Origin of the sequence: Citrobacter sp. RHBSTW-00017, from assembly GCF_013797615.1 — a bacterium.
Taxonomy (GTDB): domain Bacteria; phylum Pseudomonadota; class Gammaproteobacteria; order Enterobacterales; family Enterobacteriaceae; genus Citrobacter; species Citrobacter braakii.
On sequence record NZ_CP056899.1, the window covers coordinates 288,358 to 749,730 of the forward strand.

437 protein-coding genes, 5 tRNA genes, 4 rRNA genes, 1 other RNA gene and 11 pseudogenes (2 of these 458 cut by a window edge) are annotated in these 461,373 nt (G+C 52.0%); 261 read left to right on the plus strand and 197 right to left on the minus strand.

Annotation, left to right across the window (positions count from 1 at the left end; all coding sequences use genetic code 11):
• From HV037_RS01300 to HV037_RS01335, 8 genes are all read right to left on the minus strand, one after another.
• Positions 1-536 carry the 5' portion of a hypothetical protein gene (locus HV037_RS01300; protein ID WP_016154856.1) on the minus strand. The gene continues 46 nt to the left of window position 1, outside the view, so 536 of the gene's 582 nt are visible here — the first part of the coding sequence; the start codon lies at positions 534-536; its stop codon lies beyond the left edge, outside the window.
• Between the two features lie 6 nt (positions 537-542).
• Positions 543-794: an acyl carrier protein gene (locus tag HV037_RS01305; RefSeq protein ID WP_016154855.1), complete on the minus strand. Its 252-nt coding sequence runs from the start codon at positions 792-794 to the stop codon at positions 543-545.
• Positions 795-806: 12 nt separating this feature from the next.
• Entirely contained in the window at positions 807-1,064 is a 258-nt protein-coding gene (locus tag HV037_RS01310) for a phosphopantetheine-binding protein (protein WP_016154854.1), read from the minus strand.
• Entirely contained in the window at positions 1,045-1,860 is an 816-nt protein-coding gene (locus tag HV037_RS01315) for a lysophospholipid acyltransferase family protein (RefSeq protein WP_016154853.1), read from the minus strand. Before HV037_RS01315 ends, HV037_RS01310 begins: the two co-directional genes overlap by 20 nt.
• Positions 1,857-2,579, minus strand: a complete 723-nt coding sequence (locus tag HV037_RS01320; RefSeq protein ID WP_016157671.1) for a beta-ketoacyl synthase chain length factor — start codon at positions 2,577-2,579, stop codon at positions 1,857-1,859. Before HV037_RS01320 ends, HV037_RS01315 begins: the two co-directional genes overlap by 4 nt.
• Positions 2,580-2,619: 40 nt before the next feature.
• On the minus strand, positions 2,620-3,681 hold the full coding sequence (locus HV037_RS01325; protein WP_016157670.1) for a class I SAM-dependent methyltransferase: 1,062 nt from the start codon (positions 3,679-3,681) through the stop codon (positions 2,620-2,622).
• Positions 3,682-3,749: 68 nt separating this feature from the next.
• Positions 3,750-4,127: a hypothetical protein gene (locus tag HV037_RS01330; RefSeq protein WP_029139728.1), complete on the minus strand. Its 378-nt coding sequence runs from the start codon at positions 4,125-4,127 to the stop codon at positions 3,750-3,752.
• Positions 4,128-4,597: 470 nt separating this feature from the next.
• Positions 4,598-5,644, minus strand: a complete 1,047-nt coding sequence (locus HV037_RS01335) for an AI-2E family transporter (RefSeq protein ID WP_016154849.1) — start codon at positions 5,642-5,644, stop codon at positions 4,598-4,600.
• Positions 5,645-5,777: 133 nt separating this feature from the next.
• Between HV037_RS01335 and HV037_RS01340 the strand changes: the two genes are divergently transcribed.
• Positions 5,778-6,995, plus strand: coding sequence for an MFS transporter (locus tag HV037_RS01340; RefSeq protein WP_016157668.1), 1,218 nt, complete (start codon positions 5,778-5,780; stop codon positions 6,993-6,995).
• Positions 6,996-6,998: 3 nt separating this feature from the next.
• Here HV037_RS01340 and HV037_RS01345 read toward each other — a convergent pair whose 3' ends face one another.
• Positions 6,999-7,556, minus strand: a complete 558-nt coding sequence (locus HV037_RS01345) for a DcrB family lipoprotein (protein ID WP_016154847.1) — start codon at positions 7,554-7,556, stop codon at positions 6,999-7,001.
• Between the two features lie 72 nt (positions 7,557-7,628).
• On the minus strand, positions 7,629-8,294 hold the full coding sequence (locus HV037_RS01350; protein WP_016154846.1) for a 7-cyano-7-deazaguanine/7-aminomethyl-7-deazaguanine transporter: 666 nt from the start codon (positions 8,292-8,294) through the stop codon (positions 7,629-7,631).
• A gap of 168 nt (positions 8,295-8,462) precedes the next feature.
• Between HV037_RS01350 and tusA the strand changes: the two genes are divergently transcribed.
• Complete coding sequence (gene tusA, locus HV037_RS01355) at positions 8,463-8,708, plus strand: sulfurtransferase TusA (RefSeq protein WP_003827551.1); 246 nt, start codon at positions 8,463-8,465, stop codon at positions 8,706-8,708.
• Between the two features lie 46 nt (positions 8,709-8,754).
• On the opposite strand, the gene zntA is transcribed toward tusA, so the two are convergent.
• Together zntA and HV037_RS01365 are read right to left on the minus strand one after the other, a co-directional pair.
• Entirely contained in the window at positions 8,755-10,953 is a 2,199-nt protein-coding gene (gene zntA, locus HV037_RS01360; protein WP_088583073.1) for a Zn(II)/Cd(II)/Pb(II) translocating P-type ATPase ZntA, read from the minus strand.
• Between the two features lie 74 nt (positions 10,954-11,027).
• The gene (locus HV037_RS01365) at positions 11,028-11,654 is read right to left on the minus strand and encodes a lysoplasmalogenase (RefSeq protein WP_016154844.1); all 627 of its coding nucleotides are present in this window, start codon (positions 11,652-11,654) and stop codon (positions 11,028-11,030) included.
• Between the two features lie 141 nt (positions 11,655-11,795).
• Here HV037_RS01365 and HV037_RS01370 point away from each other — a divergent pair, with 141 nt between their 5' ends.
• Positions 11,796-12,170 (plus strand): DUF2500 domain-containing protein, encoded by a 375-nt coding sequence (locus tag HV037_RS01370; protein WP_016154843.1) that lies wholly within the window; start codon positions 11,796-11,798, stop codon positions 12,168-12,170.
• Between the two features lie 84 nt (positions 12,171-12,254).
• Here HV037_RS01370 and HV037_RS01375 read toward each other — a convergent pair whose 3' ends face one another.
• Both HV037_RS01375 and rsmD read right to left on the minus strand, forming a co-directional pair.
• Positions 12,255-12,530, minus strand: coding sequence for a DUF1145 family protein (locus HV037_RS01375; protein ID WP_103283360.1), 276 nt, complete (start codon positions 12,528-12,530; stop codon positions 12,255-12,257).
• On the minus strand, positions 12,520-13,116 hold the full coding sequence (rsmD, locus tag HV037_RS01380) for a 16S rRNA (guanine(966)-N(2))-methyltransferase (RefSeq protein ID WP_016157666.1): 597 nt from the start codon (positions 13,114-13,116) through the stop codon (positions 12,520-12,522). Before rsmD ends, HV037_RS01375 begins: the two co-directional genes overlap by 11 nt.
• A 276-nt stretch (positions 13,117-13,392) precedes the next feature.
• Here rsmD and ftsY point away from each other — a divergent pair, with 276 nt between their 5' ends.
• The 5 genes from ftsY to livJ all read left to right on the plus strand — a co-directional run bounded on the left by ftsY (position 13,393) and on the right by livJ (position 19,122).
• Positions 13,393-14,919 carry a signal recognition particle-docking protein FtsY gene (gene ftsY, locus HV037_RS01385; protein WP_047415926.1) on the plus strand — a complete coding sequence of 509 codons (1,527 nt, stop codon included), beginning with the start codon at positions 13,393-13,395 and terminating at the stop codon, positions 14,917-14,919.
• A gap of 2 nt (positions 14,920-14,921) precedes the next feature.
• Positions 14,922-15,590 carry a cell division ATP-binding protein FtsE gene (ftsE, locus tag HV037_RS01390; protein WP_003023420.1) on the plus strand — a complete coding sequence of 223 codons (669 nt, stop codon included), beginning with the start codon at positions 14,922-14,924 and terminating at the stop codon, positions 15,588-15,590.
• On the plus strand, positions 15,583-16,641 hold the full coding sequence (gene ftsX / locus HV037_RS01395; RefSeq protein ID WP_016154839.1) for a permease-like cell division protein FtsX: 1,059 nt from the start codon (positions 15,583-15,585) through the stop codon (positions 16,639-16,641). Before ftsE ends, ftsX begins: the two co-directional genes overlap by 8 nt.
• 255 nt (positions 16,642-16,896) lie before the next feature.
• Complete coding sequence (gene rpoH / locus HV037_RS01400; RefSeq protein ID WP_003023425.1) at positions 16,897-17,751, plus strand: RNA polymerase sigma factor RpoH; 855 nt, start codon at positions 16,897-16,899, stop codon at positions 17,749-17,751.
• A 267-nt stretch (positions 17,752-18,018) separates the two neighbouring features.
• Positions 18,019-19,122, plus strand: a complete 1,104-nt coding sequence (gene livJ, locus HV037_RS01405) for a branched chain amino acid ABC transporter substrate-binding protein LivJ (protein ID WP_146053224.1) — start codon at positions 18,019-18,021, stop codon at positions 19,120-19,122.
• 157 nt (positions 19,123-19,279) lie between these two features.
• Here the strand turns inward: livJ and panM are convergent, their stop codons facing one another.
• Positions 19,280-19,663: an aspartate 1-decarboxylase autocleavage activator PanM gene (gene panM / locus HV037_RS01410; protein ID WP_016154837.1), complete on the minus strand. Its 384-nt coding sequence runs from the start codon at positions 19,661-19,663 to the stop codon at positions 19,280-19,282.
• 424 nt (positions 19,664-20,087) lie between these two features.
• Here panM and livK point away from each other — a divergent pair, with 424 nt between their 5' ends.
• The 11 genes from livK (at position 20,088) to ugpQ (ending at position 30,557) form a co-directional block, all read left to right on the plus strand.
• Positions 20,088-21,197: a high-affinity branched-chain amino acid ABC transporter substrate-binding protein LivK gene (livK, locus tag HV037_RS01415; RefSeq protein WP_047415930.1), complete on the plus strand. Its 1,110-nt coding sequence runs from the start codon at positions 20,088-20,090 to the stop codon at positions 21,195-21,197.
• Between the two features lie 61 nt (positions 21,198-21,258).
• Positions 21,259-22,185 (plus strand): high-affinity branched-chain amino acid ABC transporter permease LivH, encoded by a 927-nt coding sequence (gene livH / locus HV037_RS01420; RefSeq protein WP_003023435.1) that lies wholly within the window; start codon positions 21,259-21,261, stop codon positions 22,183-22,185.
• Entirely contained in the window at positions 22,182-23,459 is a 1,278-nt protein-coding gene (gene livM, locus HV037_RS01425; protein ID WP_016154835.1) for a branched chain amino acid ABC transporter permease LivM, read from the plus strand. The genes livH and livM overlap by 4 nt, the downstream gene beginning before the upstream one ends.
• Positions 23,456-24,223, plus strand: a complete 768-nt coding sequence (gene livG, locus HV037_RS01430; RefSeq protein WP_003023438.1) for a high-affinity branched-chain amino acid ABC transporter ATP-binding protein LivG — start codon at positions 23,456-23,458, stop codon at positions 24,221-24,223. The genes livM and livG overlap by 4 nt, the downstream gene beginning before the upstream one ends.
• Positions 24,224-24,240: 17 nt before the next feature.
• The gene (gene livF, locus HV037_RS01435) at positions 24,241-24,954 is read left to right on the plus strand and encodes a high-affinity branched-chain amino acid ABC transporter ATP-binding protein LivF (protein WP_085951092.1); all 714 of its coding nucleotides are present in this window, start codon (positions 24,241-24,243) and stop codon (positions 24,952-24,954) included.
• Positions 24,955-25,055: 101 nt separating this feature from the next.
• On the plus strand, positions 25,056-25,337 hold the full coding sequence (locus HV037_RS01440) for a hypothetical protein (RefSeq protein WP_046274511.1): 282 nt from the start codon (positions 25,056-25,058) through the stop codon (positions 25,335-25,337).
• 248 nt (positions 25,338-25,585) lie between these two features.
• Positions 25,586-26,902: a sn-glycerol-3-phosphate ABC transporter substrate-binding protein UgpB gene (gene ugpB, locus HV037_RS01445; RefSeq protein WP_103283362.1), complete on the plus strand. Its 1,317-nt coding sequence runs from the start codon at positions 25,586-25,588 to the stop codon at positions 26,900-26,902.
• Positions 26,903-27,014: 112 nt separating this feature from the next.
• Entirely contained in the window at positions 27,015-27,902 is an 888-nt protein-coding gene (gene ugpA / locus HV037_RS01450; protein ID WP_016154830.1) for a sn-glycerol-3-phosphate ABC transporter permease UgpA, read from the plus strand.
• Positions 27,899-28,744, plus strand: coding sequence for a sn-glycerol-3-phosphate ABC transporter permease UgpE (gene ugpE, locus HV037_RS01455; RefSeq protein WP_003023450.1), 846 nt, complete (start codon positions 27,899-27,901; stop codon positions 28,742-28,744). The genes ugpA and ugpE overlap by 4 nt, the downstream gene beginning before the upstream one ends.
• A 2-nt stretch (positions 28,745-28,746) precedes the next feature.
• Positions 28,747-29,817 carry a sn-glycerol-3-phosphate import ATP-binding protein UgpC gene (locus tag HV037_RS01460; protein ID WP_103283363.1) on the plus strand — a complete coding sequence of 357 codons (1,071 nt, stop codon included), beginning with the start codon at positions 28,747-28,749 and terminating at the stop codon, positions 29,815-29,817.
• Positions 29,814-30,557, plus strand: a complete 744-nt coding sequence (ugpQ, locus tag HV037_RS01465; protein WP_019078127.1) for a glycerophosphodiester phosphodiesterase — start codon at positions 29,814-29,816, stop codon at positions 30,555-30,557. The genes HV037_RS01460 and ugpQ overlap by 4 nt, the downstream gene beginning before the upstream one ends.
• Here the strand turns inward: ugpQ and HV037_RS01470 are convergent.
• A complete protein-coding gene (locus HV037_RS01470; protein WP_016157658.1) occupies positions 30,554-30,994 on the minus strand; it encodes a DUF2756 family protein in 441 nt (146 codons plus the stop codon). The two genes, ugpQ and HV037_RS01470, sit on opposite strands and share 4 nt — an antisense overlap.
• A 118-nt stretch (positions 30,995-31,112) precedes the next feature.
• Between HV037_RS01470 and ggt the strand changes: the two genes are divergently transcribed.
• Entirely contained in the window at positions 31,113-32,858 is a 1,746-nt protein-coding gene (ggt, locus tag HV037_RS01475) for a gamma-glutamyltransferase (protein ID WP_046274514.1), read from the plus strand.
• Positions 32,859-32,940: 82 nt separating this feature from the next.
• Here the strand turns inward: ggt and HV037_RS24485 are convergent.
• The 3 genes and pseudogenes from HV037_RS24485 to yhhY all read right to left on the minus strand — a co-directional run.
• Positions 32,941-33,052, minus strand: a pseudogene (locus HV037_RS24485) (hypothetical protein); the annotation flags it as partial.
• A pseudogene (locus tag HV037_RS24785) lies at positions 33,047-33,928 on the minus strand (hypothetical protein); the annotation flags it as partial. The pseudogenes HV037_RS24485 and HV037_RS24785, both read right to left, overlap by 6 nt.
• A gap of 46 nt (positions 33,929-33,974) precedes the next feature.
• Positions 33,975-34,463 (minus strand): N-acetyltransferase, encoded by a 489-nt coding sequence (gene yhhY / locus HV037_RS01485; protein ID WP_019078130.1) that lies wholly within the window; start codon positions 34,461-34,463, stop codon positions 33,975-33,977.
• A 455-nt stretch (positions 34,464-34,918) separates the two neighbouring features.
• Between yhhY and HV037_RS01490 the strand changes: the two genes are divergently transcribed.
• The 5 genes from HV037_RS01490 (at position 34,919) to gntU (ending at position 40,006) form a co-directional block, all read left to right on the plus strand.
• Positions 34,919-35,956, plus strand: a complete 1,038-nt coding sequence (locus HV037_RS01490; protein WP_016157655.1) for an oxidoreductase — start codon at positions 34,919-34,921, stop codon at positions 35,954-35,956.
• Between the two features lie 123 nt (positions 35,957-36,079).
• Positions 36,080-36,775, plus strand: a complete 696-nt coding sequence (gene yhhW, locus HV037_RS01495; RefSeq protein WP_016154822.1) for a quercetin 2,3-dioxygenase — start codon at positions 36,080-36,082, stop codon at positions 36,773-36,775.
• A gap of 223 nt (positions 36,776-36,998) precedes the next feature.
• Positions 36,999-37,994, plus strand: coding sequence for a gluconate operon transcriptional repressor GntR (gene gntR, locus HV037_RS01500; RefSeq protein WP_016157654.1), 996 nt, complete (start codon positions 36,999-37,001; stop codon positions 37,992-37,994).
• Positions 37,995-38,135: 141 nt separating this feature from the next.
• Positions 38,136-38,666 (plus strand): gluconokinase, encoded by a 531-nt coding sequence (gntK, locus tag HV037_RS01505; protein ID WP_003023475.1) that lies wholly within the window; start codon positions 38,136-38,138, stop codon positions 38,664-38,666.
• The gene (gene gntU / locus HV037_RS01510; RefSeq protein WP_016154820.1) at positions 38,666-40,006 is read left to right on the plus strand and encodes a gluconate transporter; all 1,341 of its coding nucleotides are present in this window, start codon (positions 38,666-38,668) and stop codon (positions 40,004-40,006) included. The genes gntK and gntU overlap by 1 nt, the downstream gene beginning before the upstream one ends.
• Before the next feature lie 94 nt (positions 40,007-40,100).
• Here gntU and HV037_RS01515 read toward each other — a convergent pair whose 3' ends face one another.
• Together HV037_RS01515 and yhgN are read right to left on the minus strand one after the other, a co-directional pair.
• Positions 40,101-40,547 (minus strand): hypothetical protein, encoded by a 447-nt coding sequence (locus HV037_RS01515; protein WP_016157653.1) that lies wholly within the window; start codon positions 40,545-40,547, stop codon positions 40,101-40,103.
• A 486-nt stretch (positions 40,548-41,033) separates the two neighbouring features.
• A complete protein-coding gene (yhgN, locus tag HV037_RS01520; protein WP_003023480.1) occupies positions 41,034-41,627 on the minus strand; it encodes an NAAT family transporter YhgN in 594 nt (197 codons plus the stop codon).
• A gap of 191 nt (positions 41,628-41,818) precedes the next feature.
• On the opposite strand from yhgN, the gene asd reads away from it, so the two are divergent.
• The 6 genes from asd (at position 41,819) to glgP (ending at position 52,658) form a co-directional block, all read left to right on the plus strand.
• Positions 41,819-42,925: an aspartate-semialdehyde dehydrogenase gene (gene asd / locus HV037_RS01525; RefSeq protein WP_016154818.1), complete on the plus strand. Its 1,107-nt coding sequence runs from the start codon at positions 41,819-41,821 to the stop codon at positions 42,923-42,925.
• A 364-nt stretch (positions 42,926-43,289) separates the two neighbouring features.
• A complete protein-coding gene (gene glgB / locus HV037_RS01530) occupies positions 43,290-45,473 on the plus strand; it encodes a 1,4-alpha-glucan branching enzyme (protein WP_016154817.1) in 2,184 nt (727 codons plus the stop codon).
• On the plus strand, positions 45,473-47,449 hold the full coding sequence (gene glgX, locus HV037_RS01535; protein WP_103283364.1) for a glycogen debranching protein GlgX: 1,977 nt from the start codon (positions 45,473-45,475) through the stop codon (positions 47,447-47,449). Before glgB ends, glgX begins: the two co-directional genes overlap by 1 nt.
• A 13-nt stretch (positions 47,450-47,462) precedes the next feature.
• Positions 47,463-48,758: a glucose-1-phosphate adenylyltransferase gene (gene glgC, locus HV037_RS01540; protein WP_016154815.1), complete on the plus strand. Its 1,296-nt coding sequence runs from the start codon at positions 47,463-47,465 to the stop codon at positions 48,756-48,758.
• On the plus strand, positions 48,758-50,191 hold the full coding sequence (glgA, locus tag HV037_RS01545) for a glycogen synthase GlgA (RefSeq protein WP_016154814.1): 1,434 nt from the start codon (positions 48,758-48,760) through the stop codon (positions 50,189-50,191). The genes glgC and glgA overlap by 1 nt, the downstream gene beginning before the upstream one ends.
• Positions 50,192-50,210: 19 nt before the next feature.
• Positions 50,211-52,658: a glycogen phosphorylase gene (glgP, locus tag HV037_RS01550; RefSeq protein ID WP_016154813.1), complete on the plus strand. Its 2,448-nt coding sequence runs from the start codon at positions 50,211-50,213 to the stop codon at positions 52,656-52,658.
• Positions 52,659-52,766: 108 nt separating this feature from the next.
• Here glgP and glpD read toward each other — a convergent pair whose 3' ends face one another.
• A complete protein-coding gene (glpD, locus tag HV037_RS01555; protein ID WP_047415950.1) occupies positions 52,767-54,275 on the minus strand; it encodes a glycerol-3-phosphate dehydrogenase in 1,509 nt (502 codons plus the stop codon).
• Positions 54,276-54,473: 198 nt separating this feature from the next.
• On the opposite strand from glpD, the gene glpE reads away from it, so the two are divergent.
• From glpE to HV037_RS01570, 3 genes are all read left to right on the plus strand, one after another.
• The gene (glpE, locus tag HV037_RS01560; RefSeq protein ID WP_003023495.1) at positions 54,474-54,800 is read left to right on the plus strand and encodes a thiosulfate sulfurtransferase GlpE; all 327 of its coding nucleotides are present in this window, start codon (positions 54,474-54,476) and stop codon (positions 54,798-54,800) included.
• 170 nt (positions 54,801-54,970) lie between these two features.
• Entirely contained in the window at positions 54,971-55,801 is an 831-nt protein-coding gene (gene glpG / locus HV037_RS01565) for a rhomboid family intramembrane serine protease GlpG (RefSeq protein ID WP_049040645.1), read from the plus strand.
• A 15-nt stretch (positions 55,802-55,816) separates the two neighbouring features.
• A complete protein-coding gene (locus HV037_RS01570) occupies positions 55,817-56,575 on the plus strand; it encodes a DeoR/GlpR family transcriptional regulator (protein WP_103283365.1) in 759 nt (252 codons plus the stop codon).
• A gap of 41 nt (positions 56,576-56,616) precedes the next feature.
• Here the strand turns inward: HV037_RS01570 and malT are convergent, their stop codons facing one another.
• Entirely contained in the window at positions 56,617-59,322 is a 2,706-nt protein-coding gene (malT, locus tag HV037_RS01575; protein WP_103283366.1) for an HTH-type transcriptional regulator MalT, read from the minus strand.
• 629 nt (positions 59,323-59,951) lie between these two features.
• Between malT and malP the strand changes: the two genes are divergently transcribed.
• Together malP and malQ are read left to right on the plus strand one after the other, a co-directional pair.
• Positions 59,952-62,345 (plus strand): maltodextrin phosphorylase, encoded by a 2,394-nt coding sequence (malP, locus tag HV037_RS01580; RefSeq protein ID WP_103283367.1) that lies wholly within the window; start codon positions 59,952-59,954, stop codon positions 62,343-62,345.
• A 9-nt stretch (positions 62,346-62,354) separates the two neighbouring features.
• On the plus strand, positions 62,355-64,442 hold the full coding sequence (gene malQ / locus HV037_RS01585) for a 4-alpha-glucanotransferase (RefSeq protein WP_103283368.1): 2,088 nt from the start codon (positions 62,355-62,357) through the stop codon (positions 64,440-64,442).
• Between the two features lie 80 nt (positions 64,443-64,522).
• Here malQ and gntT read toward each other — a convergent pair whose 3' ends face one another.
• The 3 genes from gntT to gntX all read right to left on the minus strand — a co-directional run bounded on the left by gntT (position 64,523) and on the right by gntX (position 67,536).
• A complete protein-coding gene (gntT, locus tag HV037_RS01590; RefSeq protein WP_003023507.1) occupies positions 64,523-65,839 on the minus strand; it encodes a gluconate transporter in 1,317 nt (438 codons plus the stop codon).
• Positions 65,840-66,218: 379 nt separating this feature from the next.
• A complete protein-coding gene (gene nfuA, locus HV037_RS01595) occupies positions 66,219-66,794 on the minus strand; it encodes a Fe-S biogenesis protein NfuA (protein ID WP_003023509.1) in 576 nt (191 codons plus the stop codon).
• A gap of 58 nt (positions 66,795-66,852) precedes the next feature.
• Entirely contained in the window at positions 66,853-67,536 is a 684-nt protein-coding gene (gntX, locus tag HV037_RS01600) for a DNA utilization protein GntX (RefSeq protein ID WP_103283369.1), read from the minus strand.
• 37 nt (positions 67,537-67,573) lie between these two features.
• Here gntX and bioH point away from each other — a divergent pair, with 37 nt between their 5' ends.
• On the plus strand, positions 67,574-68,344 hold the full coding sequence (gene bioH, locus HV037_RS01605) for a pimeloyl-ACP methyl ester esterase BioH (protein ID WP_016157646.1): 771 nt from the start codon (positions 67,574-67,576) through the stop codon (positions 68,342-68,344).
• A gap of 44 nt (positions 68,345-68,388) precedes the next feature.
• Here the strand turns inward: bioH and HV037_RS01610 are convergent, their stop codons facing one another.
• The 6 genes from HV037_RS01610 to greB all read right to left on the minus strand — a co-directional run bounded on the left by HV037_RS01610 (position 68,389) and on the right by greB (position 75,725).
• Positions 68,389-69,339 (minus strand): Rpn family recombination-promoting nuclease/putative transposase, encoded by a 951-nt coding sequence (locus HV037_RS01610; RefSeq protein WP_103283370.1) that lies wholly within the window; start codon positions 69,337-69,339, stop codon positions 68,389-68,391.
• 236 nt (positions 69,340-69,575) lie between these two features.
• Positions 69,576-69,812: a [Fe-S]-dependent transcriptional repressor FeoC gene (gene feoC, locus HV037_RS01615; RefSeq protein ID WP_003023516.1), complete on the minus strand. Its 237-nt coding sequence runs from the start codon at positions 69,810-69,812 to the stop codon at positions 69,576-69,578.
• A gap of 11 nt (positions 69,813-69,823) precedes the next feature.
• Positions 69,824-72,142 (minus strand): Fe(2+) transporter permease subunit FeoB, encoded by a 2,319-nt coding sequence (feoB, locus tag HV037_RS01620; RefSeq protein ID WP_053388953.1) that lies wholly within the window; start codon positions 72,140-72,142, stop codon positions 69,824-69,826.
• A gap of 18 nt (positions 72,143-72,160) precedes the next feature.
• Entirely contained in the window at positions 72,161-72,388 is a 228-nt protein-coding gene (feoA, locus tag HV037_RS01625) for a ferrous iron transporter A (protein ID WP_003023519.1), read from the minus strand.
• A gap of 431 nt (positions 72,389-72,819) precedes the next feature.
• Positions 72,820-75,153 carry a Tex family protein gene (locus HV037_RS01630; protein WP_016154803.1) on the minus strand — a complete coding sequence of 778 codons (2,334 nt, stop codon included), beginning with the start codon at positions 75,151-75,153 and terminating at the stop codon, positions 72,820-72,822.
• A gap of 98 nt (positions 75,154-75,251) precedes the next feature.
• Positions 75,252-75,725 carry a transcription elongation factor GreB gene (greB, locus tag HV037_RS01635; protein WP_016154802.1) on the minus strand — a complete coding sequence of 158 codons (474 nt, stop codon included), beginning with the start codon at positions 75,723-75,725 and terminating at the stop codon, positions 75,252-75,254.
• 225 nt (positions 75,726-75,950) lie between these two features.
• On the opposite strand from greB, the gene ompR reads away from it, so the two are divergent.
• Positions 75,951-76,670, plus strand: a complete 720-nt coding sequence (gene ompR / locus HV037_RS01640) for a two-component system response regulator OmpR (RefSeq protein WP_001157751.1) — start codon at positions 75,951-75,953, stop codon at positions 76,668-76,670.
• Positions 76,667-78,019 carry a two-component system sensor histidine kinase EnvZ gene (gene envZ / locus HV037_RS01645; RefSeq protein ID WP_181500168.1) on the plus strand — a complete coding sequence of 451 codons (1,353 nt, stop codon included), beginning with the start codon at positions 76,667-76,669 and terminating at the stop codon, positions 78,017-78,019. Before ompR ends, envZ begins: the two co-directional genes overlap by 4 nt.
• Positions 78,020-78,093: 74 nt before the next feature.
• On the opposite strand, the gene pckA is transcribed toward envZ, so the two are convergent.
• Positions 78,094-79,716 (minus strand): phosphoenolpyruvate carboxykinase (ATP), encoded by a 1,623-nt coding sequence (gene pckA / locus HV037_RS01650; RefSeq protein WP_016154801.1) that lies wholly within the window; start codon positions 79,714-79,716, stop codon positions 78,094-78,096.
• Between the two features lie 378 nt (positions 79,717-80,094).
• Here pckA and HV037_RS01655 point away from each other — a divergent pair, with 378 nt between their 5' ends.
• On the plus strand, positions 80,095-81,813 hold the full coding sequence (locus HV037_RS01655; protein ID WP_103283372.1) for a DUF4153 domain-containing protein: 1,719 nt from the start codon (positions 80,095-80,097) through the stop codon (positions 81,811-81,813).
• 82 nt (positions 81,814-81,895) lie between these two features.
• On the opposite strand, the gene hslO is transcribed toward HV037_RS01655, so the two are convergent.
• The 4 genes from hslO to igaA all read right to left on the minus strand — a co-directional run bounded on the left by hslO (position 81,896) and on the right by igaA (position 86,077).
• Complete coding sequence (gene hslO / locus HV037_RS01660; protein ID WP_016157640.1) at positions 81,896-82,774, minus strand: Hsp33 family molecular chaperone HslO; 879 nt, start codon at positions 82,772-82,774, stop codon at positions 81,896-81,898.
• A 24-nt stretch (positions 82,775-82,798) separates the two neighbouring features.
• The gene (gene hslR / locus HV037_RS01665; RefSeq protein WP_019078146.1) at positions 82,799-83,200 is read right to left on the minus strand and encodes a ribosome-associated heat shock protein Hsp15; all 402 of its coding nucleotides are present in this window, start codon (positions 83,198-83,200) and stop codon (positions 82,799-82,801) included.
• 10 nt (positions 83,201-83,210) lie between these two features.
• Positions 83,211-83,879: a GMP/IMP nucleotidase gene (yrfG, locus tag HV037_RS01670; RefSeq protein ID WP_103283373.1), complete on the minus strand. Its 669-nt coding sequence runs from the start codon at positions 83,877-83,879 to the stop codon at positions 83,211-83,213.
• 62 nt (positions 83,880-83,941) lie between these two features.
• On the minus strand, positions 83,942-86,077 hold the full coding sequence (gene igaA, locus HV037_RS01675; protein WP_019078148.1) for an intracellular growth attenuator protein IgaA: 2,136 nt from the start codon (positions 86,075-86,077) through the stop codon (positions 83,942-83,944).
• Positions 86,078-86,399: 322 nt separating this feature from the next.
• Here igaA and nudE point away from each other — a divergent pair, with 322 nt between their 5' ends.
• Entirely contained in the window at positions 86,400-86,960 is a 561-nt protein-coding gene (gene nudE, locus HV037_RS01680; RefSeq protein ID WP_016154795.1) for an ADP compounds hydrolase NudE, read from the plus strand.
• A gap of 58 nt (positions 86,961-87,018) precedes the next feature.
• Here nudE and mrcA read toward each other — a convergent pair whose 3' ends face one another.
• On the minus strand, positions 87,019-89,571 hold the full coding sequence (gene mrcA, locus HV037_RS01685; protein ID WP_047358164.1) for a peptidoglycan glycosyltransferase/peptidoglycan DD-transpeptidase MrcA: 2,553 nt from the start codon (positions 89,569-89,571) through the stop codon (positions 87,019-87,021).
• Between the two features lie 120 nt (positions 89,572-89,691).
• On the opposite strand from mrcA, the gene HV037_RS01690 reads away from it, so the two are divergent.
• From HV037_RS01690 to HV037_RS24490, 13 genes and pseudogenes are all read left to right on the plus strand, one after another.
• Positions 89,692-90,471 carry a DNA utilization protein HofM gene (locus HV037_RS01690; RefSeq protein WP_080859339.1) on the plus strand — a complete coding sequence of 260 codons (780 nt, stop codon included), beginning with the start codon at positions 89,692-89,694 and terminating at the stop codon, positions 90,469-90,471.
• A complete protein-coding gene (locus HV037_RS01695; protein ID WP_080859348.1) occupies positions 90,471-91,010 on the plus strand; it encodes a PilN domain-containing protein in 540 nt (179 codons plus the stop codon). The genes HV037_RS01690 and HV037_RS01695 overlap by 1 nt, the downstream gene beginning before the upstream one ends.
• Positions 90,994-91,449 carry a hypothetical protein gene (locus HV037_RS01700; RefSeq protein ID WP_080859340.1) on the plus strand — a complete coding sequence of 152 codons (456 nt, stop codon included), beginning with the start codon at positions 90,994-90,996 and terminating at the stop codon, positions 91,447-91,449. The genes HV037_RS01695 and HV037_RS01700 overlap by 17 nt, the downstream gene beginning before the upstream one ends.
• Positions 91,439-91,852, plus strand: coding sequence for a HofP DNA utilization family protein (locus tag HV037_RS01705; protein WP_016154790.1), 414 nt, complete (start codon positions 91,439-91,441; stop codon positions 91,850-91,852). The genes HV037_RS01700 and HV037_RS01705 overlap by 11 nt, the downstream gene beginning before the upstream one ends.
• Positions 91,755-93,002, plus strand: a complete 1,248-nt coding sequence (hofQ, locus tag HV037_RS01710; protein WP_016157631.1) for a DNA uptake porin HofQ — start codon at positions 91,755-91,757, stop codon at positions 93,000-93,002. Before HV037_RS01705 ends, hofQ begins: the two co-directional genes overlap by 98 nt.
• 404 nt (positions 93,003-93,406) lie before the next feature.
• A complete protein-coding gene (gene aroK / locus HV037_RS01715) occupies positions 93,407-93,928 on the plus strand; it encodes a shikimate kinase AroK (RefSeq protein ID WP_003023552.1) in 522 nt (173 codons plus the stop codon).
• Positions 93,929-93,985: 57 nt separating this feature from the next.
• The gene (gene aroB, locus HV037_RS01720; RefSeq protein WP_016154788.1) at positions 93,986-95,074 is read left to right on the plus strand and encodes a 3-dehydroquinate synthase; all 1,089 of its coding nucleotides are present in this window, start codon (positions 93,986-93,988) and stop codon (positions 95,072-95,074) included.
• A gap of 96 nt (positions 95,075-95,170) precedes the next feature.
• The gene (damX, locus tag HV037_RS01725; protein ID WP_103283375.1) at positions 95,171-96,457 is read left to right on the plus strand and encodes a cell division protein DamX; all 1,287 of its coding nucleotides are present in this window, start codon (positions 95,171-95,173) and stop codon (positions 96,455-96,457) included.
• Between the two features lie 117 nt (positions 96,458-96,574).
• Positions 96,575-97,411, plus strand: coding sequence for an adenine-specific DNA-methyltransferase (gene dam / locus HV037_RS01730; RefSeq protein WP_016154786.1), 837 nt, complete (start codon positions 96,575-96,577; stop codon positions 97,409-97,411).
• A 17-nt stretch (positions 97,412-97,428) separates the two neighbouring features.
• Complete coding sequence (gene rpe / locus HV037_RS01735; RefSeq protein ID WP_003023561.1) at positions 97,429-98,106, plus strand: ribulose-phosphate 3-epimerase; 678 nt, start codon at positions 97,429-97,431, stop codon at positions 98,104-98,106.
• Positions 98,099-98,857 (plus strand): phosphoglycolate phosphatase, encoded by a 759-nt coding sequence (gene gph, locus HV037_RS01740; RefSeq protein WP_065554366.1) that lies wholly within the window; start codon positions 98,099-98,101, stop codon positions 98,855-98,857. Before rpe ends, gph begins: the two co-directional genes overlap by 8 nt.
• A complete protein-coding gene (gene trpS / locus HV037_RS01745; protein ID WP_016154784.1) occupies positions 98,850-99,854 on the plus strand; it encodes a tryptophan--tRNA ligase in 1,005 nt (334 codons plus the stop codon). The genes gph and trpS overlap by 8 nt, the downstream gene beginning before the upstream one ends.
• A 158-nt stretch (positions 99,855-100,012) precedes the next feature.
• Positions 100,013-100,090: pseudogene (locus HV037_RS24490) on the plus strand (hypothetical protein); the annotation flags it as partial.
• A 77-nt stretch (positions 100,091-100,167) separates the two neighbouring features.
• Here the strand turns inward: HV037_RS24490 and HV037_RS01750 are convergent.
• From HV037_RS01750 to tsgA, 6 genes are all read right to left on the minus strand, one after another.
• Entirely contained in the window at positions 100,168-100,338 is a 171-nt protein-coding gene (locus HV037_RS01750) for a YhfL family protein (RefSeq protein ID WP_016154783.1), read from the minus strand.
• Positions 100,339-100,649: 311 nt separating this feature from the next.
• Positions 100,650-102,023: a siroheme synthase CysG gene (cysG, locus tag HV037_RS01755; RefSeq protein ID WP_016157628.1), complete on the minus strand. Its 1,374-nt coding sequence runs from the start codon at positions 102,021-102,023 to the stop codon at positions 100,650-100,652.
• 11 nt (positions 102,024-102,034) lie between these two features.
• Positions 102,035-102,844, minus strand: coding sequence for a nitrite transporter NirC (gene nirC, locus HV037_RS01760; protein WP_016154781.1), 810 nt, complete (start codon positions 102,842-102,844; stop codon positions 102,035-102,037).
• A gap of 139 nt (positions 102,845-102,983) precedes the next feature.
• Complete coding sequence (gene nirD, locus HV037_RS01765) at positions 102,984-103,310, minus strand: nitrite reductase small subunit NirD (RefSeq protein WP_016154780.1); 327 nt, start codon at positions 103,308-103,310, stop codon at positions 102,984-102,986.
• Positions 103,307-105,850, minus strand: coding sequence for an NADPH-nitrite reductase large subunit (gene nirB / locus HV037_RS01770; RefSeq protein WP_103283376.1), 2,544 nt, complete (start codon positions 105,848-105,850; stop codon positions 103,307-103,309). The genes nirD and nirB overlap by 4 nt, the downstream gene beginning before the upstream one ends.
• A 327-nt stretch (positions 105,851-106,177) precedes the next feature.
• Positions 106,178-107,359, minus strand: coding sequence for an MFS transporter TsgA (gene tsgA / locus HV037_RS01775; protein ID WP_016154778.1), 1,182 nt, complete (start codon positions 107,357-107,359; stop codon positions 106,178-106,180).
• A gap of 264 nt (positions 107,360-107,623) precedes the next feature.
• Between tsgA and ppiA the strand changes: the two genes are divergently transcribed.
• The 5 genes from ppiA (at position 107,624) to HV037_RS01800 (ending at position 110,960) form a co-directional block, all read left to right on the plus strand.
• Entirely contained in the window at positions 107,624-108,196 is a 573-nt protein-coding gene (gene ppiA, locus HV037_RS01780) for a peptidylprolyl isomerase A (protein WP_003023595.1), read from the plus strand.
• Positions 108,197-108,302: 106 nt separating this feature from the next.
• Positions 108,303-108,470: a YhfG family protein gene (locus HV037_RS01785; protein WP_016157626.1), complete on the plus strand. Its 168-nt coding sequence runs from the start codon at positions 108,303-108,305 to the stop codon at positions 108,468-108,470.
• Entirely contained in the window at positions 108,460-109,062 is a 603-nt protein-coding gene (locus HV037_RS01790; protein ID WP_016157625.1) for a putative adenosine monophosphate-protein transferase Fic, read from the plus strand. The genes HV037_RS01785 and HV037_RS01790 overlap by 11 nt, the downstream gene beginning before the upstream one ends.
• A gap of 31 nt (positions 109,063-109,093) precedes the next feature.
• Positions 109,094-109,657 (plus strand): aminodeoxychorismate synthase component 2, encoded by a 564-nt coding sequence (gene pabA / locus HV037_RS01795; RefSeq protein WP_016154776.1) that lies wholly within the window; start codon positions 109,094-109,096, stop codon positions 109,655-109,657.
• A gap of 85 nt (positions 109,658-109,742) precedes the next feature.
• Positions 109,743-110,960: an aspartate aminotransferase family protein gene (locus tag HV037_RS01800; protein ID WP_016157624.1), complete on the plus strand. Its 1,218-nt coding sequence runs from the start codon at positions 109,743-109,745 to the stop codon at positions 110,958-110,960.
• 42 nt (positions 110,961-111,002) lie between these two features.
• Here HV037_RS01800 and HV037_RS01805 read toward each other — a convergent pair whose 3' ends face one another.
• Both HV037_RS01805 and crp read right to left on the minus strand, forming a co-directional pair.
• On the minus strand, positions 111,003-113,090 hold the full coding sequence (locus tag HV037_RS01805) for a YccS/YhfK family putative transporter (RefSeq protein WP_016154774.1): 2,088 nt from the start codon (positions 113,088-113,090) through the stop codon (positions 111,003-111,005).
• A 51-nt stretch (positions 113,091-113,141) separates the two neighbouring features.
• Positions 113,142-113,774 carry a cAMP-activated global transcriptional regulator CRP gene (crp, locus tag HV037_RS01810; RefSeq protein ID WP_000242758.1) on the minus strand — a complete coding sequence of 211 codons (633 nt, stop codon included), beginning with the start codon at positions 113,772-113,774 and terminating at the stop codon, positions 113,142-113,144.
• A 308-nt stretch (positions 113,775-114,082) separates the two neighbouring features.
• Here crp and HV037_RS01815 point away from each other — a divergent pair, with 308 nt between their 5' ends.
• Positions 114,083-114,490 (plus strand): OsmC family protein, encoded by a 408-nt coding sequence (locus HV037_RS01815; RefSeq protein WP_016154773.1) that lies wholly within the window; start codon positions 114,083-114,085, stop codon positions 114,488-114,490.
• Between the two features lie 93 nt (positions 114,491-114,583).
• On the opposite strand, the gene HV037_RS01820 is transcribed toward HV037_RS01815, so the two are convergent.
• The 4 genes from HV037_RS01820 to HV037_RS01835 form a co-directional block, all read right to left on the minus strand.
• On the minus strand, positions 114,584-115,453 hold the full coding sequence (locus tag HV037_RS01820; RefSeq protein ID WP_003827751.1) for a phosphoribulokinase: 870 nt from the start codon (positions 115,451-115,453) through the stop codon (positions 114,584-114,586).
• A gap of 53 nt (positions 115,454-115,506) precedes the next feature.
• Positions 115,507-115,725, minus strand: coding sequence for a YheU family protein (locus HV037_RS01825; RefSeq protein WP_003023615.1), 219 nt, complete (start codon positions 115,723-115,725; stop codon positions 115,507-115,509).
• Complete coding sequence (locus HV037_RS01830) at positions 115,722-116,744, minus strand: hydrolase (RefSeq protein ID WP_016154772.1); 1,023 nt, start codon at positions 116,742-116,744, stop codon at positions 115,722-115,724. The genes HV037_RS01825 and HV037_RS01830 overlap by 4 nt, the downstream gene beginning before the upstream one ends.
• Positions 116,745-116,894: 150 nt before the next feature.
• Positions 116,895-118,796, minus strand: coding sequence for an ABC transporter ATP-binding protein (locus HV037_RS01835; RefSeq protein WP_016157622.1), 1,902 nt, complete (start codon positions 118,794-118,796; stop codon positions 116,895-116,897).
• A 132-nt stretch (positions 118,797-118,928) separates the two neighbouring features.
• Here HV037_RS01835 and kefG point away from each other — a divergent pair, with 132 nt between their 5' ends.
• The 4 genes from kefG to slyD all read left to right on the plus strand — a co-directional run bounded on the left by kefG (position 118,929) and on the right by slyD (position 122,194).
• Positions 118,929-119,480 (plus strand): glutathione-regulated potassium-efflux system ancillary protein KefG, encoded by a 552-nt coding sequence (gene kefG / locus HV037_RS01840; RefSeq protein WP_003023629.1) that lies wholly within the window; start codon positions 118,929-118,931, stop codon positions 119,478-119,480.
• Entirely contained in the window at positions 119,480-121,285 is a 1,806-nt protein-coding gene (gene kefB / locus HV037_RS01845) for a glutathione-regulated potassium-efflux system protein KefB (RefSeq protein WP_016154769.1), read from the plus strand. The genes kefG and kefB overlap by 1 nt, the downstream gene beginning before the upstream one ends.
• An 8-nt stretch (positions 121,286-121,293) precedes the next feature.
• Complete coding sequence (locus HV037_RS01850) at positions 121,294-121,494, plus strand: YheV family putative zinc ribbon protein (protein ID WP_016154768.1); 201 nt, start codon at positions 121,294-121,296, stop codon at positions 121,492-121,494.
• 94 nt (positions 121,495-121,588) lie between these two features.
• A complete protein-coding gene (slyD, locus tag HV037_RS01855; RefSeq protein WP_003023634.1) occupies positions 121,589-122,194 on the plus strand; it encodes a peptidylprolyl isomerase in 606 nt (201 codons plus the stop codon).
• Positions 122,195-122,243: 49 nt separating this feature from the next.
• Here the strand turns inward: slyD and HV037_RS01860 are convergent, their stop codons facing one another.
• A complete protein-coding gene (locus tag HV037_RS01860; RefSeq protein WP_003023639.1) occupies positions 122,244-122,462 on the minus strand; it encodes a protein SlyX in 219 nt (72 codons plus the stop codon).
• Positions 122,463-122,694: 232 nt separating this feature from the next.
• Here HV037_RS01860 and fkpA point away from each other — a divergent pair, with 232 nt between their 5' ends.
• From fkpA to bfr, 11 genes are all read left to right on the plus strand, one after another.
• Positions 122,695-123,513, plus strand: a complete 819-nt coding sequence (fkpA, locus tag HV037_RS01865; RefSeq protein WP_016154767.1) for an FKBP-type peptidyl-prolyl cis-trans isomerase — start codon at positions 122,695-122,697, stop codon at positions 123,511-123,513.
• Between the two features lie 167 nt (positions 123,514-123,680).
• Positions 123,681-124,403, plus strand: coding sequence for a transcriptional regulator (locus tag HV037_RS01870; protein WP_003023643.1), 723 nt, complete (start codon positions 123,681-123,683; stop codon positions 124,401-124,403).
• Positions 124,403-124,789 (plus strand): sulfurtransferase complex subunit TusD, encoded by a 387-nt coding sequence (gene tusD / locus HV037_RS01875; RefSeq protein ID WP_016154766.1) that lies wholly within the window; start codon positions 124,403-124,405, stop codon positions 124,787-124,789. The genes HV037_RS01870 and tusD overlap by 1 nt, the downstream gene beginning before the upstream one ends.
• Positions 124,789-125,148, plus strand: a complete 360-nt coding sequence (tusC, locus tag HV037_RS01880; protein ID WP_016157621.1) for a sulfurtransferase complex subunit TusC — start codon at positions 124,789-124,791, stop codon at positions 125,146-125,148. The genes tusD and tusC overlap by 1 nt, the downstream gene beginning before the upstream one ends.
• A gap of 7 nt (positions 125,149-125,155) precedes the next feature.
• Entirely contained in the window at positions 125,156-125,443 is a 288-nt protein-coding gene (tusB, locus tag HV037_RS01885) for a sulfurtransferase complex subunit TusB (protein WP_016157620.1), read from the plus strand.
• A 125-nt stretch (positions 125,444-125,568) separates the two neighbouring features.
• Positions 125,569-125,943 carry a 30S ribosomal protein S12 gene (rpsL, locus tag HV037_RS01890; protein ID WP_003023654.1) on the plus strand — a complete coding sequence of 125 codons (375 nt, stop codon included), beginning with the start codon at positions 125,569-125,571 and terminating at the stop codon, positions 125,941-125,943.
• A 95-nt stretch (positions 125,944-126,038) separates the two neighbouring features.
• Positions 126,039-126,509, plus strand: a complete 471-nt coding sequence (gene rpsG / locus HV037_RS01895) for a 30S ribosomal protein S7 (RefSeq protein WP_016154763.1) — start codon at positions 126,039-126,041, stop codon at positions 126,507-126,509.
• Between the two features lie 96 nt (positions 126,510-126,605).
• A complete protein-coding gene (gene fusA / locus HV037_RS01900; RefSeq protein WP_016154762.1) occupies positions 126,606-128,720 on the plus strand; it encodes an elongation factor G in 2,115 nt (704 codons plus the stop codon).
• 69 nt (positions 128,721-128,789) lie between these two features.
• Positions 128,790-129,974, plus strand: a complete 1,185-nt coding sequence (gene tuf, locus HV037_RS01905; protein ID WP_003031109.1) for an elongation factor Tu — start codon at positions 128,790-128,792, stop codon at positions 129,972-129,974.
• Positions 129,975-130,159: 185 nt separating this feature from the next.
• Complete coding sequence (gene bfd, locus HV037_RS01910) at positions 130,160-130,354, plus strand: bacterioferritin-associated ferredoxin (RefSeq protein ID WP_003031111.1); 195 nt, start codon at positions 130,160-130,162, stop codon at positions 130,352-130,354.
• 71 nt (positions 130,355-130,425) lie between these two features.
• A complete protein-coding gene (gene bfr, locus HV037_RS01915) occupies positions 130,426-130,899 on the plus strand; it encodes a bacterioferritin (RefSeq protein WP_016154761.1) in 474 nt (157 codons plus the stop codon).
• 37 nt (positions 130,900-130,936) lie between these two features.
• On the opposite strand, the gene HV037_RS01920 is transcribed toward bfr, so the two are convergent.
• The 12 genes from HV037_RS01920 to gspC are packed head-to-tail and all read right to left on the minus strand — an operon-like array spanning position 130,937 to position 141,704.
• Positions 130,937-131,716: an A24 family peptidase gene (locus HV037_RS01920; protein WP_103283377.1), complete on the minus strand. Its 780-nt coding sequence runs from the start codon at positions 131,714-131,716 to the stop codon at positions 130,937-130,939.
• The gene (locus HV037_RS01925) at positions 131,713-132,180 is read right to left on the minus strand and encodes a type II secretion system protein M (RefSeq protein WP_016157618.1); all 468 of its coding nucleotides are present in this window, start codon (positions 132,178-132,180) and stop codon (positions 131,713-131,715) included. The genes HV037_RS01920 and HV037_RS01925 overlap by 4 nt, the downstream gene beginning before the upstream one ends.
• Positions 132,177-133,322, minus strand: coding sequence for a type II secretion system protein GspL (gene gspL, locus HV037_RS01930; RefSeq protein ID WP_016157617.1), 1,146 nt, complete (start codon positions 133,320-133,322; stop codon positions 132,177-132,179). The genes HV037_RS01925 and gspL overlap by 4 nt, the downstream gene beginning before the upstream one ends.
• 10 nt (positions 133,323-133,332) lie before the next feature.
• A complete protein-coding gene (gene gspK, locus HV037_RS01935) occupies positions 133,333-134,319 on the minus strand; it encodes a type II secretion system minor pseudopilin GspK (RefSeq protein ID WP_016157616.1) in 987 nt (328 codons plus the stop codon).
• A complete protein-coding gene (locus HV037_RS01940; RefSeq protein ID WP_016157615.1) occupies positions 134,316-134,888 on the minus strand; it encodes a type II secretion system protein GspJ in 573 nt (190 codons plus the stop codon). Before HV037_RS01940 ends, gspK begins: the two co-directional genes overlap by 4 nt.
• Positions 134,872-135,258 (minus strand): type II secretion system minor pseudopilin GspI, encoded by a 387-nt coding sequence (gene gspI / locus HV037_RS01945; RefSeq protein WP_016157614.1) that lies wholly within the window; start codon positions 135,256-135,258, stop codon positions 134,872-134,874. Before gspI ends, HV037_RS01940 begins: the two co-directional genes overlap by 17 nt.
• Positions 135,255-135,746: a type II secretion system minor pseudopilin GspH gene (gene gspH, locus HV037_RS01950; RefSeq protein WP_016157613.1), complete on the minus strand. Its 492-nt coding sequence runs from the start codon at positions 135,744-135,746 to the stop codon at positions 135,255-135,257. Before gspH ends, gspI begins: the two co-directional genes overlap by 4 nt.
• Before the next feature lie 5 nt (positions 135,747-135,751).
• Positions 135,752-136,144 carry a type II secretion system major pseudopilin GspG gene (gene gspG / locus HV037_RS01955; RefSeq protein ID WP_047358922.1) on the minus strand — a complete coding sequence of 131 codons (393 nt, stop codon included), beginning with the start codon at positions 136,142-136,144 and terminating at the stop codon, positions 135,752-135,754.
• A 54-nt stretch (positions 136,145-136,198) separates the two neighbouring features.
• The gene (gene gspF, locus HV037_RS01960) at positions 136,199-137,410 is read right to left on the minus strand and encodes a type II secretion system inner membrane protein GspF (protein WP_016157612.1); all 1,212 of its coding nucleotides are present in this window, start codon (positions 137,408-137,410) and stop codon (positions 136,199-136,201) included.
• A complete protein-coding gene (gene gspE / locus HV037_RS01965) occupies positions 137,407-138,897 on the minus strand; it encodes a type II secretion system ATPase GspE (RefSeq protein WP_016157611.1) in 1,491 nt (496 codons plus the stop codon). Before gspE ends, gspF begins: the two co-directional genes overlap by 4 nt.
• Positions 138,898-138,903: 6 nt before the next feature.
• Positions 138,904-140,856 (minus strand): type II secretion system secretin GspD, encoded by a 1,953-nt coding sequence (gspD, locus tag HV037_RS01970; RefSeq protein ID WP_225622916.1) that lies wholly within the window; start codon positions 140,854-140,856, stop codon positions 138,904-138,906.
• A 50-nt stretch (positions 140,857-140,906) separates the two neighbouring features.
• On the minus strand, positions 140,907-141,704 hold the full coding sequence (gspC, locus tag HV037_RS01975; protein ID WP_016157609.1) for a type II secretion system protein GspC: 798 nt from the start codon (positions 141,702-141,704) through the stop codon (positions 140,907-140,909).
• A 166-nt stretch (positions 141,705-141,870) separates the two neighbouring features.
• Here gspC and HV037_RS01980 point away from each other — a divergent pair, with 166 nt between their 5' ends.
• The 33 genes from HV037_RS01980 to arfA all read left to right on the plus strand — a co-directional run bounded on the left by HV037_RS01980 (position 141,871) and on the right by arfA (position 158,810).
• The gene (locus HV037_RS01980) at positions 141,871-143,385 is read left to right on the plus strand and encodes a peptidoglycan-binding protein (RefSeq protein WP_103283378.1); all 1,515 of its coding nucleotides are present in this window, start codon (positions 141,871-141,873) and stop codon (positions 143,383-143,385) included.
• The gene (locus tag HV037_RS01985) at positions 143,385-143,768 is read left to right on the plus strand and encodes a hypothetical protein (protein WP_049270594.1); all 384 of its coding nucleotides are present in this window, start codon (positions 143,385-143,387) and stop codon (positions 143,766-143,768) included. The genes HV037_RS01980 and HV037_RS01985 overlap by 1 nt, the downstream gene beginning before the upstream one ends.
• A gap of 206 nt (positions 143,769-143,974) precedes the next feature.
• Positions 143,975-144,286, plus strand: coding sequence for a 30S ribosomal protein S10 (rpsJ, locus tag HV037_RS01990; protein ID WP_001181005.1), 312 nt, complete (start codon positions 143,975-143,977; stop codon positions 144,284-144,286).
• 32 nt (positions 144,287-144,318) lie between these two features.
• Positions 144,319-144,948 (plus strand): 50S ribosomal protein L3, encoded by a 630-nt coding sequence (rplC, locus tag HV037_RS01995; RefSeq protein WP_003031117.1) that lies wholly within the window; start codon positions 144,319-144,321, stop codon positions 144,946-144,948.
• Positions 144,949-144,958: 10 nt separating this feature from the next.
• Positions 144,959-145,564 carry a 50S ribosomal protein L4 gene (gene rplD, locus HV037_RS02000; protein ID WP_003031119.1) on the plus strand — a complete coding sequence of 202 codons (606 nt, stop codon included), beginning with the start codon at positions 144,959-144,961 and terminating at the stop codon, positions 145,562-145,564.
• Positions 145,561-145,863, plus strand: coding sequence for a 50S ribosomal protein L23 (rplW, locus tag HV037_RS02005; protein WP_000617546.1), 303 nt, complete (start codon positions 145,561-145,563; stop codon positions 145,861-145,863). The genes rplD and rplW overlap by 4 nt, the downstream gene beginning before the upstream one ends.
• 17 nt (positions 145,864-145,880) lie before the next feature.
• Positions 145,881-146,702: a 50S ribosomal protein L2 gene (gene rplB / locus HV037_RS02010; protein WP_016154746.1), complete on the plus strand. Its 822-nt coding sequence runs from the start codon at positions 145,881-145,883 to the stop codon at positions 146,700-146,702.
• Positions 146,703-146,718: 16 nt separating this feature from the next.
• Complete coding sequence (gene rpsS / locus HV037_RS02015; RefSeq protein ID WP_001138115.1) at positions 146,719-146,997, plus strand: 30S ribosomal protein S19; 279 nt, start codon at positions 146,719-146,721, stop codon at positions 146,995-146,997.
• A 14-nt stretch (positions 146,998-147,011) separates the two neighbouring features.
• Positions 147,012-147,344, plus strand: a complete 333-nt coding sequence (gene rplV, locus HV037_RS02020; RefSeq protein ID WP_000448832.1) for a 50S ribosomal protein L22 — start codon at positions 147,012-147,014, stop codon at positions 147,342-147,344.
• Positions 147,345-147,361: 17 nt separating this feature from the next.
• On the plus strand, positions 147,362-148,063 hold the full coding sequence (gene rpsC / locus HV037_RS02025) for a 30S ribosomal protein S3 (RefSeq protein WP_000529945.1): 702 nt from the start codon (positions 147,362-147,364) through the stop codon (positions 148,061-148,063).
• Between the two features lie 12 nt (positions 148,064-148,075).
• Positions 148,076-148,486 (plus strand): 50S ribosomal protein L16, encoded by a 411-nt coding sequence (gene rplP, locus HV037_RS02030; RefSeq protein ID WP_000941212.1) that lies wholly within the window; start codon positions 148,076-148,078, stop codon positions 148,484-148,486.
• Positions 148,486-148,677, plus strand: a complete 192-nt coding sequence (rpmC, locus tag HV037_RS02035) for a 50S ribosomal protein L29 (RefSeq protein WP_000644742.1) — start codon at positions 148,486-148,488, stop codon at positions 148,675-148,677. The genes rplP and rpmC overlap by 1 nt, the downstream gene beginning before the upstream one ends.
• A complete protein-coding gene (gene rpsQ / locus HV037_RS02040; protein ID WP_003031120.1) occupies positions 148,677-148,931 on the plus strand; it encodes a 30S ribosomal protein S17 in 255 nt (84 codons plus the stop codon). The genes rpmC and rpsQ overlap by 1 nt, the downstream gene beginning before the upstream one ends.
• Positions 148,932-149,094: 163 nt before the next feature.
• Positions 149,095-149,466 carry a 50S ribosomal protein L14 gene (rplN, locus tag HV037_RS02045; RefSeq protein ID WP_000613954.1) on the plus strand — a complete coding sequence of 124 codons (372 nt, stop codon included), beginning with the start codon at positions 149,095-149,097 and terminating at the stop codon, positions 149,464-149,466.
• A 10-nt stretch (positions 149,467-149,476) separates the two neighbouring features.
• On the plus strand, positions 149,477-149,791 hold the full coding sequence (gene rplX / locus HV037_RS02050; RefSeq protein WP_003031122.1) for a 50S ribosomal protein L24: 315 nt from the start codon (positions 149,477-149,479) through the stop codon (positions 149,789-149,791).
• Between the two features lie 14 nt (positions 149,792-149,805).
• Positions 149,806-150,345 carry a 50S ribosomal protein L5 gene (rplE, locus tag HV037_RS02055; RefSeq protein ID WP_003031123.1) on the plus strand — a complete coding sequence of 180 codons (540 nt, stop codon included), beginning with the start codon at positions 149,806-149,808 and terminating at the stop codon, positions 150,343-150,345.
• Positions 150,346-150,359: 14 nt separating this feature from the next.
• Positions 150,360-150,665, plus strand: coding sequence for a 30S ribosomal protein S14 (rpsN, locus tag HV037_RS02060; protein ID WP_003031125.1), 306 nt, complete (start codon positions 150,360-150,362; stop codon positions 150,663-150,665).
• A 30-nt stretch (positions 150,666-150,695) separates the two neighbouring features.
• Entirely contained in the window at positions 150,696-151,088 is a 393-nt protein-coding gene (gene rpsH / locus HV037_RS02065; protein ID WP_003031127.1) for a 30S ribosomal protein S8, read from the plus strand.
• Between the two features lie 12 nt (positions 151,089-151,100).
• Positions 151,101-151,634, plus strand: a complete 534-nt coding sequence (rplF, locus tag HV037_RS02070) for a 50S ribosomal protein L6 (RefSeq protein WP_003031129.1) — start codon at positions 151,101-151,103, stop codon at positions 151,632-151,634.
• A gap of 9 nt (positions 151,635-151,643) precedes the next feature.
• On the plus strand, positions 151,644-151,997 hold the full coding sequence (gene rplR / locus HV037_RS02075) for a 50S ribosomal protein L18 (protein WP_000358960.1): 354 nt from the start codon (positions 151,644-151,646) through the stop codon (positions 151,995-151,997).
• A 14-nt stretch (positions 151,998-152,011) separates the two neighbouring features.
• Positions 152,012-152,515, plus strand: a complete 504-nt coding sequence (rpsE, locus tag HV037_RS02080; protein WP_003031131.1) for a 30S ribosomal protein S5 — start codon at positions 152,012-152,014, stop codon at positions 152,513-152,515.
• Between the two features lie 3 nt (positions 152,516-152,518).
• On the plus strand, positions 152,519-152,698 hold the full coding sequence (rpmD, locus tag HV037_RS02085; RefSeq protein ID WP_001140434.1) for a 50S ribosomal protein L30: 180 nt from the start codon (positions 152,519-152,521) through the stop codon (positions 152,696-152,698).
• A gap of 3 nt (positions 152,699-152,701) precedes the next feature.
• On the plus strand, positions 152,702-153,136 hold the full coding sequence (gene rplO, locus HV037_RS02090) for a 50S ribosomal protein L15 (protein WP_003031132.1): 435 nt from the start codon (positions 152,702-152,704) through the stop codon (positions 153,134-153,136).
• Between the two features lie 7 nt (positions 153,137-153,143).
• The gene (gene secY / locus HV037_RS02095) at positions 153,144-154,475 is read left to right on the plus strand and encodes a preprotein translocase subunit SecY (RefSeq protein ID WP_001118864.1); all 1,332 of its coding nucleotides are present in this window, start codon (positions 153,144-153,146) and stop codon (positions 154,473-154,475) included.
• 30 nt (positions 154,476-154,505) lie between these two features.
• A complete protein-coding gene (gene rpmJ / locus HV037_RS02100; protein WP_000868187.1) occupies positions 154,506-154,622 on the plus strand; it encodes a 50S ribosomal protein L36 in 117 nt (38 codons plus the stop codon).
• 146 nt (positions 154,623-154,768) lie between these two features.
• Positions 154,769-155,125, plus strand: coding sequence for a 30S ribosomal protein S13 (gene rpsM / locus HV037_RS02105; RefSeq protein ID WP_003031135.1), 357 nt, complete (start codon positions 154,769-154,771; stop codon positions 155,123-155,125).
• A gap of 16 nt (positions 155,126-155,141) precedes the next feature.
• Positions 155,142-155,531 carry a 30S ribosomal protein S11 gene (rpsK, locus tag HV037_RS02110; protein ID WP_003031137.1) on the plus strand — a complete coding sequence of 130 codons (390 nt, stop codon included), beginning with the start codon at positions 155,142-155,144 and terminating at the stop codon, positions 155,529-155,531.
• 33 nt (positions 155,532-155,564) lie between these two features.
• Positions 155,565-156,185 (plus strand): 30S ribosomal protein S4, encoded by a 621-nt coding sequence (rpsD, locus tag HV037_RS02115; RefSeq protein WP_003031138.1) that lies wholly within the window; start codon positions 155,565-155,567, stop codon positions 156,183-156,185.
• A 25-nt stretch (positions 156,186-156,210) separates the two neighbouring features.
• Positions 156,211-157,200, plus strand: coding sequence for a DNA-directed RNA polymerase subunit alpha (rpoA, locus tag HV037_RS02120; RefSeq protein WP_003031139.1), 990 nt, complete (start codon positions 156,211-156,213; stop codon positions 157,198-157,200).
• A gap of 40 nt (positions 157,201-157,240) precedes the next feature.
• The gene (gene rplQ / locus HV037_RS02125) at positions 157,241-157,624 is read left to right on the plus strand and encodes a 50S ribosomal protein L17 (protein WP_103283379.1); all 384 of its coding nucleotides are present in this window, start codon (positions 157,241-157,243) and stop codon (positions 157,622-157,624) included.
• Positions 157,625-157,730: 106 nt separating this feature from the next.
• Positions 157,731-158,099 carry a DUF1992 domain-containing protein gene (locus tag HV037_RS02130; protein ID WP_016157606.1) on the plus strand — a complete coding sequence of 123 codons (369 nt, stop codon included), beginning with the start codon at positions 157,731-157,733 and terminating at the stop codon, positions 158,097-158,099.
• A gap of 10 nt (positions 158,100-158,109) precedes the next feature.
• Entirely contained in the window at positions 158,110-158,535 is a 426-nt protein-coding gene (zntR, locus tag HV037_RS02135) for a Zn(2+)-responsive transcriptional regulator (protein WP_016154744.1), read from the plus strand.
• A 56-nt stretch (positions 158,536-158,591) separates the two neighbouring features.
• Complete coding sequence (arfA, locus tag HV037_RS02140) at positions 158,592-158,810, plus strand: alternative ribosome-rescue factor ArfA (protein ID WP_016157605.1); 219 nt, start codon at positions 158,592-158,594, stop codon at positions 158,808-158,810.
• Here the strand turns inward: arfA and mscL are convergent.
• The 5 genes from mscL to def form a co-directional block, all read right to left on the minus strand.
• The gene (gene mscL / locus HV037_RS02145) at positions 158,807-159,220 is read right to left on the minus strand and encodes a large-conductance mechanosensitive channel protein MscL (protein WP_016154742.1); all 414 of its coding nucleotides are present in this window, start codon (positions 159,218-159,220) and stop codon (positions 158,807-158,809) included. The two genes, arfA and mscL, sit on opposite strands and share 4 nt — an antisense overlap.
• Before the next feature lie 141 nt (positions 159,221-159,361).
• Positions 159,362-160,738 (minus strand): Trk system potassium transporter TrkA, encoded by a 1,377-nt coding sequence (gene trkA / locus HV037_RS02150; RefSeq protein ID WP_003031153.1) that lies wholly within the window; start codon positions 160,736-160,738, stop codon positions 159,362-159,364.
• A 21-nt stretch (positions 160,739-160,759) separates the two neighbouring features.
• Positions 160,760-162,049 carry a 16S rRNA (cytosine(967)-C(5))-methyltransferase RsmB gene (rsmB, locus tag HV037_RS02155; protein ID WP_103283380.1) on the minus strand — a complete coding sequence of 430 codons (1,290 nt, stop codon included), beginning with the start codon at positions 162,047-162,049 and terminating at the stop codon, positions 160,760-160,762.
• Between the two features lie 51 nt (positions 162,050-162,100).
• Positions 162,101-163,048: a methionyl-tRNA formyltransferase gene (fmt, locus tag HV037_RS02160; protein WP_047501513.1), complete on the minus strand. Its 948-nt coding sequence runs from the start codon at positions 163,046-163,048 to the stop codon at positions 162,101-162,103.
• Positions 163,049-163,062: 14 nt separating this feature from the next.
• Complete coding sequence (gene def / locus HV037_RS02165; protein ID WP_003031159.1) at positions 163,063-163,572, minus strand: peptide deformylase; 510 nt, start codon at positions 163,570-163,572, stop codon at positions 163,063-163,065.
• A 129-nt stretch (positions 163,573-163,701) separates the two neighbouring features.
• On the opposite strand from def, the gene dprA reads away from it, so the two are divergent.
• The 6 genes from dprA to HV037_RS02195 are packed head-to-tail and all read left to right on the plus strand — an operon-like array spanning position 163,702 to position 167,494.
• Positions 163,702-164,826 carry a DNA-protecting protein DprA gene (gene dprA, locus HV037_RS02170; RefSeq protein WP_103283381.1) on the plus strand — a complete coding sequence of 375 codons (1,125 nt, stop codon included), beginning with the start codon at positions 163,702-163,704 and terminating at the stop codon, positions 164,824-164,826.
• The gene (gene smg / locus HV037_RS02175) at positions 164,798-165,271 is read left to right on the plus strand and encodes a DUF494 family protein Smg (RefSeq protein ID WP_003031162.1); all 474 of its coding nucleotides are present in this window, start codon (positions 164,798-164,800) and stop codon (positions 165,269-165,271) included. The genes dprA and smg overlap by 29 nt, the downstream gene beginning before the upstream one ends.
• Before the next feature lie 26 nt (positions 165,272-165,297).
• Positions 165,298-165,840 (plus strand): type I DNA topoisomerase, encoded by a 543-nt coding sequence (locus tag HV037_RS02180; RefSeq protein ID WP_016154737.1) that lies wholly within the window; start codon positions 165,298-165,300, stop codon positions 165,838-165,840.
• A gap of 4 nt (positions 165,841-165,844) precedes the next feature.
• Complete coding sequence (gene tsaC, locus HV037_RS02185; RefSeq protein WP_043018532.1) at positions 165,845-166,417, plus strand: L-threonylcarbamoyladenylate synthase type 1 TsaC; 573 nt, start codon at positions 165,845-165,847, stop codon at positions 166,415-166,417.
• Position 166,418: 1 nt separating this feature from the next.
• Positions 166,419-167,240: a shikimate dehydrogenase gene (gene aroE / locus HV037_RS02190; protein WP_103283382.1), complete on the plus strand. Its 822-nt coding sequence runs from the start codon at positions 166,419-166,421 to the stop codon at positions 167,238-167,240.
• Positions 167,237-167,494: a DUF1488 domain-containing protein gene (locus HV037_RS02195; protein WP_047358921.1), complete on the plus strand. Its 258-nt coding sequence runs from the start codon at positions 167,237-167,239 to the stop codon at positions 167,492-167,494. The genes aroE and HV037_RS02195 overlap by 4 nt, the downstream gene beginning before the upstream one ends.
• Here the strand turns inward: HV037_RS02195 and HV037_RS02200 are convergent.
• Positions 167,470-168,024, minus strand: coding sequence for a gamma carbonic anhydrase family protein (locus HV037_RS02200; protein ID WP_019078186.1), 555 nt, complete (start codon positions 168,022-168,024; stop codon positions 167,470-167,472). The two genes, HV037_RS02195 and HV037_RS02200, sit on opposite strands and share 25 nt — an antisense overlap.
• A gap of 469 nt (positions 168,025-168,493) precedes the next feature.
• Between HV037_RS02200 and HV037_RS02205 the strand changes: the two genes are divergently transcribed.
• From HV037_RS02205 to rrf (HV037_RS02235), 7 genes are all read left to right on the plus strand, one after another.
• Positions 168,494-170,035 (plus strand): 16S ribosomal RNA (locus tag HV037_RS02205).
• A 71-nt stretch (positions 170,036-170,106) separates the two neighbouring features.
• A tRNA-Ile gene (locus HV037_RS02210) sits at positions 170,107-170,183 on the plus strand.
• A gap of 108 nt (positions 170,184-170,291) precedes the next feature.
• A tRNA-Ala gene (locus tag HV037_RS02215) sits at positions 170,292-170,367 on the plus strand.
• Between the two features lie 208 nt (positions 170,368-170,575).
• Positions 170,576-173,482 (plus strand): 23S ribosomal RNA (locus tag HV037_RS02220).
• 98 nt (positions 173,483-173,580) lie between these two features.
• Positions 173,581-173,696, plus strand: a 5S ribosomal RNA gene (rrf, locus tag HV037_RS02225).
• Positions 173,697-173,710: 14 nt separating this feature from the next.
• Positions 173,711-173,786, plus strand: a tRNA-Thr gene (locus tag HV037_RS02230).
• A gap of 38 nt (positions 173,787-173,824) precedes the next feature.
• Positions 173,825-173,940: ribosomal RNA gene (rrf, locus tag HV037_RS02235) — 5S ribosomal RNA — on the plus strand.
• The 16S, 23S and 5S rRNA genes sit together here with 3 tRNA genes alongside, the layout of an rRNA operon.
• 84 nt (positions 173,941-174,024) lie before the next feature.
• Here the strand turns inward: rrf (HV037_RS02235) and HV037_RS02240 are convergent.
• From HV037_RS02240 to HV037_RS02275, 8 genes are all read right to left on the minus strand, one after another.
• Positions 174,025-174,783: an amino acid ABC transporter ATP-binding protein gene (locus HV037_RS02240; protein WP_016154732.1), complete on the minus strand. Its 759-nt coding sequence runs from the start codon at positions 174,781-174,783 to the stop codon at positions 174,025-174,027.
• Between the two features lie 7 nt (positions 174,784-174,790).
• Positions 174,791-175,894: an amino acid ABC transporter permease gene (locus HV037_RS02245; protein ID WP_103284305.1), complete on the minus strand. Its 1,104-nt coding sequence runs from the start codon at positions 175,892-175,894 to the stop codon at positions 174,791-174,793.
• Between the two features lie 9 nt (positions 175,895-175,903).
• Positions 175,904-177,085 carry an amino acid ABC transporter permease gene (locus tag HV037_RS02250; RefSeq protein WP_049040272.1) on the minus strand — a complete coding sequence of 394 codons (1,182 nt, stop codon included), beginning with the start codon at positions 177,083-177,085 and terminating at the stop codon, positions 175,904-175,906.
• Between the two features lie 69 nt (positions 177,086-177,154).
• Positions 177,155-178,180 carry an amino acid ABC transporter substrate-binding protein gene (locus HV037_RS02255; protein WP_003025295.1) on the minus strand — a complete coding sequence of 342 codons (1,026 nt, stop codon included), beginning with the start codon at positions 178,178-178,180 and terminating at the stop codon, positions 177,155-177,157.
• Between the two features lie 460 nt (positions 178,181-178,640).
• Positions 178,641-178,862 (minus strand): lipoprotein, encoded by a 222-nt coding sequence (locus HV037_RS02260; RefSeq protein WP_003025292.1) that lies wholly within the window; start codon positions 178,860-178,862, stop codon positions 178,641-178,643.
• A 272-nt stretch (positions 178,863-179,134) separates the two neighbouring features.
• Positions 179,135-182,248 (minus strand): efflux RND transporter permease subunit, encoded by a 3,114-nt coding sequence (locus HV037_RS02265; RefSeq protein WP_103284304.1) that lies wholly within the window; start codon positions 182,246-182,248, stop codon positions 179,135-179,137.
• Positions 182,249-182,259: 11 nt separating this feature from the next.
• On the minus strand, positions 182,260-183,423 hold the full coding sequence (locus HV037_RS02270) for an efflux RND transporter periplasmic adaptor subunit (RefSeq protein WP_047499795.1): 1,164 nt from the start codon (positions 183,421-183,423) through the stop codon (positions 182,260-182,262).
• Between the two features lie 62 nt (positions 183,424-183,485).
• Positions 183,486-184,183, minus strand: a protein-coding gene (locus HV037_RS02275) for an IS1 family transposase (RefSeq protein ID WP_223274117.1) whose coding sequence is annotated in 2 segments (ribosomal slippage) — positions 183,486-183,934 and positions 183,934-184,183 — 699 coding nt in all. Because the reading frame shifts where the segments join, the coding sequence is not laid out codon by codon here.
• 430 nt (positions 184,184-184,613) lie between these two features.
• Between HV037_RS02275 and envR the strand changes: the two genes are divergently transcribed.
• The gene (gene envR, locus HV037_RS02280) at positions 184,614-185,270 is read left to right on the plus strand and encodes an acrEF/envCD operon transcriptional regulator (RefSeq protein ID WP_016154726.1); all 657 of its coding nucleotides are present in this window, start codon (positions 184,614-184,616) and stop codon (positions 185,268-185,270) included.
• Between the two features lie 46 nt (positions 185,271-185,316).
• Here envR and HV037_RS02285 read toward each other — a convergent pair whose 3' ends face one another.
• Both HV037_RS02285 and yhdJ read right to left on the minus strand, forming a co-directional pair.
• Positions 185,317-185,481, minus strand: a complete 165-nt coding sequence (locus HV037_RS02285; RefSeq protein ID WP_003025279.1) for a DUF2556 family protein — start codon at positions 185,479-185,481, stop codon at positions 185,317-185,319.
• An 82-nt stretch (positions 185,482-185,563) separates the two neighbouring features.
• A complete protein-coding gene (gene yhdJ / locus HV037_RS02290; RefSeq protein WP_016157595.1) occupies positions 185,564-186,448 on the minus strand; it encodes an adenine-specific DNA-methyltransferase in 885 nt (294 codons plus the stop codon).
• Between the two features lie 262 nt (positions 186,449-186,710).
• On the opposite strand from yhdJ, the gene HV037_RS02295 reads away from it, so the two are divergent.
• The 6 genes from HV037_RS02295 to HV037_RS02325 all read left to right on the plus strand — a co-directional run bounded on the left by HV037_RS02295 (position 186,711) and on the right by HV037_RS02325 (position 192,161).
• Complete coding sequence (locus tag HV037_RS02295; protein WP_052138014.1) at positions 186,711-187,904, plus strand: site-specific integrase; 1,194 nt, start codon at positions 186,711-186,713, stop codon at positions 187,902-187,904.
• Between the two features lie 226 nt (positions 187,905-188,130).
• Positions 188,131-188,316, plus strand: coding sequence for a helix-turn-helix domain-containing protein (locus HV037_RS02300; protein ID WP_181500169.1), 186 nt, complete (start codon positions 188,131-188,133; stop codon positions 188,314-188,316).
• Between the two features lie 541 nt (positions 188,317-188,857).
• Positions 188,858-190,291: a DUF5906 domain-containing protein gene (locus HV037_RS02310; RefSeq protein ID WP_181500171.1), complete on the plus strand. Its 1,434-nt coding sequence runs from the start codon at positions 188,858-188,860 to the stop codon at positions 190,289-190,291.
• 783 nt (positions 190,292-191,074) lie between these two features.
• Positions 191,075-191,560 carry a hypothetical protein gene (locus HV037_RS02315; protein WP_244886194.1) on the plus strand — a complete coding sequence of 162 codons (486 nt, stop codon included), beginning with the start codon at positions 191,075-191,077 and terminating at the stop codon, positions 191,558-191,560.
• Positions 191,557-191,763, plus strand: a complete 207-nt coding sequence (locus tag HV037_RS02320; RefSeq protein ID WP_181500172.1) for a hypothetical protein — start codon at positions 191,557-191,559, stop codon at positions 191,761-191,763. The genes HV037_RS02315 and HV037_RS02320 overlap by 4 nt, the downstream gene beginning before the upstream one ends.
• Positions 191,764-191,882: 119 nt before the next feature.
• Positions 191,883-192,161, plus strand: a complete 279-nt coding sequence (locus HV037_RS02325) for a hypothetical protein (RefSeq protein WP_181500173.1) — start codon at positions 191,883-191,885, stop codon at positions 192,159-192,161.
• 110 nt (positions 192,162-192,271) lie between these two features.
• Here HV037_RS02325 and fis read toward each other — a convergent pair whose 3' ends face one another.
• The 10 genes from fis to HV037_RS02375 all read right to left on the minus strand — a co-directional run bounded on the left by fis (position 192,272) and on the right by HV037_RS02375 (position 201,526).
• Positions 192,272-192,568 (minus strand): DNA-binding transcriptional regulator Fis, encoded by a 297-nt coding sequence (gene fis, locus HV037_RS02330; RefSeq protein ID WP_000462905.1) that lies wholly within the window; start codon positions 192,566-192,568, stop codon positions 192,272-192,274.
• Between the two features lie 25 nt (positions 192,569-192,593).
• The gene (gene dusB / locus HV037_RS02335) at positions 192,594-193,559 is read right to left on the minus strand and encodes a tRNA dihydrouridine synthase DusB (protein ID WP_003025224.1); all 966 of its coding nucleotides are present in this window, start codon (positions 193,557-193,559) and stop codon (positions 192,594-192,596) included.
• Between the two features lie 360 nt (positions 193,560-193,919).
• Complete coding sequence (prmA, locus tag HV037_RS02340; RefSeq protein ID WP_016154723.1) at positions 193,920-194,801, minus strand: 50S ribosomal protein L11 methyltransferase; 882 nt, start codon at positions 194,799-194,801, stop codon at positions 193,920-193,922.
• A gap of 12 nt (positions 194,802-194,813) precedes the next feature.
• Positions 194,814-196,265 (minus strand): sodium/pantothenate symporter, encoded by a 1,452-nt coding sequence (gene panF / locus HV037_RS02345; RefSeq protein WP_016157593.1) that lies wholly within the window; start codon positions 196,263-196,265, stop codon positions 194,814-194,816.
• Entirely contained in the window at positions 196,255-196,497 is a 243-nt protein-coding gene (locus tag HV037_RS02350) for a YhdT family protein (protein ID WP_016154721.1), read from the minus strand. The genes panF and HV037_RS02350 overlap by 11 nt, the downstream gene beginning before the upstream one ends.
• A 107-nt stretch (positions 196,498-196,604) precedes the next feature.
• Positions 196,605-197,954, minus strand: coding sequence for an acetyl-CoA carboxylase biotin carboxylase subunit (accC, locus tag HV037_RS02355; RefSeq protein WP_003828838.1), 1,350 nt, complete (start codon positions 197,952-197,954; stop codon positions 196,605-196,607).
• Positions 197,955-197,964: 10 nt separating this feature from the next.
• Positions 197,965-198,435: an acetyl-CoA carboxylase biotin carboxyl carrier protein gene (accB, locus tag HV037_RS02360; protein ID WP_003025210.1), complete on the minus strand. Its 471-nt coding sequence runs from the start codon at positions 198,433-198,435 to the stop codon at positions 197,965-197,967.
• A 392-nt stretch (positions 198,436-198,827) separates the two neighbouring features.
• Positions 198,828-199,427 (minus strand): protein-methionine-sulfoxide reductase heme-binding subunit MsrQ, encoded by a 600-nt coding sequence (gene msrQ, locus HV037_RS02365; protein WP_103284294.1) that lies wholly within the window; start codon positions 199,425-199,427, stop codon positions 198,828-198,830.
• Positions 199,428-200,432 (minus strand): protein-methionine-sulfoxide reductase catalytic subunit MsrP, encoded by a 1,005-nt coding sequence (gene msrP / locus HV037_RS02370; RefSeq protein WP_103284293.1) that lies wholly within the window; start codon positions 200,430-200,432, stop codon positions 199,428-199,430.
• A gap of 119 nt (positions 200,433-200,551) precedes the next feature.
• Positions 200,552-201,526, minus strand: a complete 975-nt coding sequence (locus HV037_RS02375; protein WP_181545569.1) for an MDR family oxidoreductase — start codon at positions 201,524-201,526, stop codon at positions 200,552-200,554.
• A 225-nt stretch (positions 201,527-201,751) separates the two neighbouring features.
• Here HV037_RS02375 and csrD point away from each other — a divergent pair, with 225 nt between their 5' ends.
• From csrD to tldD, 8 genes are all read left to right on the plus strand, one after another.
• Positions 201,752-203,692 (plus strand): RNase E specificity factor CsrD, encoded by a 1,941-nt coding sequence (csrD, locus tag HV037_RS02380; RefSeq protein WP_016154717.1) that lies wholly within the window; start codon positions 201,752-201,754, stop codon positions 203,690-203,692.
• A gap of 306 nt (positions 203,693-203,998) precedes the next feature.
• On the plus strand, positions 203,999-205,042 hold the full coding sequence (gene mreB, locus HV037_RS02385; RefSeq protein ID WP_000913396.1) for a rod shape-determining protein MreB: 1,044 nt from the start codon (positions 203,999-204,001) through the stop codon (positions 205,040-205,042).
• A gap of 64 nt (positions 205,043-205,106) precedes the next feature.
• Positions 205,107-206,129 carry a rod shape-determining protein MreC gene (gene mreC, locus HV037_RS02390; protein ID WP_103284292.1) on the plus strand — a complete coding sequence of 341 codons (1,023 nt, stop codon included), beginning with the start codon at positions 205,107-205,109 and terminating at the stop codon, positions 206,127-206,129.
• Positions 206,130-206,618 (plus strand): rod shape-determining protein MreD, encoded by a 489-nt coding sequence (gene mreD / locus HV037_RS02395; RefSeq protein ID WP_003025196.1) that lies wholly within the window; start codon positions 206,130-206,132, stop codon positions 206,616-206,618.
• Positions 206,619-206,625: 7 nt separating this feature from the next.
• A complete protein-coding gene (locus HV037_RS02400) occupies positions 206,626-207,219 on the plus strand; it encodes a nucleoside triphosphate pyrophosphatase (RefSeq protein ID WP_016157589.1) in 594 nt (197 codons plus the stop codon).
• Entirely contained in the window at positions 207,209-208,678 is a 1,470-nt protein-coding gene (rng, locus tag HV037_RS02405; RefSeq protein ID WP_003828822.1) for a ribonuclease G, read from the plus strand. Before HV037_RS02400 ends, rng begins: the two co-directional genes overlap by 11 nt.
• Before the next feature lie 114 nt (positions 208,679-208,792).
• Entirely contained in the window at positions 208,793-212,593 is a 3,801-nt protein-coding gene (gene yhdP / locus HV037_RS02410; RefSeq protein ID WP_103284291.1) for an AsmA2 domain-containing protein YhdP, read from the plus strand.
• A 148-nt stretch (positions 212,594-212,741) separates the two neighbouring features.
• Positions 212,742-214,187, plus strand: coding sequence for a metalloprotease TldD (gene tldD / locus HV037_RS02415; protein ID WP_019077799.1), 1,446 nt, complete (start codon positions 212,742-212,744; stop codon positions 214,185-214,187).
• A 94-nt stretch (positions 214,188-214,281) separates the two neighbouring features.
• Here the strand turns inward: tldD and aaeR are convergent, their stop codons facing one another.
• A complete protein-coding gene (gene aaeR, locus HV037_RS02420; protein ID WP_016157586.1) occupies positions 214,282-215,211 on the minus strand; it encodes an HTH-type transcriptional activator AaeR in 930 nt (309 codons plus the stop codon).
• A gap of 184 nt (positions 215,212-215,395) precedes the next feature.
• Here aaeR and aaeX point away from each other — a divergent pair, with 184 nt between their 5' ends.
• The 4 genes from aaeX to HV037_RS02440 all read left to right on the plus strand — a co-directional run bounded on the left by aaeX (position 215,396) and on the right by HV037_RS02440 (position 218,910).
• Positions 215,396-215,599, plus strand: coding sequence for a p-hydroxybenzoic acid efflux pump operon protein AaeX (aaeX, locus tag HV037_RS02425; RefSeq protein ID WP_003025177.1), 204 nt, complete (start codon positions 215,396-215,398; stop codon positions 215,597-215,599).
• 7 nt (positions 215,600-215,606) lie between these two features.
• Complete coding sequence (gene aaeA / locus HV037_RS02430) at positions 215,607-216,539, plus strand: p-hydroxybenzoic acid efflux pump subunit AaeA (protein WP_016154711.1); 933 nt, start codon at positions 215,607-215,609, stop codon at positions 216,537-216,539.
• Between the two features lie 5 nt (positions 216,540-216,544).
• Positions 216,545-218,512, plus strand: a complete 1,968-nt coding sequence (gene aaeB / locus HV037_RS02435) for a p-hydroxybenzoic acid efflux pump subunit AaeB (protein ID WP_103284290.1) — start codon at positions 216,545-216,547, stop codon at positions 218,510-218,512.
• Positions 218,513-218,631: 119 nt separating this feature from the next.
• A complete protein-coding gene (locus HV037_RS02440; RefSeq protein WP_016154709.1) occupies positions 218,632-218,910 on the plus strand; it encodes a barnase inhibitor in 279 nt (92 codons plus the stop codon).
• A gap of 56 nt (positions 218,911-218,966) precedes the next feature.
• Here the strand turns inward: HV037_RS02440 and yhcN are convergent, their stop codons facing one another.
• A complete protein-coding gene (yhcN, locus tag HV037_RS02445; RefSeq protein WP_003025165.1) occupies positions 218,967-219,233 on the minus strand; it encodes a peroxide/acid stress response protein YhcN in 267 nt (88 codons plus the stop codon).
• Between the two features lie 376 nt (positions 219,234-219,609).
• Complete coding sequence (argR, locus tag HV037_RS02450) at positions 219,610-220,080, minus strand: transcriptional regulator ArgR (RefSeq protein ID WP_003025162.1); 471 nt, start codon at positions 220,078-220,080, stop codon at positions 219,610-219,612.
• A 436-nt stretch (positions 220,081-220,516) separates the two neighbouring features.
• On the opposite strand from argR, the gene mdh reads away from it, so the two are divergent.
• Positions 220,517-221,452 (plus strand): malate dehydrogenase, encoded by a 936-nt coding sequence (gene mdh / locus HV037_RS02455; protein WP_008785953.1) that lies wholly within the window; start codon positions 220,517-220,519, stop codon positions 221,450-221,452.
• Positions 221,453-221,572: 120 nt separating this feature from the next.
• On the opposite strand, the gene degS is transcribed toward mdh, so the two are convergent.
• The 3 genes from degS to zapG form a co-directional block, all read right to left on the minus strand.
• Positions 221,573-222,640, minus strand: coding sequence for an outer membrane-stress sensor serine endopeptidase DegS (gene degS, locus HV037_RS02460; protein WP_003025154.1), 1,068 nt, complete (start codon positions 222,638-222,640; stop codon positions 221,573-221,575).
• A gap of 89 nt (positions 222,641-222,729) precedes the next feature.
• Complete coding sequence (gene degQ, locus HV037_RS02465) at positions 222,730-224,097, minus strand: serine endoprotease DegQ (protein WP_049268664.1); 1,368 nt, start codon at positions 224,095-224,097, stop codon at positions 222,730-222,732.
• Positions 224,098-224,265: 168 nt separating this feature from the next.
• Positions 224,266-224,664 carry a Z-ring associated protein ZapG gene (gene zapG / locus HV037_RS02470; RefSeq protein WP_003025147.1) on the minus strand — a complete coding sequence of 133 codons (399 nt, stop codon included), beginning with the start codon at positions 224,662-224,664 and terminating at the stop codon, positions 224,266-224,268.
• Between the two features lie 192 nt (positions 224,665-224,856).
• Between zapG and zapE the strand changes: the two genes are divergently transcribed.
• The 5 genes from zapE (at position 224,857) to sspB (ending at position 228,503) form a co-directional block, all read left to right on the plus strand.
• Positions 224,857-225,984 carry a cell division protein ZapE gene (gene zapE / locus HV037_RS02475; RefSeq protein ID WP_103284289.1) on the plus strand — a complete coding sequence of 376 codons (1,128 nt, stop codon included), beginning with the start codon at positions 224,857-224,859 and terminating at the stop codon, positions 225,982-225,984.
• Between the two features lie 218 nt (positions 225,985-226,202).
• Positions 226,203-226,631 carry a 50S ribosomal protein L13 gene (rplM, locus tag HV037_RS02480; protein ID WP_003025141.1) on the plus strand — a complete coding sequence of 143 codons (429 nt, stop codon included), beginning with the start codon at positions 226,203-226,205 and terminating at the stop codon, positions 226,629-226,631.
• A 15-nt stretch (positions 226,632-226,646) separates the two neighbouring features.
• A complete protein-coding gene (rpsI, locus tag HV037_RS02485; protein ID WP_003025138.1) occupies positions 226,647-227,039 on the plus strand; it encodes a 30S ribosomal protein S9 in 393 nt (130 codons plus the stop codon).
• Positions 227,040-227,355: 316 nt separating this feature from the next.
• Positions 227,356-227,994 carry a stringent starvation protein SspA gene (sspA, locus tag HV037_RS02490; RefSeq protein WP_003025132.1) on the plus strand — a complete coding sequence of 213 codons (639 nt, stop codon included), beginning with the start codon at positions 227,356-227,358 and terminating at the stop codon, positions 227,992-227,994.
• 5 nt (positions 227,995-227,999) lie between these two features.
• Positions 228,000-228,503 (plus strand): ClpXP protease specificity-enhancing factor, encoded by a 504-nt coding sequence (sspB, locus tag HV037_RS02495; protein WP_016154706.1) that lies wholly within the window; start codon positions 228,000-228,002, stop codon positions 228,501-228,503.
• A 44-nt stretch (positions 228,504-228,547) separates the two neighbouring features.
• On the opposite strand, the gene dcuC (HV037_RS02500) is transcribed toward sspB, so the two are convergent.
• Positions 228,548-229,915, minus strand: coding sequence for an anaerobic C4-dicarboxylate transporter DcuC (gene dcuC / locus HV037_RS02500; RefSeq protein WP_103284288.1), 1,368 nt, complete (start codon positions 229,913-229,915; stop codon positions 228,548-228,550).
• A 359-nt stretch (positions 229,916-230,274) separates the two neighbouring features.
• On the opposite strand from dcuC (HV037_RS02500), the gene nanR reads away from it, so the two are divergent.
• The 6 genes from nanR (at position 230,275) to nanQ (ending at position 235,774) form a co-directional block, all read left to right on the plus strand.
• Entirely contained in the window at positions 230,275-231,066 is a 792-nt protein-coding gene (gene nanR, locus HV037_RS02505; protein ID WP_016154704.1) for a transcriptional regulator NanR, read from the plus strand.
• Between the two features lie 134 nt (positions 231,067-231,200).
• On the plus strand, positions 231,201-232,094 hold the full coding sequence (gene nanA, locus HV037_RS02510) for an N-acetylneuraminate lyase (RefSeq protein WP_016154703.1): 894 nt from the start codon (positions 231,201-231,203) through the stop codon (positions 232,092-232,094).
• Positions 232,095-232,210: 116 nt separating this feature from the next.
• Complete coding sequence (gene nanT, locus HV037_RS02515) at positions 232,211-233,701, plus strand: sialic acid transporter NanT (protein WP_016154702.1); 1,491 nt, start codon at positions 232,211-232,213, stop codon at positions 233,699-233,701.
• A 47-nt stretch (positions 233,702-233,748) separates the two neighbouring features.
• Entirely contained in the window at positions 233,749-234,438 is a 690-nt protein-coding gene (locus HV037_RS02520; protein WP_103284287.1) for an N-acetylmannosamine-6-phosphate 2-epimerase, read from the plus strand.
• Positions 234,435-235,304: an N-acetylmannosamine kinase gene (gene nanK / locus HV037_RS02525; protein WP_103284286.1), complete on the plus strand. Its 870-nt coding sequence runs from the start codon at positions 234,435-234,437 to the stop codon at positions 235,302-235,304. The genes HV037_RS02520 and nanK overlap by 4 nt, the downstream gene beginning before the upstream one ends.
• A 2-nt stretch (positions 235,305-235,306) precedes the next feature.
• On the plus strand, positions 235,307-235,774 hold the full coding sequence (gene nanQ / locus HV037_RS02530) for an N-acetylneuraminate anomerase (protein ID WP_103284285.1): 468 nt from the start codon (positions 235,307-235,309) through the stop codon (positions 235,772-235,774).
• 60 nt (positions 235,775-235,834) lie between these two features.
• On the opposite strand, the gene HV037_RS02535 is transcribed toward nanQ, so the two are convergent.
• The 4 genes from HV037_RS02535 to gltB all read right to left on the minus strand — a co-directional run bounded on the left by HV037_RS02535 (position 235,835) and on the right by gltB (position 244,432).
• The gene (locus HV037_RS02535) at positions 235,835-237,115 is read right to left on the minus strand and encodes a cytosine deaminase (protein ID WP_016157577.1); all 1,281 of its coding nucleotides are present in this window, start codon (positions 237,113-237,115) and stop codon (positions 235,835-235,837) included.
• Complete coding sequence (codB, locus tag HV037_RS02540) at positions 237,105-238,355, minus strand: cytosine permease (protein ID WP_047358527.1); 1,251 nt, start codon at positions 238,353-238,355, stop codon at positions 237,105-237,107. The genes HV037_RS02535 and codB overlap by 11 nt, the downstream gene beginning before the upstream one ends.
• A gap of 185 nt (positions 238,356-238,540) precedes the next feature.
• Complete coding sequence (locus HV037_RS02545; RefSeq protein ID WP_016154696.1) at positions 238,541-239,959, minus strand: glutamate synthase small subunit; 1,419 nt, start codon at positions 239,957-239,959, stop codon at positions 238,541-238,543.
• Positions 239,960-239,971: 12 nt separating this feature from the next.
• Positions 239,972-244,432, minus strand: a complete 4,461-nt coding sequence (gene gltB, locus HV037_RS02550) for a glutamate synthase large subunit (protein WP_049040924.1) — start codon at positions 244,430-244,432, stop codon at positions 239,972-239,974.
• A 684-nt stretch (positions 244,433-245,116) separates the two neighbouring features.
• Here gltB and HV037_RS02555 point away from each other — a divergent pair.
• From HV037_RS02555 to mtgA, 4 genes are all read left to right on the plus strand, one after another.
• Positions 245,117-246,046, plus strand: a complete 930-nt coding sequence (locus HV037_RS02555) for a TIGR01212 family radical SAM protein (protein ID WP_049040958.1) — start codon at positions 245,117-245,119, stop codon at positions 246,044-246,046.
• A 167-nt stretch (positions 246,047-246,213) separates the two neighbouring features.
• Positions 246,214-248,550 carry an aerobic respiration two-component sensor histidine kinase ArcB gene (gene arcB, locus HV037_RS02560; RefSeq protein ID WP_047413950.1) on the plus strand — a complete coding sequence of 779 codons (2,337 nt, stop codon included), beginning with the start codon at positions 246,214-246,216 and terminating at the stop codon, positions 248,548-248,550.
• Between the two features lie 229 nt (positions 248,551-248,779).
• Complete coding sequence (elbB, locus tag HV037_RS02565; RefSeq protein WP_103284283.1) at positions 248,780-249,433, plus strand: isoprenoid biosynthesis glyoxalase ElbB; 654 nt, start codon at positions 248,780-248,782, stop codon at positions 249,431-249,433.
• The gene (mtgA, locus tag HV037_RS02570; protein ID WP_016157575.1) at positions 249,430-250,149 is read left to right on the plus strand and encodes a monofunctional biosynthetic peptidoglycan transglycosylase; all 720 of its coding nucleotides are present in this window, start codon (positions 249,430-249,432) and stop codon (positions 250,147-250,149) included. The genes elbB and mtgA overlap by 4 nt, the downstream gene beginning before the upstream one ends.
• Positions 250,150-250,235: 86 nt before the next feature.
• On the opposite strand, the gene npr is transcribed toward mtgA, so the two are convergent.
• The 11 genes from npr to HV037_RS02625 all read right to left on the minus strand — a co-directional run bounded on the left by npr (position 250,236) and on the right by HV037_RS02625 (position 258,155).
• Positions 250,236-250,508, minus strand: a complete 273-nt coding sequence (gene npr / locus HV037_RS02575; protein ID WP_003828770.1) for a PTS phosphocarrier protein NPr — start codon at positions 250,506-250,508, stop codon at positions 250,236-250,238.
• On the minus strand, positions 250,505-251,359 hold the full coding sequence (rapZ, locus tag HV037_RS02580; RefSeq protein WP_003025085.1) for an RNase adapter RapZ: 855 nt from the start codon (positions 251,357-251,359) through the stop codon (positions 250,505-250,507). Before rapZ ends, npr begins: the two co-directional genes overlap by 4 nt.
• 45 nt (positions 251,360-251,404) lie before the next feature.
• Positions 251,405-251,896 (minus strand): PTS IIA-like nitrogen regulatory protein PtsN, encoded by a 492-nt coding sequence (gene ptsN, locus HV037_RS02585; protein WP_016154690.1) that lies wholly within the window; start codon positions 251,894-251,896, stop codon positions 251,405-251,407.
• 83 nt (positions 251,897-251,979) lie between these two features.
• Positions 251,980-252,267, minus strand: coding sequence for a ribosome hibernation promoting factor (gene hpf / locus HV037_RS02590; protein WP_003025078.1), 288 nt, complete (start codon positions 252,265-252,267; stop codon positions 251,980-251,982).
• Between the two features lie 22 nt (positions 252,268-252,289).
• Positions 252,290-253,723, minus strand: coding sequence for an RNA polymerase factor sigma-54 (rpoN, locus tag HV037_RS02595; protein ID WP_016154689.1), 1,434 nt, complete (start codon positions 253,721-253,723; stop codon positions 252,290-252,292).
• Between the two features lie 46 nt (positions 253,724-253,769).
• Positions 253,770-254,495 (minus strand): LPS export ABC transporter ATP-binding protein, encoded by a 726-nt coding sequence (gene lptB, locus HV037_RS02600; protein ID WP_003025073.1) that lies wholly within the window; start codon positions 254,493-254,495, stop codon positions 253,770-253,772.
• Positions 254,496-254,501: 6 nt separating this feature from the next.
• Positions 254,502-255,050: a lipopolysaccharide ABC transporter substrate-binding protein LptA gene (gene lptA, locus HV037_RS02605; protein WP_016154688.1), complete on the minus strand. Its 549-nt coding sequence runs from the start codon at positions 255,048-255,050 to the stop codon at positions 254,502-254,504.
• Positions 255,019-255,594: an LPS export ABC transporter periplasmic protein LptC gene (gene lptC, locus HV037_RS02610; protein WP_016154687.1), complete on the minus strand. Its 576-nt coding sequence runs from the start codon at positions 255,592-255,594 to the stop codon at positions 255,019-255,021. The genes lptA and lptC overlap by 32 nt, the downstream gene beginning before the upstream one ends.
• The gene (gene kdsC, locus HV037_RS02615; protein WP_046276014.1) at positions 255,591-256,157 is read right to left on the minus strand and encodes a 3-deoxy-manno-octulosonate-8-phosphatase KdsC; all 567 of its coding nucleotides are present in this window, start codon (positions 256,155-256,157) and stop codon (positions 255,591-255,593) included. Before kdsC ends, lptC begins: the two co-directional genes overlap by 4 nt.
• Before the next feature lie 20 nt (positions 256,158-256,177).
• A complete protein-coding gene (gene kdsD / locus HV037_RS02620) occupies positions 256,178-257,164 on the minus strand; it encodes an arabinose-5-phosphate isomerase KdsD (RefSeq protein WP_016154685.1) in 987 nt (328 codons plus the stop codon).
• 13 nt (positions 257,165-257,177) lie between these two features.
• The gene (locus HV037_RS02625) at positions 257,178-258,155 is read right to left on the minus strand and encodes a calcium/sodium antiporter (protein WP_016154684.1); all 978 of its coding nucleotides are present in this window, start codon (positions 258,153-258,155) and stop codon (positions 257,178-257,180) included.
• 214 nt (positions 258,156-258,369) lie between these two features.
• Between HV037_RS02625 and mlaF the strand changes: the two genes are divergently transcribed.
• The 7 genes from mlaF (at position 258,370) to murA (ending at position 263,218) form a co-directional block, all read left to right on the plus strand.
• A complete protein-coding gene (gene mlaF, locus HV037_RS02630) occupies positions 258,370-259,182 on the plus strand; it encodes a phospholipid ABC transporter ATP-binding protein MlaF (protein ID WP_016154683.1) in 813 nt (270 codons plus the stop codon).
• Between the two features lie 7 nt (positions 259,183-259,189).
• Entirely contained in the window at positions 259,190-259,972 is a 783-nt protein-coding gene (mlaE, locus tag HV037_RS02635) for a lipid asymmetry maintenance ABC transporter permease subunit MlaE (protein WP_003025053.1), read from the plus strand.
• A 4-nt stretch (positions 259,973-259,976) separates the two neighbouring features.
• Positions 259,977-260,534, plus strand: coding sequence for an outer membrane lipid asymmetry maintenance protein MlaD (gene mlaD, locus HV037_RS02640; protein ID WP_016154682.1), 558 nt, complete (start codon positions 259,977-259,979; stop codon positions 260,532-260,534).
• Positions 260,535-260,552: 18 nt separating this feature from the next.
• Complete coding sequence (mlaC, locus tag HV037_RS02645; protein ID WP_016154681.1) at positions 260,553-261,188, plus strand: phospholipid-binding protein MlaC; 636 nt, start codon at positions 260,553-260,555, stop codon at positions 261,186-261,188.
• Positions 261,188-261,481: a lipid asymmetry maintenance protein MlaB gene (mlaB, locus tag HV037_RS02650; RefSeq protein WP_016154680.1), complete on the plus strand. Its 294-nt coding sequence runs from the start codon at positions 261,188-261,190 to the stop codon at positions 261,479-261,481. The genes mlaC and mlaB overlap by 1 nt, the downstream gene beginning before the upstream one ends.
• A 169-nt stretch (positions 261,482-261,650) precedes the next feature.
• Positions 261,651-261,905, plus strand: a complete 255-nt coding sequence (gene ibaG / locus HV037_RS02655; protein WP_003025040.1) for a BolA family iron metabolism protein IbaG — start codon at positions 261,651-261,653, stop codon at positions 261,903-261,905.
• Between the two features lie 53 nt (positions 261,906-261,958).
• A complete protein-coding gene (gene murA / locus HV037_RS02660) occupies positions 261,959-263,218 on the plus strand; it encodes a UDP-N-acetylglucosamine 1-carboxyvinyltransferase (RefSeq protein ID WP_003839949.1) in 1,260 nt (419 codons plus the stop codon).
• 59 nt (positions 263,219-263,277) lie between these two features.
• Here the strand turns inward: murA and sfsB are convergent, their stop codons facing one another.
• On the minus strand, positions 263,278-263,562 hold the full coding sequence (gene sfsB / locus HV037_RS02665) for a DNA-binding transcriptional regulator SfsB (protein WP_016154679.1): 285 nt from the start codon (positions 263,560-263,562) through the stop codon (positions 263,278-263,280).
• Between the two features lie 222 nt (positions 263,563-263,784).
• Positions 263,785-264,756, minus strand: a complete 972-nt coding sequence (gene ispB, locus HV037_RS02670) for an octaprenyl diphosphate synthase (protein ID WP_019077785.1) — start codon at positions 264,754-264,756, stop codon at positions 263,785-263,787.
• Between the two features lie 257 nt (positions 264,757-265,013).
• Here ispB and rplU point away from each other — a divergent pair, with 257 nt between their 5' ends.
• The 4 genes from rplU to cgtA all read left to right on the plus strand — a co-directional run bounded on the left by rplU (position 265,014) and on the right by cgtA (position 267,883).
• Positions 265,014-265,325: a 50S ribosomal protein L21 gene (gene rplU / locus HV037_RS02675; protein ID WP_003025032.1), complete on the plus strand. Its 312-nt coding sequence runs from the start codon at positions 265,014-265,016 to the stop codon at positions 265,323-265,325.
• Positions 265,326-265,344: 19 nt separating this feature from the next.
• Complete coding sequence (gene rpmA / locus HV037_RS02680; protein ID WP_003025030.1) at positions 265,345-265,602, plus strand: 50S ribosomal protein L27; 258 nt, start codon at positions 265,345-265,347, stop codon at positions 265,600-265,602.
• Positions 265,603-265,729: 127 nt separating this feature from the next.
• Entirely contained in the window at positions 265,730-266,695 is a 966-nt protein-coding gene (locus HV037_RS02685; protein ID WP_016154677.1) for a DMT family transporter, read from the plus strand.
• Positions 266,696-266,710: 15 nt separating this feature from the next.
• The gene (cgtA, locus tag HV037_RS02690; protein ID WP_016154676.1) at positions 266,711-267,883 is read left to right on the plus strand and encodes an Obg family GTPase CgtA; all 1,173 of its coding nucleotides are present in this window, start codon (positions 266,711-266,713) and stop codon (positions 267,881-267,883) included.
• A gap of 95 nt (positions 267,884-267,978) precedes the next feature.
• Here cgtA and dacB read toward each other — a convergent pair whose 3' ends face one another.
• Entirely contained in the window at positions 267,979-269,412 is a 1,434-nt protein-coding gene (gene dacB / locus HV037_RS02695; protein WP_016157571.1) for a serine-type D-Ala-D-Ala carboxypeptidase, read from the minus strand.
• A gap of 248 nt (positions 269,413-269,660) precedes the next feature.
• On the opposite strand from dacB, the gene greA reads away from it, so the two are divergent.
• Positions 269,661-270,137, plus strand: a complete 477-nt coding sequence (gene greA / locus HV037_RS02700; protein ID WP_016154674.1) for a transcription elongation factor GreA — start codon at positions 269,661-269,663, stop codon at positions 270,135-270,137.
• A gap of 153 nt (positions 270,138-270,290) precedes the next feature.
• On the opposite strand, the gene yhbY is transcribed toward greA, so the two are convergent.
• Positions 270,291-270,584 carry a ribosome assembly RNA-binding protein YhbY gene (gene yhbY / locus HV037_RS02705; RefSeq protein ID WP_003025016.1) on the minus strand — a complete coding sequence of 98 codons (294 nt, stop codon included), beginning with the start codon at positions 270,582-270,584 and terminating at the stop codon, positions 270,291-270,293.
• 125 nt (positions 270,585-270,709) lie between these two features.
• Here yhbY and rlmE point away from each other — a divergent pair, with 125 nt between their 5' ends.
• The 4 genes from rlmE to glmM all read left to right on the plus strand — a co-directional run bounded on the left by rlmE (position 270,710) and on the right by glmM (position 275,650).
• Positions 270,710-271,339 carry a 23S rRNA (uridine(2552)-2'-O)-methyltransferase RlmE gene (rlmE, locus tag HV037_RS02710; RefSeq protein ID WP_003025015.1) on the plus strand — a complete coding sequence of 210 codons (630 nt, stop codon included), beginning with the start codon at positions 270,710-270,712 and terminating at the stop codon, positions 271,337-271,339.
• A 99-nt stretch (positions 271,340-271,438) separates the two neighbouring features.
• Positions 271,439-273,373 carry an ATP-dependent zinc metalloprotease FtsH gene (ftsH, locus tag HV037_RS02715; RefSeq protein WP_019077783.1) on the plus strand — a complete coding sequence of 645 codons (1,935 nt, stop codon included), beginning with the start codon at positions 271,439-271,441 and terminating at the stop codon, positions 273,371-273,373.
• A 98-nt stretch (positions 273,374-273,471) separates the two neighbouring features.
• Positions 273,472-274,320, plus strand: a complete 849-nt coding sequence (gene folP, locus HV037_RS02720; protein WP_047413952.1) for a dihydropteroate synthase — start codon at positions 273,472-273,474, stop codon at positions 274,318-274,320.
• Positions 274,313-275,650: a phosphoglucosamine mutase gene (gene glmM / locus HV037_RS02725; protein ID WP_047413953.1), complete on the plus strand. Its 1,338-nt coding sequence runs from the start codon at positions 274,313-274,315 to the stop codon at positions 275,648-275,650. The genes folP and glmM overlap by 8 nt, the downstream gene beginning before the upstream one ends.
• Before the next feature lie 45 nt (positions 275,651-275,695).
• Here the strand turns inward: glmM and dcuC (HV037_RS02730) are convergent, their stop codons facing one another.
• Both dcuC (HV037_RS02730) and iadA read right to left on the minus strand, forming a co-directional pair.
• On the minus strand, positions 275,696-277,162 hold the full coding sequence (gene dcuC / locus HV037_RS02730) for a C4-dicarboxylate transporter DcuC (RefSeq protein WP_016157568.1): 1,467 nt from the start codon (positions 277,160-277,162) through the stop codon (positions 275,696-275,698).
• Positions 277,163-277,172: 10 nt separating this feature from the next.
• A complete protein-coding gene (gene iadA, locus HV037_RS02735; protein ID WP_181500174.1) occupies positions 277,173-278,306 on the minus strand; it encodes a beta-aspartyl-peptidase in 1,134 nt (377 codons plus the stop codon).
• A gap of 148 nt (positions 278,307-278,454) precedes the next feature.
• On the opposite strand from iadA, the gene HV037_RS02740 reads away from it, so the two are divergent.
• The 3 genes from HV037_RS02740 to HV037_RS02750 all read left to right on the plus strand — a co-directional run bounded on the left by HV037_RS02740 (position 278,455) and on the right by HV037_RS02750 (position 279,944).
• A complete protein-coding gene (locus HV037_RS02740) occupies positions 278,455-279,348 on the plus strand; it encodes a LysR family transcriptional regulator (protein WP_181500175.1) in 894 nt (297 codons plus the stop codon).
• A 167-nt stretch (positions 279,349-279,515) separates the two neighbouring features.
• Entirely contained in the window at positions 279,516-279,848 is a 333-nt protein-coding gene (gene secG / locus HV037_RS02745; RefSeq protein WP_003025000.1) for a preprotein translocase subunit SecG, read from the plus strand.
• Between the two features lie 9 nt (positions 279,849-279,857).
• Positions 279,858-279,944 (plus strand) — tRNA-Leu (locus tag HV037_RS02750).
• A gap of 204 nt (positions 279,945-280,148) precedes the next feature.
• Here HV037_RS02750 and argG read toward each other — a convergent pair.
• Complete coding sequence (argG, locus tag HV037_RS02755) at positions 280,149-281,492, minus strand: argininosuccinate synthase (protein WP_003024998.1); 1,344 nt, start codon at positions 281,490-281,492, stop codon at positions 280,149-280,151.
• Between the two features lie 334 nt (positions 281,493-281,826).
• On the opposite strand from argG, the gene HV037_RS02760 reads away from it, so the two are divergent.
• From HV037_RS02760 to mtr, 12 genes are all read left to right on the plus strand, one after another.
• Positions 281,827-281,903, plus strand: a tRNA-Met gene (locus HV037_RS02760).
• A 207-nt stretch (positions 281,904-282,110) separates the two neighbouring features.
• The gene (gene rimP, locus HV037_RS02765) at positions 282,111-282,563 is read left to right on the plus strand and encodes a ribosome maturation factor RimP (protein ID WP_003024996.1); all 453 of its coding nucleotides are present in this window, start codon (positions 282,111-282,113) and stop codon (positions 282,561-282,563) included.
• 28 nt (positions 282,564-282,591) lie between these two features.
• Positions 282,592-284,079 (plus strand): transcription termination factor NusA, encoded by a 1,488-nt coding sequence (nusA, locus tag HV037_RS02770; RefSeq protein WP_103284279.1) that lies wholly within the window; start codon positions 282,592-282,594, stop codon positions 284,077-284,079.
• A gap of 24 nt (positions 284,080-284,103) precedes the next feature.
• Positions 284,104-286,794, plus strand: a complete 2,691-nt coding sequence (infB, locus tag HV037_RS02775; RefSeq protein WP_016154667.1) for a translation initiation factor IF-2 — start codon at positions 284,104-284,106, stop codon at positions 286,792-286,794.
• Between the two features lie 220 nt (positions 286,795-287,014).
• Positions 287,015-287,419, plus strand: coding sequence for a 30S ribosome-binding factor RbfA (rbfA, locus tag HV037_RS02780; protein ID WP_003024988.1), 405 nt, complete (start codon positions 287,015-287,017; stop codon positions 287,417-287,419).
• Positions 287,419-288,363, plus strand: a complete 945-nt coding sequence (gene truB, locus HV037_RS02785) for a tRNA pseudouridine(55) synthase TruB (protein ID WP_049270842.1) — start codon at positions 287,419-287,421, stop codon at positions 288,361-288,363. The genes rbfA and truB overlap by 1 nt, the downstream gene beginning before the upstream one ends.
• A gap of 272 nt (positions 288,364-288,635) precedes the next feature.
• Positions 288,636-288,905 (plus strand): 30S ribosomal protein S15, encoded by a 270-nt coding sequence (gene rpsO / locus HV037_RS02790; RefSeq protein WP_000059465.1) that lies wholly within the window; start codon positions 288,636-288,638, stop codon positions 288,903-288,905.
• A gap of 246 nt (positions 288,906-289,151) precedes the next feature.
• Positions 289,152-291,284 (plus strand): polyribonucleotide nucleotidyltransferase, encoded by a 2,133-nt coding sequence (gene pnp, locus HV037_RS02795; protein ID WP_008785911.1) that lies wholly within the window; start codon positions 289,152-289,154, stop codon positions 291,282-291,284.
• Between the two features lie 109 nt (positions 291,285-291,393).
• Positions 291,394-292,278 carry a lipoprotein NlpI gene (gene nlpI / locus HV037_RS02800; RefSeq protein ID WP_003024982.1) on the plus strand — a complete coding sequence of 295 codons (885 nt, stop codon included), beginning with the start codon at positions 291,394-291,396 and terminating at the stop codon, positions 292,276-292,278.
• A gap of 106 nt (positions 292,279-292,384) precedes the next feature.
• Positions 292,385-292,465, plus strand: a complete 81-nt coding sequence (yrbN, locus tag HV037_RS02805) for a protein YrbN (RefSeq protein ID WP_010723222.1) — start codon at positions 292,385-292,387, stop codon at positions 292,463-292,465.
• Positions 292,458-294,389, plus strand: coding sequence for a DEAD/DEAH family ATP-dependent RNA helicase (locus tag HV037_RS02810; RefSeq protein ID WP_016157565.1), 1,932 nt, complete (start codon positions 292,458-292,460; stop codon positions 294,387-294,389). The genes yrbN and HV037_RS02810 overlap by 8 nt, the downstream gene beginning before the upstream one ends.
• A 153-nt stretch (positions 294,390-294,542) precedes the next feature.
• A complete protein-coding gene (gene mtr / locus HV037_RS02815; protein WP_016154664.1) occupies positions 294,543-295,787 on the plus strand; it encodes a tryptophan permease in 1,245 nt (414 codons plus the stop codon).
• A gap of 89 nt (positions 295,788-295,876) precedes the next feature.
• On the opposite strand, the gene HV037_RS02820 is transcribed toward mtr, so the two are convergent.
• From HV037_RS02820 to HV037_RS02830, 3 genes are all read right to left on the minus strand, one after another.
• Positions 295,877-296,884 (minus strand): LLM class flavin-dependent oxidoreductase, encoded by a 1,008-nt coding sequence (locus HV037_RS02820; RefSeq protein WP_016154663.1) that lies wholly within the window; start codon positions 296,882-296,884, stop codon positions 295,877-295,879.
• 80 nt (positions 296,885-296,964) lie between these two features.
• Positions 296,965-297,843 (minus strand): U32 family peptidase, encoded by an 879-nt coding sequence (locus tag HV037_RS02825; protein ID WP_049270845.1) that lies wholly within the window; start codon positions 297,841-297,843, stop codon positions 296,965-296,967.
• A gap of 8 nt (positions 297,844-297,851) precedes the next feature.
• Positions 297,852-298,847, minus strand: coding sequence for a peptidase U32 family protein (locus tag HV037_RS02830; RefSeq protein ID WP_016154661.1), 996 nt, complete (start codon positions 298,845-298,847; stop codon positions 297,852-297,854).
• Between the two features lie 219 nt (positions 298,848-299,066).
• Here HV037_RS02830 and HV037_RS02835 point away from each other — a divergent pair, with 219 nt between their 5' ends.
• Complete coding sequence (locus HV037_RS02835; RefSeq protein WP_016154660.1) at positions 299,067-299,591, plus strand: SCP2 domain-containing protein; 525 nt, start codon at positions 299,067-299,069, stop codon at positions 299,589-299,591.
• Positions 299,585-300,088 (plus strand): N-acetyltransferase, encoded by a 504-nt coding sequence (locus HV037_RS02840; protein ID WP_016154659.1) that lies wholly within the window; start codon positions 299,585-299,587, stop codon positions 300,086-300,088. Before HV037_RS02835 ends, HV037_RS02840 begins: the two co-directional genes overlap by 7 nt.
• Here HV037_RS02840 and HV037_RS02845 read toward each other — a convergent pair.
• Positions 300,075-300,384: pseudogene (locus HV037_RS02845) on the minus strand (GIY-YIG nuclease family protein). The gene HV037_RS02840 and the pseudogene HV037_RS02845 overlap by 14 nt on opposite strands.
• 43 nt (positions 300,385-300,427) lie before the next feature.
• Here HV037_RS02845 and HV037_RS02850 point away from each other — a divergent pair.
• Positions 300,428-300,856, plus strand: coding sequence for a YhbP family protein (locus HV037_RS02850; RefSeq protein ID WP_103284278.1), 429 nt, complete (start codon positions 300,428-300,430; stop codon positions 300,854-300,856).
• A gap of 37 nt (positions 300,857-300,893) precedes the next feature.
• Positions 300,894-301,529 (plus strand): NAD(P)H-binding protein, encoded by a 636-nt coding sequence (locus HV037_RS02855; protein WP_103284277.1) that lies wholly within the window; start codon positions 300,894-300,896, stop codon positions 301,527-301,529.
• A gap of 49 nt (positions 301,530-301,578) precedes the next feature.
• Here the strand turns inward: HV037_RS02855 and dolP are convergent, their stop codons facing one another.
• The 4 genes from dolP to HV037_RS02875 are packed head-to-tail and all read right to left on the minus strand — an operon-like array spanning position 301,579 to position 305,193.
• Entirely contained in the window at positions 301,579-302,154 is a 576-nt protein-coding gene (dolP, locus tag HV037_RS02860; RefSeq protein WP_003024954.1) for a division/outer membrane stress-associated lipid-binding lipoprotein, read from the minus strand.
• Positions 302,155-302,163: 9 nt separating this feature from the next.
• Positions 302,164-302,754 (minus strand): DnaA initiator-associating protein DiaA, encoded by a 591-nt coding sequence (diaA, locus tag HV037_RS02865; protein WP_003024948.1) that lies wholly within the window; start codon positions 302,752-302,754, stop codon positions 302,164-302,166.
• 34 nt (positions 302,755-302,788) lie between these two features.
• The gene (locus HV037_RS02870; RefSeq protein WP_019077774.1) at positions 302,789-303,184 is read right to left on the minus strand and encodes a YraN family protein; all 396 of its coding nucleotides are present in this window, start codon (positions 303,182-303,184) and stop codon (positions 302,789-302,791) included.
• Positions 303,142-305,193 (minus strand): penicillin-binding protein activator, encoded by a 2,052-nt coding sequence (locus tag HV037_RS02875; RefSeq protein WP_046275524.1) that lies wholly within the window; start codon positions 305,191-305,193, stop codon positions 303,142-303,144. Before HV037_RS02875 ends, HV037_RS02870 begins: the two co-directional genes overlap by 43 nt.
• A gap of 63 nt (positions 305,194-305,256) precedes the next feature.
• Between HV037_RS02875 and rsmI the strand changes: the two genes are divergently transcribed.
• The gene (rsmI, locus tag HV037_RS02880) at positions 305,257-306,120 is read left to right on the plus strand and encodes a 16S rRNA (cytidine(1402)-2'-O)-methyltransferase (RefSeq protein WP_016154652.1); all 864 of its coding nucleotides are present in this window, start codon (positions 305,257-305,259) and stop codon (positions 306,118-306,120) included.
• Between the two features lie 2 nt (positions 306,121-306,122).
• Positions 306,123-307,136 (plus strand): Fic family protein, encoded by a 1,014-nt coding sequence (locus HV037_RS02885; RefSeq protein WP_103284276.1) that lies wholly within the window; start codon positions 306,123-306,125, stop codon positions 307,134-307,136.
• Here the strand turns inward: HV037_RS02885 and HV037_RS02890 are convergent.
• From HV037_RS02890 to garD, 8 genes are all read right to left on the minus strand, one after another.
• Positions 307,133-307,906 (minus strand): DeoR/GlpR family DNA-binding transcription regulator, encoded by a 774-nt coding sequence (locus HV037_RS02890; RefSeq protein ID WP_003828620.1) that lies wholly within the window; start codon positions 307,904-307,906, stop codon positions 307,133-307,135. The two genes, HV037_RS02885 and HV037_RS02890, sit on opposite strands and share 4 nt — an antisense overlap.
• A 111-nt stretch (positions 307,907-308,017) precedes the next feature.
• Positions 308,018-309,061, minus strand: a complete 1,044-nt coding sequence (gatD, locus tag HV037_RS02895; RefSeq protein WP_049042724.1) for a galactitol-1-phosphate 5-dehydrogenase — start codon at positions 309,059-309,061, stop codon at positions 308,018-308,020.
• A gap of 44 nt (positions 309,062-309,105) precedes the next feature.
• Positions 309,106-310,479, minus strand: coding sequence for a PTS galactitol transporter subunit IIC (locus HV037_RS02900; protein WP_016154648.1), 1,374 nt, complete (start codon positions 310,477-310,479; stop codon positions 309,106-309,108).
• Positions 310,480-310,483: 4 nt separating this feature from the next.
• The gene (gene gatB, locus HV037_RS02905) at positions 310,484-310,768 is read right to left on the minus strand and encodes a PTS galactitol transporter subunit IIB (RefSeq protein ID WP_003828616.1); all 285 of its coding nucleotides are present in this window, start codon (positions 310,766-310,768) and stop codon (positions 310,484-310,486) included.
• A gap of 29 nt (positions 310,769-310,797) precedes the next feature.
• The gene (gene gatA / locus HV037_RS02910; RefSeq protein WP_019077770.1) at positions 310,798-311,262 is read right to left on the minus strand and encodes a PTS galactitol transporter subunit IIA; all 465 of its coding nucleotides are present in this window, start codon (positions 311,260-311,262) and stop codon (positions 310,798-310,800) included.
• Between the two features lie 14 nt (positions 311,263-311,276).
• Entirely contained in the window at positions 311,277-312,548 is a 1,272-nt protein-coding gene (gene gatZ / locus HV037_RS02915; protein ID WP_029139671.1) for a tagatose-bisphosphate aldolase subunit GatZ, read from the minus strand.
• Positions 312,549-312,680: 132 nt separating this feature from the next.
• Positions 312,681-313,535 carry a tagatose bisphosphate family class II aldolase gene (locus HV037_RS02920; RefSeq protein WP_103284275.1) on the minus strand — a complete coding sequence of 285 codons (855 nt, stop codon included), beginning with the start codon at positions 313,533-313,535 and terminating at the stop codon, positions 312,681-312,683.
• Positions 313,536-313,711: 176 nt separating this feature from the next.
• Entirely contained in the window at positions 313,712-315,283 is a 1,572-nt protein-coding gene (gene garD / locus HV037_RS02925) for a galactarate dehydratase (RefSeq protein ID WP_016154637.1), read from the minus strand.
• 403 nt (positions 315,284-315,686) lie between these two features.
• Between garD and garP the strand changes: the two genes are divergently transcribed.
• The 7 genes from garP to HV037_RS02960 all read left to right on the plus strand — a co-directional run bounded on the left by garP (position 315,687) and on the right by HV037_RS02960 (position 323,115).
• Positions 315,687-317,021: a galactarate/glucarate/glycerate transporter GarP gene (gene garP / locus HV037_RS02930; protein ID WP_003024898.1), complete on the plus strand. Its 1,335-nt coding sequence runs from the start codon at positions 315,687-315,689 to the stop codon at positions 317,019-317,021.
• Positions 317,022-317,036: 15 nt separating this feature from the next.
• Positions 317,037-317,807: a 2-dehydro-3-deoxyglucarate aldolase gene (gene garL / locus HV037_RS02935; RefSeq protein ID WP_016157546.1), complete on the plus strand. Its 771-nt coding sequence runs from the start codon at positions 317,037-317,039 to the stop codon at positions 317,805-317,807.
• 30 nt (positions 317,808-317,837) lie between these two features.
• The gene (gene garR, locus HV037_RS02940) at positions 317,838-318,728 is read left to right on the plus strand and encodes a 2-hydroxy-3-oxopropionate reductase (RefSeq protein WP_016154635.1); all 891 of its coding nucleotides are present in this window, start codon (positions 317,838-317,840) and stop codon (positions 318,726-318,728) included.
• A gap of 66 nt (positions 318,729-318,794) precedes the next feature.
• Complete coding sequence (gene garK / locus HV037_RS02945) at positions 318,795-319,940, plus strand: glycerate 2-kinase (RefSeq protein ID WP_047358544.1); 1,146 nt, start codon at positions 318,795-318,797, stop codon at positions 319,938-319,940.
• A 32-nt stretch (positions 319,941-319,972) separates the two neighbouring features.
• Positions 319,973-320,349: RNase P RNA component class A (rnpB, locus tag HV037_RS02950), an RNA gene on the plus strand.
• A 289-nt stretch (positions 320,350-320,638) separates the two neighbouring features.
• Positions 320,639-322,033: a tyrosine-type recombinase/integrase gene (locus tag HV037_RS02955; RefSeq protein ID WP_233896657.1), complete on the plus strand. Its 1,395-nt coding sequence runs from the start codon at positions 320,639-320,641 to the stop codon at positions 322,031-322,033.
• 383 nt (positions 322,034-322,416) lie between these two features.
• On the plus strand, positions 322,417-323,115 hold the full coding sequence (locus tag HV037_RS02960) for an inovirus-type Gp2 protein (protein ID WP_179952811.1): 699 nt from the start codon (positions 322,417-322,419) through the stop codon (positions 323,113-323,115).
• A 306-nt stretch (positions 323,116-323,421) separates the two neighbouring features.
• Here the strand turns inward: HV037_RS02960 and HV037_RS02965 are convergent, their stop codons facing one another.
• The gene (locus HV037_RS02965) at positions 323,422-324,000 is read right to left on the minus strand and encodes a recombinase family protein (RefSeq protein ID WP_046670230.1); all 579 of its coding nucleotides are present in this window, start codon (positions 323,998-324,000) and stop codon (positions 323,422-323,424) included.
• A 449-nt stretch (positions 324,001-324,449) separates the two neighbouring features.
• On the opposite strand from HV037_RS02965, the gene HV037_RS02970 reads away from it, so the two are divergent.
• From HV037_RS02970 to HV037_RS02980, 3 genes and pseudogenes are all read left to right on the plus strand, one after another.
• The gene (locus tag HV037_RS02970; protein WP_181500176.1) at positions 324,450-325,913 is read left to right on the plus strand and encodes a flagellin; all 1,464 of its coding nucleotides are present in this window, start codon (positions 324,450-324,452) and stop codon (positions 325,911-325,913) included.
• Between the two features lie 80 nt (positions 325,914-325,993).
• The gene (locus HV037_RS02975; protein WP_103284270.1) at positions 325,994-326,518 is read left to right on the plus strand and encodes a phase 1 flagellin transcriptional repressor; all 525 of its coding nucleotides are present in this window, start codon (positions 325,994-325,996) and stop codon (positions 326,516-326,518) included.
• 290 nt (positions 326,519-326,808) lie between these two features.
• Positions 326,809-327,054: pseudogene (locus HV037_RS02980) on the plus strand (transposase); the annotation flags it as partial.
• Positions 327,055-327,066: 12 nt separating this feature from the next.
• Here the strand turns inward: HV037_RS02980 and HV037_RS02985 are convergent.
• On the minus strand, positions 327,067-328,218 hold the full coding sequence (locus HV037_RS02985) for an IS30-like element IS30 family transposase (RefSeq protein ID WP_001254932.1): 1,152 nt from the start codon (positions 328,216-328,218) through the stop codon (positions 327,067-327,069).
• A gap of 67 nt (positions 328,219-328,285) precedes the next feature.
• Here HV037_RS02985 and HV037_RS02990 point away from each other — a divergent pair.
• The 10 genes and pseudogenes from HV037_RS02990 to HV037_RS03035 all read left to right on the plus strand — a co-directional run.
• A pseudogene (locus HV037_RS02990) lies at positions 328,286-329,188 on the plus strand (IS3 family transposase); the annotation flags it as partial.
• 1,145 nt (positions 329,189-330,333) lie between these two features.
• Positions 330,334-331,272, plus strand: a complete 939-nt coding sequence (tdcA, locus tag HV037_RS02995) for a transcriptional regulator TdcA (RefSeq protein ID WP_003828596.1) — start codon at positions 330,334-330,336, stop codon at positions 331,270-331,272.
• A gap of 98 nt (positions 331,273-331,370) precedes the next feature.
• On the plus strand, positions 331,371-332,360 hold the full coding sequence (gene tdcB / locus HV037_RS03000) for a bifunctional threonine ammonia-lyase/L-serine ammonia-lyase TdcB (protein ID WP_003828594.1): 990 nt from the start codon (positions 331,371-331,373) through the stop codon (positions 332,358-332,360).
• 22 nt (positions 332,361-332,382) lie between these two features.
• Positions 332,383-333,714 carry a threonine/serine transporter TdcC gene (gene tdcC, locus HV037_RS03005; RefSeq protein WP_016154633.1) on the plus strand — a complete coding sequence of 444 codons (1,332 nt, stop codon included), beginning with the start codon at positions 332,383-332,385 and terminating at the stop codon, positions 333,712-333,714.
• Positions 333,715-333,745: 31 nt separating this feature from the next.
• On the plus strand, positions 333,746-334,954 hold the full coding sequence (gene tdcD, locus HV037_RS03010) for a propionate kinase (RefSeq protein ID WP_016154632.1): 1,209 nt from the start codon (positions 333,746-333,748) through the stop codon (positions 334,952-334,954).
• Positions 334,955-334,982: 28 nt separating this feature from the next.
• Complete coding sequence (gene pflB, locus HV037_RS03015) at positions 334,983-337,277, plus strand: formate C-acetyltransferase (RefSeq protein WP_016154631.1); 2,295 nt, start codon at positions 334,983-334,985, stop codon at positions 337,275-337,277.
• A 13-nt stretch (positions 337,278-337,290) separates the two neighbouring features.
• Entirely contained in the window at positions 337,291-337,686 is a 396-nt protein-coding gene (locus HV037_RS03020; protein ID WP_016157544.1) for an enamine/imine deaminase, read from the plus strand.
• 87 nt (positions 337,687-337,773) lie between these two features.
• Positions 337,774-339,138: an L-serine ammonia-lyase gene (tdcG, locus tag HV037_RS03025; RefSeq protein WP_019077758.1), complete on the plus strand. Its 1,365-nt coding sequence runs from the start codon at positions 337,774-337,776 to the stop codon at positions 339,136-339,138.
• Between the two features lie 325 nt (positions 339,139-339,463).
• On the plus strand, positions 339,464-340,795 hold the full coding sequence (locus HV037_RS03030) for an amino acid permease (protein ID WP_016157542.1): 1,332 nt from the start codon (positions 339,464-339,466) through the stop codon (positions 340,793-340,795).
• 24 nt (positions 340,796-340,819) lie between these two features.
• Positions 340,820-342,130 (plus strand): serine dehydratase subunit alpha family protein, encoded by a 1,311-nt coding sequence (locus HV037_RS03035; protein WP_016154627.1) that lies wholly within the window; start codon positions 340,820-340,822, stop codon positions 342,128-342,130.
• Between the two features lie 53 nt (positions 342,131-342,183).
• On the opposite strand, the gene HV037_RS03040 is transcribed toward HV037_RS03035, so the two are convergent.
• Both HV037_RS03040 and HV037_RS03045 read right to left on the minus strand, forming a co-directional pair.
• Positions 342,184-342,333: a hypothetical protein gene (locus tag HV037_RS03040; protein WP_016157540.1), complete on the minus strand. Its 150-nt coding sequence runs from the start codon at positions 342,331-342,333 to the stop codon at positions 342,184-342,186.
• A gap of 26 nt (positions 342,334-342,359) precedes the next feature.
• The gene (locus HV037_RS03045; protein WP_103284269.1) at positions 342,360-343,061 is read right to left on the minus strand and encodes a pirin family protein; all 702 of its coding nucleotides are present in this window, start codon (positions 343,059-343,061) and stop codon (positions 342,360-342,362) included.
• 104 nt (positions 343,062-343,165) lie between these two features.
• Between HV037_RS03045 and yhaJ the strand changes: the two genes are divergently transcribed.
• Positions 343,166-344,062 carry a DNA-binding transcriptional regulator YhaJ gene (gene yhaJ / locus HV037_RS03050; RefSeq protein WP_016154624.1) on the plus strand — a complete coding sequence of 299 codons (897 nt, stop codon included), beginning with the start codon at positions 343,166-343,168 and terminating at the stop codon, positions 344,060-344,062.
• A 64-nt stretch (positions 344,063-344,126) separates the two neighbouring features.
• Here the strand turns inward: yhaJ and HV037_RS03055 are convergent, their stop codons facing one another.
• The 11 genes from HV037_RS03055 to HV037_RS03105 all read right to left on the minus strand — a co-directional run bounded on the left by HV037_RS03055 (position 344,127) and on the right by HV037_RS03105 (position 351,404).
• Positions 344,127-344,492 carry a DUF805 domain-containing protein gene (locus HV037_RS03055; RefSeq protein WP_016154623.1) on the minus strand — a complete coding sequence of 122 codons (366 nt, stop codon included), beginning with the start codon at positions 344,490-344,492 and terminating at the stop codon, positions 344,127-344,129.
• Between the two features lie 124 nt (positions 344,493-344,616).
• On the minus strand, positions 344,617-345,603 hold the full coding sequence (yqjG, locus tag HV037_RS03060) for a glutathionyl-hydroquinone reductase YqjG (RefSeq protein WP_016154622.1): 987 nt from the start codon (positions 345,601-345,603) through the stop codon (positions 344,617-344,619).
• A 72-nt stretch (positions 345,604-345,675) separates the two neighbouring features.
• Positions 345,676-346,068, minus strand: a complete 393-nt coding sequence (locus HV037_RS03065) for a DoxX family protein (protein WP_003024847.1) — start codon at positions 346,066-346,068, stop codon at positions 345,676-345,678.
• A gap of 173 nt (positions 346,069-346,241) precedes the next feature.
• Positions 346,242-346,541: a YqjK-like family protein gene (locus tag HV037_RS03070; protein WP_003024845.1), complete on the minus strand. Its 300-nt coding sequence runs from the start codon at positions 346,539-346,541 to the stop codon at positions 346,242-346,244.
• Positions 346,541-346,936, minus strand: coding sequence for a phage holin family protein (locus tag HV037_RS03075; RefSeq protein ID WP_016157537.1), 396 nt, complete (start codon positions 346,934-346,936; stop codon positions 346,541-346,543). Before HV037_RS03075 ends, HV037_RS03070 begins: the two co-directional genes overlap by 1 nt.
• A gap of 2 nt (positions 346,937-346,938) precedes the next feature.
• Positions 346,939-347,244, minus strand: coding sequence for a YqjD family protein (locus HV037_RS03080; protein WP_003024832.1), 306 nt, complete (start codon positions 347,242-347,244; stop codon positions 346,939-346,941).
• 33 nt (positions 347,245-347,277) lie between these two features.
• Positions 347,278-347,646 (minus strand): DUF1090 domain-containing protein, encoded by a 369-nt coding sequence (locus HV037_RS03085; RefSeq protein ID WP_016154619.1) that lies wholly within the window; start codon positions 347,644-347,646, stop codon positions 347,278-347,280.
• Positions 347,647-347,793: 147 nt separating this feature from the next.
• The gene (gene mzrA / locus HV037_RS03090) at positions 347,794-348,162 is read right to left on the minus strand and encodes an EnvZ/OmpR regulon moderator MzrA (RefSeq protein ID WP_029139667.1); all 369 of its coding nucleotides are present in this window, start codon (positions 348,160-348,162) and stop codon (positions 347,794-347,796) included.
• Between the two features lie 18 nt (positions 348,163-348,180).
• The gene (gene yqjA, locus HV037_RS03095) at positions 348,181-348,843 is read right to left on the minus strand and encodes a DedA family general envelope maintenance protein YqjA (protein ID WP_003024820.1); all 663 of its coding nucleotides are present in this window, start codon (positions 348,841-348,843) and stop codon (positions 348,181-348,183) included.
• A 348-nt stretch (positions 348,844-349,191) separates the two neighbouring features.
• Complete coding sequence (gene exuR, locus HV037_RS03100) at positions 349,192-349,968, minus strand: transcriptional regulator ExuR (RefSeq protein ID WP_046274732.1); 777 nt, start codon at positions 349,966-349,968, stop codon at positions 349,192-349,194.
• Between the two features lie 134 nt (positions 349,969-350,102).
• Positions 350,103-351,404 (minus strand): MFS transporter, encoded by a 1,302-nt coding sequence (locus HV037_RS03105; RefSeq protein WP_016154616.1) that lies wholly within the window; start codon positions 351,402-351,404, stop codon positions 350,103-350,105.
• A gap of 472 nt (positions 351,405-351,876) precedes the next feature.
• Between HV037_RS03105 and uxaC the strand changes: the two genes are divergently transcribed.
• The 3 genes from uxaC to HV037_RS03120 all read left to right on the plus strand — a co-directional run bounded on the left by uxaC (position 351,877) and on the right by HV037_RS03120 (position 355,553).
• Positions 351,877-353,289, plus strand: coding sequence for a glucuronate isomerase (gene uxaC, locus HV037_RS03110; protein WP_103284268.1), 1,413 nt, complete (start codon positions 351,877-351,879; stop codon positions 353,287-353,289).
• A gap of 15 nt (positions 353,290-353,304) precedes the next feature.
• Positions 353,305-354,792: an altronate dehydratase family protein gene (locus tag HV037_RS03115; protein ID WP_016157534.1), complete on the plus strand. Its 1,488-nt coding sequence runs from the start codon at positions 353,305-353,307 to the stop codon at positions 354,790-354,792.
• 206 nt (positions 354,793-354,998) lie between these two features.
• A complete protein-coding gene (locus tag HV037_RS03120; RefSeq protein ID WP_103284267.1) occupies positions 354,999-355,553 on the plus strand; it encodes a YgjV family protein in 555 nt (184 codons plus the stop codon).
• A 14-nt stretch (positions 355,554-355,567) separates the two neighbouring features.
• Here HV037_RS03120 and sstT read toward each other — a convergent pair whose 3' ends face one another.
• The 4 genes from sstT to HV037_RS03140 all read right to left on the minus strand — a co-directional run bounded on the left by sstT (position 355,568) and on the right by HV037_RS03140 (position 359,866).
• On the minus strand, positions 355,568-356,812 hold the full coding sequence (gene sstT / locus HV037_RS03125) for a serine/threonine transporter SstT (RefSeq protein WP_103284266.1): 1,245 nt from the start codon (positions 356,810-356,812) through the stop codon (positions 355,568-355,570).
• Between the two features lie 242 nt (positions 356,813-357,054).
• Positions 357,055-358,023 carry a TerC family protein gene (locus HV037_RS03130; protein ID WP_016154611.1) on the minus strand — a complete coding sequence of 323 codons (969 nt, stop codon included), beginning with the start codon at positions 358,021-358,023 and terminating at the stop codon, positions 357,055-357,057.
• A gap of 271 nt (positions 358,024-358,294) precedes the next feature.
• On the minus strand, positions 358,295-359,293 hold the full coding sequence (locus HV037_RS03135; RefSeq protein ID WP_016154610.1) for a Gfo/Idh/MocA family oxidoreductase: 999 nt from the start codon (positions 359,291-359,293) through the stop codon (positions 358,295-358,297).
• 72 nt (positions 359,294-359,365) lie between these two features.
• The gene (locus tag HV037_RS03140) at positions 359,366-359,866 is read right to left on the minus strand and encodes a M48 family metallopeptidase (protein WP_016157533.1); all 501 of its coding nucleotides are present in this window, start codon (positions 359,864-359,866) and stop codon (positions 359,366-359,368) included.
• Positions 359,867-359,949: 83 nt separating this feature from the next.
• Between HV037_RS03140 and rlmG the strand changes: the two genes are divergently transcribed.
• Positions 359,950-361,086, plus strand: coding sequence for a 23S rRNA (guanine(1835)-N(2))-methyltransferase RlmG (rlmG, locus tag HV037_RS03145; RefSeq protein ID WP_016157532.1), 1,137 nt, complete (start codon positions 359,950-359,952; stop codon positions 361,084-361,086).
• A 56-nt stretch (positions 361,087-361,142) separates the two neighbouring features.
• Here the strand turns inward: rlmG and HV037_RS03150 are convergent, their stop codons facing one another.
• The 4 genes from HV037_RS03150 to HV037_RS03165 all read right to left on the minus strand — a co-directional run bounded on the left by HV037_RS03150 (position 361,143) and on the right by HV037_RS03165 (position 366,827).
• On the minus strand, positions 361,143-363,161 hold the full coding sequence (locus tag HV037_RS03150; protein ID WP_103284264.1) for an NADPH-dependent 2,4-dienoyl-CoA reductase: 2,019 nt from the start codon (positions 363,159-363,161) through the stop codon (positions 361,143-361,145).
• Between the two features lie 141 nt (positions 363,162-363,302).
• A complete protein-coding gene (gene ugpC, locus HV037_RS03155; protein WP_016157530.1) occupies positions 363,303-364,370 on the minus strand; it encodes a sn-glycerol-3-phosphate ABC transporter ATP-binding protein UgpC in 1,068 nt (355 codons plus the stop codon).
• Positions 364,367-365,755: a phosphomannomutase/phosphoglucomutase gene (locus HV037_RS03160; RefSeq protein WP_016157529.1), complete on the minus strand. Its 1,389-nt coding sequence runs from the start codon at positions 365,753-365,755 to the stop codon at positions 364,367-364,369. The genes ugpC and HV037_RS03160 overlap by 4 nt, the downstream gene beginning before the upstream one ends.
• Before the next feature lie 25 nt (positions 365,756-365,780).
• Positions 365,781-366,827 carry a LacI family DNA-binding transcriptional regulator gene (locus HV037_RS03165; RefSeq protein ID WP_016157528.1) on the minus strand — a complete coding sequence of 349 codons (1,047 nt, stop codon included), beginning with the start codon at positions 366,825-366,827 and terminating at the stop codon, positions 365,781-365,783.
• Positions 366,828-367,038: 211 nt separating this feature from the next.
• On the opposite strand from HV037_RS03165, the gene HV037_RS03170 reads away from it, so the two are divergent.
• The 6 genes from HV037_RS03170 (at position 367,039) to HV037_RS03195 (ending at position 373,595) form a co-directional block, all read left to right on the plus strand.
• Positions 367,039-368,325 (plus strand): ABC transporter substrate-binding protein, encoded by a 1,287-nt coding sequence (locus HV037_RS03170; protein ID WP_103284263.1) that lies wholly within the window; start codon positions 367,039-367,041, stop codon positions 368,323-368,325.
• Between the two features lie 9 nt (positions 368,326-368,334).
• Entirely contained in the window at positions 368,335-369,201 is an 867-nt protein-coding gene (locus HV037_RS03175; RefSeq protein ID WP_016154602.1) for a sugar ABC transporter permease, read from the plus strand.
• Positions 369,202-370,029, plus strand: coding sequence for a carbohydrate ABC transporter permease (locus HV037_RS03180; protein ID WP_016157527.1), 828 nt, complete (start codon positions 369,202-369,204; stop codon positions 370,027-370,029).
• Positions 370,030-370,040: 11 nt separating this feature from the next.
• On the plus strand, positions 370,041-371,624 hold the full coding sequence (locus HV037_RS03185) for an alpha-glucosidase (RefSeq protein ID WP_103284262.1): 1,584 nt from the start codon (positions 370,041-370,043) through the stop codon (positions 371,622-371,624).
• Complete coding sequence (locus tag HV037_RS03190) at positions 371,608-372,666, plus strand: glycoside hydrolase family 130 protein (RefSeq protein ID WP_103284261.1); 1,059 nt, start codon at positions 371,608-371,610, stop codon at positions 372,664-372,666. Before HV037_RS03185 ends, HV037_RS03190 begins: the two co-directional genes overlap by 17 nt.
• 231 nt (positions 372,667-372,897) lie before the next feature.
• A protein-coding gene (locus HV037_RS03195) for an IS1 family transposase (protein ID WP_223274117.1) occupies positions 372,898-373,595 on the plus strand; the annotation gives its coding sequence in 2 pieces (ribosomal slippage) (positions 372,898-373,147 and positions 373,147-373,595; 699 coding nt in all).
• Here HV037_RS03195 and HV037_RS03200 read toward each other — a convergent pair.
• From HV037_RS03200 to ebgR, 3 genes are all read right to left on the minus strand, one after another.
• Positions 373,530-373,931 (minus strand): beta-galactosidase subunit beta, encoded by a 402-nt coding sequence (locus HV037_RS03200; RefSeq protein WP_103284260.1) that lies wholly within the window; start codon positions 373,929-373,931, stop codon positions 373,530-373,532. The genes HV037_RS03195 and HV037_RS03200 overlap by 66 nt on opposite strands.
• Complete coding sequence (gene ebgA, locus HV037_RS03205) at positions 373,928-377,020, minus strand: beta-galactosidase subunit alpha (protein WP_103284259.1); 3,093 nt, start codon at positions 377,018-377,020, stop codon at positions 373,928-373,930. Before ebgA ends, HV037_RS03200 begins: the two co-directional genes overlap by 4 nt.
• Positions 377,021-377,226: 206 nt before the next feature.
• Positions 377,227-378,210, minus strand: a complete 984-nt coding sequence (gene ebgR / locus HV037_RS03210) for a transcriptional regulator EbgR (RefSeq protein WP_016157523.1) — start codon at positions 378,208-378,210, stop codon at positions 377,227-377,229.
• Positions 378,211-378,419: 209 nt separating this feature from the next.
• Between ebgR and HV037_RS03215 the strand changes: the two genes are divergently transcribed.
• Entirely contained in the window at positions 378,420-378,752 is a 333-nt protein-coding gene (locus HV037_RS03215; RefSeq protein WP_016157522.1) for a tRNA-binding protein, read from the plus strand.
• Between the two features lie 90 nt (positions 378,753-378,842).
• Here HV037_RS03215 and ygjG read toward each other — a convergent pair whose 3' ends face one another.
• The gene (ygjG, locus tag HV037_RS03220; protein WP_049259762.1) at positions 378,843-380,222 is read right to left on the minus strand and encodes a putrescine aminotransferase; all 1,380 of its coding nucleotides are present in this window, start codon (positions 380,220-380,222) and stop codon (positions 378,843-378,845) included.
• Positions 380,223-380,652: 430 nt separating this feature from the next.
• On the opposite strand from ygjG, the gene HV037_RS03225 reads away from it, so the two are divergent.
• Positions 380,653-382,173 (plus strand): PAS domain-containing methyl-accepting chemotaxis protein, encoded by a 1,521-nt coding sequence (locus HV037_RS03225; protein WP_016154592.1) that lies wholly within the window; start codon positions 380,653-380,655, stop codon positions 382,171-382,173.
• Positions 382,174-382,226: 53 nt separating this feature from the next.
• Here HV037_RS03225 and HV037_RS03230 read toward each other — a convergent pair whose 3' ends face one another.
• A complete protein-coding gene (locus tag HV037_RS03230) occupies positions 382,227-382,874 on the minus strand; it encodes a PadR family transcriptional regulator (protein WP_170973919.1) in 648 nt (215 codons plus the stop codon).
• A 235-nt stretch (positions 382,875-383,109) separates the two neighbouring features.
• On the opposite strand from HV037_RS03230, the gene HV037_RS03235 reads away from it, so the two are divergent.
• Positions 383,110-383,883, plus strand: a complete 774-nt coding sequence (locus tag HV037_RS03235; RefSeq protein WP_088583066.1) for a siderophore-interacting protein — start codon at positions 383,110-383,112, stop codon at positions 383,881-383,883.
• Here the strand turns inward: HV037_RS03235 and HV037_RS03240 are convergent, their stop codons facing one another.
• The gene (locus tag HV037_RS03240) at positions 383,884-384,732 is read right to left on the minus strand and encodes a helix-turn-helix transcriptional regulator (RefSeq protein ID WP_103284476.1); all 849 of its coding nucleotides are present in this window, start codon (positions 384,730-384,732) and stop codon (positions 383,884-383,886) included.
• Positions 384,733-384,799: 67 nt separating this feature from the next.
• Here HV037_RS03240 and cfa point away from each other — a divergent pair, with 67 nt between their 5' ends.
• The gene (gene cfa / locus HV037_RS03245) at positions 384,800-385,954 is read left to right on the plus strand and encodes a cyclopropane fatty acyl phospholipid synthase (protein ID WP_049040238.1); all 1,155 of its coding nucleotides are present in this window, start codon (positions 384,800-384,802) and stop codon (positions 385,952-385,954) included.
• A 65-nt stretch (positions 385,955-386,019) separates the two neighbouring features.
• On the opposite strand, the gene HV037_RS03250 is transcribed toward cfa, so the two are convergent.
• Positions 386,020-387,678 (minus strand): glycerone kinase, encoded by a 1,659-nt coding sequence (locus HV037_RS03250; protein WP_103284258.1) that lies wholly within the window; start codon positions 387,676-387,678, stop codon positions 386,020-386,022.
• Positions 387,679-388,239: 561 nt separating this feature from the next.
• Between HV037_RS03250 and HV037_RS03255 the strand changes: the two genes are divergently transcribed.
• Together HV037_RS03255 and dhaR are read left to right on the plus strand one after the other, a co-directional pair.
• A complete protein-coding gene (locus HV037_RS03255) occupies positions 388,240-389,337 on the plus strand; it encodes a glycerol dehydrogenase (RefSeq protein ID WP_016154586.1) in 1,098 nt (365 codons plus the stop codon).
• Between the two features lie 92 nt (positions 389,338-389,429).
• Positions 389,430-391,355 carry a dihydroxyacetone kinase operon transcriptional regulator DhaR gene (dhaR, locus tag HV037_RS03260; protein ID WP_016154585.1) on the plus strand — a complete coding sequence of 642 codons (1,926 nt, stop codon included), beginning with the start codon at positions 389,430-389,432 and terminating at the stop codon, positions 391,353-391,355.
• On the opposite strand, the gene HV037_RS03265 is transcribed toward dhaR, so the two are convergent.
• The 4 genes from HV037_RS03265 to HV037_RS03280 are packed head-to-tail and all read right to left on the minus strand — an operon-like array spanning position 391,333 to position 393,848.
• Complete coding sequence (locus tag HV037_RS03265; protein WP_016157513.1) at positions 391,333-391,863, minus strand: cob(I)yrinic acid a,c-diamide adenosyltransferase; 531 nt, start codon at positions 391,861-391,863, stop codon at positions 391,333-391,335. The two genes, dhaR and HV037_RS03265, sit on opposite strands and share 23 nt — an antisense overlap.
• The gene (locus tag HV037_RS03270) at positions 391,864-392,217 is read right to left on the minus strand and encodes a glycerol dehydratase reactivase beta/small subunit family protein (RefSeq protein ID WP_019077738.1); all 354 of its coding nucleotides are present in this window, start codon (positions 392,215-392,217) and stop codon (positions 391,864-391,866) included.
• A 16-nt stretch (positions 392,218-392,233) separates the two neighbouring features.
• Positions 392,234-393,397 carry a 1,3-propanediol dehydrogenase gene (gene dhaT, locus HV037_RS03275; protein ID WP_016157511.1) on the minus strand — a complete coding sequence of 388 codons (1,164 nt, stop codon included), beginning with the start codon at positions 393,395-393,397 and terminating at the stop codon, positions 392,234-392,236.
• 22 nt (positions 393,398-393,419) lie between these two features.
• The gene (locus HV037_RS03280; RefSeq protein WP_019077737.1) at positions 393,420-393,848 is read right to left on the minus strand and encodes a heme-binding protein; all 429 of its coding nucleotides are present in this window, start codon (positions 393,846-393,848) and stop codon (positions 393,420-393,422) included.
• A 391-nt stretch (positions 393,849-394,239) separates the two neighbouring features.
• Here HV037_RS03280 and HV037_RS03285 point away from each other — a divergent pair, with 391 nt between their 5' ends.
• The 7 genes from HV037_RS03285 to HV037_RS03315 all read left to right on the plus strand — a co-directional run bounded on the left by HV037_RS03285 (position 394,240) and on the right by HV037_RS03315 (position 401,641).
• The gene (locus HV037_RS03285; protein WP_181500177.1) at positions 394,240-395,907 is read left to right on the plus strand and encodes a propanediol/glycerol family dehydratase large subunit; all 1,668 of its coding nucleotides are present in this window, start codon (positions 394,240-394,242) and stop codon (positions 395,905-395,907) included.
• An 11-nt stretch (positions 395,908-395,918) separates the two neighbouring features.
• Positions 395,919-396,503 carry a propanediol/glycerol family dehydratase medium subunit gene (locus HV037_RS03290; protein ID WP_016154579.1) on the plus strand — a complete coding sequence of 195 codons (585 nt, stop codon included), beginning with the start codon at positions 395,919-395,921 and terminating at the stop codon, positions 396,501-396,503.
• Positions 396,504-396,505: 2 nt separating this feature from the next.
• Entirely contained in the window at positions 396,506-396,934 is a 429-nt protein-coding gene (locus HV037_RS03295; protein ID WP_047358662.1) for a diol dehydratase small subunit, read from the plus strand.
• 10 nt (positions 396,935-396,944) lie between these two features.
• Positions 396,945-398,756 carry a diol dehydratase reactivase subunit alpha gene (locus HV037_RS03300; RefSeq protein WP_019077734.1) on the plus strand — a complete coding sequence of 604 codons (1,812 nt, stop codon included), beginning with the start codon at positions 396,945-396,947 and terminating at the stop codon, positions 398,754-398,756.
• 113 nt (positions 398,757-398,869) lie between these two features.
• Complete coding sequence (locus HV037_RS03305) at positions 398,870-399,193, plus strand: DUF1889 family protein (protein ID WP_071524484.1); 324 nt, start codon at positions 398,870-398,872, stop codon at positions 399,191-399,193.
• Between the two features lie 512 nt (positions 399,194-399,705).
• Positions 399,706-401,022, plus strand: a complete 1,317-nt coding sequence (locus tag HV037_RS03310; protein ID WP_106105420.1) for a site-specific integrase — start codon at positions 399,706-399,708, stop codon at positions 401,020-401,022.
• Positions 401,023-401,026: 4 nt separating this feature from the next.
• Positions 401,027-401,641 carry a Fic family protein gene (locus HV037_RS03315; RefSeq protein ID WP_181544015.1) on the plus strand — a complete coding sequence of 205 codons (615 nt, stop codon included), beginning with the start codon at positions 401,027-401,029 and terminating at the stop codon, positions 401,639-401,641.
• Here HV037_RS03315 and HV037_RS03320 read toward each other — a convergent pair.
• On the minus strand, positions 401,638-401,796 hold the full coding sequence (locus HV037_RS03320; protein WP_106105421.1) for a hypothetical protein: 159 nt from the start codon (positions 401,794-401,796) through the stop codon (positions 401,638-401,640). The genes HV037_RS03315 and HV037_RS03320 overlap by 4 nt on opposite strands.
• A 233-nt stretch (positions 401,797-402,029) precedes the next feature.
• Between HV037_RS03320 and HV037_RS03325 the strand changes: the two genes are divergently transcribed.
• The 4 genes from HV037_RS03325 to HV037_RS03340 all read left to right on the plus strand — a co-directional run bounded on the left by HV037_RS03325 (position 402,030) and on the right by HV037_RS03340 (position 405,771).
• Positions 402,030-403,085 carry a hypothetical protein gene (locus tag HV037_RS03325; protein WP_106105422.1) on the plus strand — a complete coding sequence of 352 codons (1,056 nt, stop codon included), beginning with the start codon at positions 402,030-402,032 and terminating at the stop codon, positions 403,083-403,085.
• A gap of 106 nt (positions 403,086-403,191) precedes the next feature.
• Entirely contained in the window at positions 403,192-403,428 is a 237-nt protein-coding gene (locus tag HV037_RS03330; protein WP_106105423.1) for an AlpA family phage regulatory protein, read from the plus strand.
• A gap of 124 nt (positions 403,429-403,552) precedes the next feature.
• On the plus strand, positions 403,553-404,959 hold the full coding sequence (locus tag HV037_RS03335; protein ID WP_129622483.1) for a YfjI family protein: 1,407 nt from the start codon (positions 403,553-403,555) through the stop codon (positions 404,957-404,959).
• 191 nt (positions 404,960-405,150) lie between these two features.
• Entirely contained in the window at positions 405,151-405,771 is a 621-nt protein-coding gene (locus HV037_RS03340; protein WP_025798974.1) for an inovirus Gp2 family protein, read from the plus strand.
• 68 nt (positions 405,772-405,839) lie between these two features.
• Here the strand turns inward: HV037_RS03340 and HV037_RS03345 are convergent, their stop codons facing one another.
• Genes HV037_RS03345 through HV037_RS24495 form a run of 3 tightly spaced genes read right to left on the minus strand, consistent with a single transcriptional unit; the run spans position 405,840 to position 407,427 of the window.
• Positions 405,840-406,487: a hypothetical protein gene (locus HV037_RS03345; protein ID WP_181545570.1), complete on the minus strand. Its 648-nt coding sequence runs from the start codon at positions 406,485-406,487 to the stop codon at positions 405,840-405,842.
• Between the two features lie 15 nt (positions 406,488-406,502).
• A complete protein-coding gene (locus tag HV037_RS03350) occupies positions 406,503-407,258 on the minus strand; it encodes a PD-(D/E)XK nuclease family protein (protein ID WP_129622481.1) in 756 nt (251 codons plus the stop codon).
• Between the two features lie 31 nt (positions 407,259-407,289).
• On the minus strand, positions 407,290-407,427 hold the full coding sequence (locus HV037_RS24495; RefSeq protein ID WP_220419605.1) for a hypothetical protein: 138 nt from the start codon (positions 407,425-407,427) through the stop codon (positions 407,290-407,292).
• 410 nt (positions 407,428-407,837) lie between these two features.
• On the opposite strand from HV037_RS24495, the gene HV037_RS03360 reads away from it, so the two are divergent.
• Positions 407,838-409,112 carry an integrase arm-type DNA-binding domain-containing protein gene (locus tag HV037_RS03360; RefSeq protein ID WP_181545571.1) on the plus strand — a complete coding sequence of 425 codons (1,275 nt, stop codon included), beginning with the start codon at positions 407,838-407,840 and terminating at the stop codon, positions 409,110-409,112.
• A gap of 88 nt (positions 409,113-409,200) precedes the next feature.
• On the opposite strand, the gene zorE is transcribed toward HV037_RS03360, so the two are convergent.
• The 3 genes from zorE to zorA2 are packed head-to-tail and all read right to left on the minus strand — an operon-like array spanning position 409,201 to position 412,662.
• Positions 409,201-410,292, minus strand: coding sequence for a type II Zorya anti-phage system protein ZorE (gene zorE / locus HV037_RS03365; protein WP_181545572.1), 1,092 nt, complete (start codon positions 410,290-410,292; stop codon positions 409,201-409,203).
• Positions 410,293-410,295: 3 nt separating this feature from the next.
• Positions 410,296-411,003, minus strand: coding sequence for a type II Zorya anti-phage system protein ZorB2 (zorB2, locus tag HV037_RS03370; RefSeq protein WP_023343022.1), 708 nt, complete (start codon positions 411,001-411,003; stop codon positions 410,296-410,298).
• 6 nt (positions 411,004-411,009) lie between these two features.
• Positions 411,010-412,662 (minus strand): type II Zorya anti-phage system protein ZorA2, encoded by a 1,653-nt coding sequence (zorA2, locus tag HV037_RS03375; protein WP_181545573.1) that lies wholly within the window; start codon positions 412,660-412,662, stop codon positions 411,010-411,012.
• Between the two features lie 240 nt (positions 412,663-412,902).
• Between zorA2 and HV037_RS03380 the strand changes: the two genes are divergently transcribed.
• Positions 412,903-413,826: an IS5 family transposase gene (locus tag HV037_RS03380; RefSeq protein WP_148361448.1), complete on the plus strand. Its 924-nt coding sequence runs from the start codon at positions 412,903-412,905 to the stop codon at positions 413,824-413,826.
• Between the two features lie 317 nt (positions 413,827-414,143).
• On the opposite strand, the gene HV037_RS03385 is transcribed toward HV037_RS03380, so the two are convergent.
• The 21 genes from HV037_RS03385 to HV037_RS03485 all read right to left on the minus strand — a co-directional run bounded on the left by HV037_RS03385 (position 414,144) and on the right by HV037_RS03485 (position 444,433).
• Positions 414,144-415,169 (minus strand): IS110 family transposase, encoded by a 1,026-nt coding sequence (locus HV037_RS03385; protein ID WP_001101446.1) that lies wholly within the window; start codon positions 415,167-415,169, stop codon positions 414,144-414,146.
• 270 nt (positions 415,170-415,439) lie between these two features.
• Positions 415,440-416,684 (minus strand): capsular biosynthesis protein, encoded by a 1,245-nt coding sequence (locus HV037_RS03390; RefSeq protein WP_181545574.1) that lies wholly within the window; start codon positions 416,682-416,684, stop codon positions 415,440-415,442.
• A gap of 89 nt (positions 416,685-416,773) precedes the next feature.
• A complete protein-coding gene (locus HV037_RS03395) occupies positions 416,774-418,777 on the minus strand; it encodes a capsular polysaccharide biosynthesis protein (protein ID WP_181545575.1) in 2,004 nt (667 codons plus the stop codon).
• A gap of 50 nt (positions 418,778-418,827) precedes the next feature.
• Entirely contained in the window at positions 418,828-419,376 is a 549-nt protein-coding gene (gene rfbC / locus HV037_RS03400; RefSeq protein WP_059309150.1) for a dTDP-4-dehydrorhamnose 3,5-epimerase, read from the minus strand.
• Between the two features lie 52 nt (positions 419,377-419,428).
• Positions 419,429-420,301: a glucose-1-phosphate thymidylyltransferase RfbA gene (gene rfbA, locus HV037_RS03405; protein ID WP_059308801.1), complete on the minus strand. Its 873-nt coding sequence runs from the start codon at positions 420,299-420,301 to the stop codon at positions 419,429-419,431.
• A 147-nt stretch (positions 420,302-420,448) separates the two neighbouring features.
• Positions 420,449-421,336, minus strand: coding sequence for a dTDP-4-dehydrorhamnose reductase (gene rfbD, locus HV037_RS03410; RefSeq protein WP_059308800.1), 888 nt, complete (start codon positions 421,334-421,336; stop codon positions 420,449-420,451).
• Positions 421,336-422,421 carry a dTDP-glucose 4,6-dehydratase gene (gene rfbB, locus HV037_RS03415; protein ID WP_016236890.1) on the minus strand — a complete coding sequence of 362 codons (1,086 nt, stop codon included), beginning with the start codon at positions 422,419-422,421 and terminating at the stop codon, positions 421,336-421,338. The genes rfbD and rfbB overlap by 1 nt, the downstream gene beginning before the upstream one ends.
• Positions 422,422-422,565: 144 nt before the next feature.
• On the minus strand, positions 422,566-423,591 hold the full coding sequence (locus tag HV037_RS03420) for a glycosyltransferase family 1 protein (protein WP_181545576.1): 1,026 nt from the start codon (positions 423,589-423,591) through the stop codon (positions 422,566-422,568).
• Positions 423,579-425,591 (minus strand): glycosyltransferase family 2 protein, encoded by a 2,013-nt coding sequence (locus HV037_RS03425; RefSeq protein WP_181545577.1) that lies wholly within the window; start codon positions 425,589-425,591, stop codon positions 423,579-423,581. The genes HV037_RS03420 and HV037_RS03425 overlap by 13 nt, the downstream gene beginning before the upstream one ends.
• 69 nt (positions 425,592-425,660) lie before the next feature.
• A complete protein-coding gene (locus tag HV037_RS03430) occupies positions 425,661-426,569 on the minus strand; it encodes a glycosyltransferase family 92 protein (RefSeq protein ID WP_181545578.1) in 909 nt (302 codons plus the stop codon).
• A gap of 77 nt (positions 426,570-426,646) precedes the next feature.
• Positions 426,647-427,024 carry a hypothetical protein gene (locus tag HV037_RS03435; protein ID WP_181545579.1) on the minus strand — a complete coding sequence of 126 codons (378 nt, stop codon included), beginning with the start codon at positions 427,022-427,024 and terminating at the stop codon, positions 426,647-426,649.
• Positions 427,025-427,243: 219 nt separating this feature from the next.
• Complete coding sequence (locus tag HV037_RS03440) at positions 427,244-428,410, minus strand: nucleotide sugar dehydrogenase (protein ID WP_181545580.1); 1,167 nt, start codon at positions 428,408-428,410, stop codon at positions 427,244-427,246.
• A gap of 945 nt (positions 428,411-429,355) precedes the next feature.
• Positions 429,356-430,558 carry a glycosyltransferase family 2 protein gene (locus HV037_RS03445; RefSeq protein WP_155166283.1) on the minus strand — a complete coding sequence of 401 codons (1,203 nt, stop codon included), beginning with the start codon at positions 430,556-430,558 and terminating at the stop codon, positions 429,356-429,358.
• 25 nt (positions 430,559-430,583) lie between these two features.
• A complete protein-coding gene (locus HV037_RS03450) occupies positions 430,584-432,998 on the minus strand; it encodes a glycosyltransferase family 2 protein (RefSeq protein ID WP_181545581.1) in 2,415 nt (804 codons plus the stop codon).
• A 2-nt stretch (positions 432,999-433,000) separates the two neighbouring features.
• Complete coding sequence (locus tag HV037_RS03455; RefSeq protein WP_249414957.1) at positions 433,001-435,805, minus strand: class I SAM-dependent methyltransferase; 2,805 nt, start codon at positions 435,803-435,805, stop codon at positions 433,001-433,003.
• Between the two features lie 186 nt (positions 435,806-435,991).
• Positions 435,992-437,194 carry a sugar transporter gene (locus HV037_RS03460; protein WP_181545583.1) on the minus strand — a complete coding sequence of 401 codons (1,203 nt, stop codon included), beginning with the start codon at positions 437,192-437,194 and terminating at the stop codon, positions 435,992-435,994.
• A 13-nt stretch (positions 437,195-437,207) separates the two neighbouring features.
• Entirely contained in the window at positions 437,208-437,858 is a 651-nt protein-coding gene (locus HV037_RS03465) for an ABC transporter ATP-binding protein (RefSeq protein ID WP_181545584.1), read from the minus strand.
• An 11-nt stretch (positions 437,859-437,869) separates the two neighbouring features.
• Positions 437,870-438,670 (minus strand): ABC transporter permease, encoded by an 801-nt coding sequence (locus tag HV037_RS03470; protein ID WP_172747760.1) that lies wholly within the window; start codon positions 438,668-438,670, stop codon positions 437,870-437,872.
• 54 nt (positions 438,671-438,724) lie between these two features.
• Positions 438,725-440,488, minus strand: a complete 1,764-nt coding sequence (locus HV037_RS03475) for a polysaccharide biosynthesis/export family protein (RefSeq protein WP_130587875.1) — start codon at positions 440,486-440,488, stop codon at positions 438,725-438,727.
• 17 nt (positions 440,489-440,505) lie between these two features.
• Positions 440,506-440,880: a hypothetical protein gene (locus HV037_RS03480; RefSeq protein ID WP_181545585.1), complete on the minus strand. Its 375-nt coding sequence runs from the start codon at positions 440,878-440,880 to the stop codon at positions 440,506-440,508.
• 544 nt (positions 440,881-441,424) lie between these two features.
• Entirely contained in the window at positions 441,425-444,433 is a 3,009-nt protein-coding gene (locus tag HV037_RS03485; RefSeq protein WP_181545586.1) for a Tn3 family transposase, read from the minus strand.
• A gap of 158 nt (positions 444,434-444,591) precedes the next feature.
• Here HV037_RS03485 and HV037_RS03490 point away from each other — a divergent pair.
• The 16 genes and pseudogenes from HV037_RS03490 to HV037_RS03565 all read left to right on the plus strand — a co-directional run.
• Positions 444,592-444,720: pseudogene (locus HV037_RS03490) on the plus strand (recombinase family protein); the annotation flags it as partial.
• Between the two features lie 59 nt (positions 444,721-444,779).
• A pseudogene (locus HV037_RS03495) lies at positions 444,780-445,025 on the plus strand (transposase); the annotation flags it as partial.
• A gap of 67 nt (positions 445,026-445,092) precedes the next feature.
• Positions 445,093-446,244 carry an IS30-like element IS30 family transposase gene (locus tag HV037_RS03500; RefSeq protein WP_001254932.1) on the plus strand — a complete coding sequence of 384 codons (1,152 nt, stop codon included), beginning with the start codon at positions 445,093-445,095 and terminating at the stop codon, positions 446,242-446,244.
• Between the two features lie 9 nt (positions 446,245-446,253).
• Positions 446,254-446,682: pseudogene (locus tag HV037_RS03505) on the plus strand (IS3 family transposase); the annotation flags it as partial.
• Between the two features lie 671 nt (positions 446,683-447,353).
• Entirely contained in the window at positions 447,354-448,862 is a 1,509-nt protein-coding gene (gene ltrA / locus HV037_RS03510; protein WP_001189111.1) for a group II intron reverse transcriptase/maturase, read from the plus strand.
• An 80-nt stretch (positions 448,863-448,942) separates the two neighbouring features.
• Positions 448,943-449,410: pseudogene (locus tag HV037_RS03515) on the plus strand (IS3 family transposase); the annotation flags it as partial.
• Between the two features lie 575 nt (positions 449,411-449,985).
• Positions 449,986-450,483, plus strand: coding sequence for a hypothetical protein (locus HV037_RS03520; protein WP_103798315.1), 498 nt, complete (start codon positions 449,986-449,988; stop codon positions 450,481-450,483).
• Positions 450,484-450,487: 4 nt separating this feature from the next.
• A complete protein-coding gene (locus tag HV037_RS03525; RefSeq protein ID WP_053271570.1) occupies positions 450,488-451,876 on the plus strand; it encodes a hypothetical protein in 1,389 nt (462 codons plus the stop codon).
• Positions 451,877-452,276: 400 nt separating this feature from the next.
• Entirely contained in the window at positions 452,277-452,570 is a 294-nt protein-coding gene (locus tag HV037_RS03530) for a helix-turn-helix transcriptional regulator (protein WP_024143021.1), read from the plus strand.
• 4 nt (positions 452,571-452,574) lie between these two features.
• Positions 452,575-453,900 carry a type II toxin-antitoxin system HipA family toxin gene (locus HV037_RS03535; protein WP_020833804.1) on the plus strand — a complete coding sequence of 442 codons (1,326 nt, stop codon included), beginning with the start codon at positions 452,575-452,577 and terminating at the stop codon, positions 453,898-453,900.
• A 60-nt stretch (positions 453,901-453,960) separates the two neighbouring features.
• Complete coding sequence (locus HV037_RS03540) at positions 453,961-454,167, plus strand: hypothetical protein (protein ID WP_000134171.1); 207 nt, start codon at positions 453,961-453,963, stop codon at positions 454,165-454,167.
• 101 nt (positions 454,168-454,268) lie between these two features.
• Positions 454,269-454,679 (plus strand): hypothetical protein, encoded by a 411-nt coding sequence (locus HV037_RS03545; protein WP_000985911.1) that lies wholly within the window; start codon positions 454,269-454,271, stop codon positions 454,677-454,679.
• A gap of 12 nt (positions 454,680-454,691) precedes the next feature.
• Positions 454,692-455,507 (plus strand): HNH endonuclease signature motif containing protein, encoded by an 816-nt coding sequence (locus HV037_RS03550; RefSeq protein ID WP_001572439.1) that lies wholly within the window; start codon positions 454,692-454,694, stop codon positions 455,505-455,507.
• A gap of 82 nt (positions 455,508-455,589) precedes the next feature.
• Positions 455,590-456,369 (plus strand): annotated as a pseudogene (locus HV037_RS03555) (IS5-like element ISKpn26 family transposase); the annotation flags it as partial.
• A gap of 83 nt (positions 456,370-456,452) precedes the next feature.
• Entirely contained in the window at positions 456,453-456,893 is a 441-nt protein-coding gene (locus HV037_RS03560) for a transposase (protein WP_004189163.1), read from the plus strand.
• A gap of 483 nt (positions 456,894-457,376) precedes the next feature.
• Complete coding sequence (locus HV037_RS03565) at positions 457,377-458,276, plus strand: hypothetical protein (RefSeq protein WP_103798311.1); 900 nt, start codon at positions 457,377-457,379, stop codon at positions 458,274-458,276.
• 362 nt (positions 458,277-458,638) lie between these two features.
• Here HV037_RS03565 and HV037_RS03570 read toward each other — a convergent pair.
• A protein-coding gene (locus HV037_RS03570) for an IS3-like element ISEc36 family transposase (protein ID WP_181545587.1) occupies positions 458,639-459,867 on the minus strand; the annotation gives its coding sequence in 2 pieces (ribosomal slippage) (positions 458,639-459,552 and positions 459,552-459,867; 1,230 coding nt in all).
• A gap of 420 nt (positions 459,868-460,287) precedes the next feature.
• On the opposite strand from HV037_RS03570, the gene HV037_RS03575 reads away from it, so the two are divergent.
• Positions 460,288-460,485: a hypothetical protein gene (locus HV037_RS03575; RefSeq protein WP_103798309.1), complete on the plus strand. Its 198-nt coding sequence runs from the start codon at positions 460,288-460,290 to the stop codon at positions 460,483-460,485.
• 170 nt (positions 460,486-460,655) lie between these two features.
• Positions 460,656-461,373, plus strand: partial view of a GTPase family protein gene (locus tag HV037_RS03580; RefSeq protein ID WP_103798308.1) — the 5' portion only. It continues 146 nt past the right edge of the window; only the first 718 of its 864 coding nucleotides appear in the window; it begins with the start codon at positions 460,656-460,658; the stop codon falls past the right edge of the window.

Here is a 461,373-nt window from a genome sequence, read left to right on the forward strand (position 1 = left end):
CCTACCATCAATGTCCCCATTAGCAGATAGGAAACCATACCGTTCCAGGTCGTCCACAGGGTCATATCGCCATTCAATGCAGTAAAGAGCGCAACGCTGCCATTGATGATGAAAAAGGCGCACCAGATTAGTGTCACAAGGTACGTGTAGCGCACGCCTGCTTCGGGCAGATTTGGTTCGCGCAGCCGCGCCAGACGTTCAACGATGGGCATCGCTGACCACAGAGAACCACCAAAAACCGACAGCATGACGGCGTTTACCACTACGGGATAAAACAGCAGCAGCTGGTGCGTTTTGAGCAGATAACTGGCAATGCATAAGGTGATACCCGCGATCACCACTACCTGTGTCACGACGCGCAACGGTCCCGCCTGTCGCCGGACCTGGCGAAAGCGTAAAAAAAGGAGTAGCGCCATTAACGGCAGCAACCAGTGCAGACTGTTATGCGCCAGGCCAAACCAGATCAAAAACGGCCAGGCCAACAACAGTAGACCTGTCAGCAGTTGTACGACTGGCAGGGAGCGAGTGCCTGACACGGTGAATTACGCTTCTATGAGAAGGCGTTCAACCGCATCGACGACATCTTGTACGGTGCGTACTGCTTTGAACTCTTCCGGCTTGATTTTCTTACCGGTTTTCTTTTGAAGATGCACGATCATGTCGACTGCGTCGATGCTGTCGAGTTCCAGATCTTCGTACAGGCGCGCCTCAGGCTTAATATCTTGCGGGTCAACTTCAAACAGCTTGACCAGCAGTGAGGAGACTTCTTCGTAAATGGCTTTTTGTTCGGTCATAACGGACTATCCTCAGGCACGTTGCGCGTGAATGAAAGATGCCAGCGTGGCGACGGAGAAGAAGTGCTGACGCATTTCTTCGCTCTCCGCTGAGAGGACCACGCCATACTCGTTTTTCACCGCCAGACCCAGCTCCAGGGCATCGATTGAGTCCAGGCCTAAGCCATCGCCAAAGAGTGCCGCTTCGGTTTCAATATCGTCAGCTGTTAGTTCGTCGAGATTCAATGTCGTTATAATGAGATTTTTGATTTCAAGATAAAGCGCTTGCATCATTAATTCCTGAAAGAGGTAAAGTACCTGGTTGTAATTGAAGCAAAAGATGCCGGTTCAACTGCCTTGCGGCCAGCGCCGGTTCTTGTGAATTTGCGTCGTAAAATTGGTCGATCTTAACCCGCTCGTGTACTGAAATGGTAAACATGGGTTTTACCGATGGGACGTCGTACCATTGGCTTTCTTTGTTCAGCATTTGTTCGCTGCATTTAATGGTCACTATGCGTAAATCACTGCTGCAGCGCACGGCGATATTCGCCGCACCACGCTGTAACGTCATTTCCTCTCCGGGGCGTGTACGGGTTCCCTCGGGGAAAATTAAAATAGTATCGCCTTGTTCCAGACGTTGCTGGCATGCGGGCAATAGCGCGTCAGCCTGGCTGTTAATCAGATAATCTGCCGCCCGGACCACGCCGCTGAGGAACGGATTTTTTAGTAGTGCACTTTTCACCAGACAGTCGGTTTCGGGCATTACCGATGCCAGTAGCACGTAATCGATGAGCGTCGGGTGGTTGGCGACGACCAGGCATCCTTGTTCATTGCGTAAAATATCTCGTCCTTCAATTTGGTAGTCCAACACACCAAGCCGTTTCGCCACCGTTAAAAAGAGGCGAAAACTGGCGGCGATGCTGCGTCTGGCGATACGCCGACGTCGGGCTTTATCCCATATCGCGATCAGCAAGACGTTAAACCAGAACGTAGAAAGAAGGAGTCCGCCGAGGCCAAACAGGGCAAAGCAAAGACCGGTCATCACCAGTCGCCATACCCGGTTAAGCCGCAGGAGCATCGTGTTCATCCCTGACTCCACTGCCATTGTACGCGTTCGCCAGACAGGGTAAACGCCTTGGTATCTTGCAAGTAATGTTGTAAAAACAATAGGCTTTGCGGCAACGGTGTCTCACCCCGCCCGCAGTACGGACGGGTTTCACATTGCCAGCTATCACCGGATTCAATGACCAGCGCGACGGCAAACGGCCATGTTGGCATGTCTGGTGGTAACTGTGGGTGATAAAACTCGGGCAGAAAACCGTCGAAATCGACCATCAATACGCGCTGATATCCCGCCTGCAACAGCCCGATGACTTCACATAGCCCTTGCTGGAACGTATCCCTGCCAGCAGAAAGCGAGGAGGAGGCAATCGGTTTTTTCGCAGCGATCGTCAGGTTACCCACAGCAGAGTTATGTACAGAGAGGGCAAAATCGGTTGGTGAGAGTGCCTGCCCAGTCGCCAGGGCGTGCAGGATCCTGTAGTTACGCTCCAGTTCACCATGGCGGCTTGTATACAAAACAGCATTGATATCATGGCGGCGTAGCATCGCCAGCCCACAATCGACGGCCAGTTTGCTGCCGGAACTGAGTCGGCGAGCCGTCATCATCGGTAACTCGTTGAGCTTAGCCAATGGCGCAGTGGGATCGATGGCGTGCGAAAGCCGTGACCATTCATGCCACTGTTCTGTTTCGCTTAACCCTGGCGCCCTGGCCTGCCAGTCTATAATGTTGAAAGCAAATTTCATCAACGCGTATCCGCGGTAAATCGGTTGTTCCGATTGTTTCTTATTTTTTCTTCTGACATATCAATAAAGTATGCCCAACACCTAAGTTGTCGTGGCGTTCATCTACCTGAAAACCTGCCAGATTCAGATAGTGATAAAACCTCTCTACGCTGTAGAAACGGCTGTTGCCATTCGCCATACAGGTAAAATAAAGCGAAGACGCATTCAGGCTAAATGAGGCCGCTTCAAATTTTTGGGCATCCCAAAACAGTTCCATAATGAACAGCTTCGCGCCCGGTTTCATCACCCGGGCAACGTTGCGCAGCATAGCGATAATTTGTTCCGGAGAAAAACAGTCCAGAAATTGACTCATCCACCAGATATCAGCGCCGGCAGGTAAAGGCGAGTCGCTAAGCATATCCACAGCATGGAAATTTATGCGATGAGATAATCCTGCATTTTCTATATTTTCGCGGGCAAGTGCAATTTGTTGCGGCAAATCTAATAGGGTGACAGTAATATTGTCATCATGTTGACAACAACGTAATGCCCATTTCCCGGTATTTCCGCCGACATCGTACAGGGTTGCAGGGGCGCTGGCGAATACATATGGCAATGCGGCATCAAATGCTCCATCTGAATAGTAATGATCGAAAGCAAACCAACTTTCACGCGCAGCCAGCGGTAATTGTGACAGTGCAGGATAGATTGTTGACCAGTCGCCAAAAGTTTTTAACCCTGCGGGTTTTCCTTCTTTCAGTGCATTTTCCAGATAGAACAGCCCCTGATAACAAACATCCTGGGTGAAGTCCATATTCACACGCGTCATCGTGTCATGTAAAAGAAAATGACCGACTTTAGCGAGGTAATAATATCCCTCTTTGTGGGTAATGATGCGCCCACTTAACCCCATATCCAACAGGATGCTGGCGGCATATTCGTTGATGGTGCTGTTTTCGGTAATCTCGTCGAGCGTGGCGCCGCGTTTACCTTGCTTGTCCAGCCAGGTGAGTACTCCAGCATTTCGCAGACACAACGCGGTTTGAAATAGCATAGGGGCAAAGGCGATACGTTGTGCTTCAGTAATGGCATCCAGTGCGCTAAGCGAATCCTGTTCGTACATGTGGGGACAACCTGTTAAATGGCAGATAGTAAGAGTATCGGGCCTTTTCGGCCCGACTTTAGGCGTAATTACAGATTGGCGCCGGCTGACAGATTAAGCTGGATATCTTTATCCAGATTGCGTACCCAGCGGTTGTAGTTTTTGTGAATCTTTCCACCAGAAGCCTGCAGGTTGAGGCTGCTGTCATATTTGATGTCATAGCTGGTGGCGGTATAAGTGATACGGACTTCAGCCACATGATCGCGGGTTTGTTGGCGAGCTTTAATAATACCTGGTCCGGCTTCGGACATGACCCATTGGCGTTGAATACCGGCTTTTAGGATCGCGGTTTTAACCTGGTCCTGAGTATGTCCCGCGCTCACACTGGTGTGAACTTGATCAATCGGCGCAGTACGTGCACAACCCGCCAGTGCACCGACAACGGCAATGGCTGCAAACCACTTAATATACTGTTTCATTAAAACTCCCTCTCAAAGTACCGTTTATACATGTTAACTTATAAGCTCCGGAATCATGATGCACCCTTTATCACCTGCAATTTTATTTAAACTAAATTAGCGGTTTATTTCACTCTGTTGATAGCGAGGCAATGAGATGACCGGATGATAATATTCTATCACTTTCTTCAACAGAAACTTTTCAGCATCATCATCGGCGAGAAGTATAGATTTTTAGAGAAAACGTATCAAATAAAATAACCTTTAAATCTAAGTGGATAGTTTAAGTTAAATGCTTTGGATGTGTTCATTACTTTTATGTTTTTTGGCAAAGAATAATGCATGTGGATTATATATTTCCTTTATAAAAGAATGAATTCCTTTTCACTCTTTATTTAAGATAAGCCACTGTATATAGCTGTGTTGACGTCATTTTAACGTCAATATGGAAATATAATAACTACCTCGGTTGGTAGTTTTCAGGGTAGCCGACTTTTGGGCCTGCCGGGTCCCAGCAAAATTGCCAGTTTGCTACCGCCTGTGGTGGTTTCCATCCAGATTTTACACACGCTGGTTAACGGCACGGAGAGCAGCATACCTACCGGACCAAGCAGCCATCCCCACACCAACAGAGAGAGAAAGACGATTAGCGTCGATAATCCCAGCCGGTGCCCCATCATGCGGGGCTCGAGGATGTTGCCAATTACCATATGCACCACCAGAAACAGCGCCCCAACCAGCACGCATTCGTAAACGCCGTTGAACAGCAGCGCCTGGATCATGGGTGGAACGGCGGAAATGACCGAGCCAATGTTGGGCACGTAGTTTAGCAGGAATGCCAGCACACCCCACATCAGAGCAAACTGAATACCCATTAGCGCCAGCCCCAGCCAGACGATGGCTCCGGTCCATAAGCTGAGCAGCGTTTTCAGCGCCAGATAGTGAGAAACACCTTTCAGTGCCCGATGCAGCCCCGCAATATGGATTTGTGGGTTGTTCAGCGCAAAGCGCAGCTTATAGGGGACATGACGCACCTCAAACAACATAAAGACCACCGTCATCACCAGCAGAACGACGCTGGCCATGGCACCGGAAAGACTTGTCATCAGCGTGGTTGTGAAGGTCATCAGCTTGTCGGAGTCCATACGTTGCAGCATGCGCTCCGGGGACATATGCAGATTCAGAAAAGGCACCATCTCTTGCAGATACAGAACCTTGCGCGTCAGCTCCTTGTTGTATTTTGGCAGCATGGCCATGAATTCAGTGATGGATGACGCCAGAACGCCGATTAACGCCGTAAGAACGATCAGCATCACCACCACGACTAACGTTATCGCGACTGGCCGACGTACACCCCGGCGAATAAACCAGGTGACCAGCGGATTCAATACAATGGCAAAAAAAAGGGCCAGCAGAAGCTGTACGATGATATCCGCCGCGGCATGAATACCCGCGAGGATCACCACCAGAGCGGCCAGTTTGAGCAGAATGTGCAAACCCGTTTTATCGGGCTGGGCGGTTGTCATGTCGTCTTCCTGTTTGCGTTTTTGCATTAAGTGTAGCGGTTGGCTTGCGACTGATATTCCGAAACTGACTACTGATTTCTGCCCGGCAACATGGTAGAAATGAAACACTGTTGTGAAAACGTGGTGATCCTCCATGCCCGAACCCGTCGCTGAACCGACGCTTAGCGGTTTACGCCTTAATCTGCGTATTGTCTCTGTGGTGATGTTTAACTTCGCCAGCTACCTGACCATTGGTCTGCCGCTCGCTGTATTGCCAGGCTATGTCCATGATGTGATGGGATTTAGCGCTTTTTGGGCAGGGCTGGTCATCAGCCTGCAATATTTCGCTACGCTGCTGAGCCGTCCACATGCCGGTCGCTATGCCGACCTGCTGGGGCCAAAGAAGATTGTGGTATTCGGACTGTGTGGCTGTTTTTTAAGTGGTCTGGGCTACTTCCTGGCGGGCTTCACGAATGGCTGGCCGCTGGGCAGCCTGCTGCTGTTATGCCTGGGGCGCGTGATTCTAGGGATCGGGCAAAGCTTTGCCGGGACTGGCTCTACGCTGTGGGGGGTTGGGGTCGTTGGTTCAATGCACATCGGACGGGTGATTTCGTGGAACGGCATCGTGACCTATGGCGCGATGGCGATAGGCGCTCCGCTGGGCGTTCTGTTTTATGCCTGGGGTGGCTTACAGGGACTGGCGCTGACCGTGATGGGCGTGGCGCTGCTGGCAATACTGCTGGCGCTCCCTCGTCCGGCGGTGAAGGCCAGCAAAGGCAAACCATTGCCGTTTCGCGCGGTGCTTGGGCGTGTTTGGTTGTACGGCATGGCGCTGGCCCTGGCCTCAGCCGGATTTGGCGTGATCGCCACTTTCATTACCCTGTTTTATGATGCCAAAGGCTGGGACGGCGCCGCTTTCGCGCTGACGCTTTTTAGCTGCACGTTTGTGGGGACCCGCCTGTTATTCCCAAATGGTATCAACCGTTTAGGTGGACTAAATGTGGCGATGATCTGCTTTAGCGTCGAGATTGTTGGGTTGCTGCTGGTCGGGATGGCTTCCATGCCGTGGATGGCGAAAAGCGGCGTCCTGCTGGCCGGTGCAGGGTTTTCGCTGGTGTTCCCGGCGCTGGGCGTGGTGGCGGTAAAAGCCGTCCCGCAGCAAAATCAGGGCGCTGCGCTGGCGACGTATACGGTGTTTATGGATTTATCACTGGGAGTTACGGGGCCGCTGGCTGGGCTGGTCATGACCTGGGCGGGCGTGCCGGTTATCTATCTGGCGGCGGCAGGGCTGGTGGCGGTGGCGTTATTGCTGACCTGGCGATTAAAAAAACGGCCTCAGGTGGTGTCACCGGAGGCCGAGTCATCGTCTTAACCGTTACTGGATAACCAGCGTGTTAATGATGTTTTCTGCGGTAGTCTGCGCTTTTTGCTGATCGTCAGCAGGCAGCGTGATTTGCAGAGTCAGCAGTTGGTTATCGACTTTACCCAACACCACGGAAGAGTAAGCGGTCTGGCCTTTGGCCGAGATGATGCTGTCTAACTGCTGCAGCGTGTGGCCTTTCAGCTCAATAGATTTATTGGTGACGACCTGCAACTGCGGGTCGCGGCTACGCTGCTGATCTTCCAGGCGTTTTGCCAGCACAGCCAGGTCTTCGTTGGTATTGTCGCCAACAATCACAATCACCGCTTTCTGGCCGGTTGCGTCAGAATAAACGTGCATATTGTTCGCCTGGGTGCCCAGTTTGCCGCTCTGATCGGTCATATCCGCTGGCAGGGAAAAACTGAGTTTACCGTCCAGCAAGCTGACCGGTTGTCCGGTGGCGCTACTTTCTGCGGCAGCACCCTCTGCTGGCGCTTTTGTATCGCTATTATCACAGGCCGCAAGCCCCATAACCAGCAGGCCAATACCGACATATTTAACCAGATTGCGCATTGACTTCTTCCTTTCGATAAACGGCCATAACGGCTCATTCGTCCATCTTATCACAACTCGGAAAATGAACCTTTAACTCGTCTGCAATGCAGCGATTTCGGATTTATCTGCCAGCCTTTTCAGTAACATATTCAGCAGCACGCCGTACATCGGCAGGAAGAAAATAATGCTGATCAGCACTTTGAAGCAGTAGTCAACCAGCGCGATTTCCATCCAGTGCTCGGCCATAAAGGCATCTGGGCTGCGCCAGAAAGCGATAAAGAAGAAGGCTAACGTATCGCTGATGTTGCCAAACAGCGTGGAAGCCGTTGGCGCCAGCCACCAGCGACGGTTCTGACGTAGGCGGTTAAAGACATGCACATCCAGAATTTGACCCAGCGCGTAAGCCATAAAGCTGGCGGCGGCGATACGGGCGACAAACAGATTAAAGTGCAGCAGTGCGCCGAATCCCTGCCACGATCCCATATAGAACAGTGATGAAACGACATAGGAGATCAGCAGCGCGGGGATCATTACCGCAAAGATGATACGTCGTGCCAACGGTGCGCCAAAAATACGCACGGTCAGATCGGTCGCGAGGAAAATAAACGGAAAGCTGAAAGCGCCCCATGTGGTATGGAAACCAAAAATGGAGATCGGTAGCTGCACCAGATAGTTGCTGGAGGTGATCACCAGCAGATGAAATAGCGATAGCCAAAACAACGCTTTTACGCGTTGAGATTGTGTAAACGGAGTCATATTGTGACCTTTTTGTTGGATGGGGTGAGGGAACCCAATAAAAAACCGTCGCATGATACTGCTTTAAGAGCACATTGCAATGGTTGTTTTTCACGCAATCGTTAACCTGATTGGCTTACGCCACAACAGAGCGTAAAATAACGCCGTTTTTGAATGAACGAGACTACGATGAGCGATCTGTTTACCTCTCCCGACCATACTCTTGATGCCCAGGGGCTGCGCTGCCCGGAACCCGTAATGATGGTGCGTAAAACCGTGCGCGGCATGCAAGCGGGTGAAACGCTGCTGATTGTCGCCGACGATCCGGCGACAACCCGTGACATTCCTGGCTTCTGTACCTTTATGGAGCATGAGCTGGTGGCAAAAGAGACAGACTCTCTGCCGTACCGCTATCTGGTGCGCAAAGGCCAGTAATCTTAGCCGGATGGCGCTAATGCAACTGCCGTCCGGCACAGACGCATTATCCTTTACGTAGTAACCGCAGCGCGTTAGCGGTCACCAGTACCGTCGCCCCCGTATCTGCCAGCACCGCCAGCCACAGTCCGGTTATCCCGAGCAGCGTGGTGACGAGGAAAATCCCCTTCAGGCCTAGCGCAATCGCAATGTTCTGGCGAATATTGGCGTGGGTGGCGCGGGCTAACTGAATCATTTGCACCAGACCACGCAGGCGGTTGTGGGTCAGGGCGGCATCGGCGGTTTCCAGGGCGACATCGGTCCCGCTTCCCATCGCAATGCCAATGGTGGCTGCTTTCATTGCCGGAGCGTCGTTGATGCCGTCGCCGACCATCGCCAGCGGCGACTGTTGGTTAAGATGAGTAACGGCCTGTACTTTATCTTCCGGTAATAGACCCGCTTTGAATTCGAGACCCAATTCACTGGCAATAGCTGCCGCCGCTCGCGGGTTATCGCCCGTCAGAATCACCCCTTTCACGCCAATCTGATTAAGCTCGCTGATGGCGCTACGGGCGTCGTCGCGCAGCGTGTCCTGTAGAGCCAGCACGCCAAGAACGGCATCGCTACGCAGCACCAGCACCACCGTTTGACCCGCGCTTTCCAGCTCGCTTATCTGCCCGGCAAAAGCATCGGCAGGCTGCTTACCGGCGGCGCAAATCAGCACGCGTTCGCCGTTGACCAGTGCTTCAATGCCAGAGCCAACCAGCGCCCGTTGATCTTTTGCGGCAGGGATAGTCAGCTCGCGCGTTTGGGCTTCCCGAACAATCGCCTGCGCCAGCGGGTGCGTCGCGCCTTGCTCTACTGCTGCCGCCAGCGCCAGCAGTTCTGCCTCGCCAATACCGCTTGCCGGGTGAATCGCCGTGACGCGCGGTTTACCGATGGTCAGGGTGCCGGTTTTATCAAACGCGACCTGCGTTACCCTACCCAACTGCTCCAGCGCGGCCCCGCCTTTGATTAACGCGCCACGACGTGCCGCGGCGGCAAGGCCAGAGGTAATGGCTGCGGGTGTGGAAATCACCAGCGCACATGGGCAGCCAATCAGCAGCAGCGTCAGCCCTTTATAAATCCACTCCTGCCAGGATGCGGCAAACAGCAGCGGTGGTACAAGGGTGACCAACAACGCAACCGCCATAATGGCTGGGGTGTAAATCCGGCTGAAACGGTCAATAAAGCGCTCAATGGGGGCGCGGCGTTCTTCCGCTTCTTCAATCAATTTCAGAATACGGTCAATGGCGCTGGCACCCGGTTCGGAGAGTACTTCCAGCGTTACCAGACGGTCCACGCTGGTGGCGCCCGCCGGGACTTTCTCGCCCGTGGCGCGCTCAACCGGTATCGATTCGCCGGTCAGGGCGCTTTCATCAAAGCTGGCAAATCCGGAGACCAGCTTGCCATCGGCAGGTAAACGCCCACCCGCGGCAACCTCAATAACATCGCCTGGCTGGAGAGTATTGATAGCAACCTCTTCGCGCTCGCCGTTACGCAGGCGCGTGGCGGTTTCCGGCTTGAGCGCCATCAGTGCGCTGACTCCTTTACGGGCGCGGCTGGCGGCCCATCCTTCCAGGCGTTCGCCAATTAAAAACAGCAGCAGCACCATGGCGGCTTCGGCCGTCGCGCCGATAAACAGTGCGCCAATGGCGGCCACGCTCATCAACGTTTCAATGGCAAAGTAGCTGCCGGTTTTCATCAGACGCAGGGCCTGACGGGCAATCGGATACAAACCTACCAGCGTGGTGGCGACAAATGCTATCTGGCCAAAGGGGTGATTGAACTGCTCCAGCCCCCAGCTAATCGCCATCATGATAATCAGCGAAATCAGCGGCAGGTTCTCTTTAAACCGCGACTCGGGGGCGGCGTCTGGCGCTTGCTCATCGCGCAGGGTATAGCCTGCCTTTTGCACTGCGCTTTCAACTTGCAGGCGGATATCGGAACCCGCGTCGACTACCAGTTTTTCGGTGGCGAACAGAACCTGGACCTGGTTGACGCCGTTGACCTGGCGGACCGCATTCTCCACTTTTCGGGCGCAGGCTGCACAGTCCATGCCTGCCACTTTCCAGGAGTAGCGGGTACCCATTACGGTACCGGATACGGGTGGTGGGGTGGAGCAACTTCCTTCGCAGCAGCAGTCGTCAGCCTTTTGTGGCGCAGGCGCTAGCTTGAAAGAAGAAAATTGTGGGGCTTTTTTGCCACTGGAATCGGGTGTCGACATGGCATCCTCCGGTTGATAATCATTTCATATTAACCGGAGGATACACTCTGGAGTCGACTCCAGAGTCAAGCGTTTTAAAGATACAACGAACGAACAATCAGGAAATGTCCGGCGAAGTAGCAGGCGGCAGCAATTGCGTTATCGGCGCGGAAGCGGCGACGGTAATGGCTACCCAGCCAGACAATGTTGCCGATGAACAGGAGTGATGCGCCCATAAAGGCCGACAGCGCCGGAGCGGTCGGGCGGAAGAACCACAGCTCACCAGCCATCCAGACCATCATCAGCGTGATACCAATAAAGGTACAGATAGCGATGCGTAGCTCTTCCAGACGTGTCCAGATCACGGCAATCAGCAACGCCCCCAGCACCACCAGCACCAACGGCAAAGGCCAGAAGAACGACAGCGTCATTTGGCTGGCGAAGTAAATGGTATACAGCAGATGCGACAGGAAGAATGCCCCCACGGCATACAAAAGGCGTTGGCGCGGTAACAGCGTCAGCGCATCGCCCAGCAGCGAGGCAAGCAGGCCAGCCAACACCAGATAGCTGACAGCATTAAACATTGGCGCCTGCCAGGCCAGCAGCGCCAGCAGGAGTAACGTTAGGGGTTTAAAGACCCAGCGTTGCCAGGCGGGCCCACGATAGGAAGCATCCACGAACAACCATGCGGAAAGGCAGACAGCGATAAACGACCAAAGCATCTTAGTTCCTTGAATTCGTTATTTTTTCGTAAGCGGGGTGCTCACGGCTCTACTGTTCAGTGTAGAGGTCGACACTGCCAGATGACAACACCATAACAGGCAATGTATGCTTATTTCCGCATTTTCTGATGGGTTAATAATATGAGCAAACCACCACTTTTTTTCATTGTTATCATTGTCTTAATCGTTGTTGCTGCGTCGTTTCGCTTCGTTCAGCAGCGGCGTGAAAAAGCCGATAATGATACTGCGCCGTTAGTGCAAAAGCAGGTGGTGGTGAGTAACAAACGGGAAAAACCGCTTAACGATCGGCGATCCCGCCAGCAGGAAGTGAGCCCGGCGGGGACCAGCATGCGCTATGAAGTCAGTTTTAAGCCACAAAGTGGCGGCTTCGAGCAGACGTTTCGTCTGGATGCCCAGCAGTACCATGCGTTAACGGTCGGGGATAAGGGAACGCTGAGTTACAAAGGTTCGCGTTTTGTTGATTTTACAGTGAACGCTAAGGTTTCATCTGACTGATGCCGGATGGCGGCTTACGCTTTGTCCGGCCTGGAGATTTTGTCGCCCCGGCCTGCTAAGCGCCGCCGGGCGAAAAGATCACAGTTACTTCTTCAACTGATCTTTAATCTTCTTCTGCCAAACCAGTAACTCAAAGACGCCGAACAGAAAAATACGGATTTTCTCTCCGCGGGTCATCTGCGGGCCATCTTTAGGCATGGTGCTTTTTAACAGCGCCAGTTGCATGCCGTGCATCAGCACCATAAAAATCAGTGCGACGTTAACGAAGATGTTAAGCGGGCGTGGAAAGGATTGGAAAATATTGAGTAGTAAAAATGCCCAGACGCACAACATCAGCAGGCGTCCCAGGTTAATCAGCATCGTGTTCTCCTCGTGCTTCACGTTGGTAAAGGCGATAGGCGACCTGTCCGGCGACTTTTTCGCGGTACAGCGACCAGTTCACCGGAACCGGCGGCAAACCGTTTTCTACTTCGCTTTCAACGTAAATATACGCTTCATTTGCCAGCCAGCCATGAGTTTCCAGAAGAGTTAATGTTTCTTCCAGTAATCCTTTGCGAAACGGCGGGTCAACAAACACCACGTTATGCGGCGTACCCGTCTGGGCCAAAAATGTCAGGGTATTGGTGTTGACGACCCGGGCATGGGGGGCTTTCAGCGTGGCGAGATTGTTTTGTAGCTGCTGTGATACCGCGCGATCCATTTCCAGAAGCGTCGCATTTGCCGCATAGCGAGAGAGGGCTTCCAGTCCCAGCGCGCCGCTGCCGGCGAAGCAGTCCAGGCAGTGAGCATCGACCATTACCGGGGCCAGCCAGTTAAATAAGGTTTCGCGTACGCGGTCGGTGGTTGGGCGCAGACCGGGACTATCCGGAACCGGGAGTTTACGGCCACGCCATTGGCCGCCAATAATGCGGATCTGGCCGCTACCAGAGTGATTCGGTTTTTTCATTTCAATTATTGCTCAATCCGCTGCTGACGTGTCATTCCAGGCGGTGATGTGAGTTAAGTTAACCCGTCGCCTTTCAAGTTACCTCTTCGTTGGCTGCACTTACTCACCCGAATCACTTACTAAAAGTAAGCTCATCGGGATTCGTGCGCTTGCCACCTTGACGTAACTCGAAATTCATTGGGTATAAGTGATAGACTATTTCATCATTTTTTTAGCTGCTATGTACATAGCGTTGACGCTGTGCCATGAAGCAACAGCGGGGGAGTGTAGTCGCAAATGGCGAAAGAGAAAAAACGTGGCTTTTTTTCCTGGCTGGGCTTTGGTCAAAAAGAGCAGGCACCGGAAAACGAGACAGAATTAAAAAACGAAGAACAACAACCGGTTGCTGAAGAAACTACCGTCGTTGACGAACAGCCGCGCGCCGAGGAAACCCGTAGCGAGGCGGAAACGGAAGCTTTTGCAGCTGAAGTTGTTGAAGTGACTGAACAGGTTGCGGAAATCGAAAAACTGCAGCCGGAAGCAGAACCTGTTGCCGAACAATCGCAGCCGGAGATTGAGCGGGTTGCTGAACCCGCTGCTGAACCCGTAGTGGAAACGCCAGCGGCGACGGTTATCGAACGCGAAGAATTGCCGCTGCCGGAAGAGGTGAAAACCGAAGAGGTTTCTGCCGAAGAGTGGCAGGCCGAAGCGGAAACCGTGGAAATCGTTGAGGCGGTTGAAGAGGAAGCCGAAAACGAACCGCACCTGACTGATGAAGAGCTGGAAGCGCAGGCGCTGGCTGCTGAGGCAACTGAAGAAGCCGTGATGGTGGTGCCGGTAGAAGAACCTGCCGTAGAAGCACCGACAGAAGAAGAGGGAGTCCAGGAGCAGGAAAAACCAACGAAAGAAGGTTTCTTTGCGCGTCTGAAACGCAGCCTCCTGAAAACAAAAGAAAACCTTGGTTCCGGATTTATCAGTCTGTTCCGTGGTAAAAAGATCGACGATGATCTGTTTGAAGAGCTGGAAGAGCAACTGCTGATCGCCGACGTGGGCGTAGAAACGACCCGCAAGATTATTGCGAATCTGACGGAAGGTGCCAGCCGTAAGCAGCTCAAAGACGCGGAAGCGCTGTACGGCCTGCTGAAAGAAGAGATGGGCGAGATTCTGGCGAAGGTGGAAGAACCGCTGAATGTTGATGGCAAGACGCCGTTTGTTATCTTAATGGTTGGCGTCAACGGCGTGGGTAAAACCACCACTATCGGAAAGCTGGCGCGTCAGTTTGAGCAGCAGGGTAAATCGGTGATGCTGGCGGCGGGCGATACCTTCCGTGCGGCGGCGGTAGAGCAGCTGCAGGTCTGGGGTCAGCGTAACAACATCCCGGTGATTGCTCAGCATACCGGCGCGGATTCCGCGTCCGTCATCTTTGATGCTATCCAGGCGGCGAAGGCGCGTAATGTAGATGTGCTGATCGCTGATACCGCAGGGCGTTTGCAGAACAAATCGCACCTGATGGAAGAATTGAAAAAAATCGTTCGCGTCATGAAGAAGCTCGACGAAGATGCGCCGCATGAAGTTATGCTGACTATCGACGCCAGCACCGGGCAGAATGCGATAAGCCAGGCCAAACTGTTCCATGAAGCCGTGGGCTTAACCGGTATCACCCTGACTAAGCTGGACGGTACAGCGAAGGGCGGGGTCATCTTCTCGGTTGCCGATCAGTTTGGCATCCCTATCCGCTATATCGGTGTGGGCGAACGTATCGAGGATTTACGTCCGTTTAAAGCGGACGATTTTATAGAGGCACTTTTTGCCCGAGAGGATTAACAATGATTCGCTTTGAACATGTCAGCAAGGCCTATCTCGGTGGGAGACAAGCGCTGCAGGGAGTTACCTTCCATATGCAGCCTGGCGAGATGGCATTTCTGACCGGCCACTCCGGCGCGGGGAAAAGTACCCTGCTGAAGCTGATTTGTGGAATTGAACGGCCCAGCGCCGGGAAAATCTACTTCAGCGGGCATGACATCAGCCGTTTGAAAAACCGTGAAGTGCCGTTTCTGCGTCGTCAGATTGGCATGATTTTTCAGGATCACCACCTGTTGATGGACAGAACCGTGTTTGACAACGTGGCAATCCCGCTGATCATCGCGGGCGCCAGCGGGGACGATATTCGTCGTCGCGTGTCAGCGGCGCTGGATAAGGTCGGACTGTTGGACAAAGCGAAAAACTTCCCTATTCAGCTCTCCGGCGGTGAACAACAGCGCGTGGGCATCGCCCGTGCGGTGGTGAACAAACCGGCGGTATTGCTGGCGGATGAACCAACAGGGAACCTGGATGACGCGTTGTCGGAAGGGATCCTTCGCCTGTTTGAAGAGTTTAACCGCGTCGGGGTCACGGTATTAATGGCCACGCACGATATTGGCCTGATCTCCCGTCGCTCCTATCGCCAAATGGTTCTGAGCGATGGACATCTGCATGGAGGCCTGGCCCATGAATAGACGTGACGCTATTAATCAAATCAAACAGTTCGGTGGCCGACTGGATCGCTTCCGTAAATCGGGCGGCGCGCCGGGAGATGGCGGTCGTAACGCGCCAAAGCGGGCGAAAGCCGCGCCAAAGCCGAACTCGCGTAAAACCAATGTCTTTAACGAGCAGGTACGCTACGCGTTCCAGGGCGCGTTACAGGACCTGAAAAGCAAGCCGCTGGCGACGTTCCTGACGGTGATGGTTATTGCCATCTCCCTAACGCTGCCAAGCGTATGCTACATGGTTTATAAGAACGTCGATCATGCGGCAAGCCAGTATTATCCTTCTCCGCAGATCACCGTTTACCTGCAAAAAACGCTGGATGATGATGCAGCGGCGCGGGTAGTTGGTCAGTTGCAGGCCGAGCAGGGCGTGGAGAAAGTGAATTATCTTTCCCGCGATGACGCGCTGGGCGAATTCCGTAACTGGTCCGGCTTTGGCGGCGCGCTGGATATGCTGGAAGAGAACCCGCTACCGGCCGTGGCGGTGGTTATCCCGAAACTGGACTTCCAGGGCACGGAGTCGCTGAACACGCTGCGCGACCGTATCGCACAAATCAACGGTATTGATGAAGTGCGCATGGATGACAGCTGGTTTGCCCGTCTGGCGGCGCTGACTGGCCTTGTCGGACGCGTCTCCGCGATGATTGGCGTGCTGATGGTAGCGGCGGTCTTCCTCGTCATCGGTAACAGTGTGCGCCTGAGTATTTTTGCGCGTCGCGATACCATTAACGTGCAGAAACTGATTGGCGCGACGGATGGGTTTATCCTGCGTCCGTTCCTCTACGGCGGTGCGCTGCTCGGTTTTTCCGGCGCATTTCTTTCACTGATTTTGTCAGAAATTTTGGTGATGCGCCTGTCGTCAGCGGTTACTGAGGTGGCACAGGTTTTTGGAACTAAGTTTGATATCAACGGCTTATCATTCGACGAATGCCTGTTATTGCTGCTGGTGTGCTCGATGATTGGCTGGGTGGCAGCCTGGCTTGCCACGGTTCAACATTTACGCCACTTTACCCCCGATTAAAAAATCTCTGGTATAATCTTTCCCTGCACTGAGTAGTTCGCTCTGCAGGGAAAGAGTCCCTGTTATCTCTTCCCAGCGTATTCATTGTGATGTCACATTTTGTGCGTAATCTATACACATTACGACATGGAACTTGTGGATAAAATCACTGTCTGATAAAAGATTGAATGATATTCTCGTTGCTCATAAGCTCTGGCATGGTTGTTGCTATTGGTTTTAGCCAACGCGTCAGATGAAAAGATTGAGAGGATTTGAATGACCAAAGAAATGCAAAATTTAGCTTTAGCCCCTGTTGGTAACCTGGAATCTTACATCCGGGCTGCGAACGCGTGGCCGATGTTGTCGGCTGACGAGGAGCGGGCACTGGCTGAAAAGCTGCATTACCAGGGCGATCTGGAAGCAGCTAAAACGCTGATCCTGTCTCACCTGCGCTTTGTTGTTCATGTTGCTCGTAATTATGCGGGCTATGGCCTGCCGCAGGCGGATCTGATTCAGGAAGGCAATATCGGCCTGATGAAAGCCGTGCGCCGTTTCAACCCGGAAGTGGGTGTGCGCCTGGTTTCTTTCGCCGTGCACTGGATCAAAGCTGAGATCCACGAATACGTTCTGCGTAACTGGCGTATCGTAAAAGTCGCGACCACCAAAGCGCAGCGTAAGCTGTTCTTTAACCTGCGTAAAACCAAGCAGCGTCTGGGCTGGTTCAATCAGGACGAAGTTGAAATGGTTGCTCGTGAGCTGGGTGTTTCCAGCAAAGACGTGCGCGAAATGGAATCCCGTATGGCGGCGCAGGACATGACGTTTGACATGTCTTCAGACGACGAGTCTGACAGCCAGCCGATGGCACCGGTTCTGTATCTGCAGGATAAATCATCTAACTTTGCCGACGGCATTGAAGAAGATAACTGGGAAGATCAGGCCGCGAACAAACTGACCCACGCAATGGAGGGTCTGGACGAGCGTAGCCAGGACATCATTCGCGCCCGTTGGCTGGACGAAGACAACAAGTCGACGTTGCAGGAACTGGCCGATCGCTACGGCGTCTCTGCTGAACGTGTTCGTCAGCTTGAAAAGAACGCCATGAAAAAACTGCGTGCGGCGATCGAAGCGTAATCTTCCGCCGACCTGGAAATGCTGATAAACCCTGGATGAAAATCCGGGGTTTTTTGTTTTTATCTCTCCCTCTCCTCTGACGTTTATGCTATTTGTCATCAGGTTGTTATCTGCATGTCAAATTTAGCTATTCCAAAATAATAAAAATCGGGTATGTTTTAGCAGAGTATGCTGCTAAAGCACGGGTGGCTATCCAATAATCGAAATAAAGTGCTGAACAACAACATCACAACACACGTAATAACCACAATAATGGGGATTGTCAGGATGAATATGAAGGGTAAAGCGTTATTGGCAGGATGTATCGCCCTGTCTTTGAGCAATATGGCGTTTGCTAAGGATATTAAAGTTGCCGTCGTCGGGGCGATGTCTGGCCCGGTAGCACAATATGGCGATCAGGAATTTACCGGCGCAGAGCAGGCAATTGCGGATATCAACGCCAAGGGCGGCGTGAAAGGTGACAAACTGGTCATGGTGAAATATGACGATGCCTGTGACCCGAAACAAGCGGTAGCGGTTGCGAACAAAGTGGTCAACGACGGGATTAAATACGTAATCGGTCACCTGTGCTCTTCTTCCACTCAGCCTGCGTCAGACATCTATGAAGACGAAGGTATTCTGATGATCACTCCAGCGGCAACGGCGCCGGAGCTGACCGCGCGCGGCTATAGCCTGGTAATGCGTACCACTGGTCTGGATTCCGATCAGGGCCCAACGGCCGCCAAATATATCGTTGAAAAAGTGAAGCCGCAGCGCATCGCGATTATTCATGATAAGCAGCAGTACGGTGAAGGTCTGGCCCGCGCGGTGCAGGATGGCCTGAAAAAGGGTAACGCCAACGTGGTGTTCTTTGACGGGATCACCGCCGGGGAAAAAGATTTTTCTACGCTGGTGGCACGTTTGAAGAAAGAGAATATCGATTTCGTTTACTACGGCGGTTACCACCCGGAAATGGGGCAAATCCTGCGCCAGGCACGCGCCGCGGGTCTGAAAACCCAGTTTATGGGGCCAGAAGGTGTAGCGAACGTGTCGCTGTCTAACATCGCCGGTGAATCTGCAGAAGGCTTACTGGTAACGAAACCGAAGAACTACGACCAGGTTCCAGCGAACAAACCCATCGTAGATGCTATCAAAGCCAAGAAACAGGATCCGAGCGGCGCATTCGTATGGACCACCTACGCCGCGCTGCAATCTTTGCAGGCCGGTCTGAACCAGTCTGACGAACCGGCTGAAATTGCCAAGTATCTGAAAGCAAACTCAGTGGAAACCGTGATGGGGCCGCTGTCATGGGATGCGAAGGGCGACCTGAAAGGCTTCGAATTCGGCGTGTTTGACTGGCATGCAAACGGGACGGCGACAGACGCCAAGTGATTTTCCCGGCGCCTTTCGTGCCGCAGGTGTGTTGGCTGCGTTATTCAACCCCGGTCACTTACTTATGTAAGCTCCGGGGATTTTATAACTTGCCGCCTGCCTGCAACACAAAATTCTTGGGAAAATACTCATAATACAATTGGTTGGGGGCGGTTTTCTACCGTTTCTCCCAGCCATTCTCCTGGGCCGTAAACCCTAACACCTGCATAAATGCGGCCATCACGCTGCGGTCTTCAACGCCGACGTCGGCCATCCACCACGAACTCACGTCAGGGTTTTCCCGGATCACTTCTTCGATCAAATACTGCCCGACGCCGCGACGGCGGGTGATATCGCGCACGCGCAATGAATCCAGTGCGCCTTGTGTGCCGCTCAGGGTTACCCGCACGGCGCCTAACAGACGCTCGTTAAAGCGTGCGGCGTAGATCCGGTGCGTTTCATCTACGCTTAATGATGAGGCGGAATATTCCGGCCAGATTTTGCCCAGATCAATCAGGTCCTGGTCGCTAAAGTTATCTAAACGAACGATGGTCAGCTTCATTAACAGCATGTCCAAATCACAAAAGATGGAATCAGTGTACCGAAATAATTCGCCCGGATGCTTTCTCTTTTTAATGCGATTAACCAGGTTAATAGTTTTGTAACAACGACAATGACAGATTGAAACAGTAGAGATTGAAAAACAGGCAGGATAATACCCTGGAATGCAGCATTTTATTCCGCTCTTTGTGCCGTTATTTTATGCTGACAAATGCACTTTTTTTTGTTTATCTATAGTGAAAAGCAGAATATTATCTTTTCTTAATCGACTGAAAAATAGAGATTTTAGCCGTAATTTGCTTAAAAAACTGCGCTAAACCATTAACGAGACTGGTAAAAATAGTACAGTTCAAAAAAAGCACAGTCTGCTTTTTAACCACATAAATACAAAATATATACATCATCACGAATGGGGATTCAGGAAAATGAAACGGAATGCGAAAACAATCATCGCAGGGGTGATAGCTCTGGCAATGTCACACGCGGTCATGGCGGAGGATATCAAGGTCGCTGTTGTCGGGGCGATGTCAGGTCCGGTCGCGCAGTGGGGTGATATGGAATTTAATGGCGCACGTCAGGCCATTAAAGATATCAATGCCAAAGGCGGGGTCAAAGGCGACAAACTCGTTGCCGTCGAATATGACGACGCCTGCGATCCGAAACAGGCCGTTGCGGTAGCGAACAAAATCGTCAATGACGGCATTCAGTACGTTATTGGTCATCTGTGCTCATCCTCCACGCAGCCCGCATCAGATATCTATGAAGACGAAGGCATTCTGATGATTTCCCCGGGCGCGACCAACCCGGAACTTACCCAGCGCGGTTACGCACACATTATGCGTACAGCGGGCCTGGACTCCTCTCAGGGGCCGACCGCCGCGAAATACATTCTGGAGAAGGTGAAGCCGCAACGCATCGCCATCATTCACGATAAACAGCAATACGGTGAAGGCCTGGCGCGTTCAGTGCAGGAGAGCCTGAAAGCGGGCAAAGCCAATATCGTCTTCTTTGACGGGATCACTGCCGGGGAAAAAGATTTTTCTGCGCTGATCGCCCGCCTGAAAAAAGAAAATATCGATTTTGTTTATTACGGCGGCTACTACCCGGAAATGGGACAAATGCTGCGGCAGGCTCGCTCCGTCGGGCTGAATACCCAGTTTATGGGACCTGAGGGCGTGGGCAATGCGTCGCTGTCTAATATTGCCGGTGATGCCGCTGAAGGCATGCTGGTGACCATGCCAAAACGCTATGACCAGGATCCGGCGAATAAAGCTATCGTCGATGCGCTCAAAGCTGACAAGAAAGATCCAACCGGACCGTACGTGTGGATCACTTATGCAGCCGTCCAGTCATTGGCGACAGCAATGGATCGCAGCGGTAGCAAAGAGCCGTTGGATCTGGTGAAAGATCTGAAAGCACACGGGGCTGACACCGTGATTGGGCCGCTGAAATGGGACGAAAAAGGCGATTTGAAGGGATTTGAGTTTGGTGTCTTCCAGTGGCACGCGGACGGATCATCGACCGTCGCGAAGTAATAGCTGAAGACGAGTTATCCCACCGCCCGTGCAAAACGGGCGGGTTAAGAAAGGTTACCTTATGTCCGAGCAGTTCCTCTATTTCTTGCAGCAGATGTTTAACGGCGTCACGCTGGGAAGCACCTACGCGCTGATCGCTATCGGTTACACGATGGTGTACGGCATTATCGGCATGATCAACTTCGCCCATGGCGAGGTGTATATGATCGGCAGCTATGTCTCCTTTATGATCATCGCTGCGCTAATGATGATGGGTATTGATTCCAGCTGGCTACTGGTCGCGGCGGGCTTTGTCGGCGCGATTGTGATTGCCAGCGCCTACGGCTGGAGCATTGAACGCGTAGCGTATCGGCCCGTGCGCAGCTCTAAGCGCCTGATCGCGCTGATTTCCGCTATCGGGATGTCCATCTTCCTGCAAAACTATGTCAGCCTGACGGAAGGTTCGCGCGATGTGGCGCTGCCCAGCCTGTTTAACGGCCAGTGGACCGTCGGCAGTAGCGAAAACTTCTCTGCTTCCATCACCACCATGCAGTTGGTTATCTGGATTGTAACCTTCCTGGCGATGCTGGCGCTGACGCTGTTTATCCGTTACTCCCGTATGGGCCGTGCCTGCCGTGCCTGCGCGGAAGACCTGAAAATGGCCAGCCTGCTCGGCATAAATACCGATCGCGTGATTGCACTGACCTTTGTGATTGGCGCGGCAATGGCGGCGGTAGCGGGCGTACTGCTCGGCCAGTTCTACGGCGTAATTAACCCCTATATCGGCTTTATGGCCGGGATGAAAGCCTTTACTGCGGCGGTACTGGGCGGCATCGGCAGCATTCCTGGGGCGATGATCGGCGGTCTGATTCTGGGTGTCGCGGAAGCGCTCTCCTCTGCTTATCTGAGTACCGAATACAAAGACGTGGTTTCATTCGCGTTGCTGATTCTGGTGCTGCTGGTGATGCCGACCGGTATTCTGGGTCGCCCGGAGGTAGAGAAAGTATGAAACCGATGCATTTTGCAATGGCGCTGCTCTCTGCCGCTATGTTCTTCATCCTGGCGGGCGTCTTTATGGGCGTCCAGTTGGAGCTTGACGGCACCAAACTGGTGGTGGATACCGCCGCGGATATCCGCTGGCAGTGGGTGTTTATCGGCACTGGCGTGGTCTTTCTCTTCCAACTGTTGCGTCCAGCTTTCCAGAAGGGCCTGAAGAGTGTCTCCGGACCGAAGTTTATTCTGCCGGCGATTGATGGCTCCACCGTTAAACAGAAGCTGTTCCTGGTGGCGCTGCTGGTGATTGCCGTGGCGTGGCCGTTTATGGTGTCGCGCGGTACGGTTGATATTGCCACGCTGACGATGATTTATATCATCCTCGGCCTCGGCTTAAACGTGGTGGTGGGGCTTTCCGGTCTGCTGGTGCTGGGCTACGGCGGCTTCTATGCCATCGGTGCTTACACCTTCGCGCTGCTGAACCACTATTACGGACTCGGCTTCTGGACCTGTCTGCCGCTGGCGGGGCTGGTTTCCGCTGCTGCGGGCTTTATGCTCGGCTTCCCGGTACTGCGCCTGCGCGGTGACTATCTGGCGATTGTGACTTTAGGCTTCGGCGAAATCGTCCGTATCCTGCTGCTCAACAACACCGAAGTGACCGGTGGTCCGAACGGTATCAGCCAGATCCCGAAACCGACCTTTTTCGGTCTGGAGTTCAGCCGTACTGCCCGTGAAGGTGGCTGGGATACCTTCAGCAACTTCTTTAACGTGAAGTACGATCCCTCTGACCGCGTGATTTTCCTTTATCTGGTGGCGCTGCTGCTGGTGGTCTTCTCGCTGTTTGTCATCAACCGTCTGCTGCGTATGCCGTTGGGTCGTGCGTGGGAAGCGCTGCGCGAAGATGAAATAGCCTGTCGCTCGTTGGGCTTAAACCCTACGCGCATCAAGCTGACCGCTTTTACCATCAGCGCCGCGTTTGCCGGTTTTGCCGGTACGTTGTTTGCCGCGCGTCAGGGTTTTGTCAGCCCGGAATCCTTCACCTTTGCCGAGTCGGCCTTTGTGCTGGCGATTGTGGTACTGGGCGGAATGGGCTCACAGTTCGCAGTGATCCTCGCGGCCATCCTGCTGGTGGTGTCACGCGAGCTGATGCGTGATTTCAATGAATACAGCATGTTAATGCTGGGTGGTTTAATGGTACTGATGATGATCTGGCGTCCGCAGGGCTTGTTGCCGATGACCCGTCCGCAGTTGAAGCTGAAAAACGGGGAAGCAAAAGGAGAGCAGGCATGAGTCAGCCATTATTATCCGTCAACGGCCTGATGATGCGCTTCGGCGGTCTGCTGGCGGTAAACAACGTTGAACTGGAGCTGAGACCACAGGAGATCGTCTCGTTAATCGGGCCAAACGGCGCGGGAAAAACCACGGTCTTTAACTGCCTGACCGGTTTTTATAAGCCGACGGGTGGGACGATTAAGCTGCGCGACCAGCATCTGGAAGGGCTGCCGGGTCAGCAAATTGCGCGGATGGGTGTGGTGCGTACTTTCCAGCACGTGCGTCTGTTTCGCGAGATGACGGTGATTGAAAACCTGCTGGTGGCGCAACATCAGCAGCTGAAAACCGGCGTCTTCTCCGGCCTGTTGAAAACCCCGTCGTTCCGTCGCGCGCAGAGTGAAGCGTTGGATCGCGCTGCCACCTGGCTGGAGCGTATTGGTTTGCTGGAGCACGCCAACCGTCAGGCCAGTAACCTGGCCTACGGCGACCAGCGCCGTCTGGAGATTGCACGTTGCATGGTGACCCAGCCGGAAATCCTGATGCTCGACGAACCCGCCGCAGGCCTCAACCCGAAAGAGACCAAAGAGCTGGACGAGCTGATTGCTGAACTGCGTAACCATCACAACACCACTATTTTGTTGATTGAGCACGACATGAAGCTGGTGATGGGTATTTCCGACCGTATTTACGTGGTGAATCAGGGCACGCCGCTGGCGAACGGGACGCCGGAACAGATTCGTAACAACCCGGACGTGATCCGCGCCTATTTAGGTGAAGCATAATGGTGGTGACGCATAATATGGAAAAAGTCATGTTGTCCTTTGACAAAGTCAGCGCCCACTACGGCAAGATACAGGCGCTGCACGACGTCAGCTTGTATATCAATCAGGGTGAAATCGTGACGCTTATCGGCGCCAACGGCGCGGGAAAAACCACGCTGCTTGGTACGCTGTGCGGCGATCCGCGAGCGACAAGTGGGCGAATTGTCTTTGATGGTAAAGACATTACCGACTGGCAGACGGCGAAAATCATGCGCGAAGCGGTAGCGATTGTTCCGGAAGGGCGTCGCGTGTTTTCCCGCATGACGGTGGAAGAGAACCTGGCGATGGGCGGCTTCTTTGCCGAAAAGGACCAGTTTCAGGAACGCATCAAGTGGGTGTATGACCTGTTTCCCCGCCTGCATGAACGTCGAATTCAGCGTGCGGGCACGATGTCCGGCGGTGAACAGCAGATGCTGGCGATAGGCCGTGCGCTGATGAGTCAGCCGCGGCTGCTGCTGCTTGATGAGCCGTCGCTGGGTCTGGCGCCGATTATCATCCAGCAGATCTTCAACACCATCGAACAACTGCGCGAGCAGGGGATGACAATCTTCCTCGTCGAACAGAACGCTAACCAGGCGCTGAAGCTCGCCGATCGCGGCTACGTGCTGGAAAACGGTCATGTGGTGCTGGAAGACACCGGTGATGCGTTACTGGCTAACGAAGCAGTGCGCAGCGCGTATCTGGGCGGTTAACATTCTCTGAATGGACAAGGGGGCCTGATATGGCCCCTTTTTATTGCTCTATGTTATTATTGAGAATAGTTATCAATAATAAAAGTGAACATGGAGAAAGGATGATACGTTCCGGTATCTGCATGATGATTGGCGGTTTGTTTTGGACGCTTTCATCAAATACCCTGGCCTTAACACCGCCAGCGTTCGACCCGCGCGACCCTTCAATCTGGGAAGAGAAACCGGACAACTCGTTAGCCCAGTCCAGCTCGCCCTGTGAAGTGTTCACCACCTCTGTCTGCCCGGGCTGGGAAGATGAGAAATCGGATATTCAGCGCGAACGTGAGCGGCGGGAACAGCAGCGTTTACAGAATGAATATGAACGACGCTGGCGTAAAGATTAATGTTCTTTGCTGGCTGCAACAGATAACGTCATCCTGGCCGGGTAAGACATAGCGCTACCCGGCTTTGTTGTGCACCACCCCGCATTTTCCTGTCACTACGCTTTCACCGCCTTGCCATCTGTTTGTCGCCTTACTATCTTTTTTTTGTAATAAAAAAGTTATTTTTCTGTCATTCGAGCATGTCATGTTACCCCCGCGAGCATAAAACGCGTGATATCGCGCATCCGGCACAACAAGAGAGATAACCGATGATATCGTTACGACATACAGCTTTAGGACTGGCACTTAGCCTGGCGTTTGCAGGTCAGGCTCTGGCCGTCACCACTATCCCGTTCTGGCACTCAATGGAAGGTGAACTGGGTAAAGAAGTTGATTCACTGGCGCAACGTTTTAATGCCGCCAATCCCGACTACAAAATTGTTCCGCAGTACAAAGGCAACTACGAGCAGAGCCTGAGCGCAGGTATTGCGGCTTTCCGTACCGGAAACGCACCTGCGCTACTGCAGGTTTATGAAGTGGGCACGGCAACGATGATGGCCTCGAAAGCCATTAAACCGGTCTATGAAGTATTCAAAGAGGCTGGTATTAACTTCGATGAGTCTCAGTTCGTGCCGACGGTTTCCGGTTATTACACCGACTCTAAAAGCGGACACTTACTCTCCCAGCCGTTTAACAGCTCCACGCCGGTGCTGTACTACAACAAAGATGCCTTCAAAAAAGCCGGTTTAGACCCTGAGCAGCCGCCAAAAACCTGGCAGGATCTGGCGGAATACACCGCGAAGCTGAAAGCAGCAGGCATGAAGTGCGGCTACGCCAGCGGCTGGCAGGGATGGATTCAGATTGAAAACTTCAGCGCCTGGAATGGTCTGCCGGTAGCCACCAAAAACAACGGCTTTGACGGTACTGACGCGGTGCTGGAATTCAATAAACCGGAACAGGTGAAACATATCGCCCTGCTGGAAGAGTTGAACAAAAAAGGGGATTTCAGCTACTTCGGGCGTAAAGACGAGTCTACCGAGAAGTTCTATAACGGGGATTGTGCCATTACCACTGCCTCTTCCGGTTCTCTGGCTGACATCCGCCACTACGCCAAATTCAACTATGGCGTCGGCATGATGCCGTACGATGCCAATGTGAAGGGCGCGCCGCAGAACGCGATTATCGGGGGGGCCAGCCTGTGGGTGATGCAGGGTAAAGACAAAGCAACCTACGAAGGTGTGGCGCAGTTCCTCAACTTCCTGGCGAAGCCTGAAGTTGCTGCCGAATGGCACCAGAAGACCGGCTACCTGCCCATTACCACCGCCGCGTACGACTTGACCCGCGAGCAGGGCTTCTATGATAAGAACCCTGGGGCTGATATCGCCACCCGCCAGATGCTGAACAAGCCACCGTTGCCGTTCACCAAAGGGCTGCGTCTGGGCAACATGCCGCAGATCCGCACCATCGTAGATGAAGAGCTGGAAAGCGTCTGGACCGGGAAGAAAACCCCGCAGCAGGCGCTGGATGCTGCCGTTGAGCGTGGCAATCAGTTACTGCGCCGCTTTGAGCAATCGACTAAATCGTAATGTGAAATGCCGGGTGGCGGCTGCGACTCACCCGGCCTACAAATGCGTATAGTTTGTAGGCCGGATACGGTGTTTGCACCGCAATCTGGCACCTTCCAGGAAAAGAACCTACATGTCTTCATCCCGTCCGGTGTTCCGCTCGCGCTGGCTTCCCTATTTGCTGGTGGCCCCGCAGTTGGTTATCACCGTTATTTTCTTTATCTGGCCCGCCGGTGAAGCGCTGTGGTACTCACTACAATCCGTTGATCCGTTTGGTCTTTCTAGCCAGTTTGTCGGACTGGAAAACTTTATCGCGCTGTTTCATGACCCGTACTACCTTGATTCATTCTGGACCACCATTAAGTTCAGTACGTTAGTCACGGTAAGCGGTTTGCTGGTGTCGTTATTTTTTGCGGCGCTGGTGAATTACGTGGTGCGCGGCAGCCGTTTTTACCAGACGCTGATGCTGTTGCCTTACGCCGTCGCGCCCGCCGTCGCCGCCGTATTGTGGATCTTCCTGTTTAACCCAGGGCGCGGGCTGATTACCCATTTTCTCGGTGAGTTTGGCTATGACTGGAACCATGCGCAAAACAGCGGTCAGGCGATGTTTCTGGTGGTGTTTGCGTCGGTCTGGAAGCAGATTAGTTACAACTTCCTGTTCTTCTTTGCCGCACTACAGTCTATTCCGCGGTCGCTGATTGAAGCCGCCGCGATTGATGGTGCGGGACCGGTTCGCCGCTTCTTTAAGCTGGCGCTGCCGCTGATTGCACCGGTCAGCTTCTTTCTGCTGGTGGTGAATCTGGTTTATGCCTTCTTTGATACCTTCCCGGTGATCGATGCCGCCACGGCGGGTGGGCCGGTACAGGCGACCACTACGTTGATTTATAAGATCTATCGCGAAGGCTTTGTCGGGCTGGATCTCTCCGCCTCGGCCGCCCAATCGGTAGTGCTGATGTTCCTGGTCATTATTTTGACGGTGGTGCAGTTCCGCTATGTGGAAAGTAAGGTGCGTTACCAATGATTGAGAATCGTCGTGGGCTGACAATATTCAGCCATGCCATGTTGATTATGGGGATCATGGTGATCCTGTTTCCGCTGTACGTCGCGTTTGTCGCGGCGACGCTGGATAACAAAGCAGTCTTTGAAACGCCGATGACGCTGGTTCCCGGCACACAACTGCTGGAAAACATGAAATACATCTGGGTCAACGGCGTGGGCGTTAACAGCGCGCCGTTCTGGCTGATGATGCTCAACAGTTTCATCATGGCGTTCAGTATTACAGTAGGGAAAATCACCGTCTCTATGCTCTCCGCATTCGCCATCGTCTGGTTCCGCTTTCCACTGCGTAACCTGTTCTTCTGGATGATTTTTATCACGCTGATGCTGCCGGTCGAGGTGCGTATTTTCCCGACGGTGGAAGTGATCGCCAACCTGAAAATGCTCGACAGCTATGCGGGTCTGACGCTGCCGTTAATGGCATCGGCGACTGCGACGTTCCTGTTCCGGCAGTTTTTTATGACCCTGCCGGATGAACTGGTTGAGGCGGCGCGTATTGACGGCGCGTCACCGATGCGTTTTTTCCGCGATATTGTACTACCGCTGTCAAAAACCAATCTGGCGGCGCTGTTTGTGATCACCTTTATCTACGGCTGGAACCAGTATTTGTGGCCGTTGTTAATTATTACCGATGTCAATTTGGGCACTGCGGTGGCAGGTATCAAAGGCATGATTGCTACTGGTGAAGGCACCACGCAGTGGAATCAGGTAATGGCAGCCATGCTGCTGACGCTCATCCCTCCGGTAATCATCGTGTTAGCCATGCAGCGTGCCTTCGTACGTGGCCTGGTCGATAGTGAGAAATAAAAATGGCTGGTTTAAAACTACAGGCAGTAACCAAAAGCTGGGACGGCAAAACCCAGGTGATTAAACCGCTGACACTGGATGTCGCGGACGGAGAATTTATCGTGATGGTTGGCCCATCCGGCTGCGGTAAGTCAACGCTGCTACGGATGGTGGCCGGGCTTGAACGGGTGAGCGGCGGCGATATCTGGATTGATAATAAACGCGTCACCGAAATGGAGCCTAAGGATCGCGGCATTGCGATGGTCTTTCAGAACTACGCGCTCTACCCACATATGAGCGTGGAAGAAAATATGGCCTGGGGGCTGAAAATCCGCGGGATGGGCAAGGAGCATATTGCCGAACGGGTGAAAGAGGCGGCGCGAATTCTCGAGCTGGGTGAACTGCTCAAGCGTCGTCCGCGCGAGCTTTCTGGCGGTCAGCGCCAGCGTGTGGCGATGGGGCGGGCGATTGTCCGTGACCCAGCGGTATTCCTGTTTGATGAGCCTCTGTCTAACCTCGATGCCAAGCTGCGCGTACAGATGCGTCTGGAGTTACAACATCTGCATCGCCGACTGAAAACCACCTCACTGTATGTGACGCACGATCAGGTTGAAGCGATGACCCTCGCCCAGCGGGTGATGGTGATGAACAACGGCATTGCCGAGCAGATCGGCACGCCGGTTGAGGTATATGAAAAGCCTGCCAGCCGCTTTGTGGCGAGTTTTATCGGCAGCCCGGCGATGAATCTGCTGGACGGGCGCATCAGCGCCTCGGGCACCCATTTTGAGCTGGATGACGGCATGACGTTGCCCCTCGGCAGAAGCGCGAGGGAGTCTGGTGGGCGCAACATGACGTTGGGTATCCGCCCGGAGCATATTGCGCTAAGCTCGCAGGCTGAAGGCGGCGTGCCGTTGGTCGTCGACACGCTGGAAATGCTGGGAGCGGATAACCTGGCACACGGACGTTGGGGTGAGCAAAAGCTGGTGGTGCGACTGGCGCATCAGCATCGCCCGACGGCAGGCAGCACGCTGTGGCTGCATCTGCCAGAAAATCATCTGCATCTTTTTGATGGCGAAACAGGACAACGCGTATGAGTAACTGGCCTTACCCCCATATCGTCGCCCATCGCGGCGGCGGTAAGCTGGCACCGGAAAACACCCTGGCGGCGATCGACATGGGGGCGCGATACGGGCATACCATGATTGAGTTTGACGCTAAATTGTCGAAAGACGGTGAGATCTTCTTGCTGCATGACGACAACCTGGAACGCACCAGCAATGGTTGGGGTGTGGCAGGCGAGCTGAACTGGCAGGATTTATTGCGCGTGGACGCCGGTGGCTGGTTTAGCGGTGAGTTTAAAGGCGAACCGCTACCGCTGCTCTCGCAAGTGGCCGAGCGCTGCCGTCAGCACGGTATGATGGCGAATATTGAAATTAAACCCACCACCGGCACCGGAACGTTAACCGGCAAAGCCGTAGCGCTGGCCGCTCGGGAACTGTGGGCGGGAATGACACCACCGCTGTTGTCATCCTTTGAAATTGACGCGCTTGCAGCGGCGCAGCAGGCGGCGCCTGAACTGCCGAGAGGCTTACTGCTTGATGAGTGGCGCGAGGACTGGCGTGAGCTGACAACGCGGCTGGGTTGTGTCTCTATTCATCTTAATCACAAGCTGCTGGATGAAGCGCGCGTGGATGCGCTGCGCGACGCAGGACTGCGTATTCTGGTGTATACCGTCAACCGACCCCAGCGCGCGGCGGAACTGCTACGCTGGGGAGTGGACTGCATCTGTACCGATGCCATTGATACGATTGGTCCGGATTTCCAGCCCTGTTAAGGCCCAATTGTTTTTAACGGAACGTTAGGCTGCGGCGTGCTGGAGGGCTTCAGCATGTCGCCGTTCTTTTTCTCCGACAGCATATGTTGCTTATTCAGCGAGCTGTCCGGGTTACGGGTTCCACTTAACATTCCACCGTTGCTGTTGGGCAGCATTTGCTGCTGGCTGGAATTAAACTCTCCAGGCTGAGACTGAAGGACGCGCTGGGAGTTGGAATTGATTTGGTTTTCCATATGCTGTTGTTGCATACGCGTCTGCGTTTGCAACTGCTGATTGAGCATCCCTTTCTGCTGAATCTGCTGCGATTGCATTTGGGTTTGCATACGCTGCTGGCTCGGGATCTGATAACCGGGTTGATTCGGGTTATTCATGGTGTTGATGGGCTGTGCAAAGCCTGCAAACGGCAACAGCATGGCTAAAAGTAAGAGTCGTTTCATCGCTTTTCTCCTCTCGGGGATCTCTTAAGTTTACTCCTTTCTCGCCGTTACGATGATTATTTCAGAGTTATGCACCAGGCTTAGTGGGGGCTGACCCCCATACATCTGGAGAATAACGATGATAAAACCGACGTTTTTACGCCGGGTAGCCATTGCTGCTCTGCTCTCAGGAAGTTGTTTTAGCGTTGCTGCCGCTCCGGCTGCACCGCCGCCGGTATCATACGGTGTTGAGGAGGATGTGTTCCATCCCGTGCGCGCGCAGCAGGGGATGGTGGCCTCCGTGGATGCGCTTGCCACTCAGGTGGGGGTGGATATTCTTAAACAGGGTGGGAATGCTGTCGATGCCGCCGTGGCCGTTGGCTACGCGCTGGCGGTGACGCATCCCCAGGCGGGCAATCTGGGCGGTGGCGGTTTTATGCTGCTGCGTACCAAAGACGGTAACACCACGGCGATTGATTTTCGCGAAATGGCCCCTGCTGGCGCGACCCGCGACATGTTCCTTGATGAGCAGGGCAACGCCGATGCGAAAAAGTCGCTGACGTCGCATCTGGCATCCGGTACGCCGGGTACCGTCGCGGGTTTCTCGCTGGCGCTGGAGAAATACGGCACGATGCCGCTGAACAAAGTGGTACGTCCGGCGATGAAGCTGGCGGAAGAGGGCTTTGTGGTTAATGACGCACTGGCCGACGATCTGAAAACCTATGGCAGTGAAGTGCTCCCTAATCACGAGAACAGCAAAGCCATTTTCTGGAAAGACGGCGAGCCACTGAAAAAAGGCGATAAGCTGGTACAAAAGAACCTGGCGAAAAGTCTGGAAATGATTGCCGAAAGCGGCCCGGATGCGTTTTATAAAGGCGCTATTGCCGATCAGATCGCCGGGGAAATGCAGAAGAACGGTGGGCTGATGACCAAAGAGGACTTAGCCAGCTATAAAGCCGTGGAGCGTACGCCGATTAGCGGTGACTATCGCGGGTATCAGGTCTTCTCCATGCCGCCGCCGTCCTCTGGCGGTATTCACATCGTGCAGATCCTCAATATTCTTGAAAACTTTGATATGAAGAAGTACGGGTTTGGCAGCGCCGACGCCATGCAGGTCATGGCTGAAGCGGAGAAATATGCCTACGCTGACCGCTCGGAGTATCTGGGCGATCCCGATTTTGTGAAAGTGCCATGGCAGGCTCTGACCAACAAAGCCTATGCTAAAACGCTTGCCGATCAGATTGATATCAACAAGGCTAAGCCTTCCAGCCAGATTAAACCTGGCAAGCTCGCCCCGTATGAAAGCAATCAGACCACTCACTTCTCGGTGGTGGATAAAGACGGCAATGCCGTGGCGGTGACCTATACCCTGAATACCACCTTCGGGACCGGTATTGTGGCGGGTAACACTGGCATTCTGCTCAATAATGAAATGGACGACTTCTCTGCCAAGCCGGGCGTACCGAACGTATACGGTCTGGTAGGCGGCGATGCCAACGCGGTCGGACCGAAGAAGCGTCCGCTGTCATCTATGTCGCCGACTATCGTGGTAAAAGATGGGAAAACCTGGCTGGTTACCGGCAGCCCAGGCGGGAGCCGAATTATCACTACTGTGTTGCAAATGGTGGTCAACAGCATTGATTTCGGGATGAACGTCGCCGAAGCGACCAACGCACCACGCTTCCATCATCAGTGGTTGCCGGATGAGCTTCGTATTGAGAAGGGCTTCAGCCCGGATACAATCAAGCTGCTGGAGCAAAAAGGACAGAAAGTGGCGTTGAAAGAAGCGATGGGCAGCACGCAGAGCATTATGGTTGGACCGGATGGCGCACTGTATGGCGCGTCCGACCCGCGTTCCGTGGATGATTTAACGGCGGGTTACTGAGGATAACGGCCCTCTTCGCTGGAAGAGGGCCGGTTTGGAAGGCCCAATGGCAGTTATTATAATTCATTGTCTCCAGGTAACCTTAGCTTCGTGTTGTTTTGCTCTCTTCGTAGTCTTGTAAATATTTCTCCAGCGGCCAGGCAGTGCCTAAACCAAAGATTTCGCCGCTATCTTTTATCGATGATGAATGGCGCATATCGCTGCAGCGATTCAGACCAGCGGAATATTTGGCTGCTTTTATCCTGCAGGTTTACTCGCTCTAAATCATAAAACTCGTGCGTTTTTGCCGAACGCATTTTGAGGATATATTTACTTTCGCTGATGTCGTGCTGTCTTGTACCGTCTTTATTCCACTCTCCGGCGATGTCCGTATATTGATAAACAAGGTCGGAATACACGTTGATTATCCTGTTGTCTTTGATCGCATAGAGCTCCAGCACTTCATAAAATGCGCCGCCGCCGGAATACGCCTCAGAGTATCCACCGCGCACCCCAAACGCCAGCGTATCGGATGCGATCCGGTACGGTGCCAGATCCAGTTTTGTATAATAGGCCAGCGGTCTGACGGACTCATCATCGCTCTCTTTTTCGGCGGTTTTATTCCACTCAGAGAGTTGGTTTAATGGTTTTTCCGAGCGTGCAATCGGCGTTAGCTGTTGGTTCTGCCAGGAAAAAACGCCGAGATATAATTTATTGGCGTGCCCGTTGCTGTAGTTTTCCGGACAGTTGTTATCCGCGTATTTCTTTGCCTGCCCGGCGTCGGCCGGATTGTCGGCGAAACAGGCGACACCGATATATTTGCCGTCTTTGCCCCAGGCTTTGGCACCCGTGAGGATCAGGTTGTCAGGATCTTCATTCGGCGCAACCCAGGCAATCCACGCGTTCTCAGATAATCCCTGTGGAAGCTCGCCAAATCCTTTGGCAGGGGTTGCTCCCGCCATTTGCTCAGCAAAAATCTGTTTACCTTCCGGGTGTTGAATAGCGCTGGGCACGGAATCGAGATTTTGTACGGTAGTGGCGAAAGCAGGGGAGAGTGCTGCCAGCAACACCAGGAGAAGGTACTTTTTCACTCTTGCGTCCTTTCAATAAGAAGGGCGATAAAACTCGCCCTTAATTTTATTTCACGCGCGCCATAAAGTAGGCATCAACGTATTCACCGTTGCGCAGGCCGTATTTCTTACCTGTGCCTTCGATTTCAAAGCCGTATTTCTTATACACCGCCACGGCCGGCTCATTATCAACAAATACCGTTAGCTCAATACGCTCGACGCGCAGCCAGTTGTCGCACATGTCGATCATCGTGCGAATCAACGCGCTGGCAACGCCGCGATTGTGCCACCGAGCATCCACGCAGATACCAAAATCGGCCACATGGCTGCGGCGCGGGCGTTGCGCGACCTCAATACAGAGATGCCCCACGACGATATCGTCAATGCAGGCAACCAGTTGTTTGACCCCGGCTTGCTCGGTTAGCCGCGCTTGCCACATCTCAAGGGAAGGATGAGGAACCTGTAGCGTGTTGTGGTACACCTCCGGCTGGGCGTGGATCTGACGAATTGCGTCGTAATCTTTCGGTTCAGCGTGGCGTATCACTATCTCACTCATTCCTTATCTCCAGCAGGGTTAATTGTGTATTTACACTCGCTGAGAAAGAAAATTCCGTCAACTGCATTTTTTTGCAAAAAGAAGTAGACAAGTGCGAATGAGAATGATTATTATTGCTCTGCGTTCAGGGGAACCCCTACGGAGAACCTGAAAGCACGACATTGCTCACATTGCTTCCAGTATTACTTTAGCCAGCTTTTGCTGGCTTTTTTTTGAGGTTTTGTGTCTGCCTGGCTTACTTGCCATTTCGTCCCCGGGAAGTGCTCGTGCTCCTCACGTACATTTAGTACGCTCCGGCCCCTGCGCGCTTGCCGTGAACAAACTGCCTGCGACGCCGACGGCCGATCCTGTCGCCCTGTGGTGCAGTTCAAGCGCCATCCGGCAAAGAATCCAACATTCAGTCTCCAGCCGCTTTGCGCTATGGTGTAGACAATCACCTTCGAAAGGATCGTCTCATGACCTTACACTGCGCATTTATTGGTTTTGGTAAAAGCACCACTCGCTACCATTTGCCGTACGTCCTCAACCGCAAAAATAGCTGGCATGTCGCGCACATTTTTCGCCGCCACGCCAAGCCGGAAGAGCAGGCGCCACAATATTCACATATTCACTTCACCAGTGACCTTGACGAGATCTTAAACGATCCGCAGGTGAAGCTGGTGATCGTCTGTACCCATGCTGACAGCCATTTTGAATACGCCAAACGTGCGCTGGAAGCGGGTAAAAACGTGTTGGTTGAGAAACCCTTCACGCCGACGCTTGCGCAAGCAAAAGCACTGTTCGAACTGGCGCAAAGCAAAGGGCTGACCGTTACGCCATATCAGAACCGTCGTTTTGATTCCTGCTTCCTCACCGCTAAAAAAGCGATTGAGAGCGGCAAGCTCGGCGAAATTGTTGAGGTTGAAAGCCATTTCGATTACTACCGCCCCGTGGCGGAAACCAAGCCGGGACTGCCGCAGGACGGCGCATTCTATGGTCTGGGCGTACACACCATGGATCAGATTATCTCGCTGTTCGGTCGTCCCGATTGCGTGGCCTATGACATCCGCAGCCTGCGCAACAAAGCGAATCCGGACGATACCTTTGAAGCGCAGCTGTTCTACGGCTCTCTGAAAGCCATTGTTAAAACCAGTCACTTGGTGAAAATCGACTATCCGAAGTTTATCGTTCACGGTACCAAAGGCTCGTTTGTGAAGTACGGCATCGACCAGCAGGAAACCAGCCTGAAGGCCAATATCATGCCTGGTGAGCCAGGTTTCGCTGCTGACGATTCCATTGGGATGCTGGAGTACGTTAACGATGACGGCCTGACGGTAAAAGAAGAGGTGCAGCCGGAAGTGGGGGACTATGGTCGCGTCTATGATGCGCTTTACCAGACGCTGACAGCCGGTACGCCTAATTACGTCAAGGAATCTGAAGTTCTTACCAACCTGGAACTCCTCGAACGCGCCTTTGAACAGGCTTCTCCGGCGACGATAACTCTCGCCAAATAGCTTGCGCAGACTCCTCTGGGCTTGTTCATTTTTTTTGAACAGAGGAGTCAATTTTCACCCTCTATGATCCCCGGCGGATTGAGTCCACACTTACTCCATCGAAAACATCTGGGGGTGAACACAATGATCTACTTACGCAAAGCTAATGACCGTGGCCACGCTAATCATGGCTGGCTCGATTCCTGGCATACTTTCTCTTTTGCCAATTACTATGACCCAAACTTTATGGGGTTCTCGGCACTGCGCGTGATTAACGATGACGTGATCGACGCAGGTCAGGGCTTTGGTACTCATCCCCATAAAGACATGGAAATCCTGACTTACGTGCTGGAAGGCGCGGTGGAACATCAGGACAGCATGGGGAACAAAGAGCAGGTTCCGGCCGGTGAGTTCCAGATAATGAGCGCCGGGACGGGGATCCGTCACTCGGAGTACAACCCGAGCAATACTGAGAAGCTGCATCTGTATCAGATTTGGATCATGCCGCAGGAAAACGGTATTACCCCACGCTATGAGCAGCGCCGTTTTGATGCCGCTCAGGGTAAACAACTGGTGCTGTCGCCGGATGCCCGTGATGGCTCGCTGAAAGTGTACCAGGATATGGAGCTTTACCGTTGGGCACTGATCAAAGATGAGCAGTCGGTGCATCAGATTGCCGCTGAACGCCGCGTCTGGATCCAGGTAGTAAAAGGTAACGTGACAATTAACGGGACCAAAGCGACCACCAGCGATGGTCTGGCAATCTGGGATGAACAGGCCATTTCTATTCATGCCGACAGCGACAGCGAAGTGTTACTGTTTGACCTGCCGCCAGTATAAAAATACACGGCATCCTTCAAGCCGCATCTGTGTTGGCTTTCCTCGCTCACCCCGGTCGCGTACTTAATGTACGCTCCCGGGGATTTACTGCGTCGCCGCCTTGATGTAACTCGAATGATTTTGTGTATTTCTCACAATAAAAAACTCCTTTTTTTCTCTGCGAAGGTTCACGCACGTCCGTGGTAAACTGGGGGAATCTATCCCTTTTTAACGCTTCAGGACGATGAAAAAGAAAAGACCCGTACTTCAGGATGTAGCCGACCGCGTGGGCGTGACCAAAATGACGGTCAGCCGCTTTTTGCGTAACCCGGAGCAGGTCTCCGTGGCGCTGCGGGGCAAAATTGCCGCTGCACTTGATGAGCTGGGTTATATTCCCAATCGCGCTCCTGATATCCTTTCTAACGCCACCAGCCGCGCTATCGGCGTGCTGTTACCGTCTCTTACTAACCAGGTTTTTGCTGAAGTGCTACGCGGCATTGAGGCTGTCACTGACGCTCATGGTTATCAAACCATGCTGGCGCACTACGGCTATAAGCCTGAGATGGAACAAGAGCGTCTGGAATCGATGCTGTCGTGGAATATTGATGGCCTGATCCTCACCGAACGTAGCCATACGCCCCGTACGCTGAAAATGATTGAGGTTGCCGGTATCCCGGTGGTTGAGCTGATGGACAGCCAGTCCCCATGCCTTGATATTGCCGTGGGCTTCGACAACTTCGAAGCCGCGCGTCAGATGACAGCCGCTATCATCGCCCGCGGGCACCGTCATGTTGCCTATCTTGGCGCACGCCTTGATGAACGTACTATCATCAAACAGAGAGGCTACGAGCAGGCAATGCGCGATGCCGACCTGGTGCCGTACAGCGTGATGGTGGAGCAGTCCTCTTCCTACTCCTCCGGTATTGAACTTATCCGTCAGGCGCGGCGTGAATACCCGCAGCTCGATGGTGTCTTTTGTACCAACGATGACCTGGCGGTAGGGGCGGCCTTCGAATGCCAGCGTTTAGGGCTGAAAATCCCTGATGACATGGCGATTGCCGGATTCCACGGTCACGACATCGGGCAGGTGATGGAGCCGCGTCTGGCGAGCGTGCTCACGCCGCGTGAACGCATGGGCAGCATTGGCGCAGAACGTCTGCTGGCGCGCATCCGCGGTGAAGCCGTTACACCTAAAATGTTAGATTTAGGTTTCACCTTGTCACCGGGCGGATCTATTTAAGCCAACAAGTTTGAAGTAGCTCACACTTATACACTTCGAGCACGAATGGATATTGCTTCTCTATTTATCCGGCTGGACAATGTTACCGATAACAGTTACCCGTAACAATTTCCTGATTCTTGTACCAGTGGGGGCAACGCTTTGAGCACGACTAATCATGATCACCACGTTTACGTTCTGATGGGCGTATCGGGCAGCGGTAAATCTGCTGTCGCCAGCGAAGTGGCGCATCAACTGCAGGCCGCGTTTCTTGATGGCGATTTTCTCCATCCGCGCAGCAACATCATGAAAATGGCTTCTGGTGAGCCACTCAACGATGACGACCGCAAACCGTGGTTACAGGCGTTGAATGACGCCGCCTTTGCGATGCAACGTACCAACAAGGTTTCGCTGATCGTCTGTTCCGCCCTGAAAAAAGTCTATCGCGACCAGCTACGCGACGGTAACCCGAACCTCTCTTTCATCTATCTGAAAGGGGATTTTGACGTTATCGAAAGCCGCCTGAAAGCGCGTAAAGGCCACTTCTTCAAAACGCAGATGCTGGTGACCCAGTTTGAAGCGCTGGAAGAACCGGGTGCGAATGAAAACGATGTACTGGTGGTCGATATCGATCAACCACTGGACGGTGTGGTCGCCAGCACCATTGAGGTTATTAACCAGGGCAGTAAGTAGTGAGTACATTAACGCTTGTTTTAACAGCAGTAGGGTCCGTTTTATTACTGCTGTTTTTAGTAATGAAGGCGCGTATGCACGCCTTCGTTGCTTTGATGGTGGTATCCATTGGTGCAGGTCTCTTTTCCGGTATGCCGCTCGATAAAATCGCGGCGACCATGGAAAAAGGGATGGGAGGCACGCTCGGTTTCCTGGCGATTGTTGTGGCGCTGGGGGCGATGTTCGGCAAGATTTTGCATGAGACCGGCGCTGTCGATCAGATTGCCGTCAAAATGCTGAAATCCTTCGGTCACAGCCGCGCACATTATGCGATTGGCCTGGCCGGTCTGATTTGTGCGCTGCCACTATTCTTTGAGGTGGCAATTGTGCTGTTGATTAGCGTGGCATTCTCAATGGCGCGCCATACGGGGACAAACCTGGTTAAGCTTGTGATCCCGCTGTTTGCGGGCGTAGCGGCTGCTGCGGCATTTCTGCTGCCTGGGCCTGCGCCGATGCTGCTGGCCTCTCAGATGCACGCCGACTTTGGCTGGATGATCCTGATTGGCCTGTGTGCCGCGATTCCGGGCATGATTATCGCCGGGCCGCTGTGGGGGAATTTCATCAGCCGTTACGTCGAGCTGCACGTACCGGAAGATATTTCCGAGCCGCATCTGGGCGAAGGCAAAATGCCATCCTTTGGATTCAGCTTATCGCTTATCCTGCTGCCGCTGGTTCTGGTGGGGCTGAAAACTATCGCCGCACGCTTTGTTCCGGTCGGTTCTACAACCTATGAATGGTTCGAGTTTATCGGTCACCCGTTTACCGCGATTCTGGTTGCCTGTCTGGTGGCGATTTACGGTCTGGCGGTACGCCAGGGCATGCCAAAAGACCGCGTGATGGAGATCTGTGGCCATGCGCTGCAGCCGGCGGGGATTATTCTGCTGGTGATTGGTGCGGGCGGTGTGTTCAAACAGGTTCTGGTTGATTCTGGCGTCGGTCCGGCGCTGGGCGAAGCGTTAACCGGTATGGGCCTGCCGATTGCCATCACCTGCTTCGTGCTGGCGGCGGCGGTGCGTATCATTCAGGGTTCCGCGACTGTGGCCTGCTTAACGGCGGTTGGTCTGGTGATGCCGGTGATTGAGCAACTGAACTACTCCGGTGCCCAGATGGCGGCACTGTCTATCTGTATCGCGGGCGGCTCTATCGTGGTCAGCCACGTTAACGACGCCGGTTTCTGGTTGTTCGGTAAATTTACCGGTGCGACCGAAGCGCAAACGCTGAAGACCTGGACGATGATGGAAACTATTCTCGGCACGGTCGGTGCGATTGTCGGTATGATTGCCTTTCAGCTGTTGAGCTGATGGCATTGCCCGGTGGCGCTTGCGCTTACCGGGCCTGGAAACGAGCACACATCCACACCGTAGGCCGGGTAAGCGCAAGCGCTACCCGGCTTTTTTATAGCACGACCAGCCCTTCTTCTGTTTTCAGCCAGCGCGGCGCTTTTAGCGTATCGGCGAAATAGCCCACCAGATCCTGCAGTAAGTCACCTGCCACTCGTTCCATCTCGTCAGACAGCGTTTTACTCATCAGCAGGTGCGTTAATAACTGACAGTAGCGCCCCATCTGGTCTGGTTCCGGCTCGAAAAGGGGAAAACGGGTCGGGAATGTTTCTACCGTCAGGCTCGCTTGCAGATGCTGCGGTACAGGCTCCGTTAAGGTCGGTTGCAATAACGCGAGACAGGCCGACAGACGTGCACAAATCGCCAGTTTTTCAACCGGGTCATGGCATTCAACCAGCCCTTCGACAAAACGCTCGCAGTTATCCGCCAGTTCGGTGAAATCCGTGGCATGGCTAAAGGGCAGGGTAAATAAAGAGTGTGAAAAGAGAGGGGTAGTCGCCATAGGGCAGCCTCCAATGAGTCAAATTTTACCGCCACCTAAGGGACCAACCTTTTGGTGGCGGGCTGAACGGAGTTGGTCCTACCGGCCTCATTGGATACCGGCGCGTCTTACGACGCCACCGTCCAGCCCACCATTGAGGTGTAGCTGGTCGCACGACAAAAGTGAATTTTATCGCGAATGAGGTAATCAGGGGACCAATCCTGGCACCTGATTTTGCAGGTGCAGCGAGAAGATAATGCCAATCCGCGATGCTGACAAGAGGGCATTCCGGAAGGCACCTCGCAGAAATGAAAATACGTTTTTTCAGCGAGTTAAAAGTGTAAGGAATACCTGAAATTACAGCGGTGCCGGAGAGCCAGGATTGTTAAGGGGGCTGCGTAGCCCCCTTAACACGTTCACTGGTGACGAGATCTCAGAGAAGTAATGAGCATAACGTGAACGGAACTCTTTTCCGGGTAACATGCTATCTGAGCCAAAAAGGAGAGATTACCCCTTCATCCACATCCTTACGCCGTCGAGGAACATCTGGGTAGCCATCATCACCAGAATCAGCCCCATCAGGCGCTCCAGTGCGTTCACCCCTTTCTCGCCCAGCAGGCGTAAAAACAGCGAAGACTGCAGCAAAATCACAAAAGTACCGCCCCAGGCGATCAGCAGCGCAATCACCAGATGCCCCATCTGGTTCGGATACTGATGTGATAACAGCATTAATGAAGCCAGGATTGTTGGACCCGCTACCAGCGGAATCGCCAGCGGCACGATAAACGGCTCTTCGCCTGCCGGAAGCCCGGTGCTATTCCCGGTGGCGCTGGGGAAAATCATCTTAATGGCGATCAGGAACAAAATGATGCCCCCGGAGATCGAAACGGTTTCCGCGCGCAGGTTAAGAAATGCCAGTATTTTCTCGCCAGCAAACAGGAATATCAGCATCACCAACAGCGCAATGAACAGCTCGCGAATCATAATCGCGCGGCGGCGTTTTGGTTCGGTATGTTTCAATACGGACATGAAAATGGGCAGATTTCCGAGCGGATCCATAATAAGGATCAATAAAACTGCCGCTGAAATGATTTCATTCATAACTCAAATTCCCTGATAATTACTGCGGACTTTCTGCTTGCTTGCGCAGCGGGATAAGTCGCATTACTGATGGCTTCGCTATCATTGATTAATTTCACTTGCGACTTTGGCTGCTTTTTGTATGGTGAAGGATAGGCCAGTAGGATACTGGTTAGCATACACAGCACACATCTCTGCAGGAAAAAAACGCTATGAAAAATGTTGGTTTTATCGGCTGGCGCGGTATGGTCGGCTCTGTTCTCATGCAACGCATGGTTGAGGAGCGTGACTTCGACGCCATTCGCCCTGTTTTCTTTTCTACTTCCCAGCTCGGGCAGGCGGCACCGACATTCGGTGGAACCACGACCGGCACGCTTCAGGACGCTTTTGATCTGGATGCGCTGAAGGCGCTCGATATCATCGTGACCTGTCAGGGCGGCGATTATACCAACGAAATCTATCCAAAGCTTCGTGAAAGCGGTTGGCAGGGTTACTGGATTGACGCGGCCTCTTCGCTGCGTATGAAAGACGATGCCATCATCATTCTCGATCCGGTTAACCAGGATGTCATCACTGACGGCCTGAACAAAGGTATTAAGACCTTTGTCGGCGGTAACTGTACCGTTAGCCTGATGCTGATGTCCCTCGGTGGCCTGTTTGCCAATGACCTGGTTGACTGGGTTTCTGTGGCGACCTATCAGGCGGCCTCCGGCGGCGGCGCGCGCCATATGCGCGAACTGCTGTCCCAGATGGGTCATCTGTATGGCCATGTGGCCGATGAACTGGCAACCCCTTCCTCTGCTATTCTCGATATCGAACGTAAAGTGACGACCCTGTCCCGCAGCGGTGAACTGCCGGTTGATAACTTTGGCGTACCGTTGGCCGGTAGCCTGATTCCGTGGATCGACAAACAACTTGATAACGGTCAGAGCCGCGAAGAGTGGAAGGGACAGGCTGAAACCAACAAAATTCTTAACACCTCTTCCGTGATCCCGGTTGATGGTCTGTGCGTGCGCGTCGGTGCGCTGCGCTGCCACAGCCAGGCGTTCACCATTAAACTGAAAAAAGATGTGTCTATTCCGACCGTGGAAGAACTGCTGGCAGCGCACAATCCGTGGGCCAAAGTCGTGCCAAACGATCGGGATATCACCATGCGTGAGTTAACCCCGGCGGCCGTTACCGGCACGCTGACCACGCCAGTAGGCCGTCTGCGTAAGCTGAATATGGGACCGGAGTTCCTGTCAGCCTTTACCGTGGGCGACCAGTTGCTGTGGGGTGCTGCGGAGCCATTGCGCCGTATGCTGCGTCAGTTGGCGTAATGTGGGACGGCCTGATGACGCCACGTTTATCAGGCCTACAAACGACGCGAACCACCTGGCCGGATCAGTCAATACGGCTCTCCGGCAGAGGGATTGCGTGTTTTAACAATGGGTGCTGAGTCACCCATTTTTTTGCGTAATACAGGAGTAAGCGCAGATGTTTCATTTTTTACCAGGAGTAAGATAAAGCATTGGCTATTCTTTAAGGGTGACTTAGTACCGGAGGTATTAAGTTGTTGCCTGAAGGTGGGACGACGCAGAGAGGATGCACAATTGTGCTGCGCCGTTCAGGTCAAAAAAAGTGTCACTACCTGATGTCGAAGATCAGTTGGAAGGCGTGACACCATAAAACAGGATGACAACCATGTCCGTTCGTATCGATAGAGACGTGATTAATGCGCTAATTGCAGGCCATTTTGCGGATCCTTTTTCCGTACTCGGTATGCACCAAACTGACGCTGGACTTGAAGTCCGCGCCCTATTACCTGACGCCACCGAAGTGTGGGTGATCGAACCCAAAACCGGACGCAAAGTCGGCAAGCTGGACTGCCTCGACTCTCGCGGTTTTTTCTGTGCTGTACTTCCCCGCCGTAAAAATTTCTTTCGCTATCAGTTAGCTGTTGTCTGGCATGGACAGGAAAATCTGATTGATGACCCTTATCGTTTTGGCCCGCTGATCCAGGATATGGATGCCTGGCTGTTATCTGAAGGTACGCACCTGCGACCTTACGAAACGCTGGGCGCGCATGCGGATACCATGGATGGCGTAACCGGTACGCGCTTCTCCGTCTGGGCGCCTAACGCTCAACGCGTTTCAGTGGTTGGGCAGTTCAACTACTGGGATGGACGTCGCCACCCGATGCGCCTGCGCAAAGAAAGCGGTATCTGGGAGCTGTTTATCCCCGGCGCGCAGCATGGTCAACTGTATAAATACGAGATGATCGATGCGAACGGTAAGCTGCGAATCAAAGCGGACCCTTACGCCTTCGAAGCGCAAATGCGCCCGGAAACCGCGTCGCTTATCTGCGGTCTACCGGAAAAAGTGGTGCAAAGCGAGGAGCGAAAAAAAGCCAACCAGTTTGACGCGCCGATCTCTATCTATGAAGTGCACCTGGGCTCATGGCGTCGTCATACCGATAACAACTTCTGGCTGAGCTACCGCGAACTGGCGGATCAACTGGTGCCTTACGTCAAGTGGATGGGCTTTACCCATCTCGAACTGTTGCCGATTAATGAGCATCCGTTCGACGGTAGCTGGGGCTACCAACCTACCGGTATGTATGCGCCGACCCGTCGTTTCGGGACGCGTGATGATTTCCGCTATTTTGTGAATGCCGCGCATCAGGCCGGACTGAACGTCATTCTCGACTGGGTGCCGGGCCATTTCCCGTCGGACGACTTTGGTCTGGCAGAGTTTGATGGCACCAATCTGTATGAGCATAGCGACCCGCGCGAAGGGTATCACCAGGACTGGAACACGCTGATCTACAACTACGGTCGCCGTGAAGTCAGTAACTATCTGGTGGGCAATGCCCTGTACTGGATTGAACGTTTTGGTATCGATGCGCTGCGCGTAGATGCCGTGGCGTCGATGATTTATCGCGACTACAGCCGTAAAGAAGGGGAGTGGGTCCCGAACGAATTTGGCGGTCGTGAAAACCTCGAAGCCATTGAGTTTTTACGTAATACCAACCGTATTCTTGGCGAGCAGGTGCCGGGGGCCGTGAGCATGGCGGAAGAGTCCACCGACTTTGCCGGCGTTTCAAGGCCACAGGATATGGGCGGTTTAGGGTTCTGGTATAAGTGGAACCTCGGCTGGATGCACGACACGCTGGACTACATGAAGTTGGATCCGGTTCATCGTCAGTTCCATCACGATAAGCTGACCTTCGGCATGCTGTACAACTACACCGAAAACTTTGTCCTGCCGCTGTCGCACGATGAAGTGGTACACGGTAAAAAATCAATTCTCGATCGCATGCCGGGGGACGCATGGCAGAAGTTTGCCAACCTGCGCGCCTACTACGGCTGGATGTGGGCCTTCCCGGGTAAGAAACTGCTGTTTATGGGCAACGAGTTTGCTCAGGGGCGTGAATGGAATCACGACGCCAGCCTCGACTGGCATCTGCTGGAAGGCGGCGATAACTGGCACCACGGCGTACAGCGTTTGGTGCGCGATCTGAACCTTACTTATCGTCATCACAAAGCGCTGCACGAGCTTGATTTTGACGCCTATGGCTTCGAGTGGCTGGTGGTGGATGACAAAGAACGTTCGGTGCTGGCTTTCGTTCGTCGTGACAAAGTCGGTAATGAAATCATCGTTATCAGCAACTTTACGCCAGTGCCTCGCCACGGCTATCGCTTCGGTATCAATCAGCCGGGCAAATGGCGCGAGATCCTCAATACCGATTCGATGCATTATCACGGTAGCAATACCGGTAACGGCGGCGCGGTGCACAGCGATGAAATCGCCAGTCATGGTCGTCAGCATTCACTGAGCCTGACGTTGCCACCGCTGGCAACGATCTGGCTGGTGCGGGAGGGATAATGACGCAACTGGCAACCGGCAACGCCACCCCCCATGGTGCAACGTATGACGGCCATGGCGTCAATTTCACCCTCTTTTCGGCCCACGCTGAACGCGTTGAATTATGCGTATTCGATGAGCAAGGCTGCGAACTCCGCTACGACCTGCCGGGGCGTAGCGGCGATGTCTGGCACGGCTATCTGGCCAACGCCCGTCCCGGTCTACACTATGGCTATCGCGTACATGGTCCGTGGCAACCGCAGCAGGGCCACCGGTTTAATCCGGCGAAACTGCTGCTTGACCCTTGCGCGCGTCGGGTGGATGGCGAGTTAAAAGATAACCCACTGCTGCACGGTGGGCTGAATGAACCGGATCATCATGATAATGCCGCCATCGCGCTGAAGGGCGTGGTGGTGTCCGACCATTATGACTGGGAGGATGATGCCCCGCCGCGCACGCCGTGGGGCAATACCGTAATTTACGAAGCGCATGTCAAAGGGCTGACGTATTTGCATCCTGACCTGCCGGAAGAAATTCGCGGGACCTACAAAGCGCTGGGTCATCCGGTGATGCTCGACTATTTCAAGCGCCTCGGCATTACCGCGCTGGAGCTGTTACCGGTGGCGCATTTCGCCAGCGAACCGCGGCTTCAGCGGCTGGGCCTGTCAAACTACTGGGGCTACAACCCGGTGGCGATGTACGCGCTGCATCCGGCCTATGCCAGCTCGCCGGAGAGTGCGCTTGATGAGTTTCGCGACGCGGTAAAAGCGCTGCACAAAGCGGGTATTGAGGTCATTCTCGACATCGTTTTGAACCACAGCGCCGAGCTGGATCTCGAAGGACCTGTCTTCTCGCTGCGCGGAATTGATAACCGTAGCTATTATTGGATCAGAGATGATGGCGATTACTACAACTGGACCGGTTGTGGGAACACCATCAATCTGAGCCATCCTGGCGTTGTGGAATACGCATGCGAGTGCCTGCGCTACTGGGTTGAAACCTGCCATGTGGATGGTTTTCGTTTTGATTTGGCTTCCGTCATGGGGCGTACGCCTGAGTTTCGTCAGGATGCTCCGCTGTTTACCGCGATCCAAAACTGTCCGCTGCTCTCACGCGCCAAGCTGATTGCGGAACCGTGGGATATTGGTGAAGGCGGGTATCAGGTGGGGAATTTCCCCCCGCCGTTTGCCGAGTGGAATGACCATTTCCGCGATGCAACGCGACGTTTTTGGCTCCAGCGTAATCTTTCGTTGGGCGAGTTTGCCGGACGTTTTGCCGCATCCAGCGACGTGTTTAAACGCCCGGGCCGCAATCCCAGCGCCACGGTCAATCTGGTGACCGCGCATGACGGTTTTACGCTACGCGACTGCGTTTGCTTCACAAATAAGCACAATGAAGCGAATGGTGAGGAAAATCGCGACGGCACTAGCAATAACTACAGTGACAATCATGGTAAAGAAGGATTAGGCGGCTCGCTGGACCTGAGTGAGCGGCGGCGCGACAGCATTCATGCGCTGTTAACCACGCTGTTGCTCTCCCAGGGGACGCCGATGCTGCTGGCGGGTGATGAGCATGGTCATAGCCAGCACGGTAATAATAACGCTTACTGCCAGGATAACGCCTTAACCTGGCTGGACTGGCAGCAGGCAAACAGTGGGCTAACCACATTTACCGCCGCGTTGATTCATCTGCGCCGGCAAATACCTGCATTAACAGGCGATTGCTGGTGGGAAGAGGGCGATGGCAATGTTCGTTGGCTGAATAAGTACGCACAACCCTTAAGTGCGGATGAGTGGCATAACGGCCCGAGGCAGATGCAAATCCTGCTTTCAGATCGTTTCCTGATTGCAATAAACGCCACGCTTGAGGTGACAGATATCGTTTTACCTGAAGGGGAATGGCACGCCATTCCCCCATTTGCCGGAGAGGATAATCCGGTGCTTACGGCGGTCTGGCAGGGACCTGCGCACGGACTGTGTGTGTTCCAGAGAAGATAAAAAGGAGTTAGTCATGGTAAGTTTAGAGAAGAACGATCGTGTAATGTTGGCGCGCCAGCTGCCATTAAAATCTGTTGCCCTGATCCTGGCCGGTGGCCGCGGTACTCGCCTGAAAGATTTAACCAATAAGCGTGCCAAGCCTGCCGTGCACTTTGGCGGTAAGTTCCGCATTATCGATTTTGCCTTATCCAACTGTCTTAATTCCGGGATCCGCCGTATCGGCGTGATCACTCAGTACCAGTCACACACGCTGGTGCAGCATATTCAGCGCGGCTGGTCGTTCTTTAGTGAAGAGATGAACGAGTTCGTCGATCTGCTGCCTGCCCAGCAGAGGATGCAGGGTGAAAACTGGTATCGCGGTACGGCGGATGCGGTGACCCAAAACCTGGACATCATTCGACGCTATAAAGCGGAATATGTGGTGATCCTCGCGGGCGATCATATTTATAAGCAGGACTACTCACGCATGCTGATCGACCACGTTGAGAAAGGCGCGCGTTGCACAGTGGCCTGTATGCCAGTGCCTATTGAAGAGGCCAGCGCGTTTGGCGTAATGGACGTGGACGACACCGATAAAATTATCGAGTTCGTTGAAAAACCTGCCAACCCGCCAGCGATGCCTAATGATCCGACCAAATCGCTTGCCAGTATGGGGATCTACATCTTCGACGCCGATTATCTGTATGAACTGCTGGCGGAAGATGACCTCGATGAAAAATCCAGTCACGATTTTGGCAAAGACATCATCCCGAAAATCACCGAAGCTGGCATGGCATATGCACATCCATTCCCATTGTCCTGCGTACAGTCTGACCCGGAATCCGAGCCGTACTGGCGCGATGTGGGAACGCTGGAAGCCTACTGGAAAGCAAACCTCGATCTGGCTTCGGTGACGCCTGAACTGGATATGTACGACCAGGACTGGCCAATCCGTACGCATATGGAATCACTGCCGCCGGCGAAATTTGTTCAGGACCGTTCCGGTAGCCACGGAATGACGCTGAACTCGCTGGTCTCCGGCGGCTGTATTATTTCTGGTTCGGTGGTAGTGCAGTCCGTTCTGTTCCCGCGAGTGCGGGTGAATTCATTCTGTAACATTGATTCGGCAGTGTTGTTACCTGAAGTGTGGGTGGGACGTTCGTGCCGCTTACGTCGTTGCATTATCGACCGCGCCTGCGTTATTCCTGAAGGCATGGTGATTGGTGAAAACGCGGAAGAAGATGCTCGTCGTTTCTACCGTTCAGAGGAAGGTATTGTACTGGTCACGCGTGAAATGCTGCGCAAACTGCAGATCAAACAGGAGCGATAATGCAGGTTTTACACGTTTGTTCAGAGATGTTCCCTTTGTTAAAAACCGGGGGACTGGCGGATGTTATTGGGGCGTTACCCGCAGCGCAAATCGCGGACGGTGTGGATGCCCGCGTGCTGCTCCCGGCGTTTCCTGATATCCGTCGCGGCATTCCCGATGCGCAGGTAGTGACGCGTCGCGATACCTTCGCCGGACGTATTACGCTGTTGTTCGGGCATTTCAACGGTGTGGGCATTTACCTGATTGACGCGCCGCATCTCTATGACCGTCCCGGTAGCCCGTATCACGACACTAACCTGTTTGCATATACCGATAACGTGCTGCGTTTTGCGCTGCTGGGTTGGGTCGGCAGTGAAATGGCCTGTGGCTTTGACCCATTCTGGCGCCCGGATGTGGTGCATGCGCACGACTGGCATGCCGGTCTGGCCCCGGCGTATCTGGCGGCGCGCGGCCATCCGGCGAAATCGGTGTTCACCGTGCACAACCTGGCGTATCAAGGCATGTTTTATGCAAAGCATATGGATGACATCCAATTGCCATGGTCGTTCTTTAACGTGCACGGACTGGAGTTTAACGGGCAGATTTCTTTCCTGAAGGCCGGGTTGTACTACGCCGACCACATTACGGCGGTCAGTCCGACCTACGCGCGGGAAATTACCGAGCCGCAGTTTGCCTACGGCATGGAAGGTCTGTTGCAGCAGCGTCATCGTGAAGGACGTCTTTCCGGTGTGCTGAACGGCGTTGATGAAAAAATCTGGAGCCCGGAAACCGATCTGCTGCTGGCGTCGCGGTATACGCGTGAAACGCTGGAAGAGAAGGCGGAGAACAAACGCCAGCTACAGATCGCGATGGGACTTAAGGTTAACGACAAAGTGCCGCTATTTGCCGTAGTCAGCCGCCTGACCAGTCAGAAAGGGCTGGATCTGGTACTGGAAGCGCTACCGGGGTTGTTAGAGCAGGGTGGACAGCTGGCATTGCTCGGCGCGGGCGATCCGGTTTTACAGGAAGGTTTCCTCGCCGCGGCGGCGGAACATCCGGGACAGGTGGGCGTACAGATTGGCTATCACGAAGCCTTCTCGCACCGCATCATGGGTGGGGCCGACGTAATATTGGTCCCCAGCCGTTTTGAGCCGTGTGGCTTAACGCAGTTGTATGGACTGAAGTACGGCACGCTGCCGCTGGTGCGGCGCACCGGTGGGCTGGCTGATACGGTCTCTGACAGTTCGCTGGAAAACCTGGCGGATGGTATCGCCAGTGGGTTTGTATTTGAAGATAGTAATGCCTGGTCGCTGCTACGCGCGATTCGGCGTGCTTTCGTATTGTGGTCCCGGCCTTCGCTGTGGCGGTTTGTACAACGTCAGGCCATGACCATGGATTTTAGCTGGCAAGTCGCGGCGAAGTCATACCGTGAGCTTTACTATCGTTTGAAATAGATATCCAGGAATCACCTATATGAATGCTCCATTTACTTATGCATCGCCCACACTCAGCGTAGAGGCACTTAAGCATTCTATCGCCTACAAGCTGATGTTCACGATTGGTAAAGACCCGGTCATTGCCAATAAACATGAGTGGCTGAACGCCACGTTGTTCGCGGTGCGCGATCGTCTCGTGGAGCGCTGGCTGCGTTCTAACCGTGCGCAATTATCCCAGGAAACTCGACAGGTTTATTATCTGTCAATGGAGTTTCTGATTGGCCGCACACTTTCCAATGCACTGTTATCGTTGGGTATTTATGACGATGTCAAAAATGCGCTGGAAGGTATGGGGTTGGATCTTGAAGATCTGATCGATGAAGAAAACGACCCTGGTCTTGGCAACGGTGGCCTCGGGCGCCTGGCGGCCTGCTTCCTGGACTCACTGGCAACGTTGGGTCTGCCGGGACGCGGCTACGGTATTCGTTATGACTACGGCATGTTCAAACAGAACATTGTTGATGGCCGACAGAAAGAGTCACCGGACTACTGGCTGGAATACGGTAACCCGTGGGAATTCAAACGCCACAATACGCGCTACAAAGTGCGCTTTGGCGGGCGTATTCAGCAGGAAGGCAAGAAAACGCGCTGGATAGAAACTGAAGAGATCCTCGCGGTAGCCTACGACCAAATTATTCCCGGTTATGACACAGACGCCACCAATACGCTGCGCTTGTGGAATGCCCAGGCCAGTAGCGAAATCAACCTCGGTAAATTTAACCAGGGCGACTACTTTGCGGCGGTGGAAGATAAAAACCACTCCGAGAACGTCTCCCGCGTGCTGTATCCGGATGACTCCACCTATTCAGGACGCGAGCTGCGTTTGCGCCAGGAGTATTTCCTGGTCTCCTCCACGGTGCAGGACATCCTGAACCGTCATTATCAACTGCACAAAACCTACGACAACCTGGCAGATAAGATCGCCATTCACCTCAACGACACCCATCCGGTACTGTCGATTCCTGAGCTGATGCGTCTGCTGATCGATGAGCACAAATTCAGTTGGGATAATGCGTTTGAGGTCTGCTGCCAGGTCTTCTCGTATACCAACCACACCTTGATGAGCGAAGCGCTGGAGACCTGGCCTGTCGATATGCTGGGCAAAATTCTGCCGCGCCATCTGCAAATCATCTTTGAGATTAACGACTACTTCCTGAAGACGTTGCAGGAACAGTATCCGAACGATACCAGTCTGCTGGGACGGACGTCGATTATCGATGAATCCAATGGCCGCCGGGTGCGTATGGCATGGCTCGCAGTGGTGGTGAGCCACAAGGTTAACGGCGTTTCTGAGCTGCACTCCAACCTGATGGTGCAGTCGCTGTTTGCTGACTTTGCGAAGATTTTCCCGACTCGCTTCTGTAACGTCACCAACGGCGTGACGCCGCGCCGCTGGCTGGCGCTGGCTAACCCATCGCTCTCTGAGGTACTGGATGAGAACATTGGCCGCACCTGGCGAACCGATCTCAGCCAGCTAAGCGAGCTTGAACAGCACTGCGATTACCCGCTGGTAAATCAGGCGGTGCGCCGTGCGAAACTGGAGAATAAAAAGCGTCTGGCAACGCTCATTGCCCAGCAGCTTAACGTGGTGGTGAACCCGAAATCGCTGTTTGATGTGCAGATCAAGCGTATTCACGAGTACAAACGCCAGTTGATGAACGTGCTGCATGTGATCACCCGCTACAACCGCATTAAGGCCGATCCTGATGCCGAGTGGGTGCCGCGCGTGAATATCTTCGCCGGTAAAGCGGCTTCGGCCTATTACATGGCGAAGCACATTATTCACCTGATCAACGACGTCGCGAAAGTGATCAACAACGATCCGCAAATTGGTGACAAGCTGAAAGTGGTGTTTATTCCTAACTACAGCGTCAGCCTGGCGCAGGTGATTATTCCTGCTGCCGACCTGTCTGAGCAGATTTCGCTGGCCGGGACCGAAGCCTCTGGTACCAGTAATATGAAGTTTGCCCTCAACGGCGCGCTGACCATTGGGACGCTGGACGGTGCCAACGTCGAGATGCTGGAGCATGTGGGCGCAGAAAATATCTTTATCTTTGGTAATACGGCGGAAGAGGTCGAAGCCTTACGCAGCCAGGGCTACAAGCCGCGTGAGTATTACGAGAAAGACGAAGAGCTGCACCAGGTGCTGACGCAGATTGGCAGCGGTGTATTCAGCCCTGAGGAGCCGGGGCGCTATCGTGACCTGGTTGACTCGCTGATCAACTTTGGCGACCACTATCAGGTTCTGGCGGATTATCGCAGCTACGTTGACTGCCAGGATAAGGTTGACGAACTGTATCGCCACCCGGAAGAGTGGACCACCAAGTCGATGATTAATATCGCCAACATGGGCTACTTCTCGTCGGACAGGACGATCAAAGAGTACGCCGAAAACATCTGGCATATCGACTCGGTGCGGTTGTAACAAGGGCAGGACGATCTGTAGGCCGGATGGATAAGGCGTTAGCCGCCATCCGGCAAAAGGCCCGGTAGCGCTGACGCTTACCGGGCCTACAGTTTTATATCGAGTGTCTTAAGACGCCAGCGACAGCTGCTGTTTCTCAATGTACTCCACCAGCCACTGGGTCATGCGCGACTGCTGTTCAGCGTTCAGCCACATACCTTCTTTCGTGCGACGCCACAGCGCATCTTCCGCACGGCGCACCCATTCGTGATCGACCAGATATTTCAGCTCGGCCTCATAGAACTCATGGCCGAAGTCTTCACCTAACTCGGCAAGCGAGGTGGCTTCCCCGATAATCCATTCGGTGTTACTGCCGTAGGTGCGCGAATAATGGCGCGCCAGCGACTCGGTCAGGAACGGGTAGCGACGGCGCAGTTTGGCCGCGTAATCTTCACGATCGCCGCCGATGTCACCGCCTGGCAGAATGCACTCTTTTGTCCACGCCGGACCGATTCCCTGATAGTACGACGCCAGTTTTTCCATCGCGTGTTCGGCCAGCTTACGATAGGTCGTCAGCTTACCACCAAAGACCGACAGCAGCGGCGCTTTGCCGTTTTCGTCGTGGATATCCAGCGTGTAATCACGGGTGATAGCCTGCGGCGAGTCGGACTCGTCATCGCACAGCGGACGTACGCCCGAGTAGGTCCAGACGATATCGTCACGGCCCAGCTGTTTCTTAAAGTGCGCGTTGTAGACCTTCAGCAGGTAATTGATTTCACTCTCATCAATTTTTACCGCTTTCGGGTCGCCTTTGTATTCGACGTCAGTCGTCCCGATGATCGAGAATTCGTCCATCCATGGGATGACAAACACAATACGTTTATCTTCGTTTTGCAGAATATAAGCTTGCTTCTGGGTATGGACGCGCGGCACCACGATGTGGCTGCCTTTAATCAGACGAATACCGTACGGCGATGGCAGATGCATGCCGTCGTCGAAGAACTCTTTCACCCATGGGCCGGTGGCATTGACCAGACCACGCGCCTGCCAGGTGTGCTTTTTACCGGTATCGATATCTTCAGCTTCAACAATCCACAAACCGTTTTCACGGCGAGCGGAGGTAGCGCGAGTGCGGGTTAACACCTCTCCGCCTTTGCGTACGACCATTTGGGCGTTTGCCAAAACCAGCCGCGCATCGTCTACCCAGCAGTCAGAATATTCGAAACCGCGCACAATCTCAGGTTTCATTACGGAATCTGCGCCAAAACGCAAACCGGTCGAACTCGGCAAACTGGTGCGTTTGCCCAGATGATCGTACATAAACAGACCAATGCGGATCATCCATGCTGGACGCAGGTGCGGGCGATGGGGCAGACGAAAGCGCATCGGGAAGGCGATATGCGGTGCCATTTTCAACAACACCTCACGTTCGGCCAGCGCTTCGCTCACCAGGCGAAATTCGTAGTGTTCCAGGTAGCGCAGGCCACCGTGGATGAGTTTGGAGCTAGCGGAAGAGGTGGCGCAGGCTAAATCCTGCGCTTCCAGCATCAGCACGGATAAACCGCGTCCAGCGGCATCTGCCGCGATACCGGCACCGTTGATGCCTCCACCTATCACAATCAGATCTTTGGTTTCCATGCTGGCCTCTCGCACTTTCGTTATAGCTCATTAATGTTCGTTATCGAGCATAATAGCAAAGAATCGCGCCATTGGTAACATCGGATAAACAATTTACAGTGATACATATAACATTATGGCGTTTAACTGCCGTCGGGACGTACACTAAGAAGTAACATGTCTGAAAAGCGTCACCTGCAATATAAAGAAGAGAGAGCAATGGATCAGTTTGAATGTATTAATGTCGAAGAAGCGCATCAGAAGCTGCACCAGGGGGCCGCGGTGTTAGTGGATATCCGCGACCCGCAAAGCTATGCGATGGGTCACGCCCCGCAGGCGTTTCATCTGACGAACGACACGCTGGGGTCATTTATGCGCGAGCATGATTTCGACACCGCCGTGTTAGTAATGTGTTATCACGGCAACAGCAGTAAAGGCGCGGCGCAATATCTTCTTCAGCAGGGCTATGACGCGGTTTACAGTGTTGACGGCGGCTTCGACGCCTGGCATCGACATTTTCCGGCAGAAGTGGCATACGGTTCGTAAGACTATACCCAAATTAATTCGAGTTGCATCGCGACGGCGACGCAGCGAATCTCCGGGAGCGTACGAACAGTACGTGACCGGAGTGAGTGAGGAAAGCCAACAAAGATGCAGCTCGAAGTCAGAAGGGTATATATACTGTCCTCTTTTGTGTGGAATAAGCGACAGCAACCATGTTGATGATTACCTCTTTTGCTAACCCCCGCGTGGCGCAGGCATTTGTTGATTATATGGCGACACAGGGCGTTATCCTGACGATTCAACAACATCAGCAAACGGATGTCTGGCTGGCGGATGAGTCCCAGGCTGAGCGCGTGCATGCTGAGCTGGCGCGATTTCTGGAGAATCCAGGCGATCCGCGTTACCTCGCGGCAAGCTGGCAGTCGGGTCATACCGACAGCGGTCTGCGCTACCAGCGTTATCCGTTCCTGGCCACATTGCGCGAACGCGCAGGCCCGGTAACCTGGGTGGTGATGGCCGCGTGTGTGCTAGTGTTTATCGCGATGAACATGCTGGGCGACCAGACCGTGATGCTCTGGCTGGCATGGCCGTTTGACCCTTCGCTGAAATTTGAATTCTGGCGTTATTTTACCCACGCTTTTATGCACTTCTCGCTGATGCATATTCTGTTCAACCTGCTGTGGTGGTGGTATCTCGGCGGTGCGGTAGAAAAGCGTCTGGGCAGCGGAAAACTGATTGTAATTACCGTGATCAGCGCCCTGCTAAGCGGCTACGTTCAGCAGAAATTTAGCGGCCCGTGGTTTGGTGGGCTGTCTGGCGTGGTATATGCGCTGATGGGTTATGTGTGGTTGCGCGGCGAGCGCGATCCACAAAGTGGTATTTTCCTGCAGCGTGGTTTGATTATCTTTGCTTTGATCTGGATTGTTGCCGGCTGGTTTGATGTGTTCGGCATGTCGATGGCGAACGGCGCACATATCGCCGGGCTGGCCGTGGGTCTGGCAATGGCGTTTGCCGATACTATGAATGTACGAAAACGAACGTAATTTCAGGGAACAATAATGAAGCAAACACAACGACATGACGCGATCATCGAGCTGGTAAAGAAACAGGGATACGTCAGTACCGAGGAGCTGGTGGAGCATTTCTCCGTCAGCCCGCAGACGATTCGCCGCGATCTTAACGATCTGGCCGATCAGAACATGATTTTGCGCCATCACGGTGGCGCGGCGCTGCCCTCCAGCTCGGTCAACACCCCGTGGCATGACCGTAAAGCGACACAGACGTCGGAAAAAGAGCGCATTGCCCGCAAAGTTGCCACGCAGATCCCGAACGGTTCTACGTTGTTCATTGATATCGGCACCACGCCGGAAGCGGTGGCTCACGCGCTGCTCAATCACAGCAATTTACGCATTGTGACCAACAACCTCAATGTGGCGAATACGCTGATGGCGAAAGAGGATTTCCGCATCATACTCGCCGGTGGCGAACTGCGTAGCCGCGACGGCGGTATTATGGGCGAAGCGACCCTCGACTTTATTTCTCAGTTCCGCTTGGACTTCGGCATCTTAGGGATTAGCGGTATCGATAGCGATGGCTCCCTGCTGGAGTTTGATTATCACGAAGTTCGCACCAAGCGCGCGATTATTGAGAATTCACGGCATGTGATGCTGGTGGTGGATCACTCGAAGTTTGGGCGTAACGCGATGGTGAATATGGGCAGTATCAGCATGGTGGATGCGGTGTATACCGACACGCTGCCGCCAGCTGGCGTGATGCAGGTTATCGCGGATCATCATATTCAGTTAGAGCTGTGCTAAGTTAATTCCAGGCCTGATAAGCGTAGCGTATCAGGCATTAACTAAACCCCATACCCCATCATTTTCAGCAGTTTCTGCGCATGTTGCACCGCATCCTGGCGGTGTGCGACGCCGAGCTTTTGATACAAATTGCGGATGTGCGTCTTGATGGTCGTTGCCGCGACGGCCAATTCTCCGGCGATCTGCTCGTTGCTGTAGCCCGAATAAATCAGCCCAAGAACCTGCCATTCGCGCTGGGTCAGCGGGCTGGTGCGAATAAGCTCCGGTACTTCCGGGTGAGTAAGCAGACGCTCAACGAACCCTTCATCGAAGTGGGCGAATTTATGGCGGTGATGCTGGTTAATCTCACGCAAAATACGCTGGGCGCGGTGCTGATCGAGTTCCGGTAAGGTATTGAGCTGAATCAGCTGACGCAGTTGCTGCGCCATGGCCTCACCTTCAATGACAAAGTGACTGATAAATCCGGTGCGGTTGGCCAGCTGCAGCGCGTCGAGTAACACGCGCTGTGCGTCATTTTTGCGTCCTGCCTGCCAGTAGAGCTGATTAAGCAGCAGCAGGTTACGGTTCAGATCGCTCATCAGGCGCAGATTGCGCGCATTTTCATTCAACTCTTCCAGCACAATCTCAGCCGGTTCAAACTCGCCCAGCAGGATCTGCGCGCGGGCGATGTTGCGCCACTGTCTTTGCAGGAAGTGGTTATTGGCGAATTCCGGTTTCGGCGTGTGGCGCAGCCAGTTGGCGGCCGAGTTTTTGTCGCCCACCATTTGCCAGTAAATCACCCGTACCTTATCGGCGTTCGAGATCCAGTCACTGTGATAGTGACCGTTACCCAGCAGGTTTTCCAGGCGGTTGAGCAGGCTACGCGCATTATCCAGATCTCCCCGGGCCAGCGAACATTGAATCAGCAGCGCCAGGCACTGTAGCTGTTGCTGCGGCTGGAATGTGGAAAGCAGTTCAATACCCGCGCGGGCAGACGCTTCCGATTCGTCCAGGCGCGCCCATGCCCACAGCAGCTGCGCGCGAATACGCACCAGGAACTCGTGCATCGGCAACTGTTCCAGATGCTGCTCTTTGATCAACTGAAACGCTTTTTCCTGAGTCTCCCAGGCGGCCTGTAAAAAGCCCTGGGCAAACAAAATTTCACTTTGCTGAATTAAACTCCACAGCGCGTAATGCCAGACGTCATGGTGGCGCGCCATTTGCTCGGTTTGCTGCATCAACGCCAGAGAACGCGTGAGATCGCCCTTGCAGTGCAGGACTTCACCATGTACCGAGGTGGCGACGATACGGCTATAGAACCAGGCGATGGGTAACTCATCCAGCGCCAGCTTTGCCAGGCGCTCGGCTTCGTCAGGATTGCCGTCGTTAATCGCGACCTGCGCACGCAGGGCGTTAAATTCGGCGTGCAGCGTCGGTTCCATGTCGCCTTTCATTTCCTGCTCAGCGCGCGCCAGCAGGGTATTAACCTCGCCGTAGCGGTGCTGGCTTTGCATCAGCCAGGCTTGCAGCAGAACCAGACGCGGATTTTCCAGCAGACTTTCCCACGGCAGGGCTTTCAGCGACTCTTCCAGTAATGTCAGTTCGCTGTGGTTAAACAGTCCCCACGCATGGTTAAGCAGGATATCGCGTAGCATATGGGCGTCGCCGGCCGCCAGCGCGTGGTGGATAGCTTCGCTGGGGAAGCCTTGCGCCATCCAGCTTTCAGCGGCGGCGCGGTGTATTTCGGGCAGTTCGCTTGCCAGTTCCCACTGACAGCGCTGGCGTAAAAAGCTGCCAAACAGCGGGTGGTAGCTGAACCACTCACCGACGTCATCCATCCGCTGCAAGAATAATCCCTGGCGCTCAATCTCCTCCAGCCGCATCTGGCCGTTTTCTTCCCCGGTGACCCGGACGATCAGTGCGTCGTTCATTGAGCGCAGAATGGCACTTTTCAGCAGGAAGTGACGGGTGCCGAGGTCGACGCTGTCCAGCACTTCATCAACCAGATAATCGGACAGATGGCTGGCGTTGATCCCGGCGAGGCGGCGTGCGGACTGATGCGCAGAATGGTTGTTCTGGCGGGCGGAGAGGGCAATCAGCTGTAACGCCGTGGCCCAGCCAGCAACGTCATCGCACATCCGGCTGCTTTCTGCCGCTTCGATAGGTGAGGACAAACGTCGATCGAAAAATTGTTTGGCTTCCTGGTGGTTAAACGCCAGCTGTTGGCTGCCTATCTCCAGCAACTGATCGCGTACTCGCAGGTTGGCAATACCCAACTGCGGCAGGTTGCGCGACAGCACGACCAGCGTGAGGTTCTCAGGCTGATGACGCAGGAAGAAACGCATCGCTTCGTGAATTGCCGGATTGGAGATGAGATGATAATCATCCACTACCAGGTAGAGCGGGCGGTGCCACTCGGCCAGTTCAATAAATAGCTGCGCAAACAGTGACGTCAGGCTGGCGTATTGGCGCTTTTGCACCATCGCTTCGCTGGTGGTGCAGTGTCCACCGGTTGCCTGTTGGATAGCGGCGATCAGATAGCTGGCAAAGCGCTCTTGCTGATTGTCGCCTTCATCCAGAGAGTACCAGCCTAAGTCGTTCTTCCCCGCTGCCCATTGTGAAACCAATGTCGTTTTTCCATAACCAGCAGGACTTGTTATCAGGGCAAGCCTGAAATTGTTCGCGCCGGAAAGTTTAGCCAACAGGCGCTCACGAACCACCGTATGGTCGAGTCGAACCGGACGACTTAATTTAGACGGAATCAACATAAGTTAGTCACTTCACTGTGTGAAAATGGGGAAAAATGATTTTTTTTGCGCTTCGTAATTAATAGATATAAGGTCGGCCAGATTAGTGTTTTATGCAAGCTAAGCGGACTTTTTGTGTGTCTGATTTTGCACTATGTCACAAATCTATACATCTATTACATTAATTGCTTTAAAGAGTCACAACAGGCGTGGCGACTGGATCCGTCGGTATTTTGGCTGAGCCGAAAAATACCTCCCTTTTTATAAGGTTACTCAGTTGCTTAATGTAAAGAGCCGAATTTTGTGGCCGACTTAAAAGTTTTATGTGAATTATCTTATCCACCTTGGATATTTCAGGTTAGAAACTATTTCTCTGTTTACAGATTGTTTCCCATCGTCACCCCTCTATTTGATATTGTCGATTTATCTCTTGTTATTAATGCGTCGTCCGTTGGGCATTACAGGGGCGTTATGCCGGACTTACGCGAATTTACGGGCGATAACACCCCCTTTAAGTGGCAGCGATCACACTTTTATGCTCATCCCCGCTCCTCCTCCCTGCCTAATCCGTGCCAGGATGAGGAAGGTCAACAACGAGCCTGGCAAACTAGCGATAACGTTGTTTTATTACCTAAGGATCTGGAACCCCTATGTCACAGCCTACTTTCAACAAAGATCAATTTCAGGCTGCCCTGACGCGTCAGTGGCAGCGCTTCGGTTTACTGTCGGCTCAAGAAATGACGTCGCGCCAGTGGTGGCAGGCAGTGAGTGGGGCGTTGGCTGAGTTACTCAGCGCCCAGCCTGCAGCGAAGCCGGCAAAAAATCAGCGCCATGTTAACTACATCTCGATGGAGTTTTTGATTGGCCGTCTGACCGGCAACAACTTACTCAATCTCGGCTGGTATCAGGCGGTGAGCGATGAGCTGAAAGCGCATGACGTCAACCTGACCGACCTGCTGGAAGAAGAGATCGACCCGGCGCTGGGTAACGGTGGATTGGGGCGCCTGGCGGCCTGCTTCCTTGATTCGATGGCGACAGTCGGTCAATCGGCGACGGGCTATGGTCTCAACTACCAGTACGGCCTGTTCCGTCAGTCATTTGCCGATGGGCAGCAGATGGAAGCCCCGGATGACTGGCATCGCGGCAGCTATCCGTGGTTCCGTCACAACGAAGCACTGGATGTGCAAGTAGGGATTGGCGGCAAGGTCACCAAAGAAGGGCACTGGGAGCCGGGGTTTGTTATCACCGGCCAGGCCTGGGATCTACCGGTTCTCGGCTACCGTAACGGCGTGGCGCAACCGCTGCGTCTGTGGCAGGCCAGCCACGCGCATCCGTTTAACCTGACCAAATTTAATGACGGCGATTTCCTGCGCGCAGAGCAGCAGGGCATCGACGCTGAAAAACTGACCAAAGTGCTGTACCCGAACGACAACCACACCGCGGGTAAAAAGCTGCGCCTGATGCAGCAATACTTCCAGTGCGCTTGCTCCGTAGCTGACATTCTGCGCCGCCATCATCTGGCTGGGCGTAAACTGCATGAGCTGGCTGATTTTGAGGTGATTCAGCTCAACGATACTCACCCGACCATCGCCATCCCTGAGCTACTGCGTGTGCTGATTGATGAGCACCAGATGAGCTGGGACGATGCGTGGGCTATTACCAGCAAGACCTTTGCTTATACCAACCACACTTTGATGCCAGAGGCGCTGGAGTGCTGGGACGAGAAGCTGGTGAAAGCACTACTGCCGCGCCATATGCAAATCATCAAAGAGATTAACGACCGCTTTAAGAAGCTGGTCGAGAAAACCTGGCCGGGTGACGCTGAAGTTTGGGCGAAGCTGGCGGTGGTGCATAACAAACAGGTGCGTATGGCCAACATGTGTGTGGTCAGCGGCTTTGCGGTTAACGGCGTGGCGGCGCTGCACTCCGATTTGGTGGTGAAGGATCTGTTCCCGGAATATCATCAGCTCTGGCCGAACAAATTCCATAACGTCACTAACGGGATTACTCCGCGTCGCTGGATTAAGCAGTGCAACCCGGCACTTGCCGCGCTGCTGGATAAATCGCTGAAAAAAGAGTGGGCCAACGACCTCGATCAGTTGATTAACCTGGAAAAATACGCCGACGACGCGAAGTTTCGTCAGCAGTATCGTGACATCAAGCTGGCGAACAAAGCGCGTCTGGTGAAGTTTATTAAAGCGCGTACCGGTATTGAGATAACGACTAACGCTCTCTTTGATATTCAGATTAAACGCCTGCATGAGTACAAGCGTCAGCACCTCAACTTGCTGCATATTCTGGCGTTATACAAAGAAATCCGTGAGAACCCGCAGGCCGATCGCGTGCCGCGCGTATTCCTGTTTGGCGCGAAAGCCGCTCCGGGTTACTACCTGGCGAAAAATATCATCTTCGCCATTAACAAGGTTGCAGAAACCATCAATAACGACCCGCAAGTGGGCGACAAGCTGAAGGTCGTATTCCTGCCGGATTATTGTGTCTCGGCGGCGGAAATGCTGATCCCGGCGGCAGATATCTCTGAGCAAATCTCCACCGCAGGGAAAGAGGCTTCCGGCACCGGTAACATGAAGCTGGCGCTGAACGGTGCGTTAACCGTCGGTACGCTGGATGGCGCAAACGTCGAAATCGCCGAGAAGGTCGGTGACGAGAATATCTTTATCTTTGGTCATACCGTGGAAGAGGTGAAGGCGCTCAAGGCCAAAGGGTACGACCCGGTGAAATGGCGTAAGAAAGATAAAGTGCTGGATGCTGTTCTGAAAGAGCTGGAAAGCGGGAAGTATAGCGACGGCGATAAACATGCCTTCGACCAGATGCTGCACAGTATCGGCAAGCAGGGCGGTGACCCGTATCTGGTAATGGCGGACTTCGCGGCCTACGTTGAAGCCCAGAAGCAGGTTGACGTGTTGTATCGTGACCAGGAAGCCTGGACCCGGGCGGCGATTCTGAATACCGCGCGTTGCGGCATGTTCAGTTCGGATCGCTCCATCCGCGATTATCAGACTCGTATCTGGCAGGCGAAACGTTAAGGAATCGCGATGGAAAGCAAACGTCTGGATAATGCCGCGTTGGCGGCGGGGATTAGCCCCAATTACATTAATGCCCACGGTAAACCGCAGTCTATTGGCGTCGAAACCAAGCGGCGTTTGCTTGACGCTATGCATCGCTCCACCGCCACCGCTCAGGTGGCGGTGACCCCGGTGCCGAATGTCATGGTTTATACCGCGGGTAAGAAAATGCCGCTGGCAGTTGAGGGACGCGGAGAGTTTAACTGGTTGCTGACCACCGAAGAGGGCGTGCAGCACAAAGGACATATCGTCGGCGGTAAATCGTTCAACCTTCCGGCGAAGCTGCCGGAAGGGTATCACACGCTTACCCTCACCCAGGGGGAGTTGCGTACCCATTGCCGCATCATCGTCGCGCCGAAACGCTGCTATGAGCCGCAGGCGCTGTTAGCCGGGCAGAAGCTGTGGGGCGCATGCGTTCAGCTCTATACCCTGCGTTCAGAAAAAAACTGGGGGATTGGCGACTTTGGCGATCTCCGTGCCATGCTGGTGGAGGTGGCGCAACGCGGTGGCGCGTTTATCGGCCTGAATCCGATTCACGCGCTGTATCCGGCGAACCCGGAGAGTGCCAGTCCGTACAGCCCGTCGTCACGCCGCTGGTTGAACGTTATTTATATAGATGTGAACGCAGTAGACGATTTCCGCCTGAGTAAAGAGGCGCAGGCCTGGTGGCAGAAACCCGCGACTCAGCAAGCTCTGCAACGCGCGCGTGATACCGAGTGGGTTGATTATTCTGCCGTTACCGCATTGAAGATGACAGCGCTGCGTATGGCATGGAAAAGCTTCTCTGCACGTGACGATGAGCAGATGGCGGCATTTCGCCAGTTTGTGACTCAGGAAGGGGATAGCCTGTACTGGCAGGCGGCCTTTGATGCGCTGCATGCGCATCAGGTGAAAGAGGACGCACTGCGCTGGGGCTGGCCGGTGTGGCCGCAAGCTTTCCAGTCGGTGGATTCGCCAGAGGTAAAACGCTTTTGCGAAGAGCATCGTGATGAAGTGGATTTCTACCTGTGGTTGCAGTGGCTGGCGTATACCCAGTTTGCTGATTGCTGGAAAACCAGCCAGGGCTTTGCGATGCCGATTGGATTATATCGCGATCTGGCTGTCGGCGTGGCCGAAGGCGGGGCGGAAACCTGGTGCGACCGCGAGTTGTATTGCCTGAAAGCCTCGGTTGGCGCACCGCCGGATATTCTCGGTCCGCTCGGGCAAAACTGGGGATTGCCGCCGATGGATCCGCATATCATCACAGCACGCGCTTACGAACCGTTTATCGAACTGCTGCGTGCCAATATGCAGAACTGCGGTGCGTTGCGTATCGACCATGTTATGTCGATGCTGCGTCTGTGGTGGATCCCTTACGGTGAAACTGCCGATCACGGCGCCTACGTGCATTATCCGGTCGACGATCTGCTTTCAATTCTGGCGCTGGAAAGTAAACGTCATCACTGCATGGTAATTGGTGAAGATCTGGGGACTGTGCCGGTAGAGATCGTCAGCAAGCTGCGTGACAGCGGCGTGTACTCCTACAAAGTGCTTTATTTTGAGAATGACCATGAGAAAAATTTCCGCGCGCCGAAAGCGTACCCGGAACAATCAATGGCAGTCGCGGCGACGCATGACCTTCCTACGCTTAAAGGTTATTGGGATAGCGGCGATCTGACGCTGGGTAAGGCACTGGGTCTGTATCCGGATGAAGTCGTGTTGCGTGGGCTGTATCAGGACAGAGAACTGGCGAAACAGGGGCTGCTGGACGCGCTGCACAAATACGGGTGCCTGCCAAAACGTGCTGGTCACAAGGCGTCGCTGATGTCGATGACGCCGATTCTTAATCGCGGCATGCAACGCTACATCGCTGACAGCAACAGTGCGCTGTTGGGCCTGCAACCGGAAGACTGGCTGGATATGGCTGAGCCGGTCAATATTCCCGGGACCAGCGACCAGTACAAAAACTGGCGGCGTAAGCTCACCGCCACGCTGGAGCAGATGTTTGCCGATGACGGTGTGAACAAGCTGATTAAGGATTTGGATAAGCGCCGAAAAGCGGCCGCGAAGAAGAAGTAAAAAAGCCGGGGATTTCCCCGGCTTATTTAGGGTGATAGCAGGTAGGCCGGGTAAGCGAAGCGCTACCCGGCACAGTTTTATCAGACCACCATACCCAGCAGCAGACACCCTACCAGACCGCAGACGGAGATAATGGTTTCCAGCATTGACCATGACTTGATGGTTTCACCGATGGTCAAGTTGAAGTACTCCTTGAACAGCCAGAAGCCCGGATCGTTCACGTGGGAGAAAATGACGGAACCGGAACCAACCGCAATAACCATTAGCTCAGGGCTTACGCCGGTCGTTGCAATCAGCGGTGCCACAATCCCACCAGCGGTGATCGCCGCTACGGTTGCGGAGCCCAGTGCGATACGCAGTACCGCAGCGATAGACCATGCCATCAGCAGCGGAGAAACGTTTGAACCGTGCATCATTGACGCGATGTACTTGTCCACGCCGCTATCCACCAGGACCTGTTTGAAGGCACCGCCACCACCAATGATCAACAGCATCATCGCGATGATTTTGATGGAGGACACCAGCGTGTCGTTGATCTGATCCATCGAACGTCCACGGTTCAGACCAAAAGTGAACATCGCAATCAGCACCGCGATAAGCGTTGCCATAACCGGGTCACCCAGGAATTCTGCCACCGTCAGGAAAGCGTGGCCTTTTGGCAGAATCATCTCCGCCACGGCGCGCATCGCCATCAGGATAACCGGTACCAGGGAGGTCCAGACGCTGACGCCAAAGCCAGGCATCTCTTCTTCAGTAAACGTTTTCGCGCTGTACAGACCTTCCGGGATTGGCTTATCGATACCTTTCAGGAAGCGAGCGTACACCGGACCGGCGAGAATAACGGTCGGGATTGCCAGAATCGTACCAAACAGCAGGGTTTTACCCATATCTGCGTGGAAAATGGTGGCAATAGCGGTCGGACCTGGGTGCGGCGGCAGGAAGCCGTGAGTTACGGACAGCGCAGCAGCCATCGGCACGCCAACATACAGCAGCGGGATGTTGGCAGCAGCGGCGATGGTGAACACCAGCGGCAGCATCAGCACGAAGCCGACTTCGTAGAACAGGGCAAAACCGACGGTGAAGCCGGTTAATACCACCGCCCACTGAATATGTTTTTTGCCGAATTTAGCAATCAGGGTGGTTGCGATGCGCTGTGCGCCGCCGCAGTCCGCCAGCATTTTGCCCAGCATGGCGCCAAAACCCATAATCAGGGCGAGGCTGCCAAGGGTTCCGCCGACGCCGGCTTTAATCGAACCGATGACTTTATCCAGTGGCATCCCTTGCATCAATCCGACAGCAAGCGCCACCAGGACGAGAGCGATGAAACCGTTCATTTTGAAACGGATCATCAGGAGGAGTAACAAGATTACACCGATAGCAACGATGACTAATGGCATGATTTACCTGGCCTTTACTTTGTTATGGGTAACGTCAGTGTTTAGATGACAAATTCCGATTGTCCCGACCGGGAACAGAGCATTCTCAGCACCAATGCTGGTTGCCTTCAAAACTAATCAGTTTAGCTGGCTGTTATGTGTGTGTTAGGTGCTGATACGAATGATACGGGTAACATACGGCGCTTGAAAATCACCTGGGCAGGCAAAATTTAAATTATGAGAGGCTGGTCAAATTATGAGGGGGATTGTTGCAGGAAATATGCGGAGAAATGCAAGGTTGTAGGCCGGATAAAGCGATTACGCTGCCATCCGGCATCAATGCCCGATGGCGGCGCGGATGCGTCTTAACGGGCCTACGGAAATTCTACAGGTTGAGGCGTTAGTAGTAAGAGTGCTCGCCGCGCTGGTGTTCGGTTAAATCGCGAACGCCTTTCAGTTCAGGGAATTCAGCCAGCAGCTGCTTCTCGATACCTTCTTTCAGCGTTACATCCACCATTGAACAGCCGTTACATCCGCCGCCAAACTGCAGAATAGCGTAGCCTTCATCGGTGATTTCCATCAGGGAGACGCGGCCACCATGACCTGCCAGCTGTGGGTTGATCTGCGATTGCAGCATGTACTCCACGCGTTCCATCAGCGGCGCATCATCGGCAACTTTACGCATTTTGGCGTTTGGTGCTTTCAGGGTCAGCTGGGAGCCTAACTGGTCGGTAACGAAATCGATTTCTGCATCTTCCAGATACGGTGCGCTCAGTTCATCAACATATGCGGTCAGCAGGTCAAATTTAATGGCGGTGTCGGTTGCTTCCACGGCGTCCGGCGGACAATAAGAAACGCCGCATTCAGCGTTAGGCGTGCCGGGATTAATCACAAATACGCGGATTTGTGTCCCTTCTTCCTGATTTGCCAGCAGTTTGGCAAAGTGCGCTTGCGCAGCATCGGAAATATGGATCATAGTAATGGCCTAATAGTTGACTATTTTACTTGGTTATAATACGCCCATCATCGAGGCTCTACAAGGTTCGACACAGGCACCATACCTGGACAGTCGCCGCGCCGTTGCGTAAAAGCAGCTGCGCGATTTCCGCGACGGTACTTCCGGTAGTGACGACATCATCCACAATGACCATATGGAGTCCCTGCACTGGCAATTCAAGGCGAAAGGCGTTTTTCAGGTTACGTTTACGTAATCGGGCGCTGAGATGGTGCTGTGTGACGGTTGCCCGAACCCGCGTGATGGCCCGGCTGTCCCAGTCGCAGCCTAGCCAGCGAGCCAGGGGACGACACAGTAAGTCGCTCTGATTAAACCCTCTGCGCCAGTGCCGGCGTTGCCAGAGCGGGACGCTGACGAGCTTGTCCGGCAGAGGAAGACCGCTGACGCGCCGGGCCTGTAATACCTCCAGCAACAACAAGCGTGAAAGAGCGGGGGCCATTTCGCCACGTCGGGAAAACTTGAGCTGGTGGATAAGCCCGCTCAACGGCAGAGCATAGTCGCTGACAGTAACCAGTCGCTGCCACGGCGGTGGTTTTTGCAGACAGCGCCCGCAGGGAACGACGGTATGCGCGGCAGGGAGTCCACATTGAGGGCACCGGCTGACGTGCTGATGCGTTGCCCGTGTGCAGACTGAACAGATCCCCCAATGCCCTAACGTCAGGGGCATTCGGCATAGCCAGCACAATCCCGGTACTGTTAGCATAGAAGCATCCTTTCAGGCTAAAAGAGAACAATAACTGATGAATGACATCTGGTGGCAGACCCAGGGTTCGGGAAATTGCCATCTTGTGCTGCTGCACGGATGGGGACTGAATGCGCAAGTGTGGCATTGCATAAGCGAGGAACTGAGTTCGCATTTCACGCTGCATCTTGTCGACTTACCGGGATTTGGTCGCAGCCAGGGGTTCGGCGCAATGTCGCTGGAAGAGATGGCTGAGCGGGTAGTAAAACAGGCGCCGGAGAAAGCCATCTGGCTCGGCTGGAGTCTGGGCGGGCTGGTCGCAAGCCAGGTGGCGTTAACCCATCCTGAACGTGTTCAGGCGCTGGTGACCGTGGCGTCTTCCCCTTGCTTTAGCGCGCGCGACGAGTGGCCGGGTATCAAGCCAGAAGTGCTGGCAGGTTTCCAGCAGCAGTTGAGCGAAGATTTCCAGCGTACGGTGGAACGTTTTCTGGCGTTGCAGACGATGGGCACGGACACCGCGCGTCAGGATGCGCGAGCACTGAAGAAAACAGTGCTGGCGTTACCCATGCCGAAGGTCGAGGTGCTCAATGGCGGACTGGAGATCCTGAAAACGGTCGATCTGCGTGAGCCTCTGTGCGCTGTGGACATGCCTTTTCTGCGGTTGTACGGCTATCTCGATGGACTGGTTCCGCGCAAAGTGGTCCCAATGCTCGATGCCCTGTGGCCGCATAGCGAGTCGTTGATATTTGCTAAAGCGGCGCATGCACCGTTTATCTCGCATCCTGCAGAGTTCTGTGCAGCGCTGGTGGCGTTAAAAAAACGCCTATAAATCTGTTGTGTTGCCCGGTAGAGCCACGCTTACCGGGCTTGAGATTAATGGCTACGCGTAGCCAGATCCTCAGCGGTCAGTCCGGTAATTCTGAAGATGGTCAGCGGGTCGATACCATCAGCCTGCAGGGTTGATGCAATACGTAAAGCTTCCTCTCGTTTACCTTGTTGCAAGCCCGTTTGTAACCCCTCTTGTAACCCTTTCATATGACCTTCCTGAAGACCATTAAGATGCCCTTCTTGTCGTAATCTTTCGGCGATAGTCATCAACTTTTCCTTATGTTGGGGTAAACGTTCGGCGACCTCATGAAGAAACTCGGTAAAATGTGCGGTGTCCCCGACCTGCATTAGATAATTAAACAAGGCTTTCAACTGGCTGTCATTAGCGTGTCCTTTAATAATCAGGATGGCCAGTTTTTCTACCAGCCCCATCAAATCGCGTTTACGAATATGTTTTTGGATGAGTTCCAACAGCGCCATCCGGCGATGCTGCATGATCTCGTCATCGGGAACCACGGTGATATCGATCAGTGGAAACGCTGCGGTATAAAGTTGTCTGGCGGCCTTTGGGTCGTCAAATTCGTCCAGCCAGCAGAGTGAGTAGGGGTATGGGCTGGCCGCGCCATGATAAAAAAGCATGGGTATCACCAGCGGAAGTTTCTTGTGACCTGCAGCCAAATGACGATGCATGACCGCAATGGCATAACGCATCAGCCGAAATGCCATATGGGCATCGGCAGTGCTCTGATGCTCAATGATGGTGTAAATATAGCCATCGCCTTCGCGGGTTTTTAATGACCACAGCACATCGGAATAGTACGCGCGCAAATCGTCCTCAATAAAGCTGCCCGATTCCAGTTGTAGCGTTTTCAGATCGCACAGTTTTTGCAAAGAGGCTGGAAGATGGAGCCGAAGAAAGTCGCGTGCGGTAGCAGGGTGGTTTAAGAACGTTTTAAAAATCGCGTCATGCGGCGTAGCAGTCGTGTCAGTATTCATGGCGATCCGTCACCTGAGAAACAAGATGACGAGACTCTACTTCCCTGGTCGCCAGTAATCATTCACGAGTTGATAACGATGCGCGACAGGCTGGAGGATAGATCTGCTTTGCTGAAACAGAGACATCTTTGTGGAATCCATTACGCAAAAAGCCGGATATCAGCATAAACGCTTTATCCGGCCAGGACGTTTGCAGTCATTTTTAGACTGGAAGCGTAGCGCCATCCGGCATCGAACTAGCGCAAAGCCCACCACTCGCGCAGGCAGGCTTTACCTTCCGGACAACTCTTGCAGCTTCCGGAAAGACACCCGTCGGCATCTTCCTGAATCCGCACCGCTTTGCCCATCTTTTCTAACTGATTTAGCATGGCGTCAATCATGGGCTGCGGGGTGTGCAGCGTGTGGCTAATTTGAGTTGCCTCCATGCGTCCCCGCAAAGCCAATAAATCACGAACCTGAATAAGCGATGCCATTGTCGATAACCTTAGTGGCAGTCGCCAGTGGTGCTGGAACAGCAGGAGCTTGCCGTCCTGTTGGTCGCCAGCAGTGCGAGATCCACGCGACTGCGAGCTCGACGCAGCAGGCCCAGCAACACAATGTTAAACAGGATGACAGCTAAAATGCACACCAGGCTGTAGGTCGGGTGCTCTTTGTAGCTGACCGCCTGATAAAACAGCGTCGACAGAGAGTAGGCGATGTTCAGGCCCCACAGAATCGAGAAGCCCATCCAGCCACGGCTGGATTCACGTGCAATAGCGCCCATTACCGAAATACACGGCACATACAGCAGCACGAAAATCAGGTAGCTGTAAGCCGCGGCAGCGCTGCCAAATTTTTCGCCCATCACACCCATTGCACCCGTAGCCATTTCACCGTCGCCCTTGCTGGCTTCAATAGGGTTAGCCAGTACGCTCAGGCTGAAGGTGTCTTTCAGGCTTTGCCAGGTCTCATCTACCGCGCCGAGCAGCTCGTCACCGAGGTGGAAATCTGCCGGGTTGAACTCTTCTTCCTGAATGTTTTCTGCGGTATAGAGCGTGTTCAGCGTACCGACAACCACTTCTTTCGCCATCGCGCCGGTGAACAGACCTACGGTTGCCTGCCAGTTATCTTCGTGAACGCCAATCGGCTTGAAGACCGGCGTGATTACGCGGCTGACGGAAGCCAGAGCAGAGTCGTTGATGTTGTCGACGATTTTTCCGCTCAGCGAGAAACTGTTAAACGCGCTGAGGAAAATGCTGACAATGATGATGACTTTACCCGCACGCAGAACGAAGCCTTTCAGGCGTTGCCAGGTCTGAATAATCAGACTCTTAATGTGCGGCACGTGGTACACCGGCAGCTCCATCACGAACGGCGTTGCTTCGCCACGCATGATGGTGTGTTTGAGCATCAGGCCGGTCAATACCGCCATAACGATGCCCAGTACGTACAGTGAGAAGACCGCCAGCGCACCGTTCTGACCAAAGAACGCAGCGGCAAAGACGGCGAAAATCGCCAGGCGAGCGCCACAAGACATAAATGGCGCCATCATGATGGTCATCAGACGTTCACGCGGGGCGTCCAGCGTACGTGCGCCCATCACGGACGGTACGTTACAGCCAAAGCCGACGATCAGCGGGACAAACGATTTGCCCGGCAGTCCCAGCGCCTGCATCAGACGGTCCATTACAAACGCGGCGCGCGCCATGTAACCGGAGTCTTCAAGGAAGGAGAGGAACAGGTACATCATGCCGATTTGCGGTACCAGTGGCAGCACGGTGTTAATCCCGCCGCCAAGACCTTGCGCCAAAAAGATAGTGAGCCAGTCCGGGAAGTGCAGCGTGTAGCCAATCCACTGAATCCCATGGATAAAGAGCGCTACGGAGCCGACGTCAAACAACGGTTGCAGCGCGCCGCCAATGTTGATGGCGAGCAGGAACATCAGGTACATCACGAACAGGAAAATCGGCAGCCCGAGGAAGCGGTTGAGGACGATTTTATCTACTGCGGTGGTGAAGCGGCTCGGCTCTGCCGTCAGGGTGTTGCTGACGGTATCGCAGATAGCGGCAATGCACTGATAGCGCGCATCGGCGATATGCAGTGCCGGATCGTCCATTGTCTCGCTCAGACGTGCAATGGCGGCATCAAGGTTTTGCGCGGCATCACCCGCGTAGGCCCGGCTGTAGATATCGCCTTCCAGCATCTGCAGGCCCAGCCAGCGGCGCTGTTTTAACGGCATATCTTTGGCCATCGCATCGGCGAGGGAATCCGCTTCCTGCAGCAGCGGCTGGGCATAATGAACCAGCTCGACGGTGTCGTTTTCTTTGTAGCGATCGATAGCCAGCTTTAGCGCTTCAATGCCGCGGGCGCGGGTGGATACCAGCGGAACCACCGGGCAACCAAGGCGAGCGGAGAGGGCATCGATATCGATACGGATTTGCTGCTTCTCGGCAATATCCAGCATATTCAACGCGACGATGCAGGGGATGCCCAGCTCAAGCAGTTGCAACGTCAGGTAGAGGTTGCGTTCAAGGTTTGAAGCATCGACCACGTTGATCAAGAGATCCGCGTCGCCGCTTAAAATATAGTGACAGGCGATCTGCTCATCGAGAGAGGTCTGGGATGAGATTGTCGTCAGAGAATAGGTGCCGGGTAAATCAACCAGCGTGACCTGGTGGTCCGTCGTTGCGAAATGACCTTCTTTACGCTCAACGGTAACGCCTGCCCAGTTGCCTACACGCTGGCGTGCGCCGGTAAGCTGGTTGAATAAAGTTGTCTTGCCGGAATTAGGATTGCCAATTAAACCAATGGTTAGTTTTTTCATTTTTATAGACTCACTGTATTAACAGGAAACCGCTTCCACTTCTAATAACGCCAGATCTTTCTTACGCAATACCAGACTTACGCGACGCGTTTCGATATGGATAGGATCGCCGAGTGGGGCGACGCGTACCACGTTGAAAGAGGAGCCGGGTAGCATGCCAAGTGACAACAGTTTCTGACGATAAGCCGGGCTGATTTCACGGGCAAAACCGGTAATTTTCCACGCACTGTCAGGAGTGAATTGCATAGGGACCTACTTATATCTCGCTAACTGGATGATTACCTCATGGGGCGGCAAGGCGGCATGAGGCCAGATGATTAGCCAACGTAAGGAAAGAGTAAATAATCAACAGATCAATGATAATGAGAATGGTTTCTATCATCAATAGAATAAATGTGACGGAATGTACAATTGGATAATAATTTGCGCCAATTTTGATATTCCTCAATATTTATTCTGGTTGGGAACGAATGATTCGCGGAAATAATTAGTGAGGATCTTAATGTTTAATTAAGGTTTCATCTGTTAATGAAGTGATAAATATATGGCGGTAGAAAGCGGGAAAGAGACTAAATATGCCGGATGGCGACGCTCACGCGTGTTATCCGGCTTACAAATTAATTGCGACAAGTTAGCCGGATAAGGAGGTTACCCCCCCATCCGGCACAAAAGTTACACTAGCGTTTTTTACCCATTGCCGCCGCCAGCGCATCCATCATGGCGCTGTTACCCGCAGGCTGTGCGTCACGACCACGAGGTTTCGCGGCTTTTGGTGCCGGGCGATTGCTTTGAGTGCGATCGTTATTCCCGCCGCCGCGACGCGCATTGGTTTCACCCGGCTGCTCGTCCAGACGCATGGTCAGTGCGATACGCTTACGTTGCAGGTCAACTTCCAGCACTTTCACCTTCACAATGTCGCCCGCTTTCACCACGGTGTGTGGATCTTCGACGAACTTATTCGACAATGAAGAGATATGCACCAGACCATCCTGATGAACGCCAATATCAACAAACGCGCCGAAGTTCGTGACGTTAGTGACTGCCCCTTCCAGAATCATTCCCGGCAGCAGATCGTTCATGGTTTCTACGCCATCAGCAAACTGCGCGGTTTTAAATTCAGGACGCGGGTCGCGGCCCGGTTTTTCCAGCTCTTTGATGATGTCGGTGACGGTCGGCACCCCGAAGCGTTCGTCGGTAAAATCGGCTGCTTTCAGATTGCGTAGTTCGTTGCTGTTGCCCATCAGGTCACGCAGCGATTGCTCGGTTGCGGCCAGAATGCGTTCCACAATCGGATAAGCTTCCGGGTGAACGGTAGAAGCATCCAGTGGGTTATCGCCATGGTTGATACGCAGGAAGCCCGCGCACTGTTCAAAGGCTTTTGGCCCCAGGCGGCTAACTTTTAGCAGTTGCTGACGGTTCTGAAACTGACCGTTCTCATCGCGCCAGGCGACGATGTTTTGCGCCATCATGCGCGTCAGGCCGGCAACGCGGGTCAGTAGCGGCACGGAGGCGGTATTCAGATCGACGCCGACGGCATTCACGCAGTCTTCCACCACCGCATCCAGCTTGCGCGCCAGCTGCGTCTGGCTTACATCGTGCTGATACTGGCCCACGCCGATAGATTTCGGATCGATTTTCACCAGCTCCGCCAACGGATCCTGCAAACGACGGGCGATAGACACCGCGCCACGCAGCGAAACATCGAGATCCGGGAACTCCAGCGCCGCCAGCTCGGAAGCAGAGTAAACCGATGCCCCGGCTTCGCTGACGATCACCTTCTGCGCGGTCACTTTCGGGAATTGTTTCTGCACGTCGAGGAAGAAACGCTCGGTTTCGCGCGACGCCGTACCGTTACCAATCGCGACCAGCTCAACGTTGTATTTTTCACACAACGCCGCCACGGCAACGGCGGCTTTGGCTGCCTGGCCGGTATGCGGATAAATAGTGTCGGTCGCGACCAGCTTGCCGGTACCGTCAACCACCGCCACTTTTACGCCGGTACGCAGTCCCGGATCGAGACCCATTGTGGCGCGCAGCCCGGCCGGGGCGGCCATCAGCAGGTCATGCAGGTTACGGGCAAAGACGTTGATCGCTTCATCTTCCGCACGTTCACGTACGGTACCCATCAGCTCAGTTTCAAGGTGCATCAGCACTTTGATGCGCCACGTCCAGCTAACAACGCCTTTACGCCAGCTGTCAGCGGGGGCGTTGTTCAGGCGCAGTCCCAGGTGATCCTGGATAATCTGCTCGCCGTGGCTCTCTTTTGGCGGCTCATCGAATTGCGGATCGGCATTTAGTGAAAGCTGCAATACGCCTTCGTTACGACCACGGAACATGGCCAGCGCACGGTGGGATGGAACGGTAGAAATAGGTTCGTGGTGATCGAAGTAATCGCGGAACTTAGCGCCTTCCTCTTCTTTCCCACTAACCACGGCGGCAACCAGATGGGCGTTTTTCCACAAATAATCACGCACTTTTGCCAGCAGCGCAGCGTCTTCGGCGAAACGCTCCATCAGAATGTAGCGTGCGCCATCGAGGGCGGCTTTGGTATCGGCCACACCGTTTTCAGCGTTGAGATATTTTGCGGCTTCGGTTTCCGGGTCATGGGACGGTTCGTTCCACAGCAGATCTGCCAGCGGCTCCAGTCCGGCCTCAATGGCTATCTGCCCACGGGTGCGGCGCTTAGGTTTGTACGGCAGATAGAGATCTTCGAGTTCGGTCTTACTTAACGTGCCGTTGATCGCGTTCGCCAGATCGTCGGTCAGTTTGCCTTGCTCGCCGATAGATTTCAGGATTGCCTGACGGCGGTCTTCCAGTTCACGCAGATATCCCAGACGGGTCTCCAGATTACGCAGTTGCGTATCGTCCAGACCGCCGGTGATTTCCTTACGATAACGTGCGATAAACGGCACGGTGTTCCCTTCGTCAAGCAGGCGAACGGCAGCTTCTACCTGTTCAGCACGAGCCTGAATTTCACCTGCGATAATGCGGCAGAAAGAATCATTCATCATGGATAGCTTCGTCTATAGGATAAAAAATCAGGGGATAGTTATACGGATTGACTGGCAAAAATGCCAGTCATCTACCGGGGCTTCGGATTGTTCCGGTCTCACTTAACATATTCAATTTCGTTCACGTACCAGCTGGCTTCACCACCAGGGGTGTTGACTATCGCGAGATCGCCGACCTCTTTTTTCAGCAGCGCCCGCGCCATCGGTGAGTCGATAGAAATATAATCTTTACGACCGAAGATCTCATCGTAGCCGACAATACGGAATTTACGGATGTCGCCATCGTCATTTTCTATCTCGACCCACGCGCCAAAGAAGACTTTGCCCTCTTGCTGCGGGGAGTAATCGACGATTTTCAAATTCTCCATGCACTTGGTCAAATAACGGACACGGCGGTCGATCTCACGCAGACGTTTTTTATTATACTGGTAGTCGGCATTTTCGCTGCGGTCACCCAGACTTGCGGCCCAGGTAACCTTTTTAGTGACTTCCGGGCGCTCTTCACGCCAGAGGTAATTCAGCTCTTGTTTGAGTTTTTCATACCCTTCGCGGGTTATCAGGGGCGTTTTCATCTTATTGTTTTACCTTCGACTCTGTGATGATGCGCACAATTAGTATTACGCGAGCATATCAACAGAATAAATAATGTATTGCGAGAAACATTGTATACTTAAGCTGCTGTTTAATATGCTTTGTAACAATTTAGCCTGGAATTCATACCAGAATTCGCTGGTGACTCACGTTAGCTTTCTTAAGAATATACACTTAATTGTTGCGAACCTTTGGGAGTAATAACAATGCAAGAGAACTATAAGATTCTGGTGGTCGATGACGACATGCGCTTGCGTGCGCTTCTGGAGCGTTATCTGACCGAGCAGGGCTTCCAGGTTCGAAGCGTCGCTAACGCTGAGCAGATGGATCGTCTGCTGACCCGTGAGTCCTTTCACCTGATGGTGCTGGATTTAATGCTGCCGGGAGAAGATGGCCTGTCTATTTGCCGTCGCCTGCGCAGTCAAAGCAACCCGATGCCGATCATTATGGTCACGGCGAAGGGTGAAGAAGTCGATCGTATCGTTGGGCTGGAAATCGGCGCTGACGATTACATTCCGAAACCGTTTAACCCGCGAGAACTGCTGGCGCGTATTCGCGCTGTACTGCGTCGTCAGGCGAACGAACTGCCGGGCGCGCCTTCTCAGGAAGAAGCGGTCATTGCTTTTGGTAAGTTTAAACTGAACCTCGGTACGCGTGAAATGTTCCGTGAAGATGAGCCAATGCCGCTCACCAGCGGGGAATTTGCAGTACTGAAAGCGCTGGTAAGCCACCCGCGCGAGCCGCTGTCCCGCGACAAGCTGATGAACCTGGCCCGTGGTCGTGAATATTCAGCGATGGAGCGGTCTATCGACGTCCAGATTTCTCGCCTGCGTCGTATGGTGGAAGAGGACCCGGCGCATCCGCGCTACATTCAGACCGTGTGGGGTCTCGGCTACGTCTTTGTTCCGGACGGTTCTAAAGCATGAGGCGAATGCGCTTCTCGCCACGAAGTTCGTTTGCCCGCACGTTATTGCTCATCGTCACCTTGCTGTTTGCCAGCCTGGTGACGACTTACCTGGTAGTGCTGAACTTCGCGATACTGCCGAGCCTCCAGCAGTTTAATAAGGTCCTGGCCTACGAAGTTCGTATGCTGATGACCGATAAACTGCAGCTGGAGGACGGTACGCAACTGGTGGTGCCGCCCGCATTCCGCCGGGAAATTTATCGTGAGCTGGGTATTTCCCTCTATTCCAACGAGGCCGCTGAAGAAGCTGGACTGCGTTGGGCGCAACACTATGAATTCTTAAGCCATCAGATGGCGCAGCAACTGGGCGGTCCGACGGAAGTCCGCGTTGAGGTGAACAAAAGCTCGCCGGTCGTATGGCTGAAAACCTGGCTGTCGCCCAATATCTGGGTACGCGTGCCGCTGACGGAGATCCATCAGGGCGATTTCTCACCGCTGTTCCGCTACACGCTGGCGATTATGCTGTTGGCTATCGGTGGCGCGTGGCTGTTTATCCGTATCCAGAACCGACCGCTGGTGGATCTTGAACATGCAGCGCTGCAGGTGGGGAAAGGTATCATTCCGCCGCCGTTGCGTGAGTATGGCGCTTCAGAGGTGCGCTCTGTTACCCGTGCCTTTAACCATATGGCCGCGGGGGTGAAGCAACTGGCCGATGACCGTACGCTGTTAATGGCGGGCGTGAGCCACGATTTACGTACTCCGCTGACGCGTATTCGTCTGGCGACCGAAATGATGGGCGAAGAGGATGGTTATCTCGCGGAATCCATCAATAAGGACATCGAAGAGTGTAATGCCATTATCGAGCAGTTCATCGATTATCTGCGTACCGGTCAGGAGATGCCGATGGAGATGGCGGATCTGAACTCGGTGTTAGGCGAAGTGGTCGCAGCGGAAAGCGGCTATGAACGTGAAATCGAAACTGCGCTGCTGCCGGGCAGCATTCAGGTGAAAATGCACCCGCTGTCGATCAAGCGTGCGGTTGCCAATATGGTGGTTAACGCCGCCCGTTACGGCAACGGCTGGATTAAGGTCAGCAGCGGTACGGAGACGCATCGCGCCTGGTTCCAGGTAGAAGATGATGGTCCGGGCATCAAGCCGGAGCAGCGTAAACACCTGTTCCAGCCGTTTGTCCGCGGCGACAGCGCGCGTAGTACCAGCGGCACGGGCCTGGGTCTGGCGATTGTGCAGCGTATTATCGATAACCATAACGGTATGCTGGAAATTGGCACCAGTGAACGAGGAGGGTTGTCGATCCGCGCCTGGCTTCCGGTTCCCTTCACTCGCGCGCAGGGCATCATGAAAGACGCATAAGAAAGGGAGGCGAAATGCCTCCCTTTTTGTTGCTGTAGGCCGGATAAGGCGAAACCGCCATCCGGCACTCTTCGTTACAGCTTCGGTCCGGCGCTAACCAGCGCTTCACCCGCAGGGGTATCGGTGTATTTCTCGAAGTTCTCGATAAACAGTTTCGCCAGTGCGTTGGCTTTTTCCTGCCACTGCTCCGGAGAAGCATAGGTATTACGCGGATCGAGAATGCGAGTATCCACGCCCGGCAGCTCGGTTGGGATAGCCAGGTCAAACATCGGCAGACGGAACGTTTCTGCGTCATCCAGCGAACCGTTCAGGATAGCGTCGATAATCGCGCGAGTATCTTTGATAGAGATACGCTTGCCGGTACCGTTCCAGCCGGTGTTAACCAGATATGCCTGCGCACCTGCCGCCTGCATACGTTTCACCAGTACTTCTGCGTACTGCGTTGGGTGCAGTGACAGGAATGCTGCGCCAAAGCAGGCTGAGAAGGTTGGGGTTGGTTCGGTGACGCCACGTTCGGTACCGGCCAGTTTGGCGGTGAAGCCAGACAGGAAGTGGTACTGGGTTTGGTCTGCCGTCAGACGAGAGACCGGCGGCAGCACGCCAAACGCGTCGGCGGTCAGGAAGATCACTTTGGTGGCGTGACCCGCTTTTGACACCGGCTTAACGATGTTATCGATGTGATAAATCGGGTAGGACACGCGGGTGTTTTCGGTTTTGGAACCGTCGTCGAAGTCGATGGAACCATCTGCGCGCACGGTGACGTTTTCCAGCAGCGCGTCACGACGGATTGCGTTGTAGATTTCCGGCTCGGCATCTTTAGACAGTTTGATGGTCTTCGCGTAGCAACCGCCTTCAAAGTTAAACACGCCGTCGTCATCCCAGCCGTGTTCGTCATCGCCAATCAGGCGGCGTTTCGGATCGGTGGACAGCGTTGTTTTACCTGTACCGGACAGGCCAAAGAAGACTGCCACATCACCTTTTTCCCCGACGTTTGCCGAGCAGTGCATGGAGGCAATGCCTTTCAGCGGCAGCAGGTAGTTCATTACGGAGAACATACCTTTCTTCATTTCGCCGCCGTACCAGGTGCCACCAATCAACTGGATACGCTCAGTCAGGTTGAAAGCCACGAAGTTTTCGGAGTTCAGACCCTGCTCTTTCCACTGCGGGTTAGTGCATTTAGCGCCGTTCATCACGATGAAATCAGGTTTGAAATCAACCAGCTCTTCGTCGCTTGGGCGGATGAACATGTTTTTAACAAAATGCGCCTGCCAGGCTACTTCGGTAATGAAGCGTACGGAAAGGCGGGTATCGGCGTTAGCGCCGCAGAATGCATCAATGATAAACAGACGCTTGCCGGAAAGCTGCTGGGTGACTAATCCTTTCAGATGCTGCCAGGTTTCCGGGGAGAGCGGTTTGTTGTCGTTCTTACCTTTACCTTTGTCGGACCACCAGAGCGTGTCGCGCGTGGTGTCGTCACGGACAATATACTTATCCTTTGGCGAACGTCCGGTAAAGATACCGGTATCAACGGCAACGGCGCCCAGGTTTGTTAACACGCCACGCTCATAACCTTCCAGGTTTGGATCAAGTTCCTCCTGGAAAAGCGTGTCGTAGTCTGGATTGTAAACGATATCCTGAACGTCATTGATACCATAAGCCTTGAGATCTTGCGGGGTTAAACTGTTGTTCACACGCATTTCACTGCTCCTTAGCCAATATGTATTACCTGGAATAGTAAGGTTTTTTAGGGATTGCTAACCGCGACAAGGCTCATAGATTTACGCATCCGGGAAAATCACGGATAACCGAATGCGCTGCGACTCCTGTCACAAAGAGGCGGATATTATGGCAGGAAACCCTTTTTTGTTGTGGAAAATGTTCTTAAAACGTTAATAGAGAGTGTTTTTGGCGGGAAACTTGTGAGTGTAATCGCATTCACGTAAGAAAATAACGTAACTCATACATAAACAATATCGATTCACTTCCCGTCGCAGTGGTCCGGGATCGGCCTATCAATGCTCAAAATTGTGAAGTTGATGCGATAATTACCTTTTCTCTTCATTCTGGGTGACGACATGGATAGTGTTGAACTTTCACGTACTTCTCGCTGGGGCATGATATCTATCGGCCTGTTACAGGGGATATTGTGCTACCTGCTGATGATATATCTGGTGCCGCATAATGACGGCTGGCTGTTCTATGGCATGCCCGCGACAATTGCTCTCTCTTCGGCGCTTTTACTCACCGTTGTCTCTTTCAAACAACGTGCGCTGTGGTACTGGATGGCGCTGATCTTTGTTGTCGTGCTGGCGATGAGCGTCTGGCTAAAGTGGCAAGTCGAGGGCAGCGATAAGTGGCGGCAAAATGATATTTTTATGTTGTACGGCTGGCGCTTACTGCTGATGGCGATGCTGGCATTGCCATGGATTCAGTACTCGCTCCACGCATCCCGCCAGCAGGCCCGCTATGCGCAGTTTTATGCTAGTTTGTGGCTTAATGCGCTGACGTTACTGATTGTCTTTGTTGCCAACGGTTTGTTCTGGATGGTGCTCCTGCTATGGAGCGAGATGTTTAAGCTAGTTGGTATTACCTTCTTCGACACGCTTTTCTTTGATACCGACTGGTTTGGCTACGTGGCCTTTGGCCTGGTTACCGCACTGGCGGTGGTACTGACCCGCACGCAGTCGCGTCTGGTTGCGGCGGTCCAAAAGTTACTGACTTTGATCGCCACTGGTCTGTTACCCCTGGTCGCGCTGCTGGCGCTGATGTTTGTGCTGACCTTGCCCTTCACCGGTCTGGAGGCTATCTCGCAGCGGGTGTCTGCGGCCGGGTTGATGTCAACGCTGGCGCTGCTCCTGCTGCTGTTGATGGCTATCGTTCGCGAGCCGCGGAAAGAGGCGCTTCCCTATCCAGCCGCGTTACGCTACCTGATCAAATGCGCCCTGGTTGTCGCGCCCATCTATATGCTGATTGCCGGTTGGTCACTGTGGGTGCGAATTCAACAGTACGGTTGGACGCCCGAGCGTTTATATGGCGTGCTGGTGGTCTGCGTGCTGCTGCTCTGGTCGTTTGGCTATCTGGCGAGTATTTTACGCCGTGGGCGCAATCCGCTTGAGCTTCAGGGGAAGGTGATTCTTTGCGTTTCGTTGCTGGCGTTGGGGCTGTTGATTTTGCTGTCGTCGCCGGTTATTGATGCCTGGCGCATCAGCGTCAACAGCCATATGGGGCTGTATCACAGTGGCAAAATTAAGCCGGATCAGGTCAGCCTGTATATGTTGGGTAAGAGCGGAAAACCGGGACGTGCGGCGTTGGAGGCATTACAAAAAGATGCGGCGTTTAACCAAGACAGTAAGCGCCGGCGCGACTTAAATTCTCTGCTGCAAGGACGTCGCGATCCCATTCAGAACCTGACTACCACTCAACTAGCGCCGAAAGTGATGATTGCTCCAGGTAGCAGGCAACCCGATGAGACCTTCTGGGCGTTTGTCAAAGGGCAGAGCTACCGCATTACATCCTGCGTTGAGCAGGATGCTTGCGTCCTGGTCGATCAGGACCTCAATGCGGATGGTAAGCCTGAGCAGGTGCTGTATGCTTTTGGCGATGGTGAGAGTCTGGTCTTTGCCAGGAAAGAGGATAAATGGGAACTCATCGCATCAGGTCAGCTACCTGCAGGATTCAATAAGGATAAACTGCTGCAGGCGGTGGCGAATCATCAACTGAATTCAGCCCCCAGAGTTTGGCGTGATATCACCATTGATGGCACCCGATTGCCGATGAATTATTACAACGAGTGAGCGTGTTGCAGATAGCGTTTTGATGGATGGCGGTGCGAACGCCTATCCGGTCGACGATAGTGGGCCGGATAGGCAGTGGTGATTAATGTACCTGCGGGTCCGCCGGGGAAGCGTTGCTGCGGATCTCAGCAATGTCCATGGCGTTAAACAGATAGTGGCTCCCGCAGTAATCGCAGTGCATATCGATCTCGCCTTCTTCCGCCAGAATGCTGTCCACTTCTTCGTCCGGCAGCGTTTTCAGTGCGCCAGCGCAGCGTTCGCGTGAACAGGTGCATTTGAACTCAACGTCCTGCGGATCGTAGAGAGTAACCTCTTCTTCGTGGTACAAGCGCCACAGCACTTCGTTGGCCGGGAGCGTTAACAGCTCTTCAGTTTTGATGGTTTCGGTCAGGGCTGTCAGGTGATCGAAATCATCTGCCTGCGCGTTTTGCGCCGGCATTACCTGCAGAAGCATCCCGCCAGCAGCGGGTTTGCCATCGACGTCGCCAGTACGGATAAACAGACGTGTCGGCAACTGTTCAGAACGCATGAAGTAATCTTCCAGACAGGCGGCCAGCGTGTCGCCTTCCAGACCAACCACGCCCTGATAGCGCTCCCCTTCTTCTGGGGTAATGGTGATCACCAGGTAGCCGTTGCCTACCAGCGTTTTGAGATCAGCGCCTTCAGGGATATCGCCCTGCATACGGGCCACGCCGCGCATCTGCTGATTGTTGTTGCCGTTAATGACGGCCAGGCTCAGCGGACCATCGCCCTGCAACTGTACGGTGATATCACCGGCAAACTTCAGCGTGGCGGTGAGCAGGCTGGTGGCGACCAGCAGTTCAGCCAGCACGTTCTTGACCGGCTGCGGGTAAGTATGATTTTCGAGGATCTGTTGCAGGGTTTCCGAAACGGTCACCAGCTCGCCGCGCACGGCAAAGTTTTCAAACAGATAACGATGTAATTGGTCATGTTGCGGCATAATCATCTCTCTTACAGGTGACAGTCACTCGCTGTCGCCATGTTTAAATCGTAACAGGTCGCGGCGCTCTTTCTTGTCCGGTCGCCTGTCCGGGTGCGGCATGGTTAACGCGTTAAGTTTACGCGCCAGCGCCACTTTTTCGCGTTTTTCTACGCTTTCCGCGGTTTCTTCATACAGCGTAACGGCTTCCGTGGCCGGGCGACGCTGCTCGGTAATAGCCTTGATAATGACCGTTCGCTCGTCATTTCCCTGGCGCAGGGTGAGGGTGGCGTTCAGCTCGACAATCTTGCTCGGTTTGCTGCGCTGGCCGTTGTAATGCACCTTACCGCCTTCAACCATTTCGCGGGCTAGCGCACGCGTTTTGTAAAAGCGTGCAGCCCACAGCCATTTATCCAGCCTGACTTCAGTAGAGGGCTTTTCTTTCATGGCGTCTCCTTCACATCAGTGAGGGGATCAGTCGGCGGAAGTCATTCAGTGACGGATGGCGTGCGTACTGTTTTTCCGCGATGCCTGAGTCGGGATTGGTCACGCCGAGGCAGTAACGAATACCGTACAGAGCAGCGGCGTCGAGAATGGGTTCGCTGTCGTCAATAAACAGCGTCTTCTCTGCACTCATTCCCGTTTCTTCAGCCACAGCGTGCCATAACCGCTGATCCTCTTTGGGATAACCAAATGTGTGGGTGGAAAGTAATAAATCAAGGTGTGAGGCCAGACCGGTATGCTCCAGCTTCACCGCCAGGTTATGGGGATGCGCGTTGGTGAGCAAAATACGGCGCTTGCCGCTGGCTTTTAAGGCATCAAGAAACGGTACAGTATCTTCACGCAAAACGGCGCGCGGTCCCTGTTCCGTTGTCATGGCGCAAATATCAAGATCCAGGCATTCGCTCCAGTAATCCAGGCAGTACCAGTTTAGCGTATGCTGCACGGCATGATACTGCTGACGAATATAGTCCTGGGCTTCCTGGGGAGAGATACCCTGTTTCGCGCCATAGGTTTCCGGCACCAGTTTTTGCCAGAAATAGTTATCGAATGCCAGGTCGAGCAGCGTGCCGTCCATATCTAACAACACGGTATCGACATCGTGCCAGGCAATATTGATCTGCATGGAAACTCCCCAGAAGAAAACATGATGCGCGACAGGGTAGCATATCCTGTCGCGAGAGCGTGTTATCGAATCAGGCTTTCCGGGTTGTCAATCAGCGTTGGATTCAGGCAACTTTCGTAGTAGCTCTGAATTTCCGTGATGCGGGAGCGGTGACGCTGGTAGCGTCTGAAAGCCTGTATGCTGTTGTAGACAGCGCATCCGAGCATGGAGAACATCAGCAGCGTCGTGCCAAGGTAGCGCCATAATCCTGAACGATCCGGGATACGGTGCAGGCCAATGTGCTGGGTGCCATTGGCGTCGGTCGAAATATTGGTGACGATCCCCTCCGCGCGAAACGGCGTCTGCATCAGCATCTGCGCCAGACGCTGGAAGGCGTTCCACTGTTCTTGTGGGGGATAGTCATATAGCGAGGTTGTCGGCCACGGCTGATCGACCAGATCGCTGCCTTCGTCGCTGATAATCAGGAAACCGCCAGGGGCTGGGCTATTCAGCGTCTGGGCCGCTCGCGCAGTCTCGCGTGAAATAAACGGCGCCGTAGAGGTATTCACCAGATTATCCAACGACTCTGCGCTTACCGGACGCAGCAGCACGTTCACGCCATCCAGTTTGCCTGCGTTCGCCCGTTTCACAAGCGCTGTCCAGTCTTTACTGTTACCAAGGTTAACCAGTGCATTTTTTAAACGTACACATTCATCTTTGGCCGCGCACAGATCGGCCGTTTTCAGGACAATCTCGCCAAAATCGTCCAGTAACACCATTCCGGACTTTTGAATTGCCGAGCGTAACGATGCGCTGACGCGAGAGTCATCATCCGCTTTGGGGTGCAGTTGGCGGTTCACCGCCTGCGTGAGCGCGGTGGCTTTATTCACCAGATCGGACTCAGGCAGCGGTAATGCGCGCGCGTCATTCCAGATAATTTGCGTGCAATCGAAAGGCATAAACGGCGCGGAAGGCTGCGCATTCCAGCTCCCCTGGGTATGAATGTTACACATACCCGTACCGCTCAGATGCAGCGTGTCACCCACGCGAACGCCCGCGTTTTCAAGCTGTTTAACGCTGGTGGCTTCGATAGTTTGTGCGCCCTTCATCCAGGAAAGCGTAAGCTTTATCGGCATATCCAGCGGGATCCAAAACAGCAGCATCAGTAGCACCAGCAACGAGCCGCCCGCGATGACGGCGTTGCGCAGCCAGTGCTGTAACGGGAAGTTTTTGACTTCGTCATGCAGCGATAAAAAACGTCCCTGGCGAACAACGTGGCGATCGAGATAAATATCAATATCCGTTTGCTGGCCAAGATCTTGTGCGATGTAAGGCTGCCAGTGCGGTGGATAAATCAGATCAATAATACCTAGTGAGATATTATTAATTTGCTCCTGGTCGTTTTCGCCAAACAGCCCCCAGCGACGCGGCGTACCGCGCAGACAATGAATTTCCCGCAGGGCGGTTTTAGATGGTGGGGCGAACAGCCCCCACAGACCCGCAGCTAGCAGCAGCACCGCGCCACCAACTGTCCACGGAACAAACGTATCCGGGATTATCAAACAGAAAAAGAACAGCAGGAACGATGCGGCAATCAGTAACGCCTCGCGCAATCCCGATGGGCGGCTAAGCGCATATTCTTCATGGGTTTCCTGGCGAATATTCAGCAGTTCAATCTGCTCGCTTTCTTCACCGCGAATGGACGCCTGGGTAGAGGCGGTGTGCTGTAACGCATAGCCACGCGCTTCCTGCATATATTCCTGCAGCGTATGGCCGTTCAGGGAGATAACCAGCGGTATCGTATTGGTGTGGATTAGCTCAACGCTGTTTTCGTCATTGATGTATTGTTCCCAGAAAGGGGGAAGATGTACCTCAACGGAATCAAGATAGTAACGCCATTTGTTAGGATCGTCGGTAGTAATGCCGTAACGTGTAATCGCGTGCGTAAGCACGATGACGCTATTACTTTGGGCATTCAGCGTTAATGACACGGGCGCGGAGCTGGCGCCCGTTGGACCAGGTACCTGCTGAATTTGACTAAGGCTTTCGAGATAGTTTTCGACTGCACTGCGCTCTTCAGGCGTGAGTTTACGCTTCGAGGCGTCTGAGAAGACGTTGCTCAAGGGTAAATTTTTCCGTCTGGATTTCGTTCTGAGTAGCCATCCTGCAAGCAATGAGCAGGCCAGCAAAGCAGCTAAAAAAATCAGAATGGTGCTCATGCTTTCCCCATCTTACTTAGTCTGTCAGGCGTGGTCAGTCGCACCCTGTTCAATATTCGTGATTCTGTGGTTGGCTATCGGCAAGTGTGGAGTCGAACTTGAGCATCTTTAAGTACAGCCCAGTAAATGCGAATCATAGCAAAATCACTAAAAATGGAATATCAGCAAATTCCTGGAGTTATTTCAACCTATTGACTTTTAATTTGAAATAGGGATTAACTTTTAGTACGTTACATAAATGTAAATAAACGGCAATTCACATTGCCGAAACCGTGCGGTATATCGCACAATAACCCCAGATTTCACAGCAAAGATCCTCACAATGAGCAAATCATTACAGAAACCCACGATTTTGAAAGTGGAAACCGTCGCCCAATCCCGGCTGTTTAAAGTCGAAAGCGTGGACCTTGAGTTCAGCAATGGCGTACGCCGCGTTTATGAACGTATGCGCCCGTCCACGCGTGAAGCGGTAATGATTGTGCCGATTGTGGACGACCACCTGATCCTCATCCGCGAATACGCGGTCGGGACCGAATCTTACGAACTGGGTTTTTCCAAGGGGTTAATCGATCCTGGCGAAAGCGTGTACGAAGCGGCGAATCGGGAGCTGAAAGAAGAGGTGGGGTTTGGCGCAAAAGATCTGACGTTTTTAAAGAAACTCAGCATGGCGCCGTCCTATTTCTCCAGCAAAATGAACATCGTGGTGGCGGAGGACTTATATCCTGAATCGCTGGAAGGTGATGAGCCTGAACCATTACCGCAGGTGCGCTGGCCGCTGGCGCATTTGATGGATCTGCTGGAAGATCCTGACTTTCACGAAGCGCGTAATGTGAGTGCGCTGTTCCTCGTGCGCGAATGGCTGAAAGGACAAGGGCGGCTTTAATTTCTCTTCGCAAATAATAAAAAAGGCGCCGAAGCGCCTTTTTTTGATCGGTCAGGGATCAGAACAGTTCGTGCGTCTCACCATTATCGATAATGGTCGTCCCCACCTCATGCACCGCCTGTTGCGTCGGCTGAGTGCCTTCAATGAAGTATTCTGCGCGGCTGTTGCCACCGCTTGCCAGTTGACCGGTGCTGCGATCGATATTGACCGTCACGATACCCGGCGGCGGTGTCAGCGGCTGCTCAGGCACGCCTTCCAGCACGGACTTCATATAGGCATCCCAGGCAGGCTGTGCGCTCTTTGCGCCGCCTTCGTAGCCGGAGATCTGGTCTTTGATCGCCCCAGAAGCCGTCGTGTGTCCGAGATTGCGGCGATGGTCATCAAACCCGATCCATACCGACGTCACCACGCCTGGCCCGTAGCCGGAGAACCATGCATCTTTAGAGCTGTTGGTGGTCCCGGTTTTCCCGCCGATATCATGGCGCTGTAAATCGCGACCTGCACGCCAACCGGTTCCCATCCAGCCCGGCTCACCAAAGATATTGGTGTTCAGGGCGCTTTTAATCAGGAAGGCCAGCGGCGTGTTGATCACGTGTGGAGCGTACTCCTGCGTTCCGCTTTGCGCGACCAGCGCCTGGTTTGCCTGCTCAAGCTGAGGCATAGGCACGGCGGCATTCTGCTGTTCCTGCGAGACGGCGACATCTTCGACGTTACTGTTTTCCAGCACGTTAGATTTCTGGGTATCACCATAAATCACCGGAATATCGCATTCCGGACAGGCAATTTTCGGCTTCGCCTCGAAGATAACGCCGCCCATATCGCTTTCGATTTTACTGATGAAATACGGATCGACCAGGAAGCCGCCGTTCGACATCACTGCATAACCGCGCGCCACCTGCAACGGCGTGAATGAGGCAGAACCCAGCGCCAGCGACTCGGTGTGCACAATGTTCTGTGCCGGGAAGCCGAAACGTTGCAGATACTCTGCCGCGTAATCCACGCCCATCGCGCGCATGGCGCGTACCATCACCACGTTTTTCGACTGACCCAGCCCCTGACGTAAGCGGATAGGACCGGCGTATTGCGGCGGTGAGTTCTTCGGCTGCCAGTCGGAACCCGCGCCGGCATCCCAGCGCGAGATCGGCACGTCGTTGAGCATGCTCGCCAGCGTCAGACCTTTATCCATCGCGGCGGTATACAGGAATGGTTTGATGTTGGAACCCACCTGGCGTAACGCCTGGGTTGCACGGTTAAACTTGCTCTGGTTGAAGTCAAAACCACCGACCAGCGCCAGCACCGCGCCGTTTTGCGGATTGATGGAGACCAGTGCGGAGTTGACGTCCGGTACTTGTGCCAGCCACCAGGCATCGCCAACCTGGCGTACCCAGATTTGCTGCCCGGTTTGCACCACATCAGTCACTTTGCGCGGCGTCGGGCCTTGCTGGGTATCCGAGCGGTAAGGACGCGCCCAGCGCATGCCTTCCATCCGTAATGACACTGACGTACCATCCGCCAGCGCGGCAATGGCTTCCTGCGGATTGGCGCTGGTAACAACCGCCGGTAGCAGGGGACCATAAGTCGGTAGCGCTTTCAGCGTATCGGTGATTTTCTTGCTGTCCCAACTGCTTTCGCCCACTTTCCACAGCACGTTCGACGGGCCGCGGTAACCGTGGCGCATGTCGTAATCCATCACGTTGTTACGTACTGCCTGCTGAGCAGCCTGCTGTACTTTGCGCGTAATGGTGGTGGTGATGCGATACCCGTCCTCATAGGCTTTCTCGCCATAACGGTTATACATCTCCTGGCGCACCATCTCAGAGAGATACGGCGCGGAGAAGGCGATTTCCGGCGCGTGGTAGTTGGCGTCAATGGCTTCGCCGCGCGCCTGATCGTACTGGGCCTGCGTGATGTAGTTTTCGCTCAACATACGCGACAGTACGACGTTACGTCGCGCGGTTGCCCTTTCCATCGAATAGAGGGGGTTGAAGGTTGACGGCGCTTTTGGCAGACCGGCAATCACCGCAATTTCACTTAAGCTGAGCTGATCAACCGTCTTACCGAAATAGACCTGCGCGGCAGCACCAACGCCATAAGCGCGATACCCCAGGTAAATCTTGTTCAGATACAGTTCGAGGATCTCATCTTTACTCAGCAGTTGTTCAATGCGGATCGCCAGGAACACTTCTTTGATCTTACGCATCAGCGTACGTTCCGGGCTCAGGAAGAAGTTTCTCGCCAACTGTTGGGTGATGGTGCTGGCCCCTTGTGATGCATGGCCGGAGAACAGCGCGACGCTGGCAGCACGGAAGATCCCCACCGGGTCTACCCCGTGGTGCTCATAAAAACGACTGTCTTCGGTAGCGATAAAGGCTTTAACCATTACCGGCGGCATCTGATCCAGGGTGACCGGGATTCGACGTTTCTCGCCATATTGCGCGATCAGCTCGCCATCAGCGCTGTAAACCTGCATCGGGATCTGTAAACGCACATCTTTGAGCGTCGCGACGTCAGGTAATTGCGGCTCAATATAGCGATAGAGGCCATAAATCGAGCCTGCTCCCAGCAGGATGCAACATACTGCAAGGATTAATAAATACTTTACGAACTTCACTGGAGATTTCCCATTTAGTGGCATTTGGGCAGTTTATAAACAAACGCGCGGTAGTATAAAGGCAAGCCAGACGCATTGATATACCCGTTAAAGCAACGGGTGATAAGGAGATCATCAGCAATGGCTTTCAATATCTGGAAAATTGGTCTGCATATTCAGCAACATGAAGCGCTGGCTGTCGCCGTAGTTCACGACGCATCCGGTTGGTTTCTCCAGCGCTGGTGGCGTATACCGCTGACGCCTCAGGTTATCGTCGATGGCCACATTCGCGAGCCTGAACAGCTTGTCGCAGCGCTACTGCCGTGGAGCCGGGAGCTTCCTCGCCGACACCATATTCATCTCTCCTTTCCTGCCAACAGGACGTTACAAAAAAAGTACCCTCGTCCGGAAATGATGCTGCGCGAGCCGGAGCAAGCCGCATGGTTATCCGGTTCGATGGCGCGTGAGCTGGATATGGCGCCGGATGCGCTGCATTTTGATTATAGCGAAGACACGTTAAGCCCGGCGTTTAACGTCACTGCCGCGCAAAGCAAAGAGATTTCAGCGCTTCTGACGCTTATCCAAACGTTGAAGGTGCAGGTTACGGCGATTACGCCGGATGCCAGCGCGTTACAGCGATTTATACCTTACCTGCCAGAACGTCATCAGTGTCTGGTATGGCATGATGATACCCAGTGGCTATGGGCGACCCGTTCGGCATGGGGGCGTAAATCAACGGGCGATATTGGCTGTATCGACGAGCTTGCCGCGACATTATCGCTTTCCACGACAGCCATTGCGCTATGCGATCCCAGCGGCTTCGATCCTCTAAGCGTGGTGTCCGTACGCCAGCCGCCAATTCCAACGCAAAGCCATCGCTTCACCATTGCACTGGGACTCGCTATGGGAGGCACATGTTGATGATAGCGACCATCAATCTTCTGCCCTGGCGCCAGACGCGACGTCGCGCCTGCCTACGCTTCTGGAGTGTTTTATTTGGCGCTTCGCTACTGCTTAGTAGCGGCGTGTTGTTGCGCTATTACAGCGTTTTGAGCGTAGAAAACCAGGTCGAATTGTTGTTAGCGGATGCCGAAAAGACGCGGGCCGAGGCTTTAATGGCGCTAAAGCCGCGTGTGCAGCTGCGCCAGCAACGATGGCAACAGGTTCAAGCGCGGAACAAACAGCGGGAGCAGACCCGAAGCTGGCAGCGGGTTTTGCAAGGGCTGGCGGAATTACTGCCAGAGCGGGCGTGGTTAACAAAAATAACCTGGCAGCAGGAGACACTGGAACTGACGGGAAACACGCTGAGCTTTGCCGCGCTGAAGGCGCTGGAAGCGCAATTACGCCAGCTGCCGCTGTTTAAATTGGGTAGCCCTGGCGAAACGCAGCAGGATGCGCAGGGACGCTGGCAATTCCACTATCGACTGATGCGGAGCGGTGCGCATGAAAACGCTTTGTGATAGCTGGTTAGCACAGTCGCCGCGCTTTCGGCTCATCTGCGGCGGTGGCTGGATGCTGGGACTGCTCATCGTCGTCATGTTATGCCTCAGCTCCACCGCGCAGAAACGGGTTATGCAACAAGAGGCGCTAAATCAGCAACGAGCGGCCATTCAGGCACAATGGCGAAATTTATATCTGCTGGCGGCATCGCCAGAAGAGCTTGAAGAGACGCTGATTCCGTTCTCCCCACTGCTGTTTCAGACTCCTCTTGCACATCTTATCCACTGGCAACCCTCCGCACAGGGAGGAGAAATGACGCTGAAGCCAGGCTGGGATGCCATCCCGCCGATGTTTGACCAATTAGCGGAGCAAGGGATGAACGTCAGCCGGTTTTCTCTTTACGCAGAAGGTGCGGAGCTGCTGTTAACACTACAACTGGAGCGCCTGAATGATGGTTGAACGCTGGCTGTTGGCGTGCGTAAGCGTACTGATACTCACCGGTATGCGTAATCCCTTCCTGCCGCCGGAGGACCGCTGCCAAATTGCTGAGCTGTCGGCATGGCGCTATCAGGGAATATTGAGCCAGGGCGCGCGACCCATTGGCATTGTTCAGGATAGCCAGAAAAAATGGCAGCGGGTTGAGCGAAATGATGTCCTGAAAAACGGTTGGACGGTTACGCAGATAACGGCCCAGAGCGTAACCCTCGACACAGGGAAAAACTGCGAGCCGTCGCAGTGGCAGTGGCAACGACAAGGAGCGATAAATGAAGCGATGGATGGCATGGATAGTACTCGTACTGGTGGTCGGGATTCAGAGCGTACTGGCGGCGAAATCACAAAACGTGACGCTGGTGGTCGATGATGTGCCGGTTGTGCAGGTATTGCAGGCGCTGGCCGAACAGGAAAAGAAAAACCTGGTAGTTTCACCGGATGTCAGCGGTGTGCTGTCACTGCATTTGACGGATGTGCCCTGGAAGCAGGCATTGCAAACGGTGGTGAAAAGCGCCGGGCTGGTATTACGCCAGGAAGGCAACATTCTGCATGTGCATTCTGTTCAATGGCAGAGTGAAAATGCGGCTCGTCAGGACAATGAGCAGGCACGGCTTCAGGCCAGCCTGCCGTTGGAACATCGCAGTATCATTTTGCAATATGCTGATGCCTCCGAGCTGGCAAAAGCCGGAGAAAAGCTGCTCAGCGCCAAAGGAAGTATGACGGTGGATAAACGCACCAACCGCTTACTGCTGCGTGATAATAGCGTTGCGCTTAACGCACTGGAAACGTGGGTGGCGCAAATGGATCTGCCGGTTGCACAAGTCGAACTGGCGGCGCATATCGTGACGATTAATGAAAAAAGCTTGCGTGAGCTGGGGGTGAAGTGGTCGCTGGCTGACGCACAGCAATCGGGGGCTGTGGGGAACGTCACAACGCTTGCCAGCGATCTTTCTGTATCCACAGCCACATCCCGTGTGGGATTTAACATTGGCCGTATTAACGGTCGTTTACTCGAGCTGGAGCTGTCTGCGCTGGAGCAAAAACAGCAGTTGGACATCATCGCCAGTCCACGCTTACTGGCTTCTCACCTGCAACCTGCCAGTATTAAGCAGGGTAGTGAGATCCCTTATCAGGTCTCCAGCGGTGAAAGCGGCGCGACATCCGTCGAGTTCAAGGAAGCTGTATTAGGGATGGAAGTCACGCCCACCGTATTGCAGAAAGGACGAATCAGACTGAAACTGCATATCAGCCAGAATGTTCCCGGGCAGGTGCTACAGCAGGCGGATGGCGAAGTTCTGGCTATTGATAAGCAGGAGATTGAAACTCAGGTCGAGGTAAAAAGCGGCGAGACGATTGCGCTGGGCGGGATTTTTTCACATAAGAATAAATCCGCAGCCGACAGCGTGCCGCTGTTGGGCGACATCCCCTGGCTTGGCTCTCTCTTTCGTCATGATGGTAAAGAAGACGAACGGCGTGAATTAGTGGTTTTTATTACGCCCAGACTGGTTTCAACGCAATAACTTATGCATGAAAAGCCGTTGTTTTTGCACTGAACACGTTTCAGAGATTTGACGTGCGGGTGTATTTAGCATACAAGGAGTACCGATTTGAGTGTCGGTACTTTTCTTTACTTATGCGGCAGTAAATACGCTTTGCCTTTCTGGTGGTGTGTCATAGGCTTATTTGGTGTCATTTGGCTGTGCGATACGTCGCCAGGTCTGATGTTTGCAGGGTAGCATGCCTGCCACGACCAGAAATGCGTAAGGTTTGGTGATTTATTCAGTTGCCAAACCCGCTTGAGTATTGAGATAATTTTCAGTCTGACTCTCGCAATATCTTATGAGGTTTCAGTTCATGTCCTGCTGCGCTGAGTGTCTGCGAAGCGGGTTTACCATTAACGAATAGTCTTAGTAGTACCGAAAAAATGGCAGAGAAACGCAATATCTTTCTGGTTGGGCCTATGGGTGCCGGAAAAAGCACTATTGGGCGCCAGTTAGCTCAACAACTCAATATGGAATTTTACGATTCTGATCAAGAGATTGAGAAACGAACCGGAGCTGATGTGGGCTGGGTCTTCGATGTAGAAGGTGAAGACGGCTTCCGTGATCGCGAAGAAAAAGTCATCAACGAGTTGACGGAAAAACAGGGTATTGTGCTGGCAACTGGCGGTGGCTCTGTTAAATCACGTGAAACACGTAACCGTCTTTCCGCGCGTGGCGTCGTGGTCTATCTTGAAACGACAATTGAAAAACAACTTGCGCGAACTCAACGTGACAAGAAACGCCCGCTGCTGCAGGTAGAATCGCCGCCTCGTGAAGTTCTGGAAGCGTTGGCTGACGAACGCAATCCTCTGTACGAAGAGATTGCTGACGTGACCATTCGCACCGACGATCAGAGCGCAAAAGTCGTAGCAAACCAGATTATTCATATGTTGGAAAGCAACTAATTCTGGCTGAATACACACTCGTCTGCGGGTACAAGTAACTAAGGTGGATGTCGCGTAATGGAGAGGATCACAGTCACTCTCGGGGAACGTAGTTACCCTATCACCATCGCGGCTGGTTTGTTTAATGAGCCAGCTTCATTCTTACCGCTGAAATCGGGCGATCAGGTTATGTTGGTGACCAACGAAACCCTGGCTCCCCTTTATCTCGATAAGGTTCGCGGCGTACTTGAACAGGCGGGTGTTAACGTTGATAGCGTTATCCTTCCCGATGGCGAGCAGTATAAAAGCCTGACGGTTCTGGATACGGTTTTCACTGCGTTACTGCAAAAACCGCACGGTCGTGATACCACGTTAGTCGCACTTGGCGGCGGCGTGATAGGCGATCTGACCGGTTTTGCGGCAGCCAGCTATCAGCGTGGTGTTCGTTTTATTCAAGTCCCGACAACCCTGTTGTCGCAGGTCGACTCCTCCGTTGGCGGCAAAACCGCCGTAAACCATCCCCTCGGTAAAAACATGATTGGCGCGTTTTACCAACCGGCGTCCGTGGTGGTGGATCTCGATTGTCTGAAAACGCTTCCTGCGCGTGAGCTGGCATCGGGGCTGGCGGAAGTGATCAAATACGGCATCATCCTTGACGGTGAATTTTTCAGTTGGCTGGAAGAAAATCTGGATGCGTTATTGCGTCTGGATGGTCCGGCGATGGCGTACTGTATTCGTCGTTGTTGTGAGCTGAAAGCAGAAGTTGTCGCAGCGGACGAGCGTGAAATGGGCTTACGTGCTTTACTGAATCTGGGACACACGTTTGGCCATGCGATCGAAGCTGAAATGGGTTATGGCAATTGGTTACATGGTGAAGCCGTTGCAGCAGGTATGGTAATGGCTGCTCGTACGTCAGAACGTCTTGGACAGTTTACCTCCGCTGATACGCAGCGCATCATTACGCTGCTGCAGCGAGCGGGCTTGCCGGTCAATGGACCGCGTGAAATGTCCAGCGAGGCTTATCTGCCGCACATGCTGCGAGATAAAAAAGTGTTAGCGGGAGAGATTCGTTTAGTGCTTCCGCTGGCATTAGGGAAGAGTGAAGTGCGCGGCGGAGTGTCGCACGAGGTGGTTCTTAACGCTATTGCTGATTGCCAGCCGGCGTAACAACAAGAAAGGTCTGGCTTGCGTTGCGAAACGTAGGTCTTTTAGCTTCAGGTTATGTGCAAAGTCGTAAGCATTAACCTTTGAGTGGGGTGTTAAATGGATGAATTCAAACCAGAAGACGAGCTGAAACCCGATCCCAGCGATCGTCGTACTGGTCGTTCTCGTCAATCGTCTGAACGCGATAATGAGCCGCAAATCAATTTTGATGATGTTGATCTGGATGCTGACGATCGCCGTCCTGCGCGCGCACGTAAAGAGCGTGTAGAAGAACGGGACATTGAAGAAGAGTATGAATCTGATGACGATGACGTGGATGAAGAGCGTGTAGAACGCCGTCCGCGCAAGCGTAAGAAACCCGCCAGCAAGCCTGCCTCTCGTCAGTATATGATGATGGGTGTCGGTGTCCTGGTGCTGTTGCTGCTGATCATCGGTATCGGTTCTGCGCTGAAAGCCCCCTCATCATCTCCCAGTGAGCAGGCTGGATCTGGCGAGAAGAGCATCGATCTTTCTGGCAACAACGCGACGGATCAGGCGAGCACGACTACGCCTGCAGCAGGCGCTGAGCAGACCGCTGGCAATACCCAGCAGGATGTTTCCCTACCGCCGATTTCCTCTACCCCAACTCAAGGTCAGACACCTGCGGCAACTGAAGGCCAGCAGCGTGTTGAAGTGCAGGGCGATCTGAACAACGCTCTGACGCAACCGCAAGGCCAGGAGCAGGTTAACAATGTAGTGGTTAACTCTACGCTGCCGACCGAACCGGCGACCGTTGCGCCAGTTCGTAATGGTAATGCTGTGCGCCAGACTGCGAAAACGGAAACGACTGAACGCCCTGCTGCGACACACCAGGAACGTAAACAGGCCGTTATTGAGCCGAAGAGCAAACCGCAAACTACGGTGAAAGCGACGCAGACAGAGCCGAAACCTGTTGCTCAGGCAAAACCAACTGCAACTGCGCCGACGACTACAACCAAAGCACCAGTGGTTACCGCTACGCCGAAGGCGACCGTTGAGCCGAAAGCAACCGCGACTACAACGCCTGCGCCAACTGCGACGGCAACAACGTCAACACCTGTTGCTGGTGGAGCGAAAAGTGCAGGAAATGTCGGAGCGTTAAAATCTGCGCCGTCCAGCCATTACACGCTGCAGCTCAGCAGTTCTTCTAACTACGACAACCTTAACGGTTGGGCGAAGAAAGAAAACCTGAAAAACTACGTGGTGTATCAGACGACGCGTAACGGTCAACCGTGGTATGTTCTGGTAACAGGCGTGTATGCGTCTAAAGAAGATGCGAAACGTGCAGTGTCTACGCTACCCGCCGATATTCAGGCGAAAAATCCGTGGGCAAAACCGCTGCACCAGGTTCAGGCCGATTTGAAGTAAGATAGGATATGTTCTGCAATGGTTTGCTGTTTCGCCCAATTGCGGGACAAAGACTAAAGCGCAGGATGCTGTCGGAGCTTTCTCCACAGCCGGAGAAGGTGTAATTAGTTAGTCAGCATGAAAAAAAATCGCGCTTTTTTGAAATGGGCAGGGGGAAAATACCCCCTGCTTGATGATATCAAACGGCATTTACCTCAGGGTGAATGCCTGATTGAACCTTTCGTGGGTGCCGGGTCGGTGTTTCTCAACACCGACTTTTCTCGTTATATTCTTGCCGATATCAACAGCGACCTCATCAGTCTCTATAACATCGTGAAGACACGTACCGATGAGTATGTGCAGGCTTCGCGTGAGCTGTTTATGCCTGAAACCAATCAGGCTGAGGTGTACTATCGGTTCAGAGAAGAATTTAATGCCAGTCAGGATCCGTTCCGCCGCGCAGTGCTGTTCTTGTATCTGAACCGCTTTGGTTACAACGGATTGTGCCGTTATAACCTGCGCGGCGAGTTTAATGTACCGTTTGGTCGTTATAAAAAACCTTACTTCCCGGAAGCCGAGTTGTACCATTTTGCTGAAAAAGCGCAGAATGCGGAGTTCCATTGTCTCTCCTATGAAGAGTGCATGGACCGTGCGGATAGCAACTCTGTGGTCTATTGTGACCCGCCTTATGCACCGCTTTCGGCGACGGCAAATTTCACCGCGTATCATACCAACAGCTTTAGCCCAAAAGAGCAGGCACATCTGGCCGAGATGGCAGAAAAGCTGGTCAGTAAGCAGATCCCGGTGTTAATTTCGAACCATGACACGCCCGATACCCGCGAATGGTACCGATCGGCGAAACATTTTCAGGTCAAAGTGCGGCGCAGCATTAGCAGCAATGGCGGCACGCGTAAAAAGGTGAACGAACTGCTGGCACTGTATAAACCAGGAGTTGTAACGCCTGCGAAGAAATAATTCTCAAGGAGAAGCGGATGAAACAGTATTTGATCGCCCCCTCAATTCTGTCGGCTGATTTTGCCCGCCTGGGTGAGGACACCGCGAGAGCGCTGACTGCCGGTGCCGATGTCGTACACTTCGATGTCATGGACAATCACTACGTACCGAACCTGACCATCGGCCCGATGGTACTGAAATCGCTGCGTAAATATGGCATTACTGCCCCGATTGACGTTCATCTGATGGTGAAACCGGTCGATCGTATTGTCCCGGACTTCGCCGCCGCCGGCGCGAGCATCATTACTTTTCACCCGGAAGCCTCCGAGCATGTCGATCGCACTTTACAGCTGATCAAAGAGCATGGCTGTAAAGCGGGCCTGGTGTTTAACCCGGCAACACCGCTGAGCTATCTGGACTACGTCATGGATAAGCTCGATGTGATCCTGCTGATGTCCGTTAACCCAGGCTTTGGCGGGCAGTCCTTTATCCCACAAACGCTGGATAAGCTGCGCGAAGTGCGTCGTCGTATTGATGAATCTGGCTACGATATCCGCCTCGAAGTGGACGGCGGCGTCAAGGTGAACAACATTGGTGAAATCGCGGCGGCGGGTGCAGATATGTTTGTCGCAGGCTCTGCTATTTTCGACCAACCAGACTACAAAAAAGTCATTGATGAAATGCGCAATGAACTGGCGAAGGTAAGTCATGGATAAGTTTCAGGATATTCGGGGCGTTGCATTTGACCTCGACGGTACGCTGGTCGACAGCGCGCCGGGATTAACCGCAGCGGTGGATATGGCGCTGTATGCGCTGGAACTGCCGATTGCCGGTGAAGAACGCGTTATCACCTGGATTGGCAACGGTGCAGATGTACTGATGGAGCGCGCGCTGGCGTGGTCGCGTCAGGAGCGCGCCACACTACGTAAGACAATGGGTAAACCGCCCGTTGATGATGATATCCCTGCCGAAGAACAGGTGCGTATTTTGCGTAAGCTGTTCGACAGATACTACGGCGATGTCGCAGAAGAGGGGACATTCCTGTTCCCTGATGTTGCCGACACGCTGGGCGCGATGTATGCGAAAGGATTGCCGCTGGGTCTGGTGACCAACAAACCGACCCCGTTTGTCGCGCCATTGCTTGAGGCGTTAGATATCGCCAAATACTTTAGCGTGGTCATCGGTGGTGACGACGTGCAGAATAAAAAACCGCATCCGGATCCGCTACTGCTGGTAGCAAGCAAGCTTGGCATCAAGCCTGAGCAATTGCTCTTCGTAGGGGATTCACGTAATGATATTCAGGCGGCAAAAGCTGCTGGCTGTCCGTCCGTTGGCCTGACTTATGGCTACAACTACGGCGAGTCGATCGCGCTGAGCCAACCCGACGTTATTTACGACCGTATTAATGAACTACTGCCCGTTCTCGGGCTTCCGCATAGCGAAAATCAGGAATCAAAAAATGACTAAGCCCATCGTTTTTAGTGGCGCACAGCCCTCAGGTGAATTGACCATTGGCAACTATATGGGTGCGCTGCGTCAGTGGGTGAGCATGCAGGATGACTACCATTGCATCTACTGCATCGTTGACCAACATGCCATCACCGTTCGTCAGGATGCTCAGCAGCTGCGTAAAGCAACGCTCGATACGCTGGCGCTGTATCTGGCATGCGGTATCGATCCTGAAAAAAGCACCATTTTCGTCCAGTCTCATGTACCGGAACACGCACAGTTAGGTTGGGCGCTGAACTGCTACACCTATTTCGGCGAGCTGAGCCGTATGACCCAGTTCAAAGACAAATCCGCACGCTATGCGGAGAACATCAACGCCGGTCTGTTTGATTATCCGGTGCTGATGGCGGCAGACATCCTGCTGTATCAGACCAACCAGGTACCGGTTGGCGAAGATCAGAAACAGCATCTGGAACTAAGCCGCGATATCGCCCAGCGCTTCAACGCCCTGTATGGCGACATCTTCAAAGTGCCTGAGCCGTTCATTCCTAAATCCGGTGCGCGCGTGATGTCGCTGCTGGAGCCGACGAAGAAAATGTCCAAGTCGGATGACAACCGCAACAACGTGATCGGCCTGCTGGAAGATCCGAAATCCGTGGTTAAGAAAATCAAACGTGCGATGACCGACTCCGAAGAGCCGCCTGTTGTACGCTACGACGTGCAGAATAAAGCGGGTGTTTCCAACCTGCTGGATATCCTCTCTGCCGTTACCGGCCAGAGCATTCCGGAGCTGGAACAGCACTTTGAAGGCAAGATGTATGGTCATCTGAAAGGTGAAGTCGCAGAGGCCGTTTCCGGCATGCTGACCGAGCTTCAGGAGCGTTATCACCGTTTCCGTAACGATGAAGCTTTCCTGCAGCAGGTGATGAAAGATGGCGCGGAAAAAGCCAGCGCACGCGCGTCTGTTACGCTGAAAGCGGTTTACGAAGCGATTGGTTTTGTCGCCAAGCCGTAATGCGCTCTGCGTTGCTGAAGAAACCGGGTTCTACCCGGTTTTTTTTCGCCTGTTCGCTGGTGAATCTCAAAAAATATGAAGCGCCTCGCCGTTTGCATATTTCCTTATATCAATCAATTTAATGAAGATATAAATATTCAATTTACTGAGAATATAAAATGCGTCGGATATTTATCAAGAGAGAGGAGGGACTGACAACCCTGGCCCGCTACTTGCTCGGCGAGAAGTGCGGTAACGTGTGAATGAGCATTTAACCTATAAATATAAAAACCGGGGATTTCCCGGTTTTTTTGTATTTGCGCAATCGCTTCTGTTACAGATCTGCAGCCGGGCCACAGCCACCAATAATTTTAGAAATAGAAATTGCCGGATGCAGGAAGTAATCGTAGGTGCAGTTATCTTTTTTGTTATCGACATGACCAGTACACGCGGTCAGCGTAGCCAGAACACCAGCAACGATAGTGATTTTTGCAAATTTCAGCATGTTAAAATCCTTGTAAGATATCTATTTTTAAATGGATGAAATCCATTTCTCGGCGGTTAAGATATCAACTAAAATAAACTTAAAGTAGTCCGGATTAGGACATAACAAGTTTTATATAAAATATGCTTTCAATAAATTTAAATGTTTTAAAAATACATTTAATTAATGATTGACGGTCGGGCTACTGAGACGAGTATATAGCGTGTATCGGTTTTTGATTTATTTCTATCGGAAGATAAATAAATGCCCTGAATATGAACTGTCCAACTTTATGGGGGCAGTCCAACATCAGGGCATTTTTCAGCGTTAAATTAATGGTTCGAGAACCAGTTCAGCTTATCGCGTAGTCCAACCACGCGGCCGACGATAATCAGCGCCGGGCTTTCAACCTGCTGCGCCAGTTCGCCGAGTTGCGAAAGCACCCCGTTAACAACGCGTTGCTTCACGGAGGTACCGTTTTCTACCAGCGCGACAGACATATCGGGTTGCATGCCAAATTCGATCAGTTTTTCCTGGATAGTCGCCGCCTGATTGAGGCCCATGTAGAACACCAGCGTCTGTTTCTCTGCCGCCAGGTTTTCCCAGTCCAGCTCGCCGCCGGTTTTCAGGTGCCCGGTGACCAGACGTACACTCTGGGCGTAATCACGATGGGTCAGTGGAATGCCGGAATAGGCGGAACAACCGGATGCTGCGGTAATACCTGGCACAACGGAGAATGGAATACCGGCATGGCACAGGGTTTCCAGCTCTTCGCCACCACGGCCAAAGATGAACGGGTCGCCACCTTTCAGGCGCACGACGCGTTTGCCCTGTTGCGCTTCACGCAGCAGGATCTGGTTAATTTCTTCCTGCGGTACACAGTGGTAGCCCGCGCGTTTACCGACGAACACCCGGTCGGCATCGCGGCGTACAAGGTTCATGATGTCGTCGGATACCAGACGGTCATAAACCACGACATCCGCTTGCTGGATCTGCTGTAGACCTTTCAGCGTCAGCAGCCCGGCATCGCCAGGACCGGCGCCAACCAGCACTACTTCGCCTCGATGGTCCAACGGTTCACTGAGCAACTGCTCGGTGGTTTCCTCGACGGCTTTCTGGTCACTGTTCGCCAGCGACTGCGCCAGGCGGTCATTCACGAACAATTTTTCCCAGAAGCGGCGACGTTCACCCATGCTGGCAAACTGTTCTTTCACTCGGGCGCGTAACTTGCCTGCATATTGCGCGACCTGGCCCAGATGCTGAGGCAGCACAGATTCAAGTCTTTCACGTAGCAGACGGGCAAGCACCGGCGATGTACCGCCGGAGGAGACCGCCACCATCAGCGGCGAGCGGTCGATAATGGAGGGCATGATAAAACTGGCTGCTTTTGGCGCATCGACCACGTTGCAGAAAATACGACGTGATTCTGCGGCGGTGCTGACGCTTTGGTTGACGGCATCGTCATCGGTGGCGGCAATAGCCAGCCAGCAGGTGTCGAGCAGGGACTCGTCGAACGGTCCCTCAACCAGCGTCAGCATGCCTTCATCTGCCCATACGGTGAACTGCGGAATAAACGCCAGCGCATTAACCGTTATACGGGCGCCCGCTTCCAGCAGTAACCGCGCTTTGCGTTCTGCGACATCACCACCGCCGACGATCAAGCAGTCGCGGTCACGTAGTTGACAAAATATAGGCAAATGATCCACGACATTACCCCTTAATTATTGGCAGTAGCCTCTGGCTGGTTGATTTTTGCCGGAACAGGACGCTCCGATTTTGGCGTAGCATACCAATAACCCAATCCCATGAATACGACACCGGACAAAGTATTACCGAGTGTCACCCACAACAGGTTATGACCAATTCCTGACAGGGTATAGGCTTCGCTGTGGTGACCGAACCAGGAGAGGGCAAACAGCGTCATGTTGGCAACCGAGTGCTCGTAACCGGAAGCGATAAACGCCAGCAGACACCACCAGATAGCGAGGAATTTTGCTGCGCCCTCGGTACGAATTGCCATCCAGATTGCCAGACAAACCAACCAGTTACACAGTGCGCCTTTAAAGAACAGCACCGTTGCAGGCGCGGTAGTTTTCGCCAACGCCACCGAATGGACGATGCTGGTATCGACCGGCAGCAGGCTACCGCCGCCCCAACTGTAAAGCAGAGCGACAAACACGGATCCGACCAGATTACCCAGCCAGGTTTGCGGCAGAATAGCCCACATCTGACCGTGACTGATGGTGCCCGCTTTGACGCCGAGCGTCAGGAACATGGTGTGACCGGTAAACAGTTCCGAACCGGCAATAATGACCAGCGTTAAAGCGATACCAAAGGTTGCACCCATTACCAGAGGACGAACGGACGGGTCGAGCAGATTACCGAGGGTGAAAATAAGAATGATGCCGAGACCGACGTAGGCCCCCGCCATTGCCGAACTGACCCAGAATCCGAGCGGGTTATTAGCCGAGAGGCGTGCGATGCGCGCAGCGTTAGCCGCACACTTATTAATAGTGTCTGTGAACATGTGTTGATTATCCTTGAAGTACAAACAATAAAAAGAAATCGTAACCGTAGGCCGGATAGCGCTACGCTTATCAGGCCTACAAATAAAAGACCTACAAATACGTCAAAAAAGGGGAGGCGTTGCGCCTCCCAAAAATTTATTAACCGCGCAGTTGCACCGTGCCGTCTTTCACTCGGGCTTCGTAATGTTTCACGGAGAACTGTTCGTCTTCCATGCACAGACCGTCGCTTAAGCGAAAGCGTTGTTTTTTCAGCGGGCTGGCGACCCACAATTCGCCCTGATGTTCAGCAATCAGCCCACGAGAAAGCACGCTGGACTCGAAGAACGGGTCGATGTTGCTGATCGCAAACACCTGGTCGCTGTGATACGGGCGGAAAATCGCAACTTGCTCGCTACCTAACAGGGCGCAGACGCCTGTTGCAGGCAGAATGTCATCGATTTTGCAGATGTTTTTCCACTGGCTCATGCGTTTTCCTCCACCAGAGTCACCGGGATACGCTCATAGGGCGTGGCCGGACGATGTTGTTCACGTTCAGGCACAACCTGGACATTCGGATCGCGTTGATCGCTGTTGATAAAGTGTTTGAAGCGAACCTGTGCGGATGGGGTGTTAACCGTCTCTGTCCACTCGCAGACCACCGCTTCACGCAGACGGGCCATCTCTTCTTCCAGGTGCTGGTTCAGCCCCAGTTTGTCGTCGATGATGACCGATTTCAGATATTCGATACCGCCTTCCAGGTTGTCTAACCATGGTGCGGTTCGGGTCAGTTTGTCAGCGGTACGGATGTAGAACATCATGAAACGATCAAGGTATTTGAGCAGCGTTTCGCGGTCGATATCCGCTGCCAGCAGGTCTGCATGACGAGGTTTCATCCCGCCGTTACCGCAAACGTACAAGTTCCAGCCTTTCTCAGTGGCGATGATACCCACGTCTTTGCCCTGAGCTTCCGCACATTCACGGGTACAGCCGGAGACGCCGAATTTCATTTTGTGCGGGGTACGAATGCCCTTGTAGCGGTTTTCCAGCTCCACGCCGAATCCGACGCTATCGCCGACGCCATAACGGCACCAGGTACTGCCTACGCAGGTTTTCGCCATACGCAGGGCTTTGGCGTATGCGTGACCGGTTTCAAAGCCCGCTTCAATCAGCTGACGCCAGATTTCCGGCAGGTCATCTTTTTGCGCGCCGAACAGGCCGATACGCTGAGAACCGGTGATTTTGGTATACAGGTTAAATTCACGCGCGATACGGCCCACAGCCACCAGGCCTTCAGGAGTTATTTCTCCGCCCGCGGAGCGCGGGATCACGGAGTAGGTACCGTCTTTCTGGATGTTCGCCAGGAAGTTGTCGTTAGTGTCCTGCAGCGGCGTGTGCTGTGGTTTGAGGATGTACTCATTCCAGCAGGAGGCCAAAAGGGAACCTACGGTTGGTTTACACACTTCACAGCCGTAGCCTTTCCCGTGTTTTGCCAGCAGCTCTTCGAAGGTTTTAATTCCTTCTACACGGATCAGATGGAACAGTTCCTGACGCGAGTACGGGAAGTGTTCACACAGGTTGTTGTTAACTTCGATCCCCTGTTTCGCCAGTTCAGCGTTCAGGACCTGCGTTACCAACGGGATACACCCGCCGCAGCCGGTACCAGCTTTGGTTTCAGCTTTCAGCGCCGCAACGGTGTGGCAGCCTTTGTTGATAGCGGCGATCAGCATGCCTTTGGTGACGTCGAAGCAGGAGCAAATCTGCGCGCTGTCCGGCAGTTTATCGACACCGATAGACGGCTTACCGCTGCCCGCGTGAGCTGGCAGAATCAGTGAGTCTGGGTTTTCCGGCAGTTCGATGGCGTTCAGCACCAGCTGCAGCAGGTTGCCGTAATCGCTGGTGTCACCGACTAAAACCGCCCCGAGCAGGGTTTTGTTATCTTCGCTAACGATGAGGCGTTTGTAGACTTCTTTGCTTTCGTCGAGATAGACGTAGCTACGGGCGCCCGGCGTGCGCGCATGCGCGTCGCCAATCCCGCCGACGTCAACACCAAGCAGCTTCAGCTTGGCGCTCAGATCCGCGCCTTCAAAGGCATTTTCGGTTTCGAGAATATGGTCAACGGCAACCTGCGCCATTTTGTAGCCTGGAGCGACCAGACCATACACGCGGTTGTTCCAGCTGGCGCATTCGCCGATGGCATAGATGTCCGGATCAGAAGTCTGGCAGGTATCGTTAATCACAATACCACCGCGCGGCGCAACGTCGAGACCGCATTGGGTGGCCAGTTTGTCGCGTGGGCGAATACCGGTAGAAAAGACGATGAAATCGACTTCCAGTTCGCTACCGTCGGCAAAATGCATGGTTTTGCGCGCTTCGGTGCCTTCCTGGACGATCTCTTTAGTGTTTTTGCTGGTGTGCACACGCACGCCCATGCTTTCAATTTTGCGACGTAACTGCTCGCCACCCATGTGATCCAGTTGTTCGGCCATCAGCATTGGGGCAAATTCAATCACGTGGGTTTCAACACCGAGGCTTTTCAGCGCCCCGGCGGCTTCCAGGCCCAGCAGGCCACCGCCGACGACGGCACCGCGTTTGCTACGGCGCGCGCAAGACTCAATGGCGTTGAGGTCTTCGATGGTGCGGTAAACGAAGCAGTCTTGGGTTTCCGAACCTTTAATCGGTGGGATCCACGGATAAGAGCCTGTCGCCATGATCAGCTTATCGTAATAGACCGTACGACCCGCGCTGGAGTGGATCACCTTCTCCTGGCGGTTGATGGTGATTGCGCGCTCGCCCACTAACACCTTAACGCCATGCTTCTCGTAGAATCCTTCACGCACCAGAGAAAGTTCTTCGGCGGTGTGGTGGGAGAAGTAGGACGACAGGTGGACTCGGTCGTACGCTTTGCGGGGTTCTTCACAGAAGACGGTAATATCAAAATTGGCAGCGTCGGATTTATCAAGAAGATCCTCAATAAAGCGATGGCCGACCATACCATTACCGATAATAGCGAGTCTGACTTTGCTCATTTTTGCCTCGATTTCTTTTCTATTACTGCCTACCTTAACGATTCAGCAACCCCGCTTATTGATGCAAATCAAATTCGCCTTTATATACTCCTTAAGAGGTATATAGCTGATTTAACTGCATTTTTATAAGTTACGGAATTAACAGGCTTTTCATGTTTGTATAAATAGCGTACAAATTGAGGGGTTTTTGTAAGAATTGGCCTACATCACGAGTGGAAGAAGAGGGCGCGGGAATAGGCCGGAGGGCATCTGCGCCTTATCCGGCCTACGAACAGCTTGTCTTGTAGGCCGGATAAGATACGTTAGCATCGCCATCCGGCACTCAGATTAATGCGTTGCGGGTGCGTTATGCTGGCGATGACGCGTGACGAACCCAAGAATAAAGCACATCACGAATACGACCGCATACAAGCCGTTAGCCGTCTGCAATGCCGCCAGCGGACCGCTGTGCGCCACGATAGGGCCAGTGACCACGAAGGTGAGCATAGTACCGATGGTGCCACAGGTCAGAACGAAGTTAACCAGTTTAGGTGATGCGACCTTCGTCTGCTGGGAGCCGAGGGTAATGATGGTGGTATAAATCGCGCTGGAGAAGAAGCCCAACGTCAGAATGAACCACGGCATATGCTCCGGCGTACCGGTGATAAACAGATACATCAGGACGGTAGCCACACCCGCCAGTACGGTCAGGATGCGCTGCAAATCGAAGAAACGCAGGATAAAGCTAAATGCCCACATGCCAACCATGTAAGACATCCAGAAGTCACTGACCAGTTTACCTGCGTCGTTCAGGCTCATGCCCAGACTTTTGGCGTATTCCGGCACCCAGGAGATAAAGCCCAACTGACCGAGGATGTAGCACAGCGCGGCGATCGCCAGGAACAGCACGCCAATGCCCCATTTTTCTTTTACCACAGGCGCGTCCGGTTGCTGCGCGTGTTTACCCAGCGCCGGGAATTCGCAACCGAAGGTCAGCAGGAAAATGGCGACGTATACCAGGCCGATGCAGGCATAAACCCAATACCATTCGATGCTGCGCGCTAACAGGAATGCTGCCACCATCGGAAAAATCATGCCGGCCATGCTGAAGAAGGAGTCAGTAAACAGCAGGCGGGAACCGCGCTGGCGACCTTCGTACATCTGAGTCACCAGGAACGTACCAATCGACATGGTGATACCGCTCACCAGACCCAGTACAAACATGGCGGCTGAGAACAAGGCCAGGCTATGGCTGAGCATCAGTCCGGCGACCGCCAGAACCATCAGGATAAAGCCAAAGCGCAACTGGGTTTTCAGTGGCACAATTTCCATCAGCCATGCATTCAGAAAAATAGAGATCAGAATGCCGGCATTCAGAAAGGTGAAGGTGTTACTCATACTGGAAACGGGCAAATGGAAGTAATCTGCGATGTTTCCCATCACCATCCCGGTGACAATTACCAACGCGCCTGTCAGGGCGTAGGAGAGAAAGCTAATCCATGTGAGCTTGATGCGATTGCTGTTAGTCATGACTGGCCTGTATAGAAGTGTTAGGCGCATTGACTGCGCCGTGAGCGGGCAGATTTTAGGCGCTTTAGTGATGCATTTAAATGTTTATTGGTAATTACTTGCTACGTTACATTTTTTTATGTGATCTAGATCGCATTGAATCTTGAGGCTATAAGGTTACATTTGTTTCAAGTACGTAAAATTAAGTAAAGGGATGGCCTTGTTCTTGAAGGCTCTTTAGAATCAATTCACTTGCTTCATTTCTGCTCTTGTTAAGGAATTCTCATGCTCAAATCGACTCTGGCGGCTGTTGCAGCTGTTCTCGCTCTTTCTGCTCTTTCTCCCGCAGCACTGGCAGCAAAAGGTGACCCGCATGTCCTGCTGACAACCTCTGCCGGTAACATTGAGCTGGAGCTGAACAGTCAGAAAGCCCCAGTTTCAGTGCAAAACTTTGTCGATTATGTCAACAGCGGTTTCTATAACAACACCACGTTCCACCGCGTGATCCCTGGCTTCATGGTGCAGGGCGGCGGTTTTACCGAGCAGATGCAGCAGAAGAAACCTAACCCGCCAATCAAGAATGAAGCTGATAACGGACTGCGTAATACCCGCGGCACGATTGCCATGGCGCGTACAGCAGATAAAGACAGCGCGACCAGCCAGTTCTTTATCAATATTGCAGACAATGCGTTCCTCGATCACGGCCAGCGCGACTTTGGGTACGCGGTCTTCGGTAAAGTTGTGAAAGGTATGGATGTCGCGGATAAGATCTCTCAGGTGCAGACCCATGATGTTGGTCCTTACCAGAATGTCCCGTCAAAACCGATTGTTATCCTGTCTGCCAAAGTCCTGCCGTAAACGTCTTTTACGCGGGCAGTTCCTGTCCGCGTTCTTTCCCTTCTCTGCGTAACCTGAAATTGCCGCTTATACTTGTGGCAAGTGTCGGCTCATTCAGGGAGGTCACGTGAAAAAACTCACCGATAAACAAAAGTCCAGACTCTGGGAACAACGGCGAAATGCCAATTTCCAGGCCAGTCGGCGGCTGGAAGGCGTGGATATTCCACGGGTGACTCTGAGCACGGAAGACGCCCTGGCGCGTCTTGAAGAGTTGAGGGGGCACTATGAGCGATAAATTCGGTGATGGACGCGATCCCTATTTGTATCCGGGCCTGAATGTCATGCGTAACCGTCTGGGGATTCATCAGGCGCAGCGCCTGGCGCAGGCGGCGTATGAACTGACGGCGCTGCGTGCGGCCACTATCGAATTAGGCCCGCTTAAACGGGGCTTGCCGCATCTGTGCGCCATTCATCGCCAACTGTATCGGGATATTTTTGACTGGGCGGGACATCTGCGAGAAGTGGATATTTACCAGGGCGAGACCCGCTTTTGCCATTTCGCTTATATCGAGAAAGAGGGCAATGCGCTGATGCAGGACCTGGAAGACGAGTCCTGGTTGGTGGGGTTACCGGAAGATAAGTTTGTGGATCGTCTTGCGCACTATTATTGCGAAATCAACGTGCTGCATCCGTTTCGTATTGGCAGCGGTCTGGCACAGCGAATTTTTTTCGAACAGTTAGCGATTCATGCCGGGTATATATTGAGCTGGGATGACATTCCGGTTGAGGAGTGGAACCTGGCTAATCAGAGTGGGGCGATGGGTGACCTGTCTGCGCTTCGGGCGATATTTCGTAAAGTGGTAAGCGAAGCCCCGGAAACTGAGTAGAATAGCGCGGTTCTTATGTACCGGAGCCGCCATGATCCTGCTTATCGATAACTATGATTCTTTTACCTGGAACCTGTACCAATACTTCTGCGAACTGGGCGCTGATGTCCTTGTCAGGCGCAACGACGAACTGACGCTGGCGCAAATCGACGCGCTAAGCCCGCAAAAAATCGTAATATCCCCAGGCCCCTGCACGCCGGATGACGCTGGGATCTCATTGGATGTTATTCGTCATTTCGCGGGCAAGACGCCCCTGCTGGGTGTTTGTCTGGGACATCAGGCTATGGCGCAGGCCTTTGGCGCGACAGTGGTTCGGGCAGCTAAAGTGATGCACGGTAAAACCTCGCCAATTACGCATAACGGGCAGGGTGTTTTTCAGGGGCTCGCCAACCCATTAACGGTGACGCGCTACCATTCTCTGGTGGTTGCCCCCGCGACGCTTCCTGACTGCTTTGAGGTGACAGCCTGGAGTGAAACGCAGGAGATTATGGGCATTCGTCACCGCGAGTGGGATATGGAAGGGGTGCAGTTTCACCCGGAGAGTATTCTCAGCGAACAGGGGCATCAACTGCTGGCTAATTTCCTCAACCGGTGATTTGTGGTTGCTATTCAGTGATTTTTTATTCATATTTTGTGATTATAATTTCACTAACATTTCTGCTTAACAGGGTGGCAATGACATGGCAACTGAACAAACTGCAATTACGCGCGCGACATTCGATGAAGTGATTCTGCCGATTTATGCACCGGCTGAGTTTATCCCGGTAAAAGGGAAAGGGAGTCGAGTCTGGGATCAACAGGGCAAAGAGTATGTTGATTTCGCGGGCGGCATTGCAGTTACTGCACTAGGGCATTGCCATCCGGCCCTGGTGGAGGCGTTAAAAACCCAGGGTGAAACCCTGTGGCATACCAGCAACGTTTTCACCAACGAACCGGCGTTGCGCCTGGGTCGTAAAATCATTGATGCGACCTTCGCCGAGCGCGTGCTGTTCATGAACTCGGGTACCGAAGCTAACGAAACCGCCTTTAAGCTGGCGCGCCACTATGCCTGCGTGCGCCATAGCCCGTTCAAAACCAAAATCATTGCCTTCCATAATGCGTTTCACGGCCGTTCGCTGTTTACAGTGTCCGTCGGCGGGCAGCCGAAATATTCTGACGGTTTTGGACCAAAACCAGCGGATATCATCCATGTACCGTTTAACGATCTGCATGCGGTCAAAGCGGTGATGGACGATCACACCTGTGCGGTGGTGGTTGAGCCTATTCAGGGGGAAGGTGGCGTCACTGCGGCAACGCCGGAATTCCTGCAAGGTTTGCGTGAACTTTGCGACCAACACCAGGCGCTATTGGTATTGGATGAAGTGCAGAGCGGGATGGGCCGTACCGGCGATCTGTTTGCCTATATGCACTACGGCGTGACGCCGGATATCCTCACCAGCGCGAAGGCTCTCGGCGGCGGCTTCCCGGTGAGCGCGGTGCTGACCACCCAAGAGATTGCCTCCGCATTTCATGTGGGTTCGCACGGTTCCACTTATGGTGGCAATCCGCTGGCCTGCGCAGTTGCGGGGGCCGCGTTTGATATCATCAACACGCCGGAAGTGTTAGAAGGTATTCAGGCTAAACGTCAGGCGTTTGTCCAACATTTGCACAAAATTGATCAACAGTTCGACATTTTCAGCGAGATTCGCGGGATGGGGCTGCTGATTGGCGCCGAGCTGAAGCCGCAGTTTAAAGGCCGGGCGCGCGATTTCCTGTATGCCGCCGCGCACGAAGGGGTGATGGTACTCAACGCCGGACCGGACGTGATGCGTTTCGCGCCGTCGCTGGTAGTTGAGCAGGCGGATATCGATGAAGGGATGCAGCGTTTCGCACAGGCGGTAGCGAAAGTCGTTGCCTGATTACCTGTTGCCGGATAAGCACAGCGCATCCGGCAGTCGATCTTAACCTTTCATGTCCCGCAGACGGCGGCTCAGCCAGATTCCGTGGTGCGGTCGCTGACGCCATGCTACCGACGAAATGGTGTGCATGGTGTTCAGATGCCCCAGTATCCGTTGCAGATGCTGCTCAAGGGTGCTTAACGGACCGTGGGACAGCATCTCTGGCGCTTCGAGAATATTCACATCGCCTGAGCTTCCCGGTCCGTCATATTCCAGCCGCTGCTGACAGCGCTGGAGCGCAATTTCACAGGATTCCAGATACCGCTGCGCTAAATCCGGCGTCAGCATTGTATGTTCCCTTGCCAGTGTGGTCATCGCGTTGATGTGCTCGACGATGAACTGGCTATGCGTGACCCACAGTTTCATGTCCGCCAGGTAGTGCGAGTTGAATCCTGGCTCCTGCATCGCCTGGTTCAGTGAGTTGAACAACGTGTTATGCGCCTGATTGACCCGCATGCGTTGATACGCCAGCGGCGTGGCCTGCGGATCGTTGCTGAGGATCAGGCGAATGGCCTCCTGATCGGCTTCTAACGCATCATGGGCGTTCTTACGCAGCAGGCCGCTCTGCCACTGCGGCCACAGCCAGAGGGTACCGCCAAAGGCGATTAAGCAGCCAATAACCGTATCGACAAACCGCGGCACGATAAACTGCTCTCCGTTCAGCGTCAGCAGTTGCAGGGTGTATACCGCCGTGACCGTAAAGCCGACGGTAGCCCAGCCGTAGTTTTTGCGCATGATCAGATAGCTACCCAGGGTAATCAGCAGCATGCCTGCCAGCGTGTAACCTTCCTGAATATGAAAGTGCAGGGTGACCCCGGCAATGACCAGTCCAACGAGCGTTCCTGCTGAACGGTGTAAAATACGCACCCGGGTTGCTCCGTAGCCATTTTGCGTGACGAACAGGATCGTCATCAAAATCCAGTAAGGCTTTGGCAGGTGTAAAGCGCTGCCCATCAGGCTGGCGATACTCAGCATGACACTGATGCGTCCGGCATTACGCAGCGCCGGTGATTTCAACGACAGATAGTTTTTCAGGGCCGGGATCAGCGGCAACCGACGCTGCTTGTCCGCCATTAAATCTCGGGCGTACAGCGGTCGCTGGGTGCGTAGCACGCGGGCAATACGGCTGAAGTGCCAGTAGCAAAATTGTCCCACCGGATTGTCCGGATGCTGGTTGGCGATTTTCTCCAGCGTGCCAATCTGCTTGTCCATCGAAAAACGGGTCGGCAAGCGGTGATACAAAATATCATCGGCCAGTACCCGAAGGCGTTCGGCGACGGTGCGCGCATTCCAGCGAATCACCTGTTCGGCGTGGCTACGTTCGACCAGCTTTTGCACCTCTTCCGGCTGGTGGAGGCTGACGGAAATATGCTCCTGCAAGTCCAGTGCCTCCTGAAAGGCACGCAGCAGGCGCTTGTAATCGTTGTTGCGATGCGCCGACAGCATATGCATTTGCTGGTAGCACTGGGTAATCAGATCCACCGCTTTCTGCTGGCGAACCAGCAGGGGAGGCAGCGCTTTTTCCGGATCGGCATGCTGGGTCAGCAGGCTGTACTTGGCCTCACAGTAATCGGCTAATTCACGGTACAACAAGCTGAGCGATTCACGGAGCGGCTGCTCGCGCCACATCCAGAACCAGAACCAGTTGAACAGGCCGTACCATAACGTGCCCAGCGCATAGATCAGCAACGGTTCCCAGACGGGCATGTTCCCGACCAGGCTTAGCGTGAAAATCGCGGCGATAAGTGAGGCCGGTAACAGTCGGGCATGCAGAGGGCTTAGCTCGGCGGTTACGCCAAGAATCAGCGTCAGTCCGGTGAGGATAAGCGGCAGCGGTATGGCCTGTGCCAGCAGCAACTGCATGATCAGACTGCAACCGGCAAACAAAGACGCGCCAATAGCTAAACGTTTGAAAAAGCGCTTGTGCGGGGTATCAAGGCCGGCAATGTTGCAACAGGCAGGGACCAGGGAGAAGAGGAGTCCCAGATGAAGCTGACCGATGATCAGACCAACAGCCACAGGTAAACATAGCACCAGCGTCTGCCGTAGTGCGTAGTTGATCTCTGGATGGTATATCAGTCTTCGCCACATCGGTGTAAACAAAAGTGGCGCATCACTGAGTAACGCGCCACTTCGATGGGGTTAACGGGTGCCGTAGACGACGATGGTCTTACCGTGTGCGGAGATCAGGTTTTGATCTTCCAGCATCTTCAGAATACGACCAACGGTCTCACGGGAGCAGCCAACGATCTGGCCGATTTCCTGACGGGTGATTTTAATCTGCATGCCGTCCGGGTGGGTCATCGCATCAGGCTGTTTCGCCAGATTCAGCAGAGTCTGCGCGATACGACCCGTTACGTCGAGGAAGGCTAGGTTGCCGACTTTTTCAGACGTGACCTGCAGGCGACGAGCCATCTGTGAAGACAGGCGCATCAGAATATCCGGGTTGACCTGGATTAATTGGCGAAATTTTTTGTATGAAATTTCAGCGACTTCACATGCGGTTTTGGCACGTACCCAGGCGCTACGTTCCTGACCTTCTTCGAAGAGGCCTAATTCACCAATAAAATCGCCCTGATTCAGATAAGAAAGGATCATTTCTTTCCCTTCTTCATCTTTGATCAGCACTGCCACTGAGCCTTTAACGATGTAATACAACGTTTCCGCTTTTTCACCCTGGTGAATCAGCGTGCTCTTCGATGGGTACTTATGAATATGGCAATGAGACAAGAACCATTCGAGAGTCGGGTCTGTTTGCGGTTTGCCAAGCACCATGCGCGGTTATCCTCTGTTATAAGCTGTCTCCAGAGCCAGAAAACGACGCTGCCTCTGGGTTTGCAAAAATATGCTTCCCGCTACCTGGGAAAGGGGCTGTCAAAAATTAACTGCAGCCTGTAATGTGATGTCCTCTGCATACATGCAGTACGTCAATGTATTACTGTAGCATCCTGACTGTTTTAGCATAGCTTTCGCCGTGTGTCTCCTGGTGTCTCGCTTCAGCATGACGCAGGTCGCCTTCCGTTGCGAGAATTGTTATGTACGCGTAATCTGTCAGGAAAATTGAAACATTGGAGTTACGAAATATGCAAGCGCGTGTAAAGTGGGTTGAGGGGTTAACCTTCCTCGGTGAGTCCGCCTCTGGTCACCAAATTTTGATGGACGGTAACTCCGGTGATAAAGCGCCGAGCCCGATGGAAATGGTATTAATGGCTGCGGGCGGTTGCAGCGCAATTGATGTGGTTTCGATCCTGCAAAAAGGTCGTCAGGATGTGACCAACTGCGAAGTGAAACTGACCTCAGAGCGTCGTGATGAAGCGCCGCGCCTGTTTACCCACATTAACCTGCATTTCATCGTAACGGGTAACGATCTGAAAGATGCGTCCGTTTCGCGCGCAGTCGATCTCTCTGCGGAAAAATATTGCTCTGTGGCGCTGATGCTGGAAAAGGCGGTGAACATTACCCACTCCTATGAAGTGGTTGCTGCTTCGTGATGTCATGCCTGATGGCGTTTCACTTATCAGGCCTACAGGATATAAACGCGTAGGCCGGATAAGGCATCAGCCGCCATCCGGCAAAATAACACCTTACTCTATCTTTTTGCCTTCCATCAGTCGCTGGACCAGCGGCAGCATAATCAATTCCATCGCCAGACCCATTTTCCCGCCCGGAACAACCAACGTATTGATATGGGAAATGAATGATCCCTGCAGCATGGCCAGTAGCCACGGGAAGTCGATCCCTTCCAGGTTCCGAAAATGAATCACGACAAAGCTTTCATCCAGGGATGGAATACTTTTGGCGGCAAAGGGGTTGGAGGTATCAACGGTCGGTACGCGCTGGAAGTTAATGTGCGTACGGGAAAACTGCGGCGTAATGTAATTGATGTAATCGTCCATTGAGCGCACCACCGAGTCCATCACCGCTTCGCGCGAGTGTCCCCGCTCGCTGGTATCGCGGGTCAGCTTCTGAATCCATTCCAGGTTCACGATCGGCACTACGCCAACCAGCAGATCGACATGCCGGGCCACGTTTTGCTGTGGGGTTACGACGCCGCCGTGCAGTCCTTCATAGAACAGGACATCCGTCGGTTCAGGCAGCGGCTGCCAGGGCGTAAATGTACCCGGAACCTGATTCCACGGTACGGCCTCATCGTAGGTGTGCAGATATTTTCGCGACTGACCTTTGCCCGTCTGGCCGTATTCGATGAAGGTTTGCTCCAGCAGACCGAAGTCATTAGCTTCGGGGCCGAAATAGCTGATATGCCGCCCGGCATCGCGCGCTTTGCGAATCGCCATGTCCATTTCCGGACGGGTATAACGATGAAAACTGTCACCTTCCACCTCGGCGGCGCGCAGATTTAACTGCGCGAAAATTTTACGAAACGCGAGGCTGGTGGTGGTGGTCCCCGCGCCGCTGGACCCTGTTACCGCAATCACCGGATGTTTGGCAGACATAACAACTCCATGAATAGGTTGAATTTTTATTATAGTCGGCCGTCGGTTACGGATTACTCGTGAATCTGCTTCCTCGGCATAATGTTGACCGTTTCATGCAGTTCGGACCATACCAGCACGGCTTCACCAGATTGTAGTTGGCGTTTGACGTCGGCGACTTTTTGTTCGAGCGAGCGTTCATGTTCACCATAATCGGTGCCTTCGCGCAAGACAAAGCTTTCAATCAGATTGTCCAGTGCGTCCGGGGAGATATCTTGCCAGGGGATGATCATGATGATGCCTCCAGATACGTTGTCAGCCAGTCCGGGATTCTGGATTCCAGCCACATCTCAGGACGGCGTACCGTGCCGCCAATGAATCCGACGTGGCCGCCGTGTTCCGTCAGTTGATACTCTACCTGTGAGGGCAGATTTTCCGGTTTAGGGATCACGTGATGATCCATAAACGGATCGTCTTTGGCATGGATAATCAGCGTGGGTTTGGCGATCTGGTTGAGCAACGGCATAGCGCTACACTGACGGTAATAGTCTATAGCATCGGCGAAACCGTGGATTTTGGCGGTGATCAGATCGTCAAAATCGCGAATGCGACGCAGAGATTTCAACTGGCCCAGACTCACCGGCAGCGATCCTGGATACGCCTCTAGCTTACGCGAGGCATTGGCTTTCAACAGGTTTAGCAGGTAGCGCTGATAGACCCGGGAGAATCCCTTGTCCATATGGTAACTACAGGCTTCCAGCACGAAAGGCGCGGAAACGATAACCGCGGCATCAATTGGAATCTCAGTACCTTCTTTTGCCAGCAGGCAGGCCAGCATGTTTCCACCGAGCGAATAGCCTACCGCCGCGGTCGGCACGCGACCGAACTCACGTGCCAGCCAGTGTAAAAACCAGGTGCCATCTTCTGTTTCACCGGAGTGATAAATACGGTTCAGACGATTGGGTTCGCCGCTGCAGCCGCGAAAATGCATCACCACGCCCAGCCAGCCGCGCTTTTGCGCTGCTTCAATCAGGCCATGTGCGTACGGGCTGTTCAGACTGCCTTCCAGACCGTGAAAAACCACCAGGCGCGGTTTGTGTTTCGCCTGTTGCGGATCTTCACTCCATGCCAGATCGACAAAATCACCGTCGGGCAATTCCAGACGCTGCCAGTGGGCGTCAAACTTCACCTTGCGGCGAATTAAACGCGGCAGCATCGTCTGCAGATGGCGGTTACTGATACCGCGCATCGGACGGAATTCTCGTGAATCGTCGGTAGGTGGAGTTATTTCTGTGGACGTGATTTCAACCATAACACCAGAGCAATTAATAATCGGAAAGAATAACTATACCGCGCACAGCGCGTGCGGGTTAGCCAATATGTGATTTTGTCGCGAGTCAGTCAGCAGGCAATCATCGGCTATAGTGCCGGATGGCGGCTTCGCCTTATCCGGCACTCATGATTACTTGGCCTGCATCTGCTCAAGCTGTTCCTGAGCCTCCAGCCAGGCCATCTCGCACTCTTCCAGTCCGGATTTCGCACTGGCCTGCTGCTGCAAGCATGCTGTGAGTTCGGCTTTGCGGCTTTGGTCGTACAGTTCGCTATCGCCGAGTTTTTCTTCCGCCTGCGCCAGCTGTGCGTGCAGTTTCTCCATCTCTTTTTCCAGACGGGTAATCTCTTTACGTAGCGGTTGCGTCAGGGTGCGTAGTTCAGCTTCGCGACGCTTCTGGTCTTTACGTGCTTGGGCGCTGTTAACGCTCTCTTTTACCGGTTCGTCGCTCTGGTTTTCCTGTTTTTGCACATCGCTCAGCCACTGCTGATAATCCTCAAGATCGCCATCAAACGGCTCGACTTTCTTGTCGTGCACCAGATAGAGGTCATCGGTAGTAGAGCGAATCAGGTGACGGTCGTGCGAGACCACAACCAGTGCGCCTTCGAAATCGATCAGCGCTTCGGTCAGCGCCTGACGCATATCCAAATCCAGGTGGTTGGTCGGTTCATCAAGCAGCAGCAGGTTCGGGCGCTGCCAGACGATCAATGCCAGCACCAGACGCGCTTTTTCACCTCCGGAGAAGCGGCGAGTCTCTTCGCTGACTTTATCGCCCTGGAAGCCGAATCCGCCGAGGTAGTCTCGCAGTTTCTGCTCCAGCTCCTGCGGCGCCATGCGCGCCAGGTGCTGAATCGGTGATTCATCGGCGCGCAAAAACTCCAGCTGGTGCTGTGCGAAGTAACCCAGCTTGATGCCTTTTGCCAGGCCAATCTCGCCGTTGATGGGGGCCAGTTCGCCGGCCAGCAACTTAATCAGCGTAGATTTACCCGCGCCGTTGCGTCCGAGCAGGCCGATGCGAGACCCCGGCACCAGATTCAGTTTGATCGAATCGAGAATGACGCGGTCGCCGTAGCCGGCGCTGACCTTTTCCATCTTTAACAGCGGGTTCGGCAGGCTTTCCGGCTCGCGGAAGCTGAAGTGGAACGGGTTGTCCACGTGCGCAGGGGCAATCAGCTCCATGCGTTCCAGCATTTTGATACGGCTCTGCGCCTGCTTTGCTTTGGTGGCTTTAGCGCGGAAACGATCGATATAGCTTTGCAGATGCGCCACGCGCTCCTGCTGGCTTTCGTACATTGCCTGTTGCTGTGCGAGGCGGGTCGCTCGCTGGATTTCAAACGCGCTGTAGTTGCCGGTGTACTCGAACATCGTTTGCTGTTCGATATGAATAATTTTATCCACCACCGGGTCGAGGAAGTCGCGGTCGTGGGAGATCAAAATCAGCGTGCCCTGATAGCTTTTCAGCCATCTTTCCAGCCAGATCACCGCGTCGAGATCGAGGTGGTTGGTCGGTTCATCGAGCAGCAGCAGGTCTGAACGGCAAATCAGCGCCTGAGCCAGGTTGAGACGCATACGCCAGCCACCGGAGAAATCGCTGACGGGACGTTCAAGCTGTTCGTTGGAGAAGCCGAGGCCATGCAGCAGGCTGGCGGCGCGTGAGCGCACAGTCCAGGCGTCGATGGCATCCAGCTTGCCATGGACGGTGGCAATGGCGTGTCCATCGTTACGTTCGTTGGCATCGTTCAACTGTGCTTCCAGTTGACGATACTCGCGGTCGCCGTCAATCACATACTCCAACGCCGGCTGTGGCAACGCAGGCGTTTCCTGATTAACCCACGCGAGCTGCCAGTTTCCCGGATAGGTAAATCCTCCGGCGTCGGCGCTGAGTTCATTTTTCAGCAATGCCAGCAGAGTAGATTTACCGCAGCCATTTTTACCTACCAGGCCAACTTTCTGCCCTGGATTAATGGTGGCCGTGGCATTTTCCAGCAAGACGCGCACGCCGCGACGAATTTGTAACGATGAGAAAACAATCATAAGGCGCCGTATGTTCAGACTATGTTAATTTATCATTATGATAATGTAATGTGTGGGCCATTTGCCGCACCGAGGCGCAATGGTAGCCCAAAACGTCGAAAATAGACAAAAGACAAAACCGGGAGGGGGATGATGTTCCAGCCAGCGAAAGTCTTGCTGCTGTATGCCCATCCGGAATCTCAGGACTCGGTCGCGAACCGGGTGCTGCTTAAACCGGCCATGCAGCTCAGCAATGTTACCGTGCACGACCTGTACGCGCACTATCCTGACTTTTTTATCGACATTCCGCATGAGCAGGCGCTGCTGCGCGAGCATGATGTGATTGTTTTTCAGCATCCGCTCTACACCTATAGCTGCCCGGCATTGTTAAAGGAGTGGCTTGACCGCGTACTGAGTCGAGGATTTGCCAGCGGCCCCGGGGGGAATCAACTGGCGGGAAAGTACTGGCGGAGCGTTATCACTACCGGAGAGCCGGAAAGCGCCTACCGCTATGACGCGCTAAACCGTTATCCAATGAGCGATGTACTGCGCCCTTTTGAGCTAACGGCCGGTATGTGCCGCATGCACTGGATGAGCCCTATCATTGTCTACTGGGCCAGACGGCAAACGAAACAGGAGCTGGACAGCCATGCGAAAGCGTATGGTGACTGGCTGGCGAATCCGATCCCTGTGGGAGGCCGCTGATGGAAGGTTCTGATTTATTGACTGCCGGCGTGTTGTTCCTCTTCGCGGCGGTGGCTGCAGTTCCGCTGGCCTCAAAGCTGGGTATCGGTCCGGTGCTGGGTTACTTGCTGGCGGGGATTGCTATCGGCCCATGGGGATTAGGGTTCATCAGCGATGTGGATGAAATCTTACACTTTTCCGAACTGGGCGTAGTTTTTCTGATGTTCATCATTGGGCTGGAACTTAATCCAGCCAAACTGTGGCAATTGCGGCGTTCAATTTTTGGCGTCGGTGCCGCGCAGGTGATGCTAAGCGCGGTCGTGCTGGCAGGGCTACTGATGCTTACAGCGTTCTCCTGGCAGGCGGCAGTGGTTGGCGGCATTGGTCTGGCGATGTCATCGACCGCTATGGCGCTACAGTTGATGCGCGAAAAAGGCATGAATCGCAGTGAATCCGGACAACTGGGCTTTTCGGTGCTGCTATTTCAGGATCTGGCGGTGATCCCCGCATTGGCGCTGGTTCCGTTGCTGGCGGGGTCTGCTGACGAACATTTTGACTGGATCAAAGTGGGGATGAAGGTGCTGGCCTTTGCCGGCATGCTGATTGGCGGGCGCTATTTGCTGCGTCCGGTTTTCCGTTTTATTGCGGATTCTGGCGTGCGGGAAGTGTTCACCGCCGCCACGCTGCTATTAGTGCTGGGTTCTGCTTTATTTATGGATGCGCTGGGTTTGTCGATGGCGCTGGGGACCTTTATCGCGGGCGTTCTGCTGGCGGAAAGCGAATACCGACATGAGCTGGAAACGGCAATCGATCCGTTTAAAGGCCTGTTGCTTGGCCTGTTTTTTATCTCCGTAGGTATGTCGCTTAACCTTGGCGTGCTCTATACCCATATTTTGTGGGTGGCGGCGAGCGTGATGGTGCTGGTGGTCGTAAAAATGCTGGTGCTGTATGTACTGGCGCGTCTTAACGGCATGAGAAGCTCAGAACGGATGCAGTTTGCCGGGGTTTTAAGTCAGGGCGGTGAATTCGCTTTCGTGCTGTTTTCAACGGCCTCTTCCCAACGGCTGTTTCAGGGTGACCAAATGGCGCTGTTGTTGGTGACCGTCACGCTGTCGATGATGACCACGCCGCTGGTGATGAAGTTGATTGATAAATGGCTCTCTCGCCAGTTTAACGGCACGGATGAAGAAGATGAAAAACCCTGGGTGGAAGATGATAAACCGCAGGTGATTGTGGTGGGTTTCGGGCGCTTTGGTCAGGTTATTGGTCGTCTGTTGATGGCCAATAAAATGCGTATTACCGTCCTGGAAAGAGATATCAGCGCAGTGAATTTAATGCGCAAATATGGCTATAAGGTCTATTACGGTGATGCCACGCAGGTGGATCTGTTGCGTTCCGCGGGTGCAGAAGCCGCACAGTCTATTGTTATTACCTGTAATGAACCTGAAGACACTATGAAGCTGGTGGAGCTGTGCCAACAGTATTTTCCGCATTTGCATATTCTTGCGCGTGCGCGCGGACGTGTAGAGGCGCATGAGTTATTACAGGCTGGTGTGACGCAGTTTTCCCGCGAAACGTTTTCCAGTGCGCTGGAGTTAGGGCGAAAAACGCTGGTTACGTTAGGCATGCATCCGCACCAGGCTCAGCGCGCTCAGCTGCATTTTCGGCGGCTGGATATGCGCATGTTGCGGGAACTGATCCCCATGCACACGGATACGGTACAAATCTCCCGAGCCAGGGAAGCCCGGCGCGAGCTTGAGGAGATTTTCCAACGAGAGATGCAGCAAGAGCGACGTCAACTGGATGGCTGGGATGAATTTGAGTAGAGGTAACCATGGCAATTCGTAAACGTTTTATCGCAGGCGCAAAATGTCCGTCCTGCCAGGCGCAGGATACGCTGGCGATGTGGCGCGAAAATAATATCGATATTGTTGAGTGTGTTAAGTGCGGTCATCAGATGCGGGAAGCCGATAAAGAGGCGCGCGAGCACGTTCGCAAAGAAGAGCAAGTGATCGGGATTTTTCATCCGGACTAGCGATATGGCGCAGCTTTTTTTAAGCTAGAGGGTACACGGGTGCAGAATTCCGCTACAATCTGCGCCACTATTCTTTCCATGCTCAGGAGATATCATGAAAGTAGCAAAGGACCTGGTGGTCAGCCTGGCCTATCAGGTACGTACAGAAGACGGTGTGTTGGTTGATGAGTCTCCGGTGAGTGCACCGCTGGACTACCTGCATGGTCACGGTTCCCTGATTTCTGGCCTGGAAACAGCGCTGGACGGTCATGAAGTTGGCGACAAATTCGATGTTGCTGTTGGCGCAAACGACGCATACGGTCAGTACGACGAAAACCTGGTGCAGCGCGTTCCTAAAGACGTGTTCATGGGCGTTGATGAACTGCAGGTTGGCATGCGTTTCCTGGCTGAAACTGACCAGGGTCCAGTACCGGTAGAAATTACCGAAGTGGAAGACGACCACGTGGTGGTTGACGGTAACCACATGCTGGCTGGCCAGAACCTGAAATTCAACGTAGAAGTTGTCGCTATCCGCGAAGCGACCGAAGAAGAGCTGGCTCACGGCCACGTTCACGGTGCGCACGGTCACGACCACGATCATGACCACGGTCATGACGGTTGCTGCGGTGGTCACGGTCACGACCATGGTCACGAGCACGGTGGCGAAGGCTGCTGCGGCGGTGGCGGTAAAGGTAACGGCGGCGGTTGCGGTTGCCACTAATCGTTATACGGCATAAAAAAAAGCGGGAATATCCCGCTTTTTTTATGTCTCAATAATGTGGCGGCGGGGTCTCTTCAGACTGCGACGCGATGTGGGACGGCTGCGTTGCTTTGAGCTTCTCCGTCAATAAACGCAGATGGTCGCGGAGTTTTGCCATTTCCAGTTCATGCGCGGTCACCGTCACGTTGAGCTCTTCAATGGTTATCTCCTGAAATGCCAGGCGACTTTCCAGTTCAGCCAGGCGAGTTTCCATTGTTGTATCCTGCATGATTCACCTCTTTCTTTTTTCTCCGGCAGATCGCGGACTGCGGCGAATTCTACTTAACTTTGCCTGTTTGCACAGCACTCAATCTTCGGTCACGAAACTAATTTAAACAAAAAGAGTCTGAAAAGTGGTGATAATAGGGCGTGCCCGTATGTTGATTTGTTCTGCAACGCTTTATAGTACATTTTTATGTTAGCTAACCTTGGGGTGAGATGCCCCGGCCCTGGAGATATGGATGAAATCACTGTTTAAAGTAACGCTGCTGGCGACCACAATGGCTGTTGCTCTGCATGCCCCGATCACCTTCGCTGCTGACGCTGCGAAACCAGCCGCTACTGCTGACAGCAAAGCAGCATTCAAGAATGACGACCAAAAAGCCGCTTACGCGCTGGGCGCGTCCCTGGGTCGTTATATGGAAAACTCTCTGAAAGAGCAGGAAAAACTGGGCATCAAACTGGATAAAGATCAGCTGATCGCTGGCGTTCAGGATGCGTTTGCAGACAAGAGCAAACTGTCTGACCAGGAAATCGAACAAACTCTGCAGGCGTTTGAAGCACGCGTGAAGAGCTCCGCTCAGGCGAAAATGGAAAAAGACGCGGCTGACAATGAAGCCAAAGGTAAAGTTTACCGCGAGAAATTTGCTAAAGAGAAGGGCGTTAAAACCTCTTCTACTGGCCTGGTCTATAAAGTAGAGAAAGAAGGTACCGGCGCTGCACCGAAAGATAGCGATACCGTGGTAGTCAACTACAAAGGTACGCTGATTGATGGTAAAGAGTTTGATAACTCTTATACCCGCGGTGAGCCGCTCTCTTTCCGTCTTGACGGTGTTATCCCTGGCTGGACCGAAGGCCTGAAAAACATCAAGAAAGGCGGCAAAATCCAGCTGGTTATCCCGCCGGATCTGGCTTATGGCAAAACCGGCGTACCGGGCATTCCGGCTAACTCTACGCTGGTCTTTGATGTTGAACTGTTAGACATCAAACCGGCACCGAAAGCCGATGCGCAGCCAGATGCTGCACCGGCAGCTAAAGCTGCGGACAGCAGCAAAAAGTAAGTAACCAGATACCGCCGCCCACAGGGCGGCGGTTTTTTATTATCGACAGGATATAATTAATACTGGAAAGCGCCTTGTGCGCTGTATTACTTTAGATGCCCCTATAATAGTGATGAGCCTGCCCTGACAACATAACGACAGGCTCCTGAAAAGGAGTGCTTTTTTTCATGTCCAGGTCGCTTTTAACCAACGAAACCAGTGAGCTAGATTTACTGGATCAACGTCCTTTCGATCAAACCGATTTCGATATCCTCAAATCCTACGAAGCGGTTGTGGACGGGTTGGCGATGCTCATTGGTTCCCATTGTGAAATCGTATTGCACTCTTTGCAGGATTTGAAATGCTCTGCCATCCGCATTGCTAACGGTGAACACACGGGCCGCAAAATTGGCTCGCCGATTACTGACCTTGCGTTGCGTATGCTGCATGATATGACGGGTGCGGATAGCAGCGTGTCGAAGTGTTACTTCACACGTGCGAAAAGCGGTGTCTTGATGAAGTCGGTGACGATTGCCATTCGCAACCGTGAGCATCGCGTGATTGGTCTGCTGTGCATCAACATGAACCTTGATGTTCCATTCTCGCAGATAATGAATACCTTTATTCCTCCGGAAACCCCGGAAGTGGGTTCTGCCGTTAACTTCGCTTCTTCGGTGGAAGACCTGGTTACCCAAACGTTGGAATTCACGATTGAAGAAGTGAATGCCGATCGTAATGTTTCCAACAATGCCAAGAATCGCCAGATTGTCCTGAATCTGTATGAGAAAGGTATCTTCGATATTAAAGATGCCATTAACCAGGTCGCCGATCGGCTGAACATCTCCAAGCACACGGTTTACCTCTATATTCGTCAGTTCAAAAGCGGCGATTTCCAGGGGCAAGACAAGTAATGCGTTTTGCCATTATGGTGACGGGGCCAGCTTATGGCACGCAGCAGGCGAGCAGCGCGTTGCAATTTGCTCACGCGTTACTCAAAGAAGGGCATGAGCTATGCAGCGTCTTTTTCTATCGTGAAGGTGTGTATAACGCCAACTTCCTGACTTCACCTGCCAGTGATGAATATGATCTGGTGCGGGCCTGGCAACAGCTGAACCAGCAGCATGGCGTGACGCTGAATATCTGCGTAGCTGCGGCGCTGCGTCGTGGCGTCGTTGATGAAACAGAAGCGAAGCGACTGGGACTGGCAGGGGCTAATTTACAATCAGGTTTTAACCTCAGCGGGCTGGGTTCGCTGGCTGAGGCATCCCTGACCTGCGATCGCGTGGTGCAGTTTTAATGAAACGTGTTGCTTTTGTCTTTTCTACCGTGCCGCATGGCAGTTCGTCTGGCCGCGAAGGGTTAGATGCCTTACTGGCGACATCGGCGTTAACGGAAGACCTCGGCGTATTTTTTATCGGCGATGGCGTTTTTCAAATCCTCCAGGGACAACAGCCGGATGTCGTGCTGGCTCGCGACTATATCGCAACCTTCAAGCTGTTAGGGTTGTACGATATCGATCAATGTTGGCTTTGTGCCGCCTCGTTACGCGAGCGGGGCCTCCAGCAGGGGGGGGATTTTGTGGTCGATGCGACAGCGTTAGAACCGGAAGATTTACGCCGTGAGCTAGGCAAATATGACGTCATTTTAAGGTTTTGAGATACTCATGCTGCACACATTACATCGCTCCGCGTGGCTTACCGATTTCTCCTCTCTTCTTCGCCTGATTGATAAAGACGATGAACTTTTATTGCTTCAGGATGGCGTGACCGCGGCAATAGAAGGGAGCCGTTTCCTTGAAAGTCTGCAAAATGCCTCCATTAAGGTCTATGTACTGGAAGAAGACATTAAAGCTCGCGGCTTAGGTGGTCAAATTTCAGACAGTGTCGTCAGGGTTAGCTATACTGACTTCGTCAGACTTACGGTGAAGCATCCCAGCCAGATGTCCTGGTAATTGTGGGATCGTTGTATATTTCTTGACACCTTTTCGACACCGACCTAAAATTCTGCGTCCTCATATTGTATGAGGTCGTTTTATTACGTGTTTACGAAGCGAAAGCTACAACCAGGAGCTATTTAATGGCAACAGTTAACCAGCTGGTACGCAAACCACGCGCACGCAAAGTTGCAAAGAGCAACGTGCCTGCACTGGAAGCATGCCCGCAGAAACGTGGCGTATGTACTCGTGTATATACTACCACTCCTAAAAAACCAAACTCCGCACTGCGTAAAGTATGCCGTGTGCGTTTGACTAACGGTTTTGAAGTGACTTCCTACATCGGTGGTGAAGGTCACAACCTGCAGGAGCACTCCGTGATCCTGATCCGTGGCGGTCGTGTAAAAGACCTCCCGGGTGTTCGTTACCACACCGTTCGCGGTGCGCTTGACTGCTCCGGCGTTAAAGACCGTAAGCAATCACGCTCCAAGTATGGCGTGAAACGTCCTAAGGCTTAATGGTTCTCCGTTAAGTAAGGCCAAACGTTTTATATTAATGTCAAACTAAACTCGTAGAGTTTTGGACAATCCTGAATTAACAACGGAGTATTCCCATGCCACGTCGTCGCGTCATTGGTCAGCGTAAAATTCTGCCGGATCCTAAGTTCGGATCAGAGCTGCTGGCTAAATTTGTAAATATCCTGATGGTAGATGGTAAAAAATCTACTGCAGAAACCATCGTATACAGCGCGCTGGAGACCCTGGCTCAGCGTTCTGGTAAAGATGGCCTGGAAGCTTTTGAAGTAGCCCTTGAAAACGTGCGTCCGACTGTCGAAGTTAAGTCTCGCCGCGTTGGTGGTTCTACTTATCAGGTTCCAGTTGAAGTCCGTCCGGTTCGCCGTAATGCCCTGGCAATGCGTTGGATCGTTGAAGCTGCTCGTAAACGCGGTGATAAATCCATGGCTCTGCGCCTGGCGAACGAACTTTCTGATGCTGCAGAAAACAAAGGTACTGCAGTTAAGAAACGTGAAGACGTTCACCGTATGGCAGAAGCCAACAAGGCGTTCGCACACTACCGTTGGTAATCCCTTCGGAGTTTTAGTCACCAGGCGGGCGCTTCTAGTAAGCAGCCCGCTTTGGGCTACTTAAATTGAACGCCTAAAAGATAAACGAGGAATCAAATGGCTCGTACAACACCCATCGCGCGCTACCGTAATATCGGTATCAGTGCGCACATCGACGCCGGTAAAACCACTACTACCGAACGTATTCTGTTCTACACCGGTGTAAACCATAAAATCGGTGAAGTTCATGACGGCGCAGCCACCATGGACTGGATGGAACAGGAGCAGGAGCGTGGTATTACTATCACCTCCGCAGCGACTACTGCATTCTGGTCTGGTATGGCTAAGCAGTATGAACCGCATCGCGTAAACATCATCGACACCCCGGGGCACGTTGACTTCACTATCGAAGTAGAACGTTCCATGCGTGTGCTTGATGGTGCAGTAATGGTTTACTGCGCAGTTGGTGGTGTTCAGCCTCAGTCTGAAACCGTATGGCGTCAGGCAAACAAATATAAAGTTCCACGCATTGCGTTCGTTAACAAAATGGACCGTATGGGTGCGAACTTCCTGAAAGTTGTTGGTCAGATCAAAACCCGTCTGGGCGCGAACCCTGTTCCGCTGCAGTTGGCGATTGGCGCTGAAGAAGCGTTCACCGGTGTTGTTGACCTGGTGAAAATGAAAGCCATCAACTGGAACGAAGAAGATGCAGGCGTAACCTTCACTTATGAAGATATCCCGGCTGACATGCAGGAACTGGCTGAAGAATGGCACCAGAACCTGATCGAGTCCGCTGCGGAAGCTTCAGAAGAGCTGATGGAGAAATACCTGGGTGGTGAAGAACTGACTGAAGAAGAGATCAAAAAAGCTCTGCGTCAGCGCGTTCTGAACAACGAAATCATCCTGGTAACCTGTGGTTCTGCGTTCAAGAACAAAGGTGTTCAGGCGATGCTGGATGCGGTAATTGATTACCTGCCATCCCCAGTCGACGTACCTGCGATCAACGGTATTCTGGACGACGGTAAAGATACTCCGGCTGAGCGTCATGCTAGCGATGAAGAGCCGTTTGCTGCTCTGGCATTCAAAATCGCTACCGACCCGTTCGTGGGTAACCTGACCTTCTTCCGCGTGTACTCTGGTGTGGTTAACTCCGGTGACACCATCCTGAACTCAGTGAAAACTGCACGCGAGCGTTTTGGCCGTATCGTACAGATGCACGCTAACAAACGTGAAGAGATCAAAGAAGTTCGCGCGGGCGATATCGCTGCTGCTATCGGTCTGAAAGACGTGACCACTGGTGACACTCTGTGTGACCCGGATCACCCGATCATTCTGGAGCGTATGGAATTCCCTGAGCCGGTAATCTCCATCGCGGTAGAACCGAAAACCAAAGCTGACCAGGAAAAAATGGGTCTGGCTCTGGGCCGTCTGGCTAAAGAAGACCCGTCATTCCGCGTTTGGACTGACGAAGAATCTAACCAGACTATTATCGCCGGTATGGGTGAGCTGCACCTCGACATCATCGTTGACCGTATGAAGCGTGAATTCAACGTTGAAGCGAACGTCGGTAAACCTCAGGTTGCTTACCGTGAAGCGATTCGCGCGAAAGTTACCGATATCGAAGGTAAACACGCTAAGCAGTCTGGTGGTCGCGGTCAGTACGGTCATGTTGTTATCGACATGTACCCGCTGGAGCCGGGTTCAAACCCGAAAGGCTACGAGTTCATCAACGACATCAAAGGTGGTGTAATTCCTGGCGAATACATCCCGGCCGTTGATAAAGGCATCCAGGAACAGCTGAAATCTGGCCCGCTAGCTGGTTACCCGGTTGTTGATCTGGGCGTGCGTCTGCACTTCGGTTCTTACCATGACGTTGACTCCTCTGAGCTGGCGTTTAAACTGGCCGCTTCTATCGCCTTCAAAGATGGCTTTAAGAAAGCGAAACCAGTTCTGCTTGAGCCTATCATGAAGGTTGAAGTAGAGACTCCGGAAGAGAACACCGGTGACGTAATCGGTGACTTGAGCCGCCGTCGTGGTATGCTTCGTGGTCAGGAATCCAACGTCACTGGCGTTGTTATCCATGCTGAAGTTCCGCTGTCTGAAATGTTCGGATATGCAACCCAGCTGCGTTCTCTGACCAAAGGCCGTGCTTCTTACTCCATGGAGTTCCTGAAGTACGACGATGCGCCGAACAACGTTGCTCAGGCCGTTATTGAAGCCCGTGGTAAATAAGCCACAGGATTAAAACCTAAGTCCCGTGCTCTCTCCCCAGGGGAGAGCACTATAGTAAGGAATATAGCCGTGTCTAAAGAAAAATTTGAACGTACAAAACCGCACGTTAACGTCGGCACCATCGGCCACGTTGACCACGGTAAAACTACCCTGACCGCTGCAATCACCACCGTACTGGCTAAAACCTACGGCGGTGCTGCTCGTGCATTCGACCAGATCGATAACGCGCCGGAAGAAAAAGCTCGTGGTATCACCATCAACACTTCTCACGTTGAATATGACACCCCGACTCGCCACTACGCACACGTAGACTGCCCGGGCCACGCCGACTATGTTAAAAACATGATCACCGGTGCTGCGCAGATGGACGGCGCGATCCTGGTTGTTGCTGCGACTGACGGCCCGATGCCGCAGACTCGTGAGCACATCCTGCTGGGTCGTCAGGTAGGCGTTCCGTACATCATCGTGTTCCTGAACAAATGCGACATGGTTGATGACGAAGAGCTGCTGGAACTGGTAGAAATGGAAGTTCGTGAACTTCTGTCTCAGTACGATTTCCCGGGCGACGACACTCCGATCGTTCGTGGTTCTGCTCTGAAAGCGCTGGAAGGCGAAGCAGAGTGGGAAGCGAAAATCATCGAACTGGCTGGCTTCCTGGATTCTTACATCCCGGAACCAGAGCGTGCGATTGACAAGCCGTTCCTGCTGCCTATCGAAGACGTATTCTCCATCTCCGGTCGTGGTACCGTTGTTACCGGTCGTGTAGAGCGCGGTATCATCAAAGTTGGTGAAGAAGTTGAAATCGTTGGTATCAAAGAGACTGCTAAGTCTACCTGTACTGGCGTTGAAATGTTCCGCAAACTGCTGGACGAAGGCCGTGCTGGTGAGAACGTTGGTGTTCTGCTGCGTGGTATCAAACGTGAAGAAATCGAACGTGGTCAGGTACTGGCTAAGCCGGGCTCTATCAAGCCGCACACCAAGTTCGAATCTGAAGTGTACATTCTGTCCAAAGATGAAGGCGGCCGTCATACTCCGTTCTTCAAAGGCTACCGTCCGCAGTTCTACTTCCGTACTACTGACGTGACTGGTACCATCGAACTGCCGGAAGGCGTTGAGATGGTAATGCCGGGCGACAACATCAAAATGGTTGTTACCCTGATCCACCCAATCGCGATGGACGACGGTCTGCGTTTCGCAATCCGTGAAGGCGGCCGTACTGTTGGTGCGGGCGTTGTTGCTAAAGTAATGAGCTAATTATTGATTAATTAGCTTTGAGCTTAAAAAGGGCGCTTCGGCGCCCTTTTTGCTGTCCGCGATTTAGCAGTTGTCATATTTATTCGCATTTTTCATTCATTCTCCCGCTGCGTAAATAGCGTTGTGCTATTGTAATCATAACTATTCTCATTTACACTTTGCGCAGAAATTGAACGGGAGCGATCATGTACGTTTGTTTGTGTAATGCGATAAGTGATAAAAAAATACGTCAGGCTGTTCGCCAGTTTCATCCTCAGTCCTTTCAGCAATTGCGTAAATTTATTCCTGTTGGAAATCAATGCGGTAAGTGTATTCGTGCTGCCCGCGAAGTCATGCAGGATGAATTAACGCAAATGCCAGAATTTAAAGAGATCGCCTAAGTCACACTCTTTTTTTTGACATCCCTGTAGCCCCATCTACGCTCTAAGAGTGGAAGCGGAGGGACTATAAAATGAAAGGTGATGTTAAAATCATAAATTATCTCAATAAACTATTGGGAAATGAGCTTGTCGCAATCAACCAGTATTTTCTCCATGCTCGTATGTTCAAAAACTGGGGACTGACTCGCCTCAATGATGTTGAGTACCATGAATCTATCGATGAGATGAAACACGCTGATAAATATATCGAGCGTATTTTATTCTTAGAAGGGCTCCCAAACTTACAGGATCTTGGTAAGTTGGGTATAGGCGAAGATGTTGAAGAGATGCTGCAATCCGATCTTCGACTCGAACTCGATGGGGCTAAAGATTTACGTGAAGCCATTGCCTATGCCGACAGCGTCCATGACTACGTTAGCCGGGATATGATGATCGAAATCCTTGCTGATGAAGAAGGTCACATTGACTGGCTGGAAACGGAACTGGATCTGCTCCAGAAGATGGGACTCCAGAACTATCTTCAGGCACAGATTCGCGAAGCGTAGACGCAAACTTTGCAGAGCGGCAGGCCTGCCGCTCCTTTCAGTACCCGATAACACCTGAACTTTGCGCGCTGAAAATCAACCAACCTGCCAGTCCAAGCCACGGACCGAACGCGATAAGCGGTATCGACGTCCTTCGGGTAAGGCGTAGGATCAGCCACCAGACAATGCCCAGCAATGATGCAGCGAGTAAAATGGGCGGTAGCGCTGGCCATCCACACCAGGCACCCATCGCTGCCAGTAGCTTAGCGTCACCCAGGCCGATGCCCTCTTTTCCCGCGAGAATTTTGCATCCCCACCAGACCAGCCATAGCGTCAGATAGCCAGCGACAGCGCCGTACAGCGCGTCGGGTAACATCTCTCTGTCGTAAACGCTGTGATATAGCAGACCGAGCCAGAGCAGCGGCTGCGTCAGCACATCCGGCAGCAGGTACGTCCGGAGATCAATTTGCGCCAGGGCGAAAATAAACCAGAACAGCGTCATGATGGCAATCGCATCTGATATTGAAGAGACAAACGCGGCGCTAAGCGCAAAAACACAAGAACACGCCAGTTCAGTCAGTGGGTAACGCCATGAAATGGGCTGAGCGCAGGCCTGGCAACGCCCCCGCTGCCACAGCCAACTGAATAGTGGAATAGTGTTACGCACCGATAGCCTGTGCTGGCAGTGCGGACAGTGCGACGGAGGCCAGGCGATATTCCATGTTTCGCTGTGCCGATGCTCAATCATGATCGGCAGTCGATAAACCACTACATTCATAAAGCTGCCGACTATCAGCCCGACAAATGCCATTGCTGCAATGTTAATGAGTTCCGTCATTTCCCCACCGGATAGAGTTCAAGGGCTTCCACCGCAATCTCCCCGGCGACCGGGCGGGCGCTAAACGTGAGTTGCGAAACCTGTATTCCCTCATTTTGTAGGGTATTAAGCCACGCAAATAATGGTTCGGTTTTGACAACGGGAAGCGAGATCGCAAAATGATCGGGAGTGGATGTCACAACGCTGATATTCAGACCTGCCTGCTGCGCGCTATGTTGTATCAGTGCCGGATCGGTCTTTGTGCCCGGTCTACTGGCAACTAATCCGCGACGCTGAATCGCCTCATTTACCCACAGGATCTCACTCCTGAGACGATCATTTTCCTGCCTCTGCTGTGAAATAGCGTTATCCAGGGGCTGAACCACGCCGTACCAGAATCCCGCCAGCAGACAGAAAACGGCGAGGAATATCAGACTGCGTTGCTCTCTGCCGTTTTTTTCGCTCCACCAGCTATTCATATTCATTTGCGCTCCTTCAGGGTCAGCCGGACGCTACCTGTCGTCCCTTCTGGCGGTTGAGTCAGGATAAATTCGTCGTTTGTCTGCACCATAAAGCGGCGAAGATGTTCCGGATCGCGAACGTTGAGCGTCAGGGTAAAAAGGCGTTGTTCGAGCCGGTAGTTGACCTCGCGGATGGTAAGCCCCGGCAATGTGCTTAATCGGGTCTGAAGCTGAGTCAGTAACGTCAGCACATCCGGATAGCGATCCCTCGCGGACGATTCGAAGAAATATTTAAAATTGCTGTTGCGGTTATCACCTGGGAAATAGCGGTTCCACAGGGTGGCACCTTCAGCTGAGAGCGCCTGTTTCTGTTGATGAAGCTGCCAGAGCATCACCCCTTTCAGCCCTGAGAAGAGCGCTATTGCCAGGGCAAATGTTGCTATGGCGGCATATTTCAGCAGACGCGGGGTCGGTTGTGTCGGGGGCAAAGGGCGGAAGCTGCCGTGTAATACGTTAATGTCCTGAATATTATCGCCATTGCAGGCGCACGCCAGCGGCGGCTGCCAGTCAAGGTATTCGACATAAGCGTGAGGCACAGGAAGCGGGCTGGCGCTGATGATTTTTTGCTCTGTATGGCTGGCGAGTAAATGCGTGAGCAGTGCTTCACTCAGCACGCCTGTTTTCCACGCGTCGTAACGGATTAACCATCGCTCATCTTGTTTTAGCAGACTCCAGCTATCCGTGACATACGGCAGCCAGAAACCATCCGGAACGATATACGTCAACGTCACGCCAGCTGTGCGGAAAGTCGTCAATAGATCGTTCAGCGTAGTCCTGGCGATCCCGGCCAGATGGAGCGTGTTTTCTTCTCTGGCGAGAACCGTCCAGTGCAGGCTATCTGTATCACCGACAACGGCGTCCTCCACCAGCCAGCCCAGCGTTTGTTCACTGATTTTGTAGTTTTCCGTTGGTAATTCGACGCGACGAAAACAGAAATAATCAGGTGACAGGAACAGGCAGGCGTTACCGGCATCCGGCAGGTCGGCCAGCGCGTTCGGCTGGAGGTAAGCCGCCTGTTCAACAATAACCGGAGGCTGTGCCTCGTTGGGGCAGCACCATTCCAGTTTTCCCGGCAGCGGACGTAGCAGTAATGTGTCTGGCGTCATTTAGTTCCCTTTAATGGTCGCGCGCCACGCTTTTGCGGGCTGTAATAAACAGAGCCTTTCTTTTGGGATCGTATTCCAGCTGGCTGATGGTGCTCCCGGCGCTATCGCCCTGTTCGATAGTCGTTTCAAGGCGGAAGTAACGACTGGTCGCCACCGCAATGCTTTTGAATGTGGACTGCGACAGCTTATGAGCTGGATTATCCTTATCGAATGTCTTTAACAGCGTCTCAATGCTGATTTTTCGTCCTTTGCGCGGGGTATCAAAAAAGCGCTCAATCTCGCGTGGCGGGACAGCATTATTGAGCATCGCCGCAAGCAACGGTGCATCCCGGCGCGTCAGGGTGTTGATGTTGATTTTTAGCTCATCATCAGGCAGCGCGCAGAGTAGCGGGGAGATTTGCTGGTAAAGAGAAAGCGTCATCCCTTTGATTTGTTTGAGCTCACTGATTGACCAGATACGTCGTCCGCCAATGGTGTGGGGGTCGTTACTTGTCTGGTAATACTCATTTTCGGCACCGGAGGCGCGTGGGATATCGTCGTTATCGATGTAGTCGGCGATAGCATCAACCAGCGCCTCAGCTTGGGCATTGGTGACGCCGACGTTGTCCAGCAGCGCGAGAAAGACGCTCACGCTGGCGGGCGGCTCTTTCATTCGATCGGTCGGGGCGTTAATCAGCGCATTAATGTTGTAACAGGCCTGCTCGTCAGATAGCTGCCAGCTAACAACATCGCCGCTGGCGAGCTGAATACGCTGCGGCTGCGCCCAGAGCTGCTCGTGAGTGAGGTATTTCTCATTATCCCGCAGGTCCTGTTCAAGAATACGCATGGCCTGGCTTTCAGCCAGCTCTGCCAGCCAGTTTTGCTGTAGCCGCATCCGGGTGTAGCTGGTACGTTTGAGGTTGATCTGGTAGCGCACGGTCATTTCGCTGGCCAGCGCCGCCATAATTGCCAGGATCATCAGCACTACCAGCAGCGCCACGCCCTTTTGCCGGGTCATTGCTGTTCTCCTGGCTGGCGGTTCTCTGGCAAGAGCGTCAGACGAGTTATCGTGCCGGAATCAGCAAGTTTAAGAGTGACTTCCATCGCGCCAGGAGATGGGATTGTCGCCGTGTCCGTCCACGCTTTCTCTTTACTGTTGTAATAACGCAACGTGAAGGCGTTCACATCATTGAGCATCGGCTGAGTGATAGCTGCGGTTGCATCTTCCGGGTAGCGCCAGAGCGTGCGGTATAAAGTATGATCCTGCAGATACCACTGAACTCGCTGGATATCGGGCGCGCAGCAGGCGCCAGGATAACTGTTACTGCTGGCTGTCGTCAGCATCAGCGTCTCTTTTTCGCCCTGCAATTGGGTTACCGGCACCCGCTGTCGGATATCTTTATCCAGCAAATTGACGGTACGCACGATAGCGGAAAAACGCTGCTGATGCTTTTTGGTCTGCTCGTTACTGTCAATTGTCGTCGTCAGCATCTGCGCCGTCAGCAGGCTGAGCATGGCGAACAGAGCAATAGCCAGTAAAACTTCCAGCAGGGTAAAGCCGCGCTGTTTCTCAGGGCCGGGAGACATTTTGCGGTCCTCCTTGCGGCGAGGGGATAAAGCGCTGCAGGCGGATCTGCTGTTTGTCCTCAAGAGCGACGTCTGCTGTCCAGGTGCTGAGGCCGGAAGCATCGGCGGGTGAGACTGTCAACGACCAGTCCCAGCGGCGTTTACCCATAATGCTGCTGCCTGTCGCTGTTTTAGCGGGGATCTGCCCGGTCAGTTGATAGGTTTTGAGCACATTATCCGCTACCCAACCGGCAAGCACCTGTTCTTCCATTTTTGCGGTGGCGCTAACCTGACCGTGCAGGCTGTTGAGTAGCGCGAGAGAGCAGGTGGCGAAAATGAATATCGCCAGTAGCACTTCCAGAAGCGTCATTCCTGATTGCCTTTGGCTCATCGGCTTTCGCCTCGGGTGAGCACCAGCGGCAGCCCGCCGGTACTGGCGAGCGTGAACAGCAGCCTGTTATTTTTACGGCTGCGGATGTGTAGCGTAAACGGCGTAATTTCACCGTCCGGGTGAATCAGAATTTGCGGCGTGCCGACGGATTGCCTGGCGAGCGACGCCGGGAACAGAGCCACCTGCCAGTCACTTTCCCACTTTCCCTCGGTCGCCAGGCGATAGAACTGGGTTGGCGTCTGCCAGCCATTGCCGATTGGTGTGACGATGCGCCAGCCTTGTTCGCGGATCTCAATACCGGTACTGCGGTCTTCCATGGTTGACCAGTCGGCGGCATATTCAGTCAGCGCCGCCAGCTGTTCAACTGCGGTAATAGCTTTCGCGGTATCATTTTGTCGCCCGTAGGTCATCATCACCAGCGAGGCGCCAAGCGCGATAATCGTCAGCACCAGAATGACTTCCAGTAGCGTGAATCCCTTCTGCCTCATTCCGATTATTTCGCTTTACCCAGTTCCCAGTTAGTAATGTCGTCAGCGGTGCCGGGTTCACCGTCCTGACCTGCGGAGAGAATATCGTAATCGCCGTGTTCACCAGGGCTTACCAGCAGATACTCATTACCCCAGGGATCCTGTGGCAGACGCTTGATATATCCCTTCGCGTTGTAATTTTCCGGGATTGGGCTGGCGGTCGGTTTTTCGACCAGCGCCTTTAGCCCCTGCGCCGTCAGCGGATAGCGATAGTTATCCAGTTTGTACATATCCAGCGCATTCTCCAGCGCCACGATGTCGCTGACGGCTTTCTGGTGATCGGCTTTGTCTTTATTGCCCATTAAGCTGGGGACGACCAGGCTTGCGAGGATGCCCAAAATAACCAGCACCACCATCATCTCCAGCAGCGTAAATCCTCGCTGCTTATGTGCATCACTATTCACGTTTTATCCTTAACTTACCAATGAGTTGAGTTGCAAAATGGGTTGCAGAACCGAGACGATGATGAACAGCACAATCATCGCCATCGTAATAATCAGCGCGGGTTCAAACAGCGCCAGCGTCAGCGCAATGCGGTTTTGTAGCAGTGTTTCCTGCTGATCGGCGGCGCGCGCCATTAGCTCGCTGAGTTGGCCGCTTTTTTCCCCGGAGGCAATCATGTAGAGCATCATCGGCGGGAAGATATCGCATTTTTCCAGAGCGAGATGAAAGCCTGAGCCCTGGCGCACGCGCTCCGCGGCCTGACCCAGCCGCTGACTGATTTCTCGGTTACCGATGCCTTCGGTTGCCAGCGTCATCCCTTCCAGCAGCGGAACGCCGCTGATATTAAGAATGCTCAGGGTGCGCAAATAACGGGCGCAGTGGATAGCGCGCAGCAGGGCGCGACTGGGTTTGAAATCAAGAAGCCAGCGGTCAAACAGATGGCGTTTGCCGGGGCGGGTGAGCCAGTGGCGAAACAGGAAAAAGGCAATCAGCAGCAATGCGATTACCCACAGTCCGTAGTGGCGCATGGCATCGCTGATTGCCAGCAACACGCGCGTGGACATCGGCAGCGCTTCTTTCATATGCAGAAACTGCTCCACAATTTTGGGCACTACGGTAGTGAGCAGGATAGCGACGACGGCGATCGCCACGCTGGTCAGCAGGGAAGGGTACACCATTGACTGGATGAGTTTACTGCGTGTTGCCTGGCGTAACTCATTGTAGTCAGCCAGCTTTTCCAGCACACAGCCGAGCTGTCCGCTTTTTTCACCGGCTTTCACCAGCGTGCGGTAAACGGTATCGAAGATTCGCGGCCAGGCGGCCAGCGATTCGGAAAGCGTATGTCCGGCGAGGATCCGTTCGCGCAGGTCGTGTAGCACCAGCCCCAGTTTATTATTTTTGTTCTGCCGGCCAATAACGAACAGCGCCTCTTCAAGCGGTAGTGAAGCGTTGGCCAGTGTGGCGAGCTGGCGGGTGAACAGCGCCAGTTCACTGCCGCTAAGCCGTAAACGAGGCGTTTTTTTTATCGTCCGGAACAGCGAAATGACCTTTTTCTCATTTAACACCAGCGGGTGCAGACCCTGGGCGCGCAGCGCCTCGCGCGCCTCTTTGCTGCTGGCGGCATCCAGCGTTCCATGGTGAGTCGTGCCGCTGTCATCCATTGCCTGCCACTGATATTTCATCGTGTATCCTCTTGGGCAGAGGTGACGCGCATGACTTCCTCAAGCGTGGTTTCGCCTGCCAGCACGCGCAGCAGGCCGTTCTCCCGCAGGCTCCGGCTTTGCTGGCGCAGGCACTGCTCCAGGGCGTGTTCATCGGCGTCGCGATGGATGATGCTGCGCATAGTTTTATCCACCAGCATAATTTCATGAATCGCCAGTCGCCCCTGGTAGCCAGTTCCCCGACATTCGCCGCATCCGCAAGCCTGCCAGATTGTCTGAGCGGTGGGATCGAGCGCGTGCAGGGGGGATTTCTGAGAGTCAGGAATGGGGGCATGCGCGCGGCAGGCCGGACAGAGGCGACGCACCAGGCGTTGGGCGATAACGCCGCTTAGCGATGATGAGAGCAGGAAAGGTTCAACGCCCATGTCCCGTAATCGGGTGATCGCACCGCAGGCGCTGTTAGTGTGCAGGGTGGAAAGCACCAGATGTCCGGTGAGCGATGCCTGAACCGCTATCTGCGCGGTTTCGGCGTCACGAATTTCGCCGACCATGACGATGTCCGGATCCTGGCGCAGGATGGCGCGCAGTCCCCTGGCGAAAGACATATCCACCCGGCTGTTTACCTGGGTTTGTCCGACGCCTTCCAGCTCGTACTCGATGGGATCTTCGACGGTCAGGATATTACGCTGGGGGGAATTCAGCTCGGCGAGAATCGCATACAGCGTGGTGCTTTTTCCCGACCCCGTCGGGCCGGTGACAAGAATGATGCCGTGCGGCTGCTGTACTAAACCCTTCAGCCGCAGGCTATCCACCGCCGATAGCCCCATATTCTCCAGCGTCAGGCGCAGACTGTTTTTATCCAGCAGACGCAGCACGGCTCTTTCGCCATACTGCGAGGGTAACGTCGAAACGCGGACATCAATATTTTTGCGTCCGAGGCGCAGGGAAATACGCCCATCCTGCGGCAGTCGTTTTTCGGCAATATCCAGTCGTGCCATTACTTTGATACGCGAAATCAGCAGCGGCGCCAGTTTTTTAGCGGGCTGAAGGACTGGCTTAAGGACGCCGTCGATACGAAAACGCACCACCAGAGATTTTTCGAAGGTTTCGATATGCACATCCGACGCGCCTTCCCTCACGGCTTCATGAAGGACCGCGTTGATCAGTCGGATAACCGGTGCGTCGTTTTCATCACTGAGCAGATCGGCGTTGTCGGGTAACTCCTCGCTCAGCGCCGTCAGGTCGATCTCCTGATCGATATCCTGGGCAATCTGCCGGGACTCTCCGGCGCCGTGCTGGAAAAGTTGCTCCAGGTGGTCGTCAAATTGCGCTGGCGTCAGGCGGCTGAAGCGCTGACAGGCAACGCTGGCCTCAAGCACGTTTTCCAGCGGCGTGTCGGTGCGGTAGAACAATTCATCCACCGCGACCGCGATACCAAATTTTTGCCCCTGTGCGTAATTAAGCGGCAGAGGATGCTGGGGAGGAATGCGCGTCCATAAGTCAGTCATGTTGGATCATTCCCGGAAGGGATTGCGCGATGGCTGGTCGTTGGGCGCGTCGGTCGGCACATCGAAATTCAGCTCTTTAAGCATCGGGCGTTCTTCGTCCTTCACGCCGACCAATCCACTGGATTGCTTATCAATACGCTGCTGCTGTAAATCACGAAATCGGGTGTACTTATCCTTTGAGAGCGAACGATAAACCTCGTCGTCGCGAATAATGGTCGGCCTGATAAAGACCATTAAATTACGCTTCGCATTTTCCGTTGAGGTGTAGCGGAATAGCTGTCCGAGAACAGGGATATCGCCCAGCAGCGGTACTTTGGAAACCTGCTCTTTGCTTGAATCATCCAGCAGGCCACCCAGCACCACGGTTTCGCCACTTTTGACCAGCACGGCATTCTGGATAGTACGGGTGTTGAACGTCGGACCGAGATCGCTGGCGTTACCGGAGGCGGTATCGACGCTCGACACCTCCTGCTCGATCTCCATCAGCACCGCGTCGCCTTCGTTGATTTGCGGTGTGACCTTCAGTTTGGTGCCGACGGTTTTACGTTCGACCGTATTAAAGACGTTGTCGCCGGAGGTCGTTTGCGAGCCGGAAAGCACCGGCACATCCTGGCCGACATTAAACGATGCTTCTTTGTTATCCAGCGTCACAATGCTGGGGGTGGCGAGGATATCGTTTTTGTTGTCGGAGGAGATCGCGGTGAGCAGGACGCTCCAGTCCCCCTCAAAGAAGCCCGTCGCCAGGCCGTTAAAACTGCTTAACGCGCTGGCAATAGGGTTGTCACTGGTCATCGAACCGTTTTTATCAAACTGGCGCGCGCCTCTTGAGGCGTCGAAAATCGGCAGCCCCGTTTTAGTAAACTGCTGACCGCCGACGTTGCTGTTGGCCCATTGCACGCCAAGATTCAGGCCGTTGCCATCCTGGACTTCCACAATGATGGCTTCAACCAGTACCTGTGCGCGGCGAATATCCAGACGAGCGATGACTTTTTCCAGCTCCTGCATGGTGCTCTGGTCTGCGGTAATGACCACCGAGTTGGTTTGTTCATCGGCGTTAATCGAGACATCCCGGGAAGGGGTAGCCACGCTCTGCGAAGACGACTGCTTGTCTTCCGTCAGTTTGGTTGACACGCCGGTCAGCACTTCAACGATTTTAGTGGCTTTGGCGTATTTCAAATAGAACACGCGAGTATTGCCCTGCGTGGTCTGTTCGATATCCAGTTTAGCGATTAAAGATTTCATCCGCTGGCGCACATTGTCCGGCCCGCTGATAAGAAGGGCGTTGGTGCGCTTGTCGGCGACAATTTTAGGCAGCAGGATCTGCGTTGGGTTTTCCTTTGACTCTTCGCGAATCAGGCTGTTAATTACGTCAGATAAATCAACTGCCGAGGCGTAGCGCAGTTTGATAAGCTCACGTTCCTGAGTACCGATAACATCGACCCGTTTCACAACCTCAAGGATGCGATTGACTATATTGGCTTTACCGGTGATCAACAGCGCATTAGAAGGATCATAGTGTACGACGTTGCCAATGCCGCCGCTGTCCATCATCTGGCGTAATAGCGGAGCCAGATCGCGTACCGGGACATTTTTCAGCGCCACGACGCGGGTGATAAATTCATCGCCAACCGCCGGTTGCGACTGTGCCAATACTTTTCCCGGCGCGGTCTTAAGCGTTGCGGAGCGAACAACCTTCAGCAGGCCGTTATCCAGGGTGATAACCGAGTAGCCGTAGATATCGAGAACGCTGAGAAAAAACTGGTAGTATTCCTCCTCGTTGAAACTGTCAAAGCTGCGAACGGAGATTTTTCCCTGGACGGACGGATCGATCAGAATGGTTTTGCCCATTTGCTTACTGACCGAGGTAATAAACTCCCGGAGATCCGCATCCTGGAAGTTTGCCGAATATTGCGCTGACATGGTTTGAAATGGAAAGGAGCAAAACTGTAGCGCCAGTATCCATGCAGCCGTTTTTTTAATTCCTTTGCGCAATTTTGTCGTCCTTAAGGTTAATCATTCTCAGTAACGGATACATTCACCAGCGCTTCCTGACCGTTTCGTATTACGGTGAACTGGGCAGAGTTTAAGGTTACAAATTCCTGTAGTGCCGCTTTTGCTGACGCTTCCTGAGTTAGCGGATGGTTGTTCATTTTGATCGCAATATCGCCAGGCCTGAGTCCGGTTGCTATAAAACGTTCAACCGGACCACGGGCGTTTAATCTGACGCCCTGTAGCGCTTCCTGCTGATAGATAAAGTTAGTAATAATGATGTCACTGAGGGAATGTGGCGCGCTGTCATGTGGCAGCGATGGTGCCGGTGCCCTGGAGGATATATCAGGCTCATCAATAAAAACGATGCGTTGCCGGGCTCCATTGTTATCAATCGTCACGCTATTATTATCAATATCCGTAATTTTTACGTCAGGGAGATCGTCAAGCTTATCTCCGGTACTGTAAAATTTTGCTTTCTCATTAATGGTGATAATAGCCTGTGAACGTGTTTTTAGCGTGCTCGCAATAATGCCATTTAGCTGGAGATCGAGCATCGAATTTTTAATTGAGACATCTTCTTTATTATCAGTCGCGTTTTCCCTACTGTTTTTCGGTAAATTCATTGGCAGCCTGAGGACAACGGACGTTATTGATTGACTGGTTTTGTTTTTCGTATTGATAGAATCAATAAATAATCTATAGGCATATGACGAATGAATAATAACAATGACACCGACAAAAAACATAACGCAGTACAGCACATCGTTACGCTTTCTCTTAAATATAAAGGTAAATTGCTTCGCGATAACATCCATTGTTAATAGCACGCCTGTTCTTTTCGGGAGAAGCATGATATAGGCTTACTTTCAGGTTTTCAATTTAATCGTCGGAACATGTCGTTTAATTCAAATATAAAAAATTGATAATATTTACCTGGCATATAATAAGTTAAATACCCGCATCAATTACTGGAACTTATCGATGACTGAACGCGAATTACCGTATGCAATTTACTCTTTTTCGCAACATACCCTTATCAAGAATATCTTTATTCATGAGCTGGGCGCTGGCGATGTGGGCGTATTATGCGGCAAACCGGGGTGTGGTAAATCGACGCTTATTTATCAGTTAGGTAAGGATTTTCCCGGCAGGGTAGTGGTGTTTACCGCCACCGGTTTATCTGGTTTCTGTCAATTGACACACACGGCGTGTACGCACGGAAAACTCCAGCCAGACTGGCGAGATGTGAGAATTAGCCGTTTCTGGTCAACGCTGATGCCTGCCCTTAGTCCGGCAGCGCAACCAATAATAATTGTCATTGATAATGCTGACGCACTCGCCAGACATCTTCCGGCATTTGTCGATAATTTCCGTCATCTGGCGGCTTCATTTGACGCTGGCGCCAGCTTGCTACTGGTGGGGGGCGAAGCGCTCAGGCGTAACCGACGACTTAAACGGCGTATTACGCTGTCGGCGATCATCGCTGCGCCGACGGACGATGAATATCTTGATTTTATGCACCAACAGCAACTGCGTGAGGCGGATGGCGAGCCTGTGCGCATGCGTCATGAATTTGTGCGCAAAGCGGTTCGGGCAGTGCAGGGAAACCTGGCGTTGCTGAGGCGCATCGCCCGGGCGGCGAGAAAAATGGCAACGGACAGGCAAGCGGATGTGTTAACCGCTCAACAGGAAAAATTGTTGCTGGAAACATTTACTCTCCGCTCTTGCGTATTGCGCAAGGGAATATTGCCCGGACTTTACGCTGCGCTGGCTTTGACGTTCGGTTGGCTGGCGGTCGATGTTTTTCCCCTTCAACTTCCTGTGCCTGCCGGGTTAACGGTGGCGATGGCGCAAAAAAAGGAAAACCTGCCGGATATTAGCGATGCACGGGGAGGATTACGCGACGCCATGCAGCAATTATTCAGCGTCTGGGGATTCGACACAGCGCATGACGAGGCATGGTGTGACCAGGCCGATCGCGCTGAGTTGGTGTGCGAAAGCGGCAAGGAACGTTTAGATAACCTCATCAGGCGCGGGTTGCCGTGGATCGCGCATTTGAATATCGATAAACAACCGGTCTACGGTGTTGTGATGCGTGTATCAGGAAACGAGCTGGATCTTATCATTGATAATAAAACCTGGATCGTCAGTCAGGAGTGGCTGGCGAAGCACTGGCAGGGAAATTATACCCTGATGCTCAATTTAACGCCTGACAGGAAAATGCAGATCGGTGAAAAGAGTCCGGCGGAAACCATCATCTGGTTTGATACGATGCTGAGCCGCGCACTGGGCGTTCCCGGCGATAAATCAGGCTCATGGACGCCATGGTTAATCGAAAAGGTCAAAGCATTCCAGCAGCGGGAGAATTTGCCTGTGGATGGTAAGCCGGGAAAAGAGACGCTGATAAGGCTACGTCAGAGTCTTGGAGACGCGCCGGTATTAATCAATGAGGCGGCACCTGTGCTCACACATGTGTCATCTAAGGAGCGTATGTGATGATGCACATCTATCAACCCATTGATGCGAAAACAGTGTCGAGTTGCCGCTGGCGGCAGGCGCTGCATTCCTGTTGCTGGCTGTTGTGGGTCAGCCTGATGCTAATGTGCGGCTACTACGGACATTATGTCTGGTTGGTGCGCCATCCGACAACCACCACGCAGGGAGTGCCCGATTCTCAGGCGTATCGACTCTCGGATGTGCATTACATTTTTAAGCGGAAACCTCTGCCGATACGCATCGATTTACCCACCCAGAACGAAGAGGGTGACAGTATGTTGGAAGAGATTCCCTATGATGAAGCGTCCGGGCAGGAAGTGCCGGATGGCGAAGTATTGCGCTCACGTGTGCAACAAGCGCTGAGAGAAATCGATGGCAAATAGCCATAATCACTTGCATCCGTACTGGCTATACGTATAATACGCCAGCCTGTCAAATCTGACGGGTAGTTCGATATGAACTGTGGCGGTTTACCGTCAACAACGCTCCCAATCAGGGGGCTACGTAAGAACGGTTACACTCTCCCATCAATCGTAATGGGTTTGAGGAGTAACTATTTCGTCTATAAAATAATTGGAGCTCTGGTCTCATGCAGAACCAAAGAATCCGTATCCGTTTGAAAGCGTTTGATCATCGTCTGATCGATCAATCAACCGCGGAAATCGTCGAGACTGCCAAGCGCACTGGTGCGCAGGTTCGTGGTCCGATCCCGCTGCCGACCCGCAAAGAGCGTTTCACCGTTCTGATCTCCCCGCACGTCAACAAAGACGCGCGTGATCAGTACGAGATCCGTACTCACAAGCGTCTGGTTGACATCGTTGAGCCAACTGAAAAAACCGTTGATGCTCTGATGCGTCTGGACCTGGCTGCCGGTGTAGACGTGCAGATCAGCCTGGGTTAATCAGGTCATCGAGCGATTGAGAGGTTGATACAATGATTGGTTTAGTCGGTAAAAAAGTGGGTATGACCCGCATCTTCACTGAAGATGGCGTATCTATCCCAGTAACCGTTATCGAAGTTGAAGCAAACCGCGTTACTCAGGTTAAAGATCTGGCTAACGATGGCTATCGCGCTGTTCAGGTTACCACCGGTGCTAAAAAAGCTAACCGCGTAACTAAGCCGGAAGCTGGTCACTTTGCTAAAGCTGGCGTAGAAGCTGGCCGCGGCCTGTGGGAGTTCCGCCTGGCAGATGGTGAAGAATACACCGTTGGTCAGAACATTAGCGTTGAACTGTTTGCTGACGTTAAAAAAGTTGACGTAACCGGTACCTCTAAAGGTAAAGGTTTCGCTGGTACCGTTAAGCGCTGGAACTTCCGTACTCAGGACGCTACTCACGGTAACTCCTTGTCCCACCGCGTTCCGGGTTCTATCGGTCAGAACCAGACTCCGGGCAAAGTGTTTAAAGGCAAGAAAATGGCAGGTCAGCTGGGCAACGAACGTGTAACCGTTCAGAGCCTGGACGTAGTACGTGTTGACGCTGAGCGCAACCTGCTGCTGGTTAAAGGTGGTGTTCCGGGTGCGACCGGTTGCGACCTGATCGTTAAACCAGCTGTGAAGGCGTAAGGGGATAGCAATGGAATTAGTATTGAAAGACGCGCAGAGCGCGCTGACTGTTTCCGAAACTACCTTCGGTCGTGATTTCAACGAAGCGCTGGTTCACCAGGTTGTTGTTGCTTATGCAGCTGGTGCTCGTCAGGGTACTCGTGCTCAGAAGACTCGTGCTGAAGTAACTGGTTCAGGCAAAAAGCCGTGGCGCCAGAAAGGTACCGGCCGTGCGCGTTCAGGTTCTATCAAGAGCCCGATCTGGCGTTCAGGTGGCGTGACCTTCGCTGCTCGTCCACAGGACCACAGTCAAAAAGTTAACAAAAAGATGTACCGCGGCGCGCTGAAAAGCATTCTGTCCGAACTGGTACGTCAGGATCGTCTGATCGTTGTCGAATCATTCTCTGTAGAAGCGCCTAAAACTAAGCTGCTGGCACAGAAACTGAAAGACATGGCTCTGGAAGATGTGCTGATCATCACCGGTGAGCTGGACGAAAACCTGTTCCTGGCTGCGCGCAACCTGCACAAGGTTGACGTACGCGATGCAACTGGTATCGACCCGGTTAGCCTGATCGCCTTCGACAAAGTCGTAATGACTGCTGATGCTGTTAAGCAAGTTGAGGAGATGCTGGCATGATTCGTGAAGAACGTCTGCTGAAAGTGCTGCGCGCACCGCACGTTTCTGAAAAAGCGTCTACTGCGATGGAAAAAACTAACACCATCGTTCTCAAAGTTGCTAAAGACGCGACCAAAGCAGAAATCAAAGCTGCTGTGCAGAAACTGTTTGAAGTCGAAGTCGAAGTCGTTAACACCCTGGTAGTTAAAGGGAAAGTTAAACGTCACGGACAGCGTATCGGTCGTCGTAGCGACTGGAAAAAAGCTTACGTCACCCTGAAGGAAGGCCAGAATCTGGACTTCGTCGGCGGCGCTGAGTAAGTCGGAGGAGTAATACAATGGCAGTTGTTAAATGTAAACCGACATCTCCGGGTCGTCGCCACGTTGTTAAAGTGGTCAACCCAGAGCTGCACAAGGGCAAACCTTTTGCTCCGCTGGTTGAAAAAAACAGCAAATCCGGTGGTCGTAACAACAATGGCCGCATCACCACTCGTCACATCGGTGGTGGTCACAAGCAGGCTTATCGTATTGTTGACTTCAAACGCAACAAAGACGGTATCCCGGCAGTTGTTGAACGTCTTGAGTACGATCCGAACCGCTCCGCGAACATCGCGCTGGTTCTGTACAAAGACGGTGAACGCCGTTACATCCTGGCCCCTAAAGGCCTGAAAGCTGGCGACCAGGTTCAATCTGGCGTTGATGCTGCAATCAAAGCAGGTAACACCCTGCCGATGCGCAATATCCCGGTTGGTTCTACCGTTCATAACGTAGAAATGAAACCAGGTAAAGGCGGTCAGCTGGCACGTTCCGCTGGTACTTACGTTCAGATCGTTGCTCGTGATGGTGCTTATGTCACCCTGCGTCTGCGTTCTGGTGAAATGCGTAAAGTCGAAGCAGACTGCCGTGCAACTCTGGGCGAAGTTGGCAATGCTGAGCATATGCTGCGCGTTCTGGGTAAAGCAGGTGCTGCACGCTGGCGTGGTGTTCGTCCTACCGTTCGCGGTACTGCGATGAACCCAGTCGACCACCCACATGGTGGTGGTGAAGGTCGTAACTTTGGTAAGCACCCGGTAACTCCGTGGGGCGTTCAGACCAAAGGTAAGAAGACCCGCAGCAACAAGCGTACTGATAAATTCATCGTACGTCGCCGTAGCAAATAATTTTAGAGGATAAGCCATGCCACGTTCTCTCAAGAAAGGTCCTTTTATTGACCTGCACTTGCTGAAGAAGGTAGAGAAAGCGGTGGAAAGCGGAGACAAGAAGCCCCTGCGCACTTGGTCCCGTCGTTCAACGATCTTTCCTAACATGATCGGTTTGACCATCGCTGTCCATAATGGTCGTCAGCACGTTCCGGTATTTGTTTCCGACGAAATGGTCGGTCACAAACTGGGTGAATTCGCACCGACTCGTACTTATCGCGGCCATGCTGCTGATAAAAAAGCGAAGAAGAAATAAGGTAGGAGGAAGAGATGGAAACTTTAGCTCAACATCGCCATGCTCGTTCTTCTGCTCAGAAGGTTCGCCTTGTTGCAGACCTGATTCGCGGTAAGAAAGTGTCGCAGGCTCTGGATATTCTGACCTACACCAATAAGAAAGCGGCTGTACTGGTCAAGAAAGTCCTGGAATCTGCCATTGCTAACGCTGAACACAACGATGGCGCTGACATTGACGATCTGAAAGTTACGAAAATTTTCGTAGACGAAGGCCCGAGCATGAAGCGCATTATGCCGCGTGCAAAAGGTCGTGCAGATCGCATCCTGAAGCGCACCAGCCACATTACTGTGGTTGTGTCCGATCGCTGAGACTCTGGAGACTAGCAATGGGTCAGAAAGTACATCCTAATGGTATTCGCCTGGGTATTGTAAAACCATGGAACTCAACCTGGTTTGCGAACACCAAAGAATTCGCTGACAACCTGGACAGCGATTTTAAAGTACGTCAGTACCTGACTAAGGAACTGGCTAAAGCGTCTGTATCTCGTATCGTTATCGAGCGTCCGGCTAAGAGCATCCGTGTGACCATTCACACCGCTCGCCCGGGTATCGTTATCGGTAAGAAAGGTGAAGACGTAGAAAAACTGCGCAAAGTCGTAGCGGATATTGCTGGCGTTCCTGCTCAGATCAATATCGCCGAAGTGCGTAAACCTGAACTGGATGCAAAATTGGTTGCTGACAGCATCACTTCTCAGCTGGAACGTCGTGTTATGTTCCGTCGTGCTATGAAGCGTGCTGTACAGAACGCAATGCGTCTGGGCGCTAAAGGTATTAAAGTTGAAGTTAGCGGCCGTCTGGGCGGCGCGGAAATCGCACGTACCGAATGGTACCGCGAAGGTCGCGTACCTCTGCACACTCTGCGTGCTGACATCGACTACAACACCTCTGAAGCGCACACCACTTACGGTGTAATCGGCGTTAAAGTGTGGATCTTCAAAGGCGAGATCCTGGGTGGTATGGCTGCTGTTGAACAACCGGAAAAACCGGCTGCGCAACCTAAAAAGCAGCAGCGTAAAGGCCGTAAATAAGGAGCGTCGCTGATGTTACAACCAAAGCGTACAAAATTCCGTAAAATGCACAAAGGCCGTAACCGCGGTCTGGCGCAGGGTACGGATGTTAGCTTCGGCAGCTTCGGTCTGAAAGCTGTTGGCCGTGGTCGTCTGACTGCCCGTCAGATCGAAGCAGCACGTCGTGCTATGACCCGTGCAGTTAAGCGTCAAGGTAAGATCTGGATCCGTGTATTCCCGGACAAACCGATCACTGAAAAGCCGCTGGCAGTGCGTATGGGTAAAGGTAAAGGTAACGTGGAGTATTGGGTTGCCTTGATTCAGCCGGGTAAAGTCCTGTATGAAATGGACGGCGTACCGGAAGAGCTGGCCCGTGAAGCATTCAAGCTGGCAGCAGCGAAACTGCCGATTAAAACCACCTTTGTAACTAAGACGGTGATGTAATGAAAGCAAAAGAGCTGCGTGAGAAGAGTGTTGAAGAGCTGAACACCGAGCTGCTGAATCTGCTGCGTGAGCAGTTCAACCTGCGTATGCAGGCTGCAAGTGGCCAGCTGCAACAGTCTCACCTGTTGAAGCAAGTGCGTCGTGATGTCGCACGCGTTAAGACTTTACTGACTGAGAAGGCGGGTGCGTAATGACCGATAAAATCCGTACTCTGCAAGGTCGCGTTGTTAGCGATAAAATGGAGAAATCCATCGTTGTTGCTATCGAACGTTTTGTGAAACACCCGATCTACGGTAAATTCATTAAGCGTACGACCAAACTGCACGTACATGACGAGAACAACGAATGCGGTACTGGTGACGTGGTTGAAATCCGCGAATGCCGTCCGCTGTCCAAGACTAAGTCCTGGACGCTGGTTCGCGTTGTAGAGAAAGCCGTTCTGTAATACAGTAGGCATTCTCAACGAATAAACGGCTCAGCGATGAGCCGTTTATTTTTTCTACCCATATCGTTGAAGCGGTGTTATAATGCCGCGCCCCCGATATGGGGCTTTTTTAACGACCTGATTTTCGGGTCTCAGTAGTAGTTGACATTAGCGGAGCACTAAAATGATCCAAGAACAGACTATGCTGAACGTCGCCGACAACTCCGGTGCACGTCGCGTAATGTGTATCAAGGTTCTGGGTGGCTCGCACCGTCGCTACGCAGGCGTCGGCGATATCATCAAGATCACCATCAAGGAAGCAATTCCGCGTGGTAAGGTCAAAAAAGGTGATGTGCTGAAGGCGGTAGTGGTGCGCACCAAGAAGGGTGTTCGTCGCCCGGACGGTTCTGTCATTCGCTTCGATGGTAATGCATGCGTTATTTTAAACAATAACAGCGAGCAACCTATCGGTACGCGTATTTTTGGGCCGGTAACTCGTGAACTTCGTAACGAGAAGTTCATGAAAATTATCTCTCTGGCACCAGAAGTACTCTAAGGAGCGAATCATGGCAGCGAAGATCCGTCGTGATGACGAAGTTATCGTGTTAACCGGTAAAGATAAAGGTAAACGCGGTAAAGTTAAGAATGTCCTGTCTTCCGGCAAGGTCATTGTTGAAGGTATCAACCTGGTTAAGAAACATCAGAAGCCGGTTCCGGCCCTGAACCAACCAGGCGGCATTGTAGAGAAAGAAGCAGCTATTCAGATCTCTAACCTTGCTATCTTCAACGCGGCAACCGGCAAGGCTGACCGTGTAGGCTTTAGATTCGAAGACGGCAAAAAAGTCCGTTTCTTTAAATCTAACAGCGAAACTATCAAGTAATTTGGAGTAGTACGATGGCGAAACTGCATGATTACTACAAAGACGAAGTAGTCGCTAAACTCATGACTGAGTTTAACTACAATTCTGTCATGCAAGTCCCTCGGGTCGAGAAGATCACCCTGAACATGGGTGTTGGTGAAGCGATCGCTGACAAGAAACTGCTGGATAACGCAGCAGCTGACCTGACAGCAATCTCCGGTCAAAAACCGCTGATCACCAAAGCACGCAAATCAGTTGCAGGCTTCAAAATCCGTCAGGGCTATCCGATCGGCTGTAAAGTAACTCTGCGTGGCGAACGCATGTGGGAGTTCTTTGAGCGCCTGATCACTATTGCTGTTCCACGTATCCGTGACTTCCGTGGCTTGTCCGCTAAGTCTTTCGACGGTCGTGGTAACTACAGCATGGGTGTCCGTGAGCAGATCATCTTCCCAGAAATCGACTACGATAAAGTCGACCGCGTGCGTGGTTTGGATATTACCATTACCACTACTGCGAAATCTGATGAAGAAGGCCGTGCTCTGCTGGCTGCCTTTGACTTCCCGTTCCGCAAGTAAGGTAGGGTTACTGAATGGCTAAGCAATCAATGAAAGCACGCGAAGTAAAGCGCGTAGCTTTAGCTGATAAGTACTTCGCAAAACGCGCTGAACTGAAAGCTATTATCTCTGATGTGAACGCGACCGACGAAGATCGTTGGAACGCAGTTCTCAAGCTGCAGTCTCTGCCGCGTGATTCCAGCCCGTCCCGTCAGCGTAACCGCTGCCGTCAAACAGGTCGTCCGCATGGCTATGTGGGCAAGTTCGGGTTGAGCCGTATCAAACTGCGTGAAGCCGCTATGCGCGGTGAAGTACCAGGCTTGAAAAAGGCTAGCTGGTAATTACCAATTGAATCACGGGAGTAAAGACAGATGAGCATGCAAGATCCGATCGCGGATATGCTGACCCGTATCCGTAACGGTCAGGCCGCGAATAAAGCTGCGGTCACCATGCCTTCCTCCAAGCTGAAAGTGGCAATTGCCAACGTGCTGAAGGAAGAAGGTTTTATTGAAGATTTTAAAGTTGAAGGCGACACCAAGCCGGAACTGGAACTTACTCTTAAGTATTTCCAGGGTAAAGCTGTTGTAGAAAGCATTCAGCGTGTCAGTCGCCCAGGTCTGCGCATTTATAAGCGTAAAGACGAGCTGCCGAAAGTTATGGCTGGCATGGGTATCGCAGTTGTTTCTACCTCTAAAGGTGTTATGACTGATCGTGCAGCGCGCCAGGCTGGTCTTGGTGGCGAAATTATCTGCTACGTAGCCTAATCGGAGGAAAAAATGTCTCGTGTTGCTAAAGCACCGGTCGTTATTCCTGCCGGCGTTGATGTAAAAATCAACGGTCAGGTTATTACGATCAAAGGTAAAAACGGCGAGCTGACTCGTACTCTCAACGATGCTGTTGCAGTAAATCATGCAGATAATGCACTGACCTTCGGTCCGCGTGATGGTTACGCAGATGGATGGGCTCAGGCTGGTACCGCGCGTGCCCTGCTGAATGCAATGGTTGTCGGTGTTACCGAAGGCTTCACTAAGAAGCTACAGCTGGTTGGTGTAGGTTATCGTGCAGCGGTTAAAGGGAATGTAGTAAACCTGGCTTTAGGTTTCTCTCACCCTGTTGACCATCAGCTGCCTGCGGGTATTACTGCAGAATGTCCGTCTCAGACTGAAATCGTGCTGAAAGGCGCTGATAAACAGCTGATCGGTCAGGTTGCAGCAGATCTGCGCGCCTACCGTCGTCCTGAGCCTTATAAAGGCAAGGGTGTTCGTTACGCCGACGAAGTCGTGCGTACCAAAGAGGCTAAGAAGAAGTAAGGTAACACTATGGATAAGAAATCTGCTCGTATCCGTCGTGCGACCCGCGCACGCCGCAAGCTCCAGGAGCTGGGCGCAACTCGCCTGGTGGTACATCGTACCCCGCGTCATATTTACGCACAGGTAATTGCACCGAACGGTTCTGAAGTTCTGGTAGCTGCTTCTACTGTAGAAAAAGCTATCGCTGAACAATTGAAGTACACCGGTAACAAAGACGCTGCTGCAGCTGTAGGTAAAGCTGTTGCTGAACGCGCTCTGGAAAAAGGCATCAAAGATGTTTCTTTTGACCGTTCCGGGTTCCAATATCATGGTCGTGTCCAGGCACTGGCAGATGCTGCCCGTGAAGCTGGCCTTCAGTTCTAAGGTAGAGGTGTAAGATGGCTCACATCGAAAAACAAGCTGGCGAACTGCAGGAAAAGCTGATCGCGGTTAACCGCGTATCTAAAACCGTTAAAGGTGGTCGTATTTTCTCCTTCACAGCTCTGACTGTAGTTGGTGATGGTAACGGTCGCGTTGGTTTTGGTTACGGTAAAGCGCGTGAAGTTCCAGCAGCGATCCAGAAAGCGATGGAAAAAGCCCGTCGCAATATGATTAACGTCGCGCTGAACCACGGCACCCTGCAGCACCCGGTTAAGGGTACTCACACGGGTTCTCGTGTATTCATGCAGCCGGCTTCCGAAGGTACCGGTATCATCGCCGGTGGTGCAATGCGCGCCGTTCTGGAAGTCGCTGGAGTTCGTAACGTTCTGGCTAAAGCCTATGGTTCTACTAACCCGATTAACGTGGTTCGTGCAACTATCGATGGCCTGGAAAATATGAAATCTCCGGAAATGGTCGCTGCCAAGCGTGGTAAATCCGTTGAAGAAATTCTGGGGAAATAAACCATGGCAAAGACTATTAAAATTACTCAAACCCGCAGTGCAATCGGTCGTCTGCCGAAACATAAGGCAACGCTGCTTGGCCTGGGTCTGCGTCGTATTGGTCACACCGTAGAGCGCGAGGATACTCCTGCTGTTCGTGGTATGGTCAACGCGGTTTCCTTCATGGTTAAAGTTGAGGAGTAAGAGATGCGTTTAAATACTCTGTCTCCGGCCGAAGGCTCTAAAAAAGCGGCTCGCCGCCTGGGTCGTGGTATCGGTTCTGGCCTCGGTAAAACCGGTGGTCGTGGTCACAAAGGTCAGAAGTCTCGTTCTGGCGGTGGCGTACGTCGCGGTTTCGAGGGTGGTCAGATGCCTCTGTACCGTCGTCTGCCGAAATTCGGCTTCACTTCACGTAAAGCAGCGATTACAGCCGAAGTTCGTCTGTCTGACCTGGCTAAAGTTGAAGGCGGTGTTGTAGACCTGAACACGCTGAAAGCAGCTAACATTATCGGTATCCAGATCGAGTTCGCGAAAGTGATTCTGGCTGGTGAAGTCACTACTCCGGTAACTGTTCGTGGCCTGCGTGTTACTAAAGGCGCTCGTGCTGCTATCGAAGCTGCTGGCGGTAAAATCGAGGAATAAGTAGCAGATGGCTAAACAACCGGGATTAGATTTTCAAAGTGCCAAAGGTGGCTTAGGCGAGCTGAAACGCAGACTGCTGTTTGTAATCGGCGCGCTGATTGTGTTCCGTATTGGCTCTTTCATTCCGATCCCTGGTATTGATGCCGCTGTACTTGCCAAACTGCTTGAGCAACAGCGAGGCACCATCATTGAAATGTTTAACATGTTCTCTGGTGGTGCTCTCAGCCGTGCTTCTATCTTTGCTCTGGGGATCATGCCGTATATTTCGGCGTCGATTATTATCCAGCTGCTGACGGTGGTTCATCCAACGCTGGCAGAAATTAAGAAAGAAGGGGAGTCTGGTCGTCGTAAGATCAGCCAGTACACCCGCTACGGTACTCTGGTGCTGGCAATATTCCAGTCGATCGGTATTGCTACCGGTCTGCCGAATATGCCTGGTATGCAGGGCCTGGTAATGAATCCAGGCTTTGCATTCTATTTCACCGCTGTTGTAAGTCTGGTTACAGGGACGATGTTCCTGATGTGGTTGGGCGAACAGATTACTGAACGTGGTATCGGCAACGGTATCTCAATCATTATCTTCGCCGGTATTGTCGCGGGACTCCCGCCAGCCATTGCCCATACTATCGAGCAAGCGCGTCAAGGCGACCTGCACTTCCTCGTGTTGCTGTTGGTTGCAGTATTAGTATTTGCAGTGACGTTCTTTGTTGTATTTGTTGAGCGTGGTCAACGCCGCATTGTGGTAAACTACGCGAAACGTCAGCAAGGTCGTCGTGTCTATGCTGCACAGAGCACACATTTACCGCTGAAAGTGAATATGGCGGGGGTAATCCCGGCAATCTTCGCTTCCAGTATTATTCTGTTCCCAGCGACCATCGCGTCATGGTTCGGGGGCGGGACTGGTTGGAACTGGCTGACAACAATTTCGCTGTATTTGCAGCCTGGGCAACCGCTTTATGTGTTACTCTATGCGTCTGCAATCATATTCTTCTGTTTCTTCTACACGGCGTTGGTTTTCAACCCGCGTGAAACAGCAGATAACCTGAAGAAGTCCGGTGCATTTGTACCAGGAATTCGTCCGGGAGAGCAAACGGCGAAGTATATCGATAAAGTAATGACCCGCCTGACTCTGGTTGGTGCGCTCTACATTACCTTTATCTGCCTGATCCCGGAGTTCATGCGTGATGCAATGAAAGTACCGTTCTACTTCGGTGGGACCTCACTGCTTATCGTTGTTGTCGTGATTATGGACTTTATGGCTCAAGTGCAAACTCTGATGATGTCAAGTCAGTACGAGTCTGCATTGAAGAAGGCGAATCTGAAAGGCTACGGCCGTTAACAGTCGCCCGAGAAGTTACGGAGAGTAAAAATGAAAGTTCGTGCTTCCGTCAAGAAATTATGCCGTAACTGCAAAATCGTTAAGCGTGATGGTGTCATCCGTGTGATTTGCAGTGCCGAGCCGAAGCATAAACAGCGCCAAGGCTGATTTATTCGCATATTTTTCTTGCAAAGTTGGGTTGAGCTGGCTAGATTAGCCAGCCAATCTTTTGTATGTCTGTGCGTTTCCATTTGAGTATCCTGAAAACGGGCTTTTCAGCATGGTGCGTACATATTAAATAGTAGGAGTGCATAGTGGCCCGTATAGCAGGCATTAACATTCCTGATCAGAAACATGCTGTGATCGCATTAACTTCGATCTACGGCGTCGGCAAGACCCGTTCTAAAGCCATTCTGGCTGCCGCGGGTATCGCTGAAGATGTTAAGATCAGTGAGCTGTCTGAAGAACAAATCGACACGCTGCGTGACGAAGTTGCCAAATTTGTCGTTGAAGGTGATCTGCGCCGTGAAGTTAGCATGAGCATCAAGCGCCTTATGGACCTTGGTTGCTATCGCGGTTTGCGTCATCGTCGTGGTCTCCCGGTTCGCGGTCAGCGTACCAAGACCAACGCACGTACCCGTAAGGGTCCGCGCAAACCGATCAAGAAATAATCGGGGTGATTGAATAATGGCAAAGGCACCAATTCGTGCACGTAAACGTGTAAGAAAACAAGTCTCTGACGGCGTGGCTCATATCCATGCTTCTTTTAACAACACCATCGTTACCATTACTGATCGTCAGGGTAACGCACTGGGTTGGGCAACAGCCGGTGGTTCCGGTTTCCGTGGTTCTCGCAAATCCACTCCGTTTGCAGCTCAGGTTGCAGCAGAGCGTTGCGCTGAAGCCGTAAAAGAATACGGTATCAAGAATCTGGAAGTTATGGTCAAAGGACCGGGTCCAGGTCGCGAATCTACTGTTCGTGCTCTGAACGCCGCTGGTTTCCGCATCACTAATATTACTGATGTGACTCCGATCCCTCATAACGGTTGTCGTCCGCCGAAAAAACGTCGCGTATAACGCTGTCGTTTCTAGGATTGTTGGAGAAAGAAAATGGCAAGATATTTGGGTCCTAAGCTCAAGCTGAGCCGTCGTGAGGGCACTGACTTATTCCTTAAGTCTGGCGTTCGCGCGATCGATACCAAGTGTAAAATTGAACAAGCTCCTGGCCAGCACGGTGCGCGTAAACCGCGTCTGTCTGACTATGGTGTGCAGTTGCGTGAAAAGCAAAAAGTTCGCCGTATCTACGGTGTGCTGGAGCGTCAGTTCCGTAACTACTACAAAGAAGCAGCACGTCTGAAAGGCAACACCGGTGAAAACCTGTTGGGTCTGCTGGAAGGTCGTCTGGACAACGTTGTATACCGTATGGGCTTCGGTGCCACTCGTGCAGAAGCACGTCAGCTGGTCAGCCATAAAGCAATTATGGTAAACGGTCGTGTTGTTAACATCGCTTCTTATCAGGTTAGTCCGAATGACGTTGTTAGCATTCGTGAGAAAGCGAAGAAGCAGTCTCGCGTGAAAGCCGCTCTGGAGCTGGCTGAGCAGCGTGAAAAGCCAACCTGGCTGGAAGTTGATGCTGGCAAGATGGAAGGTACGTTCAAGCGTAAGCCGGAGCGTTCTGATCTGTCTGCGGACATTAACGAACACCTGATCGTCGAGCTTTACTCCAAGTAAAGCTTAGTACCAAAGAGAGGACACAATGCAGGGTTCTGTGACAGAGTTTCTAAAACCGCGCCTGGTAGATATCGAGCAAGTGAGTTCGACGCACGCCAAGGTGACCCTTGAGCCTTTAGAGCGTGGCTTTGGCCATACTTTGGGTAACGCACTGCGCCGTATTCTGCTCTCATCGATGCCGGGTTGCGCGGTGACCGAGGTTGAGATTGATGGTGTACTACATGAGTACAGCACCAAAGAAGGCGTTCAGGAAGATATCCTGGAAATCCTGCTCAACCTGAAAGGGCTGGCGGTGAGAGTTCAGGGTAAAGATGACGTTATTCTTACCTTGAATAAATCTGGCATTGGCCCTGTGACTGCAGCCGACATTACCCATGATGGTGATGTCGAAATCGTCAAGCCACAGCACGTGATCTGCCACCTGACCGATGAGAATGCATCTATTAGCATGCGTATCAAAGTTCAGCGCGGTCGTGGTTATGTGCCGGCTTCTACCCGAATTCATTCGGAAGAAGATGAGCGCCCAATCGGCCGTCTGCTGGTCGACGCATGCTACAGCCCTGTAGAGCGTATTGCCTACAATGTTGAAGCAGCGCGTGTAGAACAGCGTACCGACCTGGACAAGCTGGTCATCGAAATGGAAACCAACGGTACAATCGATCCTGAAGAGGCGATTCGTCGTGCGGCAACCATTCTGGCTGAACAACTTGAAGCTTTCGTTGACTTACGTGATGTACGTCAGCCGGAAGTTAAAGAAGAGAAACCAGAATTCGATCCGATCCTGCTGCGCCCTGTTGACGATCTGGAATTGACTGTCCGCTCTGCTAACTGCCTCAAAGCAGAAGCTATCCACTATATCGGTGATCTGGTACAGCGTACTGAGGTTGAGCTTCTTAAGACGCCTAACCTTGGTAAAAAATCTCTTACTGAGATTAAAGACGTGCTGGCTTCCCGTGGACTGTCTCTGGGCATGCGCCTGGAAAACTGGCCACCGGCAAGCATCGCTGACGAGTAACCGGATCACAGGTTAAGGTTTTACTGAGAAGGATAAGGTCATGCGCCATCGTAAGAGTGGTCGTCAACTGAACCGCAACAGCAGCCATCGCCAGGCTATGTTCCGCAATATGGCAGGTTCACTGGTTCGTCATGAAATCATCAAGACGACTCTGCCGAAAGCGAAAGAGCTGCGTCGCGTAGTTGAGCCGCTGATTACTCTTGCCAAGACTGATAGCGTAGCTAATCGTCGTCTGGCATTCGCCCGCACTCGTGATAACGAGATCGTGGCAAAACTGTTTAACGAACTGGGCCCGCGTTTCGCGAGCCGCGCCGGTGGTTACACTCGCATTCTGAAGTGTGGCTTCCGTGCAGGCGACAACGCGCCGATGGCATACATCGAGCTGGTTGATCGTTCAGAGAAAACAGAAGCTGCTGTAGAGTAATCTGTAGTAACGTAAAAAAACCCGCCTCGGCGGGTTTTTTTATATCCGTCATATCCCCACTTACCTACAATATCTGTACTCTTTTTGTTCATCACTGGAGTGTTGTATGTGGTTACTGGACCAGTGGGCAGAGCGCCATATTATTGATGCACAGTCTAAAGGTGAGTTTGATGGTTTGCATGGTACTGGAGAACCGTTGGTTCTTGACGATGATTCCCACATTCCGCCTGAACTTCGAGCCGGATTCCGTTTATTAAAAAATGCGGGATGTCTTCCTCCTGAGCTAGAGCAGCGCAGAGAGGCAATACAGCTGCTTGAAATACTTGCAGGGATCCGCAAAGATGATCCCCATTATCAGGAAGTGAGTCGAAGACTGTCACTACTGGAACTGAAACTACGGCAGGCTGGACTCAGCACCGAGTTTTTACACGGTGAATACGCAGATAAGCTGCTACAGAAGATCAACGACGAATAGCGGAGATAGCATGTACCGTATTGGTGAATTAGCGAAACTGGCTGACGTGACGCCTGATACTATCCGCTACTATGAAAAGCAGCAGATGATGGAACATGAAATACGTACAGAAGGCGGGTTTCGTCTCTATACGGAAAGCGATCTTCAGCGTCTAAAGTTTATTCGCTATGCCCGTCAGCTTGGTTTCACTCTGGAATCGATCCGCGAACTGCTTTCGATCCGCATCGATCCCGAACACCATACCTGCCAGGAATCAAAAGGGATCGTCCAGGAAAGATTGCAGGAAGTGGAAGCGAGAATAGCTGAGCTTCAGGCGATGCAACGGTCGCTGCAGCGATTGAATGACGCGTGTTGTGGCAAGGCACACAGCAGCGTGTACTGCTCTATCCTTGAAGCACTTGAGCAAGGCGCCAGTGGATCACCATCAGGCTGTTGATTTATTGAACGGTCAGGTCTACACTCGCGGCGTAAATTACGACAACCGGAGGTATTATGAGTCGTTATCAGCACACTAAAGGGCAGATAAAAGATAACGCCATTGAGGCGCTTCTACATGACCCACTGTTCAGGCAGCGCGTTGAGAAAAATAAGAAAGGGAAAGGAAGTTATCTACGTAAAGGTAAACATGGTAATCGGGGTAACTGGGAGGCCAGTGGCAAGAAAGTCATTCACTTTTTTACCACTGGCCTTCTTGTTTCAGTGAGTGCTTAAGAGCGGTTATTCTGTTCTTTCAGCAGGTCACGAATTTCACTCAGCAATACTTCTTCTTTCGATGGCGCTGGCGGTGCTGCTGGCTCTTCCGCTTTTTTACGGTTCAGTTTGTTGATCAGCTTGATTGCCATAAAGATAGCAAACGCAACAATAACGAAATCAAAGATATTCTGAATAAATACACCGTAATGCATAACGACTGCAGGGATATCTCCCTGTGCATCACGTAGTGTTAAAGCAAACTGTTTAAAATCAATTCCACCAATTAACAACCCCAGCGGCGGCATGATGATATCGGCAACCAGTGATGAAACAATCTTCCCAAATGCCGCACCAATAATGACACCCACTGCCAAATCGACAACATTCCCGCGCATCGCGAATTCGCGAAATTCTTTAATAATGCTCATCTTATTCTCCCTATGCAGCTGACGTTTATAAGTTTAACAAATGTTTAGGCAATTTCCATTTATGTATTGCCTAAATAGAAATTTATTAAACCATGAAAAATAGAGGGAAATAATTTAGGCGCAGTTTCAGCGCCCAAATTATTACAGGAAGAACGGACTTGGCTGGAATAGTCGCTCGACGTCGGTAATAAACTTTTTATCTGTCAGGAACATAATTACGTGATCGCCCTGTTCAATACGCAGGTTATCATTGGCAATCATCACATCGTTACCACGCACAACGGCGCCAATAATGGTTCCTGGTGGAAGTTTAATTTCATCAATTGAGCGACCCACAACCCGTGACGTCGTTTCATCACCGTGTGCAACGGCTTCAATGGCTTCCGCGACGCCACGGCGCAGTGAAGATACACCAACAATATCCGCTTTACGCACATGACTGAGCAGCGCAGAGATGGTTGCCTGCTGCGGTGAAATCGCAATATCGATCACGCTGCCTTGCACCAGATCGACGTATGCTCTGCGTTGGATCAACACCATCACTTTCTTGGCGCCCATCCGTTTGGCAAGCATCGCCGACATGATATTCGCTTCATCATCGTTGGTTACCGCAATGAACAGATCAACCTGATCGATATGTTCTTCCGCCAGCAGCTCTTGATCCGAGGCATCACCAAAAAAGACGATCGTATTTTGCAGTTTCTCTGCAAGCTCGGATGCGCGCTGTTGATTACGTTCAATCAGTTTGACGCTGTAATCTTTTTCTAGTCGCCGTGCCAGCCCCGCGCCAATATTCCCACCGCCCACTAACATAATGCGTTTGTAAGGCTTTTCCAGACGCTGTAATTCGCTCATTACGGCGCGAATATGCTGCGAGGCCGCGATGAAGAAAACTTCATCACCCGCTTCAACAATGGTAGAACCTTGCGGACGGATCGGTCGGTCATGACGGAAAATCGCCGCAACGCGGGTATCGATGTGCGGCATATGCTCACGCATTGTCGACAGCGCATTACCAATCAGCGGCCCACCGTAATAGGCTTTCACCACGGCCAGGCTGACTTTTCCTTCGGCAAAATTCACTACCTGCAATGCGCCCGGATATTCAATCAGGCGATAAATGCTATCGATAACCAGTTGCTCAGGCGCAATCAGGTGATCGATAGGCACCGCATCAGATTGAAATAGCTTGTCCGCATCACGAACGTAATCCGGTGAACGAATACGAGCGATACGATTAGGCGTGTTAAACAGTGAATAAGCTACCTGGCAGGCAACCATATTTGTTTCATCTGAGCTGGTTACGGCAACCAGCATATCGGCATCGTCAGCACCGGCTTCACGTAGAACGCGGGGATGCGAACCATGCCCTTGCACGACACGGAGATCAAACTTGTCCTGCAGGCTACGCAGGCGCTCACCATTGGTATCGACTACCGTGATATCGTTGTTCTCTCCGACCAGGTTTTCAGCCAGCGTACCGCCAACTTGCCCTGCGCCCAGAATGATAATTTTCATCAGTCGCGACCCGTTATCTCATCACTTTTTGATTAGCTTAGCGTAAAAGAAGCCATCACCATCTTCCGCACTCGGTAAATTCTGATGTCCAGGTTTTTCCGGCGTACCAGTGACGCTTAATACCGCATCTGGCGTGCGCGCAAGGAAGGCGGCAATTTGCTGTTGGTTTTCTTCTGGCAGGATAGAGCAGGTTGCATAAACCAGCGTGCCGCCAGGTTTAAGATGTGGCCAGGTTGCATTCAGGATTTCAGCCTGCAACTGGGCAAGTTCAGCAATATCCCGGTCGCGACGCAGCCATTTGATATCCGGATGGCGACGGATCACTCCGGTGGCAGAACACGGAGCGTCCAGCAAAATACGGTCAAACTGTTGTTCACCGCACCACTGCTGTGGATAGCGGCCATCACCCTGTTTTACGGTTGCCTTCATACCCAGACGTTTTAGATTGTCGAAAACGCGCGATAAGCGTTTTTCATCAACATCGACAGCCATTACGTTAGCGTGCGGAGCAACTTCCAGAATGTGAGTGGTTTTGCCCCCCGGCGCACAGCATAGGTCGAGGAGCTGTTCACCGTCCTCCGGCAACAGATAGTTTATGCATCCTTGAGCGGAAGCATCCTGGACGGTTACCCAGCCTTCATCAAAACCAGGGAGGGCGTGCACAGGAGCTGGCGTTTCCAGACGCACTGCATCCGGGTAATCTGGATGCGGGAAACCGGTTAATCCCGCTTCGGTCAGCAGGTCCAGCCAGGCATCGCGCGTATGATGGTTACGATTGACACGTAACCACATCGGCGGTCGCTGGTTATTGGCTTCAAGAATGGCTTCCCACTGCTGCGGATAAGCGGTCTTAATACGTTTAACCAGCCAGGAGGGGTGTAAGAAACGTAAATCGCTTTGAGAGAATTCAGCCAGTAGCTCTTCTTGACGGCGCTGAAACTGGCGCAGCACGCCGTTGATCAGCCCTTTAAGCTGCGGACGCTTAATAACGACCGCGCCTTCTACGGTCTCTGCCAAAGCAGCATGTGGTGGAATACGAGTATGCAGCAGTTGGTAGAAGCCCACCATGATCAGATAGTGAACAGTGCGCTGTTTGCCCGTCATTGGACGTTCCATCAACTGCTGGATCATCCACTCCAGTTGGGAGAGTGTACGCAACACGCCGAAGCAAAGCTCCTGCAACAGTGCTTTGTCTTTATCGGCAACTTTTTGCTGCATGGCGGGCAGCACGTTGCTTAATGATTGTCCCTTTTCGACAACCTGTTCGACGGCCTGGGCCGCCATACTGCGTAAATTAAGATGTTTTTTCATAAGCGCAAAAATAAAAATGCCCGGAGATACCGGGCTTAAAGAGATGAACCGTCATACCAGACGGTTACCGGGTACAAACCATTCCCGGCGCGAATTAAGCAGATCCTGCGCGCTCATGGCTTTTTTACCGGCAGGTTGCAAAGAGACGAGATTCAGGATGCCGTCGCCCGTTGCGACCTGGATACCCTGTTTTGTCGCCTCAAGAATAGTGCCTGGTGCGGCCTGTGTGTTCGCTGTAATAACCGTAGCTTGCCAGACTTTCACTGGCTGGCCGTCGATTTCAAGCCAGCTCATTGGCCACGGGTTAAAGGCGCGGATGCAGCGTTCCAACTGAGCGGCTGAAAGCGACCAGTCGATACGGGCCTCTTCTTTGCTGAGTTTTTCTGCATGCGTAACCAGTGATTCATCTTGTACAACGGGTTTTATGGTGCCAGCCGCCAGCTGTTTTAGCGTTTCAATCAGCCCCTGAGGCCCTAAATCTGCCAGCTTATCGTATAACGAACCGCTGGTATCTTCTGCAGTTATCGGGCAGGACAGCTTAAGCAGCATATCACCGGTGTCGAGGCCAACATCCATCTGCATGATGGTCACACCAGTTTCGGCGTCGCCTGCCCACAGTGAGCGCTGGATTGGGGCTGCGCCACGCCAGCGTGGAAGCAGGGAACCGTGAACGTTGATACAACCCAGACGCGGCATTTCCAGTACGGCTTTTGGCAGTATCAGGCCATATGCTACCACTACCATCACGTCTGCGCGTAAATCAGCAACCAGCTGCTGGTTTTCCTGAGGACGAAGAGAGACGGGTTGGAAAACCGGTATCCCTTTTTCTTCCGCCAGCACTTTTACCGGGCTGGGCATCAGCTTTTTACCGCGTCCCGCCGGACGGTCCGGTTGGGTAAACACGCCAACGACGTTATGTCCAGAAGACAACAGCGCGTCGAGATGACGCGCTGCAAAGTCAGGTGTACCCGCAAAAATAATACGTAGTGAGTCTGACACGTTGATTCTTGTCCTTAAGCTCGGGCGTTCAGGCGGTCGAGTTTTTCAACTTTCTGACGAATGCGTTGTTGCTTCAACGGAGACAGATAATCGATAAACAGTTTACCGACCAGGTGATCCATTTCATGTTGAATGCAGATAGCCAGCAGGCCATCGGCTTCCAGTTCAAAAGATTTGCCGTTGCGATCGAGCGCCCGAATTTTTACTTTCTCTGCGCGCGGTACTAACGCACGCTGTTCGGGAATAGACAGGCAGCCTTCTTCAATACCTGTTTCGCCGTCTTTTTCCAGCAGCTCTGGGTTAATGAGTACCAACTGCTCGTCGCGATTTTCAGAGACATCAATAACAATGATGCGCTGATGAATATCGACCTGAGTTGCTGCCAGACCGATACCTTCTTCGGCGTACATCGTTTCGAACATATCATCAACGATACGCTGAATTTCTGCATTCACTTCTTCGACCGGTTTTGCGACTTTGCGAAGGCGCTCGTCCGGAATATGTAACACTTGCAAAACTGACATAGTTATCCAGAGTTGTGTTCAGGAGTTGAAAAGATTATTACCTCTATTCTAGACAAAACCCCCTCTGATTGACAGCATCAGTGACCAATCGCAAAGATTGCCAGGACTGCTTGTGGCAGGGGAACAGGGATGACCAATATCGAAATTTGGCTACGTTTAGCACAAGTGAATGAACTGTATGGTGATGAGATGGTGCGCGTTGCCCACTGGCTCAATACTCAGCCGTGTATTAACAACGTGGTACTTCATCATGCTGGACTCTCTCCCCGCCAGGCCCGGCGCTTTTTAACCTTTCCAGATCAGACGCTGGAAAAAACGCTGCGCTGGCTTGAACAGCCCAACCATCATTTTGTGGTTGCCGACAGCGAGCATTATCCGGCACAGCTCCGTGCAATTGAGGATTATCCTGGGGTGCTTTTTGTGGCAGGAAATCCCATATGCCTTAGCTCGTTTCAGGTTGCCGTCGTCGGTAGCCGACAGCACTCCTGGTATGGCGAACGCTGGGGGCGGCTGTTTTGTGAAAAGCTTGCAGCATGCGGCGTGACGATCACCAGCGGCCTGGCCCGGGGGATTGATGGTGTGGCGCACAATGCTGCGATAAACCGAGAAGGCACGAGTATTGCGGTGCTGGGAAATGGGCTTGAGACCATTCATCCACGACAGCATGTCAGTCTGGCTAAACGACTGATTGAGGCTGGAGGCGCACTGGTGTCTGAGTTCCCATTAGATACGCTTCCTTTGCCGCGCAATTTTCCCCGACGAAATCGCATTATTAGTGGTCTAAGTAAAGGAGTCCTGGTTGTAGAAGCTGCTCAGCGTAGCGGGTCACTGGTCACTGCGCGTTGTGCACTGGAACAAGGGCGGGAGGTTTTTGCGTTGCCTGGACCGATTGGGAGTCCGGGAAGTGAAGGTCCACATTGGCTTATTCAGCAGGGAGCCACGCTTGTGACGGCCCCAGAAGAAATTCTGGAAAATTTGCAATATGGGCTGCAATGGTTGCCAGATGAACCTGAAAAATCAATTTATTCGCCAGATCACGAAGAGGTGGCATTGCCATTTCCGGAGCTCCTGGCTAACGTAGGAGATGAGGTAACACCTGTTGACGTCGTCGCTGAACGTGCCGGCCAACCTGTGCCAGAGGTAGTGGCTCAACTGCTCGAACTGGAGTTAGCAGGATGGATCGCAGCTGTACCCGGCGGCTATGTCCGATTGAGGAGGGCATGCCATGTTCGACGTACTAATGTATTTGTTTGAGACATATATCCATAACGAAGCTGAGCTGCGTGTGGATCAGGACAAACTGGAACGGGATCTTACCGACGCTGGTTTTGATCGAGAAGACATCTACAACGCGTTACTTTGGCTGGAAAAGCTTGCTGATTATCAGGATGGTCTTGCCGAACCTATGCAGCTGGCATCCGATCCTCTTTCTATACGTATTTATACCGCAGAAGAGTGTGATCGACTGGATGCAAGCTGTAGAGGGTTCCTGCTATTCCTGGAACAGATTCAGGTGCTAAACCTCGAAACACGAGAAATGGTCATTGAGCGCGTACTCGCGCTGGATACGGCAGAGTTCGATCTGGAAGATCTGAAGTGGGTGATCCTGATGGTGCTTTTCAATATTCCAGGTTGTGAAAATGCCTATCAGCAAATGGAAGAATTACTCTTTGAAGTGAATGAAGGTATGCTGCATTAATCAATCTTCATTCAGTATGAGTTGTTATGGCTAAATCAGCACTGTTTACGGTGCGTAAAAACGAGCCCTGCCCACAATGTGGGGCTGAACTGGTTATTCGTTCCGGGAAACACGGTCCGTTTCTCGGTTGTTCACACTATCCAGAATGCGATTACATCCGTCCGCTGAAATCTTCCGCGGACGGACATATTGTCAAAGTTCTGGAGGGTAAGCTTTGTCCTGCATGTGGCGCCGAGCTGGTGCTGAGACAGGGAAGATTCGGGATGTTTATTGGATGCAGCGATTATCCAACGTGTGAACACACCGAACTTATCGACAAGCCAGATGAAACAGCAATAGTTTGTCCTCAATGCCAGACTGGCCACCTGGTCCAGCGGCGTTCCCGTTATGGCAAAACGTTTTACTCCTGCGATCGCTATCCGGAGTGCCAGTTTGTCATTAACTTCAAACCGTTAGCCGGAGAGTGTCCTGAGTGCCATTATCCGCTACTCATCGAAAAGAAAACCGCGCAGGGTGTGAAGCATTTCTGTGCCAGTAAACAATGTGGAAAGCCGTTCTCGGCGGAATAAAAAAGTGAATAATAACCTGCCCACAGGCCCTATCGCTGCTGCGATAGCGGTTCTGAAACAAGAAAAAGTCATCGCCTATCCAACAGAAGCTGTATTTGGTGTCGGCTGCGATCCCGACAGCGAAACGGCAGTTACCCGTCTGTTGGAGCTAAAACAACGCCCAGTCGATAAAGGCTTAATTTTGATTGCGGCAAATTTTGACCAGCTCAAGCCCTATATTGACGATAGCACGCTTACTGATGCTCAACGTGAGGCTGTGTTCGCTCGCTGGCCTGGTCCTGTCACCTTCGTTTTCCCTGCGCCTGCGACTACGCCCCGTTGGCTGACCGGTCGTTTTGACTCGCTGGCCGTGCGAGTCACCGATCATCCGCTGGTGGTTGCATTGTGCCAGGCTTATGGCAAACCGTTAGTCTCCACCAGTGCTAATTTGAGTGGCTTACCGCCTTGCAGAACGGTAGAGGAAGTCCGCGCGCAGTTTGGTACAGACTTTCCCGTAGTTGAAGGGGAGACCGGAGGGCGTTTGAATCCTTCTGAGATCCGTGATGCTCTGACCGGTGAACAGTTTCGACAGGGGTAATATGAAAGAAGCCTATGCTGTTTTTGGTAATCCGATAGCGCACAGTAAATCGCCCTTTATTCATCAGCAATTTGCAGAGCAGTTGAAAATTGAACATTCCTATGGACGTGTACTGGCACCTATCAATGATTTTGTGAATACGCTGAATGCCTTTTTTGCTGAGGGTGGGAAGGGGGCAAATGTTACTGTACCTTTTAAAGAAGAGGCGTTTGCGCGTGCCGATGAATTAACGGAGCGGGCATCGCTTGCTGGAGCGGTCAACACTCTTAAACGACTTGAGGATGGGCGTTTACTGGGAGATAACACGGATGGTATCGGCTTATTAAGCGATCTTGAACGTTTATCTTTCATTCGTCCCGGATCACGAGTTCTGTTGATTGGTGCCGGTGGCGCATCCCGTGGGGTTTTATTACCTCTTCTTTCTCTGGATTGTGCGGTAACCATCGTTAACCGTACTGCTTCGCGCGCAGAAGAACTGGCACAAATCTTCTCCCATACCGGCAGCGTGCAGGCGGTGGGTATGGACGAGCTTGATAATTACAGTTTTGATTTAATTATTAATGCGACATCCAGCGGAATTAGCGGTGAGGTACCAGCCATTCCGACATCGCTTATTCACTCATCTGTCTATTGCTATGACATGTTTTATCAGCAAGGGAATACACCGTTCCTTTCCTGGTGTGCTGAACATGGGGCGAAACAGTATGCCGATGGTCTGGGGATGCTGGTGGGACAAGCTGCGCACGCCGTTTTACTCTGGCATGGTGTATTGCCACAGATTGAGCCCGTCATCAAAAGCATGCAACAGGAAATGTCGGTATGAATCAGGCGATCCAGTTTCCCGATCGAGAAGAATGGCGGACGGATATTAGCGCCGTTGTTTTCCCAGCGTTGGTCCATGGTATGCAGTTAACATGCGCTATATCAGGGGAGACGTTGGCGTCCCGCTTTGGCGGCTGCACGCCTGAACAATGGCTGGAAATCTTTCAACAGCATCGCTGGGACCTGGAAGAAGAGGCCGAAGCATTGATCCAGGACCAGCAGGAAGACTCTCAGGGTTGGGTTTGGTTACTCTGATTTAAATACTCATCTTTCCATTTAACGTAGTTGTTAGCAGAGTATTTTAAGCCTGCCTTCTCTTCGTCACTTAATGGCCGGATCTGTTTAACCGGACTACCCAGGTACAAATATCCACTCTCCAGGCGTTTGTTTTGCGGCACCAGGCTTCCTGCCCCAATCATAACGTCGTCTTCTACCACTACGCCGTCCAGTAAAATTGATCCCATACCGACCAATACGCGGTTGCCAACGATGCAGCCGTGTAGCATGACTTTATGACCGACCGTCACATCCTCACCCACGATCAATGGATTACCTTGCGGATTAGATGTGGATTTATGTGTGACATGGAGAACGCTGCCGTCCTGAATGTTTGTACGGGCGCCGATTTGTACATAGTTGACGTCGCCACGAATCGCAACCAACGGCCAAATCCCGACGTCATCAGCCAAACGAGTATCACCAATGACGACGCTACTGGTGTCGATCATCACGCGTTTTCCGATCTGTGGGGAAAGATCCTTATAAGGACGTAATACATCAGACATGTTTACCTCAACAAAAATAGAGCAGTAATGAAGACTTTGGTTGGATTATCGAGACTGTGCAAGTGATTTAGCTATCAAAAATCAGCCAAATTGTGCAGGAATATAGCGAAAGGGGTGAAAAACAAGCACTCAGCAAAAAAGATCCAAAAAATACTTGTGCTAAAAAATGGGATCCCTATAATGCGCCTCCATCGACACGGCGGATGTGAATCACTTCACGCAAACAGCCGGTTCGGTTGAAGAGAAAAACCTGAAAATGAGGGTTGACTCTGAAAGAGGAAAGCGTAATATACGCCACCTCGCGACAGAGCGCTAAAGCGCGTCGCAACTGCTCTTTAACAATTTATCAGACAATCTGTGTGGGCACTCGAAGATACGGATTCTTAACGTCGCAAGACGAAAAATGAATACCAAGTCTCTGAGTGAACACGTAATTCATTACGAAGTTTAATTCACGAGCATCAAACTTAAATTGAAGAGTTTGATCATGGCTCAGATTGAACGCTGGCGGCAGGCCTAACACATGCAAGTCGAACGGTAGCACAGAGGAGCTTGCTCCTTGGGTGACGAGTGGCGGACGGGTGAGTAATGTCTGGGAAACTGCCCGATGGAGGGGGATAACTACTGGAAACGGTAGCTAATACCGCATAACGTCGCAAGACCAAAGAGGGGGACCTTCGGGCCTCTTGCCATCGGATGTGCCCAGATGGGATTAGCTAGTAGGTGGGGTAACGGCTCACCTAGGCGACGATCCCTAGCTGGTCTGAGAGGATGACCAGCCACACTGGAACTGAGACACGGTCCAGACTCCTACGGGAGGCAGCAGTGGGGAATATTGCACAATGGGCGCAAGCCTGATGCAGCCATGCCGCGTGTATGAAGAAGGCCTTCGGGTTGTAAAGTACTTTCAGCGAGGAGGAAGGTGTTGTGGTTAATAACCACAGCAATTGACGTTACTCGCAGAAGAAGCACCGGCTAACTCCGTGCCAGCAGCCGCGGTAATACGGAGGGTGCAAGCGTTAATCGGAATTACTGGGCGTAAAGCGCACGCAGGCGGTCTGTCAAGTCGGATGTGAAATCCCCGGGCTCAACCTGGGAACTGCATCCGAAACTGGCAGGCTAGAGTCTTGTAGAGGGGGGTAGAATTCCAGGTGTAGCGGTGAAATGCGTAGAGATCTGGAGGAATACCGGTGGCGAAGGCGGCCCCCTGGACAAAGACTGACGCTCAGGTGCGAAAGCGTGGGGAGCAAACAGGATTAGATACCCTGGTAGTCCACGCCGTAAACGATGTCGACTTGGAGGTTGTGCCCTTGAGGCGTGGCTTCCGGAGCTAACGCGTTAAGTCGACCGCCTGGGGAGTACGGCCGCAAGGTTAAAACTCAAATGAATTGACGGGGGCCCGCACAAGCGGTGGAGCATGTGGTTTAATTCGATGCAACGCGAAGAACCTTACCTACTCTTGACATCCAGAGAAGTTTGCAGAGATGCGAACGTGCCTTCGGGAACTCTGAGACAGGTGCTGCATGGCTGTCGTCAGCTCGTGTTGTGAAATGTTGGGTTAAGTCCCGCAACGAGCGCAACCCTTATCCTTTGTTGCCAGCGGTCCGGCCGGGAACTCAAAGGAGACTGCCAGTGATAAACTGGAGGAAGGTGGGGATGACGTCAAGTCATCATGGCCCTTACGAGTAGGGCTACACACGTGCTACAATGGCATATACAAAGAGAAGCGACCTCGCGAGAGCAAGCGGACCTCATAAAGTATGTCGTAGTCCGGATTGGAGTCTGCAACTCGACTCCATGAAGTCGGAATCGCTAGTAATCGTGGATCAGAATGCCACGGTGAATACGTTCCCGGGCCTTGTACACACCGCCCGTCACACCATGGGAGTGGGTTGCAAAAGAAGTAGGTAGCTTAACCTTCGGGAGGGCGCTTACCACTTTGTGATTCATGACTGGGGTGAAGTCGTAACAAGGTAACCGTAGGGGAACCTGCGGTTGGATCACCTCCTTACCTTAAAGAAACGTTCTTTGTAGTGCTCACACAGATTGTCTGATGAAAATTAGCAGTAAGAAAATCTCTGCAGGCTTGTAGCTCAGGTGGTTAGAGCGCACCCCTGATAAGGGTGAGGTCGGTGGTTCAAGTCCACTCAGGCCTACCAAATTTCTGCTGATGCTGCGTTGCGGCGACGCTCACATACTTCAGTATGCTTCGCGTCACCACGCCTTGCCTCAACAGAAATTAAGGTTAAACGAGATTTAACTACGATGGGGCTATAGCTCAGCTGGGAGAGCGCCTGCTTTGCACGCAGGAGGTCTGCGGTTCGATCCCGCATAGCTCCACCATTCCTTACTGCAAAAACACAAGAAAACTTCAGAGTGTACCTGAAAAGGTTCACTGCGAAGTTTTGCTCTTTAAAAATCTGGATCAAGCTGAAAATTGAAACGACACACTGTTTCATTTCTCCGTAAACAAGAAATGAAAAGCGGTGTGTTCGAGTCTCTCAAATTTTCGCAACACTGAAGTGTTTTACGAAACATCTTCGGGTTGTGAGGTTAAGCGACTAAGCGTACACGGTGGATGCCCTGGCAGTCAGAGGCGATGAAGGACGTGCTAATCTGCGATAAGCGTCGGTAAGGTGATATGAACCGTTATAACCGGCGATTTCCGAATGGGGAAACCCAGTGTGATTCGTCACACTATCATTACGTGAATACATAGCGTAATGAAGCGAACCGGGGGAACTGAAACATCTAAGTACCCCGAGGAAAAGAAATCAACCGAGATTCCCCCAGTAGCGGCGAGCGAACGGGGAGCAGCCCAGAGTCTGAATCAGCATGTGTGGTAGTGGAACGGTCTGGAAAGTCCGGCGATACAGGGTGACAGCCCCGTACACAAAAGTGCATGTGTTGTGAACTCGAAGAGTAGGGCGGGACACGTGGTATCCTGTCTGAATATGGGGGGACCATCCTCCAAGGCTAAATACTCCTGACTGACCGATAGTGAACCAGTACCGTGAGGGAAAGGCGAAAAGAACCCCGGCGAGGGGAGTGAAAAAGAACCTGAAACCGTGTACGTACAAGCAGTGGGAGCCTCTTTATGGGGTGACTGCGTACCTTTTGTATAATGGGTCAGCGACTTATATTCTGTAGCAAGGTTAACCGAATAGGGGAGCCGAAGGGAAACCGAGTCTTAACTGGGCGTTAAGTTGCAGGGTATAGACCCGAAACCCGGTGATCTAGCCATGGGCAGGTTGAAGGTTGGGTAACACTAACTGGAGGACCGAACCGACTAATGTTGAAAAATTAGCGGATGACTTGTGGCTGGGGGTGAAAGGCCAATCAAACCGGGAGATAGCTGGTTCTCCCCGAAAGCTATTTAGGTAGCGCCTCGTGAACTCATCTTCGGGGGTAGAGCACTGTTTCGGCTAGGGGGTCATCCCGACTTACCAACCCGATGCAAACTGCGAATACCGAAGAATGTTATCACGGGAGACACACGGCGGGTGCTAACGTCCGTCGTGAAGAGGGAAACAACCCAGACCGCCAGCTAAGGTCCCAAAGTCATGGTTAAGTGGGAAACGATGTGGGAAGGCACAGACAGCCAGGATGTTGGCTTAGAAGCAGCCATCATTTAAAGAAAGCGTAATAGCTCACTGGTCGAGTCGGCCTGCGCGGAAGATGTAACGGGGCTAAACCATGCACCGAAGCTGCGGCAGCGACACTATGTGTTGTTGGGTAGGGGAGCGTTCTGTAAGCCGTTGAAGGTGTGCTGTGAGGCATGCTGGAGGTATCAGAAGTGCGAATGCTGACATAAGTAACGATAATGCGGGTGAAAAACCCGCACGCCGGAAGACCAAGGGTTCCTGTCCAACGTTAATCGGGGCAGGGTGAGTCGACCCCTAAGGCGAGGCCGAAAGGCGTAGTCGATGGGAAACAGGTTAATATTCCTGTACTTGGTGTTACTGCGAAGGGGGGACGGAGAAGGCTATGTTAGCCGGGCGACGGTTGTCCCGGTTTAAGCATGTAGGCGGAGATTCCAGGTAAATCCGGAGTCTTGTTAACGCTGAGGTGTGATGACGAGGCACTACGGTGCTGAAGTAACAAATGCCCTGCTTCCAGGAAAAGCCTCTAAGCATCAGGTAACACAAAATCGTACCCCAAACCGACACAGGTGGTCAGGTAGAGAATACCAAGGCGCTTGAGAGAACTCGGGTGAAGGAACTAGGCAAAATGGTGCCGTAACTTCGGGAGAAGGCACGCTGATATGTAGGTGAAGTGATTTACTCATGGAGCTGAAATCAGTCGAAGATACCAGCTGGCTGCAACTGTTTATTAAAAACACAGCACTGTGCAAACACGAAAGTGGACGTATACGGTGTGACGCCTGCCCGGTGCCGGAAGGTTAATTGATGGGGTTATCCGTAAGGAGAAGCTCTTGATCGAAGCCCCGGTAAACGGCGGCCGTAACTATAACGGTCCTAAGGTAGCGAAATTCCTTGTCGGGTAAGTTCCGACCTGCACGAATGGCGTAATGATGGCCAGGCTGTCTCCACCCGAGACTCAGTGAAATTGAACTCGCTGTGAAGATGCAGTGTACCCGCGGCAAGACGGAAAGACCCCGTGAACCTTTACTATAGCTTGACACTGAACACTGGTCCTTGATGTGTAGGATAGGTGGGAGGCTTTGAAGTGTGGACGCCAGTCTGCATGGAGCCAACCTTGAAATACCACCCTTTAATGGCTGGTGTTCTAACGTAGACCCGTGATCCGGGTTGCGGACAGTGTCTGGTGGGTAGTTTGACTGGGGCGGTCTCCTCCTAAAGAGTAACGGAGGAGCACGAAGGTTAGCTAATCCTGGTCGGACATCAGGAGGTTAGTGCAAAGGCATAAGCTAGCTTGACTGCGAGAGTGACGGCTCGAGCAGGTGCGAAAGCAGGTCTTAGTGATCCGGTGGTTCTGAATGGAAGGGCCATCGCTCAACGGATAAAAGGTACTCCGGGGATAACAGGCTGATACCGCCCAAGAGTTCATATCGACGGCGGTGTTTGGCACCTCGATGTCGGCTCATCACATCCTGGGGCTGAAGTAGGTCCCAAGGGTATGGCTGTTCGCCATTTAAAGTGGTACGCGAGCTGGGTTTAGAACGTCGTGAGACAGTTCGGTCCCTATCTGCCGTGGGCGCTGGAGAATTGAGGGGGGCTGCTCCTAGTACGAGAGGACCGGAGTGGACGCATCACTGGTGTTCGGGTTGTCATGCCAACGGCATTGCCCGGTAGCTAAATGCGGAAGAGATAAGTGCTGAAAGCATCTAAGCACGAAACTTGCCCCGAGATGAGTTCTCCCTGATCCTTTAAGGGTCCTGAAGGAACGTTGAAGACGACGACGTTGATAGGTCGGGTGTGTAAGCGTAGCGATACGTTGAGCTAACCGATACTAATGAACCGTGAGGCTTAACCTTACAACGCCGAAGGTGTTTTGGCGAAAGAGACATCGAAATTCAGCTTGATTACAGATGACATCGACAGACCCGAGAGGTGTGTTGATAAACAGAATTTGCCTGGCGGCTGTAGCGCGGTGGTCCCACCTGACCCCATGCCGAACTCAGAAGTGAAACGCCGTAGCGCCGATGGTAGTGTGGGGTCTCCCCATGCGAGAGTAGGGAACTGCCAGGCATCAAATTTAGTGTGCTGATATGGCTCAGTTGGTAGAGCGCACCCTTGGTAAGGGTGAGGTCCCCAGTTCGACTCTGGGTATCAGCACCAGTTTTTCGGTTAAAGTTTGGCACTTAGAAAAGAATTTGTCTGGCGGCTGTAGCGCGGTGGTCCCACCTGACCCCATGCCGAACTCAGAAGTGAAACGCCGTAGCGCCGATGGTAGTGTGGGGTCTCCCCATGCGAGAGTAGGGAACTGCCAGACATCAAATAAAAACAAAAGGCCCAGTCGAAAGACTGGGTCTTTTGTTTTATCTGTTAAACGCCGGGCTGTATCCGGCGCATGACTTTAATGAATAACCTGCGATAAAAACGCACGAGTGCGTTCAGATTTGGGGTGAGCAAAAAACTCATCCGGTGCTGCCTGTTCAACAATCTCGCCAAGATCCATAAAGATCACCCGGTCGGCCACTGTGCGGGCAAAGCCCATTTCATGGGTAACACACAGCATAGTCATGCCTGATTGCGCCAGACCTATCATGGTATCAAGCACTTCTTTTACCATTTCAGGATCCAACGCTGATGTGGGTTCATCGAATAACATGATTTTGGGTTTCATGCACAGCGAGCGTGCAATGGCTACACGCTGTTGCTGCCCACCAGAGATTTGCCCAGGATATTTATGCGCATGTTCAGCAATACGAACTCGCTCAAGGTAGTGCATTGCCAGAGCTTCAGCCTCTTTTTTCGGCATCTTTTGTACCCAGATTGGTGCCAGCGTGCAGTTTTGCAGGACCGTCAAATGAGGAAAGAGATTAAAGTGCTGAAAAACCATGCCAACTTCTTGTCTGACGCGCTCAATATTGCGGATATCTTCATTGAGTTCGATCCCATCCACTACAATACGTCCTTGCTGATGCTCTTCCAGATGGTTGATACAGCGGATAGTTGTCGATTTACCCGAACCGGAAGGTCCGCATAATACGATGCGTTCTCCCTGCTTTACCTTCAGGTTGATGTTTTTCAGGACGTGAAACTGTCCGTACCATTTGTTGACGTTTTCCAGCGTAATCATCGCGTCGGTAGACGGCATTAATAATTGGCTCATAAATTCCTCAGTGCGGTGTACGCCCGGTGTTAAAACGTTTTTCCAGATGTTGGCTGTAACGCGACATGCTAAAACAGAAGATCCAGTAAATCAGTGCAGCGAAAACATATCCTTCCGTCGACATACCCAACCATGCAGGGTCCACAGTTGCCTGCTGCACGCTACTGAAGAGATCAAACAGGCCGATGATGATGACCAGACTGGTATCCTTAAACAGGGCGATAATCGTGTTAACCAGACCCGGAATAACCAGCTTGAGGGCTTGCGGAAGAATGACCAGCCCTTGCGTTTTCCAGTACCCTAACGCCAGTGATTCAGCGGCTTCATACTGACCTTTTGGTAGGGCCTGTAACCCTCCGCGAACCACTTCTGCGACATAGGCCGACTGGAAAAGAATCACGCCGACCAGCGCCCGGATAAGTTTGTCGATACTGGTCCCTTCGGACATAAACAGAGGAAGCATGACCGAGGACATAAAAAGGACGGTAATCAACGGCACACCGCGCCAGAACTCAATGAAAATGACGGATAAAATCCGCACGACTGGCATATGAGACCGACGTCCAAGCGCCAGTAAAATACCCCACGGAAGCGCGCCCGCAATCCCCACGGATGCAATGATAAGCGTCAGTGTTAATCCGCCCCATTGTCGGGTTTCTACGCGCTCAAGTCCGAAAAAACCACCGTACATCAACCACCAGACCACCACTGGATAAACGACGGCCCAGACGGCGATATAGCGGCCACGGTGAGGAATAGATTTCCAGAACATAGGGACGATAGAGGCCAGGCCAATGATCAGGGCCAGATTTACGCGCCAGCGCTGATCGTGGGGATAAAGTCCATACATGAATTGCCCAAAGCGTTCATGAATGAACACCCAGCAAGCCCCTGCTTTGGTGCAGTCTGCGCGGGTTGAACCGACCCAATTGGCCTGAAAGAATACCCAGTTCATCAGTGGCGGAAGAAATGACCAAATCAGCCAAACGCACAGCAGCGTGAGCAGGCTATTTGACCAACTGGAGAACAGGTTTTTACGCACCCAGAGTAGACTGCGGCTTGCCGGTTTACTGTTCTGACGCGAGGGGTGAGACAGCAGTGCTTTTGTCATCATGGCTCCTTAGCGCTCAATCAGTGCAATACGGCGGTTATAAATATTCATCAGCAGAGAAATGCTCAGGCTGATGATCAGGTACACCGACATCGTGATAGCAATGGTTTCAATGGCTTGCCCTGTTTGATTGAGTACCGTGCCGGCAAACAGTGAAACCATATCCGGGTAGCCAATGGCGGCCGCAAGAGAGGAGTTTTTGACGATATTCAGATACTGGCTGGTTAATGGGGGAATGATGACGCGCAGCGCCTGTGGGATGATCACCTGGCGCAGTGTCACCGGATTTGGGAGGCCCAGCGAGCGTGCTGCTTCATGTTGGCCATAAGGAACGGCCTGGATTCCCGCTCGAATAATTTCTGCAATAAACGCCGAGGTATACACTGAAAGCGCCAGCGTCAGGGCAGCCAGTTCGGGAATAAGCACCATACCGCCACGGAAGTTAAAACCGCGAAGGGCGGGGATATCCCAGTGAAGCGCTGCGCCAAACAGCCACTGTGAGATCATCGGTAAAAGCACGATCAGCGCCAGAGCTGTGGGCCAGGTCCGGCGTAGCTGACCGGTTTTAGTCTGGTGCATTCTGTTGTAGCGAAATAGCCCGATAGTGACGACGATAGTGATAATTACAGCGCCGCAAAAGGCAAAAAATCCTTCTCCCATTTGCGGTGCCGGAATATAGAGTCCCCGGTTACTCAGAAACATCAAGTCCAGCGCGTTAACGGCCTGACGTGGGCCGGGCAGGTTACGTAATACGGCGAAATACCAAAAGAAGATCTGCAGCAGCGGCGGTATATTGCGGAACGTTTCGATGTAGATCGTCGAGAGCTTTCGTAATAACCAGTTATCTGACAGGCGTGCCAGTCCGAGAAAGAAACCGAGAATTGATGCAAAAACAATGCACAGTGCAGAAACCAATAGCGTATTGAGCAGGCCAACGATAAAAACACGGCCATACGTATCGCCTTGCTCGTAATCGATCAGATGCTGGACAATACCAAATCCGGCGCTGCGATCGAGAAAAGAGAATCCCGAGGTAATACCGCTATTATTCAGGTTATTTATCGTGTTATGGATGAGATAGACCGCAATGCTGATGACTGCAATGACGGCAAGTATTTGAAATAACCAGGCGCGGACCGCAGGGTTAGAAAAGGATAACGATCCTTTTACGATTGAGCGGCGATGGAACATAAGAAAACCTCGGTAACTATGACTCTGGACTGAGCGCCGCAGTCGCGGCGCCCGTTACATCACTACGTATTAGCGCACCGGTGGCGCATATTGAATGCCACCGTTATTCCAGAGGTTGTTCTGTCCACGTTTGATCTTCAGTGGGCTTTCCGATCCCACGTTACGCTCAAAGATCTCCGAGTAGTTACCTACCTGCTTGATAATGTTGTAAGCCCATTTGTTATCAAGCTTCAGATCCTTACCATAATCCCCTTCTTTGCCTAACAGGTGTGCCATATCCGGCGTTGCAGGATTAGCCGCTTTTTCATCGACGTTTTTCGAGTTAACGCCCATTTCTTCCGCATTCAGCATGGCGAACAGCGTCCAGCGAACAATGGAGAACCACTCATCGTCTCCACGACGTACAACAGGTCCCAGCGGTTCTTTAGAAATAACTTCTGGCAGGACAATCCATTCCGCAGGATTACTCAGCTTGATTCGCAGGGCGTACAACTGAGACTGGTCGGAAGCCAGCGTGTCGCAGCGTCCAGATTCCAGAGCTTTAGCTGATTCATCCGAGCGGTCAAAAGTGACAGGGGTGTACTTCATGTTGTTGGCTTTAAAGTAGTCAGCCACGTTCAGTTCGGTATCTGTTCCTGCCTGGATACAAACCGTTGCGCCATCCAGCTCTTTAGCACTCTTGAGACCCGCTTTATTGTGGGTAAGAAAACCAATGCCGTCGTAATACGTTACGCCAGTGAAAGACATTCCCATTCCTGCGTCACGAGAGGAGGTCCAGGTGGTATTACGAGAGAGCATGTCGACTTCACCTGATTGTAGTGCGGTAAAGCGTTCCTTGGCGGTGAGCGGGGTATATTTTACTTTGCTATCATCGCCAAATACGGCGGAGGCAACGCCACGACATACGTCGACATCAATACCTGAGAACTTACCGCTTGCATCGGCATAAGAAAAGCCAGGCAACCCGTCACTGATCCCACACTGCACAAAACCTTTTTTCTTTACGGCATCAAGTGTTGCGCCGGCATGTGCCTGATTTGCAACCGCAAGCAGCACGCCGGCCGCAGCCAGGCTGGCTATTATCATCTTTTTCATAGAGCATCCTGTGTGGAGGAATTATTGTTATGGAAACGTTCTGAAAACGTCTTTTACCTGTCTGTGGCTATGGCCATACTCTTTTAAGCAAAGGTAGTGCCAGGTTTTTGCGCACGATTATTCGACGCAATATCCAGAGTGTAGACAGGAAAAAATAAATGCAGCGCCCTGAAGTGGTGCAAAATTGAAACGTAAGCCACATTTCGGCGCAAAAAATTTAAAAATCAAACCGGACGCGTGATAACGATTTCGTACGTTAATATTGATGACGTGAGAATAATGAAAAGAAAGCGCGCTGTTACGAAGAACTGAAAAAATGCTAATTTCAAATCGTGGATATGTGAGGCAAATCTATAATAATTTTATTATACGTTGAGTGCTATATACCAACGTTTTGTCTTATATAAAGATTTAATTCTTATTGCAAAAAGCGCGGTACCCACCGCGCTTTTAAGAAGATTTATTTGGTCAGGGCGACTATCCCAAGCGTCAGCCCGGCAACGGCTGCTGCGCCACCGGCGATGGCACCGGCTGTTTCCCAGTTATCCTGCGTGGTGCCTTTCATACAGGTATTGGTATGAACCAGGCGCCCCTGATCGTCGTATACAGGTACGCAAGGAGAATCGTGTGCACAGCCGGCCAGGAATGCGGTAAGCAATGCAACGGATATTAATCTTTTCATGGTGTTACCTCAAAAATAAGCGTTTCGCTAATTGAGCAAAGACAAACGCTAAGCCATCTGCGAACTCGGCGATTATTTTACCACTTCTTAAAAAAATACTGACATGAGGAATAATCTCAATTCATGTGGATTGTAAAAATAATGGATAAAAAGAAAGGTGATTGGCGAGTTTTTCAGGAAGGGTTTATTAGAAATAAATGGCTATCTTATTAATAAATAAAGAGGGGCATCTTGGGTGAAAAAGGCGTCCGAAGACGCCTTTATTTTACAAATTAAACGTTGCGCCGACTAAAACGCCGTCTGACGACAACGAAGAAGACGGGGACGAAGAAGATTGCCAACAATGTCGCGGTCAGCATGCCTCCCATTACGCCTGTACCAACCGCATTCTGTGCCCCGCTACCCGCTCCGTGGCTGATAACCAGAGGCATAACCCCCAGAATAAACGCCAGGGATGTCATCAGGATTGGACGAAGACGCATGCGTGACGCCTCCAGTGTGGCTTCAATCAACCCTTTACCTTCTTTATCCATCAGGTCTTTGGCAAACTCCACGATAAGGATAGCGTTTTTGGCGGAAAGACCGATGGTAGTCAGCAGACCTACCTGGAAGTAAACGTCGTTATTCAGACCGCGTATGGACGCCGCCAGAAGCGCACCGACCACGCCGAGCGGTACAACCAACATGACTGAAAATGGAATAGACCAGCTCTCATACAATGCGGCGAGACACAGGAAGACAACGATTAACGAAATAGCGTATAACGCAGGTGCCTGATTGCCGGAGAGCCGTTCCTGATATGACATTCCCGTCCAGTCATAGCCGATACCGGTTGGCAGCTGTGCTGCCAGGTTTTCCATGAGCGCCATGGCTTCACCGGTGCTTCGACCCGGCGCGGCCTCTCCCAGTATTTCCATTGATGGCATACCGTTGTAACGCTCCAGGCGGGGTGAACCATAAATCCAATGCGACGAACTGAACGCAGAGAATGGCACCATTTCACCATTCCCACTACGTACGTAGAGATTGTTGATGTCGTTGGGTAACATACGGAACGGCGCGTCAGCCTGAACGTATACCTTTTTCACTCGGCCATGATCGATAAAATCGTTCACATAGGTGCCACCAAGGGCCGTGGAAATCGTTTGGTTTATATCCGACAGACTTACGCCTAACGCCTGGGCTTTTTCCTGATCAATATCCAGCTTAAATTGCGGGGTATCTTCCAGACCGTTAGGGCGCACGCGCACCAGCAAATCTGGATGTTCTCTCACCATACCCAGCAACTGGTTCCGGGCTTTCGTCAGTTCTGTATGACCGAGGTTAGCCTGATCAATTAACTGAAAATCAAAGCCGGTCGCGGTACCCAGTTCAAGAATGGCAGGCATGTTGAACGGGAACACCAGTCCATCTTTAATCTGGCTGAACGCCCTGGTCGCACGTTCGACGATAGCCGTCACGCCGTTTTCATCGCCCGAACGCTCTTCCCATGGTTTGAGGCTAATAAAGACGATACCGGAGTTCTGTCCCTGGCCGCTAAAGCTGAAGCCATTAACGGTGAACACCGATTTTACGTTCGCTTTTTCCTGGCTCAGGTAGTAATTCTGAATTTGATCCAGCACCTGCTGTGTGCGCGTCTGTGTCGCACCGGCAGGAAGTTGCACCATTGTCATAAAGACCCCCTGATCCTCTTCGGGCAAGAAGGAGGTAGGGAGGCGTAAAAACAGAACAGCCATTCCGCCGACGATAAGAACATATAGCAACAAGTAGCGTCCGGTTTTGCGCAGAATACCGCTGATACTATTGCTGTAATGCCCGACGCTTTTATCGAACAGGGCGTTAAACCATCCGAAAAAACCGCCTTTCTTTTCAAAATGTCCGGCGGAAACGGGTTTTAGCAGCGTTGCACAAAGCGCTGGCGTAAGAATGAGGGCGACCAGAACAGAAAGCGCCATCGCTGAAACAATGGTCAGAGAGAACTGGCGGTAAATGGCGCCGGTCGAGCCGCCAAAGAACGCCATGGGGATAAATACCGCCGAGAGCACCATCGCGATCCCGACCAGTGCGCCCTGGATCTGGACCATGGATTTCTGCGTCGCCTCTTTGGGCGGCAGTTTCTCTTCCGCCATGACGCGTTCGACGTTTTCTACTACCACGATGGCGTCATCGACCAGCAGGCCGATGGCCAGCACCATTCCGAACATCGTTAGCGTGTTGATGGAGAATCCGAATGCGGCGAGGATCGCGAATGTTCCCAACAGCACGACAGGCACTGCGATAGTTGGAATCAGCGTGGCGCGCAGATTTTGCAGGAACAGGTACATCACCAGGAAGACGAGGATGATGGCTTCAAACAGCGTTTTCACCACCTCGTTAATCGAGATTTTTACAAATGGTGTAGTGTCATAGGGGTAAACCACTTGCAAACCTTGCGGGAAGAAAGGTTGTAACTCAGCCAGCTTTGCTTTGACGCCTGCGGCAGTATCCAGCGCGTTTGCACCGGTCGCCAGCTTAATGCCCAGACCTGTTGCGGGCTGACCATTAATTTTCGTCACCATGTTATAGTTTTCGCCGCCGAGTTCGATGCGGGCTACATCTCTGAGGTGAACCATTGAGCCATCCTGGCCCACCTTCAGCGTTATGCGACCAAACTCTTCCGGCGTTTTCAGGCGTGTCTGAGCAATAATGGAGGCATTAAGTTGTTGACCCTGGACGGATGGTGCGCCTCCCAGTTGGCCTGCGGCAATCTGATTGTTTTGCGTTCTCAGTTGATTGATAACGTCCAGCGGAGTCAACTGATATTTGTTCATTGCGTTGCTGTCGAGCCAGATGCGCATTGCGTACTGTGCACCAAACATCTGGACATCGCCGACACCTGCTGTTCGGCTTATTGCGTCTTTAACGTTAGACGCCACATAGTCGGAAATATCATCCTGCGTCAGATTGTTATTATCGGAGACAAAACCCGCCACCATCAGGAAACCGCTACTGGATTTCTCGACGCTGATCCCCTGCTGCTGTACTTCCTGAGGCAGTAAGGGCATCGCTAACTGTAATTTGTTTTGCACCTGGACCTGTGCGATATCCGGGTCAGTACCCGACTCGAAAGTCAGAGTAATGGTGACGCTCCCGGAGGAATCGCTGGTGGAGGACATATACATCAGGTTATCGATACCGTTCATATTCTGTTCGATAACCTGCGTAACCGTGTCTTGTACCGTCTGCGCATCCGCACCTGGGTAGGTGGCAGAAATAGCGACCGCAGGAGGTGCAATGGTCGGATACTGTGCAACGGGCAGTTGCATGATTGCCAGAGCCCCTGCCATCATCAGAATGATGGCCAGAACCCAGGCAAAAATAGGGCGATTGATAAAAAAGTTAGCCATGTCCGGTTACCTTATTGCGCAGTTTTTGCGGCTGGAGTTTCGGTATCGGTGGTTGCTTTAACCTTTACGCCGGGACGCGCTTTCTGCAATCCGCTGACGATAACCTTATCGCCAGGCTGTAAGCCCTCGCTGATTAACCACTTATCACCTATCGCCTGTGTAGCAACGACGGTGCGAGCCTCGACCTGACTCTTGTCATTGACAACCATCACCGTTGCATCGCCGCGTGGCGTACGTGTTACCCCTTGTTGGGGAACGAGAATGGCATTCGGCTGGACGCCTTCATCAATACGAGCACGCACAAACATGCCCGGCAGCAGCGTGTGCTGTGGGTTAGGGAATACGGCCCTGAGGGTGATGGATCCGGTACTTTCATCAACGGTGACATCAGAGAACTGCAATGCACCTTTCAGCGGGTACGACTGACCATTTTCCATCACCAGTTCGACGGTACTGCTGGCGCTGTCTTTATGCAGGCTCCCTTGCTCAACGGACTGTTTAAGGCGCATAAAGTCATTACTGGACTGTGTTACGTCGACGTAAATAGGATCAAGTTGTTGCACGGTAGCAAGTTCAGTTGCCTGGCCATTCGTGACTAATGCGCCTTCGGTGACGTTAGATTTACCGATACGTCCGCTAATGGGCGATGTCACTTTGGTGTAGGCCAGGTTGATACGAGCGCTTTCGACCGCCGCTTTTGCCGCGATAACGGAGGCATCGGCCTGGCGAGCATCAGCAATGGCCTGATCGTACTCTTGCTGGCTGATGTACTTAGTGCCAACCAGCGGGACATAACGTTTTACCGTTAAATGTGCGATAGCTGCTGCCGCTTCACTCTTTGCCAGTTCGCCTTTGGCGCTGTCGTAGTCGGCCTGGTAAGTCGCAGGATCGATCTGATAAAGCGACTGACCGGCTTCAACATCGCTTCCCTCGGTGAAATTCCGTTTAAGTACAATCCCGCTGACCTGAGGACGGACTTCAGCAATACGAAATGCTGTTGTGCGCCCAGGTAATTCGGTCGTCACGGCTAAAGGAGCCTTTTCGACGACATGGACAGTCACCTGCGGCTCTGCGGGGTGAGCTTGTGTTTCTCCCTGATCGTTACAACCGGCGAGTAATACAGCGGACATGATGATGAATGAGGGCAGGAGTGAAAACCTGGCATTTTTCGTCATTTCTATTCCTTAAAAAACCGAACGCTCGTTATTAACCGGGTAACGCAGGTAATGACTCCAACTTACTGATAGTGTTTTATGTTCAGATAATGCCCGATGACTTTGTCATGCAGCTCCACCGATTTTGAGAACGACAGTGACTTCCTGCCCAGCCTTGCCAGATGCTGCCTCAGATTCAGGTTATGCCGCTCAATGCGCTGCGTATATCGCTTGCTGATAACGTGCAGTTCTCCCTTCAGGCGTGATTCATAAAGCGGCCAGCCATCCGTCATCCATACCACGACCTCAAAGGCCGACAGCAGGCCAAGAAGACGCTCCAGCGTGGCCAACGTGCGTTCACCGAATACGTGCGCCACAACCGTCCTCCGTATCCTGTCATACGCGTAAAACAACCAGCGCTGGCGTGATTTAGCGCCGACGTAACCCCACTGTTCGTCCATTTCCGCGCAAACAATGACGTCACTGCCCGGTTGTATGCGTGAGTTTACCGACTGCGGCCTGAGTTTTTTAAGTGTCGTAAAATCGTGTTGAGGCCAACGCCCATAATGCGTGCACTGGCGCGACATCCGACGCCATTCATGGCCATATCAATAATTTTCTGGTGTGTACCGGGCTGAGAGGCGGTGTAAGTGAACTGTAGCTGCCATGTTTTACGGCAGTGAGAGCAGAGATAGCGCTGATGTCCGGCAGTGCTTTTACCGTTACGCACCACGCCTTCAGTAGCTGAACAGGAGGGACAGCTGATAGAAACAGAAGCCACTGGAGCACCTCAAAAACACCATCATACACTAAATCAGTAAGTTGGCACCATTACCGGTAACGCAGAGGCGATAACGCGCACAAGTGAAAATAATGGTTGGCTATCCTACAAATTATTAGCTTGCGATGTAAGCAATACTTATTTATGGGCGCGATACACGGCACGTAAAAACAAAAAAGGATTTATCTTCGGTTGTTTCATTATGGTTTTAATAGTAATGCAATGATGCGCATAAACACATATTGAAATAAGTATTTGGTTGGTGAATATATTGGTGGTTGTTATTTGTTTTGTTTATTCGTGTGCAATATCCATAATTAACTGTTTTAGAACTCGTCTAAATAAACGCTAAGTGATACATTTGTTCCGTTTAGCAAATATTACATAAGAAAGTTAATCATTCTCTACCTTACCTCAGACAGTCGAAACCATGGCCAGAAAAACGAAAGCTGATGCCCTCAAAACACGACAGCACCTGATAGAAACAGCGATTATGCAGTTTGCCGTGCGTGGTGTTAGCAATACGACGTTAAACGACATTGCGGATGCCGCCAGCGTGACCCGGGGGGCGCTCTATTGGCATTTTGAAAATAAGACGCAATTGTTCAATGCGCTATGGTTACAACAACCTCCATTACGCGATCTTATTCAGGATAAGCTTATTGGTCGTTGGGGTGATAATCCTTTACAGCGGCTGCGTGAAAAGTTTGTGGTGGGATTGCAATATATTGCACAGAATCCTCGCCAGCAGGCATTAATGCAAATTTTATATCATAAATGTGAATTTCATAACGATATGATATCAGAACAGACCATTCGCGATAAAATAGGTCTCAGTCATCAAAGCATTCGTGATTCACTGCAAAAGTGCGTGGATGAAAATCTGATTGCCACCAGTCTGGATTTAGATGTCATCATCATTATTCTGCACGGTAGCTTTAGCGGAATAATAAAAAACTGGTTAATGAATCCAGTGAGTTATGATTTGTATGGGCAAGCGCCAGTATTAGTTGATAACGTATTAAAAATGTTAAGCCCAGACGGCTGTGTAATGCAATTAATGCAGAGTGAAAATCAGCCAGGATAGTTTTAGCCGCCAGGGCCTGACGGCTGTCGACGTATTTTTCGTCGTGCTATTCGAGGTCGACGCAGTTGACCAGCTTGAGGGGGTTTACAGAATTCATATTCCGGCACTTATCGTGCTCCGTTGTCATCAGCTCTATCCACTGAATGAGCAGCGCATCAAAGAGAAAAACGAAGACCGCAAAAACAACCAGCCACCAATACTTGCGAATCATTACCAAACCCTGTGTATTCATGCCCAAGCGTGCAGGGAATATACACGAAATCTGCAAGCTGAAAAGCAGACTTACAATGCCTTTACTTTGCTGAAAGATCGCCGCTCTTTGCTGTTAATCGACTCTTTTTAGACAGATTTTTTGTCTTCCGCTTTTTCACCTTTGCAAGTTCATTCTCTGAAAAATGCGAACCAATGCTCATTCTTCTGAGCCCCATTTTTACGTACTCGGCATTGATTTCAATCCCGACAAACTTGCGACCTAATTCCACGGCAGTGGCACCGGTAGTGAAGCTACCGGCAAACGGATCCAGCACGCTGTCATCTGGACTGGAGGAAGCCAGAATGATGCGTTCAAGGAGGGCTTTGGGTTTTTGAGTCGGGTGATTTTCGTATTCGTCCATCAGATAACGAACGCGTGGAAACTCCCAGACATTGCCTGGTACTTTTTTCTGGTTGTAAGGTTGGGGCGGGTTCTTTCTGTAGTCTATCAGTGCACGTTTAGCGCCCGTTTTGGCTTCAACCAAAATATCATCACGATTAAACGTGTAGTTTTTCTGATCTTTTACCATCATCAGAAGCGGTTCATACATCGAACCAAAGTGATTTTTGGCCTGCACCCCGGAGCTGTCGTATGACCACACGATACGGCTCTTGATGGTAAAGAGCTGGCGGCATTTGAGATCGATGTACGGCATGTTCTCCGTACTGTTCATGATGTACATGGTGCCGTGTGATTTGAGAATGCGATGGCACTCGTCAATGCACTCAAACAGCCATGCCAAAAATGCCTCTTCGTCCCAGGATTCCACCATTCCGTCAAAGTCTTTACCGATGTTATAAGGTGGGTCGGCGAAAATGAGATCGACGCTTTCTGACGGCAGCTTTTTCAGTTCGGTCAGAGCATCACCCAGGATTATCTTTTTAGATTCATCGCCAAAATAGACAGGTTCACATCTTGCGTTCATCGCCAAAGCCTCCCGTGTGACGTTAATAAAAAAGGCGCTTCCCCATGCCGAGTAGCGCCTTTTAAAACAAACATTTCGCTGATTAGTATCAGTTCATGCCGTATGAACCAACTATTAATCCTATCTATAATTAGATCGTTTTGCTTTTTATATAAATTGCATTAACTATCATGCAGTTAATGTTGAGAACTTTATTATTCTGTAGCGTTAGATTTTGCCTTGTGCTAATAATTTCCGGGTTCATTACAGGAGTTTTATTGCTATGGCGCTTACTGACGCGGCATTACGTCGCATGCTGAAAGGGCATGATGAAAAGAAGCCGATCAAGATGGCAGACGGCAAAGGGCTAACCGCACTTTGTCGCCCGTCAGGGTCGGTCATGTTCATCTATCGATACGAAACTAAGATCGACGGGAAGTTTAAAGAGCGCGTAGTGACGCTGGGTGAGTACACAGGAAAACCAGGCGGCCTAACATTGGCTCAGGCCAGAGAACGGGCTGGAGAGTGCAAGGGCTGGCGGCGAGACGGATTTGACCCAGCAATCAAAATGAGGTCATGGCGCGAGGCCAACACAAATCAGATAACCGTTCGGGGCATGCTTGAGTTCTGGCTTGAGGATTATGCAAAAAACAACCGCGCCAACCACGAGAAGCACAGGCAGCAACTGTCAAAATGGATATATCCCGCAATAGGTGACTTACCACTAATGGACTGCAAGCGCGAGCACTGGCTGACAGCGTTTGCCGAATACAAACGCTCTGCGCCGGTTGCGTGCGGAGGTTGCCTCCAGATGTGCAAACAGGCCGTAAGGCATTATCGAATTATGAAGAACATCCAATATCACGAACTGGATGATCTTACCGCCTCTGTCGTGGGAGAGAAACAGCAAGCGAGAAAGCGGGTGCTGTGCAGGGAGGAACTGGCGGACGTTTATCGATGGTCAGGACTGGAGTCAACCAATGATTACTACGCAAACCTTGTAAGCCTGCTTTTGATGTTTCCGGCGAGGACTCAGGAGGTCAGAAAATCTCATGTATCTGAATGGAATCTAAGTCAACGGATTTGGAAAGTTCCGCCTGGACATTCGAAGAACGGTAACGAGATCGAAAGGGCGATACCTGAATACGCGGTTCCGTTTGTTGAACGACTGATTAACAGCGCGAAAGGCAATGGCAGTGATTACCTACTGGGGGAACTTAAGCGCCCGGAAGCGGTTAGCCAGTATGGACGCGGCATATGCGACAGGCTGGGCCACACGGAGAAATGGACTATTCATGACCTGCGCCGCTCCATTGCAACAACCATGACCCGATTGGGCGTTCATCCGCACATTATTGAGATACTGCTGGGCCATGCGCTGGATGATACCCGCAAGGCTTACATTCATGATCCGCGACTGAAAGAACAGGAAGAGGCGCTTAATTTGTGGTGGGGAGCGCTGGATAAAACCGCTTAAAGGATGCGTTCATATTTAATTACCCTTTTTGGTGGGTGTAATCCTCTACCGGATTAAAGGCCCACGCAAAACCATCCACCCGTCATATTGGGTGTGGCTGAGGAGATTGTGTCAACCACAACTACATGTTTTTGCTTGCTTTATTGTGGTTGACATTATTATTTTAATTTGCTATGTGGCGGCCAACCTGCGACAATACAGTCTCAAACAACATAGGGTGATAAACATGAGCAAAAAGTTACCGGTCGCGCCGCTGCTGAAAATCGATGAAGTATGCGAAATCATCAATCGTCATCGCTCACGCCTTCATGTCTGGGTGCGAGAGGGGTCTTTCCCGCAACCAGTGCGACGCAATGGCCGGGCGATCGGATTCAGAAGGGGGGATGTCGAAGAGTGGTTGAGCCGTAAGTAAAGGGGGGGCTATGTCGATAATCGCTGAGATTCAAACGGCAGCATCGGGTAAGTGGCCTGCCGTGTTACGTGCTTTAGGCGTCGACGTGCCGGAAAAGCAGGCGCACATCCCTTGTCCCGTATGTGGCGGCAAAGACCGGTTTCACTTTAAACACGACGATGTAGGTTCGAGTTACTGCCGGGGGTGCGGAAAGTGGAGGGATGGGGTTCAGCTAGCTCGAGATTGTGGGGCCTCTGTTTCTCAGATAGCCAGTGCCGCTGGAATAAACACAACGCGCCACGCGCCGCTAGGCAGGCAAAAGGACAGCTTGCCACCACACACAACTGCGTTACTGGCTGGGAAGCAGAAATTAAGGGAGCAGGGTTCAGAATGGATAAAAGTGTGGCTGGACTGTCAGGAGGCAGCAATTTTATGGCACGAATATGAAAAAAACGGCAGGCCCTTTGAGGAGAGCCGCCGTCTTTATGGACTACATCGACAACTTTAATTCTTTGCCGTGGTGCTACCAACACCACGGTCTTAACACAAGGCCTAAAACCATATGTCAGAGAATACTGTAACTCACCTACCGCTCAAGTCAACCATGAAAGAACCGGTGTCCGGTGCGCCAGCACAGGCGGCTAATTATGATTCTATGCCGCTGGCAAAGATGCAACCGGGTGAACGAATTGAGGCGTTTATGCAATCCGCTGGACGGTATTCGTTACACCGTGATAGCGATGCTCTGTATCAATACGACGGGTCAATTTGGAGGCTAAAACCAGATAGCCACATCAGAAGCGAACTTGCCGCCTTTTACGCGTCGCGCGGGTTCAAGCCGGGGGCTGGCGTGTTTGATAATGACCTGAACACACTAAAGCTCTACTCTTCATTTGGTGACAGCCCGGCGATGGGCGAACCAGCTGCGAATGTCATCGCTTTCGACAATGGCGTCTACGACGTGAAGTCAGGTCAGTTTTCCGGTCACTTACCTAGCAACTGGTTGCGCTCCCATAACGGCGTCCACTATCACCCTGCGGAGGCTGGCGAGTCACTGGAGCAGAACGCCCAGAATTTCAACCAATGGCTTAATCATGCCTCTGGTGAGGATGGTGCCAAACGCAATGCGATTCTTGCTGCTTTGTATATGGTGCTAGCCAAACGTTATGACTGGCAAATGTTCTTCGAAGTAACTGGGCCGGGCGGGGGCGGTAAGTCGATATTTATGAATCTCTGCAAGTTACTGGCAGGTGAAGAAAGCACGGCGTCAACAACGCTAAAGGATCTCTGTAATCCGATGATGCTGACACATCTTGTCGATGCTAGCCTGGTACTAATGCCAGATCAGCCCAAATACCACGGGGATAGCTCCACGCTAAAGGCTATGACAGGCGGCGACGCCGTACTAATCAACCCTAAGCATCGACTTCCTTACTCCGCTGTAATTCGTGCTGTGGTGATCGTGGCGACTAATGAACCGGCTGTATTCAATGAGCATAACGGTGGTATTAGCCGTCGCCGCGTGCTTCTACAGTTCAAGAATGTTGTTTCTGATCAAGATACTACTTTTATGGATAAGCTCATGCCTGAACTGCCTGTAATCATTCGCTACCTGCTGGGCATGGATGCGGCTGATGCCCAAAATGCGCTAAGAAAACAGCGTGACTCTATGGATGCGTTCGAGGCTAAAGCCGATTCAAGCTCGCTTTATGGGTTCGCTGCGCACCTTGAGTTACTGCCAGAAGCACACGGTATGCTTATGGGTAATCGACCGCTCACAACTAACGATGAGCGCCCGCGTGAATATCTGTATCACGCGTATTTGTGCTTTATGATGGTTAACGGATATGAGAGGCCAATGAGCCGCCCGGCATTTGCTAAGAGTCTGCCTTCCGTGATGAAAGAAAAAGGATGGAAGGTTGAGTCTTTGCGAGGGAAGGCCGGAAATAAATATAACCTTACCCTGGCTGCTTCGGCTGACGAATGGCTGCCTTAACTGAAGGGTGAATAAGTTTTAGTTAACATTGAGTTTACACGAGCACTTCGGTGCTCTTTTTTTGTACTGCTGAAAATTTCAAAAGGTAGTTTTTTTCAAAATCTTCTACACTACTACACCTTTTTAATTTTATTTGTTATTTATCATTCGTTTAACTGGTGTAGTAGTTCAATTAACTACTACACCACTACTACACTCCTACACCTTGATCCGAAAACTACTACACCACTACTACACCACTACTACACCACTACTACACCACTACTACACCACTTAAAGTATTGTATTTAAATAATAAGATATTAAAAGGTGTAGTAGTGTAGGAGATTTTATAAAAAAGTTTTTTTTGAAATTCCACGTCAAAACCCGGCTACGCCGCGCTAGGCAGGGAAAGTGGTTTTAATGACATATATTTAACAATCGCATTCCCATTCGGAACCAGCGGGCCGGAATGATCCTGATACAGGCGTTCAGCATGGAGTGAGAATCAACGTTTTTTGATGCCCTACTGACCCCAGATTAACCTTTGGTCGGTAGCGGGATGTCGCCATCGTGTTGGCTTTTGATATGTTACTGACATCAGATTAATCGTCGCTCGATAGAGGAAGCCTTCGTTTTGGTCAGGGTAATGTCAGGGTGATGCTTACATTTTATGACTATTTTGGTTAGCAATAGTTAGCAGCCTACTCAAGTCAAAACTTCTCAAAGTTAATTCCTAAAACGAAAAAGCCCCCACATTTCTGTAGGGGCCGTTTCGTCATTCTGCGCTTGATGGTCGGAAGGATGGCCGACAAATATATACTATCTCTTTATGTACTCATGAACCAGTACGATAGTACAATAAGCCGTCAATTCTTCAAAATGATGGTGATAGCGATGAACGAAGTAGATTCAATTCTGGCCGAGCAGAAAAGAGCCGCAGAACAACGCCGCTTGGCTAATGAGAAGAAGCGCCATCCATCCGGCCTGTACGCTGCGGGTGATGGGTGGTATGTGAAGCAAATCGAAGAGCTTCACTCCCCGCTGGGTCTCAGTAAGGTGGTTCTGGTAAGCCCTGATGATGTTTGTGTGAGATATCAGCGCCAATATGGCAAAGCACTCACCACTGACAAATTGAAGGAATGGAGCAGGGACGGGAACTTCCCGTTGCCGCGCTCTATTAATGGGGTTATCGGTTGGGAATCGAATGTTGTGACCAATGGCCTGAATGAACTGAGCAAAGCAGCCGGTCGCGGCTTTACCTGTATCACTCGAGGATTCGCACGATGAGCAAAGAATCTGTAATCGCGGCATTGAGAAAGGCGCGTGAAGCGCGTGAAGGCAATATCTTTGGCGGTACTGGTCAGGCCGAATTTAACAAAGATTTTTACGCTGGCCGCGTCACCAAAACAGATGGGGTCAGCAAAACCGACAGTAACGAGCCGATGAACCAAAAGGCATTTAATGCCCGGTTCTATGCGGGGAAATCATGACTGAGGCATATGCGCTCTGTGTGATGCTGTACTGCTACCTGATGCTTATCTGCCAGTAACCTTCCCTCACTGCCAAGCGCCGCCGAAAGGCGGTTTCTTTTGACCTGATGGAGCCTGTCATGCTGAATGTGAACCGCTTGCCCAACAGCACCCGCCTACAGATTGCCGCCGCTATTGCTGAAGAGGTTTACGCGCTGGATCTTGATGAAGAGGCGCTAATACATGAGCTACGACGGTATGGCTTTACCCAGGCATGGGCTGAGGCGGCGACTTATCGCTTTATGACGACAGCATTTGAAATCGCAGATCCACGGCGCGAACGTAAAACAAAAATGCCAGCGCCCACCTCTCACCCCGAATGGGTTTTTGTTGATAACATGCTGGTAAGGGCCGAGTAATGATGTGTGTCTTTTGATGTGGTCAAAAAATAGGCAATAAATAAACCCGGGTTTTATTCCGGGTTTATATCTTACAAATATGACTTAACTCATTGATATATAGAAATCAATTAGTTCATGCCGTATTTTTTCAGTTTTTTACGCAGCGTACCACGGTTGATGCCCATCATCAGGGCAGCACGGGTCTGGTTACCGCGGGTGTATTGCATCACCATGTCCAACAGGGGCTGTTCTACTTCAGCCAGTACCAGCTCATAGAGATCGTTAACATCCTGACCATTCAATTGAGCAAAATAGTTCTTCAGTGCCTGTTTAACCGAGTCACGCAGGGGCTTTTGAGTTACCTGATCCTGAGAGTTAACGGTAGAAACGGTCAGTACGTCAGAATTTACGCGTTGTTCGAACATAGTTCTGTCAGCTCTTTATTTCTGTTTACGCAAAATTTTCGAAGTATGCCTCCAACGCCGCCAGCTGTTCGCTGGAATCTTCAATGGCGTTGAATGTGCGCCGAAACTGGTCATCCGGAGCGTGTTCCTGGAGATACCAGGATACGTGTTTACGCGCAATTCGGTACCCTTTTGCCTGACCATAAAAGTCGTGCAGTTCCCGAACGTGCGCACAAAGCAAGCGCTTCACCTCTGCCAGAGGCAGCGGGGGCAGCAGCTCCCCAGTGTCCAGATAATGCTGGATTTCCCGAAAGATCCAGGGTCTTCCCTGAGCTGCACGTCCTATCATCAGGGCATCCGCCCCCGTATAGTCGAGTACAGCTCTGGCTTTATGCGGGTCAGTAATGTCGCCATTCGCGATAATCGGAATGGAAACTTTCTGCTTAACTGCCCGAATACTGTCGTACTCAGCATCTCCATTGAACAAACAGGCGCGGGTGCGTCCATGAATGGTCAGAGCCTGAATGCCACAGTCTTCAGCCAGTTGGGCAATCTCTACGCAGTTACGGTGTTCCGGAGCCCAGCCGGTGCGAATCTTGAGTGTGACAGGAACGTCCACTGCATTGACGACCTCGGTTAGTATTGATTTCACTAGATCCGGGTACTGCAAGAGGGCTGAACCTGCGAGCTTGCGATTCACTTTTTTAGCCGGACACCCCATATTGATATCAATAATCTGGGCGCCGCTTTCCACGTTAATACGTGCGGCATCGGCCATCTCAACAGGGTCGCTACCGGCAATTTGCACCGTGCGAATTCCTGGCTCATCAACGTGCACCATCCGTAAACGAGACTTGTCACTTTCCCAAACCTGCGGGTTAGAAGACATCATCTCGGATACCGTCAATCCTGCTCCCATCTCATAGCACAGCGTCCTGAATGGTCTGTCAGTGATGCCAGCCATAGGTGCTGCGATCAGGCGATTTCTGAGCTGGTATTGTCCGATGCGCATGAGTTAAGAAATGACCATACTGTGACTGCAAGGCGGCGTATATTACGCATTTTTCGCACGAGATGAAAGGCCAAACTTTGACCAATCCACTGAGGTGGATCAATGAATTGCTGGTTAAGTACACAGTTTCAAATTAAAATCTTTAATAATCAGTTTGATACGTGGTTGTGCTAATTTTTCATCCGTTTATAAATTCCGAAAACTTCTCTTTTTTTATTACGGCCAGCCTCAGGTTATCAGGATAAAAAGCTGTTTTTGTGAGCAAATAGTGGCTTTGTAATGCGATCTCGCTCTCATTTCCGCAAATCCATTTGCGAAAAAAAGAGCGATTATTGCGTTACCAACGGTAACGAGAGGGGATTATTTTTTCTGACCGGTAATGCGGCACCACTCTTCTTTCTCGATAACCGGATCGAGCGTAAAGAGTTCGGCATAGGCCTCACAGACGCTTTCCGCCTGGCTGGCAAGAATGCCAGAAAGCCCCAGTAAACCGCCCTCAACGGGCAGTACGCTGATTAACGGTGCCAGTTCACGTAATGGGCCTGCGAGGATGTTTGCGACCACCACGTCGGCTTTCATCGCCTCTGGCTGGTCTTTCGGCAGATAAAGCTCCAGACGCTCAGAAACGCCATTACGCTGGGCGTTATCACGGCTGGCCTGAATTGCTTGCGGATCGATGTCTACGCCGATGGCTTTTGCGGCACCCAGCTTCAGTGCCGCAATGGCAAGAATGCCGGAGCCGCAGCCGAAGTCGATAACCGTTTTGCCGTTAAGATCGAGACCGTCCAGCCATTGCAGGCATAGGGAGGTGGTGGGGTGAGTGCCGGTACCAAACGCCAGACCTGGGTCCAGCATCACGTTGACGGCATTCTCATCCGGGACATCGCGCCAGCTTGGGCAAATCCACAAACGTTCACCAAAGCGCATCGGGTGGAAGTTATCCATCCATTCGCGTTCCCAGTCTTTGTCTTCGAGCTGTTCGATTTTATGCGCGAAGCCTGCACCCAGCAGCGGATGCTGCTCCAGGATGGCAACCACTTCTTTCATGTCGGTTTCTGCATCGAACAAGCCGATAACGTCGGTATCTCCCCACAGGCGAGTCTCGCCCGGCAGAGGCTCAAATACCGGCGTATCATGCGTGTCCTGGAAAGTAATGGAAACGGAGCCCGCTTCCATCAGCGCATCGCTCAACTCTTCAGCGTTGGCACCGGTCGTGTTCAGTTTCAGTTGGATCCATGGCATGGCAAAACTCTTTTATTTATCAGTAGTCAATATGGCGGCTTGCGGGACGGCAGAACCGAAACGGTTGCCGATCAGGAAAGCCAGCAAGCTTATCAGTAACGAGGGCACAATCGGGTGGAAACCCAGGTACTGAATGTTAAATGTAGCGAGTACGGCATAAAGAACGCCGCCGATAATCATCGCGCTCAAAGCGCCCGCCGCGTTTGCCCGCTCCCAGTACAGGCCCAGTACCAGCGGCCACAGGAAGACAGCTTCCAGCCCGCCAAACGCCAGCAGGTTAAGCCAGATAATCATTTCTGGCGGTTTCCAGGCGGCCAGTAGCAGTAACGCGCCGAGCAACAGGGTAATCACTGCCGACATGCGCTTCAGCCGGGTTTCGTTTTTCAGCTGTTCCGGACGCAGGTTCAGGTACAGATCCTTAATGATCGTAGCGGAACTTTGCAGCAATTGGGCATTGATCGTCGACATGATCGCGGCCATGGGGGCCGCGAGGAAGATCCCAGCAGCTACCGGCGGCAACACTTTGACCATTAGCGTAGGGATAACCAGATCCGGCACTGTCAGATCAGGGATCACCGCACGCCCCAACGCACCCGCCAGATGCATACCAAACATCAGGATTGCCACTACGATGGTGCCGATGATAATGCCGCGGTGTACAGCTTTGCTGTCTTTATAAGAGATGCAGCGTACTGCTGTATGCGGCAGCCCAATTACGCCAAAGCACACCAGTACCCAGAATGAGGTCATGAACGTGGGTGACAGAATGTCATCCGCGCCTTGCGGCGAGACCAGTTTAGGGTCGATAGTTTGCAGGGTTACCACCGCATTGCTGAGGCCACCGGCAGCATGAACGACGCCGACCAGCAGAACAATAGTACCAATCAGCATCACCATACCCTGCATGGTGTCGTTCAGTACGCTGGCGCGAAAACCGCCGAACGCCGTATACAATGCGATACTGACGCCAAAAATAAGCAGACCGGTTTCGTAAGGTATACCTGCAGCGGTTTCAAGCAAACGTGCGCCGCCAATAAACTGTACGGTCATTGCTCCGACAAACGCGACCAGCAGGCTAAGGCTTGCCAGCCACACAAGCAGGCGACTCTGGTAGCGGGCAAACAGCATATCGTTGAGGGTAACGGCATTATAACGGCGCGCCAGAATCGCGAATTTCTTACCAAGAATCCCCAGAGAAAGCCAAACGGCGGGCAACTGGATCATCGCCAGCAGCACCCATCCCAGCCCGTATTTGTAAGCGGCGCCAGGACCGCCAATAAACGAGCTGGCGCTAATGTAGGTTGCCGTTAGCGTCATGGCTAATACGACCCCGCCCATCGAGCGGCTGCCGAGGAAATATTCATTCAGGAAAGTGCCGGTCGATCTCTTACGCATGGCGTAAACGGAAAGACCGAAGACCACCAACAGATAGGCGACCAGCGGCAAAATAACTTCAAGCTGCATCGTCATCCTCCAACGGAATGTCGCGATAGATAAACTTCACCATCGCCCAGCACAGCACGATGAAAACCAGCGGCGTTAGCAGGCAGGCCATTTCGAACCAGTGTGGTAAGCCGGTAAAACCGAGCGTGGAATCTGGTAAGTAAGCGGCCACTAACCATGTGGCAAGATATAAAAGGGTCAGCCACAGCGCCCAGCGCGCCTCTTTATGGGCCTGAACAAAACGAGCGTCCATTTTTTGTCCCTTGTGGATAAAGAAAGCGGGGATTGTACCTTATGGCACGTGCGGGAGGGGAGAAAAACAAAAGGCCGGAATTTCCGGCCTTTTCAGTTAACGCACGCTTACTTTTCCTGAAGTCCGAGTTTTTTCTCCAGATAGTGGATATTGGTTCCACCGTGCTGGAAATGCTCGTCATTCATGATGCGGATCTGCAGATCAACGTTGGTTTTGATACCGTCGATGATCAGTTCCTGCAACGCGTTTTTCATACGGGCGATTGCTACGTCGCGGTTTTCGCCATAGCAGATCAGCTTACCGATCATTGAGTCATAGTACGGAGGTACGGTGTAGCCTGCGTAAATATGAGACTCCCAGCGCACACCAAAGCCACCCGGCGCGTGGAAACGCGTGATTTTACCCGGGCTTGGCAGGAAGGTGTTCGGGTCTTCGGCGTTGATACGGCATTCTACCGCATGGCCTTTAACCACAACTTCATCCTGCTTGATGGACAGCGGTTGTCCCGCAGCGATGCGCAGCTGCTCTTTGATCAGGTCAACGCCGGTGATCATTTCGGTTACCGGGTGTTCAACCTGAATACGGGTGTTCATTTCAATGAAGTAGAACTCGCCGTTTTCGAACAGGAACTCGAAAGTACCTGCCCCGCGATAGCCGATATCAACGCACGCTTTGGCGCAACGCTCGCCGATGTAGCGACGCAGTTCCGGAGTAATGCCCGGTGCTGGTGCTTCTTCGACGACTTTCTGGTGACGACGCTGCATGGAGCAGTCACGTTCTGCCAGATAAATCGCGTTACCCTGACCGTCTGCCAGCACCTGAATTTCGATGTGGCGTGGGTTTTCCAGGTACTTCTCCATGTAAACCATGTCGTTGTTGAAAGCCGCTTTCGCTTCCGCTTTGGTCATGGAGATGGATTGTGCCAGTTCGGCATCGCTGCGCACGACGCGCATACCGCGACCGCCGCCGCCGCCGGAGGCTTTGATAATAACTGGATAACCGATGCGCTTCGCATGAGCGCGGTTAGCGTCCATGTCGTCGCCCAGCGGGCCGTCAGAGCCTGGGACTGTTGGTACGCCAGCTTTCTTCATCGCGGTAATTGCGGACACTTTGTCGCCCATCAGGCGGATGGTGTCGGCTTTCGGGCCGATGAAGATAAAGCCGGAACGTTCTACCTGTTCAGCAAAGTTGGCATTCTCAGAGAGGAAGCCATAGCCCGGGTGAATTGCCACTGCGCCGGTGATTTCAGCAGCGCTAATGATAGCCGGGATGTTCAGATAGCTTTTTACGGACGGAGCCGGGCCAATACAGACCGTCTCATCCGCCAGCAATACGTGTTTTAAATCGCGATCCGCGCTTGAATGCACAGCGACAGTCTTGATGCCCAGCTCTTTACAGGCACGCAGAATACGCAGGGCGATCTCACCGCGGTTGGCGATAACAATTTTATCCAACATGTTCGCCTCGTTATTCGATGACGACCAGCGGCTCGTCAAATTCTACCGGTTGACCGCTTTCTACCAGAATCGCTTTCACTACGCCGGATTTGTCGGCTTCGATCTGGTTCATCATTTTCATGGCTTCAACGATGCACAGGGTATCGCCCGCATTCACTTTCTGGCCGATTTCGATGAACGCTTTCGCATCTGGGCTCGGGGTGCGGTAGAACGTACCAACCATTGGGGAGCGTACGATGTGACCACTGATTTCCGCTGCTGCCGGAGCTTCCATACTTGGAGAGGCAGTTTGTGCGACAGCGTTAGACAGAGCTGGCTGCTGCATCACTGGTGCAGCATAAGCCTGTTGCATCATTGGAAAACTTGCAGCTGGCGCCGCACGGCTGATGCGTACAGACTCTTCGCCTTCAGAAATTTCCAGTTCGGAGATGCCTGATTCTTCAACCAGCTCGATCAGTTTTTTAATCTTACGAATATCCATGAGTGGGTTCCGTACTCTTTGTTTAGTGAGATTGTGACAAGCGTTTTACCGCCGTCTGTATAGCATTTTTATAACAGTGAGTGACAAGATGCCACGCATCTCAGGCATTGCACTGGGTGCGGTTGCCATTAAGTGAGATTGCCAGACTTGTTAGTCATTGTGCGGCTATCTTCTGCCATTTTCGGGTAAAAGACAAAATATACCTTCAACATGCGAATGTCACCCTTTCAGCGCTCTAAAAACGCTACCGGGGATAGCAAAGTCGCACATTATAACTATTTCGTAGCAATTGGCAGCTAAATACTGGTCTTATCAGGGAAGATAATCAACCGTTAACATGTAAAGAAAATCGGATCGTCCACATTTTGTAACGCACTGCACATAACGTGAAACTACCGCCACCACTGGCGAAACTTCTTGTAACGGCAGGCTAACAACACCACAGCGAGTGCTGCATAAATAATCGGTTGAGGGGAGATAATTTTTACCGACCACAGATAATGTATGGGTGCCAGGATCGCCACAAGATAGACGAAGTTGTGCAAATACTGCCAATTTTTGCCCAGTTTTCGCTGAGCCGACTGGGTGGAGGTTAACGTGAGGGCGAATAATATGCCCCAACTGGTAATGCCCAGCATCAAATAAGGTCGCGTGATTAATTCCCGTCCTAACAGCGCCAGATTATGAATGCCCAGTTCCAGGAGTGCGTAGCTGGTTAAATGCAACGTTGCCCAGGCGAAACACCATAGCCCTAACAGGCGCCGTGTGCGTATCAATAATGGCTGTTTAGCGTAGCGCGCAAGGGGAGAGACCAGCAAGGTCGCCAGCAAGAATTTCAGAGCTGTCCTACCGGTAAAGTGCTGGATATCTTTGACCGGGTCTGCGCTCAGACCACCGTGATTCACCGCCCAAAATAGCCAGACAAACGGTAAAAAACCGGCAAGATGCAGGCAAACTTTCAGTCCGGTAATGTGCTTTGCAGTCAGGCGCACTTAAAAATTCTCCTGCAGATTAAGACCACGGTACAGCGAAGCGACCTCGTCGGCGTAACCATTAAACAGCAGCGTGGGTTGGCGCTGAACGTCCAGAATACCGCCTGCGCCAATAAAACGCTCAGTGGCCTGGGACCAGCGCGGGTGATCGACATGCGGATTTACGTTGGCATAAAATCCATATTCATTGGGGGCGGCCAGGTTCCAGGTTGTCGGGGGGCGTTCGCGAGTTAGTTTAATACTCACGATCGACTTAATACCTTTAAATCCGTATTTCCACGGCACAATTAAGCGAATGGGCGCGCCATTTTGTGGAGGAAGAGCTTTTCCATAAACCCCCACGGTAAGCAGAGTGAGCGGATGCATAGCTTCATCCAGACGCAGTCCTTCAACATAGGGATACTTCAGCCCGCCGCCAATAAAGCGATCTTTTTGTCCGGGCATTTCATCCGGTGCGTAGATCGTTTCGAAGGCGACATATTTTGCGTTGCTGGTGGGTTCAACCTGCGCCAGCAGTTTATGTAACGGAAAACCAATCCATGGCACGACCATTGACCAGGCTTCCACACAGCGCATCCGGTAAATCCGTTCTTCCAGTGGGAAACGGGCGGTCAGCGCATCGTGATCGAGGGTGAGTGGTTTTGCCACCTCACCACTGATTTTTAACGTCCACGGATCGGTTTTCAGACTGCCAGCATTGGCTGCCGGATCCGCTTTATCGAGACCGAACTCATAGAAGTTGTTGTAGCCAGAAACTTTATCCGCCGGCGTTAAAGGAAGCGAATTTTGCCAGGCGGCGGGTTTACTGAAATCAAGCGGCTTACCCGCGGGCGCGGGCGGGCGGTCATTCCCCTTAAACCAGCTAAGAAGGTCAGCCTGTGCAGAGAGGGGGAAAGACAACGCGGCGGCGCTGAACCCTAATGCTTTCAGTACCTGGCGGCGTTGCATAAAAAAAGCCGACTCGTCAGTGACGTCGGCTTCTGTAAATGGACGTAATTTCTTCATAACAGACTCCCGGCTTACGCGTCATAACTGACAGGGGACGCGTAGTTAATATGGCAGGGAGTCTGTAGATATGCCGCGAAATTTCGTTAATTAAGTGTAAATTTCTGCGCCAGAGCTTGTTACTTCACCTTCACCAGCGTACGACCTTGCACCTGGTTATTGATGATGGCATCGGCAAACTTCGGCGCATCCGCCAGCGTAATCTCCGTGGCGGCCTGAGCATAGAAAGATTCCGGTAGATCCTTAACCAGACGCGCCCAGGCTTCTGCCCGGCGTGCCGGCGGGGTCATCACCGAGTCCACCCCTTGCAAACGAACGTTACGCAGAATAAATGGCATCACCGTCGTCGGCAGAGCGAAACCGCCAGCCAGGCCGCAGGCGGCAACGCAGCCACCGTAGTTCATCTGTGCCAGGACTTTTGCCAGAACTTTGTCGCCAACGGTATCAACCGCACCAGCCCACAGCTGTTTTTCCAACGGGCGAGATTCAGCAAATTCATCGCGGCTAAGGATACGGTTAGCGCCCAGGCTCTTCAGGTAGTCGTGAGTGCTTTCGCGACCCGAAACCGCCGCAACCTGATAACCCAGCTTATGCAGTAATGCCACGGCCGTGCTGCCCACGCCGCCGCTGGCGCCGGTGACGACAATCTCACCGTCTTGCGGGCGAATACCTGCATCTTCAAGCGCCATGACGCACAGCATGGCGGTAAAGCCAGCGGTACCGATGACCATGGCTTTACGTCCGTCCAGCCCTTGTGGCAGCGCAACCAGCCAGTCGCCTTTCACGCGTGCGCGTTCGGCCAGTCCACCCCAATGATTTTCACCCACGCCCCAGCCGGTCAGTAAAACTTCCTGACCTGCATGAAAACGGGGATCTTCGCTTGCGCGCACGGTACCGGCGAAATCGATACCAGGAATCATCGGAAAATTGCGAATGATTTTACCCTTGCCGGTGATAGCCAGGGCGTCTTTATAGTTCAGGCTTGACCAGTGGACATCCACCGTCACATCGCCTTCCGGTAGCTGATTTTCGTCGAGGGGTTGAACGGATGAGAGGGTTTTTCCGTCCTGCTGTTCTAAGATCAAAGCCTGCATAACCTGTCCTCAATTCGTATAGTGGATTGGAAAATTATTAATGAAGACTATACTCGCTAATCAAAACATGATGCCGATTCCGCGCAATAAATTGCCAGATATACCTAATTTGGTAGTATGCCCACACTGTTTGTATAAATGGACGGATTTTGCGTTCAGTTTTGCATTTTCGCGCCGCTTTATCACTTTCATGCCTGTTTCATAACTGTCGGAGTTAACACAAGGATGCGATTAACGACGAAATTTTCAGCTTTTGTGACGCTGCTTACAGGGTTAACGATCTTCGTAACTCTGATCGGCTGCTCGCTGAGTTTCTATAACGCGATTCAATATAAGTTCACCACCCGTGTTCAGGCGGTGGCGACGGCGATTGATACGCACCTTGTCTCCCGCGATGTCGTTGCGCTAACCCCGCAAATCGATGAACTGATGGTTTCGGTTGATATCGTGCGCGTCGAACTGCTACAGGGCGAACACGTGGTGTATGACCACTCCCGAACCAGCAGCTACCGCCCGGCGGGGACGAACAATCTGTATCGTGATGTCACCGTCCCGTTGGTCAAACACCCGGGCATGTCGCTGCGTCTGGTTTATCAGGATCCAATGGGCAACTATTTCCATTCGCTGATGACTACCGCGCCGCTCACGTTGGCGATTGCTTTCATTATACTGATGCTCTTTTTGTCTGTGCGCTGGCTTCAGCGTCAGCTTTCAGGTCAAGAGTTGCTGGAGATTCGTTCAACGCGCATTCTTAACGGCGAACGTGGACCGAACGTGCGGGGGACTGTTTATGAATGGCCTGCGCGTACCAGTAGCGCGCTCGATATGCTGCTGACCGAAATTCAAAGTGCCCGCGAGCAACGTAGCCGACTGGATACGCTGATTCGTTCCTATGTGGCGCAGGATACAAAAACCGGGCTAAGCAACCGCCTGTTCTTTGATAACCAACTGGCAACGCTGCTGGAAGATCAGGAAAAAGTGGGATCGCATGGCGTCGTGATGATGGTACGCCTGCCGGACTTTACGCTGCTGCGCGATAGCTGGGGAATTACCCTTGCGGAAGAACAAATTTCAACGCTAATCAATTTGTTGTCGACTTTTATGACGCGCTATCCGGGCGCGTTGCTGGCGCGCTACCACCGTAGCGATTTTGCCATCCTGTTGCCACACCGCACGCTGAAAGAGGCGGAAAGTATTGCCGGGCAATTATTAAAAGCGGTAGATGCGCTTCCGGCTAATAAAATGATCGACCGTGCCGATATGGTTCATATTGGCATTTGTGTTTGCCGCAGCGGTCAGTCGACGGAACAAGTGATGGATCACGCCGAAGCCGCCACGCGGAACTCGGTATTGCAGGGTGGGAACAGCTGGTCGGTCTATGATGACTCACTACCGGAAAAAGGTCGGGGTAACGTACGCTGGCGAACGCTGATCGAACAGATGCTCAGCCGGGGTGGACCAAGAATTTATCAAAAGCCTGCGGTAACCCGTGAAGGTCGGGTGCACCACCGGGAGCTGATGTGCCGTATTTTTGATGGCAGCGAAGAGGTTATTTCGGCGGAATATATGCCGATGGTCCTGCAGTTTGGCCTGGCTGAAGAATATGACCGTCTGCAAATCAGCCGTCTGATCTTACTGTTGGGCTACTGGCCGCAGGAAAACCTGGCGATGCAGACAACGGTTGAATCGCTAATTCGCCCACGTTTTCAGCGCTGGCTACGTGATACGCTGATGCAGTGCGAAAAATCATTACGCAAACGCATAATTATTGAACTTGCAGAGGCAGATGTCTGTCAACATATCAGCCGGTTACAGCCCGTCATCAGATTGATGAATGCGCTGGGGGTGCGAATTGCCGTTACGCAGGCGGGTTTAACGCTGGTGAGCACCAGTTGGATCAAAGAGCTTAACGTTGAGTTATTGAAGCTGCATCCAAGCCTGGTGAGGAATATTGATAAGCGAACCGAAAACCAGCTCCTGGTGCAAAGCCTGGTGGAGGCTTGTTCTGGAACACCAACGCAGGTTTACGCCACGGGCGTTCGTTCGCGTAGCGAGTGGCATACGCTGACGGAACGCGGAGTTGCGGGTGGGCAAGGGGATTTTTTTGCCGCATCACAGCCACTTGACACTAACGTGAAAAAATATTCGCAAAGATACTCGGTTTAACCTGCCGTTTAATTCGTTTTCACGTAGAATAACGCGCGCTGTGCCTTCTGGGGGTGTGCTTGTCTGCTCGCCAGGTTGTAACAGCAAACATGCAGGTGAATGACCTTTGACAGGTTGCAAACAAAAGCGAGGAGTGCTGCTGATTTATTCAGCCCTGATGGACTCAGGCCGATTTTGTAACAAAGGAAACGAACTGCACTAATTTTCACCGTAGCAGATGATTTTTGCGCCTTGTCGCTGCTGCGTGTGGTTGGTAAAGTAAGCGGATTTTGTTTTCCGCCCCAGCTTTCAGGATTATCCCTTAGTATGTTGAAAAAATTTCGTGGCATGTTTTCCAATGACCTGTCCATTGACCTGGGTACCGCGAATACCCTTATTTATGTAAAAGGACAAGGCATCGTATTGAATGAGCCTTCTGTTGTGGCCATTCGTCAGGATCGTGCCGGCTCGCCAAAAAGCGTAGCCGCAGTGGGCCATGACGCGAAGCAGATGCTGGGTCGTACACCGGGCAATATCGCTGCCATTCGCCCAATGAAAGACGGCGTTATCGCTGACTTCTTCGTGACTGAAAAAATGCTCCAGCACTTTATCAAACAAGTGCACAGCAATAGCTTCATGCGCCCAAGCCCGCGCGTACTGGTATGTGTACCGGTTGGAGCAACTCAGGTTGAACGCCGCGCGATCCGTGAATCCGCCCAGGGCGCAGGTGCCCGTGAAGTATTCCTGATCGAAGAGCCGATGGCGGCTGCGATCGGGGCGGGTCTGCCAGTTTCTGAAGCAACCGGTTCTATGGTTGTGGATATCGGTGGTGGTACAACTGAAGTTGCCGTTATCTCCCTGAACGGCGTGGTTTACTCCTCTTCTGTACGTATTGGCGGCGACCGCTTCGACGAAGCCATCATTAATTATGTTCGTCGTAACTACGGTTCTCTGATCGGTGAAGCCACCGCAGAACGTATTAAACACGAAATCGGTTCCGCTTATCCGGGCGACGAAGTGCGCGAGATCGAAGTTCGCGGCCGTAACCTGGCAGAAGGTGTTCCACGCGGCTTTACCCTGAACTCCAACGAGATTCTGGAAGCCCTGCAGGAACCGCTGACCGGTATCGTGAGCGCGGTGATGGTTGCACTGGAACAGTGTCCGCCAGAACTGGCGTCTGACATCTCCGAACGCGGCATGGTACTGACCGGTGGCGGTGCTCTGCTGCGTAACCTTGACCGTTTGTTAATGGAAGAAACCGGTATTCCAGTTGTTGTTGCTGAAGATCCGCTGACCTGCGTGGCGCGCGGTGGCGGCAAGGCGCTGGAAATGATCGATATGCACGGCGGCGACCTGTTCAGCGAAGAGTAATCGGATGCAGGTAGGGTAGCCCGCGGGTTGCCCTTCCGCTCTGATACGAGAATACGCATAGACTATGAAGCCAATTTTTAGCCGTGGCCCGTCGCTACAGATTCGCCTTATTCTGGCGGTGCTGGTGGCGCTCGGCGTTATTATTGCCGACAGCCGCCTGGGTACGTTTAGTCAAATCCGAACGTACATGGATACCGCCGTCAGTCCTTTCTACTTTATCTCAAATGGTCCTCGTGAATTACTCGACGGCGTTTCGCAAACGCTGGCTTCGCGTGACCAACTCGAACTTGAAAATCGGGCGTTGCGTCAGGAACTGCTGCTGAAAAACAGCGAGCTGCTGATGCTGGGGCAATATAAACAGGAGAACGCGCGTTTGCGTGAGCTGCTGGGATCGCCGCTGCGTCAGGACGAACAAAAGATGGTGACGCAGGTCATCTCAACGGTTAATGACCCTTACAGCGATCAGGTGGTGATCGACAAAGGGAGCGTTAACGGGGTCTACGAAGGTCAGCCGGTTATTAGCGACAAAGGCGTTGTGGGTCAGGTCGTAGCGGTGGCTAAACTGACCAGCCGCGTGCTGCTGATTTGCGATGCGACGCATGCTCTGCCCATTCAGGTACTGCGTAACGATATCCGCGTGATCGCTGCCGGTAACGGCTGCACCGACGATCTTCAGCTCGAACACCTGCCGGCCAACACCGACATTCGCGTTGGCGATGTGCTGGTTACCTCGGGTCTGGGGGGGCGTTTCCCTGAAGGCTATCCGGTTGGTGTTGTTTCTTCCGTTAAGCTGGACACTCAGCGCGCTTATACCGTGATTCAGGCACGCCCGACCGCGGGTCTGCAGCGTCTGCGTTATCTGCTGCTGTTGTGGGGCGCCGATCGTAACGGCGCAAATCCGATGACGCCAGAAGAAGTGCACCGCGTTGCCAATGAACGTCTGATGCAAATGATGCCGCAAGTTCTGCCTGCACCAGATGCCATGGGGCCGCCTGCGCCAGTGCCAGCTCCCGCAACAGGCTTGACTCCAGCGCCTGCGGGTACCACGCCGCCACAACCTGCTCCGCGTAAGCCGGGAGGACAGTAAGTGGCAAGCTATCGTAGCCAGGGACGTTGGGTGATTTGGCTCTCGTTCCTTATTGCACTGTTGCTGCAAGTCATGCCTTGGCCGGACGATATTCTGGTTTTCCGGCCAAACTGGGTACTGCTCATCTTGTTGTACTGGATCCTGGCGCTGCCGCATCGCGTAAATGTGGGTACGGGGTTTGTGGTGGGTGCCATACTGGATCTCATCAGCGGCTCCACGCTTGGCGTGCGCGCATTGTCGATGAGTATCATTGCTTATCTGGTCGCGCTGAAATTCCAGCTATTCCGTAACCTCGCGCTCTGGCAACAGGCGCTGGTGGTCATGTTGTTATCACTGGTCGTGGATATTATTGTTTTCTGGGCCGAGTTTTTAGTGATCAATGTCTCTTTCAGACCCGAAGTGTTCTGGAGTAGTGTAGTGAATGGTGTGCTTTGGCCATGGCTATTCTTACTGATGCGTAAAGTCCGTCAGCAGTTTGCGGTGCAATAAGGTTGATATGAATACTCTGTATCTTGCTTCTGGTTCTCCACGTCGTCAGGAGCTGCTCGCTCAGCTTGGTGTTACCTTTGAACGGCTGGTGCCTGGGATTGAAGAACAGCGACACCCGCAGGAGAGCGCGCAGCAGTATGTTTCGCGTCTGGCACGCGAAAAAGCGCAGGCTGGCGTGGCGCTGGCGCAGCGTGATTTGCCTGTATTGGGTGCGGATACCATTGTTATCCTTAATGGCGAAGTGCTGGAAAAACCACACGACGCCGCCCATGCCGCAGTAATGCTGCGCAAACTGTCGGGCAAAACGCATCAGGTCATGACCGCCGTGGCATTGGCCGACCGCCGGCACAGTCTGGACTGTCTGGTGGTGACGGAAGTGACGTTCAGAGCACTAACCGATGAGGACATCGCGGGCTATGTTGCCAGCGGTGAACCAATGGATAAAGCAGGTGCATACGGTATTCAAGGGTTGGGTGGCTGTTTTGTCAGGAAGATCAATGGCAGCTATCACGCCGTAGTCGGCTTACCGCTGGTAGAAACGTATGAGTTGCTGACCAATTTTAACGCACTGCGTGAGAAAAGGGATAAACATGACGGCTGAATTGTTGGTAAACGTAACGCCATCGGAAACTCGGGTGGCTTACATTGATGGCGGTATTCTGCAGGAAATTCATATTGAACGTGAGGCGCGACGCGGAATCGTAGGCAATATCTACAAAGGTCGTGTAAGTCGTGTACTTCCGGGTATGCAGGCGGCTTTTGTAGATATTGGACTGGATAAAGCCGCATTTCTTCACGCTTCAGACATCATGCCGCACACCGAATGCGTGGCGGGTGAAGAACAAAAACAGTTCACCGTGCGCGACATTTCTGAACTGGTGCGCCAGGGCCAGGATCTGATGGTGCAGGTGGTAAAAGATCCGTTGGGTACTAAGGGCGCACGCCTGACGACGGACATCACGCTTCCTTCCCGTTACCTCGTCTTTATGCCGGGTGCTTCGCACGTTGGCGTTTCCCAACGTATCGAAAGCGAAACCGAACGCGAACGCCTGAAAAAAGTGGTGGCGGACTACTGCGATGAACAGGGCGGATTCATCATTCGCACGGCGGCGGAAGGCGTTTGCGAGGAGGATCTGGCCTCGGATGCTGCCTACCTGAAGCGCGTCTGGACTAAAGTCATGGAGCGTAAAAAGCGCCCGCAAACGCGCTACCAGATGTACGGCGAACTGGCGCTGGCGCAGCGCGTGTTGCGTGATTTTGCTGATGCCCAGCTTGACCGGATCCGCGTTGACTCTCGTCTTACTTATGAAGCGTTGCTGGAGTTCACAGCGGAATATATCCCCGAGATGACCAGCAAGCTGGAACATTACAGCGGGCGCCAGCCCATTTTTGATCTCTTTGACGTTGAGAATGAAATCCAGCGCGCGCTGGAACGCAAGGTTGAACTGAAATCCGGCGGCTATCTGATCATCGATCAAACTGAAGCAATGACCACCGTCGATATCAATACCGGAGCGTTTGTTGGGCATCGTAATCTCGACGACACTATCTTTAATACTAATATTGAAGCAACGCAGGCCATTGCTCGTCAGCTGCGTCTGCGTAACCTCGGCGGCATTATCATTATCGATTTTATCGACATGAATAATGAAGATCACCGTCGACGGGTGCTGCACTCTCTGGAACAGGCGCTGAGCAAGGATCGCGTAAAAACCAGCATCAACGGTTTTTCTCAGCTGGGCCTGGTGGAGATGACGCGCAAACGCACGCGTGAAAGTGTGGAGCATGTGTTGTGCAACGAGTGTCCGACCTGTCATGGGCGCGGTACGGTGAAAACCGTGGAAACTGTATGCTATGAAATCATGCGCGAAATCGTGCGGGTACACCATGCATATGACTCCGATCGTTTCCTGGTTTATGCATCTCCGGCAGTGGCTGAAACCCTGAAGGGGGAAGAGTCACATGCGTTGGCGGAAGTGGAAATCTTTGTCGGCAAACAGGTTAAAGTACAAGTCGAACCGCTGTATAACCAGGAGCAGTTCGACGTTGTCATGATGTAATCTGGCCTGGTAAACGCCCAATGGCGATACCTTGCAGGCCGGAGAAGGCGTTCACGCCGCCATCCGGCAAGACGGTTTTGTGAGTCACATTTTTTGGTAGACAAGGAGAGGCGCGTGAGGCGATTGCCGGGGATATTACTGCTCACTGGAGCCGCATTCGTTGTCATCGCAGCGCTGCTGGTCAGTGGGCTGCGCCTTGCGCTGCCTCATCTTGATAGCTGGCGTCCGGCCATCCTTGACAAGATTGAATCCGCTACCGGTCTGCCCGTCTCCGCCAGCCAACTTTCCGCTAGCTGGCAAAATTTCGGTCCTACTCTTGAAGCGCGCGATATCCATGCGCAGCTTAAAGATGGCGGTGAATTTTCGGTAAAGCGGGTCACATTAGCGCTGGATGTCTGGCAAAGCTTGCTGCACATGCGCTGGCAGTTTCGCGATCTCACCTTCTGGCAGTTGCAACTGCGTACCAATACCCCCATCCAGCGCAGCGAAAGCGGTGATGGAATTGAAGCCGGCCACCTGAGCGATCTCTTCCTGCGTCAGTTTGATCATTTCGATCTACGCGACAGCCAGATTAGCTTTTTAACCCTCTCAGGCCAGCGTGCAGAACTGGCGATCCCACAGCTTACCTGGCTTAACGGTAAAAACCGACATCGCGCTGAAGGCCTGGTCAGTCTCTCCAGTTTGACCGGGCAGCACGGTGTTATGCAGGTGCGAATGGATCTGCGTGATGACAACGGGCTGTTGAATAACGGTCGGGTCTGGCTGCAGGCCGACGATATCGACGTCAAGCCGTGGCTGGGTAAATGGATGCAGGATAATGTCGCGTTGCAAACCGCGCGTTTTAGCCTGGAAGCATGGATGACGATCAGAAAAGGTGTCGTTTCCGGCGGCGATGTCTGGCTGAAAAAAGGTGGGGCAAGTTGGCTGGGAGAGAGTCGTACGCACACGCTCTCCGTCGATAACCTGACGGCGCACATCAGCCGCGAACAGTCGGGCTGGCAATTCTCCATTCCCGATACCCGTATCACGATGGATGATAAACCCTGGCCAAGCGGGGCGTTAACGCTGGCCTGGATCCCTGAACAGGAAGTCGGCGGCGAGAATAACAAACGCAGCGACGAGCTACGCATCCGCGCCAGCAATCTGGAGCTGGCCGGGTTAGAAGGGCTGCGTCCGATGGCGGCCAAGTTATCGCCTGCGCTGGGGGATATCTGGCGGGCCACGCAGCCGAGCGGCAAAATAGATGTGCTGGCGCTGGATATCCCGTTACAGGCAACAGAAAAAACCCGTTTCCAGTCCTCGTGGACCAATCTGGCCTGGAAACAGTGGAAGCTGCTGCCAGGGGCAGAACATTTCTCCGGTACGCTCGCGGGCAGCGTTGAAAACGGGGCGCTCACTGCTTCCATGAAGCAAGCTAAAATGCCGTATGAAACCGTCTTTCGCGCACCGCTGGAAATAGAGGACGGCGTAGCGACGCTAAGCTGGCTGAAGAATGATAAAGGTTTCCAGTTAGATGGGCGCAACATTGATGTTAAAGCGAAAGCGGTACACGCACGCGGTGGTTTTCGCTATCTGCAGCCCGCCAATGATGAGCCATGGTTGGGCATTCTGGCAGGTATCAGCACCGACGATGGCTCTCAGGCCTGGCGTTACTTCCCGGAAAACCTGATGGGCAAAGAGCTGGTTGATTACCTCAGCGGCGCTATTCAGGGCGGCGAAGCGGATAACGCCACGTTGGTGTATGGCGGCGACCCGCATCTGTTCCCGTATCTACACAATGAAGGGCAGTTCCAGGTACTGGTGCCGCTTCGCAATGCGAAGTTTGCTTTCCAGCCCGACTGGCCCGCGCTGACTGACCTTAATATTGAACTGAACTTCATTAACGACGGTCTGTGGATGAAGACCGATAGCGTTAATCTGGGCGGTGTGAAGGCCAGTAATCTGACGGCTAACATCCCCGACTATGCCAAAGAAAAACTGCTGATTGATGCCGACATCAACGGGCCGGGCAAGGCGGTTGGACCTTATTTTGATGAGACGCCTTTGAAGGATTCACTCGGCGCTACGCTTGAGCAACTGCAGATTGACGGCGATGTGAATGCTCGCTTACATCTTGATATTCCGCTAGACGGCTCGCTGGTTACCGCCAAAGGTGACGTCAACCTGCGTAATAACAGCCTGTTTATTAAACCGCTCGACAGCACGCTGAAGAATTTGAATGGTAAATTCAGCTTTATCAACGGTGATCTGAAGAGCGAGCCGATGACCGCGAACTGGTTTAATCAGCCGCTGAACGTCGACTTTTCCACGACCGAAGGGGCGAAAGCCTATCAGGTAGCCGTGAATCTGCAAGGTGACTGGCAGCCAAGCCGCATGGGGATTTTACCGGCGCAGGTCAACGACGCGTTGAACGGTAGCATAGCGTGGAATGGCAAGGTAGGAATCGATCTTCCGTATCATGCCGGGCCAACCTACAACGTTGAGTTAAAGGGCGATCTCAAGAATGTAAGTAGTCACTTACCTTCTCCACTGAATAAGGCGGCCGGTGAGGCGTTGCCGGTGAACGTTAAGGCCAACGGCAATCTGCGCAGCTTTGATCTGACCGGCAACGCTGGCAGCAAGAATCATTTTAATAGCCGCTGGCTGCTGAATCAGAAACTGACGCTTGACCGCGCAATCTGGGCGTCGGAAAGCCGCACCGTGCCAGCGTTACCCGATCAACAAGGCATAGAGCTTAATCTTCCCCCTATGGATGGCGCGCAATGGCTGGCGTTATTCCAGAAAGGCGCTGTGGATAACGTGGGCAGCAACGCTAACTTCCCGCAGCGCATCACGGTGCGTACGCCATCGTTATCCCTGGGCGGTCAACAGTGGAATAATTTGAGTATCGTTTCTGAGCCTGCGAGCAATGGCTCCAGCGTGCAGGCGCAGGGCCGTGAAATTAACGCCACGCTGGCTATGCGCAATAATGCGCCGTGGCTGGCCAATATTAAGTATCTTTATTACAACCCAAGCGCGGCAAAACCGTCACAAAATAGTACGCCAGCCTCGCCGTTCTCAGCCATCGACAACGTCAGCTTCCGTGGCTGGCCGGACCTTCAGCTGCGCTGTGCCGAGTGCTGGATGTGGGGACAGAAATACGGGCGCATTGACGCCGATGTAGCGATTAAAGGCGACACGCTCACCTTGAGTAACGGTCTGTTGGATACGGGTTTTGCCAGACTGACCACCGACGGCGTGTGGGTGAATGCGCCGGGCAAGGAGCGAACGTCGCTGAAGGGTAAACTGAGCGGCAATAAAATTGACTCCGCAGCCGGTTTCTTTGGCGTATCAACGCCGATTCGCAATTCTTCATTCAACGTGGAGTATGATCTGCATTGGCGTAATCCGCCGTGGGATCCTGATGTAGCCTCGCTGAATGGTATTTTGCGTACCCGGCTGGGCAAAGGCGAACTTACCGAACTCAGTACCGGACATGCGGGGCAACTGTTACGTCTGCTAAGCTTCGATGCGTTACTGCGTAAACTGCGCTTTGATTTTAGCGACACCTTCAGCGAAGGCTTCTATTTCGACTCGATTCGCAGCACGGCGTGGATCAAAGATGGCGTGATGCATACCGACGACACGCTGGTGGATGGTCTGGAAGCCGACATTGCGATGAAAGGTTCGGTGAACCTGGTACGCCGGGAGCTGGACATGGAAGCCATCGTTGCACCAGAAATTTCTGCCACCGTAGGGGTTGCCGCCGCGTTTGCCGTCAACCCGATTGTTGGTGCGGCGGTGTTTGCCGCCAGTAAGGTGCTGGGGCCGCTGTGGAGCAAAGTCTCGATTCTGCGCTATCGCATCACCGGTCCGGTCGATAAGCCGCAAATTAACGAAGTTCTGCGTCAGCCGCGCAAAGAAAGCCAGCAATGATTTGACGGGGGCGAGTAATTGCCCCAATCTCAGTACATAGTATTGCCGGATGGCGCAGCGCTTATCCGGCCTACAGCAGCCTAACAACGTAGGCCGGATAAGGCGTTTTTTTCCGCTATCCGGCAGAATTAAATGAGTAATCAAAACGATGAGTCTGAACCTGGTAAGTGAACAATTGCTAGCGGCAAATGGCCTGAAACATCAGGATCTGTTTGCCATCCTGGGCCAACTGGCCGAACGCCGTCTTGATTACGGCGATCTCTATTTTCAGTCGAGCTATCACGAATCCTGGGTTTTAGAAGACCGCATCATTAAAGATGGTTCTTACAATATCGATCAGGGCGTTGGCGTCCGCGCCATCAGCGGCGAGAAAACAGGGTTTGCCTATGCAGACCAGATTAGCCTGTTGGCGCTGGAACAAAGCGCTCATGCCGCGCGTACTATCGTGCGTGACAACGGTGACGGCAAAGTAAAAACGCTGGGGGCCGTGGAGCATCAGGCGCTTTACACCTCGGTTGATCCGTTGCAGAGCATGAGCCGTGAAGAAAAACTCGATATCCTGCGCCGCGTAGACAACGTGGCCCGTGCCACCGACAAACGCGTCCAGGAAGTGACCGCCAGCCTGACCGGTGTTTATGAACTGATCCTGGTGGCCGCGACTGATGGTACGCTGGCCGCTGACGTCCGCCCGCTGGTACGTTTGTCCGTAAGCGTACAGGTCGAAGAGGACGGTAAGCGTGAGCGCGGCGCCAGCGGTGGCGGCGGTCGTTTTGGCTATGACTATTTCCTTGGCGACCTCGATGGTGAAGTCCGTGCCGACGCGTGGGCGAAAGAGGCCGTACGCATGGCGTTAGTCAATCTGTCCGCGGTAGCAGCGCCTGCAGGTACGCTGCCGGTGGTACTCGGCGCTGGCTGGCCTGGCGTTCTGCTGCATGAAGCGGTCGGTCATGGTCTGGAAGGTGATTTTAACCGCCGTGGCACCTCGGTATTCAGCGGTCACATGGGTGAACTGGTGGCATCAGAACTGTGTACCGTTGTGGATGATGGCACAATGGCGGACCGTCGTGGTTCTGTGGCTATCGATGACGAAGGGACACCGGGTCAGTACAACGTGCTGATCGAAAACGGCATTCTGAAAGGCTACATGCAGGACAAACTGAATGCGCGCCTGATGGGCGTAGCGCCAACGGGTAACGGTCGCCGTGAATCTTACGCGCACCTGCCGATGCCGCGTATGACCAACACCTATATGCTGCCGGGGAAATCCACGCCGCAGGAAATCATCGAATCCGTTGAATACGGTATTTATGCGCCTAACTTTGGCGGCGGTCAGGTGGATATCACCTCCGGGAAATTTGTATTCTCGACGTCCGAAGCGTATCTGATTGAAAACGGTAAAGTGACCAAACCGGTGAAAGGCGCAACGCTGATTGGCTCCGGTATCGAAGCGATGCAGCAGATTTCGATGGTGGGTAACGACCTGAAACTGGATAACGGGGTTGGAGTTTGCGGTAAAGAAGGACAGAGCTTGCCGGTGGGCGTGGGCCAGCCGACGCTGAAGGTGGATAACTTGACCGTAGGTGGCACCGCGTAACGACCCGGTCGCCGGATAGCGCTCAGCGTATCCGGCCTGGAATGTGTGCTGGCACTGAATGTAGGCCCGGTAAGCAAAGCGCTACCGGGCTTTTTTATTTCTCTTTTCCCCGGCCGTACATCCCCTGAAACAACTGCGCCACATCGACAAAATAATCCGTCAGATAGTTAATCACCACCTGGACCTTGAGCGGTAGTTTGTCTTTTTCGGTATACAGCGCATAGACCGGACGTGGATCCGACTGGTAGCGGGGCAGCAGGATCTCCACTTCGCCACGATTGATCTCATTGATCACCCACATCAGCGGCACATAGGCAATACCCGCGCCTGCGGCCAGCCAGCGCACCAGCGTCATCGGATCGTTAGTCACGAAGCGCCCTTCTGGGATCAGGCGGGTAGAGATCCCCTCCGGAGCGATAAGTTCGAATTCATTATCCGGGCGCACGCTGTATTCCAGCCACGAGTGGTTGCTGAGATCGGCGGGTTTTTCCGGCACGCCAAACTGCGCGAGATAGCTTTTAGCGGCGCAGACCACCATCGGCATGGTTCCCAGGCGACGTGAAAACAGGCTGGAGTCCTGCAACGCGCCGACGCGAATAACCACGTCCAGACCGTCGGCGATTAAATCCGGTGCCGGGATGCCTGTTACCAGATTTACCGTCAATCCTGGATACTCTTTCAGCATCGTTGCGGTCAACCCAGCGAGGACATTTTGTGCCATGGTTGAAGAACAACCAATGCGCAAGGTGCCGATGGGCGTGTTGTTAAAGGCATAAAGCTGCTCGTGAACATCCTGTGCTTCGTGCAGCATCCGGCGGCAGCCCTGATAATAAATTTTACCGGCTTCGGTTAGCCCAATGCTGCGTGTGCTGCGGTTTAGCAGCTTGACCTGTAGCTCATCTTCCAGTTTAGAGACCGTCTGGCTTATCGATGAAACGCTCATTTGTAACTGTCTTGCGGCGGCGGTGAAGGAGCCCAGTTCGACAACTTTGGCAAACACCGACATACGTTTTAATCGTTCCATTGTTCACTCTGACTTAAAAGTGATTTAGATCACATAATATAGATAACAGCATAACAGTTACGTTAATATATTATTATTCAAATAACAGCTATGTCGCTCTCGCCTGGCTCATCCTTGCCCTTCTCTGCGGTGACATACGCTAGAAAATCTATCACCTGCACTCTCTTAAGCTACCAAGGTCAACATGAGTCTGTTTCCCGTTATCGTGGTGTTTGGTCTGTCCTTCCCACCGATTTTTTTCGAATTACTTTTGTCACTGGCGATTTTCTGGCTGGTGCGCCGGGTACTGGTTCCAACTGGCATCTATGATTTTGTCTGGCACCCGGCTCTGTTTAACACCGCGCTGTATTGCTGCCTGTTCTATTTAATAACGCGCCTGTTCGTTTGAGGTTGAAGTGAAAACACTAACAAGAAAACTCTCCCGTACGGCCACGACTCTCGTACTGGTCATTCTGGCCTTCATCGCCATTTTCCGCGCATGGGTGTTCTACACCGAGTCGCCGTGGACGCGTGATGCGCGCTTCAGCGCCGACGTTGTGGCAATAGCCCCGGATGTCGCCGGGCTTATCACTAACGTCAACGTTCATGATAATCAACTGGTGAAGAAAGACCAGGTTCTGTTTACCATCGATCAGCCGCGCTATAAAAAAGCGCTCGAAGAAGCGGAAGCAGACGTCGCCTACTATCAGGTGTTATCACAGGAAAAACGCCAGGAGGCCAGCCGTCGTAACCGGCTGGGCGTGCAGGCTATGTCTCGTGAAGAGATCGACCAGTCAAACAATGTCCTGCAAACCGTATTACACCAGCTTGCGAAGGCGCAGGCGACCCGCGACCTGGCGAAATTAGATCTGGAACGTACCGTCATTCGCGCGCCAGCAGATGGCTGGGTGACTAACCTGAACGTCTACAGCGGCGAATTTATTACTCGCGGCTCTACGGCGGTGGCGTTGGTCAAACAGCATTCTTTTTATGTGCTGGCCTATATGGAAGAAACCAAGCTGGAAGGCGTCCGCCCTGGGTATCGCGCAGAGATCACCCCGCTGGGCAGTAATCATGTGCTGAAGGGCACCGTTGATAGCGTGGCGGCTGGCGTAACGAATGCCAGCAGCACGCGGGACGCAAAGGGTATGGCGACCATTGATTCCAATCTTGAATGGGTGCGTCTGGCGCAGCGTGTACCGGTGCGAATTCGTCTTGATGAGCAGCAGGGCACCCTGTGGCCTGCGGGGACTACGGCTACCGTCGTCATTACCGGCAAGCAGGATCGCGACGCAAGCCGGGAATCCTTCTTTCGTAAAATGGCGCACCGCCTGCGCGAGTTTGGCTAATCGTGATGGGCATTTTCTCTATTGCCAACCAGCATATCCGCTTTGCGGTAAAACTGGCGTGCGCGATTGTACTGGCGCTGTTCGTTGGCTTTCACTTCCAACTTGAGACCCCGCGCTGGGCGGTGCTGACCGCCGCCATTGTGGCGGCTGGCCCGGCCTTTGCCGCTGGCGGAGAGCCCTATTCTGGTGCTATACGCTATCGCGGCATGCTGCGTATTGTCGGGACATTTATCGGCTGTATTGCTGCACTGATCATTATCATCAGCATGATCCGCGCCCCGTTATTGATGATCCTGGTGTGTTGTATCTGGGCCGGTTTTTGTACCTGGATCTCGTCGCTTGTGAAGATCGAAAACTCCTATGCCTGGGGACTTTCGGGCTATACGGGGCTGATCATCGTCATTACCATCCAGGCTGAACCGCTGCTGACGCCGCAATTTGCGCTCGAACGCTGTAGTGAAATAGTGATGGGGATTGTCTGTGCTATTGTGGCCGATCTGCTCTTTTCGCCCCGTTCGGTGAAACAGGAGATTGATGTCGAACTGGACAGCCTGCTGGTGGCGCAGTATCAGCTTATGCAGCTGTGCATTAAGCATGGTGACAGTGAAGAAGTGGACAAAGCCTGGGGCGATTTAGTCCGGCGTACGGCGGCACTGGAAGGCATGCGAAGTAACCTGAATATGGAGTCCTCACGCTGGGGGCGGGCTAACCGCAGACTCAAAGCATTGAACACGCTGTCACTCACGCTCATCACGCAGTCCTGCGAAACCTATCTTATTCAGAACACTCGACCCGAACTGATCACTGATACCTTCCGCGAGTTGTTCAATATGCCGGTTGAAACGGTGCAGGATGTTCATAAACAGTTGAAGCGGATGCGGCGGGTGATTGCCTGGACCGGCGAACGCGAAACGCCGATCACGATATATAGTTGGGCAGGCGCCGCGACGCGCTACCTGTTGCTCAAACGCGGTGTATTGAGTAATACCAAAATTAGCGCCACGGAAGAAGAGATCCTGCAAGGTGAGCCAGTGGTGAAGGTGGAGTCTGCCGAGCGCCATCATGCGATGGTCAACTTCTGGCGCACCACGCTTTCTTGTGTGCTGGGAACTTTATTCTGGCTGTGGACCGGATGGACCTCCGGCAGCGGCGCAATGGTGATGATTGCGGTTGTCACTTCGCTGGCAATGCGTTTGCCCAACCCGCGCATGGTGGCGATTGACTTTATTTACGGTACGTTGGCGGCGTTACCGCTCGGGGCGCTCTATTTCCTGGTGATTATCCCCAATACGCAACAAAGCATGTTGTTACTGTGCCTGAGCCTGGCGGTGCTGGGGTTCTTTCTGGGTATAGAGGTACAGAAACGACGGCTGGGATCGATGGGGGCGCTGGCCAGCACTATTAATATCATCGTGCTGGATAACCCGATGACCTTCCACTTTAGTCAGTTCCTTGATAGTGCGCTGGGGCAAATTGTTGGCTGCGTGCTGGCATTTATCGTCATTTTGTTGGTGCGCGATAACTCTCGTGACAGAACGGGTCGCGTGTTGCTCAACCAGTTTGTCTCGGCGGCGGTTTCAGCGATGACCACCAACGTGGTACGTCGTAAAGAAAACCATCTCCCGGCGCTTTATCAGCAGCTGTTTTTGCTGATGAACAAATTTCCCGGCGACCTGGCGAAGTTTCGCCTGGCGCTGACGATGATCATTGCACATCAGCGCCTGCGCGATGCGCCGATACCGGTAAACGAGGATCTATCCGCGTTCCATCGCCAGCTTCGTCGCACTGCGGATCACGTGATTTCCGCAGGAAACGACGACAAGCGCCGACGCTACTTTAGCCAGCTGCTGGAAGAGCTTGAGATCTATCAGGAGAAATTAATCATCTGGCAAGCGCCACCGCAGGTGACCGAGCCGGTAAAACGACTTAGCGGGATGCTGCACAAATACCAGCATGCGCTGACCAGTAATTAAGAGTTGGAAACCGACGCTAAAAGCGTCGGTTTTTTTATGGCTATACTTACCTGAAAATGCAGGAGGTTCCTGCATATTGATGGTCTGTAGAGTGACTGGCGTCGGGATGGTGGCTATAGATGAACATCTATACATTTGATTTTGACGAGATAGAAGACCAGGGGGATTTCTACCGTGAGTTTACGCGCGCGTTCGGTCTCGCCCGGGAAAAGGTGGTTGATTTAGATTCTCTGTGGGAGGTGGTTATCGGGGACGTTTTACCGCTGCCGCTGGAGATTGAATTTGTTCATTTGCCGGACAAGCTACGCAGGCGATACGGCGCACTGATTTTACTGTTCGATGAAGCGGAAGAAGAGTTGGAAGGACAGCTGCGCTTTAACGTTCGTCACTCAATGTAAGGCATAAAAAAGCCCCCGGCAGGCGGGGGCAAGTCGTCGGACTAGACGACGAGGGTTTATTTGTAGAGTTCTGCAGTCGCGTGCCAGTGAGCGCCTTCACGGAGTTCGGTGACGCGATAGCTGCTGGCACCTGCTTTTTCAGCTTTAGCGGCGATAGCCTGACGCATGTCCATTGGTGAGCTACCGATCTGAGATACGGAGATGCTGCCCATGGATTGCAGGTTCTGTGCTTCTTGTGAGTTCACCTGAGTCACTGCGGCGCTTGCACCGAAAGAGAGAACAGAAAGAAGGCTTAAGGTTGCAATAGTTGTTTTGATTTTCATGATATTTACCTCGTCGAATTCTTTTATTGGGGTCTGCGTTTCGTGACCCTCATCACAAAATCAAGTATACACTAATCACTCGATAAATTAATACCACGCTAATTGTTTCCGTGCGGATTAAGTATTAAGAAAAATATTTTTTATAACCAAACAGAATTAAAAATAGGGTTTTAAACATCGGTTTTATAATAAATTCAATTAAATCATTGAGATATGAATTTTTGCAAAATGTGCGTTTTTAACTCTTCATATTCGCTATGTGAATGACTTTTGACGGTTAAACGCACCATTTGTTAAATCAATGGCAGTGGATAATAGAGGAAGGAGGGTGGAAACAGAGGTTTTTCCCCCGCCGCGAGGCGACGGGGTGGAAGTATTACAGCTCTTGTTCGAACAGTTCCAGAATGGCTTCGTACAAATCTTTTACCGTAAAACCCTTAGCTGGGGTGGTGAAGATGGTATCGTCACCGGCAATTGTACCCAGAATCCCTTCCGCTTTACCTAATGAGTCCAGCAGACGTGCAATCAACTGAGCAGCGCCAGGGCTGGTATGAATAACCACAACTGCATCGTTGTAATCGATATCCAATACCAGATTTTTCAGTGGACTGGATGTTGTAGGTACCCCTAACTCTGCCGGCAGGCAGTACACCATTTCCATTTTCGCATTGCGGGTACGCACGGCGCCGAACTTGGTCAGCATGCGAGAAACCTTGGACTGATTGATATTATCAAAGCCCTGATCCTGCAACGCGAGGACGATTTCGCCCTGAGAGCTGAACTTTTCTTCTTTAAGCAGCGCTTTAAACGCCTTTACTAATTCTTCTTGTTTTGCCGAGCTTCGCATAAGTCACCCGTAATATGGCGGTAGAAACAACATTATTGTGCATACAGATGAATTTTTATGCAAACAGTCTGCCTTGTTCAAGGCTGAAATAATGTTATGAAAGAGCGGAATTTTATCAAATTTCGTTATCAAGAAACATGCCTGTGTCACGGCTCGCAAATAAGGTTAAAAGTAAATTAAATGTTATCAAATTGATGTTGTTTTGAGAGGTGGGTAGGGTATATTGTCAGCACCTGTTGGAAAGTTGCTCTACTGTGCGGGTGGTTTTGAATTACGTAACTTAGGTTTTATTTTACGTAAGTTAAATGCATAAAAGCCAAATTTGCGTGACTACGCATTCTTGACGCGTGGTTGTTGTATTCGTTGGATTTGTGAATTAAGGTCGCCGCCGCGGAGCAATAGACACTTTGCTTATCAATATAATAAGGAGTTTAGGATGAAAGTTGCAGTCCTCGGCGCTGCTGGTGGTATCGGTCAGGCGCTAGCATTACTGTTAAAAACCCAACTGCCTTCAGGTTCAGAACTCTCCCTGTACGACATCGCTCCAGTAACGCCTGGCGTGGCCGTTGATTTGAGCCATATCCCTACTGCTGTGAAAATCAAAGGCTTCAGCGGCGAAGACGCTACCCCTGCACTGGAAGGTGCTGATGTGGTACTGATCTCTGCGGGTGTCGCACGTAAACCGGGTATGGATCGTTCCGACCTGTTCAACGTTAACGCCGGTATCGTGAAGAACCTGGTGCAGCAGGTTGCTAAAACCTGCCCGAAAGCATGTATCGGTATCATCACCAACCCAGTGAACACGACCGTTGCTATCGCTGCAGAAGTGCTGAAAAAAGCAGGCGTATACGATAAGAACAAACTGTTTGGCGTGACCACGCTGGACATCATCCGCTCCAACACCTTTGTTGCGGAACTGAAAGGCAAGCAGCCTGGTGACGTTGAAGTCCCGGTTATTGGCGGCCACTCTGGCGTGACCATTCTCCCGCTGCTGTCACAAATCCCTGGCGTGAGCTTCACTGAGCAAGAAGCGGCTGACCTGACCAAACGTATCCAGAATGCGGGTACTGAAGTTGTGGAAGCTAAAGCCGGTGGCGGATCTGCAACCCTGTCTATGGGTCAGGCTGCAGCACGTTTCGGCCTGTCACTGGTTCGCGCGCTGAGCGGCGAAAAAGGCGTGGTTGAATGTGCTTACGTTGAAGGCGACGGCCAGTATGCTCGCTTCTTCTCTCAGCCGCTGCTGTTGGGTAAAAACGGCGTAGAAGAACGCCAGTCTATCGGCAAGCTGAGCGCATTTGAGCAGAGCTCGCTGGAAGGTATGCTGGATACGCTGAAGAAAGATATCACCCTGGGTGAAGAGTTCGTTAAATAACGCCTTTATGTAGGCCGGATGGCGGTGTTTAACGCTTTATCCGTCCTACAAATATCGCGAATTTGACGCATAAAAAAACCGGAGCTATCTCCGGTTTTTTTACATCATTTCGTTTGTGATTTAGTTTGTAGCCGGGTATTCCTGAATCGTTACCTGCAGCGTCAACTGCTTGTCATCACGCATCACGACAACAGAGATAACAGAACCTGGGCGAATCTCTGCCACCTGGTCCATGGTCTCCAGCGCAGATACCGCCGGTTTGTTATTGACCGAAATAATCAGATCGTTAACCTGAATTCCTGCCTGCGCAGCCGGACCATCTGGGGCCACTTCGTTAACCACAATCCCCTGAATTTGATCCATCCCGCCGCCCTGGGCGTGCAGTGGCGCAATTTCGCGACCGCTGATGCCGATGTAGCCACGAATCACGCGCCCGTCACGAATCAGCTTATCCATGATTTTGGTTGCCAACTGAAACGGAATAGCAAAGCCGATCCCTTCCGGGGTTTCGCCATCGTTGCTCTTATCAAATGACAGCGTGTTAATACCCATTAACTCGCCCAGCGAGTTGACCAACGCGCCGCCGGAGTTGCCGTGGTTGATGGAGGCATCCGTTTGCAGGAAGTTTTGCCGTCCAGTCGGGTTCAGGCCAATACGACCGGTGGCGCTGATAATCCCCTGAGTGATGGTTTGCCCAAGGTTGTACGGGTTACCAATGGCGAGGACGACATCGCCGATGTGCGGCACGCGTTTGTTATTAATTGGAATTGTCGGCAGTCCGCCAGTCGCGTTGATTTTCAGCACCGCAAGATCGGTTAACGTATCAGAACCCACTAGCAGCGCTTCGAATACACGCCCATCCTGCAACGCGACGATGATTTGGTCGGCATCATTAATGACGTGCTTATTGGTAATGATATAGCCGCGCTGATCCATGATAACGCCTGAGCCGAGTGTGCGGATCTCAAGCTGGTTATGTGCTGTGCTGTTCATACTACGGTTATAAACGTTAACGACGGCAGGCGCTGCACGGCGAACCGCCGGGTTATAGCTGGCGGGCGTTTCATCTGCACTGTCGAACTGTGGCGCGGTAAGCGTATTTATTTTTCGCAGAGAGGGCATCGCGGCCAGCAGAATAGCGCCGACGATTAAACCAATCGCGACCGAACGTAAAAGCTTCACAAACATGATGGCGGCGTCATTAATAAAGGGAACGGCAGCAGCATATCACGAGTTTACCGGACATCACACGGGAGGCTGATGTCCGGTTGCATGCGTTAACGCAGGAGCAGGTAAATACTCTCGTTACCGCGCACTACCTGCAGAGCAATGATCGACGGTTTCGTTTCCAGCACTTTACGCATTTCGGCGATCGAGTTTACACGATCGCGGTTAACGCCAATGATAACGTCATCTTTATGCAGACCGGCCTGCGCGGCTGGGCTACTTTTTTCAACGTTATCAATTTTGATGCCTTTGGTGCCGTCTTTAAGCTGACCGTCACTGAGCGTAGCCCCTTGCAACGCAGGAGCAATCATCTCCGCGCTGGCGGACGATGATGTACTGGTATCCAGGGTTACTTCAACCTCCAGCGGTTTACCGTTACGCAGCAGGCCCAGTTTGACTTTAGTCCCTGGTTCGGTTGTCGCTATGCGTGAACGCAGTTCGGCGAAGCTGTTGAGCGGTTTGCCGTTGAGGCTGGTAATGACGTCACCAGACTTCACACCTGCTTTTGCGGAGCCAGAGTTAGGCAGAACCTCGCTGACAAACGCGCCGCGCTGCACGTCCAGTTTGAACGCTTTGGCGATATCGGCGGTCATTTCGGTGCCTTTAATTCCCAGCAGACCACGTTTGATTTCACCAAACTGCATCAACTGCTGCGCCAGCGTGCGTGCCATATTGCTCGGGATCGCAAAACCAATACCGATGCTACCGCCGCCGGGGGCCAGAATCGCGGTGTTAATGCCAATCAGCTCACCATTGAGGTTTAGCAACGCGCCGCCGGAGTTACCCCGGTTGATGGAGGCATCGGTCTGAATAAAGTTTTCCAGACCTTCCAGGTTCAACCCGCTGCGACCCAAAGCCGATACGATGCCGGAGGTGGCCGTTTGCCCCAAACCAAACGGGTTACCCACGGCCACCGCGAAATCACCGACGCGGAGTTTGTCGGAGTCGGCAATGGCAATTTGCGTCAGGTTGCTGGGGTGTTGAATTTGCAGCAGAGCGATATCGCTCTGGTCGTCGCTGCCGATAAGCTTAGCGTCGAACTCACGGCCATCGTTAAGCTGGACGCTGATTTTTTGCGCCTGATTGATGACGTGATTATTGGTCAGGACGTAGCCTTTGGCGGCATCAATGATGACCCCGGAACCCAGCCCTTCAAAAGGTTGTGCAGGTTGATCGGGAAGTTCATCACCAAAAAACTTTTTGAACTCTTCCGGGACTTTCTGCCCCTGAGCGGCGGTGCCTTCGACCCTTACGCTCACCACGGCAGGTAACACTTTCTCCAGCATCGGTGCGAGGCTGGGGAGCGCAGCCTGACCGGGAACCTGGCCGGGAATCGACGCTACGGCTGGGAATGGCGCCGAGAGAGTTAACCCGACACTTAACGCTAATGCACTCAACAGCTGGGTGTGTTTTTTCATGGATCCTGCTCTCGTACCTTGAGTAAACGGAAGATGATTCAAAACAGTTTGATGTTATTGAATTTTCGGTTTGGTCACAATGAGGCTAACGACTAAATAATAGCTGGGACAGGAAGAGAAGCGGAGGGCGCAATTGCTGCGCCCAATAAATTTCTTAACGATGTGCAGTTAGTCGCGCTTTGCGCCACTACGCAGCAGGCCAGATGCGCCTTCAGAATAGTCTCGCGGCATCTGAACCGGCGCCTGATCGTTACCCGCTTCGGACTCTGCCAGACGATTACGGAACGGATTATTTTCCGGTGACATACCCGGCAGCAGGTTGCTGGAGCTTTTCGCCATATGCTGGTAGATCTGACGATAATCGTCCGCCATGTTATCCAGCAGTTCAGCGCTGCGGGCAAAGTGGCTCACCAGCTCTTCGCGGTACTCTTCCAGCTCAGCTTTATTTTTTTCCAGTTCGTACTGCAATGCCTGCTGTTGGCGTAATTTACGATTACCAAAACGCATGGCTACAGCACCAATAATGATACCGACGACTAACCCAATTAGCGCATATTCCCAGGTCATGAACATCTCCCGTTGTCTTGTGTTTCCGTAGGGTGTTGGCTTTAGGCTCCATGCCTGCGCCTGATTATGCCACTATAACCGCTAATCCCGTAGAAGTGGAATCCCGTGTTTATATCACGTAATGTAGAACGGCCTTTTTTTCGTCAACCGTGAGCGACGGCACATCGATTCTCAAGGAATAACAATAACATCATGCAAAGCCTTTCCCCGACATCGCGTTACCAGCAAGCCCTCAAAGACGGCAGTCATCAGCCCGACAACGTACAACAAGAAGCAGTGAATCGACTGGAAACAATTTTCCAGGCGCTTTCGACGCCAGCACGTCCTGCGCCGCAGGAGAGCGGACTGATGGCGCGTTTTGGCAAATTGCTGGGAAAGCGTGAGTCACCGACCAACGCGCCAGTGCGTGGTCTGTATATGTGGGGCGGAGTCGGGCGAGGAAAAACGTGGCTGATGGATCTGTTCTTCCATAGCCTGCCGGGCGGGCGTAAACAGCGTTTGCACTTTCACCGTTTTATGCTGCGTGTCCATGAAGAGCTTACGGCCCTGCAGGGGCAGAGTGATCCGCTGGAAATTATTGCCGACCGCTTTAAGGCTGAAACGGACGTGCTGTGCTTTGACGAATTTTTTGTTTCTGACATCACCGACGCCATGCTGCTCGGCGGCCTGATGAAGGCGCTGTTTGCCCGTGGTATTACGCTGGTGGCAACCTCCAATATTCCGCCTGATGAGCTGTATCGCAACGGTTTGCAACGCACGCGCTTTCTTCCTGCCATTGATGCCATCAAACAGCATTGTGACATCATGAATGTCGATGCTGGCGTCGATTATCGTCTGCGCACCTTAACGCAGGCGCATTTGTGGTTGTCGCCACTGAATGAGGAAACCCGCCAGCAGATGGACAAGCTCTGGCTGGCATTAGCGGGAACGAAAGGTGAACATGCGCCGACGCTGGAGATCAATCATCGTCCGATGCAGACGCTGGCCGTCGAAAACCAAACGCTGGCGGTGTCGTTCACCACGCTCTGTGTCGATGCGCGTAGTCAGCATGACTACATTGCGCTATCGCGTCTGTTTCATACGGTGCTGTTGTCTGATGTGCCGGTCATGACGACGCTGATGGAGAGCGAAGCGCGGCGTTTTATTGCACTGGTGGATGAGTTCTACGAACGCCACGTTAAGCTGGTGGTCAGTGCGGCCTCACCACTTTACGAAATTTATCAGGGCGATCGTCTGAAGTTTGAATTTCAGCGTTGTTTGTCGCGTTTGCAGGAGATGCAAAGCGAAGAGTATCTGAAGCGGGAACATTTAGCCGGTTAAACCTGCTGCAAATCACATAAAGGGGTCGATCTTTGACCCTGACTTCTCTATAATCTTGCGACCCCACGTTACGAGAGAGTTTTTTTCCCAAAACTTTCTATGCGCCGGCATAGGCTATTCGAAGGGGTAGGTTTGCTGGACAATGTCGTGTGAACCTCAACTGACAAAACGTTTGGGTGTTCACCAACGTGTAACTTATTTATTTGGGTAAGCTTTTAATGAAAACTTTTACAGCTAAACCAGAAACCGTAAAACGCGACTGGTATGTTGTTGACGCGACCGGTAAAACTCTGGGCCGTCTGGCTTCCGAACTGGCTCTGCGCCTGCGCGGTAAGCACAAAGCGGAATATACTCCGCACGTAGATACCGGTGATTACATCATCGTTCTGAACGCTGACAAAGTTGCTGTAACTGGCAACAAGCGTACTGACAAAGTGTACTATCACCACACCGGTCACATCGGCGGTATCAAACAAGCGACCTTTGAAGAGATGATTGCTCGCCGTCCTGAGCGTGTGCTTGAAATCGCGGTTAAAGGCATGCTGCCAAAAGGCCCGCTGGGTCGTGCTATGTTCCGTAAACTGAAAGTTTACGCTGGCAACGAGCACAACCACGCGGCACAGCAACCGCAAGTTCTTGACATCTAATCGGGATTATAGGCAATGGCTGAAAATCAATACTACGGCACTGGTCGCCGCAAAAGTTCCGCAGCTCGCGTTTTCATCAAACCGGGCAGTGGTAAAATCGTAATCAACCAACGTTCTCTGGAACAGTACTTCGGTCGTGAAACTGCCCGCATGGTAGTTCGTCAGCCGCTGGAACTGGTCGACATGGTTGAGAAACTGGATCTGTACATCACTGTTAAAGGTGGTGGTATCTCTGGTCAGGCTGGTGCGATCCGTCACGGTATCACCCGCGCTCTGATGGAGTACGACGAATCCCTGCGTGGCGAACTGCGTAAAGCTGGCTTCGTTACCCGTGATGCTCGTCAGGTTGAACGTAAGAAAGTCGGTCTGCGTAAAGCACGTCGTCGTCCTCAGTTCTCCAAACGTTAATTGTACTCTGCTTCGGCAGACAACAATTTGCGAAAAAACCCGCTTCGGCGGGTTTTTTTATCGTTACTGCTCTCCGTATAACCACGGTAATCCGCTGATTGCCACCTCTTTTTCCCCATTTCAAGAATCGACTCACCACAAAGGTCACAAAATCTGGTAAACTATCATCCAATTTTCTGCCCAAATGTCCGGTATCGTTCATTTTTTGTTTGTATTTTGAACAGTAATGGCTTTCCCGAATATGGGTGACATCACTTCTGGCTGGCCACTTAGTGGCTGGTAGCAGTAAAAATTCTGAATATACCTGGAGGTTTTCATGGCTGTCGCTGCCAACAAACGTTCGGTAATGACGCTGTTTTCTGGTCCTACTGACATCTATAGCCATCAGGTCCGCATTGTGCTGGCTGAGAAAGGTGTTAGTTTCGAGATTGAGCATGTGGAGAAGGACAATCCACCGCAGGATCTGATCGACCTCAACCCGAATCAGAGCGTACCGACACTGGTGGATCGTGAGCTGACCCTGTGGGAATCTCGCATCATTATGGAATACCTGGATGAGCGCTTCCCGCATCCGCCGCTGATGCCGGTTTACCCGGTTGCGCGTGGTGAAAGCCGCCTGTACATGCAGCGTATTGAAAAAGACTGGTACACGCTGATGAACGTCATCGTGAACGGTTCTGCTTCTGAAGCCGAAGTCGCGCGTAAGCGTCTGCGCGAAGAACTGCTGGCAATTGCACCAGTATTTGGCCAGAAACCTTACTTCCTGAGCGATGAGTTCAGCCTGGTAGACTGCTACCTGGCGCCGCTGCTGTGGCGTTTACCGCAGCTGGGCATTGAATTCAACGGTGCAGGTTCGAAAGAACTGAAAGGGTACATGACTCGCGTCTTTGAACGTGATTCTTTCCTGGCTTCTCTGACTGAGCCTGAACGTGAAATGCGTCTGGGCCGGGGTTAACCTGTATGGATTTGCCACAGCTAACACCACGCCGTCCGTATCTGCTGCGCGCATTCTATGAGTGGTTGTTAGACAACCAGCTTACGCCGCACCTGGTGGTGGATGTGACGCTTCAGGACGTGCAGGTTCCTATGGAATATGCGCGTGATGGGCAAATTGTTCTGAATATCGCACCGCGTGCGGTGGGTAACCTGGAACTGGCTAACGATGAAGTGCGCTTTAACGCGCGCTTCGGTGGTGTGCCGCGTCAGGTTTCTGTACCGCTGGCGGCAGTTCTGGCAATTTATGCTCGTGAAAATGGCGCCGGTACTATGTTTGAGCCGGAAGCCGCCTACGACGAAGATGTCGCCAGCTTAAATGATGACGACAACGACGCACCTGGTTTTGAGAGTGAAACGGTCATGTCGGTCATTGATGGCGATAAGCCTGACAATGGCGACGACAACGATCCGGATGACACTCCGCCGCCGCCTCGCGGTGGGCGTCCAGCGCTACGCGTAGTGAAATAAAAAAACAGGCCCTTTGGGGCCTGTTCTGTTTTCTGCCTTCGGGATCAGTAAAACAGCGTGATGGTGGCTATCATATTGACCACAAATCCCACCGCCATCGGAATGGCCGTACGTTTTACCACCTCAAAGGGCGATACGCCCGCAATACCTGATGTCACCACAATGACCGCTGTAATGGGGGATACCGCCCGGGCCAGCGTAGTAGCAAAATGCATCGGCATAATCATCACTACCGCAGGAATATGTAGTCCGGCGGCAATATCTGGAATCAGGCTGGCAAAAGACATAAACGGCGCGTTACCTGACCCCATGACAATCGCACAGGCGGCAATGACCACGGCCATGATGATCATCACGCCGATACCGCCAAGGCCGGAATGCTCTGCACCTTTTATTACAGCGTCGACAGTCCCGATAGTCGTCAACCCTTTCGCAAAGATCTCACCGGCGACCACCAGCGTGACAACGTTGGCAAACTGGGTTCCCATGCCGTCAAAGAAGGCCTGCACGTCATCCATCGTTTCGCGCAGATTATGTTTATGCAGGAACTCGACAAACATCGTCAGCGTCATGCTCATCAGCATGACCACCACCAGATTCAGCTCTGTTTTCATTAACCCCATATGTGCCAGGGCAAGCGAGCCCAACATCAGAAGCAGCGGCATGACGGGTAGAATGGCGTAATAGAGAGGTGGCACGTTTTCCAGCGTCTTTTGTTCAGCGAATCCGTTGCTTTCCGGGAATGCTTTTTTATCAAACTGCCGCTGAACGAAAAAATGTGCAATAGCGACGGCGACGATAACGCACGATGCGACGGGTAACTGATAGTGAAAGAAGTAGGTAGCGATTTTCATGCCCGCTACCTGCGCGGCAAAAATAGAGTTGGTTTCCAGAATGCCCCATTTAATTGACATTGAAGTGGCAATGACCGCCACCGCGGATAAACGGCTCACGCCAAGACTGACCAGCGTCGGGAACAGCGTCACCATCAGCAGCATACCTAACCCGGAAGCGCTGGTGATGAACTGCGCCATGATCTGACCAATCACATAGGTGGCGGCAAGAACAACATAGGGTGAGCGGATTAGCTTAAGCGGACGGCTTAACAGGCTAACCATCGCTCTGCTGGCCCCCATCCTGTCCATATAACGGGCATAACCACCTACCGCCATGATTGATAACCCTAGTCCGGCCGCCCGATTGGAAAGCATACGCAGAATTTCGTTGTAAATATCGACCAGTAGATAGCCGCTGCTCTTGTCGTTATCGACCAGCGCGCCGTAGCCTAGCCAGACGCCGCAGAGCATCAGGAAGATCCCTGCGGCTGCCAGCACTACCTGCGGTTTGTAGTTTTTGAGGATCAGGTAACCCATCGTTAATAAAACGATGACAGAGATAATGATGCCGAACATTGTTTCACTCCATGCCAGAGAAGAAGATAAATCCGGTAATAACGCTGTTGTCCAAACGGATGTTATATTTTTTCGGGCGATTTTTATGGAGTGAATATCTTATTTTTAATTCGATGTTTAAATTATTTATCGTTATAAAATAGATGGTTATGATAATTTATCACGTTCATATTCATAAATTTCACGAAGCGAATATGATTGTTTTCAATTAAAGATAAGCTGAATGTTTTAGCGTAACAAAATATCCGGATGCGTTAGACCGCCAATAAGCCCGACAGTCTGATTGACCACCATTTCACCCTGCTTTCGATCCTGTGTTAGGATAAACCCGCTGTTATTTGTCACCACGACTTAGCTGAATGGGCCCTATGAACGCATTTGATTCGCAAGCTGAAGACTCTCCATCCACCATTGGCCGTAGCTTACGCAATCGCCCGCTGGCGCGTAAAAAGCTGTCTGAAATGGTTGAAGAAGAACTGGAGCAGATGATTCGTCGTCGGGAATTTGGCGAGGGCGAACAGTTACCATCTGAGCGGGAGCTGATGGCCTTCTTTAACGTGGGCCGTCCTTCTGTACGAGAAGCGCTGGCAGCGTTAAAACGCAAAGGTCTGGTGCAAATCAACAATGGCGAGCGCGCCCGCGTTTCGCGTCCTTCAGCTGATACCATTATCAGCGAGCTGTCCGGTATGGCGAAAGATTTCCTCGCGCATCCCGGCGGCATTGCCCACTTCGAACAGCTGCGACTGTTCTTTGAATCCAGCCTGGTTCGATACGCCGCAGAACATGCGACGGATGAGCAAATCGACAGACTGGCGAAAGCACTGGAGATCAACAGCCAGTCACTCGATGACAATACGCTGTTCATTCGCTCGGACGTTGATTTTCACCGCATACTAGCGGAGATCCCGGGCAATCCCATCTTTATGGCTATCCATGTTGCGCTGTTAGACTGGCTGATTGCCGCCCGTCCGACCGTGGCCGACCAAGAGTTATATGAGCACAATAACGTGAGTTATCAGCAGCATATCGCTATTGTCGACGCGATTCGTCAGCGCGACCCTGAGGAAGCTGACCGCGCACTGCAAGAACATCTCAACAGCGTTTCCGCTACCTGGCACGCCTTCAGCAAAAGTAAAAAATTGCGTAAGTAATCGCGATCCTGACGATCGTTTAGTGAGGCAGATCGCACTATAAGCGTTCTGTATTGTATTGCTGCTTATTTGATCTGGTATAACAGGTATAAAGGTATGCAGTCAGATAACACTAATCATCATCAGAGGTAGCTATGGCAAGAGATTTAAAAGGCGTAATGCCAGCGTTGTTAACCCCATTTGATAGCCAACAGCGACTGGATATTGAGAGCCTGCGCCGCCTGGTGCGTTTCAACATTGGGCAAGGGATCGACGGGCTCTATGTCGGTGGGTCTACGGGTGAGGCATTTGTCCAAAACCGCGCTGAGAGAGAGCAGGTACTGGAAATTGTTGCCGAAGAAGCGAAAGGCAAGGTGACGCTGATCGCTCACGTTGGCACAGTGAGTACCGAAGAGAGCCAACAGCTGGCGAGTGCCGCGCATCGCTACGGCTTTGATGCGGTTTCAGCCGTCACACCGTTTTACTATCCGTTCAGCTTTGAAGAGCACTGCGATCACTATCGCGCAATTATTGATTCCGCTGATGGCTTGCCGATGGTGGTCTATAACATCCCGGCGCTGAGCGGCGTAAAACTGACGCTGGATCAGATCAACACGCTGGTGACGTTGCCGGGCGTTGGCGCGCTGAAGCAAACCTCAGGCGATCTCTATCAGATGGAACAGATCCGCCGCGCTCACCCCGATCTGGTGCTTTATAACGGCTATGACGAGATCTTCGCTTCTGGTCTGCTGGCGGGTGCAGATGGCGGTATCGGTAGCACTTACAACATTATGGGATGGCGTTATCAGGGAATTGTGAAAGCGCTCAAAGAAGGCGACATCCGGACGGCGCAAAAGCTGCAAACCGAGTGCAATAAGGTTATCGATCTGCTCATTAAGGTTGGTGTGTTCCGCGGCCTGAAGACGGTATTGCACTATATGGACGTGGTTTCTGTTCCGCTGTGCCGTAAACCATTTGCCCCGGTAGATGAACAATATCTGCCGGAACTGAAAGCGCTGGCCCAGCAATTAATGCTGGAACGCGACTGATCGGACGCCGGATAGCACAATGCTTATCCGGCCTGCAAAAACAAGACTCGTAGGCCGGATAAGGCGAATCCGCCATCCGGCACCACAACGAAAATAAAGATCGTCGGGAGAGTAAAATGAGTACTTCTACCCAGAGCATCCCGTGGTATCGCCATCTCAATCGGGCGCAATGGCGGGCATTTTCCGCCGCCTGGCTGGGATATTTGCTTGATGGTTTTGATTTTGTATTAATCGCCCTTGTGCTGACGGAAGTACAAGGCGAATTCGGACTGACGACGGTGCAGGCGGCCAGTCTGATCTCGGCCGCTTTTATCTCCCGCTGGTTTGGTGGGTTAATGCTGGGCGCGATGGGCGACCGTTATGGACGCCGCCTGGCGATGGTCACCAGTATCATTCTGTTCTCTGTGGGGACGCTGGCCTGCGGCTTCGCGCCGGGCTACACCACCATGTTTATCGCCCGCCTGGTTATCGGTATGGGGATGGCTGGTGAGTACGGCTCCAGCGCAACTTATGTTATTGAAAGCTGGCCCAGGCACCTGCGAAACAAAGCCAGCGGCTTCCTGATTTCCGGCTTCTCTGTAGGCGCAGTGATCGCCGCCCAGGTCTACAGCCTGGTGGTTCCGGTCTGGGGATGGCGCGCGCTGTTCTTCATCGGCATTTTGCCGATTATCTTCGCCCTCTGGCTGCGTAAAAATATTCCGGAAGCGGAAGACTGGAAAGAGAAACACGAAGGCAAAGCGCCGGTACGCACAATGGTGGACATTCTCTACCGGGGCGAACATCGGGTTATCAATATTGTGATGACTCTCGCCGCCGCAACCGCGCTGTGGTTCTGCTTTGCAGGCAACCTGCAAAATGCGGCTATCGTGGCGGTCCTTGGCCTGATATGCGCGTTTATCTTCATTAGTTTTATGGTGCAAAGCAGCGGGAAACGCTGGCCGACGGGCGTCATGCTGATGGTGGTTGTGCTGTTTGCCTTCCTTTACTCATGGCCGATTCAGGCGCTGCTGCCAACCTATCTGAAAACTGAACTGCTGTATGACCCTTCCACTGTCGCCAGGGTGCTCTTCTTTAGCGGCTTTGGCGCGGCGGTCGGTTGTTGCGTCGGTGGTTTTCTTGGCGACTGGCTGGGCACGCGTAAGGCCTATGTCTGCAGTCTGCTGGCTTCGCAGTTGCTGATTATTCCAGTGTTTGCGATTGGCGGCTCAAACGTCTGGGTACTGGGTTTACTGCTGTTTTTCCAGCAAATGCTCGGTCAGGGGATCTCCGGGATCTTACCAAAACTGATTGGCGGCTATTTCGATACCGACCAGCGTGCGGCGGGTCTGGGCTTCACCTACAACGTGGGTGCACTGGGCGGGGCGTTGGCACCGATCATCGGTGCGCTGATTGCCCAACGACTGGATCTGGGCACCGCGTTGGGATCGCTCTCTTTCGGCCTGACATTTGTGGTGATCCTGCTGATTGGTCTCGATATGCCGTCTCGCGTACAGCGCTGGCTGCGGCCTGAAGCATTGCGTACGCATGATGCCATTGATGGCAAACCGTTTAGCGGGGCCGTGCCGTTCGGCGGCGACAAAAGCACCATGGTGAAATCCAAAAGTTAATCCGTTTGCCCGGTCCTGCGCCGGGCAATAGTCATAAGGGAATAAGCATGTCGTTACTTGAACAACTGGATATCAAGATTGCCGCGAACGGCGGGCTGATTGTCTCCTGCCAGCCTGTTCCTGACAGCCCGTTAGATAAACCGGAAATTGTTGCGGCGATGGCGCTGGCCGCAGAACAGGCTGGCGCGGTGGCGTTACGCATTGAAGGGGTGGAAAACCTAAAAGCGACCAGGGCAGTAGTTTCGGTGCCGATTATCGGCATTCTCAAACGTGACCTTGATGACTCTCCGGTCCGCATCACCGCATATCTGGAGGATGTTGATGCGCTGGCGCAGGCAGGCGCTGACATCATCGCCATCGACGGTACCGATCGCGTACGTCCGGTACCTGTAGAAACCTTACTGGCACGTATTCATCATTACCAACGCCTTGCGATGGCTGACTGTTCGTCCATGGCGGATGGCATGGCCTGCCAGAAACTCGGTGCCGAAATCATTGGCACTACCCTTTCTGGTTATACCACGCCAGAAACGCCCGAAGAACCGGATCTGGCTCTGGTGAAGTCTTTAAGCGACGCGGGTTGTCGGGTGATTGCTGAAGGACGTTACAACACGCCAGCGCAGGCCGCTGAGGCGATGCGTCATGGCGCATGGGCGGTGACAGTCGGCTCAGCCATTACCCGGCTGGAGCACATTTGCCAGTGGTACAACACAGCGCTTAAAAAGGCGGTGCTATGACCACGCTGTCGATTGATATTGGCGGCACCAAACTGGCTGTCGCACTGGTAGACAGCAGCCTGCAAATCCAAGAGCGTCATGAATTGCCGACGCCCGCCAGCAAAACACCGGATGCTCTGCGTGCCGCGTTACAAGCACTGGTTGCGCCGCTACAGGGGCAGGCAACGCGGGTGGCGATCGCCTCAACGGGGATTATCCGCGACGGTTCTCTACTGGCGCTGAACCCGCACAACCTCGGCGGGCTGCTGCATTTTCCTCTGGTGCAAACGCTAGAAGATCTCACCGCTTTGCCGACGCTGGCAGTCAATGACGCGCAGGCCGCGGCGTGGGCTGAGTATCATGCGCTTGGCGGCGAGTACCGCGATATGGTGTTTATCACCGTCTCCACCGGTGTAGGCGGCGGGGTGGTAAGTGATGGGAAGTTGCTGACCGGGATTGGCGGTCTGGCCGGGCATCTGGGACATACGCTGGCTGATCCGCATGGGCCGGTGTGCGGTTGCGGGCGTGTGGGTTGTGTCGAGGCGATCGCTTCCGGTCGCGGGATCGCGGCGGCTGCCGAAGGCGCGCTTGCTGGATGCGACGCCAAAACCATTTTTAGCCGCGCCGGGCAGGGTGATGAGCAGGCCAGTCGGTTGATCCATCGTTCGGCACGTACTTTGGCAAGGCTTGTCGCCGATGTGAAGGCCACGATCGATTGCCAGATTGTGGTGATTGGCGGCAGCGTGGGGCTGGCAGAAGGGTATCTGGCGCTGGTGGAAAACTATCTGGCACAAGAGCCTTCGGCTTACCACGTAGAATTACGGGCGGCGCATTACCGTCATGACGCTGGATTACTGGGGGCCGCGCTGTTGGCCCAGGGAGATTGATTATGATGTCAGCTGAGTTGCGTTCATTGCCTTTTGCCGGATTACATCCGGTTTTGCAGCAGGCGTTAACGCTGGCTGTTGCGGCGAATCTGCAGGAGAAAACGCCAGGGCGCTACGAGTTGCAGGGCGATAATATTTTTATGAATGTTATGCAATTTGCAACGCAGAGCCCGGAGCAAAAGAAAGCGGAACTGCACAGGGAATACATTGATATTCAGGTGCTGTTATCCGGTGAAGAACGCATTCTGTTCGGGATGACTGATTCTGCTCGTCAGTGCGAAGAGATGCACGTTGAGGATGATTATCAGCTGTGTAGCCAGATTGCCGATGAGCAGGCGATGGTACTGAAGCCGGGAAGATTTGTGATTTTTATGCCGGGCGAGCCGCATAAGCCGGGCTGCGTGGTACAGGCTCCGATGGACATCAAAAAGGTGGTGATCAAGGTGCGCGCCAGTTTATTACACACCTGACGATGAGAGTGACGGTGTCGGATGGCAAGGCTTGCGCCATCCGACACCGGATATTACAACCTAGCGCTTAAACGTCACCGCTTCCGGCTGCGTCAGATGCAGCGTCGTTTGGCTCGGCACAGTCTCGGCAATGATTCGCCCGTGACGAATGGAATAACGTGCAGGCGTCTGGCGACGAACCGCGTCAAACCCATTCTCTGCCGGTAAAATCACCAGGTTCGCGGAATTCCCCACGCTCAGACCGTAGTCCTGCAGGTGCAGGGTTTTCGCGCTGTGGGTGGTGATCAGATTCAGGCCATCGTTAATTTGTCCGTATCCCATCAGCTGACACACATGTAACCCCATGTGCAGTACCTGCAGCATATTCGCGGTGCCTAGCGGATACCACGGATCGAAGACGTCATCATGGCCGAAGCATACGTTGATCTCTGCCTCCAGCATCTCTTTGACGCGTGTAACGCCGCGGCGTTTAGGATACGTGTCAAAGCGCCCTTGCAGGTGAATATTCACCAGTGGATTCGCGACAAAGTTAATGCCGGACATTTTCAACAGGCGGAAAAGACGGGAAGCATACGCGCCGTTATAGGAGTGCATTGCCGTAGTATGGCTGGCGGTCACGCGCTCGCCCATATTGTCGCGATGGGCCAGCGCCGCGACGGTTTCAACAAAGCGTGATTGCTCATCGTCAATTTCGTCACAGTGCACGTCGATAAGTCTGTCGTATTTTTGCGCGAGGGCGAAAATTTTGTGCAACGACTCCACGCCATATTCACGCGTAAATTCAAAGTGGGGGATAGCGCCAATGACGTCGGCCCCCAAACGCACGGCTTCCTCTAATAACGCTTCACCGTTGGGATAAGAAAGAATGCCCTCTTGCGGGAACGCGACAATCTGCAGCTCTACCCACGGAGCGACTTCTTGCTTCACCTCCAGCATGGCTTTCAGCGCGGTCAGCGTTGGGTCGGAAACGTCAACGTGAGTGCGGACATACTGGATGCCGTTGGCCATCTGCCACTTAAGAGTCTGCATGGCGCGCGCTTTCACGTCATCGTGAGTGAGCATTGCCTTACGTTCGGCCCAGCGCTCAATGCCTTCAAATAACGTACCAGACTGGTTCCAGCTCGGCTCCCCCGCGGTTTGCGTGGTATCCAGGTGGATATGTGGCTCTACGAACGGTGGGATTGCCAGGCCACCTTCGGCATCAAGCACTTCCCCCTGCGGCAACGTAGCGGCGTCCTGAGCCTCAATTCGGCTGAAGCGTCCGTTTTCAACCGTGAGCTGCCACAATCCTTCGCGTCCCTGTAAACGCGCCTGACGAATGGTGATGTTATTATTCTGCATGGCTGACCTCTGGTGATTTAGCAAGGCTGCGATTGAAAAGTGGGTTCAGCAGGATATAGCTGAATACGCCGCCGAGTACGGCGTTGACGGGTACAATACCGGGAATATAGTGACCGGCGGCAATGCCCAGTGCAACGGACAGGATAGCTATCCAGTTTACGGAAATAAATTGTGCTTTGCTGAAGTCGGCATATCGGCGATGGTTCAGCAGATAGTCGGCGATAATCACTCCACCAATTGGAGGAATCGCTGCCGACAAAAATGTCAGCCAACCGACAAAGTTATTGTAAAGCCACAGCGCGCACAGTGTGCCGATAATACCGTTAGCCACCGACAACGAACGGCTGGAAAGGCCGGTAATATTGGCAAATCCCAAACCTGAAGCGTAGAGCGCATTGTCGTTGGTGGTCCAGATATTCAGGCCGAGCACCACAATCGCGGGCAGCAGCAGGCCCTGAGCAATCATCACGTCAGAGATGTCCGCCTGTCCAACAGCGGCGGCACCCGCAGCGCCGAAGATAAACATCAACGAGTTGCCAAGGAAAAATGCCACCATGGCAATCAGTACCGCACCTTTGGCGTTGCGGCCAAAGCGGACAAAGTCGGCGGTTAACGTGCCTGCGCTGATAAATGAGCCGACCACCAGCGCCAGTGCGGTGGAGAAATTCAGCGGTGTCTGCGGCACTATCGCTTTTAAATGGTCTAAACCGCCAACATCGCTCACCGCCAGCCAGACGGAGTAGCTGCCAAGAACGACGATGGCTGGTACGGCGATGATAGATAAAACGGTCAGCGCCGAGATGCCAAAAAAGATAGTCAGGGTCATCAACAGACCGGAAACCGCAATCAGAATATTGACGTCAATCCCCGTCGCTTTGCCAACCGGGATAGCAAACATGGCCACACCAACGCCAAACCAGCCTACCTGTGTACCGCCTAAGAGCAGTGAGGGAAGCCATGAACCTTTCAAACCAAATGAGTAACGTGCCAGAAGGTGGGTTGAGAGCCCTGTTTTTGCGCCGATAAAACCGAGAAATGCAGTGTAAATACCGAGGAGAAGATTACCGAAGAGAACTGCCAGGAAGAAATCATTATAGGAAAGACCGGTACCGAGTGTGCCACCGGTCCACATACTGGCGGAAAAAAATGTGAGTCCCAACATGACAAACGTTAGTGGAATCACGCCCTTCCGCGCCGCCAGAGGGACGGGGCCCTGGCTATAATTGTTGTCCTGCGACACAACGCCTCCATGAATTTTGCCCAAAAAATCCGCCGCATAATATACAGTTCTCAGAATAAAGCAAACGTTTCCGTATCTTTTTTTAGTTCTCTTTCACGGTGTTGATAGAGGGGAGGGGGCAGGAGTATTGCGAGGAATCTGGCATCTCATCAGCGTTTGAAGATGAGATGCCAGAAGACGCTTACTTACACTTCCAGGTAGTTCAGGATACCGTCTGCCGCTTTACGACCTTCGGCAATCGCGGTGACTACAAGATCCGAACCACGCACGATGTCGCCACCAGCGAAGATTTTTGGGTTGCTGGTCTGGAAGGCGTTATCGCTGCGTTCCGGAGCAATAATACGGCCCTGAGAATCCAGCTCGACGCTGTGCTCTTTCAGCCACTCCATACTGTGCGGGCGGAAGCCAAACGCCAGTACCACCGCATCAGCCGGAACAACGTGCTCGGAACCGGCGACGATCTCCGCGCGGCGACGCCCCTTCGCATCCGGTTCACCCATTTCGGTGCGCGCCATTTTCACGCCGCACACTTTACCGTTGGCATTCACTTCTACGCCTAAAGGCTGGACGTTGAACTGGAACTCGACGCCTTCTTCACGCGCGTTTTTCACCTCGCGTTTGGAACCCGGCATGTTCTCTTCGTCGCGGCGATAGGCGCAGATTACGTGTGCCGCGTTCTGGCGAACCGAGGTCCGCACGCAGTCCATCGCGGTATCGCCACCGCCGAGAACAACGACGCGTTTGCCTTCCATGCTGATGTACGGCTCGTCACTGCTTTCGCCAAATCCCATCAACTGTTTGGTATTGGCGATCAGGAACGGCAGGGCATCAAATACGCCGGAAGCGTCTTCGTTTTCCAGCCCACCGCGCATCGACTGATAGGTACCTACGCCAAGGAACACGGCATCGTAATCCTTCAGCAGATCGTTGAGCTGCACGTCGCGGCCCACTTCCACGTTTAGTTTGAACTCAATGCCCATACCGGTGAAGATTTCACGGCGACGGGTCATGACCTCTTTCTCCAGCTTGAACGCCGGGATCCCGAAGGTCAGCAGACCGCCGATTTCCGGGTGGCGGTCAAATACCACCGCCTTCACGCCGTTGCGGGTCAGCACATCAGCACAGGCCAGGCCCGCCGGACCTGCACCGATGATCGCCACGCGCTTGTCCGTCTGGCGAACGCCAGTCATATCCGGACGCCAGCCCATCTCGAACGCTTTATCGTTGATATAGCGCTCGATGTTGCCGATAGTCACCGCACCGAACTCATCGTTTAGCGTGCAGGATCCTTCACAAAGACGATCCTGCGGGCACACTCGGCCACAGACTTCCGGCAGAGTGTTAGTCTGGTGCGACAGTTCTGCCGCTTCAAAAATACGTCCCTCATTCGCCAGCTTAAGCCAGTTCGGAATGTAGTTATGTACCGGGCACTTCCACTCGCAGTACGGGTTGCCGCAGGAAAGACAGCGATCAGCCTGTGCTTTGGCCTGGCCTTCGGAAAACGGCTCGTAGATCTCGATAAATTCGATCTTACGGATCTTCAGCGGTTTCTTCGGTGGATCAACGCGCTGCAGGTCGATAAATTGGTATACGTTCTGACTCATTGCTGCTACCCCTTACTGCGCCTGCACACGCAGCTCTGCTGCGCTACGACTACGGTGACCCAACAGTGCTTTCACATCACTGGATTTCGGTTTTACCAGCGCGAATTTCGCCGAGAATGCTGGCCAGTTCGCCAGGATCTCTTCGCCGTGTGAAGAACCGGTATGTTGTACATGCTCGGTAATCAGACCGCGCAGGTGTTCCTCATGAATAGCCAGCGAGTCCACGCTCAGTACTTCTACCAGTTCCGGGTTCACGCGTTTGCGGAATTCACCGTCTTCGTCGAGCACGTAGGCGAATCCGCCGGTCATGCCTGCACCGAAGTTGACGCCGGTTTTGCCGAGAATACACACGATGCCGCCGGTCATATATTCACAGCCGTTGTCGCCAATACCTTCAACCACGGTAATAGCGCCGGAGTTACGCACCGCAAAACGCTCACCCGCACGACCCGCAGCAAACAGGCGGCCACCGGTAGCACCATACAGGCAGGTGTTACCAATGATGCTCGCCTCATGGCTACGGAAAGCAGAGCCAACCGGAGGACGCACTGCCAGCAGGCCGCCCGCCATGCCTTTACCGACATAGTCGTTGGCATCGCCGGTCAGATACAGCTCCACGCCGCCCGCGTTCCACACGCCGAAGCTCTGGCCTGCGGTACCGCTGAAGTGCGCTTTAATCGGGTCAGATGCCAGCCCCTGATCGCCATGCGTCTGAGCGATATAGCCCGACAGCGATGCGCCGACGGAACGGTCGGTGTTGCGGATATCGAACCAGAAGGTTTTGCTCTGGCGCTCGTCGACAAACGGTTTCGCCTGCTGTAGCAGCTGGGCGTTCAGCACGCCGTTATCAAACGGCGGATTGTTTTCAGTGCAATGCAGCGCTTTACCTGGATGCGGTTCAGCGGTTTCCAGCAGACGAGACAGCTCCAGTTTCTGCTGCTTGGCGGTAAACCCTTCCAGCTCTTTGAGCAGGTCGGTACGACCAATCAGATCCACCAGACGTTTCACGCCCAGTTGCGCCATCAGCTCGCGGGTTTCGCGGGCGATAAATTCAAAGTAGTTAGTCACTTTGAACGGCAGACCGTGATAGTGGTTCTTACGCAGTTTGTCATCCTGAGTTGCCACGCCGGTTGCGCAGTTGTTCAGATGGCAAATACGCAGGTATTTACAGCCCAGCGCGACCATGGGGCCGGTGCCGAAACCGAAGCTTTCTGCACCCAAAATTGCCGCTTTAATGATATCGACGCCGGTTTTCAGACCGCCATCGACCTGCAGACGGATCTTGTGACGCAGACCGTTAGCCACCAGCGCCTGCTGGGTTTCCACCAGACCGAGTTCCCACGGGCAGCCCGCATACTTCACGGATGAGAGCGGACTTGCACCGGTACCGCCATCGTAGCCGGCAATGGTAATCAGGTCCGCATAGGCTTTCGCAACGCCGGTGGCAATAGTGCCGACGCCTGGTTCGGAAACCAGCTTCACCGAGATCATCGCTTTCGGGTTGACCTGTTTCAGGTCGAAAATCAGCTGCGCTAAGTCCTCGATAGAGTAGATATCGTGGTGCGGCGGTGGGGAGATCAGCGTCACGCCCGGCACCGAATAACGCAGTTTGGCGATGTACGGGGTGACTTTATCACCCGGTAACTGACCGCCTTCGCCCGGCTTCGCGCCTTGAGCGACTTTAATCTGAATGACATCAGCATTGACCAGGTACGCTGGGGTTACGCCAAAGCGACCGGAAGCCACCTGCTTAATGCGCGACACCTTGTTAGTGCCGTAGCGCGCCGGATCTTCGCCGCCTTCACCGGAGTTCGAGTTACCGCCGATGCTGTTCATGGCTTCGGCCAGCGCCTCGTGTGCTTCCGGGCTTAATGCCCCGATAGACATCGCTGCGGTATCAAAGCGTTTAAACAGTTCGGTTGCGGGTTCTACTTCGCTAATGCTTACGGCTTCATCGCCAGGTGTAATCGCCAGCAGATCGCGCAGCGTGGCCGCCGGACGCTCATTGACCAGCTTTGCATATTCCTGATAGTCGCTGTACTCGCCGCTTTGTACTGCCTGTTGCAGCGTGCGCACCACGTCCGGGTTGTAGGCGTGGTATTCGCCGCCGTGAACGTACTTCAGCAAACCGCCCTGGCTGATAGGCTTACGCGCCAGCCAGGCATGTTTGGAGAGGTTCAGCAGATCCTGCTGGAAGTCGGTAAAACCCGCGCCGCTGATGCGACTGACCACGCCCTGGAAGCATAAAGCCACAACATCATCGTGCAGACCAACGGCTTCAAACAGCTTCGAGCAGCGGTAAGAGGCGATGGTCGAGATGCCCATTTTGGACATGATTTTGTACAGACCCTTGTTGATGCCGTTACGGTAGTTCAGCATCACGGTCCGGTAATCTTTGGCAATCGCTTGAGTGTCGATCAGACGTCCCAGCGTTTCATACGCCAGATACGGATAAATGGCTGTCGCGCCAAAACCGAGCAGAACGGCAAAATGGTGCGGGTCACGGGCGCTGGCGGTTTCAACGATGATGTTGGCATCGCAACGCAGGCTTTGTTCTACCAGACGTGTTTGTACTGCGCCAACGGCCATCGGTGCCGGAACCGGCAAGCGGTTTTTTGCGATATTACGGTCAGAGAGCACCAGCAGCACCGTGCCGTTACGCACCATCTGTTCAGCCTTATCGCACAATGCTTTGACGGTCTCTTCGAGCGTGGTTTCGGTCACGTCGAAGGTGATATCCAGTCGGTCAGCGCGATAATGCTCCTCTTTCATGGTGGTGAGCTGGGTGAAATCGGAGTACAGCAGGATCGGCGACTTAAAGCTCAGACGGTGCGCCTGACCTTCGGCTTCGCAGAAGACGTTCATCTCACGACCGATGCTGGTGGCCAGCGACATGACGTGCGCTTCACGCAGCGGGTCGATCGGCGGGTTGGTGACCTGGGCAAACTGCTGGCGGAAGTAGTCATAAATGATGCGCGGCTGGCTGGAGAGCACGGCAAACGGGGTATCATCACCCATTGAACCGACCGCTTCCTGACCATTTTCACCGAGCACGCGGATAACGGAATCCAGCTCTTCAGCGCTGTAGTTAAACTGTTTCTGGTAGCTGGCGAGGGTGTCATCGTCCAGTTCACGGCTGCCGACCTGATCGTCAGCCAGGTCTTCGAAAGGCACCAGACGGCGGACGTTCTTCTCCATCCACTCTTTGTACGGGTGGCGGCTTTTCAGATCGTCATCGGTTTCAGCCGAATGCAGAATGCGCCCGCTGCGGGTATCGATAACCATCAGCTCCCCAGGGCCGACGCGACCTTTCTCAACCACTTCATCCGGCTGATAATCCCAGATCCCGACTTCAGAAGCGCAGGTAATCAGCTTGTCTTTGGTGATGACGTAGCGCGCCGGACGCAGGCCGTTGCGGTCAAGGTTACAGGCGGCAAAGCGACCGTCGGACATTACAATACCCGCCGGACCATCCCACGGCTCCATGTGCATGGAGTTAAAGTCGAAGAACGCGCGCAGCTCCGGGTCCATATCCGGGTTGTTCTGCCAGGCCGGCGGCACCAGTAAACGCATGGCGCGGATGATATCCATCCCGCCAGCCAGCAGCAGTTCCAGCATGTTATCCATCGAGCTGGAGTCGGAGCCGGTTTCGTTAACGAACGGTGCGGCGTCGTGCAGATCAGGGATCAGCGGCGTCTGGAATTTATAGGTACGGGCGCGCGCCCACTGGCGGTTGCCGGTGATGGTGTTGATTTCACCATTGTGCGCCAGGTAGCGAAACGGTTGCGCCAGCGGCCAGCGTGGTACGGTGTTGGTGGAGAAGCGCTGGTGGAACAGGCAGATGGCCGATTCCAGACGCAGGTCCGCCAGGTCCAGGTAAAAGCGCGGCAGATCCGCCGGCATACACAGACCTTTATAGATATTGACCAGGTTCGACAAGCTACAGACGTAGAAGTCTTTATCTTCCTGGAGGCGTTTTTCGATACGACGGCGCGCGATGAACAGGCGACGCTCCATATCACGCGGACGCCAGCCCGCAGGGGCATTAACAAAAATTTGCTCGATACGAGGCAGGGAGGAGAGCGCAATTTCACCGAGAACACCTTCGTTAGTCGGCACGTCGCGCCAGCCGACAATCGACAGGGTCTCCTGCTGTAATTCTTCTTCTACAATGCGACGAGAAGCTGCTGCCAGCTCAGCGTCTTTATTTAAAAAGATCATGCCGACGGCGTAGTTTTTGGCTAAACGCCAGCCGCGCTCTTGCGCTACGATGCGGAAAAAGCGGTCAGGTTTTTGTAACAGCAGGCCGCAACCATCGCCGGTTTTTCCATCGGCAAGAATTGCGCCACGGTGCTGCATGCGGGCCAGTGCGTGTATGGCGGTACGCACTACCTTGTGGCTAGGTTCGCCTTCTATGTGGGCGATCAGGCCGAAACCACAGTTATCCCTCTCAAGGGATTTATCGTACAACATATCAGTGAACCTCCCCAGGCTCTGCGGGATTCCCATCTGGACCGTTGCGCACGGGCACACCAAGAGCATGGCGACGGGGTTTGCGTGTCATACGCTTACCTCGCATTCGCCCTCTTTATCCTTTTCGCACAGGTCAAACAAGTTTGAGGACTTGCTTCAGAGGGAATCTCAATTACTGCATAAATATGATGAGCAGACTGCTCATCCAGAAAGCTTCCAGCGGATTTCCAAGTTATCGGGAATCCACACACAGGTCAAATGGCAATCTTATTTATGCAAAAATGTGCTATTGGGTAATTAACTTTATGAAAATATTGAAATAAAAGGGTTTTATACATTGATATAACCTGAGGAGGATGCCCTGGGAAGTGTGATCTGCCTCACTGTAAGAGAGGCCGGATATCTCTCGTCCTCCCTTTGTTTATCGATATACTTGGCATTTTATGCTGGTTTTTAGAGTTTTTGCGTCTTAAAGATACTGTTTTTACGCTGAGAGTATAAGAAGATAAAAAAAACAGCTGGATATAAGGAAAAGTAATTATATTTTGAGTGAATGGAATTTCGATTATTTTGATTTGTTATGCAATAAATAAAGGCTCGCCAGGGCGATTGATCCAGGTCATCGCCGACTGGGGCAAAAAATGGCAGGCTTTGGCCTCTTTTCAAGGCGCGGTCTACCAGATTATGCAGTTACAGAAATTAGTCAATATGTTTGGTGGGGATCTTTCTCGCCGTTATGGGCAAAAGGTTCATAAACTCACGCTGCACGGCGGATTTAGCTGTCCAAACCGTGATGGCACCATCGGACGCGGCGGATGTACTTTCTGTAATGTCGCCTCGTTTGCCGATGAAGCACAGCAGCACCATTCAATTGCCGAGCAGCTTGAGCATCAGGCGCAGTTGGTCAATCGCGCCAGACGCTATCTGGCCTATTTCCAGGCTTATACCAGCACCTTTGCGGAAGTACAGGTGCTGCGCTCGATGTATCAACAGGCGGTCAGCCAGGCCAACATCGTCGGGTTATGCGTTGGGACGCGCCCCGACTGCGTGCCGGATGCGGTACTCGATCTGCTTTGTGAGTATAAAGACCTCGGCTATGAGGTATGGCTGGAGCTCGGTTTGCAAACCGCGCATGACAAAACTCTGCACCGGATTAACCGCGGCCATGATTTTGCCTGCTATCAGAACACTACGCGGCTGGCGCGCGAGCGCGGGCTGAAAGTGTGCTCACACCTGATTGTTGGTCTGCCGGGCGAAGGACAGGCAGACTGTCTGCAAACCATGGAACGTGTGGTGGAGACGGGCGTTGACGGTATTAAGCTGCATCCGCTGCATATTGTGAAAGGCAGTACGATGGCAAAGGCCTGGGAAGCCGGACGGCTGAACGGAATTGAACTGGACGACTACACGGTTACCGCCGGGGAGATGATCCGCCATACGCCGCCAGAGGTGATTTATCATCGAATCTCTGCCAGCGCGCGTCGCCCAATGCTGTTGGCTCCGCTATGGTGTGAAAACCGCTGGACCGGGATGGTCGAACTGGATCGCTATCTCAATGCTCATGGTGTTCAAGGCTCTGCGCTTGGCACTCCGTGGATTCAGCCTGGGAGCTAACCATCCGGCAATCTGCGCCTGCTTGCCTGATGACGCTACGCTTATCAGGCCCACGTTGAATCTCTCCTCGGTCATTTCACCGATAACCTCCGCATTTCTTGCACAATCTTCAACGTCACGCTGAGAATTGAGTATTATTGTGCCAAGTTGTCGTGAAGGAACCCTCTATGAAGCAAATCCGTATGCTGGCGCAATATTACGTCGACCTGATGATGAAATTGGGTCTGGTGCGCTTTTCGCTGTTATTGGCGCTGGCGCTGGTCGTGTTGGCGATTGTGGTGCAGATGGCTGTCACCATGGTGCTGCATGGCCAGGTAGAAAGCATTGATGTTATCCGCTCTATCTTTTTTGGTCTGTTAATTACCCCCTGGGCCGTCTATTTTCTGTCAGTGGTGGTGGAGCAACTGGAAGAGTCCCGGCAACGCTTGTCACGACTGGTACAAAAGCTGGAAGAGATGCGCGAGCGCGATCTCAAGCTCAATGTGCAGTTGAAAGATAATATTGCCCAGCTTAATCAGGAAATTGTTGAGCGCGAAAAAGCCGAAGCGGAGCGCCAGGATACGTTCGAGCAGTTGAAGGTTGAAATCAAAGAGCGCGAAGAAGCGCAGATTCAGCTTGAGCAGCAGTCTTCCTTTTTACGCTCTTTCCTTGATGCCTCGCCGGATCTGGTTTTTTATCGTAATGAAGATAAAGAATTTTCCGGCTGTAACCGTGCCATGGAACTGCTGACCGGCAAGAGCGAAAAGCAGTTGGTGAATTTAAAACCGGCTGATGTTTACTCCCCTGAGGCGGCAGAAAAGGTCATTGAAACCGACGAGAAGGTGTTCCGTCATAACGTCTCGCTCACCTACGAACAGTGGCTGGACTATCCGGACGGGCGCAAAGCCTGCTTTGAAATTCGCAAAGTGCCTTACTATGACCGCGTAGGTAAGCGACATGGTCTGATGGGCTTTGGGCGCGATATTACCGAGCGTAAGCGTTATCAGGACGCGTTAGAGCGCGCCAGCCGCGATAAGACCACCTTCATTTCTACCATCAGCCACGAACTGCGCACCCCGCTTAACGGCATTGTCGGCTTAAGCCGGATCCTGCTGGATACGGATCTGACCGCTGAGCAGGAAAAATACCTGAAAACAATCCACGTCTCTGCCGTGACGCTGGGGAATATTTTCAACGATATTATCGACATGGATAAAATGGAGCGACGTAAAGTTCAGCTCGATAACCAGCCGATCGATTTCACCAGCTTTATGGCGGATCTGGAAAACCTCTCTGGCCTGCAGGCGCAGCAAAAAGGGCTGCGTTTTGTACTTGAGCCGACGTTACCACTGCCGCATAAGGTCATTACCGACGGCACGCGTTTGCGCCAGATTCTGTGGAATCTGATCAGCAACGCCGTGAAGTTTACCCAGCAGGGGCAGGTAACCGTGCGGGCGCGCTATGACCAGGGGAATATACTGCATTTCGAAGTTGAAGATTCCGGGATCGGTATTCCGCAGGATGAGCAAGATAAAATCTTCGCCATGTATTATCAGGTGAAGGACAGCAATGGCGGCAAACCGGCAACGGGAACCGGGATTGGACTGGCCGTATCGAAGCGTCTGGCGAAAAACATGGGCGGCGATATTACGGTCTCCAGCCAGGCTGGCAAAGGCTCTATCTTTACGCTGACCGTGCGTGCGCCTGCGGTAGCGGAAGAGATTGAAGACGCCTTTGAAGACGACGACATGCCGCTGCCAGCCCTGAATGTGCTGCTGGTGGAAGATATCGAACTGAACGTTATTGTCGCGCGTTCAGTGCTGGAAAAACTGGGCAACAGCGTGGATGTCGCCATGACCGGGAAAGCCGCGCTGGAAATGTTCACGCCGGGCGAGTATGACCTGGTGCTGCTGGATATTCAGCTACCGGATATGACCGGTCTGGATATCTCGCGCGAGCTGACGCAAAAATACGCCCGTGAGGACCTGCCGCCGCTGGTTGCGCTTACCGCCAACGTTCTGAAAGATAAAAAAGAGTATCTGGACGCGGGAATGGACGATGTGCTGAGTAAGCCGCTGTCGGTTCCGGCGTTAACCGCCATGATCAAAAAATACTGGGATACCCGAAACAAAGAGGAGAGCACTGTGACATCTGAAGAGAGCAGTAAATCGCAAGCGCTGTTAGATATTCCTATGTTGGAACAATACCTCGAGCTGGTGGGACCGAAGTTAATAACCGACGGGCTGGCGGTGTTTGAGAAGATGATGCCGGGATATTTGAGCGTGCTGGAGTCCAATCTGACCGCACGGGATAAAAAAGGCGTTGTTGAGGAAGGCCATAAAATTAAAGGCGCGGCAGGTTCCGTGGGGCTGCGCCACTTGCAACAGTTAGGTCAGCAAATCCAGTCGCCAGACCTTCCAGCCTGGGAAGATAATGTTGCTGAATGGATTGAAGAGATGAAGCAGGAGTGGCAGCACGACGTGGCGGTATTGAAGGCCTGGGTGGCGAGCGTGGAAAAAAAATGACCCCGGCTTGACCGGGGTGCGCGAATACTGCGCCAACACCAGGGAAATCGTGGCTGCGCCGTAAATTATTATCATTGTTTACAAGGGCGCAGCCCTAATTTTCAGGCCGCACGCAGTTAAGATAGCAAATCTTAAATAATTTGTTACATGAATCAGTTAAATGTGTGAAGCGTAGCATTTAAATCATAATAACTAATATGTTTCAGCCAGTTGAGAAAGGAGTATCACGATGAAAAAAGTGGGTGTAGTGCTCAGCGGATGCGGCGTGTATGACGGCGCAGAGATCCATGAAACTGTTCTCACGCTTCTGGCGATTGCCCGCAACGGCGCTCAGGCCGTCTGTTTCGCACCGGATAAACAACAAGCGGATGTGATTAATCATCTGACCGGCGAGCCGATGCAGGAAACGCGTAATGTGCTGATTGAAGCCGCCCGTATAACACGCGGTGATATTCGCCCACTTGCTCAGGCAGTCTCAACGGAACTGGATGCGTTGATCGTGCCAGGCGGGTTTGGCGCGGCCAAAAATCTGAGCAATTTTGCCAGCCAGGGCAGTGAGTGCCGGGTTGATAGCGACTTAGCTGCGCTGGCGGTGGCTATGAATCAGGCGGGTAAGCCGCTGGGATTTATGTGCATTGCGCCTGCCATGTTACCTAAAATTTTTGACTTTCCGCTGCGTCTGACCATTGGTACTGATATTGATACGGCAGAGGTGCTGGAAGAGATGGGCGCTGAGCATGTGCCTTGTCCGGTTGATGACATTGTCGTTGATGAAGACAACAAAATCGTCACTACTCCCGCCTATATGCTGGCGCAGGACATCGCTCAGGCCGCGAGTGGTATCGATAAACTGGTATCACGTGTGCTGGTGCTGGCTGAATGAGAAAAGGAGTTACCGCCTTTCTGCGACGTATCTTTCTGCGGGCGGTCGTTGTCCTCGCCGTATTCTGGGGCGGGGGCATCGCCCTTTTCAGTGTGATGCCAGTCCCTTTCTCTGCCGTGATGGTCGAGCGGCAACTGAGCGCATGGCTGTCCGGTGATTTCGGTTATGTGGCGCACTCGGACTGGGTGAGCATGGATGAGATCTCACCGTGGATGGGACTGGCGGTGATCGCCGCGGAGGACCAGAAGTTTCCCGAGCACTGGGGATTCGATGTTTCCGCCATAGAGAAAGCGCTGGCGCACAACGAACGTAATGAAAACCGTATTCGCGGGGCGTCGACGTTATCGCAACAGACGGCAAAAAACCTCTTTCTGTGGGATGGACGTAGCTGGGTGCGTAAAGGTCTCGAAGCCGGGCTAACGCTGGGTATGGAAACCGTCTGGAGCAAGAAGCGTATTCTGACCGTTTACCTGAATATTGCTGAGTTTGGTGATGGGGTTTTCGGCGTGGAGGCAGCGGCGCAGCGCTATTTCCATAAGCCAGCCAGTCGGCTGAGTCTGTCTGAAGCGGCCTTGCTGGCGGCGGTATTACCCAATCCTTTGCGTTTTAAAGCGAATGCGCCTTCTGGTTATGTACGTAGCCGTCAGGCGTGGATTATGCGCCAAATGCGCCAGCTAGGCGGTGAGTCGTTTATGCGGGAAAATAAGCTGTATTAACGGGTTTATTGCCGGATACGGATCCGGCCTACGGGAGAGTGACGTTGCCGTGTAGGTCTGATGAGCGCAGCGCTTCAGGTACTCGGCTAATCTTCATCAAACCCTGAATTAAACAGGGCAATCACCGCTGCCAGGGCTTCCACTTCCTGTGGACCCGTGGCTTCAACTTCTATCTGACGCCCTTTGGCGGAATCCAGCATCAGCAGAGCGATAACACTGTTTGCCTCGGCTTCCGTTCCTTCATCATTACGCAGCAAAACTTCTGCTTCAAAACCCTGCATCAATTCAAACAGTTTCATGGCTGGGCGAGCATGCATACCCAGCTTATTCGTGATTTCAACGGTTTGCTTCACGGTCATGATTTACGTTTTTCCAGCGTACGATGGCGTGACTGTACGTTTTTACCGCGTGAGCGGAAGTAGTCTGCCAGCTGCTCTGCAATATACACCGAACGGTGTTTCCCGCCGGTACAGCCGATAGCTACGGTGAGGTAGCTGCGGTTGTTGGTCTCCAGCATGGGTAACCATAGCTCAAGATAGCTGCGAGTCTGGTAGATAAAATTGTGTACTTCTGTGTGCCTGTCAAGGAAGGCGGCAACGGGGCGGTCAAGACCGGTCATCGGGCGCAGCTTCGGATCCCAGTGCGGGTTAGGCAGGAAGCGCACGTCAAAGACGTAATCCGCGTCAATTGGGATACCGTGTTTGAAACCAAAGGATTCGAATACCATCGTCAATTCGCGTTCACGCTTGCCCAGCAGGCGGGTACGCAACATTTCCGCCAGTTCGTGCACGGACATTTCGGAGGTATCCACGATCAGGTCAGCACGAGAGCGCAGCGGCTCCAGCAAATCGCTTTCCTTATCGATAGCGCTCTCCAGAGATAAGTTCTTGCTGGAAAGAGGATGCAGGCGACGCGTGTCGCTGTAGCGGCGAATCAGGGTGTTACGATCGGCGTCAAGGAACAGCAACTGTGGTGAGAAGCCTTCAGGCAGATTGTTCATTGCCTGCTCGAAAATCTCTGGGGACTCAGGCATGTTGCGCACATCAATGCTGACGGCCGCAGAAATCTGGCGATCGGCCAGAGTACGAGCCAGATCGGGCAACAGCACTACGGGAAGGTTATCCACGCAGTAAAAACCCATATCTTCCAGCGCTCGCAGGGCGACAGATTTTCCTGACCCCGAACGACCGCTGACGATCATCAGTACCATGTACTGTTTCTCCTCACAACGACAAAAAAGGATGCCATTGGGTTGTTATGCTTCATCCAGTCCACCTTCGGTGTCCGTGATGATTTGATACAACTCCTGGTCACTCTGTGCTGCGCGCAGGCGGCGGCAGATGGTTTTATCGGCCAGACGTTTGGCGACCAGCGACAACGTATGCAAATGCGTCTTGGTTTGGTCTGCCGGAACCAGCAGGGCGAAAAGCAGATCGACGGGTTGATTATCAATGGCGTCGAAAGCAATTGGCGTTTCAAGTTGCACAAACACGCCAACTGCGCGCATCGTGTCTTCTTCCAGCTTTCCGTGCGGGATAGCAATTCCATTACCGATGCCGGTACTGCCCATTTTTTCACGCGTCAGAATGGCTTCAAATACCACCTGAGAGGGCAAGCTGAGCTGTTTTGCCGCCAGTTCGCTGATGATTTCCAGCGCGCGTTTCTTGCTTTGGCAGTGAACGCCAGCGCGTGTACATTCCTGGTTAAGAACATTGCTCAGTTGTAGAGTCGTATCGTTATTTGTCATAATTTCACCTAAGCGCTAACTGTACAAATGGCCCGTTGTGCTACACAACAGGCCGTCCTGCACCCGCTAACTGCCCGGACAAGTTAGTGCTGTTTCAGTTTATCTTTATGTTTTGTTAACTGCCGAGCCAGTTTATCAATTAAACCGTCAATGGCGGCGTACATATCCTGACCTTCCGCGCTGGCATGAATTTCGCCACCGTTCACATGCAGTGTTGCATCCGAGATATGTGTCACCTTCTCCACTTTCAACACAATATAGACCTGATTAATCCGGTCGAAATATTGTTCTAGCTTGGCGAATTTTGTATTAACAAAATCGCGTAAGGCTTCAGTGATTTCGACGTTGTTTCCAGTGATGTTGAGCTGCATAGTGTCTTCCTTATCGGTTGGGTCAGACCAGCTGTTTGCGCTGGTTCGACGGCGGAATGGATAAAGACTCTCGGTACTTCGCAACAGTGCGGCGTGCCACCATGATACCCTGTTCTGACAGCATAGAGGTTAACTTGCTGTCACTCAGCGGTTTCGCGGGGTTTTCCGCAGCAATTAATTTCTTCACCAGTGCACGGATAGCTGTGGATGAGGCTTCGCCTCCGCCTTCAGTGTTAACGTGACTGGAAAAGAAATACTTCAATTCAAAAATGCCGCGCGGACTGTGCAGATACTTTTGCGTGGTCACTCGGGAAATGGTCGATTCGTGCATCTCGACGGCCTGGGCGATATCCGCCAGCACCATCGGTTTCATAAACTCTTCGCCTTGATCAAAGAAGGCTTGCTGCTGTTCAACGATACAGCGACTGACGCGCAGCAGCGTATCATTGCGACTTTCCAGGCTTTTAATCAGCCACTTTGCATCCTGCAGATTGCTACGAATAAACTGGCTGTCAGCGTCGTTGCGCGCGCTGTTGCACATGGCGGCGTAGTGCTGGTTAATCTGCAACCGTGGAATGCTGTCGCCGTTGAGTTCGACCACCCAGCGATCGTTATGCTTACGCACCAGTACATCCGGAATAACGTATTCTGGCTCCCCGGTCTGGATAGACTGCCCAGGTCTGGGGTCCAGGGACTGAATAAGATTGACGGCTTCTTTCAGCACATCTTCTTTCAGCCGGGTTACGCGCATCAGCGTGCGGAAGTCATGGTTGGCTAACAGATCGAGGTGATCGCTGATGATCAGGCGCGCTTCTTCCAGCCACGGCGTGGCTTTATCAAACTGGGAAAGTTGGATCAATAAGCAGTCGCGGAGATCTTTGGCCGCCACGCCCACGGGATCAAAACGCTGAATGCGTTTAAGCACGGCTTCGATTTCGTCCATGCCGACGTCGTCATCGCCCATGCTTTCGAGAATATCGTCCAGGGTTACGGTGAGATAACCGGTTTCGTCTACCGCATCAACAATGGATGTCGCAATTGCGCGATCGGTATCCGAGAACGGGGTCAGCTCCACTTGCCACATCAGGTAATCCTGCAGCGATTGCGTGGTCTCACCCTGATACACAGGCAGTTCGTCGTCGATGTAATCCCCGCTGGTGCCAGAAGGCGTACCGGCGGTGTAAATTTCATCCCAACTGGCGTCAAGCGGCAGCTCCTCTGGCATCTCTTTTTGTTCGAGAGCATCTGCGGTGTCGAGGGATTCGCTGTCCTGTTTTTCCTGGGTATCAATTTCGTCGTGAAGATCGGTTTGCTCGAGCAGTGGGTTACTTTCCAGCGCTTGCTGAAGTTCTTGCTGAAGTTCCAGCGTGGACAGCTGCAACAGACGGATAGCCTGTTGTAGCTGAGGCGTCATCGCCAGTTGTTGGCTAAGCCTGAGTTGCAAACCTTGCTTCATGTTCAGAGTTGTTCTCTCCTGCGGTGACGTGAAGTCTTCTACCCTATCAGAGTCTGAAGTCTTCCCCAAGGTATACGCGTTTAACGTGCTCATCCTGCAGTATTTCTGTTGGCGTGCCATGCGCGATCAGGTGGCCCTGACTCACGATGTAGGCGCGCTCACACACTGCCAGCGTTTCGCGAACGTTATGGTCGGTAATCAGCACCCCAAGCCCGCTGTCGCGCAGGTGTTCGATGATCCGTTTGATATCAATAACGGAAATCGGGTCAACACCGGCAAACGGTTCATCCAGCAGGATAAATTTCGGATTCGCGGCCAGTGCGCGGGCGATCTCCACGCGGCGTCGTTCACCACCGGAGAGCGACTGTCCCATGCTGTCACGCAGGTGTTCGATGTGGAACTCTTCCATCAGCTCGTTGGCGCGATCTTCCCGCTGCTCGCTGGTAAGATCGTCACGAATTTGCAGCACCGCCATCAGGTTATCAAACACGCTCAGGCGACGGAAAATAGACGCTTCCTGCGGCAAGTAGCCGATGCCGCGACGCGCGCGCGCATGCAGAGGCAGCAGGCTGATGTCTTCGTCATCAATGATAATGTTGCCCGCATCACGCGGGACAATGCCGACCACCATGTAAAAGGTCGTTGTCTTGCCCGCACCGTTAGGACCGAGCAGACCGACGATCTCCCCGGAGTTGACGGTCAGACTGACATCTTCCACCACACGGCGGCCCTTATAGGCTTTTGCAAGGTTCTTTGCAGTTAATGTTGCCATAACGAATCAGTTACCTTTTTTCTCTGCCGGAGCCTTGTTTTTGTCCTGCAACTGCGACGGTACCAGAACGGTGGTGACGCGTTTGCCTTTATCGCTGAAGGCCTGCATTTTCTGCTCTTTCACCAGATAGGTGATCTTATCGCCCGTGATGTTGCTATCGAGCTGTTCCAGGTAAGCCTTACCGGTGAGAACGACGAAGTCTTTCGCCAGTTCATAATGCATGTGTGAGGCGTGGCCTTTAACCGGTTTACCGTTGTCCTGCATCTGGTAAAAGGTTGCAGGATTACCGTAGCCATCAATGACTTCTTTACCGTCTTCACCGCCAGGGCGGGTCACGACGACTTTATCGGCGTTAATTTTGATGGTGCCCTGAGTCACAATCACGTTGCCAGTAAAGGTCACCACGTTGCCTTGCATATCAAGGGACTGCTGGTCCGACTCAATGTGAATCGGCTGCTCGGTATCGCCGGTAACGGCGAATGCCGGGATGCTGGCGGCCAGAAGTGCGCTGGCAAGCACAAGATTAAGGCTGAGTTTGTTTGTTTTGGATTTCATATGAGGTTCTAACCTTTTCAATCAGCTCGGCGTTCTTGCTGCGTAAGTTGCCGCGCATCTTCAGTCCGCTGGAGTTAAATGTTGTGCCATATAACGTGACGAGATCATCGGAAGTGACGTCTTGTGTCACCAGGTTAATCTGTGCGTTATCGGTCGTAATTCTGCGTAGTTGAGAGTCGGGCACCAGGGCGTTGACCTCAACATGGCCGTACAGATATAGCATCCGATCGTTGGTCAATTTGGCTTTATCAGCCTTGATCGTCCAGGTCGGTACTTTATCCTTATCAAATGTGGTTAATACCGGTTGAGTAAACCACGAAACCGCTTGTTCCGAATAATATTCAACGTTTTGCGCGATCAAGTGATAGCTCAGTGCGCCTTCGGGACTATACACAACGGTATCAGTATGTTCGCTCTTATAGGTTGGCTCGTTGTTATTTACGACGACCTCAGCGGTGTCGTCTTTGTCTGCCAGATTAATACCAATCATCACAAGGACAGCCAGCGACAGTAGAATGATAACCCAACGTCTGGTTTTGCTCATATCGATTGCCCTTTGGCCTCGTCCAGTTTGCCCTGCGCCAGGAGTAATAAATCGCAGACTTCGCGTACCGCGCCGCGTCCCCCATCGATGCGGGTGACATAATCGGCCCGCGGGATCAGCAAAGGATGAGCATCCGCCACCGCCACGCTTAATCCCACTTGTGCCATCACCGGCCAGTCGATCAGATCATCGCCAACGTACGCAACATTTTCAGGAGCGATCGCCAGTTTGCTAAGGAGATCGTTAAAGGCGACCAGTTTGTCTGACTGCCCCTGATACAAATGCGTGATCCCCAATGTGGCACAGCGATCTTCTACAAGTTTAGCCTTTCGTCCGGTAATAATGGCAACCTCGATACCGGAAGTGAGCGCACAGCGAATTCCGTAACCATCGCGGACGTTAAAAGCCTTCAGCTCTTCACCGTTGTTGCCCATATAAATCAGACCATCAGACAGTACGCCATCCACATCCAGGATCAGTAAACGGATGTTTTCTGCCCGGGTGATAACGTCTGTACTGACGGGTCCATAACAGGTCGCAAGCGACGCACCTGCTTTACTCATTTTCTTTATCCTTGAGTTTCTTACACTACACCTGCACGCAGCAGATCATGCATATGTAACACACCAAGTAACCGGTCGCCATCAGCAACCATTACCGAGGTGATATGGCGGGACTGCATTAAATTCAGGGCATCGACGGCAAGAATGCCCGGACGCACGCGAATGCCGCCAGGGGTCATCACATCGGCAATGCCTAACTGGCGAACATCAACGCCCATATCGAAGACGCGACGTAAATCGCCATCGGTGAAAATACCGTCAATCTTCATGTCATCATCGCAAATGACGGTCATGCCGAGATTTTTACGCGTGATCTCAAGTAAGGCGTCACGCAGGCTGGCGCTTTTAGTCACATGCGGGATCTCATCGCCCGTATGCATAATATCGTTAACGCGCAGTAAAAGCTTACGGCCTAGTGCGCCACCGGGATGAGATAACGCAAAATCTTCCGCGGTAAAGCCACGCGCTTTTAATAATGCCACGGCTAGCGCATCGCCCATCACCAGCGTTGCGGTCGTGCTGCTGGTCGGCGCCAGGCCTAACGGGCAAGCTTCCTTAGGCACTTTAACACACAGATGCACATCTGCCGCACGCGCCATGCTGCTTTCCGGACGACCGGTCATGCAGATAAGCGGTACATGAAGACGTTTTAACACCGGGATTAACGCCGCTATCTCATTGGATTCACCGGAGTTAGAGATGGCGATGACTACATCCTGCGGCGAGACCATGCCCAGATCGCCATGTGCGGCTTCGCCTGGATGCACGAAAAATGAGGGGGTGCCGGTGCTGGCAAATGTGGCCGCCATTTTCCGCCCGATGTGTCCGGATTTCCCCATCCCCATCACCACAACTTTGCCCGGGCAGCTGAATATTTTCTCGCAGGCGAGAGTAAAATTTTGGTTGATGTACTGATCAAGCTCCGCCAGGCCTTCACGTTCAATTGCCAGGACTTCCTTGCCTGCTTGCTGAAAGTCAAAACCCGGTTGCAACTCTAAGTGCGACATAATGCGTTTCCAGTTATCCAACGAGAAGTGGCGATAACCAATACAGCATCGCCAGCCATATGATAAAACCGCCGGTCAGCAGCGCACCCGCGCCGCGACCAATCTGGCGCGGACGTCGCCAGCAGAGTAGTGCAAAAATTACGCTCACCAGCAGCATGACGCTATAGTCACGGGTGAAGGCCATCGGATTAACTTCCCCCGGCGTAATCAGCGCCGGCAGTCCGAGGACGATAACAATATTAAAAATGTTCGCGCCGATGATGTTGCCGACGGCAATATCGTTTTCGCCTTTACGCAGACCCGCAATTGCCGTTGCCAGCTCCGGCAGGCTGGTACCAATGGCGACAACCGTCAGCCCGATGGTGAGTTCGCTCATGGCGAAGTAGTTCGCCAGTACGGTTGCGTTATCTACCACCATACGCGTTGCCATTGGCATAATAATTAGCGCAATACCCAACCACAAAAATGCGACCGGTAACCCGCCTTCGCGTGGCAGTTCCGCGATCTGCTCGCGGGTCAGGCTGTCGTTACCTTGTCGCTCAGCCAGACGGGCGATCTTAACAATGAATAACAGCCATAGCACGGCCAGAAGCAGAAGAAAGAAACCATCGCTGCGACTCAATTGCCCGTCATACAGGACCGATGCGGCTAAGATGCTTACCAGCAACATTAGCGGTAATTCACGACGCAGAACATCAGAATGCACGGTAAAAGGATGAATCAGCGCCGACAGGCCTAAAATAAGCAGAATGTTGGTAATGTTAGAGCCGATGGCGGTACCGACGGCTAAATCAAGCTGCCCGTTCATCGATGCGGCAACGGAGACAATTATCTCGGGTAACGATGTACCAATGCTGACCACGGTCATCCCGATGATAATGGGGGGAATACCGAAGTTTCGACATAAAATGGATGCGGCAAATACCAGTCGGTCGGCACCGTAGACCACCAGAAGTAAACCAATTATTAACAGCGCCGTCGCTAAAAGCATCTAAAGTCCTTTCTTCAGGTATACTCGCCGGTCCACTTGAAGGATTTCTGGAAGCCGTCACGAATTCTTAATTTTGACTTTATGCGGCTAAAAAGTAAAACAAATGCCAGCTTTCGCTAACCAGGACAGGTAATAATCTGTAAATATGTTGGGTTCAGGGCTAAATTGAGCGCCAAGCTCTTCGATCAACGAGGCAATAGTAAAGGATGAATCAATGGGTCAGTCTGTGGCGAATCTAATCGATATGCGCGATGTCAGCTTTTCCCGAGGCGACCGCTGCATCTTTGATAATATTTCCCTGACGGTGCCGCGTGGTAAGGTGACGGCGATCATGGGGCCATCAGGCATCGGCAAAACGACGCTGTTGCGTCTGATCGGCGGACAAATCTCCCCCGATAAGGGCGAGATCCTGTTTGACGGCGAAAATGTCCCGGCCATGTCCCGTTCGCGTTTATTTACCGTGCGTAAGCGCATGAGCATGCTATTCCAGTCTGGTGCGCTGTTTACTGATATGAATGTGTTTGACAACGTTGCATACCCGTTGCGCGAGCATACAACGCTGCCTGCGCCGCTGCTGAAAAGCACGGTAATGATGAAGCTCGAGGCCGTTGGCCTGCGGGGCGCGGCAAAATTAATGCCTTCTGAATTATCCGGTGGGATGGCGCGTCGTGCCGCGTTAGCACGTGCTATCGCGCTGGAGCCAGACCTTATTATGTTTGATGAGCCGTTCGTCGGCCAGGATCCCATCACCATGGGCGTGCTGGTGAAGCTGATTTCTGAACTGAACAGCGCGCTGGGCGTCACCTGCGTGGTGGTTTCCCATGATGTGCCAGAAGTGCTGAGTATTGCGGATTACGCCTATATTATGGCGGACAAAAAAATAGTGGCCTACGGTAGTGCTCAGGCGCTGCAAGAAAATGCCGATCCGCGTGTGCGTCAGTTCCTTGATGGCATTGCCGATGGACCGGTTCCGTTCCGTTACCCGGCGGGCGACTACCACATCGATTTACTCAAAACAGGGAGTTAAGCCACCCATGTTGTTAAATGCGCTGGCATCACTCGGACATCGGGGAATAAAAACCCTCAGGACGTTCGGGCGAGCCGGATTAATGTTGTTCAATGCAGTTGTCGGCAAGCCGGAGTTTCGCAAACATGCGCCGCTGCTGATACGCCAGCTCTATAATGTCGGTGTCTTATCGATGCTGATCATTATTGTTTCTGGCGTGTTCATCGGCATGGTGCTGGGGTTGCAGGGATACCTGGTGCTGACGACCTACAGTGCGGAAACCAGCCTCGGTATGCTGGTGGCGCTGTCATTGCTACGTGAGCTGGGGCCGGTGGTTGCGGCGCTGTTGTTTGCCGGGCGGGCCGGATCGGCCTTAACCGCAGAGATTGGCCTGATGCGGGCGACCGAGCAGCTTTCCAGCCTGGAAATGATGGCCGTCGACCCACTGCGCCGAGTGATCTCCCCACGTTTTTGGGCCGGTGTGATTTCATTGCCGCTGCTGACGATTATATTTGTCGCGGTGGGGATCTGGGGTGGGTCGTTGGTTGGCGTAAGCTGGAAAGGTATTGATGCAGGCTTTTTCTGGTCGGCTATGCAAAATGCCGTCGACTGGCGTCTGGATCTGGTCAACTGTCTGATTAAGAGCGTGGTGTTTGCCATTACGGTCACATGGATTGCATTGTTCAATGGTTATGATGCTATCCCGACCTCTGCCGGGATTAGCCGGGCAACGACACGCACCGTAGTGCACGCCTCTCTTGCCGTTCTGGGGCTGGATTTTGTGCTGACCGCACTGATGTTTGGGAATTGAGTTCATGCAAACGAAAAAAAATGAAATTTGGGTCGGGTTATTCCTGCTGGTTGCGCTGCTGGCCGCGCTGTTTGTCTGCCTGAAGGCGGCGAACGTCACCTCAATGCGTACTGAACCGACTTATACGATTTATGCGACCTTTGATAATATCGGCGGTCTGAGAGAGCGCTCTCCGGTGCGGATTGGCGGGGTCGTGGTAGGACGCGTATCGGACATCTCGTTAGATCAGAAAACGTACCTGCCGCGCGTGACGCTGGAAATTGAATCGCGTTTTAACCATATTCCTGACACCAGTTCTCTGAGCATCCGTACTTCCGGTCTGTTGGGCGAACAGTATCTGGCATTGAACGTAGGTTTTGAAGATCCTGAGCTGGGAACGTCTATCCTCAAAGATGGCGGTACGATTCAGGACACGAAATCTGCGATGGTGCTGGAAGATATGATTGGTCAGTTCCTTTACAACAGCAACAGTAAAGGTGATGACAATAAGAATTCTGGCGATGCGCCAGCCGCAACTGAAGGCAATAATGAAGCCACTACGCCTGCGGGCGCAACGAAATAATCTCAGGAGAATCGACGTATGTTTAAACGATTGATGATGGTGGCTATGCTGGTGATTGCTCCACTTAGCGCGGCAACCGCAGCGGACCAGACGAACCCGTACAAACTGATGGATGAGGCGGCGCAGAAGACGTTTGACCGTCTGAAGAACGAGCAACCTAAAATCCGTTCCAACCCGGATTACCTGCGTCAGGTGGTCGATCAGGAACTGCTGCCTTACGTGCAGGTTAAGTATGCAGGCGCACTGGTACTGGGCCGCTACTACAAAGATGCGACACCGGCTCAGCGTGACGCCTATTTCGCCGCATTCCGTGAATATCTGAAGCAGGCTTACGGTCAGGCGCTGGCGATGTACCACGGCCAGACCTATCAGATTGCCCCTGAGCAGCCGCTGGGTGATGCGACCATCGTGCCTATCCGCGTAACCATCATCGATCCAAACGGTCGTCCTCCGGTACGTCTGGATTTCCAGTGGCGTAAAAATTCCCAGACGGGTAACTGGCAGGCGTATGACATGATTGCTGAAGGCGTAAGTATGATCACCACCAAACAGAATGAGTGGAGCGACCTGCTGCGTACGAAAGGTATTGATGGCCTGACGGCACAGTTGAAATCTATTTCTCAGCAGAAAATCACGCTGGAAGAGAAAAAATAATGACGCAGTCACTCACCTGGATGCGTGAAGGCGACAAGCTGGTGCTGGTGGGAGAGCTGGATCAGGACGTGTTAAACCCATTATGGGATGCGCGAGTTGAGGCGATGAAAGGGGTATCCTGCATCGACCTGAACCAGATTTCCCGGGTGGATACCGGTGGTCTGGCATTACTGCTGCACCTGATTAATGAGGGCAAGCAGCAGGGGAACAGCGTTTCGCTCGCTGGCGTTAACGATAAAGTGTACACGCTGGCGCAGCTTTACAATTTGCCTGACGACGTTCTTCCGCGTTAATTTTTGTAAGCCGGATAAGGTCTTGTGCCGCCATCCGGCAAATCCTCTGCGGGGGATCTGCCACTAAAGCCTTGTCTGATTTATCAGCGGGGCTTTTTGCTTATTTATGACAGCGCCACTTTGCTCTAAGATGTTGGGCTGTTTTCACTATCTGACGAATGAAGAGCCCATGGAAAATAATGAAATTCAGAGCGTGCTGATGAATGCACTCTCCCTCCAGGAAGTCCACGTTTCTGGCGACGGCAGTCACTTTCAGGTTATTGCCGTGGGTGAGATGTTTGAAGGCATGAGCCGGGTCAAGAAACAGCAATCGGTCTATGGCCCGTTGATGGAGTACATTGCGGACAACCGCATTCATGCCGTGTCGATTAAGGCGTTTACTCCAGCGGAATGGGCGCGCGATCGCAAACTTAACGGTTTTTGAGCTACGGGTGATATGCCGGTAGCGAAGATAAATTCTTAACAGAGAACAGAATAATGGATAAATTTCGTGTTCAGGGGCCAACCAAGCTCCAGGGCGAAGTCACAATTTCAGGCGCTAAAAACGCCGCGCTGCCGATCCTGTTTGCGGCGCTGCTGGCTGAAGAACCTGTAGAGATCCAGAACGTCCCGAAACTGAAGGATGTTGACACCTCAATGAAGCTGCTGAGCCAGTTGGGGGCGAAAGTTGAGCGTAATGGTTCTGTGCACATTGATGCGCGTGACGTGAACGTCTTCTGTGCGCCGTACGATTTGGTCAAAACCATGCGTGCATCCATCTGGGCGCTTGGGCCACTGGTTGCCCGCTTTGGCCAGGGCCAGGTTTCACTGCCGGGCGGCTGCACCATCGGCGCGCGTCCGGTTGACCTGCACATTACTGGTCTGGAGCAGTTAGGCGCGACTATTAAGCTTGAAGAAGGCTATGTGAAAGCGTCCGTTGATGGCCGCCTGAAAGGCGCGCATATCGTCATGGACAAAGTGAGCGTCGGCGCGACGGTCACTATCATGTGCGCAGCAACGCTTGCCGAAGGCACTACCATCATCGAAAACGCCGCGCGTGAACCGGAGATCGTGGATACCGCGAACTTCCTGATTGCGCTGGGCGCAAAAATAACAGGCCAGGGTACCGATCGTATTACCATCGAAGGCGTTGAGCGCCTCGGCGGCGGTGTGTATCGCGTTCTGCCTGACCGCATCGAAACCGGTACTTTCCTGGTGGCAGCGGCAATTTCTCGCGGCAAAATTATCTGCCGTAATGCACAACCTGACACGCTGGATGCCGTTCTGGCGAAGCTGCGTGATGCGGGAGCGGATATCGAAGTCGGTGACGACTGGATCAGCCTGGACATGCACGGTAAACGTCCGAAAGCGGTCAATGTGCGCACAGCGCCGCACCCGGCGTTCCCTACCGATATGCAGGCCCAGTTCACGTTGCTGAACCTGGTGGCAGAAGGTACGGGTTTCATCACGGAAACCGTGTTTGAGAACCGCTTTATGCACGTGCCTGAGCTGAGCCGTATGGGCGCTCACGCAGAAATCGAAAGCAATACCGTGATTTGCCACGGCGTGGAAACGCTCTCCGGCGCACAGGTTATGGCGACCGATCTGCGCGCATCTGCAAGCCTCGTGCTGGCAGGGTGTATTGCTGAAGGTACGACGGTAGTCGATCGTATTTATCACATCGATCGCGGCTATGAGCGCATCGAAGATAAACTGCGCGCGCTGGGCGCAAACATTGAGCGCGTGAAAGGCGAGTAATCGTCTACGTCTCTTGTAACCCCCAGTTCTGTGAACCGGGGGTTACTACTCATCAGTGTTCATTCAGGATTCTGTTTCTCTTTGCGTCCCCTCATCATCCGCGTTCTGTCGATAAATTCATGTGTTTTTGCATCGTGATAGCGTGACGGCCAAATCACCCACGGGTCGGTTCCCAACGATCGGGCGATAATCAACTCACCTTTTGGCCATGGGCGTGTTAACGCATTGGCCAGCGTTGATGAGCTTAATCCATTTTTACGTGATTCAGCGGCCATTGAGGTCCCTTTCTTGCGCAGTCCGGCGATGATATCGGCCGGATGCCAGTCAATCAGCTTGTTTTCCATAAACTCATCTCTCCTTTGGTTATCGACTTATGGTTCCACGATCGGTTGTGGAGACACTATAACGCCCGGAGAACGAATGTTCTAAAATGTTCATGTAAAGTGTGAGTATATTCAGAATATGCCAAATTTATGCGAAGGTTGCTGGAGAGGGGGGAAGTGTTTATTGGAATTTATAAAAGCATCCCGCGCAGGGCACGGGATGATGAAAGATGCCGCAGGGTATTAACGGTCGCGCTGTACGGCGATATGCGCCAGACCAATCAGCGCTTCTCTCCACGGCGTATCAGGCAGTACCTGCAGCGCAGCGATGGCCTTATCAGCCTCTTCTTCTGCACGTTGGCGAGTCCACTCCAGGGAACCACAGGCGTTCATCGCTTCCAGAACAGGCTCCAGAAGGTGACGGCCATTACCCTGCTCAATAGCCTGGCGGATCATTTGTGCTTGTTCAGGGGTGCCGTGGCGCATGGCATGCAGCAGCGGCAGCGTTGGTTTACCCTCGTTGAGGTCATCACCGACGTTTTTACCCAGTTGCTCACCATCCGCGTTGTAATCCAGCAAATCGTCAATTAACTGGAAAGCAGTACCGAGATAACGGCCATAATCCTGCAACCCTTTCTCTTGTTCTTCGCTGCAACCAGCCAGAATGCCAGAGCATTGGGCAGCCGCTTCAAACAAACGCGCGGTCTTACTGTAGATAACGCGCATATAGTTTTCTTCAGTGATGTCCGGGTCGTTGACGTTCATCAACTGCAAGACTTCACCTTCGGCGATGACGTTGACCGCTTTCGACATGACTTCCAGCACTTTCAGCGAACCGAGGCTGGTCATCATCTGAAAAGCGCGGGTATAGATAAAATCGCCGACCAGCACGCTGGCCGCATTGCCAAACGCCGCATTCGCCGTGGCTTTTCCGCGGCGCATGTCGGACTCATCCACAACATCGTCGTGCAACAGGGTCGCGGTGTGGATAAACTCGATGAGGGCTGCAATCGTAACGTGCGCATTTTCCTGGTAGCCAACTGCACGCGCGGCGAGTACGGCGATCATTGGGCGAATGCGTTTTCCGCCGCCGCTAACGATGTAGTACCCCAGTTGATTGATCAGCTGCACGTCGGAATTGAGCTGTTCAAGGATTGTCGCATTGACCCCCGCCATATCTTGCGCGGTTAACTCATTGATTTTTTCTAAATTCATCGCAAAAGCCGGGCTTCTCGCCCCGATTACCTCACTGTATCGGAAGGTAACGTCGGGTTTAGGGTTATAAATATATGCTGATTGTACTGAAAAAACGCCATAGATAAACGTTACCGTACATGTTGTGTTTTTTTTCTTCATGTATTGACGTAGCACTTGTCAAAGGCTCGCGTTTTGCGTAATATTCGCGCCCTATTGTGAATATTTATAGCGCACTCTGAATCATCAAAAAGGTGTGCGCGGAAGCGGAGTTTTTTATGTACGCGGTTTTCCAAAGTGGTGGTAAACAACACCGAGTAAGCGAAGGTCAGACCGTTCGCCTGGAAAAGCTGGACATCGCAACTGGCGAATCTGTTGAATTCGCAGAAGTTCTGATGATCGCAAACGGTGAAGAAGTCAAAATCGGCGTTCCTTTCGTTGATGGCGGCGTTATCAAAGCTGAAGTTGTTGCTCACGGTCGTGGCGAGAAAGTTAAAATTGTTAAGTTTCGTCGTCGTAAACACTACCGTAAGCAGCAGGGCCATCGTCAGTGGTTCACTGATGTAAAAATCACTGGCATCAGCGCTTAAGTTAAGGGGAGCAGATTAAATGGCACATAAAAAGGCTGGCGGCTCGACTCGTAACGGTCGCGATTCAGAAGCTAAACGTCTGGGCGTAAAACGCTTCGGCGGTGAAACAGTTCTGGCTGGTAGCATCATCGTTCGTCAACGTGGTACTAAATTCCACGCTGGTTCCAACGTTGGTTGCGGCAAAGACCACACTCTGTTTGCTAAAGCAGACGGTAAAGTGAAATTTGAAGTGAAAGGCCCGAAAAACCGTAAATTCATCAGCATCGTTGCTGAATAAGTTTTTCGCGTCCCGGTAACGGATAAAAGCCCCGCAACACGTTGCGGGGCTTTTTACATTCGACGGCCGGTAAATACGCTCGTCGCGCCGTGATAACCCGGAAACGAGCCCTTGCAGGGAATACGGCATGAAGCAGCAGGCAGGTATTGGTATTCTGTTAGCACTCACAACGGCAGTATGTTGGGGCGCTTTGCCAATAGCGATGAAGCAAGTGCTGGAGGTGATGGAGCCTCCTACCGTGGTGTTCTACCGTTTTTTAATGGCAAGCATTGGCCTTGGCGCTATTCTTGCGGTTAAAAAAAAGCTCCCTCCGTTGCGTATTTTTCGCAAAGCGCGTTGGCTGATCCTGTTGGCTATCGCTACCGGTGGGTTGTTCGGTAACTTCATTCTGTTTAGTTCATCCTTGCAATATTTGAGCCCAACGGCTTCGCAGGTTATCGGTCAGCTGTCACCGGTTGGTATGATGATTGCCAGCGTCTTTATCCTAAAAGAAAAGATGCGCGGTACGCAGGTGATTGGCGCCATTATGCTTCTGAGCGGTCTGGTTCTGTTTTTTAATACCAGTCTGATCGAAATTTTTACCCGACTCACCGATTACACCTGGGGCGTTATCTTTGGTGTTGGTGCGGCGATGGTCTGGGTGAGCTATGGGGTCGCGCAAAAGGTGTTATTGCGCCGTCTGGCATCACCGCAGATCCTGTTTTTACTGTACACTTTATGTACTATTGCGTTGTTGCCGTTGGCTAAACCCGGTGTCATCACGCAGCTCAGTGACTGGCAGCTGGCATGCCTTGTATTCTGCGGCCTGAATACGCTGGTAGGATACGGTGCTCTCGCGGAAGCGATGGCGCGTTGGCAGGCGGCACAGGTGAGCGCCATTATTACGCTCACTCCGCTGTTTACGTTGTTATTTTCAGATTTATTATCACTGGCCTGGCCCGATTTCTTCGCCAGACCGATGCTAAACCTATTAGGTTATCTCGGTGCGTTTATCGTGGTTGCGGGCGCGATGTATTCCGCCATTGGTCATCGAATTTGGGGCGGTTTACGTAAGCATGAAACGGTGGTTTCGCAGCCCCGCTCAGGCGAATGATTTACGGAGAGTAAAATGAAGTTTGTTGATGAAGCATCGATTCTGGTCGTTGCAGGTGATGGCGGTAATGGTTGCGTCAGCTTCCGCCGCGAAAAGTACATCCCAAAAGGCGGTCCGGACGGTGGAGACGGTGGTGATGGTGGTGACGTTTGGCTGGAAGCCGACGAAAACCTGAACACGCTGATCGATTACCGTTTTGAAAAATCATTCCGCGCGGAACGTGGACAGAATGGCGCGAGCCGTGATTGCACCGGCAAGCGTGGTAAAGATGTCACGATTAAAGTGCCTGTAGGTACGCGTGTAATCGATCAGGGCACGGGCGAAACCATGGGCGACATGACCAAACACGGTCAGCGTCTGATGGTCGCTAAAGGCGGCTGGCACGGTCTGGGCAACACCCGTTTCAAATCCTCAGTCAACCGTACTCCGCGTCAGAAAACGATGGGTACACCGGGCGATAAACGCGATCTGATGCTGGAGCTGATGCTGCTGGCGGACGTCGGGATGCTGGGCATGCCAAACGCCGGTAAATCGACGTTTATCCGTGCGGTGTCCGCGGCGAAGCCGAAAGTCGCTGACTATCCGTTCACCACTCTGGTTCCGAGCCTGGGTGTGGTACGTATGGACAACGAAAAGAGCTTCGTGGTTGCCGACATTCCGGGTCTGATTGAAGGCGCGGCTGAAGGCGCAGGCTTGGGTATCCGCTTCCTGAAACACCTGGAACGCTGCCGCGTACTGCTACACCTCATTGATATCGATCCGATTGACGGTTCCGATCCGGTTGAAAATGCCCGTATCATAATTGGCGAGCTTGAAAAATACAGCCAGGATCTGGCGTCTAAACCGCGTTGGTTAGTGTTCAACAAAATTGATTTGCTGGACAAGGCTGAAGCGGAAGAGAAAGCGAAAGCGATCGCCGAAGCGTTGGGCTGGGAAGGTAAATATTACCTGATCTCCGCCGCCAGCCAGTTGGGCGTGAAGGATCTCTGCTGGGATGTGATGACCTTTATCATCGAGAACCCGATTGTTCAGGCGGAAGAAGCGAAACAGCCAGAGAAAGTCGAGTTCATGTGGGATGATTATCACCGCCAGCAACTCGCTGAAGTCGAAGACGAAGCAGAAGATGACTGGGATGACGATTGGGACGAAGACGACGAAGAAGGCGTTGAGTTCATCTACAAGCGTTAATCACATTAAAAACCCCGGCCATGTTGCCGGGGTTTTGTTTCCAGGTTTCAGAAGGCCGGATTAGGTGCGTTAGCGCTGCCATCCGGCAAACATACTCAGTTATTCTGATAAATATCCTTGTATAACCGGCTTTCGAAGCGGACCAGTGGAATACGGCGATTACGCTGATCAGCTGGCTCTACCGCATAACCAGACAGATACTGCACAAATGCCATGCGCTGACCGCTTGCCGTGGTGATGAAGCCTGCCAGGTTATAGACCCCCTGCAGTGAGCCTGTCTTCGCCGATACTTTGCCATCTACGCCAGCCTGATGCAGACCCGCACGGTATTGCAAAGAGCCGTCATGGCCTGCCAGCGGCAGCATGGTGATAAAGTTCAGCTCGTTATCGTGCTGAGCGATATATTGCAGCACCTGCATCATGGTCGCCGGGGCAATCAGGTTATGGCGGGAGAGCCCAGAACCGTCGGCAATAATGGTGTTGCCGATATCAATACCCGCTTGCTGACGCAGAATCTGGCGTACGGCATCAGAACCTGCTCGCCAGGTACCTGGCACGTTAAATCGTGCATGGCCAATCATACGGAAAACGGTATCGGCAATCATGTTGTCCGATTTTTTCAGCATAATCTTAAGCAAGTCGTGCAGCGGCGCCGACTGCTTACTGGCTACCACGGTCCCCGGCTCGTTGACCAGCGTCTGGCGCAGCAGAGTCCCGCTGTAAGTGATACCGGCTTGTTTTAGCTCATCTTTGATAATCGCCCCGGCATAGCTGGCGCCGTCCTGAATAGCGAATGCCAGCGGCAGCGGATCGGCTCGTTGGGGCAGGCATCCGGTCAACGTAAAGCGGTTGAGATCGCCTGGAACCACGTCCAGTTCACAATATTGCGCTTCGGCAGAGCCACGAGCGAGAGTACGCACCTGACTGAACATGGTGACCGGGTAGTAAGATGCCACGCGGATAAAGGCGAGATCGTTAGGTTTTTGCGCGCTATAGAGTGAAACCGAGAAACAGTTACGATCGACAATGGCTGCCGCGGGCGGTGCGCTAAAACACTGCGTCATGTCGTTCCAGGGCCAGCCCGGCGCTTTATCATGGCTGGCGAAAATGGAGGTGTCGATCAAGACATTTCCGGCAATTTGCGTCACGCCTGATTTTTTCAGGGTTGCCACCATATTGCGAATATCCTGACGTTTTAGCGTCGGATCGGCACCAAATCGCGCCACTAAGTCACCTTTCAAAACGCCGCCTTCCACGTTGCCTTTAGTCTCAAGCGTGGTGGTAAAACGAAAGTCAGGCCCGAGCTGAATCAATGCCGCCAGCGCGGTGATCACTTTCTGGGTACTGGCCGGCAGCGCCATCTGCTGGCTATGGTAATCAATAGCAGGAGCAGGTGCGCCAACCTTCTGTACCATAAGGGCGAGGTTGGCCCCGGCAGGGAGCTGATTGATATACTCGTCGACGTTCGCAGCCTGAACGCTGAACGCTATACTGGCAGTCAATCCAATGGTAAATCTGGAAAATCGCATAATCTCGCGCTAACAACCTGGAAACAGGCCGTCATACTACGGCGCAACGCCCCAAAAAGTAAACGATGACCCATAGGGAACTCCAGGGTAAAATGATCATCAAATAGAGAATTGTAGCTGACCTGGGACCCTGAGCCCCGGGTCGGTATTTTTTTGCTTCTGACTCTGGCATGGCGTATGCCAGAGTGGGCTTAGCAGCCGGGGTGAGAGCAGCCGCCCCCTACAGGAATGTTCAAGAGGTATAACAAATGCAAGCTATCCCAATGACCTTACGTGGTGCTGAAAAACTGCGCGAAGAACTGGATTTTCTGAAATCGGTGCGCCGTCCTGAAATCATTGCCGCTATCGCAGATGCGCGCGAGCATGGCGACCTGAAAGAAAATGCAGAGTATCACGCGGCGCGCGAACAGCAGGGTTTCTGCGAAGGGCGCATTAAAGATATCGAAGCTAAACTGTCCAACGCGCAGGTTATCGACGTCACAAAAATGCCGAACAATGGTCGCGTAGTTTTCGGCGCGACGGTTACCGTGCTGAATCTCGATAACGACGAAGAGCAGACCTGGCGTATTGTCGGCGATGATGAAGCCGATTTTAAACAGAACCTGATTTCGGTGAACTCGCCTATTGCTCGTGGCCTAATCGGTAAAGAGCAGGATGACGTGGTGGTTATTAAAACGCCGGGCGGTGAAGTTGAATATGAAGTAACGAAGGTAGAATACCTGTAATTCGCATCTTGGTTAAGATGTTGATACATTGTAAAGAAAGGAAAAAGGCCGCTTAGCGGCCTTTTATCAACGAAGAGAGCGTGGCATTTTGCTCTCCTGCTAGCGGAAAATCCCGCGTTTTACACAAACTTCGTGTGCAACTTTGGGATATTCTTAGCGTGGCAGCGAGATTTTACGTTCTTTAGTCGGGCGATACAGTACCAGCGTTTTACCGATGACCTGTACATTGCAGGCGCCGGTTTCGCGTACGATAGCTTCCACGATCAAGGTTTTAGTATCGCGATCTTCCGAGGCGATTTTCACCTTGATAAGTTCATGGTGCTCTAACGCTTGTTCAATCTCGGCCAGTACCCCTTCGGTCAAACCATTGTTGCCAAGCATAACTACAGGCTTGAGCGGATGTGCCAGACCTTTCAGGTGCTGTTTTTGTTTAGTACTCAGATTCATCGTATATTTTTGCTTACGTTGGGATTGAAAACGGGTCATTCTACCGCCATCTCCCATATATCGCCAAATAGCTGTGTAGAAATTTACACCATTGGTTACGATGAACTGCCCTTTGGGAATGTGAAATGACAGGTAAAAAGCGTTCTGCCAGCTCGAGTCGCTGGCTTCAGGAACACTTTAGCGATAAATATGTTCAGCAGGCGCAGAAAAAGGGGTTACGTTCCCGTGCCTGGTTTAAACTTGATGAAATACAGCAAAGTGACAAAATTTTTAAACCGGGGATGACGATTGTTGATCTCGGTGCTGCACCCGGTGGCTGGTCGCAATATGCGGTTACGCAGATCGGCAACACTGGCCGCATTATCGCTTGCGATCTTTTACCTATGGATCCAATCGTTGGTGTGGACTTCCTTCAGGGCGACTTTCGTGATGAATTAGTCCTGAAAGCGTTACTTGAGCGCGTAGGTGACAGTAAAGTACAAGTTGTCATGTCTGATATGGCGCCAAATATGTGTGGAACACCGGCGGTGGATATTCCCCGGGCCATGTATCTGGTAGAGCTGGCGCTTGGAATGGCTCGTGATGTATTAGCGCCAGGTGGTAGTTTTGTAGTGAAGGTGTTCCAGGGCGAAGGCTTCGATGAGTATCTAAGAGAGATTCGCTCCCTGTTTACGAAGGTCAAAGTTCGTAAGCCGGACTCTTCTCGCGCCCGTTCGCGTGAAGTGTATATTGTAGCGACCGGGCGTAAACCATAACCGGTAGATTTCAAACGAAAGTTTGAAAGAAACTGGATATAGAGTATCCTGACGCTGTTTTTAACACAGTTGTAATATGAGGTTAATCCCTTGAGTGACATGGCGAAAAACCTAATTCTCTGGCTGGTCATTGCCGTTGTGCTGATGTCAGTATTCCAGAGCTTTGGGCCCAGCGAGTCTAATGGCCGTAAGGTTGATTACTCTACCTTCCTGCAAGAGGTCAATCAGGACCAGGTTCGTGAAGCGAAGATCAACGGACGTGAGATTAACGTTACCAAGAAAGATAGTAACCGTTACACGACCTACATTCCGGTTAACGATCCGAAGCTGCTTGATAACCTGCTGACCAAAAACGTCAAGGTTGTTGGTGAACCGCCTGAAGAGCCGAGCCTGCTGGCTTCTATCTTCATTTCCTGGTTCCCAATGTTGCTGCTGATTGGTGTCTGGATCTTCTTCATGCGTCAAATGCAGGGCGGTGGTGGCAAAGGTGCCATGTCGTTCGGCAAGAGCAAAGCGCGCATGCTGACGGAAGATCAGATCAAAACGACTTTTGCGGACGTTGCTGGTTGCGACGAAGCAAAAGAAGAAGTTGCTGAGCTGGTTGAGTATCTGCGCGAACCGAGCCGTTTCCAGAAGCTGGGCGGTAAAATCCCGAAAGGCGTCCTGATGGTCGGTCCTCCGGGTACGGGTAAAACCCTGCTGGCGAAAGCTATCGCAGGTGAAGCGAAGGTTCCTTTCTTCACCATTTCCGGTTCTGATTTCGTGGAAATGTTCGTGGGTGTCGGTGCATCTCGTGTGCGTGACATGTTCGAACAAGCCAAGAAAGCGGCACCGTGCATCATCTTCATCGATGAAATCGACGCCGTAGGTCGCCAGCGTGGTGCAGGTCTGGGCGGTGGTCACGATGAACGTGAGCAGACACTGAACCAGATGCTGGTTGAGATGGACGGCTTCGAAGGTAACGAAGGCATTATCGTTATCGCGGCAACTAACCGTCCGGACGTTCTTGACCCTGCGCTGCTGCGTCCAGGCCGTTTCGACCGTCAGGTTGTGGTTGGTCTACCGGATGTCCGCGGTCGTGAACAGATCCTGAAAGTGCATATGCGTCGCGTACCGCTGTCTCCGGATATCGATGCGGCAATCATTGCACGTGGTACGCCTGGCTTCTCCGGTGCAGATCTCGCGAACCTGGTCAACGAAGCGGCACTGTTTGCAGCTCGTGGCAACAAGCGTGTTGTATCGATGGTTGAATTCGAGAAAGCGAAAGACAAAATCATGATGGGTGCGGAACGTCGCTCCATGGTGATGACGGAAGCGCAGAAAGAATCTACCGCGTATCACGAAGCAGGCCACGCGATTATCGGTCGCCTGGTACCGGAACACGATCCGGTGCACAAAGTGACGATTATCCCGCGCGGTCGTGCGCTGGGTGTGACCTTCTTCCTGCCTGAAGGCGACGCTATCAGCGCCAGCCGTCAGAAACTGGAAAGTCAGATCTCCACGCTGTACGGCGGTCGTCTGGCCGAAGAGATCATCTACGGTGTTGAACATGTTTCTACCGGTGCGTCGAACGACATTAAAGTCGCGACTAACCTGGCGCGTAACATGGTTACTCAGTGGGGCTTCTCCGAGAAACTCGGTCCGTTGCTGTACGCTGAAGAAGAAGGCGAAGTGTTCCTGGGACGTTCTGTGGCGAAAGCTAAACATATGTCCGATGAAACGGCTCGTATTATCGATCAGGAAGTTAAACTGCTGATTGAGCGTAACTATGACCGTGCGCGTCGTCTGCTGAACGAAAACATGGACATTCTGCACTCGATGAAAGATGCGCTCATGAAATATGAGACCATCGATGCGCCGCAGATTGATGATCTGATGGCTCGCCGCGAGGTACGTCCGCCAGCGGGTTGGGAAGAACCGGGTTCTTCTAACAACAACTCTGGCAGCACCGGCAAGCCGAGTGCGCCGCGTCCGGTTGATGAACCGCGTGCGCCGGACTCTGGCACCATGTCAGAGCAACTGGGCGACAAATAAGTTATCGTTGATGATGACCGTGTTTTAATTTAAAACCCTGGGGCTTGCCCCGGGGTTTTTCTTATTTGTATATTCAAGATGTTATCAGGGATAAAACTATGAAACTCTTTGCTCAGGGGTCTTCACTGGATCTCAGCCATCCGCACGTCATGGGGATTTTGAACGTCACGCCAGATTCCTTTTCCGATGGTGGTGCGCACAACTCTCTGGTTGAGGCGGTAAAACACGCAAACCTGATGATTAACGCCGGGGCGACTATCATTGATGTGGGTGGTGAATCCACACGTCCAGGCGCGGCCGATGTGAGCGTGGAAGAAGAGTTGCAGCGAGTGATCCCGGTGGTGGAGGCGATTGCTCAACGTTTTGAAGTGTGGATTTCGGTCGATACTTCAAAAGCAGAAGTGATTCGCGAGTGCGCCAGAGTCGGCGCACATATCATTAATGACATTCGCTCACTCTCGGAGCCAGGGGCACTGGAAGCCGCAGCAGAAACCGGATTACCGGTTTGTCTGATGCATATGCAGGGTCAGCCGAAAACCATGCAGGAAGCACCAAAGTACGAGGATGTTTTTGCTGATGTAAATCGTTACTTTGTTGAACAAATAGCACGCTGCGAGCGGGCTGGAATCACAAAAGATAAATTGTTGCTCGACCCCGGGTTCGGATTCGGTAAAAATCTCACTCACAACTACACATTACTGGCACGTTTGGCTGAGTTTCATCATTTTAATCTGCCATTGCTGGTTGGAATGTCACGAAAATCAATGGTTGGCCAGTTGTTGAATGTGGGGCCATCCGAACGCCTGAGCGGGAGCCTTGCGTGCGCGGTCATTGCGGCAATGCAGGGGGCGCATATCGTTCGTGTCCATGACGTCAAAGAAACCGTAGAAGCGATGCGTGTGGTGGAAGCCACATTGTCTGCAAAGGAAAATAAACGCTATGAGTAATCGTAAATATTTTGGCACCGATGGGATCCGTGGTCGCGTAGGCGACGCCCCAATTACCCCTGACTTTGTGCTCAAACTGGGTTGGGCTGCAGGAAAAGTGCTGGCACGTCATGGTTCACGTAAAATTATTATCGGCAAAGATACGCGTATTTCTGGCTATATGCTGGAGTCCGCACTGGAAGCGGGTCTGGCTGCCGCCGGACTGTCGGCTTCTTTCACGGGCCCAATGCCAACACCCGCCATTGCGTATCTGACGCGCGCCTTCCGTGCTGAAGCCGGGATTGTTATCTCCGCTTCGCACAACCCGTACTATGACAACGGGATTAAATTCTTCTCCATCGATGGGACCAAACTGCCGGATGCGGTTGAAGAAGCTATCGAAGCCGAAATGGAAAAAGCGATCACCTGCGTGGACTCGGCTGACCTGGGTAAAGCTACCCGTATCGTTGATGCTGCCGGTCGTTATATCGAGTTTTGCAAAGGCACCTTCCCGAATGAATTGAGTCTGAGTGAGCTTAAAATTGTGGTGGATTGCGCTAATGGTGCGACGTACCACATTGCGCCAAATGTACTGCGTGAGCTGGGCGCAAACGTGATTGCTATTGGCTGTGAGCCAAACGGTGTGAATATCAATGAAGAAGTCGGCGCTACCGACGTCCGTGCCCTGCAGGCGCGCGTGATGGCGGAAAAAGCCGATCTGGGTATTGCGCTGGATGGTGACGGCGACCGCGTCATTATGGTTGACCACGAAGGCAATAAGGTCGATGGCGATCAGATCATGTACATCATTGCCCGTGAAGCCCTGCGTCAGGGGCAACTGCGCGGTGGTGCGGTAGGCACGCTGATGAGCAATATGGGCCTCGAGCTGGCGCTGAAACAGTTGGGTATTCCGTTTGCCCGTGCGAAAGTCGGCGACCGCTACGTACTGGAAAAAATGCAGGAAAAAGGCTGGCGTATCGGTGCTGAAAACTCAGGCCATGTGATCCTGCTGGACAAAACCACCACCGGTGACGGTATCGTGGCGGGCCTGCAGGTACTGGCGGCGATGGTACGCAACCATATGAGTTTGCACGACCTGTGCAGCGGCATGAAAATGTTCCCGCAACTGCTGGTTAACGTACGTTACACCGCAGGTAGCGGCGATCCGCTGGAACATGAAAACGTGAAAGCGGTGATGGCTGAAGTTGAAGCTGCACTGGGCAATCGCGGACGTGTTCTGCTGCGTAAGTCAGGTACTGAACCGTTAATTCGCGTGATGGTTGAAGGTGAAGATGAAGCGCAGGTGACTGAATTCGCTCACCGTATTGCCGATGCCGTCAAAGCGGTGTAATCACTAAAGACAGTGAAAACCGGAGTCTGGGACTCCGGTTTTTTTTTACTGTACGGGAAGCGACTGTTTATGTCGGCGCTGCCAGAAGTAACCACCGATCATTAATATTACAAGGACTGCCAGCCACGGCAGAACCGCCAGCAAATGCCCTGACCGGGCAAAGGTCAGCGCAATCATCAGTAACCAACCGCCCAGCATCGGAATCGCGGTGCGCTTAACAATATCCACAGGTGAGACGCCTGCAATTCCCGCGATAGCAATGATGACGCCGGCAATGGGGGATAACGTACGACCAATACCCGCCGATATCTGGATAGGCAACATCATGACTGCGATGTCGCTACCGATATGACGGCTGATGTCCGGTACCATTGGGGCGAAGGAGAAAAACGCGGCATTTCCTGAGCCCATTAGCGCTGAAATTGCAAAGGTGATCAGGGTCATCAGCAGGATAATAGAGGCGGCGCTGAGGCCAAATTCACCGGAAAGCGACAGCAGCGCATCGACGGCGCCAATAGCTTTCAGTCCGGCTGAAAAGACTTCACCGGCGATAATCAGCGTGACGACGGTGGCAAAAACGCTGCCCATGCTGTCAAAGACTTTTTGTACGCCTGCCATCACCTCGCGCGCCTTACGATGACGGCAATACTCACAAACCAGGGTAATGGCGAGGCTTATCAGTACGGCGGTATCCAGCGTAATTTTGAGCGAACTGAATACTAAATCACTGCACACCAGCATCAACACCAGAGGTAGCATGGGCAGAAAAAGCCAGGCGATCGGTGCTTCAGTTTCATCGGTCGACGTTAATGTCTGCATCTGCTGAGCCACACCGTCACTGCTTTCCCGATGGTCGAAAAAGCGTTGCACAACAATATGTAACAGGGCGATGAACAGAATAACGGGGACGACGATCGGCAACTGATCCTGCACGAAATAGTTCACCACCTCGATGCCTGCGGTTTTGGCGGCGAGAACCGAGTTGCCGGAACCTGGACCAAATTCAACCGCACAGGTACTGGCGATAACGGCGGCAACGGCAGCGCGGCTACAGCCAAGACGGGTCAGCAGCGGGTAGAGCGTCGCCATCAACAGCAGACCCAGCCCGGTGGCGCTGCTGATAAACAGCGACAGGAATTGACCCAGCAACAGCGCCAGCCCCAACAGCAGATACGGTGAGTTCAGGCGTTGCAAAGGGCGAGATGTCACCCGAACCAGCACCTGGCTTGCGCCAATGGCCGACATATATGTAGCGAAACCACCAATCAGCATAATTTGCAGCCCAAGGCCGCCGAGGCGCACGCTCAGGGTATCGCGAATAAACTCGAAGGCATCAAAGGGGCCGAATCCGGTGCTTTTTTTCACCAGGTCACTGAGCGTGGTCATCCCGCTAAAATGCGCGATAAGCAGCAGCACAATCCCGGTCAACAGCAACACTGACTGGGGGTGATATTTTTTGAGGATCAGACGTCCGGCAAAAATGATGGCAATTAGCGCCAGTAATAATGACATTCTTGCCCCCTTACTCGAAGTTGCCAGTAACCAGGCACTCGCCATCCCGCAGCAACGGCTTACCCGCAGCGAACAGATGGGCCAGCGAGAGGTCATCATTGAGTACACAGATATCAGCACGTTCCCCGGCGCAGAGCACGCCGCCGGAAATACCCAACGAGCGCGCAACGTTTGCCGTCAACATCGCGATCGCTTGTGGCACAGGGATCCCTACATCAATCAAGCGAGGAAGAAGATTAAGGTTACCTGCGACCGGTGCCGCGCTTAAGCCTTCCACAATACCCTGGGCGTTAAAGCGCGGAACGCTGCCATTACCATCAGAGCTGATCGTGATGCGATCGGCTGGAACCTGGGCTTCCAGAGAGTGGAGGATTGCCTGCTCCTGAGGCATAAAGCGACTACCGCCAGACGTAACGTCGATATGGCCGCCACGATGAGCGAACGCAATCGCCTGTTCGAACAAGGGCGCTGTTCTCGCAACATGGGTCGGTGAAATGTGGTGAATCGGAATGCCTGCATCACACAGCTCAATAAGCTGTGACATCCCTTCCGGCAGATTCCCCAGATGTACATGCAGTAACCCTTTTTTGCCTGCCAGCAGGGAAGCCACGCGGATATCGCTTACTATTCTCAGCAATTCCTGGAAAGAGGGGTAAGAACCACGGTGATCGGCGAGGGCGATTTTGACGCCAAGTATCGCTGGAATAAAGGTCATGTCATCGCGGATGGATCGCGTAATGGTTGGGCTGGGTACCGCGTAGGCTCCCGTATGCATAAATGCGCGTAATCCCTCAAGGTTGAGAGACTGCATTTTGGCGTAGAGGTCTTTGGGCGAACGAGAAATGGCATCGGTACCTAACACGCCGACAACCGTGGTAATACCTGCCTGAATCAGATCGCGTAGCTTGACGGCTGGCGTTCGGCTGGCAAATCCAGCCTCGCCACCGCCACCGGTAAGATGGACATGCTGATCGATTATGCCTGGGATAACCCATTTGCCATGACAATCGACGACCTCGTCGACGCCATCAAACAGGGAAATATCTTTTTCTACCGCCACAATTCGGTCGGCATGAATGAGCAGGGAGCAGAGGCCTAAATCCTCGGGAGAAAAAACACGGGCATTGGTCAATAAAGTAAACATATCGGTCCTGTCAAACGTCGTGGGTGAGAGTCGGCAGGTGAAAAGGAATATTGTTGTTATGATGCCCACCATAAAGCCATTACTATAACTATGACTATTACCGATTTGGTATTGGAGGATGCGGTTATGGCATGGTGGAGAGTTCAACGTGGATTGTAAGTGGCTGGAAGATTTTCTGGCATTGAGTCAGCATGGAAACTACTCTCAGGCCGCGGCGCAGCGGCATATTACTCAACCCGCACTCAGTCGGCGTATAAAGGCGCTGGAAGAGGTGTTAGGGGTGCCGTTGTTTGACCGGACCACGACCCCCGTTACGCTGACACGCTATGGTGAACGCTTTGAACCCTATGCCCGGCACGTCCTCAGTACACTAACAGAGGCGCGCCACGAGCTATCGGCGATGACGCCAGCAACGGACAATACGCTGGTGATGGTTAGCCTGCATACGCTGTCGGTGAATATCCTGCCGGATATGATCAACTATCTGCGGCAGAGCGAACCGCAGTTAAATTTTACGATTAATGCCAGTATTCAGGGGATAGACAACCACTTTAACGCCTTGATAGATCGGCAAATCGATCTTCTGGTGACCTACGATTTACCGTCTTCGCAGCCGGGGCTGGAGATTGCCGGAGGGTTAAAACGTTCACTATGGCGGTATGAGCGATTTATACCGGTTATTTCTGCGCAGTTGGCTAATGCGCTTAACGATCCGCATGTGCCGATCCCATGGCTATGCTATAGCGACTACACCTTTGTCAGACGCATTATTGAGCCAGCTGAACAACGCGTCCGCCCACGTCTGAAAAAAGTGTTTGAGAGTGGTTTAAGCGAAACGATACGAGAAATGGTGCTGCGGCATATGGGAATGGCATGGTTACCCGAATCGATGGTGGCGGAAGAGTTGGTGAACCAGCAAATTATTCACTGCTGGCCAGAAAACGCTGACCTGATTTGTGAAATCCCCGTTGTGGTATGGGCGAATCTTGACGATCAACGCGCCGTCATGCAGAGATGCTGGGAGAAGTTGCTGCGTTTTTGATTGATATGGCGATTTTTTCCGCAGTTGATACAATGCCAACAAATTGCCCTTGCGAAGGTTATTCGCTTTGGTTAGTATTCACACCCGCTTCAGTGGGAAACAGTAAACATTCCCGCTTTAATGGTCGAAGCATTGTACGCGGCAACTCCGCAAGGAACAGGTTGATTATGCACGAAGCTCTTTTAGTAGTTTTCCTTATTGTGGCAATTGGCCTGGTAGGCTTGATCATGCTGCAGCAAGGCAAAGGCGCTGATATGGGAGCCTCTTTTGGCGCAGGCGCTTCTGGTACTCTGTTTGGTTCAAGTGGTTCTGGTAACTTCATGACCCGCATGACAGCTGTATTGGGAACCTTGTTCTTCATCATCAGTCTGGTGCTGGGTAACATGAACAGCAATAAGACCAATAAAGGAAGTGAGTGGGAAAATCTGAGTGCACCGGCGAAAACCGAGCAAACTCAGCCAGCTGCTCCGGCTCAGCCGACCAGCGATATCCCACGCTAAGTATTCTGTACCGAGGTGGTGGAATTGGTAGACACGCTACCTTGAGGTGGTAGTGCCCTAACGGGCTTGTGGGTTCGAGTCCCATCCTCGGTACCAAATTCCAAAAAAAAGACGCTGCAAAGCGTCTTTTTTTTCGTCTGTCATTTGTGGTAGTTCTGTAGGTCGGATAAGACATTTAGGACGCCATCCGACTATTACAATACCTGATGATGCCTGGCTTATCAGGCCTCAGGGTCACAGAACATCCCTATTTTCTGCGCATAAAAAAGGCCGCTTTCGCGGCCTGAAGATGATGAATATTTACTTTGCCTTGTTTTCCAGATTCTCAACCTGCGGCAGGCCGGTTGTGGAAGAGGCGGTCAGCAGGCCAGACTGCGCATAACCGAACAGCTTCTCGCGGGTATCAGTGATATCCAGATTACGCATGGTCAACTGACCGATACGATCATCCGGAGAGAATACTGAGTCGCCTTTTTCCATCGTCAGACGTTCTGGTTTGTAAGTCAGATTGTCAGACACGGTGTTGAGGATTGAGTAATCATTACCGCGACGCAGTTCCAGCGTCACTTCACCCGTAATCTGGCTGGCAACCCAACGCTGCAGACCGTCACGCAGCATCAGCGCCTGAGAGTCAAACCAGCGGCCCTGATACAACAGACGACCAAGCTGGCGACCGTGCGCGTGATACTGCTCGATGGTGTCTTCGTTGTGAATCCCGGTCAGCAGACGCTCATAGGCGATGTGCAGCAATGCCATCCCCGGAGCTTCGTAGATGCCCCGGCTTTTCGCTTCAATGATACGGTTTTCAATCTGATCGCTCATACCCAGACCGTGACGACCGCCGATGCGGTTGGCTTCCAGCATCATCTCAACGTCGTCGCTGAAGGTTTTACCGTTCAGCGCAACCGGATGACCCTGCTCAAAACGCACGGTGACTTCTTCTGCCGGGATCTTCACGCTCTCATCCCAGAATTTCACGCCCATAATCGGGTTGACGATTTTGACGCTGGAGTTCAGAAATTCGAGGTCTTTTGCTTCGTGGGTCGCCCCGAGCATATTGGAGTCCGTGGAGTACGCTTTCTCAACGGACATCTTGTAGTCGAAACCACAGGCAATCATAAATTCGGACATCTCATGGCGACCGCCGAGTTCATCGATAAAATCGGTATCCAGCCATGGTTTGTAAATCTGCAGTTCGGCGTTGGTCAGCAGACCGTAACGATAGAAACGTTCAATATCGTTACCTTTATAGGTGCTACCGTCACCCCAGATATTTACGCCATCTTCTTTCATGGCCGCAACCAGCATGGTGCCGGTGACAGCACGGCCCAGCGGAGTGGTATTGAAATAGGTCAGTCCGCCGGTGGTGTTGTGGAATGCACCGCACTGAATCGCAGCAATCCCTTCGGCAACCAGCTGCTTACGGCAATCTACCAGGCGAGCATTCTCAGCACCATATTCCATTGCACGGCGAGGAATGGCGTCATAGTCATCCTCATCCGGCTGGCCCAAATTCGCAGTATATGCATATGGGACAGCCCCTTTTTGTCGCATCCACAGCAGTGCTGCACTGGTGTCCAGGCCGCCGGAAAAAGCGATACCAATACGTTGACCTACCGGGAGATGCTTGAGAATCGTCGTCATAAAATAAAACCCTGCTTGATAGACTGGTGAAGAGGTCGGCTTATTATACTAATTGCATTTTTATGCAAAATAAGTGAGTTTTCATTTAATCATCTTTTCTGGATGACAGGAAGAGTTTAGTGATAATTTCGTTAAATAACGGCGCGGGTGACACATTTATCTGGTCGAATATTCGCTGGGCAGCATTCATTGATTTGCATAGTCGTAACAAGGTTGACATACCACATAGTGAATCAATATACTGTGCGCAGATTTTACGTCCCGTCCTCGGTACCAAATCCCAGCAGTATTTGCATTTTTTACCCAAAACGAGTAAAATTTGCCACGTTTCAGGCGCGGGGTGGAGCAGCCTGGTAGCTCGTCGGGCTCATAACCCGAAGGTCGTCGGTTCAAATCCGGCCCCCGCAACCACTTTCCCTTAGAGTTCTTTTTCAAATATACTGTGAAGACTTAGGCCTTCGTAGCTGGATTTGAAAAAAATTCTTTCGGAAGGTTTTCCGAACCGCAGGTGCGGTTATAGGGTTCAGTTATATAAAGCCCCGATTTATCGGGGTTTTTTGTTATCTGACTACAGAATAACTGGGCTTTAGGCCCTTTTTTTATGTCTTGGGGGTGGGCTTGTCCACATTAGAGCAAAAATTAACAGAGATGATTACAGCGCCAGTTGAAGCCCTGGGCTACGAGTTGGTCGGCATCGAATTTATTCGTGGTCGCACATCCACACTGCGCATCTATATTGATAGTGAAGATGGCATCAATGTTGATGATTGTGCTGATGTGAGCCATCAGGTAAGCGCCGTGATGGATGTCGAAGACCCAATCACCGTTGCCTACAACCTGGAAGTCTCCTCTCCGGGTCTCGACCGTCCTCTGTTCACAGCTGAACACTACGTGCGTTTCCTGGGTGAAGAAGTGACGCTGGTTCTTCGTATGGCGGTACAAAACCGTCGTAAATGGCAGGGCGTTATCAAAGCGGTGGATGGTGAGATGATCACGGTCACAGTCGAAGGTAAAGATGAAGTGTTCGCGCTGAGTAATATCCAGAAGGCGAACCTGGTTCCCCACTTTTAACAGTCTGGATTGAGGTGAAAAGCCCGCGATGAACAAAGAAATTTTGGCTGTTGTTGAAGCCGTATCCAACGAAAAAGCGCTGCCACGCGAGAAAATTTTTGAAGCGCTGGAAAGTGCGCTGGCTACAGCAACAAAGAAAAAATATGAGCAAGAGATCGACGTTCGCGTAGAAATCGATCGTAAAAGCGGTGATTTCGATACCTTCCGTCGTTGGGTAATCGTAGAAGAAGTTACTCAGCCGACCAAAGAAATTACGCTGGAAGCGGCACGCTTCGAAGACGAAAGCCTGAACGTGGGCGAATATGTTGAAGATCAGATTGAATCTGTCACCTTTGACCGTATCACCACCCAGACCGCGAAACAGGTTATCGTACAGAAAGTACGTGAAGCCGAACGCGCAATGGTTGTCGATCAGTTCCGCGAACACGAAGGCGAAATCGTCACCGGTGTGGTGAAGAAAGTTAACCGCGACAACATTTCTCTGGATCTGGGCAGCAATGCTGAAGCCGTGATCCTGCGTGAAGACATGCTGCCGCGTGAAAACTTCCGCCCAGGTGACCGTATTCGTGGCGTTCTTTACTCTGTACGCCCGGAAGCGCGCGGTGCGCAGCTGTTCGTAACCCGTTCCAAACCGGAAATGCTGATAGAGCTGTTCCGCATTGAAGTGCCGGAAATTGGCGAAGAAGTGATCGAAATTAAAGCGGCTGCTCGCGATCCGGGTTCACGTGCGAAAATCGCCGTTAAGACCAACGACAAGCGTATTGATCCGGTCGGCGCCTGTGTGGGTATGCGCGGTGCGCGCGTTCAGGCGGTTTCTACTGAACTGGGCGGCGAGCGTATCGATATCGTCCTGTGGGATGATAACCCGGCGCAGTTCGTGATTAACGCAATGGCGCCAGCAGACGTCGCTTCTATCGTGGTGGATGAAGACAAACACACCATGGATATCGCGGTTGAAGCCGGTAACCTGGCTCAGGCGATTGGACGTAATGGTCAGAACGTCCGCCTGGCTTCACAACTGAGCGGTTGGGAACTCAACGTGATGACCGTTGATGACCTGCAGGCGAAGCATCAGGCTGAAGCACATGCAGCCATTGATACCTTCACCAAATATCTCGATATCGATGAAGATTTCGCGACGGTTCTGGTAGAAGAAGGTTTTGCGACGCTGGAAGAACTGGCCTACGTGCCAATGAAAGAGCTGCTGGAAATTGACGGCCTGGATGAACAGACCGTTGAAGCGCTGCGCGAGCGTGCTAAAAACGCACTGACCACTCTGGCACTGGCCCAGGAAGAAAGTCTCGGTGATAACAAACCGGCTGACGATCTGCTGAATCTGGAAGGATTGGAGCGTGAGATGGCTTTCAAACTGGCTGCCCGTGGTGTTTGTACGCTGGAAGATCTCGCTGAACAGGGCATTGATGATCTGGCTGATATCGAAGGGTTGACCGACGAAAAAGCCGGTGAGCTGATTATGGCTGCCCGTAATATTTGCTGGTTCGGCGACGAAGCGTAATAAACTGTAGCAGGAAGGAACAGTATGACAGATGTAACCGTAAAAACGCTGGCTGCAGAGATACAGACCTCCGTGGATCGCCTGGTACAGCAATTTGCTGATGCAGGTATCCCGAAGTCTGCTGACGACTCTGTGTCCGCACAAGAGAAACAAACCTTACTGGCGCATCTGAACCGTGAAAACGGCTCAGCGCCCGATAAGTTGACATTGCAGCGTAAAACGCGCAGTACTCTCAATATTCCAGGTACCGGTGGAAAAAGCAAATCGGTACAAATCGAAGTCCGCAAGACACGCACCTTTGTGAAACGCGATCCGCAAGAGGCTGAACGCCTTGCCGCGGAAGAGCAGGCGCAGCGTGAAGCGGAAGAGCAAGCCCGTCGTGAGGCAGAAGAAGCTGCCAAACGCGAGGCGCAACAAAAAGCCGAACGTGAGGCCGCAGAACAAGCTAAGCGTGAAGCCGCTGATAAAGCGAAACGTGAAGCTGCGGAAAAAGACAAAGTGAGCAATCAACAGACCGACGATATGACTAAAACCGCCCAGGCCGAAAAAGCCCGCCGTGAAAATGAAGCCGCAGAACTGAAGCGTAAAGCGGAAGAAGAAGCACGTCGCAAGCTTGAAGAAGAAGCGCGCCGTGTAGCGGAAGAAGCTCGCCGTATGGCGGAAGAAAACGAGAAGAATGGTGTGAATAACGCTGAACCTGTTGAAGATACCAGCGATTATCACGTCACCACCTCTCAGCATGCTCGCCAGGCAGAAGACGAGAACGATCGTGAAGTAGAAGGCGGCCGTGGTCGTACTCGCAGCACGAAAGCAGCGCGTCCGGCGAAGAAAGGTAACAAACACGCTGAATCTAAAGCTGACCGTGAAGAAGCGCGTGCAGCGGTTCGCGGCGGTAAAGGCGGTAAGCAGCGTAAAGGTTCCGCTCTGCAGCAGGGCTTCCAGAAGCCGGCTCAGGCCGTTAACCGTGACGTTGTGATCGGCGAAACCATCACCGTTGGCGATCTGGCGAACAAGATGGCAGTCAAAGGTTCTCAGGTCATCAAAGCGATGATGAAGCTGGGCGCAATGGCGACCATTAACCAGGTCATCGACCAGGAAACCGCACAGCTGGTTGCCGAAGAGATGGGCCACAAAGTTATCCTGCGTCGTGAAAACGAGCTGGAAGAAGCAGTAATGAGCGACCGTGACACCGGCGCTGCGGCAGAACCGCGCGCACCGGTAGTGACCATCATGGGTCACGTTGACCACGGTAAAACATCTCTGCTGGACTACATTCGCTCCACGAAAGTTGCCTCTGGCGAAGCGGGCGGCATTACTCAGCACATCGGTGCGTACCATGTTGAAACTGACAACGGTATGATCACCTTCCTGGATACCCCGGGTCACGCCGCGTTTACCTCCATGCGTGCTCGTGGTGCTCAGGCAACGGATATCGTTGTTCTGGTTGTTGCAGCAGATGACGGCGTGATGCCGCAGACTATCGAAGCTATCCAGCACGCGAAAGCGGCAGGTGTGCCGGTAGTGGTTGCAGTCAACAAAATCGATAAACCAGAAGCGGATCCAGATCGCGTTAAAAACGAACTGTCCCAGTACGGCATCATGCCGGAAGATTGGGGCGGCGAGAGCCAGTTCGTCCACGTTTCTGCGAAAGCGGGTACCGGTATCGACGAACTGCTGGATGCTATCCTGCTGCAGGCCGAAGTACTGGAACTGAAAGCTGTGCGTAAAGGTATGGCGAGCGGTGCGGTTATCGAATCCTTCCTGGATAAAGGTCGTGGTCCGGTTGCTACCGTGCTGGTACGTGAAGGTACGCTGAACAAAGGCGACATCGTACTGTGTGGTTTCGAATACGGCCGCGTTCGTGCGATGCGTAACGAACTGGGTCAGGAAGTACTGGAAGCGGGTCCATCCATTCCGGTGGAAATCCTGGGTCTGTCCGGTGTTCCGGCTGCGGGTGACGAAGTTACCGTTGTTCGTGACGAGAAGAAAGCCCGTGAAGTTGCACTGTACCGTCAGGGCAAATTCCGTGAAGTTAAACTGGCTCGTCAGCAGAAATCTAAACTGGAGAACATGTTCGCTAACATGACCGAAGGCGAAGTTCACGAAGTGAACATCGTTCTGAAGGCCGATGTTCAGGGTTCTGTAGAAGCGATTTCCGACTCTTTACTGAAACTGTCTACCGACGAAGTAAAAGTGAAGATTATCGGTTCTGGCGTAGGTGGTATCACCGAAACCGACGCGACCCTGGCTGCGGCATCCAACGCGATTCTGGTTGGCTTCAACGTCCGTGCTGATGCCTCTGCACGTAAAGTTATCGAATCAGAAAGCCTGGATCTGCGTTACTACTCCGTCATCTATCATCTGATCGACGAAGTGAAAGCAGCGATGAGCGGCATGCTGTCTCCGGAACTGAAACAGCAGATCATTGGTCTGGCTGAAGTTCGTGATGTGTTCAAATCACCGAAATTCGGCGCTATCGCAGGCTGTATGGTTACCGAAGGCACGATTAAACGTCACAACCCAATCCGCGTACTGCGCGACAACGTGGTTATCTATGAAGGCGAGCTGGAATCCCTGCGCCGCTTCAAAGATGACGTCAACGAAGTCCGTAACGGCATGGAATGTGGTATCGGCGTTAAGAACTACAACGACGTTCGCGTTGGCGATATGATCGAAGTGTTCGAGATTATCGAGATCAAACGTACCATCGCATAATCTTCGTCGTCTTTTGGGCCGCAACTGCGTTGGCTGCGCTCGATCACCCCGGTCACATAGTTATCTATGCTCCCGGGGATTTACGAGTTTGCCGCCTTGCTGCAACCCAAAATCCTTAGAAGATGATTAAGTGTAGGCTGGGGAAGCGAAGCGCCACCCGGCAAGAAATTTAAAAAGGGGCTTATGGCCCCTTTTTTGTCTTTATTCTGGAGAATTTATTATGGCGAAAGAATTTGGTCGCCCACAGCGTGTCGCGCAGGAGATGCAGAAAGAAATCGCACTCATCCTGCAACGCGAAATCAAAGACCCGCGTGTTGGTATGATGACCACCGTATCGGGTGTTGAGATGTCCCGAGACCTGGCATACGCTAAAGTGTTCGTGACTTTCCTCAACGATCAGGACGAAGCTGCCGTGAAAAACGGCATTAAGGCACTGCAGGAAGCCTCTGGTTTTATCCGCTCTTTGCTGGGTAAAGCAATGCGTCTGCGTATCGTGCCTGAGCTGACCTTCTTCTACGACAATTCGTTAGTTGAAGGGATGCGCATGTCCAACCTGGTGACCAGCGTGGTGAAACATGACGATGAGCGTCGTGTGAACCCAGCGGACGACAGCAAGGAGGACTGATGAGTCGTCCTCGTCGTCGTGGTCGCGACATTCACGGTGTTCTGCTGCTGGATAAGCCGCAGGGCATGTCCAGCAATGACGTACTGCAAAAAGTAAAGCGCATCTACAATGCCAACCGCGCGGGACATACCGGCGCGCTGGATCCGCTGGCGACAGGCATGCTGCCTATCTGCCTCGGTGAAGCGACTAAGTTTTCCCAGTATTTGCTGGATTCTGACAAACGCTATCGTGTGGTTGCCCGTCTGGGCCAGCGTACCGACACCTCCGATGCCGATGGGCAAATCGTGCAGGAGCGTCCGGTAACCTTCAGCGCAGAGCAGCTTGCCAGCGCGCTGGAGTCTTTCCGCGGCGATATCGAGCAGATTCCGTCAATGTATTCGGCGCTGAAGTACCAGGGTAAAAAGCTGTACGAATATGCGCGTCAGGGCATTGAAGTGCCGCGTGAAGCGCGCCCGATTACCGTCTATGAGCTGCTGTTTATTCGCCACGAAGGTAACGAGCTGGAGCTGGAAGTTCACTGCTCCAAAGGCACTTATATTCGCACCATCGTTGACGATCTCGGTGAGAAGCTGGGCTGCGGCGCGCACGTAACGTATCTGCGTCGTCTGACGGTCAGTAAGTATCCGGTGGATCGTATGGTTACGCTGGAACATCTGCATGAGCTGGTTGAACAGGCCGAACAGCAGAACATTCCGGCGGCGCAGCTGCTTGATCCTTTGCTGATGCCAATGGACAGTCCTGCATCGGACTACCCTGTTGTTAATTTGCCTTTAACATCGTCGGTTTACTTTAAAAATGGTAACCCGGTACGGACGTCAGGTGCGCCGCTTGAAGGGCTGGTGCGCGTGACGGAAGGCGATGACGGCAAGTTTATCGGCATGGGGGAGATGGACGATGAAGGTCGTGTCGCCCCTCGTCGCCTGGTGGTTGAGTATCCTGCATAGCGCTCTCTGTCTTGCGATAAAAGGGCGCTGCGAGTAGAATACTGCCGCTTAACGTCGCGTAAATTGTTTAACAATCTGCGTGGCGTGTACACAAAATCATTCGAGCTGCATCAAGGCGGCAGGTCTGAGGATCCTCAGGAGCTTACTCAGGTAAGTGACCGAGGTGAGCGGACACAGCCAGCGCAGGGTCAGTTTGAAGAAGGCGTGTATACACTGGGATAGCTGAATTAGAGATCGGCATCCTTTCATTCTTAACACTTTGGAGTTTTAAAATGTCTCTAAGTACTGAAGCTACCGCTAAAATCGTTTCTGAGTTTGGTCGTGATGCAAACGACACCGGTTCTACCGATGTTCAGGTTGCTCTGTTGACTGCACAGATTAACCACCTGCAGGGCCACTTTGCAGAGCACAAAAAAGATCACCACAGCCGTCGTGGTCTGCTGCGCATGGTTTCTCAGCGTCGTAAACTGCTCGACTACCTGAAACGTAAAGATGTTGCACGTTACACCGCGCTGATCGAGCGTCTGGGTCTGCGTCGCTAATTCTTTCGAGTTTCAGAAAGAGGGGGCCTTCATGGCCCCTTTTTTCCAGCAGATGGCAGCAATTCGCTGGAAACTAATGTATTGTTGCTATGAATGATCTTCCGTTGCAGAGGTTCGCGCGGCTAATGAGAGGCTTTACTCATGTTTATGGGTTAGGGTTGTCATTAGTCGCGAGGATGCGCAGAAGATCGGGTATTAACGATGGCGCAAAAATGTGCCGTCAAAAAATAGAGAAAGGATATTAATTTGCTTAATCCGATCGTTCGTAAATTCCAGTACGGTCAGCATACCGTTACGCTGGAAACCGGCATGATGGCGCGTCAGGCGACTGCCGCTGTTATGGTTAGCATGGATGACACTGCGGTATTCGTTACCGTTGTTGGCCAGAAAAAAGCGAAACCAGGCCAGGACTTTTTCCCACTGACCGTTAACTATCAGGAGCGTACCTACGCTGCTGGCCGTATCCCGGGTAGCTTCTTCCGTCGTGAAGGCCGTCCGAGTGAAGGCGAAACTCTGATCGCGCGTCTGATTGACCGCCCGGTTCGCCCGCTGTTCCCGGAAGGCTTCGTTAACGAAGTTCAGGTTATCGCGACCGTTGTTTCCGTTAACCCGCAGGTTAACCCGGATATCGTGGCAATGATTGGTGCATCTGCTGCGCTGACTCTGTCTGGTATCCCGTTCAACGGCCCAATCGGTGCTGCACGTGTTGGTTACATCAATGACCAGTACGTACTGAACCCGACTCAGGACGAACTGAAAGAAAGCAAGCTGGACCTGGTTGTTGCTGGTACTGAAGCTGCCGTACTGATGGTTGAATCCGAAGCTGAACTGCTGAGCGAAGACCAGATGCTGGGCGCTGTAGTATTCGGCCACGAACAGCAGCAGGTTGTTATTCAGGCTATCAACGAGCTGGCGAAAGAAGCTGGCAAACCGCGTTGGGACTGGCAGCCAGAAGCCGTCAACGAAGCGCTGAACGCACGCGTTGCCGCACTGGCAGAAGCTCGCCTGAGCGATGCTTACCGTATCACCGACAAACAAGAGCGTTACGCTCAGGTTGACGTGATCAAATCTGAAACCATCGCGACTCTGGTGGCTGAAGACGAAACCCTGGACGCTAACGAACTGGGTGAAATCCTGCACGCTATCGAGAAAAATGTTGTTCGCAGCCGCGTACTGGCAGGCGAGCCGCGTATCGATGGTCGTGAAAAAGATATGATCCGTGGTCTGGACGTGCGTACTGGCGTGCTGCCGCGTACCCACGGTTCCGCACTGTTCACCCGTGGCGAAACTCAGGCGCTGGTTACTGCGACCCTGGGCACCACTCGTGATGCGCAGAACCTTGACGAGCTGATGGGCGAGCGTACTGACAACTTCCTGTTCCACTACAACTTCCCTCCGTACTGCGTAGGTGAAACCGGTATGGTCGGTTCTCCGAAGCGTCGTGAGATTGGTCACGGTCGTCTGGCGAAGCGTGGCGTACTGGCAGTGATGCCGGAACTGGATAAATTCCCGTACACCGTACGTGTGGTTTCTGAAATCACCGAATCTAACGGTTCTTCTTCCATGGCTTCCGTATGTGGTGCTTCTCTGGCGCTGATGGACGCAGGCGTGCCGATCAAAGCTGCCGTTGCGGGTATCGCGATGGGTCTGGTGAAAGAAGGCGACAACTTTGTTGTTCTGTCTGACATCCTGGGCGACGAAGACCACCTGGGCGATATGGACTTCAAAGTGGCGGGTTCCCGCGACGGTATCTCTGCACTGCAGATGGATATCAAAATTGAAGGTATCACCAAAGAGATCATGCAGGTTGCTCTGAACCAGGCTAAAGGTGCGCGTCTGCACATCCTGGGTGTGATGGAACAAGCGATCAACGCACCGCGTGGTGACATTTCTCAGTTCGCCCCGCGTATCCACACCATCAAGATCAGCCCGGACAAGATCAAAGATGTTATCGGTAAAGGCGGTTCTGTTATCCGTGCTCTGACCGAAGAAACCGGCACCACCATTGAAATTGAAGATGATGGTACTGTGAAGATTGCTGCGACCGACGGCGAGAAAGCGAAATATGCTATCCGTCGTATCGAAGAGATCACCGCAGAGATCGAAGTAGGGCGTATCTACAATGGTAAAGTGACCCGTATCGTTGACTTTGGCGCATTCGTTGCTATTGGTGGCGGTAAAGAAGGTCTGGTACACATCTCTCAGATCGCTGACAAACGCGTTGAGAAAGTGACCGATTACCTGCAGATGGGCCAGGAAGTACCGGTCAAAGTTCTGGAAGTTGATCGCCAGGGCCGTGTACGTCTGAGCATTAAAGAAGCAACTGAGCAGTCTCAGCCTGCAGGCGAACCGGAAGCTCCGGCAAGCCAGGGCGAGTAAGGTTGCCATTGCCCTCCGTGAAAGCGGAGGGCTTTTAACCCGGCAGGACGCCTTGTTAGCAACCGGGGAACCTGGACGTTCATTCAATCGTTGTCTTCGGGAGTGGGAAATGAAGCCTTTTTTGCGCTGGTGTTTCGTTGCGACAGCACTCACGCTGGCTGGATGCAGTAATTCCGCCTGGCGTAAGAGTGAAGTCCTCGCAGTACCATTGCAACCGACTTTGCAGCAGGAAGTGATTCTGGCACGTATGGAACAAATTCTTGCCAGTCGGGCTTTAACCGATGACGAACGCGCACAGCTTTTATATGAGCGCGGAGTGTTGTATGATAGTCTCGGTCTGAGGGCACTGGCGCGAAATGATTTTTCACAAGCGCTGGCAATCCGACCAGATATGCCTGAAGTATTCAATTACTTAGGTATATATTTAACGCAGGCAGGCAATTTTGATGCTGCCTATGAAGCGTTTGATTCTGTACTTGAGCTTGATCCAACTTACAACTACGCGCACTTAAATCGCGGTATCGCATTGTATTACGGCGGTCGCGACAAGTTAGCGCAAGATGATCTGCTAGCGTTTTATCAAGACGATCCCAATGATCCTTTCCGTAGTCTGTGGCTTTATCTCGCCGAGCAGAAGCTCGATGAGAAGCAGGCTAAAGAAGCGTTAAAGCAACGCTTTGAGAAATCGGATAAAGAGCAATGGGGATGGAACATTGTCGAGTTCTACCTGGGCAACATTAGCGAAGCAACGCTGATGGAACGCCTAAAGGCGGACGCAACGGATAACACCTCGCTCGCTGAGCATCTCAGTGAAACCAACTTCTATTTAGGTAAGTACTACCTAAGTCTGGGGGATTTGGACAACGCTACGGCATTGTTCAAACTGGCGGTGGCTAACAACGTTCATAACTTTGTTGAGCACCGATACGCATTGTTGGAATTATCGCTCCTGGGCCAGGACCAAGATGACCTGGCAGAATCGGACCAGCAATAGCTGACGTACACATCAGCCCGTAATCTTTTTTGATTGCCATCACCTTCACGGGTGAGGGCGTTGTTGTTCGTTAATACACCTACTTTGAGCCGGTTCACACTTTTCAATGAAAATTGCAGATCAATTTCATGATGAGTTATGTAGACTGGCCGCCATTAATTTTGAGGCACACGTACTACATGGCTGAATTCGAAACCACTTTTGCAGATCTGGGCCTGAAGGCTCCTATCCTTGAAGCCCTTACCGATCTGGGTTACGAAAAACCATCTCCAATCCAGGCAGAGTGCATTCCGCATCTGCTGGGCGGCCGCGATGTTCTGGGTATGGCCCAGACGGGTAGCGGCAAAACTGCAGCGTTCTCTTTACCGCTGCTCAACAATCTTGATCCTGAGCTGAAGGCACCTCAGATTCTGGTGCTGGCACCGACCCGCGAACTGGCGGTTCAGGTTGCAGAAGCCATGACGGATTTTTCTAAACACATGCGCGGCGTGAACGTGGTTGCCCTGTACGGCGGCCAGCGTTATGACGTGCAATTACGTGCCCTGCGTCAGGGACCACAGATCGTTGTCGGTACGCCGGGCCGTCTGCTGGATCACCTGAAGCGCGGTACTCTGGACCTCTCCAAACTGAGCGGTCTGGTACTGGACGAAGCTGATGAAATGCTGCGTATGGGCTTCATCGAAGACGTTGAAACCATCATGGCGCAGATCCCGGAAGGTCATCAGACCGCTCTGTTCTCCGCGACTATGCCGGAAGCGATTCGTCGTATTACCCGCCGCTTTATGAAAGAGCCGCAGGAAGTACGCATTCAGTCCAGCGTAACTACCCGTCCTGACATCAGCCAGAGCTATTGGACCGTCTGGGGCATGCGTAAAAATGAAGCGCTGGTGCGTTTCCTGGAAGCAGAAGACTTTGATGCGGCGATTATCTTCGTTCGTACCAAAAATGCGACCCTGGAAGTGGCTGAAGCGCTGGAGCGTAGCGGTTATAGCAGCGCTGCACTGAACGGCGACATGAACCAGTCCCTGCGTGAGCAGACTCTGGAGCGTCTGAAAGATGGCCGTCTGGATATTCTGATTGCTACCGACGTTGCGGCCCGTGGCCTGGACGTTGAGCGTATCAGCCTGGTTGTTAACTACGACATCCCGATGGATTCCGAATCTTACGTTCACCGTATCGGCCGTACCGGTCGTGCGGGCCGTGCGGGTCGTGCGCTGCTGTTCGTTGAGAACCGTGAGCGTCGTCTGCTGCGTAACATCGAACGCACCATGAAGCTGACTATTCCGGAAGTAGAACTGCCGAACGCAGACCTGCTGGGCAAACGCCGTCTGGAAAAATTCGCCGCTAAAGTACAGCAGCAGCTGGAAAGCAGCGATCTGGATCAGTACCGTGCTCTGCTGGCGAAAATGCAGCCGGAAGAAGAACTGGATATCGAAACGCTGGCAGCCGCACTGCTGAAAATGGCTCAGGGCGAACGTCCGCTGATCCTGCCGCCAGATGCGCCGATGCGTCCGAAACGCGAATTCCGCGACCGTGACGATCGTGGTCCGCGTGACCGCAACGATCGTGGCCCGCGTGGTGACCGTAATGACCGTGGTGGTGAAGACCGTCCGCGTCGTGAACGTCGTGACGTTGGCGATATGCAGCTGTACCGCATTGAAGTGGGCCGTGATGACGGTGTTGAAGTCCGTCATATCGTTGGTGCGATTGCTAACGAAGGCGATATCAGCAGCCGTTACATCGGTAACATCAAGCTGTTTGCTTCCCACTCAACCATCGAGCTGCCGAAAGGTATGCCGGGCGACGTGCTGCAGCACTTTACCCGTACTCGCATCCTGAACAAGCCGATGAACATGCAGCTGGTTGGCGATGCAGTTCCGCACACCGGTGGTGAGCGTCGTGGCGGTGGCCGTTTCAGCGGTGAGCGTCGTGAAGGCGGTCGTGGCGAAGGTCGTGGTTTCAGCGGTGAGCGTCGTGAAGGCGGTCGTAGCGAAGGTCGTCGTTTCAGCGGCGAACGTCGTGAAGGCAACCGCGGTCCGCGTCGTGACGATTCTTCTGCTCCGCGTCGTGATGATTCCGCTGGTCGTCGTCGTTTCGGCGGTGATGCGTAATCCATGCGAAATTACGGTTTAATACCGTAAAGTAAAATATACAGCCCCGATCTCAACAATCGGGGCTTTTTTTATTTCATTTGTACTCGTGTACTGGTACAGTGCAGCACATTGAAATGTAGTCACAATATAAATGACTGGAGAGATGGCTAAATGGCAACACTAACCACCACCCAAACGTCACCTTCGCTGCTTGGCGGCGTGGTGATCATCGGCGGCACCATTATTGGCGCAGGGATGTTTTCTCTGCCAGTGGTCATGTCCGGGGCGTGGTTCTTCTGGTCAATGGCGGCGCTGATCTTCACCTGGTTTTGCATGCTGCACTCCGGGCTGATGATCCTTGAAGCTAACCTCAATTACCGCATTGGTTCCAGCTTTGACACCATCACGAAAGATCTGCTGGGCAAAGGCTGGAACGTTGTGAACGGCATCTCGATTGCTTTCGTTCTCTATATCCTTACCTATGCGTATATCTCGGCGAGCGGTTCGATCCTGCATCACACCTTCTCGGAGATGTCGCTGAACGTTCCGGCGCGTGCGGCGGGTCTTGGTTTTGCGCTGCTGGTGGCGTTCGTGGTGTGGTTAAGCACCAAAGCGGTTAGCCGCATGACGGCGATTGTGCTGGGCGCGAAGGTGATTACTTTTTTCCTGACCTTCGGCAGTCTGCTGGGGCATGTTACGCCTACGACGCTGTTTAACGTGGCGCAGAGCAACGCTTCGTATACGCCGTACCTGCTGATGACGTTACCGTTCTGCCTGGCCTCATTCGGCTATCACGGCAACGTCCCGAGCCTGATGAAGTATTACGGCAAAGATCCGAAGACCATCGTTAAGTGCCTGGTGTACGGCACGCTGCTGGCGCTGGTGCTGTATACCGTATGGTTGCTGGGGACGATGGGTAACATCCCGCGTCCGGAATTTATCGGTATTGCGCAGCAGGGCGGTAACATAGATGTGCTGGTACAGGCGCTGAGCGGCGTGCTGAACAGCCGCAGTCTGGATCTGCTGCTGGTGGTGTTCTCCAACTTTGCGGTGGCGAGTTCATTCCTCGGGGTCACGCTCGGTCTGTTTGACTATTTGGCGGATCTGTTTGGCTTTGATGACTCGGCAATGGGACGTTTTAAAACGGCATTGCTGACGTTTGTCCCGCCGATTGTCGGTGGCCTGCTGTGGCCGAACGGTTTCCTGTACGCCATTGGCTATGCAGGGCTTGCCGCGACCATCTGGGCCGCCATTGTTCCGGCGCTGCTGGCCCGTAAATCCCGCGAGCGTTTTGGCAGCCCGAAATTCCGTGTCTGGGGCGGCAAGCCGATGATTGCGCTGATCCTGGTATTCGGTATCGGCAACGCGGTTATCCATATTCTGTCGAGCGTGAATTTGTTGCCTGTGTACCAGTAACCTTTTAGTGCCGGATGGTGGTTGCGCCTTATCCGGCCTATACGATCTCGTAGGCCCGGTAAGCCAAATGCCACCGGGCAAAACAACGATTACCCCACCAACTCTTCTTTCACCTGCATCGCCAGGTCAAACGAATGTAGACGTGCTTGATGATCAAAAATCTGGCCGTTAACCATAATTTCATCGGCCTGGGTTTCACGCAAAATGGCGTCGAGACCGTGTCGCACTTTCGCTTTATCACCAACCAGCGACATGCTCAGAGCCTGTTGTACGCCGTACTGCTCGGAAGCGGACCACAGCTGATGCATATTCTCTACCGGTGGCGGTAGCTGGCCGGTTTCGCCACGACGCAGTTTCACAAACGCCTGCTGCATTGAGGTGAAAAGAAATTCGGCATCGCGGTTGCTGTCGGCGGCAATGATGTTGATGCACACCATCGCATACGGCTTTGCCAGCCGCGCTGAGGGCTTGAACTGGGTGCGATACAGATGCAGCGCCTGATGCAACATATCCGGAGCAAAGTGGGAGGCGAAGGCAAATGGCAGGCCGAGCTGGGCTGCCAGCTGTGCGCTGTACAGGCTGGAGCCTAATAACCAGACCGGGATCTGCTCGCCGTAGCCGGGAACCGGGCGTACATGAGGATTTGGATCGCGGGCGTCGAACCAGTCCACCAGTTCAGCTACGTCGCGCGGGAAGTTATCGATATCACCACTCATATGGCGGCGCAACGCGCGCATGGTCGGCTGGTCGCTACCCGGCGCGCGGCCAAGCCCGAGATCGATTCGCCCCGGATACAGCGTATTCAGGGTACCGAACTGCTCGGCGATCACCAGCGGCGAATGGTTGGGCAGCATAACGCCGCCAGAACCAAGATGCAGCGTGGTGGTATTGGCAGCCAGATAGCCAATCAGCACAGAGGTCGCAGCGCTGGCGATGCCGGTCATGTTGTGATGTTCTGCCAGCCAGTAGCGGTGGTAGCCGCGCTTTTCGGCCAGTCGAGCGAGATCAAGCGAGTGTGTGAAGGCCTCTTTTGCTGAAGATCCTTCAGGGATCGGTGCCAGATCCAGCACCGAGAACGGAATAGTTTTGTCAGTCATAACGGCTCACTTTGTTACCGGTTAATCTTTTAATACTGCATTAAAGATTAGCGAATGTTGTTAACAAAGTGAGCTATTAATCACGGCTGTAGTTCAAGACCTGCCAGCCGTTTCCAGTAGCCGTTGCAGTCGCTGTGGGCAGCAAGCGGCAATGGGGCAGTGCCATTTTCATTGGCGCGGAAGGCATCAAGCATGGCGAACGTGTCGTTGCCTGAAGGGGACAGACGCACAATATCAACCAGGCCTTGCATGGACGTCAGCTCGTTGCCGAGGTTGTAAACATAGCCGCTCATGGTCTGGATGCCGTTGAGGACAAAGACCTGCTGATTCTCCTGCGACAGCACATCGCGTCCATTCGGGTATTTGATGCAGCAGGTTTCACACTCGTCTTTTGGACGGTCTTCAGAGCGTGCGGTAAAGCAGCGGGCAGAGTACGCCAGCGGCAGATGCCCGTAGCTCAGTACCTCTACTTCAAACTGATTGCGAATACCCAGCTCTTCACACTGGTTAAGCAGATTGACCAGCCAGTCACGGGACAGTTCTACCGGCATACACCAGCGCACCATGCCCTGCCTGAGCAGCAAACGCAGGGTTACCGCGTTGTAGCAGTTGAGCGCATGCCCGGCGACAAACGGCAGCTTACGCTCGGCACACATGTTTACCACGCCGAGATCGCTGGCTTCCAGCAGGAAGTCGCCGTTTTCGACATAGCGCTTCAGCTCTCCCAGTTCAGAGGATGCCTGCACCAGCGCCAGCGTTGACAGCACCACCTGTTTACCGCTGCCAGCGAGCGATTTCGCCATATCGATCCAGTCGCCCACTTTGGTGGCACGGCGTTTACTGCACACCGCTTCGCCAAGGTAGATAACGTCGGCCTGGCTGGTGGCGGCCTGCTGATAAAAATCTTCCAGCGTTTCTTTCGGCCAGTACCACAGCACCGGCCCTAAGGAATATTTCATTGCTTCTCTCACTGCCATTTACGGTGATACGCGCCAAGCGTGGTCTGCGTGCCTTCGGACATTGAACCGAGCGTTTCCATCCACGCGGCCTGTGGGGCGTAGTTTTGCGGGTCGGCCATACAGCGGTCGATCGCCTGGCGCCACACTTTCGCCACCTGGCTGACGTAGGCCGGGCTACGCTGACGCCCTTCGATTTTCACCGAGGCAATATTGGCCGCCAGCAGTTCTGGCAGCAGCTCCAGCGTATTCAGGCTGGTGGGTTCTTCCAGCGCATGATAGCGCTCGCCATCAACCAGATAGCGGCCTTTACACAGCGTCGGATAACCGGCGTTTTCTCCGTCCTGATAACGGTCGATCAGCACTTCATTAAGACGGGATTCCAGCCCTTGTTGGGTCTGCTGCCAGCGAACAAAACGGGCAGGAGAGCAGGCGCCAACCGTATTAGGAGACTCGCCCGTCAGATAGGATGAAAGATAGCAGCGACCTTCCGCCATAATGCACAGACTACCAAAGGCGAACACTTCCAGGGGAACTGGCGTGACGCGAGCGAGCTGCTTCACCTGGTGAATAGACAGTACGCGCGGCAGTACCACGCGGGCGACATCAAAGTTGCGATGATAGAAATTAATCGCCTCTTCATTGGTTGCAGATGCCTGAACAGAGACATGACGCTCAATATGCGGGTAGCGCTCTGCGGCATACTCAAGCATGGCGAGGTCGGCGAGGATCAGCGCATCCGCACCCAGTTGCGCCGCCATATCTACGGCACGTTGCCAGCGCGCGTAACCATCCGGATGCGCAAAGGTGTTAATCGCGATGTGCAGCTTACGGCGGTGCTGATGGACAAAACTCACCGCTTCCTGCAATTTTTTCTCGGTAAAATTAAGGCCGGCGAAATGACGGGCGTTGGTATCATCTTTCAGCCCGATGTAGACCGCATCAGCGCCGTTCTCGATGGCCGCCTTAAGCGCCGGGAGGTTTCCGGCAGGGCAGAGCAGCTCCATAATTTATCCTGAACGTTGCGCCGTAAAGGGCGCAGAAATGTTAACGAAGAGGGATTTTAGTTAACCTTGCTGAGACAATTTTTGATTTGAGGCAGTTAAAGTCGTATTGGTGATACCAATAAGAGGTAACAATTTCGTAGCGAATTGTTGATTTATGCCGCTATGTCGTTTATTTGATATGGCAAAATAGCAGGATAATTGAAACAGGGAGTAAAGCTCGTGTTGGATAAACTGCGTTCACGCTTAGTACATTTTGGTCCTTCTCTGATGAGTGTACCGGTTAAACTGACGCCCTTTGCGCTGAAGCGCCAGGTTCTGGAGCAGGTCCTGAGCTGGCAGTTTAGTCAGGCGCTGGCCGATGGGGAGCTGGAGTTTCTCGACGGTCGCTGGCTGAGCATTCATGTGCGTGACATTGGCCTTAAATGGTATACCTCTGTTGAGAACGATAAACTTATCGTCAGCCAGAATGCAGAGGCGGATGTGAGTTTTAGCGCGGATGCCAGCGATCTCCTGATGATCGCGGCGCGTAAGCAGGATCCGGATACACTGTTCTTCCAGCGTCGCCTGGTGATTGAAGGTGATACAGAATTAGGGCTGTATGTAAAAAATCTGATGGACGCCATCGAACTGGATCAGATGCCTAAAGCGTTGCGCGTCATGCTGATGCAGTTGGCGGATTTTGTTGAGGCGGGAATGAAAACGTCGCCAGAAACCAAACAGACTTCGGTAGGTGAGCCATGCTGATTCGAGTTGAAATTCCCATTGATGCCCCAGGTATTGATGCATTGCTGCGTCGTTCATTTGAGAGCGATGCGGAAGCGAAATTAGTGCACGACCTGCGTGAAGACGGTTTCATAACGCTGGGTCTGGTTGCTACCGATGACGAAGGTCAGGTAGTGGGTTACGTCGCGTTCAGCCCTGTCGATGTCCAGGGCGAAGATCTGCAATGGGTCGGCATGGCGCCGCTCGCGGTGGATGAAAACTACCGTGGGCAGGGTCTGGCGCGTCAGCTGGTCTATGAAGGACTCGATTCCCTGAACGAGTTTGGTTACGCCGCGGTGGTTACGCTGGGCGATCCGGCGCTGTACAGCCGCTTTGGTTTTGAGCTGGCTGCCCATCATGACCTGCGTTGCCGCTGGCCGGGCACCGAAAGCGCGTTCCAGGTTCATCGCCTGGCGGAAGATGCGCTGGAGGGTGTGACGGGCCTTGTGGAATACCACGACTACTTCAATCGTTTTTAAGCGCCGGGGGTTTGCAGGCTGCTCAGTAGTGCCTCAAGCCCTTCGCCTTCAACAAGGCGCTCTTTCTGCCGCTTTGTAAGCTGTTTGACGCGATATTCTAAGCGCAGGGCCAGCGAACGGTCGCCGACCTGAGCCGCAAATGCCAACGTGAGTTCCCCCTTTCCGCGCAGCGCCTTCGCGCCTTTCCCACTTTGATGCTGCTTATAGCGGCGCTGCACATCGGTGGTTATTCCGGTGTATAAGGCGTTGTCCGCAGTACGGATCAGGTACAGATACCAGGGTGTCATTGTCACCATCGACGTGATAATTTTCAGGTCTACAGTATAAAAGAGAACAGAAATGGAAACACTGACTGCGGTGACCCGCTGGCTGGCAAAGCAGCACGTCGTGACCTGGTGTGTACATCATGACGGTGAATTATGGTGCGCCAATGCGTTTTACCTGTTTGATGCGCAGAAGATGGTGTTCTATGTGCTGACCGAAGAGAAAACGCGCCATGCGCAGATGTCCGGGCCGCGCGCGCCGATAGCCGGAACGGTAAATGGTCAGCCCAAAACGGTCGCCCTGATTCGTGGCGTACAGTTTAAAGGGGAAATCCGGCGTCTTGAAGGGCAGGAGAGTGAAGCCGCGCGTAACGCCTACAACCGCCGTTTCGCGGTCGCCAGAATGCTGCCTGCGCCCGTGTGGGAGATTCGACTGGATGAAGTCAAATTCACGGACAACACGCTGGGTTTTGGTAAAAAAATGCACTGGCAACGTGATCTATAGTTAATAGAGTGATTAAAGAGTCAGGGGAAGATTAGCGATGAGTCAGGTGTTAATAACAGGCGCAACGGGGCTGGTAGGCGGAAATTTGCTGCGTATGCTGCTCAATGAACCCCGGGTCAATGCCATCACGGCGCCGACGCGTCGACCGCTGGCTGATACGGCTGGCGTCTATAATCCCTATGATCCGCAGCTAACCGATGCGCTGGCGCAGGTCACCGATCCGGTAGATATTGTCTTTTGTTGTCTGGGAACCACTCGGCGAGAAGCGGGTAGCAAAGAAGCGTTTATCCATGCTGACTATACGCTGGTGGTGGACACGGCCCTGACGGGGCGTCGGTTGGGCGCTCAGCATATGCTGGTGGTCAGTTCGATGGGTGCCAATGCCAATTCACCGTTTTTTTATAACCGGGTGAAAGGGGAAATGGAGCAGGCGCTGATCGCGCAAAATTGGCCGCGGCTGACGATTGTTCGGCCTTCAATGTTACTCGGAGAGCGGGATAAACAGCGGGAGAATGAGAGGTTTTTAGCGCCGTTATTTCGGCTGCTGCCGGGGAACTGGAAGTCGATTGAGGCGCGTGATGTAGCCCGGGCTATGCTGGCGGAGGCACTGGCGCCTGGACATGAAGGCGTTTCGATCCTGACCTCTTCCGAACTGCGCGAAAGAGCCAAATAAAATGCCGGAGAGGACGCTCTGGCGTCCCCATCCGGCATTTGTAGCAGTCTTACTTAATAAACGTAAAAGCCGTTGTGACGCGTTTCACGCCGCTTACCCGGCTGGCGATGTCTGCCGCAGCCTTCGCTTCACGTTCAGTCACCAGACCCAACAGGAACACTTCCCCGTTTTCGGTGGTGACTTTCACGTTAGAGGATTTCACCTGATCGCTGGTCAGCAACTGGGAACGTACTTTAGTGGTTATCCAGGTATCGTTAGACGCATCGCCCAGGCCGATTGGCTGACCCTGACGGATCTCATTAAAGACCTCAGTGGTACCTTCTACACCCATCGCAATCTGTTTTGCCCGCGCAGACAGTTCGCTATTTGGCGACTGACCGACCAGCAGCACTTTACCCTGATACGCGCTCACGTTGATACGCGCCTCTTTCTTGATCTGGGCATCTTTCGACAACGCGGTATTGACGCGTAATTCCAGGGTTCCGTCATCTACCTGGGTGCCTACACTGCGAGGATCCGTCGCGGCTTTGGTGCCGACAGCAGCAGTTCCGACAACGGCGGCAGCGACACAGCCTTGCAGCAGCAGGGCAGCGATAATCACAGCAAGCGGCGAAAATGCCTTCATGTGTACTCCTTAATCATCCTGGTGAGGGAAAAGCGTGTTATCGATGAGATCGCAAAGGCAGTTGACCGTCAGCATATGCATTTCCTGAACGCGGGCGCTGTGGTGTGAAGGGATACGGATTTCAACATCCTGCGGCCCCAGTAACCCGGCCAGCTCCCCTCCGTCATACCCGGTCAGTGCGACAATTGTCATGTCGCGTGTCACGGCGGCTTCAACGGCTTTTACGATATCGCGGCTATTACCACGCGTAGAGATTGCCAGCAGAACATCACCTGCATGTCCCAGCGCACGGACTTGTTTTGCATAAACTTCGTCGTGCAGGCGATCGTTGGCAATCGCAGTTAAGACCACATTATCAGTATTTAGTGCAATCGCAGGTAAACTTGGGCGCTCTGTTTCAAAACGATTGATCATGCTGGCAGCAAAATGCTGTGCGTTGGCAGCGGACGTCCCATTACCACAACAGAGAATTTTGTTGCCATTGAGCAGGGACTGAACCAGCGTCATGGCTGCACGGGAGATCGCATCCGGAAGTGCTTCAGCCGCAGCTATCTGAGTTTGAATGCTTTCTGTAAAGCAGACTTTAATTCTATCTAACACGCTAATCCTTAAGAACCAGGCTCTGAATCTTCAACTATGAGCGGTCGTTGAACGCGTCCTTAAACCACTCAACATCATTTCCGGTGAAGGCTAACACATCGAACCGGCAATCCACAGTATCAAAACTTCCATTGTGGCGCGCAAGCCACAAGCGGGCAGTCTGTAATAATTTGTGTTGTTTGCTCCGGGTCACACTCGCCGCTGCACCGCCAAACTGGGCTGAGCGCCGATAGCGAACCTCAACAAATACGGTGGTGTTGCCTTCACGCATTATCAGGTCGATTTCGCCGCCACGCTCATGCACGTTGGCGGCGATAAAATGCAGTCCCTTGCTCTGCAGCCAGTCACGCGCGGTGGATTCCCACGCGTCACCGGTCTGTTTACTCGTTAACTGGCGGGGACGACTTGTCCTTGCTGGTATTTGAGCCATGATAACTTCCTGTTAATCACACAATCCTGCGTTGCGGTTAAGGCTCCGGTGTTGCCGTTAATTTCGAAACCCTGCACCTGACGCATCTGCGAGAAGTGGTTGGCAAGCGACCAGGCATCGACGCCCATCGCGTACATACGTGCCAGCGAGTAGTCGTTACGAACCGCGCCCAGCGCCTGCTGCATGAGAGGGGCGTTAGCGCCTGCCAGCATCGGAATTTCGCTGTACTGCAAGCCTTCCATCTCCAGACGGAAATCCGGGCCGGCAGTTCCCTGCGCGCTACGGGAGCTGGCGTACAGCGTGGCACCGCTCTGGCTACCGTTGCGCATGGCGATCATCGGCTTTATAAATGCAATTTCTTCCGGCGTTGCCAGAATATATACGGCATCAACACGACCGCTGCCGCCGGTGATTTGCGCATCGGTAGGTGCTGCCGGGATGGTCAGACCGCCAATCGTCACGCCAGGCTGCGCGGGTACAGAAGAGGCCACCGGGCTACCCGTCAGGGAAATCCCCGAGCCGCCGTTGACGCCCATTTTCAGCTCAGCGGTGGAGCCGAACTTCTGCTGCAGCACCACGCCGCCACCCAGTTTTTGCCACTCCTGTGCAAAGGCGTTGGCAACGCGATCGCCTAACGAACTCCGCGGGATCAACAACAGCGGCGTCTGTTTTCCTTGATCGCGAATGTGGCGTGCTGCGTCGCGCGCTTCATCTTCTGGCGACAGAGCGAAGTAGCAGACGTTCGGCAGGTTTTTCACCGACTCCGGCTGATTAAGCGCCAGGACGTTTAATGGCGTGTTGCTTTTCATCAGCTCTTCAACATTGTTCTTCAACAGTGGGCCAACCACGATGCTGGCGCCATCCTGCTGAACCTGAGTCAGGATCTGATTCAGCGGTTGTGATGACGTGTCGTAGATTTTCAGCTCCGCGGACGGATTCGCTGGTGCGCTGGCGGTTGTTGGCTGCGCAGGCGCTGTTGGTTGTGGGGCTGTAGCTTCTGGCTGTGCTGGCGTCTCGTTGGTCAGATCGCTTACTGACGCCTGAGCCGGGCTGGCAACACCGTCAGTCGTTTGCGGCTGTTCCGTGGTCGTCGCAGCCGCTGTATCCGCAGCAGGCGCGGCAACAGCAGGGTCCGCTACGGGTTGAGTACCCATATTTTTCGCAGCTTCAAAGCCTTGCTGAATAGTACGGCCAAATACAGCGGCCTGACCGTTCAGCGGCAGCAGCAGAGCAATTTTGCTGGTGGAAGCGGGTTTAAAGCTCTGCACGTTAACCAACTGCGTTGGCAACAGTTTTGCCCCCGGGTTTTGTGGATAACGTTTCTGCCAGTCAGCAATACCGGCTTTCATCATGTCTGGATCGTTACGGTTATCGAACCAGACGCGCTGGAGATCTAACCAGCCTTGCAGCACGTTTTCATCCGCATTGATGACCAGCGTCTGCGCTTGCTCCTGGGTCATGGATGACAGAGCCTGCCAGGTGGCATCCATGTTTTTCTGCTTAGCGTTCGCGGCCAGCAGCGGTTCCTGGGCGATCAGGGCGCGCAGTAAAGTCAGCGATGGACGACCCTGGTTGACGTCGATTTGCGCCTGCCAGTATCTCGCCTGCTGGTTTTGATCAAAATCGGCGGGGGTTAGCTTATCCAGCAGGGCCTGTGCGCCAGCGACATCTTTCTGCGCGAGCTTAATTTCGACGGCCAGCAGTGACTGCTCACGACGCTGGGTATCGCTTAGCTTCTGTGGTAGCTGGTTGAACAGCTCGAAAGCCTGCTGGCTCTTGCCTTCTTTCAGCAGTGCACGAATGGCGAGTAATTGCCAGTTGGTCTTGCTATCATCTGAGCTTTGCTGCATTTGTTGCAGATAAAAGCCGGAATCAGCCTGCGCAGTGCCCTGCATATGGGCTGCACTCTGGTCTGGTGCCTGGGTGCCACAGCCTGCAAAAATCAGTGCAGCCAGAATGACTGGTAGCGCGCGTGCGGCTTTCAAACGAGAAAATGTTGAGGGTACCATACTGTATCCAGTGATATTTTTTTACTCAATGCTCAATATTAAATCGGCAATACGGACGACACAATGAAACAACACGAATCGGCGGATAATTCTCAAGGCCAACTCTTTATTGTACCTACTCCTATAGGAAATTTGGCTGATATTACCCAACGAGCGCTCGAAGTTTTACAAGCCGTTGATTTGATTGCCGCTGAAGACACTCGTCATACAGGACTCTTGTTACAACACTTCGCGATTAACGCGCGTTTGTTCGCTTTACATGATCACAACGAGCAACAAAAGGCCGAAACGCTGGTGGCGAAGCTTAAAGAAGGGCAAAACATTGCGCTGGTTTCCGATGCCGGAACGCCGCTGATTAACGATCCTGGCTACCATCTGGTACGGACCTGTCGCGAAGCAGGGATCCGCGTTGTTCCCCTGCCAGGCCCTTGCGCGGCGATTGCTGCCCTGAGCGCTGCAGGTCTGCCTTCAGACCGCTTTTGCTATGAAGGTTTTCTGCCTGCCAAATCGAAAGGGCGTCGTGATGCGATGAAAGCCATTGAGGCTGAACCGCGTACGCTTATTTTTTATGAATCCACCCACCGCCTGCTTGATAGCCTGGAAGATATGGTTGCCGTCTGGGGCGAATCCCGCTACGTGGTGTTGGCGCGTGAGTTGACCAAAACCTGGGAAACCATTCACGGTGCGCCGGTCGGCGAACTGCTGGCGTGGGTCAAGGAAGATGAAAATCGTCGTAAAGGCGAAATGGTGCTGATTGTCGAAGGACACAAAGCGCAAGAAGACGACCTTCCGGCTGATGCGCTGCGTACGTTGGCCTTATTGCAGGCAGAACTGCCGCTGAAAAAGGCCGCCGCACTGGCCGCTGAGATCCACGGCGTGAAGAAGAATGCGCTGTATAAGTACGCGCTGGAACAGCAGGGGGAGTAACAGTGAGCACCTACCAACCACCTTTCGTCATCACTCCATTGATCCTCAATCAAGTCATTGAAATTGGGGAGTTGATGGGGAATTGGGCGGCGATGGCTGGTAGGGCATCTCCTCTTTTGCGCAAAGAGAATCGTATTCGCACTATTCAGGCCTCTTTAGCGATTGAGCATAATTCGTTGACTACGGAACAAGTCACCGCTCTGATGGAGGGGAAACGTATTCTGGCTCCGGCTAAAGATATACAGGAAGTCAGAAATGCGATTCTGGCCTATGAAAAAATGTCAGAGTGGAAAAGTGAAAGACTCTCCGATCTTTTACAGGCACATCAAATCCTGATGATGGGGCTTGTCGATAACCCGGGTCAATTGCGAACCGGCAATGTCGGTGTTTACAGGGAGAAACAGCTTATCCATATGGCCCCACCGGCGTCACAAGTTCTTCGATTGATGAATGACCTACTGGGCTGGTTAAAAACGACAGAGCTCCACCCACTGATTGCTGGTGCTATTTTCCATTATGAATTTGAATTCATTCATCCTTTTGCCGACGGCAATGGACGGATGGGCCGGTTGTGGCAGACATTAATCCTCCGTGAGTGGCGATCGGAATTGGCGTGGTTACCAGTAGAGACACTGATCCACTACCAACAGGATCGCTACTACCAGGTGTTAGGGCAGTGCGATCGGCAAAGTAGCTGCACGCCATTTATAGAATTTATCCTTGAAAACATCATCTCTGCTTTGCAAGAGGGATTGGGGAAATCATCAGCCCTGTCGGAAGAAATGTCGGAAGAAATGTCGGAAGAAATGTCGGAAGAAATGTCGCCTGATTTACTGGATATTGAAAAACGCATACTACAAATCTTGTCGAATCAGCCAGGCAGATCCGCCAAAAGTATCGCTGATGAGTGTGAAATCTCAGCCCGAACTGTAGAACGCTATCTGAAAGCGTTGCAGCTAAAAGGCAAACTGCAACGCGTTGGCGCGACGAAAGGGGGGCTATGGAGGGTAATTTAAACGACCAGCAGTTCAACCCCTGTTTTGGCCAGCGCTGATTTATCCTGTTTGCTGATACTGTCGTCGGTTATTACGCAGTTAATCTTCTCCATTGGAAGTACCTGATTAAAACCTCGTCGGTTAAATTTTGTTGCATCCAGTACGGCAATAACCTTATGTGCCGCAGCAGCCATCACGCTACTAATCGAATAGCCTTCGTTGAATGTCGTTATACCATTAGTGGCATCAATCCCGTCGGCGCCAACGAACATCAGGTCTGCGCTTATCCCTTGAAGGGAACGTTCAGCGATAGTGCCATGCATTGAATGAGTTTTGTGACGCACCGTGCCGCCGCAGACGACCAGCGTAATGTCTTTGTTTTCCGATAACGTAAACGCAGCGGGCAGGCTATTGGTAATAACTGTGATATTACTTTTTCGGTTTAGCGCCTCAGCGATCAGTAAGGTCGTGCTTCCGCTATCCAGAATCACGGTCATTCCTTCCTCGACCATTGCCGTTGCAGCCTGAGCGATCCGCTTTTTGGGATCGCTGGCAAGCTGATACCGGTCTTCTAATAATACTTCCTGATTGTCACCTTCAGCCAGATGGCTTCCTGGTTTTGCCGCACCGCCATGAAAACGGGTGACCAGACCCTTCTCTTCTAATAACCGCAGGTCGGCGCGAATGGTTACTTCAGAAATACCAAAGGTATTCGAAAGATCCATTACCAGTACGCTACCTTGCGTATTAATCAGGTCGACAATTTTATTCCTTCTCTCAAATGAGTTCATATTGATTTGCCTGATAATTTGACTGCCACTAGTTTAATCGAAGGATTGCGAAAGGTGAACGCTAAATTTCGAAAGTAAATGTGAGCCAGCGCAGGTTGCTGGCTCGTTGGGTCAGGAGAGTTTGAGCAGAATTTTCCCCTGCATCGGCGCGCCATTGAGTGACTTGACGGCGCTGGCAAAGCTCTCGGCATCACCACTGTAGGCAATCAACGGCTCAAGCTGTAAGCGTTTCTCCGTGAGTAAACGGGCAGCGGTTTCCCACTCTTCTCCAGGCCATGGGCTGGAATAGTTCATCCAACTGCCAAGGATGGTTAATTCTTTACGCAATATTTGCCCAAAAACACCTGAAGCTAGCGCCAGATCGTGATGCAGCGTACCGACTAATGCCAGTTGAGCGCGAGGTCCGGCAATTTCGATCGACAGAGTAACAGTTTGTGGGGTTCCCGCAGTCTCCAGGATGAGTTGGTCAAATTGAATGTTCTCCAGACCGGAGTGGATCTCGGTCGCACTCATCTCCCGACTGTTAAATACATAGGTTGCACCCAGTTCTTTTGCTAACGCCAGCTTCTGCGGGTTGATATCAATCGCCGTGATGCTTTTTGCGCCGAGTTCGCGAGCACATTGCATTGCCAGTAAACCGATAGTACCTGCACCAACGATGATCACGTTTTTGCCTTCGCATCCCTGAGCGAGGTGAAAAGCATGCAGGCCAACGGTAATGGGCTCAATGAATGCGCCATCATCAATCGGCATTTCTGAAGGCAGGCGGAACAGGTTGGCGCGTTTTACCACCACATATTCTGCATTGCCGCCTTCGCTGCGCGATCCGACAAACTGATATTGCTTACACAATGAGAAATATCCACGCTCACACTGAGGACAGTGGAAGCAGGGGAGCAGCGGTACGCAAGCAACGGCATCTCCGGGTTGTAGATCGGTTACGCCCGCGCCGTAAGACTCAACATAGCCACTGAACTCATGCCCAAGTGTGATTGGATAATAGTGAGCACCATGATTGAAAACTCGGGGAATATCTGAGCCGCAAAGCCCTGAACTGACCACCTTGACCAGTACATCTTCATCAGTTTGTAGTTGTGGTATGGGACGTTCTTCAACGCGTACGTCGCCCTCAGCGTGAATAACCACTGATTTCATAAGTGTCTCCAGAAAAGTGAAGGGGAGCAAATGCTCCCCAGAAATTAAGATGCGGTCTGGCTTTCTGTTATGGCTGCCGCTTTTTCAGCCGCCACGAAATTACGCGCCCGACGCCAGGTCAGCAGTACACCCAACAGGTAAATAGCACCGATAATGATGAAACCCACCACGTTCTGCCAGGTGAAGAGCTGGATTAGCAGCCAGGTGATTGGGGAACCGCCCTGGTCCATTGAAGCCACCATGCCACCAGCTTTCAATGCGCCCGCATTGGCGGCTAGCTGGGTATGTAAACCAATGGTTTGCGTGGCTATCCACAGGGTGATACCCATGATGATGACGCCGGAGATCAGCGTGCGGAAAAGGTTTCCCTGATGAACGGCTACCGCCATGGCGACAAAGAAACCAATGGTCGCGAGATCGCCGAATGGCAGAACCTGGTTTCCTGGTACCAGAACGGCAATCAGAATGGTCAGCGGGATAAAGATAAGACTGGCGGAAACCACTGACGTATGGCCGAGCAGTAGCGCAGGATCCAGGCCAATCAAGAACTCTTGTCCACCAAATTTTGCCTGCAGGCGCTTGCGAGCATGCTTTGCAATGGGAGTGAGTCCATCCATAATCGGTTTAATGACGCGCGGCATGAGCAACATAACGGCAGCTGTTTTCACCGCCAGTTGGAGCACTGCTTTAACGTCATACCCTGCCAGCATGCCGATCACTAACCCCATCACAAAACCGACGGTCACGGGCTCGCCGAAGGGGCCGAAGCGTTTTTGTACATCGTCCGCACTGAAATGAATGCGGTTCAGACCCGGGATTTTTTCAATGATCGTATCAACCAGGACCGCTATCGGGCCCAGATATGCCGAGGAACCATGTGGAATGGCGATGCCTTCCAGACCAAAAAAGTCGCGCGTGTCTTTGGCAAACCAGTCGCCCAGTTTGTAGACGAAGGCGGCATGAACAACCACACCGAGGATGCCCAACCAGTATGAACCGGTCGCCAGATGCAACATGGCGCCGGTAAACGTCATATGCCAGATATTCCAGATGTCGACATTCACCACGCGGGTCATGCGGGTAACCAGCATCAGGATATTCACCCCAATGGCGACAGGAATCGCAATTAACGCAATTTGTGAAGCCCAGGTCATCGGTGATGAACCAGGCCAGCCGACATCGATGACGTGCAGGTTGATTTGAAACTGTTCTGCCATTGCTTTTGCGGCAGGTCCAATAGAGTCCAGCATCAGGCCGATTACCAGGCCGATGCCGACAAACCCAATCCCGATATGCAGACCAGATTTAAAACAATCCCCGAGCTTCATTCCCAGCAATTTTGAGAAGATGATGATCACCAACGGCAGCATAACCGTTGGACCTAAATCGAGGATATAACGCATTATTTCGCTAAACATGGCGTTACCCCACGAGGATGGTCAGGATTTTTTGCTGCAATGCTTCGATACCCACGCCTGAGACAAAAGGCATGCCGTGAACCACCGGGATATCGCCAAATGTACGGTCAACGCGAGCCGTGGTACAAATGAGGTCTGCGCCGTCCATATAGGTTTCGATTTCTGTTACACGACACTGAACCAGGTCGAGTTGTATATTGTTGGCTTCACAGAGTTCTTTAATTTCTTCCGCAGCCATTGTTGAAGTTGCTACAGCACCGCCACAGGCCACAATTACTTTACGTTTCATAGGGTATTCCTTTTATTATCAGTTTGTTATCAAATCTGAGCGCAGAGCTCAGACTCAAGGATTTTTTCCCGAAAGAGCATTGCCAGTTCTGCATCGGGCGCATTCAGTAATGCTTCAATGGTGTTCGGGTTTTGTAGCTCACTAAACAGACGACGCAGGAGCTTCAGTTGTGCCGTCGGGTTCTCAACGATTAAGGCGATAATTAAAGAGACGGCGATCTCTTCATCATCATCCGCTTGTTGAAAGTTGACCGGTGTATCCGGGCGAATCAGATAGATAGCAGGAGATTTAGCATGGACAGCTTCACAATGTGGAATCGCAACGGCATGACGTTCCAGCGCTATTCCAGTTGGAAAGGTTGCTTCACGCTCAATCAGGGCCTGCGGGTAACTTTCGTGCACGACCCCTTTGGCCAGCATCTCCTCCCCAATATGTGTCAGCGCATGCTGACACGAGCTAAAGTTGATTCCTGTTCGGACAAAAAGTTGGCTCATATATTCTCCTGATTTCAGGCAAGTGCTGGTGCGCAACCAAAGCGATAGGCGCGCAGAACGTCCTGAATTTTGTCGATAATCAGATTGTGTGGCGTCGCGGTTAACGTTCCTTCAGACAGACGCTCAAATTGCACGGGCATAAATTGGCTAATTAGCCCCAGTGGTAAAGCGACGTCATTAAGATTGGTTATTAATTTCTCTACGCTTTGACGAATGCGGGGATGCGGCCAGTAGTAACGAATACGGTCGGAGAGACTGAAGTGAATATCAACCATCGCCTGACTCCAGGTTGGGCGATAGTATTTTTTCCAGTAGTCCGGTTCATTCAACATAACTTCGTCAATCACTTCCAATACCCGGCTTCTTTGCTCCGGAGATACCAGTTCATTTTCCATTTGCGCAAGGGCAAAAATAGCTTCACGCAGAGCGAAGGTGAGTGCTGGACCTACTTTCAAAATCGCATAGTGATCGCGTACCAGCGCACGGTATGCCTGGCGGGTTTGATAATCGGTAGAATGCGCTTCGTAGACCATTGGGGTCTCTTTGATCCAGGCGGAAAGCGCTTTTGCAGCTTGTGGCTGATAGTGAATAATTTGAGTGTGATCGAATTCGACGCCGGGCTGGACCACAATGGCGATTACGCGCGTTAACGCTTCTTCAAGCCCTAATGCACTGAAGGCAACCTGATGGGTTTCCAGTGTCCGGGCGGCATCTTCTTCGCGTGTGACATGAACGGTACCGATGGTGGTGGCTTCTCCACCAGGTACGGGAACTTCAGTGCCAATCACGTAAGTCAGTTGGCGTTTCTGTTCTTCGGTTGCTGTTGATTCTGCTGCCTGGCAAAGTATGGCTGCTCGCTGAGCAACAACCATCGGGTCTAGCGGTGTCGGATCGTCAGCGCAGGACATTGAAGCATCAAGATGGATTTTGCTGAATCCTGCGGCGACGTAAGCTTTAATCAAGGCTACGGATTTCTCCATCGCTTCTGCCGCTACTTCATTTTGCCAGCAGTTAGGGCCGAGGTGATCGCCCCCCAGGATCAGTCTTTCTCGAGGGAAGCCAATTTCTTGTGCGATGCCATAGACAAAATCACGGAAATCGGCGGGTTTCATCCCGGTATAGCCACCAAACTGATTAACCTGATTAGACGTTGCTTCGATCAGAACTTTACTGTCCGTATTGAGATCAAAGCGTAATGCGGATTCAATGACCAACGGATGTGCTGAACAAACAGAACAAATACCTAAATGTTCACCTGCTTTATGACGAGAGATTATTTCTTTCACTTCTATCTCCGATATCTTTTGTTTATCTTCATAATATTTTTGGATTGAAGGCAAAGGGTAAAAGCAGCTTTCGTGATCCAGCTTTAAAACAGACCTTTGCCAGAATTCATACAATTCATATTAATCAGTTACTTATAGTTTCCCTTCGCAACCGCAGTCCGCAATGACTTTACGTACCACTTCTTTCATGGCGGCTTTTGCTGGCATCATGTAATGCCGTGGGTCATTCGCATTGGTATGTGTACTCAGATAGGTTTTGAGTGCGCCAGAAAAGGCGATTTTGAGTTCGGTAGCGACGTTGACTTTGCAGATCCCTAAAGAGATGGCGCGCTTAATATCATGTGCTGGCAGGCCGGATGCGCCATGTAGAACCAGTGGAATATCAACGGACTGACGAATTTCTGTTAGCCGTTCAAAATCCAGTTTAGGTTCAGTGCTATACAGTCCATGAGCCGTGCCAATCGCGACCGCCAGTGAGTCGATACCGGTTTTTTCCACGAACTCCCGAGCCTGTTCTGGGTGGGTATAAAGCGCATCTTTTCCGTCCACGATTAGGTCATCTTCTTGTCCACCCAACCGTCCCAGCTCAGCTTCAACGCTAACGTCATAGCGATGGCAGTAATCTGTTACGTGTTTAACTAACGCAATGTTGTCGACAAACGGCAGATGGGAACCATCGATCATGACGGAGCGAATACCTGTAGCGACTTTCTCTTCAATATCGGTGGCGCTTTCATGGTGATCGAGATGGATGGCGAGAGGATGGTTCCAGCATCTTGCCAGTTCACTGGCGATTGCAACGATATTACCGACACCGGCATAGCTAAAAGTGCCAGGCGTGCCGGCGACGATCAACGGAGAGCGTAGTTCGGCTGCTGTTTCCACGACAACCTGTAAGGTCTCCAGGTTGTGAATGTTAAACGCCGGTACGGCATAGCCTTCTCGCTGTGCCTTCTTCAGCATCATTTTGCTTGAGATGATAAACATACTTCCTCCGAAGTCTTTCGATTGCTTTCTTCGAAATAAAGTATAGGGTTTCGTAACGTTTTTTTGTGATTTTGATCTGATAAATGAAAGTTTCGAAAGAAAAGGGAGGGTTGCGAAAGTATATGGCAAAAAAAAGCATGCCCGAAGGCATGCTCATGAAGAAAAAACGTGGATAATCAGGTCACTGGCGCCGGGTTAAACACCGCCAGTTGGTTATGCAGTCCCCATTGATCCGAGAAGGTTTTCTTACGCCCGCTGGCGACGTCGAGAATAAACTCGAACAGTTTCAGACCCACGTCTTCAATGGTTTCTTCCCCGGTGGCGATGGTGCCTGCGTTGATGTCCATCAGGTCAAACCAACGGTTGGCCAGCTCGGTACGGGTCGCCATTTTTATCACCGGCACGGCCATCAGGCCGTACGGCGTACCGCGACCGGTGGTGAACACCTGCACGGTGATCCCGGAAGCGACCTGCTGCGTACCGCAGACAAAATCACTGGCGGGTGTAGCCGCGTAAATCAGGCCGCGTTTGGTTGGGCGTTGGCCCGGCGACAAGACTTCGACAATCGCGCTCTTGCCAGACTTGGCAATAGAACCCAGCGCTTTTTCCACCACGTTTGCCAGACCGCCTTTCTTGTTGCCTGGAGAAGGGTTGGCGCTGCGATCCGTTTTGCCCATATCAAGGTAGTTATCGTACCAGGCCATCTCTTCAAGCAGGCGTTTACCTACTTCTTCGTTAATCGCACGTGGGGTCAGAAGATGGATGGCATCGCGCACTTCGGTAACCTCAGAGAACATTACGGTGGCGCCGCAGCGTACTAACAGGTCGGAGGCATAACCGACCGCCGGGTTGGCCGTCACGCCTGAAAACGCATCGCTGCCGCCGCACTGCATGCCGACCACCAGTTCTGACGCCGGGCAGGTTTCACGCTGGCGTTGATTGAGTTTTGCCAGATGGCGTTCGGCCACCTGCAAAATATCGGCAACCATCGATTGAAAGCCAACGTGTTTTTCATCCTGCAGGCTGACGATGCTGGCGCTGTCGACCGGAATACTTTTCACATCGTGCGTGCCTTCCAGCAGGCGCTCTGGCTGCAGTTTTTCGCAGCCGAGGCCAATGACCATCACTTCACCGCCAAAGTTCGGGTTTAGCGCAATATTGTGAATGGTACGAATCGGCACGATGGCGGCTGGGGCATTAATCGCCACGCCGCAGCCGTACAGATGATTGAGTCCGACCACGCCGTCAACGTTCGGGTATTTGGGCAGCAGATCGCGCTCAATGATTTTCACCACATAATCCACCACGCCCGCCACGCAGTGCACGCTGGTGGAAATACCGAGCAGATTCTTGGTGCCGACACTACCGTCCGCATTGCGATAACCTTCGAAGGTGTAACCCTCAAGAGGCGGCAGCGGCTCTGGCACTTTGGTTGCCAGCGGCAGCGTCTCCAGCGGCGGGGCCTTGGGTAGCTCAACCATTGATTCATCAATCCAGCTGCCGCGTGGGATATCGCGAACGGCATAGCCTATCACTTCGCCATAACGCACGATTTCGCCGCGAACAGGAATATCCAAGAGCGCCACTTTATGTCCCTGGGGAATATGTTCAATGAGTTCCAGTCCGTCTGGAAAACGCGTCCCAGCTTTCAGACCATTGTCATTGACAATTATCGCCACATTATCTGTTTCGTGAACTTTAATATAAAACGCCGTTGGCGATTCTTGTCTGATTTCGATGTCGGCCATTGTCCAGTATTCTCCAACAAGATGGTGATAATAGTTTGGATATTTATATTTTGAATCTAATTATAAGTAATAAAGATTCGGTATCGTGAAATAAGAATGTCAGGAGTTTATCGCCAAGAATGTGATGATGATCACTTAAACTCAGCAAGGCCGCCCCACCAGGGGTAGCAATACGTAAATGTGTGCATTAGCGCCCATGTATGTGTGCATATGCCCAAAACATTATTTTAATAACGCATGTTTAATGAGCACTTGCACAATGATTAACGTGGCGCTGCTGATTATACTAAATCACGGTTTCATAACGTCTGATAAATTATTATGCATTCTTATTATCAGTAATTTATCACCAGGAATATCTACCCAATAATAATAAAAATTTAATGTACCCGAGGTAATTAGAATGATTCTGGATACAGTTGTCGAGAAAAAGAAAGGCACGCACACCCGTTACTTAATATTGCTGATAATATTTATCGTTACAGCCGTTAACTATGCGGACCGTGCAACGCTGTCAATTGCCGGCACGGAAGTGGCGAAAGAGTTACAGCTCAGTGCCATCTCTATGGGGTACATTTTCTCCGCTTTCGGCTGGGCTTACCTGTTAATGCAAATCCCCGGCGGCTGGCTGCTGGATAAGTTCGGTTCAAAGAAAGTCTACACCTACAGCCTGTTCTTCTGGTCGCTGTTTACCTTCCTGCAGGGCTTTGTCGACATGTTCCCGCTGGCCTGGGCGGGTATTTCAATGTTCATCATGCGCTTTATGCTGGGCTTCTCGGAAGCGCCGTCCTTCCCGGCGAATGCCCGGATCGTGGCGGCCTGGTTCCCGACGAAAGAGCGCGGTACGGCGTCCGCAATTTTTAACTCCGCACAGTATTTCTCTCTGGCGCTGTTTTCGCCGCTGCTGGGCTGGCTGACCTTCGCCTGGGGCTGGGAACATGTCTTTACCGTGATGGGCGTGATTGGTTTTGTGCTCACCGGGCTGTGGGTAAAGTTTATTCATAACCCAACCGATCACCCGCGTATGTCGCAAGAAGAGCTGAAGTTTATCTCTGAAAACGGCGCGGTCGTGGATATGGACCATAAAAAGCCGGGTGATGTGAAGTCAGGCGGTCCTAAATTGCATTATATCAAGCAGTTGCTCACTAACCGTATGATGCTCGGCGTGTTCTTCGGACAGTATTTTATCAACACAATTACCTGGTTTTTCCTCACCTGGTTCCCGATTTACCTGGTACAGGAAAAAGGCATGTCGATCCTGAAAGTGGGCCTGGTGGCTTCGATTCCTGCGCTGTGCGGATTTGCCGGTGGCGTACTCGGCGGCGTGTTCTCTGATTATCTGATTAAACGTGGCTTCAGCATCACTCTGGCACGTAAGCTGCCGATTGTGCTCGGAATGCTGCTCGCCTCGACCATTATTCTGTGTAACTACACCGATAACACCACCCTGGTGGTGGCGCTGATGGCGCTGGCGTTCTTCGGTAAAGGCTTCGGGGCGCTGGGGTGGCCGGTGATTTCCGATACTGCGCCGAAAGAGATTGTCGGTCTGTGCGGTGGGGTATTTAACGTATTTGGCAATGTGGCTTCCATCGTCACCCCGCTGGTGATTGGGTATCTGGTGAGCGAGCTGCACTCATTTAATGCTGCGCTGATGTTTGTAGGGTGCTCGGCGCTGATGGCAATGGTTTGCTACCTGTTTATTGTCGGTGACATTAAACGTATGGAATTGCAGAAATAAACAAAGGTGTAAGCGATGAATAACACGATTTTTCCGAATAAGTTTAAAGCGGCTCTCGCGGCGCAACAGATTCAGATTGGCTGCTGGTCTGCATTAGCCAGCCCAATCAGTACCGAAGTTTTAGGCCTGGCGGGTTTTGACTGGCTGGTGCTGGACGGCGAACACGCGCCGAACGACATATCGACGTTTATCCCGCAATTGATGGCGCTGAAAGGCAGCACCAGCGCGCCGGTAGTGCGCGTACCGACCAACGAGCCGGTAATTATCAAACGCCTGCTGGATATCGGATTTTACAACTTCCTGATCCCGTTCGTGGAGACGGAAGAAGAGGCGGTGAACGCCGTGGCGTCGACCCGCTATCCGCCGGAAGGTATTCGCGGCGTGTCCGTATCCCATCGCGCCAATATGTTTGGCACCGTACCGGACTACTTTGCGCAGTCGAATAAGAACATCACCATCATCGTGCAGATCGAAAGTCAGCAGGGCGTTGATAACGTTGACGCAATCGCGGCGACAGAAGGTGTCGACGGGGTCTTCGTCGGCCCAAGCGATCTGGCTGCGGCGTTAGGCCACCTCGGCAATGCGTCACATCCTGATGTGCAGAAAGCTATCCAGCACATTTTTGCCCGCGCGAAAGCACACGGCAAACCAAGCGGCATTCTGGCCCCGGTAGAGGCGGATGCGCGTCGTTATCTGGAGTGGGGCGCGACGTTTGTTGCCGTTGGCAGCGATCTTGGCGTGTTCCGTTCAGCCACGCAAAAATTGGCTGATTCTTTTAAGAAATAACCCCCCTCGACAGTAGAGAGAGATAAAGACATGACAATGAAAGTTGGTTTTATTGGCCTCGGTATTATGGGTAAACCAATGAGTAAAAACCTCCTCAAGGCAGGTTACTCGCTGGTGGTTGCTGACCGTAACCCGGAATCCATTGCGGAAGTGATTGCCGCAGGCGCAGAAACCGCCGCCACGGCGAAAGATATTGCCGAGCAGTGCGATGTGATCATCACCATGCTGCCGAATTCTCCGCATGTGAAAGAAGTGGCGCTGGGAGAGGGCGGCATTATTGAAGGGGCGAAACCGGGGACAGTGCTGATCGACATGAGCTCCATCGCGCCGTTAGCCAGCCGTGAAATCAGCGACGCGCTGAAAGCGAAAGGCGTGGATATGCTGGACGCGCCGGTAAGCGGCGGTGAACCGAAAGCTATCGACGGTACTCTGTCGGTGATGGTTGGCGGTGATAAAGCGATTTTTGACAAATATTACGATCTGATGAAGGCGATGGCAGGTTCCGTGGTACATACCGGTGATATCGGCGCGGGTAACGTCACCAAGCTGGCGAATCAGGTGATTGTGGCGCTGAACATTGCGGCGATGTCGGAAGCGCTGACGCTGGCGACCAAAGCGGGCGTAAACCCGGATCTGGTGTATCAGGCGATCCGTGGTGGGCTGGCGGGAAGCACCGTACTGGATGCGAAAGCGCCAATGGTTATGGACAGAAACTTTAAGCCGGGTTTCCGTATCGACCTGCATATTAAAGATCTGGCGAACGCGCTGGATACCTCTCATGGCGTTGGCGCTCAGTTACCGCTGACTGCTGCAGTCATGGAGATGATGCAGGCGCTACGCGCTGATGGGCTGGGCACCGCTGATCATAGCGCACTCGCATGCTACTACGAAAAACTGGCGAAAGTGGAAGTCACTCGCTAAACAAGAAGGGCGCGGATGCGCGCCCTGTATTTCTTGCCTTGCGCGGCACTGTCAGGCTACATAACTATGAAAATCGTAATTGCCCCAGACTCTTATAAAGAAAGCCTTTCTGCCACCGAGGTAGCTCAGGCAATAGAAAAAGGATTTCGGGAAATTTTCCCCGATGCGCAATATGTTTCTGTCCCGGTTGCCGATGGCGGTGAAGGAACGGTCGAAGCCATGATTGCCGCTACGCAGGGGAGTGAACATTCAGCGTGGGTGACAGGGCCGTTGGGCGAAAAAGTGAATGCCTGCTGGGGCATGTCTGGAGATGGTAAAACCGCGTTTATCGAAATGGCGGCAGCCAGCGGTCTAGCGTTAGTTCCTCCTGAAAAGCGTAACCCGTTAGTCACCACGTCGCGTGGCACCGGGGAGTTGATTTTGCAGGCGCTGGATAGCGGTGCGCAGAGCATCATTATTGGTATTGGCGGCAGTGCGACCAACGATGGCGGCGCGGGTATGGTGCAGGCGCTGGGGGCGAAACTCTGCGACGCTAACGGGACAGAGATTGGCAACGGTGGTGGAAGCCTGGAGAGTCTGAACACCATCGATATAACGGGCCTGGATCCGCGCTTAAAAACCTGCTCAATTCGCGTGGCCTGCGATGTGACCAATCCACTTACCGGCGATACTGGCGCTTCGCGCATTTTTGGCCCGCAGAAAGGGGCGACGGAAGAACGCATTATCGAACTGGACCGCAATCTGTCTCACTATGCCGACATCATTAAAAAATCGCTGCGGGTTGATGTGAAAGACGTTCCTGGCTCTGGTGCGGCTGGCGGAATGGGTGCCGCATTAATGGCTTTTTTAGGTGCGGAGCTGCGCAGTGGTATTGAGATTGTGACCCAGGCGCTCAATCTGGAAGAGCATATTCATGACTGTACGCTGGTGGTGACCGGAGAAGGGCGGATTGACAGCCAGAGCATTCACGGCAAAGTGCCGGTGGGTGTGGCGAATGTCGCGAAGAAGTACCACAAGCCGGTAATTGGTATTGGCGGCAGCCTGACGCGCGATGTGGAGGTGGTGCATCAATATGGTATCGATGCGGTGTTTAGCGTATTAACCACCATCAGCACGCTGGAAGAGGCCTTTCGTGGGGCATTTGATAATATTTATCGCGCTTCAAGAAACATCGCCGCCACGTTGGCGATAGGAATGCGCAGTGCGGGGTGACAATGCCCCGCAAACCCTCTATACTGCGCGCCGAAGCTGACCAGACAGTCGCCGCTTCGTCGTCGTCCTCTTCGGGGGAGACGGGCGGAGGGGAGGAAAGTCCGGGCTCCATAGGGCAGGGTGCCAGGTAACGCCTGGGGGGGAAACCCACGACCAGTGCAACAGAGAGCAAACCGCCGATGGCCCACGCAAGTGGGATCAGGTAAGGGTGAAAGGGTGCGGTAAGAGCGCACCGCGCGGCTGGTAACAGTCCGTGGCACGGTAAACTCCACCCGGAGCAAGGCCAAATAGGGGTTCACAAGGTACGGCCCGTACTGAACCCGGGTAGGCTGCTTGAGCCAGTGAGCGATTGCTGGCCTAGATGAATGACTGTCCACGACAGAACCCGGCTTATCGGTCAGCTTCAACTTCTTCTAAAACAATACGTTGGTGTGTCTCAGGCCTTAATAGGTGAAAATGTGACACAGACTGTGATACAAACGAGACATACCAACGGTTGTTCCATCCCGAATATTATTAAGCGTGGCAATCGCTACTGCCTTCATTTCAGGCTATCTACAGGCCGATTCTTTCGCATGTCTTTGGGTAGCGATTCAGCCAACAGAGCAAGATTTATATCTTCTCGCCTCTCTATGTTTATTTCTCTTGTAAAATCGTCCAAGATGGAAGCAACGCTATTAATGGATATAGTGCAGAAAATGAAGAAGTTAGAACAAGACGATATTGATAAGTATTTGCTTGAAATTCAGGCAGGTTTTTATGCCGCAGCGAAAAAAATCCCCTCTACTGTACGTAGTACCTTGCGAAAATCAGGTTCATTGGCCCGTGAAAAACGTATTGCGCTTGATGTTGGATTGCTACTTGATGGAACCTTCAAACAAGATGTTGAGCCGCTATCGACAGATTCAGTTATAGAACAACTTGGTAGCCAGTTTGATCTTACGGGCATGGAGGATGAAATCGATAATGTGGCTTCACAGTATGACCTCCTCTGGAGACACTATTGCGATGCAAATATAGCCTTTATGGATCAGCGACATTCTGATTACCAACAGATTGTTAACTCCATGCGTCCAGACAACCACTATGCGCCTACCGTAGCCGATAAACCTGAAGAATCATTGGCCTCTGGGATTACTTTATCTAAGGCATGGCAGGGATTTCTCGCATTTAAGTCTGATTGGGTGCCTAAGATTCGACAGGGTAATGAGAAATATTATGAAGTGATAGAGATGGTTCTTGGTGCTGATACGTTAGTTACTGAAATCACTCGGCGCGATATTAAACACTTGCTTGAAGTCGTTGAAGGTCTTCCTCGCCAAAACAAGAGGCCATACAACAGGATGACTATCCAGCAATGTTTAGATTTGGATGAAGTTCCAGAAGAAGACTTAGTTTCATCAAAAACGGTCAAAGATTATCTGAAACTTTGTCAGGGGTTATTTTCAACCTACCTGACCAAAGAAGAGGATATTCTTGAATTACCGCCTACAAACAACGTCAAGTATGAAGCAAAAAGTCACAGCTACGGCCATTACAATCGTACAGAAATGAGAAAGATGGTAGAACACTTCGCGACATTAGATGGTTGGAATAAATGGGGTTTTTTGTTGCTAGCGTATACAGGGGCCCGTCGTTCTGAAATCGCAAAACTGAAGGTTTCAGATGTGCGCTTGGACGACGATAGCCAACGGTATTACATCATGATCGGAGATAGTAAGACTGAGGCGGGGATTCGGCAGGTTCCTATCTCAAAACGTTTGATCAATATGGGTTTTTTGGATTATTTGGATAGCAAAAAGGCAGATGCCAACTTGTTCCCAGAAATCACTAATACAAGTCAGGTAACGCGGCTTTTCCATGCGATACGTGAGCAATTGGGTATTGATTATCTTGATGATTATAAAAATAGACGTATTGTGCATAGCTTACGTCACACTTTCGTAACTGAGATTCAGGCAAAGCACACCCTCACACTTGTTCAGCAAACGATAGGTCACGAACATTCAAATCAAGGGCAAACCAAGGTTTATACGGGCAAGATGAAAGTTTCGGATTTGCTTCCAGTTGTTGATAGTGTTGATTGGTTTTAGTGATAGTCATTCTAATTCAATGGGGTTGCTGGACCATAGCCAAGCACTTATCGCTTGTGAAGCATTGAATTAGGCTATAGCAAAAACGGCAAAGTGGCAGAAGCAAACCCGAAAAATACCGCAGATTAAAAATAATCTTTGCACTGCCATGACTTGTGCGCTATTGTTATTTTGGGGTTATCTACATCATGTAAACTTTCTTCGAAAAAATTTTATCCATCTTTTTTATCGTCAAGCTTTGCCTGATGGGGTTTGTGCTACCCGTAACCGCTCCGTTTTACGGTGGTCAGATGGTAATAACTTATACGTGTGTGCGTGTACGCGAGGGTGTTTATATAAATAACTTATGGGGTGTTGTGTCAGAAGAAGGAACTATTCAGTCAATGCTCACACAGGCTACGCCTTACACAACCAAAGTTCATACACACGGGCGTTACAGGGTCATCACAGGTGATGTTTTCATTCGTCATGGTTACGCCTACCCGATCAACGCCACCGACCAGTCTGGTGTTCGCCTTGATATCCTTACCCCTGTGGCAGAACAGCTTGATGCGATACTATCCATCTACAGCCGGGTTTACTTCTCTCGCTTCGATTTACGCTTACCTGAGAATACCCCAATAGACACAGGTAACAGGTGGGTAAGCGACCTGTTTAAAAAACTACGTGAACGCCTGAAGTCTAAATTAAACAGACCTGAGGGATTAGCAGAACCGATCCTCAACTTTGCTTATGGCTGGGTACGGGAGAAAGAGACAGCAAAACAGGTGCATTACCATTGCTGGATTGCTCTCCCGCATCGACAGGTCAGACGCCTTGGGACAACCACAAGCGGCATTGCCGGAAGTATTGTTGAAATCTGGATGGGTCTGACGGGCGGTAAAGCAGCGCTGGTGGAGCTGCCAAAAACAACGGAAAGATATCCGAATCATTACATTATCAAAAGAAATAAGCCGGAAACGCTCGAGGGGCCTTTTCTGTGGGTATCGTATCTGGCGAAAGAGCGTGGGAAGTATCAGACCGGAAATGGGGATCGGGTACACTCAACATCAAAGTTGAGCAATAAAAACCATAATTGCTAAATCCTTCGTGTAACGCTCTCTACGGCCTTCAAATCAGGAAGCAGTACCTTCGCATTACCTACACCACAAAAACTGCTCACGATAGCGCTCATTGCGTTTAACGACGCCTTCTCTCATATGCTACAGCTTAACTTTTAAATATAGCACCCCATCACTATCTTTTCCACGTAGATTTAAGCTGGTGTGCGGCTCCGCTGGATTTACTGTCGCCGGAATATTTCGGATTAATTGACCCGAAAATAGCCATAATTAAGCCTCACGCGCTGGCAGGGCAGCATCTGAATCTGAGTGAAGACAGGTTAAATCTTATGCCTCTTTGATGTTCCAGTTTCGTTTGATAGTCGGGAGGCTTAAATTCAGTTCTAACGCAGCTTTGGACTGACTCAGCCCCTTAGCTCTGGCTTCCTGTACACGCTGAAGGGTATCTGCCGCAACCGGACGGCCTAACTTCTTCCCTTCCTTCCTGGCTCTTACTAAACCCTCTTTTGTGCGTTCAATGATGCGGGATTTTTCGAACTCTGCAAACGCTGAAAACATTTGCAGCATCAGCTTCCCTTCCGCGCTGGAAAGGTTACGCACAGGCAGATCCAGTGAAACAACATCAACCCCTTTATCCACCAGCATCGTAATGGTTTGCTGAACGTCGATGTTGTCCCTTCCCAGGCGGTCCAGTTTCAATACCACAAGCTGATCCCCAGCCTCCAGTTTATGAGTCACCATATCAGCAAAGCCTTTGCGCTGCATTGCCTGTACTCCCCCTGACACGGTTTCTGATACCACCCTGTTATCATTCACCTCATAGCCAGCCTGACGAATCGCCATAATCTGGTTTTCTGTTGACTGTTCGCTGGTGGACACACGGCAATATGCAAATGTACGGCTCATAATCGCTCCCCCTGATTGGTATCAAAAACGGTATCATAATTAACTAATGGTATCATAATGTCAATATGCTAATTTAATGACACCAATTTAAGGTAGGGTTTACTGGTGTCATAAAACGTTCGATTGTTGATACCATTCTGATCGCCACCTTCGGTGACACCCGTATGATATTTGCAAAACATCGGGAGCTAATCTTATGAGCGGCGAGAACCTGCCTGACCGATCGGACAGTCCGTCAATGATATTTTAAGTGGGGAGCCTGAACATAACAGGGTATGTTGAAAACTTCATAACAAGGCAAGTAAGTGTCTATTGTAATCGGCTTATTAAAAAAGTCATTAAAAAACATTAGATTGCTGACATCCAAAAAAAAATAAAGTTTAATTGAAAATGGTCGATAACTTGAATGAACTAGTCATGCCTGCTTATACACCCAAAAGGAAAATTTTATGGCACAAGTTATCAATACCAACAGCCTGTCGCTGTTGACTCAGAACAACCTGAACAAATATCAGTCTTCCCTGAGCTCTGCTATCGAGCGTCTGTCCTCCGGTCTGCGTATCAACAGCGCAAAAGACGATGCTGCAGGTCAGGCAATCGCCAACCGCTTCACCTCTAACATTAAAGGTCTGACTCAGGCTTCCCGTAACGCTAATGATGGTATATCCATCGTACAGACCACTGAAGGCGCGTTGAACGAAATCAACAACAACCTACAGCGTGTGCGTGAACTGTCTGTTCAGGCAGCTAATGGTTCAAACTCTGATTCCGATTTGGATTCTATTCAGGCTGAAATTACTCAGCGTCTGAGTGAAATTGACCGCGTATCTGGTCAGACTCAGTTTAACGGAGTGAAAGTTCTAGCTCAGGATAACACCCTGAAAATTCAAGTTGGTGCAAATGATAATGAAAGCATTTCCATCAATCTTAAAGAAATCACCAGTGGTACTTTGGGGCTTAATGGTTTCCGTGTTACAGGTGACAAAGCTGCAACTGCTGATCAGTTAGTAAAAGATTTTGGCGCTACCGGTTCAAAAACTTATTCATTGGGTGGGACCGCATATGATGTTGATGTAACAAGCGGTGCTGTTACAACTAACACTGATCATAAGGCTGTATTCGTAGGGGCTTCTTCAGGAGCATTGATTACAACCAAAACAAATGCCGCTGTGAATACAGCAGCCACTGCTACAGATGTGGCAGTTTTGGCAAAAGATGTAAAACAAGGGAATACCTTCAGTTGGAAGGGAACAACTTGGAAAGCGGCTGGTGATACTGATGCAAACGGAAACGGTAGCTTTAAAGCATCTATTGACGGTAAAGAGATCACTTTAACTGTTGCTGGTTCTACAACTACTGCTGGTGCAGGTGCTAAGTTAACAGTCGCTGGAGGTTCTCTGTATGATGAGGGTACGAATAAACTGGCAACGCACGGAACTAACGCCGCAGCAAAAGAATCTGATCTTGTTCAACAGAAAGCAAGCATTACTGGTGGTAAGTTAACAGCCGGAGGTACTAATTACAAAGTAGATTCTGCTGGTAACGTATCCAATGATGCTGGAACAGCACAGATTTTTGTTCAAAATGCAGGCACTGCTAACGCTAAACTTGTTGAGCAGGATAAAGCCAGTGAAGCTACACGTAACCAGTTAGATGTATTAGATAAAGCGATTGCTCAGGTTGATACCTTACGTGGTGATCTCGGTGCGGTACAGAACCGTTTCGATTCCACTATCACCAACCTTGGGAACATCGTTAACAACCTGACTTCTGCTCGTAGCCGTATCGAAGATGCTGACTATGCGACCGAAGTGTCCAACATGTCTAAAGCACAGATCCTGCAGCAGGCAGGTACTTCTGTACTGGCACAGGCCAACCAGGTTCCGCAGAACGTACTGTCTCTTCTGCGTTAATATAGTTTATAGTGCTAAGCCCCGTGATTACGGGGCTTTTCTGTTTAATATGCAAAAACTGGTTATTAGGTACAACAGTTATGAATGACATCTCATATGGTCGAGAAGCGGAAAAATGGCCCCGAGAATATTCTATGCTTGCTCGCAGGATACAATTTCTACGCTTCAATGATTATCTTGTGAAGCTGGTAAGCTGCAATGGGCAATCAATAATTGGTTATATTTCAAAGTTTAACCAGAAAGAGAATGTGATCTTGGCATCTGATGAAGCCAAGGGAAGCAATAGAATTGAAGTCAAACTTGAGTTTCTCGCATCACTCGAAGAATTGCCGATGGGTGAAAATTTAACCACAAGGCTTATTGCTGCTGATATTTTTAATGTTCAGCCATGTGATCCAACAAGAAAAGACTTTTTCTCTATCTGCAATAAGTGTTTCAAACAAGGGGTAGGCATTAAAGTACATATGCTAGATGGGCGTGTTCTGATAGGGGAAACAACTGGCGTTAATGCTTGTCAAGTCGGAATGATTAGACCTAATGGCAACCATATGCAGATCATGTTTGACTGGGTGAGTAGAATAACTTCTTCGGATTATTCTGATTAAACTTTCATATTATCAGTTAGTTATCGGTAGCTTTGTAATAGGGTATTTGGTAAAGATAAAATGTCCCTAATTCAAGATCCAGTTAGCTGATCTTACATCTTGTTTTTTTCAATATGACGTTACGAAAGGAGGCCGCTAGATGTAGCCCTGAGATTCGTTATCGGAAATCTTTCATCCTGAATTTGTACGTTACGTCATCAGAGTCCGCGTGTAACTCTTTCACTGTGTGAATCGCCACGGGTTTAACAGACACCTCAGAGTCATTTAAGATGGCTTAAAGAGAGGTGCCCATGAGCGGTAAGCGTTATCCCGAAGAGTTTAAAACTGAAGCAGTCAAACAGGTTGTTGATCGCGGTTATTCTGTTGCCAGCGTTGCAACACGTCTCGATATCACCACCCACAGCCTTTATGCCTGGATAAAGAAGTACGGTCCGGATTCTTCCACTAATAAAGAACAGTCAGATGCTCAGGCCGAGATCCGCCGTCTCCAGAAAGAGCTGAAACGGGTTACCGACGAACGGGACATATTAAAAAAAGCCGCTGTAGATTCAATCTGTCAATGCAACACCCCTTTCAATTATCTCTTTCGGTGTTTTGAACTTCAGTGTCTTTCTCGGTCTGTTGTTTAGCTGAGCAGCAACCAGATCTAGTTCATGTTGAGTATATTGGGCAAGACATGTCTTTTTAGGAAAGTACTGCCGAATTAGCCCATTTGTGTTCTCATTTGTTCCCCGCTGCCAAGGACTCTGAGGATCGCAGAAGTAAACTTTAACGCCGGTGCTGACAGTAAATTCCAGATGTCTGGCCAGTTCCATTCCTCTGTCCCATGTCAGTGATTTTCTGAGTTCTGACGGTAAACTCAGGAATTTGTCGGTAAGAGCCTGATTTACTGAGACAGAATCTTTGCCCCTGAGTCTAAGGATGATCGTATAACGTGATTTTCGGTCTACAAGTGTGGCTATATGAGAGTTTTTTGTACCTGAGACTAAATCGCCCTCCCAATGCCCCAGAGAGCGTCTGTTATCGATATTTCGGGAACGTTCGTGAATTGGTGTTCCGTTCACTATGTTAATCGTACCTCTTTCGCCTTTGCGGGTATGACGCCTGCCATGGCGAAGGCTATGCGACCGTCGCAGATGCTGTATATTCAGGTGGTGTAGCGCTTCACGGCTACGAAAGTACAGCGTTTTATAAATTGTCTCAGGTGATATTCGCAGCGTTTTTTGACGTGGTTTTGTTCGCCTTAACCATCCTGATATTTGCTCTGGAGACCATTTCATCTCCAGCTTTTCCAGAACAAGCTTTCGCAATGGTAAATTTTGATCCAGTAAGCACGGTTTTGGCCTTTTCGCCATTCTGTTGGCTCGGTTATTAGCATCAACAGCTTTGTAATAGCGTCTGCCCCGATTACGCTGAACTTCACGTGAGATCGTCGAAGGACTGCGATTCAGCGCAGTAGCTATCGCACGAATGCTCATTTTGGCTGACAAACCAGCTCGTATCTCCTCGCGCTCAGACAGTGTCAGGTGAGCTACAGCCCGCTTACGCTCATGGGGTTTTATGCCGCCAGTATCCCTTAACATAGTGAAGATCGTTCCGGGTTTTGAACCCAGGATATTCGCTATTTCACTGAAGCCTGTTCCGTTCTTCCATAGTTCAAAAACAGAGGCTTTTTCCTCTGCTGTAAATGTTCGTCTCATTCAAAAAACCTCCGCAACCCCATGTTTTCACATAACTGTTGCGTTGACCAATTGAATCTACAGCGGCGTACTTCGCAATGCTGTCCGACTGAGGTACGCCTTTATCCGTGACAACTCCTGTTGCTGGCCTGTTCGCCTGCTCTGTCGGGTGCTGGATGTTCATCCCAGTGGTTTTTACGCCTGGCTTCAGCAGCCGCATTCACAACGCCATCAGGCAGACCTGAGACTGACAGGACAGATTAAACAGTTCTGGCTGGAATCGGGATGCGTCTATGGTTATCGCAAAATCCATCTGGATCTGCGTGACAGCGGGCAACAGTGCGGAGTAAACAGAGTCTGGAGACTGATGAAACGTGTCGGAATAAAGGCTCAGGTCGGATACCGAAGCCCGCGGGCACGTAAAGGCGAGGCCAGTATCGTGTCACCCAACAGGCTCCAGCGACAGTTCAATCCGGATGCTCCTGATGAGCGTTGGGTAACGGACATAACCTACATAACCTACATCAGGACCCACGAAGGCTGGCTGTATCTTGCCGTTGTTGTTGATCTGTTCTCACGCAAAATTATCGGCTGGTCCATGCAATCCCGGATGACAAAGGACATTGTCCTGAACGCACTGCTGATGGCTGTATGGCGGCGTAATCCCGAAAAACAGGTGCTGGTTCATTCGGATCAGGGCAGTCAGTACACAAGCCATGAGTGGCAGTCGTTCCTGAAATCACACGGCCTGGAGGGTAGCATGAGCCGTCGCGGTAACTGCCATGATAATGCGGTTGCAGAAAGTTTTTTCCAGTTGTTGAAACGTGAACGGATAAAGAAAAAGATCTACGGAACGCGGGAAGAAGCACGCAGTGATATTTTTGATTACATCGAAATGTTTTATAACAGTAAGCGTCGGCATGGTTCTAGCGAACAGATGTCACCGACAGAATATGAAAACCAGTATTATCAACGGCTCGGAAGTGTCTAGATTATCCGTGGCGATTCAATAGTGAGTAAATTTCAGGGCTATCGTTGTGATACACAGTGAGATACAGTCTGCTACACACGACAACTCCAGCGCCGTAGATGCCAGACGTATGGTTGAACGAAGCCGCCTTATCGGTCAGCTTCACCTCTTTATAAAACCCCGCTTCGGCGGGGTTTTTGCTTTGTAGGCAGACTGTCCACGACGCTATACTCAAAAGAACGCGGCTTATCGGTCAACTTCACTCTTTATAAAAACCCCGCTTCGGCGAGGTTTTTGCTTTGTAGGCAAGTGAGATGAATGACTGTCCACGACGCTATACTCAAAAGAACGCGGCTTATCGGTCAAATTCACTCTTTATAAAACCCCGCTTTGGCGGGGTTTTTGCTTTATAGACTGGATAAGACGTTTACACTGCCATCCGGCAGACGTTTTTCCTGTCGTGTTGTAGTTGGTTCACCACGAATCAGGCCTTTATTTCCCATTCATCTCATCGTTATTTGACCTTTATTTACGCGCTGAACTTCTTTTATCTAAGGGAATGTCTTGCGGGATATTTCCTTTTTTGTGATGACTAGCACAAAACGCTGCGCGATACGTTTTTATCGAGAATAATCGAACGCAATCGATCGCCATCACAAAATTACTGGCTGATAAATTGTACAAAACTACTGTTAATGCAATGTTGCATGTGATGATTATTTGTATGTTTTGGTTTAAATATTAATAAACGCAATGTTTCTTTACAAACAAATAAGGCTAAAAAACGTGATGCATAACGTTATTTGACCACTATAAACGATAAAATATAATTATATTTGATAAGTTGCTTATTAAATTTAAGCGCTGTTTTGCCTGGTAATTACTCTGTAATTGATTGAAATATAGCCTTTCGTGGTTTTAAGAAATAGCAGGAGAAATGGTGTTGTTATAGCCATAAAAAATCGTTATCCCCCCATCTTTTTTTGATTAAAGTCAGGATAAAGTGAGATCGATATTTCATATCTATATGATTATTAAGTGATTTTAATTTAAATAATAGTCTTACAAAATGTAAGTCAAGGGGATTTGTGAGTGGTAGCACATATCCTCGTTCGCTTAATTTGGTACACTTCCTGCCGTCAACAAAGTAATTAGCGCAGGTCGATATGAATACTATTACACTCCCTAAAACACAGCACTTAGTGGTCTTTCAGGAAGTCATTAGAAGTGGTTCTATCGGCTCAGCTGCAAAAGAATTAGGTTTAACTCAACCGGCTGTCAGCAAAATCATTAATGATGTAGAAGCTTATTTCGGTATTGAGTTAGTCGTACGCAAAAATACTGGTGTGACATTAACTCAGGCAGGTCAGGTTATGCTCTCATGGTCTGAATCTATTACCCGTGAAATGAAGAACATGGTTGATGAGATGAACAGCATGACGAGCAATGCGGTCGTTGATGTGTCGTTTGGCTTTCCTTCACTGATTGCCTTCACCATCATGTCCGGCATGATTAAAAAATTCAAAGAAGTGTTCCCGAAAGCGCAGGTTTCCATGTATGAAGCTCAGCTCTCCTCGTTCTTACCTGCGATTCGTGACGGGCGTCTGGACTTCGCGATCGGTACGCTGAGTGATGAGATGAAACTGCACGATCTGCATGTTGAACCGCTCTTTGAGTCAGACTTCATCCTGGTTGCCAGCAAGTCCCGAACATGCACCGGCATCACCTCGCTGAGCGCGTTGAAAAACGAACAGTGGGTGTTGCCACAAACGAATATGGGGTACTACAGTGAACTTCTAACCACGTTACAAAATAATGGCATCAGCAGTGAAAACATCGTTAAAACAGACTCCGTCGTTACGATTTATAATCTTGTTCTCAATGCTGATTTCTTAACAGTAATTCCCTGCGATATGACCACACCATTTGGCTCAAACCAGTTTATTACTATCCCGGTAGAAGAAACCTTACCCGTCGCGCGTTATGCCGCCGTATGGTCGAAAAATTATCGAATTAAAAAAGCAGCATCTATTTTGGTGGAATTAGCCAAAGAGTATTCATCATATAATTGTCGGAGACGAAGGCAATTAATTGAAATTGATTAAAGATTGAATTTGTTTTAACACGAAATCAACGCCATCTGTCTATTTCTGACAATGGTCACGGCTATCTATTTACTTTAATACCCTAGTAAGAGGTTCTAATGCACATTACATACGATCTCCCAGTTGCAATTGAAGATATCCTCGAAGCGAAAAAAAGACTGGCGGGGAAAATTTATAAAACGGGAATGCCTCGCTCTAACTATTTTAGTGAACGTTGCAAAGGGGAAATTTTCCTCAAGTTTGAAAATATGCAACGTACCGGTTCATTTAAAATTCGTGGCGCGTTTAACAAGCTCAGTTCATTAACCGAAGCTGAAAGATGTAAGGGCGTGGTGGCTTGCTCTGCAGGTAACCATGCACAAGGGGTTTCTCTCTCCTGCGCCATGCTCGGAATCGACGGCAAAGTGGTCATGCCGAAAGGCGCGCCGAAGTCTAAAGTTGCTGCAACCTGTGATTATTCCGCAGAGGTTGTGCTGCACGGCGACAACTTCAACGACACCATCGCTAAGGTTAGCGAGATTGTGGAAACTGAAGGCCGTATCTTTATTCCGCCCTATGATGACCCGAAAGTGATTGCTGGTCAGGGCACTATTGGTCTGGAAATTCTGGAAGATCTGTACGATGTCGATAACGTGATTGTGCCAATTGGCGGTGGCGGACTGATTGCTGGTATTGCGGTGGCAATTAAATCTATTAACCCGACTATTAAAATTATTGGCGTACAGTCTGAAAATGTTCATGGCATGGCGGCTTCTTTCCACGCTGGAGAAATAACCACGCACCGAACGACCGGCACCCTGGCGGATGGTTGTGACGTTTCCCGCCCGGGTACTTTAACGTATGAAATTGTTCGTGAGTTGGTGGATGACATTGTCCTGGTCAGCGAAGATGAAATTCGCAACAGCATGGTGGCATTAATTCAGCGAAATAAAGTTGTGACTGAAGGTGCCGGCGCGCTGGCTTGCGCAGCATTATTAAGCGGGAAATTAGATAGCTATATCCAGAACAGAAAAACAGTCAGCATTATTTCTGGCGGTAATATCGACCTTTCTCGTGTATCTCAAATTACTGGTTTAGTTGACGCTTAATATACTTCGTTGAGGATAGGATATGAGTACTACTGATAGCATTGTATCCAGCCAGACAAAACAGTCGTCCTGGCGCAAATCGGACACCACCTGGACACTGGGTTTATTTGGTACAGCCATCGGCGCCGGGGTGCTGTTCTTCCCTATCCGCGCAGGTTTTGGCGGACTGATCCCCATTCTGATAATGCTGGTGTTAGCATACCCCATCGCCTTCTATTGCCACCGGGCGCTGGCACGCCTGTGTCTTTCCGGTTCTAACCCTTCCGGTAACATCACAGAAACGGTTGAAGAGCACTTTGGTAAAACGGGCGGCGTGGTTATCACGTTCCTCTACTTCTTTGCGATTTGTCCGCTGCTGTGGATTTATGGCGTCACCATTACCAACACCTTTATGACCTTTTGGGAAAACCAGTTGCAGATGCCAGCGTTAAACCGTGGCTTCGTGGCACTGTTCCTGCTGCTGTTGATGGCATTCGTCATCTGGTTTGGTAAGGATCTGATGGTTAAAGTGATGAGCTACCTGGTATGGCCGTTTATTGCCAGCCTGGTGCTGATCTCTCTGTCTCTGATTCCTTACTGGAACTCTGCGGTTATCGATCAGGTTGATCTCAGCAATATCGCTCTGACTGGCCATGACGGCATCCTGGTTACCGTGTGGCTGGGTATTTCCATCATGGTGTTCTCTTTCAACTTCTCACCTATCGTTTCTTCCTTCGTGGTCTCTAAACGTGAAGAGTATGAGAAAGATTACGGTCGCGAATTTACCGAGCAGAAATGTTCAAAAATCATCTCCCGCGCCAGTATGCTGATGGTTGCCGTGGTGATGTTCTTTGCCTTTAGCTGCCTGTTCACGCTCTCTCCGGCAAACATGGCGGATGCGAAAGCGCAGAACATTCCAGTACTGTCTTACCTGGCGAACCACTTCGCTTCACTGTCCGGTTCGAAGTCCACCTTCGCGACCGTTCTGGAGTACGGCGCTTCAATCATCGCACTGGTTGCTATCTTCAAATCTTTCTTCGGCCACTACCTGGGCACGCTGGAAGGTCTGAACGGTCTGGTGCTGAAGTTTGGTTACAAAGGCGATAAAACGAAGGTTTCCGCTGGCAAACTTAATACCATCAGCATGATCTTCATCATGGGCTCCACCTGGGTTGTGGCTTACGCCAACCCGAACATCCTGGACCTGATTGAAGCAATGGGCGCGCCGATTATTGCCTCTCTGCTCTGCCTGCTGCCGATGTATGCCATCCGTAAAGCGCCGTCACTGGCGAAATACCGTGGGCGTCTGGATAACGTGTTTGTTACCGTGATTGGTCTGCTGACTATCCTGAACATTGTCTACAAACTGTTTTAATCCTTAAGCTCAGGATGAGCGGAGTAGTGAAATGAATGAGTTTCCGGTAGTACTGGTTATTAACTGTGGTTCGTCTTCCATTAAATTCTCAGTGCTGGATGCAGCGAACTGTGAAGTTTTAATGGCGGGAATCGCGGACGGTATTAACTCTGAAAATGCGTTCATAGCAATTAATGGAGGAGAGCCAGCTAAGCTGGCTCACCACAGCTACGAAGACGCATTAAAAGCAATCGCCGTTGAACTGGAAAAACGTAATTTAATGGACAGCGTGGCCTTAATTGGCCACCGCATTGCCCACGGTGGAAATATCTTTACCGAATCAGCAATTATTACTGACGACGTTATCGATAATATTCGCCGGGTATCGCCTTTAGCTCCGTTACATAATTATGCGAACCTTAGTGGGATTGAATCCGCACAGCACCTTTTCCCAGGCGTGCAGCAGGTTGCGGTATTTGATACCAGCTTCCACCAGACGATGGCCCCAGAGGCCTATCTTTACGGTCTACCGTGGAAATATTTTGAGGAGTTAGGCGTTCGTCGTTATGGCTTCCACGGCACGTCGCACCGCTATGTATCTCAGCGAGCGCATGAGCTTCTTGAGCTGCAGAGTGATGACTCCGGTCTGGTTGTGGCTCACCTGGGGAACGGCGCGTCAATCTGCGCGGTGCGTAACGGGCAGAGCGTTGATACCTCAATGGGCATGACGCCGTTGGAAGGACTTATGATGGGCACACGCAGCGGTGACGTCGATTTCGGCGCCATGGCGTGGATTGCCAGCGAAACCAACCAGACGCTGAGCGACCTTGAGCGCGTTGTGAATAAAGAGTCCGGTTTACTGGGTATTTCCGGTTTGTCCTCTGACTTACGTACGTTAGAAAAAGCCTGGCACGAGGGACATGAGCGTGCGCAGTTGGCGATTAAAACGTTTGTGCATCGTATCGCGCGCCATATCGCCGGACATGCCGCTTCGCTGCATCGTCTTGATGGGATTATTTTCACCGGTGGAATAGGTGAGAACTCGGTATTAATTCGTCGTCTGGTTATCGAGCATCTCGCCGTTTTAGGGGTGAATATCGACAGCGAGATGAATAGCCTGCCAAATTCCCATGGCGAAAGAATTATCTCTAATAAAGATGCTCGTGTTATTTGTGCGGTTATTCCCACAAATGAAGAGAAAATGATTGCGCGTGATGCCATTGCGTTAGGCAAAATTAATATACCAGTAGAATTTGCATAATTAATTTTCAGCAGAGAGATTATTTTTCATGAAGGTAAATATCGATACCAGCGATATGCTGTATGCCGAAGCCTGGAATGGCTTTAAAGGTACGGACTGGAAAGAAGAAATTAATGTCCGTGATTTTATTCAGCACAACTATACGCCTTATGAAGGGGACGAATCTTTCCTCGCCGAAGCAACGCCAGCGACCACTGCATTGTGGGAAAAAGTCATGGCGGGCATCCGTATTGAAAACTCGACGCACGCGCCGGTTGATTTCGATACCAATATTGCCACCACGATAACCGCACATGATGCGGGTTATATTGAACAAGAACTGGAAAAAATCGTTGGTCTGCAAACGGATAAGCCGCTCAAGCGTGCTCTGCATCCGTTTGGCGGCATCAACATGATCAAAAGCTCTTTTGATGCTTATGGTCGTGAGATGGATGCTGATTTTGAATACCAGTTTACTGAACTGCGTAAAACCCATAACCAGGGCGTATTCGACGCCTACTCTCCGGATATGTTGCGCTGCCGTAAATCCGGCGTGCTGACCGGTCTGCCGGACGGCTATGGCCGTGGTCGTATCATCGGCGACTATCGCCGCGTCGCGCTGTACGGTATCCGCTACCTGGTACGTGAGCGTGAACTGCAGTTTGCCGATCTCCAGTCGAACCTGGAGTGGGGCCAGAATCTTGAAGCCACGATTCGCCTGCGCGAAGAGCTGTCTGAGCACCGTCGCGCCCTGCTGCAGATGCAGGAAATGGCAGCGAAGTACGGCTGCGATATCTCCCGCCCGGCGCGTAATGCGCAGGAAGCGGTGCAGTGGGTTTACTTTGCTTACCTGGCTGCGGTGAAATCTCAGAACGGCGGCGCAATGTCGTTGGGCCGTACCGCATCGTTCCTCGACATCTACATTGAGCGCGATTTCAAAGCGGGAATTTTAAACGAGCAGCAGGCGCAGGAGCTGATCGACCACTTCATTATGAAGATCCGTATGGTGCGCTTCCTGCGTACGCCGGAATTCGACACCCTGTTCTCAGGCGACCCTATCTGGGCGACTGAAGTTATCGGCGGCATGGGGCTGGATGGCCGCACGCTGGTAACGAAAAACTCGTTCCGCTACCTGCATACGCTGCACACTATGGGGCCGGCGCCTGAGCCGAACCTGACGGTGCTGTGGTCTGAAGCGCTGCCGATTGCCTTCAAAAAGTACGCCGCCCAAGTGTCTATCATCACCTCGTCTTTGCAGTATGAAAACGACGATTTGATGCGTGCCGACTTTGACAGCGATGACTATGCCATTGCCTGCTGCGTAAGCCCGATGGTTATCGGCAAACAAATGCAGTTCTTCGGTGCGCGTGCCAACCTCGCCAAAACGTTGCTGTACGCAATCAACGGCGGCGTGGATGAGAAGCTGAAAATTCAGGTTGGGCCGAAAACGGCACCGCTGATGGATGACGTGCTGGATTACGATACGGTGATGGAGAGCCTGGACCACTTTATGGACTGGCTGGCCGTGCAGTACATCAGCGCGCTGAACATCATCCACTATATGCACGACAAGTACAGTTATGAAGCTTCGTTGATGGCGCTGCACGATCGTGATGTCTATCGCACGATGGCTTGTGGTATGGCGGGTCTGTCCGTGGCGGCGGATTCTCTGTCGGCTATCAAATACGCCCGCGTGAAACCGATTCGTGATGAAAACGGTCTGGCTGTCGATTTCGAAATCGAAGGCGACTATCCGCAATACGGCAACAACGACGAGCGAGTAGACAGCATTGCCTGCGACCTGGTCGAACGCTTCATGAAGAAAATTAAAGTGTTGCCAACCTACCGTAACGCGGTGCCGACGCAGTCCATCCTGACCATCACCTCCAACGTGGTGTACGGACAGAAAACCGGTAACACACCGGACGGACGTCGCGCAGGTACGCCGTTTGCACCAGGGGCTAACCCGATGCACGGTCGCGATCGTAAAGGCGCGGTTGCGTCGTTAACCTCGGTGGCCAAACTGCCGTTTACCTATGCCAAAGACGGCATCTCGTACACCTTCTCCATTGTGCCGGCTGCACTGGGCAAAGAAGATGGGGTGCGTAAAACCAACCTGGTTGGTCTGCTGGATGGTTACTTCCACCATGAAGCGCATGTGGAAGGTGGGCAGCATCTGAACGTTAACGTTATGAACCGTGAAATGTTGATGGATGCTATTGAGCACCCGGAAAACTATCCAAACCTGACGATCCGCGTGTCTGGCTATGCGGTGCGCTTCAACGCGTTGACCCGTGAACAGCAGCAGGATGTTATTTCACGTACTTTCACCCAGGCGCTCTGACGCCGGAGGGATTATGAGAAAAGTTATTGCAACCGAATGTGCGCCAGGGGCGATTGGGCCTTACGTACAGGGCGTGGATCTGGGCAGCATGGTGTTGACGTCAGGTCAAATCCCGGTGTGTCCACAGACCGGTGAAGTGGCAGAAAACGTGGCCGATCAGGCACGTCAAAGCCTGGAAAACGTGAAAGCGATCGTCGAGTCCGCAGGTTTGAAAGTGAGCGATATCGTGAAGACTACCGTTTTCGTATCCGACCTGAACGACTTCGCCACCATTAACCAGGTGTACCAGCAGTTCTTTGATGAGCATCAGGCTATCTACCCCACGCGCAGTTGCGTACAGGTCGCCCGCTTACCAAAGGATGTGAAGCTGGAGATTGAAGCCATCGCCGTACGTGGCGACACGCTGTAATCCCTTGCGGGGCGATCTCAGGATCGCCCCAATCCTTAATGAGTGTGAAACCTGGTCTTCACTGAACGGCAATCCGAGGGTGTGGATATGATTAGCGCATTCGATATTTTCAAGATTGGCATTGGACCTTCCAGCTCCCATACCGTGGGGCCAATGAACGCAGGTAAAAGCTTTATCGATCTGTTGGTCAGCAGCGGAGAACTCCCCAGAACCACACATATTGTGGTCGATCTTTACGGATCGCTTTCCCTGACCGGGAAAGGTCATGCGACAGATGTCGCGATCATGATGGGGCTGGCCGGTAACAGTCCGCAAAACGTTAATATAGACTCAATCGCTGGTTTTACTCAGGAAGTGGCCCGTACCGGACGTTTGCCGGTTGCTGAGGGCACGCATGTTGTCGATTTCTCTCCAGATGAAAATATTCTCTTTCATACCGAAACGCTGCCGCGCCATGAAAATGGCATGCGTATCACCGCGTGGAACGGCACCGAGAGGCTATTAAGCAAAACCTATTACTCCGTCGGCGGTGGTTTTATCATTGAAGAGGAGCAATTTGGGCAGGTGCATGATGTTGAAGCACACGTGCCCTACAATTTTCATTCCGCCAGCGAACTGCTGAAACTGTGCGAGCGCAATGGGCTGTCTGTTTCCGGCTTGATGATGCAAAACGAGCTGGCGATGCGCAGCAAAGAGGAAATCGATGCTGGCTTTGCCGCCATTTGGGACGTCATGCACGCCGGGATTGAGCGCGGCATGAACACCGAAGGCGTCCTGCCGGGGCCGCTTAACGTTCCGCGTCGCGCCGTGGCGTTACGCCGGTTGCTGGTTTCCAGCGATAATCTGTCCAGCGACCCGATGAACGTTATTGACTGGATCAACATGTTCGCGCTGGCCGTGAGCGAAGAAAACGCCGCCGGGTGCCGGGTTGTGACGGCGCCGACCAACGGTGCATGTGGGATTATTCCCGCCGTATTGGCCTATTACGACAAGTTCCGCCGTCCGGTGAATGCGAACTCCATTGCCCGCTATTTGCTGGCCGCGGGGGCGATAGGCGCGCTGTATAAGATGAACGCCTCTATTTCTGGTGCTGAGGTGGGCTGCCAGGGTGAGATTGGCGTAGCCTGTTCAATGGCGGCTGCCGGTCTGACGGAACTGCTGGGCGGTAGCCCGTCGCAGGTCTGCATTGCAGCGGAAATCGCCATGGAGCATAACCTGGGGCTGACCTGCGATCCGGTAGCCGGACAGGTGCAAATACCGTGCATTGAACGTAATGCGATCAACGCAGTAAAAGCCGTCAACGCCGCGCGCATGGCGCTACGTCGAACGTCAGAACCACGCGTTTCGCTCGATAAAGTGATCGAGACCATGTATGAAACGGGCAAAGATATGAACGACAAATACCGTGAAACCTCACGCGGTGGGTTGGCAATTAAAGTGGTTTGTACCTGAGGTGTAAAGCCGTGCCTGGTCAGCGCAGCGCTATCCAGCAATAAATTAATCAATATGGCATGATAAAAAAGGTGCACGTTAGTGCGCCTTTTTTGTTGTGATCCGCTTCAAATATAGAAATTCAATTCTTTATATTGAAATAAAAGAGAAAATATTTCTTAACTTTTAGAAATTACAGGGGTTTGTTTGTGAAGTTTTTCTCTGATCCTGCGCGTATGATTTCCTCATTACTCCAATAGCTCACCTGCACCGTAGTACTGCGTATCGCATTGAGGCAGTACGAAAAAAATATAAAAACCTCTACCTACACATTGAGCGGAAAATTATGGAAACGGCAACGAATAACAGCGTAATACTCGACGCATCTGCTCCGGCACGTCGGGCGGGAATGACCGAAAGTGAATGGCGCGAAGCCATTAAATTCGACAGCATGGACACCGGCTGGGTCATTATGAGTATCGGTATGGCAATTGGTGCGGGGATTGTTTTTCTTCCCGTCCAGGTGGGTTTGATGGGGCTGTGGGTGTTTTTGCTCTCCTCTATCATCGGCTACCCAGCCATGTATCTGTTCCAGCGTCTGTTTATTAATACGCTGGCTGAGTCCCCTGAGTGTAAAGACTACCCGAGCGTGATCAGCGGCTATCTGGGTAAGAACTGGGGCATCCTGTTAGGTGCGTTGTATTTTGTGATGCTGGTTATCTGGATGTTCGTCTATTCCACCGCCATCACCAACGATAGCGCCTCCTACCTGCATACTTTTGGTGTTACTGAAGGGTTACTGTCCGACAGCCCGTTCTATGGCCTGGTGCTGATTTGCATCCTGGTGGCTATCTCGTCCCGCGGGGAAAAACTGCTGTTTAAAATCTCCACCGGTATGGTACTGACCAAGCTGCTGGTGGTGGCGGCGCTTGGCGTGTCGATGGTTGGGATGTGGCATTTATATAACGTAGGTTCACTGCCGCCGATGGCACTGTTGATCAAAAACGCGATTATCACGCTGCCGTTTACCCTGACTTCGATTCTGTTTATTCAGACCTTAAGCCCGATGGTTATCTCCTATCGTTCTCGCAATAAATCCATTGAAGTGGCACGCCATAAAGCCCTGCGAGCCATGAATATTGCGTTCGGTATTCTGTTTGTGACCGTCTTTTTCTACGCCGTTTCCTTCACGCTGGCGATGGGCCATGACGAAGCGGTTAAAGCTTATGAGCAGAACATTTCCGCTCTGGCGATTGCCGCGCAGTTTATCAGCGGCGCGGGTGCTGGCTGGGTGAAAATCGTCAGCGTTATTCTGAACATCTTTGCCGTAATGACCGCTTTCTTCGGCGTTTACTTAGGGTTCCGTGAAGCCACTCAAGGGATCGTGATGAACGTGCTGCGCCGCAAAATGCCAGCCGAGAAAATCAATGAGACCCTGGTTCAGCGCGGCATTATGGTTTTCGCTATCCTGCTGGCGTGGGGAGCCATTGTGCTCAATGCGCCGGTACTGAGCTTCACTTCTATTTGTAGCCCTATCTTCGGCATGGTGGGATGTCTGATCCCGGCCTGGTTGGTCTACAAAGTTCCTGCACTGCACAAATACAAAGGCGCTTCCCTGTATCTGATTATTGTCACGGGCCTGCTGCTGTGCGTTTCTCCGTTCCTGGCATTTTCCTGAGATATCTGAGCAAAGGTTGTTGTTATGTTTGAGACTACATTGAATCCATTATGGGATAGTTTTATCCGCGCGGTGCAGGAAGAAGTTAAGCCTGCGCTGGGCTGCACGGAACCTATCTCTCTGGCTCTGGCGGCAGCGGTCGCCTCCTCTGAGCTGGACGGCGCGGTTGAACGCATTGATGCGTGGGTCTCACCGAACCTGATGAAAAACGGCATGGGCGTTACCGTGCCGGGTACCGGAATGGTTGGGCTGCCTGTCGCGGCGGCACTGGGTGCGCTGGGGGGAAATGCCCACGCCGGTTTAGAGGTACTGAAAGACGCCTCGCCTCAAGCGATTGCCGATGCGAAAGCGATGCTTACCGCCGGGAAGGTCGCGGTGATGCTGCAGGAGCCATGCGAGGACATTCTCTTCTCCCGTGCGAAGGTTTATAGCGCTGAGGGATGGGCGTGCGTGACGATTGTTGGTGGTCATACCAACATTGTGCACATTGAGACCAATAAGGGCGTGGTGTTCACGACAGAACAGAACGCTCAGGAAGAGGAGCAGGAGTCACCGCTGGCGGTATTGTCCCACACGTCGCTGGAAGAGATTCTGGCGTTCGTGAACGCGGTACCGTTTGAGTCAATCCGCTTTATTCTCGATGCGGCGAAACTGAACGGTGCGCTGTCCCAGGAAGGGCTGCGCGGTAACTGGGGCTTGCACATCGGAACCACGCTTGAGAAGCAGTGCGCGCGTGGCCTGCTGGCGAACGATCTCTCCACCTCTATTCTGATCCGCACCAGTGCGGCATCGGATGCGCGAATGGGCGGGGCGACGCTTCCGGCAATGAGCAACTCGGGCTCCGGTAATCAGGGGATTACCGCGACCGTTCCGGTAATGGTGGTGGCTGAGCACTTTGGTGCGGATGAAGAGAAACTGGCGCGTGCGCTGATGTTGTCTCACCTGAGCGCTATCTACATCCATCATCAGCTTCCGCGTTTGTCTGCATTGTGTGCGGCAACCACGGCGGCGATGGGCGCCGCGGCGGGGATGGCGTGGATCGTTGATGGTCGCTACAACACCATCGCGATGGCAATCAGCAGCATGATTGGCGACGTGAGCGGAATGATTTGCGATGGCGCCTCAAACAGCTGCGCGATGAAAGTTTCAACCAGCGCATCTGCGGCGTGGAAAGCGGTGCTGATGGCGCTGGATGATACCGCTGTGACCGGCAATGAAGGGATTGTGGCACATAACGTGGAGCAATCGATCACGAACCTGTGTGCGCTGGCATGTCGCTCGATGCAGGAAACCGACAAGCAGATCATTGAGATCATGGCCAGTAAGGCACATTAATCTGCAGGCCGGGTAAGGCGGAATCGCCCCCGGCATAACTCTAAGCCGCCTTTTCAGGCGGCTTCTTCGTCTTCCAGCCGTAACTCGGCATCCGCCACAATCGCTTCCAGCTCTGTCAGCATTTCTTCATAGCCGAAGGTCACAGTATCTTGTTTTTTCGGCTCAACCTGCGGCTGGCGTTTTTTTGATGATTTCTTGCTCAATAGTCGTACTCCATTGTTTTCCCTGACTATACGGGCAAATCTATCAGCAAAGCGCGCAGCGCGGTATCGGCGACTAACGTTATGTTAGTTTCGTCACGAATAAATGCGCCATCGCCGCAGGTGAGCGCTTCCTTTTCGGCGCCAGATGTCACCGCATGGAATCTGCCGTGGATCGACTGTAAGTAAGCCCGCGGCCCATGTAACTGAAAACTCAGCGATTCACCTTGTTGCAGTTCAACGTGGTGCACCCATACCTGTTGACGCAGATGCAGGCTGCCTTGTTCTCCATCCGGCGAGGCGAGCAACTGATGCTTACCGGCATTCAGCGTGGCTTTCTGTACGCAGGCGTTTTCGCGCTGCGGGCAGGCATCCAGCCAGAGCTGCATTCGGGTTAACGGTTTATCTTTGCTGATATTGTGTTCGCTGTAGCTAATTCCCGGCTGTGTGGCGAGCAGTAAAACTTCTCCTGCCTTGGCCTGGATATGGTTACCTTCACTGTCGCGATACTCCGCTTCCCCTTCGAGGATCAGATTGACGATATCCACCTTCGGATAGGTACGTGGCTGGAAAGAGGCTCCCGGTGCCAGAACTTCCTGGTTCAGAACACGCAGCGAGGCATAACCCAGCAGTTTAGGATCAAAATAGTGTCCAAAGGAGAAGGTATAACGGGCCTGCAGCCAGCCGTAGTCTGCTTGCCCGCATTGTTTGGCTGTACGGGTAGTAATCATAGTTCTTGACCTCTCTTTACTTCCTTTTATGTTAAATGGCTAGACGCTGCATTGTTAGCCAGATATTCTGCCCGGTATGTTCAAATTTCCTGAATGAGAACGAGATGGCCAAAGAAAGGGCTTTAACGCTTGAGGCGTTACGCGTCATGGACGCAATAGACCGGCGTGGCAGCTTTGCCGCCGCGGCGGACGAACTGGGGCGCGTTCCTTCCGCGCTCAGCTATACCATGCAGAAGCTGGAGGAAGAGCTGGACGTCGTGCTGTTCGACCGTTCAGGTCATCGCACAAAATTCACCAACGTCGGGCGTATGCTGCTGGAACGTGGGCGTGTACTGCTGGAAGCTGCGGATAAGCTGACCACCGATGCCGAAGCGCTGGCTCGCGGTTGGGAAACGCATCTGACCATCGTCACCGAAGCGCTGGTGCCGACGGCGGCGTTTTTCCCGCTGATCGACAGGCTTGCCGGGAAGGCCAATACCCAGCTTTCCGTTATTACCGAAGTTCTGGCCGGGGCGTGGGAGCGTCTGGAGCAGGGGCGGGCGGATATCGTGATTGCGCCGGATATGCATTTTCGCTCATCTTCGGAAATCAACTCGCGCAAGCTGTACTCGCTGATGAACGTATATGTGGCGGCCCCGGATCATCCAATTCATCAGGAGCCGGAACCGTTATCGGAAGTCACCCGCGTGAAGTACCGCGGAATCGCGGTGGCGGACACGGCCCGCGAACGCCCGGTGCTGACGGTTCAACTGCTGGATAAACAGCCGCGTCTGACGGTGAGTTCGATAGAAGATAAACGCCAGGCGCTGTTGGCCGGCCTTGGCGTGGCGACGATGCCATACCCGCTGGTGGAAGAGGACATTGCGGCGGGTCGGTTGCGTGTGGTTAGCCCGGAATCGACAAGCGAAATTGATATTATTATGGCCTGGCGTCGAGACAGCATGGGCGAAGCGAAATCCTGGTGTTTGCGGGAAATTCCCAAGCTGTTTGCGGGTAAATAGCAGGGCTGTTACGCCGGATGCGGTGCAAATGCACCTTATCCGGCCGACAAGATGGTGTATTACATCAGGACAGTTGTTTCGGGTCAGCGCCGAAGCGGTTGCTCCCCTGAGTCCCGTTTTGACAGTTGAAAATGATGATTACCAACCAGCCTACGATCGGGATCAGCAGCACCAGTAGCCACCAGGCCGAGCGGTCGGTGTCATGTAAACGCCGGAACTGCACCGCCCACCACGGGATAAAAACCAGAACCCCATAAATCGTCGTTAATATGCCTTCGCCTCCGGCGCGTTCCCAGCCAAGCATTCTGTCCAGAATGCCCAGCACGAACGTAAAGATGATGTTGACCAGCACAAACATCCAGTATTCTTTACGACGCGCGCGGCCCCCAAAACCAAAGTAGTTCTTTAATACGTTTAAATACCAATCCATTTTTGCCTCGTTCTGTATTCAATTACTTGTTTTTAAAGCAATCAAATTAAGAATAGCCGTGAATGGAATGCTGGTAAATATTTGCAGTATTAATTATTTGGCCCCCAAAGGGGACCCGTGTCATTCAGGCAAAACGGTCATCACGCCCGTGGGGTTCGTTGAGGTCCTGCCACGGTCCGACAGAAATAATGCCGGTCGGGTTAATGGTTTTGTGGCTACGGAAGTAGTGATTGCGGATGTGATCAAAATTAACGGTCTCCGCAATGCCTGGCATCTGGTAGATATCGCGCAGGAAACCGTACAGGTTCAGATAGTCGCTAATCCGGTGTTTGTCGCACTTGAAGTGCGTCACATACACAGGATCAAAGCGCACCAGCGTGGTCCACAGGCGAATATCGGCCTCTGTTAACTGGTCCCCGGTCAGGTAGCGATGTTGCCCAAGGATCTGCTCCAGCCGCGCCAGAGATTGAAAGACTTTTTCTACGGCGTCGTCGTAGGCTTCCTGACTGGTGGCAAATCCGGCTTTATACACGCCGTTATTGACGTTGTCATAAATCCAGCCGTTGAGCTCGTCGATTTTAGTTTGCAGTGCGGGTGGATAGTAATCCCCGGCTTTCGCGCCCAGCGCATCAAACGCAGTGTTAAACATACGGATGATATCTGCAGATTCGTTGCTGACAATGGTGTGGTTCTTTTTGTCCCACAACACCGGAACGGTCACCCGACCGCTGTAGTGCGGATCGGCGTGTAAATAGAGTTGATAAAGAAATTCGTGCTGATACAGGGTATCGCCGGTTGCCGCCGGGAAGTTATCGTCAAAGGTCCAGCCGTTTTCCAGCATCAGCGGATGCACAACGGAAACGGAAATAAACGGTTCCAGCCCTTTGAGTTTACGCAAGATCAGCGTGCGATGCGCCCACGGACAGGCCAGAGAAACGTAGAGATGATAGCGGTCTTTTTCGGCGGCGAAACCCCCTTCGCCCGTTGGACCCGGTGCGCCATCCGCGGTGAGCCAGTTACGGAAAGCTGATGCAGAGCGTTGAAATTTTCCCCCGGTTGATTTGGTGTCATACCAGGTGTCATGCCATACGCCGTCAATGAGTTGTCCCATGATTTTCGCCTCCTCAGATAGCAAAAGCGAGGAGATGTCTCCTCGCTTTTTGATGCGTTTAGTATAGCTCGCTTACCATTTTTTATTCAGTACACGGTCGATGCTGAATGCGCCCGGACCGGTGATAGCCAGCAGCAGGAAGCCGCCTGCGATGGTCAGGTTTTTCATAAACATCAGAGAGTTCACACCTTCCGCAAAGTTGCTGTGGAAGAGGAACGCCGTCAGCAGCGTGAAGCCCGCGGTGAACAGCGCAGTAGTACGGGTCAGGAAACCAAACAGGATGGCCAGACCGCCGCCAAACTCAAGCAGGATAACCAGCGGTAACATAAATCCTGGGACGCCCATGGCTTCCATGTACTGTTGGGTACCCGCATATCCGGTGATTTTTCCCCAACCTGCGGTAATAAACAGGATTGGCATCAGAATGCGCGCTACCAGTACACCAACATCTTCTAATTTCTTCATCATACTCTCCAGGAAACCACTCAGGCGGCTTATTGTGTTTTTTTGTGCAACGACGTCGCAGAGTGCGTCGTTGCTGTCGATGGAGAGAATCATAAACGCGGCTAATGACAATTGTTAGCAAGGAAAACTGTCAGAAATTTTCAAAAAATTTGAGGTTAGGGGGGGAGAGGTGATTAGCCGCGCAGTTGCTGTTGTCTGATGGTCGATTTAACCAGACGCCAGATGCTCCACACGCTGAAGCCGCGTTTAGCCCAGCGTACCAGCAGATTCGGGTTACGAATGGTGCGAACCGCCATAATACTGCTTCCGACCAACACCCAGCCACGCAGGTTCAGCAGCGTCTTCCAGCCACGATCGTAAACTTCGGTGGCTTCCAGCCAGTCGCGGCGAGTGGCAGACAGATCCAGCCTTTGCTGCTGGATCTGTCCAAGCAGTTGCGCCTTACGTTGTTGACGTTCGACTTTACTGCTCATTATGCATCATCCTCCAGGGCCTGCCTGTCGTTAGCGAGTTCATTGCGCGTATGGCGTAGCAGCGTTGTTTTACGCGCTTTACTCAGCGTCCATAGCCCGCCGATAAGCGCTAAAAGCAACAGCACAACGGTGGTGGCAATCATGGCGTTAAGGCGATACTGCGGGTCTATGGCCCAGATGATAAGCACCATCAGGCTCATCAGACCAAACGCCGCGAACAGCATGGTCAGCCCAAGCATCAGCAGGATCTGGATGAGATTGGCTTTTTCCTCTTCCAGCTCAACGACGGCCAGCCGCAGCCGCGTCTCTACGATCTCAACGAGAATCGTCAGGATCCGCTGTCCAATACCCAGTACGCCTTTGCCTGGACCTTGTGCGTGTTGAGAGTCTGCCATTATTAACGGCGCGACAGCAGTACACCAAGTACCACACCGACTGCAGCGCCAATGCCGACGCCTGTCCATGGGTTTTCGCGTACGTAGTTATCGGCTTTTGCCGCGGCCTCACGGGTCTGTTTGGCAATCACATCGCTGGTTTCGCTCAGACGATGGCGGCTCTCGCGTAACGCATGTTCGGCTTTGCTGCGAATTTTACTCATCTCTTCCTTCGACTTATCGCCAGAGGAGCTAAGTACTTCTTCAAGCGTATCCGCAAGAGATTTCAGCTCAGCGCGCAGGTTTTCCGTAGCATTATCTTTCGACATAGTTTTCTCCAGTTGAGTGGCTAGTTACCGTACTTAGTAATCGCGTGTCTCGAGTTCTTTCAGCTCTTGCTGAGCTTCAGCAAGCTTATGTTCGCGCTTGGCTATCTTATCCGCATCGCCTTTTTGCTTCGCTTCGGCCAAATCACGTTGACGCTCGGCTATCTCATTTTTCTGCTCGGCGATTTTTTTCTGATGGTCGGCGCGCAGTTTGCTGTCAGTACAATTTGCCCGAACTTCACTCAGCGCTTTGTTCAGACCATTGATGCGGTTTTGATTGTTGTGCTTTTCGGCATAGCTTATCTCCCGCTGAATATCCTGTTCTTTTTCCTGACAGAGGGTGGAGGCGTAACTGCCGGCACTGAGAGCGAAAAGACTAATTGCTAAAGCGATGCGGTATTTCATTCTTGAACCTTCCATTGTGATTCGACCTTGTGGCTTTGGCCGATGCTCCAGAATAATAAAGCAATGGGTCATAAACCCAGTTTATTAATCATAGGCGCTAAATGATGAAATCACCAAAGTGAGTGATCTAATTCAGATTCCTGGAGATTAACCAAAACGGTGCGGGGTATCACGTAAGCGGGATAACCACTGTACCGCCTGATTATCATCATCCTGCTGAGCAATAACGAAACCGTGCGGTAACGTTCGGTCCAGCACGACCTTTGCGGCTGCGCTTTGCGCGCTGGAATCAAAGGTGATCAGCAGCGCGTCATTTTGCGGAGTAATGCTTTTAAAGCGAATGCCGTTGGCGTCCAGGTGATGCCAGATAGAGAAGCCATCAGGCATGGTGGCTCCCTGGTTTACAGCACGAATGGCAAGCGTTGACTCCTGCTGGCGGATGACCGACCAGGTCAGGAGCAGCGCGCCGATAAACAGCATAAAAGTAGTCGTCCAGGCCAGTCGTCGGAGTGTTATGCATGATTTCAGCATAATTTACCCTCGGTTCCCGTATTTCTTTTTCCAAAGCACAACCAGTGAACCTGCCAGACCAAACACCAGTAACACCACGGGAAGCAGCATCAGACAAGACATCAGCTGATCTTCATATTTGAGAAACACTGGCGTTTTGCCCAGCAGATAGCCAAGCGTTGTGAGAATCAGAACCCAAAGCAGTCCGCTCATCCAGTTAAAGAACTGAAAGCGCGCATTGTTCAGACCGGACAATCCTGCGATGGTCGGCAGTAATGTTCTGACAAACGCGATAAAGCGACCGACCAGCAGGGCAGACAAGCCATGCTTATGGAACAGATGATGTGCGCGCTGATGGTAGTGCGCGGGTAGATGAGACAGCCAGTTTTGAACGGTGCGGGTATTTCCCAGCCATCTCCCCTGGATATAGCTGAGCCAGCAACCCAGGCTGGCCGCGGTGGTGAGCAGCAGTACCGTTTGCGGAAAACCCATCGCGCCTTTAGCGATAAGTACGCCGACCAGTACCAGTAGACTGTCGCCAGGTAAAAAGGCTGCTGGCAGCAGTCCATTTTCCAGAAACAAAATGGTAAACAGTACGAAATAGAGCATGCCAATCATGGAGGGATTGGCCAGCGTTTCAAAATCCTGAGCCCATAAAGCATTCAGTAATTGAGTTAGTAGTTCCATTCAATATTCCTGGAGAATCGGTTGTCGTCATGCCGGTATTCTGGAGTTTGTAACGCCGCAATTTTATTGGTGTTTTTTACATGGATCGCGGTCTGACACAAATTCACGGCCTGAACTATTCCCTGTAAAGTTGTGAAGTAAGCAAGCTCTCAAACACAAAAATTCAAATAACAACTAATTGTAACAAAGGTCAACGTAGTCCGTTATAGAAATTACGGGTGTTGTCCTGTGATTTTGCTTATCGCAATGGAGGGAGGCGAGAGGATTTACACAGGCTGACACTTTATACCTAATGCTTACCAAGCGTCAGAAACAGGCGCTTTGTCGCGCCTGCATCGTTAAGATTGTTTATTTTGCGCCGTTAGCTGCCGTATCGAGATGAATGACGGGATTATCGGTAAAAAGATAACGGTCTGCGTTGAATTCAAAATCATCGCTGGTTTCGTTAAACAGCATCTGCTTTGTGTTCTCAAGATGCTGCCACATCGCCAGTTTGGCGGCGTGTGGATCTTTGCGAATCAGCGCCCGCAGGATCTGGTCATGGTCGTCGCACCAGTTATCTATCGTGCGCAGGTCGATGTGGTCGTGCAGCTTCTTCCAGTAGGGGTTGTGAATACGCTGAGTCCACATTTTTTCAACAATCGCGGCCAGGGCAGAGTTCTGTGTTGCCAGCGCGACCTGCACATGGAACTGGAGATCCCACTCGGAGTCACGAAAGCTTTTTTCGTTACGCGACTTCTCCTGAATTTCCATCAGTTTCATGATGTCCTGTTTGGTCACCTGGGTGGCGGCAAACTCAGCAATGTTGCTTTCTATGAGCTGGCGAGCCTGGAGCAGCTCAAACGGACCGTAGCTGGCGAACTCCAGACTTTCATCTGGTGCGACATAGTGTTTGGGTTGGTTTGAAATGACGTGGATCCCCGATCCTTTACGCACTTCAACGTAGCCCTCAACCTCGAGCATGATAATCGCTTCACGAACCACGGTGCGGCTGACATTTTTTTCATCGGCGATAAAGCGCTCGGCGGGGAGTTTGTCACCCACCAGGTAGACACCCTGCTCAATGCGTTCTTTCAGATCAGCGGCAAGTTGTTGGTACAAACGTCGTGGTTCGGTGATTTCCATATGCGCTCCAGGCATGATACGGCAGACTCTATTTGTTATACCACTTTTGCGATTACGGCTCCACTCGCGGCGATAAAAAAGCCGCCAGATGACTGGCGGCTTAGCATTACATAACCTTGTTAAATCGTGTCTGGTTAACTTTGCGCAGCGGGATCGCCAGTTTGCGAAGCTGACTCTACCTCGCTGGCCGATTTGTTCTGCAATACCGTCCAGATGACTAACGCGCCGAGCAGGTCGAATACCGCCAGTACGGCGAACAGCGGGCTGAAGCCGATGGTGTCAGCCAGCGCGCCAACGACCAGCGCAAACAGCGTACTTGCAAGCCATGCGGACATACCGGTCAGACCGTTCGCGGTTGCCACTTCATTACGACCAAATACGTCAGAAGAGAGCGTGATCAGCGCACCGGACAGCGCCTGGTGAGCAAAGCCGCCGACGCACAGCAGGGCGATAGCAATGTACGGGCTGGTGAACAGACCGATCATCCCTGGGCCAATCATCAGCAATGCGCCCATGGTGACGACCATTTTACGGGAAACGATCAGGTTAACGCCGAACCAGCGCTGGAACAGCGGCGGTAAGTAACCCCCTACGATACAACCCAGGTCAGCAAACAGCATCGGCATCCAGGCAAACATCGCAATCTCTTTCAGGTTAAAGCCGTAGACTTTAAACATGAACAGCGGGATCCAGGCGTTGAAGGTACCCCAGGCCGGCTCTGCCAGGAAACGCGGCAGCGCGATGCCCCAGAACTGGCGGTTACGCAGGATCTGACCGAGAGACATTTTCTTGGCGGTGCTGTTTTTATGCTGTGATTCCTGACCATTCAGAATGTAATCACGTTCTTCATCAGACAGTTTTTTCTGGTCGCGTGGGTGTTTGTAAAATACCAACCAGCACATGGCCCAGATAAAGCTCAGGGCACCGGAAATAATGAATGCCATCTGCCAGCTGTGCATGACGATAGCCCAGACGACCAGCGGCGGAGCAATCATCGCGCCGATAGAGGAACCGACGTTAAAGTAACCCACGGCGATTGAACGTTCTTTTGCCGGGAACCATTCAGAACTGGCTTTCAGACCCGCAGGGATCATCGCAGCTTCAGCGGCACCGACTGCGCCTCGCGCCAGCGCCAGTCCACCCCAGCTACCAGCCAGTGCGGTCGCGCCACAGAAGACGGCCCACAGAACGGCGAACATCGCGTAACCAATTTTTGTGCCGAGCACATCGAGCACATAGCCGGCAACGGGTTGCATTACGGTGTAAGCAGCAGAATACGCTGCGATGATATAGGAATACTGTTGGGTGGAGATGTGTAACTCTTCCATCAGAGTTGGCGCAGCTGCCGCCACAGTGTTACGTGTCAGATAACCCAGCACGGTGCCAAGCGTCACCAGTGCGATCATGTACCAACGTAACCCTTTAATTTTACGCATGTAAAACCTCATCGTTTTGTTATGTCCGCGAACGAGCGGTCATCTTCCAGTTCAGGGAGGAGGATGTTCTTTTACGAGGGGGTAACCGAAAAAAAGCCGGTACTCCCCGAACTCTGCCATGTCAATATTTGTGCTAATTCGGTTTCCGTACCGGTTAATCCGATGGTGATACATCGGTAATTTGCATTCCGTCGGCTTATGTATCGCGACGGCAAAAAGATAACTTGTCATACAGCTTTAAAAGGTGAGTGCCATCACAAAAGTGTGAATCTTCGTGTGGTCATTATTTCGATTCAGCAAAGCCAGTGCTGGTGCGGCTTGGCGCGAGGTTTACCTCTTTGAGAGTAATTTTTTTGTCGCCATTAGTTGATCTAACTCACGAAAATATCTTCAGTGTATGGAAATTGGTGTGATAACTTTGTCAACATCAAAACATAAGCAATCTGACGCACTCGCTGAGAGGAAGACGATAATGACCCCGTTTATGACTGAAGATTTCCTGTTGGACACCGAATTTGCCCGCCGTCTGTATCATGATTACGCCAAAGACCAGCCAATTTTCGACTACCACTGCCATTTGCCACCGCAACAAATCGCGGAAAACTACCGTTTTAATAACCTGTATGACATCTGGCTGAAGGGTGACCACTACAAGTGGCGTGCGATGCGTACTAACGGCGTCGCTGAGCGCCTGTGTACCGGCGATGCCTCCGATCGCGAGAAGTTTGACGCCTGGGCCGCCACTGTTCCGCACACAATCGGTAACCCGCTGTACCATTGGACCCACCTCGAATTACGTCGCCCGTTTGGTATTACAGGTAAGCTGCTGTCTCCGGCAACGGCTGACGAAATCTGGAACCAGTGCAATGAACTGCTGGCGCAGGACAAATTCTCCGCACGCGGCATCATGCAGCAGATGAACGTGAAAATGGTCGGTACCACCGATGACCCGATCGACTCTCTGGAGCATCACGCGGCCGTTGCTAAAGACGCAAGCTTTGATGTGAAAGTGCTGCCGAGCTGGCGTCCGGATAAAGCCTTTAACATTGAGCTGGCGACCTTTAATGACTATATGGCGAAGCTCGGTGAGGTGTCTGACACGGATATCCGCCGCTTCAGCGACCTGCAAGCTGCGCTGACCAAACGTCTGGATCACTTTGCGGCTCACGGCTGTAAAGTCTCTGACCACGCGCTGGACGTGGTGCTGTTTGCTGAATCTAACGAATCTGAACTGGATAGCATTCTGGCACGCCGCCTGGCGGGTGAAACGCTGAGCGAGCATGAAGTTGCCCAGTTTAAAACCGCGGTGCTGGTGTTCCTCGGTGCGGAATACGCGCGTCGTGAATGGGTACAGCAGTACCACATCGGCGCGCTGCGTAATAACAACCTGCGTCAGTTCAAACTGTTGGGTGCGGATGTCGGCTTCGACTCCATCAACGATCGCCCGATGGCCGAAGAGCTGTCCAAACTGCTGAGCAAGCAGAACGAACAGAACCTGCTGCCGAAAACCATTCTCTACTGCCTGAACCCGCGCGATAACGAAGTGCTGGGCACCATGATCGGCAACTTCCAGGGCGAAGGTATGCCGGGCAAGATGCAGTTCGGTTCCGGCTGGTGGTTCAACGATCAGAAAGACGGTATGGAACGTCAGATGACGCAGCTGGCCCAGCTCGGTCTGCTGAGCCGTTTCGTCGGCATGCTGACCGATAGCCGTAGCTTCCTGTCATACACGCGCCATGAATACTTCCGTCGCATCCTGTGCCAGATGATTGGCCGTTGGGTTGCTGCAGGTGAAGCGCCGGCAGATATCCAGCTGTTGGGTGAAATGGTCAGAAATATTTGCTTCAACAATGCGCGTGATTATTTCGCCATTGAACTGAACTAAGGCCTGGGTGAAGGTATGCAATACATCAAGATCCATACGCTGGATAACGTCGCGGTAGCGCTCGCTGATTTGGCTGAAGGAACCGAAGTCACCGTTGATGGGCAAGCGGTAATCCTGCGCCAAGCGGTTTCTCGTGGCCATAAATTCGCTTTATGCGATATTGCGCAAGGCGAAAACGTCATTAAATACGGTTTGCCAATCGGTCATACGTTGGTGGACGTGGCGGCGGGTGAGCATATTCATGCTCACAACACGCGCACGAATCTGAGCGACCTGGACACGTATAGCTACCACCCTGATTTTCAGGCAGAGCTTGTTCAACCCGCCGATCGCGATGTACAGATCTACCGTCGCGCCAACGGCGAGGTCGGCGTGCGCAACGAACTGTGGATCCTGCCGACGGTCGGCTGCGTCAACGCTATGGCGCGTCAGATGCAGAACCGCTTTCTGAAAGAGACCAACGACGCCGAGGGTATCGACGGCGTGCATCTTTTCAGTCACACCTACGGCTGTTCGCAACTGGGTGACGACCACATCAACACCCGTACCATGCTGCAAAATATGGTGCGCCACCCGAATGCGGGTGCGGTGCTGGTGGTCGGCCTGGGTTGTGAAAACAACCAGGTTGATGCCTTCCGCGAAACTTTAGGCGAGTACGATCCTGAGCGTGTTCACTTTATGGTCTGCCAACATCAGGAAGACGAAGTGGAAGCGGGGATTGAACATCTCCATCAGTTGTACAACGTGATGCGTAACGATAAGCGTGAGCCGGGTAAGCTGGGCGAGCTGAAGTTTGGTCTGGAATGCGGCGGCTCTGACGGCCTGTCCGGTATTACCGCCAACCCGATGCTGGGGCGTTTTTCCGACTACGTGATTGCCAACGGCGGCACCACCGTGCTGACTGAAGTACCGGAAATGTTCGGTGCCGAGCAGCTGCTGATGGACCACTGCCGTGACGAAGAAACCTTCGGCAAGCTGGTGACCATGGTCAATGACTTTAAGCAGTACTTCATTGCTCACGACCAGCCGATTTACGAGAATCCATCGCCGGGCAACAAAGCGGGCGGGATCACCACGCTGGAAGACAAATCTCTGGGCTGCACGCAAAAAGCGGGCTCCAGCCAGGTGGTGGATGTACTGCGCTACGGCGAACGCCTGAAGACACACGGCCTGAACTTACTGAGCGCGCCGGGTAACGATGCGGTTGCTACCAGTGCCCTCGCGGGCGCGGGCTGTCATATGGTGCTGTTCAGCACCGGCCGCGGTACGCCGTACGGCGGTTTTGTGCCGACGGTGAAAATTGCGACCAACAGCGAGCTGGCGGCCAAGAAAAAACACTGGATCGATTTTGACGCTGGACAGCTGATCCACGGTAAAGCGATGCCTCAGCTGCTGAGCGAGTTTGTCGATACGATCGTTGAGTTCGCCAATGGCAAGCAAACCTGCAACGAGCGCAACGATTTCCGGGAACTGGCTATCTTTAAAAGCGGCGTAACATTGTAATTACCCTTCATCTTTCGCGTGACAGCCGCGTTGGCTGCGTCCATTCACCCCGGTCACTTACTCCAGTAAGCTCCCGGGGATGTCTGAACTTACCGCCTTGCGGTAGCACGAAATCTATTGGGTAATCGAAATGGAGTGGATTTTAAAAACGGCGTTTCATAATATGGAGCGCCGTTTGCTTTTGCGTTTCCTCACAAGGATCTCCCATGACCGCGTATTGGCTGGCCCAGGGCGTAGGTGTCATCGCCTTTTTGATCGGCATTACCACCTTTTTCAATCGAGATGAGCGCCGGTTCCGGCTGCAACTTGCCATCTACAGCGCCACCATTGGCGTGCATTTTTTTCTGATGGGCGCCTGGCCTGCGGGAATGAGTGCAGAGCTAAACACCATCCGCACACTCGTCTCGATGCATACCCGCAAACTATGGGTAATGACCGTTTTTATTATCCTCACCCTGGTTCTCGGGCTGGCGAAATTACAGCATGCGATGGAGCTGTTGCCGATTATTGGCACGCTGGCCAGCACCTGGGCGCTGTTTCGCTGCCAGGGGCTGACCGTGCGCTGCGTAATGTGGTGCGCAACCGCCTGTTGGGTTATCCATAATTTCTGGTTGGGATCGATTGGTGGGACGATGATCGAAGGTAGTTTTCTGGTGATGAACGGCCTGAACATTATTCGCTTCCGGCGGATGCAAAAACGCGGAATTGATCCATTCAAAATTGAAAAAAGCGTACAAGAAGAGAACCCCTCCGTCCGGTGACGGAGGGGCAGAGATTAGCCGCGCAGGGCGTTATTTGCCAGACGTTCGTCTTCAGCCTGGCAGGCCGCAGCGGTAAACAGGACGTCTGTAGAAGAGTTCAGCGCCGTTTCACAGGAATCCTGCAATACGCCGATGATAAAGCCAACGGCAACGACCTGCATGGCGATGTCATTCGGGATACCGAACATATTACATGCCAGTGGGATCAGCAGCAGAGAACCCCCCGCCACGCCCGATGCGCCGCAGGCGCACAGCGACGCCACCACGCTCAGTAACAGCGCCGTCGGTAAATCGACCGGAATACCCAACGTATTGACCGCCGCCAGCGTCAACACGGTGATGGTGATAGCCGCGCCTGCCATATTGATGGTGGCTCCCAGCGGGATAGACACTGAATAGGTATCACGATCCAGGTTCAGCTTCTCACACAGCGCCATATTCACCGGAATGTTTGCCGCGGAGCTGCGGGTAAAGAAGGCGTACACGCCGCTTTCACGCAGACAGGCCAGCACTAACGGATATGGGTTGCGGCGAATTTTCCAGAATACCAGCAGCGGGTTGACCACTAACGCTACCAGCAGCATACAGCCTACCAGCACGGTCAGCAGATGTGCGTAGCCCCAAAGCGTGGCGAAACCAGTGGTTGCCAGCGTGGAGGAGACCAGGCCGAAGATACCGATCGGCGCGAAACGAATCACCAGCTTCACCATAAAGGTAATAGCGTTGGACATATCGTTGACCAGATTTTTGGTCGTTTCATTACCGTGACGCAGCGCAAAGCCCAGACCGACGGCCCAAACCAGGATGCCGATGTAGTTGGCGTTAAGCAGTGCATCAATTGGGTTAGAAACCATGCTCATTAGCAGGCCACGCATCACTTCAATAATGCCGGACGGCGGTACGATATCGCTGGCGCTGCTGGAAAGATGCAGTGTCGATGGGAAGGCGAAGCTGAAGACAACGGCCGCTAACGCTGCGGAAAATGTTCCGAGCAGGTAGAGGAACAGGATTGGGCGGATATTGGTTTTTTGCCCGTGCTGGTGGTTGGCGATAGAAGCCATTACCAGCATCAGAACCAGAATTGGCGCGACGGCTTTTAACGCGCCGACGAACAGAGTACCCAGCAAACCAACGGCTTCTGCCGCAGGTTTTGACACCAGTGCCAGTAAAATCCCCAGAACCAAACCGATCAAAATTTGTTTAACCAGGCTCCCTTGCGCCAGGCGCGAGAATAGCCCCGATGAACGTTGCGTAGTCATGTAGTAATCCTTTCATTGTGTTGTTGCCCTGCCTTTGTGCGTTCTGTAGACGCATCTTTCAGGATGAGGCAAATGTTTGCATGGCTGAGTATAAGGAAAGAACAGGGTTCTGGAAGCGAAATATCCTGGATTTCGCGTCGAGATCATATTTTATAACTTTGAGTTAACATTATTTTGACATGATAAACAAAAAGCCCGACGCACGCAGTGTGCTGTCGGGCTTTTCAGCTAGCAGATGAAACTTACTGTATTTGTTGCTTTTTATCGTGCTGGTGGTTGACCCAGGCGTTCACAATCAGCGTCACAAACAGAATGCCAAATACCACGCCTAACGAGATAGCGATCGGGATATGGTAGAAATCGACGATCAGCATCTTAATACCGATAAACACCAGAATGACCGACAAACCGTACTTCAGCATGGAGAAACGCTCCGCCACGCCCGCCAGCAGGAAGTACATTGCGCGCAGACCTAAAATAGCAAACAGGTTTGAGGTCAACACGATGAACGGGTCGGTAGTGACGGCAAAGATAGCCGGAATACTGTCGACGGCAAAAATGACGTCGCTCAGCTCAACCAGAATCAACACCAGCATCAGCGGCGTAACAAACAGCAGGCCGTTTTTACGCACGAAGAATTTTTCATCTTCGATGGTATCGGTCATGCGCAAATGACCGCGCAGCCAGCGTACTAACGGTCTGTCGCCAATACCGGAAGCATCTTCTTTCGCCAGCGCCATCTTCACGCCGGTAAACAGCAGGAATGCACCGAACACGTACAACAGCCACTCAAATTGGGTGATAAGCCAACTGCCGGCGAAGATCATGATCGTACGCAGAACAATGGCTCCCAGCACGCCATACACCAGTACCCGACGCTGCAACGCAGGCGGTACGGAGAAGTAGCTGAACAGCATCAACCAGACAAAGACGTTATCTACTGCCAGCGATTTTTCGATCAAATAGCCGGTAAGGAACGCCAGCGCCTGTGGGTCGGCAACGGCGCGGCCCTGGGTTTGTGCCAGGTACCACCAGAAGACGGCGTTAAACAGTAACGACAGCGTTACCCAAACGATTGACCAGGCCGCAGCCTGCTTCATCGACATCGTATGCGCGCCACGACGACCCTGCAACAGCAGGTCGATGGCCAGCATAATTACCACCACGACAGCGAAGCCACCCCATAACAACGGTGTGCCGACAGTATTCATTGTATTTCCCCATGCATAAAAAAAACGGCCAACGCCGAATGACGTTAGCCGCTGCTTTTTATGCATAGACCTTGCCATTCGGCAAGGTCTCACTTACAACAACAAAGGAATACGATGGCGTATTCCTTTGTTATCGCCCGGCGACCGGATGTGGTTTTTCACACATCGTAATGACGATCAACCGACAACGAAGTTACTCCCCTTTGCGGGTTACAAAATATTACAGGCCATGCATTCAGTCAATGGCCTGCAACATTCGTTTTACATACCTTTACGCAGTCAGCGATGTTACCGCTTCATCTGCCGGGAAAATCACGCCGGTCTGGCGGCGAATCTCTGTTTGCAGTTTGGCGGTGATACGGCTGACGGCCAGTGCGGGGTGATCCACTTCGCCGGATTCAACCAAATGAGCAAAAGCCTCTGCCTCATACAGCATAGTATTGATGTGCTGAGGCGTCGTCAGATCCTGGGTTTTCCCCCCGCGAGGAACGAAGCACACTTTCTGACACTCGGAGATATGCTCGATCACCAGCGATCCCTGCTCGCCCTGAATTTCACTGGCTAACACCGAGTCGCTTACTTTTGAGTGCTGGAGTGTGACGCTGAAATCACCGTAATTCATCACCACCACGCCGTGGGCATCTACGCCGCTTTCCAGCAGACTGGCGCTGGCCTGAACGCTTTGCGGTTCACCCCACAGCGCAACCGCTGAGGCCAGGCAGTAAAAACCGATATCCATGATCGAGCCATTTGAGAACGCCGGATTAAACGTGTTCGGATTTTCACCGTCCAGATAGCGCTGGTAACGCGAGGAGTACTGGCAGTAATTAATAAACGCTTTCCTGATTCTTCCGACTTTGGGTAGAGATTGCTGCAACAGCAGGAAGTTAGGCAAGCTGGCGGTCTTAAACGCTTCAAACAGCACGACCTGATTTTCGCGCGCGCAGGCGATAGCGGCTTCGGCTTGCGCCAGGTTTGAGGCCAGCGGCTTTTCGCAAATAACATGCTTTTTGTGCCGCAAAAACAGCTCGGTCTGCGGGAAGTGCAGGGAGTTTGGACTGGCGATGTAGACGGCGTCGATCGCCTCGCTTTGCGCCATCGCTTCCAGTGAGGTAAACAGATGCTCGACGGGGTAATCGTTGGCGAAGGTCTGCGCCTGTTCAAGGCTACGGGAATAGACCGCGGTTAACTTATATTTGCCGGTTTCATGGGCGGCATCGACAAACTGGCGGGTGATCCAGTTTGTGCCAATTACTGCGAAACGTATCATAATGGCCTTCAGGCTGCGAAAAGGGATCCTTTCGTCAATTTAGCATGCCCTGAAGACAAAGCCAGTGCGCGACTACGCAGTTTGCTTTAACGATTGTTGCGTTAACCACAGGCGGGTATCGAACTCCAGTTGATGATACTGAGGCTCCATATGACAGCACAGCTGGTAAAACGCTTTGTCGTGCTCTTTTTCTTTCAGATGCGCCAGTTCATGGACGACGATCATGCGTAAAAAAGGTTCAGGGGCATTGCGAAACACGGTGGCAACGCGGATCTCCGCTTTGGCTTTTAGCTTACCGCCCTGCACGCGAGATACGGCGGTATGCAGCCCCAGCGCATTCTTCAGAACGTGTATCTTGCTGTCATACATGACTTTATTCAGCGGCGGGGCATTACGCAGGAACTGATTTTTCAGATCCTGAGTATATTGCCAGAGCGCTTTGTCGGTCGCGAAATCATGCGTCCCCGGATAGCGCTTCTCCAGCACTGCGCCCAGACGCTGTTCAGCAATCAGCGTTCTCACCTGAGAAAGTAAATTCTCCGGATAGCCCTGGAGATAAGTTAGTTGGTTCATCTTTGCCCATGCCAATCATAAAAAGTGTATACTCACGCACCCTTTTCAGGGATACGCCGAAATTTTACCATTCAGGAGGGCCGATGAGCCACATAGACAACGGTTTCCGTTCGCTGTCACTTAAACGTTTCCCGGAAACGGATGACGTTAACCCGCTGCTGGCGTGGGAAGCGGCAGATGAATATCTGCTGCAACAGCTGGACGATACCGAGATTAGCGGCCCGGTGCTAATCCTGAATGATACCTTTGGCGCACTGGGCTGTGCGCTGGCGCAACATTCGCCGTACAGCATTGGCGATTCTTATCTCAGCGAGCTTGCCACACGCGAGAACCTGCGTCATAACGATATTGCCGAGTCGAGCGTCAAGTTCCTCGACAGTACGGCTGACTACCCGCAGGCGCCGGGCGTGGTGCTGATTAAGCTGCCAAAAACCATGGCGCTGCTGGAGCAGCAACTGCGCGCGCTGCGCGAAGTGGTAACGCCGCAAACGCGTATCATCGCCGGGGCAAAAGCGCGTGATGTGCATACCTCGACGCTGGAGCTGTTCGAAAAAGTGTTGGGTCCAACCACCACGACGCTGGCGTGGAAAAAAGCCCGTTTAATCAACTGTACGTTCAGCAAACCTGAGCTGGCCGCTGCCTCGCAAACGCTAAGCTGGAAGCTGGAAGGTACCGAATGGACTATCCATAACCACGCCAACGTCTTCTCCCGTACCGGACTGGATATCGGCGCGCGCTTTTTTATCGAGCATCTGCCGGAAAACCTCGAAGGGGAGATTGTTGACCTCGGCTGTGGTAACGGCGTCATCGGTATGACGCTGCTGGCGAAGAACCCGGAAGCCAGCGTGGTATTTGTTGATGAATCGCCGATGGCGGTGGCTTCAAGCCGCTTGAACGTGGAAAGTAACATGCCTGAAGCGCTGGATCGCTGTGAGTTTATGATCAACAACGCGCTGTCGGGCGTCGAACCGTTCCGCTTTAACGCCGTGCTGTGTAACCCACCGTTCCACCAGAAGCACGCGCTGACGGATAACATTGCCTGGGAGATGTTCCACCACGCTCGTCGCTGCCTGAAAATCAACGGTGAGCTGTACATTGTGGCTAACCGTCACCTTGACTACTTCCACAAGCTGAAGAAGATTTTCGGCAACTGCGTGACCATCGCCACCAATAATAAATTCGTGGTACTGAAAGCGGTCAAAACCGGTCGCCGCCGCTAATCGTGTGTGCCGGATGGCGGCGTGACCGCCTTATCCGGCCTACGAAATACATACTGTTAAATTTCCAGCGCCAGCATCGTCCCTTGCGCAATAGCGCGTCGGGCATCCAGCTCCATCGCCACATCGCAGCCGCCGATCAGATGCACCGTTTTACCCGCCGCGTGGAGCGGATCGACCAGCTCACGGCGCGGCTCTTGTCCGGCGCAAATCACCACGTTATCCACGTTAAAGATCACCGGTTCGCCGTTCAGCACAACGTGTAAGCCATCATCATCAATTTTCTGATAGCTAACTGCCGGGATCATTTTCACGCCGCGTGAGAGCAGGGTGGCGCGATGGATCCAGCCCGTCGTTTTCCCTGAACCTTGTCCCGGTTTGCTGGCTTTGCGCTGCAACATCACTATCTGGCGCGGGCTGCGGGATAAGTGCGGGCCTTCCAGGCGTAAGCCGCCAGGCTGTTGCAGGCTGGTGTCGATCCCCCATTCCACGCAGAATTCCGCAATGTTTTGGCTGGTGGGCTCACCGGGCTGGCTCAAATACATGGCGGTATCAAAACCTATCCCGCCGCAGCCAACGATCGCCACGCGTTTGCCCACCGGCGTTTTATCGCGCAGGACGTCAAGATAGCTCAGTACTTTAGGGTGGTCGATCCCCTCGATCGGTGGCATGCGAGGCTCGATCCCGCTGGCGAGGATCACTTCATCGAAGGGGTACAGATCGCGTGCGCTGACAAAGTGATTCAGCTTCAGCGACACGCCAGTCACATCGATCATCCGGCGGTAGTAGCGCAGGGTTTCATAAAATTCTTCTTTGCCGGGGATCTGCTTAGCGATATTAAACTGCCCGCCAATCTCGCTATGCGCGTCAAACAACGTCACGTGATGACCGCGTGCGGCGGCATTTATGGCGAAGGCGAGGCCTGCAGGACCTGCTCCGACAACCGCCAGATTTTTCGGCACAGTGGCGGCAACGATCGGCATTTTGGTCTCATGGCAGGCGCGCGGATTCACCAGGCAAGAGGTGACTTTGCCGACGAAGATCTGATCCAGGCAGGCCTGGTTACAGCCGATACAGGTATTGATCTCATCCGCTCGCCCGGTTTGCGCTTTTGACAGCAGTTCGGCATCGGCGAGGAACGGACGGGCCATCGACACCATATCGGCATCGCCACGGGCCAGAATGTCATCGGCGACTTGAGGATCGTTAATGCGGTTGGTGGTGACCAGTGGGATCGTCACATGCCCTTTCAGCTTACGTGTCACCCAACTAAACGCACCGCGCGGCACCGGGGTGGCAATAGTGGGAATACGCGCCTCATGCCAGCCAATACCGGTGTTAATAATGGTCGCCCCTGCGGCTTCTATCGCCTGCGCCAGTTGGACGGTTTCGTCGAAGGTTCCGCCGTTTTCCACCAGATCGAGCATCGACAGGCGGAAGATAATAATAAAGTCATTACCGGCACGCTGGCGTACCGCGCGCACCACTTCCACGGCAAAACGCATGCGGTTGGCATACTCGCCGCCCCATTCGTCATTGCGCTGATTGGTACGCAGAGTCAGGAATTCGTTGATGAGATAGCCTTCCGAGCCCATCACTTCGACGCCATCATAGCCCGCTTCCCGCGCCAGTTGAGCGCAGTGGGCGAAATCTTCAATCAACTGCAGCACCTCATCGTGCGTCAGCTCATGCGGCGTAAAGCGGTTGATTGGCGCCTGAATGGCAGAAGGTGCCACCAGATGCGGCTGGTAGCTGTAACGCCCGGTATGCAGGATTTGCAGGGCGATTTTGCCGCCTTCGTCATGCACGGCGTCGGTAATGACGCGATGATGTGCAAGTTGGCTGGTGTCGTTCAGCATCGCGCCGCCTTCCATCCCCACGCCGGAAAGCGCAGGCGCAATACCTCCGCTCACAATTAACGCTACGCCGTGACGGGCGCGTTCGGCGTAGAACGCGGCCAGCCGTTCTGCACCGTCGGGATACTCCTCCAGCCCGGTATGCATTGAACCCATCAGCACGCGGTTTTTAAGCGTGGTGAAGCCTAAATCGAGCGGGGCGAACAGCGACGGATAGCTCATAAAGGTGTCCAGTATGTAAAATTATTGTTATGTGGTCGGATGAGTTAATAATTTAGCCTTCGCCGCGTAAAAGGGAAAAGGGGAATGCCGTGATTGTGATGGGATTCAAAAAATGCCCCTGCGGACGCAAGGGCAAGTGGGTCAGAACGCCAGTCGTTTACCCAGGCCGTCAAAGAGGTGCAGGTGCGACTCTTGTACGGTGAGCGTAAGCGGTGTATCCGGCATGAAGCTAAGCTGTTGAAAAGACTTCAGGCACACGGGGTGGCCGGCCAAATCCAACCACACCAGCGTGGAGTCGCCCTGTAATTCACACAGCCGGGTACGACCTTGCAATGTGAAATCCCCGGTCTGCTGGTACTGCATATGCTCCGGGCGGATGGCGACAAACAGTTTGTCCCCGTCGCTAACGCCTGCGGGCTGACGGGTGAGGCGGAAGACGAGGTTATCGGCGATATGCAGAGCGCCTTCACACCATACCGCTGGCAGAACATTGATTTTCGGCGTGCCGATAAACTCAGCGACAAACAGGTTTGCCGGGGTGTTATACAGCTCCAGCGGCGTGCCCACCTGCTCAATTTTTCCCTTGTAAAGCACCACGATGCGATCGGCCAGCGTCATCGCCTCCACCTGATCGTGCGTTACATAGATCATGGTGTTTTTCAGGGTGTTATGCAGTTGCTGGATCTCCTGGCGCATCCCGACCCGCAACGCGGCATCCAGGTTAGACAGCGGTTCATCAAACAGAAACAGTTCCGGTTGCTGGACAATAGAACGCCCGATCGCCACACGTTGGCGCTGCCCGCCGGACAGATTCTGCGGCAGCCTGTCCAGCATTTCTTCCAGCTTCAGCATGCTGGCGGCGTGAGCGACCCGCTTATCAATCTCGGCGGCGGGCGTATTGATATTACGTAAACCGAATGACAGATTTTCCCTGACGGTCATATGCGGGTAGAGGGCGTAGGACTGAAACACCATCGACAGGTTGCGTTTGCCCGCCGCAAGCCTGGTGACCTCTTTTCCCCCCATCACCAGTTTACCGCCGTCGGGGATTTCCAGTCCGGCGATGATCCGCAGCAGCGTGGATTTCCCGCATCCGGAAGGGCCAACCAGCACAATGAACTCCCCGGAGGCGATCTCCAGCGACAGATTTTCAATGATGGTGTTCTTGCCCCATGCTTTATGAATATTGCTCAGGCTTAGCGCGGTCATAACCTCTCCTTGTCAGAATCCCAGGCTGCAATCAGCGTTAAAATTTCATCGGTTTTGCGCGCCAGCAGTGCCGTATCCGCGCGGGTTTCCACGTTCAGGCGCAGCAGCGGCTCGGTGTTGGAGGCGCGTAAGTTGAAGCGCCAGTCAACGAAGTCGATGCTCAACCCGTCGCAATCGTCACGCAGGCCGCCGGCTTGCAGATAGTGAGCGGCGATGGATTGCATGACAGATTGCGGATCGGCCACCGTCAGATTGATTTCGCCGGAAACCGGAAAGCGCACCTGGGCGTGTTCGATATACGCCGACAGCGGACGGCTGTCGCTGCCGATAATTTGCAGCAGCAATACCAGTGGGATCATCCCGCTGTCGCAATAGCCAAAATCGCGGAAGTAGTGGTGGCCGCTCATTTCTCCGCCGTAGACCGCGTCCTCTTCGCGCATCCGCGCTTTGATAAAGGCGTGCCCGGTTTTGCTGATGACCGGGATTCCGCCGCAGCGAGTTACAACGTCCAGCGTATTCCACGTCAGGCGCGGGTCCAGAATGATATGACTGCCTGCGGAGCGTTGCAGGAAGTGCTCGGCGAACAGGCCAACCAGGTAGTAGCTCTCAATAAAGCGGCCACACTCATCAAAGAAGAAGCAGCGATCGAAATCGCCATCCCAGGCGATGCCGAAATCAGCCTGATTTTCGATAACCGCCTGCTGGGTGATGAGGCGGTTTTCCGTCAGCATCGGATTCGGCACGCCTGCCGGGAAATGACCGTCCGGCTGATGGTGCAGGCGAATAAACTCAATCTGAACGCCCGCACGGGCCAGCCCGTCGGCGATCGCGTCAAGCGCAGGCCCGACGGTGCCATGTCCGGCGTTGGTCACAATACGTAGCGGGCGAGTCGGCGGATGCTGAAGGAAGCGCAGCAGGCAGGCAATCCAGGCGGGGCGATTATCATAAGGGATGAGGCTGCCACGATGGACGATCGGTGCAAAGTCGTTGCGCTCCGCCAGCGCTTTTATCTCCAGCAGGCCGTTGTCGTTACTGATCGGACGCGCCTCTTCGCGCACCAGTTTCATACCATTGTACTGCGCCGGGTTATGGCTGGCGGTAATCTGAATGCCGCCGTCGGCACGCAGTTCCCGGGTGGCGAAATAGATCTCTTCGGTGCCTGACAGACCAATGTCGATAACATCCACGCCGCTGGAAATCAGCCCGTCGGTCACGGCGGATTTTAACGATTCCGAGCTAAGGCGAATGTCGGCGCCGATCACTACCCGGCGCGGATGGCGCCAGGCGGCGTAAGCGCGACCGATGCGAAAGGCGATATCCGGCGTCAGGTTGACGCCAACCTCACCGCGAATGTCGTAGGCTTTAAAACAGGTTAGTTCATCCATAATCTACTCTTCTGTAATTAATGAGTCAGGCTGACTCCCGAATGATGAGCTGGTAAGGCAATTCATAGTGGGTCACCGGTCCTCTGGTGAGCAGCAATTTGACGGCCATTTCCCCTTTCTTTTCCGCGTCTTGAGCGATGGTGGTCAGGCGTATTCCCGCCACCTCAACGGCGAGATTATCGAAACCGGTAACGGCAACCCGCTGCGGAACCGCCAGTTGCTGCCGTTGGCAGTAGTGGATCGCGCCGACGGCGAAGCGATCGGAAAGGCAGATAAGCGCAGTGATCTCCGGATGGGTTTCCAGTAACGCTTTGGCCGCCTGTTCGCCGTGTTCTTCATCGTGTCGGGTTTGATACAGCCAGCACGTATCAAGGGCGAAGCCGCGCTGCTGGAAAACCTCCCGGCAGACATTCACGCGGGAGAGCATCAGCAGGTTGTCGCCGGTGACGGGGGCGGTCAGATCGCACATTCCCTGCGCGGAGGGCTGTGACGGAAAGGCGATGATGCCGAAATGTCGATGACCTTTATCGGCCAGATAGCGGGCAATATCGCGCATGGCGCAGGCGTTATCGATGGAGACGCTGCTGTGGTCGGGAAACTGAAAATCGAGCGTGACCACCGGACGCCCATGAGCCAGCGCGTGCTGGATCATGGCTGCATTGTTATGCGTGGCGTTGAGAATATAGCCATCAACCAGGGTGTTGAGCGGCGTCTGTTGCCGCTTACGCAAAGGGATCAAGACCAGATTGACGTTTTGTTCTTCACACTGGACGGCGATCCCCCGCATCAGCGCAATGTCGTGGGGATCGATAAACACGTAACTCATAGAGTCGTTGAATATCACGCCGATGGTGTCAGATTTACCGGTACGCAGCGCGCGCGCCAGCTTGTCCGGTCCCTGAAAGCCAAGCTCGCTGGCATATTGCAAAATTCGCTGGCGCAGCTCCGGAGATAATTTTTCCGGATTATTCCATGCGTTCGACACCGTGGTATGGGAAATACCCATAATCTTGGCCAATGATTTTATCGTAATACGTTTCTTATCTTTATTATCATTAACGTTTATTTTCATGTTTAATATATTTGCTTGGTTTATATATTGGCGTGAATTATTTATTTCTATCGTCCATTGCGTTGAACGTTGATGCAAAGTTTAACGTTAAACAAAAATCGTTTTGTGATTTGTTTAACGTTAAACATAAAAAGGGGGTGTTAATTTACGCTCCATTCAATAGCAGGGTAGCGGTAAATCAATACTTATTGAAAGTAAATGGAGAGTTATCGTGAGAGTTGTAAAATTAGCTAAATTAACAGCCTGTGTACTATTCGCATTTTGTATTTCTGGCTGCGGTCCGGATGATAAAAAATCCGCAGAGACAGCAAAAACGCCAATTAAAATGTGGGTGGCACCAAACGAAAATGAAGAAGCCTTCTGGAATACTATGGTTAAAGAATGGAATAAAGACCCGGCGCATACCCCGGTCGAATTTACGCCCATTCCTGCCGCCAGCAGTTCTGAAGAGGCAATAATGAACGCGCTGGCTTCCGGCACGGAACCCGATATTTCCAGTAATATCTTTATCGGTTTTGCCAGCCAGTTGGTGGAAATTGGTCAGCTTGAAGACCTGTCTAAAATGAGTGGTTTTAATGAACTCGTTAATAACCGACAGATGGGCAAAATTATTCCTGCCTGGCAATTAAACGGCGAGCAACACGTTCTGCCAATCTATATTAATCCTATCGTCTGGTGGTGGCGGGGCGATTTACTCAAGCAGTATGGTTTTGATCATGTTCCGACCCGTTATGATGAGCTTTATCAGTTGGCAGAGCGCCGGGCGGCGGATAATAACGGCTATGTTATCCAGATGACCGCCGGGAAAAACTGGTGGGAACGCTGGTTCGATTTTATTCCGCTTTATTATGCGCAAAACGGCGGTAAACCTTACCTCGCGGGTCATCAGGCGACGTTTGCCGATCCTGCCGGACAGGCGCTACTGACCTTTATGGGGAAAGTCTTTAACAGCAAGTGGAGCAGCTACGACTTCACCGCCGCCGACGATCCGTTAGCGACCGGGCAGGTGCTGGCGTCCGCGCGCGGTCCGTGGGATATCGCTCGCTATCACAAGCAGTATCCGGAGATCCTCAAAACGCTGCAAATTGGGCCGATGCTCACCGAGAAAGGCGACGCGCACCCGTATACGTTCGGCGACAGCAAAGGGGTGGTGATCTTCAGTTCCAGCAAGCGCAAAGCGCAGGCGTGGGCGTTTATTCAGTGGGTCTTTAACAACGCCGAGCACGACCGGAGCTGGCTGGAGCTGACCGGTATGCCGCCAGCACGCAGTGATTTAATGAGTAATCCGCTGTTTGTGAATTACTTTGAGAAAAACCCGCTGGAGAAGGCGATCGCTTCTTACGTGGACGTCGCGCTGCCGCCAGCGGCCACTACGCAAACCACGGAGATTCAGCGCAGCATGACGCAGATGCTGGAGCAGGTCATTTTCAACCACGCCGATCCGGCAGCCACCCTCGATAAATCCGCGCAGGAAATTAACACATTGCTGGCGAAATAAGGGGAAAAAATGGCTGGATATGAATCCCGCACCGGAGGCCTGTTGGCCTCCACGTGGATCGGTTATTCGTTGCTGTTCTGGTTTTATCCGCTGTGCTGGCTGGTCGTGCTTAGCGTGACGAACTGGCAATTTATTGGCACGCCGACGTTTAGCGGATTACAGAATATCATTGGCGTGTTTCATGACGCGTTATTCTGGCAATCGATGTGGAACGTGTGCCGTTTTTTAATGTGGTATATCCCGATTGTCTTTCTTGCCTCGTTGCTGTTTGCCGCGGGATTACGAAAAATTAAGTACGGGAAAAGTTTTATTGCCCTGAGCTTTTTACTGGCGAATATCTCTTCGGGGGTGGCCTATTCCATCGTCTTTGCAAAACTGTTCAGCGAATACGGGCCGGTCAATCAATTTTTACAGGCCAGTTTCGGCATCTCTGTGCCCTGGTTTACCAACCCTGACTGCGCCATGTTATCCATTGCGTTAATTGTCACCTGGAAATTCGTCGGTTATTACGGGCTGATTCTCTATTCCGGGATGGTGGCGATCCCCGCGGATATTTACAGCGCGGCGCAGTTGGATAAAACCGGGAAGTTTAAGCAAAGTTGGGCGATTACCCTGCCGATGATGAACGCGCAAATCGTGATGGTGATGGTGCTGGCGATTACCGTGGCGTTCAGCATCTTTACCGAGCCGTATCTTATCACCGGCGGCGGGCCGCTCAACAGCACCACCAGTCCGATGGTGGTGATGTATGAAGTGGCGTTCCAGAAAATGAAGCCAACCTGGGCGGCGACCATGTCGATTATCGTTGCGGCATGCAGTTTCCTCGCCATCTGGGTCTTCCGCAAAGTATTCGAAAAACATATCGAGATTGTGTGAATGAAGAAAATGACTCCCTTAACGCTGCTCATTCACGCCGTGATGTTTTTGCTGGCGCTCACCTGGCTTTATCCTTTTATCTGGATGGTGATCTCCTCGTTGAAACCGACGGCGCAAATCTACACGACCGGGCTGTTTTCCGGTCATCTGACGCTGGAGAATTACGCTTTTCTGTTCGATAACAGCAACCGGGCGGACAAACCTTTTTTGCGCACCCTGGTTAACTCGCTGTTCGTGTCGCTCACCATTACCGTCTGCGTCACGCTGACCTCAATGCTGGTGGGATATGCCGTCGCGAAAACCGAGTTTCGCGGCAAAAATGCGTTTCGCAACCTGTTGATTGTGCAGATGGTTTTCCCGGTCTTTATGTTCATCATTCCACAGTTTGTCCTGATGCGTGAACTGGGGCTGATCAACAGCTACGGGGCGATGATCCTGCCGTATGCGATGAGCGCCTGGGGCATTTTTATGGTTTCGCAGAGCTTTAAAGGCACGCCGAATGATTACCTGTATGCCGCAAGGCTCGATCACGCCAGCCTGTGGGGGATCCTGCGGCATGTGATGATGCCGCTGAATAAATCCATTCTGGCGATTGTCGCACTGTTCACCTTTTCCAGCTCATGGGACAACTTCCTCTGGCCGCTGATCGTGATGCGCGAAGTGGACAAAATGCCGTTTTCGGTGCTGCTCGCCACCTTCAGCAAATCCTACGGCATCTACCTGGGACCGGTGCTGGCGGGGTCGGTGGTGCAGATGCTGCCAATCGTTGTCCTGTTTATTCTGTTCAGAAAATACTTCCTCGAAGGCATGTCGTTATCACTGAAATAAGGAACGTGACGGTGAAAAAGCAACCGTGGTGGCAGGCGTGTACCTGCTATCAAATTTATCTGCCTTCGTTTTGCGACGGCAATAACGACGGGCTGGGCGATTTTCCGGGCCTGATTTCCCGGCTGGATTATTTGCAGGCACTGGGCATCGGCGCGGTGTGGATCACGCCGTTTTATCCCTCTCCGCTGGTGGATAACGGCTACGATATCAGCGATTACTGCGCCGTTGACGCCCGTTTCGGCACTCTGGACGATTTCCGCCGGGTGGTTGACGGCTGCCATGCCAGAGGCATTCGGGTGATTATCGATCTGGTGGTCAATCACGTCTCCTCAGAACATCCCTGGTTTTGCGATGCGTGGAATAATCCGGGCAGCCGCTATCGTGATTATTTCCTTTTTCGCCGCCAGCCGAATAACTGGCGTTCTTTCTTTTCCGGCAGCGCGTGGACCGCTGAGCCAGACACCGGCGAGTTTTATTACCATAAATTCGCGCCCGGCCAGGTGGATCTCAACTGGGCCAACCCCGCGGTGGAACAGGAAATTTACCGGGTAGTGGATTTCTGGGTTACGCAGGGGGTGGACGGTTTTCGCTTTGACGTCATCAACTTTCTTACTACCGACGGCATTGGGCCTGATAACCCGGAAGAGAACGGCGAGCAGCGCCATGAATTTGACATCAATCAGCCGCGACTCCCTGAAACGCTGCAACGGCTGTGTGCCCATGTTCGGGCGCAGGGCGACTATTTCCTGATTGGCGAAATCGGCAGCGAAGACCCTGACGTGCTCAGCCGCTATCAAAGCCCGCAGCTGATGGACGTGGTGTTTAATTTCAATATCGGCAGCCAGAAAATCTTTGATGTTTCCCGTCTTTTCAGCCAGTTAAAAACCACGCTGGCTGCGCAGTCGGGTTTACCGACGCTGTTTTTCTCCAGCCATGATATGTCGCGGATGATCAGCCGCTTTGGCGAAAACGAGCGCGATACCGGGCGGGCGCTGGCGGTGCTGGCGCTTCAGCTAACGGTGAGCGGCGTGCCGTTTATCTTCCAGGGAGAAGAGCTGGGGGTGACCGACTACCGTCCGCAAACGGCAGAGCAGCTTTTTGATATTCAGGGAAAAACCCATTACCGCACCGCCCTTGCCGCAGGCAGCAGCCCACAGCAGGCGCTGGCGCTGGCTATTGAACATTCGCGGGATGGTTCGCGCGCGCCGCTGCCCTGGCGCGACGCCCCCTTTGGCGGATTTTCCTCCGTCGCGCCGTGGATGCCCGTCGGCGGCGATATCGCCCTGATTAACGCGGAGCGCCAGCAGCAGGATGAAACATCGTTCTGGCATCAGTACCGACGGCTGATCGCCCTGCGCCACCGCGTTGCGGCGCTGCATCAGGGACAGCAGGACTCGCTCGACCTCACTGACGAATGTGTCTGGTTTACCCGTTCGACGGCGGCGGAGCAGGTCTGGGTCGCCATCAACTTTGGTGCGCCCGTTCGCAATCCGTGGCAGGAGATTGAGGCTGAAGTGCTGTACGGGGAGGACGCGCAATGGATTGGCAAGAATCAATGTTTGATCAAAAGGAGAGTACATGGACAGGCACAATAAAAACCCGTTGATTACCCCGGCGGACGTGACGCCTTCACTGCCCGGCAGGAAGGTCGATTGTGTTTTCAATGCTGGCGTAACGGAGTGTGACGGAGAGATCGTTTTGCTGCTGCGGGTGGCGGAAAGCGTGATCAATTCCGACCCGCAGCAGCGTGTCGTACCGCTGTTGGAAAAAACCGATGCGGGCTGGGTACAGGCCACCGCAAGTTTCGATCGTCGCGATGAACGCTATGATTTCAGCGATCCGCGGGTGATCGTGCTGAAAAGCGATCCGGCGCGGGTGTGGCTGACCTCCATGTCGCATCTGCGTCTGGCGCGCAGTCGCGATGGGGTGAACTTCCGGATTGACAGCCAGCCGTTTATTATCGCCGATACGCAATATGAAGAGTTTGGCTGCGAAGATGCGCGGATCACCCGCATCGATGATATCGCGTACATCAACTACTCGGCGGTGTCGTCGCTGGGGATCTCTACCGCGCTGGCGGTGACCAAAGATTTTGTCACGGTGGAGAAAAAAGGGTTGATCCTCTGTCCGGACAACCGCGACGTCTGCTTTTTCCCGGAAAAGATCGCCGGTAAATATCACGCCCTGACCCGTCCGGCCCCGTGCCACTTCGGTCATCCGGAAATCTGGATCTGCGAGTCGCCGGATATGCTGCACTGGGGCAACCATCGCCACCTGCTGGGACGGTCCGGCGATGCCTGGGACTGCCGTAAATCAGGCGGCGGCGCGCCGGTATTAAAAACCGATCGCGGCTGGCTGGAGATCTACCACGGTGTGGATGCCGATCAGCGCTACTGCCTCGGCGCGCTGCTGCTGGATCTCAACGATCCGACCCAAATTCTGGCGAAATCACCGGTGCCGTTGCTGGAGCCAGATGCGCCCTACGAGCGCGAAGGCTTCTTCGGCAATGTGGTGTTCACCTGTGGGGCGCTGATCCGCGATGAGACGCTGCACGTCTGGTATGGCGCCGCCGATGAGTGTGTGGCGCTGGCGACAATGCCGCTGGACAAACTGTGGCGGCATCTGGGGGTTGAATAAATGCCGCAGAGCGTCCTGGGTTGCTAAACCTCCTTCTGGCAGGGGGGCGATTCACACGTTGCGGCCGCTGGTGGACGAATCTTTGCTACAAATAATGAAAGTACACAACAGAAGAGCAGGGCAATAAATGCCCTGCAAGTCTGTATATTTAATTTCACATTGTATTTCAGGTGAGCGGTAATGGTGCCAACTTACTGATTTAGTGTATGATGGTGTTTTTGAGGTGCTCCAGTGGCTTCTGTTTCTATCAGCTGTCCCTCCTGTTCAGCTACTGAAGGCGTGGTGCGTAACGGTAAAAGCACTGCCGGACATCAGCGCTATCTCTGCTCTCACTGCCGTAAAACATGGCAGCTACAGTTCACTTACACCGCCTCTCAGCCCGGTACACACCAGAAAATTATTGATATGGCCATGAATGGCGTCGGATGTCGCGCCAGTGCACGCATTATGGGCGTTGGCCTCAACACGATTTTACGACACTTAAAAAACTCAGGCCGCAGTCGGTAAACTCACGCATACAACCGGGCAGTGACGTCATTGTTTGCGCGGAAATGGACGAACAGTGGGGTTACGTCGGCGCTAAATCACGCCAGCGCTGGTTGTTTTACGCGTATGACAGGATACGGAGGACGGTTGTGGCGCACGTATTCGGTGAACGCACGTTGGCCACGCTGGAGCGTCTTCTTGGCCTGCTGTCGGCCTTTGAGGTCGTGGTATGGATGACGGATGGCTGGCCGCTTTATGAATCACGCCTGAAGGGAGAACTGCACGTTATCAGCAAGCGATATACGCAGCGCATTGAGCGGCATAACCTGAATCTGAGGCAGCATCTGGCAAGGCTGGGCAGGAAGTCACTGTCGTTCTCAAAATCGGTGGAGCTGCATGACAAAGTCATCGGGCATTATCTGAACATAAAACACTATCAGTAAGTTGGAGTCATTACCGGTTTTTCCACAGCCTTTCAGATATTCGCGATCGGTTTCATCGCGATAATATTCAACCACCTGGAGATCCTCTTTGGCGGCATACTCTATTTTTTGCTGTCCTTGCAGGTAGTAATGGATCTCAAAATAACGACGATGACCGGTAAACAGCGCATCGGTCGCGGAGTCTGTCTCCACGCGATAGCTCAGGGAATCACCGATAGAGTGGGCGACGCCTGGTTGAATATTATCAATATTTTCAATCGCTTCGACGCAGCGCTGCCACTTCTTCCCGGATGCGTAAATTTGTTGGAACTGCGCTAAGTTGTCGATGATCCTCATTTTGTATTCTCGCTGTGCAAATTCGTGGAAAAGAACCCGGTACCAAAGACGCGGCTGGCGGCGGTTTGAGCGCTAGATTCGCTACCGGAAACCGGCAACAACGTGAAGCCGTAGCTGAACGAACGGAACCAGACGCGCCAGGAATCAAGCACCTCGCTTCCCCAGGAGTTGGAACCTAAGCCCAGCACCTGGTGGTCCAGATTCAGGGTGATGTCATCGCTGCGCTGCAGCGCATTACAGTGCTGTGCGGCAAAGATATTTTCTGGCGTATAGCGCCAGGCGCTCAGGTTGACAGGGCGCTGCGGAACCACCAGCAGACCGTTGCCGTGGCGGTTGGTTAGCGTTGCCCAGCGCACGTCCTGACGATTGCCGTTGTTTTGCGGGAACGGATAGTTTTCGAACATCTCATCCACGCTGCTGCGCCAGATATCGATGATGTTGGCCTGCTGGCTATCGGCATAGTTTTCACCGGGACCACGTCCGTAATACGCCACCTGCCCCAAATCGCCGTTGATGCCCATCGTGAAGCCGATGCACGGAATAATGTCCCGGTACTCGCCGTAAGGCTGGCCGGAAAGCTCCACGTTCAACTGACCATCTGCGGCAATCCGCCAGCGGTAGGTACAGCGCATACCGAAATCAAATACCGGCGGGGCGATAATCGTCTGGCTGGTTATCAACAGCGCGTCATCGGTTTGCTCAATGGCAAAATCGCGCAGATGCTCCTGCATAATCTGTAAATGATTTGGTTGCCAAAGGCCTTCGAACTCTTGTTTGTGGTTATCAATGGTTGGTTTGAAGAAATTAATCTTCGGCTCGCGGGTAATCAGCTCCTCACCGTTAACGGTCCAGCTAATGGGCTTACCGTTCAGTTTTGAGAAGGTCAGAAGGAAGTTATAACCGCGTATGGTGCAGCTCTGGCGGCTGTCTTCCAGCGTCAGAGGGGTAGCGTTTTGCTGGCTAAACGGTACGGCAGCCGCCGTTCTGGCCTTCAGCGGGAACTGATAAGTCGCGATGTGGTGCCCGGCTTCGCTGTATGCCGTACGGGAATCTTTCGTCACGATGACGTTGAGGAACGCTTCGCGCGCATCCAGCTCCGGCAGTGTGCATTGCACCAGGGTATCGCTGTCAGGAGGGACGTCGCGCAGTTTTATCTGCTGAGCAGAAAGCGTATCTCCCTCGGCGCGAACCTCAATATGCAAGGTGTAGTCGTCAAGCGTGGTAAACCACAGTTTGTTTTCTACCCGTAGCTCGCCGCGAGCCAGATCCTGTGCGCGTACTTTTACTGGCGCAATCACCTGCTTGTATTCCTGCAGACCCGGCCCCGGGGTTTGATCGGAATAAATCAGGCCATCAAGGCAGAAGTTATAATTGTTCGGATAGTCGCCGTAGTCGCCGCCATATTTGTACCAGACGTTGCCGTCGTCATCTTTGGCCTGAATCCCGTGATCGCACCACTCCCAGACATAGTGTCCCTGAATGCAATCATGCTGATAAAAGACGTTCTGATATTCCGTCAGCCCGCCGGGACCGTTGCCCATGGCGTGAGCATATTCGCAGATGATGCGCGGCTTAGGATGTGGATATTCGCCAAACTCATTCATCAGCGGCACACGGGTGTACATGGTGGAGATGATATCCACCACTTCGGCGTCACGATCTTCTTCGTAATGGATCAGACGCGTGTCATCCAGCGCTTTCGCGGCGTGATACATGGCGCGGATGTTACAGCCGTATCCGGATTCGTTGCCGAGCGACCAGATGACGATCGACGGGTGGTTTTTTTGTGCATGGATTTGGCGCACGATGCGCTCAACGTAGACGTTTTCCCACAGCGGATCGTCCGTTATCCGGCTGATATCGCCGATATTGGCGAAGCCGTGAGATTCAACGTCGGTTTCGGCCATCACGAACAGACCGTAGATATCGCACAATTCATAGAAGCGCGGATCGTTCGGGTAATGGGCGGTACGCACGGAATTGATGTTGTGCTGCTTCATTAACAGCAGATCTTTTTCAACGCGATCCATGCCAACCGCACGGCCTTTAAGATGATCGTTATCGTGGCGGTTAACGCCATGCAGCATCACGTAGCGGTTATTGATGTAAAACAGACCGTCGCGAACTTTGATATCGCGGAATCCGACCCGCTGTGGCACGACCTCAAGGAGATTGCCGTTGGCATCTTTCAGCGTCATCACCAGATGATAAAGATACGGCGATTCCGCTGACCACTGCTGCGGCGCGCTAACCTTGAAATTAAAAGCGGTGCGGGTGTGTTGATCCACTGCCAGATTGTTAATCACGCCGCTATGCAGCGCCTGCTCACCGTCAAACAAGGTGTATTCGAGCGACGCCATCGCTGGCGTGGCAGCCAGGTTTTCCAGCGCAATGTCGCAGGTGAGGGTGGCGTCGCGATAGTCATCATCGAACTCGGTGCGAACGGTAAAATCCTGAATATGGGTCGCCTGTTTGCCTACCAGATAGACGTCGCGGAAAATTCCCGCCGACCACCACATGTCCTGGTCTTCAACGTAAGTGGAATCAGCCCATTGCATTACGCGAACGCACAGCAGGTTGTCACCGGTCTTTACCACCGCGCTGATATCAAATTCAGCCGTCAGGCGGCTGCCTTTGCTGAAACCAACGTACTGACCATTCACGTAAACTTCGAAGTAGGTTTCTACGCCATCAAATTTAATCAGCGTTTGTTTGCCCTGCCAGCCTTCGCTGAGGGAGAAAATGCGCTGGTAGGCTCCGGTGGGGTTATTGGTCGGAACGTAGGGGACATCAATCGGGAAAGGAAAACCTTCGTCGGTATACTGCAGTTTGCCGTGTCCTTCCATCTGCCACATGCCTGGGACGGTGATGCTGCCCCAGTCATTCATCAACTGCGACGTAAAGATTTCCGGGACCTGCAGCGGATGCTCAAAGAACTGAAAATTCCACTGACCGCTTAGCAACTGAAAGAGGCTGCTGGTTTCGCGGGCAAACGAGCGAGCCTGCGCAACGGAGTCATAAGAGAAAAAATATGCGCGTGGCGCCAGTCGATTTTCGTGGGTGAGCTGAATGTTTTCCCAGCGATTCATAAGGCCTCCCGGTGGAGAAAAATCGGAACCATTCATTGTAATGGTGAGTAAGTGTAATTGATGGTGATTTTAGTAAAAGTTTTACTAAAATATAGTGAGTGAGGTGATTTACTTTAACTGGATCACGAAAATAATGGGGCGCAGAAAATAATGCATGACAATGCGCGCCCGGCATCAGAAGAAACCGGGCGTGTTTACTGGGGATTTTAGCGGGTGGTGCCGCGCAGTTTCAGCTTGCTGGGAACAAAAACCAGCAGAGGAAGCGCACGCCCGTCGCGGGCTTTCTCAAACAGCAGGTTGACGCCCTGACTGCCCATCATTTCTGAATGGATGCGAACGGTGGAAAGCGGAGGAAAGGTGAAGCGCGCTGTCGGGATATCATTAACGCTAATCAGCGAAATGTCCTGCGGAATGTTCAGGCCACGCTCGTGAATGGCGCGCAGAACGCCAATAGCAATCGAGTCTGAAGCCACAAACAGGGCACCGGGATAGTCGGCTTTCGCCAGCATTTTTTTTGCCAGTTCATACCCTGATGAACTGGAGAAACCGCCGCGATAGATGTCCTGTTCAGAAACGACCTGCTGCAGACGACCGTATTCGACAAACGCGGCTTCACGGATATCTGCCTTGCCGGGTTCGTCTTCACCGCCGATGAAGCCAATGCGAGTGACGCCCTGGGCGATGAAGTAGTCGATACTCTCTTTACTGATGCGGGCCAGATCGATATCGACGGCGTCATATTCGCTGCCGGGTTCATGGAAATCGATAAAGCAGATGTTGTCGGTAAGCGCTGCTGCTGCATTACGCAAAGCCGAAGAAGGCTTGCCGACAATAAGAATGCCGGTAATGTTTTTGCTCTCCGGTAGCCCACTGTGCTCATAGCAGTTGGTCAGTTCGATCCCCAGCTTCTCACACTGGGTTTCTATTCCGTGACGGATCGCGAGATAGTAAGGATCGTTGATTTCCAAATCCTGCTGGTAGCTGTAGAGCGCCAGAATATGCTGGGGGCCGAGCGCGCTGGTCTGGTTTTTACGAGCACTGCTGGTTTTGTACTCCAGTTTTTCCGCGATCTCCAGAATGCGATGCTTGGTCTCTTCTTTTACATTCAGCGTGGGGTCATCGTTTAAAACCCGGGACACTGTCGCCAGGGACACGCCAGCTTCGATTGCGATGTCTTTAAGTGTTGCCATGTTTGCCTTTTCCCTGAGTTACCTGCGCATTGTAAATGAAGTGCTTATCTATTCATCTGTTTTCAGTAAAAAAAGTACGTTTAATTGACATGCCTGGGGTAAAACTGGGCTTTCAGAGTGTGATGACTACGTCATTTTCCCGCTTTTGAGAACCATTCCCGGAAAATATTTTGCTATTATTTAGTAAAGTTTTACCAAAGGAGAACACAATGGATACCGTCGCATTTGCTGATTTTGCCCGAATGGAAATACGTGTTGGAAAAATCGCACAGGTAAAGCGCCATGACAATGCTGATAAGCTGTATATCGTGCAGGTGGATGTGGGAGAGCGTACGCTGCAAACCGTGACCAGCCTGGTGCCTTATTACAGCGAAGAGGAGCTGATGGGGAAAACGGTGGTGGTGCTGTGTAATCTGCAAAAGGCCAAAATGCGCGGGGAAACGTCAGAATGCATGTTGCTGTGCGCTGAGACGGACGATGGCAGCGAAAGCGTGCTGCTGACGCCAGAACGCCTTATGCCTGCGGGTGTGCGGATTGTTTAAGTTGTGCTAATTGCCGGATGGCCGCTACGCTTTTATCCGACCTACATTTGATCCCGTAAGCCTGAGATGCGCAGCGCCATCCGACATGTATTACACCTGCTCCACGCTCACCCGTAATGCTGCCAGGGCTTTGCGCGTCGATCGCAATACCAGATCGCATTGCTCGATCGTTAACGTTAACGGCGGTTCGATACGGATCGTCTTTGCATTGTTTAGCGTGCCGGCAACCAGTACCCGCTGGCGGAACATCTCACTGGCAAAGTTGTAGCCGATTTCATTATCGACAAACTCAATTGCCATCAGCATGCCTTTACCGCGTACATCATGCACCAGGTCTGGGTACTCCCGCGCAAGCTGGCGGAAACCATCCAGCAACATATCGCCTTTCTGCTCCGCCTGAGCTGGTAAATTTTGCTCCAGCAGGACGTTAATGGTGGCTAGCGCAGCCGCACAAGCGAGCGGGTTGCCGCCAAACGTGGTGGTATGCAAGAAGGGATTATCGAACAGGACGGAAAACACCTCTTCGGTGGCAATGGTTGCGCCAATTGGCATCACGCCGCCGCCCAGCGCTTTGGCCAGACACATAATGTCGGGCTGCACATTTTCGTGCTCGCAGGCGAACATTTTGCCGGTACGACCCATGCCGGTCTGCACTTCATCAAGGATCATCAGCGCGCCAAACTCATCGCAAAGTTTACGCACGGCGGGCAAATACCCTTGCGGTGGCAGGATCACGCCCCCTTCACCCTGGATAGGTTCGAGGATCACGGCTGCGACGTCGTCACCGGTCTTTTTACACTCGCTGAGCATGGTGCGCATCGCGTTAATATCGCCAAACGGCACATGGCGGAAACCCGGCAGCAGCGGCATAAACGGTTTGCGGAAGGTTGATTTAGCCGTGGCGGACAGTGCTCCCAGTGATTTACCGTGGAATGCGCCGCTGGTGGCAATGAACGTAAATTTACCGCGCGGCGATTGATACGCTTTCGCCAGCTTCAGAGCGGCTTCAACCGACTCGGTCCCGCTGTTACAGAAAAAACTGTATTTCAGTTTACCTGGTGCCAGCGCGGCGAGGGTTTTTGCCAGCATGGCCCGCAGAGGGTCAAGTAACTCCTGGCTGTGCAGAGGTTGTTTCGCGAGTTGATTCTGTACGGCGGAAACCACGACTGGATTACGGTGCCCCACGTTGAAAATTCCAAATCCACCCAGGCAATCGACGAACTCCTGCCCCTGGGTGTCGACAAGCGTATTCAGGCTTCCCGCTTGCCACTCTACGGCTCCGTAATCCCCGCCTGCAGTTACAGATTTTCGATACTCTAAGAACCCCGGATTGACATGCTCCTTGAAGTATTCAATCACCTCTCGGTTTAATGATTTCATTTCCTCATGATCAAGCGTGCGCTTTTCGATGAGATTCAGTGCGTGTGCGCTGCAGGCCAGGGCCGATGCGCTGGAAGGTAACCTGTTCAAAATATGCTCCCGGAGCTCGCGTATCACATGATACTGATTTAAGTATTGCAGTGATTGCGCCATTCCGGCGCGCTTAGCAAAAATCGGGATAAACACCAGGAAACATCTCATTCACGCAACATTTAATACTGATGTTTAACATTTACTGGCATTTTGCCCAGGTTAAGACCGCGAAAACAGATCGGAAAAGCACTTTTCTGCGCTAAAAGTGAGCAATATTTGCACTGTGACGGTGCGTTGGTAGAAGTGTAGTTGAATAGTTACTGGATGAAAGTATTTTAAATCAATGGATTAGAATGCGTACAGATTTTGAGGTTTAATCGCAAATTGCGATCTAAATCAAATTTAACAACTAAAGATAAAAAAATTATCGCCGAAATAACATAAGCCGAAAGAGTTAACAACCAGATAACCTGCACAGGACGCAATCATGTCTTCTCATCCCTACGTTAGTCAGCAAAATACACCGCTGGATGATGATATCACCCTCATGTCGACCACCGATTTACAAAGCTATATCACCCACGCGAACGATACTTTTGTCCAGGTCAGTGGCTATCAACTGAATGAATTGCTCGATAAGCCGCACAATCTGGTTCGTCATCCGGATATGCCAAAAGCGGCGTTTGCGGATATGTGGTACACCCTGAAACAGGGCGAGCCATGGAGCGGGATTGTGAAAAACCGGCGTAAGAATGGCGATCACTACTGGGTAAGGGCCAATGCGGTGCCGATGGTACGGGAAGGTCGTGTCACCGGATATATGTCGATTCGTACCCGGGCCACTGACGAGGAGATTGCGGCGGTAGAGCCTTTATATAAAGCGCTGAATGAAGGGCGTTGCAACCGACGTATCCATAAAGGACTGGTGGTACGCAAAGGCTGGCTGGGTAAACTCCCGGCGCTGCCGATTCGCTGGCGAGTGCGCAGCGTAATGGCAATTATGTTTATCGTACTGGCGGCCGCATTGCAGCAAATGGGCGCCGAATGGCCGTTACTGCTGATAAGCGCGCTGGTGATGATGTTGGGAACGGCTATTTTCGAATGGCAGATTGTGCGTCCTATTGAGAATGTCGCTCGTCAGGCGCTAAAAGTGGCGACCGGTGAACGAAACAGCGTGTCGCATCTTAACCGCAGTGATGAACTGGGCCTGATGCTGCGAGCGGTTGGGCAACTGGGGCTAATGTGCCGTTGGCTCATCCATGATGTCTCCAGTCAGGTGAGCTGTGTGCGCAGCGACAGCGAAACGCTGGCGAAAGGCAGCGATGATTTAAACAAGCATACGCAGCAGACCGTAGAGAACGTGCAGGAAACGGTGACCACTATGAATCAGATGGCGGCATCGGTGAAGCAAAACTCAGAGACCGCCGCCGCGGCCGACAAGCTCTCCATTGCAGCCAGCAGCGCGGCGACGCACGGCGGCGAGGCGATGGATACCGTCATCAAAACTATGGATGATATCGCCAACAGCACCCAGCGGATCGGCACCATTACCACGCTGATTAACGATATTGCTTTCCAGACTAATATTCTGGCCCTGAACGCCGCTGTTGAAGCCGCACGGGCGGGTGAGCAGGGGAAAGGGTTCGCCGTGGTGGCGGGAGAAGTGCGTCATCTTGCCAGCCGCAGCGCCAGTGCAGCCAATGATATCCGCAAGCTGATTGATGCCAGCGCCGATAAGGTGCAGTCCGGATCTGACCAGGTTCACGCCGCAGGGCGCACGATGGATGATATTGTGGCGCAGGTGCAAAACGTGACGCAGTTGATCGCCCAAATCAGTCACTCAACGCTGGAACAGTCAGATGGTCTTTCGAGCCTGACTCGCGCAGTGAATGAATTAAGCAATATTACGCAGAAAAACGCCGAGCTGGTTGAAGAGAGCGCCCAGATTTCCGCGATGGTGAAACATCGCGCTGGTCGTCTGGAAGATGCGGTTACGGTGCTGCATTAATATTAACGATAAAGGCGGAACGCAGGGTGAACGCGTTCCGCCTGCTCTGTAGATTAATCCAGTTGAGTAATATCCAGCGCAGCGCGATCGATAATACCGATGATTTTTTTGATCTGCGCATCGCTGGTATCACCATGATTGACCCGTAGGTCCAACACGGCTTTGAAGTTCTCCAGCGCGCGTTTCATCTGCGGGTTCTTGCGTAATTCAAAACCCACGCAGCGGGCTTTAATACGTTCGTGGATATGTTCCAGATGCTCACGGTTTTCATCCAGCCACTGCTGGCCCTGGGTTGTGATCGCAATCTGTTTACGCCCGCCTTCCTCGTCGCTGATGGTGATCAGCTCTTGATCCTGCAAGAAATCCAGCGTCGGATAGACGACGCCCGGGCTCGGGGTATAGTTGCCCTGAGTCAGGGTTTCAATCGCTTTAATCAGCTCATAGCCGTGGCTGGCGTCGCGGGTCAGGATATCCAGAATGACCAGGCGTAATTCTCCGTGACCAAAGAAGCGCTGGCGACGACCGCCGCCGCGACCGTGGCGGTGTCCACAACCCTGTTCGTGGTGATGTTCTTCACCTTTGCAGCAACCTGCATGGTGTTCGTTGTGGCGGCCTTCGTGGTGATGACCTTCACCCTTGCAGCAGCCTTCGTGTTGGTGCTCTGTATGCTTGCAGCAACCTTCATGATGGTTTTGCATCATCGTCTCCTGATGTATTTTAGATATATCTAATTTATATCTAAATATTGTTTTGGTGCAAGGCTATAAAATATTTTTTATTTAACTTGATGATTTTTATCTTTTTTAAAGGCGTGCGTTAGTCAGTTAATCAGAAGTCGACTATATCAAAAAAGTGCTTGCAATCTTGCTGATTAGCAATCATTATCATTTAAAAATTAATTTAGATATATCGTATTATCTTTCCGAAGGCGAAAAAATGACAAAAAACACCTCACGCTACCCGCAGCGCGTTCGCAATGAACTGCGTTTTCGGGAACTTACTGTCCTGCGCGTCGAACGTATTAGCGCGGGCTTTCAGCGCATTGTACTGGGCGGTGACGCTCTGGATGGTTTTAGCTCACACGGCTTTGATGACCATACCAAGGTCTTTTTCCCTGAACCGGGCAGCCACTTTGTGCCGCCGGTTGTCACCGATGAAGGTATTGTCTGGGCTGACGGCGTGCGTCCGATATCCCGTGATTACACGCCGTTGTATGACGAAGCACGCCATGAGCTGGCACTGGATTTCTATATTCATGACGGTGGCGTGGCAAGTACGTGGGCGATGAATGCCCGCGAGGGTGACAAGCTGACGGTAGGCGGACCGCGCGGTTCTTTGGTGGTGCCAGAAGACTACGCGTATCAGCTTTACGTGTGTGATGAATCGGGAATGCCTGCGCTGCGCCGACGCCTGGAGTCGCTCAGCCGTTTAGCGGTACGTCCGAACGTCACGGCGCTGGTAAGCGTGCAGGATGCCGCGTACCAGGACTATTTTGCCCATCTCGACGGATTTACTATTCAGTGGTTTATCGGCCATGACGAACAGGCGGTGAATGAACACTTATCGCAGCTAAGCGTACCTGCAGATGATTACTACATCTGGATTACCGGCGAAGGTAAGGTGGTCAAAAACCTGAGTGCTCGCTTTGAAAGCGAGGCGTTCGATCAGCAACTTGTTCGCGCAGCGGCTTACTGGCATCAGCGTCGTTAATCAGTAATTAGATGGCGGAACGCCAAACGCCTGGCGGAATGCGTAGCTAAATGCCGCGGTGCTTGAATACCCTACGTCGAGCGCCACGGCGGTCACGCTTTTATTTTTCTTCAGCATTAATACGGATTCCAGAATACGCATTTTTTGCTTCCAGACGCTGAAAGGCAATCCGGTTTCTTTTTTGAAATGGCGTGAAAAAGTACGGGCAGACATACCCAGATGCTGCGCCCAGTATTCAACCGAATGCTCCAGCGCCGGGGATTCTTGTATTGTTCGGCAAACTTTGGTTAATTCGCGATTCTGCGGCCAGGGTAATACAAAAGCGACTTCCGGAAGCTGCAGAATAATGTCGACCAGGACGCTAACCAGCTTGCCCTCTTTTGACTGGCTATCATAATGGCCCGAAATTAAATTCGTGGCGTAATGAATAAACTCTCTGGCGAAATCACTGATAGCCACCACTTTACATTCATTGATGCTCTCTTCAAGAAAGCTCGGTTTAATATCCAGATTCTCTAAATGCACATCATCCAATGCCCAAACCGCATGCTCCGTATGATTTGGGATCCAGATGCCATAATGCGCCGGGATTATCCAGCACTTGCCGGCAACATCAATACGCATACTGCCTTTGCGGGCGAAATGAAACTGCATAAAAGAGTGTGAATGCTGTGGAACATGATGATTGGCTTCCAGGACATAAGAGCGAAAGTAAACATCCTGCGGCAGTTCCGTCATGGAGTTATCCGGGAAGGAGTTCCACTGTTTTTGCACGAGAGTTTCCATAAATAGATCGTCAATGCTCCCGATGGTGTGTCCGCTGCTCGATAGATCTTGTCCGCGGATCATAATACATACACTCTTTTTTCCATAATAATCTTGCGTAAGAATTTTTAGCCCACCTTTGGTAAAAACCATGAACTCGCTTTGTTCAGATGCTGTCATCGTCAATGAAACAAATGATCACTGGACCCGAATGGGAAAAGAGCTGCTTTCGCAAGCAGATATCAGGATTAATGGCTCCCGTGCCTGGGACATTCAACTTCATCATGCCGGTTTCTTTAAACGGGTACTGCAACAAGGCTCGTTAGGGCTTGGCGAAAGCTATATGGAAGGCTGGTGGGACTGCGAGCGGCTCGATATTCTGTTCTGCAAAATCCTGAAAGCAAAACTTGACCAGCAGATGCCGGGTAACCTGAAAGATATTTTACGTATTGCCAGCGCACGCCTGTTTAATTTGCAGTCGCGGAGCCGCGCGTGGATTGTCGGCAAAGAACATTATGATATTGGTAACGATCTCTTTGCGCTGATGCTTGATCCGCATATGCAATATTCCTGCGCTTACTGGAAAGATGCGACCACATTAGACGATGCGCAAAATGCTAAATTAAAAATGATCTGTGAGAAGCTACAACTTAAACCGGGTATGCGTTTACTCGATATTGGTTGTGGCTGGGGTGGGCTGGCGGAATATGCGGCGCGTCATTATGGCGTGGCGGTGGAAGGCGTCACCATTTCTAAAGAGCAGCAAAAAATGGCGCAGCAGCGCTGTGAAGGACTGGACGTTAAGATTCTGCTGCAGGATTATCGCGACCTCGATAAACACTACGATCGCATTGTCTCGGTGGGGATGTTTGAACACGTCGGGCCAAAAAACTACGACACCTATTTCAGCATCGCCGACCGTTGTTTAAAACCGGACGGACTGTTCCTGCTACATACCATTGGTAGCAATAAAAAAGGGATGAGCGTCGATCCGTGGATCAATAAATACATTTTCCCGAACGGCTGCTTACCGGCGATCTCCCATATTGCCGAAGCCAGCGAATCACGGTTTGTGATGGAAGACTGGCATAACTTTGGCAGCGATTACGATAAAACGCTGATGGCGTGGCACGAGCGCTTTAATCAAGCATGGCCGGAGCTGTCATCACGTTATTCCGCCACCTTCAGAAGAATGTTTAACTACTATTTATGCGCCTGCGCCGGGGCTTTCCGCGCCAGAGATATTGAACTTTGGCAGGTGCTGTTTAGTCGCGGCGTAGAGGGCGGGATCCGCGTGTATCGTTAACGTTCTGCCTGATAAGCGAAGCGCCATCAGGCAGTAAATACCTGAGAAGCGCTCCTTGTTACATCTTAGCCCAGCTCACTCTCTGCCAGCGCTTTAAACACCATCGCTACGGCGTGCGCGCCGGGGTCCATATTTCCGAGCAGGCTTTCGCTGCTCAGATACGATGCGCGACCCGCATTGGCTTTGCTCGACAAACAGGTTCGTTCGGCTCCCGCTTGCGCGGCGTCGAATGCGGCCTGCAGATTTTTCGGCTGTGCGAGCAGCGAGGTCAGGGCCGGTTGCAGCGCATCAATCATTGTGCGATCGCCTTCGTCTGCGCCGCCGTAGAACTTCATCTGCGCCAGCCCCGTATTTAACGCTTCGACAACGTTAGCGCCCTGTTCCAGTTTCTGCCCGGCGGCGGTAAAGAAGATTGACATCAGCACACCGCTGGAACCGCCCATCACCACGGTCAGACGTTCGCCAATCAGCGCGAACAGCGTGGCAAGGTTATCCAGCGGCAGTTGCTGGCGATTCAGCATGCTGGCAATTTCACGCGCGCCGGCGGCAAAGGTCGAACCGGTATCGCCATCGCCGACTTTGGCGTCCAGCGCATTCAGATGAGTCTCCAGATCGGAAAGGGTTGCGGTGACCAGCTCCACAATCCCGGCCACCAGGGCGTTTGCCGAAGGCTGGAATTCCACGCAGGCGCTACGCTGAGATGACGCTACACAGGTGATTTCACGCGGTGGGACCGGCGTCGGCCAGTTGCTGGTTTCCACTTCGGTGAGCAGTGCTTTTTCGATGCTCTCTTCCAGCACGATGGCCGTCAGTGAGAAGCCTTTCATATCCAGCGCGGTGACCAGCGAGGCCGGGCCAATTAGCCAGTCGATACGCGAGTGCAGCGGGCTGCTGGCGAGTTCGCGGGTGATGATGGCCATTTCGGCCACGGAAACGCCGCCAAGGTTATTAACCATCACCGCCAGACGACCGGTTTCAGGCAGGGCGGCCAGCAGTTTATCCACCATCAGGTTCACCACTTGCGCACTGTTTTGGGTGTCGATAACCGATGCGCCTGGTTCACCGTGAATGCCCATACCCAGCTCCGCATGACCCGGATGATGACGAGGGGCTGCGTCGGTTTCTTGCGGCAAATGACAGCTGGAAAGGGCTACGCCCAGACTAAAGGTGTTGCTGGCTGCGTATTGCGCTTCACGCAGGACGGTGGCGAGGTTATAGCCGCGTTCGGCAAAATAGCCTGCGATTTTATGCACCAGGATAGTTCCTGCAATGCCACGTGGGTGTTTGTTATCCGGCAGGGAGATGTCGTCGCCGACAATCAGCATTTCAACGTTATAGCCAAGGCGACGCGCCTTCTCGGCGGCGAGACCGAAATTAAGACGGTCACCGGTGTAGTTTTTCACAATCAACAAACAGCCAGCCTCACCGGTCACCGCCTGAATCGCGGTCAGTACTGCATCCACGCTCGGGGAGGCGAAAACATCGCCGCAGACCGCAGCGGTTAGCATGCCTTTACCGATAAACCCAACGTGCGCGGGTTCGTGTCCCGAACCGCCGCCGGAAATGACCGCTACGTTATTTTTATTAAGGTCACGACGGACCACGATGCGAATGGCCGGATCGCTTTCCAGACGCGCCAGGTTATTCCATGGGCTGGCGATAATCGCCCCGTCGATGACGTCGCTCACAAGATGGGTGCGTTGGTTAAAAAAGAATTGAGACATAACGGCTCCTCGAGGTTGAGTGAAAGACAAACCCCCGAATGTAGGATCATGGTGCGGAGGCAATGAAGAGATTCTGGCGAAGTCAGCGTGGAAAAAAACAACGCTAAAATGAGTTTCATTACGGAACGTTGATGCTGTTTTTTGTTCCGAAATGAAACTTAAAAAAGCGGGGAATGATCATAATGCGAGCTCGCTCGACTTTTTTCTCCTGCGATCAGCGCCGCTCATACGGCGAAGCCAGCCTTTTTTTGCCGGTTTTAATATAACTGCATGAGTAAAACAGGAACTGAGCTTCGTGTTTGCTGGAGATTTGGGGGTAAATGAACGGATCGGGATCGCAAACCTTATCATTTTTGTGGATAAGCGTTCCAGAATGGAACGTGCATCGTTTTTATCTGTTTCATATCAGAACAAAATGACGAAAGATTTTTTTGTTCACGCCTCGCCATACAGTTATTGCATCGCTCCGGTACCTCCTGTTTTTGCCGACAGCAACAGGCCAAACAGGTTAACGCCAGGGCTCACCATGTAAAAACATGTACTTATTTGAGGATGAAAGGAATGCTAAAAGTTATTCAATCTCCAGCCAAATATCTCCAGGGCCCTGACGCTTCCACCTTATTTGGTCAATACGCTAAAAATCTGGCGGACAGCTTTTTCGTGATTGCGGATGACTTCGTGATGAAGCTGGCGGGAGAGAAGGTACTCAATGGCCTGCACAGCCACGACATTAGCTGCCACGCGGAACGCTTCAACGGTGAATGCAGCCATATTGAAATTAATCGCCTGATTGCCATTCTGAAACAGCACGGTTGCCGCGGCGTGGTTGGGATTGGCGGCGGGAAAACGTTGGATACCGCCAAAGCGATTGGTTACTACCAGAAGCTACCGGTGGTGGTGATCCCGACTATCGCCTCTACCGATGCGCCAACCAGCGCGCTGTCCGTTATCTATACCGAAGCCGGTGAGTTTGAAGAGTATCTGATCTACCCGAAAAACCCGGATATGGTGGTGATGGACACCGCAATCATTGCCAAAGCGCCGGTACGTCTGCTGGTGGCCGGGATGGGCGATGCGCTCTCAACCTGGTTTGAAGCGAAAGCCTGTTATGACGCCAGAGCGACCAGCATGGCGGGCGGACAGTCCACCGTAGCGGCGCTGAGCCTGGCGCGCCTGTGCTATGATACCCTGCTGGCGGAAGGCGAAAAGGCACGCTTTGCCGCGCAGGCTGGCGTGGTGACTGATGCGCTGGAGCGTATTGTCGAAGCGAACACTTACCTCAGCGGCATCGGCTTTGAAAGCAGTGGTCTTGCAGGGGCGCATGCTATCCACAACGGTTTTACGATTCTGGAAGAGTGTCACCATTTGTACCACGGTGAAAAAGTCGCCTTTGGTACGCTGGCGCAGCTGGTGCTGCAAAACAGCCCGATGGAAGAGATCGAAACCGTGCTGAATTTCTGTCAGAAAGTAGGCCTGCCGGTAACGTTAGCGGAAATGGGCGTAAAAGACGACATTGACGGCAAGATCATGGCCGTGGCCAAAGCGACCTGCGCAGAAGGTGAAACCATCCACAACATGCCGTTCCCGGTGACGCCTGAGAGCGTACATGCCGCGATACTGACGGCAGACCTGCTGGGACAGCAGTGGCTGGCGCGTTAATCAGTCGTCGGTAAGTTTTTATCCGGCATCTTCTCCCCCCTCTGACAGTCTCTGCCGGAGGGGTTGTCTATGGTAAAACAGCGGAAAGGGATATGACGACGCACACTCAGGACATTGGGAAGGAAGTCTCTTCGGTCATTGCCCAGTCATGGCATCGTTGCAGCAAGTTTATGCAGCGGGAAACCTGGCAGGCGCCGCATCAGGCGCAGGGCCTGACCTTTGAGTCGATCTGTCGTCGCAAAACGGCGCTGCTGACGATTGCTCAGGCCGCGCTGGAAGATGCCTGGGAGTTTATGGACGGCCGTCCGTGCGCGCTGCTAATTCTGGATGAATCGGCCTGTATTCTCAGCCGTTGCGGCGATCCGCAGACGGTGGAGCAACTGGCGGAGCTCGGTTTTCGCGACGGCAGTTACTGTGCGGAAAGCATTATTGGCAGTTGCGCGTTGTCGCTGGCGACGATGCCGGGGCAGCCGACAAAAACCTCTGGCGATCAGCACTTTAAACAGGCGTTGCATCCGTGGTCGTTCTGCTCTACGCCAGTATTCGATAACCATGGTCGACTGTTTGGCTCCATCTCGCTGTGCTGTCTGGTAGAGCATGAGTGCGTTTCTGATTTATCCCTGACGCTGGCGATTGCCAGAGAAGTCGGCAACTCATTGCTGACTGACAGCCTGCTGGCTGAATCCAACCGCCATCTGAACCAGATGTACGGGCTGCTGGAGAGTATGGATGATGGCGTGATGGCCTGGAACGAACAGGGCGTATTGCAGTTCCTCAATGCGCGCGCGGCGCTGCTTTTGCATCTCGACGCGCAGGCCAGCCAGGGGAAGAATATTAACGACCTGCTCAATCTCCCCATGCTGCTGCGTCGGGCGATCAAACATGCCCGCGGCCTGAATCATGTCGAAGTCACCTTTGAAAGCCAGCACCAGTTTGTTGATGCCGTCATCACCCTGAAACCGATTGTTGAAGAGCAGGGCAACAGCTTTATCCTGCTGCTGCATCCGGTGGAGCAAATGCGTCAACTGATGACCAGCCAGCTCGGCAAGGTGAGCCACACCTTTGAGCAGATGTCGACAGACGATCCAGAAACCCGACGTTTGATCCACTTTGGTCGTCAGGCGGCGAGGGGAAGTTTCCCGATCCTGCTGTGCGGGGAAGAGGGCGTCGGTAAAGAGCTACTGAGTCAGGCCATTCACAATGAAAGCGAACGCGCCAGCGGGCCGTATATCGCCGTGAACTGCCAGCTGTATGCCAACAGCGTACTGGGGCAGGATTTTATGGGCAGTGCGCCCACTGATGATGAAAACGGTCGGCTGAGCCGTCTTGAACTGGCGAACGGCGGCACGCTGTTTCTTGAAAAAATTGAATATCTGGCGCCGGAGTTACAATCCGCGCTGCTGCAGGTGATCAAGCAAGGCGTTTTAACCCGCCTGGATGCCCGGCGGCTGATTCCGGTGGATGTCAAAGTGATCGCCACCACCACGGTTGATCTCGCGAATCTGGTGGAGCAAAACCGCTTTAGCCGTCAGTTGTATTACGCGCTGCACTCTTTTGAGATCGTTATCCCGCCGCTGCGGGCGCGGCGTAACAGTATTCCATCGCTGATTTATACGCGGTTGAATAGCCTGAAAAAACGCTTTTCATCCAGCCTGAAGATCGACGACGACGCGTTGGCACAACTGGTGGCCTATTCGTGGCCGGGTAATGATTTTGAGCTGAACAGCATTATTGAAAATATCGCCATCAGCAGTGATAACGGCCATATTCGGCTGAGCAATCTGCCGGATTATCTGTTTGCCGAACGCCCGGGTCTGGAGACGGCATCTTCACTGCTGCCCGCCAGCCTGACCTTTACCGCCATCGAGAAAGAGGCGATTATCCATGCCGCCCGCGTGACCAGTGGGCGTGTTCAGGAGATGTCGCAACTGCTGAATATTGGTCGCACCACCCTGTGGCGTAAGATGAAGCAGTACGACATTGATGCCAGCCAGTTTAAGCGCAAACATCTGGAGTAGTTTCTTCGATTCTGGCCATCGAGAACAGCGCATCCGACAGTCGGTTGATATAACGCCTGGCCTCATCGCGTAACGTCAGCGTTCTGCCCATCGCGATGAGGATCCGCTCCAGCCGACGCGTCAGGGTTCGCGCAACGTGCAGCTGTGCCGATGCCAGATTTTTCCCCGGAATAACAAACTCTTTGAGCGGGCCGCTTTGCGCCATATTGCGGTCAATAAGCTGCTCCAGCGCCTGAATATCCTCTTCGCCAATACGCTGTTTTAAGCGTGTGAGTCCTTTCTGATCGCTGGCGAGTTCCGCCCCCAGTACGAACAGCATCTTCTGCATAGCGTGCAGTTCCTGGCGTAGCTCGGCCTGGCGCGTGCTGGCATAGCAGACGCCAAGCTGGGAAATCAGTTCATCCACCGTGCCGTAGGCCTCAACGCGGATGTCGTCTTTATCGATACGGCTGCCGCCAAACAGCGCGGTCGTGCCGTTATCACCGGTTCGGGTATAGATGCGGTACATTTATTTTATCTCGCTGAAGGGAAGAACTTTAACCAGTTGACCGGCATTGGCGCCGAGCGTGCGGATCTGTGCTGTCCCGGCGCGGGTATGCCCGCAGACCAGCGCCCGATCCTCGGGCAACTGGGCATGGGTTAAGGCAATATCACCGGTGGCGTTGAGACCGAGACCCACGCGCAGCGTCGAACTTTTGGCCGCCAGTTTGCCGAGCGCCAGCGCGCAGTCATGATCGTCGCAACAGATTGCCCGGCAGGGAACGCCTTGCTCTTCCAGCCCCCAGCACAACTCGTCAAGCACGCGAGTACCCTGCCAGCGTGAGTGATAAAACAGGTGTACGCCCGGTGATGAAAGTAACATTGCGCCCCCTGCGTTATCAGAATGCCTGACGGAAGATCTCGGCAATTTCTTTCTCGTTCCCTTTGCGCGGGTTGGAGAAGGCGTTGCCGTCCTTCAGCGCCATTTCCGCCATATACGGGAAATCGGCTTCTTTGACGCCCAGATCGCGCAGATGCTGCGGAATACCGATGTCGGCGGAGAGGCGGGCAATAGCATGAATGGCCAGCTCGGCGGCATCCATGGTGGAGAGTCCGTCCGTGTTCTCGCCCATAAACTCTGCGATGTCGGCAAATTTTTCCGGGTTAGCGATCAGGTTATAGCGTGCCACGTGCGGCAGCAGTACGGCATTCGCCACGCCGTGCGGCATGTCGTAAAGACCGCCAAGCTGATGCGCCATCGCGTGAACGTAGCCGAGGTTGGCGTTGTTGAAGGCCATACCCGCCAGCAGGGAGGCGTAGGCCATGTTCTCGCGAGCTTTCAGGTTGCTGCCCAGCGCCACGGCCTGACGCAAGTTACGGGCGATTAGGCGGATCGCCTGGATAGCGGCAGCGTCGGTGACCGGGTTGGCATCTTTGGAAATGTAGGCTTCCACGGCGTGGGTCAGGGCGTCCATCCCGGTGGCCGCAGTCAGTGGAGCTGGTTTGCCGAGCATCAGCAGCGGATCGTTAATAGAGACCGACGGCAGGTTGCGCCAGCTGACAATCACAAACTTCACTTTGGTTTTGGTATTGGTCAGCACGCAGTGGCGGGTGACTTCGCTGGCGGTACCGGCGGTGGTATTCACCGCAACGATCGGCGGCAGCGGGTTGGTCAGGGTTTCAATCCCGGCATAGCTGTAGAGATCCCCTTCGTGAGTCGCCGCGATACCGATGCCTTTACCGCAATCATGCGGGCTACCGCCGCCAACGGTAACGATGATGTCGCAATGCTCTTTCCGAAAGACCTCCAGGCCGTCGCGCACGTTGGTGTCTTTGGGGTTTGGCTCAACGCCGTCAAAAACCACGACGTCAATACCGGCTTCACGCAGATGTGTGAGGGTTTTATCTACCGCGCCGTCTTTAATCGCCCGCAGACCTTTATCAGTGACCAGCAGCGCTTTTTTACCGCCCAACAGTTTGCAGCGTTCGCCGACCACGGAAATAGCATTGGGGCCAAAGAAGTTCACATTTGGCACCAGGTAATCAAACATACGATAGCTCATAATATACCTTCTTAGATTTAAATTATAATTCAGAGAAACAATTCAATGCGGTTTCTGCTAATAATCTGTCTTGTTCGACGGTACCGCCACTTACGCCAACGGCACCGATTACTTTGCCGTTTAATATGACAGGTAAACCGCCGCCAAAAATAACAATTCGTTGTTGATTGGTGAGCTGCAAGCCATATAGAGAGGCACCTGGTTGTACCGCATCGGTAATTTCATGGGTACCCTGTCGCAGGCAGCAGGCGGTATAAGCTTTATTAAGAGAGATATCACAGCTGGTGACAAACGCGTCGTCCATACGTTGCATTAGCAGCGTGTTCCCGCCGTGATCCACCACGGAAAACACCACCGGAACGTTGATTTCAAGCGCTTTAGCCTCGACGGCCTGCGCCATTTTCTTTGCAGCCGCCAGCGTAATGGTGGCGATTTGTTGGCTCTTATTCACAGTCTCTCCTGAAAAGGTTGTAGGGCTGAGGTCACGAAAATATCGCGCAACAGCTATTTTTATCATTGGCTTTATCTTATTTTCTCGCCCCGCGTTATTAAGTCAATAGGGTGGGAATTTCAAAAATATTACGTTCAGTTTCCTGTTGTGGCGTTTATTGATAATGATCATTTAACCTCGTCACAATTCACGGCGAATATTCCTGAGCCGCGTTTCAATATGAAACGATGGGTTTTTATTACGTACCAAATTGGAACGAAATTAATTTTATTTTTTTATTGTCCTGCTGATTTAGAGTTCGGCTATTGCTGATGAAAGGCGAATGCCGGGTGTTGTGTCCCCGGCAATACGGCCCGGCGTCCCTATTTTTTATCTTTTGAGTCCATAAACTATGAGAAGATCAAAACGATTCGAAGTGCTTGCCCAGCGGCCTGTAAATCAGGATGGGCTAATTGGCGAATGGCCTAAAGAGGGGCTGATCGCAATGGAAAGCCCTTACGATCCGGCTTCGTCGGTGAAGGTGGAAAATGGTCGTATTGTTGAGCTGGACGGCAAGAGCCGCGCCGAGTTCGACATGATTGACCGGTTCATTGCCGATTACGCGATTAACGTGCCCGAGGCCGAGCGCGCCATGCAGCTCGACGCGCTGGAGATCGCCAGAATGCTGGTGGATATCCACGTCAGTCGGGAAGAGATCATTGCCATTACGACTGCCATCACCCCGGCGAAAGCGGTGGAGGTGATGGCGCAAATGAACGTGGTGGAGATGATGATGGCGCTGCAAAAAATGCGCGCCAGACGCACCCCCTCCAATCAGTGCCACGTGACCAACCTGAAAGATAACCCGGTACAGATTGCTGCCGACGCTGCTGAAGCGGGGATCCGTGGCTTTTCCGAACAGGAAACAACGGTCGGGATCGCCCGCTATGCGCCGTTTAACGCCCTGGCGCTGCTGGTGGGGTCCCAATGCGGTCGCCCCGGCGTGCTGACGCAATGCTCCGTTGAAGAGGCCACGGAGCTGGAACTGGGAATGCGCGGGCTAACCAGCTACGCCGAAACGGTGTCGGTATATGGCACGGAGTCGGTGTTTACCGATGGCGATGATACGCCGTGGTCAAAAGCGTTTCTTGCCTCGGCGTATGCTTCTCGTGGTCTGAAGATGCGCTACACCTCCGGCACCGGCTCGGAAGCGCTGATGGGCTATTCCGAAAGTAAATCGATGCTTTATCTGGAGTCGCGTTGCATTTTTATCACCAAAGGCGCGGGCGTACAGGGGTTACAAAACGGCGCGGTCAGCTGTATCGGCATGACCGGCGCTGTGCCGTCGGGGATTCGCGCGGTGCTGGCGGAAAACCTGATTGCCTCGATGCTCGACCTTGAAGTGGCCTCCGCCAATGACCAGACCTTTTCCCACTCCGATATTCGTCGTACTGCCCGCACCCTGATGCAGATGCTGCCGGGCACCGACTTTATCTTCTCCGGCTATAGCGCGGTACCGAACTACGACAACATGTTTGCCGGGTCGAACTTCGACGCTGAAGACTTCGATGATTACAACATTCTGCAACGCGATCTGATGGTTGACGGGGGCCTGCGTCCGGTCACGGAAGAGGAGACAATCGCCATCCGCAATAAGGCCGCGCGCGCCATTCAGGCGGTGTTCCGCGAACTGGGCCTGCCGCTGATTAGCGATGAAGAGGTGGAGGCCGCCACTTACGCTCACGGCAGCAAAGATATGCCCGCGCGCAATGTGGTGGAAGATTTGGCTGCCGTGGAAGAGATGATGAAGCGCAATATCACCGGGCTGGATATCGTCGGCGCGTTGAGTTCCAGCGGCTTCGAAGACATCGCCAGCAATATCCTCAACATGCTGAGGCAGCGTGTTACTGGTGATTACCTGCAAACGTCGGCCATTCTGGATCGTCAGTTCGACGTCGTCAGCGCCGTTAATGACATCAACGATTATCAGGGACCCGGCACCGGCTATCGCATCTCTGCCGAACGTTGGGCGGAAATTAAAAATATTGCGGGCGTGGTTCAGCCCGGCTCGATCGAATAAGGCGGTACACAGTGGAATGCACAACTGAACGTAAGCCGGTTTTCACCTTGCAGGTGAGCGAAGGCGAGGCGGCTAAAGCGGACGAACGCGTGGATGAAGTCGTGATAGGCGTCGGCCCGGCCTTTGATAAGTATCAGCACAAAACATTGATTGATATGCCGCACAAAGCGATTTTGAAAGAGCTGGTTGCCGGCATTGAAGAAGAGGGGCTGCATGCACGGGTGGTGAGGATTCTGCGCACTTCTGATGTTTCATTTATGGCATGGGATGCGGCAAATCTCAGCGGTTCTGGCATCGGGATTGGTATCCAGTCGAAAGGAACCACAGTGATTCATCAGCGCGATCTGCTGCCTCTGAGCAACCTTGAGCTGTTCTCTCAGGCTCCGCTGCTGACGCTGGAAACCTATCGCCAGATTGGTAAAAACGCCGCACGCTATGCACGTAAAGAGTCGCCTTCGCCAGTGCCAGTGGTTAATGACCAGATGGTACGACCCAAATTTATGGCCAAGGCCGCGCTGTTTCATATCAAAGAAACCAAACACGTGGTGCAGGATGCTGCGCCTGTCACGCTGCATATTGCACTCGTAAGGGAATGACCATGAACGACAACATCATGACCGCGCAGGATTATCCATTAGCGACCCGCTGCCCGGAGAAAATCCAGACTCCTACCGGCAAACCGCTAACCGAGATTACCCTTGAGAATGTGCTGGCGGGCCGCGTAGGTCCGCAGGATGTGCGTATTTCTCAGCAAACGCTGGAGTACCAGGCGCAGATTGCCGAACAGATGCAGCGTCACGCCGTGGCGCGTAATTTCCGTCGTGCGGCGGAGCTTATAGCAATCCCGGATGCCCGTATTCTTGAAATTTACAACGCGCTGCGGCCGTTTCGTTCTTCGTTCGCCGAGCTTCAGGCCATTGCCGATGAACTGGAACATACCTGGCATGCCACGGTGAACGCCGGGTTTGTCCGCGAGTCGGCAGAGGTGTATCTGCAGAGAAACAAGCTGCGTAAAGGCAGCCAGTGACGGAGGTTATATGCCGTTAATTGCAGGGATTGATATCGGCAACGCCACCACCGAAGTGGCGTTGGCGCAGCATGGCCGGTTTATCGCCAGCGGGATTGTCGCCACGACCGGTATGAAAGGTACACGGGACAATATTGCCGGGGTGGTGGCCTCCCTGCAGCAGGCGCTGAATAACACCCCGTGGTCGCTTCAGGACGTGGCGAAAATCTGCATCAACGAGGCGGCACCGGTGATTGGCGATGTGGCGATGGAAACTATCACTGAAACCATCATTACCGAATCAACAATGATTGGGCATAACCCGCAAACGCCCGGCGGCGTTGGCGTGGGAATGGGAACTACCATCGCCGTGGAGAAGCTGGCGGCGTTGAGTGAAGATCGGTTTGCCCAGGGCTGGATCCCACTGGTCGGTGAGGAGAGGGATTTCCTCGAGGCGGTTTGGTTTATCAATGAGGCGCTGGATCGCGGGGTCAACGTGGTAGCGGCGATCCTGAAAAAAGATGATGGCGTGCTGGTGAACAATCGCCTGCGTCGAACAATGCCGGTGGTAGATGAAGTCACCCTGCTGGAGAAGGTGCCGGAAGGTGTGCTGGCGGCGGTGGAAGTGGCAGCCCCAGGACAGGTGGTGCGTGTGCTGTCGAATCCTTACGGCATCGCGACCTTCTTTACCCTGACGCCCGAGGAAACGCAAACTATCGTCCCCATCGCCAGAGCGCTAATTGGCAACCGTTCCGCCGTGGTGCTGAAAACCCCGCAGGGTGATGTGCGCTCAAGGGTGATCCCGGCGGGTAAGATCTTTATCCGCGGCGAAAAGCGTGGCGGTGAAGCCGACGTAGCGCAAGGCGCACAGGCCATTATGCAGGCGATGAGCACCTGTGCGCCCGTGTGCGATATTCGTGGTGAAGCAGGTACGCATGCAGGTGGCATGCTGGAGCGGGTGCGTAAGGTGATGGCCTCGCTGACCGGTCACGACATGCACGCGGTGTATATTCAGGATCTGTTGGCGGTGGATACGTTTATTCCCCGCAAGGTGCAGGGCGGTATTGCCGGGGAGTGTTCAATGGAGAACGCCGTTGGCATTGCGGCGATGGTGAAATCCGATCGCTTACAGATGCAGGCCATCGCCAGTGAGCTGAGCGTCCGGTTAAACATCCCGGTTGAAGTCGGCGGCGTGGAGGCCAACATGGCTGTCGCCGGTGCGTTAACAACGCCCGGATGTGCTGCACCGCTGGCGATCCTCGATTTAGGCGCAGGCTCCACCGATGCCGCCATTATCAATAGCGATGGCGTAGTGAAAGCGGTCCATCTGGCTGGCGCGGGGAATATGGTCAGCCTGTTGATTCAAACCGAGCTGGGCTTAAGCGATCCGTTTCTGGCGGAGGAAATTAAAAAATACCCGCTGGCAAAAGTGGAGAGCCTGTTCAGCATTCGTCACGAGAACGGCGCGGTGGAGTTTTTTCGCGAACCGCTCAGTCCGTCAGTGTTTGCCAAAGTCGTTTATCTGAAAGACGGCGAGCTGATCCCAGTAGATAACCAGACCTCGCTGGAAAAAATTCGGTTGGTGCGCCGACAGGCCAAAGAGAAAGTTTTTGTGACCAACTGCCTGCGCGCTTTACGCCAGGTGTCACCCGGCGGCTCTATTCGCGATATGACTTTTGTGGTGCTGGTGGGCGGCTCCTCGCTGGATTTCGAAATCCCGCAGATGATCACCGACGCGCTGGCGCATTACGGCGTGGTTGCCGGACAGGGCAACATCCGTGGTACCGAAGGGCCGCGTAATGCGGTAGCGACCGGGCTGGTTTTGGCCGGGATAGCGAATTAATCGTGCAGAAAACAGCCGCCGCAAGCGTTTAGCTGCGGGGTAAATCAAATAAAGGTGATGTTCTCTTTGATATCCCGGCGGAGTTGGGTACATAGTATAAATGTGTCTCTCACGTGGTTAATTTTAAGGATAAGAGCATGCCAACAGCAATTGAGAAAGCATTGGATTTTATTGGTGGTATGAACACTTCGGCGTCAGTACCCCATTCAATGGATGAAAGTACCGCTAAGGGAATCTTAAAGTATTTGCATGACTTAGGTGTGCCAGCAAGTCCGGAAGCTGTGATGGCACGGGGTGAGCAGGAGGGATGGAATCCCGAGTTCACGAAAAAAGTGGCCGGATGGGCAGAAAAAGTGGCCTCCGGTAACCGCATCCTTATCAAGAACCCAGAGTATTTTTCAACCTATATGCAGGAGCAGCTCAAAGAGCTAGTTTGAGCTGACTATCGAATCAAACTCTAACGGACGTTTCCATCTCTGGATGGCGACGTCCAGAGGGGGGACAGTGACCAGCTTGTTGCTGGACAGAGGCATCCCGTAATATATCTTCAGGCCCCGCCTGCCGTATTCTTCCCGGCTCTTATTTCACATTCTGGTGCGAACAGATATTGATTTGTTCCAGCAGGAATCCTTTTGGCTCGTGCCAACATCTACGGAAGAACTCCCAAAAAAAAGGACCTGCGATTTCTCGCAAGTCCTTGAATCTTGGTGGCCCCTGCTGGACTTGAACCAGCGACCAAGCGATTATGAGTCATAAAATTGGTATGTTTTTAATTGTTCGTCATTGTCTCTATTTGTATTTTTAATTATCTATAATCAATCAGTTATGAAGTTATTTTTGTTTCTGATTGGTTCTCTCATTTCCCCATTGTACTATCCTTACCTGACCCATTACCTGACCCAAAATGGGCATTGGGTCAGGTAACGCTTATCCTCAGAAAGGTAACCTCATGGCCGCTAATCTTACCGAGACTGCTATACGTGGATTGAAGACAAAAAGTACGTCGTACTACGTGTGGAGCAACAGTGCTCAACGTGGCACCGGCAGGCTTGGCGTTAAGGTTCAGCCTTCAGGCAGCAAAGTTTTTTATTTCCGTTATTACGTTGAGAAAGGGAAGAAAGAGAAGTTCATCCAGTTGGGCATCTGGCCTGAGATGAAGCTGGTGACGGCCAATGAGTTGGCGAAAAAGTATGGAGCCTGGCTTGTTGAAGGAAAAGAGCCCCAACAAGAGCTTGAGCAACAACGCCTGGCCGAAGAGCACCTTATGCAGATCCATCGCTCTCAAGGATCGTTTGATGAGCTGGTGCATGGCTACGTTAACAAGATGAAGCTCGACAATAAGCGGACCTGGGCTGATGTCCTGAAGCGTCTTGAAAAAGAGTGCTACACGGTTATCCCTCGAGAAACCAAAGCGAAAGATGTAACACCTCTGCAGATCAAAACCATCCTCTCAGGCATTATCCAGCGTGATGCGGTGGTGCATGCTAACCGGATTCGCTCGTATCTGATGGCAGCATTTAACTACGGCTTAAAAGCCGATAACGATCCGATGAATACCAGTGTGGGTATTACGTTCGGTCTTGAAGTAAATCCGGTATCGGCCATACCGAAACAGTCTTCGGCGGAAAAAGTGGGTGATACATGGTTAACGCTGGAAGAGCTACGTTTTGTCATGGAGCAGTTCGCTCAGGCAACTAACGTTGGGCCACTGATGCAGCACCTAATCCGCTTCTGTGTTTATGCTGGCGGGCAGCGTCCGTTTGAAATGATTGCCAGCCAGTGGAGCGCGATTGACTGGCAGCAAAAGACGCTCCTGGTAATTGCCGATGTATCGAAAAACAAACGGGAGCACCTGATCCCGCTGACTGAATCGGCATTAAGTGAATTAGCCTCAGTGAAAGAACTGACTAAGGAAAGTAACAGCCCCTATATCTTCCCGCTCTCGACCAACGGCGAACGACCGGTGCGTACCGATAGTCTGGCGCGTTCCATTATGTATTTTCGGGCCTTTAATCCCGAGTTTAAAGTTTTTACAGCACGAGATTTACGCCGCACTTGTAAAACGCTGATGGGGGAGGCGGGGATCAGCAAAGAGATCCGCGATCGTATCCAGAATCACGCTCTGAATGACGTCAGCTCGAAACACTATGACCGTTATGATTACTTGCCTGAAAAGCGCAGGGCGCTTGAGATTTGGGAAGATAGGGTCAACAACTATCAGCGACAGCAGGAAAACAACGTTGTGAACTTGTTTGGACGGAGGTAAGAGCTTGGCAAAATATGAGCTTAATTCAGCAGAAGAGCGGTATCAGCCGGGCTCTGGAGACCTGGTGCTGGCTAATAAGTTAGGGATCACTGATGAAGAGGAAATGGAGGCTCTGGAATCTGGCCTGTTGCTGATGCTTTATGAACTGCTATTTATCGAAGGTCAGCCGCCAACGGCGCTGGCTTTTGACCATATCAGTGGCTGGCATCGTCAATGGCTGGGGAACGTGTACGACTGGGCGGGGAGATTGCGTAATGCCAATTTAACTAAGGACGGTTTCCAGTTTGCTGCTGCCGACAGGATTCCGCTTCTTCTTGATGGTTTCGAGAAGCAATTTCTTTCTCGGTCTGGTGAACTGAAATCCCTAGCTCGCCCGGAGCTGGTTAGTTATCTGGCTGAATGCCACGTGGAGTTTATTTTGATCCACCCATTCAGAGAAGGTAACGGGCGTCTGTCGCGGCTACTTTGCGATGCACTGTCGGTTATGGCGGGGAAGGGCTTACTGGATTACAGCCTGTGGGATGAGCACAAGGCGTTTTACTTCAAGGCAATACAGGCAGGTGTATCAGGGAACTACAGCCCTATGAAGCAACTTGTGAGCGACATCTTGCCAGATTAACGGGCGAGGCCAACGGCTTTCGCCTGTGCCTGGTTTTTTTTGAGTTGCTGCTCAATTTTTTGCACAGAAGCACCCGTTTCGATCGCGGTTGAGCTGGCAACGGCGCGGTAGATTTGAGTCTTGGTGATCTGACTATATGCTGTTTTTTTTGTCATGGTGAAAGCCTCGTTTTGTTGCTCTGATTCTAGTGTGGATAGGGACTGCCCGCAAGGCTGGTATCAAGTGAGATAGCACGGTAAATGCCTGCATCGTTCACAGAGTAGCGCTGTACATAACTCGATTTGAGATGATGAAAAAACTGACTTGTCATTAAATAGCTTTTAAACTCATTGCGTTACCTTGATACAATCCGTTGTAATTGATAGGGTCAATTCATTGGTGGCGATAAATGACAAGTAACTCTGATTTTTTTGATGCTTCTGATCTGTTTAATATATCTGAACAATTCGATATCCCTGATATTTTTTGTCGTGCTGGCGAGTTCTCGAAAAAATTTAATGTGAGCCTGGAAGATATTATATCTATATGGCTGGATGATAAAATAAGTCTTTATGTTAATCTTCGTTCAGAATACTGCCGAATAATTCGTTATGCGAATAAAAAAGAACATCGTTATGATACATTTGATATCAGAGCTGGAGGGGACTTTTATCAACATGAGAGCAGCTCTCAGTTTACAGTAAGAACATTTATACCTTGTGACCAGTCTGAAATAAATGAGTATCCAGTTTTTAGCGGTAGTTCATTTTTTAAATATGCCTATGATGGGTATGCCTGCGGCTTTTGGAAAATCAAACCTACCAAAATGACCCACTTGGTAAGAGATAATTATAACCTTAGGAATGCGAATGATGTTTGGGGGAGTATTCCTAGTGAGGTTATAGTGTATGGACGTGATGACAATGATCATCTAATTTTTAATAAGGATGATTTAATTTCTCACTCTGACTTGCAGATTGATAGCGCCAGCTATAAAAAACTTCTTAAATTAACTGCACCTCAAAGCAATGAGTTTGTTGCAATGGAGAGAAGTTACATTCAAAATGTTATTGTCATTCTTCTAATTAATAAATATTGTAAATCAAATAATGACAAGCTTTTGTTTTTAACCGCAGCGGATATATTGAATTTTTACAGGGAAAAACATTGCAAAGAAATTAAAAAAATAAGCCGCTCAAGCATCTCTCGATGGTTTAATGAGTTTACAAATGATGATGGTACTTTATCTGTTAAAATGAAAAATGGACGGTGGTCTTCTGAAAAAGACGAAGTTATATATCTGGTTGCTAAGGAGCACTGTTGGGATGAAAATCCTGATGTGATTCTGGAATTGCTAGTCAGCTCATTGTTAGATGAAGTTGAAAAATTAAATTTCCCTGGGGAAATTACTGGGTCACAATTAAAACACTATCTAAAAGATATCAAGTTACTTTCTGCTCAATAAGGTGCTCAATAAGGTGTTCATTGCGTGATAATGAAGTGAGCACCTATCTTCTTTATATTTTTATCTGAATCGTACAAACTGCTTCCACCAAAACAAAGGAGGCAATATGAATACAAAATCTATCATTCCAACCCCTGAACAACGACTGCAAATTCTGCATGTCTACGGTGAGAAAGGTGACCGTCTGGTGCGTGAAAAAGAGCGACAGTATATCACTTCGATTTCTCGCTCGACAGCCTGGAAGCTCGAAAAGGCTGGGAGGTTTCCTCAACGCAAATCACTTGGAGCTAAGTCGTGCGGGTGGTTGCTTAGCGATCTACTCTACTGGATTAATGAACGCTAAGAACCATGGTTTTTTTAGTATTTTTCATCTAATGGTTGGGAATGCATCTTGCTATTTCCACTATTAATAGCGGAATAGCAACTCAACCGGAGGTACTTTTTACATTAAATGATGATGAGGATTTATGTCGGGAGATCAAGAGTTCCCCATACATGTGTTCCCCGCGAGGGTGGGAAATGCAATTTATGAGATAGTACAACATACTCATGCACCGCTTCCCATGGTTGCAGCAGAGATGCTTGGCGTTATATCTCTTGCTTGTCAGAACAGAATTGATGTTTGTAGATTGAATAATCTGCGTAGCCCTACATCGCTGTTTATTGTGACAATCGCGGAATCTGGGGAACGGAAGAGCACGGTAAGTAAGTTGTTAATGAAGCCCATTTACCAACTAGAGGAACGGCTATTTGACCTATATAAACAAGAAATAATTAAGTGGCGGTATAACGTAAAGATTTTCAAGGCGGAAGAGAAAGCTTTGATGTCAAAACTGAAGTCAGAGATCCGTGGTGGCAAAGATCCAACCATAACACGTGAAAGTCTGAGTATGCTGCAAGATAGTTATCCTGTAGAGCCTGTCAGATATAAGTTGACGTTTAATGATACCACACCAGCGGCGATAAAAGAGTATCTCTGTGGTGACTGGCGATCAGTTGGCATTTTATCAGATGAGGCTGGGACCATATTTAATGGTTATGCATTAAATGAATTGCCGTTTGTAAACAAAATGTGGGATGGCGCAACCTATTCAGTCGAAAGGAAAAACGCACCTGAGAGGTTAATAAAAAATGCCAGATTGACATTATCCCTACAGGTTCAGTCTGTAGTTATCAATAGATATATTGAAAGAAAAGGGGATATAGCAAAAGGGATAGGATTTTTTGCTCGTACACTTATTTGTCGTCCCTTTTCAACACAAGGATATAGACAAATAACTAATCCTGTTGTCTCAAGTGAACATTTGCCTGTGTTCCATGAGCGATTAATGGAGATCGTCAATGAGAGTATCGAAAACAAAGATGAACGTATTTGCCTTCATTTCTCGCCAGAAGCAAGACAGAGATGGATTGCATTTTATAATCAAGTTGAAACAGAAATGCGGTTACTCGGGTTTCTTTCAGACTTTAAAGATTATGCATCTAAAATCGCTGAAAATATGGCAAGGATTGCTGCATTATTACACTATTTTAATGGTGATGAAGGGGATGTATCACTTACCGCTGTTGAAGCTGCTATAGAAATAAGTGCATGGTACGTAGATGAGTATATAAAATTATTTTCCAAACAACAGGAGCTAGATATGGTCAATACAGATGCAGATGAGCTTTATTGGTGGATAAAAGAATATTGCAATCAAAATCTTTTACCATATATGAGGAAGAATACCATACTGCAATATGGGCCTAACCGGTTCAGGGACCGCGGTAAAGTAAATGAATTATTAAGCACTCTTTATTCTCAAGGGAAGATAAAGGCTGCTAAAAAAGGAAAAACTATCTTTATACAGGCGATGGATACCTGGGGGGTTTAATGAAGTAAAAAAATACCATCGATATACTTGCTTGTTCTAACTAATTGCAGAGTTATTTTGGAACTGCCACCGCAGGCAGGTGATAGCTTTTGCCTAAATTTAAATGTTGGAAAGGTAATATATATTTATTTGATAAATCACTCACAACATATCCCTGTGAATAGCAGGGATATTAAAATCAGAGATGTATGATGAAACTTTACCAAGGTACTCATGGCGATCATATTCTCGCTTACAGAGATAAAATTGCTCTGACAGTCAGTAATGCTATCAATCAGTTTCCACGTACTATGGCATTAAGAGCGGATCTTCATTACCCACCTATTTTAGATAATGGTGATACGGTATGCTGTTTTCCTAACCTTGAACCCGGTGCAATATCACGATTTCTGGATTCGATGAAAGCGATTTTGGAAGCACATGAACATCGCAGAAAGTTTGCTGGGATCAGAGTCAATAAGAACGTTGTACGTAATGTCTGGGCAAGAGAATACTCAAAGAATGGCAAATGCCATTTCCACATTTGCTTGTTCTTTAACAAAGATGCTTACTACCATCTGGGGCATCTCAAACATAGTGGTACACTTAGCAATCTGATAGTCAGGGCGTGGTATAGCGCTCTCGGCTTGGAACTTGAAGATTGTCGTGAAATTGTACATTTTCCGGACAATTGCAGGTATGTGCTCAACGTAAACGATCCTGATTTTGACATCATATACAATGAGTTGCTTGAACGACTGGATTACTTGACCAAGCTTGATACGAAGGTATTTGGTGAGGGAGATAGAAGTTTCGGGTGTAGTCGGGGATAATTTTTACTGCAATGGCCTTTCTTATGCGAGAAAGGCCAAATCAAACCAGATAACGTTAATTATTTAACTTATTCACTTACTGCAATCTGCGCTTCGGACAAAAATATAGCATCCAAAATTTTTGTAGATTGTAGTAGCTTGTCAAGAGCTGTTTGCAATGGAAAAAATACTTCATGTTCCACTGGAAACTCACCATGCTCTTTCCAGCACTCAGTGAGTAAATTAGGTTTAATCGTGACAGGTAGGAAATAGTTACCTTTCCCTTGTTCCAATAGCCCTAGTGTCTGCAGTTGCTCACGGTAGGATTGTTGAACATTACTCGCATAACTAGCAATCTTTTTGACTCCACCAAAATACCCGGCATTCAATTTAAACTCAAAACCAAACAGCCCCTGCTCGGTTCCCGTACCCGTCAGGACGGCTAAAATATAATCATTTCCTTCAGTAACAGTCAAACTGTTTTCAAACCAATATTTGCAGTTAACGCCTTCAATGACCCAGGCTGGGTGGGCTAGCCAGCAATAATCCTGATGTTCATAATTTGCTTTACCTACCCAGCTGTTGTCTTTCATAAATCTTTCAACACACTGATCAAAGCTTTTCCAGAAGGCAGGGCTTAAATGCTGTTCAAAATAAACAACAGCTTCGTTAAACATCTTTAGCTGCGAAAGAATCAGTATACCGGCCTGACGTTCCGCATCGCTGTGTAGATTCATGTCTAATCCCTTAAATTAAAATGTACGAATTCGATTAAGAAAGCAAAATGCGGCATGAGCAGCCATTTGACGTGAAGGCGAGTTTTCATTAGCAGAAATGAATTCTTTGTAATGCGGTTGCAACGAAGACTCTAAAGTTATGGCGAGATGTCGCCAGGAAATACAGGGAACATCCTCTGGTTTGAAATCTAAGCCACAGGTCAGCGGTTTTCCGCCATGAGGCGTTAAAAAGATAACGGCCCAAGGACGTGACATTGCGCGTAATCTGGCATCACAACAATATCGGGCAACTTGTTCCGGTTGCTCATAGGCATCAATTTTCACCTCGATAAGCAGGAAAAAGTTATCCGCATCAATTTCTATATCAATACGATTGGTATTATCGCCTGTAGGATTCGTTTCAACTTGTACCCGGCAGTAGTTAAGATAATCTTCAGGGATATCATTCCTGTTGTGTCGTATTGCCCGCAGGAATGCCTGTAAAGGTAGTCTCCCGAAGCCATGAGTTCCCTCGGGATCAAGAAGCCAGGCAAGAACTGCTGTGTTACGAACTTCTTTACGCCCAAGGCCTGCTACTTCCCAGGGATCAAAAGATAAAGAGCGATGCTGAACAACTTTCAGTGGCTCAGAGAGCTGGCTTAAAAACTCAGCTAGCTCTTCTGTATTAATATTGATTGTTCTATTTTTTTCCCTGGTCCACTCAATGTTTTTCGGCCATTGGTGAAAAAATTCCGGTAGCCACTCAACCAGTGAAGAATTGTGATAGTACATTCGATTACTCATTCAGAAGAAGACGTCTTGCTTACACAAGCGGCAATTCAAAACACTTCACCGGTTTCCCATCCTGCATTTCTACCAGTAATCGTGCAGATTGAGGTTGCTCAGCCAACAAACCTTGTTGGAATTGCGCGAACGACAAATGGGCTTCTTCAATAGCCATCTTTTGCTGCATTAACGTAGTAGTCGTCCATTTCCGCAGTAATACTTTATTGGCATTGGTAGTATTGCTCTGTTCCGTCAATGCGCTAATGCCTTGTATCCGCTGGTGAAGCTGACGCTCAACTTTGTCAATAACGCTTTCGAACTGCTGATAGTTATGAACAATAGTTTGTTGGCGGTGCTTGACGAGTGTTGTGTCACCTTCGGCACCATCGGAACATCAATAGACGTCAACGGACGTCTTTTTTTGTGCCTGAAATCCGCGCCACACAAGGCTTTCCGCGATTTTCCTTTCAACAGAAGTCAATCTGAGTCAATCCACATCAAGTCGCTTGTGAGTATAGAACCGAGTATATATGCTGGTTCGATAATGGTTGTATACTCACAGCGGCACATGGAAGGAGAACTTTTATGGCTCTGACAGATATCAAAGTGCGTTCTGCAAAACCGCAGGAAAAGGAGTACACCCTTGTCGATGGGGATGGCATGTTTTTGCTGGTTCATCCTAACGGCTCAAAATACTGGCGGTTCCGCTTTCGCTTTGGTGGTAAGCAGCACTTGATCGCATTTGGTGTTTATCCTGAAACATCATTAGCCGATGCGAGGCAGAAGAGGGAAGAGGCAAGGAGGCTTGTTGCTGCTGGAATCGATCCTCGCGAGCATAAACGTGCTGTGAAAGAAGAACAGGCGAAAGAGGCTATTACCTTTGAGTCTGTTGCCCGAGAGTGGCATGCAACTAACAAGAAATGGTCTGAGGAACACAGCCGACGGGTGCTGAAGAGCCTAGAAGATAATCTGTTTCCAACTATTGGCAAGCGTAGCATTGAAGAGCTGAAGACTCGCGATCTGCTTGCACCTATTAAAGTTGTCGAAGCAACAGGCCGCCTTGAAGTTGCTTCTCGCCTTCAGCAGCGAACCACAGCCATCATGCGGTACGCCGTGCAAAGTGGGTTGATTGATTACAATCCGGCCCAGGGAATGGCTGGGGCTGTAGCTTCAAGTAATCGTGTCCATCGTCCAGCGCTTGAGCTGAAACGCTTATCAGAACTAATCCGCAGAATTGATGGTTACACAGGTCGCCCTATGACTCGTTTGGCCGTCGAACTTACGTTATTGATCTTTATTCGTTCCAGCGAATTGCGCTTTGCTCGGTGGTCTGAGATCGATTTTGAAACATCAATGTGGACGATTCCAGCTGAGCGAGAAACTATTGAAGGGGTAAAACACTCCCAGCGTGGCTCAAAAATGCGTACGCCTCATCTGGTGCCGCTATCTCAACAAGCGTTAGCAATCCTTAAACACGTTCACAAACTTAGTGGCGATCGCGATTTTGTTTTCGTCGGCGATCACGATCCGCGCAAACCCATGAGTGAGAATACGGTGAACAAGGCTTTGCGAGTGATGGGCTATGACACGAAAACAGAAGTGTGTGGGCATGGTTTCAGGACGATGGCGTGTAGTTCTTTGATTGAATCAGGATTGTGGTCGAGGGATGCGGTAGAGCGGCAGATGAGTCACCAAGAACGCAACTCTGTGCGTGCGGCTTATATTCATAAGGCCGAGCATTTGGGGGAGCGCAGGCTAATGCTGCAGTGGTGGGCTGATTATCTGGATGCGAATCGGGAGAAGCAGACTTCACCATTTGATTATTCTAAGATTTACAAACAGTCTTTTGACGATAGATAAATATGAATTATTAAGAGAACCCAAGTCAAAATTTACAGAGATTAGTATAAATAATCAACTGCTGTTTGTTCAGACTTGGGTTGTATAATTAGAAAATAACCCCAGATTGTATTTCTTTAACGAGTTCTCCCACGGAGAATACTTTCCAACCATCGACTTTTACCGGTGTTAAATTTACTGCAATTTTTGAAACCGGCCAGGCAGCTTCTACGGTGGCAATAATTTCATGCTCCGCGTTTTGTAAGTCTAATCCCGGAACTGGTGGCGGGTATCCTTTGTGTTGCATAATGTTTATATCACCATGAATCGATGGATCTGTCAGATCGTAAATATCCTTCCAGGATTCAGCCTTCAAAAGCCCTTGTTGGGAACGTAAGCGTTGAATGATTGCCATGTCAGCCTGAGTGACAAATATTCCTTCGTGCAAAGGTTGCTTTCGATGGCAATCTTTACACAAGACGAGTAGATTTTCAGCTGAGTTATCATATTTAATACCATTTCTGTGGTGAACATCGCATAGACTTTTCATGGACATTAAATTCACACCACAATCACTACATTTGTAGTTAGCTTGTTCTCGAGTAGTTCTGGATATATCCTTCCAATTTTCTACATAGCCGCTATTTGATTTATCATAGATTCCTTTAGGCATATGGCGAAAGCAGGTACTATAATCTGAAAAAAATTCATTCAAAGAAAATGATTTAAATATTACTCTTTTCTGTTGTTTATCTATACTTCCTTTGTAATTAAGGCGTTCTAGGCAGTTCATACAAACTTTAAGAGCGACATCTTGGCTCCGACCGAGCCCATCATCAATTTCAAATAAGCCATCAACACGATTTGTTGCATGATACCGTTCAAATCGATTTTTTTGGCGCATGTCATCTAATGTTCTACACCAGGAAATATGAAATCGCTTCCCTTTCTCTCCATCTTCAATAGCCGCATCATAACGTCCGGTATGGTCTCTAATATACAAAAGAACCTGTCTCCCTTGGTAGGAAATAAGACCACTGCCGGGATCAAGATCTTCAATTCTAACTTCTTTACCTGCAGAAAGTTCGATATCAATTGGATCAAAAACTACAGGCGTTTCGTCAAGGAAAAAATCAACGCCTTCCGGCAACATTTTTCTTCCTAACTGAATAAGTTCAGAAATGTCGATAGATAATTTCATCTCTTACTCCTGAATTATTTTTCTAATCTGCAACTCGGCATTTGTTACAACTTTAAATGTTACTCGGCGAGAGCGATTGGGATCTTCTTTACCAGATTTATCAAGAATAGGGTGTGCGGAAGAATATCCAACGGCAGCAAATTTACTTTTTACCCACTTCTGGTGTGCTGCGCTTTCTTTTAAACCATAGACATACTGCAGTACTGCTCGTGTTCGCCCTTGCGAGAGTTCCATGTTATTAAAATAGGCCATGTCAGAATTGGACGCTCCAGTCCAGTCAGTACTTGTATGTCCCTCAATACGTACTTCAGTAATATGTTCCTGGTAGTTATCAAGAACTTTAAGGTAGCGAGGGAAGAAATTATCAAGGATCTGTTTAAATTTTGGCTTAAGCTCTGTGCTACCTAAACCAAATAAGACATCGGGTGATTTAAAACGGACCTCAAGAGTTTGTTTGTCAATTTCAGCATCCCAAGCTGGCAAATCCTTTGTAAACTCAGTTTCTAGTGCATTATAGAGTTGAAGTTGAGCATTTTCATAGGCGACAGCCACTTCTTTAATTTTTTCTTTTTCAATACGCACATAGTGCATATAGGCGATAGAAATAAACATAAATACCATCATCAGACCTGCCATTAAATCTGACATTGAAACCCAATGTTCATTATCTTGATCTTTTTTAGGGGCCTGCTTGCCAAGGATTTTATCCATTAGCAATTATCCTCGTTTTTGATTAGCAGAAATTAATGTTTGCAATTGTCCCATGACAGCTTGATACTCTTTGAGTAGTCGCTCGTAGTTACCGACAAAACCTTTGCTGATTGAGAGCAGAGCATTCCCTAGTGATTGCATCTCACGATTCATTTCGCGCTCTGTTGCTTGCTCAAAAGCATGTAACTGCTCGTTAATTGAACTACCAAATTTCTCAATTGACTCTTTCACCTGAGATGTCAGTCCCGCGCTTGCTTTATCAAACGAAGATTGCATTGAACCAAACATGTTATCGGCATTGCTGGATAATTGTTGATTAAATTTCTCACCTGTCTTACTGAACATATCAATAACATTAGTAGTGTTTTGTTCCATATTTCGATGCAGTTCTCTTGAGTGTGTTTCCAGAGATTTCAGGAACTCATCACCACTTTGTTTCATCTCCGTAATAGTGTCTCCTAGCGTGCTGGTAAGAGTTTCAGAGGAATTGCTGACATCATGCGCCATTGATGCAAAAGCTTGCTGTGTCTGAGTCACTGATTGTCTGAAACCTTCAGTGCCTTCATCAAGGGCAACTCGCATCGAATCAGCATTGATAAGTATCTGCTGACTGGTTTGTTCAAGAGACGCGCTGACATTCGCGGCACCTAATTTTAAGAGTTCACCCACTTCAGACATTTTTGTTTGAATTTCAGGTAAAACATCAGTTGCCTTATCGCGTATGGCGACAAAGGTTTCCAGATGACGGGAGAGTTCACCAATTTGGTGCTGATTCACTTGCAGCACGTCACGAAGCTCAGCCATCGCAAGAGGAATCTCTTTGCATTCTTCCCAGATCCCTGAGACAGCTTTTCTGGTTTCGACTAAAGATTCAACACTTTGTTGGTATTGCTCACCCATCTGCTCAACTTGGTTTTTATAGTTTTCCTGCCAGTCGACAAGTTTTTTTACAGAAGTATCAAGTGCTTTGAAATTCTCACCGAATTGTTCAGTTAAATTATTGTTGAAATCAATAATAACTTGCCTAAGGGCATCGATAATTTGTTCGGTTGCTCCTTTTGCCATCAGGTCTGCAAATTGCTGTAATTGTTCCCAGAGCTTATTACTGAAATTAGAATGGTTAGATATTTGTGCCCGGGAGGCATCACTGATTTCATTACGCAGTAGTTTTATTTGGGCAACAATGGAACCCTCTTCGCTACCACTCATGCCAGAGATTAACTTCACTAAATGTTTATTTTGTTCTTTTAATTCTTGATGGATATGCTCAGGAGTAACCGACGCTGGAGTATTCGCCTCCAATAGGCGACGTTTATTGGCAAAAAAGAAAGCATCTAATCCATTAAACAAAATTGCGAAAAACATTCCAACAATACTGGTAATGAATGCTGTTTTAAGACCTCCTAATAATACAGGGATACTGGTATCAATGCTTTCAGTATTAAAATTAAGCAATCCAATAATGATACCGATAAAAGTACCCAGTATGCCTAATGCTCCCATTAATGTTGGAGCATACTCTCGGAATTTGTTATGAATATTTTTATGATCACACCACCAAGCAGCACAAAATACAAAGATAACAGCCCAAATAAAAATGTTTGTGACGAGTGTGGAATCAATTGATTGAAACAAATGTTCAAAAAGCTGAGCTAACATTGTTATTCCTGTAATAATCACAGTTAGTAATGCTGGTGTAAAAATTGTATGTACACCTTGTAAAATATATGGCCTTTAAGCCAGTGAATCTTCGTTGATTGTATCAACTTTCGCCAAGATATACATGATTTCTATCATATTTGGTTGGTCTCAGGCGTTGAGCGGCTTTGTTGAATAAATCGAACTTTTGCTGAGTTGAAGGATCAGATCACGCATCCTCCCGACAACACAGACCATTCCGTGGCAAAGCAAAAGTTCAGAATCACCAACTGGTCCACCTACAACAAAGCTCTCATCAACCGTGGCTCCCTCACTTTATGGCTGGATGATGAGGCGATTCAGGCCTGGTATGAGTCGGCAACGCCTTCATCACGAGGAAGGCCCCAGCGCTATTCTGATCTCGCCATCACCACCGTTCTGGTGATTAAACGCGTATTCCGGCTGACCCTGCGGGCTGCGCAGGGTTTTATTGATTCCATTTTTGCCCTGATGAACGTTCCGTTGCGCTGCCCGGATTACACCAGTGTCAGTAAGCGGGCAAAGTCGGTTAATGTCAGTTTCAAAACGTCCACCCGGGGTGAAATCGCACACCTGGTGATTGATTCCACCGGGCTGAAGGTCTTTGGTGAAGGCGAATGGAAAGTCAGAAAGCACGGCAAAGAGCGCCGTCGTATCTGGCGAAAGTTGCATCTTGCTGTTGACAGCAACACACATGAAGTTGTCTGTGCAGACCTGTCGCTGAATAACGTCACGGACTCAGAAGCCTTCCCGGGCCTTATCCGGCAGACTCACAGAAAAATCAGGGCAGCCGCGGCAGACGGGGCTTACGATACCCGGCTCTGTCACGATGAACTGCGCCGCAAAAAAATCAGCGCGCTTATTCCTCCCCGAAAAGGAGCAGGTTACTGGCCCGGTGAGTACGCAGACCGCAACCGTGCCGTTGCTAATCAGCGGCTGAGCGGAAGCAATGCACGGTGGAAATGGACAACGGAATATAACCGTCGCTCGATAGCGGAAACGGCAATGTACAGAATGAAGCAGTTGTTGGGAGATTCACTGACGCTGCGTGACTACGATGGTCAGGTAGCGGAAGCTATGGCCATGGTGCGTGCGTTGAACAGGATGACAAAGGCTGGGATGCCAGAAAGCGTGCGTATTGCCTGAAAATCCAGCCAGCTACAGGGTCGTTCGCACGAAATCTTATTTATTCATAGATGGTCGCCTCCTGTTTGCCAAGCTAAATATGTTGTGGTGGCTTTACTGGTCATCGATTGCAGCCATAGATCCGGACTTTGCCGAGGTGATGTAAAATACCTCTGTCCCTGATGGAATACGCTGATGGAGGCCTCTATCAACAAAGCGCTCTTTCAGGAGCCTTGAATAAACCGGGTTTTCCCCATCGCGGTCTGACCTGTCTTGCCATCACTTCATGCTTGCCTGGGCAATCGGTGGTGTTGTTTCTGTCTTACTGATTAAGCAACTTAAGCGCTTATTATTGGTGCACAATACTCCCGCTCTTTGGCCAGGAGCGCCCACACAGTCCGCGCATTCTTGTTAGCCAATGCTACCGAGGCAATGTTGTTATTCCGGCGCGCCATTAGCTGGTTAGCCCAGCTCGATACGGCATCCTGTTTATGTTTGGCCGACTGCAATACCGCCCTGGCACCATGGATAAGCAAGGTCCTCAAATAGGTATCACCTCGCTTGCTTATCCCGAGCAGGACTTGTTTACCCCCACTGGAGTGCTGACGTGGAACCAATCCGAGCCAGGCAGCCAGTTGTCGGCCATTCTCGAAATTGTTGGCTTTACCAATGGTCGCAATCAGCGCGCTGGCGGTAACAGGGCCAATACCAGGGATCTTGCCGATACGCTGGCAGAGAGCATTTTGCCGATAGCACTGCTCAATCTGCTTGTCGAGTGTAGCGATGACATCGAACAGGTACGCCATGTGGTGCTGTAGTAGACTCAGCTGTGTACGAAACAGGACGGGTAACGGGTTATCCGCATCTTCCACGAGCTCAGGTAATCGTCGCTGTAGCTGCTGGATACCTCGGGGGACGACAATGCCAAATTCGGCCAATAACCCCCTGATTTGATTGGCTTGTGCGGTTCGCTGTTTGATGAAGCTCTGACGACTCCGGTGAAGTGCCAATACGGCTTGCTGCTCAGCGGTTTTGACCGGCACGAACCGCATGTTAGGTCGAGTGACGGCTTCACAAATAGCTTCAGCGTCTGCAGCATCATGCTTATTGGTTTTAACATAGGGTTTGACGAACTGAGGGGCCATCAGTTTGACATTATGGCCCATCGATATCAGTTTATTGGCCCAGAAATGAGCAGATGCACAGGCCTCCATGCCGATCAAACAGGGTGGGATGTTGGCAAAAAAGGAGGCCATTTGTGCCCGTCTGAGTTGTTTGTTGAACAACCGTTTTCCGTGCTCGTCAACCCCATGGATCTGGAAAACGTTTTTTGCCAAATCGATTCCAATAGTTTTAACGTTCATGATAGCAGCGCTCCGTTCAATGAGTGACGATTTATCGTCCCACTGTGGCACAAGAGATGGGAGGCGACCATTCCATTAACAAAGCCCCATTGCTGTGAACATTATGCCGGTGCGGCTGACAAAATATGTCAGTACAGAATTCGGCATAAAAATTTGTCTTAGGTTATAACGGCCAGAATTGGGATAAACATTAGGGATTTTTACAGCGGCGGGATAAAAGCGCGGTAGAGATCGGATCCGCCGGGGCAATTTCCCCGGCGTGGAGATGAATTAGCGTTCGAGCTCGGAATCGGCAAGCGGTGTCGTCAGGGGAATTTCTGTCGGGATGTTCAGCCAGTCGGACTTGCCGTAAAAGACGGCGTTGATCTGCGTTTGATAGAGCAGGTGGGTACGAAAACGCTGGAACAGTTTTGCATCGGGAGCAAAATCCGCCTGCCAGAACTGGTTCAGCGGCCCCTGCCAGGTTAACCCTTCGATGTCGTACAGCGCTTTGCCCATCACCTTGAGCGGCTTGTTATGGATCAGCGCCGACAGGCCGGCGGTGCTGTTCACGGTGATGACGCCCCGGGTGTGGGTCAGCAGGGCGGGCAGGGAGAGATCGTGGACATAGAGCACCCGGCCGCTGATGGCATACTTTTCGGTCAGCTTGTTAATCAGGATGCCGTAAAAACGGTGACCACGATCCATCGGGTGATGCTTGAACACCAGATAGCGCTCTTTCGACGCATGGCGGGCAAAGGAGCGGATCACGGTTTCAATATAGTCACGCACGTCTTTATACGGGCTGTGATGAATAATCTGGCTGTCGTTGTAGACCTGCAAAATCGCCAGGTAGTACTGGTTATCCAGTTTTTCAGTGATATGGCTCAGCATGTGGCGCTGCTGCCAGCGATACCACAGCTTACGGCGACCGGCACGGAACCAGCAGCGCATCTCATACCACGGGGAGAACGACTTGTGGTGGCGGTAGCCCCGGTAGCGATGGCGACCAAACCAGCCCGCCGCATAGTAGAGCATGGCATGGGCGGCACGGTTAAAGGAACTCGGTTTCCACGGCGTTGGGGTTTTCAGCTCCGGCAGCGGCTGCTCGCGATAATACTTCGCATCAATGGGCATCGAGGAGAAGGCATTCACGCCCCCTTTTTCCAGGGTGATGTAGAAGGGACGGAAATAGCCCTCTTCAAACGCCAGAAAATCGATGGATTTGCTGCGCGCCCACTTCTTCGCTTCGATATGCATCGGGCGACAGTCACCAAAACAGACGATGGTGTCGAAGGGGTAGGTTTTATGTAACTCGCGTAGCCAGAAGGCAAAATTTTTTACTGAGCCTGTGTAGTGCAGCGCGGTCTCTTTCGCGGCGTACCATGAGTCCCCGGCATTAAAGCAGACCTGCTTCACTTCACGATTGCTGCTCTGCAACCAGCTTGCCAGACGTGAAAAGCAGGGGCCCATTGGTCCTTGTAATAAAAGATATCGGCGGCCATTCAGCAGATGGCGGATAGCTTGCTCTTCCATTTTTTTTCCCAGATCGGTTCCGTTGATGAGACAGGTGAGTTAACGGCTTGATGACCGTTTTTCTTTAATAAATCGGGATAAATAGGGTGCTAACGAAATGTTTGTGCCAGATAGCTCAGCTTGATCTGCCAGCGTTGCCAGCGGCTGGCCTTCTGCGATGAGGAGTTTCCCTGCGCTGCCAGCTGGCGGATCAGTTGTTCCGGGCTCATCCACAGGCCGCTCTGCCAGTCGATATAGCGCGGATAGGCGACCAGCGTCAGGTAAACCAGTGCCGCCAGCGGCAGGGTGCGCTGACGGCGCTCCGCCGGGTGGATATCTTCGGTCAGCCCCCAGCCGCTGTAGAACGGCTGGCCCCATGTGGTGACCTTCACTCCCTGCACCAGCGCTTCGAACCCGCTGAGGGAAGTCATGGTATGCAGCTCATCCACATGGGGATAGAGACTGGTGAGGCCGAGATCCAGCACCTGGCTGTCAACGCAGCGCGCCAGGCATTCGGCCGAGATGGCACCGGCCCGGTTTCCCGCCACCACGTCCGGATGCGGTTTAAACAGGATATGCGCTTCTGGCCGGGCGGCACGCACGGCCCACAGCAGCTGTTCATTGCTGCGAATGACCGGACTGCCGGTGAGGATTGAGGCATCGCCATCGACCTGGCCCACCACCAGCACCAGCGTTCGCCCGTCGGCCGGCGGCGTGAACGGCTGCACGGTGCCGACGTTATACTTGCTGACCCCATGCTGGCGGAGCAGATCCACCAGCGCGGCGCCGCGTCCCAGCGCCTGTTCGCTGAGCTGCTGCTGGTTGAGCAACTGCTCCAGCCCGCTCGGACGGCGGCTGTCGAAGTAGATCCCCACCGGGTCGATGGAGAGCGAGGAAGGGCGGCACAGGTTCGAGCCCAGTCCCCGGGAACGGATAAAACCATCCTCCACCCGAATTGCGTTTGCCAGTTCGGGATAACGACTGCCCCACACCAGCACCTGCTCGTCAGCGGCTAGCCGTTTGGGCGGGGTGCGCACAAAGCGCAGCTCCTCAGCCAGCGGCTGACAGAAGGCGCGCATAAAGGCGCGTTTCCACAGCGAGAAGCCCACCATATACAGACGGCGATAGCGCGGGGCAGGATTCAGCTGATCCGCAATGATCTCAAGCACCTGCTCCACTTCGCAGCGCTGGCCCAGCACCGGATCCAGATAGCGGGGATAGAGGATCAGCGCCGCTGCCACCAGCTGCGGCAGGCTGACCTGCGCCTGGCGACGCGGGCAGGATTTGCTGTCATGGGTCAATCCCCAGCCGGCGTAAAACGGCATGCCGAAGCACCAGACCGCTTTGCCCAGCAGCAGGGCTTCAAACCCCATCTGCGAGGAGACGGTATAGACCGCTTCCACCACATTCAACAGGGCATGGGGATGGCAGTGATCGGTGATCCTTTCCACGTCATCCAGCTGCATCTGCGCCAGCACGCCGCGCTTCTTGCCCAGCCGGGTATCCGGGTGGGTGCGCAGCAGCAGACGGGCGCCAGGGTGGTTACGCCGCGCCGCCGCGACCATCGCCTCAAAATCCTCAGTGGCTGCGAGCGCGCCGGGAATGGAGAGATCTCCCGCCACCTGGTCAATCAGCAGCACCTTAGGGCGAGGATCGTTGTGCAGGCGGGCTGCCAGCGCATCGGGTAACCCGCTGTCTGCGGCGTAACAGTTGTACTTGGTGATGCCCAGGCGCAGCAGTTCGCGGGTCAGCGCTTCCGCCCGCGCCACCATTCTGGCATCGCAGGGCGTAGCGATCAGCTGCTCAAGGCGGCTGGGCTGGCGAGCGTCATAGTAAATTCCCACAGGATCGGCGATCAGGGAGACGGCCTTCCCCCCTCTGGCGGGGTGGCCAATATACCCGATAAAGCCATCTTCCAGCTGCCAGTACGGCAGCCCGCGTTCATGGGCTTTCTGTTTGATCTGTCGGGTATTGGCTTTCTGGCCCCAGCCGACCAGGACATCGTCCTGCGCCAGCTGCATGCTGGCCTTGAAGGCGTGTAACGGGCGACCAAGCATCGGCTCGATCTGTGCTTTTCGGGCCAGGATCCCGGCTGAACCTGTGTAAAATTTCATTCGCGCTCTGTGCATCAGAAAACGCCCCGCGTCACTGCGGGGCGTGGGACTCAGAAGTACTCTGCGTCAGGGAAGGATTTGGCAACGCTGTCTTTGGCAGAGGTGAGGATTTCGGTATCAATGGTAGGCCAGGTAATGCCGATGGTCTCATCGTTCCAGCGGATACCGCGATCGCTCTCTGGCGCATAGTAGTTGGTGGTTTTGTACAGGAATTCTGCGGTGTCGCTCAGGGTCATAAAGCCGTGGGCGAAACCTTCCGGAATCCACAGCTGGCGCTTGTTTTCGCCAGACAGGTGCACGCCCACCCACTGACCAAAGGTCGGGGAGCTTTTACGGATATCCACCGCCACGTCGAACACTTCACCGGCCACGCAACGCACCAGTTTGCCCTGCGCATGCGGTGCCAGCTGGTAGTGCAGGCCACGTAATACGCCCTTAGAGGACTTGGAGTGGTTGTCCTGGACGAAGTTTACGCTGCGGCCAATAGCCGCTTCGAACTGCTGGTGGTTGAAGCTTTCGAAGAAGAAACCACGGTCATCGCCAAACACTTTTGGCTCAAAGATGAAGACGTCGGGAATGGCGGTCTGAATTACGTTCATGATTACGGCCTGATTCATAAATGGGGCTTAACGCCCCAGGAGTTAATGATGACTACTTGAGCATTTTCAGCAGATATTGCCCGTAAGCATTCTTCGCCAGCGGCGCGGCTAATTTGCGCACCTGGTCGGCATCGATAAACTTCAGACGGTAGGCAATCTCTTCAGGACAGGCCACTTTCAGCCCCTGACGGGTTTCGATGGTCTGGATGAAGTTGCTGGCCTCAATCAGGCTCTCATGGGTGCCGGTATCAAGCCAGGCATAACCGCGGCCCATCATGGCGACGGACAGATCGCCTTGCTCAAGGTAGATACGGTTCACGTCGGTGATTTCCAGCTCGCCGCGCGGCGACGGCTTCAGGCTTTTGGCAATCTCAACCACGCGGTTGTCATAGAAGTAGAGGCCGGTTACCGCATAGTTGCTCTTCGGTTCCAGCGGCTTCTCTTCCAGAGAGATTGCGGTGCCTTCATGGTCAAATTCCACCACGCCATAACGCTCAGGATCGTGTACATGATAGGCAAAGACGGTGGCGCCCGCAGGTTTGGCTGCGGCGGCTTCCAGTTGTTTCTGCAGATCGTGGCCGTAGAAGATGTTATCGCCCAGCACCAGCGCGCAATCGTCGCCGCCGATAAACTCTTCGCCGAGGATAAAGGCCTGGGCCAGACCGTCCGGGCTTGGCTGCACTTTATACTGCAGATTCAGGCCCCACTGGCTGCCGTCACCCAGCAGTTGCTCGAAGCGCGGCGTATCCTGCGGGGTGCTGATGATCAGGATATCGCGGATACCAGCCAGCATCAGGGTGCTCAGCGGGTAGTAGATCATCGGTTTGTCGTAGATTGGCAGCAGCTGTTTGCTCACCGCCATGGTGACCGGATAGAGACGAGTCCCTGACCCACCGGCCAGAATAATACCTTTACGCTTGTTCATAATCCTTCAATTCTTCTGTTTTGCTGTAGAGGGGGCAACGCCCTCACTACCATCTGTTTGATTGCTGTAAAGGGAAGCTAAAAAAGCCGCTCCCTGACAAAGGTCCGTGTCGCTAAAACAAGGCACGCATAGCATACCTTGATGCGTTTACTTTCCAAGAATTTCAGCCAGCATGCGATCAACGCCGATCGTCCAGTCCGGCAGCGTCATCCCGAAGGTGCGCTGGAACTTGCTGGTATCGAGGCGTGAGTTATGTGGACGCTTAGCCGGGGTCGGGAAGGCGCTGGTCGGAACCGCGTTCACCTGAGTGACAGCCAGCTCAACGCCCGCCGCGCGAGCGGTCGCGAATACCCGCTGGGCATAGTCGAACCAGGTGGTAGTGCCTGAGGCGATCAGGTGATAAAGCCCGGCAACGTCGGGTTTATCCTGCGCGATACGGATCGCATGGGCCGTGCAGTCGGCCAGCAGCTCTGCGCCGGTCGGTGCACCAAACTGATCGTTGATGACCGACATCTCGCTGCGCTCTTTACCAAAACGCAGCATGGTTTTGGCGAAGTTGGCGCCACGGGCAGCATAGACCCAGCTGGTGCGGAAGATCAGATGACGGGAGCAGAGCGCGGCTGCCTGTTCGCCCGCCAGCTTGGTTTCGCCGTAGACGTTCAGCGGCGCGGTCTGGTCTGTCTCTACCCAGGGTTTTTCACCGCTGCCGTTGAAGACATAGTCGGTGGAGTAGTGCACCAGCCAGGCGCCCAGCGCCTCGGCTTCTTTAGCGATGGCGGCAACGCTGGTGGCGTTGAGCAGCTCGGCGAAGTCACGCTCGCTCTCGGCTTTATCCACTGCGGTATGCGCGGCGGCGTTGACGATCACGTCCGGCTTCAGCAGACGCACGGTCTCGGCCACGCCTTCCGGGTTGCTGAAGTCACCGCAGTAATCGGTAGAGTCAAAATCCACCGCCGTAATACGACCCAGCGGCAGCAGCGCGCGCTGCAGTTCCCAGCCTACCTGGCCATTTTTGCCGAACAGCAGAATATGCATCAGTTACGCTCCTGATAGTTCTTCGCGATCCAGTCCTGATAACTGCCGCTTTTCACGTTGTTGACCCACTGCTGGTTATCCAGATACCACTGCACGGTTTTACGGATGCCGGACTCGAATGTCTCCTGCGGCTGCCAGTTCAGCTCGTGGCTCATTTTGCTGGCATCGATGGCGTAGCGGCGGTCGTGGCCCGGGCGGTCAGTCACGTAGGTGATCTGGTCGCGGTAAGAACCGGTTTTCGGCACCATCTCGTCGAGCAGGTCGCAGATGGTGTGCACCACGTCCAGGTTCTGCTTCTCGTTGTGGCCGCCGATGTTGTAGGTCTCGCCCACCACGCCGGTGGTCACTACGGTGTAGAGCGCACGGGCGTGATCTTCAACGTAGAGCCAGTCGCGGATCTGATCGCCTTTGCCGTAGATCGGCAGCGCTTTGCCATCCAGCGCATTGAGGATCACCAGCGGGATCAGCTTCTCAGGGAAGTGATACGGGCCGTAGTTGTTAGAGCAGTTGGTGACGATGGTCGGCAGGCCATAGGTACGACGCCATGCGCGCACCAGGTGATCGCTGGAGGCTTTTGACGCGGAGTACGGGCTGCTTGGCGCGTACGGGGTGGTTTCGGTAAACAGCGGTAACGCTGTACCTGCGCTCACTTCATCCGGGTGCGGCAGATCGCCATACACTTCGTCGGTGGAGATGTGGTGGAAACGGAACGCCTGCTTGCGGGCTTCATCCAGCTCGCTCCAGTATGCGCGGGCCGCTTCGAGCAGCGTATAGGTACCGACGATATTGGTTTCGATAAAATCGGCCGGGCCGGTAATGGAGCGATCCACGTGGCTTTCAGCGGCCAGATGCATCACCGCATCCGGCTGGTGGGTGGCGAAGACCCGATCCAGCTCCGCGCGATTACAGATATCCACCTGCTCAAAGGCGTAGCGGTCACTTGCGGCTACGTCAGCCAGCGATTCGAGGTTGCCCGCATAGGTGAGCTTATCAAGGTTGATCACCGCATCCTGGGTATCACGGATGATATGGCGAACAACAGCAGAACCGATAAAACCGGCTCCACCGGTTACAAGGATTTTCATAAGCGTTTTTACTTTTTCTATTGGATGAAATGTTCACTAAAACACAGCCTCTGCTATCCGTTCAGGCTGTGTTTTAGCGGCAGGCACATGAGGAAACAAGGCCTGATGCAGGTTGGGAATACGGTATTCCCGTGCTGTTCTGTTTTAACTCATTAACGAGTACGTGTATTCCTTCGCATTATTCGCCAGCGTTTGACGTTTTTGCCCGGAATTTACCAGCAGCGATAAGGTGTCGATCCACTTTTGCGGATCGTTGTTCAGCAGTACGCCATTGATATTTTGCTCGATAAAGTCGCTGTACGGGGCGCAATTACTGTAGACCCCCACCGCGCCCATACGCACGAAATCATAAAATTTTACCGGCCCGCGCGCCATATTAAATTCTGATTCCAGTAACGGGGCCAGGCCAATATCAACCCGGTGATGTTGCGTGTAGTCCAGATAGTTCTGCCAGCTCATCGGGTGTAATACCGTCACGCGCGGCAGGTCGCGGTACAGTTTATAAATTTCGTGCTCGCCAAAAATTTCGAAGCTGGCTTGCGGGCACTGGTTCAACACGCCTTCGACCACTTCCCGCAGCCAGTACTTTTCTGCCTGGTGCGAGCTGGAGCCGTGATAGGCAATCTTGACCGGTCGGGTTACGGCCAGCAGACGCGGTGTCGGCTGGGCAGGCACCACATCAGGGTTAAGGTGGGCATATTTATTGGCCAGATAGGGCGTCGAGACCCAGATGCTATCGCAATGGGTGGTGATCCAGCGGTGCTGGGCCGCAGAGCGCCGGATGATTTTCGTCCGGTAGGCTTTAGGTAACGCCGTTAGGGCTGATGGATCGAACAGATCGTCATCCATAAAATAGACCACCTGGGAGAGGTCATCCATGTTGCGCGCAATTTCGCGTTGCCACTGCGAGGAGATAAAACGAATGACCACGATGGCGGCCCCTTTATCCACTTCGATAGCCGACGTGGTTAAGGTATCCACCAGCTGACAGACAGCGCCGGGAAAACGGCTTCTGATCGCCGCTTCAAAATAGGCCAGCGTCGGTGAGTTCCCCTCATGCAGGATCAACAATGAACGGCACTCGGGCCAGCTGTCCGGCTGCGTCTCACTGCTTTGCTTATTCAACTTCAGATATGGTTTAAAGAGTGCCTTTCTGATCAGTTCGTCCATGGCAGCACCACATTAGGAGTATGACTTAACGAGAAATCGGGACGGTCATAGCTCAGGTTGGGATTGTATGCGGGATCGTGCTGGAGCCGCTGCGCCCAGCGTTTTTTTATGTAGCGCAGTTCTCCCTGGGAACGCGCCAGCTGTTCTGGCGTGACATCTTTGCCGCGGGAGACCGACTCATGATGGTACAGCTCGGCAAAGGGGGTCCAGACGATCCGCCAGCCTGCCTCACCCACCCGCAGACAATAATCCACGTCGTTGAAGGCGACCGGCAGATTGACCTCATCTAAGCCGTTCAGGGATAAAAAGAGCTGGCGAGGGGTAAGCAGGCAGGCCGCCGTCACGGCCGACAGCTCCTGAGCGCTCACCGCCCTGCGTTGGTAACCGGGTTCATCGGCGGCCAGCCCACTGTGAAAGTGATCGGCGCACCCACCCGGCCCGACGGCGTCGCCCGCATGCTGCACCCGGCCATCGCCATAAAAGAGCCTCGCCCCGACAATTCCCACGCCCGGACGCAGCAGGTGCGAGACCATCTCATCCAGCCACAGAGGGTTGATCACCTCGGTGTCGTTATTTAGCAGGCAGATAAGCTCGCCTGTGGCCTCGCGCACCCCGGCATTGTTGATGGCGGAGTAGTTGAACGGATGATCCCAGGCGATAACCCGGACCCCGTAATCACGGGTAATACGGGCAAAATAAGCCAGTGTCTCAGGATCGTCGCTCTGGTTATCCATCACTATGATTTCGATATTCGGATAACGGGTGTGCTGCACCAGGCTTTCAATGCACGGCCTGAGATGCGCCAGACCATTGCGGGTGGGAATAATCACCGACACCCGTGGCAGCTCTGCCGGAAGCGGCCAGCGCCAGCGGCAGATCCCATGTGGAGCAGACTCCAGTGTTACCCCGACGGGCAGGTCCTGCAGCAGGCTTGCCAGCGTTTCGTAGCCATCCTGCTGCGGGAGCGTGTCCGGGACATGCATCAACAGGGCAGGGATGTGGGCGATATCCTGCGGTGCAAGCTGGTGGGCCAGCTGCAACCATCCGCGATAACTGTCAGCCCCATCCTGCGGGATAGCGGCGGTACCCTGTTCCCGCCAGAGGCCGCACCAGCCGATATAGTTCTGACTGTGCAGCAGCGTTTCGTTCCAGTCTGGCTTGAAGGCTGGCGAGTGGCGCTTGCCTTTCTCATCCAGCAGATCGTGATCGCCATAGATCCATTTTGCTTCCGGGGTCTGGCGCAACTGGTGTGCCAGCCACACTAACGCAGCCGGGGCGAGTTCAGCGCCCACAGGAATGGCCCATTGCCATTCACCCGCAGGCCTGCCTGCGGCAGGGGGCTGTTCCAGCACGGTGATATGGGTTGTCGGATAACAGAGCGCCGCGATACTGGCCAGCGTGCGCTGGCGTGCCGCCTCATCGCCGCCGTTCACCAGATGCAGACAGACGCGGGGCAGGTTGCCCCAGCGGGTCAGCAGACGCTCGATCAACCTGCGCTCACCGGGCTGGACGATGTCAAAATTCGCCAGCCAGTGTTCGTAGGCGTGCAGCGGCCTGTCATCGCGGATCTTGCCCACCAGGTCGTAAGCCTGCTGTAAATCGGTAAACCACAGATGCCACGACAGCCCCAGACGTTTGCGCTTTTGCGCATTCAGACGCTGATAAAAAGGCCACACCCGGCGTAAACGACGCCAGAGGCTCTTGCCCGCAGACACCTGCGCAAAGCGGGTAATATTCAGCTCACACTCTGCCCCTTCGCTGCTGGCGAGCAGCCCCACCTGGCAAGCACCCACCGGCAGCCAGACCAGCTCCTGTAGGGTGCCGCGACGGGTAATGGGGAGAACCTGTTCATGCCAGATCCCTTCGCTGCACTGCCAGCGCAGGCGGGTTTCACCCCGCGGCTGGCGGGCATGCAGGGTGCCTTGGATCAGGAACCAGCCCGCACGGGTTAAAGAGGTGTCTGGCAGCGCCAGAGGGTGCCAGTGATAATCGCTATGCATTAGAGGATTCACTACCCGGAAGTGGGGAAGGCCACTTCTGACTCCTGTCGAATAAGGGGAAAATGTCTTTTAGCCGATTAACTTTTTAACGCGGGTCGCCAGCCAGGAGTCGCTCTTCTGGGGACTCTCTTCTTCTGGCAAGGCATCCAGCTGCGCCTGCAACGCTGCCATTTCTGCTTTGACTTGAGGGGCCAGCGCGGCCGCCAGCAGGCAGGTTTCGTCATTGCGATCGTGCGCTTTGAAATAGGCTTTGTGTTTTACGCGCTTGGCCGTGGCGGCACTGCCGCGCAGATGTTTACCGAGTAAAAACTCTTCCAGGGATTTGACCGCGTAATGGTTGACCCGCACGCCGTTCCAGACCACTTCAGCACTGACGCCAGGACCATGTTTTGGGTGTAAAACCATGTCATTGCCCAGTGCATCGATATAGCGACCGTAGCGCAGATCGGCAAAATGTGGGTTATGGAAATGGTTCACGCGCTCGGGTTTCACCACGCTTTTCACGTTGTGGTGAACGTTAAATTTCACCGTTGCGCGATGCGTAAAACGCTCCGTCACTAGGCCTTCTTCGGCAAAGAGTTCACCGCTGGAACCAAAAATGGCCCAGTTAAGCGCAATAGCGCTGACGCTTTCGTCTTTAAAATGTGAAGCGAAGAAATCGACCAGGTTTACATCAGGCGACAAAGGCAATAAAAATTCATCAGCATCGATAAAGGCCAGCAGGTCAATATCGCGGGCACAGCTACGTAAAATGCGCTCGTATGCCGGGAGCTGCGGTTTTTGATTAATCACATCCGGTTGGTCGAGAACTGTCACTATCCCAAGACGCGCCAGGGAAGAGAGCAACTCGCGGCTTCCGTCACGACTGCCATTGTCAGCAATCATAAATCCGGTTACGCCCAAAACCCGGTGATACGCTATCCATTCAAGCAGGCCTGCAAATTCATCTTTAACGATGGCGGCAATATAGAGGTTCACTTTGTTATCCAACCGATTATCGGAATGCTGCGCCAGCTACCAGCGAAACGCTGGAAGCTGGCACAAAGGAAAACTTATCAGGCAGGGGAGAAGTTCAACTCCGTTAGCCATGTAATCAAGCCATCAGACTCCAGCCCGATGGAGATTTGAGACGAGAAAGGCACATTAACACTGAAGCCACAGCTTAAGCGGGGATGATTATCCGCGGGTTCCTGCAGGATGGCAGCTATTACATCAGTGCGTTTGACATTGAACGGATAGCTATAGGTAGCGTAATCGTTCTTGATGGCAAGATGTGGAGAGCGTTCGCCCTCAACCAGTAACCAGCCGCGAACTTCAATGCGGCCATGGTTCAGTGTTAAAGGCCCATGCTTCGACGTTGTATCAACGTTCCAGCGCAACTTTGCATCGGAGGTAATCAATGGCGTTGCAGAAAGCGTGTAACGGTTTGTCATTCGGTTTAAACACTCAAGTTATTATTAGTATTAGGTTGGATGAACTACTTACACAGTAAGCGACCAAATTATAGAAAACTTTAGTAATTCATAAGGCCGGATTAACGATACGTTACTCGCTTAAGCATACGGAACAGCAGTCTGTGCTCCACTAAGGCAAGGAAATGAATGCAACCCAGAGGTTGTAGGGACAGTGCATTTTTGATATCTATCTATAGATCAGTCAGATCCAAAAAGATCCCTTGTGTAGACCTTATCCGCTACGTCACTTAACTCGCTCGCCATCCTGTTGCAAAGTATCACGTCGCTAATGGCTTTAAACTCTTCCAAATCGCGAATGACGCGGGAGTTAAAGAAACTCTCTGCTTTGATGGTGGGTTCAAAGACCACCACCTCGATCCCCTTCGCCTTAATGCGCTTCATGATCCCCTGAATGGCGGAAGAGCGGAAGTTATCGGAACCCGCTTTCATGACCAGACGGTGGATCCCAACAACCTTAGGCTTGCGGGCGATCACACTGTCGGCAATAAAATCCTTACGGGTCGTATTAGCATCGACAATTGCGCGAATCAGGTTGTTCGGCACTTCCTGATAGTTCGCCAGCAGCTGTTTGGTATCTTTCGGCAGGCAGTAGCCGCCATAGCCAAACGAAGGGTTGTTGTAGTGCGTACCAATACGCGGATCCAGACCGATACCTTCGATAATCTGACGGCTGTCCAACCCATGAGACTGAGCGTAGGTGTCCAGCTCGTTGAAATACGCAACACGCATAGCGAGATAGGTATTAGCAAACAGCTTTATGGCTTCGGCTTCGGTACTGCCGGTTAACAGCACCTGTACATCCTGTTTAATGGCACCTTCTTTCAGCAGATCGGCAAAACGCTGCGCCCGCTCGCTGCACTCACCCACGACGATACGTGACGGATGAAGATTGTCATACAGCGCACGGCCTTCACGCAGGAACTCGGGAGAGAAAATCAGATTATCCGTACCAAACTCCTGACGCATGCGCTCAGTAAAGCCCACCGGGATAGTGGACTTAATGACCATAACGGCATGCGGATTAATACTCATCACATCGCGGATCACGGCTTCGACGGTATTCGTGTTGAAGTAATTGGTCTCAGGATCGTAATCAGTCGGGGTAGCGATAATGACAAATTCTGCACGTTCATAGGCTTCGAATTTATCCAGCGTGGCCCGCAGATTAAGTGGCTTGTTGGCTAAGTAATCTTCAAGCTCTTTATCAGCAATAGGGGAAAGACCTTGGTTAATCTGCTCAACTTTTTCAGCTACGACGTCAAGGGCAATAACCTGATGATGCTGAGCCAGAAGAACGGCATTCGAAAGACCGACATAGCCGGTACCTGTAATTGTTACATTCATATAAGATTCTTATGCTTTATCCTACGTTTTGATTTGTTTATGTGTTGTAATTTATCTTGCATAAGTGAAGCTATGACCATAAAAGTTTTTTATCTTTCATCTTATTGTTTTATATTACCATCTCGGGTCTTTCTTGGTATAGCTTTATCCTTGTATTAATTATTGATAATATTCATGAAAAAGATCTTAATATGTTTTTAGACAAGATTCATCATAATCAATTAGTTTAATTCAGCCTTAGTGCTGGGTTGATATTCCCGGTTGTTTTTTCAAATATAATTAATTTTTTTATTTGCATAGTTTCCGGTCTTATTAAAATATGAAGCCCATTGAGATAGAGCCTTTTCAGTTATAAATTTTTTACTATGAACTACTCAACGCTTTGATTTGTATCATAATCTAAAAATAAATGACCATCCTGACCAAACAATTTTTTGGTAAAACTGATTCAGATATAAAATGCAGCAATAAAATCCATCTGGGAGATCAATTAATCATAACCCAATTTGAACATTAGTTGAAGTGGGAATAAATATGCTAAATCCACATTTTTTCCGACAGCCCTGTGCAAATTTTCTTTAAAAATGGATTCTACATCCTTTCTTTTTATGTTGTAGAAATGGATTTATACCTCACCATTTATTCAGAGTACGAAGTCAATAGGTTTCTTTTTAAATAAACCCCATCCATTTAAGGTCAATGTGGATGCGTTAATTAAAAGAATGTATTCATTCTTGGTCAATCTGTCTCAAAAAAATTTTTGATATTATGCGGTATTTTTTAAATACGCCTGATTTTTATAACAATAGACACTTAATACTCAGCTAGCTATTTTTTTTGATGAAAGTTGAGTTGTTAGTAATAATTTCAAATGTAAAAGGATTTTACTAAATTATTTCTATATGCTTAAAAATAAGCTAATGCCTCAAGTTTATATTAGGTGTATTATCTCAAAGAAAGATTTTTCATGTTAAATGATAGTTTTGAGGATAAGGTTTGATTCTTAACAATAACCTTTATATCGTTAGAGGCAATAACTTCTAATTCATTATGTGATAATGTTTTTTCTGCAATAATGCCACAATTAATCTTCGCACCGTCAACAACACGTACAACGTCTGGTCTTGAATATTTATTGATTTTAGAAAACTCTATAAAATTATCATTATTATCCAATATATAAATATTCATAATATCATCATCATCAGGTGTAACTGCCCATCCTGTAATCTTTATTAAATCGTTATTAATAACTATTGAATCGATGACACCACGAATGCTTTTATTTATCGAATAATTTATTTTGATATTATCTGGTGCAGATATATTAAGCCCAAGTCCTTTAAGGAAAAAAGATACAAATTCCATTTGATAATATTTAGCAGTTTGGGATTTGAAATTGTTATAAAAAGAAAAATAATATTCTTCTTCAGTTGTAAGTAAAGCGCCTATTAAATGATATCCGGGACCTTTATTGGCTCTATGCATTTCAAGTGTAGATGTTGAAAAATCCTTGACTCGACCTAAAAGTTTTTCCCTTGCACTGGTTTGATAGTTATAAAATTCTTTGTAATGATGATGAATGTAAACTATTTTTGTTTTTTTTGTTTCTGCGCCTAAATTTGTTTTACCAGAATGAAACCCCATATCTAGTGTCAAGCACGTTCCCTTGTAAAAAAACGTTTTTCTTTGCTCATCACTTCTAAAATAATATTGGTTAAATAGAGGGTTGTTATCATAACCTGCATTAATAGCTAAAGTTGATTGACAGCCAATATGATTTTCTAATTCAATTTCAATCGATTTTTTATCCATAAGCAAATCTCCAGGATTCCTTTCATATGCGATAAATTCATCGCAATCTAAAGGAAAGTAAAAATCATAGGGAAATATGCTTTTATCTAAATTTTTTATTTTATCAGAAAAGATTTGCCCTTTTTGTTCGAAATCATTTTTTGTATTAAAGTCCCATGTGACATTTAACCCTTTTGTCTCATAGTTCTTTAGTATATTAATACAAGTTGTGTCAGTAGAACCGTTATCATAGAGGAATATATTTTTAATTCCAAATATCATGATATGATAGTCAAGCCATGGTTTTAATAAGCTTGTTTCATTTTTCTGCATCATCAAACATGCTATTTTCATTTTAGCCTCTGGAAAAAATATCTTTTTAAATAGAGAAATCTTCTCTATCTTTCGTTAAATTTTGGCTATAGAAAGGATCGATCTCAAGATGCTTACCCCATTTTGATTTCATATAATTCACCTCTCTAGTAAATCGAGCTATTTTCTCTGGTGAATCTTCCGCACCACGACTAATCGATTCGTAATGATAAAGTTCAGCGTATGGTGTCCATAGATTACGATAGCCAGCTTCACGGACCTTCAAACAGAAATCTACATCATTGAAAGCAACATGCAAATTTTCTTCATCAAGACCATAAACATATTCGAAAATTTCTTTCCTTATCAATAAACATGCGGCGGTTACTGCTGACAGTGTTTGAACAAGTGACAAACGATGAAAATATCCAGGATGATTTCTTGGGAAGTGTTTATGTGAGTGGCCAGCCACTCCTCCTAAACTAAGAATTACTCCGCCATGTTGTAAGGTATCATTGCTGTAATAGAGTTTGGCACCAACACAACCAATTTCAGGTCGTAAGCATTGACTCACCATTTCAGTCAACCAATCCGGATTAATTACTTCAACATCATTATTAACCAGACCAATAACTGAACCCTTAGCATGACGCGCACCAAAGTTGTTAATCGCTGAGTAATTAAACGGGAAGTCATACGCGAGCACTTTAACGCGTCGATCTTCCTGCTGGATCTGGGCGAAAAACTCCAATGTGTCGGCTTCTACGCTGCCATTATCCAGGATCAGGATCTCGTAGTTGGTATAGGTACTTTTCTCAAGAATACTGCGAACAGCGGTTTCGGTCAGTGAACGTCGATCGCGGGTAGGGATCAGCAAGCTAACCAGTGGGGCAGGTTCCGGTATCGGATAACGTATTCGGTAAGTATTTGGCACTAATCCCGCATCAACTTCTACGCCCGGTTGCTGTGCTGCAAAATAGTCACGCAATGCTTTGATACCCGCATCGGTAGTATAGCTTTTTTCGCCAGATGCCAGCGCAGTGGACCCTTCGATGGTACGCCAGTGATAGAGCACGCGAGGAATATGCACAATTTGCTCAGCTTGCACATGAGGCAAGCAGCGCAGCAGCAAATCTTGATCCTGGCTACCTTCTACACCCAGACGGAATCCACCGATTTGTTGAAGCAATTTGCGGCGATATACCCCGAGGTGAGAAACATAGTTTTGTGAGAAGAACAGATCCGGGTTCCAGTCGCTTTTGAAATGGGGATCAAAGCGCTCGCCACGACCGTTGAGCTTGTCTTCATCGCTGTAAAGGATCTGAGTTTCTGGCTGCGCACAAATGGCTTGCGCCATAAACAGCAGAGCATGTTCCGGCAGGGCATCATCGTGATCCAGTAAGGCCACAAAATCGCCTTTGGCAATTTCCAGGGCGCTGTTAGAGGCTGCCGAAATATGACCATTCTGTTGGCGGTAGACCACGTTAATACGAGGATCTTTAGCTTCATACTCACGCAGCACACGTTGAACATGTTCTTTTGGCGATTTGTCATCTGCAATGCACAATTCCCAGTGCGGGTAGCTTTGCGCGATCACAGAGTCTAAACAGGCGCGTAAGTAGATTTCTGCTGGGTTATATACCGGCATCACTACCGAAATGACGGGAGGCTTAGCCATCATTGCTAGTATTGCGCTTACTTCTGCCTCATTAGGCAGTGATGGGACTTCGACAGTTTCAATCCACTCCTCATAATCAAGCGTAGGTTGAGAATAAATAAAGGTTTCGTTATAAATCTCCATCAAATGTTGAATTGACAGAGTCTTTTCAGCAGCTATAGATTCCTTTATTACTGTTAAATCCATATCGCAGTAATTATGATGTTCTTTTTGAATATGATTAAGTAAAGCTGCTTCAATTTGGCTATCTTCTACTGAAATAATTTCAAACTGATCAACTGAAAACCCAGCGCTTTTTTCTAATGGATCGAAACGCAACGCAACAAGGGGCGATTCAAGATAAAATAAACGGCTAGTAGCTATCGATTTTTTATAAGGTAAACTAACGGCTTCACTTTCATTGAAACCTTTTCCAGTATCAAGATAAAATTTAGCCAGTCCTTGCTTACCTGAGCAATTTATAGTCACATTGAACTGGTGCCAACCTTGTTCTATTTTAGGTAACTTACTTAAGTCAATAATGAAATAGGGATCTTGTCCCTCTGATTGCCAATCATGAAGAGAGCTGTTTGCCACAGAAAGTTGGTTAAGAGTAAGCCAAGGTAAATTCACTTTTGATGTTCTAGGATCCATTGCAGAAGCTACTGGCCAGTCTGCACAGGGTTTTCGTCCCAGCAGAGAACCGTAGCGTTTATAGTGCTCTTTTGCAGGTATTCCTGTCTGGCTTACATCCTGGTAGGTCTGTAAATACCATTTTTCATCGAAGTTGGTCAGCAATTCTTCCCTGTTAAATTCAACTGTCATGGTTATTTTCTCATGTTGTCTGGCAGGCAATGACGTTGTTCTGCCTTTCCGTGCAGGATGTAATGAAGTAATGGATTAATGGTGCCTTGCGCCACGTCAGCGTAAGTATGTAAATACCAGCGCGTATCGAACTGCTCGCTTGGGCTGTACCCTTTATCAGCACCGAGTTGAATAAAGTGCTCAATAGCGGAGAGGCCGGAATCGGCAACTTCCGGATAACGGTGCAAATACCACGGCTCATCAAATAAGCCAGACGCAGCGATACGTTCTGCATTGCTCATTGAGAAAGATGGGGTGGCTGTTGGGCTTTCTTTAAAAGTACGACCCAGCGCACGCACAGGTGCGGTCAATTTCCATGAAACGGTCTGTTTCAGGTTTTGAGCGCGCTCTTTTGCTTTCTGAAGTTGCTGTTCTTTCAAATGCAGTTCACGAGTTACTTGCTCGAGATGGCGTGTCATGGTTGCCAGTTCGCGGAAACGCTCACCGATATTGGCTTCAAGTGCTTCGTTTTGCTTAACGAGTTCACTGGCACGGTTCCTGAGTTGGGTTTGCTCAGCGCGCCATGTTTGCTGATGCAGAAGGTATTCTTCAGCCGCTTTTGCCAGAGCTTGTTCACTCTCTTCCAGTTTTTGGGTAAGGACCGTGATTTCAATAACCTGCTTATTCAGCTTTTGATCCAGGGCATCTAACTGCTGTTGATGCTCTTCAGTAAGTTTCTTGTGTTCGTTTGTGGACGTCTGTTCACGCTCTTCCAGCCATTGTGTCAGCGTGGCGATCTCAGTAAAACGTTCACTCAAGCTTTGATTCAGCTGACTCAATTGTTGCTGAGATTCAGCTTGTTCTGCGTGGTGCCGCTGAAGCAATACCGCAAGTTCATGACGGACTAACTCAAGTTCACTATTTTGTTTATCGATTGTCTGAGTGCTTTCTGCGAGGCTATGGCCCAGTTGAGTAATTTCACCAGCACGAGCATCTAAGGTGCTCACCAATTCCTGCTCACGCGTCTGCCAGATTTGCTGTTCCGCTTCAAACTGCTCCAGCAAAGTGCGACTTGCTGCGAGATCAGTAGTCAGGGCATCGCACTTAATTTGTAGCTCATCATGGGCTTCAGTCAGTGTTTGTTTCTGTTGTTGCCATTGATTGGTTTCGGTCGCCAGAGTTTTACTGAGTTCATCCTGTTGCTGATGTGCTGCAGTCAATTCGGTGGTTAGCTCATTAATCTTCTGTTGCCATTGATTGGTTTCGGTCGCCAGAGTTTTACTGAGTTCATCCTGTTGCTGATGTGCTGCAGTTAATTCGGTGGTTAGCTCATTAATCTTCTGTTGCCAATGGTCAGCTTCGATCGCCAGAGTCTGACTGAGTTCATCCTGTTGCTGATGTGCTGCAGTTAATTCGGTGGTTAGCTCATTAATCTTCTGTTGCCAATGGTCAGCTTCGATCGCCAGAGCCTGACTGAGTTCGTCCTGCTGCTGGTGCGCAGTAGTCAACGCGGTGGTCAGCTCATCGATATGCTGCTGTAATGCGCTGAGTTGTTGTGAATACTCATTAAGCACCACGTTGTTTTTATTAAGTGCGAGAGTCAACTGCGCGGCACGCTGGGTCTCTTCATTAAGGAGCAGTGATTGTTCATGCAGCTGCTGTTGTAGGGCACTCTGCTGTTCCTGCGCTACTGTTTGTTGCTTCAGTAATGACTGCTTTTCTTGCGCAATGAGGTCACGCTCTGCAGTCGTCCGGGTAAATTGCTCCTGAATTTCTGAGAGCATAGTTTCCAGCTTTTGCTGGTTTGCCAGATTCTCGTCACGCTGTTGCTCGCATACGTTAAGAGTCGTTTGCAGTTCGACGGCGTGTTGAGTGGACTTCGCCAGCTCCGCAGTTAATACACTCACCTGCTGCTTCTGGAGGCCAAGCTCGGCGGATTGATCGGCGTGTTGTGCAAGTTTACTTTCCAGCTCTTTTATCGCGTGGTGCTGGGCCGTGATCTTTTCTGCAAGACGACCCCTTTCCAGGGCTTGTTGCTCCATAACATCCTGTGTTTCTGCCTGCTGGTTTGCTTGCAACGCGACCATCTGGCGCTTTATTTCACCGTTTTCCCAGCTATAACCGCAGGCCTTACCCAGACGGGAGAAGACTTCCTGAACTTGTCGCGTTGCAGATGCATTCCCTGAAAGATCGTACAGGCTCATCATCTCTGATGATTGCTCGCTACCTACACCAATCACGCCCAAGCCATGCCCATGGGCGAACTCAAAGTGAGGATACTGTTGCTTAAGCTCATCCAGCAATTGGAATACCCCGAAGCCGCGTTCGCGCACGTTGGTGTCATGCATGATGACAACGGCTCTGTCAGACAGCTTTGGCAGCCAGCTTTCAAAATCATGACGCACCGCTTCAAGGGTATGCAGACCATCAATATGCAATAAATCAATGCTGCCTTGCGGGAAGTGCTCTAACGCCTGATCGAATGTGCTGCGCACGAGGGTGGAAAAGTCAGAGTAATGTTGCTGGTTGTGTTCGGAAACCTGACGATAAACCTCTTCGCCATACTGGCCCGCATGCTCATCGCCACCCCAGGTATCTACTGCATAGCATTGGGTTTCGAGATCTAACTTCGTTATTGCCTGACAGAAAGAAAAATAGGAGCTGCCGTAATGGGTACCCAGTTCAACAATTTTGCGAGGTCGCAGGGTATCGACCAACCAGAAAGCAAAGGGAATATGTTCTAACCAGGCGGATTGTGCAATGTAAGACGGACGCCAGAAAATAGGGCGTTTAAAAATAAAATCCAGCTCGGTATTAATTTGTTTCACTGATGCTTGCTTGCAGTTTGCCTGTGTTCGGCTGCTTTGCTGAGTGCCCATGGGGATATCCCTTCAATATGAGAACAATGATTAATTAACGTGTAACGTGATCGGCAGGGCGACCACTTTATGTTTAGGTTGCGAAAGGCCAGAATCTTATAAAGGTTCTGGTCCTGTTTTTAGCATATGAAACTGTTAGTCCTGATGCTCACGTAGGGTTGCAAGACCCATTACGATCAACCCGTATAACAGGCATAGCAGTACACCGATGGTGGCAAGGTTATAGAGGCGGCGTGGGTATTCAGCATCTTCGGCCAGGGTTGGCTGACTAATCACCAGCAGGTGCTTAAGTTTGCGGTACGCCTCGATTCTGGCTTGTTCCAGGCTGATAAGACCGGTTTTGTAAAGGTCTGCCGCGAGCGTGGCCTGAGTTTGTACATCCATATAGCTGGCGGTCACTTCGTTCATCGCATTTTTATCCGCACCGGTAAGTCTGGATTGTTCCTGCGCCAGTTGCTCGGTCAAAGCATCAACTCGGGCTTGAACAGAAACAACAGCAGGTGCAGTAGCTTTCATGTAGCTTTGCAGTTGCTTTAATTGTGCCTGTTGCTGGGCCAGTTGACCTTCAATATGGCTTACGACACCCATGCGGGCCGTGCTCGTCGATTCTGGACTGATAAGGTGATGGGTGTTTTGGAACTCCAGGACTTTAGCTTTTTCGGCTTGTAATCTTTGGTAGGCGTGATCAACTTCTTTTTCGACAAAGGCCAGTTGTTCCAGTGCGACCTGGTGTCCCAGTTTATTAATAAATCCATCGGATTCTTTCAGCATCAAACCTACCACTTTCTGACCATAAGCAGGGTCAAACGCCTGTAACTCAATAGTCAGCACACCGGAGATATCATCCATGCGTAATGTAAGGTGTTCACGGTAATACTTCAGAAATTCCTCGCGGCTGACATTGCCGGGAAGGCGAGAGAAGTAATCGACTTTATGACTTTGGTAATGGGCTTTCAGTCCCAGTTCTTTATCCAGCTTGTTAAGCAGATGAGCAGACTTGAGGTAGTCCTGAATAAGCAGCACATCCTGATGATTATTTCCCCCTAGCCCCAACATAGAAAGAGCATCGGGCAGCATTTTAATCTGGTCTGCCTGTTTAACCACTAATTCTGCTCGGCTCACATAGCGATCTGAAGCGATGAACCCGCAATAGATAACAGCGATGGCAAAACAAGCCACTACCCACTGAAAACTGCCGAGTTTGAGACTTTTTTTCCATGAGCGGTGGGCAAGTTTGTAACCGCTGGAATCAATAATAAAATGTTTTGGTTTGGTTTTTAATTTGTGCAGCTTGCGCATCAAACCTGAAGATTTGTTAGAGCGGGTTGGCTGGATCATGTTTTTTGGCTTGTTATAGTTTCTGATAAATACTGATGGCATCTTCGATATTGTCGAATATCTCGAGCGTGCTGTTACGCAGCAAAATGCCCATATCGCACTGTTGACGTAAATTTTTCATGTCATGAGAGACCATGATCAGGCTTGCGGTCTCGCGTTTTTGATTGAAGACATCAATACATTTCTGTTTAAAGCGGGCATCACCTACGGAGGTGATTTCATCGGTCAAATAGATTTCAAAATCGAAGGCCATACTGACGGCAAAAGAAAACTTTGATTTCATGCCGCTAGAGTAAGCTTTAATCGGCAGTTCAAAATGTTGGCCGATTTCCGCGAACTCTTTCACCCATTCTTCAATGGCCTGCGTATCGCGCACACCATGGATACGGCAGACAAAGCGAGTATTTTCCCTACCAGTCATACTGCCTTGAAAACCACCCCCCAACGCAAGTGGCCAGGAGACACGACAGTGGCGGGTGACTTTTCCTTTGCTTGGCGTATCCATGCCACCCAGCAGGCGCAGCAGCGTTGATTTACCCGCCCCGTTGGCACCCAAGATACCGATGTTGCGATCGCGGGGTAATGTGATACTTACGTCACGTAGCACATAGTTTCGACCAAATTTGGTGGGGTAATATTTTGAGACGTTATCTAAAATGATCATCGTTATTCGCTTTAGCTGGCAATCAGACGACGATGGCTTAAACGGTAGCAACTCATCGCAAAAGTCAGTAGCACTAATGTGACGCAAGATAAATACACTCCGCTGACATTCGGGCTTTCATATCCAGCGATCCAGCCTGAGCGAATCAGCTCAATAGCATGTACCAGCGGATTCCATAAAAACCAGTGCTGAAACTGCGATGGCACGGTTGCCAGGGGGTACATAACGCAGGAGATAAACATAAGGGGCATCATCAACAAATCGAGAAACTTATTCGCTTCTTTAAATAAACTGCCCAATACGCAAAAAACGATCCCTAATGAAAATGAAAAAATCATTAGTAGGAAATAGATAATGATAACTTCTAAAGGATCGTTGGGAATGGCATCAAAACCAAACCACAATAACCCCAGCACCAGAATGCAGCCAACTACCAGACCAATAATGGCTTCAAGAATGAAACGAGCAACAAAGGTCGCAAAAGGGGTCACTTGTCGATAGCAGAATAAACCCATATTGGCATTGACTGCCGATTTTAACTGGCTGACAACTTTGTTAAAAAACATAAACGGCAAATAACCCGCTGTAATAAATACCTGCACCGGAACACCACCAAAACCACTCTGGCTACGCATCCCAAACACAACACTAAACAGGCTAATCATCAACAGCGGATCCAACAGCGCCCAGGCATACCCCAGTCGGTAACTCCCAAATCGTGTTTTCAGTTCACGGATAAGCAGGCCAAACGTTACATCGCGCAGCACCTGGAACGAGCTGCGGGGCGTTTGATTGAGAACAGGTTTAAGCATGAGAAGGCCGATATAACAGAACGGGCCGGCTTTTCAGCAAGCCCGTTTTGAGGGTTAATTCAGGACCACGTTGGCCGCCACGGCAACCTGATAGATGACCTGGGTAATGTCTTTGATGGACTGCATCATTTTGCTGTCCACTTTCGGCATGACCAGAATCTGATCGCCCGGCATCACATCACCACCGTCTTTAAACTCCATCAGCCCGTTGGCATGGACCACCGCAATACGCTTGTCGTTCGCACGGTCGGTAAAGCCACCTGCCCAGGCCACATAGTCCTCCAGACTGGCGCTTTTGTTGAAGACCACCGCCTGCGGCATCATCACTTCGCCACCCACCTGAATCAGGTCGGTCTTGTTCGGGATCACAATCTGGTCGCCCTGTTCCAGCAGGATATTGGCAATCACGCCTTTATCCGACACCACCACTTTACCCAGCGGCTGGATCTTGCGGGCTTTTTCCACGAAGCGCATCACCAGTTCGGCCTCTTTGGTGCGAATAGAGGCTTCACCGTCGGAACTGGCTGGCGCGGTGAACACGCTACGCTCCAGACGGTTGAGGGAGTCTTCCAGCATCTCTTTCTGCCGCGCGGCCACGCTCTTACGCATGATGTAGATCGAGCCGTAATCTGCCATGTTCGGGTCAATCGGAATGTGATTCAGCAGATCGTGCAGACGGGTCTCTTTACGCACGGTGAAGTAAGACGGGCCACGGTAGCTGCCCATCACCTGCACGTCGTAAACCTGAGCATGCATATCGTCGTTAAACAGCACTTTGTCGCCGTCGCTCAGCTGAATGCGGTCAAAATCCTTGTACGGCATATAGACCGAGAATGGGCCGCTGGAACGATCGCCAATCACGCCCACGTGACTCACCTTGGCGAGCGGCAGGGCATAATCGATCAGCTCAGAGCCGAGCGCGGTGCTGTTTTTCAACTCGAAGCGGAACGGGTTACGCACTTTACCGGCCACGTTGATCATCGGCCCCTGCGGTTCCACCAGGATCACATCCTGATCCTTCAGCGACAGCTTCGGCATTTTGCCCTGCTGCATAAACTCGTACAGGTCGATCTGCTGAATAACCCGGTTCTGACGTAAAACTTTAATATGACGGTAGCTGCCGCGATCGGAATCGATGCCCCCTGCGCGTTTCAGAAAATATAAAACGCTATCGGAAGATTGTCCGGCATATTGCCCTGGACGGATCACCGGGCCGGTGACAAATACGCTGACCGGCGTCGCGGTAAGTAAATTTACGTAAACATTAACGTTGTTGGTAAATACTTCGCTGATGTGGCTGGTCACTAAGTTGTTGACTTTACTTGCCGCCACATTTTTCACATTAATTGGTCCGACATCAGGGATAAAAATATTGCCCTGGTTGTCAACCGTGACCACGTTGGAAAAATTGACAGCACCCCAGATCCAAATATTCAGCTTGTCGCCGGGAGCGATCAGATAATTATCGTTTAAGCCGTCGCTGCGCTCGGTTTCATAGCCACCGGCAAACAGGTTAGCGCCGTAAGGCGGGGGCAGGCCGGACTCGGACTGGGGCAGTAATTTACGCACATCGGACTCGCCCGGCAGGAGCATGCCCTGGCGGTTTTGCTGCGCAAAGGTCCCTGTGGTGGAGGAGGTGTTCGCCTGGCCGCTCATCGCTTGTTCACCGCCGAGCTGCAGTCGGCCATCACCGGTATCTGCGGGGGCGTTCATCCCAAATGCCTGGGCATCTTCTTTAGAAGGTGCAGCAAAGGCAGCGCAAGAGGCGCAGGCCAGCAACAGAATGGCACTCAATTGCCGAAGTTTCGTTATCTTCACAACTTTTCTCTTCTAAATTATTGCACGGCAAGCAGATTGCTGGCGGATGCCTGTTCCAGTTGCGGCACCAGGTACCAGGTGTCACCGCTTTTGCAGGTCACGCCATGCTGCGATTGGTTGTAGTTACGGTTACGCAGCAGTTCAATGCATTCCAGACCCAGGGCAGAGACATAACGTTGGCCCAGGATATAGGTATTGCCATTGGCGCTAAGTGCAGCGCCCTGCGGCAGGGTGTTCAGGGGTTGTTGCAGGTTGGCTGACATGGTCTGGAGTGTGGTAGAAGCGGCCGGATTGACAAGCGGTCGGGAGGCTTCAACCTGCTTCGGAGAATATGCACAGCCACTCAGGATGAGGGCGAGCGAAATCACCAGAAGGCGAGTTGCGTTCTTCATTTGTAAATATTTTCCATGTATTCGGAACCTGGCGTGTGAATATAAAAATTCGTAGGTACCCGACTGTTTATATTGCCCAAAAAGTTGACCCGAAGGCCAGGGAGCAGAGGCGCATAGCTGAGGAAGTGAAGCAATAAAGGGCAAAAAAAAGGTAGGCTACCGCACGGAAAATGACGATTCCGGTTAGAAAGTGTTCAATTTGCTTTAGGATGCTGCCATAAAAAAACTATTCAGTAAACAACTAAATCGTTTTTTATTATTCATGAAAGTGTTTTTGTGTGGCGAAGATTACATTAATTTGCAGATTGTGTCATTTCAAATTTCAGAAATCAGCTCTGAAAAAGGGGAAAAGTCCGAAAGACTATTAACTCTGGTGGGGGTGGCAAAAGCGTATATTGGACATTAGTTTCTGATAGTGATTGTTTCAATTTCAGAGAGTGGAAAACAAATAAGCGCCAGCCGAAATTCGACTGGCGAAGGGGTATTAAACGGTTATTTCTTGTTCAATTAAGGGGTTTGAGGGCCAATGATGTAAAAAACCACGCTAAGGAGGTAATTCATTGTTTAAATTGAGATTTAACGGCCTCAATTCCCCCTTCATAATATCCTCCGGTAGTGTGAACGTATAATGTCCCAGCATGTTGATATGACCATGCATCAGAGGCGAAAGCCGCGCGATATGTTCATCTTCTGGCCCTTCCCCAGTGCTACGCAGGTGCGACAAGGCTTCCTGCATATAAAGCGTATTCCACAGCACCACTGCGTTTGTCACCAGACCCAGCGCACCCAACTGATCTTCCTGCCCCTCGCGGTAACGTTTTCTGATCTCACCACGCTGACCGTAGCAAATGGCTCTTGCCACGGCATGGCGACCTTCGCCCCGGTTAAGCTGTGTTAGGATCCTGCGGCGATAGTCCTCATCATCAATATAGTTGAGAAGATACAGTGTCTTGTTAACTCTTCCGACCTCCATTATTGCCTGAGCAAGCCCTGACGGTCGGGTACTTCTCAATAGCGATCGAATGAGTTCTGACGCATGAATTGTGCCCAGCTTCAGCGAACCTGCAACCCGCATCATCTCATCCCAGTGGCTTTCGATTTTAGAAAGGTCAACACAACCCCGAGCCAGTTCGTCCAACGCCCCGTAATTCGCTGCTTTGTCAGCCCGCCAGAACACCGCCTCACCAGCATCCGCCAGACGAGGTGAAAATTGGTATCCCAGTAGCCAGAACAAGCCAAAGATAATGTCACTGGTACCTGCTGTGTCCGTCATGATTTCAACCGGGTTTAGTCCCGTTTGTTGCTCAAGTAGTCCCTCCAGCACAAAAATGGAATCCCACAGCGTTCCAGGGATCACTATGCCATGAAAACCCGAATATTGGTCAGAGACAAAGTTGTACCAGGTAATGCCGCGCCCTGAACCAAAGTATTTTCTGTTGGGGCCAGAATTCACCGTTTTCACTGGTGTGACAAAACGCATACCATCAGCGGAGGCCACCTCACCGCCACCCCAGTATCCTGCCAACGCTAACGAGGACTGAAAATCAACCAGCCGCGCATTGGCGCTGACCAGCGTTTCTGCTCGGATGTAGTTCTGTTTCACCCAGCTCAGGCGATGGCGGGTCAGTGCAGGGATATTGTGCTTGATCAGCGGCTCATGTCCGATATTGCAGGCCTCAGCCAGCATCACCGCACACAGGCTTATATGCAGATCCTGCGCGCGGGCACCTGACTCGCTGACATGGCTGAATTCACGGGTGAAACCCGTTCTGGCGTCAATCTCAAGCAACAGTTCTGTCAGGTCAACGGGTGGGAGCAATTGTCTGACTCGGCTGCTCAGTCGTATCAGCGCCGGTGGCTCATCCAATTTATCCAGGCTGCTGATGGTCAGCGAAGGATGTTTACCTTCATTGCAGATGTCTACGGCGGTATTGCGGTCAAAACGTGATGCCACCGTTTTCCAGGTTTCATCCAACCGTGCTGCCAATTGCACCGATGCTTTACTGCCATTGGTGGGGTGACCCAATGCCCGGCACACTGGAACCCGCTGCGCCTGCCATTCCTCCCCCTGAAGAAGTTTTTGGCGCGGATCACCCCAACGATCGCTGTTTTCCAACCAGATGTCACGACTGCGTAGCGCATCCTGAAGTCGCTCCAGCAGACACAACGAGTAACCCGCTCGCTGTATCCGACCTTCAGCATCGTACACCAGGCGTTTCCAAGGGCCTGAAATGATATGCTCAGGTGCATCGTCCAGGATCCGTTTTTTCGAGCCGTTTAGCTCTGCCAGGTAATGGATGGCCGCGAGGGTATGTTCACCGTCTGGAGCCGCCCGGAAGTGCAGATCGCGCAGTAGTGCGGGCAAAAAACGCCTTACCCGTCCGTACTGCTCCACCATTTCATCCTGAAAGTTTGTATCCTGGGGGCGGGCCAGTTCATTCACTTTTTCCACTGACTCTGCCAGTCTGGCGACAGGTACACTGCTGAATATGGTCTTTCGCAGCAAATCATCACCAGTATCTTCATCAAGTAAAAGTGCACATGCCCGCGCCAGCAACAACGCCGCACGGTCAAGATCCTTGAGCGTCCTAAGTCGCTTTTTCTGCCCGGTTTTCTTCGCCTCCCTGGTAATATTGAGGATCAGCATATCCAGCACGTCAACGGCCTCGTCCAGCGCCGAGATTTCTTGCGCTTTCACGAACGCGGTAAGGATAGCCAGCCGCCGTTCTTCTGGCATTCTGCTGATATATTTCACCGATGCCATTCCGGCATAGCGTGCCAAGTTGCGGAGCTGTATGGCAGGCAGCCCAGTGAAATTCAGGCAGGAAAATTCCAGGCTGCGCAGGCGAGTGTAACGTTCAAGTGCTTCAGTGAATGCGGGGCCGCTGATAGTGACAGGGCCTCTTTTTAGGTGCTCCATCACTGAGAGTCGCTGTCCTTCGGGGATTTCAAGTAACCCAGCCAGTTGTGCGGCCTGCCAACGGTTTGGCAGCGCGGCCAATTTTCGCCATAAGCGGCGGGTCGCACGCTCACGGATTTCACCAATGACCCTCGTAAGGGTGGATGCGGCTGGCAACAACACTTTATTTTGAAGCAACCACGCGGTGGCAAAATCGAACATCAGTCCGGGGTGTTCATTACTGAGCCATGCACGAGTATACAGCAATCGCTTCAGTCTGAACGACCACGGGAAATCACCGAAATCATGATAGCTGTAGTGCTGCCTGATAAGCCCGTGGTGCTCCCAACGTGTATTTTCCCTTTGAGCATAGCGGGAGATGATCTCTGGATAGCGGATGTTAAGTTGCCTTGCGACATAAAACTGGACACCGGGCGGTATTTGCATGAGATCGGGCAAGAAGGTTCCCAGAAAGCGGGCGGTTGTGAGTTGAAGGGCAATCCCCAACCGGTTATGCCTGCCCCTACGTAGGTTGATGAAAGTAAGGTCTCGCTCATCAAGATGAAAATACCGTGCCAGTTGGATCTCGTTTGGCTCTGCGGCATAACGCCCGTAGTTCTGTGTCTGTTTGTCGGTCAGAAAATCAGCAGCCATCACGCATCCTTTCATTATTTATTGATCCGTATTATTTTGGCGGTATCAGATATTATAAATTTTGAGACCAATGAAAACTGCCCTAAACATGAGTATCAAAAATCGTGATTTATGCCTTATGATACTACGCAGTATCAATATCGATTTATGAGACCAAAATGGCATTATTAGGGTATGCAAGAGTATCAACCAGCCATCAGAAACTGACGAGCCAGGTTACTGAGCTCAACACAGCGGGAGTGAGGGATGATCGAGTGTTTACTGACATGATGTCGGGAGCAACTGAATCGCCATGGGTTTAACAGACACCTCAGAGTCATTTAAGATGGCTTAAAGAGAGGTGCCCATGAGCGGTAAGCGTTATCCCGAAGAGTTTAAAACTGAAGCAGTCAAACAGGTTGTTGATCGCGGTTATTCTGTTGCCAGCGTTGCAACACGTCTCGATATCACCACCCACAGCCTTTACGCCTGGATAAAGAAGTACGGTCCGGATTCTTCCACTAATAAAGAACAGTCAGATGCTCAGGCCGAGATCCGCCGTCTCCAGAAAGAGCTGAAACGGGTTACCGACGAACGGGACATATTAAAAAAAGCCGCTGTAGATTCAATTGGTCAACGCAACAGTTATGTGAAAACATGGGGTTGCGGAGGTTTTTTGAATGAGACGAACATTTACAGCAGAGGAAAAAGCCTCTGTTTTTGAACTATGGAAGAACGGAACAGGCTTCAGTGAAATAGCGAATATCCTGGGTTCAAAACCCGGAACGATCTTCACTATGTTAAGGGATACTGGCGGCATAAAACCCCATGAGCGTAAGCGGGCTGTAGCTCACCTGACACTGTCTGAGCGCGAGGAGATACGAGCTGGTTTGTCAGCCAAAATGAGCATTCGTGCGATAGCTACTGCGCTGAATCGCAGTCCTTCGACGATCTCACGTGAAGTTCAGCGTAATCGGGGCAGACGCTATTACAAAGCTGTTGATGCTAATAACCGAGCCAACAGAATGGCGAAAAGGCCAAAACCGTGCTTACTGGATCAAAATTTACCATTGCGAAAGCTTGTTCTGGAAAAGCTGGAGATGAAATGGTCTCCAGAGCAAATATCAGGATGGTTAAGGCGAACAAAACCACGTCAAAAAACGCTGCGAATATCACCTGAGACAATTTATAAAACGCTGTACTTTCGTAGCCGTGAAGCGCTACACCACCTGAATATACAGCATCTGCGACGGTCGCATAGCCTTCGCCATGGCAGGCGTCATACCCGCAAAGGCGAAAGAGGTACGATTAACATAGTGAACGGAACACCAATTCACGAACGTTCCCGAAATATCGATAACAGACGCTCTCTGGGGCATTGGGAGGGCGATTTAGTCTCAGGTACAAAAAACTCTCATATAGCCACACTTGTAGACCGAAAATCACGTTATACGATCATCCTTAGACTCAGGGGCAAAGATTCTGTCTCAGTAAATCAGGCTCTTACCGACAAATTTCTGAGTTTACCGTCAGAACTCAGAAAATCACTGACATGGGACAGAGGAATGGAACTGGCCAGACATCTAGAATTTACTGTCAGTACCGGCGTTAAAGTTTACTTCTGCGATCCTCAGAGTCCTTGGCAGCGGGGAACAAATGAGAATACAAATGGGCTAATTCGGCAGTACTTTCCTAAAAAGACATGTCTTGCCCAATATACTCAACATGAACTAGATCTGGTTGCTGCTCAGCTAAACAACAGACCGAGAAAGACACTGAAGTTCAAAACACCGAAAGAGATAATTGAAAGGGGTGTTGCATTGACAGATTGAATCTACAGCGGCGTACTTCGCAAAGCTGTCCGACTGAGGTACGCCTTTATCCGTGACAACTCCTGTTGCTGGCCTGTTCGCCTGCTCTGTCGGGTGCTGGATGTTCATCCCAGTGGTTTTTACGCCTGGCTTCAGCAGCCGCATTCACAACGCCATCAGGCAGACCTGAGACTGACAGGACAGATTAAACAGTTCTGGCTGGAATCGGGATGCGTCTATGGTTATCGCAAAATCCATCTGGATCTGCGGGACAGCGGGCAACAGTGCGGAGTGAACCGGGTCTGGCGACTGATGAAACGTGTCGGGATAAAGGCTCAGGTCGGATACCGGAGCCCGCGGGCACGTAAAGGCGAGGCCAGTATCGTGTCGCCCAACAGGCTCCAGCGACAGTTCAATCCGGATGCTCCGGATGAGCGTTGGGTAACGGACATAACCTACAGTGTGCCCGGAGTTCAGGGCGGGCATGGATGCTTAAATGAACCGCGAGTCTGTCTGGAATATTGAACCGGTAACTCACGATGAGAAACCCAACAATCCCACCGGGTGTGACGGTGGAGAACCTGAGCGGCAGTGACCTGCGGCATGCCCGCAGGGTGATGTAACCCGCTGACAACGGGGATTGAGGCGAGATCACTAAGCCGAGATGATCCTCAAGGTTAAGTACTGAAAGGCTGAAGAACATGAACCCGTTAATCCGCCTCTGTGGGTTGAAAACGTCACCACGGCCTACGTGATCTGACAGGCCGTGCAGGAGGAACTGGCAGTGATACGTAAGCACTGCCGGTCGAAGGTGTTTTGACATGTATGCGAACACCGGGGCAGCAGCGTCTATCACGCTTGCGTTGCTGACTTCTGCCAACTTGCGGCAAGCAAGGATAAAGAGTGCGACGGGCAGCCTCCTCAGTATGCCTGAGTCCAGGCAGGTAAACCGGGGAAGGTCAGCGACGGATGTTAAGGGGGCATGGCTCCGATGACGCGCTGGCTGGCGGAGCTTCCGTAGTAGTCTGCGATGGGGAAAGCCCACTACATGGCGAAGGGAAGCAGTTTGAATGTGTTTGCGACGTGAATTAACTGACCTAACGAGGTGAAGACCTTTGATAATCAGCGAAATGCAACGCAAGCTTGCCACATGGGCAGCCACCGATCCGTCCCTACGGATTCAACGGCTGCTGCGTCTGATAACACAACCAGAATGGCTGGCTGAAGCGGCGCGGATCACGCTTTCATCAAAGGGGGCCCATACCCCCGGCGTTGATGGCGTGAATAAAACAATGCTACAGGCCAGACTGGCTGTTGAGCTGCAAATCCTCAGGGATGAATTACTCTCAGGCCACTACCAGCCCTTGCCCGCCAGACGGGTTTACATCCCTAAAAGCAACGGCAAACTGCGACCACTGGGTATCCCCGCGTTGCGGGATCGTATTGTTCAGCGGGCCATGCTGATGGCGATGGAGCCGATATGGGAGAGTGATTTTCATACGCTCTCATATGGCTTCCGGCCTGAGCGCAGTGTCCACCACGCGATCCGCACGGTGAAATTACAGCTCACAGACTGTGGTGAAACCCGGGGACGCTGGGTGATTGAAGGCGACCTGTCCAGTTACTTCGACACCGTACATCATCGACTGCTGATGAAGGCTGTACGCCGCAGGATCAGTGACGCACGTTTCATGACTCTGCTGTGGAAAACCATCAAGGCGGGACATATCGATGTCGGTCTCTTTCGGGCGGCCAGTGAAGGTGTGCCACAGGGCGGTGTTATATCGCCGCTATTATCGAACATCATGCTGAATGAGTTCGATCAATACCTGCATGAGCGCTACCTGAGCGGGAAAGCCAGAAAAGATCGGTGGTACTGGAATAACAGTATCCAACGGGGCCGAAGTACGGCGGTCAGAGAAAACTGGCAGTGGAAACCCGCGGTGGCGTACTGCCGCTATGCCGATGATTTTGTCCTCATCGTCAAAGGCACCAAAGCACAGGCGGAAGCCATCAGGGAGGAGTGTCGGGGTGTGCTCGAAGGCAGTCTGAAACTCAGGCTGAACATGGATAAGACTAAAATCACCCATGTTAATGACGGCTTTATCTTTCTGGGGCACAGGATCATTCGCAAACGCAGTCGTTATGGCGAGATGCGAGTGGTCTCAACGATCCCGCAGGAGAAAGCCAGAAACTTCGCCGCATCGCTGACAGCACTGTTATCAGGCAACTACAGTGAAAGCAAAGTCGATATGGCTGAACAACTCAACCGAAAACTGAAAGGCTGGGCCATGTTCTATCAGTTCGTTGATTTTAAGGCCAAAGTCTTCAGTTATATCGACCGTGTCGTGTTCTGGAAGCTGGCTCACTGGCTGGCCCGCAAATACCGTACAGGTATCGCTTCCCTGATGAGGTGGTGGTGTAAATCACCGAAACCGGGTCAGAGCAAAACGTGGGTTTTATTTGGTAAAACCAATCACGGCAAGCTCAGCGGCGAAATACTGTACCGGTTGGTGGGGCAAGGCAAGAAGCTGTTCCGCTGGCGGCTACCCGAAGGTAATCCCTATCTGAGGACGGAGACCAGAAACACGTATACATCGCGCTTTACAGAAGTGGCAATGGCGTTCGCCAGCATTTAAATGGAGAGCCGGATGCGCTGAAAGGTGCACGTCCGGTTCGGGGAGGAGAGGCAGGGAAATAGTCCGACTACGCCCTGCCTCTTACTCTACTCAGGACCCACGAAGGCTGGCTGTATCTTGCCGTTGTTGTTGATCTGTTCTCACGCAAAATTATCGGCTGGTCCATGCAATCCCGGATGACAAAGGACATTGTCCTGAACGCACTGCTGATGGCTGTATGGCGGCGTAATCCCCAAAAACAGGTGCTGGTTCATTCGGATCAGGGCAGTCAGTACACAAGCCATGAGTGGCAGTCGTTCCTGAAATCACACGGCCTGGAGGGCAGCATGAGCCGTCGCGGTAACTGCCATGATAATGCGGTTGCAGAAAGCTTTTTCCAGTTGTTGAAACGCGAACGGATAAAGAAAAAGATCTACGGAACGCGGGAAGAAGCCCGCAGCGATATTTTTGATTACATCGAAATGTTTTATAACAGTAAGCGTCGGCATGGTTCTAGCGATCAGATGTCACCGACAGAATATGAAAACCAGTATTATCAACGGCTCTGAAGTGTCTAGATTTTCCGTGGCGATTCATTCAGCTGGAATACAACAGCCTGTAAGTAGTTACTTTAAGGTCCTAGCTCCCGCAGCTGGCATGGATACATTGGGTGTCGGATATCCAATGAATGAGACAACAATTTCGACATTCCCTGGTGAAGTTTCAGGCATTTGGCCTTTAAATTGCTCAAATCATTCTCCCCAACATCTCACAACTCGCTTTGTAATAGCACATTTCAACACCGATGGTTGCTCTGGTGGACCCTATGTCGTCTCCGAGAATGACGAGCATTTTGTCATTGGAAGTCTGGTTGGAATAATGTCTGGAACCTGCCCAGATTCAAATCCACACATGTCTGTTCAGTCCGCTACTGATTTTTAGCAAAGTCAGTTCCAAAATGACGCTGGCACGATAGTTATTTTGGGTCTGCCCGATATGGCGTCTGCCCTTACTAACAGCAACAGCATTGAAACTGACAAACATGAACTGGAAAGTGCCTCAATAGTAAGTCATGATTTCCACATCACTTTTATGGTGCACTTTTTCACCTATAACACAGCACGTTAAGAATACGAGGCCTGTAATGGACGCTACTGAAACTGAAGAGCTCGAAAAAATTGGCAAAAAGGCAATGGATGAAGTTACGAGCGCTCTCCAGGCGCTTGATAAAATGTTCCCGGGGATAACTGAGGGGGCAGCAGCATTGGCTGGGTCAGGTGTCGGCGCTGCGGCTTCCTTTGGTGCTCTCTATACGCTTGGGACAACGGGAGTGTCAGCAGCTGGCATAACCTCCGGGCTCGCAACAGCAGGGTCTATCGTCGGTGGTGGTATGGTGGCAGGAATTGGGGTTCTGGCCGCGCCTGTAGCAGTATTAGGGATTGGCGGGTACGCGATAGTGAAACACAAAAAAAATGCGAAACTGACAGCCGCCCTTAGTCAGGCCATCCAAAAGCTCTACGAAGTTCAGGAAAGGTTGATGTCGAATGCGGAATATTTTAAGGCAGAAATTGCTGGCATCAAGGCAACAATCGACATGCTTACTAAGAAAGCTCCAAAAGGTAGCCTGGTCGCGGTGAGGTAAACACATGAGTCAGTCTCCTTATGATGATGAGTTCAGGGCCATCCGTTATATTCAGCTCCGTGGTCAGGATATCGCGAACGCTCACGAGACAATTAACAGTGATATAGAGAGCCTTAAGGCACAGTTGACCGGGCTAATCAGCGGCACTGAACTTGATGAAGCGGAGCATCTGGCGCTTAAAGAACATCATCTGCGAGAAATGACCCCTTCAGATACTGCCATGCATTCTACTGGTCTCAAGACTATATATAGCGAGGCTAACCAGCGTGTATGCGGTGATATTGGACTGGCCACAATACTCTCCACGGATGACCTGGCTGTTGTAGATGCCCGGATCCAGAATCATATTAAAGAATTTAATGATCGCTACGCACTCGACGCCTGGGATTATGCTATTGCCTGCGGATGCGGGCTCATAGCATCCATGCTGGATTTACTTTGCGTCAGAGCCCCGCCAAAACCTACGGTGAGCTTTACGGCAGAAGTGGATGGTATTTTCAATAAACAGGTGCAGAAAGCCTTCAATGCCATTTTGCCGGAGGACCTGAGTACAAAACTCTCAGATTTGTTCCCTATAGGGGCACCAGACAGTTCGATCAGCAGCGATTTAGTGGGTGCGGCCGGTGGCGTTTTGTCTCCCACAAATCACCGCTTAAGAGCTTTGTCACACGATCCCATACTGGGCATTATTTTCGGTATAAAGGATATGCTGAACGGGACCTGTACGGTGGTTCAGAATGGACAGATCGTGGTTTATCCTTCCAGTAAAGGCGTTACTGACGAAACCAATATTTTCAGGCTCATCGCCAGAATGTTTGGACACCTGGCATCGGATGTTAATGCCCCCTCAGCAAAAGGAAACCGTGGCATGGGTTTACCGGCTCCTTTTATGGGGCTACTTCGTATGCTTGAGGGGATCCCTGTGGGGAGTTCTAACTTCGGCAAACAAATAGAGTACATGTATGTCAACGGATATGACTTTCGTCAGTTTATCGTGACAAGTATTCCGATGACCATAATGGAAGTTTTGATGCGGGTTTTCTATGTGGTGAAACAGGTATCGCTGGGAAAAGGAGCTTTTGGGGAGACCTTACTGGATACCATGCCGTTGCGGCTAAATCCACGCTTCCGGATGATGCTTGCCCTGGGTTATGGAACTTCCAGTGCTGTTAACGCAGGTAAAATGTATATCACCGGCAATATTCTCAATGCGAATTACGCCTCTTGGATGGGGTTGGCCTGGAATGGTTTTCACTCACTCAAGTGGTCCCTTTATCAGCGACACTTAAAGCTTTGGGCCGGTATTGAAAAGGCAGAACTGGAACGGCTTCAGAACAATATAGACAGCATCGAGGCATTGACCATCAGAGCAGGAAACTTGCCAGTCAAGTAACATTCACCGGAGCACCTCCGGAACCCCATAGCCCACCAGCTGCTAAAAATGTCTGCCTTTGCTTTTAATACTCTCTCTGCCTCCTCCCCGAGGCAGAGAGTAGCTCGTAGTTATTTATACAGCTCACAACAGGGCCATAAGATACTCCGCTTCTCGTTTACCGATGATCCTGATCTGTCAGCTCTCTTCCCGGATGCTGTACGAGCGTAACGGCTTATTATTGATAGTTCTCTCATATCAAACGTCATAAAGATTTATGCTGCCACTTGGTAACAGCCTAAAGGTTGTACTCTCTATTTAACAGCTTTTAGGCTGTTAATTTGATATTACAGCTTTTAGGGTGTATGTTTAGAAAACAGCGTACAAGGTGTATCAGAGGAACTACTGAGGCCAGCTTATGATCAATAATGATTACCCGTTAAACACGCTCAACCAGTTGCGTCCCTTGCTCATTGGTTTTCGCAAGGCGAATGGCCTGACGCAAAAAGACCTGTCCGAAAGGTTAGGTGTCACTCAACAGACATACTCACGTCTGGAAGCCAACCCTGCCAGTGCGAGCATTGAACGGCTATTCAAGGTGTTTTCCGTCCTGGGTGTAAAAATCAGCTTCTCCTCGGCAACCACTTCTTCAGAGAGGAAGCAGACGGAAGAAATATATAAATTAAATTCACCTGCACGACAGGAGGATTGGTAACGATATGAGCCGGAAACAGCAACGTCTGGTAATTTGGATGAACGGCATCAAAGTCGGGTACTGGGAAAAAAGCAAAGGGGTAGACAGCTTAGAATACCTTCCTGAATGGGTTGCTGACGAACAGGGAAGGCCGCTGTCATTGTCCCTTCCTTTTACTCCCGGGAACCAGGTCTGGCGTGGAAATGTGGTACGTGACTATTTTGATAATTTACTCCCGGACAGCGAAGGCATACGCAGACGTCTGGCAATGCGTTACAAGGCCGATAGCCTGGAGCCTTTTGATCTGCTGACGGAGCTGGGAAAAGACTGCGTGGGCGCGATACAGCTGCTTCATGACGGAGATGAACCCACTGATTTATATTCCGTGAAGTATCACCCGCTTACTGAATCAGAAATTGCGGCAACTTTGCGTAATACCACGGAGACATTGCTACCGGGCAGGCCAGAAGATAACGACGACTTACGTTTATCTATTGCCGGTGCTCAGGAGAAAACAGCCCTACTGTGGCATGAAGATCGGTGGTGTATGCCGGAGGGTAATACACCAACGACGCATATATTCAAGCTACCGCTCGGACTTGTGGGGAACATGAAAGCCGACATGAGCTCGTCGGTTGAAAATGAATGGCTCTGCTCGGTACTTCTCGACCAGTACGGGCTCCCCGTGGCAAGAACGCAGATTGCTCACTTTGAAGATCAGAAAGCGCTGGTGGTAGAACGTTTTGACCGAAAATGGTCAGGAGACGGACAATGGATCATTCGTTTACCCCAGGAGGATATGTGTCAGGCCCTGGGCGTTTCGCCATTACGAAAATATCAGGCGGACGGCGGGCCAGGTATATCGGAAATTATGGAGGTTCTGAGTAATTCAGACCGTGCTGAGCGTGACAAAGCGCAGTTTTTTATGACGCAGATAATTTTCTGGATGATGGCCGCAACAGATGGCCACGCTAAAAATTTCAGTATTTCTATTGGGCCACAGGGACGTTATCACCTTACACCAAACTATGATGTGTTGTCGGCATGGCCGGTGATCGGTCATGGGAACAATCAGATATCTTGGCAGAAGTGCAAACTGGCGATGGCCGTACGTGGCAGTAGCAACTATTACCAGATATATCGAATACAACGACGCCACTGGATCAGGCATGGTGAGATAACCGGCCTGAGTAAACAGCAGACAGAGGCGATGATAGAGGAAATCATCGCCAGAACCCCGGGTGTCATTGAACGTGTTAGCGGGCTTCTTCCGGACCAGTTCCCCCAGCAGCTTGCGGAAAGTATTTTTGATGGAATGAGGCAGCAATGCAGGCGCCTGGCTGAGAAATGACAGCCGCAATTTATAGTGTGCATGTTTTCAGAATAGCTGATGTAAGCGTGAGGATTCAGTATGACTGAAGAACAAAAAAGAATAGAGCGGGCTATTGAGTTGGCTTGTCGTTACGGCGGAACCGATGAAATGCATCATCTGCAATGGGTCGTGGATCAGATGGTAAGAGAACTTGCTGGAGAACGTTATGCACAGATTGTAGCTGATGCCACCAGCGGAGAAGATGGGCCTGATACTTACAAATGGAGTGTTGGGATCGCGCCTTAACAGCTGTCGGTCTGGGGGTGAAAACGTATTCTTCATTCAGCGAATTCCCAGGCTTCACATTAAGACTAAAGCGGCGGCCGCAGTAACGTAAGAGAAAATAAATGGCTATTTTAGCAATCATTGCAGTTATCGCCCTGGGTGGGTACGCCTACGGATTTATTAAAACCCGTGAGCTGAGCGCTTTGCGTAAAGAAATGAAACTATACGTGGATCGCATGGAAGCGGCGGAGCTGGACTTACACGCAATCAGAAGTGTAGCGGAGCACCGGTTGCACGGTGCAGGTAAACAGTTTGCCGACCTTTACAGCCGTATCGACGGTGCAACTGTGACGCTGACACCCGAAGATCAGCTGTTACTGGCAACGATGCCATTTAATATTCAGGATGTAGAAGACATCGTAAACGAGCGCGGTCCAAAGACAATTAGCGGCCGTCCATTCTGGGAAGTTGAGCCAGGCCCGCATGATTATGAATATGGCCCGCAATATCCGTATTTCCCAGACCAGCGCTAGGAAGAGATCAAGATGAGAGAGCCAAGACCACGCCATACCTTGCAGGTCATTCGTGTCCCTTCTCTGGAGGTTCAGGACCTGGGGCTGACCAGCTTTGATAGCTGGCTTGACGAGCACGGGTATGACAAAACGAATGCCAGAAATAACCGTACCATCTGGGCGAGAGAAGGCGGATGGCATCTGAAACGTTGCAGAAATCTTGAAACTGGCACGGACGATTTCTGGTTTATCGCTTTCGATGGTAAAGGCGGGAAGATTTACCCGCTGAAAACCCAAAGAGACTACCGGGCTGCATATCGTAAGCTGGAAGCAGAAGGTTATGCGCCCGCGGTCATCGAGCAAATGACCACAGGCGCAGCATATAACCTGGCCTATCCACGTTCCACCCTAAAACAAGCTGAGACGGCCACCAGCGAGCCAATTCGGAAACCTGACGTAGATATCCAGGGTGAGCACTGCGAGCGCGTAGTGACGCAACGTAGTGGCGTGGCACAGGGTAAATTCAAAGCTCTGCTCATCGAGAATTTCGCGGGCCGTTGTGCGGTAACCGGTTGGGTTAATGGAGGTGTCCTGGATGCGGCACACATTGAACATGGAACCCGGTACAATCCGTCTAATGGCATCCTGATGACTCCAACAATGCATGCGCTGTTTGATGCCGATCTTATGGGCATAGATCCGGCCACCCTGACCGTTCATTTTAAGCCAGGCATTGAGGTGGGCGAGCTGTTTGAAGGCCGTAAAATCACACCGCTGGTGTACGATCTGGACTTAGAGCGGCTGGCCGTACGCTGGGCAGAATACCAGGGCCTTGCTCAGGATCAATGAAGGGTGACAGCTAGGGAAGGTGCGAACAAGTTCCTGATATGAGATCATCATATTCATCCGGAGCGCATCCCAGAGGGACATCATGAGCCATCAACTCACCTTCGCCGATAGTGAATTCAGCACTAAGCGCCGTCAGACCCGAAAAGAGATTTTCCTCTCCCGCATGGAGCAGATTCTGCCATGGCAGAATATGACCGCTGTCATCGAGCCGTTTTATCCCAAGGCGGGCAATGGCCGACGGCCCTATCCGCTGGAGACCATGCTGCGTATTCACTGCATGCAGCATTGGTACAACCTGAGCGACGGTGCCATGGAAGATGCCCTGTACGAAATCGCCTCCATGCGCCTGTTTGCCCGATTATCCCTGGATAGCGCCCTGCCGGATCGCACCACCATCATGAATTTCCGCCACCTGCTCGAGCAGCATCAACTGGCCCGTCAATTGTTCAAGACCATCAATCGCTGGCTGGCCGAAGCAGGCGTCATGATGACCCAAGGCACTTTGGTGGATGCCACCATCATTGAGGCACCCAGCTCTACCAAGAACAAAGAGCAGCAACGCGATCCGGAGATGCATCAGACCAAGAAAGGCAATCAGTGGCACTTTGGCATGAAGGCCCACATTGGTGTCGATGCCAAGAGTGGCCTGACCCACAGCCTGGTCACCACCGCGGCCAACGAGCATGACCTCAATCAGCCGGGTAATCTGCTTCATGGAGAGGAGCAATTTGTCTCAGCCGATGCCGGCTACCAAGGAGCGCCACAGCGCGAGGAGCTGGCCGAGGTGGATGTGGACTGGCTGATCGCCGAGCGTCCCGGCAAGGTAAAAACCTTGAAGCAGCATCCGCGCAAGAACAAAAGTAAGCGTCAAGTCACTGCCGCCTGTGATTCCAGTCCCGGGATCGCTAGCTTAGAGCTCCGTCTAATTTAGAAGGAGCTCTGTTTATGGAAAATGCTGCCAACTGGCGAACTGAATCGCGTACCGTCTATTCCAGTGACTTCAAACTTCGGATGGTCGAACTGGCTTCACGACCAGATGCCAACGTCGCACAACTGGCGCGGGAACATGGCGTTGATAATAATCTCATTTTTAAGTGGCTACGCCTCTGGCAGAGAGAGGGGCGAATCTCTCGTCGAATGCCTGCAACTATCGTGGGGCCGGTGGTACCTCAATCTCTTCCGGCTTCTCCGACTCTGTTGTCCGTCGACGTTATCAACGACCCGTTGCCCGCCGCAGAGAATGACACTCTGTGTACGTTCTCCTCCGCTCACGCCAGCGCCACTTCCTGTCATGTTGAGTTCCGCCACGGCAAAATGACGCTGGAGAACCCGTCGTCAGAGTTGCTGACTGTGCTGATCCGCGAACTGACCGGGAGGACACAATGATATCCCTCCCGTCAGGCACCCGCATCTGGCTGGTCGCCGGGGCCACGGATATCGTTCATGTCGTTTCCTCTGAGGTTATGGTTCAGAGGAAGGGGATGTGTTGTATTTTTTTGTCAGATTGTTTGGAGCTAAGTGTTAGGGTGGGTATTAATTACATTAATTAACCTAAATACCTTTCTGGTTGAGTTATAAATCATTCTGACATGTTGTTTGAAATCAGGAAGACACCATATGTAAAAGCTTACTTACATATTTTAGATATACTGGAGAATCCATGCTCCCGCACTGACTTAATGTGTTCCCGGGCATCATGGTGAAGGTTTCCTGTGTGCATTCCTTCAGATCAATGATGAAGCAATAGGTAATGAATCTGTGACCAGCTCAACACTATGTACATGAAACATAGTGATATTGTTACTGCATACCAGTTAAAGTTCGTTTTTTTGTACGTAAAATCACTGAGTGATGTTGTGGGGTGCGCATATGGTCTGGTTCATTGATGATGAGAATGCTGTTCTATTTTTATATTTTTCATTACGGCAGAATGGGTATGACTGGCCACCGGAGGCTGGAGAAACAAATACATCAAATTATGAAAGGAAGATCAGAAAACTTTTGATTGGACAAGGATGGAATGAGCGGGATGCAGATGTGTTTATTAATAATGTGCATGTTTCGTATAAGAAATCAATGCCCTCTGAAGATGAGCAAAAATGGTTTTCAGATGACCCAAGGGCAAGTTTTTGGTTTCTTTTTAAAATTGATGATAATTATCTTGCTACTACCCCTCAGTCTTTCTCTCTGGAAAATAATACATTACTTAATAGCTTTGAACCTTCAGGCAGGAGTCTGCCTCCCACTCACACATCCAGGGTCACATTCATAAAAGATAAAATTAAGAAATCCATATTCAATGCTTCAACCAGAGATAACATCATCAACGCTCACAGAGAATGGAATATATTAATATCGGAGCAGGACATCTTTCAGGGTGTAAACAGTAATACCGGTGTCACGCCTGACTGGTTGCTCACTTATCTCAGAGAGAATAACATTTTTCTTCAAGGCTATATGTGTGGTGAGAGTATTGACGAGAAACTGGCATTTTGCTACGCCTCTTACTTTACATGGTACACATGGATTACAACAAGTAATGCAGAGAAAGAGCTCTTTATTAAAAAATTCAAAAATGCCTTAAGCACACAAAAATCCAGAGAGAAAAAGAAAAAAGGAAAAAATAAATTACTCAATGTTTCAATTTCCGAGGCTACCCATGACAAGATGCGCTATATTGCTGAGCTGGAAGGGATTTCAAATGCCAGCACAATTGAATATGCTATTAATCTTGCATGGCAGCAGAAAACCCGCAGGAATTTAAAATAAATACAAGCATGTCTCGTTTTCCAGAACCCCCTTTACGGCAGAATCACAAAGTTCTGCCATTTTTGTTTTCTTTTTCAAATGAACAGTAATGAAAAATTCTGACTGTTCCGTGAGCGCCTTGAGAGGGGATTCCTCAGGATGACTCGACGCAACCAGCCTGTCTCTGGCTGAAGAGAAAAGAGGCTCGGTGCCTGGCTGCTACCAACGCGCGGATTACATTACCTGACGACCTGAAAACCAGGAGCAATGACGGCCAGGAGTGGATATAACTCTGGTCAATCCGTTGTGATGATCCGGCGATGATTAAATCATTCAGGCACAAGGGATAATGCCGCCAATGAAATAGGTGAGTGGATTGGCCCCTATATTTCCATACACTTTTTATCACTTAACCCATTACTGGTTCGCCGCCGCAGATATTCCCGTGGCGAACGATACCCCAGTGCACTGTGCGGATGCCATTCGTTGTAATGTTCGAAGGCCTCCGCAAGGTTCTTTACCGCTGTTAACCCGTCGGGTTTCGGCATGATGCTGATGTAATCGCGCTTCATCGTTTTCACGAAGCTCTCTGCCATCCCGTTGCTTTCCGGGCTACGTACCGCCGTATGTTTAGGCTCCAGTCCTACCATTCTGGCGAACTGACGCGTCTGATAAGAACGGTAGGCTGAACCGTTGTCTGTCAGCCACTCAACGGGGGATGTCGGCAGGCTGTTACCGAAGCGACGCTCCACGGCACCCAGCATGACGTCCTGCACGGTTTCACTGTCATATCCACCGTTACTGGCCGCCCAGTAAAGTGCCTCGCGATCGCAACAGTCCAGAGCGAACGTGACCCGCAGTTTTTCACCGTTATCACAGCTGAACTCGAAGCCGTCAGAGCACCACCGCTGGTTACTTTCTCCAACGGCCACTTTCCCTGTATGCGCCCGCTTCGATGGCGGTATTTCCGGTTTACGCTCAAGCAGCAGCGCATTCTGACGCATGATGCGGTATACGCGTTTGGCATTGATCACCGCCATGTCGTCAGTTTCTGATTGTCTGCGCAGCAGTGCCCATACCCGACGATAACCATAGGTGGGCAGATCGCCGATAACGGTATGGATACGGGCCAGCGCGTCAGTATCATCAGGCTTGCGCTTGCACCGACGATCCTGCCAGTCCTTCGACCGACGGGCCATGGCATGCAGTTGCGCACGTGACACCCGGAGGCAACGACTGACAAGGCTTATTCGCCATCCTCCGGCAACAAGGGCACGTGCGCTATCCACTTTTTTTGTCGGCCATATTCAACGGCTTCTTTTAGCAGCTCGTTTTCCATGGTTTTCTTGCCCAACAGGCGCTGCAGCTCTTTAATTTGCTTCATCGCAGATGCCAGCTCCGACGCGGGCACAACCTGTTCTCCTGCGGCAACGGCTGTAAGGCTGCCTTCCTGATACTGCTTACGCCACAGGAACAGCTGACTGGCAGCAACGCCATGCCGACGGGCGACCAGCGACACGGTCATTCCGGGCTCAAAACTCTGCTGAACAATGGCGATTTTTTCCTGAACACTTCGCCGTCTGCGCTTCTCTGGACCTAAAACATCAATCATTCGGACTCCAACGACTAGTCTAAAAACTAGTATTAAGACTATCACTAACTTAAGTGATTCCAACTGTCTGGAGATTCAGGGGGCCAGTCTAGTGAGCTAAACCAGCAGATTTACAAACTTCTTTCGTTGAAAGGTGATCGTGAGGGTTACTGTCTATTAGCGCCAGAGCTAACTGGCGTATTACAGTTGTATGGTAAACAGAATGAGGTATCCCCGCTCGCAGCAAAGCTTAAGCAACCAGTACGGGGCTACTCCACAGGCACCTGTTAGTAACCACGGAGGAATGGTCCTGGTGACGTTAAATAAATTAATGGAAAAACGGAGTCCGGAGAAGCCTAAACATCTGAAGCTCGTGAAGATGAACTGCGATAAGAGCCCGATTTTGGAACGGATTTATACATAACGGAAAGGGATAACATCATGAAAAAAATCCTTGTGCTTACCAGTCTGTTTGCCGTTTCAGCAGTACTGACAGGGTGCGATTCAGATCGTGACCATAAAGAACGTTGTACCGAGTTGCAGCATGAAGCTACAGAAGCTATGAAGGAAAAAGGTGAACATCAACTCGCTGAAATAAGAAAAGAGTGGGACAGGCTGCAGTGTAAATTGTTCTGGTAGAATTAACCGTAGTGATAACCGAAAAAAACAAAACGCATTCCTGATCTCATCATTGATTGAGCGGGTTTATCTAAAAAAGATACAGATATATATCATCATCCTGAACATATCCCATTAACGGCAGAACCCCATGGTTCTGCCGTTTTTGTTTTCATTTCAGAGGAGCAGTGATGAAAAAATCTGAAGGTTTTCAGTCGTTGCAGCAATCGCTTTCTGGCCTGCCGCAGTGGGCATCAGAGCGTATTCTGCAGCAGATAACGCAGTTAACCCACTACGAACCAGTGATTGGCATTATGGGCAAAACCGGGGCGGGAAAGAGTAGCTTGTGCAATGCCCTGTTTGCCGGTGAGGTGTCGCCGGTCAGCGATGTGGCGGCCTGTACCCGTGAACCTCTGCGCTTTCGTCTGCAGGTTGGCGAGCGCTATATGACGCTGGTGGACCTGCCCGGCGTGGGGGAAAGTGGTGCTCGCGATACTGAGTATGCCGGGCTGTACCGTGAACAGCTTCCCCGGCTCGACCTGGTACTGTGGCTGATTAAGGCTGATGATCGGGCACTGGCGGTGGATGAGCATTTTTACCGGCAGGTGATTGGTAAGGCATACCGGCATAAGGTGCTGTTTGTTATCAGCCAGTCGGACAAGGCTGAGCCCACCAGCGGAGGAGAACGATTATCCACAGAGCAGAAGCAAAACATCAGCCGCAAAATCTGCCTGCTGCATGAGTTGTTCCAGCCCGTGCATCCGGTGTGTGCCGTATCGGTCCGTCTGCAGTGGGGATTACGGGTGATGGCTGAGCGGATGATTAAGTGTCTGCCACGCGAGGCCAGCAGCCCGGTGGTGACGCAACTACAGCATCCCTTTCGCACGACGGTAGTCCAGGAGCAGGCCC

What these genes read in the sequence shown, in the direction of transcription:
- kefG (WP_003023629.1), top strand. Translation starts at nt 118,929, where the DNA reads ATGTTCCAGCCAGCGAAAGTCTTGCTGCTGTATGCCCATCCGGAATCT.
- rpsD (WP_003031138.1), top strand. Translation starts at nt 155,565, where the DNA reads ATGGCAAGATATTTGGGTCCTAAGCTCAAGCTGAGCCGTCGTGAGGGC.
- rfbC (WP_059309150.1), bottom strand. Translation starts at nt 419,376, where the DNA reads ATGAACGTAATTCAGACCGCCATTCCCGACGTCTTCATCTTTGAGCCA.
- HV037_RS01850 (WP_016154768.1), top strand. Translation starts at nt 121,294, where the DNA reads ATGGCAATTCGTAAACGTTTTATCGCAGGCGCAAAATGTCCGTCCTGC.
- yqjA (WP_003024820.1), bottom strand. Translation starts at nt 348,843, where the DNA reads ATGGAACTACTAACTCAATTACTGAATGCTTTATGGGCTCAGGATTTT.
- envZ (WP_181500168.1), top strand. Translation starts at nt 76,667, where the DNA reads ATGAGGCGAATGCGCTTCTCGCCACGAAGTTCGTTTGCCCGCACGTTA.
- HV037_RS02875 (WP_046275524.1), bottom strand. Translation starts at nt 305,193, where the DNA reads ATGGTACCCTCAACATTTTCTCGTTTGAAAGCCGCACGCGCGCTACCA.
- HV037_RS03520 (WP_103798315.1), top strand. Translation starts at nt 449,986, where the DNA reads ATGGACGCTACTGAAACTGAAGAGCTCGAAAAAATTGGCAAAAAGGCA.
- envR (WP_016154726.1), top strand. Translation starts at nt 184,614, where the DNA reads ATGGCCAGAAAAACGAAAGCTGATGCCCTCAAAACACGACAGCACCTG.
- aaeR (WP_016157586.1), bottom strand. Translation starts at nt 215,211, where the DNA reads ATGGAACGATTAAAACGTATGTCGGTGTTTGCCAAAGTTGTCGAACTG.
- mscL (WP_016154742.1), bottom strand. Translation starts at nt 159,220, where the DNA reads ATGAGCATTATTAAAGAATTTCGCGAATTCGCGATGCGCGGGAATGTT.
- accC (WP_003828838.1), bottom strand. Translation starts at nt 197,954, where the DNA reads ATGTTGGATAAAATTGTTATCGCCAACCGCGGTGAGATCGCCCTGCGT.
- livM (WP_016154835.1), top strand. Translation starts at nt 22,182, where the DNA reads ATGAAACCGATGCATTTTGCAATGGCGCTGCTCTCTGCCGCTATGTTC.
- HV037_RS03065 (WP_003024847.1), bottom strand. Translation starts at nt 346,068, where the DNA reads ATGAAGAAATTAGAAGATGTTGGTGTACTGGTAGCGCGCATTCTGATG.
- HV037_RS02300 (WP_181500169.1), top strand. Translation starts at nt 188,131, where the DNA reads ATGAGCAAAAAGTTACCGGTCGCGCCGCTGCTGAAAATCGATGAAGTA.
- HV037_RS01790 (WP_016157625.1), top strand. Translation starts at nt 108,460, where the DNA reads ATGAGCGATAAATTCGGTGATGGACGCGATCCCTATTTGTATCCGGGC.
- nanQ (WP_103284285.1), top strand. Translation starts at nt 235,307, where the DNA reads ATGATGTCAGCTGAGTTGCGTTCATTGCCTTTTGCCGGATTACATCCG.
- HV037_RS03395 (WP_181545575.1), bottom strand. Translation starts at nt 418,777, where the DNA reads ATGAAATTTTACACAGGTTCAGCCGGGATCCTGGCCCGAAAAGCACAG.
- panF (WP_016157593.1), bottom strand. Translation starts at nt 196,265, where the DNA reads ATGCAGCTTGAAGTTATTTTGCCGCTGGTCGCCTATCTGTTGGTGGTC.
- HV037_RS03295 (WP_047358662.1), top strand. Translation starts at nt 396,506, where the DNA reads ATGAACGACAACATCATGACCGCGCAGGATTATCCATTAGCGACCCGC.
- HV037_RS03545 (WP_000985911.1), top strand. Translation starts at nt 454,269, where the DNA reads ATGGCTATTTTAGCAATCATTGCAGTTATCGCCCTGGGTGGGTACGCC.
- HV037_RS01365 (WP_016154844.1), bottom strand. Translation starts at nt 11,654, where the DNA reads ATGCTTTGGTCGTTTATCGCTGTCTGCCTTTCCGCATGGTTGTTCGTG.
- rplP (WP_000941212.1), top strand. Translation starts at nt 148,076, where the DNA reads ATGTTACAACCAAAGCGTACAAAATTCCGTAAAATGCACAAAGGCCGT.
- HV037_RS03140 (WP_016157533.1), bottom strand. Translation starts at nt 359,866, where the DNA reads ATGAACCAACTAACTTATCTCCAGGGCTATCCGGAGAATTTACTTTCT.
- dcuC (WP_103284288.1), bottom strand. Translation starts at nt 229,915, where the DNA reads ATGTTCGGCATCATTATCTCTGTCATCGTTTTATTAACGATGGGTTAC.
- rsmB (WP_103283380.1), bottom strand. Translation starts at nt 162,049, where the DNA reads ATGAAAAAACATCTTAATTTACGCAGTATGGCGGCCCAGGCCGTCGAA.
- HV037_RS02955 (WP_233896657.1), top strand. Translation starts at nt 320,639, where the DNA reads ATGAAGAAGTTAGAACAAGACGATATTGATAAGTATTTGCTTGAAATT.
- rpmA (WP_003025030.1), top strand. Translation starts at nt 265,345, where the DNA reads ATGGCACATAAAAAGGCTGGCGGCTCGACTCGTAACGGTCGCGATTCA.
- elbB (WP_103284283.1), top strand. Translation starts at nt 248,780, where the DNA reads ATGAAAAAAGTGGGTGTAGTGCTCAGCGGATGCGGCGTGTATGACGGC.
- crp (WP_000242758.1), bottom strand. Translation starts at nt 113,774, where the DNA reads ATGGTGCTTGGCAAACCGCAAACAGACCCGACTCTCGAATGGTTCTTG.
- gntX (WP_103283369.1), bottom strand. Translation starts at nt 67,536, where the DNA reads ATGCTAACAGTACCGGGATTGTGCTGGCTATGCCGAATGCCCCTGACG.
- nudE (WP_016154795.1), top strand. Translation starts at nt 86,400, where the DNA reads ATGAGCAAATCATTACAGAAACCCACGATTTTGAAAGTGGAAACCGTC.
- HV037_RS03450 (WP_181545581.1), bottom strand. Translation starts at nt 432,998, where the DNA reads ATGACAGTTGAATTTAACAGGGAAGAATTGCTGACCAACTTCGATGAA.
- HV037_RS02130 (WP_016157606.1), top strand. Translation starts at nt 157,731, where the DNA reads ATGTGGTTACTGGACCAGTGGGCAGAGCGCCATATTATTGATGCACAG.
- HV037_RS03255 (WP_016154586.1), top strand. Translation starts at nt 388,240, where the DNA reads ATGCTAAAAGTTATTCAATCTCCAGCCAAATATCTCCAGGGCCCTGAC.
- HV037_RS03470 (WP_172747760.1), bottom strand. Translation starts at nt 438,670, where the DNA reads ATGCTTAAACCTGTTCTCAATCAAACGCCCCGCAGCTCGTTCCAGGTG.
- glmM (WP_047413953.1), top strand. Translation starts at nt 274,313, where the DNA reads ATGAGTAATCGTAAATATTTTGGCACCGATGGGATCCGTGGTCGCGTA.
- glpD (WP_047415950.1), bottom strand. Translation starts at nt 54,275, where the DNA reads ATGGAAACCAAAGATCTGATTGTGATAGGTGGAGGCATCAACGGTGCC.
- mtgA (WP_016157575.1), top strand. Translation starts at nt 249,430, where the DNA reads ATGAGAAAAGGAGTTACCGCCTTTCTGCGACGTATCTTTCTGCGGGCG.
- HV037_RS03325 (WP_106105422.1), top strand. Translation starts at nt 402,030, where the DNA reads ATGACAAGTAACTCTGATTTTTTTGATGCTTCTGATCTGTTTAATATA.
- ugpB (WP_103283362.1), top strand. Translation starts at nt 25,586, where the DNA reads ATGATATCGTTACGACATACAGCTTTAGGACTGGCACTTAGCCTGGCG.
- mlaE (WP_003025053.1), top strand. Translation starts at nt 259,190, where the DNA reads ATGTTGTTAAATGCGCTGGCATCACTCGGACATCGGGGAATAAAAACC.
- garR (WP_016154635.1), top strand. Translation starts at nt 317,838, where the DNA reads ATGACAATGAAAGTTGGTTTTATTGGCCTCGGTATTATGGGTAAACCA.
- malQ (WP_103283368.1), top strand. Translation starts at nt 62,355, where the DNA reads ATGGAAAGCAAACGTCTGGATAATGCCGCGTTGGCGGCGGGGATTAGC.
- yhhY (WP_019078130.1), bottom strand. Translation starts at nt 34,463, where the DNA reads ATGAGTGAGATAGTGATACGCCACGCTGAACCGAAAGATTACGACGCA.
- rplB (WP_016154746.1), top strand. Translation starts at nt 145,881, where the DNA reads ATGGCAGTTGTTAAATGTAAACCGACATCTCCGGGTCGTCGCCACGTT.
- nlpI (WP_003024982.1), top strand. Translation starts at nt 291,394, where the DNA reads ATGAAGCCTTTTTTGCGCTGGTGTTTCGTTGCGACAGCACTCACGCTG.
- tdcG (WP_019077758.1), top strand. Translation starts at nt 337,774, where the DNA reads ATGATTAGCGCATTCGATATTTTCAAGATTGGCATTGGACCTTCCAGC.
- gatD (WP_049042724.1), bottom strand. Translation starts at nt 309,061, where the DNA reads ATGAAATCAGTGGTTATTCACGCTGAGGGCGACGTACGCGTTGAAGAA.
- accB (WP_003025210.1), bottom strand. Translation starts at nt 198,435, where the DNA reads ATGGATATTCGTAAGATTAAAAAACTGATCGAGCTGGTTGAAGAATCA.
- dam (WP_016154786.1), top strand. Translation starts at nt 96,575, where the DNA reads ATGAAAAAAAATCGCGCTTTTTTGAAATGGGCAGGGGGAAAATACCCC.
- HV037_RS03180 (WP_016157527.1), top strand. Translation starts at nt 369,202, where the DNA reads ATGAAGAAAATGACTCCCTTAACGCTGCTCATTCACGCCGTGATGTTT.
- malT (WP_103283366.1), bottom strand. Translation starts at nt 59,322, where the DNA reads ATGTTGATTCCGTCTAAATTAAGTCGTCCGGTTCGACTCGACCATACG.
- rplV (WP_000448832.1), top strand. Translation starts at nt 147,012, where the DNA reads ATGGAAACTTTAGCTCAACATCGCCATGCTCGTTCTTCTGCTCAGAAG.
- rfbD (WP_059308800.1), bottom strand. Translation starts at nt 421,336, where the DNA reads ATGCATATTCTGCTGTTCGGCAAAAATGGCCAGGTAGGCTGGGAACTG.
- HV037_RS03345 (WP_181545570.1), bottom strand. Translation starts at nt 406,487, where the DNA reads ATGAATCTACACAGCGATGCGGAACGTCAGGCCGGTATACTGATTCTT.
- gltB (WP_049040924.1), bottom strand. Translation starts at nt 244,432, where the DNA reads ATGTTGTACGATAAATCCCTTGAGAGGGATAACTGTGGTTTCGGCCTG.
- HV037_RS03445 (WP_155166283.1), bottom strand. Translation starts at nt 430,558, where the DNA reads ATGAAAATAGCATGTTTGATGATGCAGAAAAATGAAACAAGCTTATTA.
- HV037_RS01870 (WP_003023643.1), top strand. Translation starts at nt 123,681, where the DNA reads ATGTCCAGGTCGCTTTTAACCAACGAAACCAGTGAGCTAGATTTACTG.
- garL (WP_016157546.1), top strand. Translation starts at nt 317,037, where the DNA reads ATGAATAACACGATTTTTCCGAATAAGTTTAAAGCGGCTCTCGCGGCG.
- HV037_RS01490 (WP_016157655.1), top strand. Translation starts at nt 34,919, where the DNA reads ATGACCTTACACTGCGCATTTATTGGTTTTGGTAAAAGCACCACTCGC.
- dprA (WP_103283381.1), top strand. Translation starts at nt 163,702, where the DNA reads ATGACCAATATCGAAATTTGGCTACGTTTAGCACAAGTGAATGAACTG.
- rpsH (WP_003031127.1), top strand. Translation starts at nt 150,696, where the DNA reads ATGAGCATGCAAGATCCGATCGCGGATATGCTGACCCGTATCCGTAAC.
- secG (WP_003025000.1), top strand. Translation starts at nt 279,516, where the DNA reads ATGCACGAAGCTCTTTTAGTAGTTTTCCTTATTGTGGCAATTGGCCTG.
- HV037_RS01370 (WP_016154843.1), top strand. Translation starts at nt 11,796, where the DNA reads ATGAGCAAACCACCACTTTTTTTCATTGTTATCATTGTCTTAATCGTT.
- yqjG (WP_016154622.1), bottom strand. Translation starts at nt 345,603, where the DNA reads ATGGGACAACTCATTGACGGCGTATGGCATGACACCTGGTATGACACC.
- tusD (WP_016154766.1), top strand. Translation starts at nt 124,403, where the DNA reads ATGCGTTTTGCCATTATGGTGACGGGGCCAGCTTATGGCACGCAGCAG.
- nirC (WP_016154781.1), bottom strand. Translation starts at nt 102,844, where the DNA reads ATGTTCACAGACACTATTAATAAGTGTGCGGCTAACGCTGCGCGCATC.
- zorE (WP_181545572.1), bottom strand. Translation starts at nt 410,292, where the DNA reads ATGAAATTATCTATCGACATTTCTGAACTTATTCAGTTAGGAAGAAAA.
- HV037_RS03080 (WP_003024832.1), bottom strand. Translation starts at nt 347,244, where the DNA reads ATGTCGAAAGATAATGCTACGGAAAACCTGCGCGCTGAGCTGAAATCT.
- tldD (WP_019077799.1), top strand. Translation starts at nt 212,742, where the DNA reads ATGAGTCTGAACCTGGTAAGTGAACAATTGCTAGCGGCAAATGGCCTG.
- sfsB (WP_016154679.1), bottom strand. Translation starts at nt 263,562, where the DNA reads ATGGAAAACAAGCTGATTGACTGGCATCCGGCCGATATCATCGCCGGA.
- fkpA (WP_016154767.1), top strand. Translation starts at nt 122,695, where the DNA reads ATGAAATCACTGTTTAAAGTAACGCTGCTGGCGACCACAATGGCTGTT.
- sstT (WP_103284266.1), bottom strand. Translation starts at nt 356,812, where the DNA reads ATGACTACGCAACGTTCATCGGGGCTATTCTCGCGCCTGGCGCAAGGG.
- dhaT (WP_016157511.1), bottom strand. Translation starts at nt 393,397, where the DNA reads ATGAGCTATCGTATGTTTGATTACCTGGTGCCAAATGTGAACTTCTTT.
- glgA (WP_016154814.1), top strand. Translation starts at nt 48,758, where the DNA reads ATGCAGGTTTTACACGTTTGTTCAGAGATGTTCCCTTTGTTAAAAACC.
- rng (WP_003828822.1), top strand. Translation starts at nt 207,209, where the DNA reads ATGACGGCTGAATTGTTGGTAAACGTAACGCCATCGGAAACTCGGGTG.
- HV037_RS03485 (WP_181545586.1), bottom strand. Translation starts at nt 444,433, where the DNA reads ATGGCTGCTGATTTTCTGACCGACAAACAGACACAGAACTACGGGCGT.
- rlmG (WP_016157532.1), top strand. Translation starts at nt 359,950, where the DNA reads ATGAGCCACATAGACAACGGTTTCCGTTCGCTGTCACTTAAACGTTTC.
- HV037_RS01825 (WP_003023615.1), bottom strand. Translation starts at nt 115,725, where the DNA reads ATGATCATCCCCTGGCAAGATATCTCCCCGGACGCACTGGACAATCTG.
- HV037_RS03360 (WP_181545571.1), top strand. Translation starts at nt 407,838, where the DNA reads ATGGCTCTGACAGATATCAAAGTGCGTTCTGCAAAACCGCAGGAAAAG.
- hslR (WP_019078146.1), bottom strand. Translation starts at nt 83,200, where the DNA reads ATGAAAGAAAAGCCCTCTACTGAAGTCAGGCTGGATAAATGGCTGTGG.
- rsmD (WP_016157666.1), bottom strand. Translation starts at nt 13,116, where the DNA reads ATGAAAAAACCGAATCACTCTGGTAGCGGCCAGATCCGCATTATTGGC.
- gspE (WP_016157611.1), bottom strand. Translation starts at nt 138,897, where the DNA reads ATGACTGACTTATGGACGCGCATTCCTCCCCAGCATCCTCTGCCGCTT.
- HV037_RS01630 (WP_016154803.1), bottom strand. Translation starts at nt 75,153, where the DNA reads ATGATGAATGATTCTTTCTGCCGCATTATCGCAGGTGAAATTCAGGCT.
- rpsN (WP_003031125.1), top strand. Translation starts at nt 150,360, where the DNA reads ATGGCTAAGCAATCAATGAAAGCACGCGAAGTAAAGCGCGTAGCTTTA.
- nanK (WP_103284286.1), top strand. Translation starts at nt 234,435, where the DNA reads ATGACCACGCTGTCGATTGATATTGGCGGCACCAAACTGGCTGTCGCA.
- rpmJ (WP_000868187.1), top strand. Translation starts at nt 154,506, where the DNA reads ATGAAAGTTCGTGCTTCCGTCAAGAAATTATGCCGTAACTGCAAAATC.
- HV037_RS03085 (WP_016154619.1), bottom strand. Translation starts at nt 347,646, where the DNA reads ATGAAATACCGCATCGCTTTAGCAATTAGTCTTTTCGCTCTCAGTGCC.
- gntR (WP_016157654.1), top strand. Translation starts at nt 36,999, where the DNA reads ATGAAAAAGAAAAGACCCGTACTTCAGGATGTAGCCGACCGCGTGGGC.
- kefB (WP_016154769.1), top strand. Translation starts at nt 119,480, where the DNA reads ATGGAAGGTTCTGATTTATTGACTGCCGGCGTGTTGTTCCTCTTCGCG.
- HV037_RS02535 (WP_016157577.1), bottom strand. Translation starts at nt 237,115, where the DNA reads ATGCAGAATAATAACATCACCATTCGTCAGGCGCGTTTACAGGGACGC.
- prmA (WP_016154723.1), bottom strand. Translation starts at nt 194,801, where the DNA reads ATGCCATGGATCCAACTGAAACTGAACACGACCGGTGCCAACGCTGAA.
- HV037_RS02245 (WP_103284305.1), bottom strand. Translation starts at nt 175,894, where the DNA reads ATGACAAAAGCACTGCTGTCTCACCCCTCGCGTCAGAACAGTAAACCG.
- aroE (WP_103283382.1), top strand. Translation starts at nt 166,419, where the DNA reads ATGAAAGAAGCCTATGCTGTTTTTGGTAATCCGATAGCGCACAGTAAA.
- yhdJ (WP_016157595.1), bottom strand. Translation starts at nt 186,448, where the DNA reads ATGAACGCAAGATGTGAACCTGTCTATTTTGGCGATGAATCTAAAAAG.
- nusA (WP_103284279.1), top strand. Translation starts at nt 282,592, where the DNA reads ATGAACAAAGAAATTTTGGCTGTTGTTGAAGCCGTATCCAACGAAAAA.
- HV037_RS02685 (WP_016154677.1), top strand. Translation starts at nt 265,730, where the DNA reads ATGAAGCAGCAGGCAGGTATTGGTATTCTGTTAGCACTCACAACGGCA.
- HV037_RS03160 (WP_016157529.1), bottom strand. Translation starts at nt 365,755, where the DNA reads ATGGATGAACTAACCTGTTTTAAAGCCTACGACATTCGCGGTGAGGTT.
- hofQ (WP_016157631.1), top strand. Translation starts at nt 91,755, where the DNA reads ATGAAGCGATGGATGGCATGGATAGTACTCGTACTGGTGGTCGGGATT.
- HV037_RS02400 (WP_016157589.1), top strand. Translation starts at nt 206,626, where the DNA reads ATGAATACTCTGTATCTTGCTTCTGGTTCTCCACGTCGTCAGGAGCTG.
- HV037_RS03270 (WP_019077738.1), bottom strand. Translation starts at nt 392,217, where the DNA reads ATGTTACTTTCATCACCGGGCGTACACCTGTTTTATCACTCACGCTGG.
- mtr (WP_016154664.1), top strand. Translation starts at nt 294,543, where the DNA reads ATGGCAACACTAACCACCACCCAAACGTCACCTTCGCTGCTTGGCGGC.
- HV037_RS03115 (WP_016157534.1), top strand. Translation starts at nt 353,305, where the DNA reads ATGCAATACATCAAGATCCATACGCTGGATAACGTCGCGGTAGCGCTC.
- HV037_RS01570 (WP_103283365.1), top strand. Translation starts at nt 55,817, where the DNA reads ATGAAGCAAACACAACGACATGACGCGATCATCGAGCTGGTAAAGAAA.
- HV037_RS02820 (WP_016154663.1), bottom strand. Translation starts at nt 296,884, where the DNA reads ATGACTGACAAAACTATTCCGTTCTCGGTGCTGGATCTGGCACCGATC.
- rplC (WP_003031117.1), top strand. Translation starts at nt 144,319, where the DNA reads ATGATTGGTTTAGTCGGTAAAAAAGTGGGTATGACCCGCATCTTCACT.
- yhgN (WP_003023480.1), bottom strand. Translation starts at nt 41,627, where the DNA reads ATGAATGAAATCATTTCAGCGGCAGTTTTATTGATCCTTATTATGGAT.
- HV037_RS02295 (WP_052138014.1), top strand. Translation starts at nt 186,711, where the DNA reads ATGGCGCTTACTGACGCGGCATTACGTCGCATGCTGAAAGGGCATGAT.
- cgtA (WP_016154676.1), top strand. Translation starts at nt 266,711, where the DNA reads ATGAAGTTTGTTGATGAAGCATCGATTCTGGTCGTTGCAGGTGATGGC.
- HV037_RS01305 (WP_016154855.1), bottom strand. Translation starts at nt 794, where the DNA reads ATGACCGAACAAAAAGCCATTTACGAAGAAGTCTCCTCACTGCTGGTC.
- HV037_RS02240 (WP_016154732.1), bottom strand. Translation starts at nt 174,783, where the DNA reads ATGAGCCAATTATTAATGCCGTCTACCGACGCGATGATTACGCTGGAA.
- HV037_RS03075 (WP_016157537.1), bottom strand. Translation starts at nt 346,936, where the DNA reads ATGGCAGACTCTCAACACGCACAAGGTCCAGGCAAAGGCGTACTGGGT.
- lptB (WP_003025073.1), bottom strand. Translation starts at nt 254,495, where the DNA reads ATGGCAACATTAACTGCAAAGAACCTTGCAAAAGCCTATAAGGGCCGC.
- aroB (WP_016154788.1), top strand. Translation starts at nt 93,986, where the DNA reads ATGGAGAGGATCACAGTCACTCTCGGGGAACGTAGTTACCCTATCACC.
- HV037_RS01835 (WP_016157622.1), bottom strand. Translation starts at nt 118,796, where the DNA reads ATGATTGTTTTCTCATCGTTACAAATTCGTCGCGGCGTGCGCGTCTTG.
- HV037_RS01375 (WP_103283360.1), bottom strand. Translation starts at nt 12,530, where the DNA reads ATGCTGATTAACCTGGGACGCCTGCTGATGTTGTGCGTCTGGGCATTT.
- HV037_RS02840 (WP_016154659.1), top strand. Translation starts at nt 299,585, where the DNA reads ATGCTGATTCGAGTTGAAATTCCCATTGATGCCCCAGGTATTGATGCA.
- hpf (WP_003025078.1), bottom strand. Translation starts at nt 252,267, where the DNA reads ATGCAGCTCAACATCACTGGAAACAACGTCGAAATCACTGAAGCCTTA.
- trkA (WP_003031153.1), bottom strand. Translation starts at nt 160,738, where the DNA reads ATGAAAATTATCATTCTGGGCGCAGGGCAAGTTGGCGGTACGCTGGCT.
- ibaG (WP_003025040.1), top strand. Translation starts at nt 261,651, where the DNA reads ATGGAAAATAATGAAATTCAGAGCGTGCTGATGAATGCACTCTCCCTC.
- glgX (WP_103283364.1), top strand. Translation starts at nt 45,473, where the DNA reads ATGACGCAACTGGCAACCGGCAACGCCACCCCCCATGGTGCAACGTAT.
- HV037_RS03250 (WP_103284258.1), bottom strand. Translation starts at nt 387,678, where the DNA reads ATGTCTCAATTCTTTTTTAACCAACGCACCCATCTTGTGAGCGACGTC.
- gatB (WP_003828616.1), bottom strand. Translation starts at nt 310,768, where the DNA reads ATGAAACGTAAAGTAATTGTGGCCTGTGGCGGTGCTGTAGCAACTTCA.
- rpsK (WP_003031137.1), top strand. Translation starts at nt 155,142, where the DNA reads ATGGCAAAGGCACCAATTCGTGCACGTAAACGTGTAAGAAAACAAGTC.
- feoB (WP_053388953.1), bottom strand. Translation starts at nt 72,142, where the DNA reads ATGAAAAAACTAACCATTGGTTTAATTGGCAATCCTAATTCCGGCAAG.
- zorB2 (WP_023343022.1), bottom strand. Translation starts at nt 411,003, where the DNA reads ATGGATAAAATCCTTGGCAAGCAGGCCCCTAAAAAAGATCAAGATAAT.
- mlaC (WP_016154681.1), top strand. Translation starts at nt 260,553, where the DNA reads ATGTTTAAACGATTGATGATGGTGGCTATGCTGGTGATTGCTCCACTT.
- HV037_RS03175 (WP_016154602.1), top strand. Translation starts at nt 368,335, where the DNA reads ATGGCTGGATATGAATCCCGCACCGGAGGCCTGTTGGCCTCCACGTGG.
- yhaJ (WP_016154624.1), top strand. Translation starts at nt 343,166, where the DNA reads ATGGCCAAAGAAAGGGCTTTAACGCTTGAGGCGTTACGCGTCATGGAC.
- ebgA (WP_103284259.1), bottom strand. Translation starts at nt 377,020, where the DNA reads ATGAATCGCTGGGAAAACATTCAGCTCACCCACGAAAATCGACTGGCG.
- uxaC (WP_103284268.1), top strand. Translation starts at nt 351,877, where the DNA reads ATGACCCCGTTTATGACTGAAGATTTCCTGTTGGACACCGAATTTGCC.
- dhaR (WP_016154585.1), top strand. Translation starts at nt 389,430, where the DNA reads ATGACGACGCACACTCAGGACATTGGGAAGGAAGTCTCTTCGGTCATT.
- HV037_RS03435 (WP_181545579.1), bottom strand. Translation starts at nt 427,024, where the DNA reads ATGACAAACCGTTACACGCTTTCTGCAACGCCATTGATTACCTCCGAT.
- ltrA (WP_001189111.1), top strand. Translation starts at nt 447,354, where the DNA reads ATGCAACGCAAGCTTGCCACATGGGCAGCCACCGATCCGTCCCTACGG.
- pabA (WP_016154776.1), top strand. Translation starts at nt 109,094, where the DNA reads ATGATCCTGCTTATCGATAACTATGATTCTTTTACCTGGAACCTGTAC.
- dusB (WP_003025224.1), bottom strand. Translation starts at nt 193,559, where the DNA reads ATGCGCATCGGACAATACCAGCTCAGAAATCGCCTGATCGCAGCACCT.
- HV037_RS03070 (WP_003024845.1), bottom strand. Translation starts at nt 346,541, where the DNA reads ATGAGCAGTAAAGTCGAACGTCAACAACGTAAGGCGCAACTGCTTGGA.
- HV037_RS01335 (WP_016154849.1), bottom strand. Translation starts at nt 5,644, where the DNA reads ATGACAACCGCCCAGCCCGATAAAACGGGTTTGCACATTCTGCTCAAA.
- ggt (WP_046274514.1), top strand. Translation starts at nt 31,113, where the DNA reads ATGATAAAACCGACGTTTTTACGCCGGGTAGCCATTGCTGCTCTGCTC.
- yhbY (WP_003025016.1), bottom strand. Translation starts at nt 270,584, where the DNA reads ATGAATCTGAGTACTAAACAAAAACAGCACCTGAAAGGTCTGGCACAT.
- rpmD (WP_001140434.1), top strand. Translation starts at nt 152,519, where the DNA reads ATGGCAAAGACTATTAAAATTACTCAAACCCGCAGTGCAATCGGTCGT.
- HV037_RS01980 (WP_103283378.1), top strand. Translation starts at nt 141,871, where the DNA reads ATGACTGAACGCGAATTACCGTATGCAATTTACTCTTTTTCGCAACAT.
- HV037_RS01470 (WP_016157658.1), bottom strand. Translation starts at nt 30,994, where the DNA reads ATGAAACGACTCTTACTTTTAGCCATGCTGTTGCCGTTTGCAGGCTTT.
- rplX (WP_003031122.1), top strand. Translation starts at nt 149,477, where the DNA reads ATGGCAGCGAAGATCCGTCGTGATGACGAAGTTATCGTGTTAACCGGT.
- smg (WP_003031162.1), top strand. Translation starts at nt 164,798, where the DNA reads ATGTTCGACGTACTAATGTATTTGTTTGAGACATATATCCATAACGAA.
- nirB (WP_103283376.1), bottom strand. Translation starts at nt 105,850, where the DNA reads ATGAGCAAAGTCAGACTCGCTATTATCGGTAATGGTATGGTCGGCCAT.
- nanT (WP_016154702.1), top strand. Translation starts at nt 232,211, where the DNA reads ATGAGTACTTCTACCCAGAGCATCCCGTGGTATCGCCATCTCAATCGG.
- HV037_RS03335 (WP_129622483.1), top strand. Translation starts at nt 403,553, where the DNA reads ATGTCGGGAGATCAAGAGTTCCCCATACATGTGTTCCCCGCGAGGGTG.
- glgB (WP_016154817.1), top strand. Translation starts at nt 43,290, where the DNA reads ATGTCCGTTCGTATCGATAGAGACGTGATTAATGCGCTAATTGCAGGC.
- fis (WP_000462905.1), bottom strand. Translation starts at nt 192,568, where the DNA reads ATGTTCGAACAACGCGTAAATTCTGACGTACTGACCGTTTCTACCGTT.
- HV037_RS01920 (WP_103283377.1), bottom strand. Translation starts at nt 131,716, where the DNA reads ATGACGGAACTCATTAACATTGCAGCAATGGCATTTGTCGGGCTGATA.
- HV037_RS03265 (WP_016157513.1), bottom strand. Translation starts at nt 391,863, where the DNA reads ATGTACCGCATCTATACCCGAACCGGTGATAACGGCACGACCGCGCTG.
- mdh (WP_008785953.1), top strand. Translation starts at nt 220,517, where the DNA reads ATGAAAGTTGCAGTCCTCGGCGCTGCTGGTGGTATCGGTCAGGCGCTA.
- rplN (WP_000613954.1), top strand. Translation starts at nt 149,095, where the DNA reads ATGATCCAAGAACAGACTATGCTGAACGTCGCCGACAACTCCGGTGCA.
- folP (WP_047413952.1), top strand. Translation starts at nt 273,472, where the DNA reads ATGAAACTCTTTGCTCAGGGGTCTTCACTGGATCTCAGCCATCCGCAC.
- garD (WP_016154637.1), bottom strand. Translation starts at nt 315,283, where the DNA reads ATGGCCGACATCGAAATCAGACAAGAATCGCCAACGGCGTTTTATATT.
- HV037_RS01440 (WP_046274511.1), top strand. Translation starts at nt 25,056, where the DNA reads ATGATACGTTCCGGTATCTGCATGATGATTGGCGGTTTGTTTTGGACG.
- aaeX (WP_003025177.1), top strand. Translation starts at nt 215,396, where the DNA reads ATGAGTCTGTTTCCCGTTATCGTGGTGTTTGGTCTGTCCTTCCCACCG.
- csrD (WP_016154717.1), top strand. Translation starts at nt 201,752, where the DNA reads ATGCGATTAACGACGAAATTTTCAGCTTTTGTGACGCTGCTTACAGGG.
- slyD (WP_003023634.1), top strand. Translation starts at nt 121,589, where the DNA reads ATGAAAGTAGCAAAGGACCTGGTGGTCAGCCTGGCCTATCAGGTACGT.
- glgP (WP_016154813.1), top strand. Translation starts at nt 50,211, where the DNA reads ATGAATGCTCCATTTACTTATGCATCGCCCACACTCAGCGTAGAGGCA.
- zntA (WP_088583073.1), bottom strand. Translation starts at nt 10,953, where the DNA reads ATGTCGACACCCGATTCCAGTGGCAAAAAAGCCCCACAATTTTCTTCT.
- HV037_RS03440 (WP_181545580.1), bottom strand. Translation starts at nt 428,410, where the DNA reads ATGAATGTAACAATTACAGGTACCGGCTATGTCGGTCTTTCGAATGCC.
- HV037_RS02310 (WP_181500171.1), top strand. Translation starts at nt 188,858, where the DNA reads ATGTCAGAGAATACTGTAACTCACCTACCGCTCAAGTCAACCATGAAA.
- rapZ (WP_003025085.1), bottom strand. Translation starts at nt 251,359, where the DNA reads ATGGTACTGATGATCGTCAGCGGTCGTTCGGGGTCAGGAAAATCTGTC.
- rplF (WP_003031129.1), top strand. Translation starts at nt 151,101, where the DNA reads ATGTCTCGTGTTGCTAAAGCACCGGTCGTTATTCCTGCCGGCGTTGAT.
- HV037_RS03240 (WP_103284476.1), bottom strand. Translation starts at nt 384,732, where the DNA reads ATGATCCGCGGACAAGATCTATCGAGCAGCGGACACACCATCGGGAGC.
- rplQ (WP_103283379.1), top strand. Translation starts at nt 157,241, where the DNA reads ATGCGCCATCGTAAGAGTGGTCGTCAACTGAACCGCAACAGCAGCCAT.
- HV037_RS03130 (WP_016154611.1), bottom strand. Translation starts at nt 358,023, where the DNA reads ATGAATACTGTCGGCACACCGTTGTTATGGGGTGGCTTCGCTGTCGTG.
- HV037_RS02375 (WP_181545569.1), bottom strand. Translation starts at nt 201,526, where the DNA reads ATGCAGGCTTTGATCTTAGAACAGCAGGACGGAAAAACCCTCTCATCC.
- cfa (WP_049040238.1), top strand. Translation starts at nt 384,800, where the DNA reads ATGAACTCGCTTTGTTCAGATGCTGTCATCGTCAATGAAACAAATGAT.
- ftsE (WP_003023420.1), top strand. Translation starts at nt 14,922, where the DNA reads ATGATTCGCTTTGAACATGTCAGCAAGGCCTATCTCGGTGGGAGACAA.
- tusC (WP_016157621.1), top strand. Translation starts at nt 124,789, where the DNA reads ATGAAACGTGTTGCTTTTGTCTTTTCTACCGTGCCGCATGGCAGTTCG.
- nirD (WP_016154780.1), bottom strand. Translation starts at nt 103,310, where the DNA reads ATGAGCCAGTGGAAAAACATCTGCAAAATCGATGACATTCTGCCTGCA.
- gntT (WP_003023507.1), bottom strand. Translation starts at nt 65,839, where the DNA reads ATGCCATTAGTCATCGTTGCTATCGGTGTAATCTTGTTACTCCTCCTG.
- HV037_RS01345 (WP_016154847.1), bottom strand. Translation starts at nt 7,556, where the DNA reads ATGCGCAATCTGGTTAAATATGTCGGTATTGGCCTGCTGGTTATGGGG.
- rpsC (WP_000529945.1), top strand. Translation starts at nt 147,362, where the DNA reads ATGGGTCAGAAAGTACATCCTAATGGTATTCGCCTGGGTATTGTAAAA.
- HV037_RS03320 (WP_106105421.1), bottom strand. Translation starts at nt 401,796, where the DNA reads ATGACAAAAAAAACAGCATATAGTCAGATCACCAAGACTCAAATCTAC.
- HV037_RS03020 (WP_016157544.1), top strand. Translation starts at nt 337,291, where the DNA reads ATGAGAAAAGTTATTGCAACCGAATGTGCGCCAGGGGCGATTGGGCCT.
- HV037_RS02520 (WP_103284287.1), top strand. Translation starts at nt 233,749, where the DNA reads ATGTCGTTACTTGAACAACTGGATATCAAGATTGCCGCGAACGGCGGG.
- pflB (WP_016154631.1), top strand. Translation starts at nt 334,983, where the DNA reads ATGAAGGTAAATATCGATACCAGCGATATGCTGTATGCCGAAGCCTGG.
- HV037_RS02850 (WP_103284278.1), top strand. Translation starts at nt 300,428, where the DNA reads ATGGAAACACTGACTGCGGTGACCCGCTGGCTGGCAAAGCAGCACGTC.
- HV037_RS01800 (WP_016157624.1), top strand. Translation starts at nt 109,743, where the DNA reads ATGGCAACTGAACAAACTGCAATTACGCGCGCGACATTCGATGAAGTG.
- HV037_RS03465 (WP_181545584.1), bottom strand. Translation starts at nt 437,858, where the DNA reads ATGATCATTTTAGATAACGTCTCAAAATATTACCCCACCAAATTTGGT.
- HV037_RS02555 (WP_049040958.1), top strand. Translation starts at nt 245,117, where the DNA reads ATGCAGTTACAGAAATTAGTCAATATGTTTGGTGGGGATCTTTCTCGC.
- hslO (WP_016157640.1), bottom strand. Translation starts at nt 82,774, where the DNA reads ATGCCGCAACATGACCAATTACATCGTTATCTGTTTGAAAACTTTGCC.
- zntR (WP_016154744.1), top strand. Translation starts at nt 158,110, where the DNA reads ATGTACCGTATTGGTGAATTAGCGAAACTGGCTGACGTGACGCCTGAT.
- rpoH (WP_003023425.1), top strand. Translation starts at nt 16,897, where the DNA reads ATGACCAAAGAAATGCAAAATTTAGCTTTAGCCCCTGTTGGTAACCTG.
- feoC (WP_003023516.1), bottom strand. Translation starts at nt 69,812, where the DNA reads ATGGCATCGCTTATTCAGGTTCGTGATTTATTGGCTTTGCGGGGACGC.
- HV037_RS01925 (WP_016157618.1), bottom strand. Translation starts at nt 132,180, where the DNA reads ATGAATATGAATAGCTGGTGGAGCGAAAAAAACGGCAGAGAGCAACGC.
- lptC (WP_016154687.1), bottom strand. Translation starts at nt 255,594, where the DNA reads ATGAGCAAAACCAGACGTTGGGTTATCATTCTACTGTCGCTGGCTGTC.
- rsmI (WP_016154652.1), top strand. Translation starts at nt 305,257, where the DNA reads ATGAAACAACACGAATCGGCGGATAATTCTCAAGGCCAACTCTTTATT.
- rplM (WP_003025141.1), top strand. Translation starts at nt 226,203, where the DNA reads ATGAAAACTTTTACAGCTAAACCAGAAACCGTAAAACGCGACTGGTAT.
- tsgA (WP_016154778.1), bottom strand. Translation starts at nt 107,359, where the DNA reads ATGACTAACAGCAATCGCATCAAGCTCACATGGATTAGCTTTCTCTCC.
- HV037_RS02195 (WP_047358921.1), top strand. Translation starts at nt 167,237, where the DNA reads ATGAATCAGGCGATCCAGTTTCCCGATCGAGAAGAATGGCGGACGGAT.
- ugpC (WP_016157530.1), bottom strand. Translation starts at nt 364,370, where the DNA reads ATGACCGCGCTAAGCCTGAGCAATATTCATAAAGCATGGGGCAAGAAC.
- arcB (WP_047413950.1), top strand. Translation starts at nt 246,214, where the DNA reads ATGAAGCAAATCCGTATGCTGGCGCAATATTACGTCGACCTGATGATG.
- nanA (WP_016154703.1), top strand. Translation starts at nt 231,201, where the DNA reads ATGGCAAGAGATTTAAAAGGCGTAATGCCAGCGTTGTTAACCCCATTT.
- garK (WP_047358544.1), top strand. Translation starts at nt 318,795, where the DNA reads ATGAAAATCGTAATTGCCCCAGACTCTTATAAAGAAAGCCTTTCTGCC.
- HV037_RS01515 (WP_016157653.1), bottom strand. Translation starts at nt 40,547, where the DNA reads ATGGCGACTACCCCTCTCTTTTCACACTCTTTATTTACCCTGCCCTTT.
- HV037_RS02315 (WP_244886194.1), top strand. Translation starts at nt 191,075, where the DNA reads ATGGCCGACAAATATATACTATCTCTTTATGTACTCATGAACCAGTAC.
- rfbA (WP_059308801.1), bottom strand. Translation starts at nt 420,301, where the DNA reads ATGAACAAGCGTAAAGGTATTATTCTGGCCGGTGGGTCAGGGACTCGT.
- HV037_RS03540 (WP_000134171.1), top strand. Translation starts at nt 453,961, where the DNA reads ATGACTGAAGAACAAAAAAGAATAGAGCGGGCTATTGAGTTGGCTTGT.
- pckA (WP_016154801.1), bottom strand. Translation starts at nt 79,716, where the DNA reads ATGCGTGTGAACAACAGTTTAACCCCGCAAGATCTCAAGGCTTATGGT.
- gatA (WP_019077770.1), bottom strand. Translation starts at nt 311,262, where the DNA reads ATGAGCCAACTTTTTGTCCGAACAGGAATCAACTTTAGCTCGTGTCAG.
- HV037_RS02320 (WP_181500172.1), top strand. Translation starts at nt 191,557, where the DNA reads ATGAGCAAAGAATCTGTAATCGCGGCATTGAGAAAGGCGCGTGAAGCG.
- HV037_RS03565 (WP_103798311.1), top strand. Translation starts at nt 457,377, where the DNA reads ATGGTCTGGTTCATTGATGATGAGAATGCTGTTCTATTTTTATATTTT.
- dcuC (WP_016157568.1), bottom strand. Translation starts at nt 277,162, where the DNA reads ATGTCATTATTACTGGCGCTAATTGCCATCATTTTTGCCGGACGTCTG.
- HV037_RS01350 (WP_016154846.1), bottom strand. Translation starts at nt 8,294, where the DNA reads ATGACTCCGTTTACACAATCTCAACGCGTAAAAGCGTTGTTTTGGCTA.
- HV037_RS02260 (WP_003025292.1), bottom strand. Translation starts at nt 178,862, where the DNA reads ATGAAAAGATTAATATCCGTTGCATTGCTTACCGCATTCCTGGCCGGC.
- truB (WP_049270842.1), top strand. Translation starts at nt 287,419, where the DNA reads ATGAGTCGTCCTCGTCGTCGTGGTCGCGACATTCACGGTGTTCTGCTG.
- HV037_RS03385 (WP_001101446.1), bottom strand. Translation starts at nt 415,169, where the DNA reads ATGAACGTTAAAACTATTGGAATCGATTTGGCAAAAAACGTTTTCCAG.
- HV037_RS03480 (WP_181545585.1), bottom strand. Translation starts at nt 440,880, where the DNA reads ATGAAGAACGCAACTCGCCTTCTGGTGATTTCGCTCGCCCTCATCCTG.
- rpsL (WP_003023654.1), top strand. Translation starts at nt 125,569, where the DNA reads ATGGCAACAGTTAACCAGCTGGTACGCAAACCACGCGCACGCAAAGTT.
- panM (WP_016154837.1), bottom strand. Translation starts at nt 19,663, where the DNA reads ATGAAGCTGACCATCGTTCGTTTAGATAACTTTAGCGACCAGGACCTG.
- rplO (WP_003031132.1), top strand. Translation starts at nt 152,702, where the DNA reads ATGCGTTTAAATACTCTGTCTCCGGCCGAAGGCTCTAAAAAAGCGGCT.
- HV037_RS03150 (WP_103284264.1), bottom strand. Translation starts at nt 363,161, where the DNA reads ATGAGCTATCCGTCGCTGTTCGCCCCGCTCGATTTAGGCTTCACCACG.
- iadA (WP_181500174.1), bottom strand. Translation starts at nt 278,306, where the DNA reads ATGTTTACTTTATTGACCAATGCCCGTGTTTTTTCTCCCGAGGATTTA.
- livF (WP_085951092.1), top strand. Translation starts at nt 24,241, where the DNA reads ATGGAAAAAGTCATGTTGTCCTTTGACAAAGTCAGCGCCCACTACGGC.
- mlaB (WP_016154680.1), top strand. Translation starts at nt 261,188, where the DNA reads ATGACGCAGTCACTCACCTGGATGCGTGAAGGCGACAAGCTGGTGCTG.
- npr (WP_003828770.1), bottom strand. Translation starts at nt 250,508, where the DNA reads ATGACCGTGAAGCAAACCGTTGAAATCACGAATAAGCTGGGTATGCAT.
- HV037_RS02855 (WP_103284277.1), top strand. Translation starts at nt 300,894, where the DNA reads ATGAGTCAGGTGTTAATAACAGGCGCAACGGGGCTGGTAGGCGGAAAT.
- kdsC (WP_046276014.1), bottom strand. Translation starts at nt 256,157, where the DNA reads ATGAGTAAAGCAGGTGCGTCGCTTGCGACCTGTTATGGACCCGTCAGT.
- HV037_RS01655 (WP_103283372.1), top strand. Translation starts at nt 80,095, where the DNA reads ATGGATAGTGTTGAACTTTCACGTACTTCTCGCTGGGGCATGATATCT.
- gspC (WP_016157609.1), bottom strand. Translation starts at nt 141,704, where the DNA reads ATGGATGTTATCGCGAAGCAATTTACCTTTATATTTAAGAGAAAGCGT.
- HV037_RS01460 (WP_103283363.1), top strand. Translation starts at nt 28,747, where the DNA reads ATGGCTGGTTTAAAACTACAGGCAGTAACCAAAAGCTGGGACGGCAAA.
- rplW (WP_000617546.1), top strand. Translation starts at nt 145,561, where the DNA reads ATGATTCGTGAAGAACGTCTGCTGAAAGTGCTGCGCGCACCGCACGTT.
- gspL (WP_016157617.1), bottom strand. Translation starts at nt 133,322, where the DNA reads ATGACGCCAGACACATTACTGCTACGTCCGCTGCCGGGAAAACTGGAA.
- HV037_RS01690 (WP_080859339.1), top strand. Translation starts at nt 89,692, where the DNA reads ATGGCTTTCAATATCTGGAAAATTGGTCTGCATATTCAGCAACATGAA.
- HV037_RS01830 (WP_016154772.1), bottom strand. Translation starts at nt 116,744, where the DNA reads ATGGTTGAAATCACGTCCACAGAAATAACTCCACCTACCGACGATTCA.
- rpsQ (WP_003031120.1), top strand. Translation starts at nt 148,677, where the DNA reads ATGACCGATAAAATCCGTACTCTGCAAGGTCGCGTTGTTAGCGATAAA.
- asd (WP_016154818.1), top strand. Translation starts at nt 41,819, where the DNA reads ATGAAAAATGTTGGTTTTATCGGCTGGCGCGGTATGGTCGGCTCTGTT.
- tdcB (WP_003828594.1), top strand. Translation starts at nt 331,371, where the DNA reads ATGCACATTACATACGATCTCCCAGTTGCAATTGAAGATATCCTCGAA.
- yhhW (WP_016154822.1), top strand. Translation starts at nt 36,080, where the DNA reads ATGATCTACTTACGCAAAGCTAATGACCGTGGCCACGCTAATCATGGC.
- bfr (WP_016154761.1), top strand. Translation starts at nt 130,426, where the DNA reads ATGAAAGGTGATGTTAAAATCATAAATTATCTCAATAAACTATTGGGA.
- HV037_RS03500 (WP_001254932.1), top strand. Translation starts at nt 445,093, where the DNA reads ATGAGACGAACATTTACAGCAGAGGAAAAAGCCTCTGTTTTTGAACTA.
- HV037_RS03525 (WP_053271570.1), top strand. Translation starts at nt 450,488, where the DNA reads ATGAGTCAGTCTCCTTATGATGATGAGTTCAGGGCCATCCGTTATATT.
- ftsY (WP_047415926.1), top strand. Translation starts at nt 13,393, where the DNA reads ATGGCGAAAGAGAAAAAACGTGGCTTTTTTTCCTGGCTGGGCTTTGGT.
- malP (WP_103283367.1), top strand. Translation starts at nt 59,952, where the DNA reads ATGTCACAGCCTACTTTCAACAAAGATCAATTTCAGGCTGCCCTGACG.
- glgC (WP_016154815.1), top strand. Translation starts at nt 47,463, where the DNA reads ATGGTAAGTTTAGAGAAGAACGATCGTGTAATGTTGGCGCGCCAGCTG.
- yrbN (WP_010723222.1), top strand. Translation starts at nt 292,385, where the DNA reads ATGAAAATTGCAGATCAATTTCATGATGAGTTATGTAGACTGGCCGCC.
- HV037_RS01940 (WP_016157615.1), bottom strand. Translation starts at nt 134,888, where the DNA reads ATGTCTCCCGGCCCTGAGAAACAGCGCGGCTTTACCCTGCTGGAAGTT.
- ftsX (WP_016154839.1), top strand. Translation starts at nt 15,583, where the DNA reads ATGAATAGACGTGACGCTATTAATCAAATCAAACAGTTCGGTGGCCGA.
- HV037_RS02965 (WP_046670230.1), bottom strand. Translation starts at nt 324,000, where the DNA reads ATGAGCCGTACATTTGCATATTGCCGTGTGTCCACCAGCGAACAGTCA.
- HV037_RS03200 (WP_103284260.1), bottom strand. Translation starts at nt 373,931, where the DNA reads ATGAGGATCATCGACAACTTAGCGCAGTTCCAACAAATTTACGCATCC.
- livG (WP_003023438.1), top strand. Translation starts at nt 23,456, where the DNA reads ATGAGTCAGCCATTATTATCCGTCAACGGCCTGATGATGCGCTTCGGC.
- HV037_RS03350 (WP_129622481.1), bottom strand. Translation starts at nt 407,258, where the DNA reads ATGTACTATCACAATTCTTCACTGGTTGAGTGGCTACCGGAATTTTTT.
- dolP (WP_003024954.1), bottom strand. Translation starts at nt 302,154, where the DNA reads ATGAAGGCATTTTCGCCGCTTGCTGTGATTATCGCTGCCCTGCTGCTG.
- HV037_RS03285 (WP_181500177.1), top strand. Translation starts at nt 394,240, where the DNA reads ATGAGAAGATCAAAACGATTCGAAGTGCTTGCCCAGCGGCCTGTAAAT.
- garP (WP_003024898.1), top strand. Translation starts at nt 315,687, where the DNA reads ATGATTCTGGATACAGTTGTCGAGAAAAAGAAAGGCACGCACACCCGT.
- bfd (WP_003031111.1), top strand. Translation starts at nt 130,160, where the DNA reads ATGTACGTTTGTTTGTGTAATGCGATAAGTGATAAAAAAATACGTCAG.
- igaA (WP_019078148.1), bottom strand. Translation starts at nt 86,077, where the DNA reads ATGAGCACCATTCTGATTTTTTTAGCTGCTTTGCTGGCCTGCTCATTG.
- HV037_RS01325 (WP_016157670.1), bottom strand. Translation starts at nt 3,681, where the DNA reads ATGTACGAACAGGATTCGCTTAGCGCACTGGATGCCATTACTGAAGCA.
- HV037_RS03230 (WP_170973919.1), bottom strand. Translation starts at nt 382,874, where the DNA reads ATGATGCAAAACCATCATGAAGGTTGCTGCAAGCATACAGAGCACCAA.
- HV037_RS03190 (WP_103284261.1), top strand. Translation starts at nt 371,608, where the DNA reads ATGGACAGGCACAATAAAAACCCGTTGATTACCCCGGCGGACGTGACG.
- kdsD (WP_016154685.1), bottom strand. Translation starts at nt 257,164, where the DNA reads ATGTCGCACTTAGAGTTGCAACCGGGTTTTGACTTTCAGCAAGCAGGC.
- HV037_RS03030 (WP_016157542.1), top strand. Translation starts at nt 339,464, where the DNA reads ATGGAAACGGCAACGAATAACAGCGTAATACTCGACGCATCTGCTCCG.
- tusA (WP_003827551.1), top strand. Translation starts at nt 8,463, where the DNA reads ATGAGCGATCTGTTTACCTCTCCCGACCATACTCTTGATGCCCAGGGG.
- mreB (WP_000913396.1), top strand. Translation starts at nt 203,999, where the DNA reads ATGTTGAAAAAATTTCGTGGCATGTTTTCCAATGACCTGTCCATTGAC.
- yrfG (WP_103283373.1), bottom strand. Translation starts at nt 83,879, where the DNA reads ATGCAGATCAATATTGCCTGGCACGATGTCGATACCGTGTTGTTAGAT.
- rpsE (WP_003031131.1), top strand. Translation starts at nt 152,012, where the DNA reads ATGGCTCACATCGAAAAACAAGCTGGCGAACTGCAGGAAAAGCTGATC.
- rpoN (WP_016154689.1), bottom strand. Translation starts at nt 253,723, where the DNA reads ATGAAGCAAGGTTTGCAACTCAGGCTTAGCCAACAACTGGCGATGACG.
- HV037_RS03310 (WP_106105420.1), top strand. Translation starts at nt 399,706, where the DNA reads ATGGCCGCTAATCTTACCGAGACTGCTATACGTGGATTGAAGACAAAA.
- livK (WP_047415930.1), top strand. Translation starts at nt 20,088, where the DNA reads ATGAAACGGAATGCGAAAACAATCATCGCAGGGGTGATAGCTCTGGCA.
- HV037_RS03535 (WP_020833804.1), top strand. Translation starts at nt 452,575, where the DNA reads ATGAGCCGGAAACAGCAACGTCTGGTAATTTGGATGAACGGCATCAAA.
- rpsG (WP_016154763.1), top strand. Translation starts at nt 126,039, where the DNA reads ATGCCACGTCGTCGCGTCATTGGTCAGCGTAAAATTCTGCCGGATCCT.
- HV037_RS01985 (WP_049270594.1), top strand. Translation starts at nt 143,385, where the DNA reads ATGATGCACATCTATCAACCCATTGATGCGAAAACAGTGTCGAGTTGC.
- HV037_RS02440 (WP_016154709.1), top strand. Translation starts at nt 218,632, where the DNA reads ATGAACATCTATACATTTGATTTTGACGAGATAGAAGACCAGGGGGAT.
- HV037_RS03035 (WP_016154627.1), top strand. Translation starts at nt 340,820, where the DNA reads ATGTTTGAGACTACATTGAATCCATTATGGGATAGTTTTATCCGCGCG.
- HV037_RS02180 (WP_016154737.1), top strand. Translation starts at nt 165,298, where the DNA reads ATGGCTAAATCAGCACTGTTTACGGTGCGTAAAAACGAGCCCTGCCCA.
- gspG (WP_047358922.1), bottom strand. Translation starts at nt 136,144, where the DNA reads ATGATGGTGGTGCTGGTTATTTTGGGCATCCTCGCAAGCCTGGTCGTC.
- ugpA (WP_016154830.1), top strand. Translation starts at nt 27,015, where the DNA reads ATGTCTTCATCCCGTCCGGTGTTCCGCTCGCGCTGGCTTCCCTATTTG.
- ispB (WP_019077785.1), bottom strand. Translation starts at nt 264,756, where the DNA reads ATGAATTTAGAAAAAATCAATGAGTTAACCGCGCAAGATATGGCGGGG.
- HV037_RS03330 (WP_106105423.1), top strand. Translation starts at nt 403,192, where the DNA reads ATGAATACAAAATCTATCATTCCAACCCCTGAACAACGACTGCAAATT.
- HV037_RS01815 (WP_016154773.1), top strand. Translation starts at nt 114,083, where the DNA reads ATGCAAGCGCGTGTAAAGTGGGTTGAGGGGTTAACCTTCCTCGGTGAG.
- HV037_RS03135 (WP_016154610.1), bottom strand. Translation starts at nt 359,293, where the DNA reads ATGATACGTTTCGCAGTAATTGGCACAAACTGGATCACCCGCCAGTTT.
- gspF (WP_016157612.1), bottom strand. Translation starts at nt 137,410, where the DNA reads ATGAAATATCAGTGGCAGGCAATGGATGACAGCGGCACGACTCACCAT.
- HV037_RS03425 (WP_181545577.1), bottom strand. Translation starts at nt 425,591, where the DNA reads ATGCATAGCGATTATCACTGGCACCCTCTGGCGCTGCCAGACACCTCT.
- infB (WP_016154667.1), top strand. Translation starts at nt 284,104, where the DNA reads ATGACAGATGTAACCGTAAAAACGCTGGCTGCAGAGATACAGACCTCC.
- HV037_RS01700 (WP_080859340.1), top strand. Translation starts at nt 90,994, where the DNA reads ATGAAAACGCTTTGTGATAGCTGGTTAGCACAGTCGCCGCGCTTTCGG.
- murA (WP_003839949.1), top strand. Translation starts at nt 261,959, where the DNA reads ATGGATAAATTTCGTGTTCAGGGGCCAACCAAGCTCCAGGGCGAAGTC.
- HV037_RS02810 (WP_016157565.1), top strand. Translation starts at nt 292,458, where the DNA reads ATGGCTGAATTCGAAACCACTTTTGCAGATCTGGGCCTGAAGGCTCCT.
- rplU (WP_003025032.1), top strand. Translation starts at nt 265,014, where the DNA reads ATGTACGCGGTTTTCCAAAGTGGTGGTAAACAACACCGAGTAAGCGAA.
- HV037_RS02890 (WP_003828620.1), bottom strand. Translation starts at nt 307,906, where the DNA reads ATGAACTCATTTGAGAGAAGGAATAAAATTGTCGACCTGATTAATACG.
- rpsO (WP_000059465.1), top strand. Translation starts at nt 288,636, where the DNA reads ATGTCTCTAAGTACTGAAGCTACCGCTAAAATCGTTTCTGAGTTTGGT.
- HV037_RS02970 (WP_181500176.1), top strand. Translation starts at nt 324,450, where the DNA reads ATGGCACAAGTTATCAATACCAACAGCCTGTCGCTGTTGACTCAGAAC.
- argG (WP_003024998.1), bottom strand. Translation starts at nt 281,492, where the DNA reads ATGACGACGATTCTCAAGCATCTCCCGGTAGGTCAACGTATTGGTATC.
- ebgR (WP_016157523.1), bottom strand. Translation starts at nt 378,210, where the DNA reads ATGGCAACACTTAAAGACATCGCAATCGAAGCTGGCGTGTCCCTGGCG.
- HV037_RS02985 (WP_001254932.1), bottom strand. Translation starts at nt 328,218, where the DNA reads ATGAGACGAACATTTACAGCAGAGGAAAAAGCCTCTGTTTTTGAACTA.
- HV037_RS01340 (WP_016157668.1), top strand. Translation starts at nt 5,778, where the DNA reads ATGCCCGAACCCGTCGCTGAACCGACGCTTAGCGGTTTACGCCTTAAT.
- HV037_RS02825 (WP_049270845.1), bottom strand. Translation starts at nt 297,843, where the DNA reads ATGAAATATTCCTTAGGGCCGGTGCTGTGGTACTGGCCGAAAGAAACG.
- feoA (WP_003023519.1), bottom strand. Translation starts at nt 72,388, where the DNA reads ATGCAATTCACTCCTGACAGTGCGTGGAAAATTACCGGTTTTGCCCGT.
- ftsH (WP_019077783.1), top strand. Translation starts at nt 271,439, where the DNA reads ATGGCGAAAAACCTAATTCTCTGGCTGGTCATTGCCGTTGTGCTGATG.
- argR (WP_003025162.1), bottom strand. Translation starts at nt 220,080, where the DNA reads ATGCGAAGCTCGGCAAAACAAGAAGAATTAGTAAAGGCGTTTAAAGCG.
- gspK (WP_016157616.1), bottom strand. Translation starts at nt 134,319, where the DNA reads ATGACCCGGCAAAAGGGCGTGGCGCTGCTGGTAGTGCTGATGATCCTG.
- ompR (WP_001157751.1), top strand. Translation starts at nt 75,951, where the DNA reads ATGCAAGAGAACTATAAGATTCTGGTGGTCGATGACGACATGCGCTTG.
- HV037_RS02975 (WP_103284270.1), top strand. Translation starts at nt 325,994, where the DNA reads ATGAATGACATCTCATATGGTCGAGAAGCGGAAAAATGGCCCCGAGAA.
- ugpQ (WP_019078127.1), top strand. Translation starts at nt 29,814, where the DNA reads ATGAGTAACTGGCCTTACCCCCATATCGTCGCCCATCGCGGCGGCGGT.
- gph (WP_065554366.1), top strand. Translation starts at nt 98,099, where the DNA reads ATGGATAAGTTTCAGGATATTCGGGGCGTTGCATTTGACCTCGACGGT.
- HV037_RS01750 (WP_016154783.1), bottom strand. Translation starts at nt 100,338, where the DNA reads ATGCTGAAATTTGCAAAAATCACTATCGTTGCTGGTGTTCTGGCTACG.
- rbfA (WP_003024988.1), top strand. Translation starts at nt 287,015, where the DNA reads ATGGCGAAAGAATTTGGTCGCCCACAGCGTGTCGCGCAGGAGATGCAG.
- tdcD (WP_016154632.1), top strand. Translation starts at nt 333,746, where the DNA reads ATGAATGAGTTTCCGGTAGTACTGGTTATTAACTGTGGTTCGTCTTCC.
- HV037_RS01860 (WP_003023639.1), bottom strand. Translation starts at nt 122,462, where the DNA reads ATGCAGGATACAACAATGGAAACTCGCCTGGCTGAACTGGAAAGTCGC.
- ugpE (WP_003023450.1), top strand. Translation starts at nt 27,899, where the DNA reads ATGATTGAGAATCGTCGTGGGCTGACAATATTCAGCCATGCCATGTTG.
- HV037_RS02255 (WP_003025295.1), bottom strand. Translation starts at nt 178,180, where the DNA reads ATGAAAAAGATGATAATAGCCAGCCTGGCTGCGGCCGGCGTGCTGCTT.
- HV037_RS01695 (WP_080859348.1), top strand. Translation starts at nt 90,471, where the DNA reads ATGATAGCGACCATCAATCTTCTGCCCTGGCGCCAGACGCGACGTCGC.
- fusA (WP_016154762.1), top strand. Translation starts at nt 126,606, where the DNA reads ATGGCTCGTACAACACCCATCGCGCGCTACCGTAATATCGGTATCAGT.
- HV037_RS24495 (WP_220419605.1), bottom strand. Translation starts at nt 407,427, where the DNA reads ATGGCTATTGAAGAAGCCCATTTGTCGTTCGCGCAATTCCAACAAGGT.
- rpoA (WP_003031139.1), top strand. Translation starts at nt 156,211, where the DNA reads ATGCAGGGTTCTGTGACAGAGTTTCTAAAACCGCGCCTGGTAGATATC.
- HV037_RS03120 (WP_103284267.1), top strand. Translation starts at nt 354,999, where the DNA reads ATGACCGCGTATTGGCTGGCCCAGGGCGTAGGTGTCATCGCCTTTTTG.
- msrP (WP_103284293.1), bottom strand. Translation starts at nt 200,432, where the DNA reads ATGAAGAAATTACGTCCATTTACAGAAGCCGACGTCACTGACGAGTCG.
- HV037_RS03460 (WP_181545583.1), bottom strand. Translation starts at nt 437,194, where the DNA reads ATGATCCAGCCAACCCGCTCTAACAAATCTTCAGGTTTGATGCGCAAG.
- HV037_RS01610 (WP_103283370.1), bottom strand. Translation starts at nt 69,339, where the DNA reads ATGAATACTGACACGACTGCTACGCCGCATGACGCGATTTTTAAAACG.
- HV037_RS03055 (WP_016154623.1), bottom strand. Translation starts at nt 344,492, where the DNA reads ATGGATTGGTATTTAAACGTATTAAAGAACTACTTTGGTTTTGGGGGC.
- degS (WP_003025154.1), bottom strand. Translation starts at nt 222,640, where the DNA reads ATGTTTGTGAAGCTTTTACGTTCGGTCGCGATTGGTTTAATCGTCGGC.
- sspB (WP_016154706.1), top strand. Translation starts at nt 228,000, where the DNA reads ATGGATTTGCCACAGCTAACACCACGCCGTCCGTATCTGCTGCGCGCA.
- tdcA (WP_003828596.1), top strand. Translation starts at nt 330,334, where the DNA reads ATGAATACTATTACACTCCCTAAAACACAGCACTTAGTGGTCTTTCAG.
- rpsS (WP_001138115.1), top strand. Translation starts at nt 146,719, where the DNA reads ATGCCACGTTCTCTCAAGAAAGGTCCTTTTATTGACCTGCACTTGCTG.
- damX (WP_103283375.1), top strand. Translation starts at nt 95,171, where the DNA reads ATGGATGAATTCAAACCAGAAGACGAGCTGAAACCCGATCCCAGCGAT.
- HV037_RS01310 (WP_016154854.1), bottom strand. Translation starts at nt 1,064, where the DNA reads ATGCAAGCGCTTTATCTTGAAATCAAAAATCTCATTATAACGACATTG.
- glpG (WP_049040645.1), top strand. Translation starts at nt 54,971, where the DNA reads ATGTTGATGATTACCTCTTTTGCTAACCCCCGCGTGGCGCAGGCATTT.
- sspA (WP_003025132.1), top strand. Translation starts at nt 227,356, where the DNA reads ATGGCTGTCGCTGCCAACAAACGTTCGGTAATGACGCTGTTTTCTGGT.
- rplD (WP_003031119.1), top strand. Translation starts at nt 144,959, where the DNA reads ATGGAATTAGTATTGAAAGACGCGCAGAGCGCGCTGACTGTTTCCGAA.
- ptsN (WP_016154690.1), bottom strand. Translation starts at nt 251,896, where the DNA reads ATGACAAATAACGATACGACTCTACAACTGAGCAATGTTCTTAACCAG.
- HV037_RS03300 (WP_019077734.1), top strand. Translation starts at nt 396,945, where the DNA reads ATGCCGTTAATTGCAGGGATTGATATCGGCAACGCCACCACCGAAGTG.
- HV037_RS02270 (WP_047499795.1), bottom strand. Translation starts at nt 183,423, where the DNA reads ATGACGAAAAATGCCAGGTTTTCACTCCTGCCCTCATTCATCATCATG.
- HV037_RS03340 (WP_025798974.1), top strand. Translation starts at nt 405,151, where the DNA reads ATGAAACTTTACCAAGGTACTCATGGCGATCATATTCTCGCTTACAGA.
- greA (WP_016154674.1), top strand. Translation starts at nt 269,661, where the DNA reads ATGCAAGCTATCCCAATGACCTTACGTGGTGCTGAAAAACTGCGCGAA.
- lptA (WP_016154688.1), bottom strand. Translation starts at nt 255,050, where the DNA reads ATGAAATCCAAAACAAACAAACTCAGCCTTAATCTTGTGCTTGCCAGC.
- rpe (WP_003023561.1), top strand. Translation starts at nt 97,429, where the DNA reads ATGAAACAGTATTTGATCGCCCCCTCAATTCTGTCGGCTGATTTTGCC.
- exuR (WP_046274732.1), bottom strand. Translation starts at nt 349,968, where the DNA reads ATGGAAATCACCGAACCACGACGTTTGTACCAACAACTTGCCGCTGAT.
- HV037_RS01705 (WP_016154790.1), top strand. Translation starts at nt 91,439, where the DNA reads ATGATGGTTGAACGCTGGCTGTTGGCGTGCGTAAGCGTACTGATACTC.
- HV037_RS03575 (WP_103798309.1), top strand. Translation starts at nt 460,288, where the DNA reads ATGAAAAAAATCCTTGTGCTTACCAGTCTGTTTGCCGTTTCAGCAGTA.
- rpsI (WP_003025138.1), top strand. Translation starts at nt 226,647, where the DNA reads ATGGCTGAAAATCAATACTACGGCACTGGTCGCCGCAAAAGTTCCGCA.
- HV037_RS03550 (WP_001572439.1), top strand. Translation starts at nt 454,692, where the DNA reads ATGAGAGAGCCAAGACCACGCCATACCTTGCAGGTCATTCGTGTCCCT.
- HV037_RS02265 (WP_103284304.1), bottom strand. Translation starts at nt 182,248, where the DNA reads ATGGCTAACTTTTTTATCAATCGCCCTATTTTTGCCTGGGTTCTGGCC.
- tusB (WP_016157620.1), top strand. Translation starts at nt 125,156, where the DNA reads ATGCTGCACACATTACATCGCTCCGCGTGGCTTACCGATTTCTCCTCT.
- HV037_RS02900 (WP_016154648.1), bottom strand. Translation starts at nt 310,479, where the DNA reads ATGTTTAGCGAAATAATGCGTTATATCCTCGATTTAGGTCCAACGGTT.
- ppiA (WP_003023595.1), top strand. Translation starts at nt 107,624, where the DNA reads ATGCTCAAATCGACTCTGGCGGCTGTTGCAGCTGTTCTCGCTCTTTCT.
- rfbB (WP_016236890.1), bottom strand. Translation starts at nt 422,421, where the DNA reads ATGAAAATCCTTGTAACCGGTGGAGCCGGTTTTATCGGTTCTGCTGTT.
- nfuA (WP_003023509.1), bottom strand. Translation starts at nt 66,794, where the DNA reads ATGATCCATATTTCCGATGCTGCGCAAGCGCACTTTGCCAAACTGCTG.
- HV037_RS02870 (WP_019077774.1), bottom strand. Translation starts at nt 303,184, where the DNA reads ATGGCTCAAATACCAGCAAGGACAAGTCGTCCCCGCCAGTTAACGAGT.
- livJ (WP_146053224.1), top strand. Translation starts at nt 18,019, where the DNA reads ATGAATATGAAGGGTAAAGCGTTATTGGCAGGATGTATCGCCCTGTCT.
- mreC (WP_103284292.1), top strand. Translation starts at nt 205,107, where the DNA reads ATGAAGCCAATTTTTAGCCGTGGCCCGTCGCTACAGATTCGCCTTATT.
- greB (WP_016154802.1), bottom strand. Translation starts at nt 75,725, where the DNA reads ATGAAAACGCCCCTGATAACCCGCGAAGGGTATGAAAAACTCAAACAA.
- HV037_RS02920 (WP_103284275.1), bottom strand. Translation starts at nt 313,535, where the DNA reads ATGTTTATCATCTCAAGCAAAATGATGCTGAAGAAGGCACAGCGAGAA.
- nanR (WP_016154704.1), top strand. Translation starts at nt 230,275, where the DNA reads ATGGGCCCTATGAACGCATTTGATTCGCAAGCTGAAGACTCTCCATCC.
- HV037_RS01820 (WP_003827751.1), bottom strand. Translation starts at nt 115,453, where the DNA reads ATGTCTGCCAAACATCCGGTGATTGCGGTAACAGGGTCCAGCGGCGCG.
- HV037_RS03420 (WP_181545576.1), bottom strand. Translation starts at nt 423,591, where the DNA reads ATGGACGAACTGATCAGAAAGGCACTCTTTAAACCATATCTGAAGTTG.
- HV037_RS02625 (WP_016154684.1), bottom strand. Translation starts at nt 258,155, where the DNA reads ATGCTTTTAGCGACGGCGCTGTTAATAATTGGTTTACTTCTGGTGGTC.
- HV037_RS02285 (WP_003025279.1), bottom strand. Translation starts at nt 185,481, where the DNA reads ATGATTCGCAAGTATTGGTGGCTGGTTGTTTTTGCGGTCTTCGTTTTT.
- bioH (WP_016157646.1), top strand. Translation starts at nt 67,574, where the DNA reads ATGAATGACATCTGGTGGCAGACCCAGGGTTCGGGAAATTGCCATCTT.
- HV037_RS02250 (WP_049040272.1), bottom strand. Translation starts at nt 177,085, where the DNA reads ATGTTCCATCGCCGCTCAATCGTAAAAGGATCGTTATCCTTTTCTAAC.
- HV037_RS01805 (WP_016154774.1), bottom strand. Translation starts at nt 113,090, where the DNA reads ATGTGGCGAAGACTGATATACCATCCAGAGATCAACTACGCACTACGG.
- mlaF (WP_016154683.1), top strand. Translation starts at nt 258,370, where the DNA reads ATGGGTCAGTCTGTGGCGAATCTAATCGATATGCGCGATGTCAGCTTT.
- HV037_RS02960 (WP_179952811.1), top strand. Translation starts at nt 322,417, where the DNA reads ATGCTCACACAGGCTACGCCTTACACAACCAAAGTTCATACACACGGG.
- gspI (WP_016157614.1), bottom strand. Translation starts at nt 135,258, where the DNA reads ATGAGCCAAAGGCAATCAGGAATGACGCTTCTGGAAGTGCTACTGGCG.
- zapE (WP_103284289.1), top strand. Translation starts at nt 224,857, where the DNA reads ATGCAAAGCCTTTCCCCGACATCGCGTTACCAGCAAGCCCTCAAAGAC.
- HV037_RS02545 (WP_016154696.1), bottom strand. Translation starts at nt 239,959, where the DNA reads ATGAGTCAGAACGTATACCAATTTATCGACCTGCAGCGCGTTGATCCA.
- HV037_RS03390 (WP_181545574.1), bottom strand. Translation starts at nt 416,684, where the DNA reads ATGGAAGAGCAAGCTATCCGCCATCTGCTGAATGGCCGCCGATATCTT.
- degQ (WP_049268664.1), bottom strand. Translation starts at nt 224,097, where the DNA reads ATGAAAAAACACACCCAGCTGTTGAGTGCATTAGCGTTAAGTGTCGGG.
- HV037_RS03215 (WP_016157522.1), top strand. Translation starts at nt 378,420, where the DNA reads ATGGATACCGTCGCATTTGCTGATTTTGCCCGAATGGAAATACGTGTT.
- arfA (WP_016157605.1), top strand. Translation starts at nt 158,592, where the DNA reads ATGAGTCGTTATCAGCACACTAAAGGGCAGATAAAAGATAACGCCATT.
- yhcN (WP_003025165.1), bottom strand. Translation starts at nt 219,233, where the DNA reads ATGAAAATCAAAACAACTATTGCAACCTTAAGCCTTCTTTCTGTTCTC.
- dacB (WP_016157571.1), bottom strand. Translation starts at nt 269,412, where the DNA reads ATGCGATTTTCCAGATTTACCATTGGATTGACTGCCAGTATAGCGTTC.
- HV037_RS02830 (WP_016154661.1), bottom strand. Translation starts at nt 298,847, where the DNA reads ATGGAGCTGCTCTGCCCTGCCGGAAACCTCCCGGCGCTTAAGGCGGCC.
- rplE (WP_003031123.1), top strand. Translation starts at nt 149,806, where the DNA reads ATGGCGAAACTGCATGATTACTACAAAGACGAAGTAGTCGCTAAACTC.
- rpsJ (WP_001181005.1), top strand. Translation starts at nt 143,975, where the DNA reads ATGCAGAACCAAAGAATCCGTATCCGTTTGAAAGCGTTTGATCATCGT.
- HV037_RS01320 (WP_016157671.1), bottom strand. Translation starts at nt 2,579, where the DNA reads ATGAAATTTGCTTTCAACATTATAGACTGGCAGGCCAGGGCGCCAGGG.
- rlmE (WP_003025015.1), top strand. Translation starts at nt 270,710, where the DNA reads ATGACAGGTAAAAAGCGTTCTGCCAGCTCGAGTCGCTGGCTTCAGGAA.
- HV037_RS03235 (WP_088583066.1), top strand. Translation starts at nt 383,110, where the DNA reads ATGACAAAAAACACCTCACGCTACCCGCAGCGCGTTCGCAATGAACTG.
- HV037_RS01315 (WP_016154853.1), bottom strand. Translation starts at nt 1,860, where the DNA reads ATGAACACGATGCTCCTGCGGCTTAACCGGGTATGGCGACTGGTGATG.
- aroK (WP_003023552.1), top strand. Translation starts at nt 93,407, where the DNA reads ATGGCAGAGAAACGCAATATCTTTCTGGTTGGGCCTATGGGTGCCGGA.
- HV037_RS03225 (WP_016154592.1), top strand. Translation starts at nt 380,653, where the DNA reads ATGTCTTCTCATCCCTACGTTAGTCAGCAAAATACACCGCTGGATGAT.
- tdcC (WP_016154633.1), top strand. Translation starts at nt 332,383, where the DNA reads ATGAGTACTACTGATAGCATTGTATCCAGCCAGACAAAACAGTCGTCC.
- HV037_RS03560 (WP_004189163.1), top strand. Translation starts at nt 456,453, where the DNA reads ATGGAAAATGCTGCCAACTGGCGAACTGAATCGCGTACCGTCTATTCC.
- rpmC (WP_000644742.1), top strand. Translation starts at nt 148,486, where the DNA reads ATGAAAGCAAAAGAGCTGCGTGAGAAGAGTGTTGAAGAGCTGAACACC.
- HV037_RS02200 (WP_019078186.1), bottom strand. Translation starts at nt 168,024, where the DNA reads ATGTCTGATGTATTACGTCCTTATAAGGATCTTTCCCCACAGATCGGA.
- HV037_RS03045 (WP_103284269.1), bottom strand. Translation starts at nt 343,061, where the DNA reads ATGATTACTACCCGTACAGCCAAACAATGCGGGCAAGCAGACTACGGC.
- mlaD (WP_016154682.1), top strand. Translation starts at nt 259,977, where the DNA reads ATGCAAACGAAAAAAAATGAAATTTGGGTCGGGTTATTCCTGCTGGTT.
- zorA2 (WP_181545573.1), bottom strand. Translation starts at nt 412,662, where the DNA reads ATGTTAGCTCAGCTTTTTGAACATTTGTTTCAATCAATTGATTCCACA.
- livH (WP_003023435.1), top strand. Translation starts at nt 21,259, where the DNA reads ATGTCCGAGCAGTTCCTCTATTTCTTGCAGCAGATGTTTAACGGCGTC.
- HV037_RS03105 (WP_016154616.1), bottom strand. Translation starts at nt 351,404, where the DNA reads ATGCGTAAAATTAAAGGGTTACGTTGGTACATGATCGCACTGGTGACG.
- def (WP_003031159.1), bottom strand. Translation starts at nt 163,572, where the DNA reads ATGTCAGTTTTGCAAGTGTTACATATTCCGGACGAGCGCCTTCGCAAA.
- rplR (WP_000358960.1), top strand. Translation starts at nt 151,644, where the DNA reads ATGGATAAGAAATCTGCTCGTATCCGTCGTGCGACCCGCGCACGCCGC.
- zapG (WP_003025147.1), bottom strand. Translation starts at nt 224,664, where the DNA reads ATGACCTGGGAATATGCGCTAATTGGGTTAGTCGTCGGTATCATTATT.
- HV037_RS02325 (WP_181500173.1), top strand. Translation starts at nt 191,883, where the DNA reads ATGCTGAATGTGAACCGCTTGCCCAACAGCACCCGCCTACAGATTGCC.
- HV037_RS02350 (WP_016154721.1), bottom strand. Translation starts at nt 196,497, where the DNA reads ATGGACGCTCGTTTTGTTCAGGCCCATAAAGAGGCGCGCTGGGCGCTG.
- glpE (WP_003023495.1), top strand. Translation starts at nt 54,474, where the DNA reads ATGGATCAGTTTGAATGTATTAATGTCGAAGAAGCGCATCAGAAGCTG.
- aaeB (WP_103284290.1), top strand. Translation starts at nt 216,545, where the DNA reads ATGGGCATTTTCTCTATTGCCAACCAGCATATCCGCTTTGCGGTAAAA.
- trpS (WP_016154784.1), top strand. Translation starts at nt 98,850, where the DNA reads ATGACTAAGCCCATCGTTTTTAGTGGCGCACAGCCCTCAGGTGAATTG.
- secY (WP_001118864.1), top strand. Translation starts at nt 153,144, where the DNA reads ATGGCTAAACAACCGGGATTAGATTTTCAAAGTGCCAAAGGTGGCTTA.
- HV037_RS03165 (WP_016157528.1), bottom strand. Translation starts at nt 366,827, where the DNA reads ATGAAAATAAACGTTAATGATAATAAAGATAAGAAACGTATTACGATA.
- gspH (WP_016157613.1), bottom strand. Translation starts at nt 135,746, where the DNA reads ATGAGGCAGAAGGGATTCACGCTACTGGAAGTCATTCTGGTGCTGACG.